Raw genomic sequence first — 455,094 nt, 5'->3', positions numbered from 1 at the left:
GCCCGGGCGCGTTCGTCGAGCGGCTGGTCTTCGACCAGGCGCAATTGCGACAGCAGGGCGTCGCCGGGTTCCGGCATCTCTTCGCTCACGTCCCTAGGCTACCCGTGCGATCAGGAATACAGCCGTTCCGGCACGTTGAACCCGTAGATCGCCCGGCCGGATGACCAGATCGCAGCGCAGGCAGCGCGGAGCAGATCGATCGCGGTGTCGCCGTCCTTGACGATGACGACGTCGTTGCCGACGATCCGAACGACAGCCTTTCCGACGGTCGCCTCGCTGCCGTCGCGTGACATCCGGGTTTCGGGGTACGACTCGTGCAACTGGCGCAGGTCGTCGAGGATGTACGTCGGGCGTGAGAACTTGTCTGCCGCGAGCACGTGCTTGGCCTTGTCGATGCCGGTCAGGACGAGCACCGAGTCGATACCGGCGCGGTTCGCTCCGACGATGTCGGTGTCGAGACGGTCACCGATGAACAGGGCCTTTTCGGCGCCGAATCGTGCGGTCGCTTCATCGAAGATCGGGGTCTCGGGCTTGCCTGCGACGGTCGCGAGACGGCCGACGGCGGTGTGGACCGCTGAGACGAGCGTGCCGTTTCCCGGTGCGATGCCGCGGGCCTGCGGGATGGTCCAGTCGGTGTTCGTCGCGATCCAGGGGATCTCGACGCCGTCCTCGCGCGGGTGCAGCGCGAACGCGGCCTCGGCGAGCTGGGTCCAGCCGACCTCGGGCGCGAAGCCCTGCAGGACGGCGGCCGGGTTGTCCTCCGCCGACCGGGTGACGGTGTAGCCGCCCTTTTCGAGTTCGACCACGAGGCCCTCGCCGCCGACGACGAGCACGGTCGAACCGGCCGGGACGTGTTCGGCGAGAAGACGTACAGCAGCCTGGGGGCTCGTCACGACTTCTTCGGGTGCGACGGTCAGGCCGAGTTCGCTCAGGTGAGCGGCGACGGATGCGTCGGTGCGCGACGCATTGTTCGTGATGTAGCCGACACGAATGCTCTCCGCTGCGCGGTTGAGGCTTTCGATGGCGTGCGGAATCGCGTGGGGGCCCGCATAAACGACGCCGTCCAGGTCGGCGAGCAGAACGTCGACGCCGTCAAGCGGCGTCGAGGTCTTACTTTTCCTGCCCAGCAGCGGCGTCATTCAGGTTCTCCTCGGTGGTGCTGTTGGTCTCGTCAGTATTTTCAGCGTCTTCAGCGTCTTCAACCGAATCTGCATCGGTGGACGCGTCATCCTGGCTGTGCAGATCGTCGTCGGCGATGTCGCTGGCGTCGTCTTCCTCGTCAGCGGGCGCCGGAGCATCCGTCGACTCGGTGACCGTCATCGACTCAGCGTCGATTTCGTCGTCAACGGCGATCTCTTCTTCATCGTCGATTTCGAGAATCTCGAAGACTTCCATGGTCTCGGACTCGTACTCGCCTGAGCGTTCGGCGAGAGCGGCGGATGCCACATCCGCGCGCTTGCGCCACACGGCGGCTTCGTCTGCACGCTGGAGTTCCTCGAGCACCTCGGCCTGTGCGGAGAAGAGCTCGGGGCTCCACTCGAATGCACGATCGGGGTTGAGCTCGGGAACCTGCAGTTCGGCGAGAGCGAGCTCGGGCTGGCCGAGGTCGAGACGCGCGCCAGACATCGCGATGGAGAGGGCAACGCGCACGGCAGGCGACAACGTCGCGCGGTCGACCGTGCGACCGAGCTCGAGTGCACGCTCGGGGCGACCAACGCCACGTTCGCTGTCGACCATGAGCGGAAGCTGGTCGTTCGACCCGGTGATCCGTCGGTGGGTGCGAAGCTCGCGGAGCGCGAGTGCGTAGTCACCGGTCTCGTATGCCGTGATCGCGAGAGTCTCACGGACGACACCGATCCGGCCGGCGCGACGGGCAGCCGAGAGAGCATGCTGGTGCGCGAGTTCCGGGTCCTCGTCGATGAGCATCGCTGCCATCGCGAGGTGACGGGCAACCCGCTCGGCGTTGTCGGTGGTCAGCGTCTTCAGCTCGTTGCGCGACACCCTGTCGAGGTCGTTCGACGTGACCGAAAGAGGGATGTCCGGGTCATCGTGCTGCGAACGGACCATGCGCAGCTCGCGCTGCATCCGCTGCTCTTCGGTGACTTCTTCTTCCTGGTGGTACGCGTCGCGGTCACCACGGGCAGGCGCGCCGCCGCGCGTCCACAGCTTGTCGCCGCCGCCATCGCGAGCAAGCCGGTCGGAATGCGGCCGGTCGCTGCGCGGACCGTCGGTACGAGGCCGATCGCTGCGCGGACCGTCGGTACGAGGCCGGTCGCTGCGCGGACCGTCGGTACGGGGCCGGTCGGTGCGGGGCTTGTCGCCATACGACGGGCGATCCCCACGAGGCTTGTCGCCGTACGACGGACGATCCCCACGAGGCTTGTCGCCGTACGACGGACGATCCCCACGAGGCTTGTCGCCGTACGACGGGCGATCCCCACGAGGCTTGTCGCCGTACGACGGACGGTCGCCGGTTCGTGGTTTGCGGTCGCCGCCGGCACCGCCGGTGCGGGGACGGTCATCGCGCGCGCCGGATGTACGGGGCTTGTCACCGTACGAAGGACGCTCGCCACGAGGCTTGTCGCCATAAGACGGACGGTCTCCACGAGGTTTGTCACCATACGAAGGACGGTCACCCGAACGCGGGCGCTCGTCACGGCCGCCGGAGGAGCGGGGCTTGTCGTCGCGCCCGGACCCGTAGCGGGGCCGGTCGCCTGACGCAGGCCGGTCGCCACGCGGATGGTCATCGCGACCGCCACTCGAGCGTGGCCGATCGCCGCGGGGCGCGGAATCTCGTGACCCGGAGGCACCATCCCGGGAGTAACCCCTGCCGGAGCCGCCGTCGGAGCGCTTCGGTGCGCCGCCCTGGCGGTCGTTCGAACTGCGCTCCGGACGCTTGTCCCGATCGTTCGCAGAATCCGACATTGGTACTCCCTATTGTGTTGAAAAGTGTTTCGCGTGTTAAACGCAAAATGGCCACCCGTGCTGGGTGGCCATTTTACTAAGTTAAGTCCGGCGGTGTCCTACTCTCCCACAGGGTCCCCCCTGCAGTACCATCGGCGCAAAGAGTCTTAGCTTCCGGGTTCGGAATGTGACCGGGCGTTTCCCTCTTGCTATGGCCGCCGAAACAATTGTTGACGTTAGTCAAAACTGAATCGAACAAACATAAGTCTGTTCGGTTCTCGACCGTACATCGAGAACCACATAGTGGACGCGGAGCATCATGCAATTTTTTCGAAACATCGAAACAAATTTCATGCTCCCACCTCAAGGGTGGGTTTGATTATCAAGTTATCGGCTTATTAGTACCGGTCAGCTCCGAGAGTCGTTAGTCCTCTCTTCCACATCCGGCCTATCAACCCAGTAGTCTAGCTGGGAGCCTCTCGCCCGAAGGCGTGGAAATCTCATCTCGAGGCCGGCTTCCCGCTTAGATGCTTTCAGCGGTTATCCATCCCGAACGTAGCTAATCAGCGGTGCTCCTGGCGGAACAACTGACACACCAGAGGTTCGTCCAACCCGGTCCTCTCGTACTAGGGTCAGATCCTCTCAAATTTCCTGCGCGCGCAGCGGATAGGGACCGAACTGTCTCACGACGTTCTAAACCCAGCTCGCGTACCGCTTTAATGGGCGAACAGCCCAACCCTTGGGACCTACTCCAGCCCCAGGATGCGACGAGCCGACATCGAGGTGCCAAACCATGCCGTCGATATGGACTCTTGGGCAAGATCAGCCTGTTATCCCCGAGGTACCTTTTATCCGTTGAGCGACAGCGCTTCCACAAGCCACTGCCGGATCACTAGTCCCGACTTTCGTCCCTGCTCGACTTGTCAGTCTCACAGTCAAGCTCCCTTGTGCACTTACACTCGACATCTGATTGCCAACCAGATTGAGGGAACCTTTGGGCGCCTCCGTTACTTTTTAGGAGGCAACCGCCCCAGTTAAACTACCCACCAGGCACTGTCCCTGAACCGGATTACGGTTCGAAGTTAGATATCCAATATGACCAGAGTGGTATTTCAACAATGACTCCACCGACACTAGCGTGCCAGCTTCACAGTCTCCCACCTATCCTACACAAGCCACACCGAACACCAATACCAAGCTGTAGTAAAGGTCACGGGGTCTTTCCGTCCTGCTGCGCGTAACGAGCATCTTTACTCGTAGTGCAATTTCGCCGAGTTCGCGGTTGAGACAGCTGGGAAGTCGTTACGCCATTCGTGCAGGTCGGAACTTACCCGACAAGGAATTTCGCTACCTTAGGATGGTTATAGTTACCACCGCCGTTTACTGGGGCTTAAATTCTCAGCTTCGCCTTGCGGCTAACCGTTCCTCTTAACCTTCCAGCACCGGGCAGGCGTCAGTCCGTATACATCGTCTTGCGACTTGGCACGGACCTGTGTTTTTAGTAAACAGTCGCTTCCCACTGGTCTCTGCGGCCCTACCACGCTTCCCGGAGTAAATCCGTTGACGTGTCAGGCCCCCCTTCTCCCGAAGTTACGGGGGCATTTTGCCGAGTTCCTTAACCACGATTCTCTCGATCTCCTTGGTATTCTCTACCTGACCACCTGAGTCGGTTTGGGGTACGGGTGACTGGAACCTCGCGTCGATGCTTTTCTTGGCAGCATAGGATCATCGGATCATGCCCTTGCGGGCTCCCCTTCAGTTCTCAGCCTGTATGAGAGACGGATTTGCCTATCTCTCGGCCTACGACCTTGGCCTGGGACAACCATCGCCCAGGACCGACTACCTTCCTGCGTCACACCTGTTAATACGCTAACCGTGCCAGCATAGGGTCGTGCGCTAGGCCTCCCGTCTCACCCCGAAGGGATCAATCAGAAGGATTCAGACACTTAGCATTACTGGGTTGGTTTGGGCGGTTCTTCGTCAGTACGGGAATATCAACCCGTTGTCCATCGACTACGCCTGTCGGCCTCGCCTTAGGTCCCGACTTACCCAGGGCGGATTAGCCTGGCCCTGGAACCCTTGGTCATTCGGAGGACGGGTTTCTCACCCGTCTTTCGCTACTCATGCCTGCATTCTCACTCGTGTGGCCTCCACGGCTGGTTTACACCGCCGCTTCGCTGGCCACACGACGCTCTCCTACCCATCAACATGGCTGGACCAACACACTAAATGTGCGGCCTACCTAATACGTCAATGCCACAACTTCGGTGGCGTGCTTGAGCCCCGTTAAATTGTCGGCGCGGAATCACTTGACCAGTGAGCTATTACGCACTCTTTCAAGGGTGGCTGCTTCTAAGCCAACCTCCTGGTTGTCTGTGCAACTCCACATCCTTTCCCACTTAGCACGCGCTTGGGGACCTTAGTTGGTGGTCTGGGTTGTTTCCCTCTCGACGATGAAGCTTATCCCCCACCGTCTCACTGCTGCGCTCTCACTTACCGGCATTCGGAGTTTGGCTGACGTCAGTAACCTTTTAGGGCCCATTAGCCATCCAGTAGCTCTACCTCCGGCAAGAAACACGCAACGCTGCACCTAAATGCATTTCGGAGAGAACCAGCTATCACGAAGTTTGATTGGCCTTTCACCCCTATCCACAGCTCATCCCCTCAGTTTTCAACCTAAGTGGGTTCGGTCCTCCACGCGCTCTTACACGCGCTTCAACCTGGCCATGGATAGATCACTTCGCTTCGGGTCTAGGACATGCGACTGAATCGCCCTATTCAGACTCGCTTTCGCTACGGCTACCCCACACGGGTTAACCTCGCCACATATCGCTAACTCGCAGGCTCATTCTTCAAAAGGCACGCTGTCACCCCTACAAGGAGGCTCCAACGGTTTGTAAGCAAACGGTTTCAGGTACTATTTCACTCCCCTCCCGGGGTACTTTTCACCTTTCCCTCACGGTACTTGTTCACTATCGGTCATCTGGGAGTATTTAGGCTTATCAGGTGGTCCTGACAGATTCACACGGGATTTCTCGGGCCCCGTGATACTTGGGATACTCTTCGCGCCATCACGTCATTTCGACTACGGGGTTCGCACCCTCTCTGACCAGGCTTTCAATCCTGTTCGTCTATAACGCTCTGTAACGCCGTACCAGCGGCAGCCAGTACTGAAAAGTCCCACAACCCCGAACATGCAACCCCTGCCGGGTATCACACATGCTCGGTTTAGCCTGTTCCGATTTCGCTCGCCACTACTGACGGAATCACTGTTGTTTTCTCTTCCTGTGGGTACTGAGATGTTTCACTTCCCCACGTTCCCTCTACCCGCCCTATATATTCAGGCGGGAGTCACCAGGTCGAATTGCTCCGCCTGGCGGGGTTTCCCCATTCGGAAATCCTCGGATCGAAGCTTGTTTATCAGCTCCCCGAGGCTTATCGCAGATTACTACGTCCTTCTTCGGCTCCAGATGCCAAGGCATTCACCGTTTGCTCTTAAAAACTTGCAATCACATGAGTTTGAATCGATTTTTCGTTTCGGAAAAATTGACCAATGAATCTGATAAATCAGATCAATTGATAACCCAACGCATCACACCAGCTCAAAGAGCCGGCCTAAATACGCTGAGTCAATATGATTTGAACACTTGCGTGTTCAAATCTAAGATGCTCGCGTCCACTGTGTAGTTCTCAAAGTACGGGCGGTACCCACCCTGCCGGCCACCAAACGGTTCTGCCAACAGGAGAAGGTCCAGAGGTACAGTCCGAAACACTTCCGTGTTCCGTTCCGGTCCCTCAGGACCCAACAGCGTGCAATATACGAACCCGGCCAACCCGGTGCTTTCCTTCCGACCCCGTAAAGGGAAGGTGTACTCATACCGGACTCTTCGAATCCGCATCAATGTCAATGTTCCACCCATGAGCGCCAGCCAGGAACGTTCGTCCTGATCTGACTTGGCCAGTTGTTCCGCTGTAGACAGACGGACTGGCACATGCTCCTTAGAAAGGAGGTGATCCAGCCGCACCTTCCGGTACGGCTACCTTGTTACGACTTAGTCCTAATTACCAATCCCACCTTAGACGGCTCCCTCCCAATAAAGGGTTAGGCCACCGGCGTCGGGTGTTACCGACTTTCATGACTTGACGGGCGGTGTGTACAAGGCCCGGGAACGTATTCACCGCAGCGTTGCTGATCTGCGATTACTAGCGACTCCGACTTCATGAGGTCGAGTTGCAGACCTCAATCCGAACTGGGACCAGCTTTTTGGGATTCGCTCCACCTTACGGTATTGCAGCCCTTTGTACTGGCCATTGTAGCATGCGTGAAGCCCAAGACATAAGGGGCATGATGATTTGACGTCGTCCCCACCTTCCTCCGAGTTGACCCCGGCAGTATCCCATGAGTTCCCACCATTACGTGCTGGCAACATAGAACGAGGGTTGCGCTCGTTGCGGGACTTAACCCAACATCTCACGACACGAGCTGACGACAACCATGCACCACCTGTATACCGACCTTGCGGGGCGACGATCTCTCGCCGTTTCCGGTATATGTCAAGCCTTGGTAAGGTTCTTCGCGTTGCATCGAATTAATCCGCATGCTCCGCCGCTTGTGCGGGCCCCCGTCAATTCCTTTGAGTTTTAGCCTTGCGGCCGTACTCCCCAGGCGGGGAACTTAATGCGTTAGCTGCGACACGGAGACCGTGGAATGGTCCCCACATCTAGTTCCCAACGTTTACGGGGTGGACTACCAGGGTATCTAAGCCTGTTTGCTCCCCACCCTTTCGCTCCTCAGCGTCAGTAACGGCCCAGAGATCTGCCTTCGCCATCGGTGTTCCTCCTGATATCTGCGCATTCCACCGCTACACCAGGAATTCCAATCTCCCCTACCGCACTCTAGTCTGCCCGTACCCACTGCAGGCCCGAGGTTGAGCCTCGGGTTTTCACAGCAGACGCGACAAACCGCCTACGAGCTCTTTACGCCCAATAATTCCGGACAACGCTTGCACCCTACGTATTACCGCGGCTGCTGGCACGTAGTTAGCCGGTGCTTTTTCTGCAGGTACCGTCACTTTCGCTTCTTCCCTGCTAAAAGAGGTTTACAACCCGAAGGCCGTCGTCCCTCACGCGGCGTTGCTGCATCAGGCTTTCGCCCATTGTGCAATATTCCCCACTGCTGCCTCCCGTAGGAGTCTGGGCCGTGTCTCAGTCCCAGTGTGGCCGGTCACCCTCTCAGGCCGGCTACCCGTCGTAGGCTTGGTGAGCCATTACCTCACCAACTACCTGATAGGCCGCGAGTCCATCCTTGACCAAAATTCTTTCCACCAACACCCGATGCCGGGGCTGGTCGTATCCGGTATTAGACGTCGTTTCCAACGCTTATCCCAGAGTCAAGGGCAGGTTACTCACGTGTTACTCACCCGTTCGCCACTAATCCCCCCAGCAAGCTGGGGATCATCGTTCGACTTGCATGTGTTAAGCACGCCGCCAGCGTTCGTCCTGAGCCAGGATCAAACTCTCCGTAAATGTTTAATTGCACAACACCCGAAGGCGCCGGCACATTAGTTGCAGCACCCCACCGGAATAGGTGAAAGCACTGCGAGTTTGAAACTGACAGAACAAATCATTACTGACTTGCTTTGTTGTTTAAATGTTTTCCAAAGGAATCCGCGACTCGATCAAAAGATCAAGCCGACGGGTATTTGGCATTTGACATTGTGCACGCTGTTGAGTTCTCAAGGATCGGATGCTCCTGCTTTTCACCCTTCCGGGCTGCTCCGCAGGGCAACTTCTCTAGCCTAGCACCGATTTTCTCTTGTCTTGCACACGCTCCCGGACCGAAGTCCGAGTCTCGAGTACGAGAGAAATCCTGTGAAAGGATTCCCCACAAGAACCGGAATCCGAATAATTCGGGGCGATTCTTTTGTGGGGTTTGGTCCCGCATGAGGCCGGCGAGCTGTTCCGCTCTGCCGCACCTTTGGGGTGACGTGTGATTACTTTACGCACATCCCGGTACCCCCGCAAATTGCTCTTGCAGGCCGGGCGTGTCGCGCCCTTCTCAGGCCGGGAAGACGCCGGCGAGGGTCTTCTTGCCGCGGCGGAGAACCGCCACTCCCCCGGCCAGGGTCTGCTCGAGTACGGCGGAATCGTCGGCGACCTTCACGTTGTTCAGGTACACCCCACCCTGGGTGATCGCGCGACGGGCTTCTCCGAGACTCGACGTCAGGCCGGTGTCGACGAGCAACTGGGTGACGAGGGCACCAGCCGGAGCCGCGGTGTTCGGAAGTTCGCGCAGTGCGGCAGCGAGAGTGTCGGCGTCGAGAGCCTCCAGTTCCCCCTGCCCGAAGAGGGCAGCGGACGCAGCGATCGCGGCATCCGTTGCTTCAGCGCCGTGGACGAGTGAGGTGACCTCCCACGCGAGCCGCTTCTGCGCTTCACGACGGAAGGGCTCACTCGCCACTGCTTCTTCAAGCTGCTCGATCTCCGCGCGCGTGAGAAAGGTGAAAATCTTGAGGCGGGCGATCACATCGGCATCGTCGGAGTTGAGCCAGAACTGGTAGAACGCGTACGGGCTCGTCAGCTTGGGGTCGAGCCAGACCGCATTGCCCTCGCTCTTGCCGAACTTGGATCCGTCGGAGTTGGTGATGAGTGACGTGCCGATGGCGTGCGCGCTCTTGCCCTCAGCCTTGTGGATGAGATCGGTCCCGCTCGTCAGGTTGCCCCACTGGTCGCTGCCACCGGTCTGGAGTACGCACTCGTAGCTGCGGAACAGTTCGAGGAAGTCCATGCCCTGCAGGATCTGGTAGCTGAACTCGGTGTAGCTGATACCGGCTTCGGAGTTGAGGCGCGCGCTGACGGCATCCTTCTTGAGCATCGTGCCGACACGGAAGTACTTGCCGACGTCGCGAAGGAAGTCGATCGCCGAGAGCGGCGCCGTCCAGTCGAGGTTGTTGACGAGCCGGGCGGCGTTGTCACCCTCAAAGTCGAGGAAACGCGACACCTGGGCCTGGAGGTAGCCCACCCACTCCGCGACGGTGTCCGGAGTGTTGAGTGTCCGCTCCGCGGTCGGCCGCGGGTCACCGATCAAACCGGTCGATCCCCCGACGAGGCCGAGCGGCTTGTGGCCGGCGAGCTGAATGCGGCGCAGGAGCAACAGCTGCACGAGGTTCCCCAGGTGCAGACTTGGTGCCGTTGGGTCGAATCCGCAGTAGTACGTGATCGGCGGGCCAGCGAGCAGGGTCTTCAGCTCGGCGGCATCCGTTGAGACGTGAACGAGGCCGCGCCAAACGATCTCATCCCAGACGTCCTCGAACGACGGGTCATTGGACTGGGTCTTCACTGGGATCTGCGGCACGAAAGCAAGGGTATCAGCGCGCCAGAGGCTTGAGCCTCGGGGCTCACTCTTGACGATGTTTAGGGAATTGCCTAATATCGGGTGAGTTAGGTTCACAGCCTCAACAAAGGAGTGGGCATGTTCGTCATCACCGCCGACCAGGTGGACAGTCGCAATCAGCCGGACCGAGCGGCATCCGTTCTCGACCGCCTCAACGGAACTCGAGGACCGAGCCTCGTCCTGCCCGCCGATCGCACCGCGGGCGATGAGATCCAGATCCTTCCCGCCACCGCCGAGGACACCCTCGCGATCGTCCTCGAATTGACGCGCGAAGACGCGTGGAGCGTCGGGGTCGGCATCGGCCCGGCCCGGCTCCCACTCCCCCGCGCCACACGCGAAGCCACCGGTGAGGCGTTCTTCGCAGCCCGGGATGCCGTCACGCGCGCGAAAAAGTCCCAGACCCGTTTCGCGCTCTCCCGCGCTGGCGAAGAATCCGGTGAGGGAATCCGCGGCGCGGACGTCGAGGCACTCATCTCTCTCCTGCTCGTGCTTCGTGAGCGGAGGACAGACGGCGGCTGGGAACTGTACGACCTGCTCAACACGGGTCTCACGCAGTCGGAATCCGCAGACAAGCTCGGGATCACCGCGGGCGCCGCCAGTCTGCGGGCGCGAGCCGCAGGCATCCGTGTCGAACGGGCGTCGTCGGAGGCCCTTGTTAGGCTTCTCGACACGGTCAACCGCTCGGCCGATCCGGCTTCGGCCGGCTCACCGGAGTAACGGCCGAACACAACCGCGAGGAGACGATGTGAGCCCGATCACCGGAGCACTTCCGATCACGCTGTACTGGATCGCCGTCCTGGTGCTCGCAGCCGGTTGCCTCGCCACCATCGGAATCGCCCACTGGCAGCGCAAGAACAAGATCATCGCCATCGCCGCGTCTCTGCTGGCGGTCGACCTCGTTCTGGTCGCGCTTCCGTCGCCGGAGTCACCGCTCGGCGTGACTATCGCCCTCGGCATCCTCTCGATCTCGATCGCTGTCCTCGGCGGCGGAATCGCGACGACATACGTGCTCAAGCTCGCGACGCGCGGACTCGTGCGGCCCGGGTTGTTCGGCGGCATCATCGTGACGGAACCCAATCGCACCGCCGGCGGCGCACTGCGCGCGAATGCCGGGGAGCAGCACGAGGTGCTCCGCGGCGGGCGGACTATCGGATACCTCGAACGCTTCGCCGTTGCCGCGACGCTCATGGCGGGGTTCGCCGAGGCCATCGCCGTGATCATCGCCATCAAGGGCGTTGGCCGGTTCACCGAACTGGAGGCGGCAGAAGCGCGCGAGCGGTTCATCATCGGAACCTTCGCGAGCCTCATCTGGGCGGCATCGAGTGCCGCGCTGTTCCATTTCGCGCTGAACTAGCGCTGCTGGAGCGGGTCGGCCGCCTCGAATCGCCGCACTTTGTCGCTTTCGCGCGTCAAGCGCGCCGAATCACCAAACTATGTCGCTCCGCTGCTGCGGGAACAGCGTTTTGCGGTGACTCGACGTCGATCGGTCCCAAAGGGTCACCGAACCCGGGCACGAACGACCCTTCGGGACCGATCGACCGATCGAGCCGACACGACACCGGCTCACGCCTTCGGGTGTTTCTTGTACGGCGACACCGACGCCTCGCCCGGCATCCAGAACCGCCACGGCAGATCCGCTCCCCCGGCAAGTCCGGTGCGAGGTCCGGTGAGGTAGTCGACGGATACCGCCGGCCGTTCGAGCGAGAACGGCGGCGCGAACAGGTCGCTCCCGTCATCGGTCAGGCTGATGCCGAGCGCGACGACGAGCCGGGCTGGCCCCTGCGCGAGGTCGCGGTCGGACTTCGACGTGGTCCGCCGCTGGCGCGCGAGGTCGATTCCCTCGACCACTTCACCCGCACGGATCAGACACCCGGATGCTTCGCCCTCGGGCGAGCAGACGATGTTGGCGCACACATGCATCCCGTAGGTGAAGTAGCAATACAGGTGACCCGGTTCTCCGAACATGCTCGCGTTGCGTTTGGTCTTACCGCGGAAGGCATGCGAGCCGGGGTCGAGACCCTGACCGACATACGCTTCGACCTCGGTGATGCGCACCGCAACGGTTCCGGCATCCGTGGTGTGCCGCAGCACCGCACCGAGCAGAAATGGAGCAACCTCGAGCGCTGGACGCTCCAGGAACGCGCGGTCGAACGTCACGGTCTAGGCGCGGAGAGCCGACGCCAGTACCCGGACCCGCTCGGTCAGCGCGATGCGCTGCTCGGCGACCCGCTCAGGAGCGGTTCCGCCGACGCCGTTGCGCGACGCGATCGACCCGGCAACGGTGAGCACCTCGCGCACCGCCGGAGTGAGGTGCGGCGAGAGTCCGGCGAGGTCTGCATCGGATGGTTCGTGAAGCTCGAGTCCGCGTTCCTCGCAGAACTGCACGAGTTCACCCGAGATCTCATGGGCGTCACGGAACGCAACACCCTGCCGCACGAGCCACTCAGCCACATCGGTGGCGAGAGAGAATCCCTGGGGCGCGAGGAGCGCCATCCGTTCGGTGTTGAAGCGCAGCGTCGCGACCATTCCGGTGAATGCGGGCAGAAGGACCTCGAGCTGTTCGACGGTGTCGAACACGGGCTCTTTGTCTTCCTGCAGGTCACGGTTGTATGCGAGCGGAAGCCCTTTGAGCGTCGCGAGCAGTCCGGTGAGGTTGCCGATGAGACGCCCGGACTTTCCTCGGGCCAGTTCGGCGATGTCGGGGTTCTTCTTTTGCGGCATGATGCTCGAGCCGGTCGAATAGCCGTCGTCGAGGGTCACGAAGTCGAACTCGCGCGTGTTCCAGACGATGATCTCTTCGGCGAACCGAGACAGGTTGATGCCGATGAGCGATGTGACGAACGCGAACTCGGCCACGACATCCCGGCTGGCGGTGGCGTCGATCGAGTTCTCGGTCGGCCGGTCGAGTCCCAGTTCGGATGCCACGAGCTGCGGGTCGAGGCCAAGCGAGCTTCCAGCAAGCGCACCGGCGCCGTATGGCGATGCCGACGCCCGCTTCGTCCAGTCCGCGAGCCGTTCCAGATCCCGCACCAGCGGCCACGCGTGCGCCATCAGGTGGTGTGCGAGGAGAACGGGTTGCGCGTGCTGGAGGTGGGTCCGCCCCGGCATGGGAGCATCGCCGTGCACTTCGGCCTGGGATGCGATCGCGTCGATGAGCTGCACGACCATGTGCCCGATCAGCCGTGAGTGGTCGATCAGATACAGCCGCACGAGCGTCGCGATCTGGTCGTTCCTGCTCCGCCCGGCGCGAAGCTTGCCGCCGAGTTCGGCGCCCGCCCGTTCGATGAGCGCTCGCTCCAGCGCGGAGTGCACGTCTTCGTCTGATTCCGCAGCGGTGACGACACCGGATGCCACGTCATCCTTCAGGCGTGCCAGTGCGTCGAGCATCGCCTCGAGTTCGACCTCGCTGAGATACCCGGCTGAGGCGAGTGCCTTGGCGTGCGCCCGCGACCCGGCGATGTCGTATGCGGCGAGCTGCCAGTCGAACTGCGTCGACTTGCTCAGCCGGGAGAGCTCGGGTGACGGTCCGCTGGCGAAGCGGCCGCCCCAGAGTGCGCCCGCCTCACCGGCGCGGTTGTCGTTGCCGTCACCCGACATGCTCTACTCCTGACCTGCGTCGCGGCGCGCCGAGATCTTGCTCGGCAGCGACCACAGCTCGATGAAGCCCTTGGCCAGGGACTGGTCGAAGGTGTCACCGGTGTCGTAGGTGGCGAGGTTGAAGTCGTACAGGCTCGAGTCGCTCTTGCGACCGGTCACGACGGCGCTGCCTGCGGCAAGCTTCAGGCGGATGTCGCCGGAGACGTGCTTCTGGGTCTCGTCGATGAAGACGTCGAGCGCCTTCTTGAGACCGGAGAACCAGAGACCGTCGTAGACGAGCTCGGCCCACTTGGACTCGACGGTGCGCTTGTACCTGGCGAGGTCGCGCTCGATGGTCATGTTCTCGAGCTCTTCGTGCGCCGTGATGAGTGCGATGCCCGCCGGGGACTCGTAAACCTCACGGCTCTTGATGCCGACGAGGCGGTCCTCGACGATGTCGATGCGGCCGACACCCTGGTCACCGGCGATGCGGTTCATCAGTTCGACGGCTTCGAGCGGCGTGATCGGCTTGCCGTCGTATGCGACGGGGATTCCCTGGTCGAAGGTGATGACGACCTCGACCGGAGGACCGGCATCCGCGGGGTTCTTCGTGTAGGTGTAGAGGTCCTCGATCGGAGCGTTCCACGGGTCCTCGAGGAATCCGGTCTCGACGGCACGGCCCCACACGTTCTGGTCGATCGAGTACGGGCTCTTCTTCGACTGGGCGATCGGCAGGTTGTGCTGCTCGGCGTAGACGATGGCCTTGTCGCGGGTGAGGGCGAGGTCACGGACGGGCGCGATGCTCGTCAGGTCTGGTGCGAGCGCGGCAACAGCGGCTTCGAACCGAACCTGGTCGTTTCCCTTGCCGGTGCAGCCGTGGGCGACGCTGTTCGCGCCGAGTTCCTTGGCTGTCGATGCGAGGTACTTGGCGATCAGCGGACGGCTCAGCGCCGAGACCAGCGGGTAGCGCTTCTGGTAGAGCGCGTTGGCCTTGAGCGCCGGCATGAGGTAGTCGCTCGCGAACTCCTCGCGGGCGTCGACGACGACGGACTCGACGGCGCCGCAGTCGAGGGCGCGCTGACGGATGACCTCCATGTCCTCGCCCTCCTGACCGACGTCAATTGCGAGGGCGACGACCTCTTTGCCCGTGGCATCCTTCAGCCAGCCGATTCCCACCGAGGTGTCCAGGCCGCCTGAGTATGCGAGTACGACGCGTTCCGCCATGAAGTTCTTCTCCTTGATTGCTTGTGAAATAAGTGTAGTGACGCCGACTGGTGCCGGCTGCGCCGGTCAGGCGCGTTCGAGCAGCCAGGTCAGCAGTGCTTTCTGGGCGTGGAGGCGGTTCTCCGCCTCGTCCCAGATGATCGACTGCTGGCCGTCGATGACATCGGCCGTGACCTCGAAGCCGCGGTCGGCGGGGAGGCAGTGCATGAACACCGCGTCCGGTCGCGCGAGTTCCATCATCGATGCGTCGACCCGGTACGGGCCGAGCACAGCGACGCGCGCTGCCTTCTCCTCTTCCTTGCCCATCGACACCCAGGTGTCGGTGACGAGGATGTCGCTTCCCGTCGCCGCCTCGCGGGCGTCGGTGAAGAGCGCGATCGAGCCGCCCGTCGTCGCGGCGATGGCCGTGGCATCCGCGACGACCTCGTCGTTCGGCGTGAAGCCCTCGGGTGAGGCAACGCGCACGTGCATGCCGGCGGTTGCGCCGGCGAGCAGGTAGGACTGCGCCATGTTGCAGGCGCCGTCCCCGACGAAGGTGAGAGTGAGACCGGCGAGGGCGCCCTTGTGTTCACGGATGGTGAGCAGGTCGGCGAGCAGCTGGCAGGGGTGGAAGTCGTCGGAGAGCGCGTTGACGACGGGAACCGTTGTGCCCTGCGCCATCTCCTCGAGCCCGGCCTGGCCGTAAGTGCGCCAGACGATGGCGGCGACCTGGCGTTCGAGCACGCGGGCGGTGTCGGCCGCGGTCTCCTTGCCTCCGAGCTGGCTCGATGCCGTGGAGATGATGAGCGGAACGCCACCGAGGTCGGCGATGCCGACGGCGAATGAGACCCGGGTCCGGGTGGACGACTTGTCGAAGATGACGGCGACGGTCTGCGGACCCTCGAGCGGGCGACGGCTGAACCGGTCCTTTTTCAGCTCAATCGCGAGGTCGAGGATCTCCGACTGCTCAGCGGGGCTGAGGTCGTCGTCGCGCAGGAAGTGTCTGGTCACAAGGTTCCTTCGTTCGGGGTACCGGCCGCGAGGCGAGCGAGGGCGGCGGTGAAGCGTTCGGTGAACACCCGCACCTCGTCGTCCCCGACAATGAGGGGCGGGGCGATGCGGATGGTGGTCGGGTTCGGCGCGTTGATGATGAGGCCGACGTCGAGGGCGGCGCGCACGAGGTCCGCGGCGACCGGTTCGGCGAGGGCGATGCCGAGCAGAAGTCCCCTGCCCCGCACACCGGTGATCAGTGGAGATCCGATCGCGAGGATGAGCTCGCGAAGCTGGTTCCCGCGCGCCCGGGCGTTCTCGACGAATCCGGACGCTTCGATCTCACCGAGGACGGCGTTCGCAGTAGCCGTCGCGAGCGGGTTGCCGCTGAACGTGCTGCCGTGCTTGCCGGGGGTGAACAGGGCGGATGCCTCGCCGAAGGTCACAAGGGCGCCGATCGGGAAACCGCCGCCCATCCCCTTTGCGAGCGTGATGGCATCCGGGACGATTCCGGCGCGCTGGAAGGCGAACCAGTCGCCGGTGCGGCCGGCACCGGTCTGGACCTCGTCGAGGATCAGCAAGGCGCCGAACTGCTCGGTCAGCTCACGGGCCCGGGCGAGGTAGCCGTCGGGGAGTTCGACGACGCCGGCCTCCCCCTGGATCGGTTCGACGATCAGCGCGGCGACCGTCTCGTCGATCGCCGCCTCGAGCGCGTCGAGAGAAACGTCGATATGGGTGACGCCGCCGGGCAGCGGGGCGAAGTCGGTCTGGATCGCCGGTTTGCCGGTCAGCGCGAGGGCGCCCATGGTGCGGCCGTGGAACGACCCGTTGAGGGCGAGGATCCGCGTGCGCGCGCCGCCGCCGGAGTTGAGACGGGCGAGCTTGAACGCTGCCTCGTTGGCTTCGGCGCCGGAGTTGGAGAAGTAGACCCGGCCCTGTTCGCCCGCCCCGGTGAGGCGTTTCAGCCGGGCGGCGAGTTCGAGCTGGGGTGGTGTGACGAAGTAGTTCGACACGTGGATCAATTCGGCGGCCTGCCTGCTGATGGCGTCGACCATCACCGGGTGGGAGTGGCCGAGCGCGTTCACGGCGATGCCGCCAAGAAAGTCGAGGTATTCGGTACCGTCGGCACCCCAGACGTAACATCCGGAGCCCCGAACGAGCATCGCCTGCGGCTCGCCGAACACCTGCATCATGTCGGTGGCCGCCGCTGTGGTCCAGTCACTCATGATTCGTCCTCGACAACCTGGGTTCCGATGCCCTGCTGGGTGAACACCTCGAGCAGGAGAGAGTGCTCCAACCGCCCGTCGATGATCGCGGCGTTGAACACGCCACCGTCCACTGCTTCGAGACACGCGGTCATCTTCGGGATCATGCCCGATTCGAGCGACGGCAACAGGTCACGCAGTTCGCTCGCGGTGATGACCGACACGAGCGAGTCGCGGTTCGGCCAGTCACTGTACAGCCCGGCGACGTCGGTGAGGATGAGGAATTTGTCGGCTTGGAGGGCGACGGCGAGAGCGGATGCCGCGGCATCCGCGTTCACGTTGAGCACCTGGCCAGCGAAGTCTCCGTCCGGCGCGATGGAGGAGATGACCGGGATACGGCCCGCGTCGATGGCCGCGTGCACGACGTCGGGGGTGACCGCGACGACGTCGCCGACGAGACCGAGGTCGACGATTTCGCCGTCGATCTCGACGCCGCGCTTCTTGCCGGTGAAGAGTGACGAGTCCTCGCCGCTCAACCCGACGGCGAAGTCGCCGTGCTCGTTGATGGCGTCAACGAGTTCGCGGTTCACCTCACCGCGAAGCACGTCGCGGACGACGGTCATCGCTTCGGGAGTGGTGACGCGGTAACCGCCGCGGAATTCGCTCTCGATGCCGAGTTCATTCAGGCGTGCGGAGATCTGCGGGCCTCCCCCGTGCACAACGACGGGCTTGAGGCCGGCATGGCGAAGGAAGACCATGTCTTCGGCGAACGCGCGGGTGAGTTCGGGGCTCACCATGGCGTTGCCGCCGAACTTCACGACGGCGATCGCTCCGTGATAGCGCTTGAGCCAGGGCAGGGCTTCGATGAGGACGGCGGCCTTGGCGATGGCTTCGGCGGTGGATGCGGGGATGACGGTGGCCATGGCGATCAGCTCGAGTACGCGCTGTTCTCATGCACGTAGTCGTGCGTGAGGTCGTTGGTCATGATGGTGGCCGATTCAGTGCCCTCGTGCAGTTCGATGAGCACGTGGACGGCGCGACCGGTGAGGTCGACGAGGTCGCGTGACTGGTCGGGCGCTCCGGCGTGGCAGACGCGGACGCCGTTCATGCTCACGTCGACGGCGTAAGGGTCGAACGGTGCTGTCGTGGTTCCGATCGCCGCGAGGACGCGTCCCCAGTTGGGGTCGTTGCCGAAGACCGCTGCCTTGAAGAGGTTGTTCCTGGCGACCGAGCGCCCTACTTCGACGGCGTCGTCTTCGGTCACGGCACCGACGACCTCGATGGTGATGTCGTGGGACGCGCCCTCGGCATCCGTCTGGAGCTGGCGGGCGAGGTCGAGGCAGATCTCGCGGAGGCCATGGGCGAATTCGTCAGCGTCCGGTTCGACGCCGGATGCACCGGAGGCGAGGATCGACACCTGGTCGTTGGTCGACATGCAGCCGTCTGAGTCGAGCCGGTCGAAGCTCATCCTGGTCGCAGCACGGAGGGCGCTGTCGAGCTGGTCTGATGCGACATCCGCGTCGGTGGTCAGGACGACGAGCATCGTTGCGAGGCCCGGAGCGAGCATCCCCGCCCCCTTCGCCATTCCTCCGATAACCCAGCCGTTTCCCTCGAAGACCGCGGTCTTCGGGTGGCTGTCGGTGGTGAGGATGGCCTCGGCCGCGCCGGCGCCGCCGTTCGCGCTGAGTTCTGCGGCGACGGTGGCGACGCCGGGCAGGAGCTTGTCACGGTCGAGCTGTTCGCCGATGAGCCCAGTGGAACAGACGAGCACATCACCGGCGGAAATATCGAGCGCGGTCGCGACGGCTTCGGCGGTGGCGTGGGTGGTCTGGAACCCCTGCGTGCCAGTGAAGCAGTTCGCGCCGCCGGAGTTCAGGACGATCGCGCTGACCGTTCCATCGGCGATGACCTGCTTCGACCAGATAATCGGGTTGGCAAGCGCGCGGTTGCTGGTGAAGACGGCGGCGGAGGCCGCCCCTGGTCCACGGTTCACGACGAGGGCGAGGTCCTTGCCGCCAGACGCCTTGAGACCGATGGCGATGCCGGCCGCTTCGAAACCCTGTGCTGCTGTGACGCTCATGGTGCGACTCCGTTCACCGGAAGACCGGTCGATTCCTCGATGCCGAGGGCGATGTTGGCGGATTGGATGGCAGCCCCTGCGGTGCCCTTGGCGAGGTTGTCGACGGCGGTGACGACGACCACGCGGCCGGCGGCTTCGTCGACGGAAAGTCCCATCAGCATGGTGTTGGCACCGAGAACGTCGGCGGTGCGCGGGAACTCCCCTTCCGGCAGCAGCTGCACGAAGGTCTCGTCTCCGTAGGCGTCCTGCCAGGCCGCGCGGACGGCATCTGCACTCGTTCCCGGCACGATGCGCGCGGTCGAGGTCGCGAGGATGCCGCGGGACATCGGCACGAGGACGGGGGTGAACGAGATGCTCACGTCTGTTGCCCCAGCGCCGCGCAGGCCCTGCGCGATCTCGGGGATGTGCCGGTGGGTTCCCCCGACGGCGTACGGGTTCGCGGAGCCGAGGATCTCGGCGGCGAGGAGGTTCGTCTTGAGCGCCTTGCCCGCACCGGAGGGGCCGACGGCGAGGACGCTGACGATATCGGCCGGCTCGATCACCCCGGCGGCGATACCGGGTGCGAGCGAGAGGGCGACGGTGCTCGCGTTGCAGCCCGGTGCGGCGATGCGTCGAACCCCGGCGAGGTGTTCGCGCTGTTTCGAGCCGCCGACGAGGAGTTCGGGGACCCCGTAGGCCCAGGCGCCGAAGTAGTCTCCGCCGTAAAACGCGGCCCAGTCGGCCTCGCTCGCGAGCCGGTGGTCGGCGCCGCAGTCGACGACGAGGGTGTTCTCGTCGAGTTGTGCCGTTACCTCACCCGATTTGCCGTGCGGCAGGGCGAGGAACACGACGTCGTGACCGGAGAGGTTCTCGGGCGTCGTCTCGGTGAGGGTGAGGTGCGCGAGGGAGCGCAGGTGTGGCTGGACGGATGCCAGCGGCTGGCCCGCGTTGGAATGCGCGGTCACGGTGCGGATGTCGAACTGGGGGTGTGCCGCGAGCAAACGCAGCAGCTCTCCCCCGGCGTAACCGGATGCACCGGCTACGGCTACAGAAAAGGACATGGCTCTACCTTATTGAGAAACGATCGTGGGAGAGTTCGGCGGCGCTTGTCGGAGTCGTGCGGTGCACTCCTCGCCCGGCGTCGCCTATCGTCGCTCTGAGGTACGGCGTCGACGCAGGCTGCACGGGGTGAAACCCTGTGCGAAAACACTGCTGTCGGAGATGGCCATGAGTCGACTGTAGCCGCACCGCAGCGGCATCCGCCAATCGGCCCTCGTTCTCAGAGCCGGTTGACGCCCGTGACGCTGACGACGGCGAAGCCCTGTTCGTCGGATTCGGCGAGGTCGATCTCGGCGCTGATTCCCCAGTCGTGGTCTCCGGCCGGGTCGTCGAGGATCTGTCGCGCGGTCCAGACCGGGCCGCTCTCGTCGAGGATCAGCAGATCCGAACTCCGGGCGTCTGGCCCGGTGAGGATCTGGTCGTACTCCTCGAAGTAGCCGTCGAGCGAGTCCGCCCAGCGGTCGGCGTCGAATCCGGATGCCGCGTCGAGCTCCCCGAGGGCGTCGTAGTCCTCGAGGGCCGCAAGCTGCACCCGGCGGAACAATTCGTTGCGCACGAGGATGCGGAACGCGCGCGTGTTGCCGGTGAGGCGTTTCGGTGCCGGCGGCACGATGGCCTCCGCCTGCTCGGCGTGCTTCGTGGCATCCGGGTGGCTGAGTTCCTCCCACTCGTCGAGGAGGCTCGAGTCGACCTGACGGACGAGTTCGCCGAGCCACTCGATGAGGTCGAGGAGGTCTTCGGTTTTGGCGTCGTCGGGAATCGTCTGCCGGGCGGCCCGGTAGGCGTCGGAGAGGTAGCGGAGCACGACACCCTCGGAGCGGGCGAGTTTGTAGAAGGCGATGAATTCGCCGAACGACATCGCGCGCTCGTACATGTCGCGCACGATCGACTTGGGGCTGAGCTCGAAGTCGCGGATCCACGGCTGGTGTGCGCTGTAGGTCTCGAAGGTGACGGTGAGGAGTTCTTCGAGCGGTTTCGGGTGGGTGATCTGCTCGAGGAGTTCCATCCGCTGGTCGTACTCGATTCCCTCCGACTTCATCGCGGCGACGGCTTCACCCCGCGCGAGGAACTGCTGCGGGCTGAGCACGGCGCGTGGGTTGTCGAGGGTCGCCTCGACGATGGAGATCATGTCGAGGGCGTAGCCGGGGTCCTCCGGGTCGAGCAGTTCGAACGCGGCGAGCGCGAACGGCGACAGCGGCTGGTTGAGCGCAAAGTTGGGCTGCAGGTCGACGGTGAGGCGGATGGTTCCGTCTGCGGACTGTTCGACGATCCCCGATTCACGGAGGGTGCGGTAGATCCCGAGGGCACGGCGAGCGAGTTCGAGCTGTCGTTTCCACGGTTCGTGGTTGTCGAAGACGAGGTCGTGGACGTGCTGGTACACGTCTCCCCCACGCCCGATCACGTTGATGAGCATCGCGGAGGTGATCTGCATGCTCGAGGTCAGCGTCTCCGGTTCAGCGGCGACGATGCGCTGGAAGGACGGCTCACCCCACGAGACGAATCCCTCCGGCGCCTTCTTGCGGATGATCTTGCGCTTCTTCTTCGGGTCGTCGCCGGCCTTCTTGATGGCGTTGAGGTTCTCGGTCTCGTGCTCGGGAGCCTGCACGACGACGGTTCCCGCTGTGTCGAACCCGGCGCGGCCGGCCCGCCCAGCGATCTGGTGGAATTCGCGTGCCTTGAGCTGTCGCATCCGTGTTCCGTCGTATTTGGTGAGCGCGGTGAACAGCACCGTGCGGATCGGAACGTTGATGCCGACGCCGAGGGTGTCCGTTCCGCAAATGACCCGCAGGTACCCGCGCTGCGCGAGTTGCTCGACGAGCCGCCGGTACTTCGGCAGCATGCCGGCGTGGTGCACCCCGATCCCCGCGCGGATCAGCCGTGAGAGTGTCTTGCCGAAGCTCGTCGTGAAGCGGAATTCGCCGATCAACTCGGCGATGACATCCCGCTGTTCCCGGGTGGCGACTTTCATGCTCGACATCGACTGCGCGCGTTCCATCGCGGCGGCCTGCGAGAAATGCACGATGTAGACGGGCGCCTGCCCCGTGGTGAGCAGTTCCTCCACCGTCTCGTGGACGGGCGTCGTCTCGTAGTAGAAGTGCAGCGGCACCGGCCGGTCAACACCGGTGACGAGCGCTGTCTCGCGCCCGGTGCGTCGCGTGAGGTCTTCGGCGAGCGCCGTCACGTCACCGAGGGTCGCCGACAGCAGGATGAACTGCACCCTCGGCAGGCTCAGGAGCGGAACCTGCCAGGCCCAGCCACGCTCCGGATCGGCGTAGAAGTGGAACTCGTCCATGACGACCTGGTCGACCTCGGTGTCCTCGCCGTTGCGGAGGGCGAGGTTCGCGAGGATCTCCGCTGTGCAGCAGATGATCGGTGCGTCGGCGTTGACCGACGAGTCCCCGGTCATCATGCCGACGTTCTCGGCGCCGAACACGTCGACGAGCGCGAAGAACTTCTCACTGACGAGCGCCTTGATCGGCGCGGTGTAGAAGCTGCGCTTGCCGGCGACGAGGGCGGCGAAGTGTGCGCCGATCGCGACGAGGGACTTTCCTGTTCCCGTCGGGGTACTGAGCACGAGGTTCTGCCCGGACACGATCTCGATGATCGCCTCATCCTGTGCCGGATACAGACGGATGCCGGTGGCGTCGACCCACGCGGAGAACGCGTCGTAGACGGCATCCGCTTCGATCGAAGTGCCGAGGCTCGAGCGGAGGGCGTGCGGGTCGAGCTTCGGTGAGGTCATGGTCCTTCGATCATGCCTTACTCAGTGGGTTTCGCTGATCGAGTGCGAAGCGTATCGAGATTCCCGGGTCTCGATACTCTCGCTGCGCGAGCTACTCGACCAACGGGTCACGGACCAGCAGGAGCGTCAGCGCTTGACGGTCGGATCAGGGAACGCCGTCTCGATCGTGAGTGAGTTCTTCTTTTGCACCCGCATCCAGATGAAGAAGCCGACGAGCGTGAACCCGCCGTAGAAGAGATACAGCAGAGCGGAGGCGTAGTACCCGGCGCTGACCAGCAGCGGCACGCCGACGATGTCGACCGCGATCCAGATCAGCCAGAACTCGACCCAGCCCTTGGCCATGCCGTAGGTGGCGAGGAGGGAGCCCATGAAGATCCATGCGTCTGCCCACACCGGTTCAAATGAGCCCAGCGCCCGGAAGACCGGGATGAGCACGAGGGTTCCGCCGAAGAGACCGAGGATCAGGAAGAACCGGGCCTTGTTCGACGCCCAGTGCGGGGTCACCGCCGTGTGCTTCTCGGAGTTGCGGCTCTGCCGCCACTGCACCCAGCCGTAGATCGAGACGATGATGAACATGACCTGGCGTCCGGCCTGGCCGAGGAGGTTCACCGGGTTGGGTGTTCCGAAGACAGCACCGAGGAACACCGTGAACAGCATCACGTTGCCGACGATCCCGACCGGCCACGCCCACACCTTGCGGCGCATCCCGCCGACGGCGCTGGCCATGCCGAACCCGTTACCGAGGATCTCTCGCCAGAGGATTGTCTGGTCGCCGATCACCAGTTGCGCGTCGAAGAGCCACTCGATCGGGTTCATGCCCCCCATCATTCCACCCCGGCGCACGGCTGGAGCCCAGATGTCCTCGGGTAGAATCGCCCAAATGACCGCCGCCACATCGACACCCGCTCCCGCCGGCGACGGGATCGACCCCTCAGACCTCGAGACCACTCTCCGCGTCCTCTCCTCGATGAACACTCTCGACGAAGAGCACCCGGACTACGTCACCGTCCGCCGCGCGACCGCCGCCATGTTCAAGGCTGTCAAGCGCACCCGCCGCCGGGAACTGCGCGACACCATCGCCAACGCCGACAAGGCGGTCATCGCGGCCACCGCCACCGGGGCATCCGATCGCATCGACGATGAGACGCGTGGCATTCCGCTCGCGACGACGGTCGAGGCGCCGACGGCCGGCGAGCTGCTCAAGCCACGCAACTGTTACATCTGCAAGCAGCCGTACACGCTCGTCGACGCGTTCTACCACCAGCTCTGCCCGGACTGTGCCCGGTTCAGTCACGGCAAGCGCGATGCCCGGACGGATCTCACCGGCAAGCGAGCGCTGCTCACCGGTGGTCGCGCGAAGATCGGCATGTACATCGCGCTGCGCCTGCTGCGCGACGGTGCGCATACGACGATCACGACGCGGTTCCCGCGGGATGCCATCCGCCGCTTCGCGTCGCTCCCCGACTCTGCCGACTGGCTGCACCGGCTCCGTGTCGTCGGCATCGACCTGCGTGACCCCGCCCAGGTGATCGGCCTCGCCGACTCCGTCGCCGCCCAGGGTCCGCTCGACATCCTCATCAACAACGCGGCACAGACCGTGCGCCGCACTGCCGGTTCGTACTCACTGCTCGCGGATGCCGAACTGCAGCCGCTCCCTGACGGTCCTCTCCCCGAGATGGAGACCTTCGGGCACACCGCCGATCAGCACCCGGAGGCTCTGGCCGCGTCGGTCGCCGCTCATCCGCTGCTCTCTGTCGCGTCGCTCGCCGGGACGGTTGCCGAGGCCGGCTCCCCCGCTCTCACCGCCGCTGACCTCGCGAACCTCGCCATGGCGCCCGGTTCGTCATCGCTCGCGAAGCACGCCGACGGCACCGCGATCGACGCCGGCGGGCTCGTCCCCGACCTGCAGACCACGAACAGCTGGGTGCAGAACATCGAGCACGTCGACCCACTCGAGATGCTCGAGGTGCAGTTGTGCAACACGACAGCGCCGTTCCTGCTGATCAGCCGCCTGCGTCCGTCGATGGCTGCATCCTCCGCCCACCGTAAGTACGTCGTCAACGTGTCGGCGATGGAGGGCCAGTTCTCCCGCCGGTACAAGGGCCCGGGGCATCCGCACACCAACATGGCCAAAGCCGCGCTCAACATGCTCACGCGCACGAGCGCCGGAGAGATGCTCGAGACCGATGGCATCCTCATGACCGCTGTTGACACCGGCTGGATCACCGACGAGCGCCCGCACCCGACGAAGGTACGGCTCGCTGAGGAAGGCTTCCACGCCCCACTCGACCTCGTCGACGGCGCCGCTCGGGTCTACGACCCGATCGTGCGCGGAGAGGCGGGCGAGGACCTCTTCGGATGCTTCCTCAAGGACTACAAGCCGGGCGCCTGGTAGAAACCAGCAGCTCCGCCGAAGAACTCCCCCACGGCTCGGCGATCGGCCTCAAATTCAGGAGATCGTCGCGACACGCCGTGCTGAGAGCGCTCTCGAACGGCGTGTCGGACCGGATCTCCTGAAATTGGAGCTCCCCCGGGAGTGCAGACCTCGGATGCCGCAGCGAGCGGCCGCTTGCGCCCGCGAGGGAGCGGTACCACGCGACGCCAGTGAGATAGCAGTTGTGACCCGAAAACCTCCCGCGCACGAGGGTTTTCGGGCCGCAACTGCAATCTCGATGAAGCGCTAGTCCCGGATTGCCGCCCCGAACCGTTCGGCCGCGAGCGCTGAGCCCGCGAGCTTGGCCTCGGTGGCCTCGGCAGCGGTGAGCGTGCGGTCGGGTGCCCGGAATCGCAGGGCAAAGGTCAGGCTCTTCGTGCCGTCCTCGAGCCCCGAACCCCGGTAGTCGTCGACGAGACGGATGCTTTCCAGCAGTTCCCCTGCACCCTCACGCACGGCGGCACCCACGGCTGCGGCGGGCGCATCCACGGAGACGACGAGTGAGAGGTCCTGGGTCGCGGCGGGAAGCGTCCCGATGACTCCGGCGGTGAACACCGCGTCGGTGGACGCGATCACCGCGTCGAGGTCGAGCTCGACGACGGCGACGACGCGCGGCAGGTCGGAGTCGAGTGCCAGCTGGGGAAGGAGCTCTCCGGCGAACCCAACGGCGCGGTCACCCACCCGCAGTTCAGCGGTGCGGCCGGGGTGGAACGCCTTGTGACTCCCCTGCACCACGTCGATCTTTGCGCCTGTCGCGAGTCCGATCTGCGTGACCGCCGCGAGAGCATCCGCGATGCCGGACGGCACCGCCTGCTGGCCGGGCTGCTTCGACACGGCGTTGCCAAGGATCAGCACACCGACGTGGCGTGGCTGCGGCGGGATACCGGCGTTGAGTTCAGCGAGCTGCTCGGGCGTCGGCAGCGTGACGCCGGATGGCAGGTCAGCCTGCCCGTACGAACGCCCTGCCTCGGGCCGGAAGACGAGTCCGACCTCGAAGAGCGACAGGTCGGTGAGGCCGCGGGAAAGGTTGCGCTTCGCGGCCTCGATCAGTCCGGGAAGGAGGGTCGTGCGCAGGTAGGGCGCTGTTGCGTCGAGCGCGTTGGCGACCTTGATGGCTGCGACTTCGTCGGAGTCCGCGGAGCCGTAGACGTTGTTCTCGGTCGCACCCAGGAACGGGAACGCGAGGATCTCGGTCGACCCGGCAGCGGCGAGTGTATCTGCGACGGTTCGACGGATGCGCTGCGACCGGCTGAGGCCACGGCCAGCGGGAGCAATGGGCAGCACGGACGGGATCCGGTCATACCCGACGATCCGCGCGACCTCTTCGGCCAGGTCGGACTTGTCGGTGAGGTCGGGGCGCCAGGTCGGCGGGGTGACGAGCAGTCCCCCGTCAGAGTCCTCGATCGTCGCACCGATCTCCAGCAGTGAGCCGCGGATCTCCTCATCGGTGTAGTCGACGCCGATCAGGGTGGAGACATAACCGTCGGGGAAGGGAACAGCCTGCGGGGCGGTCGGTTCGCCGACGACGCCTGCGACGGCATCCGCCTCTCCCCCGGCGAGCGAGACCATCAGTTCGGCGACCCGTGACGCGGCCGCAACAGCGATGCTCGGGTCGACACCGCGCTCGAAGCGCTTGGACGCTTCACTCGACAACTTGTGCCTGCGGGCGGTGCGGGCGATCGACACCGGGTCGAAGTTCGCGGCTTCGATGAGCACGTTGCGCGTGGAGTCGCCCATCTCGGTGCGTGCGCCACCCATGACGCCGGCGATACCGATCGCGCCGGAGCCGTCGGTGATGAGCAGGTCTTCGCGGTCGAGCGTGCGCTTCTGCCCGTCGAGGGTTTCGACCGTCTCGGTCGGGACGGCCCTGCGCACGACGATGCCGCCGGTGAGCGCGTCGAGGTCGTAGCCGTGGATCGGCTGCCCGAGCTCGAGCATGACGTAGTTGGTGATGTCGACGAGGAGCGAAATCGAGCGGATGCCGGCAAGCTTCAGTCGCGACATCATCCACGGTGGAGTCGGAAGCGAGGCGTCGACTCCACGCACGACGCGGGTCGCGAAGACACTCGCACCCTGGCGCCCGCGGATCGGCGCTGCGTCATCGATCGCGACGGCGTAGCCATCGCCGACGGGCGCGTCCAGCTCGGGCCGCAGCGCAGGGTCGCGGAAAGCGGCGCCGGTGGCGTGCGCGTACTCGCGGGCGACACCGCGGATCGAGAAGGCGTAGCCGCGATCCGGGGTGACGTTGATTTCGACGGCGGCGTCGTCCAGGCCGAGCAGAGCGATGGCATCCGTCCCGACCGGGGCGTCGACGCCGAGGGTCGACAGACGCAGGATGCCGTCGTGCTCGTCGCCGAGGCCGAGCTCACGGGTCGAAGCGATCATGCCGTCGGAGACGTGGCCGTAGGTCTTGCGCGGTGTGATCGGGAACGGACCGGGCAGCACGGCGCCGGGCAGGGTCACGACGACCTTGTCACCGACGAAGAAGTTGCCTGCACCACAGACGATGCCGTGCACGGCGGGGCCGCCGTCGGCCGCGAGTTCGCCGTCGGGCGCGACGCGTACCTGGCACCAGCGAATGGTCTTGCCGTTTTTCTGCGGCTCCTCGGTGAATTCGAGGACCTCGCCGACAACAACCGGTCCGGTGACGTCGAAGGTGTGCACGTCTTCCTCTTCGAGGCCGACCTTCACCAGGGCGGCGTGCACATCTTCGGTTGTCGATCCCGGTGCGAGATCAACGTATTCGGCGAGCCAACTCAGGGGCACCCGCATGCTAAACCACCATTCCAAACTGCTGTGAGAAGCGCACGTCGCCCTCAACCATCTCCCGCATGTCCTGGACGTCGTTGCGCAGCATCAGGCCACGCTCGATTCCCATGCCGAAGGCAAAACCTGAATACACGTCCGGGTCGATCCCGGCGGCGCGGAGCACGTTCGGGTTGACCATGCCGCAGCCGCCCCATTCGATCCAGCGCGGACCGTGCTTGAACGTGGGATGCCAGAAGTCGAGCTCAGCGCTCGGCTCCGTGAACGGGAAGTAGCTCGGGCGCAGGCGGATCTTCGCCTCGTCTCCGAAGATCGACTTGACGAAGTGGTCGAGCGTGCCCTTGAGGTGCGCCATGGTGAGGCCCTTGTCGACGGCGAGGCCCTCGAACTGCATGAAGACGGGGAGGTGCGTCGCGTCGAACTCGTCGGTGCGGTACACGCGGCCAGGGGCGAGCACGTAGACGGGCAGTTCTCGGTCGAGGAGCGATCGGACCTGCACCGGCGACGTGTGGGTTCGCAACACGAGGTGCGACTCGGGCGGGTCGATGAAGAAGGTGTCCTGCATGGCGCGGGCGGGGTGATCCGCGTCGAAGTTGAGGGCGTCGAAGTTGAACCACTCGCTCTCGACCTCGGGGCCCTCGGCGATCTCCCAGCCCATGCCGGTGAAGATCTCGCTCACGCGATCCTGCAGGAGGGTGAGCGGATGCCGCGCCCCGGCCCGGTAACGGCTGGCGATCGCGGTCACGTCGACGGCCTCTGCGGCAAGCTGCGCGGCGTTCTCCGCCTCGACGATCTCCTGCTCACGGGCAGCAAACGCGCCGTTGACCCGGCCGCGCGCCTGCCCGACGAGCTTGCCGAGCGGCGCTTTCTGGTCGGGGGCGACGGATCGGAGCATGCCGTTGAGTTTCGCCAGGGGCGAGGACTCACCGGTGTGCTCGGCGCGCACCTGCTTGAGGGCGGAGGAGTCGGCTGCGGCAGCGATGGCCTCGAGCGCCGCCTCCACCGCGGCGTTCACAGTGGTTTCGGAAATTTCGGGAGAGTCGGACACGGTGCCCAAGTCTACCGAGTGGCGAGCTAAGCCGAGCCCTCACCCGTCTGCCGGGCAGCAATGGATGCCTGCTGGATGGCGAGCGCGGGATCAACGGGAACGTCTTTCTTGCTCTTGCCTCCACGGCGGGCCGAGTCGGTCCGCTTGGACAGGTAACGGGCGACCCACGACAGCGACAGGTTCATGATGAGGTAGATCACGAGGGTCACGGCGAAGAACGAGAACAGGTACCGGTTGCCGTAGAAACTGGCGAGGTTGTTCATCGTCGACCGGATGAGTTCGGGGTAGCCGACGATGAAGCCCAGCGAGGTGTCCTTGAGCAGCACGACGAGTTGAGCGACGATGATCGGCAACATCTGGCGGAAAGCCTGCGGGAACTCGATGAGCATTCGCGTTTGGAGTTCGCGCAGACCGAGGCTGAGGCCAGCTTCTCGCTGGCCGCGGGGCAGTGACGCGAGGCCCGCGCGAAGTGCTTCACCGATGATCGCGCCGTTGTACAGACCCAGGGCAAGGACGACGGCCCAGTACGCGCCGCTCGAGAACCCGAGCAGGATGAAGAGCATCATGAGCAGCACGGGCATGCCGCGCACGAACTCGAGGACGACCGTTGTGGGCACGCGGATCCACGCTGTATTGGCGGTCCGAAGGAGCGCGAACACAACTCCGAGGATCAACGCAAGTACCGCTGCCGCGCCTGCGGCCTGCAGCGTCCCGATGACGCCCTTGCCGATGAACGTCCACACTTCGGGGTCTGCGAAAACATCCCACCGGCTTGCGTCGAACATACCGGGCAGTGTGATGCCGCCGGAACTGGGCCGCGGTGCCGCGAGCACGCTGTACAGCCAGAAGAGCCCGGCGGCGATCAGGATCGCGACAACGATCGAGAGAATGATCGAGAGACGGCGGGCCTTGGGTCCCGGCGCGTCGAACAGTACGGAGTTGCTCATCGCGACACCACCCACTTCTTCTCGAGCCGGCCGGCGAAGATACCGAGCGGGATGGTGATCAACAGATAGAAGGTGGCAACGCCGAGGAGCACCGCGATGACGGCGTTGCCGTTCGCATTCGCAAGCTCCTTACCGACGCTGAAGAGCTCGAAGACGAAGAAGCCACCGGCAACGGACGTGTTCTTCGTCAGAGCGATGATCACGTTGATGAGCGGCGGGATCACCATGCGGAACGCTTGCGGGAAGACCACGTTCCCGACGGTCTGGCCGAATCCGAGACCGAGGCTGCGAGCCGCTTCGGCCTGGCCGATCGGCACGCCATTGATGCCCGATCGCAGTGCTTCGGCGATGAACGGCGAGGTGTACACGCTCAAGCCGATCATGGCGAACTGCTCGTACGGCATCCGTGCCCCGAGGTAGGGCAGGATCAGCGCGCAGAAGAAGAGGACGAGGGTGAGCGGGGTGTTGCGGACGAGCTCGGTGTAAACGGCCGCGAAGCCGCGCAGAGACGGCACGGGAGAGATCCGCATGGTGGCGATGATGGTGCCCAGGATCAGCGAGGCAATCGTTGCTACGACGAGCAGTTGCAGCGTCAGGCTGAATCCTGAGAGGTACCGAGGCAGGTTGTCGATGATGACGTCCATGTGGCCTCTTCCGTTTCTGTGGTTGCGACGGGCTCATGAACGGGGCGGGGAGAATTCCCCGCCCCGTTCATGGTGCTGTCTAGTAGCGGTCTACAGCCGGCGGCTCGACGAACTCGAGCACGGTTCCAGCGGTGCTGGTCCATGCTTCTTCGTACGATCCGTCTTCGTAGGCTTCTTCGAGGACGTCGTTGATGAAGTTGCGGAAGTCATCGTCGTCCTTTGCGAGGCCGATACCGTAGGGCTCGTCGGTGAACGGCTTGCCGACGACCTTGAATTCGCCCTCGTTCTGGGCGGCGAGACCCGCGAGGATCACGTTGTCAGTCGACACGGCAACGACCTGTCCGGTGCGCAGCGGCTCCAGGCAGTTCGAGTAGGTGTCGGTGAGAACCGGTGTCGCACCGATCTCGGCAAGCTTCGCGGCCGGGGTCGATCCAGTGACGGAACAGACCGGCTGGCCCTCGAGGTCGGCTTCGGTCTTGATGTCGTCGTTGTCGGCGAGGACGAGGATCGACTGGCCGGCCATGTAGTACGGCCCTGCGAAGGAGATGACTTCTTTACGCTTGTCGTTGATCGTGTACGTCGCGATGACGATGTCGACCTCGCCGTTCTGGATGAACGGCTCACGGTTGGCGGAAACAGTCTCTTTCCACTCGATCTTGTCGTCGGCAATGCCGAGCTTGGCGGCGATGATCTTGCCGATCTCGACGTCGAATCCTTCGGGCTCGCCACTCGGTCCGACGAGGCCGAACAGCGGCTGGTCGAACTTGGTGCCAATGGTGATCGAGCCCGCTTCAGCGAGTTCGGCCATCGTCGTGCCCTCTTCGAACTCGACTGTCTCCTCGGGCTCGGGCGCTGCAGCGCCGTCGTCGCCGGCACCGCCTGCACAGGCGGAGAGAGCGAGCATCGCTACTCCTCCGAGAGCGATCAGAGATAGCTTCTTACGCTTCATCAGCTTCTTCTTCCTCTTAATGTTGTGCTGTGTCCTGACCGCCAGAGACGGCCAAGCGGAAACGAGCCCGGCTGATGCCGCGGCCCGGTGGTCAGTGGTCGAGGATCTTGGAAAGGAAGTCCTTCGCGCGCTCAGACTGAGGGTTCGTGAAGAACTGTTCGGGAGTCGCCTCTTCGACAATCTCTCCTTCGGCCATGAAGAGCACACGGTCGGCTGCCTTACGCGCGAAGCCCATCTCGTGGGTCACCACGATCATGGTCATGCCTTCCTTGGCCAGACCCACCATGACGTCCAGGACCTCGTTGATCATCTCGGGGTCGAGCGCGCTCGTCGGCTCGTCCATGAGAATCAGCTTGGGACTCATCGCGAGCGAGCGCGCAATCGCGACCCGCTGCTGCTGACCTCCGGAGAGCTGCGCCGGCATCTTGTTGGCCTGGTTGGCGACACCGACCCGCTCGAGCAGCGTCATCGCGCGCTCCGTGGCATCCTTTTTCGACATCTTCTTGACCTTGAGCGGCGCGAGAGTGATGTTCTCGAGCACCGTCTTGTGCGCAAAGAGATTGAACGACTGGAAAACCATTCCGACATCCGCGCGCAACCGTGCGAGGGCGGCCCCCTCTTCCGGCAGCGTGTCACCGTCAATGGTGATCGAACCGGTGTCGATCGTCTCGAGGCGGTTGATCGCCCGGCACAACGTCGACTTTCCTGATCCACTGGGGCCGATGACGACGACGACTTCCCCGCGCGCGACGGAGGTATTGATGTCCTTCAGGACATGCAGTTCGCCGTAGTGCTTGTTCACACCGTCAATGACGACGAGAGGCTCACCCTGCCGGGCAACAGGCACGCTCGTAGTGTGCGGGATCAGCGTTGGTTCCATGAGAACCAACGTACGGGACGCCATGTTTCGCGCGCATGACGCGCCCGTCCCCGTTACTGAGTTGTAACCAAACCCGGCGCGAGGTCAGGAGGCGACGGAACGCTGCGCAAACGCCGATTCGTACAGGCAGACGGACGCCGCCGTGGCGAGGTTCATGGATTCCGCGTGACCGTAAATCGGCACCGTGACAGCGGCATCCGCTTCGAGCAGCTGCTCGTCGGTGAGGCCGTGTGCTTCATTGCCGAACAACCAGGCGGTCGGTTTGGCGAGGGTGCCGTCCGCACGAGCATCGAGGAGACTCGTGCCCTTGACGTCGGCAGCGAGAACGGTGAGGCCTGCAGCGTGTGCCCGCTGGATCACGTTGGGCAGTTCAGCGCCGACGGCGATCGGCAGGTGAAAGAGCGAACCCGTGGTCGAGCGGACGACCTTGGGGTTGTAGAGGTCGACCGAACGGCCGGTGAGGATGACGGCGTCCGCCCCTGCGGAGTCCGCGGCACGGATGATCGTTCCGAGGTTGCCCGGGTCACGCACCTCTTCGAGGATCGCGATGAGCTTCGGGCCCGCGGCGAAGATGTCCTTCATCGAGGTCGGGAATTGGTGGGCGACAGCGATGAACCCCTGTGGGGTGACGGTGTCGCTCATCACGTTGAGAACTTCTTCGGAGACGAACTCGATCTCGACGTTCGCTGCGGCGGCCTTCTCGGCGATGTCGCTGTAGCGCTCCAGCGCCGTCGGCGTCGCGAACAGCTCGACGAACAGCTGCGGCCGGAACGTCAGCGCCTCAGAAACGGCCTGAGGTCCTTCAAGGAGGAAGAGTCCCGTCTCGGCACGACCGGGTCGTTTGGCAAGTTTGGCGACCGATCGGACGCGCGGAGATCGTGGATTATCAAGCACACGCCCAGTCTACGAGCGGCGGGAGGCAGCGCCCGACAGGCTCGCGCGTTAACGCAACAACGGGCATCCCGCCGAAGCGGAATGCCCGTTGAATGAAGCGAAAAACCTACGCTGCTGCGTCAACCTTCGGGGCCGACGTGTCGGCCGGGAGGGCCTTCTTCGCGCTCTCGACGAGGGCGGCGAACGTGGCGGGCTCGTGAACGGCGAGTTCAGCGAGGATGCGACGGTCGACCTCGATACCGGCAAGACCGAGACCCTGGATGAGGCGGTTGTAGGTCAGGCCGTTGGCGCGCGATGCCGCGTTGATCCGCTGGATCCAGAGGCGACGGAAGTCACCCTTCTTCTGGCGGCGGTCACGGTACGCGTAAACCATGGAGTGGGTGACCTGCTCCTTGGCCTTCCGGTACAGGCGCGAACGCTGACCCCGGTAACCCTCAGCCCGCTCGAGGATCTTCCGACGCTTCTTGTGAGCGTTTACCGCCCTTTTTACTCTTGCCATTATTTATATTCCTAACGGGTCTGGTCTAGCGACCGAGAAGCTTCTTGATGTTCTTGGTGTCAGCCTTGGACACAAGCTGGTCAGTGTTCAGGCGACGCTTGCGCTGGCCGGACTTCACTTCGAGGTTGTGACGCATGCCCGACTGCTGCTTCTTGATCTTGCCGGAACCAGTGAGCTTGAATCGCTTCTTGGCACCGGAGTGGGTCTTCTGCTTAGGCATTGTTTTCCTCCTGCTTAGCTGCCTTGTCGGCAGCACGATGTGCGTTGGCCTCGGCCTTGGCCTCTGACTTGTTCTTCAGAGGTCCAATGACCATGACCATGTTTCGACCGTCGATCGTCGGTGCGGACTCAACAGTGCCCAGCTCCGCCACATCTTCGGCAAATTTTTGGAGCAAGCGCACGCCCTGGTCAGGGCGGGACTGCTCACGGCCGCGGAACAGGATCATTGCTTTGACCTTGTCGCCACCCTTGAGGAATCCCTCAGCGCGCTTTACTTTCGTCTCGTAGTCGTGCTTGTCGATCTTGAGGCGGAAACGAACCTCTTTGAGGATCGTGTTCGCCTGGTTGCGCCTGGCTTCCTTCGCCTTCTGCGCAGCCTCGTACTTGAACTTGCCGTAATCCATGATCTTTGCGACCGGTGGCTTGGAGTTCGGGGCGACCTCAACCAGATCGAGCTCGGCATCCTGCGCAAGACGCAGTGCCACCTCGATTTTGACGACGCCGACCTGTTCTCCGGCGGGACCGACGAGGCGAACCTCGGGGACGCGGATACGGTCGTTTGTACGGGGATCGCTAATGCGTAGCTCCTCTAACTCAAATCTCGTGACCACCGGTTCAGACGGATGCCTGTACCGGGCGAGAGAGGAGAAATACCACACTGCAACCACGATGGTTAAACACCATCGCAGCGGCTCGTACCCTGACTACCTCGGCATGAAACCATGCGTTCGGCGGAGTACAACAACCCGGTAACCTTAGTGAAGCGGTCAAGCGCGGGTGGGAAATTTCCTCTTTCGTACCAGGACGAAAGTCCCGGAGCCGTCCAGAAGTCTAGCAGAGGTTGGCAGTGAGCACTAACGAATCCCCTTACGACAACGTGGAAGACGCGGCAGCGGATGCCACACGCGACATCGCAGAGGTCGGCGCCGTCGAGGTGATCACCACTACCGCCGTCCACCTCATGAGTGCAGCAGCCGTCAAGTGCGGCCTCGCCGATGACCCGGATTCGCAGCAGGATCTCGATGAGGCACGCAAACTCATCAACGCGCTGGCCGGCCTGATCACCGCGGGAGCCCCGGAGATCAGCGACATGCACGCACGGAGTCTCCGCGACGGACTGCGTTCGCTGCAGCTGGCGTTCCGCGAGGCATCCGTTCTTCCTGACCCCATTGGTAAGGGGCCGGGAGAAAAGTGGACGGGGCCGGTTAACTAGTCCACCAACGGCTCCGCGGCGTGCGCCGCGTCCCCGCCCGTGGACGCCCGTCCACGCCCTGGACGCGGCACACACCGCTTCGCCTTCGCTTGCCAGTTCACTTCGGCTGGGAGGCTGCGCGACTCATCGGTCCCTTATGCCGAGTTCTTGCACTCGAAAGTGGCATTCGGGACCGATGAACGTGTGCTGGTGCGTCAGTCCGCCAGCAGCAGGACCTCGAGGCGCATGGCGGGACCGGCGAGGATCAGGACCCTCCGGCCCGTGATCCCGTCGAGGGCACGAGCGAGGCTCTCCGGTTCCGGGGACGGCTCTGCTCCAGCGGGTGACGCCGGGGCCGACTGCAGTGCGGATGCCGTCGGCCAGACGGTCACGGTCGCTCCCGTTTCGTGCCGGATCACGTCGATGAGCGGCGTGGGGTCGGCGGCCGTGACGAGGATCACTTCGCCGATGGTGCGTGGCCGCTCAGGGGGCGCGGACGCTGCGGCATCCGCACGGTCGTGTCGCCAGACACCGAAGTGGTAGCCGGCCACCAGTGCCGTCGCCGTCAGAAGCCCGAGCGGTGCACGGATCTGCTCGATGAGATTCGCGCCGCCCTGGAGGAAGAACTCGAACAACCGGTAGCCGATCACGAGCAGCGTGATGAGCGCGACGATGGCACTGAGGCCGAAGACGGCGATGAGGTAGATGCGCCGTCCTGTTCCTGCCGCCGCGGCATCCGTCGGCCGGAAGGGTCGCCAGGTGAGCCACCACACGACACCTCCGACGAGCAGAGCGCTCAGGCCTCCGAGCAACAGAGTCCGGAGGTCGTCCCCCGCCAGGCGTGTCGCAAAGATGCCGAGCGCCGAATTGACGACGACGCCGAGTCCGGATGCCGCACCGACGAGCCCGACACCGCTCGTGGCCAGGATGCTCGCCTGCCTCACGTCGGGAGAGCGGCCCAGCGCGATCCCGCGTGAATAGGTCCAGATCACCGCTCCGACCAGTGCCGAAGCGATAGCTACTCCGAGCGGCGACAGCAGCACCCGAATCGGGTCGGTGTTATCGAGGAGAAGTCTGAGCAAGACGAAGAGAACGGTGCCGACCCCGCCGAGTGTGACAAGAGCGGCGAGGAGAATGCCGACGAGAATGAGGGCGACGTTCGCCAGACCGGTGACCGTGGTGCGGGCTCGCTCGCGATACCAGTGCCACGCCCAGACGAGCGCTCCCCCGGCCGCCCAGACCAGGGCCTGGAACGTTCCCACCCACCAGCGTTCACCGATCGTCGGCGCTGCCGTGAGGTCGATGACGGCAGCATCGAAGATCCCGGCCAGCATTCCGATCGCGTTCCCGGCACCGAGAAGAATTCCGAATGCTGCCCCGAGAATCGCCGGCACCTCCGCGAGCCGAAGAGGACTCTTCGCCGGGTGCCGCCACATCCACCGATGCCAGGCCCACACCGCCCCGAACACAACTCCCGTGGCGAAGGCCGCACCGTCCCACTCCCCGTCGATGAGCTCGGTGACCACTCTGACGAGCGCGATCGTTGCGGAGATCAACGCGACGATGGATGCCAGTGAGATGTAGAGCCCCCACGTCAGCGCGGCGCGCTCGGCGGGCTCAGAGAGGCGGCGCCACGATGCCCACCACAGCAGGGCGGCGAGCGGGCCACCGATGAGGGTGAACGCCAGCGCCTGCGCGAGCGCGCCCGTGCTCTCGCCGGCGAGTACCGTGTCCGGTTCGAGGACCAGGGCGAGGAGCCCCTGCAGACCTGTTGCGGCGATGATAACGAGGGCGAAGAGCAGCGAGTAGACGATGACTCGTCGGATGGTCTGCCCTGCTGACCCTGTCGCCGGAGCGTATGGCGCGATTCCGCTCATCGGATCTCACCGTCCATCAGGCAGATCGTCAGTTCCCACGGCGCAACCTCGATGCGCCAGTCCTTGCCTTCCCGCGTCAGCTTGACGTCTTCCTCATAGCTGTACTCGGATTCAAACGGTCCACCGCCGTTCCGGCTGATCTGCACCCGGACATCCGCAGAGTTCTCACGCATATCGGTGGAGATCAGTGCCACCCGCAGGTCGTCATGTGTGACGCTTTGCGTGTTGCCACACTCGTCACGGGCGTCGTCCGAGAGCCAGTTGAGCGCTTCCTCGTCGTCGCCGTCGAGCACCGCGGCGGCATACCGTTGCACGACCCCCTCAGGCGTCGACTCATCGAGCACCTCTGGTTCGCCCCGCGTGAACACGATGGCGAGCGCGACGACGACCAGGACCGCGATCGTGACGAGAAGGACGAGAAGGTTCCGCCGGACAGGAGCTGCAGCATCGTGCGTCATGTCGTCAGTATGGCGCAGTCGGGTTGCCGCAGGCACCCCGGGATCGGGAGGTTACCCTTTCGGAACCCGCGCACCTTCCGCGGCGTCGTGACCGACCTGGGCCGGATAATAGTGCCACGGCAGCATCCGCGAGCACGTGCACAAAAGTGAGAACGGATGCCGCTTCCTCGCGGCGGGATCAGGCCGAGGCTTCGAGTTTCACGCGGAGCGAGTCCACCCGGGTGGCGATGACGTCGCTGGCCGCCCACCGTTGCGCCAGCCGGTTGAGCGTCGTGTCGAGCTCGGCCCTGGTGAGCCCGTCGATGAGTTCCAGTCGCACGACCACTTCCGGTCCGCCGAGCCGGGCGTCGGGGTCTCCCGCCGCGAGCCGGACGTTGAGCACTGCGAGTTCCGACGTGACGCTCGTGAGGAACGCGTCGAGAACATCCGGGTCGAGGTAGCCGGGTGCCCAGTGCTGCGACTGCGCGATCGCCCAGAGCGCTGGACGGCGGATCGCGAATTCGGTCGGGCTCGTCGGGTCGAGCACGACGAGATCGGTGTTCTCGCTTGCGGCCGCGAGTGCGACACGGATGCCGTCGGCCGGCACCGGTCTCGCTCTCGGGTTCCACGCCGACATGGCGTCGACCGACGAGAACACGGGCAGGACATTGCGTCCGTCCGGCCCACCGACGGTGACGATGGAGAGCTCCTGCGTCTTGTCGACCTTCTGGCCGTGAGGTCCCACGCCGACGTCGCCGGCGTGCGCGACCAGCGGGATCAACAGGCGCGATGTGCGGAACGCGTCGACGACATCCGCTTCTCCCGCGATGCCGCTGCGGAACCGCTCGAGCGCATCGATCAGAGGCTGCGGCGCCGACCCGTCATCGGTCGACGGGGTGTGGTCGCCGAATGAGCGGCCCGCCCACGGCTGGCCGGCGGAGTCCGCTGGGTTAGTCGGATGCGACATCCAGCGCCTCAGCGAGCGTAAAGGCGCCCGCGTAGAGTGCCTTTCCGACGATCGCACCCTCGAGTCCGAGCGGGACGAGCGAACGCAGGGCCACGAGATCGTCGAGGCTCGACACACCGCCGGATGCGACGACCGGACGGTTGGTCCGCTCGAGGACCTGGCGGAGCAGGTCGAGGTTGGGGCCCTGAAGCGTGCCGTCCTTGGTCACGTCCGTGACGACGTACCGGGCGCAACCAGCCTGCTCGAGGCGGTCAATGACCGTCCACAGGTCTCCGCCGTCGCGGGTCCAGCCGCGAGCGGCGAGCGTGGTGCCACGGACGTCGAGACCGACAGCAACGGCGTCGCCGTACTGGCCGATGACGTTGGCCGCCCACTCGGGGTTCTCGAGCGCGGCGGTTCCAAGGTTGATGCGCTTCGCACCGGTCGCGAGGGCTGCTTCGAGGGAGGCATCGTCACGGATACCGCCGGAGAGCTCGACCTTCACGCCGCGCACCTGCTTGATCACCTTCCGGATGACACCGGCGTTGTTGCCCCGGCCGAAGGCAGCGTCGAGGTCGACGAGGTGGATCCACTCGGCGCCCTGATTGGCCCAGTCCGCCGCGGCATCGACCGGGTCACCGTAGTTGGTTTCGGTTCCGGCTTCGCCCTGCGTCAGGCGCACGGCCTTGCCGTCGGCGACGTCGACCGCCGGAAGCAGGACGAGCTTCGGGGTCGTGTTGAACTCACTCATGGTTGTCCTTGTTGGTTGCTCGGGTGTGGCATCGGTGTGCCGCAGAAGATGAACGTCAGTCGGTGGAGAGGGAGGCGACCCAGTTTTTCAGCAGCCGGATGCCGGCATCCCCCGATTTTTCGGGGTGGAACTGGGTAGCGGAAAGGGGGCCGTTCTCGACGGCGGCGATGAACCGAGTGCCGTGTTCGGCCCAGGTCACCCGTGGTGCGGGGAACGGAGGGGTCACGTCGAGCGTCCAGTCCTGAGCGGCGTAGGAGTGCACGAAGTAAAAACGCTCGTCGCGGAGGCCGCGGAAGAGCACGGAGTCTTCGGGGGCGTCGACGGTGTTCCAGCCCATGTGAGGTAACACCGGGGAATCGAGTTCGGCCACGGTGCCTGGCCATTCACCGAGGCCCTCCGTGTCGAGACCTCGCTCGACTCCGTGTTCGAACATCACCTGCATGCCGACGCAGATACCGAGGACCTTGCGCCCGCCGGCGAGCCTGCGGTCGATGACTTCGGCCGCACGCGATGCACGCAGCTGTTCCATCACGGCGCTGAACGCGCCGACACCGGGCACGAGGAGCCCGTCTGCTTCGAGCGCGCGGGCGCGGTTTCCGGTCAGCTCGACCGACGCACCCGCTGCTTCGAGGGCCTTGACGGCAGAGTGGACGTTGCCGCTGCCGTAGTCGAGGACAACGACACTCGGAGCGGAACCGCTGCTCACAGGGCACCCTTCGTGGAGGGGATGCCGGTCACCTCGGCGTCGAAAGCCTTGGCCTGCCGGAATGCACGGGCGAAGGCCTTGAACTCCGCTTCGGCGATGTGGTGCGGGTCGCGTCCGCCGAGCACGCGGACGTGAACGGTGAGCGCGGCGTTGTAGCTGATGGCCTCGAAGACGTGGCGCACCATGGAACCGGTGAAGTGGCCGCCGATGAGGTGGAACTCGAACCCTGCGGGCTCGCCGGAGTGTACGAGGTATGGGCGTCCGGAGATGTCGACGACCGCCTGAACGAGTGCTTCATCGAGCGGCACGAGGGCGTCGCCGTAGCGGGAGATGCCGGCCTTGGTACCGAGAGCCTGCCTGATTGCCGAACCGAGGGCGATGCCGATGTCCTCGACCGTGTGGTGCACGTCGATCTCGGTGTCTCCGCTCGCCCGCACGGTGAGGTCGGTGAGCGAGTGCTTCGCGAATGCCGTCAGCAGGTGATCGAAGAACGGCACCGTGGTGTGGATGTCGCTCGTCCCCGTGCCGTCGAGGTTGATCGACAGGTCGATGGTGGACTCGCTCGTCTCACGCTGGACGTGCGCGGTGCGCTCTACGGAGGTCATGGTTTCGAGCCTATCGCGGCCATGGCGTCGAGGAATGCGGTCGTCTCCGCCTCGGTTCCGGCCGTCACACGCAATGACCCGGGCAGGCCGATGTCGCGAATCAGGATGCCGCGCTCCAGCAACGCCTCGAACAGGGCGTGCGGGTTCTCCACTCCCCCGAACAGAACGAAGTTGCTGTGGCTGCGGTACGGGTGGAATCCGAGCTCGGTGAGACCCGCGCTGATTCGGTCCCTCTGCACGCGGATGTCGTCGACCATGGCGAGCATGGCTGCGCTGTGCGATAAAGCCGCGGTCGCTGCTGCCTGCGTCAGCGCGGAGAGGTGGTAGGGCAGGCGGACGAGACGGAGAGCATCCGTCACCGCCGGGTCCGCGGCGAGGTAGCCGACCCGGACGCCCGCGAACGCGAATGCCTTGCTCATGGTGCGCGAGACGAGCAGGCGGTCCCGCCCGGGCAGTAGGGTCAGGGCGCTCGGGATGTCGTGGGGCGCGAACTCCACGTACGCCTCGTCGACCACGACGATTCCGTCTGTTGCGTCGTAAACAGCGGCGATCGTCTCGAGGGAGAGAGGAGTGCCCGTCGGGTTGTTCGGGGAGCACAGGAACACGATGTCCGGTTGTGCCTCGGCGACGGCAGCGGCCGCTGTTGCCGGTGAGAGTTCGTACTCGGGGTCGCGTTCGGCACCGATCCAGGTCGTGCCGGTTCCCGATGCGAGCAGCGAGTACATGGAATACGTCGGTACGAAGCCGAGAAGGGAGCGACCAGGACCGCCGAACGCCTGGAGGACCTGCTGGAGGACTTCATTCGATCCGTTGGCCGCCCAGATGTTCTCCCGGGTGAGCCCGTGCCCGAGGTAGCCCGCGAGGCTGTCGCGGAGCGTGCTGAACTCACGGTCGGGGTACCGGTTGGCCCCGAGCACCGCAGTCGCCAGCGAGGTGACGATGTCGCGAGCCACTTCTTCGGGGATCGCGTGGGTGTTCTCGTTCACGTTGAGCGCGACCGGCACGCTCTTCTGGGGAGCCCCGTAGGGCGTCTTGCCGCGAAGGTCGTCGCGGATGGGCAGGGACTCGAGAGAACTCACCCGGCAAGTTTACCGGCGGCCGGCAGGGCTTCTGCCCGCCGCCGTGATGGCTCAGTTCGCGTACTGCTCCGGGATCGCGATGCGCTGGCCGGGAGAAACCGTGGAGGTCTCGAGCTGGTTGAGACGCATGATGTCCGCGATGACGTCGCGGGGGTCTGACTCGGGTGCAACGGTTGCTGCGAGCTGCCAAAGTGATTGGCCGGGCTCGATGGTCTCGTACTCGAACACGACGGTGCTCGAACTGGAGGTTGCGACAGCAGGCAGGGCGTTGACGCCGAGCCAGGCGGCGATCGCCACGAGGGGCGCAGCCGCGAGAGAGGTGAAGACCACTCGCCCACGACGGGTGAGACGCAGCTTGCCCGCTTGCTGCGGCTGTGTCTCGGGCTGGCGAGAGGGAGCGACGGGCGTCGGTCGCATCGCTGCCGATCGGGACGGAAGTGCCGGGCGGATCGGTGTGATGACTGCTGTGCTCATGGTGTGCCTCCTGCGTGCTGACGATGCGGTGCTGTTGCGATGCGGTGCGGTGCTTCGGAGTATTCGTATCCGGCTCCCGGTCGGGGGAGCCGGATACGAAGCTGTGTTCCGAATATATATTCGATTGTTCGAACATTCAACCCCGTATTCGGACTTTTATCGAAAATAGTCTCGACACACTCGAACAAATGTTTGTTGCGAGTCGGCACCGAAGCTAGGGTTTGACTACTGGTTGAAACTCAACCAGCGACCACTGACATTGGCCGGCCCCGCCCGCCAGACGGGAGTGACATGACGCTCAACAAGAGGGATGCCGCTGCGACGACCGGGAGTGCTGCAGCTTCTGCGAAACCCAAGCGCGTGCTCGCTGAGAAGCCAACGACGCGCCGCCGCAAGAGCCTGAGTGAGAAGCAGCTGGCGATCCTCGACGTGATCCAGCGGTCCGTGACCTCCCGGGGTTACCCGCCGAGCATGCGCGAGATCGGTGACGCCGTCGGCCTCGCCTCGCTGTCGAGCGTCACGCACCAGCTCAACCAGCTCGAACTCAGCGGGTACCTCCGCCGCGACCCGAACCGGCCGCGCGCACTCGAGATCCTCATCGACCTGCCGTCGCAGTCAGCCGAAACCGACTTCGAGAATCAGACGCCCGTTGGCGACGCCGCCATGGTCCCGCTCGTCGGCCGGATCGCCGCCGGTGTTCCGATCACGGCAGACCAGCAGGTCGAAGAAGTGTTCCCGCTCCCCCGGCAGCTCGTCGGTAAGGGCGACCTGTTCATGCTCAAGGTCTCCGGCGAGTCGATGATCGATGCCGCCATTTGCGATGGCGACTGGGTTGTCGTCCGGCAGCAGCAGACCGCCGAGAACGGTGACATCGTCGCCGCGATGCTCGATGGCGAAGCGACCGTGAAGGTGTTCCGCCAGCGCGACGGTCACACCTGGCTGCTCCCCCGCAACTCGAGCTTCGAGCCGATTCTGGGCGACGAGGCCGACGTGCTCGGCAAGATCGTGGCGGTTCTCCGCGCGGTTTAGCGGCGCTCCCGCGACCGGTGGAAGCGGCCATTCCGGTGCGTCTCCGGCGGGTCTATCGTGTTCGGCATGTCCGAGCGCGCCGTTCCGATTCTTCCCAGCCGCGACCTGAACGAGACGCTCGCGTTTTACGAGCGACTCGGTTTCGAGAACCGGGGCGCACCGCCCGATGAAGTCCGCGCTCGGTCGAAAACGGCTGCAACGGGCCCCAAGTTTCGACCAAGAGTGACCGAGCAGCTTAGCGAACAGCCGAAACCGACCGAGTGAAGCGGGACGAAAGCCCCGGAGGTGTCAGGCCTGGCGGGCGAACTCCGCGACCTGCGCGGCGAGCTCCTCGGATGCCATCGCACGCACGTGGGTGCCCTCCTCGAGGTAGTCGAGGTGATCGACCCGGCCACGGCGGTGCAGCATGGAAATGACGTCTCCGCGGTCGTACGGCACCAGGAGGTCGAGTTCGATCGACGGACTCGGCAGAAGGTTCCCGAGCGCGGTGAGGATCTCGTCGATCCCCTCACCCGTGCGGGCAGAGGCGAAAATCGCGCTCGGCTCGAGGCCGCGCAACAGCAGGCGGTCGTCATCGCTGACGAGGTCGCTCTTGTTGAAGACAACGAGCTCTGGGATGTCACGGGCACCGACATCGCCGATGACGTCGCGCACGGTCATCAGCTGGGCCGCGGGATCGGGGTGCGATCCGTCGACGACGTGCACGATGACATCCGATTCGGCGACTTCTTCGAGGGTCGACCGGAACGCTTCGACGAGCTGGTGCGGCAGGTTGCGCACGAAACCGACGGTGTCGGAGATCGTGTAGAGCCGACCATCTTCGGTCTGGGTGCGGCGAACCGTCGCGTCCAGGGTGGCGAACAGGGAGTTTTCGACGAGCACACCGGCCTTCGTGATCCGGTTGAGCAAACTCGACTTGCCGGCGTTGGTGTATCCGGCGATCGCGACGGACGGCACTTCGAAGCGGTGCCGGTTGGCGCGCTTTGCTTCACGCGCGGGGCCGTAACCCTTGATCTGCTTGCGCAGCTTCGACATCCGGGTGTGGATGCGGCGGCGGTCGAGCTCGATCTTCGTTTCACCTGGACCACGTGAACCCATACCAGCCCCGGCGCCACCGACCTGGCCACCGGCCTGGCGGGACATCGAGTCACCCCAGCCGCGGAGCCGCGGCAGCAGGTACTCGAGCTGCGCGAGTTCGACCTGCGCCTTGCCCTCACGGCTCTTCGCGTGCTGGCTGAAGATGTCGAGGATCACGGCGGTGCGGTCGATGACCTTCACCTTGACGACGTCCTCGAGCGCACGACGCTGGCTGGGTGCGAGTTCGGTGTCGGCGATGACGGTATCTGCGCCGAGCGCGGCCACAATGCCGCGGAGCTCCTCGGCCTTGCCCTTGCCGAGGTAGGTGCTCGGGTCCGGCGTCGGACGGCGCTGCAGCATACCGTCGAGGACGACGGCACCGGCGGTCTCGGCCAGGGCGGCCAGTTCGCGAATCGAGTTTTCCGCATCCTGCAGGGAACCCTGCGAGTAGATGCCGATGAGAACGACGTTCTCGATCCGCAACTGCCGGTACTCGACCTCGGTGACGTCCTCAAGCTCTGTCGAGAGACCGCGAACGCGGCGCAGTGCCTGGCGGTCTTCCCGGTCGAACTGCTCGCCATCATGGTCGCCGTCGTCGCGGGCGCCGGTTTCGGCGTCGAGCGCTTCGGCCCTGCCCGCGCCGAAGAGTGCATAGCCGGACGCACGCGTCTCAGCGTTCTTGAGCACGCGGGCCACGGCGTCGTCGCCTTCGGTGAGGTCTGGGGTGTCGTTCTGAGATGTCATCAGAGTTAACCCTAACGCGTGCGGTCGAGTAACGTTCGGGTATGGCCAGCGAACACTACTTCACCGGCGTGCCCGGAACCGAGCTCAAGCTGCGGACCGTCACGGTGCACCTCGCGGGCGAGGCTCGAGAACTGACGACCGCCAATGGCATCTTCAGCCCGGCCCGGATCGACCAGGGCACCCAGGTACTCCTCAGCGAGACGCCGCGTCCGCCCGCAACGGGCAACATTCTTGACCTCGGCTGCGGCTGGGGTCCGATCGCATTCACCATCGCTTTCGCATCACCGGATGCCACGGTGTGGGCCGTCGACGTCAACGAACGTTCGCTCGAGCTCGTCCGGATGAACGCCGAGAAACTGGGACTGACCAACGTCAAGGCGGTGCTTCCCGACCAGGTTCCCGCGGATCTCCAGTTCGACTCCATCTGGTCGAACCCGCCGATCAGGATCGGCAAGCAGGCCCTGCACGAGATGCTCGAGCACTGGCTGCCCCGACTCACCCCGGGTTCGGACGCGTGGCTCGTCGTGCAGAAGAACCTCGGCGCAGACAGCCTGCAGCGCTGGCTGCAGGAGCAGTTCGGCAGCGACCTCGACGTGACGCGCGAGGCGATCAGCAAGGGCTACCGCGTCCTGCGTGCCTCCCGGCACGCGGACTGACCTCAGCCCAGCTCGAGCGTCCCGGTGTAGACGAGTTCGGCGGCGCCGCTGAGCCCGACGTGCTCTCCATCCTGAGTAGCGAACATCCGCACCCCGAGGGTTCCTCCGGGCACGTCGACGCGCCATGCGTTCGGCGCTGCTGAACCCGCCCAGTGCCGTGTCGCCAGGGCGGCGGCCGCGACTCCCGTTCCGCAAGACAGCGTTTCACCGCTGCCACGCTCGTGCACGCGCATCGTGATGCGGCCGATTCCGTCGGTCACGAGCGGGTCGTGCGGCACAACGAACTCGACATTGGCACCATCGATGGGTTCCGGCTCGATCCGGGGAACGTAACTGAGGTCGGCCGACGCAAGTTCGCTTTCGTCGGCGAGGGCGACGACGACGTGCGGGTTGCCCACATTGATGCCGAGTCCGGGTCGGGCGACCTTGAGCTCCTTGGCGCGCACAAGCGGTTCTCCCCCGTCGAGCATCCAGCGTCCGAGATCGACCTGGAATCCGTTCGTCGACCGCTGCACGTCGCGCACGCCGGCCCGCGTGCCGATGGCGAGGGTGTCGCCCGACTCGAGTTCGACGAGGCCCTGGTCCAGCAGGTAGCGGACAAAGACACGGATGCCGTTGCCGCACATCTCCGCGATCGACCCGTCGGCATTGTGGTAATCCATGAACCACTCGGCGTTCTCATCCTCGGCGAGTGCGGCGGCACCCGCGTCGAGGTTCCGTGAACGGACAGCGCGGATGACGCCGTCAGCGCCGACTCCGAAGTGCCGGTCGCAAATCGCGGTAATCTGCTCTGCGCTCAGCGGCATCGTGCCATCCGGGTCCGCGTAGAGAACGAAGTCGTTGCCGGTGCCGTGGCCTTTGGTGAACGGGAGCGTGAATGCCATGGCTCGAGTCTAGGGTTCGCGGGAGACGGATGCCTCAGCGGCGTCCCCGAGGTCTGCCGCGTCGTAGTCGAGCCAGACGATATCGGCATAGCGCCGGAACCAGCTCATCTGCCTGCGCGCGTACCTCCGCGTCAGCTGCTGGGTTTCGTCGATGGCTTCGGCCTCGGTCGCGGCCCCGGCGAGCTGCCGCAGCGCCTGCGCATACCCGATCGCACGGGATGCGGTCACCCCGCGTTCGATGCCCTCCGGTATGAGTGCACGGACTTCGTCGAGGAGTCCGCCGCTCCACATGCGCAGCACACGCTCGTCGAGCCGGGCGACGAGCTCGTCCCTGGGCGCACGCAGCCCGAGGATGCGTGTCGGCCGCCAGTACACCGGCGCCTCTGGCAGCATCCCGGCGACCGGCGACCCCGTCAACTCTGCGACCTCGAGGGCGCGCACGAGCCTGCGCGTGTTCTGCGATCCGATCCGTGACGCGACGTCCGCATCCAGGGCGGCGAGACGGCGGTACAGCTCAGCCGCCCCGTCGGATTCCAGCTCGGCTTCGAGCCGCGCGCGAACCGCCTTGTCGGATGCCGGAAACTGGAAGTCGTAGATCACGCTTGCGACGTACAGCCCGCTGCCTCCGACGAGGATCGGGGTGGCACCCCGCGCAAGGACCTCCTCGACCGCTGCCCGGGCATCCGCCTGGTAGGCGGCGACGGTCGACTCGGTCGCGACATCGAGTACGTCGAGCATGTGGTGCGGGATCCCGCGGCGTTCCTCCTGGGCGAGTTTCGCGGTACCGATGTCCATTCCGCGATACAACTGCATCGCGTCGGCGTTGACGATCTCGGCCGGGCGCCCTGCTCGCGCCAGCCGCTCGGCGAGGGTGAGCGAGAGCTCGGATTTTCCCGTGCCGGTGGGGCCGATGATGCAGATCACCTCGGCACCGGCTGACGGGTTCAGCGCTGACCGTCCAGTTGGTCGTAGATCGGGGTGGTTGCTCCAGCGACGGATGCCGGCGGGCCGACCCGCAGGGACGGCAGCCCGAGCGACACCCGGCCGGGCGTCGAAGACGGGGCGGCGGGCACACCGCAGGACTCGGCTTGCGCCCAGTCCCACGCGTCGCCGGCGGTCGTCCGGCGCACGCGCAGTGGCGCGCCATCCGTCGTGTCTGCAATGAGATAGAACGGTGCAGCCTGGCTGACGCGCACGGTGACGACGTCGCCGGGGCGCGGGATCTCGGAACCGGCGGGAACGTCGAAGTGCACGAGCCGGGAGTCCTCGGCGCGACCGGACATCCGGTGGGTGGCCGCATCCTTCTTGCCCTCGCCGACGGCGACGAGCAGATTGACCTCACGGCCGACGACGCCCTGGTTCTCTTCGAGACTGATCCGGTCCTGCAGGGCGGTCAGCCGTTCGTACCGTTCCTGCACGACCGCCTTTGGGATCTGGTCGGGCATCGTGGCCGCGGGAGTGCCAGGGCGGATCGAGTACTGGAAGGTAAACGCGGTGGCGAAGCGGCTCGCTTCGACGACGCGCAGCGTCTCCTGGAAGTCTTCTTCGGTCTCGCCGGGGAACCCGACGATGATGTCGGTCGAGATCGCCGCGTGCGGCATCCGTTCACGGACCCGGTCGAGGATGCCGAGGAACTTCTCGCTGCGGTAGGAGCGACGCATGGCCTTGAGGATGCGGTCGGAGCCGGACTGCAGCGGCATGTGCAGCTGGGGCATGACGCTGGGCGTCTCGGCCATGGCGTCGATCACGTCGTCGGTGAACGCGGCGGGGTGTGGGCTGGTGAAGCGGATGCGTTCGAGACCCGGGATGGCCCCCGCAGCGCGAAGCAGTTTCGAGAACGCCTGCCGGTCGCCGAATTCGACGCCGTAGGAGTTGACGTTCTGGCCGAGCAGGGTGACTTCGATCGCACCGTCGTCGACGAGCGCCTGAATCTCGGCGAGGATCTCGCCCGGGCGGCGGTCCTTCTCCTTGCCGCGGAGGGCGGGAACGATGCAGAAGGTGCAGGTGTTGTTGCAGCCGACCGAGATCGAGACCCAGCCGCTGTAGGTCGATTCACGTTTGGTGGGGAGCGTGGACGGGAACGTCTCGAGCGAATCGAGGATCTCGATCTGGGCTTCGTCGTTGTGGCGGGCCCGTTCGAGCAGGCTCGGCAGTGAGCCCATGTTGTGGGTGCCGAAGACGACGTCCACCCACGGCGCCTTCTCGAGGATGACGTTCTTGTCCTTCTGGGCGAGGCAGCCCCCGACGGCGATTTGCATGCCGGCGTGGCGCTTCTTCACCGAGGCGAGATAGCCGAGGTTTCCGTAGAGCTTGTTGTCGGCGTTCTCGCGCACGGCGCACGTGTTGATGACGACGACGTCAGGCTCGACCCCGTCGGCTTTGACGTATCCGGCGGCGTCGAGGGACCCGCCGAGGCGTTCCGAGTCATGCACGTTCATCTGGCACCCGTAGGTGCGGACTTCGTAGGTTCGTGCTCGTCCTGACCCGTCGATGGCGGCGGCTGATGCCGGGATGACGGTGGGAAGTTCCTGCAGCGTGCTCATGATCATCCCAGTCTACGTTCGCCCGACGCACCGGGCGACGGCCGGGTGCCTGTGGTGCCCCTTCAATGAAACCGGCCTGTGCCGATCACGGATGATCGGCACAGGCCGGGTCGGGTATCTACCGACGCGTCAGCGGAACCGCACCGTCGAAGCGGAGGAGCTGGACCGCCCGGTCAGGAGTGGCGCAATGGCCTCCCGGACGATATTGCCTGGGTAGCCCCGGCGCGCGAGGAAGCCAACCAGCCGACGCTCGAGAGTCTGTTTGTCGAGACCGGTGAGCTGCGACGCGCGCTTTGCGGCGAGCTCGGTCGCGGCGCTCAGTTCGTCTCCCGAGTCGATGTCGTCGAGCACCTCGTCGATAACGTCGCGCGGAATCGAGCGCCCGGCCATCGCACGCCCGACGACGGACTTGCTCTGCCCTTTGCGCTCGTACAACGCGTGCTTCAACTGCTCGGCCAGCACACGATCGTCGACGTAACCGAGGTCGCGCAGGCGGTCGAGTACCGAATTGGCCTGATGGGCCTCGAGACCTTCATCCATGCCAAAGGCGAGGACCTCGGCTTCGCTGAGTGCGCGTCGCGCAAGCTTTCGCACCAGTGCGGCTTCTACCGCTTCGGGGTCCGCCTCCGGTTCGGCGCTCGGAGCCTCAGGCTCCGGCGCCGCTCCCGGAAGGTAGGTCACCGGCGCGATCCGGTCTCCGTCGTTCTCCGTCAAGTCGTCGTCGTTGGGGTCAAGAAACCGGACCATGTGCGACCGCCCTACGCGCCGCGCCGCGCGGCGAGCTGATCTGCAGCAGCCTTGGCGGTTGCGGCCTTGCCCGTGACGGGGGCCTCGGCAGCGGCCTCCGGTGCGGCGACGGCGCCGCCGATGCCGAGCTTGACCTTGATCTTGTGCTCGATCTCGTTGGCGATGTCCGGGTTGGTGAGCAGGAAGTTACGCGAGTTCTCCTTGCCCTGACCCAGCTGCTCGCCGTCGTAGGTGTACCAGGAACCCGACTTCTTGACGATGAGGTGCTCGACACCGAAGTCGATGAGGCTGCCCTCGCGAGAGATGCCGGTGCCGTAGAGGATGTCGAACTCAGCCTGCTTAAACGGCGGGGCCATCTTGTTCTTGACGACCTTGACGCGTGTGCGGTTACCGACGGCGTCCGTACCGTCTTTCAGCGTTTCGATCCGGCGGATGTCGAGCCGGACCGAGGCGTAGAACTTGAGTGCCTTACCGCCGGCCGTGGTCTCCGGGCTGCCGAAGAAGACACCGATCTTTTCGCGCAGCTGGTTGATGAAGATCATGGTGGTGTTGGTCTGGCTCAAGCCACCGGTGAGCTTGCGGAGGGCCTGCGACATCAGTCGCGCCTGGAGTCCGACGTGGGAGTCACCCATCTCGCCCTCGATCTCAGCACGGGGCACGAGAGCAGCGACGGAGTCGATCACGATGAGGTCGATGGAACCCGAACGCACGAGCATGTCGGCGATCTCGAGTGCCTGCTCACCGGTGTCTGGCTGCGACACCAGGAGGGCGTCGATGTCGACTCCGAGCTTCTTGGCGTACTCGGGGTCGAGTGCGTGCTCCGCGTCGATGAAGGCAGCAATGCCGCCTGCCTTCTGTGCGTTGGCGATGGCGTGGAGGGTGAGCGTCGTCTTACCCGACGACTCAGGGCCATAGATCTCGACGATCCGGCCGCGCGGGAGCCCGCCGACGCCGAGTGCGACGTCGAGCGCGATGGATCCGGTGGGGATGATGGCGACAGGGGCGCGTTCATCGCTGCCGAGACGCATGACGGAACCTTTGCCGAACTGGCGGTCGATCTGCGCGAGCGCGGTCTCGAGGGACTTCTCGCGGTTTTCTGCTGATGGCATGTCATGCCTCTTTCTCTGTCGATATCGGTGCGCCTGTAGGCTGTCGCGCCCGGTGGATTCCGGTGCTGTGACAAGGCTGGGAGCGTCTGTCAGGAACGTTCTCGACTGTATTGTGCACCCCCGACATTGAGATCGGGAGGAGGAAAACCGTGGAGAAAACGAACCCGAAGGGCCCTTGTGTAGGAGCCTAACCCAAACCGAACAGATGTTCGAGAAACGATGCGCGGCGTGTCGAAGTCAATTTCGTCCGCCGCGTGGCATCCGCCCCGATCAGTCGCGGGGTGGGGGCACTCCCGCTCCATGGCGGCGCTCCACCGGAACATCCGTCTCCCGGCACAGCGCGAGCCAGACGGCCCGCGGGGACTCGCCGGCGGCCAGAGCTTCTTTCGCCGTGCGGCCGCCCAGCTCTCGGAGGACCAGGTCACTCGCGAGCACGCGCCCGTACGCGCCACCGAACTCGGTGGTCATGGCCGTCCAGAATTCGCTGAGTTTCACGGGATCAAGCGTACTGGCGCCAAACAGAGAAATACCCCGGAGCGCCTGAGCACTCCGGGGTATCAATTCGTGTCGCTACTGGCGTACGAGGTTCGCATCCAGTTCGGCGACGAACTCGTCCGGGACCGTGTCGGGGATGGGGTCGATGCCCTCGAGAACAGCGAGGCGGTCGCCGACCTCACGCATGATCACCGATATGGGAGTTTCGAGTGCTTCGGCGACCGAAGCGAGAATCTCGCTCGATGCCTCTTTCTGTCCGCGCTCGACTTCACTGAGGTAGCCGAGGGCCACACTCGCTTTGCTTGCAACCTGGCGAAGAGTCCGCCCTTTTTGCAGCCGGAAGTCACGAAGCACGTCGCCGATTTCTTGACGAACAAGTATCATTTGACCCCTCCTTCTCTGCCGGTCAGTCTCACCGCCGGTAAGTCTGTGGATGGCAACATTACTACACCGATCCAGATACAAACCCTAGTGTTGCTGACTGATCTTTTCTTGTGAATCTGTTAGGCCCAACGCGGGTTACCGCCGCTCTATTCCGCAGCGGTCACACACGTTGCGATCAGGGGCTTCCGGATCCTGCACCGGTGATCGCGAGCAGGTAATCGATGGCGGATGTGACGGTGTCGCGCCGGATGGCATCCCGCGTTCCCGAGAGGGTCAGCCCGATCGATCTCGTTCCACCGGCCATCGAGAGGCCGAGGTAGACCGTGCCTGGCTTCTTTCCGCCCTGGGGATCGGGCCCGGCCACCCCTGTGGTCGATATTCCGATGTCCGCCTCACGCCCGTCGACGCTCAGGACGCGGCGTACCCCCGCCGCCATCTGCTCGGCAACGAGCGGGTGAACGGGGCCGTGTTCGGCGAGGAGATCCTGGTCGACGCCCAGCACGGCTGCCTTGACTTCGGTCGCGTACGCCACGACGCCCCCGCGGACGACGGCCGATGCCCCCGCCGGCCGGATGAGCTCGGCCGCGAGCAGTCCCCCGGTCAGCGACTCGGCGACACCGAGCGTCAATCCGCGCGCGGTGAGGTGGCGGATCAACGCGGCTGTTCGATCCGCCTCTCGCCCCCCGGCGGGAGTCATCTCCGCCTGCCCGCCTTCGCCGCGGTGATCACGTAGTCGATGCCGCTGGCGACGGTCAGCGCGACCGCTACGGTCATGAGGGCACCGTTCAGCCAGAACACCCACTCGCCGACGACAAGGTAGAGAGGTGCGAGAGCGATCGAGATCGCGATGGCCTGGGCGAGGGTTTTCAGCTTGCCCATCCACGCGGCGGCGACAACGTGGTCGGTTGCGACAACCATGCGGTGCACCGTGATGCCGATTTCACGGGCAAGGACGAGCGCGGTGACCCACCACGGCAGTTCGCCGAGGATCGACAATGCGACGAGCGCTCCGCCGGTGAGAATCTTGTCTGCGATCGGGTCGAGAAGTTTGCCGAGGTCGGTGACGAGGCCGTAGCGGCGAGCGATGGCACCATCGATCCCGTCGGTCGCGATGGCGAGAACGAACAGGGCAGCGGCGGCCCAGCGGAGCGCACCGTCCGCGCCCGCGTCGGCCAGCAGCATCCAGATGAAGACAGGAGCGAGCAGGATACGAACGACGGTGATCGTGTTCGGCAGGTTGAGATTGGCGGAGCGCGGCTGCGCGGCGCTGGAGGAAGCCATGATCTAGTCCTTGCCGGTGAGTTGCCAGGCGTCCTCGTCGGAGTCGCCCTCCTCCTCATCGTAACCGGCGAACTGCTCCTCGACCTTGTCTCCGGCGTAGCGGTCCTCCGTCGTCGACGGCGCGAACGCTGGTCCGTCCTCACCCTTGAGCTTCGCGAGCAGTCCGGGCAGCTGTTCGGCGGTGACGAGAACGTCGCGCGCCTTCGAGCCCTCGGACGGGCCGACGATCTCACGGGACTCCATGAGGTCCATCAGACGGCCGGCCTTGGCGAAGCCCACCCGCAGTTTGCGCTGGAGCATCGAGGTCGAGCCGAACTGGGTGCCGACGACGAGCTCCGTCGCGGCGAGCAGCAGATCGAGGTCGTCACCGATGTCGGCGTCGACCTCTTTCTTCTCGACAACGGCGGCGACATCCTTGCGGTACTCCGGCCGTGCCTGCTGGGTGACGTGCTTGACGACCTTTTCGATCTCGGTCTCAGAGACCCAGGCGCCCTGCACGCGAATGGCCTTGTTCGTTCCCATCGGGAGGAACAGTCCGTCGCCCTGGCCGATGAGCTTGTCGGCTCCCGGCTGGTCCAGGATGACGCGGGAGTCGGTGACGCTCGTCACGGCGAACGCGAGGCGAGACGGAACGTTGGCCTTGATCAGCCCGGTGACGACGTCGACGGACGGGCGCTGGGTCGCGAGCACGAGGTGGATGCCGGATGCTCGCGCGAGCTGCGTGATGCGGACGATCGAGTCCTCGACGTCGCGTGGCGCGACCATCATCAGGTCGGCGAGCTCGTCGACGACGACGAGCAGGTACGGGTAGGGCTTGAGCTGACGTTCGCTGCCGGCGGGGAGCACGATCTCGTCGTTGATGACGGCCTTGTTGAAGTCGTCGATGTGCCGGAATCCGAAGCTGGCGAGGTCGTCGTACCGCATGTCCATCTCCTTCACCACCCACTGCAGCGCTTCTGCCGCCTTCTTGGGGTTGGTGATGATGGGCGTGATGAGGTGCGGAACCCCGGCGTACGAGGTGAGCTCGACGCGCTTCGGGTCGATGAGCACCATACGGACGTCGCTCGGCTTCGCCCGCATGAGCAGGCTTGTGATCATCGAGTTGATGAAGCTCGACTTTCCGGAACCGGTGGATCCGGCGACGAGGAGGTGGGGCATCTTGGCGAGGTTCGCAACGACGAACCCTCCCCCGACGTCCTTGCCGACACCGATGGTCATCGGGTGAACGCTCTTCGTCGCGTTCGCGGACCGCAACACGTCGCCGAGGGTGACGATCTCACGGTCGGTATTGGGGATCTCGACGCCGATGGCGCTCTTGCCGGGGATCGGCGCGAGGATGCGGACCTCGTTCGAGGCGACGGCGTAGGCGATGTTGTTGGTGAGCGCTGTGATGCGTTCGACCTTCACGCCCGGGCCGACTTCGATCTCGTACTGCGTGACGGTCGGGCCACGGGAGAACCCGGTGACCTTCGCGTCGACCTTGAACTGCTGGAGCACGCTCGTGACGGCGGCGACGACGTCGTCGTTCGCGGCCGAGCGGGTCTTCGCCGGGTCACCGGCTCCGAGGGTGGACGCCGACGGCAGCCGGTATGGCGCCACGGGAGCCGTGGGTCGCGCCATCTTCTGGGGGCTCGTGTCGCCCATCAGGCCGAGGCCCTCCATGCCGGGGAGCACGTCGGTCTCGGCGTTGGGGCCGTCATCGTGGAGGCCGGACGTCGGCTCCGCGGCATTCTCGTACGCGCCGAGGGCTGCCTCGGCGGCGGAAAGGTCGCCGATAACCTCCGTCATCGCCTCGTCATCGATCGGGTTGCCGAACATGTCGAGGTCCTGGCCCTCGAGTGCCGAATCGAACTCGCCGTTGCCGCGGGTCGGACCGCCGAGCAGCTCGTCCATGTCGTTCGCTTCGATTGCTGAATCGAAGGCGGGGTCGACCTCGCGCTGGCCCTTGTTGCGTCGCCACCACGGCAGCGATTCGTCGTCGGTCTCGTCACCGTCGATGCCGTCGAGTTCGACCTGTTTGGTGCGCTCGAGCTTCGCGGCTTCGCGCTCCTCCTCGGTGGCCAGTTCGGTACCGAACGTCCACGCGTACAGCTGACGGAGGCGAGAGCCGATCTTGTTTGGCGGGGTCTTGGTGATGATGAACACGCTCAGCAGCAACACGAGCGACAGGACAATCGCCGCGCCGATCTGCGTTGTCAGTGCGACGAGAGGTGCACCGACGATCCAGCCGACCAGTCCCCCGGCCACCGCGAGGGCCGGCATCCCCTCACTGGGACTCGGCTGACCGCCGAACGCGTGGCAGAGACCGGATGTCGCGACGAGCGCGAGAATGAGGCCGATCCCGATCCGCCCGTTGTCGTTGACCGAGCTCGGGTGGCGGAACAGCCAGATCGCGAGCAGCAGCATCACGACGGGAAGAGCAAACGCCAGCCGGCCGAAGATGCCGCCGAAGGTGAAGTTGTTGAGGTTCTGGGCGACCTCGTTATTGACTCCGAACCACTGCACCACCATGCCGACGATCGACAGGAGAAGGATCAGGAAGGGAATGCCGTCGCGGCGCTCCTCTTTGCTGAACCGTTCCGGCCCGAAAGCTCGAGCGGTTCCGCCGGCAAGGTGGGCGAGGCCCATCCACATTTTGACGAAAACGTTCTCGGGGGTCTCGGCTGCCGGGTACGCCACGGTCTTCGTGGCCGGAAGTTTGGTGGTCTTTGCCGTCGCCGTTTTCGCCGGCGTTGTCTTGGTCGTCGCCTTGGTGGCGCTCGAGTTTCCTCCGCGCGCCGACGTGCCCCGACCGCGGCTGGACGATTTGCTAGTCGTAGCCATGGTTCCACGCTACTTTGGACCGGCGACTTTGCCCCGCATTGACGTGGGCCAGTCCGGTCCGGGTGGTCAGCGCAGGATTCGCACCATCGTGTCGGAATCGGTGCCGTGCGCCACCGGGAGGAACCCCTCGCTGAGGTAGAGGCGCTGGGCGTAGTTCGCCCGGCCGACGTTGAGGCTCAGCCGTGAATAGCCCGCGCTTCGGGCCTGATCGAGCACCGCACAGATGAGCGCCCGGCCGACGCCCTGCGCTCGCCACACCGACACGACCCCGAGGGTCAGCTCGGGAACCCCGGCCGCAACAAAACCCCGGCCCGGATTGTGCACCGGCAGGAGCCGGTACCAGCAGGCACCGATCGGTGAACCTGCGCTGTCGACAGCGACTGTTCCCGCGTCGCCCGGCCGTTGCCAGCGCTCGATGTATTTCGAGGTAGCCGGGTCAGCCAGAACGTCGACGCGTGACCTGGTGCGCCCAGGCATCCATTCGGACGCCTCGACGAGCATGTCGCCGAGGAATCGGGCATCGCTGCCCGTCGCTTCCCGGAGGGTGAACCCGGCCATGAACGGATGCTACGCCGTCAGTGTTTCGCCCGGATGAACAAACACGAATTGCCCGGTTTCGCGGGTCCGGGCTGGCCGGAACCCGCGAAACCGGGCAATTCGAAAAGGTGGTTACGCCTCGATGACGAGCGGCACGATCATCGGCCGGCGGCGGTACGAGGTGTTGACCCAGCGGCCGACGGTGCGACGCACGATCTGCGAGAGCGCGTGCGGGTCGCGCACGCCGTTCTTCGCCGCTTCGGCGAGGGCCTGAACGATCTTCGGCTTGACGGAGTCGAACACGCGGTCGTCCTCGGCGAATCCCTTGGCGTGGATCTCGGGGCCGACGATGACCTTTCCGGTCTGCGCTTCAACGACGACGATGATCGAGATGAATCCCTCTTCACCGAGGATGCGGCGGTCCTTGAGGTCAGCGTCGGTGATCTCACCGACGCTGGAACCGTCGACGTAGACGAATCCGATTTCGAGCTGGCCGACGACACGAGCTTCGCCGTCCTTGAGGTCGATGACGGTGCCGTCCTCGGCGAGGATCGTGTTCTCCTCCGGGATTCCGGTCTCGATCGCGAGCTTCGCGTTGGCGACGAGGTGACGGTATTCGCCGTGAACGGGCAGCACGTTCTTCGGCTTGATGATGTTGTAGCAGTAGAGCAGCTCGCCGGCGGCCGCGTGGCCGGAGACGTGAACCTTCGCGTTGCCCTTGTGCACGACGTTCGCGCCGAGCTTGGTGAGGCCGTCGATGACGCGGTAGATGGCGTTCTCGTTGCCGGGAATCTGGCTGGAGGCGAGGATGACGGTGTCGCCCTCCCCCACCTCGATCGCGTGATCCATGTTCGCCATGCGGCTCAGAACGGCCATCGGCTCGCCCTGCGAACCGGTGGACATGTAGACGATCTTGTCGTCGGGAATGTCCTTGGCCTTCTTGTAGTCGATGAGCACGTTCTCGGGAACCTTGAGGTAGCCGAGGTCGGCGGCGATGGTCATGTTGCGCACCATCGAGCGGCCGAGCAGTGCGACGCGGCGACCATTGGCGTGGGCGGCGTCGAGCACCTGCTGCACGCGGTGGACGTGGCTCGAGAAGCTCGCGACGATCACGCGGCGCGGCGCCTTGGAGATGACCTGCTCGAGGACCGGCCCGATGGACCGCTCGAGCGGGGTGAATCCGGGAACGTCGGCGTTGGTGGAGTCGACGAGGAACAGGTCGACACCTTCCTGGCCGAGGCGGGCGAACTCGCGGAGGTCGGTGAGGCGGCCGTCGAGCGGCAGCTGGTCCATCTTGAAGTCACCGGTGGCGAGGACGGTGCCTCCGTCGGTCTTGATCGCGACGGCGAGGGCGTCAGGGATGGAGTGGTTGACCGCGACGAATTCGAGATCGAACGGGCCGAGCTGTTCCTTCTGGCCCTCGGTGACGGTGAGGCTGTACGGCTGGATCCTGTGCTCTTTGAGCTTGGCCTCGACGAGGGCGAGGGTCAGCCCCGAGCCGATCAGCGGGATGTCCTTGCGCAGGCGCAGCAGATAGGGCACAGCACCGATGTGGTCTTCGTGACCGTGGGTGAGGACGACGCCGACGATGTCGTCGAGACGGTCCTTGATCGGGCTGAAGTCGGGCAGGATGAGGTCGACGCCCGGCTGGTGCTCTTCGGGGAACAGCACGCCGCAGTCGACGATGAGGATCTTGCCGTCGATCTCGAAACTTGTCATGTTCCGGCCGATTTCGCCGAGGCCACCGATCGGGATGACGCGGAGCGTCCCCTTCTTCAGGGCAGGCGGATTGTAAACGGATGTGGGCATATGCCCTCCTTGGATGTGTGCGTCAGCGAGTGGTGCCGTGCACCTGTGGCAGTGCACCGCCGGCTGCCGCGTTGCGGTCTGGACGGAAGTTGGAGAAGTCCACTCCCGGGATGTTTCTGACGAGATCGATCTCGTCTTCAATCTGTGCTGCTTCCCATTCCTCGGGTCCGACGAGGGGGAGGCGGACGCGCGGGCTCGAGATACGGCCGAGTCCGTGCAGGATGTACTTCGCCGCCACGGTCCCCGGCACGTGAGTCATCACGGCTCGGACGAGCGGCTCGAGCTGCTTGTGTGCGGTTGTCGCCGCTGTGAGGTCTCCGGCGTTGACCGCGTCGACCATCTGGCGGTACGGCGTTGCCGCGATGTTGGCGGTGACGCCGATCAGCCCCGCCGCACCGATGGAGAGGTGAGGCAGTGCGTTGGCGTCATCGCCCGAGAAGTACAGCAGGTCGGTCTGGTTGAGAACCCGGCTGACCTCGGAGAAGTCGCCCTTGGCGTCCTTCACCGCGAGGATGTTGGGGTGCTTCGCGGCGCGGAGGATCGTCTCGTACGTGATCGGGATGCCGGTACGCCCGGGAATGTCGTACAGGATCACGGGCAGGTCGGTGGCATCCGCAATCATCCGGAAGTGGGTGAGAACACCCGCCTGGGTGGGCTTGTTGTAATACGGCGTGACGATCATGACGCCGTCTGCGCCGGCCTTCTCGCTCTTCTTGTAGAGGTCGATGGCGTGGGCGGTCTCGTTCGATCCGCCGCCGGTGATGATCTTCGCGCGGCCGGACGAGACGGACTTGCCGATCTCGACGAGGCGCAGCTTCTCCGGGTCGGTGAGGGTGGAGGTCTCCCCCGTCGTTCCGGTGACGACGATGCCGTCGGCTCCCGCGGTGATGACGTCGTCGATGTGCTTCTCGACGCCGGGCCAGTCCACTTCACCGTCAGCGGTGAAGGGGGTGACGAGCGCTACGAGGACCTGACCGAAGGGATTCACGACGTTAGACACAGGTATCAGGGTACCGGGTGCTGGCGCGGCCGCACCCCAACCACGTCACGTACGCCGCGGATCAGCGCGATTCGTACCGGACGAAACGGTACTCGGTGCCGTTGGCGGCCGTGTGCCAGCCGTCGACGGGGTCTTCGGCGGCGACGCGCCAGCGCTCCGTGATCGCCGGTGCGACAGCATCCCCCTCGATGTCCGCGTTGATCGTCGTCACTTCGAGGCGGTCGGCGGTGTCGACGATCGCGGAGAAGACTTCGGCTCCCCCGATCACCCAGACCATCCCGTCGGTGCCGGTGTCCGTCGCGGCGAGTTCGAGGGCGGATGCCAGTGAGTTGCGTACGTCTGCCCCTGCCGCCTCGAATCCGGACTGCCGGGTGATGACGATGTTGCGCCGCCCGGGCAGCGGGCGGAAGCGTTCGGGAAGGGATTCCCAGGTCTTGCGGCCCATCACCACGGGGCTGCCGAGGGTGATCTCCTTGAAGTGGCCGAGGTCCTCTGGCAAGTGCCAGGGCAGGACCCCGCCCTTGCCGATGGTTCCGTTCCGTGCCTCAGCCCAGATCAGCCCGACCTTGGGGAGGCTCATACCGCCACCGGTGCCTTGATCGCCGGGTGGTGCTGGTACCCCTCGACGACGAGGTTCTCGAAGGAGTAGCCGAAGATATCATCCGGCTTCGCGGTGATCGTGAGTTTCGGTGCCGGGTACGGGTCGCGGGTCAGCTGTTGGGTGACCTGCTCGACGTGGTTGTCGTAGATGTGGCAGTCTCCGCCGGTCCAGACGAAGTCGCCGACCTCGAGCCCGACCTGGTCGGCGACGAGGTGGGTGAGGAGCGCGTAGCTCGCGATGTTGAACGGAACGCCGAGGAAGAGGTCGGCGCTGCGCTGGTAGAGCTGGCATGACAGTTTGCCGTCGGCGACGTAGAACTGGAACAGCGCGTGGCAGGGAGCGAGCGCCATACTCGGGATGTCGGCGGGGTTCCACGCCGAGACGATGAGCCTGCGGGAGTCAGGGGTGGTGCGGATCGCCTCGATCACCTCGGAGATCTGGTCGATGGTGTCGCCGCCGGGGGCCGGCCAGGAGCGCCACTGCACGCCGTAGACCGGGCCGAGTTCGCCGTCGGCGTCTGCCCATTCGTCCCAGATGGTGACGCCGTTATCGCGCAGCCAGCCGACGTTGCTCTCGCCGCGCAGGAACCACAGCAGTTCGTACGCGATCGATTTGAAGTGCACCCGCTTCGTCGTGATCAGCGGGAACCCCTCGGCGAGGTCGAACCGGAGCTGGCGCCCGAAGACGCTCCGTGTCCCCGTCCCGGTTCGGTCACCCTTGCGGGTGCCGTTCTCGAGAGTGTCTCGCAGGAGGTCCTCGTACGGGGTGGGGATCGTCGCAGCCATGGCCCCAAGCGTACCCGGTGACGTTTCTCCGCGACGGATGCCGAGGCATCCGTTCGAGACGTGGCATCCGCTGGGGATACACCGCAAGCGGGTGACCTCGTAGGGGCTTCCCGTTAGGCTCGGCAGTGCGGCGGGACCGTCGCACGAGCATTTCTTGGAGGACACCATGGCTGTAACCAGCGAAGCAACGACCGTATGGAATGGAACACTGTTCGAGGGCTCGGGCACCGTCTCGCTTGACTCGTCGACCGCCGCGAAGCTGCCCGTGAACTGGAAGGCCCGCGCTGAGGGATCCGACAGCGTCACCACTCCGGAAGAACTTCTCGGAGCCGCCCACGCCGCATGCTTCAGCATGCAGTTCTCGAACATGCTCACCGAAGCCGGCAGCCCGCCGGAGAGCATCCAGGCGACGGCGGCCGTGACGTTCCAGCCCGGCACTGGCATCACCGGTAGCCACCTGCTCGTCAGCGCGAACGTGCCCGGCATCAGCGAAGAGGACTTCGACCGCATCGCCAACGAGGCCAAGGCGTCATGCCCGGTGTCGCAGGCGCTTGCTGGAACCGCGATCACCATCGAGGCGAGCCTCGCCTGACGTCGGCGCTGAGAAGCGAGCGGATGCTGTGAAGCGCGTCGTTCTCGCCGGTGCGTCCGGCCTCATCGGAACGGCACTCGCCGACGCTCTGCGCTCTCGCGGCGACGAGGTCGTGCGTCTGGTGCGTGCGAACCCTGGCCCAGGCGACGTGCTGTGGGACCCGGCCGCGCGCCGGATCGATGCCGGTGTCGTCGACGGCGCGACCGCTGTCGTGAACCTGTCGGGGGCATCCATCGGACGCCTGCCGTGGACTCCGGGCTACAAGCGGGAGATCCTGTCGTCGCGGATCGACGCGACGAGCACGCTCGTCACCGCTATCACCGCAGCTCAGGTGGCGCCCGAGGTGTTCGTGAGTGCGTCTGCGTCAGGGTTCTATGGCTCTCGTCCGCGGGAGGAACTCACCGAGGAGAGTCCGCGCGGAACTGGTTTTCTGAGCGATGTCACCGCCGAGTGGGAGCGTACGGCGCTGCGGGCTTCGGATGTGACCCGGGTGGTTCTCGCGCGAAGCGGCATCGTCGTTGCGACCGACGGCGTGCTCAAGCCGCTCCTGATGCTGACGCGCGCCGGTATCGCCGGGCCGCTCGCCCGCGGCGAGCAGTTGTGGCCGTGGGTGAGCCTCGACGATGAAATCGGCGGGCTGCTGCACGTTCTCGACGGCACCTTGTCTGGCCCGGTGAACCTCGTGGGGCCGACCCCCGCGTCGGCGAACGACCTGATGCGGCACCTCGCCGCGCGCATGAAGCGGCCGTTCTTCCTGCCCGTGCCAGGGTTTGCCGTGACGGCGGTTCTCGGGGACGCGGCCCGCGACCTGCTGCTCGTGGACCAGCATCCGCAACCGAAGCGACTCCTCGACGACGGGTACGTGTTCAGGCACACGACCGTCGAGCGGGCCGTCGACGCGGCGTTGCGCCGGGGTCGTTGATTCGTCGATTCGCCACGAAGCGCTGCAGCTCACCCTCGAATCGCCACAATCTGTGCTTCGAAGGCACCTGAAGCGGCAATTCGTGGCGATTCGACGGATGCGCTGGCCGACGACCGCGCCCGACCCATCGATCGGGCCGAAAGGGCGGTCCGCGTCGACCACGAACGACCCTTTCGGACCGATCAATCGCGAGAACGACCCTTTGGGACCGATCGACCCACGCTGACCGCGCCGCCGACGCTCGAATCGCCACAAATCGCTGCACTCAGCCCTCGAATCGCCAAGATCTGCTCTTCGAAAGCTCGTACGGCGACATTACGTGGCGATTCGACGGATGCCGCCGCCACGCAAGAAGCCCGTCAGCGCGCCGAACTGTACCGAATCGCCTCGCGGATCGCGTGCCGGGCACGTTTGCGGTCACCAGCACCGTCGTACACGATGCCGAGGCGGTACCAGGCGCGCCAGTCCTCCGGCGATTCCTCCACGGCCGCCCGGTAGTCGGGGAAGATCGCGTCGACGGCATCCCGCTCCGGGCGACCGCTCGGCCGCACGGGCAGTTCGTCGGCAGGCAGAGCGTTCTCTGCCTCGAGGATGCGCCCGAGGCGCTCGGCGCGGACCCCGAACATCAGCTCACGCACGAGAGCCCAGACGCCGATGATCGGAAGCACGAGCAGGGCGACACCGATGGCGATCGCTACCGGCTGCCCCGTCGCGAAGAACTTGAACGCGCGGTCGCCGACGACCACGAGATAGAGAACGAGGAGCGCGGCCATGACGCCGACCCCGATACGGGTGGTCATGCGCGGGTGATCCCCAGATCCATGAGATTTTCGAGTCCGACGGTGAGCCCCGTCGCTGTCCGGGCCGCTTCGAGTGCGAGCAGGATGCCCTTCTCGTACGAGCTGCCGTCGAGAGTGTTGTGGGTGACAGTCAGCGTCTCGCCCGTGCCACCGAAGATGACCTCCTGGCGGGCGACGACGCCTGCGAGCCGGAGACTGTGGATCGGGATGCTCGACACCTGCTGCCCGCGGGCGCGCTGGTCGGTGTGCGGAGCTTCGACCGGTCCGAGCCCGGTGCGGGCCTGGCCGATCAGCTCGGCGGTACGCACGGCTGTGCCGCTCGGCGAGTCGACCTTCGCGGCACGGTGCGCTTCAACAATCTCAATCGAGTCGAAGAACCGGCCGGCAATCGTCGCGAGCGTGGTGCCGAGAACAGAGCCGAGCGAGAAGTTGGGGATGATGATGGCACCGTTGTCGGCATCCGCCAACCGGGTCCGGAGCGCGGAGAGCCGGTCCTGCGACCAGCCGGAAGTGCCGACGAGAACGTTCGCACCGACGTTGAGCGCGTGCTCGACAACGTGAGGGGAGACAGCAGGCGCCGTGACGTCGACGACGATGTCTGCGCCGTCCATCTCGGTGAGCGCACTCGACGAACCGAGTCGCGCGAAGACCTCGAACCCGGGTGCCTCCTCGATCAGGCGCGTGAACAATCGCCCCATCGTGCCGCTCGCACCCACCACTGCCACGCTCGTAACCATGGTTCCAATCTACAGCGCGCCCCGTTGCCGCCCGGCCGGTTTAGGCTGAACGAATGCCCGAGTTCACCACCGCTCCCGTCACCGATACCACCGCACACGACCTGCTGTCGGAGTACTTCTCCAGCCGGGAACTGACGTTCGTCGGCGGAACCTACGCGGTCACGTTCCCCTCCCCCGAACAGTTCGACCCTCCCGCCGGCGTCTTCGTGGTCGTGCGCGACGGCGGACGCGCTGTCGGTTGCGGCGGCATCCGTCGTCTCGCCCCACACCAGTACGAGGTGAAGCACCTGTTCCTGCGGCCGGAAACACGGGGCAAGGGCTGGGGCAAGGAACTTCTCGCTGACCTCGAACGGCGTGCGGCAGAGTTCGGCGCGACCGAGGTCGTGCTCGACACCAACGCCACCCTCACCGCTGCCGGTGGCCTCTACCGGTCGATGGGCTACGAGAGCATCGAGCCGTACAACGACAATCCCAACGCCAACGCCTGGTACCGCAAGGCCCTCTCCGCCTGAGCCGCATCGAACGGATGCCGCCGGCAGCGCCGCGAGGACGCATCGAACGGATTCCGCGGCGTCAGATCAACGGAGCGTCCGGCAGTCCGGTGCGCAGTTCCATGGGCAGATGAGCCAGGTCGTTGTGGGCGAGAAGCGTCCACGGCCGGCCAGGCTTGCGTTGAATGATCGTGATCCCGCAGTGCGCCTGATCGAGCGTCATCCAGCGCCAGTCCGGCGCTCCGAGAACTTCACGCACGAACCAGGCGATGACGAAGTTGTGGGTGATCACCAGATCATGCCGGTCGCCCTTGCGGGGTGCGAGGAACTCCGCGACGGCATCCGCCATCTGTGCCGTTCCCGCCTCGATCTCGGCCTCGGTCACCGAGCCGAAGAACGGCAGGTACGCCGACGGCATTTCGTCGGTGCTGCCGGTCGGCACACAGTCCATGAGAAGGGCTGACGGCTCGGAGACGATCGACGGCATCCGCTCACCGATGATCCGCGCCGTCTCCGACGCCCGCTGCAGCGGAGAGTGGTGGGCCGCAGTCAGGGGCAACCCGCCAATGCGTTCCGCGAGCAGTTGCGCTTGTCTGCGGCCCCGGGGGGACAACGGGCCGTCACCGAGTCCGTGCTCGGCATCCTGCTGCTCCCCGTGGCGGACGAGGTAAATGGTCTGGGTCACGACGTACTCCTGTGGTCCTCACCGAAGCCGGCGAACACGTCGTCATCGACGGCTCCAACGGCAGCGAGGGAAAGTGGGCGGGCAACGAGGTCGGCGGCCAGCGCCTGCACCTCGTCTGTGGTGACGAGGGCGAGCCTGCGCAGGCTCTCGTCGAGGTCGAGGAATTCACCCAGGGTGATCTCGGCGCGGCCGAGCCGAGACATGCGGGTGTCCGAGTCCTCGAGCGCGAGAGCGGATGCTCCGGAGAGCGCTCCGTTCGCACGTGCGAGTTCTTCGTCGGTGATGCCGTCGGTCGCGAGGCGTCGGAGTTCGTCGAGCATGAGGTCGGCAACCTCGCGGGCCTTGGCCGGCGAGCACGCGCCATAGAGACCGAAGACGCCGGCGTCGGAGTACGACGCGGAGAACGAGTAGACCGAATAGGCCAGTCCGCGCTTCTCGCGAATTTCCTGGAACAGGCGTGATGACATCCCGCCGCCGAGGATCGAGCTGAGCACACCCATGGTGAGGCGGCGATCATCTGCTGCCGCAAGGCCGGGGAACCCGATGAGCAGATGCACCTGCTCGATCGGACGGGTTTCGACCGAGAGCACGGAGCGTCGCGTCACCGGCGAGTCACCCTGGTGCCGACGTTCGACCGGGCGGGCCGTCGTGGACAGGTCCCATCCGGCAGTGGTCAGGGCGGTCGTCACACCGGCGACGAGAGCGTCGTGGTCGACGGCGCCCGCTGCTGTGATGACGAGGTCCTGGGGCCGGTAGTTCTCGCGGTAGTGCGCGAGGACGGCGTCCCTCGAGACCTGGCGGATGGCATCCGGGGTTCCGCCGATGGGGCGGCCGAGTGCATGGTCACCGAGGACGGCTTCGAACAGGTTCTGGCTGACCACGTCGCCCGGGTCGTCCTCGGCCATCGCGAGTTCCTCGAGGATGACTCCCCGCTCGTTCTCGAACTCGTCGGCGTCGAGCAGGCTGCTGGTGAGCATGTCGGCGATGACCTCGACCGCCATACCGAGGTCATGGTCACGGACCTTCGCGTAGTAGCAGGTGTGCTCTTTGGCGGTGAGGGCGTTGTGCTCCCCGCCGACGGAGTCGAAGGCGATGGCGATGTCGAACGCGGTGCGGGTGGGTGTGCCCTTGAAGAGGAGGTGTTCGAGGAAGTGCGTCGATCCGTAGCCGGATTCGGCGGCACCGGGCTCGTCACTGCCCCGTTCATCGCGGGACCCGACGGCGACCCAGTAGCCCAGCGTTGCGCTGCGGCTGCCCGGTACGTGTTCGCTCAGGATTCGCACCCCACTCGGCAGAACCGTCCTGCGCACGAGAGCGTCTCCGGATGCAGCAAAGGACAGCTCGGCAACATCGAGCGGGAATTCAACGGCGCCGTTCATCGTGTTCCAGCCTACGGCAGCGGGCGCGTCCTGTCTCACGCCCGTCCGGGGGCCCGACGAGGTCAGGCGCGTGCTGCGCGTTCGAGCTCGACGACCTGAGCCCGGGTCAGCCGGATCGCCGTTGCGCCGACGAGGGCGTCGACCTGCTCGGGGCGTGACGCACTCGCGACGGGGGCAACCACGCCCGCCTTGGCGAGGAGCCAGGCCAGGGCGATCGAGGCGACCGGCGCGTTGTGCTCAGCGGCAACCGCATCGAGGGCATTCAGCACGCGCAAGCCATTGCGGTTGAGGTGGCGCGCAACGCGAGCGGCCCGTGTCGAGCCGTCAAGGTCGGCGCGCGACCGGTACTTGCCCGTGAGGAATCCGTTCTCGAGCGCGAAATACGGCATGACGCCGAGCCCCTGCCCGCGGCTGACGAGCCCCAGGTCTCCCTCGAACGGCTGGCGGTGCAGCAGGCTGTAGTGGGTCTCGAGCGCTTCGATCCGCGGGTACCCGGCCGCGCTGAGGATGCGCGCTTCAACGAGTCTCTCGGCCGAGAAGTTCGACGCACCGAGGTAACGCACCTTGCCGGACTCGATGAGCCACTGGGCGGTACCCAGGGTGTCTTCGAGCGGGACCGAGCGGTCGTCGAGGTGAAAGTACAGCAAATCGATGTGGTCGCTCTGCAACCGCTCAAGACTCGCCTCGACGGCCCGGACCATGGCGACCGGGCCGAGGCCGGGGTTGTCGGGGTGGTTGCCGATCTTGGTGGCGAGCACGATGTCGTCGCGGTTCCGTCTGCGCGACATCCACTGGCCGATGATGTGCTCGCTCCGACCCGCCGAGTAGCTGTCGGCGGTGTCGATGTAGTTGCCGCCGAAGTCGTAATACCGGTTGAGGATGGCCGCGCTCGCGTCGACCTGTGCTGTCCAGCCGAAGACGCTCGAGCCGAGGGCGAGCGGGAAGACACTCAGGTCTGTCTCACCCAGTGTGCGTCGGATGGCAGCGCCGAGGCCGGCGCCGTCGCCCATCACCGGAATGGGCGAGGACGGGTGCATCTCGGGAGCACCGGCGTGCCTGCCGCGGGCCGGTTCTGACCCGGCCGGTCGCATGTCGGCGGGCCCGGCGTCAGGAGAGTCGGACGCGAATAGTCGCGGCATCATCCTGCTCACTGATTTCACCCTCTTTGCCCGTCATTTTGCGGGATGCAAGAGACTCAGCGCCCCCGCACCTGAGGCCAGAATATGCCAGTCCTCCGACACCAGCCGACCGCAGCGGTGTCGCCACGGCAAATACTTGATAACGATTTGGTCTCGGTGAATTTGAGTCAGTTGGAACCACTTCTGCGAAGGATGTTTCGCGCGTGTCGAAGCACCGGTTCGTCCACCATGACGCCGTCGAACCGGAACACTCCCTGATGCGTTTTCGCCGCGGCGAGCAGGGTTCTGGCCGCCGCAATTTGGGTGGGTTCCGGGGCGTAGCCGGCCCGGATCGTGGCGACCTGACCGGGATGAATGCACGCCGTCGCGGCGAATCCGGACGCCACGGCATCCCGAACCTCCTCCGAGAGTCCGTCCAGGTCTTCGATGTCGAGATACACGGAATCGATGGCAGTGCGGCCGTGCGCGCCCGCGGCGAGGAGCACGGTCGACCGGGCATGGAGGGCGAGCGCGCGATAGCGACCGTCCCCGTTCCGGCTGGCGGTGCCGCCGAGCGACGCGACGAGGTCCTCAGCACCCCACATCAGGGCCACGACGGCTGGATGGGCGGCGATCTCCGGAGCAGCCAGGACGCCTCGGGCGGTCTCGCACAACGCGACGACACGAAATCCGGGGCCGACCCGCTCGACGTCGGCCGCGGACTCCGTCTTGGCGAGCATGACGAGCCGGTAGCCGGTCGCGGCGACCGCCGCGAGGTCCGCGTCGAAATCGTCACTGCCGGCCGGGTTGAGCCGGATGATGGTGGTTTCGGGGTCGAGCGGATGCTCCGCGAGGGCCCGGCGCGCATCCGGTCGGCGTTCCGGGGAGACGGCGTCCTCAAGGTCGAGGATGACGGCATCCGCCCGCGCGGCCGCCTTCTCGAAGCGGTCCGGCCGATCAGCCGGGCAGAACAGCAGCGAGGGACCGAGCTCGAACCCGTTCATCGCGCGCTCTCGAGGCAGAGGACGAGGGTGTTCCGCACGGCGGTGACGACGACGTCTCCGTGCTGGTTGCGCCCGGTGTGCTCGAGGGTGACGATTCCCTGCCCCGGTCGGGACGCCGAGAGACGCCGGCCGAGCACGACCGTCTCGGAGTAGAGGGTGTCGCCGTGGTACAGCGGCGCGGGAAACCGCACCGAGTCGAAGCCGAGGTTGGCGACGATGGTGCCCTGGGTGAGCTGCGCCACCGACGCGCCGACGACGGTGGAGAGGGTGAACATCGAGTTCACCAGGCGCTGCCCGAACGGCTGTTCTTCGCTCCACGCGGCGTCAAGATGCAGCGACTGCGTATTCATCGTCATCGTGGTGAAGAACACATTGTCAGCCTCGGTCACCGTGCGGCCGGGTCGGTGCAGGTATCTGGCGTCGAGGTCGAACTCCTCGAAGTACAGTCCGCGCTGTTCGATCGTGCGCCGTTCCTCAGTCATCGCCACAGCCTAGGCCTCGAAGCCCAGTTCCCTCGCGATGATCATGAGCTGCACCTCGCTCGTACCCTCCCCGATCTCGAGGATCTTCGAGTCGCGGTAGTGACGGGCAACCGGGTTCTCGTTGAGGTAGCCGTACCCGCCCCAGATCTGCGTGGCATCCCGAGCGTTGTCCATCGCTGCTTCGCTGCCGATCAGCTTGGCGATCGACGCCTCCTTTTTGAAGGGCTTTCCCGCGAGGAGGAGGGATGCCGCGTGGTAGTACGCCATCCGCGCAGACAGGGCGCGGGCCTCCATGCGCGCGATCTTGAACGCGATGTACTGGTTGGAGCCGATATTGCGGCCGAACACGTTCCTGGTGGCCGCGTACCGCACCGCTTCGTCGACGCAGCCCTGGGCAGCTCCCGTGCAGAGCGCGGCGAACGCGATGCGGCCCTCGTCGAGGACCTCGAGGAAGTTGGCGTAGCCGCGACCGCGCCTGCCCAGGAGGTTCGCCTCGGGAACGCGGACATTCCTGAGCGTGAGCGGGTGGGTGTCCGACGTGTGCCAGCCGACCTTGTCGTAGGCGGGCTCAACGGTGAATCCCTCCGCCGGAGTCGGCACGAGGATGGTCGACAGCTCTTTCTTGATCGTCCCGTCCGGCCGCTCGGTCTCCCCGGTCACGGCGGTGATCGTGACGAGTCGGGTGATCGGTGTGCCCGAGTTGGTGATGAATTGCTTGGTGCCGTTGATCACCCACTCACCGTCCTCGAGCGTCGCCGAGGTTTTCGTCGCCGAGGCATCCGAGCCGGCTTCAGCCTCGGTGAGCCCGAACCCGGCGAGCGCCTCGCCACGCGCAAGCATCGGCAGGAACTGCTCGCGCTGGGCGTCTGTCCCGAACCGGAATACCGGCATCGCACCGAGTCCGACGCCGGCTTCGAGCGTGACCGCGATCGACTGGTCGACCCGGGCGAGCTGCTCGACGGCGAGGCACAGGGTGAAGTAGTCCTTGCCCTGCCCGCCGTACTCCACCGGGAACGGGAGCCCGAACAGACCCATGTCACCCATCTGCGCGATGATCTCCATCGGCAGGCGGCGTTCGGTGTCATACGAGTAGGCAGCGGGGGCGACGACGGTCGTGGCGAAGTCATACACCTCGTCGACGAGTTTCTGCTGGGCTTCGCTGAGTTCGGTGTTCATTCGGTGTCTCCTTCGACAGTCGAGGGCAAAACGGGCGGACTGAGGGTGGCGACGACCTGGTCGAGTTTGACGAGGTCCCCGGGCGCAACGTGAACGGTGACGGTACCCGCGACCGACGCCGTGAGTTTGTGCTCCATCTTCATCGCCTCGACGACGACGAGAGCCTCCCCCGCTTCGACGCTGTCGCCCGTGGCCGCTTCGACGCTGATCACGGTTCCCGGCATCGGCGAGCGCACGTCGGGGCTCTCCGGTTTGCCGGCCCGTTCGATCGAGGCGAGGCGGGTGGCGAGCACCTGCTCCCGCGTGAGCACACGCAGTTCCGTGCCGAAACCGGTGTCGTGGACCCAGACGGAGGATCCTGCGGAGAGAAGGCGGAGCATCCGGGATTCGACGCCCCACACCACCGAGTAGTCGTCGCCGTCCACCAGGCGGAGAGAGGCAGCGGTCACCGGTCCGGTCCCGACGGTGACGGATGCTCCGCGCGCGTCGCCGAGGACGCGAACCGTCACGGGTTCGCTGCCCTCCGCTCCCGCGACGAACTGATAGGTGGTCGGGCGTGGGTCACCGATTCGCCACCCGCTCGGGCGGCTCCACGGAGACCCGGTGGACCGCTTCTCGCGCTCCGCGTGCAGGAGAAGGGCGGCGGCGGCCAGGTGTTCGTCGCCCGGGCGGCGAAAGCTGAGCGCGGGGAGGCGCCGGTCGATGAGCGAGGTGTCGAGGTTGCCCTCCCGGACGTCTCCGTCGGCGAGGAGCAGGCGCAGGTACTCGATGTTGGTTCGCACGCCGAGGATGGACGTGTCGGCGAGCGCGCGGTCGAGCCGGAGGAGCGCTTCGGCCCGGTTGGCTCCGTGCGCGATGACCTTCGCCAGCATCGGGTCGTAGTCACTGCCGATAGTCAGGCCTTCGCGGAGGGAGCTGTCGACGCGAATGCCAGGTCCCTCCGCCTCCCGCAGGGCGAGCACCGTACCGGTCGCAGGAAGGAAGCCTCGTTCCGGGTCTTCGGCGTACACCCGTGCTTCGATCGCGTGCCCGGTCAGAGTGACATCGGACTGGGAGAGTTGCAACGGCTCCCCCGCGGCGATGCGAACCTGCTCAGCGACGAGGTCGAGTCCGGTCACCTCCTCGGTCACCGGGTGCTCCACCTGTAGCCGGGTGTTCATCTCCATGAAGAAGAACTCGTCCGGTCTCTCGTCGGAGACCAGGAACTCGACCGTTCCGGCGCCGACGTAGCCGACGCTCTCGGCCACCCGGCAGGCGGCCTCGCCGATCCTCGCGCGCGTCTCGTGGTCGAGGAGAGGAGACGGCGCCTCTTCGATCACCTTCTGGTGCCGGCGCTGCAGCGAGCACTCGCGCTCCCCCAGGTGGATGACGGCGCCGTGCGTGTCTGCGACCAGTTGCACTTCGATGTGGCGCGGGCTCGGAATGAGCCGCTCGAGAAAGAGAGTGTCGTCGCCGAATGCCGCCGCTGCCACCCGGCGAGCGGTGACGAGTGCGCCCTCGAGTTCGGACGGGTCCGTCACCGCGTGCATACCCTTGCCGCCACCGCCCGCGGACGGCTTGATGAGCAGCGGATAGCCGACCGTTTTCGCGGCCTCGGCGAGTTCGGCGTTGCTCAGCCCCGGGCGGGAATCGCCCGGGATCACGGGCACCCCGCTGGCGGCGACGTGGTTCTTGGACCGGATCTTGTCGCCCATCACCTCGAGTGCGTCGATGCCGGGTCCGATGAACACGATGCCCGCGTCTGCACACGCCCGCGCGAAGGCCGCATTCTCCGACAGAAAACCGTAGCCGGGGTGGATCGCGTTTGCACCACTCGCTGTCGCTGCGCGAATCACCGCGTCGATGTCGAGGTAGCTCTGTGCCGCAGACGCCGGGCCGATACGCACGGCGGTGTCGGCATCCGTCACGTGTTTCGCGTCGCGGTCTGCGTCGCTGTACACCGCGACTGAGCGGATGCCGAGGGTACGGAGAGTGCGGATGATGCGGCACGCGATCTCACCGCGGTTGGCGATGAGGACGGTGCCGAAGGGAGTGTCGTTGTTGCTCACGGCGTCACATCCGGAACAGGCCGAAGCCCGGCTCGGGCAGCGGGGCGTTGGCACAGACGTCGAGGGCGAGGCCGAGGATCGTGCGGGTATCGGCGGGGTCGATGATGCCGTCGTCCCACAGTCGTGCCGTCGAGTAAAACGGGCTGCCCTGGTGTTCGAACTGCTCGCGGATCGGTGCCTTGAATGTCTCTTCTTCGTTCGCGGTCCACTCGGTTCCCGCCCGCTCGTGCTGGTCGCGCTTGACCGTGGCGAGCACTCCTGCGGCCTGGGGACCGCCCATGACGGAGATCCGGCTGGCCGGCCACATCCAGAGGAAGCGTGGCGAGTAGGCGCGACCGCACATCGAGTAGTTGCCTGCTCCGAACGATCCGCCGATCACCACGGTCAGCTTCGGCACCCGTGTTGTTGCGACGGCGGTGACCATTTTCGCGCCGTGCTTGGCGATGCCGCCCGCTTCATAGTCGCGACCGACCATGAATCCGGAGATGTTCTGGAGGAAGATCAGCGGGATGCCGCGCTGGTCGCAGAGCTCGATGAAGTGGGCGCCCTTTTGCGCTGATTCGGAGAACAGCACACCGTTGTTCGCGACGATGCCAACGGAGTGGCCGTGCATCCGCGCGAAGCCGGTGACCAGGGTGGTTCCGTACTCCTTCTTGAACTCGGAGAACTCGCTCCCGTCGACGAGCCGCGCGATCACCTCTCGCACGTCATAGGATCCCTGCACATCGACGGGGACGACGCCGTAAAGCTCATCGGCGGGCACCTCGGGCTCACGGCTGTCGATCACCGACCAGTCAGGGGCGGATGCCGGTGGCAGCGTCGCGACGATGTCCCGCACGATCGCGAGGGCATGGGCGTCGTCCTCGGCGAGATGGTCGACCACTCCAGACACGCTCGCGTGCAGTTCACCGCCGCCGAGCTCCTCAGCGGTAACGATTTCACCGATCGCAGCCTTCACGAGCGGCGGTCCGCCCAGGAAGATCGTGCCCTGACTGCGCACGATGACCGTCTCATCGCTCATCGCGGGCACGTAGGCGCCTCCAGCGGTGCACGACCCGAGCACCGCGGCGATCTGGGGGATGCGCCGTGCCGACATCTGCGCCTGGTTGTAGAAGATCCGCCCGAAGTGGTCGCGATCGGGGAACACCTCGTCCTGCATCGGGAGAAAAGCACCCCCGGAGTCGACGAGCGATATGCACGGTAGCCGGTTCTCGAGGGCGATCTCCTGCGCACGCAGGTGCTTCTTCACCGTCAGTGGGTAATACGTGCCGCCCTTGACCGTCGCATCGTTGCAGATCACGAGCACGTGCCGGCCGTGGACCAGTCCGATTCCGGCGATGACGCCCGCACCGGGGCTGTCGTCATCGTAGAGCCCGGTTGCCGCAAGCGGCGCGATCTCGAGGAAGGGGCTACCCTCGTCGAGGAGTTCGTCGATCCGCTCGCGTGGCAGCAGTTTGCCGCGGTCTACGTGACGTGAACGGGCTTTCTCCGGCCCACCCTTCGCTGCAACGGCGAGTCGTTCCCTCAGGTCAGCGACGAGAGCGCGCTGCTCATCGCTGTTTCGGCGAAACGATTCGCTCGACGACGACATTGACGAGATGAGTGTCTGCATTGACAGTCCCTTGTGCGCGACGGCGCCGAACCGTTTGGTTAGGCGCCACTAACTGGTATTGAGGTTAGTGGCAGCTAACTGAAATGTCCAGACGACGATGTGGAGATCGGGGTTAGTATCGGTTAACTCAAATGTTCCGCTTCGCTTCCGGGAGTACGCCATGGCCGACGAGACCCAAGTGGTTCGCGGACCCGACGTTTCTGATTCGGGCACCATCCGCGTTGGCCGCAGCGAGGCCAAGGCCCAGCGGCGCGAGGCGCTGCTCACCGCTGCGGCCAGTCAGTTCGCCGAACGCGGCTTCAACGGGGTTTCGATCGAAGACCTCGGCTCAGCGGTCGGCATGAGTGGCCCCGCCGTCTACCGGCACTTCGAGAGCAAGCAGGCACTTCTTGCCGCGATCCTCATCGACGTCAGCCGCGAACTGCTGCATGGCGGCACGACGGTCGTCGAACGAGCACCGGACGGTGAACTCGCGCTCCGCGCCCTCGTCGAGTTCCACGTTCGGTTCGCCCTCAGCAACCCCGACGTCATCCGGGTGCAGGACCGTGATTTCGACAGCCTGTCGGAGGAAGACCGTCACACCGTGCGCTCACTTCAGCGCCGGTACGTCGAGCTGTGGGTCGACATCCTGCAGCGGATGCAGCCGGACACCAAGGTAGCCGTGCTGCGTATCCGTGCCCACGCGACCTTCGGCCTGATGAACTCGACGCCGTACAGCGGGCAGCAACTCCCCCGCGATGAGCTGCGAGAAGTGCTTGAACGGATGGCGTTCGCCGCCCTCAGCTAAGCCGGGAACAGGCGTCCGCCCTCGCTCGACCACCTCAGGGGTTCTAGCATTGCGTCATGACCCGCCCCGAGGAGGAGCCCCCTCCGACCGCTCAACCGTCGAACCTGCCGTCAACCGAGCCGGTTCAGCCCGGCTACGAGGTTCTCCTCCCCAACCTGAGCAAGGTCTCGGCCGATACGTTCCGCCGCGGGTCGATCAGCCGGCACCGGGTGAACATCGCGCTCGGAATCCTCGGTTCCGTTGCGATCGCAACCATTCTTCTCATCGTGTTCGCCGATCTGATTTTCGCGAACCTGGGCACCATCCTCGCGTGGGTTCTCATCGTCGGAGTGGCCGTGGGGATGGCGGGACTGGTCCTTCTGTTGCGCGATGAGCAGAGAAGCCGCCGCGCTCGACGCGCGGACACGGACACTGACCTTAACCGCTGACGGTCACGTCGCATCTGTTTCGGTGAGATTGCCGTCGAGGTCGAGTTCCCAGATCGCGTCGAGGTCGAGACGCTCGAGGAACGCATCGTCGTGGCTCACGATGAGAAGGGCACCCCGGTAGCTGCGGAGCGCCTCGACGAGCTGATCGATGCTGTCGAGGTCGAGGTTGTTGGTCGGTTCGTCGAGCACCAGAAGCTGCGCGGGCGGATCGGCAAGCAGGAGCCGCGCGAGTGCGACGCGGAACCGCTCCCCGCCCGACAGCGTCGCAACCGGGCGATGAACACTATCGCCCCGAAGCAGGAACCGGGCGAGCCGGTTGCGCAGTTCACCCGGAGGAACGCCCGGAGCTTGACGTTCGACGTTCTCGAGCATGCTCGCCTGTTCGTCGAGACCGTCGAGCCGTTGCGGGAGATACCCGACCCGGTCGGTGAGCAGACGCGTCCGTACCGGACCGGCCCCAGGCATCCGTTGCGAGACGAGGTCCTCGAGCAGGGTCGTTTTACCGACTCCGTTCGGGCCGACGAGCGCGATTCGTTCCGGGCCGCGCAGGATCACCGTGGTGTTGGGACCGTGCAACTCCGCGATGCGCCTACCGGCCGAAACGTGTGGGTCGGGAAGGTCGACGTGGATGCTCTTCGCGTCCCGAAGGCGAGCTTCGGCAGCGTCGAGTGTGGCCTGCGCCGTCTGAACGTCGGCATCGAGTCCGGCGCGAAGCTTCGCCGCTGATACCTGTGCTTCGGACCGGCGGGCGTTCATGATGATCTTCGGCGCACGCTTGTTCTCATATGCTTTCTGGCCCACTCGCAGCCGAGTCGCGAGCTTGGACTCGGCTTCGATCCGTTGCCGCTTCTCGACCTTCACCGCCTGCTCCGCGGTGCGGGCCGCCTGGGCGGCGGCGGACTGTTCGATGTCGAGGTGCTCACGCCATTCGCTGTATCCGCCGCCGAACACCGACAGGCGGTGCCCGTAGAGCTCGGCCGTCTCATCCATTCGATCGAGGAGCGAGACGTCGTGGCTGACGACGATCATCGCGCCCGGCCACGAGGAGATGAGGGAACCGAGTCGCGCCCTCGCCCTCCGGTCGAGGTTGTTGGTGGGTTCGTCGAGCAGCGTGATCGGTGTGCGCCGGAGGCGGAGCCCAGCCGTCGCCACGAGCATCGCCTCTCCGCCCGAGATCTTGTCGACTCTCCGCTCCAGCGCGCCAGCCGGGAGGCCAACCTGCTCGAGCGCCGCGTGCGACCTGGATTCGATGTCCCAGTCGTCACCCAGTACATCGAAGTGCCGGTCGGAGACGTCGCCGGATTCGATGGCACGCATCGCTCCGAGCTTGTCGGCGACGCCGAGGAGTTCGGCGACGGTCGATTCCACCCGGAGAGTCAACGACTGGGGAAGGTAACCAACCTCACCCGTGGTCGTGATCGAACCGGATGTCGGGGTCAGCTCCCCGGCGAGAAGGCGCAGGAGGGTCGACTTTCCTGATCCGTTGGCACCGACGAGACCGGTGCGACCGGTGCCGAAAACACCGGTGATTCCGGCCAGGGCGATCTCGCCGTCCGGCCAGGTGAAAGAAAGATCCGTCAGCGTGACGGACGTCATTGTGCGCGAAGGCATACAACTCCAGAGTGTTCAGCGGAAGCGCTGAGGACCGGAGCCGGAAAGGGGCGAGAAGAAGGGCCGTCAGCGCGCGGGGACTGGCGCGGAACCTTCGAACTTCACTGGTATGCCTTACGTCGGGGACAGGACGGTCCAGTATGGCAAACGGTCGTCGTCGTTGCAAGTGCCTCCGGCAGACACGTCACACCATCGTGAGGACCATCCCGGGGTCACGGAGAATCGTTCCGATGTCGACGAGGAACCGTGATCCCTGTTCGCCGTCGACGAGCCGGTGGTCGAACGACAGGCTCAGCGTCATCACCTCGCACAGCGCGATGTCTCCGCGGTGCTCCCACGGCATCCGCCTGACAGCGCCCATCGCGAGAATCGCCGCTTCACCGGGATTGAGGATCGGGGTGCCCGCGTCGACACCGAACACTCCCACGTTGGTGATCGTGATGGTTCCACCAGCCAGGTCCCTCGGGCTCGTCGAGCCCGATCGGGCCGAGTTCACGAGGTCGGCAATCGCGCCGGACAGATCGGCGAGGCTCAGGGCGTCTGCGCGCTTGATGTTCGGCACGATCAGACCGCGACCGGTCGCCGCCGCGATCCCGAGGTTCACCGCGCCGAACTGCACGATCTCCTGGGCCTCGTCATCCCACCGGGAGTTCACCTCGGGCGTCCGCTTCGCCGCAAGGATCAGAGCCTTCGCGACGAGGGTGAGGATGGTGATCCGCTTGCCGGCGTACTCATGGCTCGCCCCGAGCGAACGCACGAGGTCCATCCCCGCCGTCACGTCGACCGTGAGGAACTCGGTGACGTGCGGCGCGGTGAACGCCGACGATGCCACCGCGGTTGCCGTCGCCTTGCGCACTCCGCGAATCGGAATCCGGATGTCTCCCCCGGCTTCCTCGGCTCCCTCGGCGGACGGTCCGACCCCTGCGTCGGTGTCGGGAACGGATGCCCCCTGCCGGGCGTCGGCCTCACGCCGGACGTCGTCGCGCGTGATGAGTCCGTCGTCGCCGGTGCCGGTCACGGCCCCGAGATCCACGCCGAGGTCGTGCGCGAGCTTGCGGACCGGCGGCGTTGAGCGCGGGCGTTCCTGCGCGGTTGCCGACGGGATCTCGCCCATCGGCTCATGCTCCGGCTCTTCCGGCGCCGGGGGGTCCTGCACCGGCTCGGCTGCCCACGAGCGGGTCCTGCGAGTGGGGCGGGCGCCGCCCTCAACCCGTGGCCCGTACCCGACGAGCACCGATTGCCGTTCGGGGGCAGCAGGGGCGAGTTGATCATCGAGTTCGGCCGGAACCCCGTCTGCAGCGGCGTCCGCCGCCGATTCGGAAGCCGGGGTGACTTCCGGCGCGCTGGCGGGTGACGCCGGCGCGGCATCCCCACCGACGTCGAATTCCACGATCGGTTCACCGACCAGCACGGTCGACCCTTCGTCGGCGAAGAGTTTCGACACGACCCCGGCGAACGGCGATGGCAGTTCGACAAGCGCCTTGGCCGTCTCGACTTCGGCGATGACCTGGTTGAGCGTCACCGTGTCACCGACGGCGACCTTCCACTCAACGATCTCGGACTCGGTCAGACCCTCCCCAAGATCCGGGAGGGCGAACTGTTTCGTGCTCATGCGCTCGCCTTCCATCCCGTAAGGGAGTTGCGCCGGCCCATGACCCGGTCGACGGCGTCGAGCAACCGGTCGAGGTCGGGCAGGAACGCGTCCTCCAGCGCAGCAGGCGGGTACGGGGTGTCGAAGCCCGTGACACGAGCCGGGGCCGCTTCGAGCCAGAAGAAGCAGCGCTCGGTGATCGCCGCGGCGAGTTCGGCGCCGATGCCACCCGACTGCGCCGCTTCATGGGTGATGACGAGTCGCCCGGTCTTGCGCACCGAGGCTTCGATCGGCGCGAAGTCGATCGGTGAGAGTGAGCGGAGGTCGATGACCTCGATCGAGGTGCCGTCCTCTGCCGCCGCGGCCGCGGCATCCAGTGCGGTGGGCACGAGGGGTCCGTACGCGACGAGCGTCACATCCAAGCCCTCGGTGAGCACGCGCGCACTGCCCATCGGGATTCCGTCGGCGTCGTCGGAGACCTCACCCTTGAGCCAGTACCTGCGCTTCGGTTCGAAGAACAGCACGGGGTCGTCGCACGCGATGGCCTCCCGGATCATCGAGTGGGCGTCCTGCGGGTTGGAACAGGAGATGACCCGGAGGCCTGCCGTGTGCGCGAAGTACGCCTCGGGTGATTCTGAGTGGTGCTCGACCGCCCCGATACCGCCGCCAAACGGTACCCGGATCGTGATCGGCATCTTCACCGCGCCGCGTGTTCGGTAGTGCAGCTTGGCGACCTGGGCGACGATCTGGTCGAAACCGGGGTAAATGAATCCGTCGAACTGGATCTCACAGACGGGCCGGTAGCCGCGATAGGCCAGTCCGACCGCCGTGCCGATGATGCCGGCCTCGGCGAGGGGCGTGTCGATCACCCGTCGGGGTCCGAACTCCTCCTGCAGTTTGTCTGTCACGCGGAAGACACCGCCGAGCTTGCCGATGTCCTCACCGAGGAGCACCACTTTGTCGTCATCGGTGAGGGCGCGACGGAGGCCAGAGTTGAGGGCTGCGCCGAGGGTCATCTGGGTCATGACTGCCCTCCGCCGAGGGAGGCGAGGTAGGCCGCGTACTGGCTCTTCTGCCGTTCCAGCCCCGAGTGCGGACCGCTGTAGACCTGATCGAACACGGTGAGGGGGTCCGGATGCCGTTCCAGGGCGACGCACGTTGTTCTCATCTCGTGCGCGACGGCGTCCGCTTTCTGCTTCACCCGGGTGGCGGCATCCTCGGTGAGCACCCCGCGGCTCTCGAGCATGCGTCCGAGGCGGGCGATCGGGTCCTTCGCCGTCCACTCGTCAAGTTCGCCGGTCGGACGGTAGCGTTTCGGGTCGTCCGAGGTGGTGTGCGGGCCCATCCGGTAGGTGACGGCCTCAATGAAGGTCGGGCCGCCGCCCCGGCGGGCACGGTCGAGGGCGATGCGTGTCGCGGCGAGAACGGCGAGGACATCGTTGCCGTCGACCCGCATGCTCGGGATGCCGAATCCGGGCGCCCGGTCGGAGATGTGGCGCTGTGCCTGCAAACCGACCGGCTCTGAGATGGCCCACTGGTTGTTCTGGCAGAAGAAGATGACCGGCGCCTGGAAGCTGGCGGCGAAAACCATCGCTTCGTTGACGTCGCCCTGGCTGGTGGCGCCGTCGCCGAAGTACGCGACGGCGACCGAGTCGACGCCGTCGTGTTTGCAGCCGAGGGCGTAGCCGGTGGCATGCAGCGTCTGTGCGCCGATGATGACGGCCGGTGTCGCCATGCCGATGGAGTACGGATCCCAGCCGGACGCCGTGGTGCCGCGCCAGAACGAGAGCAGATCGCCGAAGCCGGCTCCGCGCGTATATGCGACCCCGTGTTCGCGGTAGCTGGAGAAGACGAAGTCGTCGGAGCGGAGCGCGCGGCCCGAGCCGATCTGGGCGGCTTCCTGCCCGAGGAGCGGCGCCCAGAGAGCGAGTTCACCCTGGCGCTGAAGCGCTGTCGCTTCGGTATCGATGCGGCGGACGACGACCATGTCCTCGTAGAGGCTGAGGAGGTCTTCGTCGCTCACATCGGCGACCCACGGGTCGAATCCCGGGTTCGCTGTGCGTACGCCGTCCGGGCAGATCAGCTGGACGACATCTTCGAGTTGCCCGGGATGGACATCCGCAGTGGACCCGCTTGCCGGGGAAGAGGTTCTGGTGTGTTCATGGGTTGTGGACACGTGACACGCAACTTTCTCTCGTGCTCTGTGGGCATCTGGATCGCAGCTGCCCACAGCATCCGGCGCCGTTGCCGAAAGTACCCTCGACGGTACGCCGGTTACCCATTGCGCACAACCATCCCGACGAGGGTTGCACATTCTGCTCTATCCAGAGCGGTTCCACCCTGCTAAGGTCGGGCACTATGCACAAGCTGGATCGCACCGACACGCGTCTGCTCCTCGCGCTCACGGAGGACCCGCGCTCGACGATCGTCGCACTCGCCGAGAAGCTCGGCCTCTCGCGGAACACGGTGCAGGCGCGCATGAGTGCGCTCGACGCATCCAACGTTCTGCACCCGTTCGACCGCAGGATCAACCCGGTCGCTCTCGGATACCCGCTGACGGCATTCATCTCGGTGCACCTGCAGCAGCAACAGCTCGGCGCGATCGTCGAGAAACTCAGCGACATCCCCGAGATCGTGCAGGCCCACGGCCTCAGCGGCACGAGCGACCTGCTGGTGCGGGTGGTCTGCACCGACGCCGACGACCTGTTCCGCATCACGGGACTCATCCTCGAGTGCGAGGGGGTTGAGCGGGCAGAAACGTCGCTCGCGATGGGCGAGCTCATCCCGTTCCGGGCGCGGCCGCTCCTGGAGCGCGAGCAGAACGCCTGACGCTTCGGCGCCGGCTCGACGCGATCGAATCGCCACACTTTGTCGGTGATCGACCACTCGAGCAGCAGAACGTGGTGACTCGACGACGATAGCCGCATTTTGTGGTGAATCGACCCTCGATCACAGCGGAGCCCGGACACGGATGCCGCCGCACCACGTTAACGACGGATGCCCCGCCTCGATTTCTCGAGGCGGGGCATCCGTTTGCGAGCTGACTCAGCCAGCAGAAGGGATTTAGCCTTCGGCCGGAGCGTCCGTGTGAACGCGCTGGGTGGTGGTGACGTCCGCGACGGGAGCGTCCTCAGCCGACTCAGCGATCACGGGCTCGAGCGACAGCTTGCCACGGTCGTCGATCTTGGTGATCTGGACGAGGATCTTCTGGCCGACGCCGAGCACGTCTTCGACGTTCTCGACACGCTTGCCACCGGCGAGCTTGCGCACCTCAGAGATGTGCAGCAGGCCATCCTTGCCCGGGAGCAGCGAGATGAAGGCACCGAAGGTGGCGATCTTCACGACGGTTCCGAGGAACTGCTCGCCGACCTCCGGGTTGGTCGGGTTGGCGATCGCGTTGACCTGGGCGCGAGCGGCCTCAGCCGACGGTCCGTCGACAGCGCCGATGTACACGGTGCCGTCTTCTTCGATCGAGATGTCTGCGCCGGTCTCGTCCTGGATGGAGTTGATCGTCTTGCCCTTGGGGCCGATCAGCTCACCGATCTTGTCGACGGGGATGTTGACGCTGATCACGCGAGGCGCGGTCGGTGCCATTTCGTCCGGGGCGTCGATCGCAGCGTTCAGGACGGAGAGGATCGTTGTACGAGCCTCCTTGGCCTGGGTCAGCGCGGCCTTCAGCACCGAGGCAGGAAGCCCTGAGAGCTTGGTGTCGAGCTGGATCGCCGTGACGAACTCGCTCGTGCCGGCGACCTTGAAGTCCATGTCGCCGAGTGCGTCTTCAGCACCGAGGATGTCGGTGAGAGCCGCGTAGCGGGTCTGGCCGTCGACCTCGTCGGAGACGAGGCCCATGGCGATGCCGGCAACCGGGGCGCGCAGCGGCACACCGGCGTTGAGCAGCGACAGGGTCGAAGCACACACAGAGCCCATCGACGTCGAACCGTTGGATCCGAGAGCCTCGGAGACCTGGCGGATGGCGTACGGGAACTCTTCGCGGCTCGGCAGAACCGGGACGAGGGCGCGCTCGGCGAGGAAGCCGTGCCCGATCTCGCGACGCTTCGGCGAACCGACCCGACCGGTCTCACCGGTGGAGTACGGCGGGAAGTTGTAGTGGTGCAGGTAGCGCTTCTTCGTGATCGGGCTCAGCGAGTCGATCTGCTGCTCCATCTTGAGCATGTTCAGCGTGGTGACACCCAGGATCTGGGTCTCTCCGCGCTGGAAGATGGCCGAACCGTGGACGCGGGGAATGACCTGCACCTCGGCGTCGAGCGGACGGATGTCAGCGAGGCCACGGCCGTCCATACGGACACCCTCGGTAAGGATGCGGTCGCGCACGATCTTCTTCGTGACGGACTTGTATGCGGCAGACACCTGGTTGTTGGTTTCGGCGGGCAGCTCGCCTGCTTCGACCTTGGCAGCGATGGCTGCCTTGACGCGGTCCTTGAGCTCGTCGTCAGCGTTCTGACGCTCGGTCTTGTCGGCGATCTGGTAGATCGAGGCGAGCTCTGTCTTGGCCAGGTCGGAGACAGCGGCGAGGGTCTCGTCCGTGTACGGGAGGAAGACCGGGTACTCGCGAACTTCCTTGGCCGACTGGGCAGCGAGCTCGGACTGAGCCTTGACCAGCTGGAGGAGGAACGGCTTCGCGGCGTCGAGGCCCTCGGCGACGATGTCCTCGTTCGGCTTGACGGCGCCGGCCTGGATGAGACCCCATGCGCCTTCGGTTGCTTCGGCTTCGACCATCATGATGGCGATGTCTTCGTTGCCGTTCTCGTCGGTGACGAGGCGACCCGCGACCGTGAGGTCGAAGACGGCGTCAGCGAGCTGCGATGCCTTCGGGAACGCGACCCACTGGCCGTTGATGAGTGCGAGACGGATGCCGGCGATCGGACCCGAGAACGGAAGTCCCGAGATCTGGGTCGACATGGATGCCGCGTTGATCGCGAGGGCGTCGTAGAACTCGTCGGGAGCGATGCTCAGGACGGTGATCACAATCTGGACCTCGTTGCGCAGGCCGGTCACGAATGACGGGCGCAGCGGGCGGTCGATCAGGCGGCAGACGAGGATGGCCTCGGTCGACGGACGGCCTTCACGACGGAAGAACGAACCGGGGATCTTGCCTGCAGCGTAGCTGCGCTCTTCGACGTCCACCGTGAGCGGGAAGAAGTCGAACTGGTCTTTGGGGTGCTTGCCGGCGCTCGTGGCCGAGAGAAGCATGGTCTCTTCGTCGAGGTACGCGGCGATGGCGCCCTGTGCCTGCTGGGCGAGACGCCCTGCTTCGAACCGGACCGTGCGCTTGCCGAACTTGCCGTTGTCGAGGACTGCCTCGGCGAACTTGATTTCTGGACCTTCCATAGGTCTCTCCTTACGTCTAGCGCCGCCCCGTGTGGGCGCACGCTCTGCATAGGAGCAGGAACAGGCAGTGATTGCTCAGACCGTTTGGCCCGGCTGATCTCCAGTAGAAAATCGCTCTCGGCGCTCCCGTGGCGCTGGTGCACCGAAGGGAGGATCGCCGGGGTCCCGACGAGAGAGAAATTCACCACCGAGGATCAGCTTCCTGCCGCCCTGCTCCGTGAATGTGTCCGATATTGCTATCGAACCCAGTAAAGACTAGCAGAGAGGCGGTTTTTCACCCCCTCGGTGCGATATCTTCGCGTGTCCATCGGGTGAACGGATGCCGTTTCGTAGGCTCCAGGGGCCCGCGTCACTAGCATGTGCACATGAGACTCTCCCCGCGGCTCGTTGCGAGCTCCGCCCTCGTCGCCGTCATCGCGTCCCTTCTCACCATGACGGCGTCCCCCGAACCCGCTTCCGCACTATCGTCGTCACGGATCTCCGGAGTGGACCGGTATGCGACATCGGCCGCCGCATCGCTCTCAGCGCACCCGTCCCGCGAAAGTGTCGATACTGTCTACCTTGCCTCGGGAGAGAACTTCCCCGACGCTCTGTCGGCTGGTCCGGCAGCGGCGCAATCGGCTGGGTCACTTCTGCTGACCAAACGAGACAGCGTGCCTGCGAGCACCCGCGCGGAGATCTCGAGACTCGCCCCGGCACGCATCGTGCTCGTCGGAGGACCCGGGGCCCTCTCCGCCGCCGTGGAAAAGGCGGCTCAAGGTCTTGCATCGGACGTCGTCCGCGTCGGAGGAAGCGACCGCTACGCGGTATCGGATGCTCTCATCCGACGCGTCTGGAGCGGAGGATCGACGCGGGCATACATCGCGACCGGCACGACATATGCCGACGCGCTTTCCGCCGGACCCGCTGCAGCCCGCGTTGATGCACCCGTCATCCTGCTTCCCGGTAATTCCTCAGGCCTTCCTGCCGCGACGCGCAAGCTCCTGGTTGATCTCGGCGTCACATCCGTCACGATCGCCGGGGCAACCGGTGCCGTGTCGAGCGGCATCGAACAGCAGATCCGGGCCATACCCGGAATGAGCAGCGTTGCCCGCCACGGTGGAACCGACCGGTACGGCACCGCGATCGTCATCAACCGCAATGCGTTCGCCGGTGCGGCCGCAGGGCCGACCTTCCTCGCGACAGGGACTGACTACCCTGACGCCCTGTCCGCGGTGGTTCCCGCCGCTGTTGCCAACCGCCCGATCTTCCTCGCGAAGACACAGTGCGTCCACAGCACGGTGCTCTCGAGCATGACCTCGGTATCGACCGCTGAGGCGCGACTCGTCGGCGGCCCCGGCGTTCTCCGCGGCGCTGTCGCAAAGCTTCAACCGTGTCTCAGCACGGAGGCTGCTTCAAGCCTGTGGGCCGTTGTGAACAAGAAGCGTGCGGTCTCACCGAAGAGTTACGTGCCACAAGACCTGACCTACCCCAATGTCACCAATGTGAACTGGCAGCCGATGCGCAAGGAGGCGTCGACGGCGCTCGAGTCCATGTTCGCAGCGGCAGCGAGCGCGGGAGCCGGCAAGATGGTGCTCCAAAGCGGATACCGGTCATTTGCGACCCAGCAGACCTTGTACAACGGTTTCGTGCGGACTGACGGACAAACCGCAGCGGACCTGCGTTCCGCCAGGCCCGGGTACAGCGAACACCAGACTGGTTTCGCTGCAGACATCGCTCCGCGTGCCTCGAACTGTTCGGCGTCGAGTTGCATCGCATCCACTCCGCAAGGCGCATGGCTCCGAGCGCACGCCTGGGAGCACGGGTTCATCCTCCGGTACGAGGCAACAACGACGCACATCACCGGATACAAGTACGAGCCGTGGCACTACCGGTATGTCGGCAAGACGCTCGCAGCGGACTACCGGGCCGGCGGATTCGTCACGCTCGAGGGCTTCTTCGGGATGCCCGCAGCGCCCCGTTACTGAGTTCAGTCGCGTGCGCGTGCCCGAGCCCACCAGGCCCAGCCGACGCCGATCAACACGAGGGCGACCAGGGCGATGAGCAGGAACTTGATCGCCGCCGCGAGGAACGACAGCGCGATGTTCACGATCCAGGTGGCCACGACGATGGCGAGGACCAAAACGATGATGCCGACGATGAGATTCTTGGTGGAAGTCTTCATGCCACCAGTTGAGCACATCTGCAGGCTTCTCGTCGGAAGGACTAGGATGCCGCCCGCCGCCACGGGGCGGCATCCGCTTGGGTTCTAGCCACCAACCATGCTGAGCGTGGCGTCGAATCCGAAGGGGTCGCGCACGCTGCTCGATCGCTCGGACGCGAACACGAGCGGAACGAGCTCGCCGGCCGCACGGTCGATCCGGTCGGGCAGGGTCTTGATCTTGTCGGCGCCACTTCCCCAGTCCTCGGATGCCGCGAACACGCTCGTCGGCACAACCACAGCGTGCAGGTACGTGAACATCGGCCGGATGGCGTAGTCGAGGGCGAGCGAGTGGCGCGCCGTTCCCGCGGTCGCACCGATCAGGACGGGCATGTCGGTCAGCGACCTGTTGTCGAGGATGTCGAAGAACGACTTGAACAGTCCGCTGTAGCTCGTCGTGAAGATCGGGGTCACGGCGATCAGTCCGTCAGCACCGGTCACCGCGTCGATGACGGCCTCGAGCTTCGGGCTCGCGAAACCGGTCAGCATGTTGTTCATGATGTCGGAAGCGACGTCGCGCAGCTCGACGGTCGTCACCTCCACTTCTGCACCCTGCTCTCGCAACCCTGCGGCGGCGGCGTCCGCGAGGCGGTCGCCGAGCATCCGTGTCGATGACGGCTGACTGAGGCCAGCAGAGACGACGGCAAGCTTTCGCACGGTCATTACTTCACCTCGGAATCGACGAGTTCGGGCGCCGGCGCCTGTGCGGCGGCGGCCAGGGACGAGTGGGTGGGGCCATCGGGGACGCCTGCGGCGCGGCCCTTCGCGAATTCACGACGAAGGACGGGGACGACCTCTTCACCGAGCAGATCGAGCTGCTCGAGCACGGTCTTGAGCGGAAGACCGGCGTGGTCCATCAGGAACAGCTGACGCTGGTAGTCGCCCACATAATCGCGGAAGCCCAGCGTTCTGTCGATGACCTCCTGCGGACTGCCGACGGTGAGTGGGGTTTGCGACGTGAAGTCCTCGAGGCTTGGGCCGTGACCGTAGACCGGAGCGTTGTCGAAGTAGGGCCGGAACTCGCGAACAGCATCCTGTGAGTTCTTGCGCATGAACACCTGGCCGCCGAGTCCGACGATGGCCTGATCGGCACGGCCGTGGCCGTAGTGCTCGAACCGCTGCCGGTAGAACGCGACCATCTTCTGGGTATGTGATGCCGGCCAGAAGATGTGGTTCGAGAAGAAACCGTCTTCGTAGTATGCGGCCTGTTCGGCGATCTCGGGGCTTCGGATCGAACCGTGCCAGACGAACGGCGGCGTACCGTCGAGCGGCCGTGGCGTCGCCGTAAAGCCCTGGAGCGGAGTGCGGAATTCACCCTCCCAGTCGACGACGTCTTCACGCCAGAGCCGGCGCAACAACGCGTACTTCTCGAGCGCGAGGGGGATGCCCTGGCGGATGTCTTCGCCGAACCACGGGTAGACCGGGCCGGTGTTGCCACGGCCGAGCGTCAGGTCCATACGGCCACCCGAGAGGTGCTGCAGGGTCGCGTAGTCCTCGGCCAGACGGACGGGGTCGTTGGTCGTGATGAGGGTCGTCGCTGTCGACAGGATGATGCGCTCTGTCCGTGCGGCAAGGAAGCTGTTGATCGCAACAGGGCTCGAGGGGAAGAACGGCGGGTTGTGGTGCTCACCCATTGCGAAGACGTCAAGGCCGACGGCCTCGGCATGCTGGGCGATGGTCAGGATGTCCTGGAGCCGCGAGGCATCGGTCGGCGTCTGACCGGTGGTGGGGTCGGTGGTGATGTCACCGACGCTGAAGATTCCGAACTGCATAATTGCCTTTCAGCGGGAGAGATGTTCATTCATATGAATGGATATCGAGTGTAACGGACTCCGATCGCCATCTATTCCTTGGGCGAACTGCTTTCGCAGAATGCCAAACTACTTTCGCAGAATAGGGTGGAGGTCGGCAGCGAGCGAGGGAGCACCATGAGCGCGGAAGCGGGGGGAAAGCAGGCAACAGCCGCGCCGAAAGAGCGGGTCCCGTTCTGGGACAACGCGCGTTTCGCCTGCATCGTCCTCGTCGTCATGGGGCACGCCATCCAGCGGATCACCTATGACTCGGATGCCGCGCTCGTCACGTACCTCTGGATATATGCGTTCCACATGCCCGCCTTCGCTATCGTCAGCGGTTACTTCACCAAGAGCGGGTCGCCGAGCGTTCGCCAGATGAAGAGGGTGATCACCGACATCCTCGTGCCGTACGCGATCATGGAGACGATCTGGACCCTCGTGCAGTTCCTTGTCGAGGGCAAGGGCGAACTGAACCCGACCCGCCCGAGCTGGACACTGTGGTTCCTGCTCGCCCTCGGCATCTTCCGGCTCGTGTTGCCGTACCTCGCGCTCCTGCGCTGGCCGCTCGCCGTGTCGCTCGTCATCTCCGTCGGTGTGGGGTACCTGGACAACGTCGACAGCACTTTCTCGCTCGCCAGGGCACTCGGCATCCTGCCGTTCTTCGTCCTCGGCTGGCAGCTGCACCGGTGGAAACTCGTCGATCGGTGGCGGGTGGTCGAACGCCAGACCTGGCTGATCCGAGGGATCGCTGCCCTCATGCTCCTCGGCTGGCTTGCCGTACTCGTGCCGTTCATCGATCTCTGGCGAACAATCGACTTGCGCTACTGGTTCTTCTACGATCAGTCCTATTCGGGTCTTGGCGGCGAGCAGTGGTGGGCCGGTGGGGTCCGGCTCGGCCTCATCGTTCTCGCCACCCTGCTCAGCGCGGCATTCTTCGTTCTGCTCCCCCGACGGGAAACCTGGATGACCACACTCGGGCAGTACACGATGTACGTGTATCTGCTCCACAGCTTCGTCCTCTACCCACTCCGCGAAAGCGGGGTACTTCGCAGCGACGAACTCCCCGAGGTCTACCTGGTCGCGATGCTGATCTTCTCGGTCGTGATCGCGATCGTGCTCTCCAGCCGCCCGGTCCGAAGGCTTTTCCGTCCGCTCGTCGAGCCAAAACCGCGCTGGCTCTTCGCCGACTCGGAGGATGCTCCCGCAGGCCCGTCCAGACGTGATCCGACGGGCGCAATGCGTGCTGTGTCGCCGGAGCGCCCGCATCACCCGGAACCCCCGTCGTTCCGCTGAAGGCTGGAATTGGCGCGAAATTGCAGTTGCGCACCCAAGAACCACCTCACGGGGGAGATTGGGTGCGCAACTGCGATTTCGTCCAGCGCTGTTCGTGTTGGTGTGACCGCGATGCTCAGCGCGCAACGGGAACGGCCCGGCGGGCCCTGGCGATGCGAAGCTCGCGTGCTTTGCGTGCCGTGAGCACGAGACCCGTCAGCACGCCGAGAATTCCGCCCGTAGTGTTCGCGAAGACATCCTGCGGGTCAGGAAAGCGAGTCGGAAGGAAGATCTGAGCCGTCTCGATGCCGACGGTCAGGAAGAAACCGAGCAACATCGCCAGCCACCACAGCCGTCGGCCGAACAGCAGCACCAAGAACAGCCCGATCGGAACGAACATGCCGATGTTGGCGAGGAACTCGAGCCGGGTATAAGTGATCCATGCCGTCACGTCGTGGCGCGCGAAAAAGGCGAGGGCGCGCGACAGTAGTCCGGTTGTATTGCTGTCGAACGGCTGGGGTGAAAGGGTCACGAAGCCGACGAACGCCAGATACGCGAGCGTGAAGAATCCGAGTACCGGGTGTCGGTGAAGCATTCCCCTAGTCTGCAGCAGAACCCTGAGCGGTCTTCGCAAGGCGGGCCTGCTCCCGCCCCAGCACAGAGTTCCTGCGCCCGTACACGAAGTAGATCAGGAGGCCGATCGCGAGCCAGATGCCGAAACGCACCCACGTCAGCGTTGTGAGGTTGAACATGAGCCAGAGGCACAGGACGGCGGAGAGGATCGGCAGGAACGGCGAGAGGGGCACCCGGAAGGCTCGCGGCAGGTCGGGGCGCTTCTTCCGCAGGACGAGAACGGCGATACTCACGAGGACGAACGCGCTGAGGGTTCCGATGTTGATCATCTCCTCGAGCACCCCGACATCGGTCAGGCCGGCGATGAGGGCGACGATGACGCCGGTAAGGACCTGGATCCGCACGGGAGTGCGCCGTTTGTCGCTGGTGACACTGAGCGACCGCGGCAGAAGGCCGTCGCGGCTCATCGCAAACAACACCCGCGCGAGGCCGAGCAGGAGGACCATGATGACGGTGGTGAGTCCCGCGAGGATGCCGACCGAAATCACCTGGGCGGCCCAGTCCGCCCCGACGGCTACGAACGCGGTGGCGAGCGACGGATCTTCCGCTTCGGCGAGGGTCGTGTACGGCACCATCCCGGTGAGGACGAGGCTCACGCCGATGTACAGCACGGTGACGATGGCGAGGCCCCCGAAGATTCCGCGCGGAAGGTTCTTCTGCGGGTCACGCACCTCTTCGGCACTCGTCGCCACCACGTCGAACCCGATGAATGCGAAGAACACGAGGGACGCCCCGGCGAGCAGTCCGAAGACTCCGTATTGCGCCGGTGCAGCCCCGGTCAGGAACGAGAACAGCGACTGCGACCAGACGTCGCCGGTGCCGCCATCCGTCGGGCGCTCCTCCGGGATGAACGGAGTGTAGTTCTCGACCTTGACGAAGAAGGCACCGACGACGATGACAAAGAGCACAATGGCGACCTTGATGATCGTGAAGACGGCCCCGACCCGTGCCGACAGCTGGGTTCCCAGAACGAGGAGGGTGGTGAACACCGCGACGATGACGAACGGTCCCCAGCTGACTTCGAGACCGAGAAGGTTGATCGTGTCCGGCACGTTCCAGTCCCACAACTCGAACACGAGGGAGAGGTAGATGCCCCAGTATTTGGCGATGACCGCGGCCGCGGTGAGCATCTCGAGGATCAGGTCCCAGCCGATGATCCACGCAAGCAGTTCACCCAGGGTCGCGTAGGTGAAGGTGTATGCGGATCCGGCGACGGGAACCGTCGACGCGAACTCGGCGTAACACATGATCGCGAGCGCACACGTGACGGCGGCAAGGACAAAGGCGAGGCTCACCGACGGACCGGCGTAGTCACCGGCCGCCCGCGCTCCGACGGAGAAGATGCCGGCGCCGACCGCGACGGCGACACCCATGACCATAAGGTCCCAGGTGCCGAGGGTCCGCTTCAGGCTGCGGTGTTCGAGGTGTGAATCGGCGAGCGAATCCTCGATACTTTTCGTGCGCCAGAGACTCATCGATCTTCTCCTCATCCGTGACCCGAACAGGGCACGTTTTGACAATGCCAGAACTCGCGTCGCGCGTCGAGAGTGAGAGGATCGATTGCATGACGGATGCCACAGAGAACGGAATGAAGGACGACACCACGACCGCAGCCCCGTGGTGGACACGGGCGGTCGTGTACCAGGTTTACCCGCGGAGTTTCGCGGATTCGGATGGAGACGGGATCGGCGATCTCGGCGGCATCCGCTCGAAACTCGGCTACCTCGCCGAGCTCGGCGTCGACGTGATCTGGCTGTCGCCGGTGTACCCGTCGCCCCAGCACGACAACGGATACGACATCCGGGACTACGAGGACATCGATCCGGTGTTCGGCTCCCTGTCCGACTTCGATGAGTTGGTCGCCGACGCGCACTCCCGTGGCATCCGGATCGTCATGGACCTCGTCGTCAATCACACGAGTGACGAGCATGAGTGGTTCCGCGGGTCGCGGTCGTCGACGGACAACCCGAAACGGGACTGGTACTGGTGGCGGGCCCCACGCGAGGACGGCAGCGCACCGAATGACTGGACGAGCGCGTTCTCCGGTCCGGCCTGGACGCTCGACGAGACGACCGGCGAGTACTACCTGCACCTGTTCGCCAAACAGCAGCCTGACCTGAACTGGGAGAACCCCGAGGTGCGGCAGGCCGTCTACGCGATGATGCGGCGCTGGCTCGATCGCGGCGTCGACGGATTCCGGATGGATGTGATCAACCTCATCGCCAAGCGCACCGAGTTCATCGACGGCGACCAGCGGGGCACAGGGCTTGGCTTCACAATGGGACCACAGATCCACGACTTCCTGCAGGAAATGAACCGCGAGGTCTTCGCCGGGCGGGAGGGCGATTACCTCACGGTCGGGGAGATGCCGGGGGTCAGCATCGATGATGCCGTTCTGTTCACCGATCCGGCCAGGGCCGAGGTCGACATGGTGTTCCAGTTCGAGCACGTGTCGCTCGACTCCGGCAGCCACAAGTTCGACGCGATTCCACTCGACTTCGTGGCCCTCAAGACCAACCTGGCCCGCTGGCAGGACGGTCTCGCCCAGCGCGGCTGGAACAGCCTCTACCTCAACAACCACGACCAGCCGCGGCTCGTCTCGCGGTTCGGCAACGACGGTGAATACCGGGTTCAGTCGGCCACGCTGTGGGCGCTCGTGCTGCACCTGCACCGCGGGACGCCGTACATCTACCAGGGCGAAGAGATCGGTATGACGAACGTGCGGTTCGAGTCGATCGAGTACTACCGCGACATCGAATCGATCAATCACTACCGTGAAGCGGTCGAAGAGTTCGACGCCTCCCCCGCGAGCGTCCTCGCGGGGGTCCACGCGCGTGGCCGCGACAACGCCCGAACACCGATGCACTGGGATGCCAGCGAGCACGCCGGTTTCACGACCGGAAAGCCGTGGATCGAGGTGAACCCGAACTATCCCGAGATCAACGTCGAGGTGGATCGGGCGTCGTCCTCGAGCGTCTTCGACTTCTACCGCACGCTCATCGCCCTCAGACATGAGAGCGAAACCGTCGCGCTCGGTGACTTCACGTTGCTCGCCCCGTCTCATCCGACGCTGTACGCGTTCACACGAACGCTCGGAGCCGAGACGCTCCTCGTTGTCGCGAACGTGTCGGACGAGGGCTTCGACGGGGAGATTCCTGTCGACGTGTCAGGTGCACAACTCGTCCTGGGCAATTACGCGAACGACGCCGACGGGCCCCTGCGCCCGTGGGAGGCACGCCTGTACCGGTTGTGACCGGCGCGCCCCGCGGCATCCGGGCACAAAAAACGGGCCGTTCACCTCGCGGTGAACGGCCCGTTTTCAAGAAGTTCGCGGTGTCAATCGACTCCGTAACTGCCTGCCTGAATTAGCGACGCAGTCCGAGACGCTCGATGAGCGAGCGGTAACGGTTGATGTCGACATCAGCCAGGTAGCCGAGGAGACGGCGACGCTGACCAACCAAGAGGAGCAGGCCACGACGTGAGTGGTGGTCGTGCTTGTGCTCTTTGAGGTGCTCGGTGAGGTCTTTGATGCGCTGGGTCATCACAGCGATCTGGACCTCGGGGGATCCGGTGTCACCTGGGTGGGTTGCGTACGCTTCGATGATCGCCTTCTTGGCTTCGCCTTCAAGTGCCATAGGTTGATCCCCTTTTCTCTCGTTGCGCGGTGCCCGTCACAGAATGTGCAGGCTCTCTTTATCCGCGGCCGTTTGACGGCAACCTCAAGAGTTTAGCAGGTTTCATCTCGCCGGACGGCGGTAGGGTGAACGCCTCGACCGCATCGACGGGGCGCGGTTCGGAACCGTTCGAAAGGGATGCCATGACCGACTCTCTCGCGGCAACGTTACGTGCATTGCGAAGTTTCCCAGACGACTTGCCGACACTGTTGGTGGACTCGGCACCGGAGGACCCGGTCGAGCTGTTCACGAACTGGCTCGGCGAAGCAACCGACGCCGGCGTTTTGGCCCCGCACGCCATGACGCTGTCGACCAGCGGACCGGACGGCGTCGTCACCGCGCGCACCCTCATCCTCAAGGACATCGACGAGCGGGGCTGGCTCTTCGCCTCCCGCGACGACAGCCCGAAAGCACGGGACCTGGGCGCCAATCCCTTCGCCGCCCTCACCTTCTTCTGGCCAGCGCTCGGACGGCAGGTGCGGGTGACCGGCCCGGTTCGCGAACGCCCGCAGGCCGAGGGTGAAGCCGACTTCCTCGCCCGACCAGTCGAGGCGCGGGCGGCCGCATTCGTCGGGCACCAGAGCGAACCGCTCGCCTCCCTCGACGAGTACGCCGCCGCGCACGCGGATGCCGTCGCGCGCGTCGCCGAGGACCCTCACCTCGTCGCCCGAACCTGGAACACCTGGGCGGTCGCTGCCGACTCCGTCGAGTTCTGGCAGGCCTCCCCCGATCGCGCCCACATCCGGCTGCGCTACTTTCGGCACGGCCGGGACTGGGAACACGGCCTGCTCTGGCCGTGAGCTCTTCACCCGGCACCCGTCGCTGTTTACACTGGGACGGCATCCGATCCAGATCGCGAGGACACCATGACTTCCGAGACACCTGAAGCGAACGCGGACGACACCCGTGCCTCCAACGAGACGAAACAGAAGTTCCGCGAGGCCCTCGAGCGCAAGAAGCAGCAGTCGCAGGGCAAAGGCACCGACCACCTCGACGGGAATTCAGCGATCCATGGCGCGCACGGGCCTGCGACGCACCAGCGGGAGTTCCGCCGGAAGAGCGGCTAGTCGCTTCGCTCGAACACGAGAAGTGACGACGTCGCCGTTGCGAGAACGCGGCCGGCGGCATCCGTCAGCGCAGCCGACGCGAAAGCTGCCCTGCGTCCGAACGAGATGAGGCTCGCTTCGGCGCGCACACGCCCGGTTTCGGCCGTCATCGGGCGGTGGTACGACGTCTTCAGTTCGAGGGTCGTGTACGCCTGCGTCGGCGAGATGCGGGTGTGCACAGCAGCTCCGCACGCGGAGTCGAGCAGTGTCGCCGCGAATCCGCCGTGCACCGTTCCGGAAAGGTTCATCACCGACGGGCCCGGGTCTCCCTCAAAAACCGCGAATCCCTTGCCGACCTCGGTGAGGTCGAAGCCGAGTGCCTCCCCGATTGGCGTCCGTGTGCCGGAGGCGAGAAGTGCCTGCAGTTGTTCGAGGCCGGAGGGGGGACTGCCGGTGGAAGCGCTGTCGGAAAGGTTCATCCGACCAGCTTAGGGATCCCGCTGCCGCCCTCAGCGCAGCGCCGGAAGCCGTGCAGCGACGTGCTCGAGGATGTTCTCCGAGCCGGCGAAGATTCCGTTCGCGCGCGGCCAGTGGGTGATGACGTCGGTGAAGCCCAGCTCGGTCGCCCGGCCGACTGCCTCGTCGAATCGACCGATGCTCTCGAGCGCGTAGAACCCGCCCGAGTCGATCATGAGGTAGCGGTCGGGCCCGAGCGGGTCCGTCCCGACCGAGAGCGCAGCGTCTTCGAATCGATGAGCGAGGTCAGCCACCGACGTCCACCATTCCTCCCCGACGGCACCGTCTCGCCCTGTGGTCACCCAGCCCTGCCCGTACTCGGCGGCGAGCCGCATTCCCTTGGGCCCGTTCGCCGCCACGACGAAGGGCACGCGCGGGTGCTGGGCAGGACCACCGACCATCCGGGCGTGAACCGCCGTGAACCAGTCCCCGTCGAAACTCACTCCCCCGCTGTCCGGCAGTTCGTGGCGCAACAGAAGGTCGAGCCCGGAGACGAACTCAGCGAATCTTTCGTGGCGCTCGCGGGGCGAATATCCGGCCACGCCGAGCACCCCGGCGTCGAAACCCGTGCCGCCAGGACCGAGCCCCAGCTGGAACCGGCCGCCGGAGATCTCGTCGAGGGTCGCGATCTCCTTGGCGAACGGAACAGGATGCCGGTAGTTCGGCGAGGCAACGATCACTCCGATCGGGATACTACTCGTCGCAAGTGCCGCAGCGGTGAGCGTCGGAATCGTTGCGTGCCACGGTTCATCGGCGAGTGAACGCCACGACAGGTGGTCGTAGGTCCACGCTCCGTCGAACCCGTATTCTTCGGCCGCAGCCCACTTTCGCCGGGCAACAGGCCAGGGATCCTGCGGCAGGATCGTTATTCCGATTCGCATGCGCCGAGTCTACGGTCCGCAGAAAATCTCCCCCGCGCCGCCGATACCCGCCCACCATGTCGGGGGCGGGTGTGAGAATTCCAGATATGAGAACGCGACCGCAATCTGCACCGACAGCACCGCCGGCGTCCGCTCGACCCGCTGCGCCCCACACTCAATACCGCTGCTCCATCGTGCCGCCGTATCTGCTCGCCCAGCTGGCCTCGCTCGAAGATCCCCGGCTGCACCGTGCCCGTGAGGCTGCGAGGCACGTTCTCGAGAGCGAACACGTGCACCATGCTGTCCGCCCAGGCGAACCACCGACCATGCGCCCGCCGGTGGTGCGCCCCCGAACCGCTCCGATCGCCAATCCCTCGCAGCCCAATCGTGCGATAGCGGATGCCGGTGGAACCGAAACACTCCCCGGTCGCCTCGTCCGCCGTGAGGGGGAGCCTCCCGTCGACGACTCGAGCGTCAATGAGGCGTACGACGGACTCGGGCACACCCACGCGCTGTTCTGGGAGGCGTTCGAGCGGGCATCCGTCGACGGCGCCGGCTCTCCGCTCGAGGCGACCGTCCACTACGGCGATGCGTACGACAACGCGTTCTGGGACGGAACCCGGATGGTGTTCGGCGACGGCGACGGGCAGGTGTTCGCCGGTTTCACGAAATCGCTGAGCGTCATCGGGCATGAACTCGCACACGGCGTGACCCAGTACACCGCGAATCTTGTCTACTCGGGGCAATCCGGTGCCCTGAACGAATCGGTATCCGATGTGTTCGGCGCGCTCGTCGAGCAGCACTCCCGCGGCCACGACGTGATCACGGCGAGCTGGCTGATCGGTGAGGGGATTTTCACCGACGAAGTGGAGGGCACGGCGCTTCGCTCCCTGAAAGCACCGGGCACCGCGTATGACGACGACGTGCTCGGCAAGGATCCACAGCCGGCGCACATGGACGATTTCGTCGAGACCGACGACGACAACGGCGGCGTTCACATCAACTCGGGGATCCCCAACCGGGCGTTCTACCTTGCGGCCGCAGCGATCGGCGGGAACGCGTGGGAACGTGCTGGGCGCATCTGGTACGAAACCCTCACCAGCGAAATCAAGGCCACCACTGACTTCGGAGGGTTCGCCGACGCGACAGTCGAGGTCGCCATAAGACTGTACGGTGCCGAGTCCCCTGAGGCAGCGGCCGTCCGCACCGCCTGGGGAGAGGTGGGCGTCATGAGCTGAGGGGAGTACGATCACGGGCATGAAAGTGACCGTCACCCGAAGCGGCGGCTTCGCCGGGATCGCCCGCAGCTGGCACGTCTTCGTCGAGCGCGAACCCGACGAAGAGTCATGGGTGGTCCTGCTCCGCAAGCTGCCCTGGGACGAAGTAACACGGGAGCCAACCCAGCCGGACCGCTATCTCTACCGGATCAATTGCGAACCGCGCTCACGCGTGGATCGTCCCGACACCCCCGACGTGCCCGAGCGGGTCCTTCCCGAGCCTCGGGAAGCCGTCATTCCCGAGCAGAGGCTCACCGGACCGTGGCGAGAACTCGTCGACCGGGTCCGCGAGCGTGATGAAGAGAAGCGGGAACTACGACCGGCCGCTGGCCCCGACGACAACAGCTGACCGGCACCGCCGGCGCGTCAGACCCTCGAGACCTCAGGCGGAACGAACTCGTCGAGCGACTTGCCCCGCTTGTCAGCGAGCCGCAGCGACGCGCCCGCCGCGACGAGGAAGAACGCGGCGAACACGCTGAACAACAGGACGTTGCCGCCGAACCCGGTCAGCAGCGGAACGGCAAGGGGAGCGAGAATCGACGCGATCCGCCCGATGCCCGCCGCCCACCCGGCCCCGGTGCCGCGGAGTTCGGTGGGGTACAGCTCGGGTGTCACCGCGTAAAGCGCGCCCCACGCCCCGAGGTTGAAGAACGACAGCAGCATGCCGGCTCCGATGACCTGCCACTCCGCCCCGGCCAGCCCGAATAGCACCGCGGAGACGGCAGAACCGGTGAGGAAGACGGCCAGCGTCTTGTTCCTCCCCCATTTCTCCACGAGCCACGCCGCCACGAGGTACCCGGGCAATTGCGCAAGCGTGATGATGAGGGTGTATCCGAACGAACGCACGAGTGAGAACCCGGATGCCACGAGGATCGTCGGCAGCCAGACGAACGCACCGTAATAGGAGAAGTTCACGCAGAACCAGACCAGCCAGAGGGCGGCCGTTTGCACCCGGTGGGGTCGAGCCCAGAGCGCGGCGACCTGGCGTCGCGCCGTCAGCCTTGGCTTCGCGGGCACATCAACGATCTCGGCCGGCTGCGCCGGTGGCGCAACCCCGGCGGAGCGCTCGAACCGCTGCACCGTCGATTCAGCTTCGGCGATCCGGCCCCTCGACTCGAGGAACCGGACGGACTCGGGCAGGCCGAACCGGACCACGGCTGCGTAGAGCGCGGGAACAGCACCGATGGCGAGCGCCCAGCGCCAGCCCTCGGAGCTCGCGGGCACGACGACGAAACCGATGATGGCCGCGAGCGTCCAGCCAACTGCCCAGAACGCTTCGAGGAGCACGATGATCCGGCCGCGGATCCGGGGAGGGGCGAATTCGGAGACGAGCGTTGACGCGACGGGCAGTTCCGCGCCGAGCCCGAGGCCGACGACGAAGCGGAGCGCGATCAGCACGCCGACGGACCAGGAGAGCGCCGAGGCGCCGGTGGCGATGCCGAAGATCAGAAGCGTTATCGCGAAGACCTGACGCCGGCCGAGCCGATCGGCGAGGAGACCCCCGAGGCTTGCCCCGATCGCCATGCCGATGAACCCCGACGAGGCGATCCAGCTCAGCTCGGGCCCCGTGAGACTCCAGGTGACGGCGAGCTGTGCGAGCACGAAGGAGATGAGCCCGACGTCCATCGCGTCGAGGGCCCATCCCATACCGGAACCGACGAGCAGCTTGCGATGCTCCCTGGTGAACGGCAGAGCATCGAGCCGGGACAACCGCGAGTTCGGGCTTTCGGGTTCGGTCATCTGTTTATTCTGCCCCGTGTTCGGCCCGCGCGCGGTCAGGCAGCCGGGACGAGCGCCAACTGCTCCGCGAGAAGACGCAGCGTGCTGGCCCTCCCTGGGGTTCGGTTGGCGGGGTCGGCGTCGTGCGCGGATGCGCCGGGAGATACCATGACCTCGTCGACGTCGAACCTCTTGGCCAGCTCCCGCACCCGTCGTGCAGCGGCCTCCGGCTCATCGATGATCCAGCTGCCGAGCGATGCGGCGATGAACTCATCCTGAAGTGGCGTCATCGTGGTCGCTTTCGCTTCCTCCACCGTGGCGAGTCGGCCGAGCGGCTCGTTGGTGCGCAGCCGAGCCATCATCTGCAGGTTCGGAAGGGCCAGCTCATACGCTTCGGCTGCCGTCGGCGCGACGACCACGTTCGCGGTCACGAACGTGCGCGGGGCGGCGAGCAGGTGTGACGGCTGGAACTGCGAGCGGTAGATTTGGAGCGCACGCTCAGCGCCGGCCCCGGCGAAGTGGTGGGCAAACACGTAGGGAAGGCCAAGGGATGCCGCGAGGGTCGCCGAATAGTCACTCGACCCGAGCAACCACATGTCCGGGGTGCTCGTCGCGGCCGGTGTCGCGCGCAACTCGTATTCGGTTCCGCTCGTGAGCCGGACCGTTGCGCCCTCGTCGCTGAGGAGAGCGGCGATGTCGCTCACGTAGTTCGGGAAACTGTTGACGTCGCTCGTCGCGCCCGACCGGTTGAGAACGGCCGTGACGACAGGGTCACTTCCGGGGGCACGTCCCAGGCCGAGGTCGATCCGACCCGGCGTGGCTGCCTCGAGGAGGGCGAATTGTTCGGCGACGACGAGGGGCGCGTGGTTCGGAAGCATCACACCGCCTGATCCCACCCGGATCCGCTTCGTATGGGCCGCAAGGATTCCGATGATCACGGCGGGGTTGGTCGACGCCACCGACGGCATGTTGTGGTGCTCGGCCACCCAGTAGCGCTCGAAGCCGAGCTCGTCGGCGACCTGCGCGAGGTCGATTGCTGCGGCGAGCGCCTCAGCGGAGGATTGACGCGAACGGACCGGGACCAGATCAAGAACAGAGAGTTTCACACACACAACCTTTCGGTAAGTCCAAGTGCCGACCGCTGCTCTTCATTCCCGAACGGACGCGTTCGCTCGCGTCGCGGTGACGGCATCCGACCTGCTAGGCGAGCAGTTGCTGCCAGCCGGTGCCTGCCGCGTGCTCGAAGACGAGGTTCGTCTCGGTGTGGGCGACGGCCGGGTGCCCGGTGAGGTACTGCACGACGAACTCACGGAGGTCGGCGGTGCTGCGTGCTGCGACGTGCATGAGGTAGTCGTCACGGCCACCCATGTGGAACATGGAGAGCACTCCGGGCCAGGTCGGAGCCTCCCGCCGGAACTTCTGGATATCCGCGCGGTTGTGCTGGGCCAGCTGGACGGCGATGAGCGCCTGGAGCGGCGCTCCGAGGACGGCGAGGTCGATGTCTGCGTGGTACCCCGTGATGTGGCCTGACTGGTGCAGCCGGCGCAGCCGGAGCGAGACCGTCGATTCGGCAAGGCCGAGGTCCGTTGCCAGCTGCGACCCCGATGCCCTGGCGTTCGTGGACAGCGCACGCAGGAGAGCTCGGTCAGTACTGTCGAGTTGTGGCTTCTTCGGTTCCATGACTGCTTCCCATCGGAGCTATGCATTTTCTGCGGTGAAAATACCGTCTTATCAGAGTAGCTTCCAGAGCCCTTGTGCGCGATCGAAGATGATGCTGAAATTCGGGTATGCTCAGCGACGACGCACGATTCGAGACCCTCGCGGTCCACGGCGGGATGGGTGGACTGCGCGATGCGGGTTCGCACGTTCCTCCCATCGATTTTTCCACCACCAATCCCCTCGCGGGAATCGAGAGCGGCGGCGACTCGTACGAGAATCTGGCGACGGGGCATCCGCTCGAGCCGGGAGCGTCCGCCGTCTACCAGCGGCTCTGGCAACCGGGAGTCGCGCGCTTCGAAGCGTCGCTTGCCGCGCTCGAAGGTGCAGAGGGCGCCGTGGCATTCAGCACGGGCATGGCCGCGCTCTCCGCTGTCCTCCTCGCGTGTGTTCGTCGCGGCACCGGCCACGTCGTCGCTTCGCGTCCGCTGTACGGAGGAACCGACCACGTACTCGAGGCAGGGCTGCTCGGCACGACGGTCACCTGGTGCGATCCTTCTGAGATCGCTGCGGCCATCCGACCCGACACGGGACTCGTCCTGATCGAGACACCGGCGAATCCGACCCTTGAGCTGCTCGATATCGCGGATGTCGTCGCCCAGGCCGGGAGCGTTCCCGTCATGGTCGACAACACCTTCGCCTCCCCCGTTCTGCAGCAACCGATCCGGCACGGAGCCACACTTGTGCTGCACAGCGCCACGAAGTTCCTCGGCGGGCACGGCGACGTCATGGGCGGCGTGGTTGCCGGCCCGGAATCGTGGCTGGAGTCCCTGCGCCAGGTCCGTGCGCTGACCGGCGGCGTGCTGCATCCGATGGCCGCCTACCTGCTCCACCGAGGCCTTCGCACCCTCGCTGTGCGTGTGCGTGCCCAGCAGGAGACGGCGGCGCTTCTCGCCATCCGGCTCGGTGAGCATCCGGCGGTCGTCCGGGTGCTCTATCCCGGCTTACCTGGTAACGACCCTGACGCCCTCATCGGACGCCAACTCGCCGGCCCCGGGTCGATCCTCGCGCTTGACCTCGGCACATTCGCCGCCGCTCGCGCATTCACCGAAGGATGCTCCCTTGTCACCCATGCCGTGTCGCTCGGCGGCGTGGACTCGCTCGTCCAGCACCCCGCGTCACTCACCCACCGGCCCGTCGCTGAAGAGGCTCGACCGGGTGCCGGCATCGTCCGGCTGTCGATCGGGCTCGAGCACGTGGAAGACCTCGCCGCCGATCTGCTGCGAGCTCTCGACGCTGCCCAAGCCAGCGGCATCCGCGCGGGAATGCTGACAAACCCTGTGTGGTCGCAATAGGCTCAGCCGCATGGCCATCCTGATCACGATCGCAGCAACCCTGTCGGCCGCAATCCACGTGCTCATCTTCTACTGGGAGTCACTGGCCTGGACGCGACCGGCGGTGTGGAAACGTTTTGGGATCGCGAGTGCTGAAGACGCGCAGGCGACACGGGTGTTCGCCTACAACCAGGGTTTTTACAACCTGTTCCTCGCCATCGGCGCCCTCGTTGGGTCGGTGCTCTACGGGCTGGGAGCGACCGACGCCGGTTTCGCCCTCGGGCTGTTCTCGGTGTCGTGCATGCTCGCCGCGGCGATCGTGCTGGTGACGAGCGGTCGCGGGCGCGTCACTGCCGCGGTGGTTCAGGGAGTGTTCCCCCTCATCACCGTGGTGCTCTACATCGTGAGCTGGTCGACCGAGCGCTGATCTCAGGCCGGTTCAGCGACGATGGCGTACACGTCATAACCGGCGAGCTTGTCGCGTGCGCCGAGGCCCTGCAGCTCGAGCACGAGACCCATACCGGCGACCGAATAGCCGGCGCGTTCGATCAGCCGAGCGGCAGCCGAGCAGCTGCCACCGGTGGCGAGGACGTCGTCAAGAACGAGGACGCGCGACCCTGCGGCGAGCTGCCCCGGCTTGATCTCAAGCGTTGCCGTTCCGTATTCGAGGGCGTAATCCTCGCTGAGGACCTCCCCGGGCAGCTTGCCACCCTTGCGTACGGCGACGAGGGGCTTGCGTGCGGCGTAAGCGAGCGCGGCGGCGAGGAGGAAGCCACGGGCTTCAACTCCTGCCACCGCGTCGAAATGACCGGAGAACCGCGTCGCGAGGTCGTCGATGACGGCTGCGAAAGCATCCGCGTCGGCGAAGACGGGCGTCAGGTCACGAAACACGATCCCGGGCTTCGGAAAGTCCGGGATCGTGGTGCTTCGTTCGAGAACGAGCTCAGAGACGTTCAAGCGCTACTTCACTCCGAGGAGGTCGATGACGAAGATGAGGGTCTGGCCCGAAAGCGGGTGGTTGCCGCCCGCTGCGCCGTAGGCGAGGCTCGGCGGAACGGTGAGCTTGCGGCGTCCGCCGACCTTCATGCCGGGGATGCCTTCCTGCCAGCCCGCGATGAGGTTGCGGAGGGGGAAGTTGATCGATTCGCCGCGGCTCCAGGAGGAGTCGAACTCGTCGCCGGTGTCGTAGGAGACACCGAGGTAATGCACGTTCACGGTGGAGGAGGCGTGAGCCTCGTCGCCCTCACCGATGATGAGGTCGACGACCTCGAGCTCGGTGGGGGCGGGGCCCTCAGGGGCGTCGATTTCGGGCTTGGTGTTCTGCGATTCGGTCATGGGACCATCCAACCCCCTCACCGCCCACGCGTCAAAGTGAGCGCGCCGATAGGCTCGTGCGGGTGATCCTCAGAGACTACTCGGCCCTCACCCGCCCCGTCGCGCCGGACGAGGTGAAAGGGTTCCGCGAGTGGGCCCGCAACTCGGGATGGATCAACACGGCACGGGCACCGATCGCCGTGGCGAATGTCATCGTGCTCGTGTTCGTCGGGGGCTTCTTTTTTGTCGTCCTGACGACCATGTTGTCGGTCGTCACCTCGGCGCTCGCCCACTCCACCGTCGCCGTCATCCTCGTCCCGCTTGTCATCCTCGGTATTCTCGCGGCGGTCGGCTTCGGCGCGTGGCGGGCGTGGGCAGGCAGCGCGGCAACCTGGGAGAAACGATTGCGCCTGCGTGAGTTCGCCGCCGACCGCGGTGCGACATACGCAGGCTATCTCCCTACTCCCCCGTATCCGGGAATGATCTTCGAGCTGGGTTCCGACCGGCAGGCCTACGATTCCGTTCGCGCGGCATCCGGGCGACCGCTCGACATCGCGAACTACCGCTACACGGTCAGACGCAACAAGAGCTCGACGGTCTACCGCTGGGGGTATCTCGCTTTGAAGCTGGACCGCCGGATGCCCCACATGGTGCTCGACGCCACGAGCAACAACCTGCTGGTGGGCTCGAACCTGCCGCGCTCGTTCGGCAAGGACGCCGCACTCTCGCTCGAGGGCGACTTCGATCGCTACTTCACCCTGTATTGCCCTCCCGAGTACGGCCAGGACGCGCTCTACGTGTTCACCCCGGACCTCATGGCCCTCCTCATCGACGAGTCATCGGCGTTCGACGTCGAGATCGTCGACGACTGGATGTTCGTCTACTCGACCCAACCGTTCGACCTGCTGGAGCCGGCGGTGTGGCAGCGACTCGACCGGATCGTCGACACGGTCGGGTCGAAAACGCTCCGTCAGACCCACCGCTACGCGGATGACCGGGTTGCGGACCCGCGCCTCAACATCGTTGCCCCGCAGGGACGCAGGCTGAAGCGTTCGGTCGGCCCTGGCGTCGTCATCAGCATCCTGATCGCCGTCGCGTGGATCGGTTTCCAGGTCTTCATGGCACGGTTCTGAACGGAAAAAATCCTTGCACTCGCAGCCAAGTCGGTGCATGCTGAGAACAGAACAACTCATCGCCCCGTCGACCTGCAGGCAGTGCCGCGGCACAGGGCGATGAGTTGGTTAACGGGGGTTTTTTCAGGCGTTACGGCGCGAGCAGCCGACGCCTCGCCTCCGTCACCGCGGCCAGCAGTTCGGCCTCTGACGCCCGGTGGACCAGCGCGTTTCGACCGGTGATCATCCGCTGGCGCGTCATGGCCAGCCGCGTGGCATCCCGGGTGAATGCGGCCATCGCCGGGCCACGGTTGCCGGGGAGTCTCCGTGCCCATGCACCGGCCTGGCGCCTGCCGGGCCATGTGGCGAGCATGTCGACTTCTGCCGGGGTGAACCAGCCGGCCGCAGCGTACTCCCCGAGCCTCGCACGGGTGAGCCGGATCTCATGGCGCCTGACGAGCACCGTCATGATGATCAGGGCGATGAAGATCGGAACCTGGACGAGGACGAAGTAGGACGCGTACGACTCGAACGAGTTGACGAGGTAGGTGGCGCCGTTCCAGAGTGCGTGCAGGAAGATCGCCCCGACCAGCCCGACGAGTGCATAGCCGATGGCACCGACGCCCAGGTGTTTCCGCGCGGCGAGGCCAAGCACGAGCCCGATGAGGACGGTGAAGGTGGCGTGGGCGAATGGCGACATGATCGCCCGCATGAAGAAGGTGAGTCCCAGTTCGGCCGGGCCGCCCTCGGCGAGGGCGAGACCGAAGTACTGGATGTTCTCGGTGAACGCGAAGCCGGCGGCGATGACGATGGCGTAGACGAGTCCGTCGACCACCCCGTCGAAGTGCCTGCGGGCGGCGAAGTAGAGGATGACGAGTCCGAGCCCCTTCGCGATCTCCTCAACGATGGGAGCCTGAAGGGTGGCGCTCAAAACCGCTGCGGTGGGTTGACCCGTCGTGAGGAGCGCGGCGATCTGGACCCCCAGGTCGACGAGCAGGGCGATCGCCACCGATGCTGCAGCACCCCAGAGGAACGCGAAGACGAGAGCCAGGCGCGGCTCCGGCTCCCAGCGATCGATCCACGCAACAGCACCAAGAACGATGGCGAGCGGGATGAGCGCCGCCACAAAGCCGATGAAGACAGCGCCGGGTCCGAGGAACACCGTGAGGTAGCCGAAGACGACGAGCAGAACGATCGCGAGAATCGCCACGCCGATAATTCCGAGGAGCGCGCCCGTTGGCCGCGGAGGTACCGGACTGCTCCAGACCGGGTGGGCAGGTTCCGGCGCTCGAACAGGTTGGGGGTGTTCCGGTGGCGAGTACGACATTGGAACAGGGTAATGGCTGGCGTGCTGCCTGCGGGAGCCGCCGACCGGCATCCGTGAGTCGGATAGCCTAGACGGGTGAGATTCTCGCATTTCGTCGATGAGGCGAACACCCACTCCCCTATCCGGCTCGCATTGGTCCACGGCGACGGCGCCCTGTTCCTCGACGAGATTCTCGACGAAGCACCCGCCTCGCTCCAGCAGTTGATTGAGCGCGGTGACGACGAACTGCAGCGCGTGCGCAGCCACGCCGAGCTGGTCATCAGCCAGGGCGTTGAACTCACGCCCATCGGTAACCTTCGGCACGCATCCGCCGTGCTCAACAACACACCGCAGGTCATCGCGATCGGCCTGAACTACTCCGCGCACTCCAGCGAGCTCAACCTCAAGGCCGACAAAGCGCCGACCGTCTTCTCGCTCTGGCCCAATTCGCTCACCGGGCACGACGGCACCACGTCGTGGCCGCGCTCGCTCAGTGAGTCCATCGACTACGAGGCCGAGCTCGGCGTCATCATCGGCAAGCCCGCGAAGGACGTGTCAGAAGCGGATGCGCTCGACTACGTTTTCGGGTACACGGTCGTCAACGACATCACGGCCCGCGACATCCAGTACTCAGAAGCCCAGTGGTCGAGGTGCAAGTCGTTCGACGGCTTCACCCCGACCGGACCCGTCGTCGTCACGCGGGATGAGGTGCCGGATCCGCAGAACCTGCACATCACGACGGTGCTCGACGGTCATCTCATGCAGGACTCGTCGACCGCGCTGATGATCCGCTCGGTCGCGACGCTGGTGTCATACCTGTCTCGCTCGGCCACGCTGCTTCCCGGCACGCTCATCTCGACCGGAAGCCCCGGCGGCGCCGGGTACTCCCGCGACCCGCAGGTGTTCCTTCGCGACCGGTCGACGGTCACGGTGTCGGTGGAGGGCGTCGGCCGCCTCACCACCCACTGCCGGATGACCTGAGTCGTGCCCTAGGGCTGGCCGCTTCCCTCGAGGCTTGTGTGGACTTCGCCCTCGGTGCTCTCCTCCACGAATCCGTCGATGACCGGGATCGCGGTCGTGATCGACTCGAGGCCGGAGAGCCGCGCCGGTGACAGCTGCCGGGTGACTTCTTCGCGCGTCATCAGTTCGGACTCGACGACGAGGTCGGCGATGTTGCGCCGGGTGAGCAGAGCGGTCTTCGCAAGAGCTGCGGCGGCCGAGTAGCCGATGAACGGGGTCAGGGCGGTGATGACACCGACCGAGGAACCGACCATCGTCTCGAGTCGCTCTTCGTTCGCGGTGATCCCGTCGATGCAGTTGATGCGGAGGGTGTGGCAGGCCTGCGCCATCCACGTGATGCTCTGCATCAGGGAGTGGGCGATGACCGGCTCGAAAGCGTTGAGCTGCAGCTGGCCTGCTTCGGCCGCCATGGTGACGGTCATATCGGCGCCGACCACCGAGAACGCGACCTGGTTGACGACCTCGGGGATGACCGGGTTCACCTTGCCGGGCATGATGCTCGACCCCGCCTGGACGGCGGGAAGGTTGATCTCGCCGAATCCGGCCTGTGGCCCGCTGGAGAGCAGGCGCAAGTCGTTGCAGATCTTCGAGAGCTTGATCGCTGAGCGCTTGAGGGTGCCGCTGAACGACATGAAGCCGCCAGCGTCGCTCGTGGACTCGATCAGGTCCGGCGCCGTTTCGAGGCTCAAGCCGGTGATCTTGTTCAGGTGAGCGACGACGACGGAGGCGTAGCGGGGGTCCGCGGTGATTCCCGTTCCGATGGCTGTGGCGCCGAGGTTGATCTCGGCGAGCAGCCAGCGGGTTTCGATGAGGCGGGCGTGGTCCTCGCCGAGTGTCGTCGCGAAGCCGTGAAATTCCTGTCCGAGAGTCATCGGAACGGCATCCTGAAGCTGGGTGCGTCCCACCTTGAGCAGGTGACGGAACTCGGCGGACTTGCGCGAGAACGAGTCCTGCAGGCGGGCGAGCTCGTCGAGGAGTGTCTGAAGTGAGAACGACAGCGCGATCTTGATCGCCGTCGGGTAGACGTCGTTCGTGGACTGACTGCGGTTGGTGTGATCGATCGGCGAGATGAAGCCGTAGTCGCCCTTCGGCCGGCCGGCGATTTCGAGCGCGACGTTGGTGATGACCTCGTTCGCGTTCATGTTTGTCGATGTTCCTGCGCCGCCCTGGATCACGCCGACGACGAACTCCTCGTGGAACTCACCGTCGATGATGCGCTGGCAGGCCTGGTCGATCAGTGCGCCCTTTTCGGCACCGAGCACGTCGAGCTCGACGTTGGTGCGGGCGGCCGCCTGCTTCACACTGGCGATCGCGACGATGAGGGCAGGGTAGACCGAGATCGGTCGTTTCGAGATCGGGAAGTTCTCCAGCGCTCGCGCCGTGTGGATGCCCCAATAAGCGTCCGCGGGAATCTCCATGCTCCCGAGCGAATCAGTCTCGGTGCGGGTTCTCTCATCCGTCGTCATCGGGAACTCCCTCTCCTGTGGTTCTATCTCCAGGCCGCGGTTGGCGGGTGTGATCAGTCTCACTGTGGCTCCATTGCCTTGTCGTCGAGTGCTTGTGGCGGGACCCTCCCGACTTTACCCGCCTTGTGGGCGGGGCGGGCTGGCCCGACTGGCAGAACTGCTCTACGCGATCGCCACACTGTCATACGGGATCGAGATTGCAGTAGGGGCCTGAAAACCTTGACTTTTCGGGCCACTACTGGAATCTCGATTGACGTGCGGCCCTGAGAGCACGAACTCGCGTGATGAACGTGACCGGGGCGACGTAGAGGTCATCGCTGGTGACGCGCACGGTTCTCCACCCGTGCTCCGCAAATCGTTCACGCCGGGCGATATCGCGGCGAAACTGCGCGGGGCTCGTTCGGTGATAATCGCCCTCGTATTCGAACGCGAGCTTCAGGGCGCGATAGGCAAGGTCCGGCCTGCCCAGTCGCTCGCCCGTCGACGAGTAGATCGGTTGGTTGATCTCAGGCTCCGGCAGGCCGTTGGCGAGGAACAACAACCTCAGATGTGACTCGGGTCGCGAATCGACGTCGGTGCGCACGCGTGGGAGAGCCCAGCGCAACTTTGCGAGCCCACGGGCGCCGACCATCGGTTCAATGGCTGAACGGAGTTCATCGATCGTGGCCAGCCGCGGTTCCCGCCCGTCAGGGATCACCCGCCCGGAGATGAGGTAATCCCCGACCGCGACCAGATCCTCGCGGTTGAGGAGCGAGGCGAGCTGAATCCATGCTTCGACCGGATCGACGATCGGCAGGCCGGCGATGCTCCGGACGCGCCGGGAGAGGGTGTAGCTGTGGCCAACGATGCCGCGCGATCGGGCCGGGTGCCGCCCGGACGGTACGGTGACGTGCAGACGTGGATCGTCCTCGAGGTGGCGAGGCAGCGGCATCCGGTACATCAACGCAGCGGTCGTTGAACAGAACACGTCGCCGTCCTGCATCCTGGGCAGAAACATCCGGCACCGGTCGACGAGCGAGCCAGTCGCCGTGTCCACCGCGCGGATGCCACGATATGGCGACTGAACGTCGCGGCCGCGCAGGCGGTTGCGTGACAAACCATGAGCGTCATCGGTGCGGAACGCGGTTCCGCGCCGCTCAGGAGGAAGAGGTACTCGCCGAGGCATGCGGTATACCCTGCCAGTGGTTCAGCCCGCCGAGAGGTTGTCCACAGCACTGCGACGCTGCACTTACCGAGGTGCCAGTAGTGGCCCAAAAAAGGCGGCTTTTTGGGCCACTACTGCAATCTCGAGCGGTCAGCGCTTGCGCGAGAACGCTTCCACGCGCTCCTCCGGGCTCAGCGCCTCCATCTCGGCGATGAACTCGGCCGTGAAGAAGTCAGATGTCGCAAAGTCGCCGATCGGCACCACCGAGTGGGTGATGCGGTCGTCATACACGTGCAGCAGGTTGAACGACTGCCCACCATCCATACCGTTGGTCGAGCGCGGCGGGTTGCCGAGGTTCATCGTGTAGCACGTGGCAGCTGCGACCGACACGGGGATGCCCGCGAACATCGCCGACATCGCGTAGTGCAGGTGCCCGGCGAGGATGGCGCGCACATCCGTTCCGCGCAGCACCGCTTCGAGGCGGGATTGATCGCGCAGCTCGAGCAGGTCGAACAGCGGTTGCGGCGCGGGCGCAGGCGGATGGTGCAGACCGACGATCGTGCCCAGCTCGGCCGGGGTCGAGAGTTCAGCAGCGAGCCACTCCAGCTGCGCGTCATCGAGCTCGCCGTGGTGAAAACCGGGCACACTCGAGTCAAGGCCGATGAACCGCAGCCCGCCGAGGTCCCAGACCCGGTCGATGGGCGCATCGGATGCCTCCTGCCGCAGCAACTCCCGTCGCATCGGCCCACGTTCGTCGTGGTTGCCCATCAGCCAGATGAGTTCTGCCCCCAGCCGCCCGGCGACCGGCTCCACCCGCTCGCGGAGCCTCGCGTAGGCATCCGTCTCTCCGAGGTCGGTGAGGTCACCAGTGAAGACGAGGGCAGACGGCCGGATACCGGTCGCCTCGACCTGGGCCAGCGCACGCTCGAGGTTCGACTCGGTCGTGATCCCGCCGTGCAGCGGAGCTCCCCCGGCGAGAAAATGGGTGTCGCTCAGGTGCACGATCACCTGTCGTGCTGGTGGGTACTGGCCAAGCTGAAGAGACATGCGCCCAGCCTAACCAGCACCCCCGACGCGAATCAGGCGAAGAGCATCTCGATCGGTCCGCGGGCGAAGTAGACGAGGAATCCGACGGCCACGACCCAGAGCAGCGGGCTGATCTCTCGTGCCTTGCCGCTCAGCGCGCGCAGGATCACCCACGCGATGAACCCTGCGCCGATGCCATTGGCGATCGAGTAGGTGAGCGGCATGATCGTCACGGTGAGGAACACGGGCAGTGTCGACGAGAAGTCGGTCCAGTGGATGTCGCGGATCTGCGCCATCATCATCGCACCGACGAGAACGAGGGCAGCGGATGCCACTTCGCTCGGCACGATGCTCGTCAGCGGCGTCAGGAACATGGCGAGGATGAACAGCACACCGGTGACGATGTTCGCGAGACCGGTACGCGCGCCCTCACCGATACCGGCGCCTGACTCGACGAAGACGGTGTTCGACGAGCTCGACGTCGCACCACCGGCGACGGCACCGATGCCCTCGACGATGAGCGCGGACTTGAGGCGGGGGAAGTTGCCCTTTTCGTCGGCGAGGCCGGCTTCCTTGCTGAGGCCGGTCAGCGTGCCCATGGCGTCGAAGAAGTTGGTGAAGACGAGGGTGAAGACGAGCATGAGCGCGGCAAGGATGCCGATGCGCTCGAAGCTGCCGAAGCTGAAGGCGCCGATGAGGCCCAGGTCAGGAGCGCTGAAGATCTGGGTGGGAAGCGCGGGAACGGTGAGTCCCCATCCGCCGGGGTTCTCGCCACCGTTCGAAGCACCGACCGGGAAGAGCGTCTCGGCGACGAGAGCGAGAACCGTGCCGACGAGGATTCCGATGAGGAGCGCGCCCTTGACCTTGCGTGCAACGAGAACACCGCTGACAAGGAGGGTGAGCACGAAGATCACCGTGGGCAGGGTCGCGATCGATCCACCCGAGCCCAGGCCAACCGGCGGTGACGCCTGGCCGGTGGAGGTGACGAGCCCGGCGTTGACGAAGCCGATGAAGGCGATGAAGAGGCCGATACCGACGGTGATCGCGATCTTCAGCTGGATCGGGACGGCTTCGAAGATGAGGCGGCGAAGCCCGGTCGCTGCGAGCAACACGATGAAGAGACCGTTGATGACGACGAGGCCCATGGCTTCGGCCCAGGTGACCTGGCCAACGACGCTGAACGCGAGGAAGGAGTTGATGCCGAGCCCTGCAGCGAACGAGAACGGCAGGCGCGCGACGAGGCCGAAGAGGATCGTCATGACACCGGCGGTCAGAGCCGTGACGGCGGACAGCTGTGCGAAGTCGAGCGTGTTTCCGTCGATGTCGACGCCGCTCGACAGGATGATCGGGTTGAGGATGACGATGTACGCCATCGCCACGAACGTGACCAGTCCGCCGCGCACCTCGCCGCTGAACCTCGAGCCTCTCTTCGTGATTTCGAAAAAGCCGTCGATGCGGTTCTTGAGTGTGGGCGCAGTTGTCGATGCCACGGAGGGGCCCTTCCAGGAAATGGGATGAGGACGACACCAGCGGAAGCTCTCGCGGTGCGCCGACGAACAGCTTATTGCCAGCCGCAAGCTCGTCTGCGCACGCGGCCGAAAAGTCGGTACGGTATCGGAGGGCTTCTGCCCTCCTCCCCTCCCCGAAAGAAGTACGCATGGCGCTGCCCTGGACACTGCACGGCGACGGAAAGAACGTCGGAGCACACGAGGTCGTCGGCCCGGCCGAACGTCTCACCTGGCCACGGATGATCGGACTCGGCGCCCAGCACGTCGTCGCGATGTTCGGGGCGACGTTCCTCGTCCCCATCCTCACCGGCTTCCCGCCGTCGACAACCCTCCTCTTCTCCGGGTTCGGGACGATCCTGTTCCTGCTCATCACGAAGAACCGGCTCCCCAGCTACCTCGGATCCTCGTTCGCCTTCATCGCTCCGATCACGGTCGCGACGACGGCGCAAGGCATGGGGAGCGCGCTGTTCGGAATCGTCATCGTCGGCATCCTCCTCGCCCTCGTCGGCCTGCTCGTGCAGGCCACGGGCATCGGCTGGATCAATTCACTGATGCCGCCCGTGGTCGCCGGCGCGATCGTGGCGCTGATCGGCTTCAACCTCGGCCCTGCGGCCTGGAACAATTTCAAGGTCGCGCCGCTCACGGCGACCATCACCCTGGGCGCTGTCGTCCTGGCATCCGTTCTGTTCAAGGGGATCCTCGGACGGATGTCGATCCTCGTCGGTGTCGTCGTCGGCTACATCGCCGCCGTCCTGCTCGGTGAAGTGAAGTTCGACGCTGTCGAGAAGGCGGCGTGGATCGGGCTGCCGGAGTTCAACAGCCCGTCGAACCCGTTCACCAACCCCGAACTCTGGGCCATCCTGCCCGCGTTCCTGCCCGTCGTGCTCGTGCTCGTGGCTGAGAACGTCGGCCACATTCGCGGTGTCGCGCAGATGGTCGACGACCAGTCGGTCAACAAGCTCACCGGTCGGGGCCTTTTCGCCGACGGCCTCGCGACCGTGATCGCCGGTTTCGGCGGCGGTTCCGCCACGACGACATACGGCGAGAACATCGGCGTCATGGCTGCAACCAGGGTGTACTCGACGGCGGCGTACTGGGTCGCCGGTATCTTCGCAATCCTTCTGGGGCTCTCGCCCAAGGTCGGCGCTGTCATCAACACGATCCCCGCCGGCGTCCTCGGTGGTGTGACGACGGCCCTGTACGGTCTGATCGGCATCATCGGCGTGAAGATCTGGCTCGACAACAAGGTCGACTTCTCGAAGCCCAAGAACCAGTTCACCGCGGCGACGGCGCTCATCATCGGCATCGCCAACTACACCTGGCAGTTCGGCGACGTCGTCTTCAACGGAATCGCCCTCGGCACGATCGCAGCGATCGTGATCTACCACGTGATGAACGTGCTCGGACGGCTCCGCGGCACGGACTGACCGCCCGGGTCGGAACGTTTTCACGGCCCGGAATCAAGAAACGGCGCGGACCCGACAGGGTCCGCGCCGTTTCGTCGTTGTGCGGGCGTATCAGCCGTGCAGAGCCGGAACGATGAGGTAGATACCGAACAGGACCGATGCGGCGCAGATGGCGAAGCATCCGTATGCCGCGAACTGCGCGATCCGCTTCTGGAGCGGCGACAGCGGATTCTTCCGAGCAGCTTTCGCGGCCTTCTTCTCCGCCGACTTGATCTCCGCGGCGGTGAGCACGGTGATGGCATCCGTGAAGGTTGCCGGGCTGACGACAGGTACACGACCGGCACGCACAAGGAGCTTGAGCCCCAGTGAGTAGGAGCCGACGACCACAACGGTGCCCGTGAGTGCCGCCGCGAGCACGATGACAAAACCCATCCAGTCGATCACTTGGCCACCTTCTTCGATTCAGCCTCAGGCTCGGGCTCAGGGGCGATGACGACGGCTTCACCGGATGCCGCAACGTCGCTGACGACGTTGTGGTGCCCGATCTTGTCTCGACGCGACCACAGGAAGATGAAGAGGATCGTGCCGACGCCGACGACGGCATCCACGATGATTCCCCCTGTGCCGAGCTGGGCAACGAGTGCGGCGATGGCACCGACGGCTCCGGCAGCGGGAAGCGTGAGCAACCAGCCGACACCGATGCGACCGGCCGTCTTCCACCGCACGGTCGAGCCGCGGCGGCCGAGCCCGGAACCGATGACGGAACCCGAAGCGACCTGCGTCGTCGAGAGCGCGAAACCGAGGTGGCTGGAGGCGAGGATCGTCGCGGCGGTGCTGGTCTCAGCAGCGAAACCCTGGGCCGGCTTGACGTCGGTGAGTCCGGTTCCGAGCGTCTTGATGATGCGCCAGCCGCCGACGTAGGTTCCGAGGGCGATGGCGAACGCGCAGACAACGACGACCCAGAACTGAACGCCGTCATTCGGCGATTGGAGATTGACCGAGATGAGGGCGAGGGTGATCACACCCATCGTCTTCTGGGCGTCGTTGGTGCCGTGCGCCAGGGCAACGAGCGACGAGGAGAAGATCTGGCCGTAGCGGAAGCCTGAGCGGCCATCGGGCTTGTTGTCGTAGCGGCGGGTCACTCCGTAGGCCAGCTTCGTCGCGATGTACGCGATGAGCGCGGCCGTGAGCGGCGCGAGGAGCGCGGGGAGGATGACCTTCGACAGAAGTACACCGAGGTCGATCGCGCCAGTGCCGAAGCCGACGAGGGCGGCTCCGATGAGACCACCGAAGAGCGCGTGCGATGAGCTGGACGGCAGGCCGAGCAGCCAGGTCAACATGTTCCAGACGATCGCGCCGATCAGCCCGGCGAAGATGAGCTCAGGGGTGATGAGCACCCCGTCGTCACCCTCGCGGATGATCCCGCCTGAGATCGTCTTCGCTACTTCCGTGGAGAGGAACGCTCCGATCAGGTTCAGGATCGCAGCGAGTCCCACGGCGACCTTGGGCTTCAATGCGCCCGTTGCGATGGGTGTTGCCATCGCGTTCGCTGTGTCGTGGAATCCGTTGGTGAAGTCGAAGAAGAGGGCGAGTGCTATGACAAGCACGATGATGAGGGTGATTTCCACCGGCATAGTTCTCTGAGTAGGGACTCCCCCGCTCACACGTGTGCCCGGAGAAAATTCACCGGGAGTTCATAGATTTGGGGTTGCCAGTTGAGGCGGGCGTATGAATGATTACACCCCTCGGTTTGTGCGTCAACTTGACACTCCCGGTGCGGCAAAACCCTCAGCGTCCGCCTCCGCCTCCTCCGCCACCGCCGCCGCCGGAGAACCCGCCGCCGGACGATCCACCGGAGCTGCTCGCGGTCGCACTCGCAGACCACGGCGTCGATGATCCCGATGAGGTGGAGAACGTACCCAACCCCGACGTGAATGACGCGGCGTGGAACCCGGCGCTTCCCGCATACCAGTCGGGGTTGCTGCCCGCCTGCTCGTAGTACCGCGCGAGCTCGGCCGTCCACTCCTTCTCTATTCCCCACAGCACCGCGAACGGCAGAAGCTTCTCGTAGAACTTCACCATCTGCATGGTGTTGCGCGGGTCGACAGTGTCCTCGACGCTCACCCGCTCGGCGCCGGACGGACTCTGCAGCATCGCGATCCGGTCGGCTTCGGCAAGCGCCAGGTAATCGCGAAGACCGAGCAGATAGTCGCGCACCTCCGCGCCCTTCGGTGTCAGCGCTTTCCTGGCGGTAAGGGCGATGTAGGTGCAGATTGCGGCGATCAGCCCGACGGCGGCCGAGATCGCGACCCAGGCATTGATCCCGTACATCGCCGCGGCGGCGATGAGGAGAGCGAAGAGTGACAGCATCACGAAGGTGGCGACCAGCGCGAACGAGCGGCCACCGGTCTTCTTCATGACCCGATATCCTCCCTCGACGGATAGTCGTGGTGCGGCTGCGACCAGCCCCTGCACCTTTCGAGCCAGCTTTTCGTCCGTGGCGCTCAGCTCCTTGATCGCGCCCGGTTTCCGCTTCTTCCCGAAGAGGGCGTCGAGGGTCTTGAGGTCGGCGGGCGAGGCACCGTCATTGGTGAGGAACTGCAGGCGGTAGTCTCTCTTCCCCTTGCCCAGGAGCCCCTTCTCCTCCCCTTCGTCGAGAATCCGCAGGTTACGCCGCACGGCGAGGCTGAGAAGAAGCGCGGGCATCGCCTTCGCCGTTTTACCGATCAGGTCGGCGGCGACGAAGATGTCGAGGTGCTTCGGGACCGAGTACTGGGGCACGATGATTCCGCGGCCGGGAGCATCCGCTGTCCTCTTCCTCCGGATGATCAGGGCCCCGACGAGTGTTCCGAGACCAAGGGCGGCGATCCCCGCCGGCACCACCGTGAACACGGGCCAGGTCGAGGGGATCGTCGGCGTGACGAAGGTTCCCTTGTCGAACGCGATAGCCAGGGAATAGTTCTGGTGCGGGTTGATTGACCCCCGCGGTGTTTCGAACACGGTCGCGCCGTTCTCGGTCCTCTCGGTGATCTCGCACCGGTAGTCGGAACCATACTCACCCTGGTAACACGCGGACGCACCGGTCAGGGCTCCGGCAAGTTCCTCCGGTACCACGACGCGCATCTGCGCGTCGAGGAACGCCTGCGACCATCCGGTACCCGGTGAATCCCAGTAGAACTCGTCGACGTTCGTGTCAGCGAACACGCGAACGACGTCTCGCTGTGTGTACTCGATCACGTAGGTTTGCGTGCCCTGCACGTAGTCGTCGGTGCCAAGGGCGAGCTGGATGAAGCCGTCCTCCCTCTCGCCGTCGTCGTATTCGACCGGGTTGCCATCGGCATCCGTCACCGACACGATCTTTGTGTGCAGGTTCACGCCGAGATAGCCCTCGGGGATCGCCCGGACGATGCCCTTGTTCTGGTCGAAGTCCGGGAACTCGGCCACGAAGGTCTCAACCGATCTCAGCGTGGAGCGACCTTCGTCGTCGATCCCGAGGGTGTATTCGCCCTCGAACCAGCTGAAGGCGAAGTTATTGACGTTCGGCTCGTCGTCGGTCGCTGCCGCTGCGCCCAAGCCCGGAGCGATCACCGCCCCCGCAATCAGAGCTCCGGCCACAGCGACGGATGCCGCGACGCGCGCAAGGAAAAAACGAACGGACGGTCGCGAAACAGTACTCGGCTCAGGCGTCATGCCCTCAGCCTATGAGCTACATCTCTTCGTGCGTGTTCGGGTCGCCGCCGAAGAGGCGGCCGTCGGCGCGCCCGAGTCCGGTGATCGCAGCGATCTCCTCCGTGCTCAGCTCGACCTCGGGAATGTCGAAGTTGAGCCGCTGCCGGTCCGGATTCCCTGACTTGGGGATGGGTACGACGCCGCGCAACTGGTGCCAGCGCAGCACAACCTGGCTGGCGCTGATGCCATGGGTTGCCGCGATCTCCTCGATGAGCGGCTCCGAGTACGGGGCCGCACGTTTGCCAAGGGGGCTCCATGCCTCGGTGACGATGTTGTGTTCGGCGTGGAAGGCGACGAGCCCCTCCTGCGGGAAGTACGGGTGGAGTTCGATCTGGTTGACCGCCGGCAGCACACCGGTCTCGGCGCCGAGCCTTTGAATGAAGTCGCGGGTGAAGTTGGAGACTCCGATCGAGCGGACCCTGTGCTCCTTCTGCAGTTGCACCATCGCCTTCCAGGACTCCGTGAACTTGCCAACACCCGGGTTAGGCCAGTGGATGAGGTACAGGTCGATGGTGTCAACGCCGAGCGCTGCGATGGATGCGTCGAAGGAGCGGAGGGTTTCGTCGAACCCGTGGTCCCTGCCGGGCAACTTGGTCGTGACGGTGATTTCGCTGCGCGGCAGGTCGGATTCACGGATCGCCTTGCCGACAGCATCCTCGTTTCCGTAGTTGACCGCGGTGTCGATCAGCCGGTAGCCGATATCGAGTGCGCTGGCGACAGCATCCGTTGCTTCCTGACCCTTCATCGGGTAGGTTCCGAACCCGATCGCAGGAATGGAGTGGCCGTCGGACAGAGGGAGAGTTCGCGTTGTGCTCATGCTCCGACCCTACGCCGGTAGCGTTGAGCCATGGCTTCTCTTGTCCCGCCCCGCGCGGCGATCCACCCCACCGAACGGCTTCACCACGGCGACCTGGTCGTCGACAACTACGAATGGCTGCGCAACAAGGAGAGCGACGACGTTCTCGCCCACCTCACCGCTGAGAACGCGTACACCGAGCAGGAGAACGCTCACCTCGATGGGTTGCGGCAGCAGATCTTCGGTGAGATCAAGGACAGGACCCTCGAGACCGATCTCAGCGTTCCCGTGCGCGAGGGCAACTGGTGGTACTACGGCCGCAGCGTCGAGGGCAAGGAATACGGCATCCATTGCCGCGCCCCGATCGCCGACGCTCTGGACTGGACTCCCCCCGTTCTCACACCCGGCGTCGACGTACCCGGCGAACAGGTGCTTCTTGACGGCAACGTCGAAGCCGAAGGCCACGAGTTCTTCTCGCTCGGCTCGTTCGACGTCTCCCGCGACGGCGAACTGCTCGCGTGGGCCGTCGACACCGACGGTGACGAACGGTTCACCCTCCGCGTCCGAAACCTCCTCACCGGTGAGGACCTCCCGGACGAGATCCACAACACGTCGCACGGTGCGACGTTCTCCCCCGACGGGCGTTTCGTGTTTTACACGACCGTCGACGAGTCGTGGCGCCCGCACACGCTCTGGCGGCACGAAATCGGAACCCCGACACGCGCAGACGTCGTCGTCCTGTCGGAGCCTGACGAGCGGTTCTGGGTCGGCGTGGGCGTGACCCGCAGCGCCCGGTACATCGTCGTCGTTGTCTCGTCGAGCGTCACAAGCGAATGGTTGCTGATCGACGGGCAGGATGCCACGACCGACCCCCGCGTCGTCTGGCCGAGGCAGGACGATGTGGAGTATTCCGTCGAGCACGCCGTGATCGGGGGCGAGGACTGGCTTCTCGTGCTCCACAATGCGGGCGCACCCAACTTTGAACTCGTCGCCGTGCGACCGGATGCTCCCGGCACCGGTCCCGGGAATGCCACCGTTGTGCGCGCCCACAGCGGCGAGGTGCGGCTCGAGGATGTCGAGGCGTTCGCCGGGCACCTCGTGTTCGGCTACCGGCGTGAGGGTCTCTCCCGCCTCGGCATCACCGTGCTGGACGGGGTCAATTCCCCCGAAGCGATCGACATTCGGGAGGTCTCGTTCGACGAGCCCCTATACACGGTCGGTGCTTCGGCGAACCCGGAGTGGGAGCAGCCGACGGTTCGCCTCAGCTACGGCTCCCTCGTCACCCCAGCGACCGTGTACGACCTCGACGTCGCGACCCAGGAGCTCACCCAGCTCAAGCAACAGCCGGTGCTCGGCGGGTACTCCCCCGACGACTACGAACAGGCTCGCGAATGGGCGACGGCAGACGACGGCACCCAGGTGCCGATCTCCCTCGTCTGGAAACGCGGCAACCCGCGGCCCGCGCCGCTCCTGCTCTACGGTTACGGTTCATACGAGGCGAGCATGGACCCCGCCATGTCGATCGCCCGGTTGAGCCTCCTCGACCGCGGAGTGACTTTCGCCATCGCCCACGTACGCGGCGGCGGCGAACTCGGCCGCGCCTGGTACGAAAACGGCAAGACTCTCACCAAGAAGAACACCTTCACCGACTTCGTCGCGTGCGCGAGGCACCTGATCGACTCCGGGTACACGACACCCAATGCCCTCGTCGCCGAGGGCGGGAGTGCCGGCGGTCTCCTGATGGGTGCGGTCGCGAACCTCGCACCGGAACTGTTCGCGGGGATCCTTGCCGAGGTTCCCTTCGTCGACCCGCTCACGAGCATCCTCGACCCGGATCTTCCGTTGACCGTGATCGAGTGGGACGAGTGGGGCAACCCGCTCGAGAATCCCGATGTGTACGCCTACATGAAGTCGTACTCGCCCTACGAGAACGTGCGCGGCGACGTCTCCTACCCACCGATTCTCGCAGTGACGAGCATCAACGACACTCGCGTGCTCTACGTTGAGCCGGCGAAGTGGGTTGCTCGACTCCGCGACGTCGGTGCTCCTGTCCAGCTCAAGATCGAGATGAGCGCCGGGCACGGCGGTGTGAGCGGTCGGTACAACGCGTGGCGCGAGCGTGCTTTCGAACTGGCGTGGGTGCTCGACACTCTTGGTCTCGCTGACTAGATATTTGACAACGCAAAGGGCTCTCAAACAAGGGTTTGAGAGCCCTTCACGTTAGTTGGACGCCGGCGTCGCGTCGAAAGCTTTACCCGAAGAGAATTGCGGCTTCGTCGTAACGCTCCTGCGGAACCGTCTTGAGCCCGCCCAGGGCATCTTCGAACGGAACATTGACGAGGTCGGTTCCGCGGAGAGCAACCATGGTTCCCCACTCTTCCTTCATGACCGAGTCGATCGCCGCCATGCCAAGGCGCGTGGCGAGCACCCGGTCGTAAGCGCTCGGAACGCCTCCGCGCTGCAGGTGGCCGAGGACGGTTGCGCGCGATTCGATGCCCGTGCGCTCTTCGATGATCGGGGCGAGGACGTCGGCGATGCCGCCGAGCCTCGGGCGGTTGAACGCGTCGAGGCCCTTTTCGGAGTGCGCGCTCTCCATGGTGTCGAGGGTGAAGCCCTCGGAAACCACGATCACAGGGGCGCGGCCGCGGTCACCGACGCTCTTCGCCCAGGCGCAGATCTGGTCGACGGACTGCGCCTGCTCGGGAATGAGGATGGCGTGGGCGCCGGCAGCCATACCGGCGTGCAGTGCGATCCAGCCGACGTGACGGCCCATGACCTCGACGACCATGCACCGGCGGTGTGACTCACCCGTTGTGCGCAGGCGGTCGATGGCCTCGGTGGCGATCTCAACGGCGGTGTCGAAGCCGAATGAGTAGTCGGTGGCGTCGAGGTCGTTGTCGATCGTCTTGGGGACGCCGACAATCTTGAGTCCGGCATCCGTCAGCCGCTTCGCTGCCGCGAGGGTTCCCTCGCCACCGATGGCGATGAGTGCATTGACGCCGAGGCGGTCGAGCGTGGCCTGGATGTTCTCGGGCCCACCGTGGGGTCCTTCGAACGGGTTGGTGCGGCTCGTGCCGAGAACGGTGCCGCCCTGCTTACCGAGACCACGGACGCTGTGCCGGTCGAGCGGCATGGTCAGACCTTCGACGACACCCTTCCAGCCATCGCGGATTCCCACGAATTCCTGATTGTGGATCTTTGTGCCCTTGAGCACAGCACCTCGGATGACAGCATTCAGGCCGGGGCAATCGCCGCCGCTGGTGAGCACACCAATTCGCATAAGTTATGTTCCTCGTGGATCCGGGGGGAATGAAAAGGGCAGCGACGTTGCTGCATTGAGGATAGCGTGAGACACGGTCACTTCGCTGGCCAGTGGTCTTCGTACCCCGAGTGGCCCCACCCGAAAAGGATTTTCTCCATGGATTTCGTCCCCGCAGACGGCACAATCACGATGTTCTCGACCACGTGGTGCGGCTACTGCAGCCGCCTGAAGTCCCAGCTCGACAAAGCGGGAATCGGGTACACCGAAGTGAACATCGAAGAGGTCCCCGGCACGGCGGACCTTGTCGCGAGCCTCAACGGCGGCAACCAGACCGTTCCGACGGTGATCTACCCGGATGGAACCTCCGCGACGAACCCGTCGCTCCTCGCGATGAAGGCCGCGCTCGGCGCCTGATTCACATCGGCGCGCGCAAGGCCCTTGGTGCACGCGTTTCGCGGGCGTAGCCTCGAGCCATGACACACACCGAAAGCAACGACCCGCTGAGCGACTTCTCCATCCCGCAGGACGCGGACATCGTCGCCGATGACCCGGGAACGGGAGACGGCGGCGAGCCGGTCGCCGAGGACACGGGCGAGGACGCCGACCAGGTCGCCGAGAATCCCGCCGTAGACGCCGGAACCCCGGAAGAGGCCGAAGACCTCACGCCCGAGCCAGGGGCGTAGCACCGCACAAGAACCAGAGTCAGCGGGCGGGCGAACCGCTCGCTGACACCGGTACCCGGATCATCAGCCCGGCCGCGACGAAGAAAATCGGCGCGATCAGTTGCGCGGACATCCAGCCGACTCCGCTCAGCCCGAGCGGAAGAACCGGGTTCCACAGCACGATGACCGGCACGAGCACGAGCAGCCACCACCACGTGCGCGCCTGAATCGCGAACCACGCGATGATGACGGCGAGCACAGAGATGACATAGTGCACGACGATGAACCACGTACTGTCGATCAGGGCTATGCCAACGAACAGGACGATCCCCGCGAGGATGCCGGGGGCGAGGGCCGGGCGGGTGAAGTCCGGTTTGGCGGGCGCTGCCTTCGCCACGGCTACGCCTCCAGTGCGTCGCGCAGCAACCCGATGAGCGCGTTGAGCTGCACGGAGTCGCTTGACTCGATCTCCTGGTCACTGCCGTCGAGCGCGCGGGCGGCGAGGCCCTGCTTGCTGTCGATCAGTTCGGCGATCTTGGCGTCGATCGTGTGCGCTGCGATGATCCGCCAGGCTGTGACCGGTTCTTCCTGACCGATGCGGTGCACGCGGTCGATCGCCTGGGTCTGCTCGGCCGCCGTCCAGCTCAGTTCAGCGAGAACGACGTTCGATGCTGCCTGCAGGTTGAGGCCGACACCGGCCGCCGTGAGGGAACACACGGCGACGGCGACGCCGGGGTCATTGTTGAACGCGTCGATCGCGAGCTGACGAGCCGGAGTTGACTGGTCTCCGCGGATCGAGACGGTGCGGAGTCCGCGACCGGCGAAGACCTGCTCGGCGGTGTCCATCACGTCGATGTGCTTGGCGAAGAAGACGACCTTGCCAACGGAGTGAGCGAGCTGTGCGGTGTAGTCGGATGCCAGCACCGCCTTCGCTTGCCCGATCTTGCGCACCATGGTGAAGACGTTCTCGGCTCCACCCGATGCTTTCGCTTCGTCAAGTTCGCCCTGTGCGACGAGCCGCATGATGTCGGTGTCCGGGCCGCCTGCGAACGACGCACGTTCGCCGCGGGCCTCGAGGATTCGACGGTACTTGGCCAGGAGCCTCGCACCGAGTTCGCGTTCCGCGTCGCGGATGGACCGGCCGAGGTCGTCGTCGAGCTCGACGGGCATGTCGGCGATCATCTTCGACGGCAGGTCCTTGGCGACGTCGACCTTGCGGCGACGGACGATGCCCATGTCGATGACTGCGCTGCGCGCCTCCGGGTAGAACTCCCGGTCGGCGGGCGTGAGGCCGGTCTCTTCGAGCTTCTCCATGAGCGCGGGCGAGGGCTTGTCGCCCTGCGTCCAGCCGAGGAACTGCCAGATCGCGTTGAAGTCTTCGACGTCGTTGATCAGCGGCGTACCTGTGAGGGCCATGAGGAGCGGGTTTCCACCTGGCGTCTGCTTGCGGATCCGGTTCGCGAGCGACAGAACATGCTGTGAGCGCTGCGAGTGCAGGTTCTTGATGAAGTGAGCTTCGTCGACGACCATGCCCTTGAACCCGAGGGTGCCGAGCCACGCGAGGTGACGGTCGAGCACCTCGTAGTTGACGATGACGACATCGGCGAACGCATCGAGGTCACGGCCGTCACCGTGCACGACAGTGGCGCGGCGGTTCGGGGTCCACCGTTCGACCTCACGCGCCCAGTTCATCTTCACAACGTTCGGCACGACGGCCAGGAGCGGGTACGCGTTCGCGACGGAGGCGGCGAGAACAGACTGCGCAGTCTTACCGAGACCCGGCTCGTCGGCGAGCAGGAACGTGCGGTGACCACCGCGAACAGCCTCGACGAATCGAGCCTGGTGGCGCATGATCTCGAGATTCTTCGGCGAGAGCCGGTCGATCTTCGGTGCTTCGGGCAGCTCCATGCTCGCGGCACGTCCACCTGAGCCTTGCTCGAACGCCTTGTACAGCGGTCCCATCAGTTCCCAGTTGCCGAGGCGTCCTCGCACGGGCTGCGGCGGCGCAGGCTGGTCGAGGTCGGGGGCGAGAAACGGGTTCGCGAGCAGTCGCGACTTCACGGACTGAGGGATGACCTGCTTCTCAGCAAGCTCTGCCGGAACGACCTGCTCGACGGCCGGCTTGGTCGTGGTGATGATGAGTTCGTCCGGGCTCAGCTCAGCGCCGGACTCCAGCAGCCAGTCGCGACGGAGCTTTTGCGCGACCGGAGTCGTCGCGGCATCCGCTTCGAGAAGCGTGATGAGGGAGGTGTCACGGGCGGCGGTCTTGGCCAGGATTGTGGCGACTCCGTCGAGGCGTTTGAGCAGCTCGACGCGTGACGCATCGCTGAGGTCTTTGTCGGCCTTGACCTTGGCGCGTTCCTCGCGCACGAGGAACGCGATCACCTGGAACTTGGTCCGGTTGGTCGGCCCCACTTTGCCCTTCTGGGCCTTCGCCTCGACCTCGCGCACCTTGCGGGCGAGGATCGGGATGATGGGTGCTTCGTCGTCGTGGCGCGACGGTGAATTGCGCGACTGAGAACTCCGCGACGATGAGCCACGAGTGCCCTGTCGGCCGGATGAACGTCGTGTACCGGTGTGCGGCATGCTCCTCCTGAGCAGTCGAATGACCAGGCGGATGCCGGTGGCCGAGACATGCGGGCGCTGGTTCAGTGGCCGATCAACGCGTGGATTTCGCGGATCGACGCACCGTGAAAAGCGGGCGCAGTCCAATTGTAGGGCATCGGTGTCTTCAATCCCGCAGAATTTTGCGCACGGCGTGGTGCGTGCGCGGTTCAGGCCCCTGACGCGAACCCGCGAAGGCGCAGGCTGTTGAGGACGACGAACAGGCTCGAGAAGGCCATGGCAGCGCCGGCGATCATCGGGTTGAGCAGTCCGAAGGCCGCGAGCGGGAGTGCCGCGACGTTATAGGCGAAGGCCCAGAACAGGTTGCCGGAAATGGTAGCCAGCGTCTTGCGCGACAGGGCGACGGCATCCGCCACCGCGCCGAGTTCAGCACGGACGAGGGTGATGTCTGCCGCCGACATCGCGGCATCCGTTCCCGTTCCCATGGCGAGCCCGAGGTTCGCGGTTGCGAGCGCTGCGGCGTCGTTGACCCCGTCGCCGACCATGGCAACCCGGTGCCCGGCCGCTTGCAGCCGCTCGATCTCATCGACTTTCTGCTCGGGCAGCACCCCGGCGATCACTCGGTCGATTCCGACCTCAGCGGCGACGCGGTTCGCAGCGCGCTCGTTGTCTCCGGTGAGCAGGACCGGGGTGAGTCCCTGCGCGCGGAGTCGGCCGACGGCCGCTCGGGCGCCGGGCTTGACCCGATCGGAGACCTCGAATGCCCCACGAACGACGCCGTCCCAGCCGACGACGACGGCCGTGGCTCCGGCGCTTTCAGCCTCAGCGACAGCGTTCGCCAGGAGGTCGGGCATGACGCAGCCGTTCTCGACCGCGAAGGCGGGCCGGCCGACGACCACGCACAGCCCATCGACGATCCCTCTCACGCCGAGACCCGACGACGCGGCGAAATCGGTGACGGGAGAGAGGTTCTCTGCCACGGCACCCTCGACGATTGCCCGGGCGATCGGATGCTCCGACGCAGCCTCCAGGGATGCCGCGATGCGCAGTGCGGAATCGTCGGTCGCCGTGACGCGACCGAGTGCCATCACTCCGGTGGTGACGGTCCCTGTCTTGTCGAGGACGACGGTGTCGATACCGCGAGCGTTCTCCAGTGCCTCCGGGCCGGTGATGAGGATGCCCGACTGCGAGCCCCTGCTCGTGCCGACGAGCAGGGCGACAGGCGTTGCGAGCCCGAGGGCGCACGGGCACGCGATGATGAGAACGGCGACGGCGGCGGTGAAGCCGGAGGAGACCGGGTTCCCCGTCAGCACCCACGCGACCAGCACGAGAGCCGCGAGCACGATCACGATGGGAACGAAGACCGACGAGATCCGGTCGGCGAGTCGTTGCGCGCGCCCCTTGCCCAGCTGGGCGGCCTCCACGAGTCGAGCCATCTGCGCCAGGCGGGTGTCGCTTCCGACTCGGGTGGCACGGACGATCAGCCGCCCGCCGCTCGCGATCGTCGCGCCGGTCACCGTGTCTCCCGCCGCGACGTCGAGCGGAAGAGATTCACCGGTGAGCATGCTCACGTCGACGCTCGCGGTTCCGGATTCGATGACTCCGTCGGTCGCGATCCGCTCGCCCGGGCGGACGACGAACCGGTCCCCGACCGTAAGGTCGTCGATCGGAACCGTGTGCTCGACGTCGGTGCCGGCCTCGGAACGCAACACCGTGACATCCCTCGCCCCGAGCTCGAGCAGAGCGCGGAGAGCCGCCCCTGCCGTGCGCTTCGCGCGCTGTTCGAGGTACCGGCCGAGGAGCAGAAAGACCGTGACCCCGGCAGCGACCTCGAGGTAGATTGCCGACGTCGCATCGGCATCCGGCGTGAACAACCGGAACTCGTGCGTCATGGCGGGCATGCCGGCAGTGCCGAAGAACAGCGCCCAGAGCGACCAGAGGAACGCGGCTCCCGTGCCGAGGCTGATGAGGGTGTCCATGGTGAGGGCACCGTGGCGCAGGTTGACCCCGGTCGCACGATGGAAGGGGTAACCGCCCCACGCGACGACCGGAATCGCGAGGACGAGCGAGACCCACTGCCAGTACGGGAACTGCCACGCGGGGATCATCGCGAGGAGAACCACGGGAACGCTGAGAGCTGCGCTCACAACCAGTCGAGTGCGGAGCGACACGGTTCCGTCTGCGCTGTCGGGGCGCTCGGATGCTCGCTGCCGCTTCTCCGGGACGAGGGCGGCCGTGTAGCCCGCGGCGGCGACAGCAGCAAGGAGTTCTTCGGTCGTGACGGCATCCGAATAGCGGACGCTTGCCTTTTCTGTTGCGAGGTTCACCTCCGCCTCGACGCCGTCAAGCCGGCCCAACCGCTTTTCTACCCGGGCGACGCAGCTCGCGCAGGTCATTCCGGTGATCTCGAGTGTTGCTGTGTTCTCGGCCATGTCGCCCTTCCGGGAACGGATCCGCGCCCGGGCTCAACGATACCCCCAGGGGGTATCTGTGGCAAATCAGGCGTCTCGCGCAACGGCCGCCTGCGCGGCCGGTTCGGGGGATGCCGCGCGAAGCATCCGGGATGCCGCCTCGGCGACAAATTTTGCGAACCCCGGATTCCCATCGATCCGGTAGTCGACGCCCGCTTCGACCCAGACGAGAGCAGCGACCATCATCTCGAATGATCCTGCCCCGATCGGCCACCGGGTCCGGGTCGGACCGTCGGCCGTCGCCCCCTCGGCCCACGGGCCGAACCGCGCGACCATATCGCTCAAGGGAAGCTCCATCACGACGTCAGCGGACTGGTGCGCTTCGCCGAGAGCAGCCACTGCCGCCTGCACGAATTCGGCGGCGTCGTCGGCCGGCAGGCTCCGCTTCGGCGTGCGCACGCGGGTGTTGAAGAGCGCGGTCATCCGGTCAGCCCGGAAGGTGCGCCAGTTCGCTCGGTCGAGATCCCACGCGACGAGGAACCAGTGCCGCGATGACGACACGATCGAATGCGGTTCAACCACGCGACTCGACTCGGTGCCGTCCCGTGCCGTGTAATGAAAACGGATGCGATCACCGTCGCGACAGGCAAGCGCAAGTTCCCCGAGTAGCTCGGCGGGCACCCGGGGAACATCGCGGGGAATCGGCTGGACCTCGGCGAGCGCAGCGACCCGCCTCCTCAACTCAGGCGGAAGGATTTGTTCGATCTTGGCCAGGGCTGTCAGTGCGGTCAGTTCACCGTCTGCGATACCGCCGGAGGCATAGCTGCGCAGGCCGATGGCGAGAGCGACCGCTTCATCGTCGGTGAGAAGCAGCGGCGGCATGTCTGCTCCTCCTTCCAGCTGGTAACCGCCGATCGACCCGCGCGTGGCTGACACCGTGTACCCCAGCTCCCGCAACCGTTCGATGTCGCGGCGCAGAGTGCGTGCAGTGACGCCGAGGCGTTCAGCGAGCTCCGGTCCCCGCCAGTGTCGGTGCGTCTGGAGCAGGGAGAGAAGCTCCAGCGTCCGAGTGGTCGTGTGCGACATATCTTCAGTTTGCGTGGCATACAGGACAAAAAGCGACCTCTTTCGTTTTTACCGTTGCTGTCATGACGAATGACACCATAATTTCCACCGAGGGTCTCAGCCGGACCTTCCGTGTCAAGAAGACAACAACCGAGGCCGTAACCGACCTCACGATCGACGTCCGGCGCGGGGAGCTCGTCGCGTTTCTCGGGCCCAACGGCGCAGGCAAATCCACCAGCCTGCGCATGCTCACCACTCTCCTGCCCCCGACGCGTGGCTCAGCCACGGTGGCGGGATTCGACATCCGCACCTCTCCCGCCGACGTTCGGGCCCGGATCGGCTATATCGGGCAGGGCAACAGCGGAGGCCACAACCACCGCGTCCGCGATGAGCTGCTCAGTCAGGGGGCGTTCTATGGGATGTCGCGCGCGGCATCCGTCGCCCGAGCCGACGAACTCATCGAATCTCTCGGACTGGCCGGTCTCGAGAAGCGAGCTGTCCTCGCGCTCAGCGGCGGCCAGAAGCGTCGGCTCGACATCGCGCTCGGGTTCATGCACTCCCCCGAACTGTTGTTCCTCGACGAGCCGTCGACGGGCCTCGACCCGCAGAGCAGGGCCAACCTGTGGCAGCACATCCTCACCCTGCGGCGCGAACACGGCACAACTGTGTTCGTGACCACCCATTACCTCGAAGAGGCAGACCAGTTCGCAGAGCGGGTGATGGTCATGGACTTCGGGCGGATGATCGCAGACGACACCGCACCGGCTCTCAAGGCGAGGCTCGCCGGCGACGTGATCACCCTCGGGTTTGAATCCCCCGTTGAGACAACACGCGCGGCCCCTGTGGTCGCCGCCTCGCTCCCGAGCGCCCGCCTCGGCCGGACTGCGTACGACGAGCGGATACTCGACATCACGCTTGAGCGGGGCGATGGTGTCTTGCCCCGGCTGCTCCGCGAGCTCGACGCCGCCGGACTGCCCGCGACCACTGCCGCGCTTCGCCAGCCGACCCTCGACGACGTCTTCCTCGCCCTCACCGGGCGGAGCCTTCGCGACGACAGCGCCGCGGATCCGGCATCCGTCGACCCCGCCACAGCACCCCAGAATGCAGAGGTTTCATCATGACCGCCACCATTTCGGCACCGTCCGCCGCGCGACCCAACCTCGCCCGCGACACCTGGCTCGTCTTTCGCCGGGAGCTCCAGCCGATGATGTACGACCCGTTCTCGCTGATCTTCAGTCTGCTTCAGCCCGTGGTGTTCCTCGGGCTGTTCGGCCCTCTCCTGATCGGATCATCGGGAGAACAACCGACCGCCGTCCTCGCCTGGTTCGTTCCAGGCATCCTCGTGATGGTCGCACTGTTCGGAACGAGCGCGACCGGCTCCAACCTCCTCTACGAAATGCAGACCGGGTCACACGAACGCACCCTCGTCGCCCCGATCGCCCGGTCGTCGCTGCTCATCGGCCGGGCGCTCAAGGAGATGGTGCCGATCATCGTGCAGGCCGCGGTCATCGCGCTCGTCACGGTGCCGTTCGGGTTTCGGCTCAACGTCGTCGGCATGCTCGTGTCACTTGTGCTCCTCGCGATCTTCGGCATGGGCTTCGGGGCGCTGAGCTACGCGCTCGCACTCGCGAGCCGCACCAAGGACTGGATGTTCTGGGCGGTGCAGCAGGCCGCGATCTTTCCCCTGATGATCCTCTCCGGGATGCTCCTCCCGGTCGAGCAGGGACCGGAATGGATGCGCGTGGCCGCGTCGATCAACCCCATCAGTCACGTGGTCGGGGCGACTCGCGCGTTGTTCGCCGGGGACTTCGGAGCGCCGGCCGTTCTCGGCGGATTCGTTGCAGCGATTGTGCTTGCCGCGGTTGGGCTGTGGGTGGGGGTTCGGGCGATGCGCAAGAGTTTCTGAGGCCGCTTCGCCGGGGTTCGGGTCTCGGGGATTGCTTCGCGATGGTGTCTGCTCCTCAGCTCAGACATTGAGTCGGTGGCGGGCCACTCCGGTCGCTGAGCGACCTCCGGACCCGCCACCGACTCAAAACTCGACACCCCGCAGACACCATCGCTTCGCTCGGTTACCCCGGAGCTTTGGCTGCGCGGACCCTTAAGCCCGTGCAACCTGAACACGAGCGAATCGATCGGGTGAGTCAGCGCTCGAGCCAGGTGAGCCAGGCTCCGTGCGGATCAGCGAAGGCAACCGGCTCGGCGTTTCTCGTGATCACGAACGCACCGTCGGGAGCATCCGCTGCTGCGTTTCTGGAGCCCGCGACGATTCCCAGTCCCTCGTTGGCGATCCAGGTGACACCGGACTCGGCCATCTGCTCGGCGAAGGTCTTGCGGTCGTCCTCGGTCAGGTACGCGAGAACCGCCGAGTGGAACACGATCACCTCCGTTGCGTTCTGCGATGCTTCTGCGATGAGGTCTTTCGTGTCGGTGAGGAGGTCGCCCTTTACGACGCGGGGAGGGTCCGATCGTGCGATGTCCGCGGCCGCATGGAGGCGGTCGAGTCGCTCTCGGTCTTCATCGCCGTCATCGCCAACGGGCCAAATCAGGGTTTCGAGCCAGCGCAGCTCATCGTCCTTCGACACGTCGAGCGGATTGAGGTCGATACCGGCACGCCAACCCACGCGTGGGAGCCCGGCCGGGATCGGCGTCGCCGCGTTCGCCCGCGTGCTGAGCACCGGTGCACCGCTGTCGCCGATTCCGCGCCCGTCACCGAAGTCGTAGCACCAGCGATCGGGGTGCAGGCACAGTCCCGCGGACGCTCCCACCTCGATCAGGGCGACGTCTGACGCGCCCGAACCGAACGCGGGCAGCAGGGTCGCGAGCCGCCTGGCCTCGTTCGTCTGGGTGCTTCGGTCGAGTGCGCAGGCGGCGACGGCATCCCACGATTGGAGCAGAAAGTCGCGGATGTCTGCCCATGGCTCGAGCGGAATCCCGGCAAACCTCGCGCTCGCGAACACGAGGTTCGCCTGCTGCTTGAGTGTCGGAAGCGTCGAGATCCGGGCGATCACATCGTCATCGGATGCCACGCCGCGCGCCCACTCGGCATACAGCGGTGATCGCGGGTCGGCTTCGACCTCTGCGAAGCGGATGTACCTCTCGCTGACATCGGTGGCGCGGGTCTCATCTTCCATGCGCAAACCCTGCCACACACCGCCGCCGCACCCCTACCCCGTTGCGTGCAGCGCGAGGTGCCTTCGGAGCGTCGTAGACCTCGCCGATTCACCACAGCGATCGGTCCCAAAGGGTCACTCGCACATTCGATCGGTCCCAAAGGGTCACTCGCGGTTTCTGCGAACGACCTTTAGGGACCATTCGCCCCGACGAACAGCTCGCGGGGCTGAGGAGTGTCTGCGGGGTGTCGAGTTTTGAGCCGGTGGCAGGCCCGGGGGTCGCTCTGCGACCGGAGTGACCTGGCACCGGCTCAATGTTTGAGCTGAGGAGCAGACACTCCTCAGCCCCGCACACCCCACTCATTGTTTGAGCTGAGGAGCAAATACCTCCCAGCCCCGCATACCCGAACCTAAATAAGGCTCTTCGTGTGCCACACCGTCTTGGTCTCGGTCAGCGCTGTGATCCGGTCGAGGCTCGGCGCCGCGAGGTCGGTCCCACCCTCGGGACGAAGCACTCGCTTGAGTGTGTCAGCCGCGGCGATCTCCAGGTCGACCCAGTCGAGTGCAGCGGCACCGGTGAGGTCGAGCGCGTTGACGTCGGCGTGTGACGCGAGCCAGGGCGTGATCTCAGCGGCAGACCCGGTGAGGATGTTGACGACTCCCCCGGGCACATCACTCGTCGCGAGCACCTCGGACAGGCTGATCGCCGACAGCGGCAGACGCTCAGACGCGATCACAACGACGGTGTTCCCCGCGACGAGCGCTGGAGCAACGACACTCACGAGCCCGAGCAGCGACGAGTCCTGCGGGGCGACGATCGCGACGACACCGGTCGGTTCGGGCACGGAGAGGTTGAAGTACGGCCCCGAAACCGGGTTCGCGTTTCCGGTGACCTGAACGTACTTGTCTGCCCAACCCGCGTACCAGACCCAGCGGTCGATCGCTTCGTCGACCTGACGGGTCGCAGCCGATGCCGACACTCCCTCGGACGAGACGATCTCGTCGACGAACTGCACGCGACGGCCCTCGAGCAACTCGGCTATGCGGTACAGCACCTGGCCCCGGTTGTACGGGGTGGCGTTGGCCCAGCCCGACAGCGCTGACCGTGCAGCGACGACAGCGTCACGGGCGTCCTTGCGGGATGCCTTCGCGGCGTTCGCGAGGAACGCTCCCTTCTTCGTCGCGACCTCGTAGGTGCGGCCGGACTCCGAACGGGGGAACTTTCCTCCGATGTAGAGCTTGTACGTCTTGGGTACGGCGAGGCGGCTCATTTGGCGCTTTCCTTTGTCGTCGTGATGGCGGAATCCGTGGCATCCGATGCGGGCGATGCGGTGACGGTACGGACGGTTCCTGCCGGCTTGAGGTACGCGGCGAGGCCGTGACGGCCGCCCTCGCGGCCGTAGCCGGACTCCTTGTAGCCGCCGAACGGGCTGGCCGGGTCGAACCGGTTGAACGTGTTCGCCCAGATCACACCGGCGCGGAGCTTGTCGGCCACCGCGAGGATGCGGCTGCCTTTGTCACTCCAGATACCGGCAGACAAACCGTACGGGGTGTTGTTCGCCTTGGCGATTGCTTCGGCAGGGGTACGGAAGGTGAGTACAGAAAGAACCGGGCCGAAGACCTCGTCGCGGGCGATCCTGTGGCTCGTCGATACGTTCGTGAAGATCGTCGGAGGGAACCAGAATCCGTCGGTGGGGATCACGCAGTCGGGGCTCCACCGCTCGGCACCCTCGGCCTCGCCGATGTCGCTGAGCGTGCGGATGCGGTCGAGCTGGGCTGCCGAGTTGACGGCACCGATATCGGTGTTCTTGTCGAGCGGGTCGCCGAGACGCAGGGTCGACAAGCGCTCTTTGAGCCGGTCGACAACCTCATCGTGGATGCTCTCCTGCACGAGCAACCGGGATCCGGCGCAGCAGACGTGGCCCTGGTTGAAGAAGATGCCGTTGACGATGCCCTCGATGGCCTGGTCGATCGGCGCGTCATCGAAGACGATGTTCGCGGCCTTTCCGCCGAGCTCGAGAGTGACGCGCTTGTCGGTGCCCGCGATGGCCCGCGCAATGCCGCGGCCAACGTTGGTCGAACCGGTGAACGCGACCTTGTTGACATCCGGATGGTTGACGATCGCCGAACCGGTCGCGCCGGCGCCGGTGACGATGTTGACGACTCCGGGCGGCAGGTCGGCCTGCTGCAGAATCTCGGCGAATAGCAGCGCGGTGAGCGGCGTGGTCTCTGCGGGCTTCAGCACGACGGTGTTTCCGGCGGCGAGCGCAGGCGCGATCTTCCACGCGAGCATGAGCAGCGGGAAGTTCCACGGAATGATCTGCCCGGCGACACCAAGCGACGCGGGGTTCGCGCCCGCACCGGCGTAGTCGAGCTTGTCTGCCCAGCCGGCGTAGTAGAAGAACCACGCTGCGACGAGCGGAACATCGACGTCGCGGCTCTCCTTGATCGGCTTGCCGTTGTCGAGGCTCTCGGCGACCGCGAGTTCGCGGGCGCGCTCCTGAACGAGGCGGGCAATGCGGAACAGGTACTTGCCGCGATCAGCACCGGACATCCGGGACCAGGTCTTGTCATAGGCGCGACGCGCTGCAGCAACAGCACGGTCGACGTCTTCATCATTGGCCGAGGCGATCGTGGCGATCGTCTTCTCGGTGGCCGGCGAGATGGTGGAGAACGGTGTGCCGTGGCCGTCAACGAATTCGCCGTTGATGAACAGACCATAGTCGCTCTTCAGGTTGAGGATCGCGGTCGACTCAGGGGCCGGTGCGTAGTCCAGAAAGCTCATTGTCATCCTTAATCGATCGTGACGTAGTCGGCGCCGGAGTAGTGCCCGGTGGTCATCTTCTGCCGCTGGAGCAGCACGTCGTTCAGCAGGCTCGATGCTCCGAACCGGAACAGGTGCGGCTGGAGCCACTCCTCGCCAACGGTCTCGGCAACGGTCACCAGGTATTTGATGGCGTCCTTCGAGGTACGGATGCCTCCGGCCGGCTTCACGCCGATTTTCTCGCCCGTGAGGCGGTGCCAGTCGCGCACCACTTCGAGCATCGAGAGCGTGACCGGGAGGGTGGCGGCCGGGGCGACCTTGCCCGTTGAGGTCTTGATGAAGTCGCCACCGGCGAGGATCGCGAGCCAGGACGCCCTGCGGACGTTGTCGTAGGTGTTGAGCTCGCCGGTCTCGAGAATGACCTTGAGGTGAGCGTAGCTGCCGTCTGAGCGGCGGCACGCTTCTTTCACGGCGACGATCTCGTCGTAGACCTGGCCATATCGGCCGGAGAGGAACGCGCCACGGTCGATGACCATGTCGATCTCGTCGGCTCCGGCGTCGACAGCGTCAGCCGTGTCGCTCAGCTTGATCGCGAGGGATGCGCGCCCGGACGGGAACGCCGTTGCAACAGCGGCGACGTTGATGCCGGAATCGGTGCCCTTGGCGTGGTGCACGCCGAGCGCCTCGACGGCGTACGGCACCATGTCGCCGTACACGCAGACGGCCGCGACCCGGGGGGTCGACGAGTCGGAGGCGTCCGGGGTAATCGCCTTCGCGACGAGGGAGCGGACCTTGCCGGGGGTGTCTGCACCCTCGAGCGTTGTCAGGTCGATGAGCTCGATGATCTTGTCGAGCGCCCACTTCTTTGAGCTGGTCTTGATCGAGCGGGAGCCGAGATTGGCTGCTCGCTGCTCGAGCCCGACGGCGTCGACGCCGGGGATGCCCTCGAGGTAACGGCGCAGGCTCGCGTCGGTCACCGGTCCGTCGAACAGCTCGAGAGCTGTCGGCCTCGGAACGAGGGCCTTTTGGGTTTCTGTCATGGATTCCTCCTGTATACCGGCCGGATCAGGCCGGGAAGTGTGTGTCGAGCAGGTCGAGGGCGGTGCCCTCGTCGGTGACGAGCACCGTGCAAAGTCCGCTCGTGACGACCGCACGGGCAACGGCGTGCTTGCCCTCACCGGCGATCACGGCGATGCTCGTTTCGGCGCTGCGGAGCGCGTCGAGGCTCATGCCGACCGTGCGCTCGTCGAGCGACGGGTCAACGATCATGCCTGCCGCGTCGATGTACCGGCCGACCACGTCGCCAACGGCGCCACGGCGGACCAGTTCGTCGACGTCCCCGCCCGTGAGATACCCGCTCTCCACGAGAGCGGAGTCAGCGCCGGCGACCCCGGCGCTGTAGAGGTACGCTGACGCGTTCGCCGCCAGGGTCAACACGCCGGCAACCGTGCGGTCGGATTCGATGCTCTGCTTGGTTTCAAGTCGTTCGAGGATGGCGGGGCTCGGAAGCAGCGTCGCCTGACCGGACGCTTTCCGCGCGATCTCGAAAGCGGTCGCAGCCGCGGTTCCCGCGCGCTGGTTCACGCTGACGCCACCATTGATCTGGACGACGTTAACTCCGGTGGCCCAGCCTTCGGTGAGGTGCTCTGCAACGTCGTGGAGGGTGCGGCCCCAGCTGATGCCGAGGGTGCGGGGAACGGGGCGAAGGCTGGCCAGGTAGTCGGCAGCACCCTGTGCCGCTCGCGCCCGGAGGTCGTCTGGCCCCCGAGTTCCGGCCGTGGGAACGACAATCGCGTCAGCGAGCGAGAATCGCTCTCGGAGGGCGCGTTCGAGTGCGAGCCGTCGAGCCCGCGGATGAACGATCTCGATCCGGATGAAGCCCTTGTCTTTCGCCGAGGCGAGGAGGCGACCGACCTTCCAGCGGGTGAGCTTGAGAATGGCGCCGACTTCGTCCTGCGTCTTGTTCTCGTCGTAATAGAGCTCCGCGGCGCGAATCGACAGCAGTTCGTCGTTGTCGGTGATGTCCACAGCTCTCCTCTCGCTTCGACCAGCGTAGGTGGAGCCTCTGCTCATTTCAACACTCGTAGGCCTTCTGCTCATATGAGCAGCTGCCCCGATATTCGGCAGCGGATGTTGAGGTTACGCGCCGTCTTCGAGCATCCTGCCCCGTGCAACGATCGCACCCGCAGCGATTCCGCCGAGCGCGAGCACGATGAGGAGAATCAGCGGGAGGCTCCAGCTGCCCGTGACGTCGTGGAGAATTCCGAAAGCGAGCGGGCCCATCGCACCGAGGACGTAGCCCATGCTCTGCACGAAGCCGCTGAGGGCGATCGCCGACTGGTGCGTGCGGGTGCGGAGGTTGATGAGCACGAGGGCGAGGGGGAACAGGATCGGCCCGAGGCCCGCCAGAGCGACCCACAGCCCCGGGGCTGCTGCAGGTGCGAGGAGCAACCCCGTGTAGCCGACAACGAAACATCCGACGGCGGCGTACACCAGGACGGCGACATTCTTCATCCGGGCGGCGATCAGCGGGATGAGTAGCCCGGCCGGGAATCCCATGAAAGCGAAGACCGACAGGAGAGCTCCGGCCGTGGCCTCGTCGACCCCGGCGATGTCCTGGACCATCACCGGGAGCCAGGCGAACATGGCATACGCGTTGAGGGAAGACAGGCCGAAGACAGCAGCGAGCGCCCAGGCGAGGGGCGATTTCCAGAGGTTCCGCACGACGTCGGCGCTGGCTTCCTCAACAGGGATGCCGCGATCCCGGTGGATGCCATGGGCGAGCGCGCCGACCCACGGAATCATGGCGAGTACCGCGATGACCGCCCACATGCCGAGCGAGATCCGCCAGCCCGTCGCATCCGCAACCGGAACGGCGATGAGAGGAGGGATGAAGGTGCTGACGGAGATGGTCGTGACGTAGAGCGCGGTAAGCAGCCCGATCCGGTCGGGGAAATATTTCTTGACGAGCGGGGGCAGCAGTACGTTTCCGACTCCGAGCCCGGCAAACGCGAGAACGCTGCCGAGAACGAGCAGGCCAACGTTCGCCGCCGAGCCGCGGAGGATGTGGCCGAGCAGGATGGCGACGAGGCTGCCGATGAGGACGAGTTCGAGGCGGGACCGGCGGACGAGCATCGGCGTGACAATGCCGAAAATGGCGAAACAGACGGGCGGCAGGGCGCCGAGTAGACCGATCGCGAGCGGGTTCAGTGGGATTTCGTCCGACACCCGGGCGAGGATCGGCGAGAGCGAACTGACCGCCGTGCGGAGGTTGGCGGCGACGAGAAGAATGCCGGCGAAGGCGAGGAGGCGACCCGCCAGCAGGGGTCGATGAGCGGCGGGATTCACCTACTCAGCTTAGGCTCGCCGGGCCTCGACCGCGGCGACGTCCGGGCCTAGGGTGAAGTCATGCCCGAGTTCGGTTCTGCCTCCCAACCTTCAGACGTGACCCGCGGTGCCCGGCTGTCTGACGCGCTCGAGATCGTGGCCGGCGGGCTCGACTCACTCACGGCGTCACAGTGGGCAGCACCCAGCCTGTGCGATGGCTGGAGTGTGAAGGACACGATCGCGCACCTCGTCTGGCGCGTGGGAACCGGATCGGTGAGGCTCGTGGGCGACGTGGTGCGGGCATCCGTCGCCGGACATCACGTCAACCCGATGGATTCCTTCGATGACATCGCACGCGGCATCGCCGACAGTGGCGGGACCGATGAACTCCGGCGGGAACTGCGGGCGATTGCGAAGGACCGTGCGGCCGGTCGGGGCAGGCTCAACGTCGGAGAGCTCGCGGAAGTGGTCATTCACGGCTATGACGCGCTTCACCCGCTCCAGGTGACGCTGCCGTTCGCCTCTGAGACGACGCATCGGGTCGCGACGATGAGTGCGCTCAAGGCGAAACGGTCGACGCGGGCGCTGCTCAAGCACCGCACTCTCGTCGCGCTCGACGCCGGCTGGCGCATCGGCTCGGGGTCTGAAATCGTCGCGGACGCCGCGAGCATCGTTCTGTTCCTCAACGGGCGCAAGGCGATGCAACCGCCCGAGCCCACGAGTGTGCTCGCTCCCGCACCGGCTCCCGGGCTGGCCTGAGCCCGCTCAGGAGAGGATCTGGCGGACCCGTTCGACATCGTCGCCCATCTGGACGATGAGCGGCTCGATGCCGGTGAACGCGACCATGCCGCGAATTCGTTCGACGAACTGCACATCGACGATCTGGTCGTACAGGTCGATGTCCTCGTCGAGGACGTACGCTTCGACCTGCTTCTGCGCGACACCGTCGAACGTAGGGTTGTTGCCCACCGAAATCGCTGCCGGGTACCGCACATCTCCGACCTGCAGCCAGCCGGCGTAAACGCCGTCTGCCGGGATGAGGCCCTGGCTCTGGGGTGAGAGGTTCGCCGTCGGATAGCCGAGTTCCCGACCCCGCTTCGCCCCGTGAACAACCATGCCGCGAACGCACGGTGCGTGCTGGAGCAGCGACGCAGCATCCGCCACACGCCCCTCGGCGAGCAGCTCGCGAATCCAGGTGGAGGAGACTCGCCTGCCGTCCTTGGGCGAGACATCGTCGATGACCTCGACGGTGAAGCCGTGGGTGCGGCCGAGTTCCTTCAGGAGAGCGACGTCGCCGGCACCCCGGTGACCGAACCGGAAGTCGCTGCCGACGAGGACCCGGCGGGCGGCGAGGGTGTCGACGAGGATGCCCGTGACGAAGTCCTCCGCGGATTGCAGCGCCAGTTCGCGGTCGAACGCGAGGATCAGGGTCGCGTCGACACCGGTGCTCGCGAGCAAGTCGAGTTTCTGGTCCCGGCCGACGAGGGCGGGTGGCGCCTTCTCCGGTGCGAGAAATGCGAGCGGATGCCGGTCGAACGTGACGACGACCGATTGAAGCTGTTCGGCGATTGCCGCTTCGCGCAGTCGGGTGATGACCGCCCGGTGCCCGGCGTGGACACCGTCGAACTTGCCGATCGTGACGGCCGAGGGGCCGAAGCCGCCGGGAACCTCGGGAAGGGAGGAGAACGTGATCATGCGGCTCGAGCCGGACGGTGTCGGGCCAGCCACCACAGGCCGAGGATCGGCAGGACGAGCGGGATGAACAGGTAACCGCGGCCGAAGTACGACCACACGGTGTCGTGCGGGAAGAGCTGCGGGTCGATCACGCTGAGCAGGCCGACAACGAGCACGCCGAGCATTTCGAAACCGATGGCGATCCATGCCACGCGGTACCAGCCGGAACCGCTTTTGATGAGCGCGATGGTCGCGACGATGTAGACGACGGCAGCGAGGGCCGAAAGCGTGTACGCAAGCGGGGCTTCGGAGAATTTGCCGACGATCTGGACGAATGACCTGCCCGTCGCCGCGAGGGCGAGGACGCCGTAGACGGCGACGAGGACCCGCCCGATGCCCGAGATCCGAGTCGGCTGTGCCTCCGGGGTCGCGGGTGCGGCCGGTGCCGTCTCAGTGTTCTTCATCATGACGTTTCCAGTGTATTCGCCATCTGGGCGCCCTTCGGTGCCGCTCAGCCGAGCGGCGTAACCCAGATCTGCTGCATCCGGTAGACCATGACGGCGATCGCGAGAGCGGCGGTTCCGAGAACCACCGTGCTCCACTTGGTTCGGTCGATGAGTGCCCAGAATGCGGCGGCGAGCGGGAGGATCAACGCAGAAACGAGGTAGGTGTAGAACTCGAGCATGTTGCCGACGGGCTCGTTGCCCACGGCCGGTGCGACGATCGCGATGACGAGCTGCACCACGAGCAGGAGTTCCACGAGTGCGAGGGCCCCGAGGGTCAGGTCGCTGGGTTTGCGGCCCGCGAACCCGAGTGCGAGGCAGAGCAGACCAGCGAGCACGGCGACCGCGACCTGCGCGGTCGTGAACCAGACGATCACTTTGCTCCCCCGTCCGGAGCATCCGATTGTGATTCAGCGGGAAAGTTGACGGCGCTCTTCGCGACACCGTCGATGATCCGGACGAGGCCGACGAGCTGGCGGTCGGGTGCGACGGCGGCGTAGAGCCCGTCCGTACCGGGTTCGCCGGGCAGGGCGAGGTTATCGGCGTCGATCCGCTTGCCGTGACCGAGGTCGACCGCCTGGCTCTCGGTGAGAGGGATGGCCGGGAAGAGAACGGATGCCGCGTCGGCGGGCGCCACGAGACTGGCGGCCACGTCGAGATCATCGAGTTTCGGCGCGTTGGCGACGTCGAACGGTCCGATCCGGGTGCGGCGGAGGGCGGTGAGGTGACCGCCGACGCCGAGGGCTGTTCCGAGGTCGCGGGCGAGGGCGCGGATGTACGTGCCGGTCGAGCATTCGACCCGCACGTCGAGATCGATGGTGCCGTCGCCGTCGCGGCGCTCCAGCAACTCGAAGGCAGAGACGGTGACCGGGCGGGATTTCAGTTCGACGGTCTCGCCCGCGCGCACGAGGGCATACGCGCGCTTGCCGTCGACCTTGATGGCGCTGACGCTCGACGGGACCTGGCTGATGTCGCCGGTGAGGTCGCTGACCCCTGCGGCGATGGCAGCATCCGAAATCGCCGCCACGGCATCCGTGTCCGCGGTCGCGACGATGTCGCCCTCAGCATCGTCGGTGGTCGTCGACTGGCCGAGGCGGATGGTCGCGACGTATTCCTTGTCGCGACCGACGACGAAGGTGAGCAGCCGTGTCGACGCGTTCACTCCGAGGATGAGCAGGCCCGTCGCCATCGGGTCGAGCGTTCCGGCGTGCCCGACGCGGCGAGTGCCGGCGAGTTTGCGGGTCCGTGCAACCACATCGTGGCTCGTGATCCCCTGGGGTTTGTCCACGAGGAGAATTCCGGAACTCACTGCACTCCTTTTGCTTGCTGACGACAGACCATCTTCCCACAGGCGCTCAGCGCGAAGAGGCGGCCGGGGATCGTAGGCTGGCGGAATGCGAATCGCCGTGATCGGAGCCGGGGCACTCGGCTGCACCTTTGCCGCCCTCCTCGATCGGGCCGGGCACGAGGTGATCCTCGTCGCCCGGGGCGCCCAGCTCGACGCGATCCGAACGTCCGGGCTGCAGCTCACCGGCGGCTTCGGCGACTGGCGAACCCGGCGTCTTCTTGCGGTTCCCGCGCTCGAGACGCCGGTAGATCTCGCTGTGCTTGCCGTGAAGGCGCAGGATACCGCCGCGGCCCTCGCGGAACACGGCCGCGCGCTCGACGGAATCCCGGTGCTGGTCGTTCAGAACGGGCTCGACGGGGTGTCCGCCGCGCGCGCCGCGCTTCCGACATCTTCATGCTTCGGTGCACTCTCGATCATCGCGGCGTCCTATCTCGAACCCGGATCGGTGACCGTGACCACCCCTGCCCCAACCTACGTCGGTCGCGGCACGGGCGAACCGGATGCCGAGGTGCTGCGGTTCACGACTGAACTGGCTCAGGCGTTCCCAGCCGAGCCGATCGGGAACTTCGTCGGCGCGCAGTGGACAAAGCTGATCGTGAACCAGCTCAACGCCCTCCCCGCGATCACCGGCCGGAGCGTGCAGGAGGTGATCGCCGACCGCGGCTTGCGGATGGTGATGACGAGAAGCATGCGGGAGGCCGTCCGCACCGGCGTTGCCCGTGGCATCCGTTTCGGGTCGCTCCAGGGGCTCAGCGACCGCAACCTTCGGCTGTTCGCCCGAATGCCTGTGCTGCTCGGCCAGCTGCTGCCGCTGCGGTTCGCTGCGCGCATGGGGTCGGTGCCGAACCCGGGGTCGACGCTACAGTCGCTCAAACGCGGGCAGCGCACCGAGATCGACTTTCTCAACGGGGCGGTCGTGCGCGAGGCGCGGCTGACCGGGCGGGATGCTCCGGTGAACGCGACGCTCACGGAACTCGTGCACGAGGTGGGGCGGACGGGCACGTTCCTGAGCCCGGCCGAGGTCCGCGAGCGGCTCGCCCGCTGAGCCCACGGCATCCGTCACCTCACCCGCGCGCTCACCCGCAGCATCCGTCGACGCCGGCGATCCACGGCACGGAACTCCAAATTCAGGAGATCTTGTGCGACACGCCGTACGAGAGCGCTCCCACACCGCGTGTCGCCTCAGATCTCCTGAATTTGAAGCACTCTCCTCAATTTGAGGCCCAGCGACCGGCGGATGCCGCTCAGCAGCTGTCGAGGAACTGGCGCGCCGGGTGCGCCTCATCTGTGTTGTCGATCACGACCGAAGCATGAGCGCGAGGTGTCGCGTCTGCCGCGTAGAGCTTCTGCCCGCCGACGTAACGGGCATTGGACGCGGCATCCGGTCGGGGGTCCGCCCCGATCGACTTCTGCAGCCGACGGTAAGCCTCAGCGACAGGCACGTCGAGCAGAATCGAGTAGTGCCAGATGCCCCGGAGTTCTGGCCGCAGCAGGAACGCCCCGTCGACGATCAGGATCGCATCCTTGGGGCCGGTGACCCAGCGCATCTCCTCCCCCACGTTGCGTTCCTCGTCGAACCCGACGAGCTGGAACCCGGCACTCCCCGCGAGACGGAACGGTTCGACGAGCACCCGCCGGAACAGTGAGTAGTCGAACGAGTCGAGGTAATACCCCTCGGCGGAGGCCCGGCCGCGAGCGTAGCGTTCCTCACGCGGGCGGTGGAAGTCATCGATCGACGCACGAAACGCGGCGCGGTCGTCCTCGCGGAACACCTCGGCCAGGTCATCGGCGAACGCAGCCGTTCCCGAGCCGCTGATCCCGTCGACGCCGACGATTACCCGGCCGACCCGATAGTTGTGGAGGATTTCAGCCCGCAGTTCGCGCAACAGTTCCACCCGCGGAGTCGTGACCAGTCTCATGACTTCGACACTACCGGCTGCCGTTTGACACGGTAAGAGAACGGGCGCCCAGCGTTTACTCTGGAATCGATGCGCACTCCCCCGGACATTCCCCGCCGAATCATCGACTGGTTCGCCGACAACGGGCGGGAGCTGCCGTGGCGCGAACCGGGCTTCCCTGCCTGGGGCACACTCGTCTCCGAGTTCATGCTCCAGCAGACGCCGGTCGCCCGCGTGATTCCCCGACTGGCCGAGTGGCTCGAGCGGTGGCCCACCCCGGCAGACCTCGCGAGAGAGCCGGCCGGCGAGGCAGTGAGGGCGTGGGCGAACCTCGGTTACCCTCGCCGTGCGCTCTGGCTGCACCAGGCCGCTGTCGAGATCACCGAACGGCACGGCGGGATCGTGCCCAATGACGTCGACGCCTTGCTCGCTCTGACCGGCGTCGGCGACTACACCGCCCGAGCCGTCGCAGTTTTCGCGTACGGATCGCGGCATCCGGTCGTCGACACCAACACGAGACGGGTGCTGGCACGGGCGGTCGACGGTGACGGCGAACCCGGCCCACCCTCGGCTCGACGTGACCTTGCCGCTCTCGAGAGCCTGCTCCCGGAAGACCTGGTCGACGCTCACGCCTTCAACGCCGGCATCATGGAACTCGGCGCGACCGTCTGCACGGCACGGAATCCGCGCTGCGACGACTGCCCGATCGCGGATGCCTGCGCGTGGCGCCAGGCGGGCTACCCGCCGTTCGAGGGCAAGCGCAAAACGGTGCAGAAGAAGTACGAGGGCAGTGACCGCCACGTCCGCGGTCTGATCATGGCCGAACTCAGGGCCGCCCACGTGCCGGTGACCGTTACCGAGATCAACTCGCTGTGGGCGGATGCCGCGCAGCGCGACCGCGCACTCGCCGGCCTCGTCACGGACGGACTCGCCGTGCAACAGGAACAGGGCTACGTCCTGCCCTGAGGCAACACGCAGCCCTGTCCGGGTAGCAACGTTCTAGATCTGGTCGTCGTCTTCCGCGATCACGCGCGGCTTGACGTACGGGTCCTCGTCGCCGGCGTAGGTCGCCGTCGACTTGAGAGCTTCGATCGACTCGTCACGTTCACGAGCCTGTGCGAGCAACTCGTCGAGGTGCTTCGCGTTCTCGGGCAGCGCGTCGTGGATGAACTCGAGGCTCGGTGTGAGCCGCGCCGTGATGTTCTTGCCCACCTCGCTGCGGAACATGCCCTTGGCCGCTTCGAGAGCAGCCGCGGAGTCCGCACGTTCCTGGTCGGAGCCGTACACGGTGTAGAAAACACTCGCGTGCTGGAGGTCGCCGGTCACCCTGACATCCGTGATCGTGACGAAACCGAGCCGGGGATCCCGCATCCCGCGCTCGATGCGCTTCGCGATGATCTCCTGGATGCGGTCAGCCAGTTTGCGTGCTCGGGGGTTCTCACCCATGATCTTCTCCTTCAGCCGTTCTTGTCGAATCGGTAAAACCGGCTGCGACAGCCCCCAACACCTCAGTGTCCGGGGGCTGCCGCAGCCGTCGATGGTGAGCTAGCCGCGCGGCTTCTCTTTCATCTCTGTGGTTTCGATCTCGTCACCGATCTGGATGTCGTTGAACTTGCCGAGGCCGATACCAGCCTCGAAGTCCGTACGGACCTCGGTGACGTCGTCCTTGAACCGGCGCAGCGACTCGATGGCGAGGTTGTCGCCGAGCACGACACCATCGCGGATGACGCGAGCTTTCGCGTTCCTCGTGATGGTTCCCGAGCGAACGATGACACCGGCGATGTTGCCGAACTTGGAGGAGCGGAACACCTCGCGGATTTCGGCGACACCGGACTGGACTTCTTCGTACTCGGGCTTGAGCATGCCGGTGAGGCTTGCTTCGACATCGTCGATGGCGTTGTAGATGACCGAGTAGAACCGGATGTCCACACCCTCGCGAGCGGCACGTTCCCGTGCCTTCGGGTCGGGGCGCACGTTGAAGCCGATGATGATCGCGTTGTCGATGGTCGCCAGGTTGACGTCCGACTCCGTAACAGCACCGACACCGCGGTGGATGATGCGAAGCTGCACCGAGTCGTCGACCTCGATCTTGAGCAGCGACTCCTCGAGTGCCTCAACGGCACCGGAGACGTCACCCTTGATGATGAGGTTGAGCGATTCAACCTTGCCCTCTTCGAGTGCACGGGTGAAGTCCTCAAGGCTGATGCGCTTGCGGGACTTGGCCAGCTGGGCGTTGCGCTCCGCTGCTTCACGCTTCTCGGCGATCTGGCGAGCGGTACGGTCATCGTCGGTGACGAGGAAGGTGTCACCGGCGCGAGGCACCGAGGACAGACCCTGCACCTGGACCGGACGTGACGGCGTCGCGAATTCAACCGCGTCACCGTTCTCGTCGGCCATGGCACGGACGCGTCCGTAAGCGGTTCCGGCAACGATCGGGTCTCCGACCTTCAGCGTTCCCGACTGGATGAGGACTGTCGCAACAGCACCGCGACCCTTGTCGAGCTTGGCCTCGATCGCGACACCACGGGCATCCTTGTTCGGGTTGGCTCGCATGTCGAGCGCGGCGTCCGCGGTGAGCAGCACAGCGTCGACGAGCTTGTCGATGTTGATGTTGTTCCGCGCAGAGACATCGACGAACATGACGTCTCCGCCGTACTCTTCGGCAACCAGCCCGTATTCGGTGAGCTGCTGGCGCACCTTCTGCGGGTTGGCGTCTTCCTTGTCGATCTTGTTCACCGCGACAACGATCGGAACGTTCGCAGCCTGGGCGTGATTGAGCGCCTCAATCGTCTGCGGCATGATTCCGTCGTCGGCAGCGACCACGAGGATCGCGATGTCGGTGACCTGAGCACCTCGGGCACGCATGGCGGTGAACGCCTCGTGGCCGGGGGTGTCAATGAAGGTGACAGCGCGGTCGACGCCCTCGTGCTCGGCGTGAACCTGGTACGCACCGATGTGCTGGGTGATGCCACCGGCTTCACCGGCGACAACGTTCGCGTTCCGAATCGCGTCGAGCAGGCGGGTCTTACCGTGGTCGACGTGACCCATGACGGTGACAACGGGAGGACGAGCCTGAAGGTCTTCGTCCGTTTCGTCTTCGAGCTCCTGGTCGAGGTCGATGGAGAAGCCTTCGAGAAGCTCGCGATCCTCTTCCTCGGGGGAAACGATGAGGATCCGGTAACCCAGTTCTTCACCGAGCACGCCGAAGGTCGCCTCATCGAGGGACTCCGTCGCCGTTGCCATCTCACCGAGGTGGAAGAGAACGGTGACGAGGTTTCCTGGGCTCGCGTCAATCTTGTCGGCGAAGTCCGAGATGGAAGCACCGCGGCGCAGACGGACAATGGTTGTTCCGTCGCCGCGGGGAACGCTCACGCCGCCAAGCGACGGAGCTTCCCTGAGCTCGAATTCCTGCCTCTTGGCCCGCTTCGACTTGCGTGACTTGCTCTTGCCGCCTCCGCGACCGAACGCACCAGCGGTTCCACCGCCGGGGCCACGGCCACGACCGCCACCACCAGCTGGGCGGTTGGGGCCGAAGTTCGAACCGGGGGTTCCGGGAGCACCACCTGGGCGCTGGAAGCCACCCGCTGCGGGGGCACCGGGGCGCTGGAAGCCGCCGCCGGCCGGGCGACCTGCGCCGCCGGGACGCTGGAAGCCACCAGGGCGCTGTCCGGGTGCGCCGGGACGTGGTGCGCCTGGCCGCGGTGAACCGGGGCGAGGTGCCTGGGGGCGGGGAATGTTGCTGGGGCTCGGAGCTGCCGGGCGCTGGCCCATGCCCTGCGCGCTCGCGAACGGGTTGTTACCCGGACGCGGCGTCGCGGGCCGCTGACCCATACCCTGCGCACTGGCGAACGGGTTGTTACCCGGACGCGGTGCACCTGGGCGAGGTCCGCCGGGGCTTGCCGGCTTCTCATCCGCTGCGGCAGGCGCCGCGGGAGCTTCTGCGGCCGGAGCGGCAGGCGCCTCAGCGGCGGGAGCAACCGGAGCAGCGGGTGCTGCCGGGGCCGGAGCTTCCTTGACCTCGGGTGCCGGTGCCGGAGTGGGTGCCGGTGCGGGCGCAGGAGTCGGGCGCGAGCCCGGCTTTGCTGCTGACTTCGTTGCAGTCTTGGAGGCTGCGGGAGCCGCCCCGCCCGGCTTCGCGCCGTCTGCCTCGAGGGCAGCACGAAGCTTGCGGGCCACGGGGGGCTCGACGGTTGATGAGGGGGACTTGACGAATTCGCCCAGTTCCTTCAGTTTCGCAAGGGCTACCTTGCTGTCGACACCGAGTTCAGATGCGATCTCGTGTACGCGTGGTTTTCCAGCCACAATTCTCCTGTCTGGGTCCACCCAGACAGGGCAGACCGTTAGTTACGGACGGGTCTCATTTCGAGCCGCTCATTAGTTGTCCATTAGCCGTTCAGCCTGTTCTCTCGTACTGAATTTTCTAGTGCTGCCGTGTCGAGCTTCCCGCTCTCGCGAAAGGCACGCCCGAAGGCCCGCCGCTTCACTGCGAGTTGGTAACACTGGATTTGCGGATGCAACCACGCTCCTCGACCAGGCAACGTCGCGGTGGGGTCCACCACGAGTTTTGAATCCTGGGCGACGATCCTCAACAAGGAGGACCTGTCGGCGCGCGTGCGGCATCCGACGCACGTTCTAACGGGTTCCATCCTAGCACCCCCTGTTTGCTGCTGGGCCGGGTTGCCCGGCGCGGTAGAGAGGTCAGTCGTCTTCGAGGATGCTGTCCGGCTGGATGTCGATCTTCGCGCCCGTGAGTTTCGCAGCGAGGCGGGCATTCTGCCCTTCCTTGCCGATCGCGAGCGAGAGCTGGTAGTCGGGAACGAGGGCACGGACGGCCTTGGTCGACTCATCGAGAATGAAGGAACTCGTGACCTTGGCCGGAGACAGGGCGTTGGCAACGAAGGTGGCGAGGTTGGGCGAATAGTCGACGATGTCGATCTTCTCGGCGCCGAGCTCCTCGGTCACGGCGCGCACGCGGCGCCCGAGTTCACCGATGCAGGCGCCCTTGGCGTTCACACTCGGGTCGTTCGCGCGAACGGCGATTTTCGTGCGGTGGCCGGCTTCGCGGGCCAGGGAGACGATTTCGACGACACCCGATGCGATCTCGGGCACCTCGAGAGCGAAGAGCTTGCGGACGAGCGACGGGTGGGTGCGCGACAGTGTGATCTGCGGGCCCTTCATTCCCTTCGAGACACTCGTGACGTACACACGGATGCGGGCACCGTGACGGTACTCCTCCCCCGGGACCTGTTCCTCCGGGGGCATGATGCCCTCGATGGTTCCAAGGTCGATGTGCACCATGCGCGGGTTCGGACCCTGCTGCACGACCCCGGCGACGATGTCGCCTTCACGGCCCTTGAACTCACCGAGGATCGCGTCGTCCGCGAGGTCGCGAAGTCGCTGGTTGATGACCTGCTTGGCGGCGAAGGCGGCAATGCGGCCGAAGTCCTCTGGCGTCGACTCGGCCTCACCGATCACGACACCCTCATCGTCGAGCTCGGGCACGAGGACGGCAACGTGGCCGGTCTTGCGGTTGAGCTCGACGCGGACCTCGGGTTCTGCTTCACCGGGTTCGGTCTGGCTCTTCACGTATGCGGTGCGAATGGCCTGTTCGATGATCTCGACGAGCTCATCGAATGGGATCTCTTTTTCCCGCTCCATCATCTTCAGTACGTTGAGATCGATGTCCACCGGGGTACCCCTCTATTCAGCTGCCACCGCCACTTCTGCACTGGCGGATCGATCTTCTAACTTACCCGACCCTGCAGGCATCCGTCACCACTTTGTCGTGTCGCGAATCGTCAGCAGTTGTCGTTCAAAACGGAGGGTGCCGGCAGCCGTTTCGATTTGCACCGCCTCGTTCGTGGTCGGTCCGTTCGAAGTAATCGAGTACGTCGGTGAAATTCATCGTCTCCGACAGAAATCACTGCCGTGTCCCAGGTGTACGTGGACCTCTCCACATGCGGACCCGCTGATCGGACGCCGCTGATCCTGAAGATGGTGGCCGTATCGACCGCACGGGGAAATCCCTGATAACGGTTGAGTTCCGGTTTCGAAATCGGTTCGGAGCCTCCGCGTCGGGACGAATCCATGTGCCCCAAACGGGGACGATCCTGCGTCGGCGCGCTAGTGTTCCCTCATGGATGCGATCAACGATCTGGTGCTCACCCTCGGCGACGGACTCTGGACCTGGGTACTGCTCCCGGTGGTCGCACTACTCGGTCTGTACTTCACGGTCAGAACCAGAGCCGTTCAATTGCGGCTCATTCCGGATATGTTCCGGACCCTGACGAACAAAACCCCGCTCGACGAAGAAGGCAAGGCACAGTCCGTGTCGGCGTTCCAGGCTTTCACCATCTCGGCAGCCTCACGCGTCGGTGTCGGCAACATCGCCGGGGTCGGGACCGCGATCGCGATCGGCGGCCCGGGAGCTGTGTTCTGGATGTGGACCATGGCCTTCATCGGCGGCGCATCAAGCTTCGTCGAATCCACTCTCGGCCAGTTGTACAAGACCAGGGACAAGGACGGGTTCCGCGGTGGCCCCGCGTACTACATGGAACGCGGACTGGGCGCACGCTGGATGGGGATCGTCTTTGCCGTCGTTCTGATCTGCTGCTTCCCGTTCGCTTTCAGTTCTCTTCAGGCCAACACGATCAGCGCGACCGTTATGAGCACCGTTGGAGTCGACATCCCGTGGCTGCCCTGGGTCATCGGTCTCGCTCTCGCCTTCCTGACCGGGCTCGTCGTCTTCGGCGGCGTGCGCAGGATCGCCTCCGTCACCCAGGCGATCGTGCCCCTCATGGCGCTGCTGTACCTCCTCATCGGTCTGCTTATCGTCGGCATGAACGTCACCGAGGTACCCCGGGTGTTCGGCGAAATCTACGCCGGCGCGTTCGGCTTCCAGCAGGTCGCCGGCGGGGCGATCGGAACGATCATCCTCCAGGGCGTCAAGCGCGGCATGTTCTCGAACGAAGCCGGTCTCGGTTCTGCTCCGAACGCCGGAGCATCCGCCGCCGTCACCCACCCGGTCAAGCAGGGTCTCGTGCAGACCCTCGGCGTCTACTTCGACACCTTCCTCATCTGCTCGATCACCGCGTTCATCATCCTTGTCTCCACCCCTGACCTGGCCAACGCCGAACGGGGTATCGGCCTCACCTTCGACGCTGTCACCGACTCGCTCGGGACGTGGTCCGGCGTTCTCCTGAGTGCCATCGTGTTCCTGCTGGCGTTCAGTTCGATCCTCGGCAACTACTACTACGGCGAGTCCAACATCGAGTTCATCACCTCGAAGCCGATCGTGCTCACCGTCTACCGTGCGTTCGCTGTGCTCGCTGTGCTCGCTGGTTCGGTGCTCGCCACTGACCTGATCTGGAACACCGCCGACGGCCTGATGGGCATCATGGCCCTCGTGAACCTCACCGCCATCGGCCTGCTCGGCACCGTGGCGTTCAAGCTCCTCAAGGACTACTCGGAGCAGCGATCGCGTGGCATCGACCCCGTCTTCACTCGGGATCGTCTGCCGGAGTTGCGCAACGTCGAATGCTGGACCGACGAACGAAGCGTCACCGGCCCGCTGCGTGTGGTGCCGCCGAAGGTTGAGCGAGCCCGCCGGTAGTCACCTGCCGAGCAGATCGGTCGGTCGGTCCGTCGATCGGTCCCAAAGGGTCGTTCACGGATTCGAGCGGTCCCAAAGGGTCGCCCACGTCGACCACGAACCGCCCTTTCGGACCGATCGATAGGTCGCGCGCGGCCGTGGGATCGCGGCATCCGTCGAATCACCACGGCCTGTCGCTCCTGTGGCTTCCGAACAGCACAGTGTGGTGATTCGACACCAGGGGGCCTGCCGAAACCACCACTCCTACGCAAGAACGCTGCCCGCCCGACGGCGAACAGCGTTCTCGAGAGTGCAGCGGTTCAGTCGCGCAGGCGAGCAGCAGCCTCGGCGATCGGGACCGGGGTGCGCTCCCCGGTTCGGCGGTCCCACAGCTCGACCAGTCCGTCTGCAACGCCACGGCCAGCGATCACGATCTTCGGGATACCGAGCAGTTCTGCGTCACCGAACTTCACGCCGGGAGAAACCTTCGGGCGGTCATCGAAGAGGACGTCGAATCCGGATGCTTCCAGCTGGCTGACAACGGTCTCCGCCGCCTCGAAGACGGCAGCGTCGCGACCCGTTGCGACCACATAGGCGTCGAACGGAGCGACGGACTCGGGCCAGATCAGACCCTTGTCATCGTTGTTGAGCTCGGCAATGATCGCGAGGATCCGCGTGATGCCGATGCCGTAGGAACCCATCGTCACGGTGACGAGCTTGCCGTTCTCATCGAGAACCTTGAGCCCGAGCGCTTCCGCGTACTTGCGGCCGAGCTGGAACACGTGCCCGATCTCCATACCGCGCGCCAGTTCCACCGGGCCGGAGCCGTCGGGAGCGGGGTCGCCCGCCCGGACGTCTGCCACCTCGACAACGCCGTCGCCGACGAAGTCGCGACCGGCGACGAGGCCGAACACATGCTTGCCGTCGGTGTTGGCACCGGTGATCCAGCTGGTGCCCTCCACCACGCGAGGGTCGAGCAGATAACGGATGCCGGTGGCCGACTTCTCGCCGAGGACGGCGCCGTTCTCGCCCCACGGCCCGATGTAGCCCTTTACGAGCCCGGGGTGCTTGGCGAAGTCCGCCTCGGTGGCCGCTTCGATCTCGGCGGGCGCGAAGGCGACTTCGGCGCGCTTGAGGTCGACGTCACGGTCACCCGGGAGTCCGACGATGACGAGTTCGCGCGTTCCGTCGAGGGCGCGCAGCGACAGGACGACGTTCTTAAGGGTGTCAGCAGCAGTCCAGGCTGCGCCGTCCTCGCGCGAGTGTTCTGCGTTGGCGAGGTCGACGAGCGTCTGGATGGTGGGTGTGTTCGGAGTGTCGTGCACGACTGCCGCCGGCTGTCCCTCGACAGGAATAGACGGGGGAACCTCGGTCTCCCACGCTTCGACGTTGGCAGCGTATCCGCCGGCGGACCGGACGAAGGTGTCCTCACCGACGGGTGTCGGGTGCAGGAACTCTTCGCTCTTCGATCCGCCCATCGCGCCGGCATCCGCCTTGACGATCTCGTACTCGAGGCCGAGCCGGGTGAAGATGCGCTCGTAGGCGTCGCGCTGGATCTGGTAGCTCGCGTCGAGTCCGGCGTCGGTGTAGTCGAAGGAGTAGGCATCCTTCATCGTGAACTCACGACCGCGAAGCAGGCCTGCCCGCGGCCGTGCTTCGTCGCGGTACTTGTCCTGAATCTGGTAGATCGACAGGGGCAGTTCCTTGTACGAGGAGTACAGGTCCTTGACGAGGAGCGCAAAGGCTTCTTCGTGCGTCGGGGCGAGGAGCATGTCGCTGCCCTTGCGGTCCTTGAGCCGGAACAGGCCGTCTCCGTACTCGTCCCAGCGGCCGGTGATCTCGTACGGCTCCCGCGGCAGCAGCGCCGGAAAGTGAACTTCGTGGGCGCCGGCGTTGGTCATCTCCTCGCGGACGATGCGCTCGATCTTCTCCTTCACACGCAAACCGAGCGGCAGCCAGGCGAAGATGCCGGGCGCCTGCCGTCGGATATAGCCTGCCCGAACGAGGAGCCGGTGACTCGTCACCTCGGCATCTGCAGGGTCTTCACGGAGGGTCTTCAGGAAAAAGTTCGTTAGACGGGTAACCACCCGTCCATGCTATCGCCCGCGTCACCACGGCTTTTCGACATAGTCGCGGCTTCCGTCCTGCCCACGCTTGGTGGAGTCCTGGTTCTGTTTTTCCTTCTCGGCCTCCTCGCTCCTCTCCTGGAGCTCGTCGACCTTGCCGTTGCTCGAGTTTCCGTCGTCTGCGTCCGGCTCGCCGGAGTCGCCATCGGGCTGCTGTTCCCCCTCCTGCTGCTCGCTCTGCCGCAGTTTCTCAGTGACGCGCCCGTCAGCCTGCTCGAGTTTCTCGGCGGTGTCCGGCTGCTCCTGCTGCTCCGGCTCCTCGTCTTCCTCCGGCGGCTCCTGTTCGAAGCAGCCCTCCTCTGCTCCGGCATCGATCACAGCCTTCGCCGTTTCGTAGAGTTTTCTCGCCCCGGCGAAGTATCCGGCGTCGAAGTAGGCATCGCCCTGCATCTCCCACGCGAGGGCGAGGTTGACCCGAACGTCACAGCGCCGCTCCTCCGGCGCCCGTTCGAGTGCCTTGGCAAGATCATCGGTCGCCTCTGAGAAGGACTGGGCGCTGGCGTTCGCTGTTCCGCGGTTGAACCAGGGAATCCAGTCCTCGGCGACGTTGAGGAACATCAGTGAGTCGGATGCTTCGACGCTGCGTTCGTAATTACCCCGCTCCCACGTTTCGATGGCACGGTCAGCGAGGATCGGCATGCTGAGAAGCTTCCAGGCCACGAAGAGGGCGAGGAGCACGACCGGCAGCGAGAACAGGAACATCCTGCGTCTCGTGCGCTTGAGCGACGACGGTGCCTTAACCAGCACGGCTCTCCCCCTCCAGACGGCGCAGGTCACGCAACGCCACCGCGAGGGCGCCGATTTCGGTGAGCGCCAGCATCCCGAACCCGAGAGCGAAGACCCAGTAGAACTCAGGGGTTCCGACCGGTGCGCCGGTGTCTGCCTGCACGTTTCCGACTCGGATCGAGCCGATGGCCGCGTCGACGGATTCAGTCCCATCCCGATGGAGGTAGCCGACACCGAGCTGGGTGGCGATCCCTCTCAACGCAATCTCGTCGATTTTCGAGACGGCATCCTGCGCTCCCGAGTCACTGAACCAGGTGATGTACGGCGCTTCGGCGTCGGTGTCATACCCGTTGAACTGGCGCATACGACCGCCCGCCTCCGTGCCGTAGCCGAGGACGGCCCCTTCGTCGATGAACGGATCCAGCTGCTCGAACGAGCCGGGGGGCTCGGCGACCGTCTGCTCACCGTCGCCGAGGTAGTACATCACCCGTGTGCGGTCGGGATTCGATTCGGCCTCGACGGCGAGCCGCTCGGCCAGGTACTGAACCGGTGCTGAAATGCTGCTGCCGCCGGAGTACACCGTGACCTCCTGGTTGAGGGCATTCGCCCCCGAGACGAGGGCAGAGGCGTCGGTGGTGAGTGGCAGTCGCTGCACCGTTTCGGCGTCGAACGTGATGAGCGAGAAGCGCGCACCGACGAGGCGCTCGGCGATGTCGGCGATATCGGCCCGGGCGCCGACCAGGCGTGGTTCGCTGTCGGCACCGAAATCTTCCGCCGCCATGCTGCTCGTGGTGTCGACGACGAAATAAACGTCGACATCACCCGATGCCGCTGATGGCTGATCGTTCGATGCCAGTGACGGGCGCAGCGCGATTCCAAAGAGAAGAAGGACCATGCCGAGGCGCACAAGCCAGTGCCAGGAGCCTGAACGCCGGGGCGCACGCGCGAACTGCACGATCGCGAACAGGGCGAGAGCGCCGAGCAGTACCACGAGCATCCCGAGAGGGAGGAGAGGCGAGAACGTCATCGCTTCAACCTCCAGCCGAAGTACATGAGCAGCCCGGTGCCGAACAGGCTGAGCAGGAACGGCACGACGGGCTCGTCCGTCCGCACGAGAACGGGTTCCCCAGTGAGGAGTGTTGTCTGTTGCTCCTCGATGCCGTCCACGATCGATGGGATCGCTGAGGGGTCCTCGAGGGCGAAGTAGCCCCCGTCGGTTCCCCGCACGACCCGCTCCATTTCGCGCGCGTAGCCGGCGATGTAGTCCTTGCTCGAGACGTCGCCCGGGTTGATCCCGTAGACCCGGACGTTGCGCTCCCGAGCGAACTGCCCGGCCTCAGGAAGGGTGAGGATCGGCTCACCCGCGACGTAGTTGTCGGTGGCGAGGATGACCGAGCGGGACCGTTCACTCTCGGGGTCGTCGAACCGCATGACGCAGGAGCCCAGACCGTCGCCGATCAACGACGAGCCTTCACCGAGCAGGGTGCCGTTGATGAATTCGTAGTCCGACAGCGGCGACGACAGGTCGTTTTCGAGGTAGTCGAGTTGTTCGCGGACGAACCGGTAGTCGCTCGTCAGCGGAAAATAGGTGACGGCGGACGCGTTGAAGAGTACGAGTCCGATCCGCTCGCCGTCGAACTCATCGACAAGCTCGCGGAAGGTGCGGACGATCGCCGCGTCGTAGTCGATCATGGAGCCGGACACATCGAGGCACAGCACGATGTCTCGATTGCGCATCTCCGGCTGGTAACTCGTGATGCTGACCAGGCGGGAGCTCATCACGACGGCAGCGAACAGCACAAGCGAGAGGACGATCGCAGTCCCGACGAGGGCGGCGCGATAGCGGCGGAGCGCAGAACGGTACGCCGGCAGCTCGGTGAGTCGTTCCGAGTGCGCCACCGGAACGGCAAGGGTGCGGGCCTTCTCCCGCCGTCTGGCGCCCAGCCACAGAGAGAACCCGATCACGCCAGCGATGACCACGAGCCACAGCAGAGGAAGCCACCAGTAGATCAGTTCCATGTGCCGACCACCTCGCGCGCGATTCCGGCAGACTCGGGAACGTCGCCCTGTTCGACCGCGGCGAACTCAGCCGGGTAATACTGCTCGATCGCATCGGCGACCGACCTCAGGTTGGCCTCGTTGAGGTCTTCGAGGGTCATCACGTGCGCTTTACGGCCGGTCGACTCAAACACGAAGAACCGCACGAGCGTCCCGAGCTTCTGGTGCGCTGCCCTCGTGGTCAGTTCGTCTGCACGCCACGCCTCCTCGACCTCGTCGATGAGACCGTGGTACTTGCCCTTGAGCCGGCCCGCCTGCTCAATCGCGTTTGCTGCGTGCGCCTCACGCGGCATCCGGTGTTTGCGTCCTGACCACCACCAGAGGAAGACGTACCAGGCGGCGATCAGGGCGAGGAGGATGACACCGAGGATGCCCCAGATCGGCGCATAACCGGTCGGTGGGAAGTAGCCGTCAACGTCTGGCATGGTTGTGCACCTCCAGGAGCCGGAACAGACCGGGAACGACCGTGTCTTCGCTCGTCAGGCGGATGCTGGTGATCCCGATCTTCTCGAGCAGGTCAGCGGATGCCCGGGTGCGGGTGGCGACGGCTGCGGCGAAGTCTTCGCGGAGTGCGGCGTCCCTGCGGAGGAAGGGCGGGAGTTCCCTTCCGTCGGCGACGTCGATCAGGGTGCTGTCGGCGTACTCCTCGAGGGTCGGATCGGCGTCACCGATGGTGATCCACAGAATTTCGTGCTGGGCGTGGAGGCGGCGGAGGAGGCGCAGGTCTTCGTCGCGGTCGGCAGACATGGCGCCGTCGTCTGCGAGCACGACGAGGAGCATCCGGCGGCGGAAAGTGCGACGCACGTAGTCGAGTTGTGCCGCCAGTCGGCTGGCACCCGCGGAGAGGCTCGTCCGGTTCTGGACAGTGGCAAGGAGGCGTTCGAGATGTGACTCGGTCCCCCTCAGCGGCATGTATTCCGTGCCGGTCTCGTCTCCTGCAACGAGACCCACGTGATCGCCGTGACGCACGGCGAGGTACCCGATCACTCCGGCGGCGAGGATCGCGATGTCGCGCTTGGGGTTTCCACCCGTCGAGAGGGCGGCGAAGTCACGCCCGGTGTCGGCGATGAGCAGAACGGCGTGCTTGCGGGTGGCGATGTAGCGCTTGGTGAGCGGCGATCCGACGCGGGCGGTGGCCTTCCAGTCGATGTCCTTGACATCGTCTCCCGGTGCGTAGGCACGAAGGTCATCAAAGTCGAGGCTCTTGCCGTGGAACAGCGACACGTATTCCCCGTCGAGCATGCCGCGGACCTTTCGGTGGGCGCGGATCGCCAGCCGTGTCTTCACCCGGTGGAGCAGCTCGTCCACGCTGGGTCCTAGGGCACGGAGATCGTCGCGAAGATCGCGTCGATGATCGTCTCGGGTTCGACGTTGTCTGCGGCCGCTTCGAAGCCGAGAATGAGGCGGTGCCTGAGCACCTGATGCCGGAAGAACTTGACGTCCTCCGGGATGACGTGGTCGCGGCCGTTGAGCAGGGCGAGAGCACGAGCAACGGAACTGAATGCGATCGACGCCCGCGGGCTCGCGCCGTACTGGATGTACCCGGCCAGGTCCGGCTCGAGGTACTGGGAGGCATTCCGCGAGACGAAGACGGCCTGCACGATGTAGTTCAGGATCGACGGATCGAGGTACACCCGACGGACGAGACCCTGCAGGAAGAGAACGTCGTCGATGCTCGCGTGCGACTGGGCAGGCGACTCTGCGTCGTACAGTCCGGAGTTGACCCGGCGCACGATCTCGGCTTCTTCGGTGAGGCTCGGGTAGCCGAGGATCTCCTTGATCAGGAACCGGTCGAGCTGGGCTTCGGGCAGGTGGTAGGTGCCCTCCTGCTCGATCGGGTTTTGAGTTGCAAGCACGAGGAAGGGGTGCGGGAGCGGATAGTTCACGCCGCCGATCGACGTCTGGCGTTCCTGCATCGCCTCGAGCATCGCGGACTGGGTCTTCGCGCTCGACCGGTTGATTTCGTCGAGGAGAACGAAGTTGGCGTGCACCGGGCCGAGCTGCGTGTCGAACCGCCCGGTGCCCGGGTCGTAGATCTGGGTGCCGAGGATGTCGGACGGCAGCAGGTCCGGGGTGCACTGGATGCGCTTGAACCGTGCCTGCACCGATTCGGCGATCGCCTCGGCCGCCGTGGTCTTGGCGAGGCCAGGCACGCTCTCGAGGAGCACGTGCCCTCCCGTCATCAGCGCGACGAGGAGGCTGGTTCGGAGGCTCGACTGGCCGACGACCTTCGTGCCGTAAGCCCGGACGATTGTCGTCAGAATGTCGTGCGCACGGGAGAGTTCGGCCGGCTGGACCGGTGTGTTCGGTTCGGCTGTCAGCGTCACAGCGGTGTCTCCCGGGTGTCGCGTGGAAACCGGGCACCTGTGCCCGCCACGATTCGGTCAGTCTAATCGACCGAATCCGCCACTCCGCTGGGAATCCGCGAGCGGGAGTGACGGCATCCGTGGCGCTAGGATCGGCGCACGCCGGCGTATGCCGGCGTATGCCGGAGTGTCGTGAATTACAGCCGGAGACACCACCTCGAAAGGGACACCCCGTGAAAACCTTCACCCTGCCGAACACCGAGATCGTCGCGCCGAACGTCGTCCTTGGCCTGATGCGCATCGCCGACAAGTCCGATGATGAAGTTCAGGAGCTCGTGCGCACGGCGCGGGATTCGGGAATCGACTTTCTCGACCACGCAGACGTGTACGGGAATGAGCTGCACGGATGCGAACGCCGTTTCGCTGAAGCGATGAAGCTCAGCCCGGCGGAGCGCGATGCCGTCACCATCCAGACGAAGGCCGGGATCGTCGGCGACGGGCCCTACTTCGACTTCTCGTACGACCACATCATCGAGTCCGTGAACGGATCGCTCGACGCCCTGCAGACCGACCGCATCGACATCCTGCTGCTGCACCGGCCGGACGCCCTCGTCGAACCCGAAGAAGTCGCGCGGGCGTTCGACGAGCTCGAGACTGCAGGAAAGGTGCGCGCCTTCGGCGTCTCCAACCACACGCCCCGGCAGATCGATTTGCTGAAGCGTTACCTGCGTCAGCCCATCGTCGCGAACCAGCTGCAGCTCTCCATCACGCACGCGCCGATCGTCACCCAGGGTGTTGCGGCGAACATGCTCGCCGAGCAGCAGTCGGTGACGCTCGATGGCGGTGGCATCGTCGACTACTGCCGGCTGAACGACATCACCATTCAGGCGTGGTCGCCGTTCCAGGCCGGGTTCTTCACCGGCGTCTTCCTCGGTTCGGACGAATACCCGGAGCTCAACGCCGCAATCGACCGGCTGGCTGCCCAGTACGACGTGCCGCCGATCGCGGTCGCGACCGCCTGGATCACCCGGCACCCTGCCCAGATGCAGGTCGTGCTTGGCACCACCAGTCCGGAACGGGTGGCCGGCGCGGCACTCGGTTCGGACCTGCCGCTGACACGCGCTGAGTGGTACGAGCTGTTCCGTGCGGCTGGGCACATCGTCCCGTAGGCTGCCATTCTCTTGCTGGCTCAGAGCCGCGCCCGCCCGACGCTTGCTGCGCGTCTGGAAGTGTCGGCTGTGCCCTGCTGAGTGAGCGGAGCCGCTATCCCTCCGGCTCCGCCCGAGGAAAATAGGCACGCACGATAACGATGAGAACGAGAATCACCAGGACCGCTGCGCTGATCGAGATCAGACCGCAGATTACCTGCAGACGCGAACCCTGCGTCCTTCGAAGCTGACGACGTCGCCGAGCTGGAGTTGCCTTCCACGACGACGATCGACCTCACCGTTCACTGTGACAAAGCCATCGATGATGGCCTCCTTCACGTCTCCACCGGAGTCGAGGAGTCCTGCGAACTTGAGGAACTGCCCGAGGCGGATGACCTCACCACCGATCGCGATGTCGTCGATTGGAGCTGGATTCGTCATACTCGCATGTTAGACCGGCCGCGTCAGATTCCTCGTCGCGGCCGCATCGGGAGGCCTCAATGCTGGTCCTCATCCACGCTTATGCTCATCCACGCGTCCTCGAAAGCGCCCCGAGTGACGTCCCAGAAGCTTCAAGTGATTGAGGCTACGCTGCGAACGCCCCGAAAGAACGGAAAACGCATGGCCTTACCCACGTCAGACACCATCGTCACCTACCCGGGCGGAGCGACCAGCTCCACAGGAACCGTGCTCCACGTTGAACCGTTCTCTGACGGTCGATCTGCGGTCCTCGTCGACACAACAGCCTTCCACCCGGTCGACAACGCGTGGCCTGATCAGCCCTCCGACCGAGGCTTCCTCACCGCAATGCAGGGCCAACAGCCCATCGCCGACGCAGTTGTCGGCGGTATCCTCGACGGCGAACTTCACCTCGGCGCAGATCTCACTGTCCGCACAGGAACTGACGGATGGGTTTTCGTCGTCGCTCACATCATTGAGGGCGCGCCACCAACCATCGGCGAACAGGTGCAGATCGACGTCGATCAGGGGTACCGTACGGCGCTCTCGGCTGCTCACACCGCATGCCATCTCGCCGCACTCGCGCTCGATGCAGCGCTTTCATCGGCGTGGAGCAAGACGGCGCCCACCGACGCGCTGGGTAATCCGGCTTTCGATTCGCTAGCCATTCAGCGCTCACGGATACACCCGCATCGGTCTACCGACACCTACCGGATCGGCAAATCGCTACGCCGCAAGGGCTTCACACCCACCGCCCTCGACGCCCCGCCGGCAGTCGCGGAACGTGTCAACATTCAGCTCGCGCAATGGATCGCAGCCGGCGGAGACGTACGAATCGACCGAGATGATCAGACACTCTCCGCCCGGCGCACCTGGGTCTGCGACCTCCCGACCGGACTCACCAACATCCCCTGCGGCGGGACCCACATCGGAAACATCAACGAGCTCTCCGCCATCAAGGCGTCGCTCACCACTCGCGAGATCGAAGGCGGCCTTGAACTGACCATGGAAACCGCGGCGACCCCCGCGACAACCGGCTAAGACCGCAATCGAGCGACGAACAAAACACAGCAACACCAAGCTGAGGGAGGCCACAGGCCACCACACCGGTCGAACCAGCACCAGTTTGTTGGAAACTTCTGCGGGTATGTCGAATTCGCTCGAACTGGAACGTCGTATCTCTGTACCTTCAAACAAAAGGAGAACTGATGCGATACGTGATGTTTGTGGCAACCGACCCCGAGGGTGAGCCGTATTCCGCTGAGGACGACCGGATTGAAGACTGGGGTAAGGAAGTCGGTGCCCGCGGCGTGTGGATTGACGGCAACCGTTTACGGCCTGTCGAAGATGCCACAACGGTTCGCGTGCGCAACGGGGAGTTGTTGGTGACCGACGGTCCGTTCACCGAATCGAAGGAGTGGATCGCCGGATACGATGTGCTCGAATGCGCCGACCTCGACGAGGCAATCGAGGTCGCGTCGAAGCACCCGATGGCTCGATTCGGCCGACTTGAACTTCGACCGATTTGGCCATTCGATTGACGAAGCCCTCGCTGAGTGCGAAGCTCGACGACCTGCACCGCGCTGAATGGGGCGGGCTCGTCGGCGGTCTTGTCGGGATGACCGGCGACTGGACTCTCGCTGAAGACTGCGTGCAGGATGCCTTCGCGTCCGCGTTGGTGGCCTGGCGGTCCGGCATCCCGGACCGTCCGGCCGCCTGGCTGTACACGGTTGCCCGCAACAAAGCGCGTGACCGCCTTCGGCACGCCGCCGTTGAGCGCGAAAAGTTCCGCGACGTAGCCGACCTCACGGTGCAGACAGATGAGCTTGCTGAGATCGATGAAGCGACCCTGTCTGACGAACAACTGCGGCTGTTGTTCACCTGCTGCCACCCCGCACTCGCACTGCCGAGTCGGGTCGCTTTGACCTTGCGGGCCGTCGCCGGACTAACGACCGGTGAGATCGCATCCGCCTTCTTCGTGCAGGAATCCACCATGGCCCAGCGCCTCGTGCGAGCTCGCCAGAAGATCACGAACGCAGGGATTCCCTATCGGGTCCCTACCGCGGATCTGCTCCCCGAACGTCTCGAGGGAGTCCTCGCTGTGCTCTACCTGCTCTTCAACCAGGGGTACAGTGATGCGAGCCGAACTGACCTGGCGGATGCCGCAATCCGGATGACACGCAATGTGGTGCGGTTCACGCCCGCCAGCGACGAGGCACGCTGCCTTCTCTCGCTCATGCTGCTCCAGTCATCGCGCCGCGCCGCGCGCCGTGACCCCTACGGGCAGCAGCTCACCCTGGAGAATCAGGATCGATCGCTCTGGGACCGGTCAGCGATCAACGAGGCCCTGACACTCCTCACTCCGCCGGCGCCAGACAAGAAGCGAAGGTCCTACCGGATCCAAGCCGAGATAGCCGCCTGTCACGCACTAGCGGAGACCCCCGGCGCGACTGATTGGCGGCGAATTGTGCACCTCTACGACGCGCTCGTCACGTTATCGCCGTCGCCGGTCGTCGCCGTCAGTCGCGCCATTGCGGTCGGGATGGCGACCGGCCCTGAAACCGCCCTTGAGGAGCTCGACGCCCTTGACGCGGATCCGCGACTTTCCCCCTCACATCTCCTGCCTGCGGCCCGGGCGGACATGCTCCTTCGGGCGGGGCGCGTCGCCGAGGCCGCCACTGCGTTCGAGGTCGCCGCACGCCGTGCGACGACGGACCTCGATCGGGAACAGTTGCTCCGCGAGGCGGCCGCAGCGATGCGGCAAAGCGTCTCCGGGGGGAGCACTGCTGATCATGAGTGACGCACAACTGCTTGCACCGACGCCGAAGATTCGCCCGATCCGCCCATCGTTGTTGGTCCGGGTTGTCGGCGCTACGTTGTGCGGAATCACCGTGGCATCACTGTTGAGCGGCTGCGATGGGAGGACAGAGGTCTCCGCCGAGTTGAAGGAGGCCATCCCGGAGATCGCTGAGTTCGACGAGGTCGCCACGATGGCTGACCTGCGCGCGTTCAACGAACCCAGCGCCGGCTTGCGTGCCCGCTTCACCTCTTCGGGTGAGGTCTATCGTGTCATCGACTCGTCGATGAATCGTGCCCGGATCGCTATTTGGCGCACGGACGTACCTGGTCCTGGGCCGGGGCCGTTCAGCTCTGACGCCGATCGGGATTTCAGTACTGAGGAGTTGGTAATCGGTACCGGCTGCGCATCGATAGAGCGAACGGGTGACACAGTCACGTCCACACCATTCGACTGCCCCCACCCCCTGTCGGAGTGGGCACCCCCCTCGGAGCCGGCCACATGGAATCGAGACGCGGCCGCCGCCTGGGCGATGCAGCGCGGTGTTCTCACACTCAATCAAGACGTCAGATGGCTGCTCTATCACAACAGCGACGGCAGCCAACCGCGGACGGAATCTCTTGATACGGATGCCGTGGTCGACGCGATCAAGAAAGCACGGTTGTCCTCGACGGACACATCCGTAACAGTCGCCACCGAGGAATTCACGCAGGAGACCGATCGCATCACCGGCATCGTCCGAGTTACGGCGTCGGCTCCCGAGGAAGTGAACACCAGAGAGATGAGTACCGCCTCTGCGTGCTTCCTCCTCGACATCGACATTCATCTGGTGCACCAGTACGGATCATGGGAGCCGCTGACCAGCAGCGTTTGTTGATCGCCATGAGGGTTGAACGCAGTCTGCTGAGGCGTCCCGTCGGGATCCGATACGCGGACTGGAGGAACAGAATGAGATACCTGCGCGGCGGCGGCGGGCGCGTCGTGCCCTCAGCGGGGAGGCTGGACGGGCGACAGCGGTGTACCTGCGAGGATGAGCATGTGACTTCGTGGAAACCGGATTGGGCCAACTTCCCATCGCTCCTCTTGGACTTTTGGACTGAGCGGCACTTGTGCACACTCACGTCGGTTCGCGCCGATGGCCGACCGCACCTCGTGCCGGTAGGTGTCGCTCTGGACCTGGAGGAGCAGTGCGCGTGGGTTATTACCAACGAGCACTCACACAAGGTGAAACACCTGAGCGTCAATGACAAGGTCGCCGCTTGCCAAGTGAGCGGGCGTCACTGGTCAACGATCGAAGGCACGGCTACGGTCATGACCGATGAAGTCTCTGTTGCGCGCGCCGTGAGCTGCTACTCCGCGCGTTACCGCGAGCCCCGACCCAATGCATCCCGGGTCGCTCTCCGGATCGAAGTAGACCGCTTCTTGATGTCCTCCGACTTCGTCGCGGTCCGCTGAGGGTCGCCATGCTCGTGCACGGCCGTCCGATTCTCATGCAGAGGGAACAGCGGTGTCAGCCAGCACTCGAGGACTATGTGGGTGTGGGCTCTGGTACTGCCTCGTCAGTTTTTCGAGACTAAAGCCCGATGTGCAGATGCAGTCCAGTTCGTAGCGTCGTAGGTGAACGAAAGGTACGGAATGATTCGAGTTCACTCTCTGACGACGCGCTATGCCCACCCGGGGCCGCGCGGAAGAAAATCCCGCATGCGCCCCAGATCAGGCCGCTTTCGGTACGCTCAGCCACGTGCAGGCTCGCGTCAGACGATGTCGGTCGCTGCCGGGCTGGCACTGATGCTCGGTTCCGTACTCCTGGTCGGATGCTCGCCAGCACAAGCAACCCCGGAGCAGCGGTCAACCACCGGCCTCAGCCCGGCATCCGACGAGCTCAGTTCTATCGTCGCTGGGTTCGCACCCAACGGCTGCACCGATGCCTCGCTGCCCGTCACGGTCGAAGAGGAGCGCCTCACTGCCTTTTTGCCGGACGAGGCCGACCCGACGCAGCCCGCCGACCGCTCGTTCGCACGCACGATGGTCGAGGGTGCCGGATTCGGTGAGTTCACCGCTGCCCTCGCCGAAGAGGTCTGCGGACAGGGCTCGCTTGCCGATGCGGAGGTTGTCGTCGAGCGACGGGGTACCCAGCTGTGGCAAGACGCTGTCGCCCGAGTCCAATCGACAGAAGGCGTCACCGGTGACCTGCCGGCGAGCGACGACCGCCCGCTGTACTGGACGCGGCTGGAGGCCATGTCCGTGCTGCATCAATGGAGCCCGGACTTCACGCTCTCCGCCAAGCAGCGGGTGTTGTTGGTCGATAGCTTCGACCGGGCGGCCCGCGGGATGCGCGACGTCGATCTGCCCGCGGGCGATCAGGTGACGAGGGTGCTGGTCAGCGGATTCGATCCCTTCACTCTCGACGGTGGCGCCTTGGGCAGCGCTGCGGGAGCAGCCGGCAATCAGATTCGCCACGGCAATCCGTCCGGCGCGATCGCCCTGGCGATTGACGGTACGACGACGACGGCTCCCGATGGCGCCATGGTGCGCTATGAGGCGTACACGCTGCCAGTAAACTACCCGGAGTTCGAGCGTGGATATCTGGACGACACCGTGGGGCCGTTGATGAAGCCCGGCGATGACCGGTTGGATGCGTCAATCACCGTCAGTCAAGCGGGCGGCTCGCAGTTCGCGCTGGAGCAGTGGAACGGCCGCTATCACGGCGACGTTGCAGGCAACGACAACTTTGCGCCCTGCCCGCCTGCCGGTTTGACGGGCGCCCCGCAGCTGGCGAAGGACAATCCTGGCTGTAACACCCAGGTGCTGGAGCGTTGGGGTGGCGGCGACACAGTGACGGATCCGCCACAGTGGACCGCCACGACACTGCCGATCGAGCAGATGATCGCGGCGCGCACGGGTTCGGCTGTTCCCCGTCCACCGGGTGATACGTGGGAAGACGAGTCGGTTGCGTTCGGCGTGCTGTGGAACACGAACTACACATATTTCCCCGATTGCAATTCTCGTGAGGTGAAGGACACGTGGCAGCGCGAGGACACGTACCCGCCCGCCCTCGAGCCGACGCCCCCACCCCAGGACTCCTGCGCACGCAGCGGCGGAGGTGGCACCTATCTCTCGAATGAGTCGGCATACCGCAACACGCTGCTACGCGATCGGGCGGAGCTCGACATTCCGGCAGGGCACATCCACACCCCCGACATGCAGCACTTTCACACCGAGTTCGCCGTGACGGATGCGACGTTCGAGGCGTGGCGGGACGCCATCGTCGCTCAGGCGCGCGAGCTCATCGCGGTGGTGGGCGCGCACAGCTGACACCTAGAGCCACGTACTCAGAAGTCGGCCAGCGAGGACAGGCTCAGGTGATCGCGGCATTCCCAGCCGGCAGGATTGGCCGGCGCAGGAGAACGACGGTGAGGACAACGGCGACGACTGGTGCAATGAACGCGGCAGCAGTGATGACCATGAGTCCAAACGAGACGGCCGCGGCCAGGCCGATCGCTGCTGTGAGGAGAAGACGTAGCCAGGGAGCACCAGGAAGGACCGGGGCGAACGTCAGTCCTACCGCAAGCCCTGTAAGAACGCCCGCGGCGAGGTGGAGGGGCCAGCTAAGCGGGCTGGCCTCATTCAGAACGTAACTACTTGCAAGGGCAAGGAGTGCTGCGACGAGTGCTATGGCAGGACCGAGGACGACTCGTCCCATGCGCGGGAACAACGCCGCTGCACCTGCAACAACGGTAACAACCGCCACCAGAGCGCCCGCAAGAATGCCCATACGCATCGCTGCTGTGGAGTCGCCGACAGCTGGCACCCATGAGCTTCCCACCAAAGCGAACACTGCACATCCAATACCGAGCACGGCGGCTGCCGCCGCGCTGGCGGCGATTGCTCGTCGCTTCGTCGGCGTCAGAACGGCAGATTTCTCGCGCTTTCGAGCTGGACGCGCCGGTGCCAGCCCTCGTAGCTGAAGGCTCGCGACGACCAGGACCGCCGCTGCGCCGACCACTAACCCGACAGGTGCCGCCGCGGTGATACCCAGCCCAACGGCGCAGGTTCCTGAGAGGATGACGGATGATGTGATGCGAGCGATCCGGGAGCGGACGGCACTGAGCATCGCGAACGCGACGGGCATGAGAGCTGCCGCGCCTACCGCCCAAGCACAGATGAGTAAGGCGCCAGTGGCACTGCCGAACCAAGACCGTGCTGCTCCGGCGTCCGCTTCTTCGAACCCAACGCTCCATGACGCCACCGTCAGCGCACCGAGGAACCAAGCAGGTACCGCGGCTGCGAAAGCAAAAAACGCAGGCTCGGCGCGGATGACCCCGGCCCGCACAAGCAATGCCCCTGCCGCGGCGCTCACCAGCAGCGCGCCGAGAAACTGTACCGTGACGCGAGCAGCATCCGCCCAGGGACCACCGATGACCACTCCGGACAACAACACAATGGTCGGGACAAGACACATCAGGAGGGCAGCACAGGCCGCCCAAACGATCGCCCTAGGCGTGGCGCGTTCGGCGAGACCATGTGCCCGAAGCGACCACGCCTCGCCGGGAGTTGGTCGCGTATGCCCCTGAGCGTCGGCCTGCTGCTCCAGCGTGTCGAGCATGACCGCGCCATTGACGCGACGCCACCTCACCGGATACCACCGCAGAAGCCGTTGATATGTTGCACGGCGCGTGCTCATGCGCCCGCTGCCACGACTGCAATTGCACGCGGATGACGCGCCGCGGCCGCCATGCTAGCCCGGGCAGCCGCCGCCCGGGCAGCCAGACGGTCCGCTTCCGCGGCGAGTTCGTCCCGGCCACGCTCAGATATCTCGTAGTACCGGCGGGCGCGCCCCTCAACTACTTCTTCTCCGGACGAAACGATGCGGCCATCGCGTTCTAAGCGCTCCAACGAGGCATACAGTGTGGTCACTCGAAGCGCCACGGCGCCAGCACTCAATCTCTCCACATCGCTGAGCAGCGCATACCCGTGCCGCCGCCCCGCCGCGAGAGCAGTCAAAATCCAGAAGGCAGTTTCGGTCACATCGGTAATATACCCATTGTGGGAATGTGTTCACAAGTCAGTGGAGGGCACGCGTTACTCGGAAATTGACGGAGCTCTTCGCCTGTAGTCCGACAGATGAACGAGTGCGCTGCCGGCGCAGTATGCGCCCACAACCAGGAACGGGGCGATCAAAGGAACAGCCACGCTGATCGCACCGAGACCACGCCATCCGTCGTTCGCGGTCAGAGCTATGGCGAAGTAGATGGCAACAGGCGCGCACATGACGGCTGCGACGACAAAGGCAACGAATGCTCTCGCGGCGAATCCGCGCTTTCGGACCATCCGGTTGCCCACGATTACCAGGCCTGCCCAGACCGCGAGGGGCGCCGCCAGCCACAGCAAAGTGAGTGCCAACCGCCATATATAGTCGCTGCCAGATGTGTATGGTTGCGAGAGCGCCACGCCACTGGCCACCGTTCTGACGGTGTAGACGATATGCCATGCCGCGAAAGAAAGCAGCACGAGCAGTGCGGTAACAAGCGGCTCGGAGAATGATCGACGTGTCATCAATTGCGTCCTTTACAACTCACCTGAAGCCCCGGCTCGTTGAGCGTTTGGCATTGTGCCGACTCTAGAGGCCGTTGCTCGCTTTGGCGCTCGCAAACGCAACGGAACCGCAACTGCAACTGCAACTGCAACTGCAACTGCAACGCTGAACGAGACACCTGACCAATGCGTGGACAATGAAGGCGCGACAGACCCTGCCCGCACATCGCACCTAGCGACTCCAGAAGTCCTGTGGGTGAGGCCCCGGCCGGAAACCGAAGAATTCGACCATCGCCATAGCCTCCGGAAAGTTGGCCGCGAGGGTTGCGGCATCGTGAGCATCGCTGCCGAACGATACTTCGCGCCCTCCCTTCTGGGCCCACCACTGCGGAATCCACGGCCGAAGACGACGTGTGTTCATTTCCAGCGCTCTGCCTGATTCTGCCATCGCACGCATAGCGCTGGGGAATTCCTCTTCGAACCGGTGCGGATCAAACGGGCCTGCCGAGAGAGCCGGCCACGATCGTGGCAAGCGACGCTCTGTCGGAACCCTCCGCGGACGTCTTCCGAGACGACACCGGCCCGCCCAGCATGTCCGCAAGAGGAACATCTGGTGAACACGTGCGATTGAGACAGGTCCGGGCTCTCGCAGCAATCTCTTCTTCGCTCGCGCCCTAGCCACGGTTTGGGATGAGGCCTACCCCGGTTCTATGCGGAATTCGGCCGGCAACTTCCGTACCGGCGATGACATTCAGGTCATCACCGGCTTGTAGCAGGGGTCCACGCCGTCCGAGATGGTTCCGGGAGCGGCGCAGGCCATCGCGGTAGTCGGTCACACTTACCACGTGCGTACGTTTGGTGTTGAAGAAGAGTTCCTGATCGTGGATCCTGATGACGGCAGTCCCTTACCGCTGGCCGCAGCCTTGCTGCGTCGCCAAGGCCCATTCGGCCAAGCGGTCCTTCCCGACCAGCCGATACTGGCCGTCGAGTTGCACCAGGAACAGCTCGAAGTCATCACGCGCCCGCACAGCAGCTTGCGCGAGCTCGCAGCCGAAATACGGGCGGGGCGCTCCTTTGCCGGCTCACTCGCCCGAGAAGTAGGTGCGAGGATCGCTGCCCTCGCGACCTCCCCGGTGGCGGTCACACCTCATCCCACCCGCAACGACCGGTATGACGCGCTACTGGATAAGTTTGGTTTGACGGCCCGCGAGCAGCTGACCAGCGGATGCCACGTCCACGTTTCCGTGGATTCGGACGAAGAAGGCGTCGCGGTTCTTGACCGCATCAGGTCCTGGCTACCCGCGCTCATAGCGTTGAGCTCAAACTCACCATTCTGGAACGGCACAGACAGCGGCTACGCCAGCTTCCGCACGCAGGCCTGGAACCGGTGGTCCAGCGCGGGACCGATGGAAGTCTTCGGTTCGGCACAGGCATACCACGCTCTGGTGGCACAGTTGGCGGACACCGGGGTGGTGCAAAATCCTGATTTTGACGCGCGCCTCTCCGCCCGCCACCCCACCGTGGAGATCCGGGTATCCGATGTGTGCCTTGATCCTCGCGACACTGCCCTGATCGCCGCCTTGGTGCGGGCTCTGGTCGAGACCGCCGCGAGAGAGTGGAAAGCCGGGCAGGCCCCGGACATGGTTTCAGCGACAATCCTGCGCCAGGCGACCTGGTACGCGAGCCGGTGGGGCATCCAAAGCGAGCTGCTCGATCCAAAAACACACCAGCCGGACACCGCCACAAACGTTATCTCCGCGCTACATGCCCACGTCTTGGACGCCTTGAAGGAGGCCGGAGATGCAGCCTACGTTGAGGAGTCATTGCAAAGAATTCGCAACGATGGAACGGGGGCGAGCGCGCAGCGAGCAGCATACGAGCGCACTGGCCAACTGGCTGACGTTGTCACCCATGCAATCAGCCTCACCCACCAGGAAGCCGCCGCCCGCAGCCACGATCTCGCGTCCGTCTCCTTCGGCTAAACCAGACGATGCCCCACACCACGGCGACGAAGATCGCGGCGAACAACGCCACGATTGCCCAAGACAACGGAAGAACAGCGGCCAGGTGAGTTTTGCCGTTCCGCTAGGCGACATGGACAGCCCGTGCCGGAGCAGCGTTGATTCGCGACCCTAGGGCTGACAGTCTTGTCGCGGATTTCTCTTTGGCATTCCAAGGCAACGCGCACGACTCTGTCGCCGAACCCTCAGCGGGACGACTTGTCACTAGGCCGGTGCTCCTCGGTGAGCCCCTTCGTGATGGTGGCGATCTGCGACAGCACCAGCTTCACGCTGACCCGTTCAAGCGTTTCTGGGCGAGCGAGGCAGTCGATATATCGACCGATCTCGGGGTGAGAGAGCGGGCGGAGCACCAATTCCGGGTGGTCACGAAGGTCGGTGGTGAACCTCGGCATCAGCGCGATGCAGTCGCTTGCGGCGACCACGGCTGCGGCAACGGAGAATTCGTTGATTCGATGCGTGACGCGCGCTTCGCTGCCTCCAATTCCGGCGATCATGGTGATGGCTTGCTCGAGCGGGAAGCCCTCGTGCACTGTTACCCAGGTCTCGGATCGAAGGTCCGCAGGATGGATTGAGGCTTTCGATGCCAGCCGGTGGCCGCGGTGCATGGCGATGTCGAGAGGCTCGAACAGGAGCGGCTCTGCCCGCACTGTTGCCGGCCATGGTGGGCTCCCTACGAGCCTGTGCGCGAGTACGAGATCATGGTCTGCGGTGAGAGCGGGGAAGCCACGCTGAGCCACATCGAAATCGGTCAACCTGACGTCCGGCTCACGTGGGTCGTGCAACGCAGCAAGCAGAGGCCCGAAGACGGCAAGGCCAGCACTGTGAAACGCCGCCACAGAGACGATGCCCGATCGGTCACCCTGAAAGCCGGACACTGCCTGTTCGGCTCGTTCGAGCGCGATTTCCACCTCGACCGCCGCCGCTGCCAATGCTCGGCCGGCATCTGTGAGGGCAGTTCGGCGTCCCGCTCTGAACGTCAACGGCGCAGACGAGTGACGTTGCAGCGCACTGATCTGTTGCGACACAGACGACGGTGTGACATGCAAAGCCGCAGCGACGGCGGCGATACTGCCCCGGTCCCCCAACTCACGAAGGGCGCGCAACTGACCAAGTTCCATAAGTTGAAACTAAACCATCCCGTGCAAAACTGCCGTCTTGTCTAAGTGAAGAGCTGCCCGGAGGATGAGCAGGTGCCTTCCTCTCTTGCCGTTTCCCGTGTGGACCTCCTCCTGCTTCTCGTCGCCGCATCATGGGGCTCGACATACCTCGTGGCCAAGGAGTTGGTGTCTCCTAATTCTGTGACTGCGCTCCTGGCTCTGCGTATGTTGTTCGCGGCGGCGATCATGGCCGCGATAGTGGCCGTCCGACGTAGCCGAGTGACGAAGGCAGAAATCCGAGTCGGCGTTGCCACCGGCATCATCCTGGGCGGTGTGTTTGCTTTCGAGACCTTCGGGATCGCGCACACTTCGGCTACCAACGCCGGCCTGATCATCAGCCTGACGATCGTGTTCACACCGATTCTCGATTCCGTTGTGTCCAAACGGCACCTACCACGCGGATTCTTCCTCGCCGCCGGGATTGCCGTTGCCGGCGTCGCACTTCTCGCCGGCAACGGTGCATTCCATCCGCCGACGCTTGGAGATGTACTCGTTCTGATCGCCGCAGTCCTTCGCGCTGTCCACGTCACGACGATGCACAAGCTCTCCAACGGTGGACCGATGGACTCGCTTCACCTCACGTCGGTTCAACTGGCTACGTGCGCGGCGCTATTCTGGGCCGCCTCCCTGTTTTATGGCGACTCAGTCCCGCACTTCGCTGCGGAGCTCGACCTCGTACGTGGAGCACTCTTCCTCTACCTCGTCCTTGCCTGCACGGTTTTCGCCTTCTTCGTGCAAACGTGGGCCGTCCGGCGAACCTCGCCATCCAGAGTCAGCCTTCTCCTTGGGACCGAGCCGATCTGGGCCGCAATCTTTGGAATCGCCATCGCCCAGGACGCCATTGCACCTGTCGGGTACTTCGGAATCGCTCTCATCTTCGCAGGAACGACTTGGGGCCGATCCGTCGAACAGCGCCACCGCCTCGCGATTTCCCTACCCCCGCCTCATCCGTCGGCAGCCGGGACAGCCCGTGATCACGCTTCTCAGTAGCGTTCCCGACGTCCCCGCATCTCGCCCGCAAGCCGGACCTTGGGCAACGGCGTATTGCCGTTACAGGCCCAGATGCCGCGTACGCTCCTGCGGCCCGAGGCGGAGAGATCATGAGCCATCACTTCTTGTGACATCACCCTTCCGCTGCCGAGTGCTCGCGAAATGACATCAAATTAGAGTGGCGCTGTCTCGCCTGCCGGTGGTTCCCAGCGTCGAACGTAGCGTGCCATCGGTTGGAGCGACCGCAGGAGTTCCATTCCCCTCTCCGAGAGGTGGTATCGAACGCTCACGGGGGTGGTTGGTTCGACGGTGCGTTCAACGAGTCCGGCGTCTTCGAGTTCGCGGAGCCGGACGGTGAGCATCCTCCCGGAGAGACCTTGGACGCGGCGCTCGATCTCGGTGTAGCGCTCTGCACCCATCCCGAGAGCAAGGAGGATTCCGCTGGACCAGCGTTTGCCGACGATCTCCATCACGGCCGCGAGACGTCGGCATTCCTCGTCGTCGATGCGCAACGGCTGGCGTTGCCTCGTTTTCTCGACTCGTGTCACGTATCAAAAGTAAGTAGGTTACCTGTAGTTTGTCAAGCGCGTTGCATGCGCGGATGCTGAATGTATGACTGATTACCTCCACCCGCTGCGCTTTGGCAGCTTCGTGACTCCGACCGCTGCGTCACCGCGGCATCCCAGTCGCTCTCAGTACAGATCTTCGGACACGGGAAGTGTCCAAGCACAGCGATCGCTGACGCCGTGTCCACGAAGTAGCCACCAACGGACGCGGGCGACAAGACCCGCCGATCGTCAGTCCGGGTTTTGGTCGACGCTGTCAGTCACGATTTTCTCCCGCAGCCGCCCGCTCCGCCGTTTGCTAAAGGCTGCGGGCGCAGCGGAATCCGATGTGAGTCGTCGCAGAGTCCTCACTCTGGGGCGAACGTGCCGATGGGCGGTACCGCTGGCAATACTCGGGCGCACAGAGGTGCGACCCGCCCTTCGTCACTCGCCGAACAGCGGGATCGGGCGTCGACGAGGGAGCGCCCTCGCGTGAGCTCGACGGACCGCACATGCATCCATCACCACACTCGCCGGTGTCCGCCTTCACCGCGGACCCGAGCAGGTTGCTGGCGGCCGCCCGCCGGGCGCTGTGGTCGGGTGTGAACTCCGACGACGTCCACTCCCAGACGTTCCCGATCATGTCGACCAGACCGAAGTCATTCGCCCGAAATGAACCGACGGGCGACGTCCCGACCCAGCCAGCAGCTCCGGTGTTCCGGTAGGGGAACGAGCCCTGCCAGCTGTTCGCCAACACAGCACCGTCCGGGTGCAGCTCGTCTCCCCAGGCATAGTCGCGCCCGTCAATTCCGCCGCGAGCGGCCCGTTCCCACTCGACCTCTGTAGGGAGCCGTTTCCCGGCCCACGCGGCATACGCGGAAGCATCCGTGAAGCACACCTGCACGACCGGGTGATCGTTCCGCCCATCGAGGCCTGAATCCGGCCCGAACGGATGCCGCCAGCTGGCTCCGGGCTGCCACACCCACCACGCCCTCCAGTCACGTAGGTCAACTGGTCCTGAGGTCGGGCGGAAGGCGAGACTGCCGGGCGCCCTCTCGGCGACGCTGAGCTTCGGATACTCGGCCTCGTCGAGGCTCCGCTCGGCAACCGTGACGTATCCGGTCGCCGCAACGAACGCCGCGAATTGAGCGTTCGTCACCGGATGCCGATCAAGTTCGAAATCAGCGATCTCGGCCCGGTGAGCCGGTGCCTCCTCCGGGTAGAACGAGTTCGACCCCATAATGAACCGCCCGCCGGGGATCCGGATCATGTCGACGTCCGTCAGCACAGCCACTGTCATTTCTCCTCAGTTCACCATCGCCGCGCCGGACGGGACCGGCTGCGAGGAGTGCGGCGCGTCCCCGAGGCTCGCCTGGAGCTCCCACAAACGGACCTTCAGGTCGTCCCGGATCTGAGTGTAGCGATCCGAGTGGTAGACGTTGTTGAGTTCCTCCGGGTCCTCCTGCAGGTCGTACATCTCCCACTCGGGCGGGTACACGTGATCCGATGACCCGGGCAGGCCCATTCCGTCGTTGTAGAAGTAGATGAGCTTGTACCGGGCGGTGCGGATGCCGTAGTGCGCGAGAGCGTGATGGTGTTGGTCGTCGTTCTCGTAGTAGCGGTAGTAGATCGAGTCCTGGGTGGGTGCGTCTGACCCGGTGAGTTGCGGCCAGAAGCTGACCCCTTGCATCCGCTCATGGGGATCGACGCCCGCAGCGTGGAGGATCGTCTGGGCGAAGTCGACGTTGGTCACGAGCTGCTCGATCGGCTCGGACGATTCGATCGCGTTCGGATAGCTCACGACCAGCGGCATCCGGATCGACTCTTCATACATGAATCGTTTGTCGAACCAGCCGTGGTCGCCGAGGAAGAAGCCCTGGTCGGACGTGTACATGAGCAGCGTGTCGTCGAAGTCGCCGCGGTCGCGCAGCCAGTCGATGACCCGTCCGACGTTGTCGTCGACGGATGCCACGCAGGCCAGGTAGTCCTCCATGTACCGCTGGTACTTCCACAGGGCGAGCTCTTCTGGGGTCAGGTCCTCCGGCGGGGAGACCTTCAGGTCGGCAAGGTCGAGGTAGTCGGCGACCCGCATCGTGGCGTGCCTGGCCGCCATCGACCGGGTCGAATAGTCGTCGTCGAAGGTGGCAGGAACGGGGATCTTTTCGTCGGCGTACATTCCCTTGTGCTTGTCGTCCGGTTCCCACGCGCGGTGCGGCGCCTTGTGGTGGATGAGCAGGCACCAGGGTTCGTCCCCCTCGAGCGAATCGACCCAGTCGATGGACAGGTCGGTGATGACGTCGGTCGCGTAGCCGGGCTGGATGCGCACCCCGTTTTCGGTAAGGATCTGCGGGTCGAAGTACTCGCCCTGTTCCCGTAGAACGGCCCAGTAGTCGAAGCTCTGCGGGTTGTGCCCCTCCCCTTCTCCCATGTGCCACTTGCCGACGATCCCGGTGCGGTACCCGGCCTGCTTGAGCAGCGAGATGAAGGTGGGTTGGCTCGCATCGATCGGTGTGTCGAGCGTGGTCACCTCGTTGATGTGGCTGTGCGTCCCGGTGAGGATCGCGGCCCGGCTGGGCGTGCAGAGCGCGTTGGTGCAGAAGCAGTTGTCGATCCGCACCCCGGCGTCGGCGATCTCGTCGATCCGCGGAGTCGTGTTCACCACGGAGCCGTAGGCGCTGATCGCGTGGGACGCGTGGTCATCGGTGAGGATCAGGACGATGTTCGGTCGTTTGTGCGGGGTGTTCATGATTCTCGCTTCGTTGGTCGACTCGGATGCCGCAGGGGGCATCCGCGATTACTTCGAATAGGACGCGTCGTCGAAACCGCTGAGCGACGGGTCGTAACCGACCCCTCCGACGTCGTACATCGTGGTCATCCAGTGGTAGAACTTGTCGCCGCGCTCGCGGAGCAGGTCGTACAGACGCTGCATCATCGACTCGCGGATATCTGCCATGTCCGGCAGCGTGAAGACGTTGTTCAGTTCATCGGGATCGCGGTGCAGGTCGTAGAGCTCGTTCACGGATTCGGGATTGACGACCAGCTTGTATCGGTCGTTCCGAAGCATCCGCTGTGCGATCGGGAAGTGGTGCCCGTGGTATTCGCAGACGATGTCCTCTGCCCAGTCCGGATGCTCGCCCGAGATTAGCGGCACGAGGCTGCGAGAGTCGACGGCTGGAGCCGGGTCCAGGCCCGCGAGTTCGAGGAATGTGGCGGTGCAGTCGAGCAGGCTCACGAATTCGTCACGGACCTGGCCGGCCGGGCCACCGGGGATACGGACGATGCCGGGGGTCCGGTAGATGTCTTCATACATCGCCGGGCCCTTGTCGTGCAGCCGGTGCGATCCGGTGAATTCGCCGTGGTCGCAGCTGAAGAACACGGCGGTGTCGTCGGTGAGGCCGAGCCGGTCCATGGCATCCATGACCCGGCCGATCTGCTCGTCGATCAGTGTGACGTAGCCCCAGTAGATCGCGATGAGCTTGCGGCTCGTCTCGATCGGCATGGTGTCGAACGCCCAGTGGTCGCTGTAGTTCTGCTGCACCGGCGGTTTGCCGACGAAGGTCTCGGCGATCGATTTGGGCAGTTCGATGTCGGCGGGGTCGAACTTGTCGAAGTACTCGTTCGGCACGACGTATGGCAGGTGCGGGCCGAAGAAGTGCAGACCCAGGTAGAACGGTGTGCCGTCGTTGTGGCGGTCGACGGCGTAGCGCTCGAGCATTTCGATGGCACGGGTGGCCAGGTAGTACTCGAACGTCGCCTCAACCGGTTGGTGCAGCCGAGCGGCGAGCAGGTTGCCCGGCCCGCCGTTCGGCAGCGTTCCACGGATCTGATCGCTGATCTCGTACGGCGGGAGGCCGTTCGCGCTCAGGTAGGCCAGGTAATCCTCGTTCTCCACCGGGTTGTGCCAGCCGGGTAGATCCGGCCCGTCGAACCCATAGTGGGCGGCGTTCTTCTCGTTGCCCGCGTGCCACTTGCCGATCAGGCCACAGTTGTACCCCTTGTCGCGCAGTGCTTCAGGGAACGTGTACTGACCGTCGGGAAGGTCCTCCAGGTAACCGACGTTGCGCTCGTGGTTGGCGAGCAGCTTGTGCCGGAACGGTGCCTGCCCGGTGAGCAGGCTCGCACGGGCCGGTGTGCAGATCGCGGTGGGTGTGTACCACCGGTCAAAGCGCGTTCCGGTGCGAGCCAACTCGTCCAGGACGGGGGTCTCCGCGAGGGAGTTCCCGTAGGCACCGAGCGTGTCGACACGGTGTTGGTCGGTCATCAGGAAGAGGATGTTGCTGGCCTTGGTCACCTACTTGCCTGCCTCTGTGAAGAGGTCGCCGGTGTAGTACGTGGACGGGTCGACCGGTTCAGGCAGCTTCCCTGCCGAGACGAAGTAGTCGTTCATGCCCTCGAGCCAGCCGGTGACCGATCCGTCCTCGGTGAGCTCGTCGAGCTCGGCCGTGGTCATGATCTTCACGTTCTTGGAGTCAGCGGCCACGTCCTTCTCATCGATCTGCAGCATGGCAGCCGTGAGCTTGATGGTCTCGTCCATGTTCTCTGCCCGGTAGTCGATGGCTTCCCGCAGCGCACCGAGCACCTTGGAGACGGTCTCCTCGTTCTCCTCAACGAAGGTCGGTCCGGAAACGAAGGCGGTCGGGAAGGACACCGTCTCTGCGAAGTCGTCGTTCTCTGCGAGGATGTTGAGGTCGGGAACTTGTTCTTCAATTGTGCCGATGAGCGGGTACCAGATGCCTGCGGCATCCACCTGCTTCGAGGCGAAGGCGGCGACGACGGTGGACGGGTCCATGGCGACCTTCTCGACGTCGTCGATGCTCAGGCCGACGGATTCGAGGGCCAGGTTCAGGATCATGTCACCAGATGTCCCCTCTGGGACAGCAACCTTCTTGCCTTTGAGGTCTTCGAGCGATTCGATTCCTGCCTGGGCGATCACGCGGTCAGCGCTGCCCAGGGTGTTGATGGAGACGATTTTCGCCTGTCCGGATGCCGGCAGCCACATGGCTCCTGGGCCGATGTATCCGAAGTCGAGGTCACCGGTGCCGAGGGCCTGGATCTGCAGCGGCCCGTTGGTGAAGACGCTTTCGGTGATCTCGATGCCGTGCTTGGCCCACAGGTCCTGGTCCTTCGCAATGGCGAGAAGGCTCGCACCGTTGAAGTCGGCAATGTAGCCGAAGTTGACGGGAGTGAGCTCTTCGGGAGCGGCGGCGTCACCGCCGCCTTCCACGTTCCCGCCTGCGGAGTTCGAGGCACAGCCAGTGAGGGTGAGTGCGAGTGCTGCAACGGCGGCGACGATGCCCCGTTTGATGCGTGCGTGTGTCATGGCTTTTCCTTGGGTCAGGCCGTCAGGGTAGACGGCGTTGAAACGGCTGCGGTGCCGGTGTTCTGGTGGTAAACGGAGTGCCATACCCGGTTGCGAAGAGCGGTGAACTCGGGGCTCAATCGCATTTCCTCGGTGCGCGGGTATGGGAGGTTGACGTCGACGATGTCGAAGATCCGGCCGGGGCGAGCGGCCATCACGACGACTCGGTTGGCCAGGAAGACGGCCTCATCGACGTCGTGGGTGATGAAGAGGACGGTGCGCTTCTCCTGGCTCCAGGTCTCGAGGAGCTGCTCTTGCAGTTTCACGCGAGTAAGAGCATCCAGCGCGCCGAACGGTTCGTCCATGAGGAGGATCGTCGGGTCGACCGCGTAGGCCCGGGCGATGGCGCAGCGTTGCTTCATGCCGCCGGAGAGCATCTTCGGCAGGGCGTCGGCGAACTGGCTCAGGCCGACCATCTCGATGAAGTGCTCCGCCTTCTCGCGACGCTCCTTCGCTCCGAGCCCTGCGGTCTTGAGACCGAACTCGACGTTCTTGCGAACGCTCAGCCAGGGGAAGAGCGCGTACTGCTGGAAGATGACGCCGCGGTCGGGGCCTGGACCCGTCACAACCTTCCCGTCGACAACGGCCTGGCCGCTTGTCGGCTGGTCGAGGCCGGCGAGCAGGTTCATGAGCGTGCTTTTTCCGCAGCCGGACGGACCGACGACGGTGACGAACTCGTTGTCGGCGATGTCGAGGGACACGTTGTCGAGGGCGATGAACTGTTCACCGCTGAGGTCGAAGGTCTTGGTGATGCCCTGCACCGAGATGCGAGCGGCGTCGGTACCCTGCTGAGTTCCCGTGGTTGATGTGGTCATCGGCGTTCCTGCCATCCGGTCAGTTTGCGTTCGGCGAAGAGGAGAATGCGATCCATCAGCAGACCGAGGATGCCGATCGTGATGAGACCGACGAAGATCGTGGGCAGGTCGTAGTAAATCTGGGCCTGCTGCATCCGGAATCCAAGTCCCTGTTGCGCCGCGATGAGCTCGGCGGCGACGAGGGTCGACCAGGACGCTCCAAGCCCGACCCGCATGCCCACGAGGATGAACGGCGTCGACGCGGGCACGACGACGCGGATGAAGATGCCGCCGTCCTTGCTGCCCAGCACCCTGGCGGCGTTGATCAGGGTGCGGTCGACGTTCACCACGCCCTGGAAGGTCGAGATCACGCAGGCGAAGAACGCAGCGAGGAAGATCACGAAGATTTTCGGTTCTTCGCCGATGCCCATCAGAACGATGGCGAGGGGGATGATCGCCAGCGGCGGGATCGTGCGGAAGAACTGGACCCATGGCTCGATGAGCCCGCGAGCAATGGTGTACCAGCCCATCAGGAATCCAACCGGGATGGCCACGATCGTGCCAAGGGCGAAGCCGATCAGCACGCGCGTGAGGCTGGCGGAGATGTCGGTGAGGAGAGTGCCGCTCGCGATCAGTTCGCCAGCGCGTTGAACAACGGCGATCGGCGTAGGAAGCCGGAACCCGGCCAGGGAGAGAACCCACCAGATCAGGATTCCGACGATGACGCTCACAACGTTCAGGGTGAGGAGCAGTTTGCGGTTCTTGGCCCCTGTCTTCGGCGTCCTCTTGGCAGGAGCGTCAGGTAGAGCGCCAGTGGCGATCGCTTCGGTCGCGGTCATGCGCGTTCCTCCCGGTGCGAGGCGCGCCCGTGGGTGCGGATGTTCATGAAATGCTCCTTTGCATGGGGCTCTGCTGAGAATCGTCGTGCGTGGTTTCCGGGTAGCTGGCGAGCAGCGGTGACTGGTGGAACAGCGCGGCGATCGCGCCGAGGGCACCGTCGTCGTCGCCCAGTTGGGCGAGGCGGACGTGTGGGGCGGCTTCGGGAACGGGCAGGAGTTCGTAGGCAATCGTCGCGATGGCCTGTTCAAAGATCACGTCGGCGATCTGGACCACTTCGCCACCGATGACGATCTCTTCGGGGTTGAGGGCGACGGCGACCGAGCCGAGAACGCGGCCGAGTGCATCCCCGACATCACGCAGAACGCTGGTGACGATCGGGTCGCCTTTTGCGACGGCGGCGCGGAGGTCGTCGAAGGAGTTGATCGACACGCCTTTGGCCGTGCAGCTGCCGAAGATGGCCGGCACGGAGGCGATCGTCTCGAGGCAGCCGCGCTTGCCGCAGCGGCACTGGATGCCGTTCGGGCTGACCGAGATGTGGCCGAGTTCACCAGCGAACCCGGATGCTCCGGTGACGAGGTGACCGCCGACGACGAGCCCGCCACCGATTCCGTCGGAGAGGCGGACGTAGAGAAGGTTCCGGGCGCCGGCGCCGCTCCCCCAGATTGCCTCGGCGAGGCCGGCGAACCGCGTGTTGTTGTCGATGGTGACCGGGACGCCGAACTTCTCGACGAACGAGCTGTAGACGAAGTCGCCAGCTGGGCGCACGACGGTGCTTCCACCCGCGGGCGCCGATTTGGGCATTCGTGGGGAGAACGGACCAGGAAAGCCGATACCGATGCCCTGGAGTGCACCGTAGTGAATGCCGGATTCTGCTCCGATCCGTTCGATCAGACGGAAGCAGCTGTCGATTCGTTCCTGCCAGGCCGAGTCGGCTTCGTAGAACTCGGCTCCGGAGGCGATGATCTCGTGTGCCGCGTCTGACACTGCGACGCGGACACGGCGGTGGCCGAAGTCGATGCCCATGAACTGTCCAGCGCCGGGGTCGAGGACCAGGCGTTCGGCGGGCCGTCCGCGACCCGCTCGGGCGTCAGCATCTGTGTTCGCGATGGTGATCGCGCCGCGCACGAGCAGGACATTCGTGATTTCGGAAAGGGTCGTGCGTGAAAGTCCGACCCGGTTGGCGATCTCGCCACGGGTCAGCGCGCCGTGCTCACGGAGCACCCGCAAAACGCGGTCTTCGTGAGTCTGGCGGATGAGTGTATGCACTCCAGCGGGCTTGAACACACGGTAACGATAAGCAGGGCGAATTATTCCGTCAACCGCTCGACATAATTCGACTCGAAAAATGTTAAGGACGTTGCATAAATAACAGAGCCGCGGAATGACGCGGAACCTGGGTTCTGTTCAAGGCGCTTGACCGTGGCCCATGCCCGCCAGCGGTTGTCGCTTGGCTGTTTTGCGCCGCGTGGCCGCGACGGATTCAGAGCTGATTCAGGCATAGTCTGGGCGCGAAGGCGACGGACCGCGAGAGGACTTCATGACGACGAAACGATTCCCTTGGACTGTCTTCGGCCACGGGCAGGAGCCGGACGCGCGCTTCAGTATGGCGAACGAGCGCACCTTTCTCGCCTGGATCCGTACCTCGCTGGCGCTCATCGCGGCCGGGGTCGCGCTCGAGGCGCTCCACCTGCCGATCGAACCGGTTCTTCGACTGGTCACGGCGTTCCTCTTTCTCGCACTTGGGGTTTTCGCTCCTGCTCATGCGTGGTTCAGCTGGATGCGCGTCGAACGCGCCCTCCGGGAGAGCGAGCCACTGCCAGGACCGGGCTTCTCCGGAGTCCTCGCTGTCGGCGTCGTCCTCGGCGGCCTCCTCATCGGCATCGGCATGCTGGTGTGAGTTCGACCCCACTCTTCGACGAGGGCCTGCAGCCCGAGCGAACTCACCTGGCCTGGCAACGAACTCTGCTCACCCTCGGCCTCGGTTGCGCGGTGGCAGCGCGACTGAGCGCGTCTCATCTCAGCCTCATTGGGGTTACCGCTTCGCTCGCCGCACTCGCTGCAGTCGTGGTCGCGTCTGTGCTGATTCGGCTCCGCTATCTGCGTATCAACCAATCGCTGCGGTCGACCCAGACGCTGAGCCTCGTCAGCGCATGGCCGCTCGCGTTGGCCGCCTTCGCCACGGTCGCACTCGCCACGGTCGCACTCGCCATACTCGCAGCCCTCTTCGTGGTGTTCGGCGCGGATGCGATCATCTGAGTAATCGGTTGGTCGCCTCGGCTGGGCTCGATGCACCTTCCGCCCACTGTAGAGATTCCCACGGAGCCACGTGGGGAGTCGCACTCCGCTCGCTGCAGGGATCAAAACGACCAAAGCGTGCGGGCTGCACCTGAATCCTCTCCGCTCGCTGGAGGAGATCTCGATAAGGGGACGCTCGGATTCACCGGGAACCAGGCGAGGTCTTCAACCTCATCGTGTTCCTGGCCAGTGGCGGATAGTCCTACTCGACTGGATCCGAACTCCTCGTCGAGGCGGATGGGCCTCCGAGAATGCGGATACAGCCGGGACGATGCTACCTCCCGTGAGCCGATCCGATCGTAACGCCCCTGATCGAAATGCTCGCACGCCAGGAGTAGATCAAGTCGACCATTCAACGGGACCCTCTACGGGACAGCTCAGCGGCTCCCCCGTCCGCTATGTTCAAGGCATGAAGGACGAGGAGGCAACGGCTGACGAACGCACGACGGATGTGCAACGTCTTCGTATGCTCCTTGTTGTCGTGGGCGTCCTTGGAATGTTGTGGACTTTAGGGGTCGGTGGTGCCGCCGCTAACCACGGAGGCATCGAGCATGGATGCATTGTCGGAGGACCTTTCCCTTCTTCGACACCGCAAACCTTGTCCATGGACGGCGGTCCGGAACGGGCTTACCTCTCCTTGTGGCCATTCGGGCGCGCCTGCGACTGGAAACGCTCGGACGGACAAGGTGTTGTAACGGCGATGCCCGACTGGACCCAGACCGGCATCTTCCTTACTTGCGCTGCGATGGCGATATCCGGAGGCTTCTTCGTTGGCCGAAACAAAGAAGGCGCGGGCTCCGTCGAGGCGAACGCCAGTTAACTGCGTCGGCGAACAAGAACAAGCCTTGAGGTTCGATCCGCATCATACGACTAGCAGCTAGAACCGGGTGGATACGATGCACGCATGACCCAACGTGGTAAGACGCTCACCAAAATGATCGGTGCTGTCATTGCACTTGCCGGTGCGATCGTGAGCATCGTCTATTTCTTCCAGCCGTGTCGCACCTGTCCGTATGACGATTCGTCCGCGGCTTGCTCGATGCTTCCGGCAGACGCAGCCGTGATGGCCACAGCGATGCTCGGAGTCGTGGCCGGCCTAGTCCTCTTGGGCGTCGGACTCTTCACTAAAGGAGACGACGTCGCTCGGTAGCGAACGCGTTCTCCGCACTTTGATGACGAACCCTCAGCGGGACATGGCAACGGCAGGAGAGCGGAGGGCTAGCCAGAACGCGGCACCCGAGCCGCAGCGGCCGTCGTTCTCACGCTGCGGGCTCAAGCGCGACAGCTAGATCTTCTCCATTTCCACGGTCGCGGACTTGCCCTGGATGCTCACCGTGAAGCTAATGATGCCATCCTCGTAGCTAAACTCTTTGGTGTCGTCTGTCGACGCCATGACCGCGGTGTCGGTTGCCACAGCGTTTCGTTGCGAAGTCCAGGTGTGAGGCTCGGTCGCGTCGGCGGGGGCCTCGAACGTGCCCACCCAGTAGACGGCGGTGATGTCTTCGCTGCCCAGCTCCCAATCAATGCTGATGACGCCATCGGTGATGGCAGCCGTCATGAAGTCGGTCTCGCTCTGCGAGTTGCTCTGCTTCCAGTCTCCTGCCAGGTCGGGAGCCTTGGGCGCTTCCTCAACGGGCTTGGCTTCGTCAGCGGCAGCCGGCGAAGTGCTGGCAGGCGCGGCGTTCGTCGCACCGCAACCGGTCAGTGCGAGAGCAGCGACGAGGACGATAGGCCCGATGATCTTCTTCATGGGCTCTATCGTGGCAGATCTCTGAAGAACTCCCGGACGCGTCAGTCGGACTGAAGTATTGAGGGTGTTGCCTTCTACGAACTCGACGCCTTTCAGTGGGCGGGCGTGCGATACGCCTCCAGATCACCTCCAGACTCGCTCACGACGCAGGGACCTCTGGCTGCTGATTGAGTTTCAACGACGATCGTCGAGTAGTCGATTTTGAGATCGAAAAGGAGCGTCGCTTCGGCGGTCTATCGTGCTCGACTGGCTGGACACCGTGCCTATTCTGCGGGCTTGGTGCGTGACCTAGCGAGCACCTAATCGCCCCGAACACGTCACACGTTTTGGAAATTGTAGTGAGCGCCCTGCGGCAGGATGATAGCTGTGAATAAGCTCCTCGCCCCGGTCGCTCCACTCGTCCTCCTAATTGCTTTAGGACTCTCTGGATGCAGCAGCTCCGTTACGCCGGACGCGGCTCCCACAACCGGCACTGAGGTGGAGGTTGACGCCCCGAAGGAGGAGGCACCCGCTGATTCCTTCGTTGACGGCGTCCTCACCACCGACGAGGTCAAAATCGCCATTACCGACTACCGGGTGATCCCTGTTGGCGAGGTCGGAAATGAGTACGGTGACGTGCCCGTGCTCGCCATCTGGTACGACACCACAAATCTCGGAACCTCTGACCGGGACATCTCGCCGATGGAGTTCATTTACACGTTCGAAGCATTCCAGGACAACGACCCCGACCGAGAGAACACGCTGGACGTGGGATCGCTTCCAGATGACGCATTCCTCGACACGCAGACGGAGAACATCAAGGCGGGCGGCACCCTGTCGAATGCAATCGCTTATGAACTCGACGACACCACCACGCAGGTCGAGCTCGTCGCTGGAGGAATGATTGGTGACGAGATCGGTCGAATGTCCTTCAATTTGAACTAAGACCTTTTCGAGGGGGAACGGCGTTCAGGTCGCGTATCAACGTGACGATCTGTTAGGCGCCTTCCGGGAGATGTCTTCATCGGCGGTCCTTCCGACCACGGGTGAAGCGAAAGACCGGCCTCGCTCACTAGCTGAGGGTCCGTCGCCTCATATCCGATCGATCAGAGCCTTCTCTGGCACGAATCGGATACCCCAGTGCGCGGAGAGATTCCCTCCTACGTCTGGCTTGCAAGGACCTCTACGACTATATGAAGGTCTGACCAACGTGGTCGCTTACAGGAAGAACCCAATGAAACGATCACTCGCAACAGCACTCGTCATCCCCGCACTCCTCATCGGTGTGCTCTCGGGTTGTGGTGCAAACACGACAGCAGTCGAGCCGAAAGAGACTACAAAGCCCGCGGCCGCGCCCAAAGAGACGAAAGCTCCGGTCAAGAAAGAGCCGGAACCGCGTCCTGTCCTCGAGGTGACGAACGCCATCCCTGCTGGCTGGCCCACGTTCGAGGACGGTCGTCTCACGTATGGCGCCCCGCCGCACTTCGCACATGATCTCGACATCGAGGGAAGCACGGGCGACTACCACGGTGTCGACAAGGCATTCTGGGAGCACATGGTCGACGGCAATGGGCACATGGTGCACGAGGCGATTTGGGTCGACTACTACGACGCGAACGTCGACAAGTTCATCAAGCCTGATGCGTTCATCGAGGAAGGCCAGTTCGAGTTCTCCGTCCCCGGTGCGGTCATCGCATCCGTCCATTACGACACCGTGCCCGCGGACCCCAACGGCATCAACATCGAACACTTCGCCGGACGCGCTGCCGTGAAGATCAGCGACACCGAGGTGGCCACGGTGCAGTTCTTGTTCCAGGACCCCGCAACGGGACCCGACCGCGTCAAAGAACTCCTCGGCACCCTCGCGGTGAAGTAGGACCCTTCCGGTAGCAAAGAGCGCCCGACTCACATGGTGGGGCGTTTCTGCGTCCCGTTCCCACTCATCGCAGATGCCGTGCGACGAGACCGCCGAGCCCATGAGCGCTGAGGTCAGCCGATCCATGCCCATAGAACGCTCGGGGCGATCGGGGACTCGTTCCAAGAGGTTCACGACGAGACAGTAACGGTCTCACCAAACTTTCGGCGGAGTCTCGGAAAGAGCCAGCGCGGGTGATAAGGCCCAGCAACAATGGAGGGGCTCTCTCGAAGGTGTCCTCGGGCGACGCGGACCGTCGCACCGGCTCGGAAGACGGACGCTTGCGGACGAAGAAATGCGGCCACTCGCATGAACGTCGCTACGGTGAAGGAGACGCGTCACCCGGGAACCCTTACTGCACTTGACGTCGGCGTTCCGCAACGTCAGAGGTGCATTGAGCACATTGCGGTTGCGTGGCCGCCTATACCCGCGTATCCACCGTGCGTATCATGGGGTCCATGAGGGCGATGCGCAGGATGCGGACGTGGCTCGGCATGATGGCTGCCGCGGAACACTGGCTCCGCGAGCAAAGCGCTGTGAAGGTTCAGCTCATGGTCCGCTCAACCAACGAGGCTGTGCTGGACTTCTATGAGCACCTTGGCTACGAAGATGCCGAAGTCCAAGTTCGATCCAAATGGTTGGCGTAGCGCTACATCCGAAAGAGGGACGGTCTATCAGAAACCTCCTGTCCTACACTGGATCCATGACATTTGTCGGCGCGATGAAGCGTCGCAGGAGGCGCGACCGAATCGGTGCAATGTGAACAGCGCACCGACCGCTGTCGACGTGGGATCGAAACTCGCCTCTCCCTTTCTCGATCTGCTGCCCATCACGGGTGTGGCCATCTGTGTGCTCGACCGGGCGGATAGAGCCCTGGTTATTCATGCCAGCGATGACACCGCCGCCCAGTTGGAGGAGGCACATTTCAATCTGGGTGAGGGACCGCTCTTCGACTGCTTCGCCACGGCGCAACCTATTCTGGTGCCCGACGTTACGTTAGTGGACCGGTGGCCTCTCTTTCTCTCTGACGCGCAGGACACGAGCGCCGCCGCCATTTTTACGTTTCCGCTCACTCTCGGGGCTGCGTGTGTCGGGGCAGCCCTCTGCCATCGGAACACAGCCGGTCAGCTCGACAGCGAAACGCTTGGGGTCGGGCGTGCTCTGGGTCGCGCGATTGCGGCTCGTGCCCTCCGGCACGCCATCGAGTTGGCCGAAGGCGCCCAGACTGACGAGACAGCTCCGATAGAGATGCGTCGTGAAGTACATCAGGCTACAGGCATGGTGCTCAGCCAACTCGACACGACAGCCTCCGATGCAATGGCCCGCATGCGGGCATACGCATTCGCCGAAGGAGTCAACCTCCGCGAGGTTGCCCATGAGATAGTGACTCGCCGACTCGACTTTTCGACCCTGGAGGACTGATAACAGATGAGCACTGAGGACAGCGTCAGGGGCGAAACTCGCGAAGCGAAGGTCAGTGCGGCGTTCGTCACAATGACCGAGGCTCTGATGAACGAATACGACGTCGTCGATCTTCTGTCGACGGTAATGGACACATCGTGCGAGATCCTAGGCATGGACGCCGGCGGCATTCTGTTGGCTGACGCCGCCGGCGACCTCGAGCTTGTCGCGTCGACCAGCGAAGAAGCGCGGGTCGTAGAGACGATCATCATCGCCGCCGGAGAGGGGCCGTGCATCGATTGCTACAGCAGTGCCGCACCCGTCAGCGTCGCGGACATCAAGAACGTGGACGGAAAATGGCCGAATTTTCGTCAGACGGCTTTGGAGCAAGGGTTCCGCTCAACATCGGCCGTTCCGATGCGCCTTCGTGACGACGTCGTCGGGGTGATGAATCTTCTACACTCGCAGCCCGGTCAGATCACAGAGGAAGATGAAAAGGTTGCACAGTCCCTGGCGAACCTCGCAGTCCTCGGTGTTCTCCACGAACGAAACTTCCGCAGCCCCTTCGCCGTCACCGAACAGATGCACCTTGCCCTTGATACCCGCATCCTCATTGAACAGGCAAAGGGAGTGCTTGCGCACTCAGAAAACCTGTCGATGACAGACGCGTTCACCGCCCTCCGCGAGCACTCGCGCATCACCGGAACCACTCTCCGCCGTGTTGCCGAAGGCATCACCCAGCGCACGATAGCCACATCCGAGATCGCTTCTGTTCCTCCACGCTGACGGCCATCACAGCCCTGAGCCGTTCCACCTAGGCTGTGTCCGCCAGAGCGGTCTAGCGGGTGCGGGCCTTGTCGCTCGGCTCAGCTGCGGGTTCCTCCGAAAGGACAAGCCCCCCAGGCCCGTACGAGCCGTCGGCCATCGCTTTCAGCCAGGTCTGGTTCAACTCCGGCCGCTTCGGGTCGTGAAAGCGGAACTGAAGCCGGGTACCGGGCGAGACCCAGACCGACATGCCTTCAGACCCCGCAGCGGGGGCCTGATTCCAGCTGAGGAAGAACGACTCCCCACGGCTGAGTTTCATACCGGCGACGATCTTCAAATGCGACAGTACGCGATCGTCGAAGGTGAAGTTCGCACCCGACCCGTAAATCAACGTCCCCATATGGCCACCTTATGCTGTCATCGCCGAGTGCTGTGTTCACAGGGCGGGTGTCGCGCTCACCCTGCTCTGAAGGGTGTCCACCGGAGGCTCTCGCGCTAATAGTGACATACACGGGCGCAGTCAAGTACCCAGGGAACATTCACATATGAGCCTAGGCTTACCGAGGCCCCGGCGACCGCCCGGGCCACATGTCGGAATGTCTTCCGTCCCCAAAAAGGAGATCAGAATGTCGAACAACTCCGGCACCGCTCGCACCGAGCACACCAAGACCGTCGTCCGTCGCGTCGAGACCAAGCCCGCCTACAAGACCACCGAATTTTACGCCTGGATCATCGTATCCCTCGCGATCCTCGTCGCCTCAGCCATGGTCGACAACGGCGAAGACGGCCAGGGCTTCGGCGCCGACCACGCGTGGCAGTACGTCGCCTTCGTCACCGTTGCCTACATCCTCAGCCGTGGCATCGCCAAAGCCGGAAGCCACGGTCACGCCGACTCCGACCGCAACTAGCGACACTTCACGGCTAGCCAAGCCGTAATCAGGACAAGCCGTCTCGCCTCCCCCGGCGAGACGGCTTTCCTATTGGACCTGTTCGCTGGCCGCGGCGCCCTCTGCGAGCCGCGGCAGCGCCCGCTGCCCTTACCGACCATGTGTTTTGGGGAGAGCGTCGCCTTCTCCGCCGTCGACGGCGCCCACTTCATATGACGCCGGTGCTGTCGTCCGCCGGTCGCTAGCCGCCCGCAAGCCGGACCTTCAGCGGACACTCCCCCACGATTCCGGTGCCCAGCGCACCTGGCCGAGCTCGCAGTTCCGTTTGACCGGCCCGCTCGAGATTCGCATTGATCGCACCTTTTGCGGACGCCGCACGGAGCATCGGCGCCGAAGAAAACTGCCTTCAGCCGAGCTCGTCCTCGCAAGTGCACCGCACTGAAGACCCGCTGGTCATATGAAAGTCAGACGTCTACCGAGTAGTTCAATTCCAGCTCATCGGCAGGCACTCCCCTGATCGCCCAGTTCTCACGAGGCGTCTCCGTGATCGTGATCTCAATGTCGTTCGGTGAGATGCCAAGAGCACCCACATTGGCGATCAGCTGGCGAAGGAGGTTCTTCTTCGCCTCTCTCGAGCGACCCTCGAACATACTGATCTCAATGATCGTGTAATCGATCGAACGATCGGCGGGCGCGATGAACTGCTCGGGGTCAAGTGGGATGAAGCGGTGAAACCGTTTCTCAGCCGGAAGCAGAAGTACCGACACCGCGGCGGAGTGGATCGCGTCAGACACCGCAGGGATTCGGGGCGTGATGGCGGCCCGATGACCGTAGACAACAAATTGAGCCATGCCTCAGTGTTGCAGTTATGGAATGTCGAATCTCTGAGGTTTCTGTTCACTACGTCGAGCACGGCGACGGCGTGCCCCTCGTTGCCCTTCACGGGGCAGGGGTCGATCACCGCGAGATCGAGGCAGCGTTGGAGACGATCATGCCGACCACTGGTTACCGGAGGATCTACCCTGATCTGCCTGGCATGGGGCGTTCGAGCGCCGACGGTCTCGAATCCAACGGTGACGTCGTCACACTCCTGTCCGATTTCATCGACTTTTTACAGGCTGGGCCGGTGCTGCTCGTCGGGCATTCCTACGGCGCCTACCTGGCGCGCGGCCTCGCGGCGACATTTCCCGACAAGGTGCTCGGTCTCGCACTGATCTGCCCCGCCGGAGAACACACCGGTGATGTGCCGGCTCACGACGTCGTGCGTTCAGACACGAACGCCTACGACGAGCTCGAACCTGCTCTGCGTTCGGGCTTCGACGAGTATTTCGTCGTGCGCTCCCGGGTCACGGCCCGCCGCTACCGCGACTCGGTGGTTCCCGGTACGGCTTTGGAACGAGAGCAAGACCTTGAACGGATCTTTACTCGGTGGCCGATCGACGTTGGCGCTGACCCCGTCTCGATCCCAAGCCTTATCGTGGCTGGCAGACGTGACTCCACAGTCGGATACTCCGACGCCCTCGCGCTCCTTGAGCACTACCCGCACGCCACCTTCGCGATTCTTGAGGATGCTGGCCACGCACTGATGCATGAGCAACCCGAGCTTCTGGCCGCTCTCCTCGACGACTGGCTGGAACGAAGCCGCAAGGCTACCAGCCCGCCGCGGGTCAGCTGACGCTGACCACCGGAGAACCGAGAGACGTTTCGCTCGCCGGCATTTCGGCGGCGATACGGTTCGCCTCTTCGATGAGCGTTGCGACGATCTCGGACTCGGGAACGGTCTTGATGACCTCGCCCTTGACGAAGATCTGACCCTTTCCGTTACCGGATGCCACGCCGAGGTCAGCTTCGCGCGCCTCGCCCGGGCCGTTGACGACACAGCCCATGACAGCCACACGGAGCGGAACGGTCATACCCTCGAGCCCGTCGGTGACGTCATTCGCGAGCTTGTAGACGTCGACCTGGGCGCGGCCGCAGCTCGGGCAGGACACGATCTCGAGCTTGCGCTCACGCAGGTTGAGCGACTGCAGAATCTGCAGGCCCACCTTGATCTCCTCCGCGGGCGGCGCACTGAGCGACACCCGGATGGTGTCTCCGATGCCCTCGGAGAGCAGGATGCCGAACGCGGTTGCGCTCTTAATGGTGCCCTGGAACGACGGTCCTGCCTCGGTCACACCGAGGTGAAGCGGCCAGTCCCCACGCTCGGCGAGCAGGCGGTACGCCTTGACCATGACGATCGGGTCGTTGTGCTTGACCGAAATCTTGAAGTCGTGGAAGTCGTGCTCCTCGAACAGGCTCGCCTCCCAGACAGCGCTCTCCACGAGTGCCTCCGGGGTGGCCTTGCCGTACTTCTGCAGCAGGCGCGGGTCGAGGGATCCAGCGTTGACACCGATCCGGATCGAGACGTCCGCGGCCTTCGCGCGGCGCGCGATCTCGGCGATCTGGTCGTCGAATTTGCGGATGTTGCCCGGGTTCACGCGCACAGCAGCACAGCCGGCGTCGATTGCCGCGTAGACGTAGTTCGGCTGGAAGTGGATGTCGGCGATGACCGGGATCTGGCTCTTCTTCGCGATGATCGGGAGTGCTTCTGCATCGTCGCGGCTCGGAACGGCAACGCGGACGATGTCACAACCGGATGCCGTCAACTCGGCGATCTGCTGAAGCGTCGCGTTGATATTCGGCGTCGGCGTCGTCGTCATCGACTGGACGCTGATCTGCGCGTCTCCGCCGACAAGAACCTTGCCGACTTTGATCTGGCGGGTCTTTCGACGCGGCGCGAGGATTTCGGGGACCTTGGGCATTCCCAAATTAACTGCTGGCACGATGCCATCCTATGCCGGGCGTCCTGAGCGGTTGCCTTACGCCGCTCTCGACATGCTCTGATCAATGACGGATGCCGCGGGGAAGGCGGTCACGCTTGAAGCGCCACTTTCAGGGGCGGCTCGGTCGCGGCGGAGACGTCATCGACGCTCACGCCTGGCGCCAGTTCGACGAGTTCGAGACCGTCGGGTGTGACATCGATCACGGCGAGATCCGTGATGATCCGCGAAACGACGCCGCGCCCTGTGAGCGGAAGCGAACAGGCGTTCACGATCTTCGCCGACCCATCCCTCGCGACGTGTTCCATCAACACGATCACCCGTCCCGCGCCGTGCACGAGGTCCATCGCACCGCCCGGCCCCTTCACCATCTTGCCGGGGATCATCCAATTGGCGAGGTCTCCATTCACTGACACCTGCATCGCGCCGAGGATCGCTGCGTCGATCTTTCCGCCACGGATCATCGCGAAACTCAGCGCTGAATCGAAGAACGCGGTGCCAGGAAGCGTCGTCACAGTCTCCTTGCCCGCGTTGATCAGGTCGGGATCGACGGCATCCTCGATCGGATACGGCCCGACCCCGAGGATCCCATTCTCCGACTGCAGGGTCACGGTCATCCCCTCGGGAACGTAGTTCGGCACGAGCGTTGGCAGACCGATACCGAGGTTTACGTACGAGCCGTCCGCCAGTTCAAGTGCGGCTCGGGCGGCCATTTCGTTGCGGGTGAGAGCCATGGTGTCAGTTCCCTTCCGTCGATCGAACCGTGCGGCGTTCGATGCGTTTCTCGATGTCGCTGCCGACCGGAACGACGCGGTGCACGAAGACTCCGGGCAGGTGGACGGCGTCGGGGTCGATCTCACCTGGTTCGACGAGCTCTTCGACCTGGGCGATGCAAACCCGGCCGGCCATCGCCGCGAGCGGCGAGAAGTTACGCGCCGACTTGTTGAAGACGAGGTTGCCATGGCGGTCACCTCTGACGGCATGGACGAGGGCGAAGTCGGTGGTGATCGCCTCCTCAAGGACGAACTGCTTCTCCTCACCACGCACCCCGAACGCACGCACATCCTTCGGCGGTGACGCGATCGCCACTCCCCCGGAGCCGTCGTATCGGCGCGGCAATCCACCCTCAGCGACCTGCGTGCCGACACCAGTCTGCGTGTAAAACGCGGCGATCCCCGAGCCGCCAGCCCGAAGCTTCTCGGCGAGCGTGCCCTGCGGCGTCAGTTCGACTTCGAGTTCACCGGTGAGGAACTGGCGCTCGAATTCCTTGTTCTCCCCCACGTACGACGACGTCATCTTGCGGATGCGGCGATTGGCGAGCAGAACGCCGAGCCCCCAGTCGTCGACGCCGCAGTTATTGCTGACGATCGACAGGTCGTCGCTGCCGAGGTCGAGCAACGCCGAAATCAGGATCATCGGGTTGCCGCACAGGCCGAAGCCTCCAACGGCGATCGATGATCCGCTCGAAATGTCTGCGACGGCCTCGCTCGCGCTCGCCACAGTTTTGTCCATTGCCACCGGGTGCACCTCCATCGCTGCGTGTGCGGGCGATCGACGAGGAGCATCCGTGCCGTCTGGACGTCGATGTCCGCGACTACCAACCTAGCGTCTGCGCGGCGCAGTATCGCGCCTGCTCCGGGGAAGAATTCGGCCCATTCCGTGGCAAGCTGGAAGGAGCGGAATCGCGGCATGACGCGCCGCACCCAGACAAAGGAGTCGACGGAAAATGAGTTCAGACGATGTGGTCATCCTGGCCGGAGCGCGCACCCCACAAGGGCGGTTGCTCGGCCAGCTCGCGAGCTTCAGCGCGGTCGATCTCGGCACCATCGCGCTGAAATCGGCGATCGAGCGTTCGGGCGTCGACGTGTCAGACATCAACGCCGTGATCTTCGGCCAGGTACTCCAGGCCGGGGCGGGGCAGAACCCCGCCAGGCAGACCTCCCGTGCTGCCGGCATCGGCTGGGAGGTGCCCGCCGTTACCGTCAACAAGGTCTGCCTCTCGGGAATCCACGCTGTCGTCGACGCGGCCCGTCTCATTCGCGCCGGTGAAGCATCCGTCGTGGTCGCCGGTGGCCAGGAGTCGATGACCAACGCACCCCACGTTCTGCCCGCCGTGCGCAAGGGCTACAAGTACGGCGAGGTCACGATGATCGACACTGCGGCATTCGACGGGCTGACGGATGCCTTCGACGGCGACTCGATGGGAATCTCGACGGAGCGCCACAACGGCGCGCTCGGTATCGACCGCGGCGAACAGGATGCCGTCGCGGCCGGCTCGCACCAGCGCGCGGCCCAGGCGCAGGCCGCCGGCGTGTTCGACGACGAGATCACCCCGGTCACCGTTCCGTCTCGCCGTGGCGAACCAACTGTGTTGACGAGTGATGAGGGAGTGCGCGGCGACTCGACGGTCGAATCGCTCTCGGCGCTGCGCCCGGCGTTCGATCAAAACGGCACCATCACGGCGGGCAACTCGTCGCCGCTCAGCGATGGAGCGTGTGCGCTGATTCTCGCCCGCCGGTCGTGGGCCGAGGAACGCGGACTGTCGTGGCTCGCGGTCGTGGGCGCGTCCGGCTCGGTTGCCGGCCCGGACAACTCGCTGCACTCGCAGCCGTCGCGCGCGATCGCGGATGCTCTCTCGAAAGTGGGCTGGACGGCATCCGACCTCGATCTGATCGAGATCAATGAGGCGTTCGCGGCAGTGAGCGTGCAGTCGATGCGCGACCTCGACCTCGACGGGGAGAAGGTCAACATTCATGGCGGGGCGATCTCGCTCGGCCACCCGATCGGCGCATCAGGGGCGCGGGTCGTGCTCCATGCCGCTCTTGAGCTTTCTCGACGGGGGTCAGGCAAAGCCGCGGCGGCACTGTGCGGCGGCGGCGGGCAGGGGGATGCGCTGCTGCTGTCGCGGTGATCAGAACCGACGACCACGAAGCGGGGCCTGCCGGATTTTCCGGCAGGCCCCGCTTGTCGTGTGCTGCTTAGTTGTAGAGCATTCCGCCGTCGACGAGGAGAACCTGACCCGTGACGTAGTCGGAGTCAGGGCCGGCGAAGAAGGAGACGACCTTCGCCACGTCTTCGGGGGTTTCGATCCGGCCGAGGGCGATGCCGTCGACGTTCTCCTTGAGGTTCTGTCCGAGAGGCTTGCCATTGATCTTGCTGAGCTCGGTGTCGATCTTCTCCCACATGCCCGTTCCGACGATGCCGGGAGCGTACGCGTTCACGGTGATGCCTTTTGGCGCCAGCTCCTGGGCGGCGGCCTGGGTGAATCCACGCACTGCAAACTTCGATGCGGAGTACGCGCTGAGAATCGGGAAGCCCTGGATCGCAGCGATCGACGCGGCGGAGATGATCTTGCCGCCGTGTCCGAGTTCATCGAATTTCGCGGCAGCGGCCTGGATGCCCCAGACGACACTGTTGACGTTGATCTGGAAGATCGAGTTGAGCTCATCTTCGGTGATGTCGAGAACCGGCTTGATCTGCGCGATACCCGCGTTGTTCACGATCACGTCGAATCCGCCGAGCTTTTCTGCGGCGGCGTCGACAGCACCGACGATGTCGTCACGCTTCGAGACGTCTGCTGCGACGAAGATCGCCTTGCGGCCGAGGGCCTCGATCTCAGAGACGACGCCCTGGCCCTTTTCTTCCTGCGCGGCGAGGTCGGCGATCGCGACGTCGAAACCGTCCTGTGCGAGCCGCAAAGCGATGCCGCGGCCGATTCCCTGTCCTGCTCCTGTGACGAGCGCGACCTTGTTTTCTACAGTCATGGGCTTCTCCTTCTGTTTCGGGCGGGATGCGCGCAACGCGGACCCGCCGGACGTTTCGGAAGACGCATAACGCGTCTCCCACTGGGTACAACGAGACAGGGAGGACGACTATTCCATACGTACGTATATGAAGGTCGCTTCCGTCAGTCGGACGGGGTTTCGGCGCCGAGGCGTTCGGTGAGGAAGCGATAGGCGAGAGCCGACATCCGTGCGGCCTGCGCGTTGTTGGCCGCCCCGCCGTGCCCTCCCTCGATGTTCTCGTAGTAGGTCACGTCGTTGCCGAACTCGAGCAGGCGGGCTGCCATCTTGCGCGCGTGACCCGGGTGCACCCGGTCGTCACGGGTCGACGTCGTGAACAGCACGGGCGGATACCGGCGCTCCGGATCGACCAGGTGGTACGGCGAGAAGGTCTTGAGGAACTCCCACTGCTCGGGGTCGTCCGGATCACCGTACTCCGCCATCCACGAGGCGCCGGCCAGCAGGTGCGAATACCGTTTCATGTCGAGCAGTGGGACCTGGCAGACGACGGCGCCGAAAAGTTCCGGGTAGCGGGTGAGCATGTTGCCGGTGAGGAGTCCGCCGTTCGAGCCTCCCTGGATGCCAAGGTGCTCCCGTGAGGTGATTCCGCGAGACACGAGGTCGCGCGCGACGGCGGCGAAGTCCTCGTACGCCCGATGGCGGTTCTCGCGGAGCGCCGCCTGGTGCCAGGTCGGACCGTATTCTCCCCCACCGCGAATGTTCGCGACGGCGTACGCGCCGCCCTGTTCGAGCCATGCCCTGCCGAGCGTTCCGGAGTAACCCGGGGTCAGGGAAATCTCGAAGCCGCCGTATCCATAGAGCAAAGTGGGCGTCGAACCGTCGAGGGCCGTATTCTCCCGACGGACGAGGAAGTAGGGCACGCGCGTGCCGTCATCCGACTCGGCGAAGTGCTGCTCGATGGTGAGGCCCTCAGCGTCGAAGAACGCCGGCTGGGATTTGAGCGCCACCGGGAGCGCACCGCCCTGTCCCACTGTCGCGATCGACAGCGTGGTCGGCGTGAGGTAGTCGGTCGCGACAACCCAGACCAGGTCGTTCTCGTCGGGGTCGACGGCTGACACCTGCACGGTACCGATCTCGGGAGCGCCCGCGAACTCGCTGCGGTGCCACGCGGCATCCGTCGGGGTGAGAACGCGGATGCGACTCTTCACGTCATCGAGAACGGTGAGGACGAGGTGGTCTCGCGTCCACGTCGCGCCGGCCAGCGATGTCGTCGGTGTGGGTTCGAACACGACCTCGAAGCGGCCGTCGCCGGCGAGGAACCCGTCGAAGTCTGCGGCGAGAAGTGAGCCGGCCCGATAGGTGGTGTCGGCAACGGTCCAGTCGTCGCGCAGTTCGATGAGGAGCCACTGCCTCGAGTACCCGATCTCTGCGGAGTCCGGAACGTCGATGCGGACCGGGGCGCCGTCGACGAGCACGAACACCTCGTTGGTGTAGAACGTCGGTGCCCGCCAGAAAAAGTCGCGGATGTAGCCGGGGGTGTGGCTGCGGAACGCCCGGACAGATACGTCGGTTTCCATGCCCTCGAAGACCACCTCGGATGCCTCGATCGGGGTGCCGCGACGCCAGCGGCGTGCGATGCGCGGATAGCCGGAGGTGGTCAGCGAGTTCTCGCCCAGTTCGGTGGAGAGGTAGACGGTGTCGTCGTCGATCCAGCCGAGCCCGCCCTTCGCCTCCGGGCGGAAGAAGCCGCCGTCCGCTGGAGATACGAACCGGAAGGTATCGAGGTCGAATTCGCGCGTGACGTCGGCGTCTGAGCCGCCGTGCGAGAGGTCGATGAGCGCTTTCGTGTAACCCGGCCGGAGCACGCTCGCTCCATGCCAGACCCAGTCTTCGCCTTCATCCCGGTTGAGGGCGTCGATGTCGAGCACGACCTCCCACGCCGGTTCGGGCGTGCGATATTCCTCGAGCGTGGTCCGGCGCCAGATTCCGCGTTCGTGCTGCGCGTCAGTCCAGAAGTTGTAGTAGAAGTCGCCGATCTTGTGCACCAGCGGAAGCTTCGCCGCGGAGTCGAGAACCTCACGGATGCTGCGCTCGGTGTTCGCGAATTCAGCGGTCGCCCCCAGGCTGCCGAGGGTTTCGGCGTTGCGCTTCCGCACCCAGTCGAGAGCGGAGTCAGAATCGATGTTCTCCAGCCACAGGTACGGGTCGTTTCGCTCGTCGACAGTCATGGCACCCAGCCTAGGAGTTCGCACGGTGCCGCCGCGTAGCATCCGTTCGATGGGGTCTTCCGCGCTGCGGGGTCGAGGATTACGCTGCGTCGTGTGACCGCTTCATTCGAGGATTATCGCGCCGCGCTCGACCGCGCGCACGCACACACGAGCGAGTGGCTCGAGTCGCTCGAGACACGACCGGTGGCACCGACGCAGACGGCCGATCAGGTCGCTGAACACTTCGGCATCGCCCTTCGAACCGATGGCATGGACCCGGCCGAAGTCATCGACGAGCTGGCGACATTCGCCGAACCGGGTCTGATGGGGATCCCGTCCGGCCGCTTCTACGGCTGGGTCATGGGAGGGACCCTCCCCGCAGCGCTCGCGTCTGACTGGCTGGTCAGCGCATGGGACCAGAACACGGGCATCCGTTTCGGCACTCCCGCCTCGGCGGCGATCGAGGAGGCGGCCGAGGCCTGGCTGCTCGACCTGCTCGGGCTGCCCGCGGAGTCCGGTGTCGGCTTCACCACCGGAGCGACCATGGCGAACTTCGTCGGTCTCGCCGCGGGGAGAAAGAAGGTGCTGGATGCCGTCGGCTGGAACGTCGACGAGGACGGACTTTCCGGCGCACCCCGGATCACCGTGCTCGCGGGGGCCGAAAGCCACGCATCGATCGACATGGCGTTGCGCTACCTCGGGCTCGGGCTCCGCGAACCCGTCGCCGCCGACAACCAGGGCCGGATTCGGGTCGACGCGCTCGAGCAGGCATTGGATGCGGCTCCCGGACCGACGATCCTGTGCCTGCAGGCAGGTAACCTCCACTCCGGATCGTTCGACCCGTTCCGGGAGGCCGTTGAGCTGGCCCACGCCCACGGCGCATGGGTGCATGTCGACGGCGCTTTCGGACTCTGGGCTGCCGCCAGCCCCGCGTGGGCATCTGCCGTCGATGGACTCGCCCTCGCCGACTCGTGGGCGACGGACGCACACAAAACCCTCAATGTGCCGTACGACTGCGGCGTCGCGATCGTCGCCGACCGGGCCCTGATGCGGAGCTCATTCGGGGTGCACACGGACTATCTGATTCATGATGCTCAGGGTGACCCGTTCGAACGCGTGCCGGAATTCTCGCGCCGTGCCCGTGGCATCCCGGTCTGGGCTGCTCTGCGGTCTCTCGGCAGGAGCGGAACCATCGCCCTCGTCGAGGGGCTCGCTGCCAACGCGCGCTCTCTCGCCGACGGTCTCGGCGCCCTGCCCGGTGTCGAGGTTCTCAACGACGTCGTGTTCACCCAGGTCTGCCTGAGCTTCGGCAACGACGAGCGCACGAAGGCGGTGACGGATGCGCTCATCCGAGACGGTGTGGTGTGGATGTCCGGGTCACGCTGGCGCGACCGCGCGATTTTGAGGATCTCGGTCAGCAACTGGTCGACGGATGCCGAGGACGTTGCGGAGTCGATTCAGGCGGTGCGCAGGGCGATGGCCGCCGTCGGGTGAGTGGGTTCATCGCGCTCCGGGCGAGACGCCACAAATTGCTGCTCCGGGCATCCGGGAGCGACAAAGTGTGGTGATTCGGCGAGCGCCACGACGTTCTGTGGAGATTCGGCGAGGCGCCGGGGGCTTCTGCGAAACGGTGTCTCGGAACATAATTCTCGGCAGGACATCGACAGAAAAGGAATTGGACCATGGCCACTCAGCTGAACCCCTACCTCAACTTCGCCGGCAACGCCCGGGAGGCGATGACCTTCTACTCCGAGGTCTTTGGTGGTGAGCTCGACCTCAACACCTTCGCTGAGTTCGGAATGAACGACGACCCTGCCGACGCGGAGAAGATCATGCACGGGCAGGTGACGAGTCCGTCCGGTCTGGTCCTCATGGGGGCAGACGTCACGAGAGAAATGGAACTTGTGGAGGGGAACAACTTCTCGGTCTCGCTCAGCGGCGAAGACGAGACCGAGCTCCGCGGCTACTGGGACAAGCTCGCCGACGGTGCGACGATCATCGAGCCGCTCGTGAAAGCACCGTGGGGCGACACGTTCGGGATGCTCGTGGACCGGTTCGGGATCAACTGGATGATGAACATTGCCGGGAGCACCGACGAGAGCTGACCCTTCCGCATGCGCGGCGACGGGCTTAACCTGTTGCCATGTGCCGGAACATTCACACCCTTCACAATTTCGAGCCCGCCGCGACTGATGACGAGGTCCACGCTGCAGCTCTCCAGTTCGTCCGCAAGATCAGCGGGTCGACCAAACCTTCCAAGGCCAACAGCGAAGCCTTCGACCGTGCCGTCATCGAGATCGCCCACGTGACTCGACACCTGCTCGAGGACCTGGTGACGACGGCTCCGCCGAAGAGCCGCGAGGTCGAGGCGGAGAAAGCCCGCGCCCGGTCGGCGGAGCGATACGCCCGCGTGTAGCGCCAGGCTCCACGCGGGCGTCACGCTCACCGCTGGTCCGGGTTATTCGCGCGAATGACTTCGAGGCGCGCCCGGTATTCGGTCTCGTCGATATCGCCCTGCGCAAATCGTTCCGCGAGCGTGGACTCAGCGCTCCTGCCAGGGCCGTGTGCGGTCGCCCACGGTGGTGCCGATCGACGCCAGCGTCGGCTGAAGAGCGCGATGAGCGACGCGATCAACAGGACCCAGAGGAACGGGACGAGGATGAACACCCAACCGGGTCCTCCTCCCCCTCCCCAACCGGGGCCCCAGCCTGGGTGCGTGGCGACCGACGCCAATGCGGGTGAGACGAGTGTGCTGATCATGGACATGTCCCTTCGTTCCTGAGATCCCAGCCGGGACCGTCGGATTCAGCATCGTCGGGCGACGCCCCGGGCGAATCTGCCGCGGGAACGAATCCGGACTACTCCGCGCGGACGACGATCAGTCGGCGAAGCCGGGAGCCACGAGTCCGCTCTCGTAGGCGAGGACGACAAGCTGCACCCGGTCACGGGCGCCCAGCTTGCCGAGGATGCGGGACACGTGTGTCTTCACGGTCAGCGGACTCAGAAAGAGCCGCGCGCCGATCTCCTCGTTCGAGAGGCCTGCAGCCACGAGAACCATCACCTCACGTTCGCGCTCGGTGAGGACCTCGACGAGGTTCGGCATCGCGGCGCTGTGCAGTCGACCCGAGATACGTTCGAGCAGTCGCCGCGTCACACTCGGCGAAAGCAGAGCGTCGCCCGCCGCAGCAATTCGGACGGATCGGATCAGCTCGACGGGCTCGGTGTCCTTGACGAGGAACCCGCTCGCCCCCGCAGCAATGGCCTGGGCGACATACTCGTCGAGCTCGAACGTCGTCACGACGACGATCCGCGTCGCCGACAGCTCCGGGTCCGCCGTGATCTGCTCGGTTGCCCACAGCCCGTCACCGTCCGGCATCCGGATGTCCATGAGCACGACATCCGGGCGCTGTTCGCGGACGCGGGCGACGACATCCGTTCCGGTCGCCGCCTCGCCAACCACGTCGATGTCGGGTTCCGCTTCGAGCAGCGCACGGAAGCCGGCCCGGATGAGTTGCTGGTCATCGGCGATCACCACACGGATCATGGCGCCTCCGGGAGAAGCGCTGTGACCTGAAAGCCGCCGTCCGGCCGGTTGCCGACGGTCAACGTGCCCCCGAGAAGTTCTGCTCTTTCGGTCATCCCGAGGATGCCGTTCCCTGCGTCGGTGCGCGCGGCTCCGGCACCAGCGCCGTTGTCGGAAATGGTCAGGCGGATGCCAGCCTCTCCCTGGACCAGATCCACATGGGCGCGGGTCGCCTGCGCGTGCCGGAGCACGTTGGTGAGGCTCTCCTGCACGATCCGGTAGAGCGCCAGCTGCACCGCGGCGGACGGCTGCCGGGCGATCGACACCGAGTAATCCACATCGAGTCCCTGCGCACGAAACGACTCGAGAACACCGGGAATCCGGGCGAGGTCCGGCTGCGGCGCCAGTGCCGCAGCATCGACGCTGTCAGCGCGCAGGAACGCGAGCACACCTCTGACCTCGTCGAGCGCGGTCTTGCTCGACGACTTGATGTTGCTGAGCGCCTCACGTGCCCGCTCCGGTTGCGCATCCATCAGGTGCAGCCCGACCCCAGCCTGCACGTGAATCTGCGACAGCGAGTGAGCGAGCACATCGTGCAGTTCGCGCGCGATTCGCATCCGCTCAGCCTGCTCGACACTCTGGCGGTGCTCGAGGGCTTTCCGCCGTACCGCGGCGAACCGTTCCCGTCGCTCCCGGAACCGTTCGGCGAACGCGAGCAGCAGGGCGATTCCCGCCGTTGCGACCGCGATGCGCACCGGATGCCACCCCACGCCGAGCAGAGAACCGAGCGTCAGCGCCGCCACCCATCCGACGGCGACGGATGCGTACACCCAGATCCGGGCGCCGCGCAGAATCCCGATGACCACCGCGAACGCGAACGCGAGAGAGGGCGGGCCCCCGTTCGGCGGGAGCAACAGGTCAGAAACCGCTACTGCGGTGACGACGGATGCTACGGGGCCGGGAAAGCGGCGTGCCGCGAGCAGGACGACGGGGCCAAGAGCGGCCAGTGCCAGGGCGATGGGCGGAACGGGAAAGTCAGGCGGGAAACGCCACAACAGGAAGATCGTGGCGGGCACGGAGACCAGGAACGACACCACGACGGGAAGCCACAGCCTCGCGGCCGGAGGGAGCCCCCGGAACGGCGGACGAGGACCCCACCTCTCGAACGGGTCCCCGTGTTCGGAGTCGACCGCGGTGGGGAGCATGCGCCCAGCGTAGCGACGGGAGGAGTGCGCGGCATCCTCCACGGGGTACCTGCTCCTACTCCCAGCGGAGTACGGCTCAGCCGAAGAGGTTCACCGGCTTGACGATGTCGGCGAAGATGAGCAGGGCGCTCATCCCGCCGAGCACGATGACGACGAGGAACGTGAGCGGCATGAGCTTCGCCGCATCGACCGGCCCTGGGTCTCGTCGCTGGAAGAGCTTGGCGAAGCCGCGCCGGATCGACTCCCACAGCGCGGCGGCAACGTGCCCACCGTCGAGCGGAAGCAGAGGCACGAGGTTGAACACGAACAGGGCGACGTTGAGGGAACCGAGGATCCCCACCATCGTCTGAACCTTGCTGGCGACCGGGAACTCGTCCTGGCTGACAACTTCTCCGGCGATCCTGCCCACTCCGACGACGCTGATCGGCCCGTTGGGGTCGCGCTCCCCCGGCCCGAATGCGGCGTTCGCGATATCGACGAGGCGTTCGGGCAGGTTGAGGATCATGTTCGCCACATGACCGATGTTGTCTCCGACGGCGGGAAGCACAGCCGTCGCGGGCTCGGGCACGAGTTCGGTCTGGGAGATGATTCCGACGAATCCGACCTCCTCCGTGACCGGCGCGCCAGAGGCATCCGTCACGATCTGACCGTCTTCGTCTGCCTTCTGCCGTTCGGTGAGCAGCGGAGTGAGCGTGACCTGCTGCTCAGCCCCGTCCCGCAGAACGACGACGTCGAGGGCTTCGCCGGGAGAGGTGCGGACGACGCTCGTGACGTCGGACCAGGCGTCGACCGGTGAGCCCTCGATGGTGAGGATGGTGTCGCCCGGCATGAGCCCGGCGGCGGCACCCGGTGCGAGTGGGTCGTCGGGGTCGCAACTGGTCTTCGTGCTGCCGGCCGGGAGCACGCACTCGTTGACCGAAGCGATCGTCGGGCTGGCCTGGGGGCTGCCGAATCCCATCAACACGATGGCGACGAGCACGACGGCGAGCAGCAGGTTCATCGCGGGCCCGCCGAGCATGATGATGATGCGCTTGTAGACGGGAAGGCTGTAGAACGTCCGCTTCTCTTCACCCTCGCCGACGGTTTCAGAACTCGCTTCGCGGGCGTCCTGAATGAGGGTCTGGAAGAAGCCGGTGCTCGAGTTGCGGGTGGCGCCGTCCTTGCCGGGCGGGTACATGCCGATCATCGAAATGTAGCCGCCGAGCGGGATCGCCTTGACCCCGTATTCGGTGTCGCCCTTTTTCCTGGACCAGATCGTTTTGCCGAAGCCGATCATGTACTGGGTGACTTTGACCCCGAACAACTTGGCCGGCACCAGGTGGCCGATCTCGTGCAAGCCGATCGACACGGCAACGCCGACCGCAATGATCAGCACACCGAGGATGTAAAGCAAGACGGATTCCACTCCCAGAGAGTAGCGCCACGCGCTGGGCGGATGCTGGTGGCGCGCTGGGAGAGGCGACCCGATTGGGCTGTGAGAACATGGGCTGTGCGTCCGAACCAGCCCCAACCCACCACTCTTGACGACTTCGCTGCCAAGTTCCGTCTGGCGCTGCACGACGAGATCCGGCCCGTCACCCTCACCGGGATCACGATGGACTCACGGTCCGTTCAAGCGGGCGATCTCTACGTCGCCGTTCCCGGAGCGCGGTTCCACGGTGCGTCATTCTCGGCGGATGCCGTGGCTCGCGGCGCGGTTGCGATCCTGACGGATGCCTCCGGCCTCGTCGATGCGACGGCATCCGGTGTTCCCGTGGTCGTCACTGTCGAGTCCCCCCGTGAGCTGATCGGTGAGATGGCGGCGTGGCTGTACCGGACCGACAGCGCAGCACCTCAATTGTTCGGGATGACGGGAACCAACGGCAAGACATCGACGGCCCACTTCCTCGATTCGATCCTGCGTCAGCTCGGTATTCCGACCGGTCTCAGCTCGAGTGCCGAACGGCGGATCGGTGCCGAGGTCGTGCCGAGCTCGATGACCACACCGGAAGCACCTGAGCTGCACGCTCTCGTCGCCCGCATGCGGGAGGTCGGGGTGAAGGCTGCTGTCGTCGAAGTCAGCGCCCACGCCCTCACCCGGCACCGGGTCGACGGTCTCGTCTTCGACGTCGCCGGCTTCACCAACTTCGCCCAGGATCACCTCGACGACTACGCGGATATGGAAGAGTACTTCGCCGCCAAGCTCGAGCTCTTCACACCCGCTCATGCCCGGAAGGCGGTGGTCTCGCTCGACACTCCGGCCGGAGCCAACGTGGTCGCGCTCGCGGGGATCCCCACGACGACGATCACGTCGCTGCCGGACACGTCTGCCGACTGGACCGTCGACATCGACGAGGAGCAGCCCTCCTTCACCTCGTTCACACTCACCCACGCCGAATATGGGTCACTCTCCACCCGCGTGCCCGTCATCGGCAGGCACATGGCCGCGAACGGCGGGCTCGCCATTGCGATGCTCGTCGCGGCCGGGTACTCCCTCACCGCCATCGATGCCGCCCTGCAACGTGACGGCGGAATCACGGCATCGCTGCCGGGTCGCGCCGTGCACGTGCCCGTACCGGACGGGCCCTCCGTCTACGTCGACTCGGGGCACACCGCTGAGGCGTTCGCCAAGACGCTCGAGGCGGTTCGCCGTCTCACGACCGGCCGGGTCATCATGGTCGCTGGGGCGAACGGCGATCGTGACCAGTCCAAGCGCCCCGAGATGGGGCGGCAAGCCGCTCTGGGCAGCGACGTGCTCATCGTCACCGACCACCAGCCCCGCTCGGAAGATCCGGCGGTCATTCGTGAGGCCGTTCTTGCCGGCGCGCGCGCTGCCAAGCCGACAGGCGACATCCGTGAGGTGGCGTCACCGGCAGAAGCGATCCGCGTTGCCGTGCGCGAGGCAACCGCCGAGGATGCGATCCTGTGGGCCGGACTCGCCGAGAAGAACTATCGCGAGGTCGCCGGGCAGAAGATCCCGTTTTCGGTGATCGACGAAACGCAGGGTGCGCTGGCTGAGGCCGGTTGGCTCTGAGCTGACCGATCTCGATACGCGCGGCTCGTTCCTCGCTGCGCTACTCGATCACCGGCGGCGAATTCACGCGTTACGGACGCATTCACCCGGCGCGCCGCGTGAAGCGGTCCGGAGTGAGTGAAAACGCGTACTTCGCTGATCGAGTAGGCCGCCCGCGGCCGTATCGAGATCGCGTCAGCGCAGCGCCGCTATTGCCCGGTCGGCCTCAGCGCGAGCCCACAGCTCTGCCTCCGCGAGTGAGGCGAGCGTGAGCTCACCGTCGGGCTTGTGGGCGTCGACCACCCTCGCGATCGTGTCGACGATGTCGAGGAACGCGATGGCCCCCGCGTGGAATGCAGCTACAAGCTGCTCGTTGGAGGCGTTGAACACGGCCGGGTAGGTGCCCCCGGCCCGACCGACGGTCTTGGCGAGTTCGACAGCGGGGAATGCGACGTCGTCGAGCGGCTCGAACGTCCAGTTCTGCGCGCGCGTCCAGTCCAGGGGCGCTCCGACACCGGCGACGCGAGCAGGCCAGTCGAGGCCGAGGGAGATCGGCAGGCGCATATCCGGAGGCGATGCCTGCGCAATCGTCGACCCGTCGACGTATTCGACCATCGAGTGCACGATCGACTGCGGGTGAACGACAACGTCGATCCGCTCGTACGGCACGTCGAAGAGCAGGTGCGCCTCGATCACCTCGAGGCCCTTGTTGACGAGTGTCGCCGAGTTCGTCGTGACGACGAGGCCCATGTCCCACGTGGGGTGAGCGAGGGCCTCAGCGGGCGTCACACGCGTCTGTGCTTGCCTGCTGCTGCCACGGAACGGACCACCGGATGCCGTCAGCACGAGGCGGCGGACCTCCTGCTTCGTTCCCGACCGGAGCGCCTGGGCGATGGCGGAGTGTTCGGAATCGACCGGAACGATCTGGCCGGGCTTCGCGAGCCTCGACACCAGATCTCCGCCGACGATGAGGGATTCCTTGTTCGCGAGCGCGAGGGTGCGTCCGGTCTCGAGCGCTGCGAGTGTCGGACCGAGCCCGACCGACCCGGTGATGCCGTTGAGCACGACGTCTGCGTCAACGGAGCGGACGAGACGTTCGGCGTCTTCGGCCCCGAGTGCGGTGTCGTCGACGTGGAATTCGTCAGCCTGCGCCTCGAGTTGCTCCCGATTGCTGTTCGCCGAAAGCCCGACCACCTCGAATCGGGTGGGGTTCGCCCGGATGACATCCAGGGCCTGGGTTCCGATCGAGCCGGTTGATCCGAGTATCAGTACGCGTCGCACCGTGCCAGCTTAGCCAGCGAGTCGCCGGCGAGGCGCTACCGGCCGGTGGAGAGCACGTCGACGACGAAGACGAGAGTGTCTGTGCCCTCGATGCCCGCGCTCGGCTGGCCCGCTTCGCCGTAGCCCGAGGCCGGAGGCAGAACGGCGAGAACCTGTGACCCGACGGCCGCTCCAACGAGTGCGGCGGAGAACCCGGGCACAACGCCGGTGGTCGGGAAGCTCGTCGCTCCCCTGCCCCAGCTCTGGTCGAAGACCTCGCCGGTGCGCCAGTTCACGCCCTGGTACTGAACGGTGACCGTGTCGCCCTCCTGCACCACTTCGCCGTCGCCCTGCTTGAGCGTCGCGAGCTGGAGTTCGGCAGGCGGGTCCGTCTCGGGAATGGTGACGGTGGGAACGCCCTCATCGTCGAGTTCGACCACGGGCATGCCCTCGACCGGGGCGACCGGGGTACCGGTGGCGACGGACGGAACGATGCCGACGGCATCCGCGACGATGACGAGTGAGTCACCCGCAGCGACGGCACCATCCGGAGAACCCTCAGTACCGAAGCCGTCCTCGGGCGCGACAACGCTCACGACGCGGGAGCCTTCGTTCACGCACTCGAGGGTACGAACGAGACCGGGGATGAACTTGGTGTCGTTGACCTCGATCGACGTGTAACCGCCGCCCGAGTATGCCGTCTGCGACACGACGGCTCCGCTGGTGCCGTTGAGAATGGTGACATCGAAGTTGACGACGTCGCCCGGCTGGATCTCCTGGCCCGTGCCCTCGATCGCCACCGTTCGCTCGGTCGCCTCGACGCTGACAGGGGCCGGGACGTCGATCGTCGGCGCGACACCGAAGTCGCCCGCGACCTTCACCGACTCGACGGCCGAGCCGCCCGGAGTGTCTTCGCACACGAGAGCTGCCGGTTCCTCGCTCGCTTGCGGGGCCGCGGGCTCCGCTGATGCGCACCCCGTAAGGACGAGGGCGGATGCCGCGGCGGCCGCGACGAGGACGGGAAGGGATGTGCGCACAGGAATTCGCTTTCAAAGAGGGGGAAACTGTAGGCCAGTCTGCCGCACCCACCCGGTGGTTGGCTGCGAATGACCTTCACGCCGACCGCAGGGCGCCGAGACTCCTGGCCGTAATGCGCAAGGAGGAATACGACAGAGACTACGCTCATCCGTTGTGCCGAACACGGAAAAAGACGTCCCCCTGACGAGCGAAGCCTCCTCCCCCGGGTTCGTCTACCATCTCGGTCGGGCCGTGCTCATGCCCATCGTCCGGGGCATCTATCGTCCCCGGATCATCGGCCGGTCGAACGTTCCGCGCACGGGACGAGTGATCCTCGCCAGCAACCACCTGTCGTTCATCGACAGTGTCGCGATCCCGGTCGTCGCCCCACGGCGGGTTCAGTTCCTCGCGAAGTCCAGTTACTTCGACGGCACAGGGTTCCGCGGGTGGGTCTCCCGCATCTTCTTCACTTCGATCGGCGCCGTCGGCGTCGAGCGCGGTGCAGGTGCAGCCGCCCAGGAAGCTCTCGACGCCGGTCAACGCATCCTCGAGACCGAGAGCGCGTTCGCGATCTACCCGGAGGGCACCCGGTCCCTCGACGGACGCCTGTACAAGGGCCGCACCGGAGTGGCGTGGCTCGCGCTCAGCACCGGCTCCCCCGTCGTGCCTGTTGGACTGATCGGCACCGACGAACTCATGCCCGTCGGCAGTACCGTTCCCCGGCTCAAGCGCGCCACCGTCATCTTCGGTGAGCCGATCGACGTGAGCCACCACGGACCGGCGACGAGCGGAAAGGCGAGACGACAGGCTACCGACGAGATCATGGCCGCCATCCACGCCCTCACGGGCCAGGAACTCGCCGGTTCCTACAACGAAACACCGCCGGCCGACACCATCGAAAAGATCAAGCGCGCCGTGTTCCAGCGGGAGCGGTTCTGACGCTCAGGCGACGACGATCACCGGTTCGTGACGCACCGGAAAGTTCACCGACCGGGCGATGAAGCACAATTCGTTGGCGCGTTTGTGGGCCGCGAGCGCGGCATCCGTCATTGACCCGTCCGCGACGGTGACCCGGGGGCGAAGAATCACCTCGGTGAATGCTCCGCCACTGTTGCCGTCTTCGACCATGGTGCCGTGCGCATCATCCTCGTACGCGGTGACGACGACTCCGACGGTCACGGCGACGTGCAGGTACGACAGCAGGTGGCACTGGGCGAGCGCGGCGAGGAGCAGTTCCTCCGGGTTCCAGCGCGACAGGTCTCCGCGGAACGGTTTGTCGGCGGATCCCTCAATCGGATGCTTCCCCGCGGCTGACACAACGAGCTCACGACTGTAGTCCCGATACCCGCTCGTGCCCGTTCCGCGGTTTCCGCGCCATTCGACGCCGACCGTGTACCCGTGTTCGCCCAACATGGCCCCAGTCTGTCACGACCAGAGCCCGCGATCAGGGCTACCCTTGACCGGTGACTACTGCACCCGACCCCGTCGAAACCTTCTCATCGGCGAGCGCCGTCGAACTCGCCATCGTCACCAGGAGCGGCTTCGTCGAATCCCGGCACTCCGGCTCTGCGATCGTGCTCGACCAGCACGCCGATGTTCTCCGCTCGCTCGGGGACCCGTCCGCTCCGGTGTTCGCACGATCGACGCTCAAGCCGTTCCAGGCGATCGCCGTGATGAACGCCGGCGTCGGACTCCGCGGCGCCGCTGCCGTTCTCGCGACGGCTAGCCACTCGGGTACCCAGCGCCATGTCTCTGTCGTCCGGAGCATTCTCGCGCAGGCCGGTCTGACCGAGATCGCCCTGCAGTGCCCGGCGGACTGGCCCGCCGACTCCGCCGCGCGCGACGAACTCCTCCGCGACAACGGCACGGCATCCCCGATCTACATGAACTGCTCGGGCAAGCATGCCGCGATGCTCCTCGCGTGCGTGACCAACGGCTGGCCGATCGAGGCCTACCTCGAGAACGACCACCCGATGCAGGTCCTCATTCGGGATGTCGTCGAGCGATTCACCGGGGAACGCCCGGTTCACACCGGAATCGACGGGTGTGGTGCTCCCGTCCACGCGCTGTCGCTCTCCGGGCTCGCCCGCGGTATCGGCCGCATCCGCACCTCGTCGCCGACGTCACCATTCGCGATCTACCGCAACGCCGGCATCCTCTGCCACGCTGTCCTCGAGAACGGCTGGGCGCTCGACGGCACAGGGCGAGCGAACACCGTCGTCATCGACCGGCTCGGTGTGTTCGCGAAGCTCGGTGCTGAAGGCGTCATGGTGATGGCGGCGCCAGACGGGACAACCGTCGCCCTCAAGATGCTCGATGGAAGCCTGCGTGCCGCGTCCCTCGTCGGCCTGACCCTGCTGGCAGATGCCGGAGCACTTGATCGCGACGCTGTCGACGCTGTGCTGCCTGACCTCAACCTCTCGGTGAAGGGCGGGGACGCCGTCGTTGGCGACATCCGCGTCTCTCCCCTGCTCGAACGCGCCTGATCTCGATAGGCTGGCTCTGGGCAACCGCGCCCGCCTGACAGTGTCGTCGGACTCCCACAAGGGTGGATGACCTGCCGATTTGTGCCGCTCCCAACCGGGGCGGCCACGGATGAAGGAGCACCATGAGAGTCGCCATTCCCCGCGAGGTCAAGAACAACGAGTACCGCGTCGCCATCACTCCAGCCGGGGTTCATGAACTGACCGTCCATGGTCACGAGGTCCTGATCGAGACTGGCGCGGGCGAAGGATCCTCCATTCCCGACGATGCGTACCTCTCCGCCGGGGCGACGATTCTCCCGACGGCTGCCGAGACGTGGGCTCGCGCCGAGTTGCTGCTGAAGGTGAAGGAGCCAATCGAGTCGGAGTACCAGTACTTCCGCCAGGGACTCGTGCTGTTCACTTACCTCCACCTCGCCGCCGAAGCGGAGCTGACCCGCGAGCTCGTTCGCACCGGTATCACCGCCATCGCCTACGAGACCGTCCAGCTGCCGAACCGGTCTCTTCCGCTTCTCGCGCCAATGAGCGAGGTCGCCGGGCGGCTCGCCACAATCGTGGGCGCGAACACCATGCTCAAGCCGAACGGCGGCCCCGGCCTCCTCGTCCCCGGCGTCCCGGGAACCTCTCCGGCCCGGGTAACGGTGCTCGGCGGTGGCGTCGCGGGCACCAACGCTGCGGCGATCGCCGTCGGCCTCGGAGCGGATGTCACCGTTCTCGACACGAACATCGCCAGGCTGCGTGAACTCGACGCCCTCTACGCCGGGCGGATCAAGACGATCGCCAGCAACGCGTTCGAGATCGAACACTCGGTGGTTTCGGCGGACCTCGTCATCGGCTCAGTGCTCATTGCGGGGGCACAGACCCCGAAGCTCGTCAGCAACGCGCTCGTCGCGACGATGCAGCCCGGCAGCGTGCTCGTCGACATCTCCGTCGACCAGGGTGGATGCTTCGAGGACTCGCACCCGACGACGCACGCTGACCCCACCTTCACCGTGCACGGCTCGGTGTTCTATTGCGTCGGCAACATGCCCGGCGCCGTTCCGCACACGTCCACCTACGCGCTGACGAATGCGACGCTCCCCTACGTGCGGGCGATCGCGAAGGCCGGCTGGCGGGATGCTCTCGCGGCGGACCCTGCACTCGCTCTCGGCCTCAACACCCACCACGGCGCCGTCTACAGCGAACCCGTCGCACGCGCGCATGGGCTCGACCACGAGGAACTGGCGACGGCTGTTACGGCGGCAACTGTCTAGGAACGCGGCGGTGGAGCCAGGCTCACTCGCGTCACCTCCCCGCCGGGTTCCACGAACCACGCTCTGCCGGGCAATCGCGACAGCAGGGGTGGCCGCGTGCGGATCCTGGTGATCGCACGGAACTCAGCCACGGTGCATCCGTCGATGATGATGGCGGCGTCCTGGCGCAGCGCCGTCAGAAGTGACCACTGACCCTGCCACTCCTCCGGATCCCCGACGAGAGCGACCGGTCCGCCCGATCGACCGCGAACATGGTCGATCGACAATCGCCCTGACGCGGTGTCGCCAAGCACGGCGACACCGACCGGCTGGTGCGTGGCGTTCCACATGAGGATCTCGTCGGCGCGACGCTTTGGGGCGTTCGAGACGACGAGCGTCAGAGGGTGTTCATCCCACCGCACCGGCCGCACGGTGCGGCTCGCAGCATGCTTCGCCGGGAGTCGCGCCGGTTCCGGAGCGGCCAGCTGCACCGACGTGCCACGCCAGAGCGCACTGCCCGGCCGTCTGCTCTCGACCCAGCCGGCGGCGCTGCCGCCAGCGAGGATGTGTTCCTGGCGATTCGCCGTGCCAAGCAGAACGGTCGAGCCGACGAACCCGCCGAGCATCGCGGTCGGCCCGGCGAGCCTCTGGAGCGTGATCGCCAGATGGACGCCACGGCGCGGTCCGTCCCGAAGCAGCGCGACAACGCCATCCCGCAGGTCGGATGCCGCCTCCGGGTCGATGCCCGCGAGGAGCGAATCGAGGTCGTCGAGCAGAATCAGCACCGGCGGGCCATCGATGTGCGAAGACGACAGTGCAGCAGACCGCGCCATCACGACATCCCACGCCAGCTCGGCATCAGAGCCGATCCGCTCGACGACCCACCGGTCGAGCCGGGTGGCCTCGCGTTCGATCGTGTTGAGCAGCGTCGTTTTACCGGTCTGGGCCATACCGATGACGAGCATGCTGCCGTCGGCGACCGGGTCCCAGCACACGGTCTCCTGCCGCTGCTCCGTGGGCAGGTCCGCCAGACCGAGACGGATGTCGTCGGCCGGCTCCCCCAGACTCGACCGCTCCACCCACGGCGGCAGCGGTTCGAGCCACGGCCGTCGCACCTCAGCAACCGAACGCCATGCTCCCGCTGCACGGGCGATGTCGGTTTCCGTCGCCGTCGCCACCTGCAGGGTGACGGGCGTTGCACCTGTGGCGAGGACGAGACGACCGGGGATGGATGCCGGGAGCATCACCGCGGCATCCGTTGCGAGGATCGCGATGCTGTCGGCCCGGTTGTTCACCCGAAGCGACATCCGCAATCCGCAGTTCGCGAGGAGCGAGTCCTTCACCACACCGGCCGGCCGTTGGGTGCACAGGATCAGATGAAGACCGAGCGATCGGCCTCTCGCAGCAATGTCGACGAAGAGCGCATGCAGTTCAGGAAAGCCGTCGAGCATCGCGGCAAACTCGTCGACGACAATGACGAGCCGGGCGAGCGCCTGCGCCTGCGCCTGTGCGATATCACGCACTCCGAGGTCGCGGAGCATCCGTTCCCGGTATCGGACTTCGGCACGGAGGCTGTCAAGCGCGCGGATCGCAGATCCGCCGTCGAGGTCGGTGAGCACGCCGACGACATGCGGTAGCCCGAGGAGCGGAGCGAACGCCGCACCTCCCTTGAAGTCGACGAGGAGCAGGGTAACCACCTCGGGTGGGTATCGCTCCGCCAGGCTCGTGGCCCAGGTGACCAGGAGTTCGCTCTTGCCACTCCCCGTGGTTCCACCGACGATGGCGTGAGGACCGTCCGTGACGATATCGACGCAGACCGGGCCTCCGCTGCTCGAGCCGATCACGGCCGAGAGCGAGCCGGACGGCCGGGGTGGTGGTGCTGCGACCGCCATCTCGGCGAACCCGACGACGGCGGGTAACGCACCCGTGTCGCCATCACCGAGGCGCGAAGCGTGCCCTTCGAGCATGCGGGCGAAAGCCCCGGCCTCCGCTACCGAGATGAGTTCAACGTGCAGGTCGAGGGGCTCGGCGAGCCCGGTGGTACCGGTTCGGTGAAGAACCGCCGTCGTCACCCCGGTGAGTTCGATCACGCTCGAACATCGTGTCGGGATCCGGTCCAGTCGTTCCGCGAGCACGAGGAGCGCGTCGGCGGGAGGCAACGGCCCCGCGGCCGGCGCGGACTCGACCACCGCGACGGATGCCGCCGCCGCGCGAGAGCGGCGGTGCGGGAGGGCATCCGCCCAGTCCCAGCCGGAGGGAAGCTCAAGCACGGCGAGCGCGTCGGGACTCGACGCGGAGCACAGCTGCACCAGCAGACCGCGGGCGATCGCGCTGGCGAGTAATGGAGGTCCGACGAGCCCGATTCCTCCGCCGGCGTCGACCTCGACAGGGACGTCCGGGACAAGCCGGGCGCGTGCCTTCAGCCGGGCAGTCTCGGGCCCTTGTGGTCCGTCGACCCGCAGCGCGCTGGGCTGAGCGCCCCGACCCACGACGACGCTCTTCTGGCGGGCGGCGGGGACGCGCCACCTGCCGAATCCGATCGTCGGAGCATCCGGTGTGTCGAGGATCCGTCTTGCGCTCGTCGACGTCGAACACCGGGACTTCTGTTCGGCGGCGTGGCGCGTGTCGACGTCGGTGTTCAGACGATCGATTTCTGCCAGCCATCCTGCGGTGTCCGTGCGGAGTCGCCGCCTGCCGGACCACCGGTTGTCGACGACGCTCGCTACCGCGATGATCGGGCCGAGAGCGGCGAAGATCAGGACGAACGGTGACCGGGTCAGCGCCCAGATGACGACGGCCGCGACCACCGGGGCGATGCTCGCGACGACCGGGAACGGTGACGGGCGAATCGGTTCCGGCCGCGGCGGAACGGTGATCGGTTCATCCGGAGGTACCTGCATCCGTCAAGGAGAGCAGGTACGAGTCCGCCGCTCGAGCGTGCCGGATGCGTGGTGGGATCCGCAATGGGCCCGCTCCGCTGTGGAGGAGACCTCGTCAGCCGGTAACGGCGGCGCTGCCCGTTTCGTCGAGCAGGAGTTCGTCGAGCACGATGACACTGACATTGTCGCGCCCGCCGTTCTCGAGCGCTGCTCCGACGAGTCCCCGGACGGCTTCCTCCGGGGTGCTGCTCTGCATGAGGAAGTGCCGCAGACCGAAGTCGGTCAGTTCCTTGGTCAGGCCGTCAGAGCAGACCAGCCAGCGCGCCCGATCCGTCGAGGGAACGTCGGTGTAATCCGGCAGCGGATCGTCGGTGAAACCGACCGCACGGGTGATGACGTTGCCGTGGGGGTGTGATTCTGCTTCATCCGGGGTGATCGCCCCGATCGAGATGAGTTCCTGGACGACGGAGTGATCGAGCGTGACCTGGATCAGTTCGTCTCCGAGCAGGCGGTACACCCGCGAGTCGCCGATGTTGAAGACGGTCCACGCGGGAACGCTGCCGTCTTCACCGGAGAATCCGAAAACGATGCCGGTCACCGTCGTTCCGGTGCCGAGGTCCGATTTGCCGACCTGTTCGAACATGTCGTCCACCGCTGAACGCAGAGCGGTTTCGACAGCGCCGCGATCGACGATCTCGCCCGACGCGACCCGCTCAGACAACCGCGCGATAACGGCAGCGCTGGCGACTTCTCCGGCGTCATGGCCACCCATCCCGTCAGCAACGGCGAAGATCGGGTAATCGACGATCAGGGCGTCCTGGTTGACCTGGCGTTTGCGGCCGGTGTCGGTTGCTGCAGCCCAGGTCAGGGCCAATGGGTGTGTGCCGGGCACGTCGACGATCCGGGAACCGGTGCTCACGTCGATGGCAGTCACGCACTCATCCTCTCGAGGCCTCACGGAGATGAAGCCTGCGTCGATAATACCGGGCGCCGCGGCGCCCAGTGACCGCGGCCTACCGCTCGCCGTCGATCGCAGCACCCTCGGTGACGCCAGGGGGCACATCCCATGCCCAGTCAGGCAGCCTCCCGGACTGCAACATCGAGTCCAGAAGCTCCGCCAGAGAATACGCAGGATCGAGTTCGCGGGCTTGATCAACCCACCGTGCGGCTATTGTTCCTGCCCCGAGCGCCCAGTGAGCCCACGCGAGCATCGTGAGCAGCGGAGGCTGCGCCTCTCGTGGCAGTCTCGGTGCTGTGTAACGCAACACCCCGATCGCCGCCCTCAACCGCGCGACATCAGGGCGGGGCATGTCGAACCCGCCGAGCGCCAGCGCGCCGGGGAGCGAACTGATGTCCTCACCCGCCTGATGACGGGCGTTCATCTCACCCACTCGCTCACCGAACTCGGCACCCCACGCCCACGTGAGCAGGATTTCATCGCGCACCGTCGGCGCCTGGGCGAGGAATGCCAGCAACGCGGCATCCCGGGGAATGACGGGCGCATCGCCGAGGTCAAGCAATGCATCGGCGAACCCCACGATGTCACCGGAGAAGTCGTGGTCGAAGAAGACCGCCGGGCCGAGTTCCGGTGAGTGCCGGAGCGCCGCGAGCGCAAGGTACTTCTTCGCCGTCCGTTCGCTGCTCCCGGAATCCGGAACAGGCAGTTGTGATTCGGCGGCGACGTCGACAAGGGCACGAGCGGGTCGTGCCTCGTGAAGCGCGCCGAGGGTGGGAGACGCCGCGATCCGTCCCAGCGGTCGGCCTCGAGCAGGGCAGGCGTCGTCGAGATAACTGCCCCAGGCATCCGTCGCGACACACAGCGCATCACGGACGAGGAAGCCGGAGTACCGCGCGCGGCTCAGAATGGCGCGGATGTCCGCCCGATGCGGCATCGAGGGACCGGAGGAGAACGCCTCGTCCGTGTACACGACGGGCACGATCGCATCGGCGTCCTGGATACGGCACGCCATTCCGATCATCGTCGTCGCAATTCGACGGCGAACGACGGGTGTCGTGGAGGGTTTGGGGAGATCGAGTCTCAGGGCTCCGCAGGTCCGGTTGCCGCGGAAGACGACGAGCACAATGCTGTCGCGTGGCGGGAAACCGACGAGATGCGGCACGAGGGCGAGAAAATCACTGGCGTCGGTGGCCTTGATGATGGTGGTCATGCCGGAAGTCTTGCCCCGGTGCACCGGGCGTGCCGGAAAGCCGTCGTGATGTGGATAACCGGCTCACCGACATCCGCCTGTGGAATCTCAGTCCGCGTCGCTCACCGGCGCCGCGAATTGTGAGTTGTAGAGGTTGTAGTACGCCCCACCTTGCGCGAGCAGAGCTTCGTGGCTGCCCTGCTCCACGATCTGCCCGGATTCCATCACGAGGATCAGGTCGGCGTCGCGGATGGTCGACAACCGGTGCGCAATGACGAAACTGGTGCGGTCCTGACGGAGCGTCGACATGGCCTTCTGCACCAGGAGTTCGGTGCGGGTATCGACGGAACTCGTCGCCTCGTCGAGGATGAGCACGCTCGGCCGGGCGAGGAACGCTCGCGCGATCGTCAGGAGCTGCTTCTCCCCCGCTGAGACGTTGGACGCCTCGTCGTCGAGGACCGTGTCGTATCCGTCCGGGAGGGAGTGCACGAAGCGGTCGACGTACGTCGCGCGAGCTGCCTCGAGGATTTCCTCTTCCGTGGCATCCGGCCGGCCGTACGCGATGTTGTCGCGGATGGTCCCGCCGAACAGCCAGGTGTCCTGGAGAACCATGCCGACCCGACTGCGGAGGTCGAGTCTGGTCATTCGCGAGATGTCGACGCCGTCGAGGGTGATGCGCCCGGCGTCGAGCTCGTAGAACCGGAGGATGAGGTTCACGAGAGTTGTTTTCCCGGCGCCCGTCGGTCCCACGATCGCGACCGTGTTGCCGGGCTCGGCCACCAGATCGAGATTCGAGATCAGCGGTTTGTCTGGCGAATAGCTGAACGAGACGCCGTCGAAGACGAGCCTGCCCGCACCGGCATCCGAGGTGGCCGGATCTTTCGGGTCCGGCGATTGCTCGTCGGCGTCGAAGAGTTCGAACACGCGCTCAGCGGATGCCACGCCCGACTGGAGCAGATTAGCCATCGAGCCAAGCTGGGTGAGTGGCTGGGTGAACTGGCGGGAGTACTGGATGAAGGCTTGAACACTGCCGAGGCTCAGTGCCCCCGTTGCGACCTGCAGTCCGCCGACCACGGCGATGGCGACATAGACAAGGTTCCCGACGAACATCATCGACGGCATGATGATGCCCGAGATGAACTGTGCGCCGAAGCTCGCCTGGAACAACTCGTCGTTCTTGGCGCGGAACCGTGAGCTGACCTCCCGCGAGCGCCCGAACACCTTGACGATCGCGTGCCCGGTGTACATCTCTTCGATTTGCGCGTTGAGCTCGCCCGTGTGTGCCCACTGGTCCACGAACTTCTTTTGCGAGCGCTTCGCGATCACCGTCGTGATGAGGACGGTCAGCGGGATGGTGACGAGCGCGATGCCGGCGAGAAGAGGTGAGATCGAGAACATCATCGCGAGCACGCCGATCACGCTCAGCAGGGAAACGAGAATCTGGCTCAGGGTCTGCTGGAGGGTTTGAGAGATGTTGTCGATGTCGTTCGTGACCCGGCTGAGAAGCTCGCCCCGTGGCATCCGGTCGAAGAAGGAGAGCGGGAGCCGGTTGACCTTCGTCTCGACGTCTTCGCGGAGCCGGTACATCGTGCGCTGCACGACACCGTTGAGAACGAGTGCCTGGATCCAGCCGAAGAGGAACGCGAACCCGTAGATCGCGAGAACAAGCAGCAGCACACCGGACAGCGCCGCGAAGTCGATGCCCTCGCCCGGCCTGAGGTTCATCGACTCGAGCATGTTCGAGCGGTCGGTCTCCCCCTGCGCACGGAGACCGTCGACGATCTGTTCTTGCGTCAAGCCGGTCGGGAGGTTCTGGGAGATTGCCCCCTCGAAGATGATGTTGGTCGCCTCGCCGAGGATCTTCGGCCCGATCACCGTGAGGCCGACGCTGAGAATGGCGAGCAGCGTGACGATCGACAGCGGGAACCACTCCGGCTTCAGTCGCGTGAGCAAGCGTTTGGCGCTCGGGACGAAGTTCATCGATTTCTCGACGGGCATGCCCGCGCCCGCCCAGGGTCCGCCGCCGCGCGGGGGGCGAGCGGGAACCGTCGGCCGGTCCTCTACTTCCGTGTCGGTGTCGCTCATGTCGCCTCCTCCACGGTGAGCTGGGATTCGACGATCTCGCGGTAGGTGTCCGAGCTCTCAAGGAGCTCGTCGTGGGTCCCGATGCCGACGATCGCCCCGTCTTCGAGGACGAGGATCTGGTCGGCGGAGAGTATCGACGACACACGCTGGGCGACGATGATCAGGGTCGCCCCGGAAACGTCGCGGGCGAGAGCGGCCCGGAGGCGGGCATCCGTCGCCAGGTCGAGCGCCGAGAACGAGTCGTCGAATACATAGATCTCCGGCTGCTTCACGAGCGCCCGTGCGATCGCGAGTCGTTGCCGCTGACCGCCGGACAGGTTCGTGCCGCCCTGGCTGACCGCGGACTCGAGTCCGTCAGGCAGCTCTTCGACGAAGTCCTTCGCCTGGGCGATGTCGAGCGCGCGCCACAGCTCCTCGTCGGTCGCAGACGGTTTGCCGTAACGCAGGTTCGACGCCACCGTTCCGGTGAACAGGTATGGCTTCTGTGGAACGATTCCGATCTTCGACCAGAGCAGGTCCTGGTCGGTTTCACTCACCCAGACACCGTCGACGAGCACCCGGCCGGCCGTCGCGTCGAACAGCCGGGGCAGCAGGTTGACGAGCGTCGTCTTGCCAGACCCGGTCGATCCGATGATGGCGGTCGTCGACCCCGGCGCGATGCGGAACGAGAGGTCGCGGAGCACGGGCTGGTCGGCGCCGGGGTACGAGAACGAGACGCCCTCGAAGGCGACGCTTCCAGTGGTGTCGAGTGTCGTCACGGGATTCTCCGGCTGGCGCACGGACGACTCGGTCGAGAGCACCTCGCCAATGCGATCGGCGCTGACCGCAGCGCGCGGGATCATCACCGCCATGAACGTCGCCATCATGACGGCCATGAGGATCTGCATCAGGTACTGCAGGAACGCCATCACCGTGCCGACCTGCATCGAGCCCTCCTCCACCCGGAAGGCGCCGAACCAGAGCACGGCAATGCTCGAGACGTTGAGAACGAGCATGACGATCGGGAACATGATCGCCATCAGACGACCGGTGCGCAGCCCGACATCCGTCAGCTCAGCGTTGGCCTTCGCGAACCGCGCGGTCTCGATGTCCTCCCGGACGAAAGCGCGCACGACACGGATGCCGGTGAGCTGCTCCCGCAGGACGCGGTTGACGCGGTCGATCCGCCGCTGCATGGACTGGAACAGCGGCACCATCCGGACGATGATGAGCCCGACCGCAATCAGCAGCACCGGGATCGCGACCGCCATCAGCCAGGACAGCTGCAGGTCGAGTCCGAGCGCGAGCACAACGCCGCCGATCGCAAGGATCGGCGCAGAGACCATGAGGGTGCACGTGGTGAGCACGAGCATCTGCACCTGCTGCACATCGTTCGTGCTGCGGGTGATGAGCGACGGTGCCCCGAACGACGACACCTCGCGTTCAGAGAACACCGAGACCCGGTCGAAGACGGCCTGACGGAGATCCCGGCCAAGCGCCATGGCGGCTTTCGCGCCGAAGTAGACCGCGGTGATCGCGCACAGCACCTGCACGAGCGTGATGCCGAGCATGACCATGCCGACCCGCAGAATGTACTCGGTATCGCCGACGGCGACACCCTTGTCGATGATGTCGGCGTTGAGGGTGGGCAGGTACAGCGACGCGATCGACTGAGCGAGCTGGAAGACGATGACGCCGACGAGAAGCCGCCAGTGCGGCTTCAGATAGCGTCCGGTGAGTTGAGCGAGCATAGTTCCCTGTCCGCGAGCATAGTCGAGCCAGCGCCGCTGCCGACCCCTCGGGCCGAGTCGTGCTCCACGAAATCACCCGTTGCGGTCGAGAACATCCGGGGTACCGGGTGCTTTCGTCCGCAACGGGTGAAAACGTGCGGCTCGGGGGCTACTCGTCGTCGGCCGGCGCGAAGAGTGCCGTGATGGCCTCGACGTCTTCAGCCGACGGATGCCACGCGGTGGCGGCATCCGCGTTCTGTTCGATCTGCTCGGGGCTGGTCGCGCCCGCGATGACACTTGTGAGGTTCGGCTGGGCGAGCAGCCAGGCGAACGTGGCCTGGAGCATGGTCACCCCGCGCTCGTCGGCGAAGGACTGGAACGCTTCGATCCGGTCCCACGGCGCGTTCTCGAGCAGGTGGCTCCGCTGGCGCATGATGCGCGACTCGGCCGGCCCGCCGTCGCGGCTGAACTTTCCGGTGAACAATCCGTTGTAGAGCGGAAAGTACGGCAGGAAACCGAGGCCGAAGTGGCGCACGGCCGGGAGCACCTCCTGCTCGGCGTCGCGCACGAGCAAGCTGAACTCGTTCTGCGCCGAAATGAACTTGGAGTGCCCGCGAAGCTCAGCGGTGAGTTCGGCTTCGGCGATCTGCCAGCCGGCGAGGTTGGAGTGCCCGATGTACCGCACCTTGCCCTCACGGATCAGATCGTCGAGAACGGAAAGTGTCTCTTCGATCGGCGTGATCGGGTCTGGTGTGTGCAACTGGTACAGGTCGATCCAGTCGGTCTGCAGGCGTCGCAGCGACGCTTCAACAGCGAGCCGGACGTAGCGCCGTGACCCCTTGGCGCCCCAGCCCTCCAGCCCGACGTCCGCGCCGGAGTGTCCGAACTTCGTCGCAAGGACCACCTCGTCGCGGCGGCCGCGCAGGGCGTTGCCCATGAGCGTCTCGCTGAGCCCCGGCTCCTTGCCGTACATGTCTGCCGTGTCGAGCAGGGTCACGCCGGCGTCGAGAGCAGCCGAGATGACGGCATCCGTCCCTTTCTGCGTCTCGCTGGCCGTGCCGAGCCGGCCGAAATTGTTGCAGCCGAGTCCGATCGTCGAGACGCGGAGGCCGCTGGAGCCGAGGGTGCGGTATTCGATGGTTGCCATGGTCCAAGGCTAGCGCGGCGACTCCCCCACAGCACGGATGACGCGAGGCACGCTCCACAGACGGCCGTCCGCTCGGGAGCGGGGAACTTCTCCGCCCTACCGTCGACGGCATGACCCCGCGAACCCTCACTCCAGAACCCCAGCCCACCCTGTTCGACCGTCCGGTCGGCCTCATCCGTCTTCCCAGCCCGATCGGCCGGATCGAGGTGCGCAGCGATGGCCTCTCGATCACCGGACTGAGCATCGAGAACGAGGGCGCGCTCCCCCGTGATGGCTACCGCGAGAGCTCGACCGACCTGCTCGTGAGGGCGGCGGAACAGCTGTCCGAGTACTTCGCCGGTACCCGGCGTCGGTTCGACCTTCCGGTGCACGTCGAAGGCACACCGTTCCAGCGCAAGGTCTGGTCCGCACTCAGCGAGGTTGAGTACGGAACGTCGACCACGTACGGTCTCCTCGGTCATCAGGCGGGCCTCGGGATCGCCGGGCGGGCGACGGGCGGTGCCGTTCGGGCCAACCCGGTTCCCCTGTTCATCCCCTGCCATCGCGTTCTCAACAGCGCCGGCCGGATCGTCGGCTACAGCCAGGGCAACGGGGTCTCGACGAAACAGTGGCTTCTCGACCACGAATCGGTGTCGTACCGCTGACGCAGCATCCGCTATTCTGACGACGACCGCCCTCACACCGAAGGATCCGCCGTGGCCGTTATCTCCTCCATCGTCGAAGGAGCGGATGCCACGCCTCGCTGCGGGTGGGTCGGCTCAGATCCCGAATACCAGCGCTATCACGACGAAGAGTGGGGAATCCCGCTCCTCGGCGACCGCGCCGTGTTCGAGAAGATCAGTCTCGAAGGGTTTCAGGCCGGTTTGTCGTGGATCACCATCCTCAAACGGCGGCCGGCATTCAGGCAGGCGTTCGCGAACTTCGATATCGACACGGTCGCCGCGATGACCGAGGACGACGTCGAACGGCTGGCGTCGGATCCCTCGATCATCCGTCATCGGGGCAAGATCCGCGCCGTGATCTCGAACGCGCGCGTGACGCGGGACCTGGACGAGAGCCTCTCCGACCTGCTCTGGCGTTTTGCTCCGACGGCTGAGCGGCCGCGACCGCGAAGCCTCGGAGAAATCCCTGCGATTACACCGGAGTCCACGGCGCTGAGCGTGGAGCTCCGCCGTCGCGGCTATCGTTTCGTCGGCCCGACGACGATGTACGCGCTGATGCAATCGGCGGGTCTGGTCGACGACCACGTCGTCGGCTGCTGGCGTGCGAACGCGTGAGCTTCAAACCAGAAGCGCCAGGTCTGTCGAGTCCGGCTGCCGCTCGATCCGGATCCCGACGCCGCTCGCCCAGTCCAGCAGCTGGCCGGCCGTGGTGAAGTCGCTTTCGGACTCGATCAGAGCGCGAGCGAATTCACCCTTGGCCTTCTTGTTGAAGTGGTTGAGCGCGCGCCTCGCGCCGCCGGCTCCCTCGGTGAGTACGCGGAGAAAGTGCGCTCCCTCGGGCGCCGGCCCGAGGGCGATATAGGCTTCGGAGCGCAGGTCGAGGACGAGTCCGATGTGCTCGGCGAGGCACTGCTCGACGGCGCTCCGCCAGTGCCGTTTGAGCGGGCGCCCAGGCACCCGCGAATCGTGCGAGAGCCGGTACGCCGGGATCGGATCGAGGGCGCCGACCGGACCGAACAACGCAGCATGGATCACAAGGTGCTCGCCCGCGAAAGCACGGGCACTGGGGCTGAGGGAGGCGGCGTCGAGAGCATCGAACAGCACCCCGGTGTACCTGTCGAGCGCGGGAAGCGTGGGAGAGTCCCACAGCAGCCGATTGATTTCGACCTCGCCATGCTGCTTCGGGCCGAGTTTGAGGGCCGCGATCGAGGCATCCGCATCGTTCGACAGCGTAACGACGTCATCGGCAAGAACGCGGCGGGCCTCGGTGAGCGCTGGATATCGCAGACTGTCGAGAGACAGCGAACGCCCCGTGCCGCCTGCCCTCTTCGTCTCAGACGGAGGGAGCAGTATCAGCACGGGGCGTTGCGGAGCCTTGCGGCGGAATTACTTGACGAGGCTGGCGTTGCCAGCGACGATCGTGACGGTGTCGTTCTCGACCGAGAGGAAACCGTCGGCGGCCGTGGCCGTCAGCTTGGTTCCGTCTTCGGCGGTGACGCGGACTTCACCGTCACCGAGGATGGCAAGCATGGGCTCGTGGCCGGGAAGAATACCGATCTCCCCTTCGATGGTCCGGGCGACGACCATGGAGGCGGTACCAGACCACACTTCCTGATCTGCCCCGACGACACTGACCTTGAGCGAAGCCATGACTAGCCGTTCTCCTTCTGGATACGTGCCCATGCCTCTTCGACGTCGTTGATGCCACCGACGTTGAAGAACGCCTGCTCAGCGACGTGGTCGAAGTCACCGTTGGCGATCGCCGAGAAGGACTCGATGGTCTCCTTGAGCGGAACCGTGGAACCTTCGACACCGGTGAACTTCTTCGCCATGTAGGTGTTCTGCGAGAGGAACTGCTGGATGCGACGTGCACGGGCGACCGTGATCTTGTCTTCTTCGCTCAGCTCGTCGACGCCGAGGATCGCGATGATCTCCTGGAGTTCCTTGTTCTTCTGCAGAATCGCCTTGACGCGAACAGCGGTGTTGTAGTGGTCATCACCGATGTAGCGCGGGTCGAGGATCCGGCTGGTGGAGGTCAGCGGGTCGATAGCCGGGTACAGGCCCTTCGACGCGATCTCACGAGACAGTTCTGTTGTGGCGTCGAGGTGCGCGAACGTCGTCGCCGGAGCCGGGTCGGTGTAGTCGTCAGCAGGAACGTAAATTGCCTGCAGCGACGTGATCGAGTGGCCACGGGTCGAGGTGATGCGCTCCTGGAGGATACCCATCTCGTCGGCGAGGTTCGGCTGGTATCCCACAGCGGACGGCATACGTCCGAGGAGGGTGGAGACCTCTGAACCGGCCTGCGTGAAGCGGAAGATGTTGTCGATGAACAACAGCACGTCCTGCTTCTGCACGTCGCGGAAGTACTCAGCCATGGTCAGTGCCGAGAGGGCGACGCGCAGTCGCGTTCCCGGCGGCTCGTCCATCTGGCCGAAGACAAGAGCGGTCTTGTCGAAGACGCCTGCTTCTTCCATTTCGAAGATGAGGTCGTTACCTTCACGGGTACGCTCACCGACACCGGCGAACACCGACACACCACCGTGGTCCTGCGCAACGCGCTGGATCATTTCCTGGATGAGGACCGTCTTACCGACACCTGCACCACCGAACAGACCGATCTTTCCACCCTGCACGTACGGGGTGAGGAGGTCGATCGACTTGATGCCGGTCTCGAAGAGCTCGGTCTTCGACTCAAGCTGGTCGAATGCCGGTGGTTTGCGGTGGATCGGCCAGCGCTCGGTGATCTCGATCTGCTCGCCGGGGGCGGAGTTGAGAACCTCACCAATGACGTTGAACACCTTGCCCTTGGTGACATCGCCGACGGGAACCGTGATCGGCTCGCCGGTGTCAGTCACTTCCTGGCCGCGGACGAGTCCGTCGGTCGGGTTCAGTGCGATGGCACGAACGACGTCATCGCCGAGGTGCTGGGCAACCTCAAGGGTCAGCGTGGATGTCTGGCCCCCCATGGTGACCGTGGTCTTCAGCGCGTTGTAGATACCGGGAATCGCGTCGTGCGGGAACTCGATGTCAACAACCGGACCGGTGACGCGGGAGACGCGGCCGATTGTGGCGGCCTTCACCTCGCTTGCCGGGTCCTGAGCGGTGGCAATGTCTGTCATGCTCTTCTTCTCTCTTCGTAGTCTGCGTTACTTGGCGGACGACAGTGCGTCTGCGCCGCCGACAATCTCTGAAATCTGCTGGGTGATCTCGGCCTGCCGAGCGTTGTTCCGCAGCCGGGTGTAGTCGGTGATGAGCTTGTCCGCGTTGTCGCTCGCTGAGCTCATCGCCTTCTGCGTCGCCGCGTGCTTTGCAGCGGCGGACTGGAGCAGGGCGTTGAAGATCCGGCTTTCGATGTAGACGGGCAGGAGCGCGTCGAGCACACTCGCCGCGTCCGGTTCGAATTCGTACAACGGGAGGATCGCGTTGTCGCCCGGCTCTTCCATTCCCTCGACGATTTCGAGGGGCAGAAGGCGGGTGACCTCTGGTACCTGGCTCATCATGCTGACGAGACGGTTGTACACGATGTGGATCTCGTCGACGCCGCCCTCGGAAGCATCCAGGGCGAACTTCTCGAGCAGAGCGGTACTGATCTCGTGAGCGGTCGCGAAGGTCGGGTTTTCGCTCTCGCCGATCCACTGACCCTCAGAGGCACGCTTGCGGAACTGGAAGTACCCCACTGCCTTACGGCCGACGAGGTAGTAGACGACGTCCTTGCCCTGGCTGCGCAGCAATTCGGCAAGCTCGTTCGCCTCGCGCAGAACCTGCGAGTTGAACGCGCCAGCGAGGCCACGGTCAGAAGCGAAGATCAGTACGGCGGCTCGCTCGATGGTCTCCGGCTCAGTGGTCAGCGGGTGGTCGACGTTTGAATACGTCGCGACCGCTGACACCGCGCGGGTGATCGCTCGGGAGTACGGGGCGGACGCCGCCACCCGCGCTTGCGCTTTGGCAATGCGGGAGGCGGCGATGAGCTCCATCGCCTTCGTGATCTTCTTGGTCGTCTGCGCAGACTTGATCTTCTGCGTGTAGACCCGAAGTTGAGCGCCCATTACCTATCGACGTCCCTTGACGATCTTTTCCTGCTGAACCTCTTCAGCCGGCAGCTCGGTGAACTGCTCCGAGCCCGGTCCGTTGAGGGGCTTGCCCTCGCCGGTCTGGAACTCCAGCTTGAACTTGTCAACGGCTGCGTCGAGCTCGTCGACGATGTCATCGCTGAGCACGTTGCTGTCACGGAGCTTCGTCAGAACCTGGGTGTTACGGCCGAGGTAGTCGTGCAGTTCGGATTCGAACCGCAGGATGTCTTCGACCGGGACCTCGTCGAGCTTGCCCTTCGTGCCGGCCCAGATCGAAACGACCTGGTTCTCGACGGGGAACGGTGAGTACTGCGGCTGGCGCAGGAGCTCGGTCAGGCGGGCACCACGGGCGAGCTGGCGACGGCTCGTTGCGTCGAGGTCGGATGCGAACATCGCGAAAGCCTCGAGCGAGCGGTACTGAGCAAGTTCGAGCTTCAGGGTTCCTGAAACCTTCTTGATGCTCTTGACCTGAGCGTCACCACCAACACGGGAAACCGAGATTCCGACGTCGACGGCTGGACGCTGGTTAGCGTTGAACAGGTCCGACTGGAGGAAGATCTGGCCGTCGGTGATCGAGATGACGTTGGTCGGGATGTAGGCCGAAACGTCGTTCGCCTTGGTCTCGATCAGCGGAAGACCGGTCATCGACCCTGCGCCGAGCTCGTCAGAGAGCTTCGCGCAACGCTCGAGCAGACGGGAGTGCAGGTAGAACACGTCACCGGGGTACGCTTCGCGTCCCGGCGGGCGACGGAGGAGAAGGGATACCGCACGGTATGCCTCTGCCTGCTTCGAGAGGTCATCGAAGACGATGAGGACGTGCTTGCCGCCGTACATCCAGTGCTGGCCGATGGCCGAGCCGGTGTACGGAGCGAGGTACTTGAAGCCTGCCGGGTCTGACGCAGGAGCAGCGACGATTGTCGTGTACTCCATGGCGCCGGACTCTTCGAGCGCTGCCTTGATGGCGGCGATCGTCGAACCCTTCTGACCGATGGCGACGTAGATGCAGCGAACCTGCTTGTTGACGTCTCCGGAGTCCCAGTTGGCCTTCTGGTTGATGATCGTGTCGATCGCGATCGCAGACTTACCCGTCTGGCGGTCACCGATGATGAGCTGGCGCTGGCCGCGGCCGATCGGGATCATGGCGTCAATGGCCTTGATTCCGGTCTGCATGGGCTCGTGCACACTCTTACGCTGCATGACGCCGGGCGCCTGCAGTTCGAGAGCACGACGGGTCTCCGCCTTGATCTCGCCGAGTCCGTCGATGGGAGCACCGAGCGGGTCAACCACACGGCCGAGGAATGCGTCGCCGACCGGGGTCGACAGCACCTCTCCTGTGCGGGTAACTTCCATGCCCTCAACGATTCCGTTGAACTCACCGAGGACGACGACACCGATCTCGTTCTCGTCGAGGTTCTGGGCGAGGCCAAGCGTGCCATCCGCGAAACGGATGAGCTCGTTGGCCATGACGCCGGGCAAACCCTCGACGTGGGCGATGCCATCGCCGGCATCGACGACCCGTCCGGTCTCCGTGCTCGAAAGCTGGCCGGGTTCGTAGGACTTAACGAAGTCCTTGAGCGCGTCGCGGATCTCGTCCGGGCTGATCGATAGTTCTGCCATTCTCTTCCCTTTACGGTTAACGGGCAGTTGAATGCCCGAATAGTTTCGCTAGCTCGCTAGCTGAAGTCTCAGATCGTTGATCCTGCTTGCAACACTGCCATCGATCACGTCGTTGTCGACCTGAATTCGGAACCCTCCGATGACATCCGGGTCGATCACCTGGTTGACGCGCACTGCCCGGTCATACTTGCCCGACAGCGCCCGTTCCAGTCGCTCAACCTGTGCAGCGGTGAGCTCGTGGGCAGACTGCACGGTCGCCACGGCGAACCCTGACTGATCCGCTGCCACGGAGCGTGCGTAGTCGATCGACTCGCCGATGTTCCTGGTGCCAGGCGTCCGGACGAAGTGTTCGACGATCAGGATCGTCTGGTCGGACACCTTGCCGCGGAGGAGTCGCTCCACGAGCGCAACCTTCGCGTCTTTCGCTCCCGCGCGTGAACCGAGCGCGAATTCGAGTTCGGAATCCGACTGGATCGCTGAGCCGAAGGCGAAGAGTTCACCGGCGACATCGACATCGGCAGGTGCCGAGGCGGCTGCCGCACGAAGCGCGAGCTGTTCGATCCCGGCGACGAGGTCATCCTGAGATGACCAGCGAGCCGAGACCGCTGCGACGGCGAGGTGAAGTGCTGACTCGCTGAGCCGCGAGCCGAAAAGGCTCGTGACCATGCGTGACTTCTCTTCGACGCTGCGGCCGGAGTCCGTGAGGAGGGAGCGCAACTGCATGGATCCGGCAATCGTCGCGGCGGCGCCGAACAGTCCCTGCGCCGTAGCGAGATCGACTGACGGCAATCCGGCGAGTACATTCCTCGCCGAAGTCACGGCTCCACGCGTAGCGCTACCCATCAGCGAACGCCTCTACCGGCAGCTTCGCTTGACTCGAGGTCCGCGAGGAAGCGGTCCACGAGGTCGGTTGCGCGCTTGTCGTCAGACAGGCTTTCCTTCACGACACCGGACGCGAGGTCGATGGCGAGTGAGCCGACTTCGGAGCGAAGCGAAACGAGCGCAGCCTGACGCTCCGCCTCGATCTGCTGGTGAGCGGTCGCGGTGATGCGCGCTGCATCGGCTGCAGCCTGCTCCTTCAGCTCGTTGAGGATCTGAGTGCCTTCTGCCCGCGCCTGCTCACGGATGCGCGCAGCTTCTGCACGACCTTCTGCGAGCTGGGCTTCGTACTGCTCGAGAGCCGCGTCGGCCTGGGCCTGAACGCTCTCCGCCTTCGCGATGCCGCCTTCGATTGCTGCGGTTCGCTCGTCGATGATCTTTCGGAACATCGGGATGATGACCTTCCAGAAGAGGATCATGATCAGCGCGAACGGAATCAGCGACCAGACGATGTCATAGATAGCTGGAATGAACAGGCCGATGCCTTCGGGGGTGTCACCCCCAGCGGCCAAAGTGATTTCGGGCATTGACACGCCTTAGTTGAGGAAGAAGAGCGCGACGCCGATGAAGGCGAGCAGCTCGGTGAATGCGATACCCAGGAACATGGTCACCTGAAGGCGGCCGGCGAGCTCGGGCTGGCGAGCCATGGCCTCAACGGTCTTGCCTGCGACGATACCGATACCGATACCGGGGCCGATCGCGGCCAGGCCGTAGCCGACAGTGTTCAGGTTGCCGGTTACCTCGGCGAGAATGATTGGATCCACAGTGGTTTTCCTTTCCATTGGGCAGCGCGGCGAAAAAACCGCACCGTTTGTCTAGTGTTCGTCGGCGACCGACTGCTGAATGTAGACGGCCGTGAGCAGGGTGAAGATGTACGCCTGAAGGATCGCTACGACGAGTTCGATACCCGTCATGGCGATTCCACCGACCAGCGTTGCAGCCCCAAAGAGGCTGAACAGACCGAGGTCCTGACCTGTGACGAAGAAGAAGTGCGTTGCCGAGAAGCAGAGCACGAGGAGGATGTGTCCGACCATCATGTTCAGCAGGAGTCGCAACGAGAGCGAGATCGGGCGAACGATGAAGATGTTGAGCAGCTCGACCGGGGTGAGGATGATGTAGATCGGCCACGGAACGCCCGGCAGGAAGAGCTGGTTCTTGAAGTACTTCCATCCACCGTGCTGCTTGATACCGGCGTAGACGAATGCGATGTACGCGGCAAGAGCGAACGTGGCTGGGACGATGAAGATCGAGGACCCGGCGATGTTGAGGCCGGGGATGACTCCCGTGATGTTCATCGCAAGAATTCCGAAGAACATTCCGGCGAGAAGCGGGAGGAAACGCTTGCTGTCCTTCAGACCGAGGACCTGGTCGCCGATCTGGGTCTTCACGAAGTCGATCGCGATTTCGGCGACGGACTGACCGCGGCCGGGTACCCGTGTTCCGCGGCGCAGAGCCAGCCAGAACAGGAACAACATGACGATGACCGCAAGCATGCGGACGAGCACGATCCGGTTCATTTCGAACCAGGTGCCCTCGAAGAAGATGGCGGGTGGGAAGAATTCGGCTAGCGTCGGGGCATGGAAGCCTCCGTCGTCGTCGGCCGCCGTCAATACGGAAACATTCGTGACGAGATTCACGGCGTTAACTAGCAGCGCTATCTCCTATTTCGGGGCGGGAGCCAGGGCTCTCACTTCGACGAGTAATGGCATATTTCGTTTCGCGCACACGAAAAAAAGTGTGTCTGCGGGGTTCTCTACAAACTGTAGCAAACCATGGTTGTTCCCACGAATCCTGAGGCCCTCAGGACGCATTTTCTGCGGACTCCGTCGGCTCCACAGGAGCGACGTAGGCGACGCGCCCTTTCATAACGATGATGGCATCAACGATGAGGGTAGCCACGGCCGCTGCGATCACGCTGACGAACAGGATCACCGGGTTGATCCAGGGCTGGTCGCGCAGCGAGATGGCGAGGACGAGGAAGAGAACGAACTTCAGCAACCAGCCGCCCAGGACGACACCGAAGAAGATCGTGACGAACATTTCGGACTCTGAGTACCGGTTGGCGAACAGGATGCTTCCCGCCGTGATGCTGAGGAACGCGGCGCCGACGACAGCCCCGATGAGCGCGCTGGTCAGTCCGATCGATCCATCAACGGCGTAGCCGATGAAACCGCCGACAACTCCGATGAGGACGGCGAGGATACCTCCCCAGATGAGAGCGGCCCGGAAGATCTTGTTCGCGGTCATTTTTCGTCTTTCTGAGTGAGGCCGGGAAAAGCTGCGGGGCTCTCCTGGAGGGTGTGGTGCGGTTCGACGGATGCTTCGTCCAACGGGTCGTGAACGGCGAGCTCTTCGGCGCCACCGCTTCCCTCAGGTGCGGCCTGAGCGGTGATCTCCGCGGATTTGCGTCGTCCGAGCGGGGCGAGGGTGAAGACCGTGCAGACAATGACTCCGAGGATGAGGAAGCCGAGTGCGAACCAGTACGGCTGGAACACGAAGAACATGAGGCAGGACAGCGCGATGACAGCGGTCCAGCCGTAGAAGATCAGCACGGCATGGAGGTGCGTGTGCCCCATGTCGAGCAGGCGGTGGTGGAGGTGAAGGCGGTCTGCGCTGAAGGGCGATTTACCCGCGCGCAGTCGGCGGATGACAGCGAGAGCGAAGTCGAGCAGAGGCACGATCAGGATCGCGAACGGAAGGATGATCGGGATGAAGGCACCGATCAGCTGACTGCGGCCGACTCCTCCGCCGCCCGTCGGGTCCGCGTTGAGCGCAGATGGATCGATCTGACCGGTGATGGCGACAGCCGAGGTCGCCATCAACAGGCCGACGAGAAGCGCTCCGGCGTCTCCCATGAACATCTTCGCCGGATGCCAGTTGAGCGGCAGGAATCCCGCGCAGGCACCGACCAGGACTGCGGAGATCAACAGCGACAGGTTGAAGAAGGTCGACTGCCCGAGGTCGCGAACCAGGAGGTAGCCGTAGACGAGGAACACCCCGTTGGCGATGAGCCCGACGCCGGCTACGAGGCCGTCGAGGCCATCGATGAAGTTGACGGCATTCATCACCAAAACGATGGCGAAGACGGCGAGCGCCGCGGACATCCAGGAGGATCCGACGGTGAGCCCGCCGATCGGCAGGGAGTAAATCTGCACCCCGAGCCACGCGATGAGGCCGGCGGCCATGAACTGGCCGGCGAGCTTGATCATCCAGTCGAGGTCCCAGATGTCGTCGGCGATACCGATGAGCACGATGAGAAGTGCGGCGCCGAGAATGGCAAGGATGGAACCGGGCGGGTTGAAGGTCTGTTCAAAGAACGGGGTGACGCGCGAGATCACATATGCCAGGCCGAATGCGGCCACGACGCCGATGAACATGGCGACGCCACCGAGCCGCGGGGTGGGCCTTGTGTGGACGTCCCGCTCCCGTATGCCCGGGTACAGCTTGTAACGCAGGGCGACTTTGTACACCACGAGGGACAGGACGAAGGTGATGACCGCCGTGGCCAGTGCGATGAGCGCGTAAAGGATCATGGCGAAGAAGCACCATCTGCATCTTCTGTCACGCTGCCCTGGGCAGGCTCGTCGAGGAGGTCGCCGAGGATGTCGCGCAACCGGTCCCTGGAGATCGCTCCCTCACGGAGGACGGTGACCTTGCCCTCTGGCGCGCTGAGAGCGGTCGCGTCGATGATCGTCGATGCGACCGCCGTGCTTTCACCGCCGTCGAGATAGGTGTCGACCGATTCACCGAGCATGTCGAATGCGGCCTGCGCGGTGTTCGCCGCTGGCTGCCCGGTCAGGTTGGCGCTTGAGACGGCCAGCGGACCGGTCTCCTCGAGCAACTCGAGCGCGATCCGGTTGTCGGGCATCCGGACGGCGACGGTGCCGTCGGTGTCGCCGAGGTCCCACGCTAGCGACGGCTGGGCGGTCAGGACGATGGTGAGTCCACCCGGCCAGAATGCGTCGACGAGCCGCCGGACGGCATCCGGAATCTCGGAGGCGAGCGCTTCGAGCGTTGCGACTCCGGGAACGAGCACCGGGGGCGGCGACTGGCGGGTGCGGCCTTTGGCATCGAGGAGTTTCTGCACGGCCTTCGGCGAGAACGCGTCGGCCGCGACGCCGTAAACGGTGTCGGTGGGGATCACGACGAGGTCACCTTTTCGCACCGCCGCGCGAGCGAGGCGCATGCCGGTGAGGAGTTCTGAATCCTGGGAGCAGTCGAAGAGGCGAGACATCCTGCCGATTCTATCCCGGAGCCGGTGTGAGTGAGCCGCACGGCGGCGACCGTTCCCTGATCGATGCCGAAACAGGTCAGCCGCGGATGGCCGTCGTCGTCCGGTCGCGCTGGGTCAGGTCGCGGAACGTCGCCGCCGCCCGCCAGCCGTCGCCGGTGAGGATGCCGCGAATCGCCTTCCCCTGCAGTTCCCCGTGTTCGAGCACGAGCGTTCCGCCTGGCCGCAGAAGCCTCGCGGCCGTGTGTGAGAGCTGGCGAACGACGTCGAGGCCGTCCTCTCCCCCATAGAGCGCTGCCGCCGGGTCGAAAAGCCGCACCTCGGGGTCGCGTGGGATCGCGGCATCCGGAACATAGGGAGGGTTCGAGATGACGACGGATGCCTGTCCGTCGAGTTCTGCGAACGCCCCGGCCAGGTCGTCGAAGATGAGTGTCGCGTTCGGCGCAGCGGTCTGGGTGAAGTTCTGCCGCGCCCAGATAAAAGCGTCCACCGAGTTTTCGGCAGCGAAGATGCGGGCGTTCGGTACTTCGGTCGCCATCGCGAGGGCGATCGCCCCGCTGCCGGTTCCGAGGTCGATTCCGATCGGCTCAGGGTCCGGCATCGAGCGGAGGGCGTCGATGGCGAATTGCACCACCTGCTCCGTTTCGGGTCGCGGAACGAAGACGCCAGGACCGACGGCGAGCGAGAGGGAGCGGAACGCGGCCCTCCCGAGGATGTGCTGCAGCGGTTCACGGTGCGCCCGTCGATCGGCGAGAATAGCGATCGCGGCGGAATCGGCATCCGTCACCGGACGGTCAGTCACAGCGGCCGCCTGAACTTCTCCGCGGCCGAGTCCCAGCACGTGGCCGACAAGAAGCTCGGCGTCAACGTCGGGGCTCTCGATGCCCGACACCCCGAGGATCTCGGCCGTGGACCGGAGGAGCGAACCGACGGTCGCGGGAATCGGAGTCATTGGGGGCCTGCCTGCTGGGAATCGGCGGAGAAAAGCGCCACGGATGAGCCTACCGGCAGCGGTTCGCCAACACAGTGGAATGCAACACTGCCCGCCCCGGTTACACCGGGCAATAGGCTGTAATCCCGACGACTGCGGTTTCCGCAGACCATAACCCAAGGAGCATATACGTGGCCGGAAAAATCTACGCCAATATCACCGAGGCGTTCGGCAACACCCCGCTGGTCCAGCTCAACCGCGTGACCGATGGCGCTGAGGCCACCGTTCTCGCGAAGCTCGAGTTCTACAACCCCGGCTCCAGCGTGAAGGACCGCCTCGGCGTTGCCATCGTCGACGCTGCTGAGGCGGCAGGCGCGCTCAAGCCCGGCGGAACCATCGTCGAAGGAACGAGCGGCAACACCGGGATCGCTCTCGCTCTCGTTGGCGCTGCCCGCGGATACAAGGTCATCCTGTCGATGCCCGCATCGATGAGTACCGAGCGTCGCGTCCTTCTCCGTGCCTTCGGCGCCGAGCTCGTCCTCACCGAACCCGCACTCGGCATGAAGGGCGCTGTCGCCCGCGCCGAGGAGATCGTCGCCGAGACTCCCGGTGCGATCCTCGCGCAGCAGTTCGCGAACGTGGCCAACGCTGAGATTCACCGCAAGACCACGGCCGAGGAGATCTGGCGCGACACCGACGGCGACATCGACATCTTCATCGCGGGCGTCGGTACCGGTGGAACGATCACCGGGGTCGGCCAGGTGCTCAAGGAGCGCAAGCCGGACATCAAGATCGTCGCGGTCGAACCGATCGACTCCCCCATTCTCAACGGCGGTGCCCCCGGGCCCCACAAGATCCAGGGCATCGGCGCGAACTTCGTACCGGAGATCCTCGACACCACCGTGTACGACGAGGTCATCGACGTGAGCTTCGACGACTCGATCGCGGTCGCGAAGCGCCTCGCAGCAGAAGAGGGCATCCTCGCAGGAATCTCGTCCGGTGCCATCATCTGGGCGGCAACGCAGCTCGCGAAGCGCCCCGAGAACGCAGGCAAGCGCATCGTCGCAATCGTCTGCGACACGGGAGAGCGGTACATCTCGACGCCGCTCTGGTCGGACCTCGCCGACTAGTTCATGCCAGCACTCTCCCGCATCCGGGAAGACATCACCGCCGCGCGCGTCCACGATCCGGCCGCGCGCGGTTCGGTGGAGATCTTCCTCACCTACTCAGGCCTGCACGCTGTCTGGTCGTACCGGCTCACGTCACGGCTGTGGCGGAGAGGGGCACGCATGCCCGCCCGTCTCCTCTCCCAGTTCACCCGGTTCCTCACCGGTGTTGAGATCCACCCCGGTGCCGTCATCGGCCGCCGGTTCTTCATCGACCACGGCATGGGCGTCGTCATCGGTGAAACTGCGGAGATCGGCGACGACGTCATGATGTACCACAGCGTCACTCTCGGCGGGAAGTCCCGCGGACGCGAGAAGCGGCATCCAACCCTCGGTAACGGGGTGCAGGTGGGTGCTGGCGCCAAGATCATCGGCCCGATCACCGTCGGCGCCGGCAGTATCGTCGGTGCGAACGCGGTCGTCACGAAGGATGCCCCGGCGATGTCGCTCCTCGTCGGTGTGCCCGCCGTCCCCCGCCCCCGTGAGCCAGGCAAGACCTACGGGCTCACCGATCCGGAGTATCACATCTGATTTCTGCGACGCTGGGCCCTGACAACGACAAAGCCGGTTCTTCCGAGGGAAGAACCGGCTTTCTCTGTCAAAGCGTCAGCTCTGGTCGCCGATGTCGGCGAGCCGCGCTTCTTCGTCGGCGCGGATAGCCGATTCGATCAGAGGGTCGAGTGAACCGTTCATGACCGCATCGAGGTTGTACGCCTTGTACCCGGTGCGATGGTCCGCAATACGGTTCTCGGGGAAGTTGTACGTGCGGATGCGCTCAGACCGGTCCATCGTGCGGATCTGGGTCTTGCGCTTGGCACTGTCGAGCTCGGCCTGCTCCTCCTGCTGACGAGCGAGGATGCGTGCGCGCAGCACGCGCATACCGGCCTCACGGTTCTGCAGCTGGCTCTTCTCGTTCTGCATCGCAACGACGATCCCCGTCGGAAGGTGGGTGATCCGCACGGCGGAGTCGGTCGTGTTGACGGACTGGCCACCGGGGCCGCTCGACCGGTAGACGTCGATCTTGAGGTCGTTCTGGCTGATCTCAACCTCTTCGGGGGCGTCGACCTCGGGGAAGACGAGCACACCGGTTGTCGAGGTGTGGATTCGCCCCTGGGACTCGGTCGCGGGCACCCGCTGGACGCGGTGCACGCCACCCTCGTACTTGAGGTGTGCCCACACGCCCTGTGACGGGTCGGTGGCGTTGGACTTGATGGCGACCTGAACGTCCTTGTACCCACCGAGGTCACTCTCGGTGCGTTCGAGCATCTCGGTTTTCCAGCCTTTGGACTCGGCGTAGTGGAGGTACATGCGGAGGAGGTCAGCGGCGAACAGTGCGCTCTCGGCACCGCCCTCGCCTCCCTTGATCTCCATGATGACGTCGCGGCCGTCGTCGGGATCGCGCGGGATGAGCAGGCGACGGAGTCGCTCCTGCGCCGTCGCGAGACCTTCTTCGAGCCCCGGGATCTCTGCGGCGAACGCGTCGTCTTCCTTCGCGAGTTCGCGCGCGGCGGCGAGGTCTTCCTGCACTTCGAGCCACGCGTTGTGCGCAGCAATGATCTTCGACAGCTCGGCGTATCGCCGGTTGATCTTCTTGGACCGTGCCGGGTCGGCGTGCACTGCGGGGTCAGCGAGCTGCTCCTGCAAATTCTTGTGCTCGTCGATCAGGGTCTGTACCGATTCAAACATTTCTCATCCGTCCTTTGCGTTTTCATCCTGCCACTGGAAGAACAAAACCCGTCTGCCCGGCTGGTGACCCCGGAGGGTCACGCAGCCTGAGCAAACGGGTTCGTTCGATCAGCTAGCGGTGGTCGCGCTCGTCATGCGTGCGGCCGGATCCGGCGACGGGCGCCGGCATCGACTTCTGCATCTGCACGAGGAATTCCACGTTGGACTGGGTTTCCTTGAGCTTGCCAAGGACGACCTCGAGGGCCTGCTGCTGGTCGAGGCCGGCGAGGGCACGACGCAGCTTCCAGGTGACCCGGACCTCATCGGCTCCGAGAAGCATCTCTTCGCGACGCGTCGATGACGCGTTCACGTCGACGGCGGGGAAGATCCGCTTGTCGGCCAGCTGGCGCGACAGGCGAAGCTCCGAGTTGCCGGTGCCCTTGAACTCTTCGAAGATGACCTCGTCCATCTTGGACCCGGTCTCAACGAGCGCCGTGGCGAGAATGGTGAGCGAGCCACCGTTCTCGATGTTGCGCGCTGCACCGAAGAACCGCTTGGGCGGGTACAGGGCGGATGCGTCGACTCCACCGGAGAGGATCCGGCCGGAGGTCGGAGCAGCCAGGTTGTAGGCACGACCGAGGCGGGTGATCGAGTCGAGGAGCAGGACCACGTCATGTCCGAGTTCGACCAGTCGCTTCGCACGCTCGATGGCGAGTTCGGCGACCGTGGTGTGATCTTCAGCCGGACGGTCGAAAGTGGAGGCGATGACCTCACCCTTCACCGTGCGCTGCATGTCAGTGACTTCCTCAGGACGCTCGTCGACCAGGACCACCATGAGGTGAACCTCAGGGTTGTTGATCGAGATCGCGTTGGCGATCTGCTGCAGCACGATCGTCTTGCCTGCCTTGGGCGGCGCGACGATGAGTCCACGCTGTCCCTTGCCGATCGGCGCGATGAGGTCGATGATCCGCTGGGTCAGCTTGCCGGGCTCGGTCTCGAGACGGAGGCGATCCTGCGGGTACAGCGGGGTGAGCTTGCCGAACTCGACACGTGCGGCGGCCTCGTCGACGGTCTGACCGTTGACCGAGTCGACCTTGACGATCGCGTTGTACTTCTGGCGAGCGTTGGTGTCGTTTTCGCGCGGCTGGCGGATCGCGCCGACGACGGCGTCGCCCTTGCGCAGGTTGTACTTCTTCACCTGGCCGAGCGAGACGTAGACGTCGTTCGAGCCAGGAAGGTACCCGGAGGTGCGAACGAACGCGTAGTTGTCGAGAACGTCGAGAATACCGGCGACGGGCAGGAGCACATCATCGTCGGAGATCTCGGGCTCGAAGTCGGCGTTGTCTGTGCCGCCGCGGCGCTTGCGGTCGCGGTAACGGTTGCGGCCATTGCGGCTGCCCTCGTCCTGCTGATCGCGCTGTGCGTCGCGGTTGCGGTCGTTGCGATCGTTCGACTGGCGGTCGTCGCGGTCGGCCTGGCGGTCGCCGCGCTCATTACCCTGACGGTCGTTGCCCTGTCGGTCGTTGCGCTCGTTGCCCTGACGGTCGTTGCGCTCGTTCGACTGACGGTCGTTTCCGTTGCGGTCGCCGCGGTTGCGGTCCTGCTTCTCGCCGCCGTTGTCATCGGAACCCTGCGCCTGGTCGGCGTTGTTCCGGTTACGGTTACGGCCTCGTCCGCGGCCCTGGCGAGGCTCCTGCGAGGAGTCGTCGGAGTCTGAGGACTCTGAAGAGTCGGCGTCGGCTGCTTCCGCGGCCGGGGCCTCGGTGCTGCCGGACGGCTCTGCTTCTGCACGATCGGCTTTCGAGCCGCGTCCGCGCCTGTTGTTCTTCTTCGGGCGCTGCGGGGCTGATTCCTCGCCGGACTCGGTGGCCTGCTGGTCTGCCTGAGCAGGAGCCTCAGCCGCAGGGGTTTCCGCTGCAGGGGCCTCGGTCGCTGGAGCCTCGGCGACGACGGGAGCGTCGGGGATCTGCGCGGCACCGTCTGCGTTGACGTGGCCCGCTGCGGAGACGGGAGCCGCCTCTTTCGCTGACTGCGTCGTGGCGCGACGGGGTGCGCGCTTCCGGACAACGGGAGCAGCAGGCTCGGCCGGAGCCTCGGCCTGTGCCTGCTCGGCAACGACGGCGGGAGCCTCGACGACAGGCGCCGGGGTCTCGGCCGGAGCGTCCGCCGCGGGGTCGGTCAGGGAGCCGGAAGCGACGGGCAGCTCTGCCCCGTCAGTTGCCGCCGCAGCCTGAGCCTCGGAAATCTTCTCCACGAGTTCCCCCTTGCGAAGTTTGGATGCGCCCTGAATACCCCACTGGCTGGCAAGCAGCTGCAGGTCTGAGACCTTGAGGGAGGTCAGGTTTGCGCCTGATTCCGTATCGAAACGGATGTTGACATTGGTCACTGAGAGTGGGTTCCTTCCCCCTGATCCACGAAGAACGCGTCAGGAGAGCTCATCGCGTTGGCAGGAGGGTCCGTCAGAATGACTCGCACCCTGCACGCCGTGCACATCCCAGAACAGGGATACACAATGCTGTCGGCGATGGCGTTGGGTTTGCAGAAATCACCCGAAGGCCAGATTTGCCTGTTCGGCAAGCCTGTCGGGATCGCCCCAACTCTATCACTTCCGCAACTTCGCCTCGCACCCCCACGAACGGGGTTGCACAGAAATCGTTACCCAGATACGGCCGGCGAACGTTCGGAGCTAACCGGAAACGAGCGTTGCGCCGCGCACATCGACGGTGAGCAGCATGCTCTCCCACGGGGTTTCGGACTGTGAAGCGAACAACTCGGCGGCTTCCAGGCGCTGGCCAGGGCCATCCGCGAGAACGAGGATGGACGGACCGGCACCGGAGACCACGGCGGCGAAACCATGCGAACGCAACAGGGTGACCATTCGCCCGGTCTCGGGCATTGCCGAGGCGCGGTAGTTCTGGTGCAGGCGGTCTTCGGTTCCGGCGAACAGCAGTTCAGGACTCTGAGTGAGTGCGGCGATGAGGAGCGCCGACCGCGAAACGTTGAAGACGGCATCCTCGTGAGGAACGCTGAGCGGCTGCAGGCTTCTGGCGACCTTCGTCGACAGGGTGTGCTGCGGCACGAATACGAGCGGCGAAACTCCACGGTGAACGAGGAGCTTCTTGTGCTGAGGGCCCGTTTCTTCCATCCACGCGATCGTCAGTCCACCGAACAGCGCCGGCGCGACGTTGTCCGGGTGGCCCTCGAGCTCAGTTGCGATGCGCAGGAGGGTGTCTGAATCGATGTCGACGATGCCGTCGAGCAGCCCCTGTGCCGCCACGATTCCCGCGACGACGGCGGCACCCGAGGAGCCGAGCCCCCGCCCGTGAGGGATGACGTTGTTCGCGATGAGGTCCACCCCGGGGACCGGTTGTCCGAGCGCTTCGAACGTGTAGGCGAGCGAGCGCACGACGAGGTTGGATTCGTCGGTCGGAACGATCCCTTCACCGACACCGCGGACGTCGACCGACGCCCCCGGCTCGTCCCTGACAGTGACGGTGACTTCGTCGTAGACACTCAGTGCGAGACCGAGCGTGTCGAACCCCGGGCCGAGGTTCGCCGAGGTGGCCGGGACGCGAACCGTGACGGAGCGGCCCGTCAGGCTCACGCGGAGCCCTTGGCCAGCCCGAGGACGCTTGCGACCTCGCTGACGTCGACGGGGACGATCGTCGGGGCGATCTCGCCGCCGTCTGCGTTCTTGAGTGCCCACTGCGGGTCCTTGAGGCCGTGGCCGGTGACGGTCAGAACGACGGTGGATCCGGCAGGGACCTGTCCCGCTTCCGCACGCTCGAGCAGTCCGGCGACGCTGATCGCGGACGCGGGCTCGACGAAGATGCCGACTTCGGCGGAGAGGATGCGCTGGGCGGCGAGGATCATGTCATCCTCGATCGCTCCGAAGTATCCGTCGGTGGCTTCGCGGGCGGCAAGTGCCAGATCCCACGATGCCGGGTTGCCGATCCGGATGGCGCTGGCAACCGTTTCGGGGTTCTTGACGATGCTGCCGTTGACGAGTGGCGCGCTTCCGGCCGCCTGGAATCCGAACATGCGCGGCAGGCGGGTGCTGATTCCGCGCTCGAGCTCCTCGGTGTAGCCACGGGTGTACGCGGTGTAGTTGCCGGCGTTTCCGACCGGGATGAAGTGGAAGTCCGGCGCGTCTTCGAGCACTTCGACGACCTCGAACGCTGCGGTCTTCTGCCCTTCGATCCGGTCGTTGTTGACCGAGTTGACGAGGTGAACCGGGTAGTTCGCCGAGAGCTCGCGGGCGATGTCGAGGCAGTCGTCGAAGTTGCCCTGCACCTGGATGAGCTGAGCGTTGTGCGCGATGGCCTGGGCGAGTTTGCCCATGGCGATCTTGCCCTCCGGCACGAGAACGGCCGCGGTGATCCCGGCGTGGGTCGCGTATGCGGCCGCCGACGCGGAAGTGTTTCCGGTCGAGGCGCAAATGACGGCCTTGGCGCCGGCTTCGACGGCCTTCGACACGGCCATGGTCATTCCGCGGTCCTTGAAGGAGCCGGTCGGGTTCATGCCTTCGTACTTGACCCAGACCTTCGCGCCGGTGCGCGCCGAGAGGGCAACCGCGTAGATGAGCGGCGTTCCACCCTCACCGAGGCTGATGATGGGGGTCTTATCGGTCACATCGAGACGGTCTGCGTATTCGTGCAGAACTCCGCGCCATTGCTTGGCCATATCTAGACTCCTTCTACTCGTAGAACACTGACAACTGTGGTGACGACGTCGCTGGCGTCGAGCGCAGCGACGGTCGCCTGGAGCGCGTGTTCGCGGGCGGCGTGGGTGCCGATCACGAGGAACGCTGTTCCGGACTGCTCGGGGTCGATTCTCTGTTCGACGGTCTCGACCGAGACGCCGCCGTCCGCGAAGATCGATGCGACAGCGGCGAGGACGCCCTGAAGGTCGCTCACCCGGAGGGTGATCTGGTACTTGGTGATCACGTCGCCGATCGGCAGAAGCGGCAGGTCGGCGTGCGTCGATTCACCGAGTCCTGGTCCACCTGCGATGTGGCGGCGTGCCGCCGAAACGAGGTCGCCGAGGACGGCTGATGCGGTCTGAACTCCCCCGGCACCTGCACCGTAGAACATCAGGGGTCCTGCTGCTTCGGCTTCGACGAAGACGGCGTTGTTCCCACCGTGCACGGCGGCAAGCGGATGCTCACGGTCGACGAGCGCGGGGTACACGCGCGCCGAGATTCCCTCTGTCCCGTCGACCGCGGTGATGCGTTCGGCAATGGCGAGAAGCTTGATGACGTACCCGGCGGCGCGGGCTGCTTCGATCTGCGCCGCTGTGATGTTCTCGATGCCCTCGCGGTAGACGCCGTCGGCGGGGACGGTGCTGTGGAACGCGAGGCTCGCGAGGATGGTGGCCTTCTGAGCTGCGTCGTAGCCGCCGACGTCGAGGGTCGGGTCCGCTTCGAGGAAGCCGAGTTCGAACGCCGTCTTTTGCGCGTCCTCCATGCTGTCGCCGAACCGGTCCATCCGGTCGAGGATGAAGTTCGTCGAACCGTTCACGATCGCGAGGATCCGTTTGACGTTGTCACCGGCGAGGCTGTCGCGCAGCGGCCGGATGATCGGGATGGCTGCCGCGACGGCTGCTTCGTAGTAGATTTCGGCGCCGACCTGCTCGGTGGCGTCGAAGAGTTCAGGGCCGTGCGCGGCAAGGAGCGCCTTGTTTCCCGTGACGACGTCGGCGCCGGCGGTGATGGCCTGGAGGATGAGGGATCGGGCTGGTTCGATGCCGCCCATCAACTCGATGACGATGTCAGCCCCGACGACGAGCGACTCGGCATCCGTCGTCAGCAGTTCGCGAGGAAGGTCGACGTCACGCTTCGCATCGAGGTCCCGAACGGCGATGCCGACGAGTTCGAGCTTCGCGCCGACGCGGGCGGCGAGTTCATCTCCGTTGGCGAGGAGAAGTCTCGCGACCTGCGATCCAACGGAGCCGGCGCCAAGCAGCGCCACACGGACAGTGCGGTATTCGGTCATCGGGCATCCAATCCGGCGTCTCGCGCCAGCAGGTCGGCTTCGGTCTCACCGCGAACGATCACGCGGGCGACTCCGTCTCGAACGGCGACGACCGGCGGGCGCCCCAGATAGTTGTAGTTGCTCGCGAGTGACCAGCAGTACGCGCCCGTCGCAGGAACGGCGACGAGGTCACCCGGGGCGACGTCGCCGGGCAGGTAGTCGTCTGAGACGACGATGTCGCCGGATTCGCAATGCTTACCGGCGAGGCGAATAAGCGCAGGGGATGCGTCTGACGAACGGCTGGCGAGACGGACAGAGTAGTCGGCACCGTAGAGCGCTGGCCTGGCGTTGTCGCTCATTCCACCGTCGACACTGACGTAGCGACGGATGGCGGAGACACCGGTGTCCGCCTGCAATTCGACATCCTTCGTCGTTCCAACCTCGTAGAGCGTGAAGGTACTCGGGCCGACGACGGCGCGGCCCGGCTCGAAGGCGACGTGTGGCACCGGTACACCGAGGCGCTCACACTCCGTCGCCACGATGCTGGCGATTTCACGAGCAAGGTCCTCGATCGGGGTCGGGTCATCCGCCGCGGTGTAGGCGATACCGAAACCGCCGCCAAGGTTGAGTTCGGGAACGGGGCCTGCGGCAAGCAATTCCCGGTGAACGGTGAGGAGGCGCGCTGCTGATTCGGCGAAACCGTCCGATCCGAAAATCTGGGAACCGATGTGGCAGTGCAAGCCGTAGAAGTCGAGAGCATCCTCTGCGCGGATCAGGGCGACGGCATCCGCGGCACTTTCGAGGGGCAGGCCGAACTTCTGGTCCTCATGGGCAGTCGCAAGGAAGTCGTGGGTGTGCGCGTGCACGCCACTGTTGACGCGCAACCGGACTCCCTGCCTTCTGCCGTGGCGGAGAGCGGCAGCGGCGACCCGCGGTATCTCCTGCAGGCTGTCGATGACGATGGCACCGATCCCAGCTTCGACGGCCCGGTCGATCTCAGTGAGGGACTTGTTGTTGCCGTGCAACCCGAGGCGCGATGCGTCGACTCCCGCCGCGAGCGCGACGGCGAGTTCCCCGCCGGAGCAGACGTCGATGTTGAGGCCGGCGTCACGAACCCACCGGGCGACCTCGGCGCACAGGAACGCCTTGCCGGCGTAATAAACGGTGGCGGAACTGCCGATGGCGGTGAACTCGCGCTGGAACGCGGCGAGGATGGTGGCCGCGCGATTACGGACATCCGCCTCGTCGACAACGTAGAGCGGTGTGCCGAACTGCGCGGCAAGCGCCGGAGCACTCACTCCCGCGACGGTGATCTCACCGTGAGCGGACCGGGAGACGTTGTGAGCCCAGACGCCGTCGGCCAGGGCATTGGCGTCTTCAGGGACGCGCAGCCACGACGGGGCAAGTGGGTGAGAAGCCACAGCGGGAACCAATCGTGCGGAGTGGACGTACCGCGCGGGTGAGCGGTGGAGACAGGTCGATTCTATCGAGAGATCGGGCGTGCCCTCTCAATTGTGGCATTGAGCGTATGCGGCGCGGAGAATCCGGCCGGGCCCCGGCGTCAGGCCGGGCACTCCCCCGTTGTCCGGAGCGCCTGGCCAGAGAGGATGAAGTCCGACGCCGAAAGGTCGAGCGTCGCAAGACCGTTCTGCACATCGATGCTTGAGATCGTGACCCCTTCCGGCAACTTCTCGGCGACGCAGATCCGGATCGGTTCAGAGCCGACGATCTGCTCGACGAGGCCCGAAAGGTCGAGGTCGCCGATCACCGTCGTCACCTCGGCGCTTTGCGTCGTGAGGAGAACGTCTGTTCCGTCAGGAACGAGGGATGCTGTCACCCGGTAGCCGACCGGGATTCCGAAGAAGGTGGTCGAGTCCTCGTAGCCGACAGCATCGTCAGTGAGAATCAGTTCGGGGTCGTTCCCCGGCAGCGTGAGCAGTTCGTTGAGGGCAGGCTGGTCGAGGGTCGCCGTTGCGGCGATGTCGTCGATCGCACTCTTGAGGTCGAGGGGAACCCCGGACGCCGTCACGGCCACGTTCTCGACCGGGATGCCGTCGAACCGTGCGTCAGGTGAGGTGAGTGTGACGGTGTCCATTCGCCCGCTGAGCAGCTGCAGAAGAACCCAGTCCCCCGCGATGTCGACGTCGACGGTTCCCTCGACGTTCGACGGAAGGCTCGCCTCCGCCACCGCCGCGACCGAATCCTCGGCTATGCCACGCGTCACGGTTTCGGCGAGGAATGCTCCGCCAACGACAACGATCGCCGCGACGACGAAGATGACGAGCGCAGTGAGCACTCGCCTGCCCGCCGGCTTTCTGGCGGGGCTGTTCGCAGCAGCTCCACGCTGTAATTCGTCCCAGCCGTCGGCCACGTCACATCCGTTCTGGAGCTGACACGCCGAGAAGGTCGAGCCCGTTCCGGAGAACCTGGCCGGTGGCGTCGTTGAGCCACAGCCGTGAGCGGTGCACGTCGCCGATCGGCTCCTCGCCGAGAGGAATCACCCGGCAGTTGTCGTACCAGCGGTGGTACAGGCCTGCGACCTCTTCGAGGTAGCGCGCGACCCGGTGCGGCTCGCGCAACTGGGCGGCCTGGGCGACGATCCGCGGGAACTCCTGCAGCGCGCCAAGGAGCGCCGCTTCGGTCTCGTGGTCGAGCAGTTCAGGAGTGAAAGCACTGCGATCGACGCCCGCGACGGCGGCGTTGCGGCCGACCGAGTGGGTCCGAGCGTGGGCGTACTGCACGTAGAACACCGGGTTGTCGTTGCTGCGCTTGCGCAACTGCTCCGGGTCGAGTGTGAGCGGGGAGTCGGCCGGGTAGCGCCCGAGTGAGTAACGCAGCGCGTCGGTCCCGATCCAGGCCTGCAGGTCGTCGAGTTCGATGATGTTTCCGGCCCGCTTCGACAGCTTGGCGCCGTTGATGCTGACGAGCTGGCCGATGAGGACCTCGATGTCAGCGTTGGGGTCGTCGCCTGCAGCACCGGCAAGGGCCTTCAGCCGGTGAACGTACCCGTGGTGGTCGGCGCCGAGCAGGTAGATCTTGTGCGCGAAACCGCGGTCCGATTTCGAGAGGTAATAGGCGGCATCCGCGGCGAAGTAGGTGTAGATGTTGTTGCCGCGGCGGATGACACGGTCCTTGTCGTCTCCGAAGTCGGTGGTGCGAACCCACACGGCGTCGTCGGCGTCGAAGACGTGACCCTGCTCACGCAGGCGTTCGACGGCTTCATCGATGGCGCTCTTGCCGGTCTCCGCGTTCTTTGCGTGCAGCTCACGCTCGGAGAACCACACGTCGAAGTGCACGTTGAAGCTCGAGAGAGACTTCTCGATCTCGGCGAGCTGCAGGCGGTAGGCGATCTCACGCGCGATCGGCAGTGCCTCGTCGTCTGGCAGGCCGGCGACCCCGGGCTCGGTCTCGAGTACCTGTCGGCCGAGCTCTCCGATGTAAGCGCCCGGGTAGCCGCCTTCGGGTGTCGGTTCGCCCTTGATCGCGGCGAGGATCGACGCTCCGAAGGTGTCCATCTGGCTGCCGGCGTCGTTGATGTAGTACTCGCTGGCGATTCTCGCACCGGATGCCCTGAGCACGCGGGCGATCGAGTCCCCGAGCGCGGCCCACCGGGTGTGCCCGATGTGCAGAGGTCCGGTCGGGTTGGCCGAAACGAATTCGATGTTGATGGACTGGCCGGCGAGCGAGTCGTTGTGGCCGTACGCGGCTCCGGCGTCGACGATGGTCCTGGCGAGCGCACCGCTTGCCGCCGCGTCGAGCCGCACGTTGAGGAATCCGGGCCCGGCGACCTCCACCGTGGCGACACCGGGAACGGCGGCAAGGCCGGCAGCAAGTTCTGCCGCGATGTCACGCGGGCTGGCACCGATCTTCTTCGCGATGCGCATGGCGATGTTCGACGCCCAGTCACCGTGGTCGCGGTTCCGGGGGCGTTCGAGAACGACATCCTCACGGCGGATCTCGGCCCCGGCTCCCGGTCGTCGGTCCTCGGCGAGTGGTACGACGAGTTCGAACAGGGCGGAGGCAAGATCGTCAGGGGTCACTCAGCGATTCTATCCGCTGCGGGATATCGGCCTGACGCGACAACATGCGCGGCGGGTGCTGCTGCACTTGTTAGTGTCGAGGCATCCCACAGAGAGAGTTGCATATGGCTTCCACGTTCGCGCCGTCGCGCCCCCTCGCCGTTCTGGCCGCTGCTGCGCTCGGCGTTCTCCTGTTTTCAGGCTGCACTCCAGCCGACGAGCCCGGGCCATCGAACGAACCCAGTACGTCGGCGAGCGCAACACCCGAGCCGAGCGCGACCCCGAGCGCCGATCCGAGTGAAGCCGCCGTGATGAGCCAGCCCCTCGACATCACGTGTGACGAGCTGATCACCCTCGACGACATGTATGCGTTCAACCCCAACGTCAGCACCGTGGCGGATGCCGCTCCGAAAAAGGACAGCAAGGCCGGGGTCATCGCCGGGATGAACGGGCTCACCTGCCAGTGGATCAACAACTCGAGCAGCGAGACGATCGACATCGCCGTCGCGAAGCTCACCGACGACCAGCTCACCGCGCTCAAGAACCTCGCGGTCACTGAGAGCGAACAGGTGCCGACCTACGGGGCCCCTCCCGTCGAGGGCTATTTCCAGGTCATCGAGCAGGAGGGTGAGGCCCAGGTCTTCACCGGCTCGTACTGGATCACCCTGCGCGCGATCTCGTTCTTCGAACCCGGTGACGCGGAGCAGCTGGCCGAAGCGGCGATCGAACGCCTCTCCTAGGTCGTAGCCTGTCGCCGACGGGCCGCTCGAGTCGCCACAAACTGTCGTTCGGCGAATCGAATTCCCACGATCGGCTGCTCCGTGCGTCTTTGGGCAGCATGATGTGGTGATTCGAGCGGGGAGCCGTTTCCGCTACAGCCTTACGGCAGCAGGACCGGGACCCGCTGGTCGTCGCTCGGCAGCATCTGAGCGACCGCACCCACCTCGACCCTGTCGAGGGTGAGGTTCGTGTGGTGGCTGGTGAGGAAGGCGATGTCGGACGCGTCGCGCCCTGTCGCGATGCGAACGAGCGATTGCCTCGGTGCCAGCCTCGTGGCATCCACGATGCGCCAATGCCCGTCGATCCAGGCTTCGGCGAGCACGTGGAAGTCCATCGGCTTGAGTCCGGGGGCGTACGCCGAGACCATGCGCGCAGGCACGTCGCACGCGCGCAGCAGCGCGATGACGAGGTGGGCGTAGTCGCGGCAGACCCCGGTTTTCGACTCGAGTGTCGTCGCGGCGCTGTCGCCGGCGTTGCTCGCACCGGGAACGTAGCTGAGCGTCTCGAAGACGAACGCAGAAACCGCGTCGAGGAGCGCCTGCCCGCGGAGAGCGCCGAACCTGCCGCGGGCAACGCCGTACAGCTTGTCTGATTCAGCGAACCGGCTGGGCCGGAGGTAGTGGAGGTGATCGAGAGCGCTCCCGGGCTCGACCGGACGCTGGCCGGCGACAACGGCGTGGTAATGCACCGACACAGGGCCGGTGTAGCCGCTGAGCCGGTGCAAGCGCGAGCCGTGGCGGTCGATCAGTTCGACGGCGACGGCGTCAGTCCCGCCCACCCGGACCGACAGCGTTTCGGAAAGGATGGGGGTGCCGGCCGCGACGGCGATCGAGAGGACAACATCGCCCGGCCCGCCGAGACGGAACTCGAGGTGGGCAGAAACGGTGCGATGCATTCGTCAATCCTCACACGGAGTCGACGGGCTCGCTGGCCGCGTTTTGGTGCAGTTGAGGCGGCAAATGTGCTCGCTGAATTCTGATAGTTTTGTTTCGCACGCCTTCGTAGCTCAGGGGATAGAGCGTCGGTTTCCGGTACCGCAGGTCGCAGGTTCGAATCCTGCCGAGGGCACACTTTTTCACTCGAACGTCGTCCGTGAGTCGTAGAGTTCCGGCATGAAGTACGGACTTCACCTCCCCAACTTCGGTGCATTCGGCGACGCCGGCGTTCTCGCCGGGCTCGCCCGCGACGCCGAGCGCTCCGGTTGGGACGGGTTCTTTCTCTGGGATCACCTCCTGTTCTGCGACCTCGATCGGAACGACCACGTCGACCCCTGGGTGGCGTTGACCGCCGTCGCCGCCGCAACCGACAGCATCCTTCTTGGCCCTCTCGTCACTCCGCTCCCCCGCCGCCGCCCGTGGGAACTCGCCCGCCAAAGCGTCTCGCTGCAGAACTATTCAGGCGGACGACTCGTGCTCGGGGTCGGAATCGGAGCTCCGGCCGAGTGGGACTTCCGCTTCTTCGGCGACCCGACCGATGAGGCGACGCGGGGGCGGATGCTCGACGAGGGACTCGAGATCCTCACCGGCTTGTGGAGCGGAACCGAGTTCGGCTTCACCGGGGAGCACTATGCAATCGAGCCGATGACGTTCCTCCCGGCGCCTGTGCGGCCGATCCCGGTGTGGGTGGGAGGATCATGGCCGAATCGGCCCCCGTTTCGCCGGGCGGCGCGCTTCGACGGCATGGTGCCGATGGCGGGCGGCACGTTCACGCCGGAGGCACTGCGTGAGGTTCTCGCTTTCGTCGCGGCCCACCGCGAGGATGCGGGTGCTCCGTTCGACGTCGTGGTCGGCGGGACATCGGATGCCGCGGTGAGCGAGCATCCGTCGATCGCGTTCGACGGCCTCGCCACCTGGTGGCTCGAGGACCTCAGCCCTCTGAGATTCGGCTGGGACTGGCCCGACCTCTACCGCGACTGGGACGTCGATGCGCTGCGAGACCGAATCCTCACAGGCCCGATTGGGCGAAACGGCGCCGGATAGATCCGCCGAGGTAGCGGTGCGCCGGCGATCTTGGCACGATGACCACCATGAGCCTCTCCGGCGCCGAACTGTCTCGCAGCTACTTCACCGATGTTGTGCGCCCTGTGATCGCGGCCGGCTGGCCCGGGTTACCGCTCACAGCCGGCCGTTTCGGCTCCGGGTCAGAGGTACTCGGCCTTGACGACGCGATGTCCCGCGACCACGACTGGGGGCTCCGGCTGACCCTCCTCGTCGACGCGGATGTCGTCGAGCCGATCCGGGTCCGGCTCGCGCAGCGGCTGCCGCCGGAGTATCGCGGGTATCCGACACGGTTCGCCACCACGTGGCATCCGGTCCCCACGGTGCAGGTCGAGGTATCGACGGCGGACGAGTTCGTTCTCTCGAGGACCGGGGTCGGCCCTGAGCCTGTGAACATTGACGACTGGCTGTCGGTGACCGGACAGTCGGTTCTCGAGGTCACCGCCGGCGCCGTCTTCGCCGACGATGCGGGGACGTTCGCCGCGATCCGGAACCGGTTCAGCTGGTACCCGGACGACGTGTGGCGCTACGTTCTTGCCGCGGACTGGGCGCGGATGGGGCAGGAGTTCCCGTTCGTCGGACGGGCGGCTTCGCGGGGTGACGAGCTGGGGTCCCGGCTGATCACGGCGCGCATCGCTGCCTCCGCGATGCGGCTCGGTTTTTCGCTCGAGCGGCGCTGGCCTCCGTATTCGAAGTGGCTCGGCACGATGTTCGCCGACCTTCCCGTCGCTGCCGACGTGGCACCCGCGCTGACCGCGGCGCTCGGCGCCGACCGGTGGGAAGACCGTGAAGCGGCGCTCGCGACGGCCATCACAGCGCTCCACGAGCGCCAGGGACACCTGGGTCTTCCGACCGTTGCCGCCGCTGTCGAGCCGTTCTGGGATCGTCCGTTCCTCGGAGTCGGGGCCGTGCCCGAGGCACTGCTGGAGTCGATCACGGACGAGCGCGTTCGCGCATTACCGGCCGGCGTGGGCTCGATCGAACAGGTGTCTGACAACGTGAGCGTGCTCGTCTCTCCCGAGCGTCGCCGCACGGTGATGGCGGCCCTTCTCGAGACGAGCGGTGCTACGGGGCGGTGACGAAATCGATGAGTTCCTCGACACGGCCGAGGAACGCCGGTTCGAGGTCGGAGTAGTTTCGCACCCGCCGGAGGATCGCCTGCCACGCCCGTGCGACATCCGCCTGGCTCTCGTTGGGAAGACCGAGGGCGGCGCAAATACCCTTCTTCCACTCGATCGACCGCGGGATCTCTGGCCATTCCTTGAGCCCGACCCGCACCGGCTTCACCGATTGCCACACGTCGACATAGGGGTGACCGACGACGAGAACGTTCCCCGCGTGCGGGCCACGCATGACGGCATCCGCAATTCGTGTCTCTTTCGAGCCGGGTACGAGGTGATCGACGAGCACACCGACCTTGCGCTTGGGCGTCGGCGCGAAGTCGGCGATGATCGCGGAGAGGTCGTCGATGCCGCCGAGGTACTCGACGACGACGCCCTCGACCCGGAGGTCGTCGCCCCAGACCTTTTCGACGAGTTCGGCGTCGTGGCGACCTTCGACGTAGATGCGAGAGGGCAGGGCGACGCGGGCACGCGAGTCGGCGACGGCGAACGATCCGGATGCCGTACGCGTCGGGCCGGTCGCCTTCTTCTTCGGCGGAACGAGGATGACGGGCTTTCCCTCGAGAAGGAACCCGGGGCCGAGCGGGAACACGCGCCGTTTACCGTGGCGGTCCTCGAGCTGGACGGTCTTACCCTCGATACCCGTGACCGCTCCGCACCAGCCGCTCATCACCTCTTCGACGACGAGGTCCATCACCGCTTCGTGCTCGGCGGGAGGAGGGGTCTTGCTCTTTCGCCAGTCCGTGGCGAGGACGTCGCTGGGGTACGGGTCGTAACTCACTCGGAACACGCTAGCCGTGACACTCCCCGGCGAACGGATGCCACGCTGCCGCCAGGTCAACGGGTGCGTGCTGGGATGCCCACCGGCTGCTCGATAGCACAGCGGGCAGTGATCGAGCGAGCCCCGGGAGCGAAACCCCGGTGTCTGGACTCCCCCAGTCCGGCAACCCTAGACTCACAAGTGCTATTCCACCGACAAACGAAGGCGGGCAAAATTGCGGGCACGCTCACTCTGGGTTCTTGCGGCGCTGACAGCCGGCGTCGTTCTGGGAACACCAGCGGCAGCGATCGCGGCCGAGCCGGTTGATCTCCCGGCCGGGCGGGTGCTCGACGAGTCAGGTGTTCTGAGCGGCGCAGACGAAGAAGCCATCGAGTCGGCGGTCGACACCCTCAACAGTGAGACCGGCGCCGACCTCTGGGTCGTCTACGTCGACACCTTCGAGAGCCCGACGGATGCCGCGGAGTGGGCGAACACCACAGCGGAGGCGAACGGTCTCGGGCCGGCGCAGTATCTGCTCGCCGTGGCCACGGAGCAGCGCACCTACTTCCTCTCCGGTGCCACCGATGGTCCGGTCAGTGACGATCAGATCGGTGAGATCGAGCAGCGGCTCGTGCAGCCGCGGCTGAGTGACGGTGACTGGGGTGGAGCAGGGGTCGCAGCGGCAAACGGGATCCAAAGCGCCATTTCGGGCGACGACGTATCGGCAGCTCCAGGCGGCGGCGGCTTCCCCGGCGGCGGCCTGATCATCGCCGGCATCGCCGTGCTCGCGATCATCGTGCTCGTGATGATGATGCGGCGCCGGTCCACGAAAAAGGCAGCGGTCAATCCCCGCGCCGGTGAACCGGCTGAACTCGCGGCCGTGTCGACCGAGGACCTGCAGCGCCAGGCCGGAAGCGCGCTCGTCGACACCGACGATGCGGTGAAGACCAGCCAGGAAGAACTCGGCTTCGCCGTCGCCCAGTATGGAGAAGAGACCGTCGCATCGTTCCGTGCCGCTATCGCGGCTGCCTCGGAGAACCTGTCGCGAGCATTCACGATCCGGCAGAAACTGTCGGATGCGGAACCGGACACCGAACAACAGATCCGGGCGTGGAACGCCGACATCATCCGCCTGTGCATCGACGCGAACGCCGCTCTCGATCGCGAAGCGGCAGCCTTCGACGAACTTCGCCAGCTCGAGAAGAACGCGCCGGCTGCCGTCGCGTCGCTTCGGGCCGAGCACGCCCAGGTCAGCACGCGCCTGTCTGCAGCGGCGGGCACGCTCGAGACGCTGGGCACCCGATTCGACGCGGCCGCTCTCAGCACTGTGGCTGACAACGTCGAACAGGCAAGTGAACGGCTGACCTTCGCTGCGACCACTCTCGACGCCGCCGACGAAGACATCGCGGCGAATGTACTCAGCGAAGCGGCCGTCGACATCCGGGCTGCCGAGGAGTCGATCGACCAGGCGGGCATCCTTCTCGATGCCATCGACAAACTGGGCACAGACCTCGATGCCGCCGACCGATCGATCGCCAACGTGCTCGCTGACCTGCGCAACGACCTCCAGCTTGCCCGGTCCCAACCGGACCCGGACGGATCGCTGGTCAATGTCATCAGGGCGACGGAGGGTGCCATCGCCGAGGTCGAACAGCACCGGTCCGGCGTCCACAACCCGCTCGACATGTTGCGCCGCCTCGAGGCAGCCAACACAGCGATCGATGGCATCCTCCAGCAGGTCCGCGACGCGCAGGCTCAGTTCCAGCGGGCCCAGTCGCAGCTCGGTCACGCCATCTCCGCCGCGAGCGCGCAGGTATCTGCAGCCGAGGACTACATCGTTGCCCGCCGGGGCGCAGTCGGCGCCGATGCCCGCACCCGGCTCGCCGAAGCGGGACGCAACCTCGTGCAGGCGCAGCAGACGGCGGCATCCGACCCGGTGTCTGCCCTCACCTACGCCCAGACCTCGCACCAGCTTGCCCGGGCCGCGATCGATTCCGCCCAGTCGGATGTCTCCGGCTTCGGGATGTCGGGTGGCTACGGCGGGATGCTCGGCGGCGGCCAGCAGCAATCGGGGAACGGCATGATGGGCGCCATTCTCGGCGGCATCATCATCAACTCGGTCCTGGGCGGAGGCGGACGCTCAAGCGGTGGCTTCGGCGGCGGTTTCGGAGGCGGAGGCTTCGGAGGTGGCTTCGGAGGCGGCGGCCGGTCGCGCGGCCGGAGTGCAGGAAGTTTCGGCGGGGGCGGCACACGCTCACGCCGGGGTGGTGGACGTTTCTGACGCCCACCGAACACACAAATACCGATCGGAAGGAAGAATCATGACCAAACAGTCGATCTTCGGGCGCATCGCGCAACTGGCGAAGGCTAACATCAACGCTCTCATCGACCAGGCGGAAGACCCGCAGCTCATGCTCGACCAGATGGTGCGTGACTACACCAACAGCATCGCCGAGGCAGAGAGCGCCATCGCCGAGACCATCGGCAACCTGCGCCTGCTCGAAGAGGACCACGCCGAAGACGTGCGTGCAGCGAGCGACTGGGGCAACAAGGCGCTCGCCGCGAGCCGCAAGGCCGACGAGTACCGCACCGCAGGCAATGCAGCCGACGCCGACAAGTTCGACAACCTCGCCAAGGTCGCCCTGCAGCGCCAGATCACCTCGGAGAACGAGGCGAAGATGGCCGAGCCGCAGATCACGTCGCAGACCCAGGTCGTCGACCAGCTGAAGAATGGCCTCAACGGCATGAAGCAGAAGCTCGAGCAGCTCAAGTCGAAGCGCAGCGAACTCGTCGCCCGGTCGAAGACCGCCGAGGCACAGAGGAAGGTTCACGACGCGGTCAAGAGCATCGACATCATGGACCCGACCAGTGAGGTCAGCCGCTTCGAAGACAAGATCCGCCGCGAAGAAGCGAAAGTCCGCGGCCAGCAGGAACTCGCGGCATCAAGCCTTGACGCGCAGTTCGAGTCGCTCGAGGACATCGGTGAACTGACCGAGGTCGAAGCGCGGCTCGCCGCGATGAAGTCGGGTGGATCTGCCGCCGTCTCCGGGTCGCAGTCCCAGCCCGCTGTCGAGGCGACCCAGAACGCCCCGTACACGCCGAACCAGTAGTTTCCACCAGCGAACTGCCCGGACCCCGGGACGGATGCTTCGGCATCCGTCCCGGGGTCCGTCGCGTTTGTGGGGTCAGGCGATTTCGAGCAGAGCGTCGGTCTGCACGGCGAGGCCGTCGAGAAGCACGCGAAGCTGGCCCGCAGGCGCGAGCAGAGCCTCAGGGTGCCACTGCACACCGGTGATCGGCAGATCGCGGTGTTCGATCGCTTCGATATGGCCGTCGTGTGCCCAGCCGACCGCCCGGAGCCCGAGACCGAGCCGGTCGACGACCTGATGATGCGCGCTCTGCACGACGATGTGGTCGCTCCCGAAACGTTCGCGGATCGAGCTCTGTGCAGCCAGCCGCACCGGGTGCTCGACGAGGGCGTACTCCACCGGCAGGTCGACGTTGCGGTGACCGGCGTCGTCGACGTGCTGGAGGAGCGTTCCCCCGAGGGCGACGTTGATGACCTGATGGCCGCGGCAGATGCCGAGGAGCGGGAGGCCGCGCGTCACGGCGAAACGGACGAGTTCGATCTGCGCGGCGTCCGCCACCTCGAAGTGCTCGCCTTCACCCTCGTATCCGCGCTGGCCATCGTAGAACTGCGGGTCGATGTCCTCGCCGCCCATGATCACGACGGCATCGACGTTGTGAGCAGCCTGAAGCAGACCGTCGACTCCGATGTCGGCCGCGGAGACCTGTCTAACGTCCCAGCCGGAGTTGCGCGCTTCGGCAGCAGCCCGGTCGATCATCGTGCGAACGTATGCTCCGTATGCCGGAGAGTTCTCCCGTTGTTCGGTCACCTCGACCATGACGAGCCGGCGCCCGGTGCTGTTCTCGATCATCCGGGCTCCTCCCCGCTCGCGTGCAACCCATTCATTCTGCCTTGCCAGGCGCGTCTTTGCCACGACAGTCGAAACGAGACGCAATACAGAGGTTTCTCGCGGAGGTCGCATCGCGACATCGAAACCTTGGATACTAAGGGGATGGCGACTTTCGTGGTTGTGCCCGCGTGGCAGGGTTCCGGTTCATCCCGCGCGATGCGGCTCATCGACGGAGCCGAGGCGATCCGTGGTGACCTTCCCTCCTCCGCCACCACGGTCGTCGACGTTCCGCCAGAAGCCGGGGATTCGCTCGACAGCGGCGTCAACCGCCTGTCGTCGTTGCGCATCATCCGTGACCGTCAGGATGCCGCGCTTCGTGCGGCAACCTCGCCTGTGATCACCGTCGGGGGCGGATGCTCGGTGGAACTCGCCGCCATCGACGCCGTGCTCTCGACGGACGACGACACGTGCGTGCTCTGGTTCGACGCCCACCCCGACCTCAACACCCCCGAAACCTCGCCGTCGGGATCCTTCGACGGCATGGTCCTGCGCGCCCTCCTCGGCGACGGCGTTCCGGAACTCGCCCCGAAAACAGCGCTGTCGCCTGAGCGCGTCATTGTGATCGGCGCCCGCGATGTGGACCCCGGCGAACAAGACTGCCTGGACGACACCGGAATCCGGATGCTGTCGGTCGAGGACGCGACGGCAGACACCCTGATCGAAGCGGTCGCGGCATCCGGTGCATCGAAGGTGTACGTGCACGTCGACCTCGATGTGCTTGACCCGGCCGACATCGCCGGCACGGACTGGGCTGAACCCTTCGGGCTCCCCGCCGCCACCCTCGTCGACCTGATCGCTGCGGTGAAGGGGAAGTTCGGGTTCTCCGGCGGCGGGATCGCCGGGTTCGCCCCTGCGAGTTCCACACACGCCGTCGACGATCTCGGCACCATCCTGAGAATTCTCGGCGCTCTCGCCCGCTGACTGTGCGCGCCGCACCCCTGATCGATAGCCTCAGAGCATGAACACTCCCGCAGAGAAACCCCGCCAGAAACGATGAAGCGGGTTCTCTTCGACTCCCCCGTCAGCCGTCTCGGTTACCTGTACGCCAACCTCGTCGGCCTCGTCTGGGGTTCGATCTGGTCGACCGGCCCGATCGAGCGCCGCAACGGTCTCTGGGTCTTCACCGGCATGCCGAGGTGGACCTTCGGGCGGGGTGGCTCCTGTGTCGGCGGCTGCTACCTCACTCGCACGAATGTGTCGGATGATGTGCTCGAGCATGAGGCTGTTCATAAACGTCAGTGGCAGCGCTATGGGATGGTCTTTCCTCTGCTCTACCTCGCGGCGGGTACCAATCCGCTCAAGAACCGGTTCGAGATCGAGGCCGACCTCGAGAAGGGCGGCTACCTTCCCCGCCAACGCAAGCGCGTCACCCGCTCGGCATGACTATGGAACTCGGCGTCTACACGTTCGGGGACATCCCCAGCGATCCGTCCACCGGGATGCCGGGCACGGCTGGTGCGCAACTGGCGAACACCATGGAGTGGATCCGCCTGGCGGATGACGCCGGGCTGGACTGGTTCGGCATCGGAGAGCACCACCGGCCGGAGTACTCGATCACCTCACCGGCGATCGTCCTCGCCGCTGCGGCGACCGCCACGAAGCGAATCCGCCTCTCGAGTGCTGTCACCGTGCTGTCGACCGAGGACCCGGTGCGCGTGTTCCAGCAGTTCGCGACGATCGACCTTCTCTCGAACGGCAGAGTCGAGCTCGCTGCCGGCCGCGGCTCCTTCATTGAGTCGTTTCCGCTGTTCGGCGCGAACCTCGCCGACTACGACGAACTGTACGAGGAGAAGCTCGCTCTTCTGCTCGAGCTCAACGCCAATGAGCGCGTGACGTGGCGGGGCAAGTTCCGCCCTCCCCTCGACGATGCCTTGATCCTGCCGCGCCCGCCCGCCGGAAAGCTCGACATCTGGATCGCGACGGGAGGGAACCCCGAGTCATCGATGCGCGCCGGGTACCTCGGACTCCCCATCAACTACGCGATCATCGGCGGCTACCCGGAGCAGTTCGCGCCGCTCGCCGCGCTTTACCGCGAGGCCGGGCAGAAAGCGGGCCACGCGGCATCCGACCTGCGGGTCGCCGTGTCGGGGCCAGGCTTCATCGCCCCCACGAGCCAGGAAGCGAAGGACACGTTCTTTCCGTACTGGAAGCGGTCCATGGCGAAGATCTCCGCTGAACGCGGGTTCACCGCACCCAGCCGGCTGGGTTACGACAGCCAGACCGCGAAGCGCGGCGCGATCTTCGCCGGCAGCCCGAACGAAGTGGCCGACAGGATCATTTCGCTCCACGGTCACCTCGGCCACGACCGCCAAGCGCTGCAGATGGACTGGTCGGGCATGCCACATGACCTGGTGATGCGATCGATCGAACTCCTTGCTACCGAAGTGCTTCCGCAGGTGCGTGCCGAGCTCGGGCGTTAGCTCAGTCGAGGTCGTCCGGATCCCTGCCGGTCCGCTCGCCGGACTCGAGGGTGGCGATGCCGGTGAGGTCGTCGTCATCGAGCTCGAAGCCGAACACGTCGATGTTCTCGGCGATGCGCGAGGGCGTGACGGACTTCGGGATCACGACGTTGCCGAGCTGCAGGTGCCAGCGAAGGATGACCTGGGCTGCACTGACGTCGTGCTTCTCCGCGATCAGGTCGAGGGTGGGGTTGCCGAGGATGCCGCCCCGCGCCAGCGGTGACCAGGCTTCGGTGATGATCCCGCGAGATTCGTGGAAGGCCCGGGCCTCGGCCTGCGGAAGCCACGGGTGCAGCTCGATCTGGTTCACGGCCGGCACGATGCTCGTCTCGTCGAACAGCCGCTGGAGGTGGTGCGGATGGAAATTGCTCACACCGATGGATCGGGTCCGGCCCTCCGCTTTCAGCCGCTCGAGCGCTCGCCAGGTGTCGACGTAGCGGTCCTGCGTCGGAGCGGGCCAGTGGATCAGGTACAGGTCGAGCACATCGACCCCGAGCAACTTTATGCTGGTGTCGAATGCGCGCAGCGTGCTGTCGAAACCGTGGTCCGAGTTCCAGACCTTTGTCGTCAGGTAGAGCTCATCGCGGTCGATCCCGCTCCGCCGGATGCCCTCCCCAACGCCTCTCTCATTGGCGTAGAGGGTTGCCGTGTCGATGTGACGATATCCGGCGTCGATGGCGGTCGTGATGACATCCGCCACCGACTTCTCCGGCACTTTGTACACCCCGAGACCCAGCTGCGGAATCGACGTGCCGTCGTTGAGCGACAGGGAAGGGACGTGGGATGCCATGGCTCCATTATGGCTGGCAGGCGGCGGGTTCCGGGGAGATGAGTTGTCCACAGATTTATCGAACATACTTTCCCATGTCGGCGGGTTTCGGTAAACTGAGGGCATGGCGAAGATGTCAGAACAGGTCCGCGAAGTCGCACTCAGTGTGTGCGACCAGCTGGCTGAGTTCGAGGGCAGGGCGCCTGCGACATCTCTCGCTTCAGCTCCTCCGCTCCCCCTCACGCACGTCATCGACGCGGCAAGCAACGACGAGCTGCAAGAACTTCTGAAAGAAGTGGCCCGGGTACGCTCCGAGTTCGACGCGATCCTCGCGGCTGGTGCAGGAGTGGTCGCGAAGCGGTCAGAGCGAGCGCTCGGGTACTCCGGGCTGGCGCAGTCGACCGGTGACCGCACTGCGGTTCACCTGGTCCAGAGGCTGACCGGGTCTACCCGTACCGAGGCGTTCCGTCAGGTGAAGCTCGGAGGGGCGATGGGTGAGGCTGATGCCGCGACTTCCGCTGCACTCCCGCCAGCGCCGTCGAGGTCGATGGAGTAATCGGGCCGGAGTCGAATGCGATCACTCCAGGGTCGGAGCTGGGTGTTGTTGCCATCCGACCCGCGCCCGAGGTTCCCTGGCATGAACCTCTGACCAGGGCTGCTCGCGAAGGCGTGCTCCGCACCGAGGCAGTGACGATCGTCATGCGTGGACTCGGTGAACCGAGCGACCGCGTGAGCACTGAGACGTTGCGATCGGCGGCAGAAGAGATCGTGGCCGATGCCGCCGACGTTCACGCTGACGAGCTCGGGCGCCGGGCGCGGCACCTCCGTGACGAAATCGACCCGCTCGGAGTACAAGAACGCTGGGACCAGCGCTACGCGAACCGCAGTTGGCGGTTCAGCCGCACGCCCGAGGGCGCCCGAACGGCATGGGTCCAGTTCGATGAAGAGTCAGCCGCGTGGCTTGACGCGATGCTCGGCGCCGCGATGCGTCCCCGCCGCGGAGGCCCACGCTTCGTCGACCCGGTCGAAGCCGAACGGGCGAAGAAACTTCGGACCGACGCTCGAAGTAACGAGCAGATCGTTTTCGACCTCATGATGGAGTTGCTCAAAGCCGGGTCGGAGGCCGACAGGAACCTCGCGTTCGGGTCCCGCCAACCCGGCGTTCGGGTGGTCATCACGCGAGAGAACCTTCCCATGGCGGGAGCAGGGACCGCGGATGCACCCACCACCGCGAACACGGCAACCGTCGGGGCAACCGGCACGACGACTGGAAACGGCTACTTCGAAGAAGCGGGAGACGGAGTCCCCGGCAGTTTCATCGACCGGCAGATGTGCATCAGCGGAATGGTCCCGGTCACCATAGATCCGGCGGGAAGCCCGCTCGATGTCGGCCGCGAAGAGCGCCTCTTCACGACGAAACAGCGCATCGCTCTCGCGATACGTGATGGCGGGTGCCGGATGCCGGATTGCGACCGGCCACCGTCATACACCGAGGCGCATCACATCCAGAAGTGGGCGGCGGACGGCGGTAGAACGGATATCGCCGACGGCATCCTTCTGTGTCGGCACTGCCACATGTTCATCCACAACACTGGGTGGAGAATCATCCGCGAGGGTACCGAGTACTTCGCCGTTCCGCCTCCCGCGATCGATCGCGAACGAAAACCCATCCCGCTCCCGAGCACGTCACCGCTCGCCCGCGCACGGCGACGCAGCACAGGCTTCTCGCCCGACAACGAAGCGCCGTCAGCGAACGATGCGCCGTCAGCAGAAGAGGTTCAGCGCGAGGGGCTGAGTCGGTAGGCGGGAGGAGTCTCGATGACGGCATCCGCGACACCGAGATCGGCGGTCAGGTACTCGTGAGAGTCCGAGACACCGCGGTAGTTTCCACCCAACCAGACGTGAACTTCTTCGGGGTGATCGCACAGCATTTCGCCCGCCCAGGCACGCACGGCACGGGAGACCGCTTCGCCCTTCGAGCAGGAGCGACCGGAGCCAGGGGCACCTGACCGGCGTGACCGTGAAAGCCAGGTCACCGTCATCCGCGGCGGAACCTGAAGTGTGCCGATGTCATCCTCAGACGCGACTTCGACGAAAACCCGACCTGTCGCACACAGCGGAAGAGTCGAGAGCATTGCCTCGAGTTCCGGGAGCGCGGATTCATCGGCCGCAACGAGGAACTGTACGCGCTGCTTGTGGTTCGCTTCGTTGGCTCGATGACCGGTGTGGTCGGTGCGGGTCTGAACGCTCATGTCCCTTTCAGTATAGGCAAGCCTTACCTGACTTCGCCAGACGAGAGTCGTTCTGTGCAGCCGTCTCCCAGAGTCACTCGGGGTCGACGAGATACCGGCTCGTCACCGCGACCCGGTTGAAGGTGTTGATCGAGATGATCATCCAGGACAGCGTGGCGAATTCCTCTTCATCGAACACCTCACGGGATGCTTCGTACACCTCGTCCGAGACATTGCCCTGCGACACCAGCGTGATGGCCTCGGTGAGGGCGAGAGCGGCGCGCTCCCGCTCACTGTAGAGCCCCGCATCGCGCCACGCCGACAGCATCGTCATCCGCTCGGGGGTCTCGCCGAGCTCGAGGGACTTCTTCGTGTGCACACGCAGGCAATACGCGCAGCCGTTGATCTGCGATGCCCGCATCTGCACCAACTCACAGAGGAGCGGTTCCATGCCTGCGGCACGGGCGAGTTCACCGACCTCTTTGGAGAACGCAGCGAGCTTCTCGTACGCGGACGGACGGGTCTTCGAGAGATGAACGCGAGCTGCAGTGGTCATGGTCCCATTGTGGCCCATGACCTCGGGCGGGCTCTCAGCGGTGCGCGACCGCTGGCGTTCGCAACTGCCACCGGATGCGTCGTTCCAGCTGGCTGCCGATCGCCAACAGCGTCGACTCTCCACCCGGACGACCGATGAGCTGCACACCCATCGGGAGTCCGTCGACCGTCTCAGCGACGGGCAGGGTGATCGCGGGAAGACCCGCGACATTCACGAACGACGTGAACGGCGAATACTGGCACTGCTGCACGAAGTTCCTGTCGGCGTCCTCGGTGTCCCACCAGCCGACCGGCCGTGGCGTCTGGGCGAGCGTCGGCGTCAGCACCGCGTCGAAGCGGGAGAACTGGGCGAGCACACTGCGCTCGAAAGCGGTGAGCGCGGCGAGGGCTTCGACAACGTCGCGGGCACCGAGCGCACGTCCGGAGCGCACGAGGTGCTGAGTGACCGGTTCGAGCAGCCCGAGCCGGTCATCATCGACCGGGATCGAGGATGCGGAGATCCGCCACAGCGTGCGGAAGGCGTCCAGATATCCTCCGTCATGCTCAAGACGGACGTCCTCGATACCGTGGCCCATCGTGCCGAGGTGAGCGAGAGCGACACTGACGGCTGAGGATGCCTCGGGCGAGACGGTGATCTCCATCCCGTCCTCGAACGGTGAGTTTCCGAGAACACCGATCGAGTACCGGCCCTCCCCGCGAACAGCGGCACCGAGCAGGTCACCGTCGTTGTCGTCCGGCGCCCGGAGCGTGAAGTGGTGATCGATCCGACCGTTCCTGCGCCCGATCATCGCATCGAGCAGGAGGGCGGCATCCGTCACCGAGCGGGCGATCGGCCCCTTGACCGCGAGACCGCCGGTCGATTGGATGCCGGAGCCGGCGGGAACGAGCCCGCGCGACGGTTTGATCCCGACGAGTCCGCACGCCGCAGCCGGAATCCGGATCGACCCGCCGCCGTCGCTACCGGGAGCAAACGGCAGAAGCCTCGCCGACACGGCGGCGGCCGCTCCCCCGCTCGAGCCACCCGCTCCGAGAGCGAGGTCCCAGGGGTTTCGCGCCGGCGGCGCAACGAGCGACTCGGTGTAGCCGTGCATCCCGAACTCAGGGGTGTTGGTCTTGCCGAGGCTGATCGCCCCCGCGCCATCGAGCACCTCGACGATCTCATCGGACCGCGGCGAAATCGTGCCGGCAAACGCTCGTGAGCCGAAGCCCGTGGCAACACCACGACGCATGTCGAGGTCCTTGTCCGCGGTGGGGAGCCCCCACAACGCTCCGGTGCGGGGCACGATGCGTTCGAGGTCCTGCGCGCGCCGGGTAGCGGCATCCGCTGTCACCGTGACGAACGCACCAAGTCCCGGGTCGATCCTCTCGACCCGGTCGAGGTAGTGCGTCGTCAGCTCGAGGGGCGTGACCTCGCCCCGCTGCAGGGCGAGCCATTGGTCGAGGGCGCTGAGTTCATGGAGTTCGGTCACGCATCGAGCCTATTCGGGAAATTAATCGTCGCGGCTCTTGACAATCGAACCCAAAGAGAGTTGGTTAGTTACTGAAGTAGTGAACCACATAACCGGAGGTGCCGTGATCGACGAAGGCAAGCCGATCTTCCTGCAGATCGCGGAACAGATCGAGAACGACATCATCGCCGGCTCGATCGCGGAGGAGAGCCAGGTGCCGTCGACGAACGAGTTCGCGGCCTTCTACCGCATCAACCCGGCAACCGCAGGCAAGGGAGTGAATCGCCTTGTCGACGACGGAATCCTGTACAAGAAGAGAGGAATCGGCATGTTTGTGGCCGAGGGCGCCCGCGCCCGACTCGTTGACGCTCGCAGAACCCGGTTCCGCGACGAATTCATCCGCCCGCTCATCGCTGAGGCGGCAAAACTCGGGATCGATCCCGACCAGCTCACAGAAATGATCTCCACGGAAGGTGTTTCAGCATGACCTCCTCCTCAGCGACCGCATCGAACGCGGTCATCAGCGTCCACGGACTCACCAAACGATTCGGCAAAGTGACCGCGGTTGACAATGCCAGCTTCGAGATTCAGCCGAACACCATCACCGGGCTGCTCGGCAGGAACGGCGCAGGCAAGACGACGATCATGCAGGTGCTGACCGGCCAGGACTTCGCCACCTCCGGGGACGTCCGCGTCTTCGGTGAACACCCCACCGAGAACGCCCGCGTGCTCAGCCGCATCTCCTTCATCAAGGAGAGCCAGCGTTACCCCGACGACTTCCAGCCCAAGCACGTCTTCCAGAGTGCGCCCTGGTTCTTCGAGAACTGGGACGCGGACTTCGCCGCCCAGCTCGTCGATGAGTTCCGGCTCCCGGTGAACCGGCGAATCAAGAAGCTCTCCCGTGGCCAGCTCTCGGCCGTCGGCGTCATCGTCGGGCTCGCCTCACGCGCTCCGCTGACCTTCTTCGACGAACCGTACCTCGGACTCGACGCCGTTGCTCGCCAGCTGTTCTACGATCGCCTGCTCGCTGACTTCGCCGAGCACCCCAGGACCGTCGTGCTGTCGACCCACCTGATCGACGAGGTCTCACAGCTGCTCGAGCACGTTCTCGTGATCGACCAGGGCTCCATGATCATCGACGAGCCGGCCGAGACCCTGCGCGGGTCAGCGACGACAGTGGTTGGAACCCGCACAGCCGTCGACGCGTTCGTCGCCGGGCGCGATGTGCTCCACCGTGACGGCATCGGAGGGCTCGCCTCCGTCACCGTCGGAAGGCTCGACGCCGACGAGCGTCGCGAGGCCGCTCAGGCCGGCCTCGAGCTCTCCCCCGTTTCGCTGCAGCAACTCATCGTGAGAAAGACCAACCTCACCGAGAAGGAATTCGAGACCCAGTCATGACCATCCCCTCGACGACCACAACCCAGACCACCACGACGGCCACCGGTCCAGCTCCGGCCCAGGCGGGAAACCCCCATCCCATGAATCGCATCTGGAACGCCGCTCGGCTCAACTTCATCAACAAGTGGACCGTGTACTGGATCCCGCTGATGATCCTGGCCTTCATCTGGCTCATCAACATGACCATCTGGTGGATCATCGACGCAAACGTTTCCGGCTCGGATCGCCAGGACGCATTCGACGGCACCCAGTGGAGCGGCGCCTCGTTCTACGTCTTCGTCTACCTGCTCGTCATCGGCGTGCAGTCGATGAACATGACGTTCGCATACGCGCTCGGGCTCAGCCTGACTCGCCGGGAGTTCTACCTCGGCTCCTCCCTCGCGTTCGCTGTGCTGTCTGTCGCTTATGGAGCGGCCCTCACGCTCCTCTCCTACGTGGAGGAGTGGACGAACGGCTGGGGCCTCGGCGGTCACATGTTCACCTCGGTCTACTTCGGCGCAGGCCCCGTGTGGCAGCGACTGTTTGTCTTCACCGCGGCGATGTTGTTCTTCGCGTTCATCGGTGCCGTGAGCGGAACGATCTTCATGCGCTGGCGCACCAATGGGCTGCTGATCGCCGGTGCGATCACGATGCTGTTGCTTCTCGGCGCGATCGCCCTGATCACCTTCTCGCAGAGCTGGCCGCTCGTCGGTGAATGGTTCGTCGCGTCAGGTCCACACGGCGTCGTAGCGTGGACTCTTATTCCGACGGCTCTCGCCGCGTTCGCCGGCTTCTTCATCCTCAGTCGGGCAACACCGAAGGGCTGACAACCGCACGGATGCGAAGGGCCGGGGGTACACACCTCCCGGCCCTTCGTCATGCCTCGAGTTCAGCGGCCAGTTCGGTCAGCAGCCGCCCGAAGACGTGGGCTGATTGTCTCGTCGACGTGCGGGCAGCGAGCGTACCGAGAAAGTGCAGCGGTCCGGCCACATTGAGAAGTTCGTGCTCGATCCGCGAACCGCCCTCGGTGGCAAGCACGCGGTACTCCCCGCGGTACCACCAGCCGCCCTGGATCACGAGGAGGCGCTCGACGTCATCGGCGGTGAAGCGGGTGACGTCCGGGTCCGGCGGAGTCAGCCTGTGCTTGATGGCGGCATAGACAGCGCCCGGTTCTGCATGGATTTCGCCGGCATACGACCGGAGGACGGTGTGCCGGGAGGGACGATCGGACGGAACGGATTTCGGCATGCCGACACGCTATCGCAGCCAGCCGGCATCCGTTATTTGAGCGACTTCTGCAGCAGCACGGTTCCGAGCCAGCGTTCGAATTTGAATCCGACCCGGCCCATCCGACCGATCTCGGTGAAACCGAACGACTCATGAAGGGCGATCGATGCCTCGGCGCCCTTGTCGCTGATCACCGCGAGGATCTCTTTGAGTCCCGCCGCTTTCGATCGCTCGATGAGTTCAGCGAGCATCACCCGGCCGAGTCCCTTACCGGTCGAGGCCGGACCGAGATAGATCGAGTTCTCGACGGTGAACCGGTACGCGCGCTTCTCTTTCCACGGCGAGACCATGGCATAGCCGAGGATGACCTTGTTGGGTGACTCGGCGACGATGAACGGCATCCCGAGCTTCTGCAGGTGGGCGAATTTCGATTTCCACTTCGCGAGCGACATCTTGTCCTCGTCGAAGGTCACGACGCTGTTCGCCACGTAGTAGTTGTAGATCTCACGAATATGCGGCAGATCGGCCAGTTCGGCCTCACGGATCGTATAGCTGAAGGCCGTTTCGGGTTCAGGCTTTTTACGCAGGTGCGGCGGCAGTTTGCGGCGCGGCTGGTATTCCTCTTCAAGCACCGTTCAAGAGTAGATGACTCGCGTTTCGGGTGTGTTTCACCACAGCTTGTCGGTTTCGAGGCTCCAGTCGACCGGTTCGGCTCCCTGCTGCTTGAGCAATTCATTCGCTCGCGAAAACGGCCGGGATCCGAAGAAGCCGCGAGATGCCGACAGCGGGCTCGGATGCGCGCTTGCGACGATCGGTGTGGTTCCGAAAAGCGGAGTGAGTGCTTGCGCATCGCGACCCCACAGAATCGCCACCAGCGGAGCATCCCTCTCCACGAGCGTGCGAATCGCGAGATCCGTCACTTTCTCCCACCCGATTCCCCGGTGAGAGCCCGACTCTCCCGCCCGAACGGTCAGCACCCGGTTGAGGAGAAGAACACCCTTGCGCGTCCACGGGCTCAGGTCGCCGGATGACGGCGGCGGCGTTCCCAGGTCATCGGTGAGTTCCCGATAGATGTTCGCGAGGCTCCGTGGCAACGGCCGCACGTGCGGTTCGACGGCGAACGCCATGCCGATCGAGTGTCCGGGGGTCGGGTACGGGTCCTGGCCGACGATCAGCACACGGACGTCATCGAGCGGCGCCGTGAAGGCACGGAGAATGTTCTCTCGGCGCGGCAACACCTCGATGCCCGCTCGTTCGTCCTCCTCGAGAAGGCGCGCGATGGCATCCAGCTCGGGTTGAACCGGTGCGAGTGCGCCTGCCCATCCGGCATCGAAGCGACCGGATGCCGCGAGTGCGGCGAGGTCGAACACGGCCGTCATCCGGCAGCCAGCGAGGAGACGCGCACACCTGCTTCGGTGGGGAGGACCTGCCACACAGTGCCCGTGCCGACCGCACGAAGGGCACCCTCGCCGACGATGAATGCGGTGTTCTCGTCGATCGCGATCCCGCCTTCAACGAGACCTGCTTCTGTCGCGGCGATGAGGCGGGAGAGATTACCCCACTGCACGGCGTGCACATCGACGGAAATGTCGAGCAGGCCGATGCCGTTCTCCACGGTGACCTCGTCGAGATCCTCGGAACCCGCCTCGGGGCTCACCTCGACACCGCCGATGCGCCAGCCGCCGACCAGCGCGTGCTCGGCGGCGATGGATGCCCCGGCAGAGAAGCCGAGGTACGGCACGCCAGCGGCCACCTGCCGGCGAATCTCACCGAAGACCGGCTGGAGCGCCGCGAGGTACGCCGGGGTCAGTCCCCCACCGACGAGAATGCCGTGGACATCGGCGAGCGCCGCCGTCGTCGCCTCCTCACCATGCGCGAGTGCCGTGACCACCGGCTCGAACCCCCCGGTCATGCCCGCCGCTTCGATCAACGTCGCGGCGTGTTCGGCACCGTCACCATCGCGGACAACCAGGACGGCCACTCGCGGCGCACCTTCCCCGCCTGAGGCGCTCGCACGCTCAGCGACCTCGGAAAGGAACGGGGCGTACACCGCCGTGTCGAAAGATTCGGACCAACCGCCGCCAACCAGGTGCACACTCATGCTCCGAGCCTACGGTGCCCGGCGGGACATCCGGAGTTGGCATGGCGTGCGTCCACCCGACAGGATGAGATTCCACCACGCCGACCGTACCGCCAGAGCGCGAAGGATCCGTCATTCTCCAACCCATCTCGGCCGGGATCGTCGCGGCCATCACGGGGTTCGCCACCTCGTTCGCTCTCGTCATCGCGGGCCTCACCGCCGTCGGCGCAAGCGACGCTCAGGCATCATCGGGACTGCTCGCGCTCTGCCTCGTCGTCGGCATCACCAGCATCGTGCTGACCTGGTTCCTGCGCATTCCGCTGTCGTTCGCGTGGTCGACACCGGGGGCCGCCCTGCTGCTCGCCGCAGGCACGGGGTCCGCGAGCTTCGCGTCTGCCGTCGGTGCCTTCCTCGTCTGTGCCGTGCTCATCGTTCTGTGCGGGCTCTGGTCGCCACTGGCACGCGCAATCACCCGCATTCCCAAGCCGCTGGCATCCGCAATGCTCGCCGGCATCCTGTTTCCGATCTGCCTCGCGCCGATCCAGGCGTCGGTCGAACTGCCCCTGCTCGGCCTGCCGATCGTCGCCACGTGGCTCGTGCTGTACCGGTTCGCGCAACGATGGGCTGTTCCCGGTGCCATGGCCGTCGCGGCGGTGGCGATCGGCCTCACGGCGGGAACAGACTGGCTCGGCGCTGCCACGATCGCTCCTTCACTGACCTTCGTTGCGCCGGCGTTCGACCCGGCCGTCGTTCTCAGCCTCGGAATTCCGCTCTTCATCGTCACCATGGCCGGGCAGAACGTGCCAGGGGTCATCGTGATGTCCACCTTCGGATATACGGTTCCGGCCCGCGCGGCGCTCATGGGGTCTGGCGCGGCGTCCGGCATCGGCGCCCTCTTCGGCGGCCACGTCATCAACCTCGCGGCGATCACCGCGGCACTCATGGCGAGTCCGGAGGCACACCCCGACCGCAACAAGCGCTGGATCGCGTCGTTTACCGCGGGCATCGTCTACCTGATTCTCGGCCTCGGCGCAGGAGTAGCAACGGCGCTCGTCGGCGCTTCACCGCCGATCATCATCACCGCGGTCGCCGGTCTCGCCGTGCTCGGTGCCCTCGTGGCCTCGCTGACCGGAGCCCTGGAGGACCCCGATTCCCGGCTCGCCGCGATCGCGACTTTCCTCGTCGTCGCGTCCGGCATCGTCGTGCTCGGGGTGGGGAGCGCGTTCTGGGGTCTCCTCGTCGGCGCTGTCGTTCTCCTCACCCTTCGCCGTAGGGTTTCGGTGTGAGCACAATCAACGACAGCTATGAGATCCGCCGTTTCGCCCCGTCGGGCACCGAGGTCAACGCCGATACCCGTGGCTGGCTGCAGGCCGAAACCCAGGGTTTCCACTCCAAGAGATACACCGAAGCCTCACTCGTCCGTGTGTCGGAAGCACTGCTCACCGATGAGCAGACCCTGACCGGCGCGTACCCTCGTACCCGCCCGGAGCCGTCGCTTCCCGCCGAGTACCCCGTCGCCACGTTCTCGTCGTTCCCCAAGTCGTTGAACGTGGGCGGCGGTCGTCTCGTGCCCGCCCACCTCATCTCAGCGGTCACCGTTCGGCCAACCCACCGCAGGCGGGGTCTGCTCCGGCGGATGATGACCGAGAACCTGGCCATCGCCGCGGCCGACGGTTTCGCGATCGCCGCACTGACGGCATCCGAGGCGACGATCTACCGCCGGTTCGGGTTCGGCCCTGCCGCGTGGACACGCACCGTCTCGCTCGCGAGCGATGCGCGCTTTCGCCTGCTCACCGTTCCCACCGGTTCGTGCGAGCAGATCGATGCCCTCGAACTCACCGACATTGGGCCGCGCGTCTTCGCACGGTTCCACGAGACACAGACCGGCTCCGTCGACCGCCACGTCGGCATCTGGCACGCCATCACCGGTCTCGTCGACTCCGACGGCAACGAGGACCGCAGCGTTCGTGCTGCCCTCCACTACGACCCGGACGGCGCCATCGACGGGTTCGTCTCGTACCGGGTGGCCGGTGATCCCCGCTCCGTCGAGGTGATCGACCTCGTCGCCGCCGATGACAACGCGGCTCTGGGGCTCTGGCAGTACCTTGCCTCGATCGACCTGACCGAGAAGGTCACCTGGAATCAGGCGCGGCTCGACGAACCCCTCGCCTGGGCACTCGAAAATCCGCGGCTCCTCACCGTCACCGCTGAACAGGACTGGCTGTGGCTGCGCGTCCTTGATCCAATCGCCGCCCTCGAAGCGAGGCCGTATTCGACTCCCGGTGAAATCGTGCTGCAGATCACCGATCCGCTTGGGTACGCGTCAGGCACCTTCCGCCTGACGGTGACGGATGCCGGTGCACGCGTCACCTTGGACGATGCGGCCACCGCGGATGTCGCGCTGGATGCCTGGGCGCTCGGCTCCATCTACCTCGGCGGGGCAGACCCGCTCACCCTCGGCGCTGCCGGTCAGATTATCGAGCACTCCCCCGGCGCGCTGCGCACCCTGCGCCGCCTGCTCGCCGCCGACCAGCCCGTGTACGGGATCACACCGTTCTGAAACTGGGACGCGAGCTACAGCCACCCGGCGAGGTACTTCGCGTCCCGCTCATACGCGACGGCTTCTGCGCGCAATTGCGGCTTGAAGAGTTCGTCGGCTTTGGCGATCGAGAACTCGGCGAGGTCATCGAGCCGCGTGATCGCGACGCGGACGACGTCGTGCCACGTGGCATCCGACCCGTACTCGCTCAGGATCAGCTCGATCCTGCGCTTCGCGTCGTCTGGCCCCGGCGCTCCTTCGGGTGGTGAAGCGGTCAGCGGGCACGCCCGGGTAGCGAAGTACGCCAGGTCCCAGATCCGCGGTCCCGGCGAGCACATGTCGAAGTCGATGGCGCCGAGAAAACGTCCCTCGTCGTTGAAGGCGAGGTTGTGTGGCGCGAAATCGTTGTGGCAGATCACCTCGGCGGGGACCTTGACGCTCGATTGCCAGGTCGCGTCGTCGACAGCGAAGCCGACCGATGCGTCGGGAGGCGGCGAAGCATCCGTGCGCCGTCGATCAGAACCGAGTCCTCCCAGACCCAGTCCGGCAACGGGTAGACCGGCACCGTGCCGTGAAGGTAGCTGAGTACCTCGCGGTCGCCGTCGATATCGAGTGGCTCGGGCGCCCAGTCGATCCCGTTGCGGGCGATGTAGCGCAAGTAGCGGTGTACCGTCGGCGTCCACGGGCCCGCGATCCGGCGTACCGTGTCGCCCCTCCGCTCGACGGAATTCATGTTGCCACCGGCGAGCGTCCCGTCCATCAGCGGGCCTTCATCTCGAGGTTCCCGCGGATCACCTTGTGCGGCGCGGCCTGCGCGACGGGCTTCACGGTGATCGAGTCGATGTTGATGTGCGCGGGGAGTTCGACGGTCGACACGATCGTGGACGCGATGTCGTCCGCACTGAGCGGGTTCTGGACGTCGCGGTAGACGGCATCCGCTTTCTCGCGATCGCCGCCGAACCTCACGAGCGAGAATTCCTCGGTCTGCACCATGCCCGGCGCGACCTCGATCACACGGATCGGTTCGCCTGCCAGCTCGAGCCGCAGCACCTGCAACAGTGCCCGCTGTGCGAACTTCGCCGCGTTGTAGCCCCCGCCGCCCTCGTAGGCGATGGACCCGGCGATCGAGGTGATGCCCACGATCGTCGCGGAATCCTGCTGTCGAAGGAGCGGAAGCAGGGCAGAGATCACCCGCTTGGTGCCGAGAACGTTGACGTCGAACATGCGCGCCCAGTCGTCCGGGTCCCCCGACTCGACCGAGTCCATCCCGAACGCACCGCCGGCATTGCAGATGAGAGCAGTGGCACCGCCGGATGCCGCGACGAAGTCGCGCAAGGCGTCGACATCTGCCTGCACGGTCACGTCAGCGATGAAGGTGTCTGCTCCGGTCTCGGTGGCGAGCTCTTCCAGCCGGTCGGCCCGGCGGGCAACGCCGATGGCGTCCCAGCCGTTCGCCCGGAACAACCGCACGGTCGCTGCTCCGATCCCTGAACTCGCCCCGGTCACGACCACGCGTTGTGCACTCATGGCTCCAGCCTAGAACGCGCGCGTTACGTCATATTTCACAACCGTTGTCGCACGCGGGCAACCTCCCTAGGCTCGACTCAGGGCAACAACCCGTCTCACTCATCCACGTCTTCTTCACCCGAACCCGAAACGAGGGAACTCTCATGGCCGATTCCAACGCCAACTGGCAGTTCGAAACCAAGCAGATCCACTCCGGCGCCGCTCCAGACCCCACGACGAAGGCGCGCGCAACGCCGATCTACCAGACCACGAGCTATGTGTTCGACAGCGCCGACCACGCGAAGAACCTGTTCGCGCTCGCCGAGTTCGGAAACATCTACACCCGGATCCAGAACCCGACCCAGGCCGTCGTCGAGGAGCGCGTCGCCGCGCTCGAAGGGGGCACCGGCGCCCTCCTCCTCGCATCGGGCCAGGCGGCATCGACGTTCTCGATCCTCAACATCGCCCAGGCCGGTGACCACATCGTGTCGTCATCGTCGATCTACGGCGGAACGTACAACCTGTTCAAGTACACCCTCGCGAAGCTCGGCATCGAGACGACCTTCGTCGAGGACCAGGACGACGCAGATGAGTGGCACCGTGCCATCCGCCCGAACACCAAGGCGTTCTTCGCCGAGACGATCGGCAACCCGCGCATCAACATCCTCGACATCGCTCTGGTGTCGAGCATCGCCCACGAAGCGGGAATCCCGCTCATCGTCGACAACACCATCGCGACGCCGTACCTCATCCGCCCGTTCGAGCACGGCGCAGACATCATCGTGCACTCGGCAACGAAGTTCCTCGGCGGCCACGGCACGGTCATCGGCGGCGTCATCGTCGACGGTGGAACCTTCGAGTGGTCCAAGAACGTCGAGAAGTTCCCCGGCCTCACCGAGCCCGACCCGTCGTACCACGGGGCGAGCTACACTACCGCCGTCGGCGACGCGCTCGCCTACATCATCAAGGCTCGCGTGCAGTTGCTCCGCGACCTCGGATCAGCGATCGCCCCGGCGAGCGCGTGGCAGCTCATCCAGGGCATCGAAACCCTGTCGCTCCGGATCGAGCGGCACGTGCAGAACGCGCAGGAGATCGCCGAGTGGCTCGACGGCCACCTGGATATCGCGAGCGTCAACTATTCCGGACTCCCGTCGAGCCCGTGGTACGCCGCAGCCAACAAGTACGCGCCACAGGGCGTCGGCGCCGTGCTCTCATTCGAGCTCAAGGGCGGCGTCGACGCCGGCCGCGAACTCGTCAACACGCTGAGCCTGTTCTCGCACCTCGCGAACATCGGTGACGTGCGTTCCCTCGTCATCCACCCGGCATCGACCACCCACTCCCAGCTGACTCCCGAGCAGCAGCTCACGACGGGTGTCACGCCGGGACTGGTGCGGCTCTCCGTCGGACTCGAGAACGTTGCTGATCTCAAGGCCGACCTCGAGCAGGGGCTCGCGGCCGCCCGTGCCGTCGTCGTCGCCGCCCGCAGCTAGCTGACCCTTTACTGTGGCGGTCCCGCAAGGGGCCGCCACAGTCGTTCTCGCGGGCTACGCTCGGAAAATGAGCCGGTTCACCGACACGTGGCGCTCCCACCTCCTGACCACCCTGTCCGGGTCGAGCGATGGCAATCCACCATGGGTGGACAAGATCGAAGAAGGATCGGATGCCGGATACTTCGGCCCTGATTCTGCCTCGTGGGTCGTCCACGGCTCTCTCGCGACAATGGTCGCCGGGATCAGGGCACTGCTGCTCCAGACGCTGCACCCGGGTGCCATGGCGGGCGTCCACGACTGGTCGAGGTACCGGGAGGACCCTCTCGGACGATTGTCCGGAACCATCCAGTGGCTGATCACCGTCACGTTCGCAGACACCGAAACAGCACAGCGGGAATCGGTACGGGTCGGCCGGTTTCACGACCGGGTCAGGGGAACTTATACCGACACCTCCGGTCGCGTGCACGGCTACTCGGCCGGAGACCCGGAACTTCTCCGCTGGGTGCACGTCGTGTTCACCGATTCCTTCCTCGCCTGCCACACGCTGTGGGGCGGCGCCATCCCCGGCGGGGCAGATGCCTACGTCCGGGAGTGGGCGACAGCCGGTGAACTCGTCGGCGTCTCGGACCCGCCACGATCCTCCGCCGAACTCGCCGACTCGCTGGCTGCCTTCCGTGACGCCGGAGTCCTGCAGACCGACGAACGCGTGGCCGAAGCCGTGCGATTCATCCGTCACCCGCCTCTCCGCCGGTCGATGATGCCCGCGTACCGCGTCATGTTCGCTGGCGCCGTGGCATCCCTCCCCCGGGAGTACCGGCAGATGCTCGGACTTCGCCGGTCCCCGTTGCCCGTTCTCACCGGCACACGGATCGTGCTCGGTGCGGTGCGTCGTGTTCTCGGCGGCTCATCCACGTCAGAGGATGCCGCGCGGCGACGCCTCGCCCGGTTGGCCACGAACGCGTCCACCGGCTCGGCGTAACACTGCCCACGGCTCCCGGGGGAAACGGAGAGAATGGACGCATGGACTGGCAGACACCCGAAGACACGGTTCCGTCCAGCTTCATCACCGAGGAGCTGGCACGACACCTCCTGGGCAAGCCCCCGGCAACCGGCGCGTGGCGTGACGGTGACCCGGCTGGCTCGCGACTGTTCGCCGATCTGGGTCCATTCGACTTCGAAGCGGGCGGGCACCTTCCGCACGTGCGACTCGCGTACGAAACCCACGGCACGCTCAACGCCGAGCGCGACAACGCGATCCTCATCACCCACGCCCTGACGGGCGACAGCCATGTCCTCGGTGACGCCGGCAACGGCCACGCCACGGCGGGCTGGTGGAACGGAATCGTCGGCCCCGGCCTCGCCATCGACACCGATGAGTGGTTCGTCGTCACACCCAACATGCTCGGTGGCTGCCAGGGTTCGACCGGTCCGGCGTCATTCGCGCCTGACGGCTACGAGTGGTCGTCCCGGTTCCCGTACACCACCATCCGTGACCAGGTCCGGGCGCAAGCGCTTCTGGCCGACTCGCTCGGCATCGACCGCTGGGCGGCTGTCGTCGGCGGCTCCGCCGGCGGTATGCATGCCCTCGAATGGGGCGTCGGCTACCCCGACCGCGTCGCCCGGCTGGCCGTGCTCGCCGCTCCCCCGCACACAACGGCCGATCAGATCGCCCTCAACTCCGTGCAGATCGAAGCGATCAAAACCGACCCGCTCTTCGCCGGAGGCCACTACTACGATGCGCAGGACGGTGATGGGCCGCACCGTGGGCTCGCACTTGCCCGACGGATGGCGCTGCTGAACTATCGGAGCCCCTCGGAGCTCAACTCACGCTTCAGCCGCACCTGGCAGTCGGCGATCAGTCCGCTGGGCGACGGCGGCAAGTACGCGGTCGAGTCGTACATCGACTTCCACGGAAACAAGTTCACCCGGCGGTTCGATGCCAACAGCTACATCGTCCTCGTCGAGGCGATGAACTCGCACGACATCGGTCGCGGCAGGGGCGGGACAGACGCGGCGCTCGCGGAGGTGACCGCAACCACACTCATTCTCGGCATCGACTCCGACCGGCTGTTCCCGCTGGAAGGACAGCGTGCGATCGCCCGTGGCATCCGCACCAACATCGACGGGGACCAGCCTGCCGTCATCGCGTCCGACTTCGGGCACGACGGCTTTTTGATCGAAGCGGATGCCGTCAGCGCGCACCTGCGCCGACTCCTCGACACTGCCGACCGGCGCGCCGCGTGGGCATCCTGACCCGTCCCTCCCTCTAGACTGCTCGACATGATTGGCTCTCACGACCCGCGCTCCGCCGCGCGAGCTGAGACATGAGCCCGTCCCGCCTGAGCGCCGAGGAACGCGACCGGTTCTCCTGGCAACTCGCCCGCCTGCTTTACCGCACCACGCGCCTGTTCGGGCTGACGGGAACCCTCGTGGCCGCGGTGTGCATTTCTCTCCCCGGCGCATTGCCCCCAGCAAACACAGTGGGGTGCCTCGCTCTGGTCGCCGCCCTCGGCGCAACGCAGGTAGCCATGACCCACCGGCCCAATCCGCTGTGGATGGTCCTCACGTTCTCGATCGGCCTGACCCTCATCGCGGCGATCTACATCCCCGTCAACGGTGAACTCAACATGGCGACAGGAAGCGCCGTCGGCGCCATCGCCGCCTGGGGAATCGGTTCGATGGCGACGATTCTCGTCTCCTCCTGGGGGCAGATCCTGTGCCTGATCGCCGGCTATCTCAGCACCATCGCGCTTTTCCTTGCCCTGAGCCAGAATGCCAGCGGCCGGTTGCCGTCGCTCGTCATCCTCGTGACGAGTGGCTGGGCGATCTCGACACTGTTCGGGTTCTGGCTCCGCTCCAGTTTTCCGCGGGTCATGCGGCGAGTGTCGAGTATCGGCCGGGCACACAACGTCGAACGCCGGGCCAGCGAGACCGAAGCACAACGCCACCGGGATGCCCGCCTACTGCACGACACCGTGCTCGCCACGCTCACTCTCCTCGCCCATTCCGGGGTCGGAGTTCCCGCCGAATCCATGCGGGCGCAGGCCGAATCGGATCGCGCCCTGCTCAAACGGTTGCGCCTCGGTGAAACCCCGCAACCGCGCTCGTCAGGCGAGTACACCCTCACGAACACCGCAGAACTCGCGCTGGGAGGAACGCTCGAAGCGCTCAAAGGCCGTTTCGGATCGATGGGTCTCGACATCGACTGGCACGGCTCAGGCCAGATCGGTTTGCCTGGCTCAAAGCTTGAAGCCTTCATTCTTGCCCTGTCGGAGTGTCTCGAGAACGTTCGCAGGCATTCGGGGGTCAGTGAGGCACACGTCACGCTGAGCGATGACGGCGAGGTCGTCCGTGGCGTTGTAACGGATGCCGGCAGCGGATTCGACCCGACGACCGTTGCAAACGGCAAACTCGGCTTCGCCGACTCCGTTGTCGCCCGGGTCCGGGATGCCGGAGGAAGCGTCCGCGTGTTCAGCGCGCCAGATGCCGGCACGACAGTGGTGCTGGAGATCCCGAAATGAACCGCACAGGCCCCAACCAACGTCGCCCTGGCCGCACCGAGTCGGCGCGTGCAACACTCGGCGCAAGCCAACTCGGCACCTCCCTCGCCATCGCCGGAGCGGTCCTGATTCTCGGGGCGTTCGGTCGGTTCTGCCTCGCTTTCGACGAACTCACCTATCCACTGCTCAGCTCGAGTGCCTGGCTCCTGCTGTTCATCACCTCCGTCATCACGGTCCTCCGGGTTCGCGCGAGCGGGTACCTGCTGCGGAACCCGGCTTTCGCGCTGCTGCTCGCGAGTCTCGCTGCCGTTGTCGCGCTCGATCTCGTGACAGCGTGGAACGCCGCTGCCGACGGGATCCACCCCACGGCGGCCATCGCCGCCGGCGGTGTCCTGCTCGGGATCGTCACGCTCCGGTCGGTTCCGGACGTCGCCATCAGCTCGGGGATCCTCGGGATCGCTCTGCTCTGTTCATTCCTCTTCCGACCCGACCAGACGCCGTTCGCGTCAGCAACGAACACTCTCCTGACCGCTTTCGCAATCGCTCCACCCCTGATCGCCTGCGTCATCGTCGCGTCGTATCGCCGCATGGTCCTCATGGCACTCGACCGGGTTCTGATCCAGAGCACGGTCATGGCACCGGCGTTCGGGGTCAGCATGCTTGAATCCGACGAACTCGCGAGCGTCGACCTCGAGGTGGAGCAACTGTTCGATGACATTTCGTCCGGCCGTGAGCCGCTCCCGCTCGAGCCGGAACGAGCCAAACGTGCCGGGGAACTGTCGACCGTGCTCCGGCGCCACCTCGTCGCCGGACGCAACCACACCTGGCTCCACCACGCGATCGCCGAATCGGACTTCCTCTCGGGTTCGGTCGAGCTCCGCGACGATGATGCCCTCGCGGCGCTTCTCAACCAGGCCCAGCGTGACGGCCTGCTCTCGGCACTCTGGCTCCTCATGTACGGCGAACAACGCACAGCCCGAACCGCCGTTCTCACCCTCGGCCCGGCCGTTCCCTTCACTCCGGGAGGGCGGAAACACCTGCGGTTCCCGATCAAGATCGAAGCCAGCGGCATGCGGCGCGTCGACGTCGAACCCGCCACGTGGCAGCACCTCGGCCGCGCAGGGCGCTATGTTGATACCACGACTTCGGGCGCGCTTATGGTCGTGATCGAGTGCACGGTCGACAGTCCGATCGATCAGTAAACCGTGGACACCAGAGGAGAAACCAGATGAGCAGCGCGGAAGCCCCCATACGTCTTGCGATCGTCGATGATCACAAAATGCTCCTCGGGGCGCTGACGGAATGGATCCGCGGGGCAGCGAGCGACATCCGGATGGTTGCCGCCGTCCCCACCTGGCCGGAACTGCTCACGCATCCGGAGTTCCCCGTCGACGTCGTTCTGCTCGACCTCGACCTCAAAGACAACATTCCCGTGTCGCTCAAGCTGTCGATCCTCAAGACCACCGGCGTGAAGACGGTCCTGATGAGCACATACTCCGACCCCGCCGTTGTTCGCGAAGCGCTCGCGTCCGGCGCCCTCGGCTACCTCGTCAAGACCGAAGACCCGACGATGATCGTTGAAGCGATCCGGGCGGCGAATATCGGCGAATCGTTCATCTCCCATGAACTCGACATCGCCCTCAACGCCACGACGACCGGGGCACCCAAGCTCAGCGCCCAGGAGCGCCGCGTCATGGCGCTGTACGCCGCCGGCGAGCCGGTCAAGTCGGTCGCTTACGAACTCGGCATCTCCGAGGAGACAGCGAAGAGCTATCTCAAGCGCATTCGCGAGAAGTACCGCGCCTCCGGATTCGACGTCGGAACCAAGGTCGCCCTCCGCAAGCGCGCCATCCTCGACGGCATCATCCTCGACTAAGCAACAGCTACCCGCTCCTGTCCCGACAGTGGGAGGATGAGACCATGCTCGTCTCCTTCTCTGTCGCACCATCCGGCACCGGCCGCGCCGATGCATCCGTTCACGACGCGGTGGCTGCAGCCGTCCGGGTCGTTCGTGATTCGGGGCTCCCGAACTCCACCGACGCCATGTTCACCACGATCGAGGGTGAGTGGGACGAGGTGTTCGACGTCATCAAACGGGCGACCGATGCAGTCGGCCAGTTCGGCTCACGGGTATCGCTCGTCCTCAAGGCCGACATCCGCCCAGGCTATTCCGGTGAACTGACCGCCAAGGTCGACCGGCTCGAACGCGCTCTCAACGCGGACTGACCAGCCCTCGCGATATCGAACAGCGCCCAGCCGAGCAGCGCGAACAGAATCACATTCCGCACGCTGAGCACGGCGACCATCGCCGGTTCTGCTGACAGCAACCCGGTGTACAGATACGGGTACACCACCTGGGTGAGGGCGGCGAGCAGAAGGGCGACGAGCGCCGGGGTGGCGAACGCCCGCCCGCGGTAGACGAGCCCGACGATGACCGGCGCGATCAACCAGGTCTGGAACTGCGGAGACCCCACTTTGTTGAACGCGATCAGCACGAGAACGAGCGCCAGCGCGAACGATGGAAGCAGCCGGACGACGGATGCCCCGTTGCGGGACGCGAGGACCCCGGCGAACACGGTGCCCGCGACGGCGATCACGAGGAGCGGGGTCATCACGAGCGCGGCGGCTGCAACCCCGGGTCCGGTGACCTGGAAGGTCAGGATCTGGTCGTCGTAGTACACGAAGCTGCCCGGGAGATCCGCTGCGGCCAGCCACAGGTATGGCGTCGCGACGGGAGCCTCGATCTGCAGTCCCCGCCCCGTCTGCTCGCTCACGAAGCCGAACAGATTCCCGGCCCCACCGAGGACAAGAACGACGAGGGCTATTCCTGCGCTTGTCACGGCACCCGCGATGAGGATCATCGTCCGTGAGCGGGATGCCACCAGCAATGCGCCGATCACGGCCGCCGGCCACACCTTCATCCAGGTGGCGATGGCGAGCAGAACGCCAGCGACGAACGGATGCTTCGCCACGGCCAGGAGCGCGACAACGGCGATCGGGACGGTGATGGAATCGATCCGCGCGAGGGCGATCGGTCCGAGGAGCGCGAGAAATCCGAGCCACCACCAGGCCGCTGCCTCCCGACGTCTCGATGTTCCCCGGCCGAGCAGCACGGCGAAAGCGGCCGCATTCGCCACCGTCACGAGCGCGAGCCAGGCCTGGCCGTAGGCATCCGAACCGAATACCATCGCGGCGAGCATCGGCGCGAGCGCCGCGATCGGGTACACCCACGAGGAGTCGATTCCGACGACGGGTCCCCCGCTGAGCGCCTGCTCGACCCACGGTCGGTAGACGAGAGTCACGTCTCCGAGCGGGAGGCCGATGGCATACTCGCCGATCCCGGTGCCTGGCAAGCCGAGGCAGATCCAGGCGAGGACCGCGTGAACCACCGCGAACGCAACCCAGACGGCGACTCGCCCGTCCCCCGCACTCCGCTTCTTCACCGGACTCATCCTAGGGGCGCTGCCACGCCCCGGCGTCGACGAAGCCGCGTGCTCAGGCCGGTTCTGCGCTCAGCAGCCGGCGTACGGCATCCGGAACCCGTTCGGCGATGTCGAGCGCGGTGATCGGACCACCCCGTGACGCGATCGACGCGGCGAGACCGTGGATCACGGCAGCGGATGCCGCGAGCCTCGCCGGCATCCCTGGCTCGCTGGCTGTCGCCGCGTTGGTGGCGAGTAAGGCACCAAGGATGCCACCCAGCACGTCACCGGCGCCCGCCGTCGCCGTCCAGGGCGGTGCGATCGACACGCTGAGCTGGGGACCGTCCGGCTCAGCGATCCACATCGTGGAGCCCTTAAGCAGAACCGTGACGCCGAGCCGGTTCGCCGCCCGAACGGCCCAGCGCCCGGGATCAGCGGCGATCTCGGCCACATCCACCGTCGTGCCCCCTGCGGCGAGCATGCGCGCAAGCTCTCGGAAGTGCGGCGTGACAATGACTCCGCGGCGCGGCGCGAGCGCGACGCTCTCGAGCGCGCCGGCGTCTGCGACGACGGGTTCTGCCGAGGCGAGCGCGTCGGAGAACAGGGCGGCGAGCAGGCCGAGGTCCTGCGAATCGGTCCCCGACCCGATCAGCCAGGCCTGCACCCGCCCCGGTGCAGACACCACCTCCGGCCGCCTCGCGAGAACGGGTTCCGTCGCATCGCCGAGATACCGGATCATGCCGATACCCGTTCGCGCCGCAGCCTCCACTCCGAGGACAGCGGCACCCGGGTAGGCACTCGAGCCGGTGACGACGCCGAGCACGCCCCGGGTGTACTTGTCAGACGCTGCGGTGGGGACGGCGACGTGGGCGGCGGCGTCTCGCTCAGCCCACGGCATCCAGTGCGGTCCTGCAGAATTTTCCATGCCTTCACGATAGGTTGAAAGCCGCCGAACGAGGAGAAGAATGCCAGGACTGTTCGACCCCATTGCCCTCCGCGCCCTGACCGTGCGAAACAGGCTCTGGATCGCACCGATGTGCCAGTACTCCGTGTTCACCGAGGACGGAGTACCGAGCGACTGGCACCTCGTCCACCTCGGCGGATTCGCCAAGGGCGGCGCGGGCGTCGTCTTCGCCGAAGCCACGGCGGTGAGCCCCGAGGGGCGAATCTCGCCGTTCGACACCGGAATCTGGACCGACGAACAGGCCGCTGCGTGGTCCCGGATCACCGCGTTCCTCCGCTCGCAGGGCGCCGTGTCCGGGATCCAGCTCGGCCACGCCGGACGCAAAGGCTCGACCTACCCGGCGTGGGGAATCGACGAACGCGGCTCCGTGCCCGTGTCGGATGGTGGCTGGCGAACGGTGGCCCCGACGTCCGACCCGTTCGGCGAGTTCGCCATGCCCAGCGCTCTTGACGCCGCAGGTATCGATGACGTGGTCGACGCCTTCGCCTCCGCCGCCCGCCGGTCAGTGGGTGCCGGCTTCGAGATCATCGAAATTCACGCCGCCCACGGCTACCTGCTGCACCAGTTCCTCTCCCCTCTCGTCAATACCCGCACGGATGCTTACGGCGGAAGTCTCGACAATCGCGCCCGCCTCCTGCTGCGCGTGGTCGAGGCGGTACGGGCCGAGATCCGTGACTCCGTTCTCGCCGTCCGTTTCTCGGCAACGGACTGGGCCGATGGCGGCTGGAACGAATCGGAGACGGCGACGGTCGCGCGGTGGGCAGCGGATGCCGGTGCCGACTTCTTCGACATCTCCACCGGTGGGGCGATCCCGGGCGTCGACATCCCCCTGTCGCCCGGCTACCAGGTCCGGTTCGCGACGCACGTCAGGGACACCGCCGCCGTGACTGTTTCTGCGGTCGGGCTCATCACCGACCCGGTCGAAGCCGACCGGATCGTGTCGTCCGGGCAGGCCGACGTGGTGATGGTCGGCAGGGAAGCGCTCCGCGACCCGCACTTCGCGCTGCGGGCTGCCGCGATGCTCGGCACAGCGGGCGCGACGCCCGGTCAGTATCTCCGGGCGCCGTTCCCGGCGGTCGTTCCCGCCTGATCAGCGTCGCTGCGTGGCATCCTGAACTTCGCCGACAAGCTCCTCGATGATGTCCTCGAGAAACAGGACCCCGGTCGTCTCCCCGTCCGTATTGAACGCGCGGGCCAGGTGGGCACCTGAACGTCGCATGATGGCGAGGGCGTCTTCGAGGTCGGTGTCTTCGAAGATCGACACGAGCTGGCGGATCCGCTTCGCCGGTACCGGCCGGTCTTCGTCGCCGGGTTCAGCCGACGACTCGAGCCGGAGCACGTCCTTGAGGTGCAGATATCCGCTCGGCAGTCCGTCGGCGTCGACGACGACGTAGCGGGAGAAGCCATGCTTGGCGACGGCACGCTCGACCTGTGCCGGGGTGGTGTCTGCCGCGAGGGTGACGAGGCCGTCGAGCGGAATGGCGACGTCGATCACCTTCTTGTTCGTGAATTCGAAAGCGGCGAGAAGCGCTCCGGTCGAGTCGAGCAGCAGACCTTCCTTCGTCGACTGGTTCACGATGTTCGCGACTTCATCGAGGGTGAAGGTCGACGTCGCTTCGTCCTTGGGCTCCACACCGAACAGGCGCAGCACGCCGTTCGCTACCGCGTTGAGCGACCAGATCACCGGCTTGAACACCCGCGCCACGAAGACCAGCGGCGGCGCGAGGAACAGCACGGCCTTGTCCGGGACCGAGAACGACAGGTTCTTCGGAACCATCTCGCCGAAGACGACGTGGAGGTACGAGACGAGGAGCAGCGTGATGATGAAACCGATCGTGCCGACAGCCTCATCGGGAAGCCCGGTGAGGTGCAGCGGCACCTCGAGGAGGTGGTGGATCGCCGGTTCGGAGACGTTGAGGATGAGCAGCGAACACACGGTGATGCCCAGCTGGCTCGTCGCGAGCATGAGCGTTGCGTGTTCCATCGCCCAGAGTGCGGTGATGGCGCTGCGTTTGCCCTGCTCGGCGAGCGGTTCGATCTGCGACCGTTTCGCCGAAATGACGGCGAATTCGGCACCGACGAAGAACGCGTTCCCGGCCAGCAGCACGAAGAGCCAGGCGATTCCTGCCCAGTCACTCATTGTCTTCGCCTTCCTCGACGAGGTTCGGGGTGTAGCGGATGCGGTCGATGCGGCGCCCGTCGAGACGTTCGACCCGCAGGGAACCCGAATCGATGGATACCTCGTCACCGATCACAGGGAGTCGCCCGAGCTCCGACATGACGTAACCGGCGACGGTGTCGTACGGCCCGTCCTCAGGAACGGAAATTGCGGTGCGTTCGAGCAGCTCGTCCGGCCGCAGGCTCCCCGGGAAGGCGATCGAGTCGAGCGTCCTGACGACCCCGGCCCGCGTGCGGTCGTGTTCGTCGGCAACCTCGCCGACGAGTTCTTCGACGAGATCCTCGAGGGTGGCGATGCCGGCAGTTCCGCCGTACTCGTCGACGACGACCGCCATCTGGTAGCCCCGGCCGCGGAGTTCTTCGAGCAGGGCGTCGAGCCGCATCGTCTCGGGCACGCGAACGATGTCGTACTGCAGGGCTGACACCGGAACATCCGCCCGCTTTCCGCGCGGAACGGCGATGGCCTGCTTGACGTGCACGAGTCCGACGACGTCGTCTGCGTCCTCGTCGATGACGGGGAATCGCGAGTACCCCGTCGTGCGGGCGAGTTCCACCACGACCTGCGCGGACTCGTTTCGGCGTACTGATTCGACGCGGGGGCGCGGGGTCATCACGTCACCGGCTGTGTGGTTCGCGAACAGGAGCGTGCGGTTGAGCAGGGTGGCCGTGTCGCTCTCGAGCGTGCCTGCCCCTGCGCTGCGGCGCACGAGGCTTGACAGCTCCTCGGCGGTGCGGGCACCGGACAGTTCCTCCTTGGGCTCGATCCCCATGGATCGGAGGATGGCGTTGGCACTTCCGTTGAGAAGGCTCACGGCGGGTTTGAACACCGTGGTGAACACGGTCTGGAACGGCACGACCAGCTTGGCAGTGGCCCTCGGCAGCGCGAGGGCGAAGTTCTTGGGCACCAGCTCGCCGATGATCATCGACAGCAGCGTCGCGATGATCACGGCGATGGTCACCGCGATCGGCGTTACCGCCGCCCCGGGGAGGCCGATCGCCTCGAGCGGAGGCGTGAGGAGCGTGCTGATCGCCGGCTCCATCGTGTAACCCGTGAGCAGCGTCGTGAGGGTGATTCCCAGCTGGGCGCTCGACAAGTGCGTCGAGGTGATCTTCAGCGCCGCGATCGTCATGCCGAGCCGGGGTTCACCGCGCGACTGGCGCGCCTCGAGGTCGGAGCGATCGAGGTTGACGAGGGCGAATTCGCTTGCGACGAAGAGGCCGGTCCCGACGGTCAGGGCCAGGCCGACAGCGAGGAGGATCCACTCAAACATGGATCAACTCCCGCCGGGGCGAGACGGGTTGATGGGCTTCGGGCGAATCGGCAGGAGGGGGGTCGTCCATTGTGGGTCTGATTATACGCGGGCGCGGGTGGATCGGAACCGCGCGAGCGGCACGATCACCACGAGACGGGGAGCGCCTTACCCTCATCATAACCCGACGCCGACTGCAACCCGACGAGCGCACTCTCCCGGAATTCGTCGAGCGTCGATGCGCCGGCGTAGGTGAACGATGAGCGGATGCCTGAGGTGATCATGTCCAGGAGGTCCTCGAGCGACGGCCGATCGGGGTCGAGGTAGATCTTCGACGAGGAGATTCCCTCAGCGAAGAGCGTCTTGCGCGCCAGCTCGTACGGGTCCAGCCTGCCGAAGCGTTCCTGCACCGCCTTCGTCGACGCCATCCCCCAGCTTTCCTTGTAGAGGCGACCGGAGGCATCCGTCGCGAGGGCACCAGGGGCCTCGACCGTCCCCGCGAACCAGGAACCGACCATCACGGATGCCGCGCCGGCGGCGAGCGCGAGGGCGACGTCCCTGGGGTAGCGCACTCCCCCGTCCGCCCAGACGTGGGCGCCGAGGTCACGCGCCGTCTCGGCCGTCTCGAGCACCGCCGAGAACTGTGGTCGTCCGACCGCCGTCATCATGCGCGTGGTGCACATTGCGCCCGGACCGACACCCACCTTGACGATGTCAGCGCCGGCGGCGACGAGATCGGTGACTCCCGTTGCCGTCACAACGTTGCCAGCGACGAGGGGAATCCCCAGGCCGAGGCTCTTCACCGCTGCGAGCGCTCGCAGCATGCCCTCCTGGTGGCCGTGCGCCGTGTCGAGCACCAGGGTGTCGACACCGGCCGCTGCGAGTGCCTTCGCCTTGGCAGCGACGTCTCCGTTGATACCAATGGCAGCGGCGACGAGAAGCCGGCCAGATCGGTCGACAGCTGGCCGGTATAGCGTCGAGCGCAACGCTGAGGTTCGGCTGAGCGTGCCGACGAGTCGCCCGTGCCGGAGAACCGGTGCGAAAGAGAGGTCGGCAGCGACGAGCAGGTCGAATGCGGCACGGGGATCGCTGACATCCTCGGCGTCGATGGAGGGCAGAGCGCCGGAGGCGAGGTCACCGAGTCGCGCGTTCCTGTCCTTGCCGTCCAGTTCCGCCGCGGGGATGCATCCGGCGTAGGAACCGTCAGGGGCGGTCAGGACGATGCCGTGACCGTCGAGCGGCGGGATCAGCGCGAGCGCGTCAGCGACGGTCGCATCCGGACCGAGCTCAACCGGGACGTCGAATTCGACCGGGCGATCCTTCACCCAGCGGATCGCGGCATCCAGTCGCTGAAGCGGCATGTCCTGTGGAAGAACACCGAGCCCACCCCTGCGTGCGAGAGTCGCCGCGAGCCTGGGCCCCGTCACCGAGTTCATATTGGCCGAGACGATCGGCAGTTGAGCACCCGTCCCATCGCCTGGAGCAAGTGATACGTCGAGCCTCGATGTCACCGCGGAACGGGACGGGACGAGGAACACGTCCGAATAGGTGAGATCGAATGTGGGGGCCTCGCCGTAGAACTCCATGCACCCCACGCTACCCATCCGGCAAGCGGGGCGCAGCCTTCCCTTAATGGGATTAGGCTGGAACACGGATCTGGCAGCGCTTCCCACGGATGTCGCTGTCGTACTCAATCGACGTAAGAGAGTGGTGGTCTGGCGGTGTCAAGCCAGTTGACCGGAGTGGGAACTGACGACGGTTCGTCGGGAGAATTCGGCGCGAATGAGTGGCTGGTTGACGAGCTCTACGAGCAATACATCGTCGACAAGAATTCAGTCGACAAGTCCTGGTGGCCCATCCTCGAGAGCTATAAGCCAGTCAAGGGCGACAAGGCTACCGGCGAGGTTCCCGCGCACCCGATTACCGCACCGATCCCTGTGATCGGGGCCCAGCCGGTTGCGAAGACGACGTCGCTCCAGCCCAAGTCTGCTCCCATCCCTGCGGATGCTCCGCGAAAGACCACCGCGAAACCGGCGCCTTCCGATGAGGCCGCCCCGAAGGATGAGCCCGTCGACCAGGTCTCGCCACTGCGGGGAATGGCCAAGTCGCTCGCGACGAACATGGACGCCAGCCTCACCGTGCCGACCGCGACGAGCGTGCGCACCATCCCGGCGAAGCTCATGATCGACAACCGCATCGTGATCAACAACCACCTCAAGCGTGCCCGCGGCGGCAAGGTGAGCTTCACCCACCTCATCGGCTGGGCGCTCATCCAGGCGCTCAAGGATTTCCGCAGCCAGAACGTCTACTACGACGTCGTCGACGGCAAGCCCAGCGTCGTCGCGCCTGCACACGTCGGCCTCGGCATCGCGATCGACATCCCCAAGCCAGACGGAACGCGCGCCCTCCTCGTACCGGCGATCAAGAAGGCAGACACGCTGACGTTCAGCGAGTACCTGTCCGCATACGAGGACCTCGTCACCCGCGCACGCAAGAACAAGCTGACCGCCGACGACTTCAAGGGTGCTTCGGTATCATTGACCAACCCGGGCGGCATCGGCACGGAGCACTCGGTCCCGCGACTGATGAAGGGCCAGGGCTGCATCATCGGCGCCGGCGCCCTTGACTACCCGGCCGAGTTCCAGGGCGCGAGCGAGCACACCCTCGTCGAACTGGCCATCGGCAAGACCGTCACCCTCACGTCGACCTACGACCACCGCGTCATCCAGGGTGCCGGGTCGGGCGAGTTCCTCAAGAAGGTGCACGAACTTCTCACCGGGCAGAAGTCGTTCTACCAGGACATCTTCGCCGCACTGCGGATCCCGTACGACCCGATCCACTGGGCACCGGACATTTCGGTCGACCTCAGCGACACGGTCAACAAAACGGCTCGCGTTCAGGAACTGATCAACTCGTTCCGCGTCCGCGGTCACCTCATGGCCGACGTGGACCCGCTCGAGTACGTGCAGCGGTCGCACCCGGACCTCGACATCCTCAACCACGGCCTGACCTTCTGGGACCTTGACCGTGAATTCGTCACCGGTGGTTTCGGCGACACCCGGCAGGCGAAGCTGCGTGACATCCTCGGTGTCCTTCGCGACTCCTACTGCCGCACCATCGGCCTCGAGTACATGCACATCCAGGACCCGGCGCAGCGCAAGTGGATCCAGGAGAAGGTGGAGCGTCCGTACGCGAAGCCTCGCCATGACGAGCAGATGCGCATCCTCGGCAAGCTCAACGAGGCAGAAGCGTTTGAGACGTTCCTCCAGACGAAGTACGTCGGCCAGAAGCGATTCAGCCTCGAGGGCGGGGAATCGACCATTGCCCTGCTCGACGCCATCCTCCAGGGTGCAGCCGAGGCAGAGCTTGACGGCGCCGCGATCGGCATGGCCCACCGTGGCCGTCTCAACGTGCTGACGAACATCGCCGGCAAGACCTACGGCCAGATCTTCCAGGAGTTCGAAGGAACGAACTCCTCGAAGAACACCGGCTCAGGAGACGTCAAGTACCACCTCGGTACCGAGGGCACCTTCCGTGCCTCCGACGGATCCGAACTGCCGGTCTACCTCGCAGCGAACCCGTCCCACCTCGAAGCCGTCGACGGCGTGCTCGAGGGAATCGTGCGTGCCCGTCAGGACCGCCAGCCGATCGGCACCTTCTCCACCCTGCCGATCCTCGTTCACGGCGACGCCGCGATGGCTGGCCAGGGGGTCGTTCTCGAAACGATGCAGCTGTCTCAGCTGCGCGGCTACCGCACCGGCGGAACCATCCACATCGTGGTCAACAACCAGGTCGGGTTCACCACCCCTCCCGGCGAGGGCCGTACCTCCGTGTACTCCACGGATGTCGCCAAGACGATCCAGGCGCCCATCTGGCACGTGAACGGAGACGACCCCGAATCAGTCGTCCGCGTCGCACAGCTCGCTCTCGAGTTCCGTCAGGAATTCAAGAAGGACGTCGTCATCGACCTCATCTGTTACCGCCGCCGCGGTCACAACGAGGGCGACGACCCGTCGATGACCCAGCCGCTCATGTACAACCTCATCGAGCAGAAGCGCAGCGTGCGCAAGCTCTACACCGAAGCCCTCGTCGGCCGTGGTGACATCACCGAGGAAGACTACCAAGCGGCCCACCGCGACTTCCAGGACCGCCTCGAGCGGGCCTTCATGGAGACGCACGCCGCGCAAACCGCATCGTCACCCGTCATCATCGACGACGAGGGCGATGACGGATACTCCGGCGAGCCGGAGACCACGGGGGTCTCCGACGCCGTCGTTCAACTCATCGGTGACGCGTTCAACAATAAGCCGGCCGGATTTACCGTTCACCCGAAGCTCCAGCAGCTGCTGCAGAAGCGCCTCGATATGAGCCGTAACGGCAACATTGACTGGGCGTTCGGTGAGCTCCTCGCCTTCGGCTCCCTGCTGATCGAAGGTACTCCGGTTCGCTTCAGCGGCCAGGACTCACGACGCGGAACGTTCGTGCAGCGCCACGCGGTACTTCACGACCGGGTCAACGGCCAGGAATGGCTGCCGCTCGCGAACCTCGCCGACAACCAGGCCAGGTTCTGGATCTACGATTCGCTGCTCTCGGAGTACGCGGTCCTCGGATTCGAGTACGGCTATTCGGTCGAACGGCCGGATGCCCTTGTTCTCTGGGAGGCCCAGTTCGGCGATTTCGCCAACGGTGGCCAGACGATCATCGACGAGTTCATCTCGAGCGCCGAGCAGAAGTGGGGACAGCGCTCCAGCGTCGTCATGCTTCTGCCTCACGGCTATGAAGGCCAGGGCCCGGACCACTCCTCCGCCAGGATCGAGCGGTACCTGCAGCTCTGCGCCGAGAACAACATGACCGTTGCGCGTCCGTCGACGCCCGCGTCGTATTTCCACCTCCTGCGCCGGCAGGCGTACGCACGCCCCCGCCGCCCCCTCGTCGTGTTCACGCCGAAGGCGATGCTCCGTCTTCGCGGTGCGTCGAGTGCTGTCGAGGACTTCACGAGCGGAAAGTTCGAACCGGTCATCGATGATGCCCGCGTCTCGGATCCGTCGTCGGTCAAGCGCGTCCTGTTCCACGCGGGCAAGATTCACTGGGACCTGCGCGCCGAACTCGAGAAGAAGCCGAACGACGGCATTGCCCTCGTTCGACTGGAGCAGTACTACCCGCTCCCGACCACGGAACTCAACGAGATCGTCGCTCGCTACCCGAATGCCGAGCTGGTCTGGGTTCAGGACGAACCCGAGAACCAGGGCGCGTGGCCGTTCATCGCCCTCGAAGCGATGAAGAACCTCGACGACCGCACCATGCGCGTCGTTTCACGCCCCGCCGCGGCTTCGCCGGCCACCGGCTCGGCCAAGCGGCACGCGGCAGAACAGTCACAGCTTCTCGCAGAGGCGCTGGACGTCTGATTCGACCCCAGGACGGCAGAACACGACGGGCACCGGCACACGCCGGTGCCCGTCGGGTCGTTAAGGCGTGCAGCGCCCGGGTCTGGCACACTTGTGCCCACCGCGGGAGGACGCATGACCCGGCTGAACCGTCGATCGAGAGCTCGCGTCCCGGCTCGCACCGCGATCGCACTGGCGGGGCGACCACCGATGTTTTCGCCCTGGGAACGGCCGCGGTACTGACCCCTCGACCATCGGCGCTTCTCATTCGCCGGGTTTTCGAGATCGGCGCTCGTGGATCGTCGACGAGATGCAACCGCATGTGCCAGACACTCCGCTGCGGGAACGACTGGGTGTCGCCGCCGGCGGGTCAACCGTCGACGTGTTCACGCCCGGTGCGGCAACAAAGCCGCTGCCAACGATGCGGGCCGCTCTCGACGCGACCCTCGCGTTCCTGGCTCGCGTCACCCGCTGACGCAAGACCCTGCAACGAAAAATGGGGAGCGGATGCCGTGGCATCCGCTCCCCTTTTCCTGTCGGCGGGTCAGCTCTCGCGTGATGCGGTGACGGGTTCCTCGACCTGGGCGTGTTCGGCCCTGTCGGCGGCGTGGACGCCCTTGGAGAGCTTGCTCGGCCACCAGATGGCGCGGCCGATGTCGTAGCTCAGCGCGGGAACGAGCAGGGTGCGCACGAGGAACGTGTCGAGCAGCACACCGAACGCCACGATGAAGGCGATCTGCAACAGGAACAGGATCGGAATCACACTGAGGGCCGCGAATGTCGCCGCGAGAACGAGGCCAGCAGACGTGATCACCCCACCGGTGACGGAGAGCCCGCGCAGAATGCCCTGCTTCGTGCCGTGCTTGCCCGATTCCTCCCGCACCCTCGTCATGAGGAAGATGTTGTAGTCCACCCCGAGGGCGACGAGGAAGACAAACCCGAACAGCGGCACGGACGGATCGGCTCCGGGGAAGTCGAAGATCCCATTGAAGACCCACGCCGAGACACCGAGCGCGGCGCCGAACGACAGGACGACGCTCGCGATGAGGATGAGCGGCGCGACGATCGACCGCAGCAACAGCATCAGGATCAGGGTGATGGCAACGAGGATCAGCGGGATCAGGAGGTTGCGGTCCTCGATCGCGGTCGTGTTGGAGTCGAGGGCGATCGCGGTGGTGCCACCGACGAGCACCGGCTCGGACTCCGTCGAGAGGTCAGCGAGCTCGGCCCGCAGGTCGACGACGACATCCTCGGCGGCGATCGAGTCGCTGGCGTCGACAAGGGTCGCCGAGAGCAGGATGTTGCCGTCGATGACAGTGACGTCCGGCACCGGGGTCCCGGGAGGTCCCAGCGGCTGGACACCATCTTCGGTGACCGGGAGCGATCCCGACGGGGAATCCTCGGAGAGGACGGTCAGCGAGTCAACACCCTCGGTGCCGAGCACGATGTCCGATACCGCGTCGAGTTCGCCCTCGGGAGCGATGATCACCGTCGGCGAGCCGGAGCCGGCCGGGAAGTGGTCCGCGAGCACTTCCTGCCCGTCGCGGGCCTGTGATTCGCCGAGCACGAACTCGCTCGCAGCGACGCCATCGGCCTTGAGCTGGAACACTCCGAGCGACATGACGGCGAGGAGCAGGACGCTCGAGATCCAGATGACCCGGGGGCGTTTCTGGACGAATCGGGCGAGCCACGGCCACAGCCCCCTCTTGTCGGCACCGATCGGGTTGTCGTTGAGCGCCGTCGCCTTCGGCTTCACCGGCCAGAACGCAACCTTGCCCGCCCAGTAGAGAAGAGCGGGGAGCAGCGTCAGGGACGCGAGCAGCGCGAACACGATACCGATGGATGCCACGGGGCCGAGTGACTTGTTCGAGTTGAGGTCTGAGAAGAGCAGCAGCAGGAGCGCAACGATGACGGTCCCGCCCGAGGCGAGGATCGGCTCCCACGAGCCCTTGAGCGCCGCCCACGTGGCTTTCCACTTGGTCGGTTCGACGGCGAGGGCCTCCTTGAACCTCGCGATGTAGAGCAGCGAGTAGTCGGTGGCCGCACCGATGACGAGGATGAACAGAATCCCCTGGGTCTGACCGCTGAGAAGCAGAATGTCGGCCCGAGCGAGTTGGACGACGACGAGGATCGACGCGCACAGCGCCGAGAGGCTCGAGAACAGCACGAGCACGGGGAGCAGGGGTGAGCGGTACACGACGACGAGAATCACGAACACGGCGCTGAGGGCGACGAGGAGCAGGAGCCCGTCGATGCCGGCGAATGCGTTCGTCAGGTCGGCGGTGAGCCCGCCGGGACCGGTGATGGCGGCGTTGACACCGTCGATCGGGTTGTCGTCGAGAACACCGCGGAGTGCTTCGACGACCTCAGCCGTTTTCACGTCGGTGTCGAGCACCAGAACAACCTGAACCGCTTCGCCGTCCTCGGACGGGATAGCGGGCGAACTCTCGTCTGGGAGTACCCCTTCGATGTCGGAGAACTCTGCCACGCGGTCGTCGATCGCTGTCAGGTCGCTTTCGGTGAGCCCACCGTCTCGTTCGAAAACGACGATCGCGGGGATGACGTCGTCGTCGCGGAACTCGGCCTGCAGGTCCTGAACCTTCGTCGCCTCGGCACTGGCCGGCAACTGCTGCGACTGGTCATTGGTGCTGACAGCGCTGATCTGTCCGAAGCTAGCGCCACCGGCGCCGAACAGCCCGAACCAGACGAGAATGAGGGCGACGGGGAGAAGAACACGCAGCCAGACTGGCACGCGGGAGTTCCGGACGGGGGCAGGGGTTTTCATCACACCGCGAGCGTACGTGCCCCGGAGACGGTCGTGCGTCGTCCGAAAGTTTGAGGTATAGCGCTAGTGCGTGGCCTGGGCCGCGCGCAGCCGGGCCATCACCTGGAGCTTGAGATCCTCCGGGGCCGTCTCCTTGCACGCCCGCTGCACTGCTTCGGTGAGGGTGCGCGCGAGCAGCGCTTCTTCCTGGCACGAGGCACAGTGTTCGAGGTGCTCACGGATATCGGCGGCGTTTGTCGAGCACACCTCGTGGCGGAGGTACTCCTCCAGGTCACGCTTTGCTTTGTCGCATCCGCAATCGGTCATTTCTTCGCTCCAGCCCGGCCGGTGTCGATCCCGCGCTCCTGGGCATAGTCGGCCAACAGGTCCCGCAGCATGCGCCTGCCGCGGTGCAGGCGGCTCATGACGGTCCCGATGGGTGTTTTCATGATGTCGGCGATCTCCTGATACGCGAACCCCTCAACGTCTGCCAGGTAGACAGCCAGCCGGAAGTCCTCAGGAATCGCCTGGAGGGCATCCTTCACAGCGCTGTCCGGCATGTGGTCGATCGCTTCGGCCTCGGCCGACCGGGAAGATGTCGCCGTCCGCGATTCAGCGCCGCCCAGTTGCCAGTCCTCGAGGTCGTCGAGGGTGCCCTGGAACGGCTCGCGCTGCTTCTTGCGGTAGATGTTGATGTAGGTGTTGGTGAGAATCCGGTACAGCCACGCCTTGAGGTTGGTGCCCTGAGTGAACTGACCGAACGCCGAATACGCCTTCACGAAGGTCTCCTGAACGAGATCCTGTGCGTCGGACGGATTCTTCGTCATCCGCATCGCTGCGCCATAAAGCTGGTCGATGAACGGCAGCGCCTGCTCTTCGAACAGCGCGCGCGGATCGTTCTCCGGCTCGGGAGGGAGTGTTTCATCGACGGTGGTCATCACCGGCCAGTCTACGTCCAGCCCGGCAGCCACGCCGCGTTCAAGCACTCCAGTTGCCACCATCCACACCCTTCCAAACGAATTCTCGTTAGATTAGGAGAACAATGCTTGAGTCAAAATATTCCGCCCCGGAGTTCGACCTGTACGGCGACCGGCACCAGAGCGACGACGACGGGTCCTGGCCGGCGCCCGTCGCCGAATCCCCGATCGCTGCGACCGTCTCGCTCCCCGGCTCGAAATCGCTGACCAATCGCGAACTCGTGCTCGCCGCCCTCGCCGATTCTCCGTCGCGCCTGCGCGCACCCCTACACTCCCGCGACAGCCAGAACATGGTCGACGCGCTCCGTGCCCTCGGCGCGACAATCACCGAAACGGATGCCACGGGCAGCTTCGGCCCGGACTGGACGGTGACGCCGGGGGAACTCTTCGGGTCGACGACCGTTGACTGTGGCCTCGCCGGCACGGTGATGCGTTTCGTTCCCCCCGTTGCGGCTCTCGCGCTCGGCCCCACCACGTTCGACGCGGACAGTGCCGCCCGCGGGCGGCCGATGTCAACGCTCATCTCCTCCCTGCGCGGGCTCGGCGTCGACATCAACGACGACGGCAGGGGCTCCCTCCCGTTCACCGTCCACGGCAGCGGCCGGGTCGAGGGCGGAGAGCTGACCATCGACGCCTCTCGTTCCAGCCAGTTCGTCTCGGCGTTGCTTCTTGCCGCGGCACGCTTCGAGACCGGCCTCACCCTGACCCACTCCGGGGAGCGGCTCCCGAGCCTTCCCCATATCGAGATGACCATCGCCGCCCTCGCCGCCCGCGGCATCCGGGTCGATTCCCCCACGGTAGGCACCTGGCGGGTGGAGCCAGGCACCATCGCCGGCCGTGACGTGCACATCGAGCCGGACCTCTCGAATGCCGCGCCGTTCCTCGCCGCCGCCGTCGTCACGGGCGGAACCGTGACGATTCCCGGCTGGCCCGCCGAGACCACGCAGGTCGGATCCGAGCTTCTCGATCTCCTCCCCCGCTTCGGTGCCACCGTGTCACTCGACGGCGACCGGCTCACTGTCACCGGTGGGAGCAGCATCCCCGGTGTCGACCTCGACCTGACGACGGCCGGTGAACTCGCTCCGGCCCTCACCGCGATCGCTGCGCTCGCGGACTCTCCGTCGACGATCACCGGTATCGGTCACATCCGCCACCACGAGACCGACCGGCTCGCTGCCCTCGCCGCTGAGATCAACAAGCTCGGCGGCAACGTGACCGAACTGGACGACGGGCTGCGGATCGAGCCCCGCCCGCTCACCGGAGGAACCTGGCTGAGCTACCACGACCACCGGATGGCAACCACCGGCGCGATTCTCGGCCTCGTCGTTCCCGGTGTCGTGATCGAGAACATCGCCACGACCGCGAAGACGCTCCCGCAGTTCCCCGAACTGTGGAGCACCATGGTCAGCGGAGCCGTCCTCGGATGAGCTGGTGGGACACCGGCGACGACGACGAACCGGAGTTCGACGAGTCCAGCATCCGGGAACGCCCGAATCGCAAGGGCAACCGGCCGCGCACAAAAACCAGGCCTGAACACAATGACGCCGAGACGGCGCGCGTCCTGGCCGTCGACCGGGGCCGATACACGGTTCTCCTCGACGAAGGCGAAGACACCGAGCGGCGCATCACGGCATCCAGGGCATCCGAACTCCGCAAACAGGCGGTTGTGAACGGCGATCGGGTCCGAGTGGTCGGGGACCTCACCGGTATCGAGGGCAGCCTGGCCCGGATCGTCAAAATCGTTCCCCGCACAACGCTCCTCCGCAGAAGCGCCGACGACAGCGACGAGGTCGAACGGGTCATCGTCGCCAACGCCGACCAGATGCTCGTCGTCGTCGCCGCCGCGGATCCTGAACCCCGGGAGCGACTCGTCGACCGCTACCTCATCGCCGCGCTCGACGCGGGCATCCGCCCGATCCTCTGCATCACGAAGACCGACCTCGCCGACCCGAGCGAGTTCTTGCGCAACTTCGCCGGGCTGGATGTGCAGGTCTTCACGAGCTCTACGGACCGGATGCCGCTGGCCGAGATCACCGAGGCGCTCATCGGTCACGACACGGTTTTCGTCGGTCACTCGGGTGTCGGCAAGTCAACGCTCGTGAACGCTCTCGTGCCGAGCGCACAACGCGCCACAGGGCACGTCAACGCCGTCACGGGGCGTGGCAGGCACACGTCGTCGTCGACCGTCTCGTACCGCATCGAGAACGGGAGCGGAACGGGCTGGGTGATCGATACTCCCGGAGTCCGGTCCTTCGGGCTCGGTCACATCGATCCGGCGAACATCCTGCGTGCCTTCACCGACCTCGCCGAGGCGGCCGAACGGTGCCCCCGCGGTTGCACCCACCTCCCGGACGCGCCCGATTGCGCCATCGTCGAAGCGGTCGAAGCGGGAGAACTCGGCGACACCGGTGCTGCTCGGCTCGATTCGCTGCAGCGCCTGCTCGCGACGTTCATGAAACCCGCGCAGCACTGACGTCAGTAGGCTGGAATCATGACTGCGAACCGACTCGTCCCGGGCGAGACAGCCCCCTCATTCACCCTCACCGACGCCGACGGAACCCGGGTGTCCCTCGCGGACTTCTCCGGTTCCAAAGTGATCCTGTACTTCTACCCGGCAGCGATGACACCGGGCTGCACGACACAGGCGTGTGACTTCCGCGACAACCTCGGGTCGCTCCAGACTGCCGGATACACGGTGCTCGGTGTCTCCAAGGATTCGCCCGAGAAGCTCAAGACGTTCGCCGAACGCGACTCGCTCGCCTTCCCGCTGCTCAGCGACGAGGATCTCGCCGTGCACAATGCGTACGGTGCTTACGGCGAGAAGAACTCCTACGGCAAGATCGTCACCGGTGTGCTTCGCTCAACGTTCGTCATCGACGAGAACGGTGTGCTCGTCGAGGCGCTCTACAACGTGAAGGCCACCGGCCACGTGGCATCCCTGCGGAAGAAGCTCAAGGTCGCCTGAACCCGCGCTGCCGCCGCCGATCGTTCACCAGGTCGAGTCGCCGCGGATCACGGCGTCGGAACCCCCGTCGATGAAGATGACCTGGCCGCAGAGGTGCCCGTTCTCCTCGCTCGACAGCCAGGCGAGCAGCTGGGCGACGGACTCCGGACCGAAGACCCCGTTAAGAGGCATGGGCACCACCCCGGCGAGCTGGCTCCTGGCCTCTTCTGTCGCGGTCAGCGCCGCGGTCATCGGCGTCAGGACGACCCCGGGCGCTACAGCGTTGAGCGGGATGTTTGCCCCGCCCACTCCGGCGTCGGCGCCTGACGGCGGATCCACCGGGAGAGTGCCTGCTTGCTCGAACCGTAGATGAGGTTGCCCTCCTCCGGTGACCCTGCGGCGAGTTCGGCCGCGCGCGCGAGCGCAGCGTCTTCGTCCCCGTTCAGGAATGCGTTGAGCAGTGCGTCGTCGTGCGGCATGAGCGACGCCATCGAGGTCACGGCGACAGCGCGCGGAGAATCGGATCGCGCCAGGAACGGGCGCAGGCCTTCGAGCGTCGCGACGGCACCGAAGTAGTTCACCGCAGCGGTAGCGACCGTCGGGGAGGAAAGTCCTGCGACGGCGAGTACCGCGTCGATCGTGCCACCGCTCAGCTTCTCCACTTCGGTCACGAGCGTGTCGCGACCCTCCCGCGCGGTGAGGTCGACGTTGATGTCGCTCCCGGCGAGGTCGGCGCCGATGACGCGGTTTCCCCGGGACTCGAGCAATTCCTTCGTCGCCTTCCCGATTCCGCTCGCTGCTCCGGTGATGACATAGGTGCGTTCCACGGGGACCTCCATTGGTCGGTAGAGCCGGGAAGAACTCCGTTCGGATGCTGGAGTACGCCCGGCCCTGCCTGGCCATCATGGCAGGGCCAGGTACGTGAAGCCAGCGATCGCGGGCGAACGCCCCTCAGGATCGGGGGATCTAGACGCCGTCTCTCCGGATTGCCGTCATCACCGACGGGGTGAACAGCAGCACGAGTACGACGATGCTCGGCACAAGCAGCGCCCAGCCGATTGCTGGTTGAGCGAACGTGCCCTGGAACGCGCCGATGGCGATCGCCAGCTGCACGAGCTGCCAGATGACCGCTCCTCCGCGCACCCAGCCCTGGCGGCGCATGGCGCCGATCGCAACGGCAGAAACGAAGACGGCGGCGATGGCGACGACAACCGTCAGGGCGATCGCACTGGTGATGGATGCCGCCAGCAACGTCAGGATGTCGACGACGAGAACCAGCACCACGACGAGAACCGCCACGGCTTCGGCGAACAGAAGCACGGTCAGCACCCACAACGCCGGCGACCGCCCGGATGACGGGGCGGGAATTGTAGCGCCCGAAGATGTCGAGGATGTGTCATCAGTGTTATTCACAGGTATATCCCATACGAAGCTATTGATTTGACTGAGGCGGTATGTCACGATTGTTGAGGTCCGAGTACGACGCTCACAGAGAGGTGAGCAGATCCGCTTTACGTGATCGCCCTCTCATTCGCTCGGGCATTCCCTCATTTCCGACCATATCGGTCGTTTACCCCCATTCAAAGGAGCACCCGCATGGACTGGCGCGATAAAGCCGCTTGCCTCACAGCAGACCCGGAACTTTTCTTCCCGGTAGGCAACACAGGGCCGGCAGTCGACCAGATCGACAAGGCGAAGGCTGTGTGCGGTCGTTGCACCGTCACCGAGATCTGCCTCCAGTACGCATTGGAGACCGGTCAGGACTCCGGCGTCTGGGGTGGACTCTCCGAAGACGAGCGTCGCGCCCTCAAGCGCCGCGCTGCACGCGCGCGCCGCGCTTCCTGACCGAACGACGAAGAACTCCCGGCCCAGTGGACCGGGAGTTCTTTGCGTATGCGCTCAGCTTCGTGAGATCCAGCGCAGAGGCACCTCGATGGTGACCTCGGTGCCTGAGCCCATGACCGTGTGCCAATCGATGGTGCCGCTCAGCTCACCCTGAATCAGCGTCCGGACGATCTGCGTGCCGAGACCGGTGCCGACCTTGCCTTCCTGCAGGCCAACACCGTTGTCACGGACAAGGACGGTCAGCTCGTCCCCCGACCGGTCGGCGACGATCTCGACCTCGCCGTCACGCCCGGCGAGTCCGTGCTCGACCGCGTTGGTGACCAGCTCGGTGAGCGCGAGGGCAAGTGGCGTGGCGTACGCGCTCGGAAGCACACCGAACTCGCCCGACTTCCGCGGGTGGACCGTCGTGTTGTGCGAGGACGCCACCTCGGCGATGAGCATGAGAACGCGTTCGAATACCTCGTCGAAGTTCACGTCCTGGGTGAGTCCCTCGGAGAGGGTGTCGTGGACGACGGCGATGGCTGCCACCCGGCGCATTGCCTGCGTCAGCGCTTCCCTCGCCTCGTCGGTGTGTGCACGCCTGCCCTGGATCCGCAGGAGCGACGCAACGGTCTGAAGGTTGTTCTTGACCCGGTGGTGGATCTCGCGAATCGTCGCATCCTTCGTGATGAGCTCACGTTCCTGGTGCCGCAGTTCGGTGACGTCGCGGCACAGCACGATCGCGCCGGCGCGTTCTCCGTGGTGACGGAGCGGAATGGCACGCAGGGACACCGTCACACCGCGCGCCTCGATGTCGGTGCGCCAGGGCGCCCGCCCCGTGACGACAAGCGGCAGCGACTCATCGATGACCTGCTTGCCCGGCAGGATGAGCGTGGTCACCTCCGCGAGCGACTCCCCCTCGAGTTCGTCATTGAATCCCATCCGGTTGAACGCCGACAGCGCGTTCGGGCTGGCAAACGTCGTCGTTCCGTCGACGTCGAGGCGGATGAGACCGTCGGATGCCCGGGGCGCACCACGGCGCGGACCTGTCGGTGCCGACAAATCGGGAAAATCGCCCGTTGCCACCATCTCGAACAAATCGTTGGCGCACTCGTTGAAGGTGAGTTCCTGCCTGCTCGGCGTTCGGGCTTCGCCGAGGTTGGTGTGCCGTGTGAGCACGGCGATCGGAGCTGGCGCGTTTTCGGGCGAGGTCGAGCCGAGACGCCGCATGACCGGAACGGCGCGGACCCGGGTCGGGGTCTCCTCATACCAGTCCGGCGCGGTCGAATCGACGATCCTGGCGCTCTCGAACGCCTCGGTGACTTGCGCACGCCACTGCGGCTTGATCGTCTGGCCGACGAAGTCCCGGTAGAACAGCGTCGCAGCGCTCGATGGCCGGTAGTGCGACACCGACACGAAGCTGCCGTCCTCGGTCGGCACCCACAGGACGATGTCGGCGAACGCCAGATCGGCGAGAAGCTGGGCGTCACCCACGAGCATGTGGAGCCAGTCGACATCCTCGTCTGTGGAGCGGCCGGTGGCAAGGACGAGGTCACTGAGCGTCGACATTGATCCAGTCTACGGCCGGGACACCCGGGCCAGCGGCGCCGCCGTGATCAGCCGGCGCGTGCAGGCTGAGCCAGCCGGGCACGCCGAACCGCCCTGCGCCCGGATGGCTGAACAGCCGGCGGCAGGATCCGGGCGGAGACGAGGCGTGAGATCGCGGCAAGGGCCTGTGACCGGGGACTCACATCGCGCAGCGCGCGACCCGCGAGCAACGCGGCATCCGTCCCCTTCTCGTCCGCAGGCACGAGAACGGGGTCGGGAACTCCCCCGAACCGCTGCAGTGTCGCGCGGACCTGCCCATTCGGGTTCAACCCGACGACGCTCGCTCGGACCTTGTTGATGACGGTCGTCACCGACACATCGCCGCACAGCTCGACAAGATCCGGGTACGCCCGCAGGAACCGTGCGAGACCGACGGGGTCCGCCGCACCAACCGCAATGACCCGGTCTGCGGCGCGCAGTGCGGCGAGGGTAGAAGCATTGCGTCTGGGTGCGAAGAGGTCGCTGGAGATCTCCTCATCGTCTTCGAAGCTGAATCCCGTGTCGATGACGACGTATTCCGCCCAGTCCCGGCAGACGGCGATCGTCCGCGATACCCGTTCCGTGCTGATCTCGGGCCACCGGGACGCGCGCGGGATGCCGGTGAGAACGTTCACGATTCCCCCGTGCACAGAGTACGGCTGCCGGATTCGTTCCAGCTCGGCCAGGGTGAGTCCGTCCTGGCCTGCGAGTCGGCATGCCGCGGCGAATCCGGGCGCTTCGTCGAGCATCCCGAGCACCGGGGCAATCGACGCGGCGTGCGTGTCCGCGTCGATGAGGGCGACGCTGCGTCCGGCCGCCGCGATCTCGGTGGCCAGGTTGATCGCGACCGTCGTGCGCCCGGGTGCGCCCGCCGGACCCCAGACCGCGAGCACCGTCCCCCCTGCAGAGGAGGGAAGATCCGGGCCGGTTTCGCGCGATCCGCGCAAAACTGCGTCGAGGACATCAACCGGGCCGTCGAGGTCGACGACGTCGTAGAGACCGAGCGACGCAGCGGTGCGCTTGCCGGCGTCGTCTGCTGTGAGCGCGATCACGCGGATGCCTCGGGCGTCACACGTCGCGAGGAGTTCCTGGGTGAGGCGGCCAGGAACCGCTGCGACGAGGAGGGCGACCGGCGCGGCGGAATCGAGGGCGATGACCGGGTCGGTGAGAGGGCCGATCCGCAATTCGACCGAGAAGCCCCGCTCGACCAGCGCGGCGACGAGCCGATCCTCGTCGTCGCGCTCCAGAAAGAAGGCCAGTTTCGTCATGGTCTCACCCGGCAGGCACGATCGAAATCGATGCTTCACCCGCGAGCGCGGCGAGCACCGAAGCCACCGAACCTGACGGGACGAGCACCTCGACGGTCGAACCATGCGACCCGGCGACGAGCCCCTGTTGTTCGATGACACGGACGACGCTCACTCCTCCGACGACGACGACCGGCGGAGCGAACGATCCGTCGTCCTGCTGCTCAGAAGCCCAGACGTCAACGAGAGAACCGGGTTCGACAGAGCCGGGCAGGCGGGTCGCAGACTCGATGACCACAGCACTCACCTGCACCCTGGCACCGGATTTGACGGATGCCACAGGAATGAATTCACCCTTGAAGACCGTCCGTGTTACGACGAGTCCACCATCCGGCACGCTTGTGAGGTAGCGCTCTCCCGCTGCCTCAAGCCGGACGTGCGCCACCTCCAGGTCGTCCTCCGAGACGGAGTCGCCGACGGTCAGGGTCTCGGGTGCCACGAAGACGGGGCTGGACCGGTCGGCTGCCTCCACCACGGTCCAGACGCCGGCCACCGAAGCGAGGATGAGACCTGTCCCGATGACAAGCCGCGGGTCGACACCGGGGAGTCGCGAACGCCCTGCCATGAGACCTCCGAACCGAAAGGGATGCCGGGTACGGCGATCTCCATCGTGTCAAGTTCTCCGAATCCCCGAGAAAGTTATCCACAGTCTTTTCGAGCCGGGATCCGGCGCGGAATAATCGATCCATGGACACGGTCTCTTCCGACTCCGTCGGGCGCTTCCTCACGGTGGCCGACACGGCCGACCTGCTCAACATCTCAGCCGCCGAGGTGATCGAGCTCGTCCGTTCTGCCGAGCTCCCCGCCATCAAGGTGGGCTCCCCGGGGCGCTGGCGGATCGAGCGCTCGGTGCTCGAGGTATATATCGAGAACAAGTATGAGGAGACCAGGCGGATGGGTCTGTGGCGGGAGGCGGACCTCGCGAGCCTGCCGGAGATCTCGAACGGAACGATCCGGCGGCCCGATTCGCCGTAGATCGAGACGCCGCTGATCGAGGCGCGGCTGATCGGCTAGAGCTCGATCAGCGAGATCGTCCGGATCGGGACGATCCTCACGTGACGGACGTTCCGCTCCCGACGCGGCGCACCGGCCTCGTGCACCGCCAGATCGACGTGGTCAGCCGCGACCCGATCCAGCGTTCCTCCGTGGATTTTCGCTCCGGTGGCCCCGCAATGCAGTTGGACCCAGACCCGGCGACGGCACAGGTCCCGGAGGACGAACCCGAGTCCGAGCCTGTCGGTCAACCGGGACGCCTGTTCATCCCGGTCGGGAACGTCGAGACTCCTGGTCAGATCCTCCTTGAGCAGGATCACGCCGGCGATGGCGTCGAGCGGCACGATGCAGGCACCGGATGCCCCCTCTCGCGAGTCGAGGTCGCCCGACATCCAGTCCCTGCCGAACGCCTGCGGCACGAGGGTGATGCGCGACCCCGTCACGAGGTCGAGTTCGATCCTGCCCCGCTGTCCACCCGATGCCGAGAACGTTTGCAGCCGGTCACGAAGGGTCAGCCGCCCCAACCGCAGCCGGTGGTCCTCGGCGCGCCTGTCCAGTTCTTCGGCGTGCAGCTCGTGTTCGAGCTGGCTCTCGAGGTCGTCAAACAGGCTGTCCCAGCGCATGGATGGAGAGTAGCGATTCGACCCGCTCCCCCGTCCACGTTATCCACAGATCGAAATGTGGGGTTTACAACCGCGTCCGGACGATGGAAAAGTAGCTCGACATAACGAGCCCCGGATGTTCCGGGGCGCTGCTGACGCAGGTCATGCATGGACCCGAAACAGGCATCCTGTCACCGAGCGGCGCCAGTCGGCGCCTGTCTCCAGGCCCCTGCCCCTGGCCGCCGTGCCCACCCCGTCCTGGCTGTTTTCCGTTGCATGTCCTTCACGGAGCCACGAATGACTTCCCCGACCGCCGGGAAACCGGCATCCGCTGTACCGAGCGCCGGGCAGGCGCACATTCCGTTCGACCCCGAGCAGTTCTTCGGCAGACAGAAGACTCCGACCGATCAGCTCCCGCCACCTGAACCCCTCCTCGAGAACCTCACCCGGTGCGTGATGGAAGTTCTCGCGGGTGCGCGCGAACTCGATCAGCTCGCACGCTGGATCTCCGAGGATGTGTACAAACACCTGCTCAAACGGCAGGTGGTGTCTGCGCGCGCCCGCCAGGTGAAGGGATTGCAGGCCGTGCGGCCCGTGCTCAGAATCGGACGGATCTCGATGTTCGCACCGTGTGACGGCGTGGTCGAAGCGGTCGTGATGGTCCACCAGCGCACTCGATCGCGTGCGGTGGCGATCCGGCTCGAGGGCATGGACCATCGCTGGCGCGCCACCGCCATCGCTGTTTTGTGAAACGACAAAGCCCCGTTCCACACGTGGAACGGGGCTTTGCTTTCAGACGGTTTCGAGGGCTACTTCTTCTTTCCCTGCGCCCGACGGTCGGCGCGGTTGCCCGCTGCCGCTGAGCCATCGCTCTTCTGACCGAAGGCGCCGCGAGCGGCGGGTTGAGCAGGCGTCGCTCCCGAGGCCGGGGCGGCAGCGGTCTCGGTCGAGCGCTGAGCGCGAGCAGTCGCGGCCTTTTCGATCTGGCCCTTCTGGTTGCGCACCTCGACCTCGCCGCCCTCGTTCGCGGCGGAGTAGCTCAGCTTCTCGTCTTCGCCGTCCGGGCGGTCGAGTCCCTTGGCTTCGACGGAGGTGACCTCCTCGGTCGCGTCCTTCTTCACCTCGACCTCGAGGTTGAACAGGTACCCGACCGACTCCTCGCGGATCTGTCCCATCATCTGCTGGAACATGCTGAAGCCTTCACGCTGGTACTCGATCAGCGGATCACGCTGAGCCATCGCGCGCAGGCCGATGCCGTCCTTGAGGTAGTCCATCTCGTAGAGGTGATCACGCCAGCGGCGGTCAATCACCTGGAGGACCACGCGGCGCTCGAGTTCACGCATGGCAGGAGAACCGAGCTGCTCTTCGCGACGCGCGTAAGCGAGCCGTGCATCCGAGAGGATCTCGCGGCGCATGAAGTCGCGGTTGATCCTGCCCTTCTGCCCGGCCTCTGCGAGAACCTCATCAATGGTGAGTGTGATCGGATACAGCGTCTTGAGGTCGACCCAGAGCGCGTCGAAGTCCCAGTCGTCTCCGTTGCCTTCGTTGATGTGCACGTCGAGGACCTCGTCGATCACGTCTTCGAGGAACTTCTGGGTGCGCTCGTGAAGGTCATCACCCTCGAGGATGTGACGGCGATCGGTGTAGATCGCCTCACGCTGGCGGTTGAGGACGTCGTCGTACTTGAGCACGTTCTTACGGATTTCGGCATTCCGCGACTCGACCTGCGACTGCGCGCTCTGGATGGCACGGCTGACCCACTTGGACTCGATGGCCATGTCGTCAGGCACACGGCCCTTGCCCATGAGCGCTTCAGCGGCACCCGAGTTGAACAGGCGCATGAGGTCGTCGGTGAGCGACAGGTAGAAGCGGCTTTCTCCCGGGTCACCCTGTCTGCCTGAACGGCCGCGCAGCTGGTTGTCGATCCGGCGCGATTCGTGGCGCTCGGTACCGAGCACGTACAGGCCACCGGCGTCGATGACCTTCTCCGCCTCTTCGCTGACCTTCGCCTTGACGGTGTCGAACACGTCATCCCACGCCGTCTCGTACTCGTCGGGAGTGTCGACGGGGCTCAGGCCCTTCGCGTTCATCTCCTGCACGGCGAGGAACTCGGCGTTCCCGCCGAGCATGATGTCGGTTCCACGACCGGCCATGTTGGTGGCGACGGTGACCGATCCGAGCCGGCCGGCCTGGGCGACGATCGCTGCCTCACGGGCGTGGTTCTTCGCGTTGAGGACCTCGTGGCGAATGCCTTTCTTGGCGAGAAGCCGGGAGAGGTATTCGCTCTTCTCGACGCTCGTCGTTCCGACGAGCACTGGCTGACCCTTGTCGTGGCGTTCGGCAATGTCCTCGACGACCTGCGCGAACTTGACTTCCTCGTTCTTGTAAACGAGGTCGGCGCCGTCGATACGCCGCATCGGCTTGTTGGTGCGGATCGGGACGACACCGAGCTTGTATGTCGACATGAACTCGGCAGCCTCGGTCTCCGCCGTACCGGTCATGCCGGAAAGCTTCTCGTAGAGCCGGAAGTAGTTCTGCAGGGTGACGGTGGCGAGCGTCTGGTTCTCCGCCTTGACCTGAACGCCCTCCTTGGCCTCGATCGCCTGGTGGATGCCTTCGTTGTAGCGCCGGCCCATGAGGATACGGCCGGTGTGCTCGTCGACAATCATCACCTCGCCGTTCATGACGACGTAGTCCTTGTCCTTCTTGAACAGGGCGCGTGCCTTGATCGAGTTGTTGAGGAAGGAGATCAGCGGAGTGTTCGCGGACTCGTAGAGGTTGTCGATACCGAGGTAATCTTCGACCTTCTCGATACCGGGTTCGAGAACACCGACGGTGCGCTTCTTCTCGTCGACCTCGTAGTCTTCGCCCTCGACGAGGACCGTCGCGAGCCGCGCGAACTCCGCGAACCACCGGTTGGCTTCGCCTGACGACGGACCGGAGATGATGAGCGGGGTCCGCGCCTCGTCGATGAGGATCGAGTCGACCTCGTCGACGATCGCAAAGAAGTGACCGCGCTGGACGAGATCACTCGACTGCCACGCCATGTTGTCGCGCAGGTAGTCGAAACCGAATTCGTTGTTGGTGCCGTAGGTGATGTCAGCGTTGTACTGCTCGCGGCGTTCGGTGGGGGTCTGGCCGGAGAGGATCACGCCTGTCGTCATACCGAGGGCGCGGAAGACGCGGCCCATCAGTTCGGACTGGTAGGTGGCGAGGAAGTCGTTCACGGTGATGACGTGGACGCCCTTGCCGGCGATCGCGTTGAGGTAAGCGGGGAGGGTCGCCACCAGGGTCTTTCCTTCACCGGTCTTCATCTCGGCGATGTTGCCGAGGTGAAGTGCCGCGCCACCCATGATCTGAACGTCGAAGTGACGCAAGCCCAGGGTCCGCTTCGATGCCTCACGCACCGCCGCAAACGCTTCGGGGAGCAGATCATCGAGGGTCTCGCCGTTCGCGAAGCGTTCACGCAACTCGACGGTCTCGTTCCGCAATTCCTCATCTGTGAGGTCGGAGAAGTCCGGCTCGAGCGAGTTGACTGCCGTCGCGATGTTCTCGAGTTTCCGGATCAAACGGCCTTCGCCCAGGCGAAGAACCTTCTCTAGTACTGAGGCCACGTATTGAACTCCACTTTGCTCTCGGGCACGTTGTCCGACGTGCGGCCGCGCCGTGTGCGCGGGCGGTTACCGGACTCTCGTACGGATAACCGTTTCTATGTTAGTCGCGCTCGGGGTGGGAGCATCCTGAATCGGCAGGTATCCCCCCGAACAGAGTTCACGCGGGTGCCCGATCGGGCACCCGCGTGAACGGAGGAACTTTCTCAGGCTCGCTTCTTCTCGTCCTTCGCCTCGTCGTCAAGTCCGATGACGCCGTAGTCCCAGCCCTTGCGGCGGTACACGACGCTTGGCCGGTCGGTTTTCGCATCGACGAAGAGGAAGAAGGGGTGACCAACGAGCTCCATCCGGTCGACGGCTTCGTCGACCGTCATGAACTCGGCGGGGAACACCTTCTCGCGGATGACGACGGGGCTGTACTCCTCGTCATCGTCACTCTCCGCTTCGAGCGTCGCGACCGAGCCGGTGGCGACGCGGTCGATGGTGTCGAGATCAGCCGGTTCGACGTCGATTCCGCTGAACCCGGCGGAACTCGCCGAGTGGAGCGACGTCCGGCGTTTGCCCCGCAGGACTTTCTTCCTGTCCTTGGCCCGCCGCACCTGCTCCAGCAGCTTGGCGATTGCCAGGTCGAAGGCTACGTATTTGTCTGACCCTGCTGCCTCGGCACGCACGAGTGGCCCGGGACCGATGAGCATGAGCTCGACCCGGTCGTCCCCCGGTTTGCCGCTTTTGTCGTGGTGACGGCTGACCTTGACCTCGAATGCGAGGGCCCGGTCCGACAGGTGGGCTATCTTCTCCGACTTTTCTTCCACGTAATCGCGAAAGCGATCCGTGAGTCCCAGGCCTTGTCCGACAATGTTTATTTCCACGTCAACCTCCCAGATCAGGCGTGCCGCCGCAATATCCAGGGCGGTCCTTTCACGCCTTTAGCCCCCACCGTAGTCCGGCCCGCCCGATAAGTCACTGAGCAATGCGTGAGGCTCGCTCACCCTTCGCTTCCCCGCCGCGGAGTTCCGGCGATCACGGCGGCCCCGACAATTTCTGCACCAGCGACGGTCAGTGCTCTCCGTGCTTCGAGCAGCGTCGCCCCCGTCGTGACGACGTCATCCACGAGCAGAAACGTCCTGCCGTCGAGGCGACGACGCGCGCGGAGCGAACCACTCAGATTGGCCCGACGTTGCGCGATTGTGAGACCGATCTGGTCGACGGGTTGCCGCTGCCACACGAGCGGATGCTCCACGCGAAGACCGGTTTTCGCCACAACCACGTCGACAGGACGATAGCCGCGCCTGCGGTACGACGATCGGGACGATGGCAGCGTGGCCAGGGAAATGCGCCCCGCGAGGCCTTCGGACGTTGCGGTTACCGCGGCGTCGATCGCCGGAAGGAGGATCCGGGCGAGCACGCGGGCAACGTCGGTCCGCTGTTCGTTCTTGAGGGCAAGCAGCACCCGGCGCGCTGCTCCCGAATATTCGGTTCCCGCCCACACCGGCAATCCCGGGGCGGCCTCCGACGACACCGGGATCGAGGCCATGCCGGCGACGCACGCGGAGCACACCGCGGCGTCCGGTGCCCCGCACCCGGCACAGGAGACCGGGAGGAACACGGCGAGGGCACCGGCAGCGGCGTCGGTGAGCAGACGCACAGGGTCCATGCCGCCAGCTTCTGCCCCGACCGCGTCGTTGCACACCGTTTCGTGCGGTGTGGGGACGGGGAGCTGCCGTCGGGATCCGGTGGAGGGGTCAGCCGGGGGTACCCAGTTGCGTCGCGATGAGCACGACACCGGATCCGATGACCTGCCAGGCCGACGTCCGCAAGACAGTGAGATTGCCACCATCCACAATCGCGCGAAGCTGCCGCACGCCGGTCCCGCCGACGAGGGACACCGCGCCGTCAGGGCCCTGCAGGATCTCGGATTGACCGCCGATCACCTGTTGCACCACGTCGGTCGCGCCATCAGCGGCTGTCGTGAGGGTAGCGATGGTGATGTCATCGATCCAGGTTGCGGTCACGGCGGTTCCGGTGCCAACGGCGAGCGCCTGCGGATCTCCGAGACTGACGGGTACACCGTCCTGGTCGCGCTGGATTCCGGCGACGAGCAGGCGGGACTCATCGCCGACCTTGACGAGTGCCAGCACTCGCGTTCCGTCACGGGACACCGCAAGGGACAGGATCGAGGATGCTTCGGGCCAGCTGGTGACGACCTCGGACTGCGAGCCGTCAGCGCGGGAGACCACGAGCGATGCCGGCGCCGTCGCCGTCACGGTCCAGATGTGCCCGAAGCCGTCAAGTGATGGTGCGATCAGTCCTGGGCGGGAGTCGACCCGCAGCGGCTCGTCGCTTGCGCTACGGACGGCGAAGACCCCCGCCGATGTCCGGGCCGCGGCGAGAGTGTGGGAAGCGTTGACGATGACAGCGGACGGCTGCAGGGCCTCGATCTGATCGGAGATACCCGGCAATCTTTCGATGTTCTCGCTGCCGGACAGGAAACCGAAGCCGTCGGCGGTCAGCACCAGCGCGCGGGGATCCACCCGCGGCGACGGGAGAGTCAGATCGGGGATCGACTCGGTGCTGTTGTTGACGGTGATGCTCACGGAATTGATGGCGGACACTCCGGTGAGGCTCCCGTCGAGTTGGGCCTTCATGCGCTGGAGGGTGTCTTCGTCCGCCTGGAACGCTTCACCGCTGAGATCCACTTGAGCGACGTCACCGACAACGGGAACCGAGTTCTTCGTCAGCGTGGTGCCCTCGGGGAATGCGGTCCGCACCGCCCCATCGAGAAGCGGGCCCGGCCCATCGAGAAGCGCCTTCACGATGCGCGTCCCCGTCGACGTGCGCGAGGGGAACCAGCGCAGATCCGGAACGAGATAGGTCCAGGACGGATCGAAGAACGTGACGGGATAGGAGCTGAACACGTCGTCGAATCGCTGGGAATCGAGAATCACCCGGTCGGGTGCCACACTGATCCGCCACTCATCCTTGACCCTCGTGAAAACGTAGCCCTGCGTGAGCGCGGTTTGCGAGGCGAACTCGGTGTACTCACCCTGCACGTTCACCTCCGCGACCGGAGTGACGGTCAGTTCCATCGATGTGTCGTCCATGGCGCGATAGCTGCGCAGGCCCGAGTCGACGATGACATTGAAGTCCGGGTCCCACGACGAACGGATGTCGGGGGCGAGGTATTCTCTTGCCGTCGCGTAATCCTCGCGGGGACTCGATGCCGCGTCGATGAACCCACGCAGGATCTCTTCCTGACTGGCACCCGCCTCGGGGCTGTTCGCAATGAACTGCACTTCAGGATCACCGGCTCCTTCGACCGGCTGGCCGATGCGCGGCGCACCCGACTGCGGGATCCCCGAGCAACCCGAAAGAACCAGCGCGGCAAGGACGGCGATGGTGACGGGCACTGTGCGGTGTTTGCGGGTCATACCCCGACTCCCTTCTCGCGCTCGGTGGTATCCCTGGCGTTCTCGGCGTGCGCCATGGCATCCGTTTCGAGCGCGAGGTCGGTGGTCGCGTCTTCCGGAGGCAACGGAAGCGGCGACATCGTCACTTCACCGCCAAGCACTCGCGGCAGGGTGAGCCGGAAGCATGTGCCCTCGCCGACGACGGACCACAGTTCGAGCGACCCACCGTGCAACTGTGCGTCCTCGAGCGCAATGGCAAGGCCGAGGCCTGTGCCGCCGATCGTCCGCTTGCGGGAGGGGTCGGCGCGCCAGAACCGGTCGAACACACGCTGGGCGTCCGCCTCGGTCATTCCGTGGCCGTAGTCACGCACCGACAGGGCGACGGCTTGTTCGTTGCTGTCGACGGTGACGACGATCGGGCGGCCCTCACCGTGCTCGATCGCGTTGCCGAGCAGGTTACGGACCACCCGGCGGATGCGACGGGGATCCATTTCAACGTTGGAGTAGCCGCCTGGGGCGACGAGGCGGACGTCGGAGCCCTTCTGCTCGGCGAGCGATGCCATGCCTTCGATCGAGTCCTCGGCGAGGTGGACGAGGCTGTGCGGTTCGATTTCGAGTTCGACCGAACCGGCGTCGTAACGGCTGATCTCGAGCAGGTCCGCCAGGAGGAGTTCGAAGCGTTGCGTCTGCGTGTGCAGAAGTTCCGCTGTGCGCGCCGTCGCCGGCGGGAAATCGACGCGCTGGTCATACAGGACGTCACCGGCCAGGCGGATTGTCGTGAGCGGGGTGCGCAGCTCGTGAGAGACGTCGGACACGAAGCGCTGCTGCACCTGGGAGAGCTCCGCCAGCTCGCGGATCTGGGATTGCAGGCTGTCGGCCATGCCGTTGAACGACCGTGCGAGGGTGGCGAGCTCGTCCTCGCCCCTCACCGGGATCCTCACCTCGAGATCGCCCTGGGCGAGTCGCTCACTCGTCTCAGCGGCGACGCGCACCGGGTTGGCGACGAGCCGGACGATCACCCACGACACGGCGCCGACGAGCAGGAGCAGCGTGAGCCCGCCGATGAACAGCGTTCGCTGGACAAACAACAGGGTCTGCTCGGTGTCGCTGAGGTCGAAACCGATATAGATCTCCCACCGGCTACCTTCGGGCAGTGTGATCTGTGAGCCGACGATTATTCCCGGCACGGAGCTGCCGTCTGCTGCCGGCAGCGACACCGACTGCCACCACTGTTCCTCGGGGTTGTTCTGGACGAATTTCCGGAGTTCGTCCGAGACGACACCGTTGAGGCGCACGTTCTCGAAGTCCTGCGGCCCCGTTGCGCTCGGTTCCTGACCCGGCGCCCGGTAGCCCGCGATCATCGAACTCGACGACGTCCGCGCGATCTCCTCGCGCGCTGCGCCCATCAGTTCCTGCGTGCCTGCCCGCCCCACACCGCTCGACGAATCCAGGATGTTCTGGGCAGATTCAATCGCCCGGGCAGAACCCTGCTGCACTTGCGTCACCCGCGACTGGAACAGGTCGTTTCCGATGGTGATCGCCATGTAGAAGCTCGAGATCAGCAGCGCAAAGAGCGAGAGGGCAAGCGTGATGACGATCGTGCGGAACTGCAGCGAACGTCGCCAGGAGCGGGCGGCCCGCGCCGGCCACGTCCTCCAGTTTTCGAGCCGGATGCCCGAGACGCCCTGGCCGAGTCCCATCGCGTTCCTCAGACGGTTGCGCCGGCGCCGGCACGGTAGCCGACACCACGCACCGTCATGACGATGCGGGGGTTGTCCGGGTCGTCTTCGACCTTGGCGCGCAAACGCTGAACGTGCACGTTCACCAGACGGGTATCGGCTTTGTAGTGGTAGCCCCACACTTGTTCCAGCAGCATCTCGCGCGTGAACACCTGCTGCGGCTTCGACGCCAGCGTGAGGAGGAGGTCGAACTCCAGGGGCGTGAGGTTGATCCGCTGCTCACCGCGCTTGACCTCGTGTCCTGCAACATCGAGCACCAGATCGCCGATCTGGAGCGAATCCTGGGAATCGGGAGTCGCCGGGCGCAGCCGGGTCCGGATCCTCGCCACAAGCTCCTTCGGGTTGAAGGGCTTGACCATGTAGTCGTCCGCACCTGACTCGAGGCCTTTGACAACGTCGGAGGTGTCGGTCTTCGCCGTCAGCATGATGATCGGAACGCCGGACTCACTGCGGATACGCGTGCACACCTCGATGCCGTCGATACCCGGCAGCATGAGGTCGAGCAGCACCAGGTCAGGACGGGACTCGTGGAAGGCATCGAGGGCTCCTGACCCGTCGGCGCAGAATGAGGGCTCGAAGCCCTCGGTGCGCAACACAATGCCAATCATCTCGGCCAGGGCGGTGTCATCGTCGACCACCAGGATCCGTGCGTTCATACGCCTCGTTCTCGATTCATGCGCCGGGCAGCGCCTCGCTGACCTGCAATACCTGGCTCAAGGTTAGTCGCAACCCGGTGGCAGTTGGCCGAGAACCGCGGCTCACGGCGGATGCCGCTGCCTTCGTGGTCTCGGCAAGGCAGGTATGGCACGATGAGGGAGCGCGAAAAAGTCGAACGCTACGAAGGGGCCGTGAGTGACGAACGACGACAACTGGCAGGCGCCTGGCGGCTCGGGACCGAGCGCGTCCCCGGCGGGACAGAACAGCCCTCCCGCCGATGCCCAGGCCCAGTTCCCGGCCCCGCAATGGGATTCTGACCAGCCGTTTCCCCCACCAGCACCGCAACAGCCCCTTCCGCAGCAGCCGTACGGACAGCAGCCATATGGCCAGCCGCAGTACGGACAGCCGTATTCCCCTCAGCAGCCGTATACGCCCGCTGCGCCTCAGGGCCAGATGCCATATGGCCAGAACCCCTATCCGGTTTACGGCCAGCAGCCCGGTGGTCCATTCCCGCCAGGCGCGCCTGGCGCGTGGGCTCCTCCCCCCAAACCGGGGCTCATTCCGCTTCGCCCCCTGGGTTTCGGCACTCTCCTCGGCGCCCCGTTCCTCACCCTGAAACGAAACCCCAGGGCGACGTTCGGGAGTGCGCTTCTCGTCCAGGCGATCACCGTCGTGGTGAGCCTCGTCGTTCTCGGCGTCATCACCTTCTTCGTCATCGGCCGCGTCACGAGCGCAGCGCCGGAGGACCAGGATGCTGTCGCCGCCGGCGGACTGGTCGCCATCCTGCTCGGCTCGATCGTGCCGTTCCTCGTCGGGATCGCCGCGACCGTGTTCCTCCAGGGCGTCATCGTCACCGAGGCCGCCAGGTCCACCCTCGGCGAGAAGCTCACCCTCCGCGAGACCTGGAAAGCGACCTGGCCGAGGCTCGGCCGCCTGCTGCTCTGGACTCTCCTCGCCGGCGGCGCCGTCACCGTCGTCGTCGCACTGGTCGTCGGCATTGTCTGGCTGCTCGTGGCACAGGGCGGCGGCTTCATCGCCGCCGGGGTGATTCTCGCCATTCTCGCCGGCCTTGCGGTCCTCGCCCTGGGGATCTGGCTCGGCATCAAGTTCTCGCTCGTCCCGAGCATTCTGGTGCTCGAGCGCACCGGGGTGATCGAAGCGGCCCGGAGGTCGTGGCGGCTCACTCAGGGCTATTTCTGGCGCACGTTGGGAGTGCAGTACCTGATCGCGTTCATCGTGGGAACGGTGTCCCAGGTCGTCGTCACTCCGATCTCGCTGCTCTACACGGTCGCCCTCAGCCTCATCGACCCGACGGCGTCGACGGCCGAGGACTGGATCGCGCCCGTCCTGCTCTACGTCGCTCTCATCATCGTGACCCTGCTCGTGGCATCGATCGCGAGCGTCGTCCAGTCGGCGACGATCGCGTTCATCTACATCGACCTGCGCATGCGCAAGGAGGGGCTCGACCTCGAGCTCATCCGGTTCGTCGAGGCGAGGCAGGCCGGCGACAGTTCCGCTGCCGACCCCTACCTCGTTCAGGCATCGGGCAGGCCCGCACCGGGTATGGCCGCTCCGGCGGGATCTCCGTGGGCCTAGCGGGCATCGCTCGGTTCGATGTCCCGGTCGTGCCCGATGCACCCGAGGCACGGGACTGGCTTCTCGAGGAACTGTCGAAGCCCGAATATGCCGCCGCGCGACCCAGCTTGTTCGACATCCTGAGCCAGCGGTTCTTCGAGTGGCTACTGCGGCTCTTCCAGCCGGGAGAATCGGTTCCGCTCGACTGGCTGCCCGTCGCGATCGTCGGTCTCGTCGTCGCAGGGCTCATCACCGCATTGTTGATCTGGGGCGTTCCGCGCGTGAATCGTCGGAGTGCCGCTGCGACCGGACTGTTCGGTGACGAAGATCGTCGGAACGCGGAAGAGCTCCGGCGGGATGCGGCCGCGGCCGCATCGGCTGGCGACTGGACGCTCGCCATTCTCGAACAGTTCCGTGCGCTCGCCCGGGGACTGTCCGAACGCACCATCGTGCTCGTGAGCCCCGGTACCACCGCGCATGACTTCGCCCTCCGTTCCTCGGTGGCGTTCCCGGCTGCATCCGACGACCTTGCGGACGCGGCTGCGATCTTCGATGGGGTTCGTTACCTCGGCCAGCAGGGAACCGCCGACGACTATGAGCGCGTGCGTCGTCTCGACGCACGGTTGCAGGGAGAATCCCCTGACCGGCACGAAGCGGTGGACACCGAGGTGCCCGCATGACAACAACGGATGTTGCTCCCGCCGATTCCGCCGTCCTGACCCCGCGGGCACGGACCGTCGCGCGGCGCGGGCTGTTCTGGGCCGGGGTCGGCGTCGTATGCATCCTCGTGGTGACCGCGACGCTCCTTCTCACCCGGGGTGGCGCGGCGAGCGAACTGCTCCTCGATCCAACGAGCGCGGCGCCCACCGGTGCGAAAGCCGTCGCCGAAGTACTCCGCGACGAAGGCGTCAATGTTCTCCTTCCGGACGGATACGACGACGCCATCGCTGAGTCCGGCGAACCGGGCACGACCCTCGCGATCTACGACCCCTCCGGCTACCTGTCCGCCGAGCGACTCACCACCCTCACCGAGGAAGCTGCTGATGTCGTGATCCTGGGCCCGGGGTTCCGCCAGCTGCAGGCCCTCGCTCCCGGTGTCAACGCCGCAGGAAAAACGGACCCGGACGAGACCCTCGAGGCCGCCTGCGATCTCGCCGTGGCCGAGCGCGCCGGTTCGATCAGCGCCGGGCCCCTTCTCGATACGCCCGGCAACCCGGATGCCACGGGCTGCTTCCCCGCCGAGACCGGAGGGTTCGGTCTGGTCACCATTCCCGACGGCGGGAACACGCTCGCGCTGCTGGGACCCGCAGAGCTCCTCTCGAACGACGCCGTCATCCTCCACGGCAACGCCGCGCTCGCGCTGGGATTGCTCGGCGGAAACGAACGGCTCGTCTGGTTCCTTCCGTCCGTTGCCGACGTGGAAGCAACCGGCCCGCCCAGCCTGCAGGAACTGACTCCTCCATGGCTCGTCCCCGTCACATCGCTCCTCGCGATCACTGTCTTCGTCGCCATGTTCTGGCGGGGCCGCCGCTTCGGGCCCCTCGTCGCCGAGGACCTCCCGGTCATCGTTCCCTCCGGAGAGACGATGGAGGGCCGTTCGAGGCTGTACCAGCGGACCGCCGCGAGAACGCGTGCCATCGACGCGCTGAGGATCGGCACCGTGGGCCGCCTCGGGAATACGCTCGGGCTTTCCCGCCACGCGAGCGTCCCCGAGGTGTCGGATGCCGTCGCCTCCGTGCTCGGACGGAACCCCGGCGAGGTGCGGAGCATCCTTCTCGACGCTCTCCCGGCCTCTGAGCGAGAGGTCGTCGCGCTCTCCGACGCGCTCCGGGACCTGGAGACAGCGGTCACCGCCGCCGTCGATCCCCGGCCTCCGACGACAGCACGCTAAAACTTTGTCCAGACCCGTACGACCGAACCGGAAGAACGCGACATGACCATACCGACACCACACGGCCAGCCGTATCCGCAGGGCTCCGGCCAGCCGAACCCGCAGGGCTACCCGAGCAACACCGGTGCGCCCCAGGGCTACCCTCAACAGCAACAGCACTCCACGCGCGCGGCGAGTGAAGCCAACGCTCCCCATCGCCGGCCAGCCGAGGCGGAGTCCGAGTCGCCGCGGAACGCCGAACTTCGGGCAAAACTCGCGCAGGTGCGCCGGGAGGTCGGCAAGGCGGTCGTCGGGCAGGAGGCAGCCGTGAGCGGCCTCCTTGTCGCCCTCCTCGCGAAAGGTCACGTGCTCCTCGAGGGCGTGCCCGGCGTCGCGAAGACGCTCCTCGTCCGCACGCTCAGCCAGGCGCTCGACCTCGACACCAAGCGGGTGCAATTCACCCCGGACCTCATGCCGGGCGACGTCACGGGCTCGCTCGTGTACGACGCGAAGACCGGGGAGTTCGAGTTCCGCCGTGGGCCGGTGTTCACCAACATCCTTCTCGCCGACGAAATCAACCGGACTCCCCCGAAGACGCAATCGTCACTTCTCGAGGCAATGGAGGAACGCCAGGTCTCCACGGACGGCGTCACGCAGCCGCTGGCTGAGCCCTTCGTCGTCGCTGCGACCATGAACCCGATCGAATACGAAGGCACGTACACGCTGCCGGAAGCCCAGCTCGACCGGTTCCTGCTCAAACTCGTCCTCGACGTTCCCGAGCGCGACATCGAGGTCGAGGTTTTGCGGAGACACTCCGCCGGATTCAACCCTCGCGACCTCGCGGGTGCCGGTGTCACCGCCGTCCTCGGCGCCGCGGACCTTGCCGAAGCACAGGTCGCTGCGGCCGCGACGGGAGTGAGCCCTGACGTCCTCAGCTACATCGTCGACCTCGCCAGGGCCACCCGACGGAGCCCCTCCGTTCGCATGGGTGTCAGCCCGCGTGGGACGACAGCGTTGCTCTCCGCAGCGAAAGCGTGGGCATGGCTCAGCGGCTACTCGTGGGTCACCCCCGACCACGTGCAGGCAATGGTTCTTCCCGTCTGGAGGCACCGGCTGCAGTTGCGCCCGGAAGCGGAACTCGAGGGTGTTGCATCCGACGCCATCCTTCGCTCGATCATGCAGCAGGTGCAGGTGCCGATCTAGATGACCGTCTCGGGGAGGTTTGTCGCGCTCGTCGCCCTCGGCGTCGTTCCGGTCATCGCGCTGGGCATGCTCACGGGCGAGCCTGGCGTCGTTCTCGGGGTGTGGCTGCTGTTCGTTCTTGCGCTCGGCATCCTCGACCTTTCGCTCGCGGCATCCCCCCGCCTCATCACAACCTCGAGGTCTCTTCCGCCACGCACGAGGCTCGGCGAAACAGTGACGAGCGAGCTCTACCTCACCAACCGCGGCGGGCGTACCCTGCGGGGAATCGTCCGTGATGCCTGGCAGCCGTCAGCGGGAGCGGCCATCGCCAGGACCCGGGTGACAATTCCGGCAGGAGAACGCCGGCTCGTGTCCGTTCCGCTCACGCCCTTCCGCCGCGGTGAGCGCAACGTCGAACTCGTCACCGTGCGCTCCTTCGGGCCGCTGGGACTATGGGCGCGGCAGGCGACGCTCAAGTGCCCCGGCCGGATCCGGGTGCTTCCGCCGTTCCACGCCCGAAAGCATCTGCCACCCCGGCTCGCCAGGCTCCGTGAACTCGACGGAGCGACAAGCGTGATGGTCCGCGGCCAGGGCACCGAATTCGACTCGCTGCGAGAGTACGTCCGCGGCGACGACGTTCGGTCGATCGACTGGAGGGCGACCGCCAGGAGGCGCGACGTCGTCGTCCGAACCTGGCGTCCCGAGCGCGATCGGAGAGTGGTACTCGTCCTCGACACCGGTCGCACGTCCGCCGCCCGGATCGCGGACGAACCGCGCATCGACACCGCGTTCGAGGCATCCCTGCTTCTTGCCGCGCTCGCCACGCGCGCGGGCGACCGCGTCGACCTGCTTGCCTACGACCGGCGGATGCGCGCACGCGTCCAGGGCGCGACCGGCGCGGACCTGATGGCGAAGATGGTGGATGCCCTCGCCCCCATCGAACCGGAACTGCTCGAGATGGACTGGGCGGCCGTTCCCGCCCTCGTGCGCGGAGTGACGAGCCAGCGTTCCCTCATCGTTCTGCTCACCTCGGTCGACGCGCCCGGCGCATCCACCGCCCTGCTGTCTGTGCTCCCCCAGCTGACGAAACGGCACATCGTGGTCGTGGCATCCGTCACCGACCCCGCTGCCCTCGATGCCAGCCGTCAGCGCGGGAACCGGGACGAGGTGTACCTCGCCGCCGCCGCGGAGCGCGCGCTGCTCGACATCTCCCGGGTCTCTGACGCCATCCGTCAGATGGGAGCTGAGGTCGTGACGGCGTCACCGTCTGAGCTCCCGCCTGCCCTCGCCGACCGCTACCTCGCCCTCAAGGCGGCCGGGCGCCTCTGACCCCGCGCGTTTTCACTCGTCCTGGACGAGAACACCCGGCGCACCGGGTGTTTGGGTCTTCGCCGGGTGTATTCGTGAAACGACGAAGGGCCCGGCACCCGCGCGATGCGGATGCCGGGCCCTGTTTGTCAGTCGTGCCTAGACGGCGACGTGGGCGGCTGCGAGTGCAGCGCCGAGCTTCGAACCAAGCTCGATGTCGACGTTCGACCAGTACGCGATGGCACGCGCACGGATCTCAGCGTTCTGGACAGCACCGACGTGGCCGGTGATCTGCGCGAGCAGGCGGGCCTTCGCCGCGTCGTCCATGACGTCGCGGTAGAGCGTTCCGGCCTGGCCGAAATCGTCGTCCTCGGGGTGCAGTGTGGCCGAGGTACGCAGCAGCTCGCCGTCGTTCTGCCACCCGGTGGACTCAGCCGCGCGAGCCGCGTCTGCGTGCGGTCCACCGAACGAGTTCGGGGCATACACCGGGCGGTCTGCCGGCGGGAAGTCGATCCGGGCCGCGCCGTCCTTCGAGTACGTGTTGACCTGGGTCTTCGCCGCGTTCACCGGGAGCTGGGCGTGGTTCACACCGACGCGGTAGCGCTGGGCATCCGCGTAGGAGAAGATCCGGGCCTGGAGCATCCGGTCGGGGCTCGCGGCGATTCCTGGGACGAAGTTCGCCGGCGAGAAGGTCGCCTGCTCGATCTGGGCGAAGTAGTTCTCGGCGTTCCTGTTGAGCGTCATGGTGCCGACCTTGATCAGCGGGTAGTCGGCGTGCGGCCAGACCTTGGTGACGTCGAACGGGTTGAACCGGTAGGTCTTCGCGTCTTCGTACGGCATGACCTGGACGGACAGCGTCCAGCTCGGGAAGTTGCCGTCGGCGATGTTCGTGTACAGGTCGTGCTGGTGGTAGTCAGCGTCCTGGCCGGCGATCTCGGTGGCCTGGTCCGCGCTCAGCACGGCGATGCCCTGGTTGGTCTTGAAGTGGTACTTCACCCAGAAGCGCTCGCCTTCGGCGTTGATCCACTGGTAGGTGTGCGAGCCGAAGCCGTCCATCTGGCGCCAGGATGCCGGGAGGCCACGGTCGCCCATGAGCCAGGTGACCTGGTGTGCGCTCTCGGGAGACTGGCTCCAGAAGTCCCACTGCATGTCGTTGTTGCGCAGGTTCGAACCCGGCAGGCGCTTCTGCGAGTGAATGAAGTCGGGGAACTTGATGCCGTCGCGGATGAAGAACACCGGGGTGTTGTTGCCGACGAGGTCGTAGTTGCCCTCAGAGGTGTAGAACTTGAGCGCGAATCCGCGCGGGTCGCGCCAGGTGTCAGGCGACCCCTGCTCACCGGCGACGGTGGAGAAGCGCGCGAGCATGTCGGTCGACGCGCCCTGCTGGAAGAGTGCTGCGCGGGTGAACCGCGACACGTCCTCCGTTGTCTCGAAGACACCGAACGCTCCGCCACCCTTGGCGTGTACAACACGCTCCGGCACACGCTCGCGGTTGAAGTGCGCGAGCTTCTCGGTCAGGTAGCTGTCGATCAGCGGGATCGCGCCGTCTGCTCCGACGGTCAGCGACTGTGAGTCGGCGGCGACCGGGGTTCCGGTGTTTGTGGTGGTGTACGAGGTGTCGGACATGTATCTCCTTGGTGATGCTGGTCGGGGCAGGGGGCAGCGTCAGGCAGCGCGATGCAGCCTGTTGCGTAAGACAGGGGTCAGGTGAGGGGCGCAGCAGCGCAATCGGGGCACAGGCCCCAGTAGGTCACCTCGGCCGTGGTGAGAGTGAACCCGGATGTGTCCACCGGCGTCAGGCACGGAGCGGAACCAACGGCGCAATCCACGTCCCCGATCGCTCCGCATTTCGAGCAGACGATGTGGTGGTGGTTGTCACCGACACGCAATTCGTAGCGCGCCGGGGACCCGGCCGGTTCGATCCGTCGCACCAGCCCGGCATCCGTCAGCGCGCCGAGCACACCATAGACGGCCTGCAGTGAGGTGTCGGGCAGGTCGGGCAGCACGGACTGGAAGACGGTGTGGGCGTCAGCGTGCGGGGAGGTTTCAAGAGCGCGAAGCACGGCGAGACGCTGGTCGGTTGCCCGGAGCCCGGCCGAGCGCAGCAGTTCGCGCTGGGGGGTCGTGCTCGCCGTGGTCATGACTCGAGCCTAGCCTCTATCTTGAACCATTCAAAACTGGCATGCCGTCAGTCGGCATACAGGCGGGATGCTCCCGCTTCGAATGCGGTCAGGTCCCCGGTCTCCCCCGCGCGGTATGCGCGGCGGCCGACGACGAGCATGTAGAACAGGAACGCCCCGAGGGCGAAAGCGCCGAGCCCGATCTTCACGGGCCACGGCCACGGCTGCGGGGTGACGAATCCCTCGAGGATTCCGGCGACGAGCAGGACGAGCACGAGGCCGATGGCGACGGTGAAGAGTGAACGCGCGTCTTGGGCGAGAGCCTGCCCCCTCGTGCGGTTGCCCGGCGCGACCCACGCCCAGAAGATGCGCAGACCACCGGCCGCTGCGACGAAGATCGCGGTGAGCTCGAGCATCCCGTGCGGGGCGATGTAGAGGAAGAACGTGTCGCCGTGGCCGAAGCTGAACAGGACGGCGGCGGTGACACCGAGGTTCTGCGCGTTCATCAGGATCACGTACGGAACCCAGACACCGGTAACGCCGAAGGCGATGCACTGGGCAGCGATCCACGCGTTGTTGGTCCAGACCTGTCCGGCGAAGGATGCCGCCGGGTTGTCGGAGTAATAGTTGGCGAAGTCCTCTTCAGCGAGCTGCTGCAGTTCGGCCGTACTGCCGAGGTTCGCGAGGACCTGGGGGTCCCCGAGGATCCACGCCGCCCAGAGTCCTGCGACGAGGATCGTGCTGAGCGCGACGGCGAGGGTGAGCCAGCGCAACCGGTACAGCGCTGCAGGAAGCTGCAGCACGAAGAAGCGCGGCACCTGGCTCGAGACGTTCGAGCCGGCGGAGGTGAAGCGCAATCGTGCGCGGGAGAGACTGACGCTCAGCCGATCGCCGTGCACGGTCGAACCCGCCGTCGTTTTGATCGCCGACAGCTGGGTGGCGCCGGCCTGATAGCGGTCGATCAGCTCGTCGGCTTCGGCGCCCGACAAACTCCGCTTCGACGCGAGAGCGTCAAGGCGGCTCCACTCTTCGCGGTGGGCGGCGCTGTAGGCATCGAGATCCATCTGCTTAGATACTATTCATGGCAGAGCCCGTCGGCACACTTTCGAACACGCCGGACTCGTCCGAGCTTCTCACCGGGGAGGCCGTCGCCCTCGACGTCCAGTCGACGAGCTTCATCCTCCGCGCCGCCGGTGCGATCATCGACTTCCTCGCGACCGTGATCCTCGCGGCCCTGCTGTTCTGGCTGCTCTTCATGCTCGCGGTGCAGGGCGTGATCGACCAGTCGGCGACCGCAGCGTTCAGCACATCGATCATCGTCTTCTGCTGTGTCGTGGTGCCGACGGCGGTCGAAACCCTCAGCAGGGGCCGCTCCCTCGGAAAACTCGCCGTCGGCGCTCGGATCGTCCGAGACGACGGCGGAGCTGCAGGATTCAGGCACGCGTTCATCCGCGCGGTGACCGGGTTCCTCGAGATCTACATGACCCTCGGAGGCGTTGCCGCCCTGACGGGACTGCTGACCGGCCGGTCGAAGCGACTCGGCGACCTCCTCGCGGGCACGTACGCCCAGCAGGAGCGCGTTCCCCGTGTCACCGAGCCCGTGTTCGGTATGCCGCCTGCCCTCGCCGCGTGGGCTGAACTGGCGGATGTGGGACGGATGCCTGACCGGCTGTCGCGCCGCATCGCCCAGTTCCTCAAGCAGGCTCCCAAGCTGACGCCGGCGACGCGCGCGCGACTTGCGCGCGATCTTGCCGTCGAGGCATCCGCCTGGGTCTCACCGGTCCCGAACGTCGACCCGGAGCAATTCCTCTACGCGGTCGCCGCCGCGCGCCGCGATCGCGAGTACGCGGCCCACATGCTCGAGCGCGAACGCCTCGCCCGGGTCGCGCCGGTGCTGACCGGCCGCCCGCACGGCTTTCCCGACCGCTGACAACCGCGAGTTGCCCGAAAAAACGGGTGCACGCGCTCGTGCACCCGCGTTTTCCGGCAACTCGCGGCGATGAACCCTAGTAGCGGTAGTGGTCGACCTTGTACGGGCCGTCGACCGTGACGCCGATGTACGCGGCCTGCTCCTCGGAGAGCGTCGTCAGTTCGACGCCGAGGGCACCGAGGTGAAGCCGCGCGACCTTCTCATCGAGGTGCTTCGGCAGCACGTACACGCCGACGGGGTAGTTCTCGCGGTGGGCGAAGAGCTCGATCTGGGCGAGCACCTGGTTCGTGAACGAGTTGCTCATGACGAAAGACGGATGCCCCGTGGCGTTCCCGAGGTTCATCAGGCGCCCTTCGCTCAAAACGAGGATCGACCGGCCGGTGGGCAGTCGCCATTCGTGCACCTGAGGCTTGATCTCCACCCGCTCGGCACCCTCGAGGGATTCGAGCCCCGCCATGTCCACTTCGTTGTCGAAGTGGCCGACGTTCGCGACGATCGCCTGGTGCTTCATCCGGAGCATGTGCTCCGTGGTGATGACGTTGACGTTGCCTGTACCGGTGACGAAGATGTCGACCTGGTCGATCACGCTCTCGATGCGCGCGACCTGGTACCCGTCCATCGCCGCCTGCAGAGCGCAGATCGGGTCGACCTCTGAGACGATGACGCGAGCACCCTGGCCGCGGAGGGCCTCAGCCGCTCCCTTACCGACGTCGCCGTAGCCGACGACGAACGCGACCTTACCGCCGATGAGAACGTCGGTGGCGCGGTTGAGCCCGTCGGGGAGCGAGTGGCGGATGCCGTACTTGTTGTCGAACTTGCTCTTCGTGACCGAGTCGTTGACGTTGATCGCCGGGAACAGGAGCTCATCGTTTTTGAAGAGTTCGTAGAGGCGGTGAACGCCGGTCGTGGTCTCCTCGGTGACCCCGAGAAGCTCCGCTCCGACCTTCGTCCAGCGGTCGGGCGACTGAGCGAGCGAGCGGCGCAGCAGGTCGAGGACGACGCGACCCTCGGTGCTGTCGGCGTCTGTCGTCTCCGGAACGGCACCGGCAAGCTCGTACGAGCGGCCGTTGTGCACGAGGAGGGTGGCGTCTCCGCCGTCGTCGAGGATCATGTTGGGGCCGGTCCAGTCCGCGCCCTCTTCGGCTGCTTCAGCGGACCAGTCGAAGATCTGCTCGGCGCAGGCCCAGTACTCTTCGAGGGTTTCGCCCTTCCAGGCGAACACCGGCACTCCGGCCGGCTCGTCGACGGTCCCGGTCGGGCCGACGGCGATCGCGGCGGCGGCTTCATCCTGGGTGGAGAAGATGTTGCAGCTCGCCCAGCGCACACGCGCGCCGAGGGCTGTGAGGGTTTCGATGAGCACGGCGGTCTGCACGGTCATGTGCAGCGAACCGGCGATGCGGGCACCGGCGAGGGGCTGTGAAGTACCGAACTCCTCACGGAGGGCCATGAGGCCGGGCATCTCGTTCTCGGCCAGCCGGATCTGGTGGCGACCCGCTTCAGCGAGCGAGAGGTCGCGGACCTGGAACGGGAGAGAAGTGGCGGATGCACGAGGAGGGGTAATCGTCATGACCCCATTCTCGCAGACGCACCGGCGCGTTCCCCGAGAGCTTGCTAGGCGGACGAACCGACGTCGCGCAGCATTTGGTGCCGCACGACCTGCCAGCCCTGTGGTGCGCTCATCCGCTCGGCGTGGATCGAGCACAGGTCGTACGTGTGCGGCTCCCGGGCGAGCGACAGGGGGCCGAGCACCGCCATCGAGTCACCATAGTCATAGGTGAGTGTCGATACCGCGTCGCGGGAGCATCCGACTTTCGAACAGGGCCTGTCAAACATTCTCATCACCATACAAGCCCGGGGCGCCCGAACCCGGGAACCTCGCCGCTCCAGACGAATAGGATGGCGTCATGGCCAGACGCACTTCCCGGAGCACGGGCTATACCCGGCGCGCGGTCAGGCACGACCGGCACGGTCGATCGGAACGCAGCGCCGCGACGGGCCCTCACCTCGACCCGCTCAAGAACCGGATCGACACTTTCGATATGACGGTCGCTGCCGCCGCCGATTTTCTGCGCAGCGCCTGGCCGGACGACCTGACGAACGTTCGGTACGAGGTCGGGGCGATGCCGCTCGGCACCTCACCGGATGGAACGGTGCCCCGCTGGTGGACGAGCGCTTCAGAGCGCAGGATTGTGCTGTACCGCCTGCCGATCCAGCGAATGAGCAAGCTGCACCGAGACGACGAACTGCACCAGAGGATGATGATCGAAAGTTGTGTGTTCCGGGCGACGGCCGAACTGATCGGCAAGGACCCGTGGGACCTCGGTCCCGACCGCTTCCACTTCTAGCTCTATCCGGGCGGGATGCCTACCTCGGGTAGACCGTCACCGGTGTCGCCAGCGGGTTGGCAGGTTGGATCCCGTACGCCGAGAGTGCACCGGGACCCTCGAAGCTGATCTGCGCGTGCACTCCCTCTGCACCAGTGACGGTGTACGCCGCACCGCCGCCCACCGGTGTCACGACGCCCTGTTCAGCGGGTACGACAATGCGGGTTTCGGCCCCGTTCGGTCCGTTGAGCACCACGTCGACAGCGGCATCCGTCGGGTTGAACAGGTGGAGTCTCGGCCCGTCTCCCTGTGCGACAGCGAGGGTGAAGTCGGCGTCGATCGGGGCGGATGCAACGAACCAGGCGAAATCGCCCGACTCGCCGGCGATGGCGGTCGTTCGCGCGGCGGCGACGACAGGCAGGTCAGATCTCATGGAAATCGAGTAGCTTCCTGCGGCGAGGTTGGACAGCGGGATCTCGTTGACCACGCCGGCCTCGATCGCGTAGTCGAGGGGCTGTGGTGCTGTTCCCCCGGATTCACTCGCGAAGGTGATGAGAACCCGGGCGGCCTCGCTGCCGGGAACGAAGAGACGTAAAGCGCTGATGCTGTCGTCGTAGGTCTCTCCGACCGTGGTCGGAGCGGTCGCCGGAATCACGACGCCCGGCAGTATCTGAGTCGTCGCCGGCGGAGCAGTCGGTGCAGACAGCTCGACACCGCCGGGGGTGATCCCTCGGACGACACTGTGCTGGAGACTGGCGTACACCTGTCCACCGGTGGTCTGGACCCGGATCACGGGGTTCCGAACGCTCGGGGCGAAGCTCGCAACAGAGAAGACCCTGCTTTCCCCCGCCTGCACGATGATTCCTCCCGACCCCGGTGCTTCGATCTCACCGGTCTCTCCGAAGAACGACAGATCGATCACGGCGTCGGCACGAGTCGGGTTGCTGAGCGACAGCAGGCTCGTCCGTCCCACGTCGGTTGAGCCGGCGACAAGCCAGCTGTCCGCGCTGACTTCGCCGCACGCGGTTGCGGCAAAGCCGGTGAGGTCGTCGAGGTCCGCACGCTGTGACTGGGCTGCAGCGACGAGCGGCACATCCTCTCCGTCGACGCTCGATGACGTGATAACCGTCGGCAGCCCGAACTGGTCCCCGCTCATGTTGTCGGGGGCAGTGAGTGTGACCTGTTCGCGGCCTTCCGGCGCTGCGAGCGTGAGGGCCGGAGCCGCGAAGCTCCCGGCTGACGCGTCGATCTCCTGGCGCAGGAGCGGCCCTGGGCACAGTCGGGTCTGGTCGGATGCCGTCGGAGTCACGCTCGTCCGTGGCACGTCGGCTGCGAGGATGGGAACCTCGACCTGTCCGACGGCCAACCCGGCCCCGGCGAAGAGTGCGACACCAAGTACGCCTGTCACCACCCGCCCGCTTGTCGTGGCGGCTTTGCGCTTATCGGCCATCGTTGTTCTCGCTCTCGACAGCGGTGCTCGGCACAAGAGCCGGCCGGTCGTTGTCACTGGTCGGTTCGTTCTCCGGTGCCGCAGCGTCCGATGCCGCCGCAACAGCTTCGGCCTCCTCGATGGATTCGGATTCCGCGGCAAGTTCGAGTTCAACAGCCTTCTCTGCCTCGGCATCTGCTTTCAGCTCGGCGCGTTCGGCCCGCGTCAGGCGGGGCGCAGGGTCCGTCCCGCGCCTGCCGATCACGCGAGGACGGCTTTCCGCTGCCCGCCGCGATGCTGCGGTCGGCACGGCGAGGAGCAACGCAAAGCCGAAGACGAGAGCCAGGCTGACGAGAACAAGACTGGAAACGAGCGGATCCTTCGGGCCAGAACCTGCCTTCGCGATGTCACCCTCGAAACGCCAGAGAGTTCCGCGGTCGGTGGGCCCGACGTGAGCGAGGATGGCATTCGAATCGAGCGAGGTGGCCGCGCGAGCGGTCATGCCGGCGGCGGGAGGCGCAACGTCCTCCCCCACCTGCTGGGTGGGCGGAGTGAGAAGCACGAATCGCACCCGGTACTCGGTCAGCAGTGCGGTCGGGTCGAGTCCGCCCTGGGAGACGAGGTTAGCGGCGAGAACAGCAATCTTCTCATCGTTATCGGTCACTCTCGGGTTGGTGGCCAGAAGTGTCGACTGGGTATCAAGAGTCCGACCGACACCGCCGACGAGCCGCGCGGAGATCCCGCCGTCGGGCTGGGGAGTGAGCACCAGGGTTCGGAGCGTCGGGTCGACAGACGCCGCCGCTGCCACATACGCGGGAAGGGTCCTGCCGTTGCTCGCTGTGATTGCGCCGCCGGTCGCGAGACTCGTCGCCATCGGCGCGGCGACGACGAGCGCGAGGATACCGATCACGAGTGCCGGGAGAGCGGCGGAACGGCGCAGGCTGTCGAATCCGACGACCGCCGCGCCAACCAGGCCGACCCAGTACAGGCTCAGCGCCGACCCTGGCCAGGCGGATGCCGCCTGCGAACCGGTGAGGCTGATCAGAAGGTGCGACGCGCCGACGGCGGTCGCGAGACCCAGCAGTGCCGTGAAAACGAGAACGGCCGCCCGCGCGCTGCCCGGCAGGAACAGCGCAAGCAGGGCCATGACGGCGAGGGGGGCAAGCAGAACCGCGACGAGAAGACTCGCGGGGAGAGCGGAGAGCCCGAGGGTTTCGGCGATCGACGCCCACGCCGGGTTCCCGCCAGGAAGCCCCTGCAACAATTCCCACCCGGTCGGACGGGTTGCGACGAGGGGAACGCCCGGATCCGCGAGCAGTCCGAGCCAGTTGCCCCTGACAACGCCCTGCTGCCAGAGCAGTGGCGCGAACAAAACAGCGCTCGGGATGATCAGCCAGACCACCCGCGCGAGGTGTCTGCCGGAGAGCAACAGAGCGATGAGCCAGAGGATCAGGAGGGCAGGGGTCAGTATGGGGGCGACAGCGATTGTCGCTGCGAGGATCAGGGAGGCGACCGCAGCGGATCCCCATGAGCGTGCCGCCGCGCATCCGCTGTAAAAGAGCCACGGAAGGAGAAGGTGAACGAGGATGCCGGAGAGGTGTCCGGCGCTGAGCGCGGCGAGAAAGGTCGGCGCGACGGTCCAGAGCACCGCAGCGACAAGCCGGTAGCCACTCGCTTCGGTGAGCCGGGTGGCTGCAAACCAGGCGCCGAGCGTGGCGAGGGGAAGCGCGAGAAGCGTGATGAGCACGAGCGAGTACGACGGGTTCCAGAACGTGAGCGTGCCGAGCACGGCGATGACGGCGGCGAACGGATCGGCGGCACCGGTGAAACCGAGCCCGATATCACGCCAGCCATAGCCGATGTTCTGCCAGAGGTCACCGACCGCCGACGAGAGCGGCAGGATGGTGCCACCCTCGATGGCGGATGCTGCCAGCAGCCGGAAGAAGAGCGCCGACCCGACGATCGCGGACGCGAGGACGAGCCACGCGCCTCCCCCGGTGAAGAATCGAAGCTCGCTGCGTTCGACGGTGTAGACGACGGCGCCGGATTCCCGGCGCAGTCTCCTGCGCCTGCGGACTTCGGCGAACGGGATGCGGAGGGCGGCGAGCGACGACCAGCCGACGGCCTTGGAGTCCCGAAGATTCTTGCGTGCCCGCGCGATCCTCACCGGGCTGAAGGCAACCCGGAACGCCGCCGCGATCTCGGGGCCGACGAGGTCTGGCTGTTTTCCGATGATGCGCGCGAGCCCACGGAGGATGCCGAGGGGGACAAGGCTGAGCCAGTGCAGCCAGACGATGGCGGTCGGCGCGTACACGAGCCGTCGGTACAGCTGGGCTCCGCGGGTCTGCCGTGCGCGCCTGCGCCGTGCCGTGGGGCGGCCCGCCCGGTCCGGACCGGCGATCCCGCTTCCGCCGCTGAACACGGTGGCCGACGGAACGACGGTGACCCGGTGTCCGGAAAGCCTGGCCCTGGTACAGAAATCGAGTGCGTCGTCGGCCGATCCGAGGGCGGGGTCGAATCCGCCGAGGTGCTCCCAGACGGCGTGCCTGACGAGCATTCCGGCGGGGGCGACGCCGAGGACATCACTGACGTTGTCGTGCTGGCCCTGGTCGAGTTCGTTTTCGACGAGCGCCACGGTCGTGCCGAACGGCGTCACGGACTCTCCGAGCGACACGATGGTCGCGCCGTCGGCGGCGTCCTTGATCTTGGGCCCGGCGATCGCAACCGAGGGGGCGATCTCGAGCGCGCCGAGCAACTTCTCGAGCGCATCGGGTTCGGGAGGTGTGTCCTGGGCGAGCAACCAGAGGAATTCGTCCGGGCCGTCCGGCTGCTCGATGACACGCACGCCCGCCGCGACGGCCGAACCGAATTTCAGCCGCTCCCCGGAGGTGACGATGCGGTCGACCCCGGCATGTTCAAGGGCCAGGGTGACCGACGACGGTGCGTCGCACGCGACAGCGATGACGGCATCCGGCTTTCGCGACTGCCCCGCGAGCGCGTCGAGGGTGCCCTGAAGGCCAGCGGTGCCGGTGGGGCCGGTGCCGTCGTGCACGACAAGGATTGCGGTAACTCGGGGAGACATCGCGTCCAGACTATGTCGGCGGGGGCACTGGGCGGCCGACTGGTCCGGCGTGGCACGATATCGCCACCTGAGGGAGGATCAGACGGCGCGTTTTTTCAGCTTGCGACGTTCACGCTCGGACAGGCCGCCCCAGATGCCGAAGCGCTCATCATTTTCGAGAGCGTATTCGAGGCATTGCGTACGGACTTCGCAGCTGGTGCAGATGCGCTTGGCGTCGCGAGTGGAACCGCCCTTTTCGGGGAAGAATGCCTCGGGGTCGGTCTGAGCGCACAGCGAATCCGACTGCCAGGCGAGTGGGTTGTCGTCTTCGGTATTCTTGCGAACACCGGGCACGCCCAATTGAACCGGATCGACGAACCAGTCCTCGGGAACCCCAGAGCGATATTCAGGTGACATATCTCTCTCCCCACTTTTTGCCCATGCGCCACGCGGCGCTAGACATAATTACACCGGTGTAGTTCGCCCACGTCAAGTCGCGGATAGTAAACCCTCAACCCCCCATGGAGGGTTCATGCGGCCTTTACCGGCGTGTCGTGGCGGCGTCGGCGCGTGCCCGGTAGGCGGAGTCGACCATCTCGGCGAGCGTGTGCCGCATGCGCCAATCGAGGTCCCGAGCCGCAAGATCACCGGATGCCACGATCCTCGCCGGGTCACCGGCGCGCCTGCCTGCGAGCTCGGGGGTGAAGTCGATCCCGGTCACGTCGCGGACAGCGGTCATGATCTCACCCACCGATACCCCGTCGCCGGAGCCGAGGTTGTAGACGGGCTCGATCGGTTCGCCCGCGTCGAGCCTCCGCGCGGCAGCGACGTGGGAATGAGCGAGGTCGGCGACGTGGATGTAATCGCGGACGCACGTTCCGTCTGGGGTGGCGTAGTCGGTGCCGTAGATGCGGGGCGTCCGCCCGGACAGGAGCGCCTCGAAGATCAGCGGGAACAGGTTGTGAGGGCTCGTGTCGTAGATGTCCGGATAGCCGGACCCGACAACGTTGAAATAGCGCAGCGAGGTGTGCGCGAGGCCGGCCGCAACACCCTGGTCGGCGAGCAGCCATTCACCGATGAGTTTGGATTCGCCGTACGGCGACTGCGGGCTCTTCGGAGTCACCTCGGTGACGAGGTCGGTGTCGGGAGTCCCGTACACGGCGGCACTCGACGAGAACACGATCCGCGAAACGTCATGCTCGGCCATGGCTTCGAGAAGAACGAGGGTCCCCGTCACGTTTTGCGCGTAGGTGTGCAGCGGGCGCTCGACAGAGACCCCGGCGTACTTGAAACCCGCGATGTGCACGACGCCAGTAACCGCGTGATCCCGGAGCGTCGACGCAACCAACGCGCTGTCGAGAATACTGCCGCGAACGAATGGCACGTTCTCGGGCAGGAAGGACGCGTGGCCACTCGAAAGGTCATCGAGGACGACGACACTCATCCCCTGTTCGGTGAACGCACGGACGACGTGTGCGCCGATGTAGCCGGCGCCACCGGTGACCAACCAGGTCATGCTTCCTCCTCGGTACCGGGCCGCAGAAGCAGCCCGGTATCGAGCATATTGCACGGGCGTTGCGTGGGAGTGGGCTCAGCGCAGCCCAGCGGTGAACGGTCGACCGAGCTGGTCGACGCCGTCATTCCGGGACGGACCGAACCGCCGCTTCGGAAGGCGGTGGAGTCCGTCGGAGTGCAGGTCGACGACGGTGGCGATCGTCGCGAAGACGACTGCGGCAGCGATAAGGATCAGCAACATCAACATGTCGGTAAATCTATGCATTGCGACATCCTGCCACCAGTGGCAGAATTGCCACCGTTCGATACATTCCTGCCAGATTCCGGGAGCATCCGTCATGTTGAAGAAAATCGCCGTCCTCGCACTCCCCGAGATGGCTCCATTCGAGTTCGGAGTCCTCTGCGAAGTGTTCGGTATCGACAGGTCTGACATGGGCGGCCCGTCGTTCGACTTTCACATCGTCGCGGCCGACCGCGGGCCAGTTCGCACCAAGCTCGGGTTCGACATCATCGTGGATGAGGGCCTCGAACAGGCGAAGGATGCCGACCTGGTCGCCGTTCCCGCGTATTACTTCGGGGAGCTCGACCCACGGGTCATCGACCTGTTGCGGAACGCTGAGGCACGGGGCGCCTGGATCCTCAGCGTCTGCAGCGGAGCGTTCGCCCTGGCCGAAGCGGGCATCCTCGACGGACGCCGCAGCACCACCCACTGGATGTACACCGACCGGCTCACCAGGGACTACCCATCGACGACCGTTGACCCTGACGTGCTCTTCGTCGAGGACCGCAGGGTCATCACCGGGGCGGGAACGGCAGCGGGGATCGACGCCTGCCTGCACCTCGTCCGCACCGAACTCGGTGCAGCCGCCGCGAATGTGATCGCCCGGCGCATGGTGGTCCCGCCTCAGCGCGACGGCGGGCAAGCCCAGTACATCCAGACGCCCGTAGCCGAGCGACACAGCGACTCGTTCGCTGGCGTCACCGAGTGGATGCTCGAGAACCTCGCCGACGATCTCCCCGTCGACGTCCTCGCGGCGCGCGCGCTGATGTCCGAACGGACCTTCGCACGCCGGTTCCGGGCCGAAATGGGAGCGACACCGGCGGCCTGGCTCAACCGGCAAAGACTGATCCGGGCCCAGCAGCTGCTCGAACGCACCGACGACGGCCTCGAGCAGATCGCCGGGGACTCCGGCTTCGGATCCTCAGCCGTGATGCGACACCACTTCCTCAAGATGCTGCACACGACGCCCAATGCCTACCGCCGGGCGTTCAGCTGCACCGGCGACACCACGAGAGCCGCTGGCTGAGCGGAGCGGTCAGAGCCGCGTCGTCGCGACGAACAGTTCGCCATCGCCGCGAACGCTGACTGCCCCCTCGTCTGGTGTGATGTACGCCGCCTCACCGCGCTCGAGCGTGATCGAACCGGATGCGCCGGTGAGGGTGAGCGAGCCAGCGACCGCGACAGCGATCGACGCGCCGGGCAGTTCGAGAGTGGGCGACGACCCCTCTTGCGTCACCACGTGGACGAGTTCGAAATCGGGCACGTCCGGCTGGTAGACGTCGACGCCGTTTCCCTGCCGCTCCGGCTCGAGATACGGCACAGGTACCGGCGTGAAATCGAGCACCGTCAGGAGCTCGGGCACATCGATTTGCTTCGGTGTGAGTCCCCCGCGCAACACGTTGTCGCTCGCCGCCATGAGTTCGACACCGAAACCGCGCAGGTACGCGTGGATGTTGCCCGCTGGCAGGTACAGCACCTCACCGCGGGTCAGCGTCACCCGGTTGAGGAGAAGTGAGACGACGATCCCCGGGTCCCCCGGTGCGAAACCGGCCAGGAGTCGGACCGTGTCCACGGCTGGCGTATGCCGGGCGGACGTCGCAGCATCCGTCACCGCACGGACAAGCACCGAGCTGTCGCTGCCGAGAAGAGAACTGACGACACGGCGGAGCACGTCGGCGTCGTCCCCGTCGAGTGAGCGGCGGAACGCGGCGAGCGCGTCGAGCGACTCGTCCGGAAGCCCGGGAACGCGGAGCAGTGCGTCGACATCGGCGGCGGCATCGGCGACCGACCGGAACCCGCACAGCGCATCGAAGGTCTCGCTCAGCGCGAAGATCAACTCAGGCTTGTGGAACGCGTCTTTGTAGTTGCGCACGGGGTCGTCGAGGGCGATCCCTGCTGCGTTCTCCCTGGCGAAACCTTCCCTCGCCTGGGCGGGCGACGGGTGAGCCTGCAACGAGAGCGGAGCATCCGCGGCGAGGAGTTTGAGGAGGAATGGCAGCCGCGGCCCGGAAAGACCGGCGGATGCCGCGTCCGCCGCGATCCAGTCGGCGAGCGTTCCGAATCCGCCGACGGCCTCAGGGGTAATAATCTTCGCCGGCGATCCCGGGTGGGCACCGAGCCACAATTCCGCCTCGGGCCTGCCCGAGGGTGAGCGTCCGAGAAGCCCGGCGATATCGGTTCGGGACCCCCAGGCGTAGTCGCGGGGAGTGTTGGAGATGGGAACAAACACAGACTCGTCCTTCGGGTGTAGCCGGGGGCGTGCGGGGTTATCGCCACCCTACAAGAGGCGTGCGAATGCCATCGCCGGCCGTTGTCCGTTCGGCGCAGGCGAATTGTCGCGCCCGTGGGTGTTGCCTAGGCTGCGGGAAGTATTCCCCTTCTCTCAACGCAATGGAGCACGCATGTCGTTCGAACCCCTCGCCAGCGATTTCTACGGATTCGAGACACTCCTCACCCCGGAGGAGCAGGACGCCCTGATGCGCCTGCGCGCGTACATGGAGGGCACTGTTCGCCCGGTGATCAACGACTACTGGGAGCGCGCCGAGTTCCCGCACGACCTCGTCGAGTCGTTCCTCGCCACCGATGTCGCGCGGTTCGCCTTCCCCGAGACCCGTCCGTTCGAGAACTCGGCTGTCTTCCGCGGGCTCGCCGCAATGGAGATGTCGCGGGTCGACGCCTCGATGGCGACGTTCATCGGCGTACAGGAGGGGCTCGCCATGGGGTCCATTTCGGTCTGCGGCTCCCAGGAGCAGCGCGACGAGTGGCTGCCCCGGATGGCGAGCGGTGAGGTCATCGGCGCGTTCGGGCTGACCGAGCCTCTCTCCGGCAGCGACAGCGCGCGCGGCTTGCGCACAACGGCGACCCGCGACGGCGACAGCTGGGTGCTCAACGGGTCCAAGCGCTGGATCGGGAACGCGACGTTCAGCGACATCACCGTCATCTGGGCCAAGGACACCTCGGACGGCCAGGTCAAGGGCTTCATCGTCGACACGTCGTCCCCCGGTTACTCAGCGACCAAGATCGAACGCAAGATCGCGCTTCGCCCGGTACAGAACGCCGACATCATTCTCGAGAACGTGATCGTTCCCGAGGCGATGCGCCTGCAGAACGCCCGGTCCTTCCGCGACACCGCGAAGGTCCTCCGGCTCACCCGCGCGGCTGTCGCGTGGTCGAGCGTCGGCGTCGCGATCGGAGCATACGAAGCGGCCGTCTCCTACGCGAAGGAGCGGGAGCAGTTCGGCAAGAAGATCGCCGAACACCAGCTCGTGCAGGACCTGCTCGCCCGCTGCCTCGGTAACATCACCGCGTCGATGGCTTTGTGTGTCCGCGTCTCGCAGATGCACGACGAGGGCACCCAGGCTGACGAGCACTCCGCCCTCGCCAAGGGATTCTGCACGTCGAAGATGCGGGAAACCGTCGCATGGGCCCGAGAGTCGATGGGTGGAAACGGCATCGTCCTCGACTACGAAGCCGCGCGGTTCTTCGCCGACGCCGAAGCGCTCTACTCCTATGAGGGCACTCGAGAGATGAACGCGCTCATCGTCGGCCGCGCGATCACGGGAAAAGCCGCTTTCGTCTGAGTTCCCTGCGGCCCGGTACACCCCGGAACGCTGATCGGCAAGGCCGTGGCAAGACCCCGCCACGGGATGCGAGGATCTATTTCGCGTCCGGCATTCCGGCCGGTCCGATTCTGCCCGGAGGCTTCTTCCATGCCGCATGTCCGACTGCGAGCTGGCTGCCACCTCGCCGTGACCTGGGGAATCTCCGATTCCTTCGGTGGGATGACCGGCGCACTGCTGCACCGGTCCCGCGCCTTCGTCCGGCTCGGCGGGGTCGAGGTCGACGTCGTCACTTTCGATCTCCGGCCCGACTATCCCGCTCTTGAGCAGCGTTTGCGCGCCTCGGGTGAGCTGATCGACGGTATGACGCTGACGAACCTCTGGGATTGGCTGGCTGCCACGCAGCCCGGCTCAGACGCTGACGACAGGGCCGCCGCCCACCGCGTGCTGTTCACTCCTCTCGCCGACGACTCGGCTTTCGAGTCTGTCCTCCGCGACGGGCGCGAGGTCATGCGTATCCGCTCGGATGACGAGGGCAACCCGCTCCAGGTCGACCACTACCGCGACGACGGCTCCCTCGCGGTCTCGGACCGCCGAGACATCCGTCAGACGGGAACCACCGGTGGTCGCGTGATCGTGTGGTGCGACTCCGACGGCACCCCCGCGCGCCACTGGCGGAGCGCCCGGTCGTTGTACCGGTGGTGGCTCGACCAGCTTCGTCACGGGCGTCCGACCACGCTCATCGTCGACAGTAAGACCAGCGCGAGATTCGTCCTCGGATACCGCCGCCCCGACCTGATCACTCTCCACGTGGTGCACGCGTCTCACCGCCAGGGGTCGACGGATCCCCTGCAGGTACGGGCGTCTCGCGCTGACGTGTTCCGGACCCCCGATGGGTTCGATCGCATCGTCTTCCTCACGGAACGCCAGCGCGATGACGCTCGACTGATCCTCGGCAGGGACGCCCCGCTCGCCGTCATCCCGAACGGACGGGATGTCTCGCCCGGCGAACGTGGACCGATCGATCGGGACCAGACGCGGGGAATCGTTCTCGCATCCCTCGACCGGCGGAAACGCGTCGAGCATGCCGTAAAGGCTGTCGCGGCGATCGGCGGGCGGGTGTCGCTCGATGTGTTCGGTGACGGGCCCGAGCGGGCAAAGGTCGAACGCGCTGTCGCCGCGACAGGCGCCAGGGTCACCCTGCACGGCTACCGTGCCGGAGCGAGCCGCGAACTCTCAGGGGCGTCGTTCCTCCTCCTCACCTCGCGGAGTGAGGGCCTGCCCCTCGTCCTCGTCGAGGCGATGGCCAACGGATGCCTGCCCATCGCGTACGACGTCCCTTACGGCCCGGCCGACATCATCCGTTCCGGACACAACGGGTTCCTCGTGCCCGCCGGAGATGTGGCCGGTCTCACCGCGGCGATCGAGCAGCTCCTGGCGCTTTCTCCCGCGCGCGTCGCCGCAATGCGACGAAACGCGATCCGCACAGCTGAGCGGTTCTCGGACGAAGCCGTTACCCGGCTGTGGGCACGGGAGATCGATCAGGCTGCGATGAGACGCGGGCTCCCACCCGCCGCGCCAGCGCGTGCGCTGGCTTTTCGACTGCAGCGTGGAATGCGACGGAGATTACGAAAGTTGCCGGGAGCGCAACGGCTGAAACGAGCCACCATCGGTCGTCGCCGATGAGATACGCCGCCGTCGCAAGCACAGGGATGTGAACGAGGTAGAGGCTGAACGAGATCTGCCCGAGCCAGCGCGGCAGCGGTGAGTCCAGGATGCGTTCGGCCAGGGGCGACAGGATCGCAACGACGATGAGGCCTGCCGCGCCGAAACCGGCGAGGCCCCAGAGAACGGCGCTGGTCTGCGAACCCGCCGGGGCGAACGGCCGGGCGAGCCAGCTGGAGATCAGAACGGCGGACGACAACACGGTGAGCGCTGCCCACACCCAGCCGCCGCGACGTTCCTGCACCGAGACGCCCCAGGCACCAAGCCGGTCGAGGTTGGCGGCGATCAGGGTGCCGAGAAAGAACGTCGGCAGGTAGACGAGAGCGTCGAGGTCGAGAATGCGACCGAGAACCATCACGCCGCCGCTGACGGTCACCGCCAGTCCGACGTGCCTGGCAACCGCCCGGGCTGCGACGATGAAGACCGGAAGAAGCAGCGAGAAGAGAACCTCCCAGCGCAGCGACCACAACACGTTGTTGAGTGTGTACGTCTCGGGGAGCAACGTCGCCTCCCCGAGCAGGAGAGCGAGCGGCGCTTCATCCGCATTGCGTTTCTCGAGCCAGCTGTCGGCCGTCACCTGACCATTGGCGTGCGGGAACAGGAGGAGGAACGCCGCTGCCAGAAGCAGGGATGCCACAACGGGCAGATAGAGACGGATCAATCGACTGGGGTAATACGAAATCCAGTCGAAGCTGCTGCGCAGTGCCGGCAGGGCGACGACGAGGCCGCTGAGAACAAAGAAGACCAGGACCGCCTCGGTCCCCGCGGTGAGGAGTTTGAGCGGGGATTGGGTGAGCCACTCCCACGCACCGGGGACCTGCTCGAGAGCGGGGCGCGCGACAAGCATGTGGTGGTACAGCAGGACGATGACCGCCGCGATCCCCCGCACACCGTCGAGAGAGGCGATCCGCCCTGGCCGGCTGGCGCCCGTAATCCGTGAAGAATGCACCATTCCACTGTAAGCAGACCAACATGAACAGACGCTGGGTTGACGACGCCCTCGCCTATACTTGCGACGACCCGAGGCGCGCCCCGCCCATTCGTCGAGCCAGGCCGCTCCGGCCAGAATTGCGTGGATGTTGTGAGAGAACCGTGGTGAGCCGTCGCCGCCTGCTCGGGTTCACCGGCGGCTACGGAGCATCCGTCATCATCAGCGGCATCATCAGCATCGGTGTCCTCCCGATCATCATTGTCTTCGCCGGTGAAGCGGTGTGGGCTGAGATCGCGGTGGCCCAGGGCGTCGCCGGCTTCGCGTACGTTCTCGTCATTTTCGGCTGGGGCGTCACCGGTCCGACCGACGTCGCCAGTCTCGAACCCAGGGACCGCGGACGGTATTACCTCGATTCCCTCGTCAGCCGGATCTGGCTGCTCGCCCTCGTGCTTCCTCCGGCAATCGGGATCGCGCTCCTCTTCGGCAGTGCGTATCCGCTCGTAACGGCGTTCACCGTGGTGACCGGGCTCGTATCGGGATTATCAGGCGCATGGTTCTTCGTCGGCGAGGCGAGCCCTGGTCGCTACTTCTTCCTCGACCTCGTGCCGAAAAGCATCGGAACTCTCGCTGGCGCCGGACTGCTCATGATCACGGGCAACGCCCTGTGGTTCATTCTCGTGCAGGGCCTCGGCGCCGTCGCCGCGCTGATCTTCACCACCGTGAGCATTCGCAGCCGGTACCCCGGCTGGACGCCGGATCTGTCAGCACGAGGAGCCTTCGCCCGGCTGTCCGGCCAGTCCGCCGCCGTTGCCATGTCACTCACGAGCGCGATTTACGTCAACCTGCCGATCCTCATCGTCGGGGCGTTCGCCGGGACCCAGGTCACCGCCGCGTACGCGCTCGCAGAGAGGATCATGCGTTTCGGCCTCATGGCGACGCGACCGATCGTGCAGGTGTCGCAGAGTTTCGTTCCGGCCAAACCGGTGGAAGAGCAGGCACGCCGTGCCCGGGTCGTGACGAAGATCGCCGCGCTCACCGGTATCGCCGGCGGAATCGCATACGCCCTTGCCACGCCCTGGATCGTCGAACTGTTCTCGGCAAGTGGCCTCTCCATCTCCTTTGCTCTCTCGATTCCGCTCGGAATCGCTCTCGCAGCCATGCTTGTCTCCCAGATCACCGGTTTCGCGTGCCTCACCGCCTTCGGCCAGACCCGCGCTCTCGCCACGAGCACCATCGCCGGCGCGATCACCGGCGCCGTCCTCCTCGTGCCTCTCATGCTCGCATTCGGCACCCCGGGAATCGCAGCAGGGCTGGCTGTCTCCGAGGTCGTTGTGCTCGTCGTGCAGCTCGCCCGCCTTCGGCCTTTCCTCCGGCAGCGCGATACCCTGACTGCATGACCTCGCCGATCGTCGCGCCACCCGAAGCGCTCTCGACTCCGCGACTGTGGGCATCCGGGATCGCCACCCTCGCTGTGTTCATCGCCCTCGCTGGCGACGCTGTGCGCCATGTGCTTGGGCTCTGGGGTTTCGTCGGTGTGAGCATCCTGGTCGCCGCGGCGGCGCTCGTCGTTGTTCTCCGGCTGCGTCCGGTGTGGGATCGCCGCCGCATCCCGAAGGCTCTCCTCGCCTTCGTCGGGCTCGCTGTGCTCTCCATCGCCTGGTCGGCGTACCCCGGCGCGAGCGTCTTCACGCTCGCGGGCATGCTCGTCTGCACTTTCATCGGGATCTTCCTGGCACTGACGTTCGACTGGCCGGACGTCGTCCGGGTGTTCGCAAATGCGATCAAGTGGATCCTCGCGCTGTCGATCCTGTTCGAGCTCTGGGTCTCGCTGGTGGTCCGTGAGCGCGTGCTCCCGTTTTGGATCGACTACGGCGACGCAGAACCACCCCTCCTCGCGTATTGGTCTCGGAACCTTCTCTTCGACGGTGGAAAGATCCAGGGCATCCTCGGCAACTCGAACCTGCTCGGCATCATCGCCCTGTTCGGTCTGATCGTGTTCTCTGTGCAGTGGGCAGCGGGCACCGTCCGCCGCCGGTCCGCCATCCTCTGGCTCGGTCTCGCGGCACTCGAATTCGCCCTGACGCGCTCGAGTACCCTGATCATCGCGCTCATCGCCGTGGCCATCGTGCTGGCTGCAGCGCTGCTCATCCGCAGCGCAGGAACACCCGCCGGCAGAACCCCGGTCTATCTCGGCCTTCTCGGCGCTCTCGGACTCGCGATCGCGGGCGGCATCCTGTTCCGCGGTCAGCTGCTCGGGCTGCTCGGCAAGAGTGACGACCTCACCGGACGACTGACGATCTGGGAAACCGTCGTCGCTACCGCGGCCGAGAGGCCCTGGTTCGGCTGGGGCTACTCCAGCCCCTGGGTGCCGTGGGTCGAACCCTTCGATGATCTCGTCGTTCGCCGGGGAGTGTTGCAATTACACGCCCACAACGCCTGGCTGGACGTCTGGCTGCAGCTCGGCGTCATCGGCCTCGTCCTCTTCACCGCGTTGATCCTTTCCGTCACCTGGCGGGCGTGGTTCGCGGCCGTCGACCGCCCCCGCGTGGACATCGACGACACGCATCCGTACTCCCCGCTGTCGCTCCTCCCGATCCTCCTTCTCGTTGTCCTGCTCGTGCAGAGCCTCGCCGAGAGCCGCATCCTCATCGAATCGGGCTGGGTGATTCTCGTTCTTCTCGCCGTGGCCACCAAACAGCAGACCGTCACCCGGCCATCGGCACTCCGGCGATGAGCACCTCGCGCGGGGTGCCTCCGTCCCGCCTGCAGGCGATGGAGGAGACTCTCGGATCGGCTCCTGTCGCGCAGGCGCTTGCCTGGTGCATCGTCGGAGTGGCATTCGGCGCTCCAGCGCTCGGCCGGGTCATCGGCGTACCCGGGCTGACCGCGATGCTCGCGACACTCGCCATCGGATCCATCGCGGTACTGATAGCCCGCCGCCGATTCCTCGACTGGCACGGGCTCCTCCCCCTCTCGATCCTCGCCTTCATCATCTGGTGTGCCATCTCGGCTGCGTGGTCGGGGTACCCGGCGGACACGCTCGAAGGACTCTTCACGCTGACCGTCTACGCGTTCCTCGGGCTCACCATCGCTCTCACGCGGGACCTGATTCAGATCGTGCGCACGACGGGCGGTGTCCTGCGCGTGTTGCTGACAGCATCCCTGCTCCTCGAGGTCGCCAGCGGGATCATCTTCGACCGCCCGATCGGCTTTCTCGCGATCGAAGGTTTGCTGGCGTACGGCGGACCGATCCAGGGCCTGTTCGAAACCCGCAACCTGCTTGGTATGGTCACGTCGATCGCGCTCGTGACCTTCGTCATCGAGTGGCGCACACGCTCCGTTCCCAAACCCGTTGCGCAGTACTCGGTCGCGATCGCGCTGCTCTGCCTCATCTTCAGCGGTTCTCCGGTGACGCTCATCGTCGTTGTGATCCTTGGCGTCGCGTCCCTCGCGCTCTACGGTCTCCGCCGGGCCCGGCCGGAAACCCGACGAGTGTTCCAGGGCGCTCTCCTCGCCGCCGGTTCGCTGTCACTCGTGATCGCCTATGCGACCCGCACACGGATCATCGACCTGCTGAACGCTGGGAGCGAGTTCGAGGTTCGTTACCGGCTCTGGCTGAGCGTCTGGAACTACATCCAGATCCACCCGCTCGAGGGCTGGGGCTGGCTCGGCAGCTGGCCTCGCACCGAAGCGCCGTACAACTACATCACCTGGACGGTCGGCCGCGACCACGTCTCCGCCCTCAATGCCTTCCTCGACGTCTATCTCCAGGTCGGGCTCGTCGGCGTTTTCTCCTTCATCCTGCTGTGCGGGTTCGCCTTCCTCCGGAGCTGGCTCCTCGCCTCGAACAAGCGCAGCACCGTCTACGCGTGGCCCGCCCTCGTCCTCGTCGCCCTGCTCGCGACGGGCGCGTCAGAAAGCTTCCTCCTCGACGAAGCCGGGTGGCTGCTGCTCGTCATCTGCGCCGTGAAGGGTTCGCAAAGCATGAGCTGGCGTTCCCGGCTGCCCGAGAAGCCGCCGCCCGCACGGGGACCAGGCGCGTCGCACCCCGAATCGCTCGCCTGATCTCCCCAGCATCGGGCGACTAGGCTCTGGAGGGCGGATGACGCCCCGGCTGCCATCACCACAACCGAGAATCCATGGAATACGGAGTCCACAAGAATCGTGACGAACTGGTCAACACTCCACAATGTCGTCTTTTCCACCGACGGCGACCCCGATGTCCTGCCGCTGTACGCAGACCCGGAGACCTGGACGCAGATCGGCGAGGAAACCGTTAAGATCAGCGAGAACGCGCACATCGAGGACGTTCTGTCGCGCTCGAGCATGAGAATCCGTGCCGGCAGGCGAGTGTCTTTCGCGAGCTACTTCAATGCGTTCCCCGCGTCGTACTGGCAGCACTTCTCGAACGTCCGTGCGGTTCGGCTGACCCTCGCGACCACCGGGGCCGGAACGATCCTCGTCTACCGCTCCAACTCCCAGGGCATCCAGCAGAGCGTCACGTCCCGCCCGATCAGCGGGTCCGCTGAGACGGTCGTCGACCTGCCGATCCAGTCCTTCGGTGACGGCGGCTGGTACTGGTTCGACATCGTCGCCGAGAATGAGGACGTCATTCTCGAGCGTGGCGTGTGGTCGGCCGAGGCCGAACCTGTCGTGACCGGAAAGGTGTCGCTCGGTATCACCACGTTCAACAAGCCGGACTACTGCGTTGCCACGCTGGCGGCACTCGAGGAGAGCGACGAGCTGCTCGCCGAGATCGACCGCATCTTCATCGTCGACCAGGGTAACCAGAGGGTCGCGGACGAAGCGTCGTATCCCGAGCTCGCCGCACGTCTCGGCGACCAGCTCCAGGTGCTCACCCAGTCGAACCTCGGCGGCTCAGGCGGCTTCGCCCGCTCGATGGCCGAGACACTCGCTCGTCCCGAGAGCGACTTCGTGCTCCTCCTCGACGATGACGTGAAGGTGGAGCCCGAGAGCATCCTGCGTGCCCTCCGCTTCGCGAGGCACAGCCGCCGCCCGACCATCGTCGGTGGGCACATGTTCGACCTGCTCGACCGCCCGGTGATGCACGCCTTCGCCGAAGTGATCGACCCGGCGCCGTTCGTCTGGCAGACCCAGTTCAAGGACAGCTTCCCGCACGACTTCCGGCGTTCGAACCTGCGCCAGACCCGCATGCTCCATGCCCGCATGGACTCGGACTACAACGGCTGGTGGTTCTGCCTGATCCCGACAGCGGTGATCCGAGAGGCCGGCCTCGCCCTGCCCGCGTTCATCAAGTGGGACGACGCCGAATACAGCCTGCGGGCGCGTGAGCACGGCTTCCCCACCGTCAGCTTCCCCGGGGCGGCGCTCTGGCACGTGTCGTGGATCGACAAGGACGACGCCATCGACTGGCAGGCGTACTTTCACCAGCGCAACCGCTTCGTCGCTGCCCTGTTGCACTCGCGCCACAAGAACGGCGGCAAGTTGCTCAAGGATTCGCGGCGGGCTGACCTCAAGCACCTTCTCTCGATGCAGTATTACGCCGTCGCCCTGCGCCACCAGGGGCTCCGCGACGTGCTGACCGGCCCGGAGCACATGCATCGGACGATGCCGACACAGCTCGGCAAACTGCGCGAGCAGGCGAAGAACTTCCGTGAGAAGAAAGTTCTCCGCTCCGACGACGAGACGCCAATCACGAATCAGGGCAAACAGGTCTACAAGGCGCCGTCGGGCACCCAGCAGACCAAGGGCCCTCGCGGCGTCCCACTGGTGATCTACACGATCAAGATGATCGCCCGGCACTGGCTCAGCGATCCGTCGACGCGTGACCGCGAGCGCCCCCAGGTCGAACTGGCCAAGCGGGATGCCACGTGGTTCCGTGCTCCGACGTTCGACAGCGCGCTGGTGTCGACCGCCGAGGGTTCCGGCAAGGTCTGGTACCTGCGCGACCGTCGCACGTTCCGGCGGATGCTGCGTGAAAGCATCCGCCTCCACCGCGAGATCGAGAAGAACTGGGACCGCCTCGCGAAGGAGTACCAGGCAGCTCTCCCCCGCATCACCTCGGTCGACGAGTGGCAGAAGACCTTCGAGAAGTAGCGACGAAACGACGAAACCGCGCCTGCAGTCGAACGCTCAGGCGCGGTTTCGGCTTAAGCGGTTATTCTCCGCCGAGCTGGGCAGACAGCTTGTTGTTCCACATCGACAGCGCCGACCCGATGGCCATGTGCATGTCGAGGTACTGGTACGTCCCGAGGCGGCCGCCGAAGAAGACGTCCTTCTCACCGGTCTGCAATTCACGGTAGGCGAGGAGCCTGGCGCGGTCATCAGCGGTGTTGACCGGGTAGTACGGCTCGTCGTCTCGCGTGGCGAAGCGCGAGAACTCGCGCATGATGACCGTCTTGTCTGCCGGGTAGTTGTCGCGCTCGGGGTGAAAGTGGCGGAATTCGTGGATTCGCGTGTACGGAATGGTGGCGTCGGCGTAGTTCATCACGGTGGTGCCCTGGTAATCGCCGACCGGCAGGACTTCGCGTTCGAAGTCGAGGGTGCGCCACGCGAGCTCGCCCTCCGAATAATCGAAGTAGCGGTCGACGGCACCGGTGTAGACGACCGGGACCTGGCCGACAACGGAGCTCTTGTTCACCGGCTGGGACTCGTCGAAGAAGTCGGTGTCGAGCCGCACCTCGATGTTGGGTGAGTCCGCCATGCGCTCGATCCACGCGGTGTAGCCGTCGACCGGGAGCCCCTCCCAGGTGTCACTGAAGTACCGGTTGTCGTAGTTGTACCGCACCGGGAGGCGCGAAATGATCTCAGCAGCCAGCTCGGTCGGGTCGGTCTGCCACTGCTTGGCGGTGTAGTCACGAATGAACGCTTCGTAGAGCGGACGACCGATGAGCGAGATCCCCTTCTCCTCGAGGTTCGCGGCTGTCTTGGAGTCGAATTCGGATGCCTGTTCGGCGATGAGCGCGCGAGCCTCTCCCGGTGAGTACGCGGCCTGGAAAAACTGGTTGATCGTTCCGAGGTTCACCGGCAGCGGGTACACGACGCCGTTGTGGTTCGTGTACACCTTGTGCTGGTAGTTGGTGAAGTCGGTGAACCGGTTGACGTACTCCCACACCGCCGGGTTCGACGTGTGGAAGAGGTGCGCGCCGTAGTTGTGGACCTCGATGCCCGTCTCAGGGTCGGCGGAGCTGTACGCGTTGCCGCCGATGTGGTTCCTGCGGTCGATGACGACGACCTTGCGGCCGAGCGCTGCGGCGCGTTCGGCGATGGTCATGCCGAAGAAACCGGATCCGACAATGACGAGATCTGCATTCACGGGTATGGGCTCCTCAGCTGGTCAGGAAGGCGCGAGCGCGCGGGGATGTGACCGGTATGCACCTGGAGGCACACGCTCACGTCAGGCACCCAGCCTAACAATCCCGCAGCGTGCGGGTCGCCGACCCGCCCGCGAGATCCCCGCCGCCGCGTTTACTCGGCGACGGCCGCTTCGTCGACCGTCGGTGAGCCGGGTGGGCCGGTCACGACACAGGTGTATTCGGCGGGGATGGTGGTTCCGTCCGCGGTCGTGATCGTTCCCTGGAGGAAGACGTACCAGGCGTCGCCGTCCTGCTGCGTTGTTGCGGGCGTCGTCCAGTCGAATTCGCCGGCATCCCCCGAGTCCTTCGTCTGGAAGTCGATGCACGCCGTCGTCAGCTCGCCAACGGTCCACTCCTCCGGCGAGGCCGTCGTCGGAGCGCTCGACGGCTCGCCATCGGGCGTCGCGGTCGGTGATGGCGTCCGTGTCGCACTCGGGGTGGTGGTGCTCGCCGGTTCCGGCGCCGAGCAGCCGGCCATGAGGAGACCGGCGACAAGCGCGAGGCCGAGCGTCGAAGCTGATTTCCGAATCGGCATGGTGCCCCCTCTGTTCCAGACGATTAGTGTGTGCCGCCGGCGCCGATGACGAGGCGGGGCGTTCCGACCCACGCGTCGGCGCTGGTGGTGTTACGGCCATCGACGAGCAGGCGGATGCCGGGCAGGTCGGCAGCGGTCAACGTTTTGTAGTCGGCGTGGTCGGCCTGAACGATCGCGAGGTCCACCGGCTGGCCGATGTCGTACGGGGTGAAACCGAACCGGCCCAGTTCCTCATCCGAGTACAGCGGGTCGTGGACCAGCACCTCAGCGCCACGCGCGGTGAGCGCCTCCACCGTCGGGAACACTCCGGAGAACGCGGTCTCCTTCACCCCACCCCTGTATGCCGCCCCGAGCACAACAGCACGCATCCCGGTCAGGTTCCCGAGAACATTCGCGGCCTGCTCGACCACACGTTCCGGCATCGACGCGTTCAACGTCCGCGCCGTGCGGACGATCTCAGCATCCTGATCGGTCGAGAGGTACAACCGCGGATACACCGGGATGCAGTGCCCACCAACAGCGATACCCGGCTTGTGAATGTGCGAATACGGCTGCGAGTTACACGCCTCGATCACCGAATACACGTCGATGCCGACGGTGTCAGCGAACAACGCGAACTGGTTCGCCAACCCGATGTTCACATCCCTGTACGTCGTCTCGGCCAGCTTCGCCATCTCCGCCGCCTCAGCAGACCCGAGGTCCCAGACCCCGTTCGGCCGCGCCAGGTCCGGACGCTCATCAAACGTCAACACCGCTTCATAGAACTCCGTTGCCCGGCGCGCACCCTCAACGCTGAGACCACCGACGAGTTTCGGGTACTTCTTCAGATCAGCGAACACCCGACCGGTGAGCACCCGTTCCGGGGAGAACACCAGATGGAAATCGGTGCCCTCGACCAACCCGGAACCCTCCTCGAGCATCGGCTTCCACCGGGTCCTGGTCGTCCCCACCGGCAACGTGGTCTCATACGACACCAGAGTCCCCGGCGTCAGGTGCTCCGCAAGCGACCGCGTCGCAGCATCCATCCAGGCGAAGTCCGGCGCCCACGTCTCATCATTCACAAACAGAGGCACAACAAGCACGACAGCGTCAGCACCCGGGATCGCATCCGCGTACTCCGTCGTCGCCCGCAACCTCCCGGCAGGCACCAGAGCAGAAAGCTTCTCCTGCAGCTGCGCCTCACCCGGGAACGGTTCAACCCCCGCGTTCACCAGGTCAACCGCGGCCGGGTTCACATCAACCCCGACCACCTCGTGGCCCGCATCCGCGAACTGAACAGCAAGAGGAAGACCAATTTTTCCGAGAGCAACAACCGCAATACGCATGAACCCAATCCTACGGGGCCAGCGAGGGCCAGGCCGGTGACTCCACGTCGATGCGGTCCCTCCCGGTTTGGGGGTGACCAAACAGTCGTCACGTGAGAGGCCGATCTCATAGATTCAAGGAGTTGCCTTCTCCCCGCGTCGGCACGTTACCCCCAAAGGATTGACGGCCATGCGCTTCTTCGCCGCACTCGCCCTTGTGCCTGCTCTTGCTTTCTCTGTGCTCGGCCCCGTCCAGGTCGCTGGCGCGACTACCGGAACCGAGAACACCGCATCCGCTCTGCTCGAGCAGCTGAGTGTCACGGAGCCGTTTGGATCCGGATACAACCGCGACCTGTTCCGGCACTGGATCGACGCCGATGGCGACGGATGTGACACCCGGCGCGAAGTACTCATCGTGGAATCCACCACACCGGTGACAGCGGGAGCCGGCTGCTCGATCAGTGGCGGCCAATGGACATCCTGGTTCGATGGAGCGACCTGGACCGATGCTGCCGACGTCGACATCGACCATGTCGTGCCGCTGAAGGAAGCCTGGGACTCGGGTTCGCACGCGTGGACGAGCGCCCAACGCGAAGCATTCGCAAATGACCTTGACCACCCCGGATCGCTTGATGCCATCACGAGCGCTGTGAACTCGTCCAAGGGTGCCTCCGATCCCGCACGCTGGCTCCCGCCCCTGGCAACAGCGCACTGCGCGTACGCCACCGAATGGGTCCGGGTGAAGTACCGCTGGCGCCTGTCGGTTGACCACTCCGAACGGGATGCGCTCGGACGCCTTCTCGCCGGGGACTGCGGCTCCAAATCGATCGAGGTTCCCGCCCGTGGTATCGGGGAAGCCGCTGTCGACGTCGCCCCTCCTGCCGGCGTCGTCGGCACACAACGACTCTCCGGCGCCGACCGTTACGGAACGGCTGCCCGCATCGCCGGCGAGTTCTCGCCGGGCGTGAGGGTCGCATACGTGGCATCCGGTCTGGGATATGCGGATGCCCTCAGTGCCGCGCCCGCGGCGGCGAAACGGGGTGGCCCGCTCCTCCTCGTGCCTCAGAACGCGATTCCTCAGGTCGTTTCCACTGAACTCAAACGGCTCAAACCCCACCTCATCGTGGTGGTCGGCGGGCCGAGTGTCGTCTCGGCTCGAAGCTATGCGGAGCTGGCATCCTTCGCGCCGGAGATCCGTCGAGACAGCGGAGGAGACCGGTACGAGACGAGCAGGATCATCGCACAACGAGCCTTCGACAGCTCCGAATCCGTGTTTGTCGCTACCGGAGCCAACTTTCCCGATGCACTCAGCGCTGCAGCAGCTGCTGGAGCGGCCGCTGCCCCCGTCATCCTCGTCAAAGGCACCGCGTCAGCGATTGATCGCGACACCGCCGCTGTCATCGGCTCGCTCGGCGCAGGTTCGGTGACCATCGCCGGCGATACCGGTGTTGTCTCGTCCGGCGTCCAGAACTCGCTCTGGCAGGTGCCGGGGATATCGAGCGTCGTCAGGGCGGCGGGCGTCGACCGCTACCAGACCTCCGCGAGCGTCGTGCAGCACAATTTCACTTCGGCTCAGCGCGTCTTCTTCGCTGTGGGCACCAATTACGCCGATGCCCTCGCGGGCGCAGCCCTCGCCGGTGCGGTTGGAGCGCCGCTCTACGTCGTTCCCAGGACGTGCGTCTCCGCGACGGTGCGTGACCAGATTGCAGCTTTCGGAACCACGGGTTTCACTCTGCTCGGTGGCGCGAACGTCCTCTCGGACGCAGTCGCGAAGTCCACCGTCTGCCCGGTTCCCGCCCCGCCCAAGCCGAAGCCAACACCGCCGAAGCCGACGCCCCCTGCCCCGCCGAAGAACCCCGGCGACACAAAGAACTGCACCGATTTCGCGAACTACGCAGACGCGTACGCCTGGTACAAGAAGTACTTCTCTCTGTACGGAGACGTCGCCCGGCTCGATCACGACAAGGACGGAATCCCCTGCGAGAGCTTGCGCGGTGCCCCGTAGTCAGTAGCGGTTGCCGAGATACAGGCTCGAGGCATATCCGCCGCGCCCATTGACCTCGACCTGGTACCACTGACGAGAACTCGTGATCACTTCGACGAGCGTTCCCCTGGGAATACTGGCGATCGCCGCGCCACCCGGGCTGCTTCGCAAAGTGGTCGCCGCTGTGGCGTACATCTCCGGAACCGGGAACGTTGCCGTTCGGCTGATCGCGCCGTTGAAGTGTTCATAGACGACGCGCGAGATCCGGGCCAGGCTCGCTTTGGTGGAACCGCTTCGCCCCATGATGGAGATCACATAGGTGCCAGCGGGCGCGTAGACGATCGCGGCGTCCGTTTGAACGAGTCCGGACGAGACCCACAACTCTCCGGGTTTCGATGCCTGCACCACTCCTGGCGGCAGGCCCGATGGGATCCGGTCCCGCCAGATCTGCTCCTTCATCAGCGCGAGGAGGTAGTTCGAGTTGGAGGGGTTGAGCAGGGTTCCGTTGTGCAGTCTCTGCAAGATTGCGGTGAGGTCGTTCGTCGTACTTGTCTTGTACGAGTAGTAGCTCCCTTTCCATATTCCCGCATAGTGCGTTCCGGTGTATCCGTTCGCTGCGAAGAGGGCGTTCATGTTGTTGGCGCCCAGGACCCGGATGAGGTCGGAGTGACACAGGTTGTCGGAGACGTGGATCATCACCCGCATACACTCCGCCACTGTGAGCCCCGAGGACAGTCGCGACGAGTAGTACAACTGCCCGGCCTCGATGCGCTTGAGCGTCGCATAGGCGGCGAAGATCTTGATCGCGCTGGCCGGCTCGACCCGATCACCACCGCGCACGTCAACCGTTCGTTTCAGTCCGCCGAGTTCGCGCACCGTGACCGTGTGTTTGCCAGGCACGGAAGGAAGCACCCCGTTGATTTTGGCGACGAGTGCACGCTCGGATGCCGCCTTCTGCTGCGCGTTGAGGGTCGAGCACGGGGTCAGCGCTGCGACGTTGCCGTCCAGCGACCCCGTCCCACCCAGCAAGGTGACCTGGCTGGCGCCCAGCCGGCTTGAGATATCGGAAACGACCGCGTCCGGAACACAATTCTGGCGCACGGTGTAGAGCGGCGCCCTTTGTGCAGCGGCCAGCGATGCTCCGGCGAGAGCGTCTGCGAAACCCATTCCGTTTGCGAGCAGGGCTCTCGTCGACGAGCCGAACAGCGCCTTGTTCAGCTGGACGGCCGTGTCGAAGCGGTCCGCTCCCCCCGCCCTGCTCACGGTGGCTACCCTCGACCGGACGGCTGTTTCGATTCCGCTCGACAGCACCGCGCTCCCGCCCACGAGAATCGCTTTGCTCGCACCGAGGGCCTGCAGGGCTGCCGCCGTGGGCTGGTCAAGGGCGGTTTTCGTTCCTGGAACGAGAAGAACAGCGGCGCCAGTCGCACCGGCGGCTGCGGATGCGGCGAGCGCATCCGCGGAGTTTCCGCCGTTCACGATCAACACCGTGGGAGACGTCGCGAAAGCCGACGCCACGACGGCACGCGCCGTCGCGTACCGGTCCTGCCCCGCGAGTCGGGTGACGTCTGGAACGAGGGTCCGAAGCCGCGACAGCACGGCGTCGCTGACCACTGCCGCTCCTCCGGTCACGACAATCTTGCTCAGTCCCAGACGCTTGATCTCGGCCTCGACAGCCGCTGGCAGGGAATTTCTCGCGGTCAGGAGCAGCGGCCCACCGAGCTTCGCGGCTGCCGGTCCGGCTGCGAGCGCATCAGCGTAATCAGCACCGGAGCTGAGATAGGCGGTCGAGGCTCCTGACGGGTACGCCGCCTTCGAAATAGCGGCCGCTGTGGCGTAACGATCAACACCGCTCACCCGTGCTACCGAGGTCACCGCCGCGTCAGCGCTGGATCCCGTACCCAGCGGCCCGACGGCCAGAAGCGAAGCCACCAGAGCCAGACAGACGAAGAGCTTGAGCGCCGGACTCCAGTGTGCAGCGAATCTCGACATACATTTCCCCTTGTGCGGCCTTTGCTGGCCGCCGCGCTACCGGAGCGCCGCTCGGCGAGCCGTAACCCCCCGAATGGGAGTCCCTCGAACGGGAAGAATAACACGCGACCTCAATTGGAGCACCGTCGCGAATCCCATCCGGATCGGTGCTTCACGATGCGCGATGGAGAGCAGGTCGCGTGTCAGGACGGAGCGCGGATGGATGCGGCGCCGGCGCGCGAGCGACAAAGCCACCAGGAGGGAATCAGGGGTCGACGGGTCCATTGCTGCGTCGATGAGGGCTCGGTCAGCGATCGCGAGCGGAAGGAGCGCCTCTGGGCTGAACTCCTGCAGGCGTCGGCCGACATGCGCGAGTTCCGCTCGGTCGGATGGTGCCCACGCGACATCGCGTCTCTTGTATATTGCGCCGAACACGTGGATGCGCCAGAGTTTCGTCGCAAGAGCGGCGATGGCTGGCCGGGTGAGGGAGGCCGGTGGCGCGTCGAGGATCTGCACAAGGAATGCGAGGTCGTCAGCAATGGGCCGCACGCCGAGCGAGGCCCGCTCCCGAGCGTCTTCGTGGATGAGGTAGCTCGGGCCGTGCATATCGTACGAAATCCGCGCCCCGGAGAACCATAACTCTGACACGTACGAGACGTCCTCCCCCGTGACCGGGCCATTCGGAAATCGAAGATTCCCGAATCGTTCCCGCGACACCAGGCCGAGCGGGGCGCTGCGGTAGGAGAGCCTGTCACGCACGCCGTCGAGCCTCCTCGTGCGGCCTCCGCGGGTGGGAGGAGTTGGCACGAATGCGCCTCTGGCGAATCGAAGTCGTGAGATAACAACGTCGGCTCTGTCGGCGCGGGCCCGGTCGAGCCAGGAGTCGACAGCTCCCGGCTCGAGTTCGTCATCGGAGCCCATGACGGAGGTGAACCTGGCGCTCGCAGCCTCGAGGCCCGCGTTGAAAGGGCCGGCCGGACTCTTCATTCCGTCGGTGACGGAGAGAAAACGGAGACGGTCGTCGGAGGCGTACTCGGTCAGTAACGTCGAGATCGACTCCACCGGAAGGTTGTGACAGGCGACGCTCACCCGCACGCGGGATTCGGTGTGGTCGAGCACGGACGCGACCGCGCGGCGGATGGGCCGGGCTGTGTCATGCACGGCGATGATCACGTCGACGTCGGGGGAACTGTCCGCTGCTTCGGCCCCTGCCTGCCGGTATGCCGCAGAGTAGAGCACTTCCCGGTTCGTCTCCGAGAACAGCTCACGCACGGTACCGGCGATCTCCTCCGGGCCACGGTGGCGATCAGCGGAGACGACCCGTTCGATCGCGTCAGCGAATCCGGCACCGGTTCGGTCCGAAACCCGTTCACCGTTGTTCGGCGCGACAAATTCGCTCTGCCCGCCCGTCGCACCAACGACGACCGATCGGCCACTCGCCAGCGCCTCGGCGATGGACACGCCAAAGGTTTCGTTGCTCGTCGGAAGGATGAAGAGGTCGGAGTCTGCGAGCGCCAACGCGACGGCGTCGGGTGGCTGGACTCCCGCGAAGGTGACGGAGTTCTCAAGCTCGTCCCTCCGCACCGTCTCTTCCAGTTCGGAGCGCATCGGACCATCGCCGATCCAGGTCAGGTGAGCGCGGACACCTCTGCTGCGAAGTTCACGGACGGCGGATATCGCCACGTCCGGCCCTTTCCTCGCGATCAGTCCGCCGACCGCGACGAGCCGGAGTGTCCCTGAGTCCAGGGGGCGCTCGGCGATGGAAGCAGGCGCCATCACGAAATTCGGGATGACGTGTATCGGTCCCGACCGCCGCTCGCGAATGTGGTCGGCGAGGTAGGCACTCACGGCGATGACGACATCCGGCCTGTCAAGCAGCCTCGTCGTTGCGGGAAGGGTCAACCGCATGGCGGTCGGCGCCGTCTCGGGAGCGACGATGCCCGACCAGTGCTCGGTGTGCAACCAGGGCACCCGAACCCTGATCAGCGCAAGGGGAAGCAGCGACGACAGCGCCATGGTGTGCAGAGCGTCGAAGCCTTCGAGCTGCTGTGCGATAAGTCTGGATGCCCGAAGGATCTGGGCAGGGTTCGACGTGGACATCGGGAACCGGCGAATTGTGACGCCGTCAGCGGTTTCCGTCGAGGAAGACCTCTGCACTCTCGGGGCTACGAGGTGGAGCACGACCACTTCGTGTTCCCGCGCAAGGAGCTGCACATCGCGCTGCACAAAAAGGCCCGATTCTGGCGCCGCATCGCTGGGGTACCAGGTTGTCACCACAAGGATTCGCACATGCCGACGCTATCAGCCTCGCGCGAGCGGAACGCTTCTCAGCCGCCGGCGGCTGCGAGCGGAACGCTTCTCAGCCGCCGGCGGCCAGTGAAGCTAGGATTGGTCCCCGTGAAGATTCTCAGCGTTGTCGGTGCCAGGCCCCAATTCGTCAAACTCGCCCCCATTGCGAAGGCAGCGACGGCGGCGGGCGTCGAGCACATCATCGTCCACACCGGTCAGCACTATGACCCGATGCTCTCCGATGTGTTCTTCGAGGATCTCGGGATTCCCGCTCCCGACGTTCATCTCGGCGTCGGCTCCGGGAGCCACGGCGTCCAGACGGGCGCCATGCTCAGCGCGCTCGACGCTGTTTTCGACGCGCACCGTCCCGACTGGGTACTCGTCTATGGGGATACGAACTCGACGGTCGCTGCAGCACTGAGCGCCGTGAAGATGCACCTCAAGGTCGCACACCTCGAAGCGGGTTTGCGGTCGTTCAACCGCCGGATGCCGGAGGAACACAACCGCGTCCTCACCGATCACGCCGCCGATCTCCTCCTCGCGCCCACGGATGTCGCGCTCACCCACCTCACCCGGGAAGGGCTTGCTGAGCGCAGCACCGTTGTCGGTGACGTCATGACGGACGTGCTCCTGCAGGTCCGCGACGCTGTCGCAGGCGCACCCGCTGCGCTCGTTGAGGAGCTCGGCCTCACCGCCGGCGGCTACTACGTGGCAACCATTCACCGCGCTGAAAACACCGATGACCCGGACCGTCTCGCCGCCGTTGTCGATGCGCTGTCCCGCGTTGACCGTCCGATCGTGTTGCTCGCTCACCCCAGGGTCGTTGCGAAAGCCGCAACTCACGGCATCAGCCTGACCAGCGGCTCGCTCGTCGCACACCCGCCTCTTGCCTATCCGGACCTCATTGCTGCTGTGCAGGCCAGCGCGGGCGTCGTGACCGATTCAGGCGGGCTGCAGAAGGAAGCGTTCCTGCTTGGTGTGCCGTGCACGACGGTGCGTCCAGAGACGGAATGGGTCGAAACCGTGGAACTGGGCTGGAACGTTCTCGCCCAGACGGCTGACGACATTGCAGCCGCCGTCACACGGCCGCGCCCGGCCGACACTGATGCCGCTCCATACGGTGACGGTCACGCCGCGGAGAGGGTCATCCAGGTTCTCCTGAGCCACGGATAGCCCGTCCGGTGAGGATTGCGGCGACGGTCCCGGAGTTGAGACGCGAGTCGCAGTACTGCTCCCAGACTCGCCGCGGCGAAAACAGTTCGTCTGGTGCCGAGAGAATCCGGTCGATGGCGGCAGCAAGCTCGACATCGGTGAAATCGCGATCGATCAGCTCGCCCGAGCCCAACTGAGTGGCGACGAGCTCAGGCGTGCCGCCGACTCGCGTGGCGAGAACCGGAATGCCGAACGACAGTGCCTCCATGATGCTCACCGGCACGCCCTCAGATGCGCTGACGTTCACGAAGAGGTCGACCCGCTCGCCGGCATAGAACCGCAAGACGTCCTCGTTGCCAACTGCTCCGCGCAGGTCGACCTCGGTGTTGGGGAGGTGCGCCGCCTCGACGGCAGAGCGCAACCGATCCAACAGGGGCCCGTCGCCGAAGTGCACCCACCGCACCGGGGCCGTGCCGGATCGCTCGATCAGCGCATCGAGGATTCGTTCCACCCGCTTGACCGGGGTCACCCCTGAACAGCTCACGATCGTTTTCGACGCGCTCGGCCCTGGCCGCCGGACAGGGCCGGGGTCCTCCGTTCCGAGTCGACTGACGATCACCTTGGAGTCGAGTGCGGCGTCAGGGTAGCTGGTAAGCAGGTACCGTCTGGATTCTTCCGAAATGGCCAGGATGCCGCTCGCGCGTTCGAAAAGCGCTCGCCGGAACGGGAGGTATCCGCTTTCCTCCTCATAGAGGTCGTATCGATGCAGGCGAACGAAGGCCTCAACTCGGCGTGGCAACCAGGGCAGAGAAAGTCCGGCGCCCATCCCCCAGTATGCATACACGGTTGCCGTCACCGCAGGGTCTCTGAGGCTGCTGGCGAGGCCGGGATGCTTGGCCACTCGCATACCCACGAGCGCTGCTTCTGTGAATCGCCGCCTGTTTCCCCTGAGGCGGCCTGCGCTGGATTCGCGACGGGCGGCACGATACATGATTGCGATTGCCCACGGTGAGAGGAGCGCCCGGATCGTTCGGGCCCGGTTCCCGGGGTAGAGATTTCCCGCGTAGCGCACGTTGGCCGGAAGAGTGATGTGATCGCCGCTATGGCGCGAGTAGTTGAAGACGTCGACCTCGTCGAAAGAAGCGGCAAGTGCCTCGATCTCATGCCGGACGAAGTTCGTGTCGCCGCGGTCCAGCGGGAAGTCGTTGGTCAGGAGGACGAGGCGCCTGGTCGTCATCGTGCCCGCGCCGCCATCAACCGGTCGATCGCGGCCTTCCATACGGCGACCTGCGCGTCGCTCGAGAGAGACGATGCCGCGGCATCCGCTGCCTGTTTCCACCGCTGAGTGGTTTCCACGGTCAGCGCGTCGAGCGCGCGCGCGAGTGACGAGGAGGTGAAGTCCGCTGTGATTGCTCCGAAGCCGCCGGTCTTCAGCACCCGCGCCATCTCAGGGGATGGGCCGATGATCACGCCGAGTCGCGCCTGGAGGTAATCGAAGAACTTGTTTGGAAGCGCCCAGGTGTTGTTGAAATTCACCGGGGGAAGGATGTGCACACCCACGTCGTACGCATTCAGGGTCGCCGACAGGTCCCGGTACGGGACGGGGTCGTGCACCGTGATTCTCCCCGACGCCGCCGCACGCTCTTTGAGTTCGACGAGGAATTCAGGGTCGTTAGGGGTGAGGTAGAGCGCGAGCGTGAGCGCTGCGGTCGACTCCTCGACGGCGTCGACGATCGCCCCGATATTACGATCCCGCAGGCATGCTCCGCTGTGGACAAGGCGAATCGGCATCTGTACCGGAGTCGGCGACAGGTCGGCGTACGGCGCTGCGTTCGTGACCACGTTCGCCCTTATCCCGAATTGCTTCGCATACTCGTCGGCTATCCCCTGCCCGACCGTCGTCACCGACGCTGCCTTCGTCACGAAGGTCGAGCACATCCACCGCATGAAGGGGGCGACGAAACGGCGCCAGCGCGCCACATCCTCCTTTTGCCGCGGAGCGTACTCGTGCAGGTCCGCGTGAACCCCGTGACGGGGTTCGAGGCTGAGAGCGAGGCCGACGCTGTCCACGTCGTTGGCAAGGACCACGTCGAAAGCCGCGCCGGAGAGCTCCCCCTTCGCGAAGGCGATAGCGGGGTTCGACCAGTAAGCACGACGATATGCCCGCATAACGACAGCAATCCGGTCGTACCGCCACACGGCGAGCGCGTCGGGGATCGACACGTGGGAGACGACTCCCTCCGGCGCGTCACCGTGGCCACAGGTGTGAACGTCGTAGAACTTGCTCAGCATTTCCACCTGCTTGAGCACACGGGCATCCGAGGTGATCGTCGAGAAAGAGAGGATGAGGACGGACTGCCGGGTCATGCTTTTTCCTCCACCATGTCATCGAGAATCCGCTCCCAGATGTCCACCTGGGTCTCAGCAGCCAATTCACGAGCGGCGGAGTCGGATTCGTTTTTGAAGGCGCGCGCGGTCTCCGGCGTGATCCTGTCGATGGCTGAGGTCAGACCCGCGGCGGTGAAATCCTCCGACACGAGTCCGAGGCCGTACTCGGTGACGTACGCCGCCATCTCGGCGGTTGGGCTGACGAGCACTCCGAGTCGCGCCTGGACGTAATCGAACAGTTTGTTCGGCAGCGCCCAGATGTTGTTGAAGTTCACCGGTGGAAGCAGATGGACTCCGACGTCGAATCGGTTCAGGGTGGTGATGAGCTCGGAATACGGCACGGCATCGTGAACGGTGATGTTCGGGTGGCCGGATGCTCTCTCGCGCAGCTCCTGGAGGTAGCCGGGGTCGTTCGGAGTGAGGTAGAGATCGAGTGTGACATCCGAGGTTGCGTCGATGACCGCGTCGACGATCAGCATGATGTGGCGGTTACGGAGACATGCGCCGCTGTGAACGAGTTTGATCGGTGCCGCGACCGCGGAGGGAACCAGGTCAGCGTATGGCGCGGCGTTGGTTACCAGCTCGGCGCGGAAGCCGAACATCCGCTCGTACTCGGTCGCGAGCCCCTTGCTCACGGTGGTCCAGCGTGAGGCGCGAGCCACGTACCGCCGGCAAAGCCACTCATAGAAGGGTCCGAGCCGTTTGCGCCAGAGTTCGTTCTCGTCATGGAGCCGCGGCGTGTACTCGTGGAGGTCGGCAAGGACACCATGGGTGGGCCTGAGGCCGAGCGCGACCGGAACCGCCTCGACATCGTTGGCGAGGACGAGATCGTAATCGCCGCGGTTGAGGGCACGCTTGCTCCACGCGACGGCGCTGAGCGACCAGTACGCCCGGCTGTACCAGCGGAGGGTGATCAACCGGCCGTTGAGGTCGTTCTCCGGCTGATCGTCGGGAATCCGGATGTGCCGGGTCACGCCATCGGGCGCAGGCCCGAACCCACAGGTGGTCACCTCGTGCGTCGCGGTGAACCGGGTCACCTGCTTGAGCACTCTCGCGTCACGGGCGATCGGCGAAAACGAGAGGATGAGCAGGCGTTTGCGCCGGGGCGAAGTTGTCACGGGACCCATTGTCCCATCCGCGCCCGGTCGTCCTTGCTGCGTCACCGCTGAAGGAACGGCCGGAGCGCGTCGGCGGCCGCGGTGCCGTCGTGGACGGCGCTCACGAACGCAGGCCCGCGAGCGGCGATCTCCCGGTAATGCTCCGGGCGCGCGAGGATGTCGTCGAGGACATCCCGAAGGGTGGAGGGCGTCGCCTGGACGACCGGCACGTCATACCCGGTGCTGTTCCTGACGTGTTCCCGGACCTGGTCGTGCACATGGGCGATGACCAGGCGTCCGCCGGCCATGGCTTCGACGGCAGCCCTGGAGTAGGTTCCGATTCGGAATTGCTCGAGAACGATGTCGGCGCTTCGGTAGAGCGCGGGCATCTCGGCAGAGGGGATGCCTTCGACCCGCCGGTATTCGATGCCGCCTTCTGCGTTGAGGCTGTCTACGACCGGTTCGATGAGGGCGGACCCCTTGATCAGCGAATTACTCGGTGCATGGACGACGACAGGCACCCTGCCCGTGAGAATCGGGGCTCCGCCACGCCACGGCTCCGGATCGATTACGAGGGGCAGCCACGTGGCATCCGGCCAGTCGAGCAACAGGTCAGGAGTCGACACGAAGACGGGCGCGTCGATCGAGCGGAGGAGGTTCCTGTGGCGAGCCGACTGTTCCTCGAGGACGGGCACGAGATCCCAGTCCTCGTCGTGGAACGGCGACCACTCATCGAGCTTCCGATGGCGGCTCGGCAACCGGAGTCGCTTCCGTGGGACACCATCGCGACCCGCACCCCGCGGCGACGAAGTGCCGCTACCTCTGCCTCCGGCGAAAAGTCGAACAGCGAGCCAAAAATGGGCCGCTCCGCCTCGATCAGCACATGGCTGAATCGCGACACGGCCCTGAACTGGGCTCGCTGCCACCGTTTCGAGTTCCTGAAGACGGCGACGGGCACGAGGTTGTCGACCGGGAATCCATAATCGGGCTCGAGGGTGTACTGCATGTCGATTGACGTGACGCCGCTCAACCGCTCAGCCGCCCGCGCCCATTCGTAGCCCTGGCCGGCGAAATTGACCGGCGCAACGTAGAGACGCACCGGTGAGTCCGGGACGGCGGGAGGAGAGGGCACGTCTCCCGGCCGGAACCCATACTTCGCAGGGTTGAGCCGGACCTCCACGGATTCGGGGAGCATCCTCAACCCAGCGTCAACGATGCGGTTCACCGGCGCAGGCCAGTTGGCGCGGCGTGCCGCCAGAGAAGAGACGAAGGAGTTCAGCATGGAGTTGCGTCCGTTCCAGGAGCCTCAGCGGGTGAGGGCATACAGGGCGTATCGGGTCAGAGTGCTTTCCCGGTCGAAGATCCGGAGCGGGTTCTTCGTCATCAGCTGCTCGAAGCGACCGGCGGCTGCGCGTCGGGCGATCGCAGCAACGATTGCGTCGACGGTGACATCCGGGTCCGCTGCGGCATCGATCAAGGCGTGATCGGCGCGGGATAGTGGGGCGAGGTAGCCCGGTGCGAGAGAGGACAGCGCGCTGAGGACGGTGCCGACATGTTGGACCTCGTCGTCACCGCGCCACGACGAAGCGGCGGGTCGGAGCACCAGAGCGTTCAGAACGTGGATCCTGGCGAGCTTGATCGCCAACGATCGCCGCACGGGGGCGGGCAACGCCGCCGCCCATTCCGACCGGGCGAGTTCGTCGACGGCTCGGAGGAAGTCTTCCACCGGCATTGACTGTGTCGTTGTCCGCGTCGTCGCATCGCTGCCGATGACGTAACACGGCAGGTCACGCAAGTAGTCGATCCGGGTTCCGCTCGTCCACAACCGCGCACTGAATTCGATGTCGTCCCCGGTGACGAATCCCTCGGAGAAGGTCAACCCGAGCGAGTCCACCAGTGTTGTACGGAGCAGGCCGAGCGGCGCGGTCCGGTAGAAGACCCGGTCGCGGACGGGGTCGAGTCGTTCGTTGCGGCCGATCCGCGTGAGCGGACTGTGGAGACGTTCACCGTTCTGGTATCGCAGCCGGACGAGCGCGATGTCCGATTTGTGGTCGGCGACGACCGTGAGCCACCGCTGCATGGCTGCGGGCTCAAGGAAGTCGTCCGAGCCCATCACGGCGACGTATTCGGCTGTCGCGGAAGCGACGCCGAAGTTGAATGGTCCCGCTGCGCTCCGGATGCCGTCGGCGAATTCCAGCAGGCGAACATCAGCCGTCGCGGCCGCGCCAAGGTCTTTGGCGACATCTGCGGCGGCGAGGCCGTGACACACCACCGTCACTCGCACCGTGCCCGGTTCGACTCCGTCCAGGACGGACGTAACGGCCCTGGCGATCGGCCTGGACCGGTCATGGACGGGGATGACGACGTCGACGACGTACCCCTGTTTCACTACGCCAGTCCTGCCAGCGCGGCCTGGACAGCGAAATCGGGGACGTCGGTGACGAGTTCGTCGAAGGTTCCCTGAGCGATGATTGTGCCGTCGCGCATGAAACAGACCTGGTCGCTGTCTTTAATGGTTGACAGACGATGGGCAACGGAGACGATGGTCACATCTCCCTTCAGCTCCCGGATGGCGAGGGACACATCGGATTCGGTCTTCGTGTCGAGGGCACTCGTCGCTTCGTCCATGACCAGAATGAGCGGGTCGCTATACAGCGCCCTCGCGATACCGAGTCGCTGCCGCTGCCCGCCAGAGAGTGAGATTCCGCGGTCACCGACTCTGGCATCGAGGCCCCCGGGACGAGCCATGACGACGTCGTAGAGTTGTGCCCTCTTGAGCGCTGTAACCACCTTGTCGCGGTCCATTCCACTCGTCCATGACAGGGCGACGTTCTGGGCGATGGTGCCGTCGAAGAGCGCGACGTCCTGTGGCACATATCCGACACGGGAGCGCCAGCTCGCCAGCACGTCCTCCATGTTCTGGCCGTCGATGTCGATGGTTCCGTGAGACGGAACGAGCAGCCCGAGCAGGAGATCAACGAGAGTCGATTTGCCGGCTCCGGACGAACCGACAAGTCCGAGGCTCGATCCGATCGGGATGGTCAGGTTGATCTTTTCAAGGGCAGGGCGTTCGGCCCCGGGATAGGTGAACTCGACGTCGGTGAGGGTGAGGAGCTTCGGCTCGTGCTTCAACGGATCATGACCGATCCGTTCTGCCCGGTCGAGGTAGTCCTCAGCCGCGTGGATGTCATTGATGACGGCCTGAACGTGTGGCACGTTCGACGTCGCCTGTGTGATGACCGCCTGGAACCCGGTAAGCGACGGCACCAGGCGGAAACCGGCAACGCCGAACATGGCGATGGCAGCGAGGGCACCCGCGAGCCCCCCGGTCAGGTAGGACACAGCGCCGACAAGGAGGAAGCCGCCGACGAGCGCCGAGTCCAGGATGAATTTCGGCAGCGAGCCGAGGAAGCTGAGGTTCGCGCGGGCGCGCGTTGTGTGCACGCGGTTCAGCTGGACGACCTTCGCGACATCGCCAGCCATGTTTCTGAGGGTGATCTCCTTGAGAGCAGACACCATGTCGGTCATCAGGGTCGCGACCTTGAACGAGTAGTCCCTGTTGACCCGGCCGGCCTCCACGGATTTGCGGGCGACCTTGAAATAGAGGAGGGCGGCGATGGAGCCGAGGTAAACGACGGTGACGAATGCGGTGAGCGGCTGAGCGATGACGAGGACGACCAGCACGGCCACCGATGTCGTCAGGAGTTGCGGGAGACCGATGACGGGCAGGAGGAACCCGGCCGTCGCGTTCGCGATTCCGACGTCGGCGAGCCGCACCAGCTGGGAGGTGTTGCGCTTGAGGCGTTCAACCCAGGGTGCACCGATGTAGGCGGCGAACAGCCGGTCACCGATTTCGAGTTCGAAGGTCGCGAACCGTCGAGTGGCCACCCATTGCAGCCCCATGGCCAATGCGGATTTGGTGATGATGAGGAGCGAAACGGCGAGGAGTATCCAGACGTATCCGTCAGATCCCACCTCTCCGATGACAGGCAGTACGACCGGGTTGTTCTGGATCATCGACGAGAGGGAGACACCAAGCAGCATGAGTGCGACGACGTCGAGGAGGGCGAGCGCGCTCGTCCCGAGCATGTAGGACCACAGAAAGCGCTGCGCACGATCCGGGAGGAGCGGCGAAAGATCCTTGAGCGTCCGCCAGATCAATTTCACGAAAACTTGTCCTTCACTTGGGGCTGGCCGAACTACATGCTCTCACGAACTTACTTGGCACCAACCGAGAGCACGGCCGCGGCCGCGCGCTGCGCGGTCACTGCGGCAGATACATTCTGCTCCGCCCACATGGCAACCCTCTCTCGAGTAGCCGGAGGAACGACGGCAGAGAGCATGCTCGACAGCTCCCCGGCAACAGATTCGACGTCATATCCCGGGGCGGATCCGATGCCCGCCTGGGTGATCAGTTCTGCCGCTGCACCCTGCCCCGCGAAAAGTACCGGCGTGCCGCACGCTGCTGCCGCGAAAATCTTCGTCGGTACGGCGAAGTCGTATCCCTGACCCGGTTGAAGGCTGACGAGCGCGGCCCTGGCGGAGCGGAGCAGCGTCGCAGCTTCCGCTGGAGGGACGACGCTACGAAACTCCACCCGGTCGAGTCCGAGCTCTCGAGCCACGCTGTGAAGCGACTGCCACGCACTGCCCTGGCCGACGAACACCAGGCGCGCGTCGGGGATCTCCTGCACGACGGCAGAAAAAGCGCGCAAGAAGACGTCGGCTCCCTGCCACTCCGAAGTTGTCCCTGCATAAACCGCGAGAGGGCCGTCCGGTTCTCGGTCTCCGGCCGGGGAGAACGTGCGTGTGTCAACACCGTTCGTCACGACGGTGACGGATGCCGCCGGGGCGAGTTCTGTGACGCGCGCGGCGACGCCATCAGAAACGGCGATGACGCGTGCCGCACGACGAAGCGACACCGACTCGAGGAAGCGGACAACGGACACGACGAAGGCCGGCGCACCCGTCGACTCGGCGGCATCCGACCAGATGTCGGCGGCGTAGTACACATAGGGCACGCGGCGAATCGCAGAGACGACACGCACGACGAAGCCTGTCGTTGGCGGTGGTTCGACGACGATGACATCCTGCCGCTTCGCGAACAACAGCCGGAAGAACAACGGCAGATCGAAGCTCATGTACTGCACATAGCCCCGAACGTAACCGCTGGCATCCCGGAGAACGGGAGCTCTCTTGACCCTGACGGCGGATCGTTCTGCCTGTTTCCCGCCGGGAACTCGCGTGGTGAGCACGGTGACGGCGTTTCCCGCCTCGTGGAGCGCGTCAGCAAGCGCGTTCAGGCGGAAAGCCGCAGCCGCCGGTTCCGGCGCATAGATCCGCGACGCGATCGTCACCCGCATCGCTTAGAACTCGACCGACTTGCCTGTTCTGGCGGAGTCGATGATGCCTTCGACGACGGCGAGGGTGCGGAGTCCTTCTTCCATCGTGACAACATCGGTACGCAAACCCAGAACCGCGTCGCGGAAGGCTTCGTGTTCAACCCGGAGCGGTTCACGTTTCGCGATCGCGAACCGGGTCACATCCCCCTCGGACACACCGCGGAACGCGGACATGTACTCCCACTCGGTCGGGATGGTGCCGTTGGCGTAGAAGGTCAGGTCGCTGGAGTTCGTGTCGGCAACATACGCACCACGTTCACCGGTGACGATCGTGATCCGTTCCTTCATCGGCGAGAGCCAGTTCACGACATGGTTCACGATCACACCGTTCTCCAACCGGCCGGTGGCGAGGATCATGTCCTCGTACTCCCGCCCGCTCTTCAACATTGTTTGCGCGAAGATCGTCTTGTGCGGCGACTGCGCCACCCACGCCGTCAAATCAACGTCGTGCGAACCGAGGTCCTTCGCGACCCCGACATCAGCGATCCGGGACGGGAACGGCCCCTGACGACGCGTCGCGATCTGATACACCTCGCCCAGGTCCCCGGCCTCGATCCGGCGACGCAACTCCTGCAACGCCGGGTTGAACCGTTCAATATGACCAACAGCACCAATCAGGCCCTTGTTGGCGAACGCGTCGACCATCCGCTGTCCGGCCTCGACCGAGTGCGCGATCGGTTTCTCGACCAGGGTGTGAACGCCCGCGTCGGCAAGTTTCAACGCCGCCGCCTCGTGGAACGCCGTCGGCACCGCGACAACAGCCATGTCGATCCCGACACCGATCAACGCATCAATATCCGGCAGAACATCAAGCTTCCCGGCAACATTATGTGGGTCCCCGCCCGGGTCAGCGATCCCGACCAGATCCACCCCGGGCAATTCCCTCAGCACCCGGGCGTGGTGCCGACCCATCTGGCCAACACCGAGCAACCCCACCCGCAACTCAGCCATCAGGCGCCCGCCTTCACCACAGCGTTCACCGCGGCGACAACCCGTTCCAGGTCGTCCTGCGACAGTGACGGGTGCACCGGCAACGACACCACCTCGGCGGCGGCGCGCTCTGTTTCGGGCAGGTCGAGCCCGGGCGCGAAATGCGTCAACGACGGCAACCGGTGATTCGGTACCGGGTAATACACACCGCTACCCACCTGGTGCTCGTCCTTCAACGCCTGAACGAAACCGTCACGGTCCTCCGGAACCCGAATCGTGTACTGGTGATACACATGCACAGCACCCTCAGCAACCGGAGGCACGATCACACCTTCAAGGTTCGCATCCAGGAACGCAGCATTGTCCTGACGGGTTTTCGTCCACCCACCAACCTTCGTCAACTGCACCCGGCCGATCGCCGCATGAATATCCGTCATCCGGTTGTTCAACCCAACAACCTCGTTCTGGTACTGGGTCTCCATACCCTGGTTACGGAACAGCTTCACCCGACGGACGAACTCGTCACTGTCACAGGTCACCATCCCACCCTCACCACTGGTCATGTTCTTCGTCGGATACAGGCTGAACATCCCGAACCGACCAAACGACCCCACCCGCTTACCATCCAACTCAGCACCATGCGCCTGAGCCGCATCCTCATACACATCCAGGTCGTACTTCTCCGCCAACGCCACCAACTCACGCAAATGCGCCGGGTGCCCATACAAATGCACCGGCATAATCGCCTTCGTCTTCGCCGTGATCGCCGCCTCAACCGCGACCGGGTCCAGAGTGAACTGGTCCGGTTCGATATCCACAAACACCGGAGTCGCCCCCGTCAACGCCACCGAGTTCGCCGTCGCCGCAAAAGTGAACGACGGCACAATCACCTCATCGCCCGCACCGATACCGGCGGCAAGAAGACCGAGGTGCAGACCAGACGTGCCAGAGTTCACCGCGACACTCGCCCGACCCTGCACCATCACCTCAGCGAACTCAGCCTCAAACGCCGCCACCTCAGGACCCTGAGCAACCATCCCCGAACGAAGAACACGATCAACCGCCTCGCGCTCCTCATCACCAATAATCGGCCTCGCCGGAGGAATGAAGGAGTTAGTCATGTGCGGGGACCTCTCTGAGTGTTCCGTCGATTTCTTCGTAGAGCGCGGACGTCTCTGGGCACTGCCAGCCGGCATCCGTCTGGGTCAGCCTGAGTCCCGCCTTGCCCACCCAGCCGATTCGTTTCGCAGGAACTCCGACCATGAGCGCGAACTCGGGCACGTCGCGCGTGACGACAGCGCCTGCGGCAACGGTCGCCCACGCGCCGATCGTGACAGGCGCGACGCAGACCGCGCGGGCGCCGATCGCCGCGCCTTCGTGAATGGTCACGCCGACAGGTTCCCAATCGTGGGCGCTCTTCTGCGATCCGTCGGCATTGATGGCTCGCGGGTAGGTGTCATTGGTGAGAACGACCGCTGGTCCGATGAAAACCCCGTTGCCGAGCTTCGCCGGCTCGTAGACGAGGGCATAATTCTGCACTTTGCAGTTGTCGCCCATCTCGACGCCGGTGCCGATGTAGGCGCCGCGGCCGACAATACAATTGCGGCCGAGCGTGGCGTCCTCCCGGACTTGTGCCAGGTGCCACACCGAGCTTCCCTCACCGATGGTCGCCTGCTCTGACACGTCCGCTGACGGCACGATTCGGGCGTTGGGATGAATACTCAAGTGGGCTCCTCGCACACGTTCGGCCAGTGCTGATGCGCACCAAGACTATCGCCTTCTGCAACAATGGGCGTATGACCCCCGTCGCTCCCGAGGAGCCTGCCGTTGCCGCGGGACGCGACCCAGAAACCTGGATCGTCATTCCGCTCTACAACGAAGCGACAGTCATCGGGCGGGTCATTTCCGAGCTTCTGGAACGGTTCGAGCACGTCGTGTGTATCGATGATGGCAGCACCGACGGTTCAGCCGAGGTCGCCAGGCAGGCCGGGGCCCGCGTGCTTCAGCACCCCGTCAACCTTGGCCAGGGTGCCGCATTGCAAACCGGAATCACGTATGTCACGTCCAAGCCGGATGCCAGATACATCGTCACCTTCGACGCTGACGGCCAGCACCGGATCGAGGATGCGATCGGGATGCTCGAACGCGCCAGGGCGCATGACCTCGCGATCGTGTTCGGCTCGCGGTTCCTCGACAATCGAACAAAGCCGGGCTGGCTCAAGAAGGTCGTCCTCAAGACTGCGGTCTGGGTCACCAACCGGACGACCGGGCTGCGGCTGACAGACGCCCACAACGGGCTCCGCGTCATCCGTACAGATGCTGCGGCTCAGATCGACCTTCAGCAGGACCGGATGGCGCACGCCACCGAAATCGTTCTCAAGCTCGGCCGCACCGGCCTGCCGTGGGAAGAGCATCCCGTTGAACTGTTGTACACCGACTACTCGAAAGCGAAAGGACAGTCAGTCCTCAACTCGGTGAATATCCTCGTCGACCTGCTCGTCCGTTAGAAAGCCGGGTACCAACATGTGGATCCAGATCATTCTTGTCGTGGCGATCATCGCCATCGGGCTCTATTTCACTCGCCCGTCCGGCAGCGACAGCCACCTGGCGCTTCGCCGGTTGTCGCTCGCCGGCTTCGTCCTCGTCGCCGTTGGGTCCGTCATCTTCCCGCAGTGGCTGACCTGGATCGCCCGCCTCGTCGGTGTGGGTCGCGGTACAGACCTTCTGCTGTACGCCCTGGTTCTCGCCTTCCTCGTTTACGTGTCGACGTCCTACCGCAGGAACGTGCAGCTCAATCGCAAGCTCACTGATCTCTCGCGTGAACTGACGCTCGCCGAGGCCCGCCGCGAAGACGAGTCAGCGCAGCACAGAGATTCCTGACCGGTGACCAGGGAAGGCTCGGCCGGCACCCGGCGCGCCCGAAGGTCGAGCTTCGACGTCGCGAGGGTAGCGGCCATCTGTGGCGTCGTCGCGATTCACATCTTCGGTTTGATGGTCACGAACGAGGCCAATCGGGGCAGCGGTGCATGGTGGGTCGCGGTCGCGATCGATCTCGGTTTCATCTGGGCGGTGCCGCTTTTCGTGATGCTGTCCGGCGCTCTCGTTCTTGCGCCGTCCGCCCACAAGAACGGCATCCTCCCGTTCTACCGCAAACGCGCCATCCGTATCCTTCCGGCGATCATCGCCTGGAATCTGATTTACCTTCTCCTGGTTCGTGTCGCCATTCGCGGGGAGGCACCATCCCTTCGGTACCTCATCGAAATGGTTTACGACGGCAAGATCTACACCCAGCTCTACTTTCTCTGGATCGTGCTCGGCCTGTATCTCCTGGCTCCGGTCCTCGCGGCGTTCCTCCGGGACGGCGGGCCTGCCAGGGCACGAATTTTTGCTCTCGTTGCCATCGTCAGCACAGTACTGATCTTCACTCTCCCCAATGTGACGGCGCTCGCGGGAATTGACCGCCCCATCTCCCTGTCGATGTTCACGATGTGGATCCCGTATGTGGGATATTTCGTCGCCGGTTACGCTCTCGCTTCGGTGGAACTGACTCTCCGGGCTCGCGTGCTGGCCGCGCTGGCGACCGTCGTTCTGCTCTCGCTGATCATCTGGCAGTATGGCGTCAGCCCCGACTACCCACTGCTGCAGGCAGCGCTCCCAGTGGGTTACTACGGCCCGATCGTTGCGATCGTCACCGTGCTGGTCTTCGTACTCATGCTGTCGGTTTTCGATCGAGTACAATTTTCCGCCCGCGCCACGAGCGTCCTGAAAGCGCTGTCCGACGCGTCATTCGGCGTGTTTCTCGTGCATTTGGCGTTACTCGCGATCATCCAGCGAATTGCTCCCGACGCCGTTTCCGGCGTGTCGCTCATCCCGACGTCGCTGCTGTACGTCGTCGTACTTGCCGGCTCGTACGCCATCGCAATTCTCGCGGCGCGTGTCCCTGGACTCCGCCGGATCTTCTGATCAGTCGCAGGAGGAAATCCGATAGAGAACTTTGTCGGCTTCTCTATCGATCTCGGTGACGACGCCGGAGTCCTCAAGGGCGACGAGACCCTTGTAGTCGGTGGTGCTGTCGAAGCTCAGTACGCCGCCGGCATCGCGAACGTAGACACCGAAGTCGAGAACGTACTCGGCGCCAACGGACTCGAGCGCATCGCAGACTTCCGGACGATCAAGCGCCTCGTTGAGGTGCATGTTGATGAGGATGTGCGCGGGGTCCGGTGACACGTTGAAGTGGGGGTTCAACACACGTCGGTTGCCGATGACGTATGCGAGAGAGGCACCCGTCCAGGGATTACCGACGACGACGGCGTCCTCCGGCACCGATTCGTCGATCCGCTCGAGAAGGGCACGTTCATCCAGGGAGAGGATCGGCGACCATTTGGTCATGGCGTACTTCGTGCTGGCTGTGAGCACTGCGGAGCGCATCGCATCGGCTTGCGTGACAGCGAGGAGCAACAGGCAGGCCAGGACACCAACGGTGACACGACCGGCGTGGGAACGCACTCGCCGCTTGAGCCCGGGGGTCACTGTGCGTGTGACGAGACCGGCTACCGCGACAAACCCGATCACGGCGATGGGCACCGCCACCGTCGCGAGCAGGGCTGTCAGCCGCGGCGGATCCTTGTAGAAGAGACCGATCGACACGTTGCGAAGGTCACCGAACGGCAGGGCTGCCGCGAGCAGGAAGAGAACTGCTGCGACCGCCCATATTCCCGCCACCCACCAGCGCCCGGAGCGCACCAGCGCAACGAGCCCGATGATGACGAGGATGCTGAAAAGGATCGCTGGCGGATCCCCCTGCCGGGAATTGCTGAAAAGTTCGTAGAACGCTTGAGGGATGCCCGCGTAGGCATCCCACGGCGAGGTATTGCCCAGGCGCCCGATGACGTACCACGCAACGGCCAGCGCGAGCGCGGCACCAGCCGCAGCCGTGGTCGCCAGCACGCGCACTCCGCGGGAGCGGTCCGACTTCCACACGCGCAGCACAACGGCGAGCAACACCGGCGTCAGGAGTGCGGCCCAGGCGAATACGACGGCAGACTGCGCCAGTCCCATGCTCGTCAGCGCAGCGATCAGCGCGAGAAGTCGAAGCGGCCACGGAGCCAGCCCCTCGTGCACGGTGAGTCCGGACAGGCTGAGGGCGAGGGCCAGAGCGAGCGGCAGGAACGCCAATGCCAGGAAATACGGGAACAGTACGCCGTAGTCGAGTGGCAGGATCGGGAACCCGGGAACACTCGCGCTGAGAAGGCCCGCTCCGAGGAGAGCGACGCGGTTGCCCGGCACGAGGACCCGGGTGAGTGCAACGACTCCGGTCGGCCAGACGATCGCGGCGACGGCCAGGTTGAGCATGTTCGCCGCTACGAGGATGTCTCCACCGGATGAAGCAGCGACGAGTGAAACAACCCCGTGCCAGGCGGCCGGGTAAAAACTTGACTGGCCCTCGGGAATGATGAGTCCCGATAGATGAAAGGACGATGCGTTCGCCGTGTCAAGAATGTACTTCGTTCCGTTGAGGTGGAACGCGGCATCGAAGGTCTGAGAGACGTTGGCGGGTTCGCCGAGCATGATCCCGAGCTGGACGGTGATGATGACGGCGCCGATGGCGATCGCTGACACCGTCCACCCCGACCGGCCGGGCCCGTGATCCTCCCGCTTGCCAGCCCAGCGCCCTGCACCGAGCCTGTGCAGGATCGCCACGAGGGCGGCGAGCAGCACCGTGCCCGCGAGGACCGCGGGCACGCCCCAATCCATCCCGATGAACGGAAAGGCAATGGCGAAAACCGCGATAACGGCAACCGACGCTGCGGGGGCGGCGGCGAACAGCAGAAAGCCCCGTGCTCCTGCAGCCCCGGCCACGGCGAGGCCAGGGAGGAAAAGCACAGCGATTGCAACGGCGAGAACGGGGAGTGCCGCGAGCCAGGTCACTGGACTCCTCTCGGGTGCTGGCTGGCCCTATGCAACAGTTTTCCCTGCCTGATGGAGTGAGGACTCCCAGGCGGAGGAGACCATGTGATCGAGACCGCGGGTCGAACGCCAGCCGAGCTCCCGCTCGATCAGGGAGACATCGGCGACGACCGACGCCGGGTCGCCCGCGCGGCGACCGACGACAGCGGGCTCGATCTTCCGGCCGCTGACGGTCGCAAGGGTGTTGAGCACTGTGAGCACGCTTGCACCGCTTCCGGTGCCGACGTTGAAGACCGGGCTGACTGTGGCGCTGTTGCCGGTCAGGTTGTCGAGAGCGGCGAGGTGTGCTTCTGCAAGGTCAAGGACGTGGACGTAGTCGCGAACTCCGGTTCGATCGGGGGTCTCGTAGTCGTCACCGAAGATTTTCGGTTGCTCGCCACGGTGCACCGCGTCGATCGCAAGGGTGAGCAGATTCATCGGAACCGTGTCGCCAAGCTCCGGCCAACCGGCACCAGCGACGTTGAAGTAGCGGAGGCTCACCGTGCGGATGCCCGTTGCCTTGCCTGCCGCTTCGACGAGCCACTCCCCCGCGAGCTTCGTCTCACCGTAGGGATTGATCGGGCGGGTGGGAGTTTCTTCTGTCACCAGCCCGTTGCCGGGGTTCCCATATACCGCTGCCGACGAAGAGAAGACGAATGTCCTCGCGTCGGATCCCTCGAGTCCGCGCAGCAGGTTGGCGAGTCCGCCTATGTTCTCGGAATAGTACCGAGCAGGCTGTTCGACCGACTGTCCCGCCTGCTTGAGGGCGGCGAGGTGGATGACGCTGGTCACGGAATGTTCACGAGCGAGCCGCGAAATCTCCGCAGGCGCAGAGTCTGCGGCAAGGTCGATTCTCTCCAGTGCGGCGTTCCCGATCCGCCCCGTGTCTCCCGTCGCAAGACTGTCGAGGACGACGACGTCGTCGCCCCGCTCCGACAAAAGCCTGACGACATGGCTGCCGATGTATCCGGCGCCGCCGGTAACGAGAACTGTCACCAGTTCATTGTAGGGGGCGCTCTCTGCAAGTCGCCGGAGCGTCAGTGCGGTTCGCTGCGTTGGAAACCCCTGGCTATGAGCCGCCGGTACATGACCGTCCGAATTCTGACGGGCACAAACCTGTAGAGGCCGCGTACCGCGAGGTTGCGAACGAACTGGATCCGAGTGGTGAATCCTGTGGTGAGGAGTGCACGTTGGAGGCTCAGCTCCGCCTCGAACTGCTTTCGTCCACCGCGGCGTGAGTACGCACCGGCACCGACCCGGTACATCACGAGGGCATCGGGGATGTTGTCCACGCGGGCACCGGACTGGATCATTCTCGCGAACAACCAGTAATCCTCCATGAGACCGATGTCGTCGTACCCGCCGGCCCGATTGACGGCCGTCCTCCGGTACATCACCGTTGGGTGGTTGAACGGGTCGTGGAACCGCGCGTATCTGGCAATTGTCTCCGGACCGATCGGCGGAGTGCGTCGGCCGATGACGGCGCTGGTGTCATCGGCGAACTCGAACATCCCTGTTCCGACGAGGTCGAGTCCTTCGTCGAGCTTCGTGACCTGGCGTTCGAAGCGGGTCGACAACGAGACGTCGTCGGCATCCATCCTCGCCACGATGTCGTGGGAGCAGGCAGCGAGGCCGACGGTGAGCGCGTTCGCAAGCCCGCCGCGTTCCTCGATCCTCACCAGTTTCACCGGGACAGGGGAGGACGCGACAGCCTTGTCGATCGACGCGTGCAAGGCCTCCGGAACGGGACCGTCCTGTACGAGAACCACTTCTGCGGGGGGGACGGTCTGAGCCTGAACCGAGCTGGAGAACGCCCTCTCGAACTGGGCCGGGTCATCGTTGCCGTACACGGGGAGCAGGAGAGAGAAGGGCGTGGACGCGCGCCCCGGTTCGGCGGTCACCTTTGCTTCCCATCGACAGCGGAGAGAAGGTCATCGGGCACACCGGCGCCCGCCAGGGCGGCGGAGTTCCGTCGTGGCGCCGTGCCCCAGCCCTCACGGAAGCCGTCACGCAGACCACGGCGCAGCATCGCCCGATCAGTCGATCTGAGGAACGTACGCGCCCACCGAACGGCGGAGGCGCCGATGTAGACAATCTTCTCGCTCCTGCGGAGAGCCGTCGAGTGCCGGAACAGCCAGAGCTTGTTCCGGACCTCGAGCCGGAATCGGGGTCCGGGGTCGACGTCGGTCGAGGCGAGGGCTTTGGTTTTGTGGACGACGACGCTGCCGTCGACGGAGAGTCCGGCACCGTGGCGCAGGAGCCGTGCGCTGAATTCAAAGTCATCGTTCCACAGGAAGTAGTCGACGATCGGGTAACCGTGCCGGACGACCGCGTCGGCCCGGTACATCGATGAGACGAACGAGAGAGAGCGCACCGGTCTGGCCTGGACGCGCTCAGCCGCAGCCTTTTCGGCACGCCGTGCGAAGGGATTGGCGCGAGGGGTGTTCATCGGATGTTCGCTGCCGTCCGTCCAGAGAACGCGTGATCCGACAGCGAGCAGGTTCTTCCCGCGGTAGCTGCTGACAGCCTGGAGAAGTCCGGCCAACGCATCGGCCTGTGGCACGGTGTCGTCGTCCATCACCCAGATCCAGTCCGGCCGGTGGCGAATGGCAGCGGCAGCCATACCGACCGCGAAACCACCAGCGCCGCCGGTATTCTCGGTCAACTCAATGAGCGTCGCCTCGGGAGCATCTGACTTGACGACTGCTGCTGATCCGTCGGTAGAGGCGTTGTCGACGACAACGATCGCGTCAACAGGACGGGACTGGCTGTGAAGGCCCGCGAGGACTTCTCCCAGAAGTTCGCGTCGATTGTACGCGACCACGACAGCGACGACACGGGGATCTTTCGACACACCAATTCCCTCTCCCGCCGCAATCCGGCAACAGGCCACTTTACCGTGGCATTCCGCCGGCGAGCACCGACGCTACGCGCCGAGAGTCGGAATCAGTTGATGATGGCGCCGCTCGCCGGCGTCCACGTCAGTGTTCCGTTCTGGAACTTCTGGCTGAATCCACCACCCGGAAGGGTTTTCGTGCTGTCGATCGGGTGACCCAGCTTCCCGCCAACACCACCCTGCTTCGCGTACTCCGACACAATCGTCGACAGCATGAAGTGAATGCCCTTCGTCGGAGCGTAGAACAACGACCCCTTCGAGAACGCCTGGCTCACCCCGCCACCAACCTCAGACTTCTGAGCGGCAACCGGATACCCCAGAGTCCCATCAGGACCCTTCAACCAGTCATACGAATTCCCGATCTGACCCGACGTCTGAACATAACCCGCAGACTTCGACCAGTAGATCCAGCCCTTCTCAAACTTCTGGCTCATCGAACCATCCGCATACGACTTCGTGCTGTCGATCGGGTGACCCAGCTTCCCGCCAACACCACCCTGCTTCGCGTACTCCGACACAATCGTCGACAGCATGAAGTGAATGCCCTTCGTCGGAGCGTAGAACAACGACCCCTTCGAGAACGCCTGGCTCACCCCGCCACCAACCTCAGACTTCTGAGCGGCAACCGGATACCCCAGAGTCCCATCAGGACCCTTCAACCAGTCATACGAATTCCCGATCTGACCCGACGTCTGAACATAACCCGCAGACTTCGACCAGTAGATCCAGCCCTTCTCAAACTTCTGGCTCATCGAACCATCCGCATACGACTTCGTGCTGTCGATCGGGTGACCCAGCTTCCCGCCAACACCACCCTGCTTCGCGTACTCCGACACAATCGTCGACAGCATGAAGTGAATGCCCTTCGTCGGAGCGTAGAACAACGACCCCTTCGAGAACGCCTGGCTCACCCCGCCACCAACCTCAGACTTCTGAGCGGCAACCGGATACCCCAGAGTCCCATCAGGACCCTTCAACCAGTCATACGAATTCCCGATCTGACCCGACGTCTGAACATAACCCGCAGACTTCGACCAGTAGATCCAGCCCTTCTCAAACTTCTGGCTCATCGAACCATCCGCATACGACTTCGTGCTGTCGATCGGGTGACCCAGCTTCCCGCCAACACCACCCTGCTTCGCGTACTCCGACACAATCGTCGACAGCATGAAGTGAATGCCCTTCGTCGGAGCGTAGAACAACGACCCCTTCGAGAACGCCTGGCTCACCCCGCCACCAACCTCAGACTTCTGAGCGGCAACCGGATACCCCAGAGTCCCATCAGGACCCTTCAACCAGTCATACGAATTCCCGATCTGACCCGACGTCTGAACATAACCCGCAGACTTCGACCAGTAGATCCAGCCCTTCTCAAACTTCTGGCTCATCGAACCATCCGCATACGACTTCGTGCTGTCGATCGGGTGACCCAGCTTCCCGCCAACACCACCCTGCTTCGCGTACTCCGACACAATCGTCGACAGCATGAAGTGAATGCCCTTCGTCGGAGCGTAGAACAACGACCCCTTCGAGAACGCCTGGCTCACCCCGCCACCAACCTCAGACTTCTGAGCGGCAACCGGATACCCCAGAATCCCATCAGGACCCTTCAACCAGTCATACGAATTCCCGATCTGACCCGACGTCTCGACGGCGCCTTGGGCGCTGGACCAGTACAGCCAGCCGTTCTGGAACTTCTGGCCGAGGACTCCGTTGGCATACGTCTCGGTCTTGCCTGCCGGGAAACCGAGCGGGCCTGTGACCCCGCCCTTCTTCTCGTACTCGCCGGCGAGAGTCGTCAGAACATACTGTGCTTTGGTTGTCGCCGACCAGTACAGCGTGCCGTTCTTGAAGGCCTGGCTGTATCCGCCGGATGTCCACTTCATCGGACCCGTCGGCATACCGAGAACGCCGCTCGAACCGCCGAGGGCCGAGTACGCGGTCCCGATGGCCCCCGAGACGGTGACGGGGGATCCACCCTTTGCCTGGTAGATCCAGCCCTTGGCGAAGGCCTGTTCCATGCTTCCGTCACTATTCGTGATGGTGCTTCCGGTGGGGTGGCCGATGGTGCCGGAGACTCCGCCGCTGCTGCGGTACACGCTGTCGAAAGCTGTCAGCACGTAATGGATGCCGTGCGTCGGCGAGTAATACAGAGACCCGTTCTGGAACTTCATGCTCGAACCCGAACCGGTTTCGGAGCGCAGGGCCGCAGTCGGATACTTCAGCAATCCGTTCGGGCCCGAAAGTGCGATGTACGAGCGCCCGATTGGCCCGGAGGTCGCGAACGCCCCCGTTGTCGTGTGCCAGTACGCCCAGCCCTTTTCGAATTCCTGGCCGACTCCGCCGTCGGCGTAGGTGATGGCCTGTGCTGTCGCTCCGCCGAGCGAGGCGGTCAGCGAGGAGAGTTGCGCCGCGGCAGGTTGTCCTCGTGTGGATCCGAACCAGGACGTGAAGAAGTTGTAGAAGTTGCGGTTGCCGTATGCGGAGCATCCGTCACCGGTTCCCCAGCCGGCGCTCAGCGCTCTCGCGTTGGGCTGGTAAGGCGTGTAGTAGTAGAGGCTCGCCGTTGCCTTGTTAGCGACATAGACCTGCCCGGTTCCGCAGGAAACGTTCGGGTGCCACTGGATCGGCACTGTCTTTCCGGGGCCGAACCAGGTGAAGTAGTTCGACGTCCCGGGCGGGTTGGTGTAGCGAATGAGCTGGGATCCCGCTTTGTAGACCTGGTTGAACAGGCCGAAGTACTGGCTGTCGCACAGCTTGAAGTCCGGGCAGCCGTAGCCCATCGCGATGTTGTACCTGCCCTGGGTCGGCGAGGCCATCGTGACAAGGCTCTGTTCCTTTTCGAGCATGACCAGGAGGACCTGTGGGTTGATTCCACACGCCTGGGCGACCTTGTAGAGGATGCGTGCCGCTGTTTCATTGCTCGCCCCGGAGTACGCCTTGCACATGGCGTCTGCTGCCCGGTTGCTCGTCGTCACCTTGTAATTCTTGAGGCACAACGCGCCGGCCTTACAGTTGGCACCCTTCGAGTTCAGAAACGACTGAATGCCCGATTCGGTCATGGCGTTGCTGTTATAGAACACCGCGTCGTCGATGATGTTCCCGGCGTTGAAGCCGGCGGCTGAGGCCGGCTCGGTCTGCGAGGCAGGAAGCGGCGCGGCCACGAAGATCGACGCGACGAGCAAACCGATGATGAACAGCGCGATCGAGCGCGCGCGAGTAATACTTTGGACCCCAGGCATGGGACCTATCGTATGGGTATGTATATACCCCGGATACTCCCCGTACAGGGCAGGACACGCGTCCTCTAGGTTGGAAGCGGCAAAAACAACTGATTAAAGGCGGCTCACGTATGGCGACAACACTCCGAATGGTCGTCGACCAGATGATCACCCCGGCTCCGAACGGTATCTCGCGCTACACCGAGGAACTCACCCGGGCACTCGTGTCGACAGCACCGCGGGGTTGCTCTGTCGAGGGAATCGTCTCGGCGCTGCCGCAGGAGAAGATCACCCGTATCGAAGAAGCCCTGCCTGGTCTGTCGCAATTGCACCGCACGACCCTTCCCCGCCGCGAACTTGCGGCAGCGTGGCAACTGGGCATCGTCCCGACGCTCGGTACCGGCATGATCCACTCCCCCAGCCTTCTGGCCCCGCTTCGCCGTCACGACCGCGAGTTCGACCAGACCCAGATGGTCGTGACGATCCACGACACGCTTGCGTGGAGCGACCCGAAATCGTTGACCCCTGCGAGCGTCGCGTGGCACAAGGCGATGGCGAAACGTGCGCGGAAACACGCGGACGCTATTGTGGTCCCCACGCACGCCGTTGCCGAGCAGTTGTCGGAGATTCTTGACTTCGGCGACCGGGTGCGCGTGATCTCCGGTGCCGTCGCCTCGAACCTCACGCTGCCGGACGATGCCGACGAGCGAGCGGCGCGGATGGACCTGCCCGAGAAATTCATGCTCACGGTCGGCACCCTTGACCCGCGCCGCGGGCTCACGCCGCTGATTACAGGCCTCGGCCAGCCCGATGCTCCTGACCTCCCCCTGCTCGTGCTTGGACCCGAAACCTGGGGTGAGCTCGCGCTCGCATCCGTCGCGGACGAGGCAGGGCTTGCTGAAGGCCGGGTCCGGGCACTGGGCTACCTGTCCGACGCCGACCTCGCCGTGGTGCTTTCCCGCACGAGCGTGTTCATTTATCCGAGCCTGCGCGAAGGGTTTGGCCTCCCCCTCATTGAGGCGTTCACTTTCGGCGCCCCCGTCGTCCACTCGGATGACCCCGCCCTCGTTGAAGTGGCCGGCGGAGCGGGCCTCGCCGTCGAGCGTGATGCAAAGGGCTACCCGGAGCGCCTCGCCGCCGCCGTGGCATCCGTCCTCGATGATTCCGACCTCGCCGACCGCATGCGGATCGCCGGGCAGGACCGCGCTCGCGCCTTCAGCTGGCGCGACTCAGCGGAGCGTGTCTGGGCGCTCCACGCCGACCTTTAGGACCTACTCGGCTTCGGGAGTCGCCGTCGGCGGATACAGATCCGCGCGAACGAGCTCACGGATCCGGTCGAAGTCGTCGAAGTCCCGCTCGTCAGGGATGATGCCGTTTGCCGGCGTCAGCTCGACCGAGCTGGTCGGCAGTTCCTTCGTCTTCATGGCGAGGTTGACGAAGTAGCCCAGCATGTCCTGCGGGATGTCGGTCTTCACAACCTGGGTTCCTGCCTGTGCGATGCTCTGGAACTTCGAGAGCACGTTCGCGGGGGTGAACTGGTCGAGGATCGCCGCCTGCAGCTCGCGCTGGCGTTCCATCCTGTCGTAGTCGGAGGTGCTGTGACGGGACCGCGCGTACCACTGCGCGTAGTACCCGTTGAGCTTGCGGGTCCCGGGTTCGATCCACTCGTCCACGTTTCTCAGCTGTTCGTCGCCGCCGATCGGGAGCCGTTCCTTCACAGTGATCTCAACGCCACCGAGCGCGTCGACGAGTTTCTCGAATCCCTGCATGTCAATCAGGGCGAAGTAGGGGATCTCCAGCCCGAGGACTCCCTCGGCTGCTTCCTTCGTCGCTTCGATGCCGGAACTCGATGACGTCGACGCAGCATCCGGGTACAGATCGCCGTGACGCAACTGGGCTTCGGTGTAGATCGAGTTCAGTTTGCAGCTGCTGACGTCGCAACGGCGGTAGCCGTCCGGGTAGAGCTCACCCATCGGCGACCCCGCCGAGAACGGGACATTCCGCATGTCACGCGGCAGGCCGATCATCGTCATCCGGCCGGTCTCCGCGTCGAGTGACACCACCGAAATGCTGTCAGGGCGCAGACCTTCCCGGTCAGGGCCGGCATCCGCGCCGAGCAGGAGGATGTTGTATCGGCCATCCACGGGAGGAACGGATGCTGCGCCTCCTCCGAAGATGGACTGCAGCGTTCCCCGGGTGATTCCGGCGTAGTAGGCGCCCGCCGTCGCAGTACCGACGGAAAGCACGAGCAGCACGACGGTGCTCGCCGCGATCCAGAATCGGGTTCCAGGCATGGCACGGATGAGGCGGACAAGGCGGAGCGTGTCGAGAGTGAGGACGAGCCACAGCACCGCGTAGCCGGCGAGGAGCACCTGTGCGCCGGTGAGCACCCATGAGTTCGTGGCGATGCTGAGCGCCGCGGTGCGCCAGAGAAAGTAGGCGAGGATCGCGAAGATTCCGATCAGCCACATCGTGAGGGTGGCCGCGAGGCCGAAGCGCCCCAGCTTGCGGTTGCCTGCGAGCACCTGGGTCGACCCGGGGATGAGAAAGTTGAGCGCGACGAGCCACCAGGCCCTGCGCGTCATGAGAGCGGGAGCCGTGAGGTCCGGGTAGCGGATCGGACTGGTCGCTGACACGCTCATAGGCTCGACTTGAGGGCGCGATTCTTCTCGTCAACCTGTGCGGCGAGCGCCGCGGCGTATTCGGAGAGCTTCGTCGCCAGGGAATCATCGGTCGTGGCGAGAATGCGCGCAGCGAGGATCCCGGCGTTTTTCGCCCCACCGATCGAGACGGTGGCCACGGGGACACCGGCGGGCATCTGCACGATGGAGAGCAGCGAGTCCAGGCCATCGAGCTTCGCGAGGGGCACCGGCACACCGATGACAGGGAGCGTCGTGACGGATGCCAGCATGCCAGGCAGATGGGCTGCCCCGCCCGCTCCGGCGATGATGACCGCGAGTCCGCGTGACCGGGCGTCCCTGCCGTAGTCGATCATCTTGTCGGGCGTGCGGTGGGCGCTCACGACCTCGACCTCGTGGTCGATCTCGAACTCGGAGAGGATCTCAGAAGCAGCAGCCATCACCGACCAGTCGGAGTCGCTCCCCATGACGAGACCGACACGGGGGCGCGCTGAGGCGTGGAATGGCATGAGAACCATGCTAAATGTCAGTCCTGAAAAAACGCCGCTGCGGCGCGCGCTTCGTAGGCGACAACGTCGAGTTTCGATCCGCTCGCGTTGACGTGCCCGACCTTGCGGCCCGGCCGTGGCTCTTTGCCGTAGATGTGGATCTTCGCGGTGGGGTGAGCGCCGAGCGCCGCCGGGTACCGGTTCGCGAGCGTGCCTTCGGCGGGGCCGCCGAGGATGTTCACCATCACGGTGTGCGGCTCGGTGCATCCCGTCGCTCCGAGCGGGAGGTCGAGTACAGCGCGCAGGTGCTGCTCGAACTGGCTCGTCGTCGACCCGTCCTGGGTCCAGTGGCCCGAGTTGTGCGGGCGCATCGCGAGTTCGTTGATGAGGAGCCTGTCGTCCTGCGTCTCGAACAGTTCGACGGCGAACACTCCGGTGACACCGAGACCCGTCGCGACGTCCGATGCTATCTGGGCGGCGACGTCTGCGATCCGCCCGGCCGACCCGGGCGCTGGAGCGAGGACCTCGGCGCAGACGCCGTCGCGCTGGATGGATTCGACGACCGGCCAGAGCACCAGTTCACCCGAGGGGCGACGGGCAGACAACTGCGCGAGTTCCCTGCGGAAGTCGACGAATTCCTCGACGAGGAGCGCGTCTCGTGCACCGTGTTCGGCGAGTGTGGTGAACCAATCGCTCGCCTCATGCGCCGCGGAGACGACCCGCACGCCTTTGCCGTCATAGCCACCGCGCGGAGTCTTCACCACGGCCTGGCCGCCATTGGCGTCGAGGAACTGCTGAAGCTCGTCCTCGGTCTCGACCCGTGCCCACACCGGGACCGGCAAACCGAGGTCGCTGAGTTTCTGGCGCATCAGCAGTTTGTCCTGGGCGTACAGCAGGGCGTCGGGGCCGGGGTGCACGGGAATCCCCGCGTCGGTCAGGGCGTGAAGCACGTCCTGCGGCACGTGTTCGTGGTCGAATGTGATGACGTCGACGTCCCGAGCGAACGCGAGAACGGCCTCGACGTCGTGGTAATCGCCCACAGCGGATGCCGCGAGGCTCGCGGCCATTCCCTCGGTCTCCGCGAGCACGCGAAGATCGATGCCCAGATTCACGGCCGGTGGGATCATCATCCGGGCGAGCTGCCCTCCGCCAATTACACCAACACGGACCACGGGAAAGCCTCCAGATATCGTTCCGGCGCAGGGAACTCCCAGCGGTGCGCGCCGGGAGGTCGCATAAACTGCGTACGCCCCTATCCTCGCGCATGGCGCATCAGGCATCCAACCCAGCCCCCTTCCCGAAACCGGAGCAGGACATGACGAGAATCGCGCCGACCGGCCGGGCGCGCCGCCTGCTCGTTCAGCTGGCTCAGTTCGGGCTCGTCGGTGCTGCTGGACTTCTCGTCGACCTGACCGTGTTCAACGCCCTCCGGCTCACCATTCTCTCGCCGGAGAATGTGCACACCGGACCGCTGATCGCGAAGATCATTTCCACGCTGCTCGCGATCGTCACGAACTGGCTCGGTAACCGGTACTGGACGTTCGCTCGCGAACGCCGGTCCAACACGCTTCGTGAGGGACTCGAGTTCTTCGCGGTCTCCCTCGCCGGAATGGGGATCGGGCTCGGTTGCCTGTGGGTGTCCCACTACGCGCTCGGGTTCACCTCGGTGCTCGCGGACAACATCTCGGCTAACGTCGTGGGGCTCGGACTCGGCGCCATCTTCCGCTTCACGCTGTATCGCTACTGGGTCTTCTCACCCAGCAGACAGGCATCCGCTGCCCGTGTCGTTCCCGCGGGTCAGAAAGCGGTCGTCGCGCTTCCGGTCGAACCCATCTGAGAGGTCAGAACGACCTGATTGCGTTCGATGAGTTCCTGGAGGGTTTCGAGCACCTGGTCGGCCCCGGGGAGATCACGAAGGATGAGCGGCTTTTCCACGCCCGAACTGATGTGGATGTCGCCCGAGCGAAAAGCGCTCTGGAGCCAGCTCTGCTTGAGCGTGACGTGGTATCCCCTGCTGTGGAAGATCTCCCTGCGTTCGCGCACGAAGAACCCGCGGCGGGCGATCACCCGTCGCGTCGTGATCGTACACCGGTGGTTCAGCCAGGCGATGTAGGGGAACAGAACGAAGAGAACGAACAACAGAACGGCAAGCACAACGATCATGGCGTGCAGCCACGTTTCGGCGAATAGGCTCACGGCGAAGACCGTGAGTCCCGGCAGCGCGACGAGCACGAGGGCTGGCCAGAAGAGAGCGCGGGCGTTCGGCCGCAGCCGGGCGACCACGCGCTCGGTCGGCACAATGGGTCGTTCACCGTCGGGAGGCAGGCTCGCTGCAGCACTCGGGTAATCGGCCATGCTTCATTTCTAGCACTGGCAGCCGAAGGGCCCGGGCCGCACCGCCGCCGCCCTCCGTTCAAATTCAGGAGATGTGACGCAACACGCCGTCCAGCACGCGCCGCGCACGGCGTGTCGCACCGGATCTCCTGAATTTGGAGGTGTCTCCTGAATTTGGGGCCGCGAGTCAGCGGGCGCGCAGGTGCGTGATGTCACCGGCGGAGACCGGGGTGAGTTGATCCGACCCGTCAGCCTGGACGATGATCCGGCCAGAGACGTCGATGCCGCGGGCGATCCCAGACAGCAGGTTGCCGCCGGGGAGTTCGACCCGGACTCGCGCGCCGACGGTGCCACAGGCATCCGTCACCGCTGCCTGCAGGCCACTGGCTGCTGCATCGCCGCCTGCCGTGCGGAAGGCATCGACAAGGCTCCGGAACTCCCGCAGGTACGTCTCGAGGATGCCGTCGGCATCGGGATGCTCCGCCCCGGCGAGCACGAGGGAGGTCGCCGTGGGAACCGGCAACTGCGCCTCGGTCATGGTGAGGTTCACGCCGGCACCGACGACGACGCTCGGGGCAGCACCGACGACGAGTTCGGACAGGACACCGCTGATCTTCGAGCTGCCGACGAGGACGTCGTTCGGCCACTTCAGCAGGACATCGTCCCGGCCGGGAAGGGCCTCCCGGACGGCACGGGTCATGGCGAGACCGGCGGCAAGGGGCAACCAGCCGAGCGCGTCGATCCGGAGCGAGGCATCCGCCCGGACGAGGACAGAGACCGCGAGCGCCGTGCCCGCAGGGCTGACCCATGCCCTGCCGAGGCGACCGCGCCCCGCCGTCTGCGTGTCGGTGACGACAGCTGAGAAGTCGGGCCAGTCGCTTTCGTTCGCAGCCCGGGAAACGAGCTCGTCGTTCGTCGACGGGGTTTCGTCGAGGACCTCGAGACGGGCGGCGACAGCGGCGGATCGGGGAAAGGCGGGGCTCATGGCTCCACGATACGCGCCGCAAACCGACAAGGCTCGGAAGGGCTCGTTGTAGGCATCCACCAACGGTATGGCCCTATCTGTGCACAGTAGAGTGAATAAGTGACCGATGACGCAGCTGTGACCGACGAATCCGCCCCCGACATGTACACGACGGCCGGCAAGCTCGCCGACCTGAAGCACCGGTACCACGAAGCTGTGACGGCTTCGGGTGACGCTGCGATCGCGAAGCAGCATGCCAAGGGCAAGATGACCGCACGTGAGCGGATCGCCCAACTGCTCGACCCGGGCAGTTTCGTCGAACTCGACGAATTCGTCCGCCACCGCACCCACGCCTTCGGCATGGAGAAGTCGCGGCCATACGGCGACGCTGTCGTCACCGGCACCGGCACCATCCACGGCCGTCAGGTCGCCGTGTACTCGCAGGACTTCACCATCTTCGGTGGATCGCTCGGCGAGGTCGCCGGCGAGAAGATCATCAAGATCATGGACCACGCACTCAAGACCGGCGTTCCGATTCTCGGCATGCTCGACTCCGGCGGAGCGCGCATCCAGGAGGGGGTCGTTGCGCTCGGCAAATACGGCGAGATCTTCCGCAGGAACACCGCGGCTTCCGGCGTCATTCCCCAGATCTCCCTCATCATGGGTCCGGCCGCCGGTGGCGCCGTGTACTCCCCCGCGCTCACCGACTTCGTGATCATGGTCGACAAGACGAGCCAGATGTTCGTCACCGGCCCGGATGTCATCAAGACGGTAACCGGCGAAGACGTCGGCATGGAGGAGCTCGGTGGGGCCCTCACCCACAACACCCGTTCCGGTGTCGCGCACTACCTCGCGAGCGATGAAGCAGACGCCCTCGACTACGCGCGCACGCTCATCAGCTTCCTCCCGGACAACAACCTCGCCGAGCTCCCGGTCTACGAGAGCGACATCGAGCTGGAGACGACGGATGCCGACCGCAAGCTGAACACGATCATCCCGGACTCCCCGAACCAGCCATACGACGTGAAGACCGTGATCGAGCACGTCGTCGATCACGGCGACTTCCTCGAGGTCCAGCCGCTGTTCGCCCCGAACATCGTCATCGGCTTCGCACGCGTCGAAGGCCGCACGGTGGGTATCATCGCCAACCAGCCGAACGCGATGGCCGGCACCCTCAACATCGAAGCCGGGGAGAAAGCATCCCGGTTCGTGCGTTTCTGCGACGCGTTCAGCATCCCGATCCTGACCCTCGTCGACGTGCCCGGCTACCTGCCAGGCACCGATCAGGAGTGGACCGGCGTGATCCGCCGTGGCGCGAAGCTGCTCTACGCCTATGCTGAGGCGACCGTGCCGCTCGTCACCGTAATCCTCCGCAAGGCGTACGGTGGCGCCTACATCGTCATGGGCTCGAAACAGCTCGGTGCTGACATCAACCTGGCCTGGCCGACGGCGGAAATCGCCGTCATGGGTGGGCAGGGCGCCGTCAATATTCTGTACCGCGGTGAGATCAAGCGCGCAGAGGCCGCCGGTGAAGACGTCGCCGCCGTGCGGACCCGTCTCGCCAACGAGTACACCTACAACGTCGCGAGCCCGTTCCTTGCGGCCGAGCGTGGCGAGCTCGATGGTGTCATCGAACCCGCTGCCACCCGTGTGGCTGTCATCAAGGCGTTGCGCTCCCTCAAGGGCAAGCGGTCGAGCCTCCCGCCCAAGAAACACGGGAACATCCCGCTGTGACCGGCCTGGTACCGGCCGAGCGCCGATCCGGTCGGCACGCTGTGCCATCGAACACGCGTGAACTGTTCACCGCGGAGGGACAGGAGCAGGGTGTGAACGTCCGTATTCTCCGTGGCTCCCCCACCCCCGAGGAGGTTGCCGCCGTCACAGCTGTGCTCACGGCGGCCGTCGTCGAGGAAGCAGCGCGAGCCGATGCTGTCCCGTCTGACGGGCCGTCGGCGTGGCAGAGAAGCCAGCGCATCATGCGCGGCTCACTTCAGGCCGGCGCCGGACGGTGGCGGAACTTCTCCGCCTGACGGTCCCCCAAAGAGCCGACTAGCGGCATGTTCGCTTCCCGAGCAGAATGAGAGCGCAAGGTGTCTCTCTTAGAGGGTTACACCACCAGACGATTCGCTCGATTAGGGTAGTAGCGGCGTTTGGGGGCGGGTCAGGGCGTTATTCGGGTTAGCGCTCTGACCCGGGGTTTAGTGGGCCGGTTCCAAAGAACCGGCCCTTTCCCGTTGTACCGGCGTGCCCAGCGAGCCGGATGTCACACCGCGCGTTTGTCGCCGACGGGCGATGTGACGGCCGGCCGGGGAATCTCTTTCCAGAGCCGTACCGAATCGCCCGGATCGTCGGGGTCTGTCGATGCGCTGAGCCCAACGAGCGTGACGGCGACAGCCGAGTCCGCGGGTGCCGTCCGGACGATCAGGCGGTCGACCTCGGTCTCGTCAATCACGCCGGCGACGGCGTCGAGCACTGTCTGCAGAACACTGTCTGGGAGATGATCAAGGGTCCCCTCGTCGAGCATGCTCACCGCGGTGCCTCGCCTGCGTGCCGCGAGCACACTTGCCCGAACGGCGTCGTTGAGCAACCGTCTTCCCCGGATCTCGTCGCGGAGCCCGGCCTCGAGCACCCGCGATTCGGTTCGCTGGGTCTCGTTCAGTTCCCCACTGGCGAGGATGATGTCGCGAAGGATCGGGAGCGCCCGCTGACCGGTCTGTTCGAGCCGCGCGCGCCGTTCCTGCTCGTGCGCGTCCTGAGCCGCCTGCCACCTGGCAGCCTCCTGCTCGGCGACGGTGAGAGTCTGGGCGTCATGCCCGACCTTGGCGAGGGAGCGAGTGAGGACACCGGCGACCACCACCCACATGATGCTTCCGGTGACGCCGATCTCCATCGAGGTACCGATGCCGCACCAGAGGATGGACTGCACCGTCAGGAACACGACCCCGATCCAGCCGACAATCTCTTGCCTCCGCACCACCGTGATCGTCATGAGGGTGCCGATCGCCGAGACATGCCAGGTCGCGTAACCGTTGTTGACCGTCGGGTCGAGCTGGCTGGTCACGAGAAGAGGGACCGTGATCGCCGTTGCCAGGCAGAACGCTGCGAGCCATGCTGGCATGGCCGTCGGACTTGAGGGCCACAGAGCCACCACCGTCGCGGCGAGGTACAGCGCCATCGCCATCACGCTCGGCCACGGAGAGTCAGCCTGCGGCAGGGTGAGCAGGCCACGGACGACGTGATAGAACGAGAAGGCCGCCGCGAGCGCGAGCATCGTGTAGCGGTTGAGCGCGATCATGCAGATGCCCCTCTCACGCTCTCGTGCGCCGCCTTCCGGGCTGCATCCTCGTCCGACCAGCGGATGTTGACGACCGTGCCGGCACCAGGGCGTGACCGGAGGTCGACGTTGCCGCCGGCGGCGACCACACGTTCGATGATCGACACTCTCAAGCCCAACCGGTCGGCGTCGACAGCCGCGGTATCGAACCCGACTCCCTCGTCACGAACGCAGACATGCACGACGGCGTCGTTCTCAACCTCAACGGCAACGCTGCGACCGCCCGCGTCGCCGGCGTGCTGAATGCTGTTCGTCATGGCCTGTGCGGCAGCGAGGTACAAGCTTTCTGCGACAGGAAAGGGGATCCTGTGCGCGGCAGACCCACGAAGCGTGATGTCGAACGGCGTTTCGAGGTGAACGGCGTGCTGCCGCAGAAGGTCGACCAGCCAGCCGATCGTGATTTTCTGCCCAGGGTCGGCGACGGGCCCCTCGAGAGCGGCAAGCTTGCCGATCGCGTCGCTCGCCATCGCCACGGCTGCCCTCGCCTGTTCGGGAGTCGACGCTCGTTCCGCCGCCTGAAGTGACGCGAGCACGGTGTCGTGCACGAGGGCATCCACTTCGATCCGCTCCGCTTCGAGCGCGTGCCGCCGGACCGCTTCGTCGTACCGGTGAAACGCGGCTGAGCGAGCCTCGTCGACGGACCGGGCAGCGTTCCGGAACATCGTGATCAAAACGAGGATGACGAGCCCGATCATCGTTCCGTACAGGGCATTCTGTACGGCGATGTCCGCGTGGGTGATGTTACCGTTCTCGTCGATGACCCGGACCAGCCCGTAGACGGCGGGGGTCACGGCGATGTAGACGGTCGCGATCCACGGCTGGACGGCTTGGGAGATGCTGCCGCAGGCGATGGCGCAGAGGTACCACGTCCACGGCTCGGCGATGGACTCGGCACCCGCTCCCCCGCTCGCGACCCCCCAGTGCGCGACTGCGATGAGGTAGATGGCTGCGAAGAGCAGATTCGCGACCCGCTGCAGTCGCGGGTTCATACCGCAGACGATGACGACGACGAGCAGGCCGAGGAGGGTGAACAGATAGACCGAGCCCATTGGGTCAGGAGCGACGAGGCCGCTGCCGAGGGCGATGCTCAGTGTCTGGGCACCGAAAACCAGGGCCATGAGGCTGATCGAATGAGCGATGAGCTGCTCGATTCGAGCAACGCTGAAACGCGGCTGGGTGTGGGCGGCATCCCTCGCCGCGCGATCGAGGTTGTCGAGAAGAGGTCCTCGCGGAACCGGCGAGAAGATCGCCCCTGACCGCTGCTGGTCAGTTGTCATCACCGGTGCCGGGGTTGAGCTCAGGCAGGATGCCATCTTCGACGGCGCGACGGAGAAGGTCGACCTTCGTCGGTGCGGGGCGGCCGATATCGACGTACTTTCCGCGGATCCGGTCGAGGTACTCCTTCACCGTCGACGGGGCAATGCCGAGCTGAACCGCAACGTCTTTCATCGGGAGTCCCGATGCGTACAGATGCAGGACGTCGCGCTCGCGGCGACCCAGTTGGGCACGGCTGAAGTCGCCGTCGGCGTCGATCGCGCTCGCCCATTCCAGGTTGTTGAGTGCCTCACCGCTCGCGACCGTCTCGATCGCGGCCACGACGGCATCCGTCGGCGCGGATTTCGGGATGACACCGGCAGCACCGGCGGCGAGCGCCTCGCGGACCGAGGCAACCCGGTCAGCGATGGAGTGAATGAGCACCGCTGACCCTGAGCCGTGCACGGCGCGGACATTGTCGGTGATGTTGCTTCCGTCGCCGAGGTTCAAATCGAGGACGACGACGTCAGACGGGACATCGCCTGCCGCCGACACGAACTCTCCCACGGACGAGACACTGAGCACGACGGAATGCCCCGCCGCCTCGCAGACAGCCGTCAGGCCCATCCGTACGGACTCATGATCATCGATTACCGCTATGCGCACCACAAAGCCCATCGTAGGGTGCCGCGACGCTCCAGCGGGAAAGCCCGCGCACTCATCGGGTGAGAAGCGCGACGGATTCGATGTGGTGCGTGTGCGGGAACAGGTCGAACGCGCGCAACGCCTTGAGCTCATAGCCCTCGGCCGCGAACAGCCCGATGTCCCTCGCGAGCGCGACGGGGTCACAGGCGACATAGACCAGCTGCGCCGGGCGCAGCTCCGCGAGGCTTGCGACGACCTCTTTGCCCGCGCCGGAGCGGGGCGGGTCGAGCACGACGGTGCCTGCGGCGAGCCGTGAGCGCTCGGCTGCGCTGGACTGGCCGACGAGGCCGCGCAGGTAGGCGTCGACGCGGGCGGTGATGCTCTGTGCTCCCACCCAGTCGGAGAGGTTCTCGGCGGCGTGATCGGTCGCCCTGGCGGAGGACTCGACGCTCGTGATGCGCGTCGTGCTGCCGAACTTGTCGCCGACAGCGGCAGCGAGCAGGCCGACACCGCCGTAAAGGTCGAGGTTGGCCGCGCGGGGGTCGAACAGCGCTTCGTCGATCGTGGACTGGACCAGATCGGTGAGCAGTTCGGCCGCCGAGCGGTGCACCTGCCAGAAGCCACCCTCGTCGAGGAAGAAGTCGCGGTCGCCAACGCGTTCGACGATGGTCTGCTCGCGGCGGTTCGCCGGGCTCACGCCCTTCTTCACCGGTTCCCGCACCACGATGCGCGCACTCTGCGTGCTGCTCGGGGCGATGATGTCGACGGACTCGGCGCCGCGGAACTGCTGGTCGAGCGGGGCAGCGGATGCGACCTCGTCTGTCGCGAGCGGAAGGTCACCGACGCGGATCACGCGGTGGCTGCGGGCGGCGTATGGGCCGACGTTGCCGTCAGCGTCGACGTGGAGGCTGACGCGAGTACGCCAGGCGAGTCCGTCGCGTTCGTCGTCACCGGGGACGGCCTCGATCTGCACATCGCTCTCCACACCGGCGAAACGCTGGAGAGAGTCCGCGAGCACCTGCCGCTTGAGTTCGCGCTGGTGTGCAAGCTCGATGTGGCCGAATTCGGCTCCACCCGCACGCTCGGACGGTGAGACGTCGAGAGCCGCTGAGGCCCAGACGTGGGCCTGTCGGTGAGGGGAGGCATCCAGAACCTCAACCGTCTCCGCGCGCCAGAAACTCTTCTTGGACGACTCAGTGATGCGTGCCCGCACGCGTTCGCCGGGGATGGCGTCTGCGACGAAGACCACGCGGCCATCGAGCCGCGAAACGAAGACACCGCCGTGGGCTACGTTTGTAATCTCGAGTTCGACATCTGCTGGGTTGTTTTGCGCATTCACCCTTGAATCGTCCCACGGATGCCTGAGCATCGCTCGCGCCGCTGACGGAAGGGACACGATGCAGCTCCACCTCGCCTCCACTTCTCCCGCCCGACTGCAGCTGTTGCGGCAGTCGGGGATCGAGCCCGTCGTCGTTCCGTCACACGTCGACGAGGATGCCGCTGTGGCCGCCGCCGAGACGGCTTCCGGTTCTCCACTCAGTCCGGAGGACACGGTCGCTCTCCTCGCCCAGGCGAAAGCGGAATCGGTGTGGAGGGATCTTCCTGCGCAGGACTGCCTCATCCTCGGCGGTGACTCGGTCTTCGTCGTCGACGGCGTCATCTACGGCAAGCCGCACACCCCCGAAGCGGCCCGCGAACGCTGGCTGCTGCAGCGTGGCAAAACCGGCACTCTGTATTCGGGTCACTGGCTCATCGAGCACAGGGCGGACGGCAGCGCCGGCCGAGCGGCCGGGGCGGTGGCATCCGCCGACGTGACCTTCGCGGCCGACATCACCGATACCGAGGTCGACGCGTACATCGCCACCGGAGAACCGCTCTACGTCGCAGGCGCGTTCACCATCGACAGCCTCGGCGCGCCGTTCATCCAGCGCATCTCCGGGGACCCGTCGACGGTGGTTGGCCTGTCACTCCCGACGCTCCGTTCGCTGGTACGGCAACTGGGATACGACTGGCCGGCTCTGTGGAATCGCGGCGGCGCCTTGTAGGCATCCGCAGGGTTCCTGGCCCTTTTCTGTGGGCACCGGCCAAAAGGGAGGGGCGTCCGGGCAATAGGCTAAGGAACTGTGTCGCGTATATCCAAGGTCCTCATTGCCAATCGGGGCGAAATTGCCGTCCGAGTGATCCGCGCAGCGCGCGACAGCGGGATCGGCTCGGTCGCGGTGTACGCCGACCAGGACCGCGACTCGCTGCACGCGAAGCTTGCCGACGAGGCGTACGCGCTCGACGGCGCGACGAGTGCTGAGACGTACCTCGTCATCGACAAGATCCTCTCGATCGCCCGCCGCTCCGGCGCAGACGCGATCCACCCCGGCTATGGCTTCCTCGCCGAGAACGCCGACTTCGCCCGCGCCGTGATCGGCGCCGGGCTGATCTGGATCGGGCCGTCACCCGAAGCGATCGAGAAGCTCGGAGACAAGGTTTCCGCTCGCCACGTGGCGCAGAAGGTCGGTGCGCCCCTCGCCCCCGGCACGCTCAACCCCGTCTCCGGCGCTGACGAGGTCCTCGCGTTCGTCGACGAACACGGGCTGCCCGTCGCCATCAAGGCCGCGTTCGGCGGAGGAGGTCGTGGCCTCAAGATCGCGCGGGAACGCGACGAGGTCGCCGAAGCATTCGATTCCGCCACCCGTGAGGCCATCGCCGCGTTTGGTCGCGGCGAGTGCTTCGTCGAGAAATACCTCGATCAGCCCCGCCACGTCGAAACCCAGTGCCTCGCGGATGCCGCCGGCAACGTCGTCGTCGTCTCCACGCGTGACTGCTCCCTCCAGCGCCGCCACCAGAAACTCGTCGAAGAGGCCCCGGCGCCGTTCCTCAGCGACGAGCAGAACGAGCTGCTGTACAGCGCGTCGAAGGCGATCCTCAAGGAGGTCGGCTACGTCGGTGCCGGCACCTGTGAGTTCCTCATCGGCAAAGACGGAACTGTCTCCTTCCTCGAGGTGAACACCCGACTGCAGGTGGAACACCCCGTCTCCGAGGAGATCACCGGGATCGATCTTGTCCGTGAGCAGTTCCGCCTCGCCGAGGGCGGCGTCCTCGATTACGAAGACCCGATCCCGCAGGGCCACTCGATCGAATTCCGGATCAACGGTGAAGACCCCGGCCGCGGGTTCCTGCCCCAGCCCGGCCCGATCCACGTGTTCAAGACCTTCGGCGGCCCCGGCATCCGCCTCGACTCCGGCGTCACCGCTGGCGACGAAATCTCCGGCGCGTTCGACTCCCTCCTCGGCAAGATCATCGTCACCGGTGCGACGCGCGAGCAGGCCCTCGAACGGTCGCGCCGCGCGCTCGACGAGTTCGAGGTCTCAGGACTCCCGACGGTGCTGCCGTTCCACCGCAAAATCGTCCGTGACCCGGCGTTCACCGCCGAGAACGGCAGTTTCGGCGTCTACACGCGCTGGATCGAGACCGAGTTCGTCAACGACATCGAACCGTGGGACGGCGAACTCGACGGCTTCGTCGCCCCGATCGGCCGCCACAGTGTCGTCGTCGAGGTCGAGGGCAAGCGCATCGAGGTCAGCCTCCCGACGACTCTTCTTCCCACGTCGGCCGGCCCTGGCCGCGCCCTCGCACCTGCGCCGAAGCGACACGGTGGAACCGGAACCGTCAGTTCCGCGACAGGCAACTCCGTGGCATCCCCGATGCAGGCGACAATCGTGAAGCTCGCCGTCGTGGACGGACAGCAGGTCGTCAAGGGAGACCTCGTCGTCGTGCTCGAGGCGATGAAAATGGAGCAGCCGATCACCGCCCACAAGGATGGAACCGTCGGGAACCTCAACGCCGACGTCGGAACGACGGTGTCGAGCGGGCACCAGCTGCTCACGATCACGAGCGCCTGACCAGCACCCCTCCACGTTCAGGAGATGGCTCCCACGCCCAGCAGGCGTTTGGACCGGGCCGAGCGCGACGCTCAGTTGACGATGTGCATCGCCTTCGCGGCATCCGTGATGCTGCCGGTCAGTGACGGGTAGACGGCGAACGCCCGGGCGATCTCGTCGACGTTGAGCCTGTGCTCGACGGCGATCGCGAGCGGGAAGATCAGCTCACTCGCGCGCGGGGCGACGATGACGCCACCGATGACGGTCCCGGAGCCGGTGCGGGCGAAGAGCTTCACGAAGCCGTCCTTGATGCCCATCATCTTCGCGCGCGGGTTCGACTTGAGCGGGAGCTTGTAGATCTCGCCCTGGGCGAGGCCCTCCTCGATCTGCTTCTGGGTCCAGCCCACTGTCGCGATCTCGGGCTGCGTGAAGATGTTCGCGGCGACGTTGCGCAGCTCGGTGGGGTTCACGGCGTCACCCATGGCGTGGAAGATCGCCGAGCGACCCTGCATCGATGCGACGGATGCCAGCGGCATGAACGTCGTGCAGTCACCGGCCGCGTAGATGTTCGGGATCGAGGTGCGCGCCACTCGGTTCACCCGGATGTGACCGGATTCGGTCATCTGCACCCCGGCCTCTTCGAGCCCGATGCCTGCCGTGTTGGGAATGGCGCCGACCGCCATGAGGCAGTGGCTGCCTTCGACCGTGCGGCCGTCCGCGAGGGTCGCGATGACGCCATTCTCGGTGCGCTCAACGCTCGACGCTCGAGACTTCGACAGCACGGTCATCCCGCTGCGCTTGAACACCTTCTCGATCACGGCTGCGGCATCGGCGTCTTCGCCGGGGAGCACCTGGTCACGGCTGGAGATCAGGGTCACTTCTGAGCCGAGGGCCCGGTATGCCGAAGCGAACTCAGCACCCGTAACACCGGAGCCGACGACGATGAGGTGCTCGGGCACGGAGGGAAGGCTGTAGAGCTGCGTCCAGTCGAGGATCCGCTCGCCATCGGGCATCGCTGAGGGCAGCTTGCGGGGGCTGCCACCAACCGAGACGACGATCGTGTCGGCTTCGACGCGGTCGAAATCGGTACCGCGCCCACCGGACTCGGTGGAGACGATGACGGCGTCACGGCCGTCAAGGCGGCCATCGCCGTGCACGATCCGCACGCCTGCTTCTTCGAGCCGCGCGCGCATGTCCTCCGACTGGTGCCGGGCGAGGCTCAGCAGCCTCTTGTTGACGGCGGCGAGGTTGACGGTGACCTCGGGCTTGACGGGCTTGCCGGTGTCGGTGCGGGCGAAGAACTGCACGCCCAATTCGCTCGCGCCGCGGACCGCGTTGGTTGCTTCGGCCGTTGAAATGAGGCTCTTCGAGGGAACCACGTCAGTGATGACGGCGGCTCCACCGACTCCGGTACGTTCGACGAGGGTGACGTCGGCGCCCAGTTGCGCGCCGGCGAGGGCGGCTTCGTACCCGCCTGGGCCGCCTCCGAGTACAGCGATTCGTTGTTTGCGCTCGAACTCGTAGGTCATTACTCCATTGTCGCAGCACGGAACACCCTTGCCAAAACGCAGGGCTCCTCCGTCACCCGCGGATTCACGCGCCCGTCAGCCGGACGGCACGAGACGGATGCCGCGACGCGGCTCCAGGAATACCCCTCCGCCGGGTGCGCCGCTGAATAAGATGGGGGAATGTCTGACGCTTCCAGCAATCCCCTCGACGATCCCACCGCCGATCCGTTCGACGTCGCCCTCCGCGCGGCCGCCCAGATCGCCGAACGAACCGGTGTCGAACGACACGACATCGCGCTGACCCTCGGGTCCGGCTGGGGCAAGGCCGCCGAGCTCATTGGTGAGACCACGGCGACGATTCCCGCCCACGAGATCGACGGGTTCTCCCGGCCGGCGCTCGAGGGCCACGTCGGCACCCTGCGCTCCGTCCTGCTGCCGAGCGGCAAGCGCGCACTCGTCATCGGCGCCCGCACGCACTACTACGAAGGCCACGGCGTTCGCCGGGTCGTCCACAGCGTCCGCACCGCGGCCGCCGCGGGGGCGACGACCATGATCCTCACCAACGGTGCCGGCGGCATCCGCGAGACCTGGACGCCCGGCACCCCCGTGGTGATCCGCGACCACATCAACCTCACCGCGGATTCGCCGCTCGAGGGCGCGACGTTCATCGACCTCACCGACCTGTATTCGAAGCGGTTGCGCGAACTCGCGCACGGTATCGAACCGGACCTCGACGTGGGTGTCTACTGCCAGTTCCGCGGACCGCACTACGAAACCCCCGCCGAAGTTCAGATGGCGAAGGCCATCGGTGGTGACATCGTCGGCATGTCGACAGCGCTCGAGGCGATCGCGGCACGACAGGCGGGTATGGAAATCCTCGGCCTGTCGCTCATCACGAACCTCGCCGCAGGCATCCAGGCGACGCCGCTCAGCCACCTAGAAGTTCTCGAAGCCGGGCGCGACGCCGAGCCGCGGATCAGCGCCCTGCTCGCCCGGATCGTGGCGGCGCTGTGATGACTCCGGCAGGAACCGCCCACATCCTCAACGCTGCGCGAGCCTGGCTGGCGCAGGACCCGGACCCGGAGACCCGCGAGGAGCTCGACGTCCTCATCCGCGACGCCGAGGGTGGGAGCGAGCCTGCCCTCGACGAATTGCACAGCCGGTTCGACACGCGCCTCGAGTTCGGCACCGCTGGCCTCCGCGGGCGCATCGAAGCGGGCTCGGCGCGGATGAACCGCGTCCTCGTCGGCCAGGCCGCAGCTGGGCTCGCCGCGTACCTCGCCGCGCGTGAACCGGACACCCGGCCGAGCGTCGTCATCGGCTATGACGGCCGCCGCAACTCGCGGGTGTTCGCGACCGACACCGCCGAGATCATGGCCGGAGCCGGCATCCGTGCGATTGTGCTGCCCCGGCAGTTGCCGACGCCAGTCCTCGCCTTCGCCGTCCGCCACTTCGACGTGTCAGCCGGCGTCATGGTCACCGCGAGCCACAATCCTCCCGCCGATAACGGCTACAAGGTATACCTGGGTGGCGCCGACGAGGGCTCGCAAATCGTGTCACCGTCTGACGCCGAGATCGAGGCGCAGATCCTGCGCATCGCCGCATCGGCGAGCGTTCTCGACCTGCCACGCAGCACCGACTACGAGACGGCCGACGAAACCGTCGTCGACGCGTACATCACCGAGACGGCAGCGGTGATGACAGGCGAGCCTGTTCCGATGGAGGTCGTCTACACGGCCATGCACGGGGTCGGCTGGGAGACGTTCTCCCGCGTCGTCGCTGCGGCAGGGCTCAAACTTCCCCACTCCGTCGCCGCTCAGCAGGAGCCGGACCCGGAGTTCCCGACCGTCGCATTCCCCAACCCGGAGGAGCCGGGCGCCCTGGACCTGTCCTACGCGCTCGCCCGTGAGACGGGCGCCGAGCTCATCGTCGCGAACGATCCTGACGCCGACCGCCTCTCCATCGCGATCCCCGACGCGTCGTCCTCAGAGGGATACCGGCAGCTCAGCGGCAACGAGGTCGGGGCGCTCCTCGGCTGGCGTGCCGCCGTGCTGAACGCCGAACAAGGGAACGTGGGCGGCGTGCTCGCCTGCTCGATCGTGTCCTCCCCCGCGCTCTCCGCCGTCGCCCGCGAATACGACCTCGAGTTCGTCGAGACGCTCACCGGCTTCAAGTGGGTCTCGCGTGTCCCCGGGCTCATTTTCGGCTACGAGGAAGCACTCGGCTATCTCGTGAACCCGCGCACGGTGCGCGACAAGGACGGCATCTCCGCCGCGATCGACTTCCTCTCGATGGCGTGCTTCCTCGCCGGCCACAACCTCACCATCCAGTCAGCGCTCGACGCGTTCGCCGAGAAGTTCGGCTACTTCGCGAGCGACCAGCTGTCGTTGCGGGTCACCGACCTGTCCGACATTGCGGCGATCATGGCCCACCTGAGGGCGAACCCACCGGCGGAGCTCGGCGGCGTCGCCGTCGAAACGATCGAAGACCTCCGAAACGGAGTCGGTGAACTTCCGCCGACGGATGCCCTCCGGTTCCGTCTCACGGACGGCTCCCGCGTCATGGCGCGGCCGAGCGGCACCGAACCGAAGATCAAGTTCTACCTCGACGTGCAGCGCCCGGTCGAACGCAAGGACGAGGCATCCGGCGTCCTTGCCGCTGTGAAGGCCGACCTGGCAGCGATCGCGGAGGTCGCAACGGCCTGACAGTCAGCCGAGCGCTTTTTCGAGCTTCCGTTCGAGCTCTTCGAGGTCGAAGTAGTTCTCGATGATGACGACATCGGCGAAGGTTTTGCCGATCTTGTCGACGAGTTCGGGCGAGGTGAGGATCACCTGGGCGTCAGCCGCGGCGACAGCAACCCCGGCGACGTCTGACGCTGTCACGTCGGCGTCGATGTCGAGGCGCTTGAGCACCCGCTCAGCGTTGACCTTGAGGATGCCGGATGTTCCGACACCGGCACCGCAGATTGCGACGATCTTCATGGCAGCCTCCTGGCTTGATCAGTTGTCGGCTTCGAACACCCGACGGACCTCGTCCGGCGTGGTGGCGGTCGCGATGGCCGGGATCGCCGACGCATCATTGAATACGTTCGCGAGCTGAGCGACCGTCGTCACGTGGGTCTCCGGTGTCGGGACAGCGAGACCGAGGACGACACTCACGGGGTCGTTGTGCGGATGCCCGAACGCGACGGGTTCGGCGAGCGTCACGACGGCGAGCCCCTCTCGAAGCACGTCGGTACCGGGCCGGGCGTGCGCGAGCGCGAGGCCGGGGGCGATGACGATGTACGCACCGAACTCATCGATGACCTCGATCATCCGGTCGGTATACGACGCCTTGGTCGCTCCGCTGCGCTCGAGTGCCGTGCCGGCGAGCCGGACAGCATCCCGCCACGTTCCGGCGTCGGCACCGAGATCGATCGCGGAATTCGGGAGCGGGGGCAGGGACATCGTTGGTCTCACTTCAGCTGGTGGGCGGCCGATCTCAGGCTATCGGTCCGGCCGGACGCGACGGGGAGGGAACTCTCAGTCGCGGTATCTCTCGGCATCTTCGAAGCCCGCTGAAATGATTTCGGCGAGTTCCTCACGGTCTTCGAGGGGAAGGAACGCTCCGCGTGCCGCGTTCTGCTGGAACACCTCGAGGTCCTCGATGTCGTAGGCGAAGGCGTCGGCGAGGAGACCGAGTTCGCGGGTCAGCGTCGTGCCACTCATCGTGCGGTTGTCGACGTTCACGGTCGTCTTGAAGCCGAGCTGGTAGAGCACATCGAACGGGTGGTCGACGAGGTCGCTCCCCCACGCGGCGATCGCGCCGGTCTGCAGGTTCGACGACGGGCTGAGTTCGAGCGGGATCTCACGGTCCTTGACCCACTGCGCGGTTTCGCCGAGGGACACGTAGGTGCCCTCGTCATCGCTGCGTTCGACCGTGATGTCTTCGGCGATGCGGACGCCGTGGCCCAGCCGAAGAGCCCGGCCGTCGAACAGGGCGCTCTTGATCGAGTCGAGCCCGTCGGCCTCGCCGGCGTGGACGGTGACAGGGAAGTGCTCCTGCGCGAGGAAGTCGAAGGCAACGCGGTGACGCGAAGCCGGGAAGCCCGCTTCTGCGCCGGCGATGTCGAAACCGACGACACCGTTGGTGCGGTGCCGCACGGCCAGCTCGGCGATCTCGAGCCCGCGGTCGGCGTGCCGCATGGCAGTGATGAGCTGACCGACCTGGATCCCGTCGCCCGAACGCTCGGCGTCATCTATGCCTTGTTCGATTCCGGCCTGCACCGCTTCGACCGCCTGGTCGAGCGTCAGTCCGCGAGTGAGGTGCTGCTCGGGAGCCCAGCGAACTTCGCCGTAGATGACTCCGTCGGCGACGAGGTCCTGCACGAACTCCCGCGCGACGCGGGTCAGTCCCTCTTCCGTCTGCATGACAGCGGTCGTGAGGTCGAATGTCTTGAGGTAGTCGACGAGATTGCCCGCGTCACACTGCGAGAGGAACCAGTCGCCGAGCTTGGCAGGGTCGGTCTCGGGAACGTCGATGCCGAGAGCATCCGCCAGTTCGAGGATCGTCTGCGGACGCAGGGCGCCGTCGAGGTGATCGTGCAACGAAATCTTCGGCAGATCGGCGATGTCGACGCCGTTGGGGAGGAGGAACTGGTTCTCTGAAGTCACCCGCTCAGACTACCGCCCTGCCTCTCCCAGCGCACTGCTCGGCGGCTCTTCCCGGAAGCACTTCAGCGTGTCGGACGGACCCAATCCGGGGGCAGCCGAGCCCGTAGAATCGATAGATGCCCCAGAGAATCCTGCTTGACTGCGACCCCGGCCACGACGACGCGATCGCCATGCTCCTCGCCCATGGCAACCCGGAGATCGACCTGGTGGCGGTGACAACGGTCATGGGCAACCAGACGCTCGAAAAGGTGACCCGGAACGCGCTGTCTGTTGCCCGCGTCGCCGGCATCACGGGCATCCCGTTCGCGGCGGGAAGCGCTCGCCCCCTCGTGCGCGAGATCGAGACGGCGCCGTCGATCCACGGTGAATCCGGGCTCGACGGGCCCGAGCTGCCCGAGCCGCTGCTCGAGCTGGATTCGCGGAACGCTGTCGAGCTCATCATCGAGACGATCATGGCCAATGAGCCAGGCACGATCACCCTCGTTCCCACCGGTGCTCTCACCAACATCGCCCTCGCGGCGCGGATGGAGCCGCGGATCGTCGAGCGGGTCAAGGAAGTGGTGCTCATGGGTGGGGGCACCAACTTCGGCAACTGGTCCGCCACCGCGGAGTTCAACATCGTCATCGACCCCGAAGCCGCGCACATCGTCTTCAACGAGTCCTGGCCGCTCACGCAGATCCCGATCGACGTGACTCATGAAGCGCTGGCCACCCCGGATGTCGTCGAGCGGATCGCCGCGATCGACACGGCGCCGGCGCGGTTCGTCGTCGAGCTGCTCGACTTCTTCGGATCCACTTACCGTGAGGCGCAGGGCTTCGACGCGCCCCCGGTGCACGACCCCTGTGCTGTCGCCTACGTCATCGACCCGAGCATCTTCACGGTGCGGCGTGCTCCGATCACCGTCGAACTCGTCGGGACCCTCACGGCCGGCATGACGGTGGCGGACTTCCGGGCGCCGGCACCCGCGGACTGCACGACCCAGGTTGCCATCGGCATCGATACGCCGCGGTTCTGGAACCTGGTCGTCGACGCGGTCGAGCGCATCGGCGACCCGGAGTAGCGCGCGGCGCCCGCTCGCTCATCGACCGGGCCCAATGGGTCGTTCCCGAAATCAATCGGGCCGTAAGGGCGACTCACGCGCGACTTGAGTGACCTTTTCGGACCGATCGATCGCTTTCCTCACACCGCTGCCGCTCCGAAACGTTGTCCACGCCACGGCGTCGGCGCCCACACGCGCACCCGCGGAACGGCATCCTCTCGATATGGATTTTCGACGCCCGCTGCCCTCACCGATCCCGCGTGCGTTCTCGGTGCACGATGCCTACCTGAACGGCATGTCACGCAGCCAGCTCCGAAACGGAGCTCTTCTCCGCCCTTATCACGGTGCTCGCTTCGCGCCAGGAGTCGACCCGGATGTACTCGACCGTTGCCGAGCCTTCGCCGCCCGGATGCCACGGGGCGCGATCTTCAGTCACGTCACCGCGGCAATACTCCACGGGATGCCTCTTGCTCGTACCTTCCACGCCGGTCCACTCCATGTGACATCCCTGGCCGGCGTGCGCGCGACGAAAGCACATGGAGCCATCGGTCATACCGCGACACTGAGCGCCGACGATGTCGTGACGAGAGACGGCATCCGGATGACGACGCCTGAGCGCACCTGGTGCGACCTCGCCGCCATTTTCGGTCTGAATGATCTCGTCGCCGCGGGTGATTACCTTCTCTGCTGGGAACAGCCCGTGACAACGCCGGAACGACTGGCCGCAGCCGTGCAGCGCTACCCGCCGCAACGCGGACGGGTAGCCCTTCGTCACGCTCTGGGCCTGCTGAGCACGCGTTCGCGTTCCCGACCTGAATCGATCGTTCGACTCGAACTTATCGCGAGCTCATTGCCGAATCCCGTTCCGAACTTCGAGGTACACCTCGCCCTCAGCCGAAGGGACCTTGAGATCGACCTCGCCTACCCCGAATACAAGGTTGGCCTCGAGTACCAGGGCGATCATCACCGGACGGACCGCCGGCAATGGCGTCGCGACGTCCGTCGAGGTAACGATGCGGTCGATGAGGGGTGGAGCATGATCTACTTCACGGGAGACGACCTTGCCCGCATGCCCGACATCATCGGTCGAACTGAACGACGTTTGCGTGGACGAGGCTGGCCCAGCCGCTGATTCGCCATTCGAGCGGGCCCAAAAGGTCGTTTGTCGCGTCGATCGGGCCCAAAGGGCGACCCCCGTCGCTCACGAACGTCCCTTTGGAACCGATCGACGGATGCCGCGCGTCGCGACACGCACGCAGCGGCGGCACAGCGCGGCGGCGCTACTGAATACGGTCGCGCACCAGCGGCTCGGGCGTGAAGGCGGTGCCAGGCGCCGCCAGCTCCCACGCGCCCTCGATCGCCTCGAGCGCCCGCGGGAATCGAGCCGCGTCATCCGCGGACAGGGTGAACAGCGGCTGCCCGGCGCGAACGACGTCTCCCGGCTTCGCGTGAAGGTCGACCCCGGATGCGTGCAACACCGGATCCTGCGCCCGCGCACGACCGGCGCCGAGACGCCACGCGGCGATCCCGAACGGCAGGGCATCCTGGCGCACGAGTACGCCATCAGCGGGAGCCGTGACGGTGTGGGTTTCACGCGCAACCGGCAACGCGGCATCCGGGTCACCACCCTGAGCGATGATCGAGCGGCGCCACGTCTCCATGGCGCGACCGTCAGCGAGTGCGGATTCGACGTCGGCATCGGGCTGGCCGGCCAGCGTCAGCATTTCGCGAGCGAGAGCGACGGTGAGCTCGACGATGTCTGCCGGTCCGCCACCGGCGAGCACCTCCACCGATTCCCGCACTTCGTTGGCGTTACCGATGGCCAGGCCGAGCGGCACGCTCATGTTGGTGAGCAGCGCCGAGGTCTTGACCCCGGCATCCTGCCCGAGCGACACCATGGTGCGCGCGAGTTCTTCTGCCTTGGCGTAGTCCTGCATGAACGCGCCGGAGCCGAACTTCACATCGAGCACGAGAGCACTGGTGCCCTCGGCTATCTTCTTCGACATGATGCTCGACGCGATCAGCGGGATCGCCTCGACTGTTCCTGTGATGTCGCGCAGGGCATACAGGCGCTTGTCCGCTGGAGCGAGCCCGGCACCGGCAGCACAGATGACGCCGCCCACATCGCGCAGGATCGAGAACATCTCATCGTTCGACAGGTCGGCGCGCCAGCCGGGAATCGACTCGAGCTTGTCCAGAGTTCCACCGGTGTGACCGAGGCCACGACCGGAGAGCTGCGGCACAGCCACCCCGAAGGATGCCACGAGCGGCATGAGCGGAAGGGTGATCTTGTCGCCCACTCCCCCGGTCGAATGCTTGTCGACCGTCGTCTTGCCGAGTGTGGAGAAGTCCATCGTCTCGCCGGACGCGATCATCGCGAGGGTGAGGTCGCGGATCTCGCGCCGGCTCATCCCGTTGAGGAGGATGGCCATCGCCATCGCGGCCATCTGTTCGTTGCCGACGTACTCACGCGTGTAGGCGTCGACGAGCCAGTTGATCTCGTCGGTCGTCAGCTCACCGCGATCGCGCTTGGTTCGGATGAGGTCGACGGCGTCGAACGACTCGAGGGCGGCGTCAGTCGCGGTCATTCGTGGGTACTCCTGAGTATTCGTTAAGCGTGCGAGGTCCGAACGCATCCGGCAGGACTTCGTCGATCGTCCGGATGCCGGACACCGTTTCGAGGAGCATCCCCGGCACCGCGTGTTCGAACAAGAGCTGGCGGCAGCGACCGCACGGCATGAGGGTGTTTCCGTCACCGTCGACGCACGTGAAGGCAACGAGCTGCCCACCGCCGGTGAGGTGCAGCGTCGACACGAGCGCGCACTCGGCGCACAGGGTCAGCCCGTAGCTGGCGTTCTCGACGTTGCAGCCGGTGATGATCCGGCCGTCCGTCACGATGGCTGCCACCCCGACCGGGAACTTCGAGTACGGCACGTATGCCTTCGTCATGGCATCCGTCGCCGCTTCACGAAGCGAACCCCAGTCGATTGAATCAGTCATGTTCTTACGCCTTTATGTATGGTTTTCCGGATGCCGCTGGCCCGCGTGATCGTCCGACAAGACCGGCAACGGCGAAGATGGTCACGATGTAGGGCAGCATCAGCATGAACTCACTCGGCACCGGAGAACCGATGATGCCGAGCACGTTCTGCAGGTTGGTTGCGAAACCGAACAGCAGGGCGGCGAGGGTCGCGCGGATGGGATCCCAGCGACCGAAGATCACCGCGGCGAGAGCGATGAAGCCAGCGCCGGCCGTCATTTCCTTACCGAATGCGCCGACGGCGCCGAGGGTGAAGAAGGCGCCACCGAGTCCGGCGATCGCTCCGGCGAGCGAGACGTTCCAGAAGCGGGTGCCCGTCACATTGATGCCGACGGTATCGGCGGCGGTCGGATGCTCACCGACGGCCCGCATACGCAGACCCCACTTGGTGTGGAAGAGGCCGAAGTACACCAGGGCGACGACGACGTACATGATGTAGACGATGATCGTCTGCTCGAAGAGGACCGGTCCGAGAATCGGGATTTCACCCAGGATCGGGATCTCGATCCTGGTGAACCGCGGTGGCGTGTTCAGGAGCCCGGGGTCCTTCGTCAGGACCTGCGAGTAGAAGAAGCTCGTGAGGCCGATGACGAGAACGTTGAGGACGACACCGACGATGACCTGATCGACGAAGTACTTGATCGAGAACGCGGCGAGGACGAACGAGACGAGCACGCCGGCGACCATCGCTCCCAGGAGGCCCAGGTAGAGGTTCCCCGTCGCCGAAGCGATCACGGCGGAGCTGAACGCACCCGCGAGCAGTTGCCCTTCGATCGCCACGTTGACGACGCCGACGCGTTCAGAGATCACGCCGCCCATCGCGCCGAAGATCAGCGGAACGCTGAGCGTCACGGTTCCGATCAGGAGACCGGGAACGGGGACGCTCGCGCCAGCGGCGGCCCAGGTCAGGAATCCCGTCATGAACAGGACGGCGAAGACGGCGATGAACCAGATGGGGACCTTGCGGTACTTCTGGACCCGATAGAACGCGAACGCCGTCATGAGTGCAAGAACGATGGTGATGACGATTCCGGTGGAGAACGTCGGCAGCTCGGGGGCGGGCAGCTGGATCAGGTCAGAGCCCCGCGACAGCTGGAACCGCGTGGTTCCCTCGCGATGCCCGAGAATGAACAGCGCAGCCGCGATGACCGTGAAGAGAGCGAGCGCGATCGGCGCCTTCCAGCTGCGGAGAACCACTGCCCGGTTTTCGGGCTCGGCCTGGGACCGTTCAGGTTCGGTGAGAACGCTCACTTTGCCTTCACCTCCTTGGTGATGATCGGACGCTGCCTGCGCGGCGCTGTTCCCGGCGTCGGGAGGCGGAAGATGGCCCGCACGAGCGGCGGGGCGGCGATGAACAACACGATGACGGATTGCACGACGAGAACGATGTCGATCGGGATGCCTTCAGCGGCCTGCATGGAGAATCCACCGGCCTTGAACGCGCCGAACAGCACGCCGGCGACGAAGATTCCGACCGGCTTCGAACGGCCGAGGAGCGCGACGGTGATCGCATCGAAGCCGATGCCCGCATCGATTCCTGAGCTGAATCCTGTCGTCACCGTTCCGAGGACCTGGTTGACCCCGGCGAGGCCGACGAGGCCTCCGGCGATGAGCATCGTGTACACGTAAATGTTCTTGACGTTGATGCCGGCGACGAGCGCGGCGTTGGGGTTCTCGCCGACGGCGCGGAACTGAAAGCCGAGACTCGACCGGTTGAGCAGCCACCAGACGAAGATCGTCGCGGCGATGGCGGTGAGGAATCCGGCGTGGAGGTTGTACTGCGGGCCGAGGAGGTCAGGGAAGACCGCCGTCTCTTTCATCGCCGGGGTCTTGGGGTTGTTGCTCCCCGGCGCCTGCAATGCTCCGGGGGTCCTGAGCAGGAAGGAGATGAGGTAGAGCGCAACGTAGTTGAGCATGATCGTCACGATCACCTCGTGTGCTCCGGTCCGTGCCTTCAGCAGCCCGACGATGCCGCCCCAGATCGCTCCACCGATGATTCCGACGAGGACGGCGACGATGAGGTGCAGGACCGGCGGGAGATCCAGCGCGAAGCCGACCCAGCCGGCTCCAGCGGCCGCGATGAGCATCTGGCCGCGCCCACCGATGTTGAACATGCCGACCCGGAAGGCCAGACCGACTCCGAGACCCGCGACGATCAGCGGAGTCGCGTAGACCAACGTGTCGGTCAGCGGTTTGATACCCACGAGGAATCCGTCGCGACGGAAGTTGTAGACGGAGCCCTGGAAGAGGGCGCTGTACGCACCGGACACGGCTTGCCAGATGGCACCGAGCATGTCGCCCGGCCGGGAGAAGAAGTACCCAGCGGTCTCCTGTACCCGCTCGTCGGTGAAGGCGATGAGGATGGCGCCGACGACGAGCGCCAGAAATACGGCGAGGACGGAGATCATTGCGTTCCCGCCGACGATGTCACGCATCGCCTGCGACCAGCGCTGGTCATCCTTCTGCTCGGATGGCGTCGCCGGCACCGGGGCCTTTTCTGCCTCTGCTGTGGTTTCGCTCATGCTGCTTCACCTGTTCCTGGCGCGGGTTCGCCGGCCATCATGAGTCCGAGAACGTCTCGAGGGGTGTCGGCCGGAACGATCCCGACGATGCCGCCCCGGTACATGACCGCGATGCGGTCAGCGAGGGCGACGACCTCGTCGAGTTCCGTCGACACCACGATCACCGGAAGGCCGGAGTCCCTCGTGGCGATGATCCGTTTGTGGACGAATTCGATGGAGCCGACGTCGAGTCCGCGCGTCGGCTGCGCGGCAACGAACAACCGCAGGTCGCGGCTGAGTTCGCGGGCAAGGACAACCTTCTGCTGATTTCCCCCGGACAGTCGTCCGGCCTTGGACTCGATTCCCTGCGTGCGGATGTCGAACTCGGCGACTTTCTCCCGCGCGAAGTCGGCGAGGAAGCTCAGCTGGAGATTTCCGGCCTTGACGAACGGTTGTGAGGTACTTCGGTCGAGCATCAGGTTCTCGGCGATGGAGAACTCAGCGACGACGCCGTCCTGGGTACGGTCTTCCGGCACGAACCCGACGCCTGCATCCAGGATCTTTCGCACGCTGCGGTTCCGCAGCGATTTTCCGTCGAGTTCGATACTCCCGGTGACGTGCGGTTGAAGACCCAGCAGCGCTTCGGTCAGCTCGGTCTGTCCGTTGCCCTGCACGCCAGCGATGACGAGGACTTCTCCCGACTTCACCTCGAAGCTGACGTTGTTGACGACCACCTGACCCTGCGGGTCGATGACCGAAAGGCCGCGGACGACGAGGGCAGGTTCGCCGAGGACCGGCGGGTTCTTTGCGACGGTCAATTCGACGGCGCGGCCCACCATGAGTGACGCGAGTTCGGTGTTGGTCGCGGTGGGGGATGCTTCACCGACCACCTTCCCGAGACGAATGACGGTGATGCGGTCCGCTACTTCGCGGACCTCGCGCAGTTTGTGCGTGATGAAGACGATGGAGGTTCCCGACTCGCGGAGTTGCTTCATGATCACCATGAGCTCGTCGGTTTCCTGAGGGGTCAGCACGGCTGTCGGTTCGTCGAAGACGAGCACTTTCGCGTCCCGGGAGAGGGCCTTGATGATCTCAACACGCTGCTGCACACCGACGGGGAGGGTTTCGACGAGGGCGTCGGGGTCGACGTGGAATCCGAAGCGTGCGGATATCTCGCGCACCTTCGCTCGTGCGGCCTCGAGGTCGAGTCGCCCACCGAATGTCGTCTCTTCGTGGCCGAGCATCACGTTCTCGGCGACGGTGAAAACCGGAATGAGCATGAAGTGCTGGTGGACCATTCCGATGCCGGCGTTCATGGCGTCGCCGGGCCCGGCGAACTTCTGGACGACGTCGTCCAGGAGAATCTCGCCCTCTTCGGCCTGGTACAGGCCGTAGAGCACGTTCATCAGGGTCGATTTTCCGGCGCCGTTTTCGCCGAGAAGGGCGTGGATCTCGCCCGACTGAACGGTGAGATCAATGTGGTCGTTAGCGACCAGGGCACCGAATCGCTTCGTTATGCCGCGAAGTTCTAGCTTCATGGTTCCTGATTCTAGGGAAGGGCAGAACCATGTGGGGGTTCGCCCGGGTGTTCACGGATGGCGTCGACCGGAGTGTGGGCTGACGCCAGCGAAGCGGGGAGGCCGGTGTGCCGGCCTCCCCGCTTCATACTGTGATGCTGCGCGTCGACTACGGGGACGACGGTGAGGTGACTTCGATCGATCCGTCGATGATGCCGGCCCGGATGTCATCCAGTTCTGCCTGCAGTTCGGCGTCGACCTTGTCCTCGAAGTCGTGGAACGGGGCAATTCCGACGCCTTCGTTCTCGAGGGTTCCGACGAACGGGGTTCCGTCGAACTCATCCTCGGCTGCGGCCAGGACGACTTCGTTCACGCCGACCTTCATGCCCTTGAGGATGGAGGTGAGGAACAGGTCCGCACCGTCCGGGAACGTCTCGTACAGGTCGGCGTCGACACCGATCATGGCGATCTCCTTGCCGGAGTCGCGGATCGCGGAGATCGCGCTCTGGAAGATCGGGCCACCAACGGGGAGGAGAACGTCGGCGTTCTGGTCGATGAGACCCTGTGCCAGGTTCTGAGCGTCTACTCCGACTTCGAAGCCACCGGTGAAGCTACCGTTCTGGGCTTCGACGTCCCAGCCGAGGGCTTTGACGTCGGCGTCCTTCACTTCGTTGTAGTGGTTGACGCCATCAACGAATCCGTCCATGAAGATTGTGACGGGCGGGATCGGGATTCCGCCGAACGTTCCGACGACTCCGGTCTTGCTGTAGCTCGCTGCTGCGTAGCCGGCGAGGAAAGCTGCCTCGGCGGTGTTGAAGACGATGGGCTTGATGTTCTCGGAGTCCGTGGTGCCGTCGCCATCCAGGTCGACGTAGTCGTCGATGATGGTGAAGTTGACGTCGGGGTTCGCTGCAGCGGCAGCTCCCGTGGCTTCTGCGAGGAGGAACCCGACGGTGACGATCAGGTTGCAGCCCTGGTCGACGAGGTTCTCGACGTTGGGGCCGTAGTCGGTTTCAGCAGCCGACTCAACGGTGATCGGCTCGACGCCGAGCTCGTCAGCCGCTTCGGTGAGGCCTTCGAAGCCGAGCTGGTTGAACGACTTGTCGTCGAACCCGCCTGCGTCGGAAACCATGCAGGGGGTGAAATCGAGCGCTTCGTCATCGGCGCCGTTGCCGTTGTCGGCTGCTGGGGCCTGCCCACAGCCGGCGAGCAGGGCGATAACGCCTACCGTGGCGAGGCCGGCAAAGGCGGCCTTACGGGTGTTGATTGTCAATGTGACCTCCAGGGTGCTGCCCCGCGGGACTCGCAAGGGCGGGTATTGGGTACGTTACCGAATGTTGCGGAGGCCACTGCGCTGTGGATGGCTCTCGAAACAGAAGCGTTACATAGCTGTTCCATGCGAGGCTAGGCCCAACCCTCGAACGGGTGACAGGGACGCTCTCATGAGCAGCAGCTCATTCCCTGCCTGCTCAGATGCGCACGATTTCCCGCAGGAGAGCATCGGCCCGAAGGATGACCGCCGTGCCACAATCGAAGCATGACTGGGCGACTGATGCTCCTCGACACAGCTTCGCTGTACTTCCGCGCCTTCCACGGCCTCCCGGACACACTGAGATCTCCAGACGGCGCCCCGGTCAACGCCGTGCGCGGACTCTGTGATTTCATCGCCAGGCTCGTGACCGACTACGAGCCGAGCGAACTCGTCGCCTGCTGGGACGACGACTGGCGCCCCGGGTGGCGGGTCGATCTCATCCCGAGCTACAAAGAGCACCGGGTCGACCAGGCAAGAGGCGGCGGACCGGATGTCGAGGTGGTCCCCGAACTCCTCGTCGCCCAGATCCCGCTCATCCGACAGGTCCTCGACGCTTTCGGCATTGCAATCGTTGGCGCAGCGGATCATGAAGCAGACGACGTCATCGGCAGTCTGGCCACGCAATCCTCGTCACCGGTCGATGTCGTCACCGGTGACCGCGATCTGTTCCAGCTCATCGACGACGCGACCGACGTCCGCGTGATCTACACCGCTCGCGGGATGAGCAAGCTCGAGGTGCTCACCGAAGCGACCGTCCGCACCAAGTACGGCATCTCGTCGCACCAGTACGCCGACTTCGCCGCGCTCCGCGGCGACACTTCCGACGGCCTGCCCGGGGTCGCCGGTGTCGGCGACAAAACCGCGGCAGGGCTGCTCAGCACGTTCGGCTCCCTCGACGCCATCGTCGCTGCCGCCGAAGAACCGGGGAAAGGGATGTCGGAATCCGTCCGCGCGAAGATTCTCGCGGCATCCGATTACCTGCGGGTCGCCCCAACGGTCGTCGAAGTGGTTCGAACGCTCGATCTCGGAAAACCCGACGCGAGAATCCGACCGCTCGAGGCCGAAGCCCTCAGCTCGGCCAGGCAGCTCGCCGTCGACCTCGGTCTCGGAGGTGCGGCAGACCGCGCACTCCGCGCCCTCGGCAACCAGCTCTAGCGAACTCAGAGAACGTCGTCGCGCCCTGACAACTTGAGCGCATCGACGACGCTCTTGACCCGCTGGGCATTCGCGCTCGTGGTCACGAGGAGCGCGTCCGGGGTGTCGACGACGACGATGTCCTTCACGCCGATGAGGCTGATGACGCGATTGCTCTGGCTGACGACGATCCCGCTCGATGCGTCTGACAGCACACGGGCGTTTTCACCGAGGATCGCGAGATCCGTCTTGCGCCCTCCCGAGTTCAGCTTGGCGAGCGACGCGAAGTCGCCGACGTCGTCCCAGTCGAAGTGGCCGGGCACGACAGCGAGCCGGCCGGCAGCGGCAGCGGGCTCAGCGACGGAGTAGTCGATGGCGATCTTCGTCAGCGTCGGCCAGATCCGGTCGACCGCGGGCCCGCGGGTCGCTGGGTCGTCCCAGACGGATGACAGTTCCACCAGTCCCGCATGAAGGTCTGGCTGGTTGCGCTTCAGCTCTTCGAGGAGAACATCGGCGCGGCTGATGAACATGCCCGCGTTCCAGAGGTGCGCCCCACCCGACACGTACTTCTTCGCCGTCGCGAGGTTGGGCTTCTCGACGAACGAGTCAACGAGAAGGGCGGACTCCGCGCCGGGGATGTCGAGCGCGGAACCGCTATGGATGTAACCGAAGCCGATTGCCGGTTCCGTCGGCTGGATGCCGATGGCGGTGATGTACCCGGCATCCGCGGTGGCGACGGCCTGGGTCACTGCGGCGCGGAACAACCGGTCGCCGCGGATGACGTGGTCGGCCGCAAAGGAGCCGATGATCACGTCGGGCTCACGGTTCACGAGGATCGCCGCAGCCAGACCGATTGCGGCTGACGAGTCACGTGGGTCACTCTCGAGCACGACATTGTGATCGGCGAGGTCGGGGAGCTGGGTTTCGACGGCGGCACGGTGCGCCCGGCCGGTCACCACCATGATCCGCTGCTCGCCCGACAGCGGCGCGAGCCGATCCCAGGTCGCCCGCAGAAGAGTGCTGCCCGAACCGGTCAGGTCGTGGAGGAACTTCGGGGCGTCGGCGCGCGACAGCGGCCACAACCTCGACCCGATGCCGCCGGCGGGGATGACACTGTAGAAGCGTTCAAGGGGACTCGTCATGATCCCCAGAGTAGCGGGAGGGCCTGCCGGCGCCAGCGAAGGACCAACTGTCTCGACGTCAAGATGCTTAGGTTCCCCTTACCGGCGGAGTGAAGCCCCAGGACCGTAGACTATTGAGACGCGCCGTTGTGACGCACGACCGTTGTCGCCAGCGGCCGAGAAGGCTTCAAACAGGGAGGGCCGTTCGTTGTCAGTGAAGACTGCTAGAACACCACCATTGGATTCGACCACCTCTCCACTCCCCGCAGGTACCTTGTACCGCGGCCGTGAGGGCATGTGGTCCTGGGTGCTGCACCGCATCACCGGTGTCGCGATTTTCTTCTTCCTCCTCGTGCACATCCTCGACACCGCACTCGTGCGGGTGTCGCCAGAGGCATATAACGCGGTCATCGGCACCTACCAGACGCCGATCATGGGGTTGGGCGAAGTCGCCCTCGTCGGCGCCATCGTCTTCCACGCCTTCAACGGCCTGCGGATCATCCTCATCGACTTCTGGTCGAAGGGTACGAAGTACCAGAAAGTCATGTTCTACGTTGTGATCGCCCTCTGGGTCATCACGATGCTTGGCTTCACCCCCCGCCACCTCATCAACGTCTTCAGCCACTAGGAAGGGGAGAACGTCATGTCGCAAACCCTCGATGCTCCCCGCAGCCCCGTTCGTCCCGCCCGCAAAAAGGGCGTGAACTGGGAGAAGTGGGGCTGGATCTACATGCGCGTCTCGGGCGTCGTGCTCGTCGTGCTGATCTTCGGCCACCTCTTCATGAACCTCATCGTCGGCGATGGCGTCAGCGCCATCGACTTCGCCTTCGTCGGCGGCAAGTGGGCGTCACCGTTCTGGCAGTGGTGGGACGTCGCGATGCTCTGGCTCGCGCTCATCCACGGCGGAAACGGCATGCGCACCCTCGTGAACGACTACGCACGCGGCCCGAAGCTGCGCGCAGCGTTCAAGGTTGCCATTCTGGCTGCCGTCGCGATCCTGATCCTGCTCGGCACGCTCGTCGTCTTCACCTTCGACCCCTGCCCCGTCGGACAGCCGGCCGACCTCCTCCCCTCGTTCTGCGCCGCGTAACGACTAACTGAACATTTTGGATGCATCTGTGACTCAGGACCCAAGCGACTCCACCATCATCGATGGAGTGCACTACCACCAGTTCGACATCGTGATCGTGGGGGCCGGCGGAGCCGGCATGCGCGCGGCCATCGAGGCGGGGCCAGGTGCACGGACCGCTGTGATCTCGAAGCTCTACCCGACGCGTTCCCACACCGGAGCGGCGCAGGGCGGCATGGCTGCCGCTCTCGCGAACGTCGAGGAAGACAGCTGGGAGTGGCACACGTTCGACACCGTCAAGGGCGGCGACTACCTCGTCGACCAGGATGCTGCGGAAATCCTCGCGAAGGAAGCCATCGACGCGGTCATCGACCTCGAGAACATGGGCCTGCCGTTCAACCGCACCCCGGAGGGCAAGATCGACCAGCGCCGCTTCGGCGGGCATACATCCGACCACGGCAAGGCGCCCGTTCGTCGTGCCTGCTACGCAGCGGACCGCACGGGCCACATGATCCTGCAGACGCTGTTCCAGAACTGCGTCCGTCTCGGCATCAACTTCTTCAATGAGTTCTACGTGCTCGACGTCATCATGAGCGACGTCGACGGTGTCGAGCAGCCCGCCGGCGTCGTCGCCTACGAGCTCTCCACCGGCGAACTGCACGTCTTCCACTCCAAGGCGATCATCTTCGCCACCGGTGGCTTCGGCAAGATCTTCAAGACGACATCCAACGCGCACACCCTCACCGGTGACGGCGTCGGCATCATCTGGCGCAAGAAGCTTCCGCTCGAGGACATGGAGTTCTTCCAGTTCCACCCGACCGGACTCGCCGGTCTCGGCATCCTCCTCACCGAGGGCGCCCGCGGAGAAGGCGCGATCCTGCGAAACGCGAGCGGCGAGCGGTTCATGGAGCGCTACGCGCCGACGATCAAGGACCTCGCACCGCGTGACATCGTCGCCCGCTGCATGGTCAAGGAAGTCGCCGAAGGTCGCGGCGCCGGGCCGAACAAGGACTACGTCTACCTCGACTGCACCCACCTCGGCGCGGAGGTCCTCGAGACGAAGCTGCCAGACATCACCGAGTTCGCCCGCACCTACCTCGGTGTCGACCCGGTAACCGAACCCGTGCCGGTCATGCCGACAGCGCACTACGCGATGGGCGGCATCCCGACCAACGTGAAGGCAGAAGTCCTCCGCGACAACACCACTGTCGTGCCCGGGCTCTACGCCGCAGGCGAGTGCGCCTGCGTCTCCGTCCACGGCTCCAACCGCCTCGGCACCAACTCGCTGCTCGACATCAACGTCTTCGGCAAGCGCGCAGGCAACAACGCCGTCGAGTACGTCCAGACGGCAGAGTTCCTCCCCCTCCCTGAAGACCCCGCGAGAGAAGTGCGCGAGACCATTGAGGGCATCCGTGCCAACGCCGGCGGAGAGCGCATCGCCGTTCTGCGCCGCGAGCTCCAGGAACAGATGGACATGAAGGCGCAGGTGTTCCGCACCGACGAGTCACTCGCCGAGGTCACCGAAACCATTCACCACTTGCGCGACCGGTACCGCAACATCTCCGTGCAGGACAAGGGTCGCCGATACAACACCGACCTGCTCGAGGCCGTCGAACTCGGCTTCCTGCTCGACCTGGCCGAGGTCGTCGTCTTCTCCGCCCGCAACCGCAAGGAAAGCCGTGGCGGTCACATGCGCGACGACTACCCGGATCGCGACGACGAGAACTACATGAAGCACACAATGGCGTACCTGACCGGCGACCCGCTCTCCTCGGATGCCGCCGATCACATCCGCCTGGACTGGAAGCCCGTCGTGATGACGCGTTACCAGCCGATGGAGAGGAAGTACTGACATGTCGACAGCCGTTATTGACGAAGCAGCTCCGGTTCCGACGCCCGAGGTCATCGAGTCGTTCACCGTCACCGTCATCATCCGCCGGTTCGACCCCGAGGTCGACGAGCAGCCCAAGTGGGTCGACTACGACGTCGAGATGTTCGCCACCGACCGCATCCTCGACGCGCTGCACAAGATCAAGTGGGAGCAGGACGGGTCGCTGACGTTCCGCCGCTCGTGCGCCCACGGCATCTGCGGCTCGGATGCGATGCGGATCAACGGCCGCAACCGCCTCGCCTGCAAGACGCTGATCAAGGACCTCGACATCTCGAAGCCGATCTACGTCGAAGCCATCAAGGGCCTGCCGCTCGAGAAGGACCTCATCGTCGACATGGACCCGTTCTTCGAGTCCTTCCGCGAGGTTCAGCCGTTCCTCATCCCGTCGTCGAAGCCCGGTGCCGGCAAGGAGCGGATCCAGTCCGTCGCCGACCGCGCACGGTTCGACGACACCACCAAGTGCATTCTCTGCGCGGCATGCACGTCGTCCTGCCCCATCTTCTGGACCGATGGCCAGTACTTCGGCCCCGCCGCGATCGTCAACGCGCACCGCTTCATCTTCGACTCGCGCGATGATGCAGCCAAGGTACGCCTCGACATCCTCAACGACCAGGAGGGCGTGTGGCGTTGCCGCACCACCTTCAACTGCACGGATGCCTGCCCACGCGGCATCCAGGTCACCCAGGCGATCGCAGAGGTCAAGCAGGCCATCATGCGCGGCAAGCCGTAACGTCTCGTTCTCACCGAGCCCTCGCCCCTCCAGGGGTGGGGGCTTTGTGGTGTGCCCGGGACCTCAGCCGCGCGCTGCTGAACGAGCTTCGGCCGGAGTCGACGCGTCGAGTACCTTCACCGCGAGAGCCTTCGCATGCTCGAGGGTGTGCTGGCGCAGTTCGGTGCGCACATCGGCGAGGGCGGACGGTGCCATCGACAGGCTCGTCGCCCCGAGTCCGACGAGCACGACGGCGAGGAGCGGGTCCGCCGCGGCTTCGCCGCACACTCCCACGGACCGCCCGGACTGGGTTCCCGCTTTGCCGATCAGCTGGATCAGTCGGAGAACGGCCGGATGCCATGGGTCCTGATACGAGGAAACGGTCCCGAGCTGACGGTCAGCCGCAAGCGCATACTGGGTGAGGTCGTTGGTTCCGATCGACACGAAGTCTGCGATTCCGAGCACCTGCCCAGCCATCAGGGCACACGAGGGAATCTCGGCCATGACACCGGCGACCGGAAGACCGTGCGAACGGGCGAGGGTCACGAAGTATTCGGTTTCGGCCGCGTCAGCCACCATCGGCGCCATCACGCCGACCTCGGCATCGGTCTCGCCAGCAGCGGCGGCGATCGCCGTCAACTGGTCCTTGAGGATGTGTTCGTGTGCGCGGGTCGCGCGGAGCCCGCGCAGTCCGAGTGCCGGGTTGTCCTCATGGCCGGTGGAGAGAAACGAGAGTGGCTTGTCCGAACCGGCATCGAGCGTTCGAACGAGGACCTTCTTACCACCGAACGCCGCGAAGACCGTCCGGTACTGCTCCTGTTGTTCGGCGACCGTCGGTGCTGATTCTGCGCCGAGGAAGAGGAACTCGGTGCGGAACAGACCGACACCCTCGGCTCCGCACAGCAGCGCATCAGCGATGTCCGATGGGCGCCCGATGTTCGCGAGAAGAGGAATGGCTGTTCCATCCGCCAGTTTGCCCGGACCGGTCGGTGCCGCAACCCGGCGCGCGGCGAGTCGGCTCTCGGCGTCGGCGATGTCGTCCGCCGATGGATCGACAGTGACCGTGCCGTCCGAGGCGTCGAGCAGGACCTCCGTCCCGTCTGCGAGCGTCGCGGCATCCGTCACCCCGACGACCGCCACGATGGCTTTGGAGCGCGCCAGGATCGCCGTGTGCGACGTCGGTCCTCCACCGATCGTGATGAGCCCAAGGACCTTTTTGATGTCGAGTGAGGCGGTGTCAGCCGGCGCGAGGTCATGAGCGATGAGGACGAACGGATGGTCCACCTCGGGCACCCCTGGTGCCGGAACACCGCGGAGCCGGGCGATCGCGCGCTGGGCGACGTCACCGAGGTCCGCGGCCCGCTCGGCCATGTACCCGCCCATGGAGATGAGCATCTGCTGGAACCCGTGAAAGGCTTCGAAGACGGCGCGCTCCGCGGTTCGACCGGCCGAAATCCGCGAGCGGATGTCATCGAGCAGTGCAGGATCCTGGGCCATCATCGATTGAGCGTCGAGAACGCCCTTCGCTTCGCCCCCGGCCCGATCTGCCCGTTCGGACAGGTCGGCTGCAACCGCCTGGAGCGCGACGACAGCGCGGGAGAACTCGGTCTCAGCGTCAGCGTCGCGGTGCTCGGTCCCTGGTTCAGGAATGGGGTCCGGCATCCGAACCACCGGGCCGTGCGCGATTCCACGCCCGACTCCGACTCCCTGCAATCCCATGGGGACTCCTTCCGGATTTCCTCGACCTTATCGCGAGCGCCGGCTTCAGGAGTTCAGCGCCGCCGGATCCGCAAGGAACGCAAAGAGCTCGCGGCACGGAATCGTTCGCGTCGGGTGCGGCCCGCGCCGAGCGACCGCCTGAGATCCCCAACGGCTGCCCATACCCGGTCGGCGTCCTCGTGGCTGGGACGTTCGGTTGAGAAGGTGGCGCGGTCGGCGACGGATGCCAGGGCGATCGCCCGTTTGCCTCCCACGGCAGCGGCGACTTCCCGTCGCGTGGATGACGGGGGCGCCTCCAGTCCGTAGTCAAGGGCGGAGTCCTCGAACTCCTGCCATCCGCCGCGAATTCGGTCGGCGGGGTGCACACGCGTTCGCCTCAGCGTCCTGCGCCGAAGCTTGGCGGCAATGACGGCGAGGAAGGGGCCGGCGATGAGGGCGCAGAGGAGCAGAATCCCGCCGGCGATCTGAGCAATTCGAAGGAGCGCCGCCAGGAAGGGATTCACTGCCTCGTCGTCATTTTGCTCGCTTTCGGTCGGCGGGGACTGCGTGATCTCGTCGTCGTCAGCCTCGACCGGGGGCTGGACGATTGCGGGAGGTCGTGCGACTAGCTGCGGGTCCTCTGGTTTTTCCTCAGGGATGTCACGGACAGCCGGGACGGGGTCGGCTGTCCACCACCGCCCGGAAGAATCCTGTACTTCGATCCACGCGCTGATATCTCCGCCGGTGAGCGTCACCGTGCTCGCCGGTCCCTGGTCCGCACGGAAGCCGACGACGACCCGGGTGGGAAAGCCGAGTTCGCGTGCCATGAGTGCAGCCGCGACGGCGTATTGCTCCGCGTCTCCGACCATCGGTTGCGCGGTGAAGAGTTCCTCGATCCGATCGATGCCGTGGCCCGATCGGCTGGCGGGTTCGTCGTCGCCGATGCCATGACTGATGTATCCATCGTTTTTCAGTCCGTCGAGCATCGCAACGAGCCGGGCACCATCACCCGACACTCCCTCGGTCCACGTCTCGAGGCGATCCGTCAGCGCCTGAGGAACATTGTCGAACCGCGGCAACTCGGCGGTGCCGGGCCGGAGCTCCTCCAGCGCGGCATCCGACGGAGTAGGAGTGTCGACCGAATCCAGCCGGTAGCCGTCTCCGGAGGCCAGCCCGCCGACGACCGAGCCCGTCCCTGACACGACCGCGCCCGTCCCGGTGACGTCGTTGTAGAAGAACGAGGCTGCGAGCGCGTCGCGATTCGCACCGCTGAACCGAATTTCCGCGAGCTGCCCTGCACTGGGGAGCCAGATCCCCGAATAACCCGAGATGGCGACGGTCATCGACACACGTTCACCCAGCGCTGCCTGCTCCAGCCGGTACGGGACGCGAACGAAGGTTCCCGACGCGCTTGCAGCATCCGATGTTCCCACGCTGTAGACGACACCGTCATAGCTGTCGAGGGTAGCCAGCCGCACCCGGCCGTCCTGAGGCAGGCCGGTGACGGTCAGAAGCGGCTCATTGACGAGGTCATCCTGCAGGTAGCGCCGGAACGCCGACAGCGGGCTGGGGTAGTCCCTCGGGTTGAATGCCTGTTCGATCCGCGTTCGGAGAACGTCCCTCTCGGCCGAGGGGGGAAGAGCGGATGCCAGTACGGCACCACCGCTGGCGGCGAGGGCGAGGATGATCACGGAGCTCACCGTCCCAACGACGGCAGCCCGACGGCGTTCCCGCCGTGACGGGCTGACACTGGCGACAGCCACGGCGTGTTGACGGAGGAGCGCCCGGTGGCGGAAGCCTCGCAGCCAGATCAGCCACCCGAGCAGCAGAACGAGAAGGCTCAACCCGATCGCCAGCGGGAACCAGGACTCCTCCCGGCCGAACGCGATGCCGATCACGAGAAGCAGGATCGGTCCGAGCACGGCGAACTCTCCCCTGCTCGACCGCAGAGCGACCGAGATCGTCACCGTCGTCGTACCGAGAATCGAGAGGAACGCCGGGATCAGCAGGCCCTGGTAGGTGCCCACCGGCGCGAGGATGGTCACCAGCTCTTTCCAGTCCGCCGCCGTGCCCTCGACGAGGTCGAGGAACGCCCCCGGTTGCGGGAGGATACCCGGGCCCATGCGGTCCGGCATCGTCAGCGGGACTCCAGCGGCGAGGTACACGACGATTGCGAGCAGGATGACCAGCACTCCGTGGAGCCGGAACAGCCATCCGGAGAGCGCGACGAGGGCGCCGAGCGCTATTCCGCCGACCAGCACGAGCACGAATTGGGGCGTCTGGTACACGGGCCACCAGACGCTCGCAGCGACGGCAACCGACCCAACAGCGAAGAGGACGGATACGAGCACCGGGAGGGGCCGCCGGTTCATGCCGTCGCCCTCGCCATCGACTGCTGGAGATCCTCGAGATACCCGATCGTGAGCACGGTCAGCTCCCCTGCGTGGCGCGTGCGCGGCACGACGTCGGGGTCGCAGATGATGGCGATGACGTGCACGCCGACGGGAAAGTGCCTTGCTGCCTGACGCAGGGTGGAGATCGACACGGCCGCACCGCAGACGAGGAAGGCGAGCGAGACGCCAGAGATGGATGCCGCCGCGACGCGTGCCAGATCGGCGAGCGGGAGCGCGGTCTCTGACCGGTCGACGCCGCTCAGATCATCGAGGAGCCGAGACCCGGTCACAGCAGCGAAGTTCTTCACCGCGAGAAGTCGCTTCTTCGCGAAGTCCGGGGTGGACTCGCTGGCGACAACGGAAATCGTCCGACCGTCGCGGATGGCGCGCACGCCCAGGGAACCGACGACGCTGACAGCCATCTCGAAATCCTCGTCGCCGGCATAGTCCTCGTCGGCAAGGCTCAGCCCGATCATCAGGTGGCTTCGCCGGGTCTCCTCGAACTGCCGGACCATGTATTGCCCGGTCTTGGCGGTGCTCTTCCAGTGGATGCTGCGGAGTTCGTCGCCGGGGCTGTACTCACGCAGCGCGTGGAACGACACGTCGCTCGACGTGAGGTCACGGGTCGGCGTTCCCTCGAGGTCACGGACGAAACCCATACTGAGGCTTGGAACCGAAATAGTGCGGGGGTGAACGAACAGGTCAACCTGCTCCTCCCATTGCCGTTCCCTCCGGACGAGACCGATCGGGTCGGCGCGGACCGCCCGAACCGGGCCGACGGGGATGACGCCGCGGTGCAGCGCCGGCACCGAGAACAGGTCCTCGTAACGGCCAGACGGCGTGAGCACCGGAACCTGGAAATCGGCGAGGCCCTCCCCCACCGGCACTTCGATCCTGGTGCCGGCGAGGAGCCGCCGCGTCGGGTTCGTGACGGTGAGCTGCCCCACCGCGCTCTCTCCCGCAACCACACGGTTCACCGGCACCGAGAGCGAGGCATCGTGCGAGGTTCGCCCGATGAGAAAAGCAGCAGCGGTGACAATGACCAGCAGCCCTGCCCAGGCGATGGCGACGAGCTCCTCCCAAGCCAGCCCATAGCCGAGCAGGAAGGCGAAAACGACAGCGCTCGCGAGAGCCCAGCCCAGCGGGGTGACCACAGCGGTGACCGCGGCCCACGCGCGACGCGCGCTGCGTCGCATCCGTCGCCACGACCGCACGAGGGCGACAATGATGTCGGCGAGTATTCCCTGCCGTGAGCCGACCAGCCGGGTCCTGGCGTTCACGATCTGCGTTTCGCCCAGAACGATCGGAGCTTCGGCGCGGGAGAGGCGAAGGGCGTTTCTCCGTGTGGCCCCTCCTCGGTCGCTCTTCTTGACCATCGCGGCCTAGGCGACCTGGCTGTCGCTTGGTGGCGGGGTGTCGATGAGCACCTGGGCGATGACGTTCGATGGGTTCACGCCATCGAACTCAGCTTCCGGGTCAAGGATGAGCCGGTGTGAGAGCACGGTGTCGGCGAGCGCCTTCACGTCGTCGGGGATCACGAAGGAGCGCCCCGAAACGGCGGCGAGCGTCTTGGCGCTGCGGATGAGGGCAAGGGCACCACGGACGCTCGCACCCAGGCGGATCTCCGACGCCGTTCGCGTTCCCTCGATGATGCGCGCCACGTAGTCATTGATCGACGCGTCGACGTGCACCGTCGTGGCCAGGCGGGTCATCTCGGTGATCGTCGCAGCGGATGCCACGGGGCTGAGCACTCCGTCGCCGGCGGCATCCGACCCCTCGAGGATACGGATCGTCGACTGGTGATCCGGGTACCCGATCGACGTCTTCATGAGGAAGCGGTCGAGCTGTGCCTCCGGAAGCCGATACGTGCCGGCCTGCTCGATCGGGTTCTGGGTGGCGATGACCATGAAGGGTGAGCTGACCGGGTGGGTGACACCGTCGACGGTGACGTGCTGCTCTTCCATGACCTCGAGGAGCGCGGACTGCGTCTTCGGGCTGGCGCGGTTGATCTCGTCGGCGAGGACGATGTTCGAGAAGATCGGCCCGCGGTGGAAAGCGAATTCGCCGCTGCGCTGGTCGTAGATGCTGACACCGGTGATGTCTCCGGGCAGGAGGTCGGGGGTGAACTGCACCCGGTTCGAGGTCCCCGCGATGCTCTCAGCCATCGCGCGGGCCAAAGAGGTTTTGCCTGTTCCAGGGACGTCTTCGAGCAGCAGGTGCCCGCGACTGAGCAAAGCGGTGAACGACAGCCGGATGACATGGTTCTTGCCGAGGAGGACCTGCTCGACGTTCTCGACGAGCTGGTCGCAGACCCCGGCGAACCAGGTTGCCTGTTCGGGCGTCATCGTCATCTGGCGGGCCTCTCCCGGTTCGATTCGTTGGGTTGCGGGTGCAAAGACCATCATGGCGTGAAATACCTCGTGGTGAATGGCTGCCCGTTCACTATCACCGTGACATCCAGCCAGGCCTGTCCGTCGGCGGGCGGAGCGCTCAGGGTGCAGGAGTTCGTTCCGGCAGTTCCTCCGATCGTCGCGTCGTTCACGGCGCCACAGGAGTACTCGGCGGCGTACGAGCCGTTCGGTGGGTTCCCCGTCCAGGTCCAGGTGACGGTGCCAGACGAGTAGTTCCGGCCCTCAGGAACAAGCGTGATCGACGGCGCTGGGGCCGTGAAGGCGCGCTCCGCACCAAAGAGTCGGAGGTCTCCGTACTGGCTGATCGTCCTCACCTCGAACGACACAGGTTCGCCGAAGGAGGCACCGAGGATCTGTCTGGGGTAGCCGGTCCCACTGAAAGGCTGCCATTCGCCTCCGGGTGCGCGCATTTCGTAGCTGTATCCGCCGGGGTTCACTGCGGAGATGAAGTAGTCGCGCACGGTTTGTGTGGAATCGGTCCATTGCATCACGGCATCGATACCGGTCACCGCCGGCGGGGTGGGCCGTAGGGTGGCGCTGACCGTCTCAGTCGCGACGCATCCGGCTTTGTTGAATCCCCACACAACGAAGCGGTACGAACCGTTGGCCGCGGTGAGCTCCGTGAAGGTCGTGCTCGTCGTAGCTGCCCCAAGCTCACGAGGGTTTCCGATCCCACCGCCCGGCGGTGTCGGCGAACCGGGAGCGGGAGACGACACCGTGCACGCGGTCGGGGTGGCATCCGGTGCCAGCATTTGAACGTAATAGCCGCCGATGGCATCCCCGTTTCCGCTGAACGGCTCCCAACTGACCGTCGCTGTTCCTCCCGTCGAATCAGCGTTCACGGAGATTCCACCGGCGCGGGGCTGCCCGTATGGGGTCCCTGAACCAGGCGAAGAGTTCCACGTTGACAGCGCCGGGTACGCATCGTTGCGCGCGGACACCGTAAACGGCACCGGGTTGCCATTCGCCAGGCCGGTTACCTCCGTGGAGCAGCGCAACGCGGAGCAGCTGCCAGCGGGCACGGTGAAGGGTGCTCCCCCACCCACGGTCACGACGTACGACTTCACGGAGCTTCCCCGCTGCGGAATCACCGGGTCCCAGCGGATGCGGAGCCCACCGTCGAGCGGAGCAGCGGCCAGCCCACCCGGCGATGCCGGCACCACGTCAGACCAGACCGGGTCCACCAGACGCTGGGGGTCGGAAGCTCCGATCGCGTTGACGGCCGACACCTGTGCCCGCACCGAGTTGTCTCGCCCATTGCCCGGAGTGCTGATCTCGCACGTGGTTGCCGAGCACGTTGTCGTGCCGAGCGATTCCCCGGATCCCGACCGGACGAGCTCCACACTGAAGCCGGTGATCGCTGAGTTGTTCGACGCGCCCGGTTCCCACGCCAACGTCACGGTGCGGTGGCCGAATCCGGTCATCCGCACGTTCGTCACAGGCTCAGGGCGATCCTGGACCGAAATCCGGACCGTGCCCCAGGCGTACCGCGACGGGTCGTCCGTGGCATCCGCGACCTGGTACCGCAGCGTCGCGTCTGTCGGCGCGGCGTCGGAGGCAACGGTCACGCTGAGCCGGCTGTTGTCCGCGCTCGGCGAGACGGCGACTCCGTCGGGCAGCGCTCCCCCGAGTCCCTGGACGGCGACGACACGGAGGGGCGTCGACGGGAACGGGTTCGTCGCCGCGTCATTCGCGAGGACGTCGATCACCTCGGTCGTACCGCGCTGCACGACCACAGAATCCGCAGCCGGCACGGCAATCGGCCGGGTCGACGGGGTCACATCGAGCACGAGCCGTCCGGCTTCGCCCTCATTCACGGCATCCCGAACGCCGATGAGGATTGCTGACTGTGCCCCGACGGCGATGGTCGGGTCGGCTGTCAGCTCCAGCTGCTGCCCGGAGATCGACGCGCTGAAGCCTTCAGGTCGCGGATCGAGGACGGAGTAAGTGAGCTCGTCCAGGTCATCGGCATACGGGTAAGTGGTGAGCTTCGCCAGCTCGATCGTCTTCGTCTCGCCCGGCTGGAACTCGAGAACGCCACCGGCGAAAACGGGGGGCTGGTTCTCTCGCGGTGAGACGTCGAGCGGCAGAACGATGGTCGCGATACGTCCATCAGGATCGGTCGCGCTCGACCCGTCGGTCACCTCGAACGAGAGTGACGCCGGGCCGAAGTAGCGTTCAGCGCTCGTGTAACGGATGGTGTCGTCGTCGACGACGAGGTCGGCACCGTTTGCGTGCGAAGCACGGACCTTGGCGGCGTCGGTCAATCGGACGTCCCTGCGCCCCGCAGCAAGCACATAATCGTTGATGTCGACAGTGACCGCCTCGCCGCTCACCACCGGAATTGGCTTGATCCCGGGCCGCAACTGTGGCAGCGCGTCGTCGAGGCCAGGGACCCAGATGAACGCGATCGCGTTGATGCTCGTGTCATCCGTCCTGCTCACCTGGAACGGGATGATTTGTGATTGAGCCGCGATGGACACACGCACCCGTTTGCTGTCGAGCACTTCGGCTCCGCTGTTCTCCCGGGGCAGCGAGACGTCGAGCCGTGAGACGGAGCCCTCGGCGAAGAACACCCGCGACAGAACGTTCACCTCCACGCTCGACCGCTCGAGGATGTCGTCGAGCGTGAGGACGATGTCACCGGGCACCGGGCGGGCGAGAGGCGCGTCATCGCGCGTCACGACTGTGAGGAAGCTCGTCGACGTGTTGCCCCACTTGTTCTCGATCTCGTAGACGAACCCGAACCGACCTTCGCCTTCCGGCACACTGACCCGGACGAGATCCCCATCCACCTCCGCCGTCGCACCCTCCGATGTCGGGTCGACGGATGTCACGGACAGCTCCCCTCCGTCCGGGTCAGAGTCGTTGAGGAGAACCTGCACGGCGATGGTCCGGTCGGGTCGCGAAATCACCTCATCCGGCATGGCGATCGGCACCCGCGACCCGTCGAGCTTCGCGCTGATGCCCACCCTCACCGTGCCGGTCGCCTGGCTGCCGAGCGCGTCGATCACCGTGTAGCCGAACGTGTCTGTACCGGTCGAGTATGCTCCCGCCTGGTAGTCGAACCAGTCCTCACCCGAGTCGACCACCGCTCCCTTGCCCGGATTCGACGCCTGCCCGACGAGCTGCACCGAGTCACCGTCAGGATCGATACCGGTGAGCGGAATGGAGATGCGCACACGTTCTCCGCTGAGCACCCTGGCGGTCACGTTCACGGGCGCAGGGGCTGCATTTGATTCGGCATCGACCTCACGCACGTTGAGCGTCACCTGGGCATCTGCCCACTGGCCGTCAGGGGCGACCGCGCGATAACTCGCCGTGAAGTTACCCGGCTTGTCCGGCGCGAGGTACCGGAGCACGCGGCCGGACGCGAAGAGGAGCCCGGAGTCAACGGGCAGCTTCACGCTGAGCGTCGGGCTCAGCGTCAGTGTGTCACCGTCCGGGTGCGTGTCATTCCGGAGCACGGGGATGTCGATTGCGTCACCCACGCGCACGGAGATCGTGTCCGGGTACGCCACAGGTGGTTGACGTACCTCCGGCGTCGGAATCTCCACCACGGTCACTGTTCCCTGAGCTTCCGACGTGCCGTTGGAGACCAGGTAGTTGAACGACACGGGGGCATCAAGCGGGACGGTCAGCGTGACTCGCAGGATTCGCTGCTCGAGGATCTCCACCTGCAGACCGGAGCTGGCAGGAACATTGAGAACGCCGGTGACGACGAGCACCCCACCGGCGGGATCGAAGTCACTGGCGAGCACGTCGACTCGCTCCGTGCTCTGCTCCCGGATATAAGCGGTGTGCGGCACCGTCACCGGTGGCGCTCCTGGCTCAGGTTGGGCGTTCACTTCGATCCGGACCGTTCCGGTCGCCGTGCGGTTCCCGTCGGTCACCGAGTACTCGATGTTGTGCGTGCCGGTATCTGAGCTTTGGAAGCGGAATGTTCCCGCGTCGTAATCGGGGGTGATCGTCGCTCCGGCCTTGGCCGGGACGTTGGCCAGCCGGAGCGGGCCCGACCCACCGCGAACGTGCGGCAGAGGAGAAACGAGAACCTCCTGCCCTGCGTAGGTGACCACGGGGAACGGCTCGGCGATGATGGGTACTTCACCCGGCGCGTACACCGTCACCGCGAAACTGCCGACACCCTCAGCAGAGCCGTCGGACACGACGAGCGCGATTTCTTTCAGCGACCCTCCGAGGCCCGCGTCGGTGTAAACGAGCGCGCCGTCAGGCGTGTACTGGACCTGGTCAGGAGCCGGGACGCTTGCGGACGTCAGGTAGAACGGGTCGCCGTCGGGGTCCACCCAGTCACTGAGGGTTTCAGTGGTGAGCCTGCCGCCGGCGGCAACGGACGCCTTCGATTTGCGCACCTGTTCCGGTGGCCCGTTTTCGTTCTCCGAACGAACCGTGAGGGTCACCGTCGCCGTGGAGGTGCCCTTGCGCCCATCCGTGATCGTGTAGTCGAATCGCACCTCGCCCGCGGCATCCGGGACCAGCGTCACCTGCAGTTGCTGGGCGTTGTTGACAAGGTCGAGTCTTCCGACGGATTGGTCGAGGGCGGTGAACGAGTCGATCATCAACACGTCGCCGTTCGGATCGACGTCGTTGAGGAGCACCGGCAGCGGTGACGTCTTTCCCGGGCGGACACCGAAAGTGTCGTCGACGGCGGTGGGGGGCAGCTGCGTCTCCTCGTATTCAGGAGGCGTGTCCTCCTGGTTGTCGTCGACCTGCTGCTCGTCCTCATCGACATTGAGAAGATCGTCCCAGTTGTCAATCTCCTCGTTGGCTGCCTGGACCGCCCACGACATCCCGGTGGCTGAATCGTTGAGGACGACGTGAGAGCCGTTCACACGAAAGTCGAGCGCGCTTCCGTCGCGACCGACCGACGTCTGCTGAAGCTCCGCACCACAACGAGTAAACACGGCACCGTCGGACCAGGCCGCGTAATCGCAATCGCCGACGGTGACCGGCCGAACCGGTTGTCCCTGGGCTTCGACGGCAAAGTCAGTGGGTTCCCCTCCGGAGAGCGGGACGGAGAGTAGACGGCCGTTCGCGCCGACGAGCACAGCGGCACCGGAGACGGCTGGTTGCGGCAGTAGCGCGTTTTCCGCGTCTCCCAGGTTGACGGCGACACCGTTCACGATCAGCCGGTTGGTCATGCCTTCGAGCAGCACAGGCTCAGAACCGACCGAAGTGAGCTGGAACCCCGCCCCCTCGGGGTCGACGGCGACGCCCGTGGTCGAACTCACGGTCTCGTCTCCAGCGGCAACCCGATAGATCTCGCCGACGTCGGGCGAGAAGACGAACACGTCGCCGGAAGGTGCCGCTGACATAATCGAACCCGGGCCGAACGACAACGCCGGGTCGGATTCTGCCTCGAACGTTTCGAGATCGTCGACAGGGATGAACCAGATGTCACCGTTGGCGTTGACCGTGACCCTGTCGTTCGCCAGCTGGACATCGCTCAGCTGTGAGGGTAGCGGCACACTCTCGACGATGTCGGCCCTCGCCGGGTCAATGATCGAGAGTGTCGACTGCGCACGGTCCACGACGAGGACGGTATCGCCCTCCTGCACCACGTCGAGTTGGTCGCTGCCGGCAGGGATACCGGCATTGAGTTCGAAGACCTGGGTATTGGCCCGACCGACCGCTTCTCGCGCGTTGTTGACCACCCATACCGCGCCATCGCCGAGATCGACCTGCTGTGCCCGGTATCCGGTCGATACGACGGCGACGGTGGCGATGAGCGCGCAGATGGCGGTGCCGCTCGTGACGGTGGCGATCAGGGAACGGCGCGACCGGACCCACTGCCGGAACATCAGCCGCTGCCCTCGGGCACGTCGACGCATTTCTCGGCGCTGGGGGGCCCGACCTTGCCATCGCGATTCACGAGCACGGTAACGCAGACCTGCTGGCCCGCGTCTCCCCTGACCGTGAATTCAGACGTTCGCTGGATACTCGATGCTCCGCCGTCCTGGCGGATCTCATAGGCATCCGTCGGGCCGATACCGGGGTCCTGCCAACTGAATCTCACGCTGGAGTCTTCGACCTCGCCCGCGATGTTGACGACCGTGGGGATGTCACTCGCGGGCGCGAGCCGGAGAACCACAAAGATCGTCGTCGCTGCGAGGACGATGACGAGCGCGGAGCACGCCACGATGGCCCAGACGAACGACCGGCCGAGCGGGGCCGTCTGCCGCTGCGGGCTTCGGTCCTCGCTCGGTGTCGCTTCAGCGACGACAGCTCGCGTCGCTCCCGGCTGGCGATGTTCGTCCTCCGGTGTCCGCCTGCGCCTGCGCCCGGGTTCGACGGTGCGGATCGGGGTGACCCGGGTGCGATCCTCGACGTCATGAACGGGGCCGAAAGCCCACTCATCGACAGCGACGTCCGGCTGCGTCGCCGGAAGCGAGAGTTCCGCTTCGACAGCCTGCAGTTCACGGATGAGTTCCATGGCGGATTGGGGCCTCGCCTCCGGCCGACGCGACAGAGCCCGAACGAGTATTCGTTCGAGCCGCTCGGGCACGTCGTCGCGTCCGATCGGCTGCGGCTTTCCTCGAGTTGCACGGGAGATGAGCTCAGCCGACGTGTTGCTCTGCCACGGGATCTCGAACGGAGCTCGGCCGGCAAGGAGCGAGTAGATCGTGGCGGCAAGTGACCAGACCTCGCTCGCCACGGTTCCGTTCGTCTCACTGTGCAGAACCTCAGGCGCCGACCAGGGAATCGACATTCCGACGGTTTCGTCCGGATTCGACTCCCCCACCGAGCCGGCGATCCCGAAGTCGCTGAGCACCGGATTGCCGTACGCGGTCATGAGGATGTTCGATGGTTTGATGTCGCGGTGCAGTACGCCGGCGCGGTGGGCGGTTTCGGTCGCACTGGCGATCTTGATCCCGATGCGCAGCGCCTCGGACACCGAGAGAGGTTCATCACGGTAGCGCTGCCCGATCGACGACGAGCACAGCTCCATGACGAGGTACGGCCGCCCGTCAGCGGCGACACCGGACTGGTAGACGGTGAGGATCGCCGGGTGGGCGCTCATCTGAGCCATCACGTCTGCTTCAGCCTGAAACATTCGCCGGACATCGGCGGTCGCGTACTCGCTGAGCATCACTTTGACGGCGACCTGGCGCCTGGGACTGTCCTGTTCGTACAGGAAGACATCGGCGAAGCCGCCCGAGCCGAGAATTCGGATGAAGGAGAAACCCGGCAACTGCGGGGGCAGCGAGGGAAGACGCCTGGCCATAGGGCTCTCCCTTCACTGAGAACAAGGCGGAGGGGAGGCTCGATGTAGAGAACTCTCGCCCCTAACCTTCCCAGTGTAAACGGCCCTTTCGGAGACCTATACCCCCGGCCAGGGGGGCAAAATCTCGATGACGTTCCCGTCGCCGATGTCGATGAAAGTGCCGGGAGTGACGACGACGGACTCCCCCTGGCGCAGCCTGCGCCAGTGGCCCTGCGGCGGGATGACGGATGTTCCGTTCGTCGACTTCAGATCGGTCGCGACGATCGAATCACCGATCTGCTTGATCTCGAGGTGAGTGGCAGAAACAGATTTGGAGCCGGACACGACGGGAACGAGGCGCGACGGATCCGGGAGCGGGATGCGGGGTTGGCGAGGATTGCGACCGAAGTAGTGCACGGCATCCAGCGGATAAGCCTGCCCACCGTTGATCCGGAACCCGTACAGCAACGTCTTCGGGTCGTCAGGGATGAGGGGCGTTTCACGGAGGACCGTCTCGTCGTGGATCGGGGGCGCGATGTCGCGCCTCAACACGGTTTCGCCGTCGTGTCGCATGGCGGGGTCGTCCTCCGGCTGCACGCGCTGGGCGGGGTTGCGGATCACCGTGTGGGTCTCTGCCGGCGACGGGTGGAAGTGCGAAGGCGACTGCGGGGGAACGACCGCTTGTTGCGGAGCAGCAGCCGGCATCTGAGGAGCGGCAGTGGATGCAGCGGCGCCAGCGTGCCCCGAACCGTTCGAGCCAGTACTTCCAGCGGCGATCCAGTCGATACGGTTCGCGACGATCACTCCGGAGGCGAGGGGGAACGACACCCCGGCGACTGGCGCTCCCGGCTCGCCGGTCAGTCCACCGGCGGCGACGGCTTCGACGCCGCTGAGTTCGTCGCGGCGCCAGTCCTTGTCTCCGCTCGTGATGCGCTTCCACGACCCGTCGGCGTGCGCGTCGACGACGGCCTCCCCGTGAACGAGAACCTTCACCGTCGCGCTGTCTCCGCCTGCGCGTTCCATCGCGACGAACGAAGCCGGCTGGCCACCCGACGTGTTGGGAATGACCCGCAGTGCGTCGTCGAACGTCGAGGCAGCGGATGTCACGAGGGTCCAGAGCTGCTCAACGATCGCGGGCTCAGACGGAGTGCGCAAAGCGACGAGCAGACGCTCCCCCACGATGTAAATCCACGGTGTGCCCGTGTTCGTCATCGCGTAGCGGTAGCTGGACGGCTTCTCGCGTTCTGCTGTGTTCACTGTGCCCCTCACAAAGTCAGCGCACGCTCTACCCCCATTGCGGGACCGCGCACATGTTGTCCTATTGTGCCGGTTGCCCCTCCCCCGGTCGACCCGATTGTCCAAATCGGCAACACAGATCGCGCGTGCACGCTGATCTAAGCTGGATTCATGTCATCTCCCGCTCCTGTTCGTATTGTCTCTGTCAACACGAACGGAGTCCGCGCCGCCTTCCGCAAGGGCATGGGCGAGTGGCTCGAGGCGACGAACGTCGACATCCTCGCGCTTCAGGAAGTTCGCGCGGCAACAAGCGACCTCGAGGGCCTGTTCGGTCCCGAGTGGGACATCCTGCATGACCCGGCCACCGCAAAGGGCCGGGCAGGGGTTGCACTTCTCAGCCGCTCCAAGGCCTCGATCCACCGGGTCGAACTCGGAGCGGCAGAGTTCGACAGCGCCGGTCGCTGGCTGGAGGCGGACTACGAGGTCGGTGGGTCGATCATCACCGTCGTCTCCACGTACGTGCATTCCGGTTCCGTCGACACCCCGAAACAGGTTGAGAAGTACACCTTCCTCGATGCGATGACCGAACGGATGCCGCAGATCGCGAAACACTCGGAACACGCGGTCATCCTCGGTGACCTCAACGTCGGGCACCGCGAACTCGACATCAAGAACTGGAAGGGCAACGTCAAGAACGCCGGCTTCCTCCCGCAGGAGCGCGCGTACTTCGATCGTTTCTTCGGCCAGGAAGGCGAACAGGTCACCGGCGTCGACGGATCCGTCGGACCCGGCCTCGGCTGGGTCGACGTCGGCCGGAAGTGGGCGGGCGAGGTCGACGGACCGTACACCTGGTGGTCCCAGCGTGGCCGGGCGTTCGACACCGACACGGGCTGGCGGCTGGACTACCACGTGGCGACCCCGTCGCTCGCGGCCGCGGTCGTCGACTACCGCGTCGACCGGGCGGCCAGCCACGCTGAGCGCTGGTCCGACCACGCTCCCGTCATCGTCGACTACGCCATCTGACCCGGCGGACGTACGCCGTCCGACCTGCCTCCCCCAGCATCCGCGGATCACCCGCGAACCCTTCTCTCCACACAAAGGATCACCCCATGACCAAACCCGTCCTGTTCTCCGGAATGCAGCCGTCGAACGATTCGCTTCACCTCGGCAACGTCGTCGGCGCGCTGCAACAATGGGTCGCCCTGCAGGAGGAATACGACGCCTACTACTGCGTCGTCGACCTGCACGCCCTGACCAGCTCTCCCAACCCGGACGAGCTGCGCGCCCGCACGCGCTCCACCGCTGCGCAGTACATCGCCGCAGGCATCGACCCGGCGAAGAGCACGCTGTACGTGCAGTCGCACGTACCCGCTCACGCCCAGCTGTCGTGGGTCCTCAACAACATCACCGGCTTCGGTGAGGCCGGCCGCATGACGCAGTTCAAGGACAAGTCGGCGCGGTTCGGGGCGGACTCGACCACCGTCGGACTGTTCACCTACCCCGTGCTGATGGCCGCAGACATCCTGCTCTACGACACCAACGTCGTTCCGGTCGGAGAAGACCAGCGGCAGCACCTTGAACTCACCCGCGACCTCGCCGGGCGCTTCAACAGCCGGTTCGGTGAGACCTTCGTGGTTCCCGAGCCGATCATCCTCAAGCAGACCGCCAAGATCTACGACCTGCAGAGCCCGACGGCGAAGATGTCGAAATCGGCCGAGAGCGAAGCCGGACTGATCAAGGTTCTCGACGATCCCAAGGTGAACCAGAAGAAGATCATGCGGGCCGTGACCGACGATGATGCGAGCATCCGGTTCGATCGCGAAGCGAAGCCCGGTATCTCGAACCTGCTCACGATCTTCTCGGCAATGTCGGGATGGGCGATCGACGCGATCGTCGACGAGTATGCCGGCCGTGGTTACGGCGACCTGAAGAAGGGCGTCGTCGAGGCGGTTCACGCCGTTTTCGAGCCGATCCGTCTCCGCACACTCGAACTGCTCGACGACCCGGCTGAGCTGGACCGCCTGCTCGCCGTGAACGCCGAGAAGGCGAACGCGACCGCAGAGAAGACCCTCGCGATCGCCTACGAGCGCGTCGGACTACTCCGCCGCTGAGTGCTCCAGTGTCGCCGGTAGGCTGGCGGCATGGATGTCGTGCGCCTCGAAACGGAACGTTTGATTCTCGATCGGCCGGTCGAGCGTGACATCCCGTTCATTTACGCGTATTGCCAGGACCCCCTGATCCAGCAGTTCACGACCGTGCCTCAGCCATACTCCCTCGACGACGCCGAAGGGTTTCTCCGCAAGGTGGTGGACCCGGGCTGGACGACGGGAACGGAACTCACCTGGGCGATCCGCCGCAAGTCCGAGCCGACGCTGGTCGGTGTCGTCTCCCTGCGGGACTGGAATGCCGAGCAGGTCATGCTCGGGTTCTGGCTCGGTGCTCCGTGGAGGGGGCACGGGTATATGCCCGAGGCTGCTCGCGCTGTCACCGACTGGGCGTTCACCGGAGCGTGGGACCGAGGCAGCCGGGCATCCGAGGTCACCATTCTCTGGGAGGCCCTCGTTGGGAACGCGAGTTCGGCCCTGGTTGCCCAGCGGCTCGGTTTCCAGTACCGGGGCACCGCCCCCTCGTCGATCCCGAGGGCCGGCGTGTCCGAGCGGAGCCATCATGCTGAACTCACCGCTTCGAACCGTCCGGGTCCCGCAGACGACTGGCCGGCAGAGGTGTTCGCGCGATGAAGGCGCTCGCCCTCTTCGACCTCGACGACACCCTGATGGATCACCGCGGTGCCGTGTCGCGGGGCATTCTGAACCACGTCGACGCGACCGGCTTGTTTGCGGTCGATGACCGGGAGCGATCGGTCGCGCTGTGGCACGAACTCGAGGATCGGCACTACCACCGCTACCTCTCGAAGGAACTGACGTTCGCCGGGCAGCGGCGCGCCCGTGCGGCTGATTTCGCCGCCGCGCACGGCGTCACTCTGTCGGAGGTCGAGGCCGATGCCTTCTTCGACACCTACTTCGAAAGCTACCGGGGCGCCTGGGAACACTTCGATGATGCCCTCCCCTGCCTCGACCGCTTCGCTGCGGCGGGCGTCCGGCTCGGCGTCATTACGAATGGCGAGCACGACTACCAGCGGGTCAAGCTCGACCGTACCGGGCTCGGAGACCGGTTCGAGCACGTCATCGCTTCCGGTGCCGTCGGAGTCGCCAAACCCGACCCCGCGATCTTCGAGCGGGCGTGCGCCCTCTTCGACACGGATCCGGCAGACGCCCTGTACGTCGGGGATCGGTTATTGACGGATGCCGTCGGCGCGGCATCTGCTGGACTCGAAGGTGTGTGGCTCAATCGATTCGGTGACGACGTCATGATCGGTGCGATCGGGCACGGCGCCACGGCTCGTGACCCGTTCGAACTCGCCCGGGAGTCGGGCGTGCGGACGATCGCGAGCCTCGACGACCTCTGACGCGGCTCCCGGTAGCCCGAACGTGGCTGGCGCCGCTGGGTCGCCACAAACCGTCGCTCGCGCCGTCGAGTCGCCACATAGTGTCGCTCCCGCGGCTCGGGAGTAACGAAGTGGGGCGACTCGACATATGCACCGACGTCGACCGGGCAGAAGGGGTCATCCCCGCAATCGATCGGTCCCGAAGGGTCGCAGAAGGTCGACCCGAATGCCCCTTACGGACCGATCGATCGCCGCACACACGAAAACCGGGCCCGTACTCCGAAGAGAACGGGCCCGGCTGTCGGGATGGGGTTACTGTACGTCTTCGTCGACCCAGTCGAAGGACTTGGTGACGGCCTTCTTCCAGAGGCGGATCTGACGGTCGCGGTCCTCGTCGGCCATCGACGGCTCCCAGCGCTTGTCTTCCTGCCAGTTGCCGCGCAGGTCGTCGAGGTTCTCCCAGAAGCCGACGGCGAGTCCGGCAGCGTAGGCCGCACCGAGCGCCGTGGTCTCCGCAACGACGGGCCGGACGACCGGCACGTTCAGGATGTCGGCCTGGAACTGCATCAGGGCGTCGTTGGCGACCATGCCACCGTCGACCTTGAGCTCGGTGAGGTCGACGCCTGAGTCGGCGTTGACCGCGTCGAGAACCTCGCGGGTCTGGAACGCTGTCGCCTCGAGCGCCGCCCGGGCGATGTGTCCCTTGTTGACGAACCGGGTGAGCCCGACCATGACGCCGCGAGCTTCGGGGCGCCAGTACGGAGCGAACAGACCGGAGAACGCCGGGACGATGTAGACCCCGCCGTTGTCATCGACCGTGGTCGCGAGCGTCTCGACCTCGGGCGCACTCTTGATGATGCCGAGGTTGTCGCGCAGCCACTGGATGAGCGAACCGGTCACAGCGATCGAGCCCTCGAGTGCGTAGTGCGGCTTCGCGTCGCCCAGCTTGTAGCCGAGCGTCGTGAGCAGACCATTCTTCGAGTGCACGATCTCTTCACCCGTGTTGAAGATGAGGAAGTTACCGGTGCCGTAGGTGTTCTTCGACTCACCGGTGTCGAACGCCGCCTGGCCGAACGTTGCTGCCTGCTGGTCACCGAGGATGCCGGCGATCGGCGTCTCGCGAAGCAGGCTCGAGCTGTGCGCGTGTCCGTAGACCTCGGAGGAGGACTTGATCTCGGGCAGCATCGACTTCGGCACGTTGAACACCGAGAGGATCTCGTCGTCCCACTGCAGGGTTTCGAGGTCCATGAACAGCGTGCGGCTGGCGTTGGTCACGTCGGTGACGTGCACACCGCCGTCGGTGCCGCCGGTGAGGTTCCAGAGCACCCAGCTGTCGGTCGTTCCGAAGAGGAGGTCACCGGCATCCGCCTTTTCGCGTGCGCCGTCGACGTTCTCGAGGATCCAGACGATCTTGGTTCCTGAGAAGTAGGTGGCGAGCGGAAGGCCGACCTTGGGCTTGAACCGCTCGACGCCGCCGTCTGCCGCGAACCGGTCGACGATGGACTGCGTGCGGGTGTCCTGCCAGACGATGGCGTTGTAGACGGGCTTGCCCGTGGTCTTGTCCCACACCACAGCGGTTTCACGCTGGTTGGTGATGCCGACGGCAGCGATGTCGTGACGGGTCAGGTTGGCCTTGGAGAGCGCCTGCCCGATGACCTCACGGGTGTTGTTCCAAATCTCCATCGGATCGTGTTCGACCCAGCCTGCCTTGGGGAAGATCTGCTCATGCTCGAGCTGACCGGTCGAGATGATCGATCCGGACTTGTCGAAGATGATCGCGCGGGAACTGGTTGTTCCCTGGTCGATTGCGATGACGTAATCCGCCATGGGTAACTCCTTTGTTGGCAATGCGTTGTTTTACAGGGGGGATGCCGGCGACGAGTGCCGCCGCCGGCATACGGGGTCAGGCGCCGACGGTCGGGAGAAGGACGAGAGAAGCCCAACCGGCGATGGCGCCACCGAGGAGGGGGCCGACGACGGGAACCCAGGCGTAGCTCCAGTCGCTCGAGCCCTTGCCCTTGATCGGGAGGATGGCGTGAGCGATGCGGGGAGCGAGGTCACGTGCTGGGTTGATCGCATAACCGGTGGGTCCACCGAGCGAGATACCGATCGCCACAACGACGAGGGCAACCGGCAGAGCGCCGAGCGCCGCAAGGCCGGGAGTGTCGCCCTGTCGCCCGAAGGAGATCACGGCGAAGACGAGCACGAATGTGCCGACGATCTCCGTGATGACGTTCCAGGCGTAGCCGCGGATGGCAGGGCCGGTGGAGAAGACGGCGAGCTTGGCGCCCGCGTCCTCCGACGCGTCGAAGTGCTGCTTGTAGGTCAGGTAGACGAGGACTGCACCGATGAATGCACCGACCATCTCACCACCGAAGTAGGTGAAGGTCGACGCGAAGTCCACCGCGATGCCCGGGACGAACTCATCGATCCCGGAGGTGATGAGTCCGACGGTGACCGCGGGGTTCAAATGCGCCCCGGAGAGGTACGCGGCGAGAACACCGATGTAGACAGCAAAACCCCAACCGAAGTTGATCAGGAGCCAGCCGCCGTTGAAGCCTTTCGTCTTCGCCAGCACGACGTTGGCGACGACGCCACCACCGAGCAGGATCAGGAGCGCCGTACCGACGACCTCCGAGAGAAAGATAGAACCTAAAGTTACGTCCACGTTGACCTTCCTTGCTTATGTCGTCTGGGGCGAGACGCCCTGACCTGTGATGGTTTTCACTCCCCTGTGCAACGTATCGACCTTTGTCTACGCGAAACAAGAGGGTCGCGTGAGAATGCGTGCAGATTTGCTCAGCTCACCGGAGGTTTTACGCGTCAGTGACCACCGAACGGGTGTCGAATTGCACACCGTGCACAGTGCGAAGCGTCGCCGTGGCGACCGCGATCTCGGCATCCGTCTGCTCGTCCGTCCAGCCGAGCGCGGTGGCGAGGAGAGGAGCAAGCTCTTCGAGGAGCGCGCTCGTGACCCCACCGGTGAAGGCGATGCTCGTGCGCCGCTGCAGCAGGTCGAGCAGGTGCACGACGTGCTCGGTGCGAATCAGGCGGGTGATCTCCTGGACGCTGTAGTCGGGGGCGGAGACGAGTCGGTCATCTCCCGCCTCGCCGAGCTCCTCGATGATGCCGGTGGCACGTGTTCCGTACCGTTCCATCAGCTGGGACGCACGGGCGCGGCCGACCTCGCGGGAGTTGTCTGCAAGCCAGACCTGCATCGCGGCATCCGTCGACGGGAACCCGGCTCCGCCACCGATCGGCATGCCGACCGTCGACACGGTCCGCTCGGCACCCAGAAGTTCGAGCGTCTCGGTCGAGAGGTGTTCGGCGAGGGCACGGAACGTCGTCCACTTGCCGCCGACGAGGCTGAGCATCGTTCCCGATCCGAGCGGAGTCGGAACAATGCGGTAATCGCGAGACACGAATCCGGGTTCCAGGTCACCGTGACCGGGCAGGGGGCGGATGCCGCTGAAGCGGTAGACGATCTCGTCGCGGCTCACCGAAATGGCCGGGAACACGTGCTTCACCAGGTCGAAGAAGTAGTCGACCTCTTCTTCGGTGCACACGGCGGGCTTCGCTGGGTCGGCGTCGATGTCGGTCGTGCCGACCATGACCTTGCCCTTGAGCGGGTAGATCAGGACGATGCGGCCGTCTTCGTGCTCGAAGAAGATCTCGCGTCCGCCGGTCGCGGCGAGCAGTTCCGGGTTGTCGAGCACGATGTGCGAACCCTTGGTTCCGCCCATGAGCGAGCTGTCCTGCCCGAGTGCCGCGTTGGTGAGGTCCGTCCACGGTCCTGACGCGTTGATGACGACCTCCGCGTCGAACGCGAACTCGTCACCGCTGACTCCGTCGCGCAGCAGGACGGATCCGCCGTCGAATCCAACCGCTTCGACATAGTTGGCTGCACGTGCGTGCGGGCCCGCGTCGAGCCCGTCACGCAGAACGTCGAGGGCAAGACGCTCCGGGTCGTGCACGGAGGCGTCGAAGTACGTGGCCGTGTACTTGAGGTCGTCGTTGAGCTGGGGCAGGGCGGCGAGCGCCTTCTTCTTGCCGAAGAACTTGTGACGAGGAACGCTGCCGCCGTCACGGGAGAAGGAGTCGTAGAGAACCAGTCCGACCTTGATCAGGAGGGCACCGCGTTCCTGCGGCTTTCCCGACTTGTGGGTGAGGAAGCGAAGAGGGGCAGACACGATGCCGGAGAAGGTCGAAAAGATCGGCACCGTTGTTTCGAGCGGCTTGACGTAGTGCGGCGCGATCTTGAGCAGGCCGTTGCGCTCGGTCACTGATTCCTTCACGAGGCGGAACTCGCCGTTTTCGAGGTATCGGATGCCGCCGTGGATCATGTGGCTCGACGCCGCCGAGGCACCGGAGCAGTAGTCCCCGCGCTCGACGAGGGCGACATCCACTCCCTGGAGCGCGAGATCGCGGAACACCGCGAGCCCGTTGATGCCTCCGCCGATGACGAGGACCCGTGCCTGGCGCCGGTTCCGGAGAGTATCGACGGATGCCCGCCGGTTGCCTGGCTGCGTTGCTGGCTGCTTCATGGCGGTTCTGCTCCTTCTCGTCGACGCTCGGTGCCGGTTCGCCCTGAGGAGGGAGCATCCGTGTCGCGTCGGTTCTCGTCTCCAGTCGATTGTTCGGGTATATTCACCAACGTGCAAACCCGATGCACAAACGTGCAAGGAGTTTCGAACATGAGCCCGTCCAAAGCCGCCCAGTTGAACCCAAAGACCCGAGACGCTCTCACCGCGGCTCAGCTGTACTACCTGCAGGACCTGACGATGGATGCCATCGCCCACGAACTGCACACCTCGCGATCATCGGTCTCGCGCCTTCTCGGGCATGCCAGAGAGACCGGGCTGGTCGAGATCCAGGTGCGCTCCCCCCTCGACATGCCCCGCCAGCTCGAGGGAGACATCCGGGCCCAGTTCGGTATCACCGCGCACGTCGTTCCCGTGCCTGACCAGACGAGCGACGTCGAACGGCTCGACCGCGTTGCCCTCTCGGCTGCACGGATTCTCGGCGGCTTCATCGACTCCAACATGTCCCTCGGCGTGGCGTGGGGTTCGACGATGAGTGCGCTGTCGCGACATCTGCTCTCGAAGGCCACGCACAACTCCACCGTCGTGCAGCTCAACGGTGCCGCGAACCCCCGCACCACCGGCATCCTCTACGCGAGCGAGATTTTGCAGCGCTTCGGATCCGCGTACGGCGCGACGGTGCAGCAGTTTCCGGTTCCTGCGGTGTTCGACGACCCCGCGACGAAGGCGGCGCTCTGGCGTGAGCGCAGCATCAGCCGGGTGGTCGAAATGCAGAAGACCCTCGACACGATTGTCTTCGGCCTCGGCTCGCCCTTCGCGGGCGTGCCCAGCCATGTGTACATCGGTGGCTACCTCGACGACGACGATTTCGCGCAGCTCCGCGCAACCGGCGCCGTCGGCGACATCGCGACAGTGTTCTACCGCGAGGACGGCTCGAGCGACGGCATCCCGCTCAACGACCGATCGAGCGGACCGAGCCTCGATGTCCTGCGCGGCATCGCCAGACGGGTGTGCGTCGTGTCAGGAGAGAGCAAGCTGCAGACCCTGCGCGGCGCGCTGGCAGCCGGGCTCATCACCGACCTCATCGTCGACTCCGGAACGGCGAGAAAACTCCTCGCCGGCTGACGATCTGGCGCAGCTCAGACGCAGAACGTCACGCACGGTAAGGAATATCCCCGGCGACAGCGCGTTGAGCCTACGATAGACACAACGAATAACGTGCTCCGGGGTCGGTGAGAGTCCGAACCGGCGGTGATAGTCCGCGAGTCGCGCGCAGCAGTGTGCGTGATTGAACTGGTGAAATTCCGGTACCGACGGTTATGGGTTGGAATGTGAAAACATCCCGGCTCGAGTCCGGATGGGAGGCAGCACGCGTGGAACGGTGCATCTGCGGATGCCTGTTGCGCGACCGTTGACGGCGCCCGCGCGCCGCTCACCGCACCCCGGAGCTCGTTCCACGACGAGAGAGAATCCAATGGGCGTGAGCGACACGACCGAAACGCACGAGCACCCCGAAGCCAGGGTGAGTCCGGCGATGTTCGCCGACGCGATGCGCCAGGCGATCGAGCTCGCCCACCGCGGGCCTGCGCGGGGCGTGAACCCCCAGGTCGGCTGTGTGATCCTCGACGCAAACGGTGGCATTCTCGCCGAGGGCTGGCACCGTGGCGCCGGGACCGCCCACGCCGAGACCGACGCGCTCTCCCACCTGGCGCCGGGGGCAGCGACCGGCGCGACCGCCGTTGTCACGCTCGAACCGTGCAACCACACCGGACGCACGGGGCCGTGCGCCCAGGCCCTCATCGGCGCGGGAATCTCCCGGGTCGTCTACGCCGTCGATGACCCCGGCATCCACTCCAGCGGCGGCGCCGAACGGCTCCGTTCTGCCGGTGTCGACGTCGTACCCGGGGTGCTGCGGTCAGCCGGCGAAATCCTGCTCGGCAGCTGGCTCGTCGCAGCACGCCTCGGCCGTCCCTATGTCATCGCCAAGTGGGCGCAGAGCTTCGACGGGCGCGCCGCGGCGGCGGACGGATCCAGCCAGTGGGTGACCGGTCCTGATGCGCGCGCCGACGTTCACGCCAGGCGTGCGGCGGCAGATGCGATCGGTGTGGGAACCGGAACCGTGCTCGCCGACGATCCTGCGCTGACAGCACGCCGAGCATCCGGTGGCCTGTATGCGGCGCAGCCGATTCCCGTGGTGTTCGGCCACCGCGATCTGCCGGAGTCCGCGGCGCTGAGGACCCACCCGCGCCCGCTGGTTCGCGTCACCGGAGACGACCTCGCGGCCGATCTCGCCGGGCTGCGCGACCGTGGCATCCGTTCGCTGTTCCTCGAGGGCGGACCGACGCTCATCAGCCAGTTCATCGCCCGCGGTCTCGTCGACGAGTACCTCATCTACCTCGCGCCTGTACTCCTCGGCGGCGAACGCACCGCTCTCACCGACATCGGCGTCGGCTCCATCTCCGACGCCCGGCGGCTCGCCGTCGACAGCGTTCACACACTCGGCGACGACCTCCTGGTCATCGCCCACCCGAAAGGACACGCCTAGAAATGTTCACCGGAATCATTGAGGAGATCGGCGAGGTTCTCGCTGTCGATCGCACCACGGATGCCGCCCGGCTCACCGTGCGCGGTCCACTCGCGGTCACCGGCGCGAAGCACGGCGACTCGATCTCGGTCTCCGGCGTCTGCCTCACCGTCGTCGACCAGACCCCCAACACCTTCACCGTCGACGTCATGGCCCAGACCCTTGCGATGTCGACGCTCGACGGCGTCGCACCCGGCCGCCGGGTCAATCTCGAACGGGCAGCCGAGGTGGGCGACCGGCTCGGTGGACACATCGTTCAGGGCCACATCGACGGCACGGCCACCGTGCTCGTGATCACCGAGGGCAGCGCGTGGCGCGTTCTGCGGTTCAGCCTCGCCGACGACCTCGCCCGGCTCGTCACCGACAAGGGGTCGATCGCGATCGACGGAACCTCGCTGACGGTCAGCGCGGTCTCGCCCGCCACCGAGGCCGAGCAGTGGTTCGAGGTCTCCCTCATTCCCGAAACCCTCACCGCGACCACCCTCGGCGCCCGTGCCGTCGGTGATCAGGTCAACATCGAGACAGACATTCTGGCTCGTCACGTCGAGCGCATGCTCGCACTCCGGCTCGCCGGAGAACGGATGCCGGTGGCTACGACCGCCGACGGAAGGAGCGACGCATGAGCATCGCCACAATCCCCGAAGCGCTCGACGCCCTGCGACAGGGCAAGCCGGTGCTCGTCGCCGACGACGAGGGACGCGAGAACGAGGGTGACGTCATCCTTTCGGCCGAACTCGCGACCCGTGACTGGGTTGCCTGGACGGTCCGCAACACGAGCGGCTATATCTGCGCGCCGATGACGAACGAGATCGCTGACAGGCTCGAACTGCCCATCATGGTCAGCGAGAGCCAGGACCTGCGCCACACCGCGTACACGATCACTGTCGACGCGGCCGACCGGATCACGACGGGCATCAGCGCCGCCGACCGGGCGCATACCCTCCGAGTGCTCGGCAGCCCGGATGCCGAACCATCGCACCTCATCCGGCCCGGCCACATCGTCCCCTTGCGCGCGGTCGACGGCGGGGTCCGCCAGCGTGCGGGTCACACCGAAGCCGCTGTCGATCTGATGAGGCTCGCCGGCCTCACCCCGGTCGGCGCAATATGTGAAGTCGTCGACGACAACGGCGACATGATGCGCCTGCCAGGCCTCATCGCGCTCGGTGAGCGCGACGGGCTTCCGGTGATCACCATCGCCGGACTCATCGAGTACCTGAACGAGCAGGAGGACGCCCCCGCAGCATCCGTTCCTCCCCGATTGGTGCCCGACGAACCGGACGATGTCGACATCCCCGCCTCCTCCCCCGTTCTCTTCGAAGTGGAGACGACGGTGCCGACGACACACGGAACGTTCCGGATGCGCGCCTACCGCGACCGCAACACCGGCGCCGACCACGTCGCCATCCTCGCCGGCGACTACACCGCGCCGGGAGCGCTCGTGCGCGTGCACTCGGAGTGCCTCACCGGGGAAGCGTTCGGCTCGCTCAAGTGCGAATGCGGGCCGCAACTCGACACCGCCCTCGCCTCCATCCAGCGCCACGGCGGAGTCGTGGTCTACCTCCGCGGCCATGAGGGCCGCGGCATCGGACTGATCAACAAGCTCCGCGCGTACAAGCTGCAGGAGGACGGCCTTGATACCCTCGACGCCAACCTCGCGCTCGGTCTCCCCGCCGACGCCAGGAGCTACCTCGCGGCGACCGCGGTCCTCACGGATCTCGGCCTGACGAGCATCCGTCTGCTCACCAACAACCCCGAGAAGGTGCGCCAGATCGAGGAGTACGGTGTCACCGTCACCGAACGGGTTCCCCTCGTCGTCGGCGTCGGCGCTTTCAATGCCTCCTACCTCGAAACCAAGCGTGACCGGATGGGCCACGAATACACCCCGACAGCACTGACGGCCTCAGGCCAGGAAAGCAGGACGACATCATGAGCGGTGAAGGCTCCCCCGACCTCGACATCGACGGCACCGGACTCAACATTGTGATCATCGCCGGGCACTGGCACGAGGAGATCAGCAACGGTCTCATCGCCGGGGCGACCCGAGCGCTCGACGAGAGCGGAGCATCCTCCCGCCTGATCCGTGTGCCGGGCAGCTTCGAGCTTCCCGTTGCGGCGAAGGCCGCCCTGGACGCGGGCGCCGACGCGGTCGTCGCGCTCGGCGTGATCATCCGCGGCGGCACCCCGCACTTCGAATTCGTGTCGGATGCCGCTACCTCGGGCCTCACACAGGTCGCGATCCTGACCGGCAAGCCGGTCGGATTCGGAGTACTGACGCTCGACGACGAACAGCAGGGCCTCGACCGGGCCGGGCTGCCCGGGTCGAAGGAGGACAAGGGGCGCGAAGCCGCCGAGGCCGCCGTCGCGACCGCCGTGCTCCTCCGCGAGCTGCGGGCGTAACCCCTCCCGGGTGGGTCGTTCCCGTCAAGGCGGCCCACCCCATTTTTGCGCCCGAGAAAACTGCGCGTACAGTGTCACAGTCGCGCCACAAGTGCGGCACCTCACCACTGTTCAACTCTTGGGGTGGCAGACGCGACCGGCCCGCGCCTCCAAGTGTTTCCGCTTCACGACGAGAAAGCACCATGTCAGTCTCAGCCACCACTACTCCCAAGGCTCCGGCCAACCCAAAGTCACGCGTCATTCTCGCGTCGCTCGTCGGTACGACCATCGAGTTCTACGACTTCTACGTTTACGCGACAGCCGCCGTTCTCGTCTTCCCGTACCTCTTCTTCCCCGCGGGCAACGAGACCACGGCTCTGCTGTCGTCCTTCGCCATCTTCGGTGCCGCCATGGTCGCGCGCCCGCTCGGCGCCATCTTCTTCGGTCACCTCGGTGACAAGGTCGGACGCAAGACAACGCTCGTCGCTGCCCTGCTCACCATGGGAATCGCGACGTTCCTCATCGGCCTCCTGCCGACCTACCTCGTCATCGGCTGGTTCGCCCCGCTTCTGCTCGTCATCCTCCGTCTCGCCCAGGGCTTCGCGCTCGGTGGCGAATGGAGCGGCGCAGCGCTCGTCGCGACCGAAAACGCACCGGTCGGCAAGCGTGCCTGGTACGGCACCTTCCCGCAGCTGGGCGCCCCGATCGGCTTCATCATCGCCAACGGACTCTTCCTCCTCATCGCGTTCGCGCTGCCGTCGAACGACCCGTCGCGCCCCTCGGACGCGTTCCTCGACTGGGGCTGGCGCATCCCGTTCCTGTTCTCCGCCGTCATGGTCATCGTCGGCCTGTGGGTACGGCTCAAGCTCGTCGAAAGCGACGCGTTCACCAACACGGTCAAGGCCGGCAAGGTCGTCAAGCTTCCTCTCAAGCTGGTGTTCAAGAGCAACTGGCGCGAGCTCATCCTCGGCACGTTCTTCATGCTCGCCACCTACGTGCTCTTCTACCTGATGACCACGTTCTCGCTGAGCTACGGCCGTGCACCGATCGTCCCGGCAGAAGGCCAGCAGCCCGGCCTCGGCTACAACTACAACACTTTCGTGCTCATGCTCATCGCCGGTGTCGTGTTCTTCGGAATCTTCACGCTCCTCTCCGGTCCGTGGGCAGACAAGTTCGGGCGCCGCAAGACGCTCATCATCGTCACGTCAGGCATCATCGTGTTTGGCCTGCTCTGGGTGCCGCTCCTCGGGGCCGGCTTCATCGGTGTCATGGCGTTCCTCATCATCGGCTTCAGCCTCATGGGTATGACCTTCGGCCCGATGGGCGCGCTGCTGCCCGAGCTGTTCCCGACCAACGTGCGCTACACCGGTTCCGGTATCTCGTACAACGTGTCGAGCATCCTCGGCGCCGCTGTCGCCCCGTTCATCGCCGTCTGGCTGTGGGCGGTGGCTGATGGAAGCCCGTTCCTCGTCGGTGTCTACCTCGCCGTGATGGGCGTCATCACGCTGATCGCACTGATTATCGGCAAGGAGACCAAGGACATCGACATCGACCGCTAGTCGCTGGTTCCCTCTACGGATGCCGTTCCTCGCCACGCGAGGGACGGCATCCGTCGTTCTGTGCCCGCCCCGCCCGCGTGTGAGGCGTCGACCTCAAATTCAGGAGGTGGCCCCGAATTGGAGTTGCCCGGCCGTGCGAAAAGTGGCCGCCGTCTACTCCTCCACAACGGAGTTCGACTCGCGCGCTATCCGCAGTTCCGGTCCGACCCGCGCCACAGCATCCGCCGCCTGCCATCGTTCCGGACATGTTCGATCCCGTTCGCGCCGTGGCTTCCCTCGGCGGCATCGCCCAGAAGCAGCGCGTCGTCGCACTCGGCGTTCCGAACTCGGCTCTTCGTTCGGCGGTTAGCCGCGGGGCACTGTTCCGGCCGATGCAAGGCTGGTACGCCCTGCCGACCGCCGACGAAGACATCATCCGTGCGGTTCGACTGGGCGGATGCCTCGGCTGCGTCAGCGCGGCAGGTCACCATGGCCTCGCCACGCCTCCCGGCAACCCACTGCACGTCTGGGTCCCGCCGACGGCCTCGCGGCTCCGAACACCGTCTGACAAACACGTGCGGTTCGCGCCGGCGACGGACAGCAGTGCCACTTTGCACTGGAACCACATTGACAATGTGTCCCGCCACACCCTTGTGCTGCCACTGCATCTCGCGCTGCGACAGATAGCGGAATGCATGCCGCTCGATTACGCCGTGGCCATCTTCGACTCCGCTGTGCATCGGAAGAAGATCACGCCCCGCACGCTCGCCGGCCTGATACGCGGCTGGCCGAAGCGGTTCAACATGTTCGAGACGCTGATCGATGGTCGTGCCGAGAGCTTTCCGGAGAGCATCTTTCGCGCGCGGCTGCGTCTCGCTGGCCTGACCTGCCGGATTCAGGTCTGGACGCTGAACTCCTTCCGCTTGGACGTCGTCATCGGCGACCGGCTCCTCATCGAGATCAACGGGCTCGAATTTCACGGCACAGACAAGTTCGAATCCGACCATGCGCGAGGAGCTCTCCTCAGCGGAGTCGGCTTCATCATCCTGCGGTTCACCTATTACCAGGTGCTCTTCGATTGGCCGACCGTACTCGCGACGATCATGGCATCCGTCGAACGCGGCGACCACGTCACCACGGCGCACTAACGATGGACAGACGGATGCCGCCGCCACCGGCATCCACTCTCCGCGCCATCACCCACCCCAAATTTCACGCGCCATCACCCACCCCAAATTCAGGAGATCAGCGCGACACGCCGGAGTGAGAGCGCTCTCGTACGGAGTGTCGCATCGGACCTCCTGAATTTGGCGTCGTCTCCTGAATTCGAGGTTGCCACATCGACGAAGCTCGCACGCACAGGACGAAGCTCGCACGCACAGAAAGGAGGGGCCGCGGAGAACCCGCGGGTCAGTCGAGGAAGAGCGCCCGCAGCCGACGGGTCGTGAAGACCAGGCCGATCGCGATCATCACGAGGTAGTAGAGCACGTGCCACAGCAGACCGACGTCGACCGCACCCGTCGTGAGACCACGCACAAGCTCCACGCCGTGCCACAGTGGCAGGCACTGGATCACCGTCTGAAGCGCGGGCGGGTAGACGCTCAGCGGGTAGAACGTCGCCGAGAACAGGAACATCGGCAGCAGGAGAAAGTTGATCCAGTCCATCTGCTGGAACGTCTTCATGTAACTCGTCACGGCCATCCCGAAACTCGCGAACGCGAACGCGATGAGCACGACGGCCGGAAATGCGAGCAGCGCCCACCACGACAGGTGGAGTCCGAGCACCTGCATCACGAGCATGAACCCGGTCGCATACAACGCACCCCGCAGCAGCGCGAGTGAGATCTCACCGAGCGCAACGTCGAGCGGGCCGAGCGACGTCGCGAGCATGCCGTCGTACAGTTTCGAGAACCGCATCTTGAAGAACACGTTCCAGGTCGAGTCGTAGATGGCTCCGTTCATCGCCGCAACAGCAAGAAGCGCGGGCGCGATGAACGCGGCATACGAAATCTCCGAGCCACCGGGCCCCTCCACCGTGCCGACGAGCGCGCCGAGCCCGAGCCCCATCGACAGCAGGTAGAACACCGGCTCGAACAGCCCCGACACGACGACGAGCCAGTTGGTCGATCGCGTTGCGCGCCAGCCCCGCAGCATCACCGACCGGGCATTGCCGGCATAGAGCGAGCCGAGCGGGCGGTCACGGCGAGCGGATGTCGTCACGAGCGTTTCGGTCACTTCGCCAGCCTCCTCACGGCGATGCGGCGCGCCCAGATCCAGCCGTACGCGAACAACGCGGCCAGGTAGAGCACATGCAGAACGGTCAGCCAGATCGGCTCGGAGTACCCGTAACTGAAGACCCGCGCGAGCTCGGTTCCGTGCCAGAGCGGTGAGATCCACCCGATCCACTGCAGGAACACGGGCAGCTGCGTGAGCGGGAAGAAGGTTCCCGAGAACAGCGTCATCGGCAGCACGACGAACCGCATGACCATCGCGAGCTGGCCGGTGTCTTCGGTCAGGGTCGAGGTGTATCCCATGATCACGGCGCCGAACGCGAGGCCGGTCAGAACGGCGACGAGCACGGCCACCCAGCCGGAGGCATCCGGAATCGCGCCGAACAGCAGGATGAACACGTAGTAGAGCACGCAGGTGAGGAGCATGCGGACGATGACACTGATCACGATGCCGTCGATGATCTGACCGGGGCGGAGCGGGCTGGCGTTCATGCCGAAGAACACCGGATTCCACTTGTATCCCAGCATGATCGGGTACGTGAACTCCTCGGTGGCGACGGTGATCGCCGCGGCGCACAGGAGCGCAGGCGCGACGAAGGTGAGGTAGCCGACCCCACCGATCGCGTCGTCGCCGAGGTTTGCGTCGACGAGACTGGCGAGCCCTACCCCCATCGCGAAAAGGTAGACGAGCGGGTTGCCGATCCCGGTGAGCAGCACGGTCTGCAGGTATGAGCGCATCACCCGGAACCGGTGCTCTGCCACATACCAGGCTCCCCACCTGCGGGCACGGGCGGCAAGTGCCACCCCACGCTCCAGGTCGGACGAGGTCGCGAGATCGCTCATTCGATCAGGCTCCTGCCTGTGAGGCGGAGAAACACATCCTCGAGGCTCGAGCGCCGGACGAGGCTCGTGATCGGGTGCAGGCCACGTTCCGTGATGCGGCCGAGAGCCTCCTCACCGTTCGCGGAATACAGCAGGATGCGGTCGGGCAGCACCTCGATGCGGTCACCGATTCCGTCCAGTCGAGCGGATGCCTCGGCGTTGCGATCCGAACCGAATCTCACCTCGAGCACCTCCCTCGATGAGTACGTCCGGATGAGGGAGGCAGGCGACCCTTCCGCCATGATCGAGCCCTTGTCGATGACGACGATGCGGTCGCACAGCTGTTCTGCTTCGTCCATGTAGTGCGTGGTGAGCAGGAGGGTCGTGCCCTGCTCCTTGAGCCGGAACAACCGGTCCCAGAGAATGTGGCGGGCTTGCGGATCGAGTCCGGTGGTCGGTTCGTCGAGCAGCAGCAGTCGTGGATCGTTGATGAGCGCGCGGGCAATGGTGAGCCGTCGCTTCATGCCGCCGGAGAGATCGTCGACCTTGGCTTTCACCTTGTCATCGAGCTGGGCGAACGCCATCAGTTCATCGGCACGGGCAGCCACCTGCTTCGCCGGCAGCCCGAAGTAGCGGCCGTAGACGATGAGATTCTCGCGCGCCCGCAGCTCCATGTCGAGGTTGTCTGACTGGGGGACGACGCCCAGCTGGGCACGAATCTCGGGACCGTAACGATCCGGATCGAGGCCGAGAACGCTGAGATCACCGCTCGTGCGGGTGGACACTGCGCCGATCATGCGCATCGCCGTCGACTTGCCCGCTCCGTTGGGACCGAGCAGGCCAAAAGCCTCCCCGGGCTCAACCTCGAAGGAGATGTCGTTGACCGCCGCGAAGTCTTTGTACTTCTTGACGAGATTTGCTGCGCGAATGACTGGTGGCGGCACAGTCCATCACACTAGACCAGGCCTCCGACACGGCGGAAGAGTGACGTCAGAAAGCGCTGATTCCGGCGCCGACGAGGCTCACACCGAGCACAAGATAGAGCACGGCGAGAACCGTGGCGCTGTTGCGGCCCATCCAGTCGCGCAGCTCGATCAGCGGACGGCGCCACGCTTCGACAGCGGCCATCCCGCCGACAACGACGACGAGCATGCTCGAGGCGGCGATGAGCACGAAGACCAGAAGCACGAGCATGACTTCGCGGAACTGGAAGGTCGCTCCGCCGATGGTCAGACCGGCACCGATGGCCAGGGAGAGATTTTTCGGGGCGAGGGCGGCGAGGCCGAATCCGAGTGCGAGACCCTGAGGCACCGTCATCGAATCGAGGGCGGCCACCCAACGGGGAAGGACCGGGGCCTTGCCCGGCTGCGGCCGGAGCCGCCATTCGCCGGCGGCGAGGTACATCAGGAGTCCCCCGAGAATGAGCAGGAGCGTCCCGCCGACCGGGCGGGAGGCATCCCCCGAGCTTTCGGGCAGGAGTCCGGCGAGCGTGGTGATGACGAGCACGGGGAGGATGACACCGAGCAGCCAGCCACCGAGGAAACCGAGGGCCGCAGCGTTGCCGCGCGGCGCGAGCACGAGGGTGATCACCGCGAGAAGAGGAATGGGGCTGAGAGCGATACCGAGCGCACTCGTCAGAATGTCGCCGATGATCGAACCCATACTGCTCTCCTCTGAAACGGATAGGGCCAGCATAATCGTGCACCACCGACGCGCGCGCAGCCCGCCCGCATGTCAACCTTTATTGACAGCTGCAAATGCGTCAACTAACGTTGACACCATGAGCACTGGAACTTTTGGAACCCTCGCCGCCGAGGCCGGGTCGAACGATCCGTACACCGCCCTCCGCGCGATCGCTAAACTTCGTACAGAGCTCGATCGCGCCGAAGCCGTCGCCGTTCGCCGGGCACGCAACGCGGATGCCAGCTGGCAACTCATCGCTCTCGCCCTCGGCGTGAGCCGTCAGGCCGTCCACAAGAAATACGGTCGCAAGTAATTCCACCCCTTTTTCCGATAACCCTGAGGAATCCGGATGTCATCTCCTTCTGCCACGCGACCGGCACGCCGCTCGCCGTTCGCGAAGCCCCGCGCCGAGGACGGCCCGCGCGCCCGCTTCACCGAGCTCATCCCCTACCTCTTCGAACACAAGAGGGTGCTGTGGTTTGTCATTGCACTCAGCGTCGTCGGTTCAGCGGCCTCGCTTGCGCAGCCACTCCTGGTCAGCCAGGTCATCGGTGTCGTCGAGCGGGGCGCCTCCCTCGGCGGCCTCGTCTGGGCGCTGATCGCGCTCGTCGTGATTTCGGGCATCATCTCGGGTTACCAGCACTACCTCCTCCAGCGCACAGGTGAGGGCGTCGTGCTCTCCAGCCGTCGCCGCCTGGTCGGGCGGATGCTGAGCCTCCCCATCTCGGAGTTCGACACGCGCCGCACCGGCGACCTGGTCTCCCGCGTCGGCAGCGACACCACGCTGTTGCGCGCCGTTCTCACCCAGGGCCTCGTCGAAGCCGTCGGTGGAACCATCACGTTCATCGGCGCCCTCATTGCGATGCTCATCATCGACCCGGTCCTGCTCGGTCTCACCTCGCTCGTCATCGCCGTATCGATCGTCACCGTCGTGCTGCTCTCGACGCACATCCGGGTCGCCAGCCAGCGGGCACAGGCCAAGGTCGGCGATCTCGCCGCGAGCGTCGAACGCGCGATCAGTGCCGTCCGCACCGTTCGCGCGTCCAACGCGACGGAGCGCGAAGTTGCGACGATCGACGCCGACGCCACGGGCGCATGGAGCATGGGAATCCAGGTCGCCCGGATCTCCGCCCTCGTCGTGCCGGTCGCCGGCATCGCCATGCAGGTGTCGTTCCTCGTCGTCCTCGGCGTCGGCGGCTTCCGTGTCGCCAGCGGTGCGATCACGATCGCGAGCCTCGTCGCGTTCATCCTGTTCCTGTTCATGATGATCATGCCGCTCGGCCAGGCCTTCGGCGCCATCTCCGCGACGAACCAGGCACTCGGTGCCCTCGGCCGAATCCAGGAAATCATCAACCTGCCCCTCGAGGATTCAGCGGATGCCGAGATCGCGGCATCCGTTCGCGCCCCGGGCATTGCAAGTAAGGACGCCCCCGCCATTGAGTTCGACGGGGTCGTGTTCGCATACCCGACCGGTGCCGTAAAAGAAGACGACGGTACGACCGATCTCGATACGGCCGCAGGCGGCCTACTCGATCAGCGGGAGGGTGCCGCAGGCGACCTCCTCGACCAGCGGGAGAGTGCCGCAAGCGACCTCCTCGACCAGCGGGAGGGTGCCGCAAACGACCTCCTCGACCAACGGGAGGGTACCGCAGGTGACCTGCCCGATCAACGGACGAGCGAGCCCGCCCAGCCCGTGCTTCGCGGCGTGAGCTTCACAGCAGCACGCGGCCAGCGCACCGCGCTCGTCGGCCCGTCGGGCGCGGGCAAGTCGACGATCCTCGGGCTCATCGAGCGGTTCTACGACCCCGAGGCTGGGGCGATCCGCTTCGGAGGGGTCGACATCCGCACGATGCCACGCACCACCCTCCGCTCCCAGATCGGCTACGTGGAGCAGGATGCGCCGGTTCTCGCGGGTTCCCTCCGCGACAACCTGCTCCTCGCTTCCCCCGACGCGACCGACGAGGACTGCATTCGCGTGCTGCACGCGGTGAACCTCACCGAGGTGCTCGACCGCAACCCGCAGGGCCTCGATGCAGCCGTCGGCGAAGACGGCATCATGCTCTCCGGCGGTGAACGCCAACGGCTCGCCATTGCCCGGGCGCTGCTCGCGGCGCCGCCGGTCCTGCTGCTCGACGAGTCCACCTCTTCGCTCGACGGGGTCAACGAACAAAAGATGCGCCTCGCGATCGACGCTGTCGCTGAGGACCGCACCCTGATCGTCATCGCGCACCGGCTATCAACGGTGGTCGACAGCGACTCGATCGTGGTCCTCGACCATGGACGCGTCGTCGGGACAGGTACGCACTCGGAGCTCGTGGCTTCCGTCCCTCTCTACCGGGACCTCGCCAAGCACCAGTTGCTCGTCTAGGCTCAACTCACCTGACGAGACCGAGCCGCCCACTCGATGCCATTTGTGGCCTGCTCACGCGTGAGCGACGTTGTCCCTCCGCAGTTGGAACAGACGACGGCGTAGCGCCGGGAGAACGTGAAGAGCGGCACGAAGAACAGCGAGAATTTGTTGGCGCGCTCGTACACGTCCTGCGCCGCTGACATCCGGCAGTATTCGCAGATGAAGGTCACGGTGACGAGCACCTTGTCACGCAGGGTCGTGCCGAAGAGAAGAAACATGTCCCGAGTGTATGGACGCCGCTTCAGATCAGTCAGGGGCTTGCGCTTGTCGCCGGAACGACCGCGACGTACACTCGGTTGAGCGATATGAGAACCAGACGTTCGATTATAGAACACAGATACCGTCTCGCCTGAATTTCCACAACGAAGTGAGGAAGCCCGTGCAGTTCCACCACCACGGATATGTGTCCACCGACCCGCGCATTCTGCCCGCCGCAGGGGTGGGTATCGATCGGCCCGAGGAGCTCCCCGACGAGGTCGACGTTCTCATCGTCGGCAGCGGGCCGGCCGGAATGATCACAGCCGCCCAGTTGTCGCAGTTCCCCGGAATCACGACCCGGATCGTCGAACGCCGGGGCGAACGGCTCGCGATCGGGCAGGCCGACGGTATCCAGGCGCGCAGTGTCGAGACGTTCCAGGCGTTCGGGTTTGCCGAGAGGATCATCCAGGAGGCGTACCAGATCACCGAGATGGCGTTCTGGAAGCCGGACCCGGCCAACCCGTCGCGCATCATCCGCACCGCACGCGCTGTGGACGACCCGACCGGGATCAGCGAGTTCCCGCACATGATCGTGAACCAGGCGCGTGTGCTCGATTACTTCGCCGAGGTCATGGCTCACTCCCCCACCAGGATGACGCCGGATTACGGCTACGAATTCCGCGGCCTGACCGTGAACGACGCGGACCAATATCCGGTGACCGTGACGCTCGGGCATACCACCGGTGAGGAGCGGATTGTCCGGGCGAAATACGTCGTCGGTGCGGACGGTGCCCGCAGCGGTGTGCGTCAGTCGATCGGATGCACCCTCGCCGGCGACCAGGCTTTTCACGCCTGGGGAGTCATGGACATCCTCGCCGTCACCGACTTCCCCGACATCCGGACCAAATGCGCCATCCAGTCGGAATTCGGGAGCATCCTGCACATCCCCCGCGAAGGCGGCTACCTGTTCCGCATGTATGTTGACCTCGGCGAGGTCGACCCGGACAACAAGGGTGCGATCCGCAGCACAACGATCGACGAGATCATCGCCAAGGCGAACGACATCCTCAGCCCGTACACGCTCGACGTGAAGAACGTCGCCTGGCACAGCGTCTACGAGGTGGCCCATCGGCTCACCGACCGGTTCGACGACGTCCTGCCCGAGGAGATCGGAACGCGGACACCCCGGGTCTTCATCACCGGCGACGCCTGCCACACGCACAGCGCGAAGGCGGGCCAGGGCATGAACGTGTCGATGCAGGATGGTTTCAACCTCGGCTGGAAACTCGCCCACGTTCTCGACGGGCGCAGCCCGGAGAGCCTCCTCAGCACCTACTCGGCCGAGCGCCAGGTCGTCGCGAAAAACCTCATCGAGTTCGACAAGGAGTGGTCGAGCCTCATGGCCCGCAAGCCGGAAGAACTCAAGGACCCGGCCGAACTGGAGACGTTCTACACGAGCACCGCTGAGTTCCCCGCCGGTTTCATGACCCAGTACGAGCCATCGATGCTGATCGGCGAGGCGACCCACCAGTACCTCGCAACCGGGTTCCCGATCGGCAAACGATTCAAGTCGGCACCCGTCGTCAGGGTCGCCGACACCAACCCGGTTCAGCTCGGGCATCACCACCGCGCTGACGGACGCTGGCGCCTGTACGCGTTCGCCGACGCGCCTCTGCCGGGCGAAGCATCCGGGGTCTCGACATGGGCGGACTGGCTCCGGAATTCTCCCGAGTCTCCGTTGCTGGTCCACACCCCGGAGGACACCGAGGTGGACAGCGTCTTCGACGTCAAGGTGGTCTACCAGCAGCCGCACACCGAGACGGATATCGGTCGGGTTCCCGACGTCTTTTTGCCCCGCGTCGGACCGTTCGACCTGATCGACTACGAGAAGGTCTATGCAACGAACCCGGAGAGCGACATCTTCGAGCTTCGTGGGATCGATCGCAAGGGTGCCGTCATCGTCGTGCGGCCGGATCAGTACGTGGCTCACGTGCTGCCACTTGACGCGACAGCGGATCTGGCCGCGTTCTTCCGCCAGAACCTGCTGCAGCGATAACCGTCACGCTGCTGTGTGACGGAGTCACTCGTCGCTCACAACTCGGGCCAGATTGGCCTGCGAACGACGGAGTTCCCGGACATAGCGCCCCGGTGGCACCCCGGCGACCGACCGAAACTCGGTCGTGAGGTGAGCCTGGTCGGTGTAGCCCAGGTCCGCGGCGACAGTCACGATGTCGGCATCCGTCGTGGAGAGCCGCCGGACGACCTCCTGAAGCCGTATGCGTCGCGCGACTTCGTTGGGCCCACGGCCAATTGTCTCGCCCAGCGCGCGTTGCAGCGTCCGTTCGCTCGTTCCCAGTTCCGCGGCGACCGCGCGACCGGTCCTCACCCGAGGGCTTGCGACGAGAGCGTCGACGGCCCGGTTGGCGAGCCGCTGCATCCCGGTAAGCGGCCGCTCGGCGAGGTACTCACGAATACGTGCATCGGCTTCGCGCGAACGCTCTCCTGCGCCGTTGACCTTTCGGAGGAGTTCGTGTGCTCTCTCATCGAGGCCGGCCGTCAGCTCCTGCTCGGGAGCGAGCTCCCTCGCATCAAGTCCGGAGAGAACGGCGAGTCCCGCCGGGCGGAGCCGAATCGCGAAGACCGACCCGGAGCCCGCGATCACCCGGCGCCACGCCTGTGGCCGAACCGCTGTTACGACAAACGGCGCGGGCACGTCCCCTTCCTCGACGCTGAGCGTGATTGCCGGGTAGTCGACAACCCGCTGCTCGATGGCGTCACCGGCCGGGAGTCGCCACTGAACGGTCCAGTACGTGTCGACGACGTCTGACAGATCGGCGGCGGGGCTGATCCACCGAGCCGAGAATCGTGTGAGATTGTGCGGCTCGAGCACTCCGGAACGCTCGGAGACTCCGATGTGTCGTGCGAACGGACTGGTCATCTGGCGCAAATCTACAAGACGCGGAACCGGGCGGTTCCTGATGCTGGAACAATGACGACAAACTACCGCAACACCTTCATTTCCGTCGCTCCGGATTGCCCCACAACCGACGCCGAAATCCCCACTGCGGGTGCGAAACCCACCGTCGCTGCTCTCCAGTTCGCGCTTCTCTCGGAGCACCCGTATGAGTACACCTCCGACGAGATCCTCTTCGAAGTCCACGCAACGCGCGCGGGGATTCCCGAGGCTGATCGCGAGGAGGCGTGGGCTCTCTTCTTCGCGAAAGACCAGGCGTGTTTGCGTGCGTCACCCCTCGCGAAACGCTACGGGTGGGGGTTTCACCACGACGCGCAGGAACGGGTGGCGCTCGTCGCGCTCGGTACCGACGAGTACGAGGCACTGTCGGCCCGAGACGACCTCGCGCAGAAGGCTGCGATGCGTTCATCGCGAGCCTGAGGCACCCTCCCCTTCCGGAACCGCGGCCGCCGAGTACCGGGACGCCAGCTGCCGGAACGCATCCCGGAGCTCTGGCGGGTCGACCACCTCGAGATCGGCATCGAAGCGACCGAGTGAGGCGGCGAGCGCGACCCACGACCAGGAGCCTGACCGGTACCGGCACCGCTCAGGCCCCACCTCCTCAACGGTTCCGTCGCCCGCGAACGGGCGCACCGATCGCGCCGGCAGCGACAGGAGCACGGTCCCGACGCATGGCCATTCGTCCGCCCGTTCCGAACCCTTGAACCGAGCGGAAACGAATGCCCGAACGTCACCGCCAGGAATAGGTCGCGGCTCGAACCGGGGACCGGTGGGTGTCCGGGTGGCGATGCGGTCTGCGCGGAAGATGCGCCAATCGTCGCGCTCGAGGTCCCACGCCACGAGGTACCAGCGCCCTCCGGAGATGATCAGGGAATGCGGCTCCGCCCGACGACGAGGAGGCTCCCTGGCATCCCGGGAATCGTTCGCGTAGTCGAACCGGATGACCTCGCGCGCGGCGATGGCGCCGGACAGGGCGACCAGTTCATCGGTCGAGACCGGACTGGCTTTCGCGTCCCGCTCGGGGAGCGCGGTGAATCGCACGGCGCCGAGACGGTGCCGCAATCGTTGTGGCGTCACCTGCCTCACGGTGGTCAGCGCCCGCAGAGCGGCTTCCTCCACGCCCGCACCCGCCGTTGTCGCCGCTTGCAGCGCAATGCTGAGCGCGATTATCTGGTCGTCATCGAACAGGAGCGGAGGAAGCTCGGTTCCGGCCGAAAGCCGGTATCCGCCATCCGGGCCTTTGCCGCCCTGGATCCGGTACCCCATCTCTCGCAACCGGTCGATATCGCGCCGCAGGGTCCGCGGATGCACCTCGAGGCGCTCGGCGAGCAGCCGGCCAGGCCACTGACGGTGTGTCTGCAGCAGTGACAGCAACAGCAGGAGTCGCGCGGTTGGAGTCACGCTCCCACCCTAGTTTGAGTAGAGGGCGAAAGCTGTCCCCTACTCCGATCAGAGTGTTGTTCAGCCGGTGAGGTCCATCGGCTGAGAATCACAAGGAGCACCATGTCCGTTCACACCACCCCCCACCTCAACTTTCGCGGTGACGCCCGCGAGGCACTGGAGTTCTACTCCTCAATCTTCGGCGGCCAGCTGATGGTCATCACGAACGAGGACGCACACAGCGTCGAGACACCTGACGAAGCGCACCAGGTCAAGTTCGGCCAGGTTCTTGGCGAAAACGGCTTTCGCATCATGGCGTACGACGTTCCCGCGAGCGTTCCATACGACCGTGGCGACACTTCGTTCTTCGTGTCGATCCGGGGTGATTCGGCGGAGGAGATCTCCGGCCTCTGGACGCGACTGATGGAGGGCTCGACAATCCTCGGCGATCTCGCGCCGTCCTTCTTCTCACCGGCATACGGGATGCTCACGGACCGGTTCGGGGTCACGTGGGTCCTCGACGTCGAGGTCGCCTACAGCCCGGCCTGAGCCGGGTCCCCCAGCGGTAGCTGCGGCGGCTACCGCCCGTACGCGCGCCGCACACTTTCTGCGCCGGCCCGCAGCCTCTCCGCGATCGCCGCCTCCGGGCGGGGCAGCGCGACGTGGATAACCGCGATGGATGCCGCGGGCTGGCCGGGGAGTGTGAGTGGCACAGCGACGGATTTCAACGACGGCACGACTTCGTCGGAACTCGATGCGTATCCGCGCGCCCTGCTCTCGACGAGTTCGGCGCGCAGGTCGTCGCTGACGTCGACCGGCCACGCACTTTCGGGGATCCCGAGCAGGATTGCCTTGCCTGGGCCACCGCGACTGGTCGGGTGCCGGTGGCCGGGCCGGTACGACACGACCGCAACGCTCTGCCTCGGCATCGCGCTCACCAGGGTGACCGCTTCGCCGCTGTCGAGCCGCACAGCGAGCAGGCACGTCATGCCGAGCTCGTCGGCGATGTCGTTGAGCACCGGCAGCGCCGCCTGCTGAAGGTTCTGGGCGACACCGGAGGTGAGCGCGGCGAGTCCAGCACCGAGGGCGACCAGTCCCCCGTCGTCGCGCGTCACGAGGTCGTGCGCCTCGAGCGTCCGCAGCAGGCGATAGGCCACAGACCGGTGCACCCCGAGTTCGCTCGCGAGCTCGCCGATCGAGAGGTTGCGGTCGGCCGCTGCGAGGATCTCGAGCAGTCGGATGCCGCGGCTCAGGGTCTGGGATCCTGCCTGAGATCCGGCTTCCATCGCCATGTCGAACCCTCCGTCGCCGCGAGCGCGCCCCGCTTGTTCGATATTAGGACAGCCCGCTCACATGATGTGGCCCGCACACGGACACCGCGAGGTGCCGGGAAGTGTTCCGAGACATCCCGCCAAGGTATCTCAGAGCACTTCCGGGCACCTCGCGGTGCTGCGCTGTTTGTCTAGGACGTCCGAAGCCGGTACCGGAGCGACGCGAGCTCAGCGTGGAGAGCCGGCGGTACTTTTCTGCCGAATTGCTCGAAGAACTCCTGCGTCAGGTCGGCTTCGGCAAGCCACGAATTCGCGTCGATCGCGAAGAGCTTCTCGAGTGTGAGATCCGTGACATCCGTGCCATCGACGTTGAGGTCGCCGGCGGCGGGGATGCGGCCGATCGGAGTGTCCTGGGCCGGGACCCGACCCTCGATGCGGCGGACGATCCACTCGAGCACTCGGGAGTTGTCGCCGAAGCCAGGCCAGAGGAAGCTGCCGTCGTCGCCCTTGCGGAACCAGTTCACCTGGAAGATCCGTGGCGCACGGTCGAACCGCAGCTTCTGGCCGACCTTGAGCCAGTGACCCCAGTAGTCAGCCATGTTGTAGCCGCAGAAGGGAAGCATCGCGAACGGGTCGCGGCGAAGCTCGCCGACGGTTCCTTCGGCGGCGGCGGTTTTCTCGCTCGAGATCGTGGCGCCCATGAAGACGCCGTGGCTCCAGTCGGTTGCCTCGACGACGAGGGGAACGTTGGTGGCCCGGCGGCCGCCGAACAGGATGGCGTCGAGCGGCACAGCGTCTTCCCAGTCGTCTGCGATCTGCGGGCACTGGGCTGCGGCCACGGTGAAGCGGGAGTTCGGGTGGGCGGCGGGTCGGCCGGAGTCCGGCGTCCAGTCGTTGCCTTCCCAGTCGAGAAGGTGCGCGGGAGCCTTCTCGGTGAGGCCCTCCCACCAGACGTCTCCGTCATCACGGAGGGCGACGTTGGTGAAGATGGTGTTGCCCCAGAGCGTCTCGACAGCGGTGACATTCGTGGTCTCACCGGTACCGGGAGCGACACCGAAGAATCCGGCCTCGGGGTTGATCGCCCACATCCGGCCGTCATCACCCGGGCGAAGCCACACGATGTCATCGCCGAGGGTTTCGACACGCCAGCCGGGGATGGTCGGCCGGAGCATGGCAAGGTTCGTCTTTCCGCAGGCCGAGGGGAATGCGGCAGCAACGTGGTACTTCTTGCCCTCGGGCGAGATGACCCGGACGAGCAGCATGTGCTCGGCGAGCCAGCCCTCGTCGCGACCGATGACGCTCGCGATCCGGAGCGCGAAGCACTTTTTCGCGAGGAGAGCATTACCGCCGTAACCCGACCCGAAGGACCACACCTCACGAGCCTCGGGGAACTGGACGATGTACTTGGTGTCGTTGCACGGCCAGGCGACATCTTTCTCGCCGGCGGCGAGCGGGGCGCCGACCGAGTGCACGGCCCTGACCCATGGCGCTCCCCCGGCGATGAGGTCGGTCACCGCATCGGAGGTGCGCGTCATGATTCCCATCGACAGGACGGCGTAGGCCGAGTCGGTGATCTGAACACCGAGCTGCGACAGCGGGCCCCCGACCGGCCCCATCGAGAACGGGACGACGTACATGGTGCGGCCACGCATGCTTCCGGTGAAGACCCCGTCGAGC

418 protein-coding genes, 1 tRNA gene, 3 rRNA genes, 1 pseudogene and 1 riboswitch (2 of these 424 only partly in view) are annotated in these 455,094 nt (G+C 65.4%); of the genes and pseudogenes, 147 read left to right on the top strand and 276 right to left on the bottom strand.

The features are described 5' to 3' along the window. The 3 genes in view from ACWA1Q_RS05365 to ACWA1Q_RS05355 are tightly spaced (at most 21 nt apart) and all read right to left on the bottom strand, a layout consistent with a single transcriptional unit that may run on beyond the window. Positions 1–89, bottom strand: the 5' portion of a protein-coding gene (locus ACWA1Q_RS05365; RefSeq protein ID WP_183085011.1) for a hypothetical protein. Its footprint begins 70 nt before the window's first position; only the first 89 of its 159 coding nucleotides appear in the window; the start codon lies at positions 87–89; the stop codon falls past the left edge of the window. A gap of 21 nt (positions 90–110) precedes the next feature. Next, positions 111–1,139 (bottom strand): HAD-IIA family hydrolase, encoded by a 1,029-nt coding sequence (locus ACWA1Q_RS05360; protein ID WP_463760120.1) that lies wholly within the window; start codon positions 1,137–1,139, stop codon positions 111–113. Continuing rightward, positions 1,111–2,085, bottom strand: coding sequence for a hypothetical protein (locus tag ACWA1Q_RS05355; RefSeq protein ID WP_463760118.1), 975 nt, complete (start codon positions 2,083–2,085; stop codon positions 1,111–1,113). Before ACWA1Q_RS05355 ends, ACWA1Q_RS05360 begins: the two co-directional genes overlap by 29 nt. Between ACWA1Q_RS05355 and ACWA1Q_RS05350 the strand changes: the two genes are divergently transcribed. Then, positions 2,050–2,718, top strand: coding sequence for a hypothetical protein (locus tag ACWA1Q_RS05350; protein WP_463760117.1), 669 nt, complete (start codon positions 2,050–2,052; stop codon positions 2,716–2,718). The two genes, ACWA1Q_RS05355 and ACWA1Q_RS05350, sit on opposite strands and share 36 nt — an antisense overlap. A 292-nt stretch (positions 2,719–3,010) precedes the next feature. On the opposite strand, the gene rrf is transcribed toward ACWA1Q_RS05350, so the two are convergent. From rrf to tyrS, 4 genes are all read right to left on the bottom strand, one after another. Continuing rightward, positions 3,011–3,127: ribosomal RNA gene (gene rrf / locus ACWA1Q_RS05345) — 5S ribosomal RNA — on the bottom strand. A gap of 155 nt (positions 3,128–3,282) precedes the next feature. Continuing rightward, positions 3,283–6,413, bottom strand: a 23S ribosomal RNA gene (locus ACWA1Q_RS05340). Between the two features lie 494 nt (positions 6,414–6,907). Continuing rightward, positions 6,908–8,430, bottom strand: a 16S ribosomal RNA gene (locus tag ACWA1Q_RS05335). The 16S, 23S and 5S rRNA genes sit together here, the layout of an rRNA operon. Before the next feature lie 532 nt (positions 8,431–8,962). Further along, positions 8,963–10,258: a tyrosine--tRNA ligase gene (gene tyrS, locus ACWA1Q_RS05330; RefSeq protein ID WP_463760115.1), complete on the bottom strand. Its 1,296-nt coding sequence runs from the start codon at positions 10,256–10,258 to the stop codon at positions 8,963–8,965. A 117-nt stretch (positions 10,259–10,375) separates the two neighbouring features. On the opposite strand from tyrS, the gene ACWA1Q_RS05325 reads away from it, so the two are divergent. After that, positions 10,376–11,014, top strand: coding sequence for a DNA-binding protein (locus tag ACWA1Q_RS05325; RefSeq protein ID WP_463760114.1), 639 nt, complete (start codon positions 10,376–10,378; stop codon positions 11,012–11,014). Positions 11,015–11,042: 28 nt separating this feature from the next. Further along, entirely contained in the window at positions 11,043–11,651 is a 609-nt protein-coding gene (locus ACWA1Q_RS05320; protein WP_463760113.1) for a hypothetical protein, read from the top strand. A 209-nt stretch (positions 11,652–11,860) separates the two neighbouring features. Here the strand turns inward: ACWA1Q_RS05320 and ACWA1Q_RS05315 are convergent, their stop codons facing one another. From ACWA1Q_RS05315 to pnuC, 10 genes are all read right to left on the bottom strand, one after another. Continuing rightward, a complete protein-coding gene (locus tag ACWA1Q_RS05315; RefSeq protein WP_463760111.1) occupies positions 11,861–12,454 on the bottom strand; it encodes a DNA-3-methyladenine glycosylase in 594 nt (197 codons plus the stop codon). A gap of 3 nt (positions 12,455–12,457) precedes the next feature. Continuing rightward, positions 12,458–13,894, bottom strand: a complete 1,437-nt coding sequence (argH, locus tag ACWA1Q_RS05310) for an argininosuccinate lyase (RefSeq protein WP_463760110.1) — start codon at positions 13,892–13,894, stop codon at positions 12,458–12,460. 3 nt (positions 13,895–13,897) lie between these two features. Then, a complete protein-coding gene (locus tag ACWA1Q_RS05305) occupies positions 13,898–15,097 on the bottom strand; it encodes an argininosuccinate synthase (protein WP_463760108.1) in 1,200 nt (399 codons plus the stop codon). A gap of 66 nt (positions 15,098–15,163) precedes the next feature. Then, complete coding sequence (argF, locus tag ACWA1Q_RS05300) at positions 15,164–16,087, bottom strand: ornithine carbamoyltransferase (RefSeq protein ID WP_463760107.1); 924 nt, start codon at positions 16,085–16,087, stop codon at positions 15,164–15,166. Beyond that, a complete protein-coding gene (locus tag ACWA1Q_RS05295; protein WP_463760106.1) occupies positions 16,084–17,292 on the bottom strand; it encodes an acetylornithine transaminase in 1,209 nt (402 codons plus the stop codon). Before ACWA1Q_RS05295 ends, argF begins: the two co-directional genes overlap by 4 nt. After that, positions 17,289–18,194, bottom strand: coding sequence for an acetylglutamate kinase (gene argB / locus ACWA1Q_RS05290; protein WP_463760104.1), 906 nt, complete (start codon positions 18,192–18,194; stop codon positions 17,289–17,291). Before argB ends, ACWA1Q_RS05295 begins: the two co-directional genes overlap by 4 nt. Positions 18,195–18,199: 5 nt before the next feature. Further along, complete coding sequence (argJ, locus tag ACWA1Q_RS05285; RefSeq protein ID WP_463760103.1) at positions 18,200–19,351, bottom strand: bifunctional glutamate N-acetyltransferase/amino-acid acetyltransferase ArgJ; 1,152 nt, start codon at positions 19,349–19,351, stop codon at positions 18,200–18,202. Next, positions 19,348–20,391 (bottom strand): N-acetyl-gamma-glutamyl-phosphate reductase, encoded by a 1,044-nt coding sequence (gene argC / locus ACWA1Q_RS05280; protein WP_463760101.1) that lies wholly within the window; start codon positions 20,389–20,391, stop codon positions 19,348–19,350. The genes argJ and argC overlap by 4 nt, the downstream gene beginning before the upstream one ends. Before the next feature lie 218 nt (positions 20,392–20,609). Next, complete coding sequence (locus ACWA1Q_RS05275; protein ID WP_463760099.1) at positions 20,610–23,132, bottom strand: DEAD/DEAH box helicase; 2,523 nt, start codon at positions 23,130–23,132, stop codon at positions 20,610–20,612. Positions 23,133–23,258: 126 nt separating this feature from the next. Beyond that, positions 23,259–23,948, bottom strand: coding sequence for a nicotinamide riboside transporter PnuC (pnuC, locus tag ACWA1Q_RS05270; protein WP_463760098.1), 690 nt, complete (start codon positions 23,946–23,948; stop codon positions 23,259–23,261). Between the two features lie 64 nt (positions 23,949–24,012). Between pnuC and ACWA1Q_RS05265 the strand changes: the two genes are divergently transcribed. After that, complete coding sequence (locus tag ACWA1Q_RS05265; protein ID WP_463760097.1) at positions 24,013–25,527, top strand: SDR family NAD(P)-dependent oxidoreductase; 1,515 nt, start codon at positions 24,013–24,015, stop codon at positions 25,525–25,527. Between the two features lie 285 nt (positions 25,528–25,812). On the opposite strand, the gene pheT is transcribed toward ACWA1Q_RS05265, so the two are convergent. The 10 genes from pheT to infC all read right to left on the bottom strand — a co-directional run bounded on the left by pheT (position 25,813) and on the right by infC (position 35,023). Next, positions 25,813–28,338: a phenylalanine--tRNA ligase subunit beta gene (gene pheT, locus ACWA1Q_RS05260; protein WP_463760095.1), complete on the bottom strand. Its 2,526-nt coding sequence runs from the start codon at positions 28,336–28,338 to the stop codon at positions 25,813–25,815. Between the two features lies 1 nt (position 28,339). Next, entirely contained in the window at positions 28,340–29,380 is a 1,041-nt protein-coding gene (pheS, locus tag ACWA1Q_RS05255; protein ID WP_463760093.1) for a phenylalanine--tRNA ligase subunit alpha, read from the bottom strand. Between the two features lie 26 nt (positions 29,381–29,406). Then, a complete protein-coding gene (locus ACWA1Q_RS05250) occupies positions 29,407–30,327 on the bottom strand; it encodes an amino acid ABC transporter permease (protein WP_463760091.1) in 921 nt (306 codons plus the stop codon). Beyond that, positions 30,324–30,971 carry an amino acid ABC transporter permease gene (locus ACWA1Q_RS05245; protein ID WP_463760089.1) on the bottom strand — a complete coding sequence of 216 codons (648 nt, stop codon included), beginning with the start codon at positions 30,969–30,971 and terminating at the stop codon, positions 30,324–30,326. The genes ACWA1Q_RS05250 and ACWA1Q_RS05245 overlap by 4 nt, the downstream gene beginning before the upstream one ends. Before the next feature lie 79 nt (positions 30,972–31,050). Beyond that, positions 31,051–31,920: a glutamate ABC transporter substrate-binding protein gene (locus tag ACWA1Q_RS05240; RefSeq protein WP_463760088.1), complete on the bottom strand. Its 870-nt coding sequence runs from the start codon at positions 31,918–31,920 to the stop codon at positions 31,051–31,053. Between the two features lie 91 nt (positions 31,921–32,011). Continuing rightward, entirely contained in the window at positions 32,012–32,800 is a 789-nt protein-coding gene (locus ACWA1Q_RS05235) for an amino acid ABC transporter ATP-binding protein (protein WP_463760086.1), read from the bottom strand. Between the two features lie 84 nt (positions 32,801–32,884). Further along, positions 32,885–33,694, bottom strand: a complete 810-nt coding sequence (locus ACWA1Q_RS05230; RefSeq protein ID WP_463760084.1) for a TrmH family RNA methyltransferase — start codon at positions 33,692–33,694, stop codon at positions 32,885–32,887. Positions 33,695–33,800: 106 nt separating this feature from the next. Next, positions 33,801–34,193, bottom strand: a complete 393-nt coding sequence (gene rplT, locus ACWA1Q_RS05225) for a 50S ribosomal protein L20 (RefSeq protein WP_297359194.1) — start codon at positions 34,191–34,193, stop codon at positions 33,801–33,803. A 25-nt stretch (positions 34,194–34,218) separates the two neighbouring features. Next, a complete protein-coding gene (gene rpmI, locus ACWA1Q_RS05220; protein ID WP_196834244.1) occupies positions 34,219–34,413 on the bottom strand; it encodes a 50S ribosomal protein L35 in 195 nt (64 codons plus the stop codon). After that, positions 34,406–35,023: a translation initiation factor IF-3 gene (gene infC / locus ACWA1Q_RS05215; protein ID WP_463760083.1), complete on the bottom strand. Its 618-nt coding sequence runs from the start codon at positions 35,021–35,023 to the stop codon at positions 34,406–34,408. Before infC ends, rpmI begins: the two co-directional genes overlap by 8 nt. A gap of 236 nt (positions 35,024–35,259) precedes the next feature. Between infC and ACWA1Q_RS05210 the strand changes: the two genes are divergently transcribed. Continuing rightward, positions 35,260–35,625: a DUF1844 domain-containing protein gene (locus ACWA1Q_RS05210; RefSeq protein ID WP_463760081.1), complete on the top strand. Its 366-nt coding sequence runs from the start codon at positions 35,260–35,262 to the stop codon at positions 35,623–35,625. Positions 35,626–35,819: 194 nt separating this feature from the next. Here ACWA1Q_RS05210 and ACWA1Q_RS05205 read toward each other — a convergent pair whose 3' ends face one another. The 8 genes from ACWA1Q_RS05205 to ACWA1Q_RS05170 all read right to left on the bottom strand — a co-directional run bounded on the left by ACWA1Q_RS05205 (position 35,820) and on the right by ACWA1Q_RS05170 (position 42,479). Then, on the bottom strand, positions 35,820–37,481 hold the full coding sequence (locus ACWA1Q_RS05205) for a DUF5671 domain-containing protein (protein ID WP_463760079.1): 1,662 nt from the start codon (positions 37,479–37,481) through the stop codon (positions 35,820–35,822). Further along, positions 37,478–37,939, bottom strand: coding sequence for a hypothetical protein (locus tag ACWA1Q_RS05200; RefSeq protein WP_463760078.1), 462 nt, complete (start codon positions 37,937–37,939; stop codon positions 37,478–37,480). The genes ACWA1Q_RS05205 and ACWA1Q_RS05200 overlap by 4 nt, the downstream gene beginning before the upstream one ends. A gap of 178 nt (positions 37,940–38,117) precedes the next feature. Beyond that, complete coding sequence (locus ACWA1Q_RS05195; protein WP_463760076.1) at positions 38,118–38,885, bottom strand: SseB family protein; 768 nt, start codon at positions 38,883–38,885, stop codon at positions 38,118–38,120. After that, positions 38,869–39,615, bottom strand: coding sequence for a bifunctional 1-(5-phosphoribosyl)-5-((5-phosphoribosylamino)methylideneamino)imidazole-4-carboxamide isomerase/phosphoribosylanthranilate isomerase PriA (gene priA, locus ACWA1Q_RS05190; RefSeq protein ID WP_463760074.1), 747 nt, complete (start codon positions 39,613–39,615; stop codon positions 38,869–38,871). Before priA ends, ACWA1Q_RS05195 begins: the two co-directional genes overlap by 17 nt. Before the next feature lie 55 nt (positions 39,616–39,670). Beyond that, positions 39,671–40,321 carry an imidazole glycerol phosphate synthase subunit HisH gene (gene hisH, locus ACWA1Q_RS05185; protein ID WP_463760073.1) on the bottom strand — a complete coding sequence of 217 codons (651 nt, stop codon included), beginning with the start codon at positions 40,319–40,321 and terminating at the stop codon, positions 39,671–39,673. Further along, complete coding sequence (gene hisB, locus ACWA1Q_RS05180) at positions 40,318–40,926, bottom strand: imidazoleglycerol-phosphate dehydratase HisB (RefSeq protein WP_463760071.1); 609 nt, start codon at positions 40,924–40,926, stop codon at positions 40,318–40,320. Before hisB ends, hisH begins: the two co-directional genes overlap by 4 nt. Next, a complete protein-coding gene (locus tag ACWA1Q_RS05175; protein ID WP_463760070.1) occupies positions 40,923–42,005 on the bottom strand; it encodes a histidinol-phosphate transaminase in 1,083 nt (360 codons plus the stop codon). The genes hisB and ACWA1Q_RS05175 overlap by 4 nt, the downstream gene beginning before the upstream one ends. A gap of 51 nt (positions 42,006–42,056) precedes the next feature. Beyond that, entirely contained in the window at positions 42,057–42,479 is a 423-nt protein-coding gene (locus ACWA1Q_RS05170; protein ID WP_463760068.1) for a LysM peptidoglycan-binding domain-containing protein, read from the bottom strand. A 291-nt stretch (positions 42,480–42,770) separates the two neighbouring features. Here ACWA1Q_RS05170 and lexA point away from each other — a divergent pair, with 291 nt between their 5' ends. Further along, positions 42,771–43,508, top strand: coding sequence for a transcriptional repressor LexA (lexA, locus tag ACWA1Q_RS05165; RefSeq protein ID WP_463760066.1), 738 nt, complete (start codon positions 42,771–42,773; stop codon positions 43,506–43,508). Positions 43,509–43,796: 288 nt separating this feature from the next. On the opposite strand, the gene hflX is transcribed toward lexA, so the two are convergent. Beyond that, complete coding sequence (gene hflX / locus ACWA1Q_RS05160) at positions 43,797–45,329, bottom strand: GTPase HflX (RefSeq protein ID WP_463760064.1); 1,533 nt, start codon at positions 45,327–45,329, stop codon at positions 43,797–43,799. 41 nt (positions 45,330–45,370) lie between these two features. On the opposite strand from hflX, the gene ACWA1Q_RS05155 reads away from it, so the two are divergent. Then, complete coding sequence (locus ACWA1Q_RS05155) at positions 45,371–45,985, top strand: class I SAM-dependent methyltransferase (protein ID WP_463760063.1); 615 nt, start codon at positions 45,371–45,373, stop codon at positions 45,983–45,985. Positions 45,986–45,987: 2 nt separating this feature from the next. On the opposite strand, the gene dapF is transcribed toward ACWA1Q_RS05155, so the two are convergent. The 15 genes from dapF to ACWA1Q_RS05080 all read right to left on the bottom strand — a co-directional run bounded on the left by dapF (position 45,988) and on the right by ACWA1Q_RS05080 (position 60,983). Continuing rightward, a complete protein-coding gene (dapF, locus tag ACWA1Q_RS05150; protein WP_463760062.1) occupies positions 45,988–46,869 on the bottom strand; it encodes a diaminopimelate epimerase in 882 nt (293 codons plus the stop codon). Positions 46,870–46,878: 9 nt separating this feature from the next. Then, positions 46,879–47,793: a tRNA (adenosine(37)-N6)-dimethylallyltransferase MiaA gene (gene miaA, locus ACWA1Q_RS05145; RefSeq protein WP_463760060.1), complete on the bottom strand. Its 915-nt coding sequence runs from the start codon at positions 47,791–47,793 to the stop codon at positions 46,879–46,881. Between the two features lie 20 nt (positions 47,794–47,813). Then, entirely contained in the window at positions 47,814–49,412 is a 1,599-nt protein-coding gene (gene miaB / locus ACWA1Q_RS05140) for a tRNA (N6-isopentenyl adenosine(37)-C2)-methylthiotransferase MiaB (RefSeq protein ID WP_463760059.1), read from the bottom strand. 129 nt (positions 49,413–49,541) lie between these two features. Then, positions 49,542–50,159 (bottom strand): regulatory protein RecX, encoded by a 618-nt coding sequence (locus ACWA1Q_RS05135; RefSeq protein WP_463760058.1) that lies wholly within the window; start codon positions 50,157–50,159, stop codon positions 49,542–49,544. 11 nt (positions 50,160–50,170) lie between these two features. Next, positions 50,171–51,268, bottom strand: coding sequence for a recombinase RecA (gene recA, locus ACWA1Q_RS05130; RefSeq protein WP_463760056.1), 1,098 nt, complete (start codon positions 51,266–51,268; stop codon positions 50,171–50,173). 270 nt (positions 51,269–51,538) lie between these two features. Next, positions 51,539–51,763, bottom strand: a complete 225-nt coding sequence (locus tag ACWA1Q_RS05125; protein ID WP_463760054.1) for a DUF3046 domain-containing protein — start codon at positions 51,761–51,763, stop codon at positions 51,539–51,541. Between the two features lie 75 nt (positions 51,764–51,838). After that, positions 51,839–52,147 carry a helix-turn-helix domain-containing protein gene (locus tag ACWA1Q_RS05120; protein WP_121673397.1) on the bottom strand — a complete coding sequence of 103 codons (309 nt, stop codon included), beginning with the start codon at positions 52,145–52,147 and terminating at the stop codon, positions 51,839–51,841. Positions 52,148–52,322: 175 nt separating this feature from the next. Then, positions 52,323–52,844: a CinA family protein gene (locus tag ACWA1Q_RS05115; protein ID WP_463760053.1), complete on the bottom strand. Its 522-nt coding sequence runs from the start codon at positions 52,842–52,844 to the stop codon at positions 52,323–52,325. Further along, entirely contained in the window at positions 52,841–53,428 is a 588-nt protein-coding gene (gene pgsA / locus ACWA1Q_RS05110) for a CDP-diacylglycerol--glycerol-3-phosphate 3-phosphatidyltransferase (RefSeq protein WP_463760052.1), read from the bottom strand. Before pgsA ends, ACWA1Q_RS05115 begins: the two co-directional genes overlap by 4 nt. A 3-nt stretch (positions 53,429–53,431) precedes the next feature. Beyond that, on the bottom strand, positions 53,432–56,251 hold the full coding sequence (locus ACWA1Q_RS05105; protein ID WP_463760050.1) for an FtsK/SpoIIIE family DNA translocase: 2,820 nt from the start codon (positions 56,249–56,251) through the stop codon (positions 53,432–53,434). A gap of 66 nt (positions 56,252–56,317) precedes the next feature. Further along, the gene (locus ACWA1Q_RS05100) at positions 56,318–56,809 is read right to left on the bottom strand and encodes an N-acetyltransferase family protein (RefSeq protein WP_463760049.1); all 492 of its coding nucleotides are present in this window, start codon (positions 56,807–56,809) and stop codon (positions 56,318–56,320) included. A 111-nt stretch (positions 56,810–56,920) separates the two neighbouring features. Beyond that, positions 56,921–58,597 (bottom strand): ribonuclease J, encoded by a 1,677-nt coding sequence (locus tag ACWA1Q_RS05095; RefSeq protein WP_463760047.1) that lies wholly within the window; start codon positions 58,595–58,597, stop codon positions 56,921–56,923. Positions 58,598–58,619: 22 nt separating this feature from the next. Beyond that, positions 58,620–59,597 carry a 4-hydroxy-tetrahydrodipicolinate synthase gene (dapA, locus tag ACWA1Q_RS05090; RefSeq protein ID WP_121673403.1) on the bottom strand — a complete coding sequence of 326 codons (978 nt, stop codon included), beginning with the start codon at positions 59,595–59,597 and terminating at the stop codon, positions 58,620–58,622. A 61-nt stretch (positions 59,598–59,658) separates the two neighbouring features. After that, positions 59,659–60,177, bottom strand: coding sequence for a dihydrofolate reductase (locus ACWA1Q_RS05085; protein ID WP_463760046.1), 519 nt, complete (start codon positions 60,175–60,177; stop codon positions 59,659–59,661). After that, entirely contained in the window at positions 60,174–60,983 is an 810-nt protein-coding gene (locus tag ACWA1Q_RS05080; protein WP_463760045.1) for a thymidylate synthase, read from the bottom strand. The genes ACWA1Q_RS05085 and ACWA1Q_RS05080 overlap by 4 nt, the downstream gene beginning before the upstream one ends. 166 nt (positions 60,984–61,149) lie before the next feature. On the opposite strand from ACWA1Q_RS05080, the gene ACWA1Q_RS05075 reads away from it, so the two are divergent. After that, positions 61,150–61,575, top strand: a complete 426-nt coding sequence (locus ACWA1Q_RS05075) for an OsmC family peroxiredoxin (RefSeq protein ID WP_463760043.1) — start codon at positions 61,150–61,152, stop codon at positions 61,573–61,575. A 28-nt stretch (positions 61,576–61,603) separates the two neighbouring features. After that, the gene (locus tag ACWA1Q_RS05070) at positions 61,604–62,497 is read left to right on the top strand and encodes a TIGR01777 family oxidoreductase (protein WP_463760042.1); all 894 of its coding nucleotides are present in this window, start codon (positions 61,604–61,606) and stop codon (positions 62,495–62,497) included. A 359-nt stretch (positions 62,498–62,856) separates the two neighbouring features. Here ACWA1Q_RS05070 and ACWA1Q_RS05065 read toward each other — a convergent pair whose 3' ends face one another. Both ACWA1Q_RS05065 and dapB read right to left on the bottom strand, forming a co-directional pair. Further along, complete coding sequence (locus tag ACWA1Q_RS05065; RefSeq protein WP_463760040.1) at positions 62,857–63,297, bottom strand: tetratricopeptide repeat protein; 441 nt, start codon at positions 63,295–63,297, stop codon at positions 62,857–62,859. Continuing rightward, positions 63,294–64,034 carry a 4-hydroxy-tetrahydrodipicolinate reductase gene (gene dapB / locus ACWA1Q_RS05060; RefSeq protein ID WP_463760039.1) on the bottom strand — a complete coding sequence of 247 codons (741 nt, stop codon included), beginning with the start codon at positions 64,032–64,034 and terminating at the stop codon, positions 63,294–63,296. The genes ACWA1Q_RS05065 and dapB overlap by 4 nt, the downstream gene beginning before the upstream one ends. Positions 64,035–64,087: 53 nt before the next feature. On the opposite strand from dapB, the gene ACWA1Q_RS05055 reads away from it, so the two are divergent. Further along, positions 64,088–64,546 carry a GNAT family N-acetyltransferase gene (locus tag ACWA1Q_RS05055; protein WP_463760037.1) on the top strand — a complete coding sequence of 153 codons (459 nt, stop codon included), beginning with the start codon at positions 64,088–64,090 and terminating at the stop codon, positions 64,544–64,546. Positions 64,547–64,607: 61 nt separating this feature from the next. Here ACWA1Q_RS05055 and ACWA1Q_RS05050 read toward each other — a convergent pair whose 3' ends face one another. The 8 genes from ACWA1Q_RS05050 to ACWA1Q_RS05015 form a co-directional block, all read right to left on the bottom strand. Next, positions 64,608–65,210 (bottom strand): histidine phosphatase family protein, encoded by a 603-nt coding sequence (locus ACWA1Q_RS05050; protein WP_463760035.1) that lies wholly within the window; start codon positions 65,208–65,210, stop codon positions 64,608–64,610. Further along, on the bottom strand, positions 65,207–66,589 hold the full coding sequence (locus ACWA1Q_RS05045; protein WP_463760034.1) for a M16 family metallopeptidase: 1,383 nt from the start codon (positions 66,587–66,589) through the stop codon (positions 65,207–65,209). Before ACWA1Q_RS05045 ends, ACWA1Q_RS05050 begins: the two co-directional genes overlap by 4 nt. 62 nt (positions 66,590–66,651) lie before the next feature. After that, positions 66,652–67,731, bottom strand: coding sequence for an aldo/keto reductase (locus ACWA1Q_RS05040; RefSeq protein WP_463760775.1), 1,080 nt, complete (start codon positions 67,729–67,731; stop codon positions 66,652–66,654). A 164-nt stretch (positions 67,732–67,895) separates the two neighbouring features. After that, entirely contained in the window at positions 67,896–68,711 is an 816-nt protein-coding gene (locus ACWA1Q_RS05035) for an HpcH/HpaI aldolase/citrate lyase family protein (protein ID WP_463760032.1), read from the bottom strand. After that, on the bottom strand, positions 68,708–69,193 hold the full coding sequence (locus ACWA1Q_RS05030) for a MaoC family dehydratase (RefSeq protein ID WP_463760031.1): 486 nt from the start codon (positions 69,191–69,193) through the stop codon (positions 68,708–68,710). The genes ACWA1Q_RS05035 and ACWA1Q_RS05030 overlap by 4 nt, the downstream gene beginning before the upstream one ends. A gap of 9 nt (positions 69,194–69,202) precedes the next feature. Continuing rightward, on the bottom strand, positions 69,203–70,369 hold the full coding sequence (locus ACWA1Q_RS05025; protein ID WP_463760029.1) for an acyl-CoA dehydrogenase family protein: 1,167 nt from the start codon (positions 70,367–70,369) through the stop codon (positions 69,203–69,205). After that, on the bottom strand, positions 70,366–72,417 hold the full coding sequence (locus ACWA1Q_RS05020; protein WP_463760027.1) for an acetyl/propionyl/methylcrotonyl-CoA carboxylase subunit alpha: 2,052 nt from the start codon (positions 72,415–72,417) through the stop codon (positions 70,366–70,368). Before ACWA1Q_RS05020 ends, ACWA1Q_RS05025 begins: the two co-directional genes overlap by 4 nt. A gap of 4 nt (positions 72,418–72,421) precedes the next feature. Next, the gene (locus ACWA1Q_RS05015) at positions 72,422–74,029 is read right to left on the bottom strand and encodes a carboxyl transferase domain-containing protein (protein ID WP_463760025.1); all 1,608 of its coding nucleotides are present in this window, start codon (positions 74,027–74,029) and stop codon (positions 72,422–72,424) included. Positions 74,030–74,189: 160 nt separating this feature from the next. Between ACWA1Q_RS05015 and ACWA1Q_RS05010 the strand changes: the two genes are divergently transcribed. Together ACWA1Q_RS05010 and ACWA1Q_RS05005 are read left to right on the top strand one after the other, a co-directional pair. After that, positions 74,190–74,816, top strand: a complete 627-nt coding sequence (locus ACWA1Q_RS05010) for an SACE_7040 family transcriptional regulator (RefSeq protein ID WP_463760023.1) — start codon at positions 74,190–74,192, stop codon at positions 74,814–74,816. 56 nt (positions 74,817–74,872) lie between these two features. Then, positions 74,873–75,244: a hypothetical protein gene (locus tag ACWA1Q_RS05005; RefSeq protein ID WP_463760022.1), complete on the top strand. Its 372-nt coding sequence runs from the start codon at positions 74,873–74,875 to the stop codon at positions 75,242–75,244. Between the two features lie 3 nt (positions 75,245–75,247). On the opposite strand, the gene ACWA1Q_RS05000 is transcribed toward ACWA1Q_RS05005, so the two are convergent. The 4 genes from ACWA1Q_RS05000 to pdhA all read right to left on the bottom strand — a co-directional run bounded on the left by ACWA1Q_RS05000 (position 75,248) and on the right by pdhA (position 80,529). Beyond that, positions 75,248–76,855, bottom strand: coding sequence for an ABC-F family ATP-binding cassette domain-containing protein (locus ACWA1Q_RS05000; protein WP_463760021.1), 1,608 nt, complete (start codon positions 76,853–76,855; stop codon positions 75,248–75,250). A 184-nt stretch (positions 76,856–77,039) separates the two neighbouring features. Then, a complete protein-coding gene (locus ACWA1Q_RS04995; RefSeq protein WP_463760019.1) occupies positions 77,040–78,467 on the bottom strand; it encodes a dihydrolipoamide acetyltransferase family protein in 1,428 nt (475 codons plus the stop codon). Further along, positions 78,464–79,471: an alpha-ketoacid dehydrogenase subunit beta gene (locus tag ACWA1Q_RS04990; protein ID WP_463760018.1), complete on the bottom strand. Its 1,008-nt coding sequence runs from the start codon at positions 79,469–79,471 to the stop codon at positions 78,464–78,466. Before ACWA1Q_RS04990 ends, ACWA1Q_RS04995 begins: the two co-directional genes overlap by 4 nt. Continuing rightward, positions 79,468–80,529, bottom strand: a complete 1,062-nt coding sequence (gene pdhA, locus ACWA1Q_RS04985) for a pyruvate dehydrogenase (acetyl-transferring) E1 component subunit alpha (RefSeq protein WP_463760774.1) — start codon at positions 80,527–80,529, stop codon at positions 79,468–79,470. Before pdhA ends, ACWA1Q_RS04990 begins: the two co-directional genes overlap by 4 nt. A gap of 275 nt (positions 80,530–80,804) precedes the next feature. Between pdhA and ACWA1Q_RS04980 the strand changes: the two genes are divergently transcribed. Next, positions 80,805–81,275 (top strand): Lrp/AsnC family transcriptional regulator, encoded by a 471-nt coding sequence (locus tag ACWA1Q_RS04980; RefSeq protein WP_463760017.1) that lies wholly within the window; start codon positions 80,805–80,807, stop codon positions 81,273–81,275. A gap of 234 nt (positions 81,276–81,509) precedes the next feature. Here the strand turns inward: ACWA1Q_RS04980 and ACWA1Q_RS04975 are convergent, their stop codons facing one another. After that, entirely contained in the window at positions 81,510–83,795 is a 2,286-nt protein-coding gene (locus ACWA1Q_RS04975) for a polyribonucleotide nucleotidyltransferase (protein ID WP_463760015.1), read from the bottom strand. A gap of 365 nt (positions 83,796–84,160) precedes the next feature. On the opposite strand from ACWA1Q_RS04975, the gene ACWA1Q_RS04970 reads away from it, so the two are divergent. Next, on the top strand, positions 84,161–85,762 hold the full coding sequence (locus ACWA1Q_RS04970) for a cell wall-binding repeat-containing protein (RefSeq protein ID WP_463760014.1): 1,602 nt from the start codon (positions 84,161–84,163) through the stop codon (positions 85,760–85,762). 2 nt (positions 85,763–85,764) lie between these two features. Here ACWA1Q_RS04970 and ACWA1Q_RS04965 read toward each other — a convergent pair whose 3' ends face one another. From ACWA1Q_RS04965 to ACWA1Q_RS04955, 3 genes are all read right to left on the bottom strand, one after another. Continuing rightward, positions 85,765–85,959, bottom strand: a complete 195-nt coding sequence (locus tag ACWA1Q_RS04965; protein WP_463760013.1) for a hypothetical protein — start codon at positions 85,957–85,959, stop codon at positions 85,765–85,767. 84 nt (positions 85,960–86,043) lie between these two features. After that, entirely contained in the window at positions 86,044–86,658 is a 615-nt protein-coding gene (locus ACWA1Q_RS04960) for an FMN reductase (RefSeq protein WP_463760011.1), read from the bottom strand. Further along, positions 86,658–87,767, bottom strand: a complete 1,110-nt coding sequence (locus tag ACWA1Q_RS04955; protein WP_463760010.1) for an LLM class flavin-dependent oxidoreductase — start codon at positions 87,765–87,767, stop codon at positions 86,658–86,660. Before ACWA1Q_RS04955 ends, ACWA1Q_RS04960 begins: the two co-directional genes overlap by 1 nt. 156 nt (positions 87,768–87,923) lie before the next feature. On the opposite strand from ACWA1Q_RS04955, the gene ACWA1Q_RS04950 reads away from it, so the two are divergent. Next, positions 87,924–89,081 (top strand): acyltransferase family protein, encoded by a 1,158-nt coding sequence (locus ACWA1Q_RS04950; protein WP_463760008.1) that lies wholly within the window; start codon positions 87,924–87,926, stop codon positions 89,079–89,081. Between the two features lie 115 nt (positions 89,082–89,196). On the opposite strand, the gene ACWA1Q_RS04945 is transcribed toward ACWA1Q_RS04950, so the two are convergent. Continuing rightward, on the bottom strand, positions 89,197–89,655 hold the full coding sequence (locus ACWA1Q_RS04945; RefSeq protein WP_463760006.1) for a VanZ family protein: 459 nt from the start codon (positions 89,653–89,655) through the stop codon (positions 89,197–89,199). A gap of 4 nt (positions 89,656–89,659) precedes the next feature. Then, positions 89,660–91,168, bottom strand: a complete 1,509-nt coding sequence (locus ACWA1Q_RS04940; protein WP_463760005.1) for an APC family permease — start codon at positions 91,166–91,168, stop codon at positions 89,660–89,662. 89 nt (positions 91,169–91,257) lie between these two features. Between ACWA1Q_RS04940 and ACWA1Q_RS04935 the strand changes: the two genes are divergently transcribed. After that, a complete protein-coding gene (locus ACWA1Q_RS04935) occupies positions 91,258–92,946 on the top strand; it encodes a glycoside hydrolase family 13 protein (protein WP_463760003.1) in 1,689 nt (562 codons plus the stop codon). A 112-nt stretch (positions 92,947–93,058) separates the two neighbouring features. On the opposite strand, the gene rpsO is transcribed toward ACWA1Q_RS04935, so the two are convergent. Beyond that, positions 93,059–93,328 (bottom strand): 30S ribosomal protein S15, encoded by a 270-nt coding sequence (gene rpsO, locus ACWA1Q_RS04930; protein WP_090710911.1) that lies wholly within the window; start codon positions 93,326–93,328, stop codon positions 93,059–93,061. Positions 93,329–93,510: 182 nt separating this feature from the next. Here rpsO and ACWA1Q_RS04925 point away from each other — a divergent pair, with 182 nt between their 5' ends. Continuing rightward, positions 93,511–94,167: a pyridoxine/pyridoxamine 5'-phosphate oxidase gene (locus tag ACWA1Q_RS04925; protein ID WP_463760001.1), complete on the top strand. Its 657-nt coding sequence runs from the start codon at positions 93,511–93,513 to the stop codon at positions 94,165–94,167. A gap of 66 nt (positions 94,168–94,233) precedes the next feature. Beyond that, entirely contained in the window at positions 94,234–94,434 is a 201-nt protein-coding gene (locus tag ACWA1Q_RS04920; RefSeq protein WP_463759999.1) for a DUF5302 domain-containing protein, read from the top strand. On the opposite strand, the gene ACWA1Q_RS04915 is transcribed toward ACWA1Q_RS04920, so the two are convergent. Then, positions 94,431–94,892, bottom strand: a complete 462-nt coding sequence (locus ACWA1Q_RS04915; protein WP_463759998.1) for a PaaI family thioesterase — start codon at positions 94,890–94,892, stop codon at positions 94,431–94,433. The genes ACWA1Q_RS04920 and ACWA1Q_RS04915 overlap by 4 nt on opposite strands. A gap of 30 nt (positions 94,893–94,922) precedes the next feature. Further along, a complete protein-coding gene (locus ACWA1Q_RS04910) occupies positions 94,923–95,810 on the bottom strand; it encodes an LLM class flavin-dependent oxidoreductase (protein ID WP_463759996.1) in 888 nt (295 codons plus the stop codon). An 86-nt stretch (positions 95,811–95,896) separates the two neighbouring features. Between ACWA1Q_RS04910 and ACWA1Q_RS04905 the strand changes: the two genes are divergently transcribed. Continuing rightward, positions 95,897–97,027 carry a M4 family metallopeptidase gene (locus ACWA1Q_RS04905; protein ID WP_463759995.1) on the top strand — a complete coding sequence of 377 codons (1,131 nt, stop codon included), beginning with the start codon at positions 95,897–95,899 and terminating at the stop codon, positions 97,025–97,027. Positions 97,028–97,046: 19 nt separating this feature from the next. Continuing rightward, a complete protein-coding gene (locus ACWA1Q_RS04900) occupies positions 97,047–97,415 on the top strand; it encodes a protealysin inhibitor emfourin (protein ID WP_463759993.1) in 369 nt (122 codons plus the stop codon). Positions 97,416–97,432: 17 nt separating this feature from the next. Here ACWA1Q_RS04900 and ACWA1Q_RS04895 read toward each other — a convergent pair whose 3' ends face one another. The 3 genes from ACWA1Q_RS04895 to ACWA1Q_RS04885 all read right to left on the bottom strand — a co-directional run bounded on the left by ACWA1Q_RS04895 (position 97,433) and on the right by ACWA1Q_RS04885 (position 100,465). Then, positions 97,433–98,806 (bottom strand): MFS transporter, encoded by a 1,374-nt coding sequence (locus ACWA1Q_RS04895; protein ID WP_463759992.1) that lies wholly within the window; start codon positions 98,804–98,806, stop codon positions 97,433–97,435. 35 nt (positions 98,807–98,841) lie between these two features. Continuing rightward, positions 98,842–99,891, bottom strand: coding sequence for an LLM class flavin-dependent oxidoreductase (locus ACWA1Q_RS04890; protein WP_463759991.1), 1,050 nt, complete (start codon positions 99,889–99,891; stop codon positions 98,842–98,844). 94 nt (positions 99,892–99,985) lie between these two features. Continuing rightward, positions 99,986–100,465, bottom strand: a complete 480-nt coding sequence (locus tag ACWA1Q_RS04885) for an Lrp/AsnC family transcriptional regulator (protein WP_463759989.1) — start codon at positions 100,463–100,465, stop codon at positions 99,986–99,988. A 107-nt stretch (positions 100,466–100,572) separates the two neighbouring features. Between ACWA1Q_RS04885 and ACWA1Q_RS04880 the strand changes: the two genes are divergently transcribed. Together ACWA1Q_RS04880 and ACWA1Q_RS04875 are read left to right on the top strand one after the other, a co-directional pair. Continuing rightward, complete coding sequence (locus tag ACWA1Q_RS04880; protein WP_463759988.1) at positions 100,573–101,796, top strand: trans-sulfuration enzyme family protein; 1,224 nt, start codon at positions 100,573–100,575, stop codon at positions 101,794–101,796. Positions 101,797–101,806: 10 nt separating this feature from the next. Then, complete coding sequence (locus ACWA1Q_RS04875; protein ID WP_463759986.1) at positions 101,807–102,202, top strand: DUF1304 domain-containing protein; 396 nt, start codon at positions 101,807–101,809, stop codon at positions 102,200–102,202. A 2-nt stretch (positions 102,203–102,204) separates the two neighbouring features. Here ACWA1Q_RS04875 and ACWA1Q_RS04870 read toward each other — a convergent pair whose 3' ends face one another. Together ACWA1Q_RS04870 and ACWA1Q_RS04865 are read right to left on the bottom strand one after the other, a co-directional pair. After that, positions 102,205–102,732 carry an adenine phosphoribosyltransferase gene (locus tag ACWA1Q_RS04870; RefSeq protein ID WP_463759984.1) on the bottom strand — a complete coding sequence of 176 codons (528 nt, stop codon included), beginning with the start codon at positions 102,730–102,732 and terminating at the stop codon, positions 102,205–102,207. Positions 102,733–102,735: 3 nt separating this feature from the next. After that, complete coding sequence (locus ACWA1Q_RS04865) at positions 102,736–103,110, bottom strand: FKBP-type peptidyl-prolyl cis-trans isomerase (protein WP_463759982.1); 375 nt, start codon at positions 103,108–103,110, stop codon at positions 102,736–102,738. Between the two features lie 62 nt (positions 103,111–103,172). Between ACWA1Q_RS04865 and ACWA1Q_RS04860 the strand changes: the two genes are divergently transcribed. After that, positions 103,173–104,222 (top strand): hypothetical protein, encoded by a 1,050-nt coding sequence (locus tag ACWA1Q_RS04860; RefSeq protein ID WP_463759981.1) that lies wholly within the window; start codon positions 103,173–103,175, stop codon positions 104,220–104,222. A 130-nt stretch (positions 104,223–104,352) separates the two neighbouring features. On the opposite strand, the gene ACWA1Q_RS04855 is transcribed toward ACWA1Q_RS04860, so the two are convergent. After that, positions 104,353–105,411 (bottom strand): PrsW family intramembrane metalloprotease, encoded by a 1,059-nt coding sequence (locus ACWA1Q_RS04855; protein WP_463759980.1) that lies wholly within the window; start codon positions 105,409–105,411, stop codon positions 104,353–104,355. Between the two features lie 192 nt (positions 105,412–105,603). Between ACWA1Q_RS04855 and ACWA1Q_RS04850 the strand changes: the two genes are divergently transcribed. After that, on the top strand, positions 105,604–106,488 hold the full coding sequence (locus tag ACWA1Q_RS04850; RefSeq protein ID WP_463759978.1) for a fumarylacetoacetate hydrolase family protein: 885 nt from the start codon (positions 105,604–105,606) through the stop codon (positions 106,486–106,488). Between the two features lie 8 nt (positions 106,489–106,496). On the opposite strand, the gene ACWA1Q_RS04845 is transcribed toward ACWA1Q_RS04850, so the two are convergent. The 4 genes from ACWA1Q_RS04845 to ACWA1Q_RS04830 all read right to left on the bottom strand — a co-directional run bounded on the left by ACWA1Q_RS04845 (position 106,497) and on the right by ACWA1Q_RS04830 (position 111,653). Further along, on the bottom strand, positions 106,497–107,993 hold the full coding sequence (locus tag ACWA1Q_RS04845; protein WP_463760773.1) for an aspartate ammonia-lyase: 1,497 nt from the start codon (positions 107,991–107,993) through the stop codon (positions 106,497–106,499). Positions 107,994–108,228: 235 nt separating this feature from the next. Then, positions 108,229–109,089: a hypothetical protein gene (locus tag ACWA1Q_RS04840; RefSeq protein ID WP_463759977.1), complete on the bottom strand. Its 861-nt coding sequence runs from the start codon at positions 109,087–109,089 to the stop codon at positions 108,229–108,231. A 198-nt stretch (positions 109,090–109,287) separates the two neighbouring features. Next, a complete protein-coding gene (locus tag ACWA1Q_RS04835; protein ID WP_463759975.1) occupies positions 109,288–110,184 on the bottom strand; it encodes a phosphodiesterase in 897 nt (298 codons plus the stop codon). Between the two features lie 32 nt (positions 110,185–110,216). Further along, positions 110,217–111,653 (bottom strand): NCS2 family permease, encoded by a 1,437-nt coding sequence (locus ACWA1Q_RS04830; protein ID WP_463759974.1) that lies wholly within the window; start codon positions 111,651–111,653, stop codon positions 110,217–110,219. 167 nt (positions 111,654–111,820) lie between these two features. On the opposite strand from ACWA1Q_RS04830, the gene ACWA1Q_RS04825 reads away from it, so the two are divergent. Next, on the top strand, positions 111,821–113,098 hold the full coding sequence (locus tag ACWA1Q_RS04825; RefSeq protein ID WP_463759973.1) for a uracil-xanthine permease family protein: 1,278 nt from the start codon (positions 111,821–111,823) through the stop codon (positions 113,096–113,098). A 90-nt stretch (positions 113,099–113,188) separates the two neighbouring features. Here ACWA1Q_RS04825 and ACWA1Q_RS04820 read toward each other — a convergent pair whose 3' ends face one another. From ACWA1Q_RS04820 to ACWA1Q_RS04805, 4 genes are all read right to left on the bottom strand, one after another. After that, a complete protein-coding gene (locus ACWA1Q_RS04820; RefSeq protein WP_463759971.1) occupies positions 113,189–113,521 on the bottom strand; it encodes a peptidase in 333 nt (110 codons plus the stop codon). After that, positions 113,518–114,705, bottom strand: a complete 1,188-nt coding sequence (locus ACWA1Q_RS04815; RefSeq protein WP_463760771.1) for an anion permease — start codon at positions 114,703–114,705, stop codon at positions 113,518–113,520. The genes ACWA1Q_RS04820 and ACWA1Q_RS04815 overlap by 4 nt, the downstream gene beginning before the upstream one ends. 160 nt (positions 114,706–114,865) lie before the next feature. Further along, entirely contained in the window at positions 114,866–116,767 is a 1,902-nt protein-coding gene (locus ACWA1Q_RS04810) for a DUF2207 family protein (RefSeq protein WP_463759969.1), read from the bottom strand. A gap of 16 nt (positions 116,768–116,783) precedes the next feature. Further along, positions 116,784–117,623 (bottom strand): aldo/keto reductase, encoded by an 840-nt coding sequence (locus ACWA1Q_RS04805; RefSeq protein ID WP_463759968.1) that lies wholly within the window; start codon positions 117,621–117,623, stop codon positions 116,784–116,786. A 30-nt stretch (positions 117,624–117,653) separates the two neighbouring features. On the opposite strand from ACWA1Q_RS04805, the gene ACWA1Q_RS04800 reads away from it, so the two are divergent. Then, positions 117,654–119,771 carry a S9 family peptidase gene (locus ACWA1Q_RS04800; protein ID WP_463759966.1) on the top strand — a complete coding sequence of 706 codons (2,118 nt, stop codon included), beginning with the start codon at positions 117,654–117,656 and terminating at the stop codon, positions 119,769–119,771. 82 nt (positions 119,772–119,853) lie between these two features. On the opposite strand, the gene ACWA1Q_RS04795 is transcribed toward ACWA1Q_RS04800, so the two are convergent. Beyond that, positions 119,854–120,882 carry a 6-phosphofructokinase gene (locus tag ACWA1Q_RS04795; RefSeq protein WP_463759964.1) on the bottom strand — a complete coding sequence of 343 codons (1,029 nt, stop codon included), beginning with the start codon at positions 120,880–120,882 and terminating at the stop codon, positions 119,854–119,856. Positions 120,883–121,020: 138 nt separating this feature from the next. Here ACWA1Q_RS04795 and ACWA1Q_RS04790 point away from each other — a divergent pair, with 138 nt between their 5' ends. Both ACWA1Q_RS04790 and ACWA1Q_RS04785 read left to right on the top strand, forming a co-directional pair. Then, positions 121,021–121,278 (top strand): mycoredoxin, encoded by a 258-nt coding sequence (locus ACWA1Q_RS04790; RefSeq protein WP_463759963.1) that lies wholly within the window; start codon positions 121,021–121,023, stop codon positions 121,276–121,278. A 59-nt stretch (positions 121,279–121,337) separates the two neighbouring features. Continuing rightward, a complete protein-coding gene (locus ACWA1Q_RS04785; protein WP_463759961.1) occupies positions 121,338–121,547 on the top strand; it encodes a hypothetical protein in 210 nt (69 codons plus the stop codon). Positions 121,548–121,566: 19 nt separating this feature from the next. Here the strand turns inward: ACWA1Q_RS04785 and ACWA1Q_RS04780 are convergent, their stop codons facing one another. The 4 genes from ACWA1Q_RS04780 to ACWA1Q_RS04765 all read right to left on the bottom strand — a co-directional run bounded on the left by ACWA1Q_RS04780 (position 121,567) and on the right by ACWA1Q_RS04765 (position 127,588). Then, the gene (locus ACWA1Q_RS04780) at positions 121,567–121,923 is read right to left on the bottom strand and encodes a DUF6804 family protein (RefSeq protein ID WP_463759960.1); all 357 of its coding nucleotides are present in this window, start codon (positions 121,921–121,923) and stop codon (positions 121,567–121,569) included. Between the two features lie 2 nt (positions 121,924–121,925). After that, positions 121,926–124,112: a DEAD/DEAH box helicase gene (locus tag ACWA1Q_RS04775; protein ID WP_463759959.1), complete on the bottom strand. Its 2,187-nt coding sequence runs from the start codon at positions 124,110–124,112 to the stop codon at positions 121,926–121,928. A gap of 188 nt (positions 124,113–124,300) precedes the next feature. Further along, positions 124,301–126,523 carry a heavy metal translocating P-type ATPase gene (locus ACWA1Q_RS04770; RefSeq protein ID WP_463759957.1) on the bottom strand — a complete coding sequence of 741 codons (2,223 nt, stop codon included), beginning with the start codon at positions 126,521–126,523 and terminating at the stop codon, positions 124,301–124,303. 66 nt (positions 126,524–126,589) lie between these two features. After that, on the bottom strand, positions 126,590–127,588 hold the full coding sequence (locus tag ACWA1Q_RS04765) for a helix-turn-helix transcriptional regulator (protein ID WP_463759956.1): 999 nt from the start codon (positions 127,586–127,588) through the stop codon (positions 126,590–126,592). Between the two features lie 62 nt (positions 127,589–127,650). On the opposite strand from ACWA1Q_RS04765, the gene ACWA1Q_RS04760 reads away from it, so the two are divergent. Together ACWA1Q_RS04760 and ACWA1Q_RS04755 are read left to right on the top strand one after the other, a co-directional pair. After that, on the top strand, positions 127,651–128,688 hold the full coding sequence (locus ACWA1Q_RS04760; protein ID WP_463759954.1) for an ATP-binding cassette domain-containing protein: 1,038 nt from the start codon (positions 127,651–127,653) through the stop codon (positions 128,686–128,688). Then, positions 128,685–129,473 (top strand): ABC transporter permease, encoded by a 789-nt coding sequence (locus tag ACWA1Q_RS04755; protein WP_463759952.1) that lies wholly within the window; start codon positions 128,685–128,687, stop codon positions 129,471–129,473. Before ACWA1Q_RS04760 ends, ACWA1Q_RS04755 begins: the two co-directional genes overlap by 4 nt. Before the next feature lie 235 nt (positions 129,474–129,708). Here ACWA1Q_RS04755 and ACWA1Q_RS04750 read toward each other — a convergent pair whose 3' ends face one another. The 6 genes from ACWA1Q_RS04750 to ACWA1Q_RS04725 form a co-directional block, all read right to left on the bottom strand. Further along, complete coding sequence (locus tag ACWA1Q_RS04750) at positions 129,709–130,698, bottom strand: DUF2332 domain-containing protein (protein ID WP_463759950.1); 990 nt, start codon at positions 130,696–130,698, stop codon at positions 129,709–129,711. Positions 130,699–131,087: 389 nt separating this feature from the next. Beyond that, complete coding sequence (locus tag ACWA1Q_RS04745) at positions 131,088–131,948, bottom strand: aldehyde dehydrogenase family protein (protein ID WP_463759948.1); 861 nt, start codon at positions 131,946–131,948, stop codon at positions 131,088–131,090. Continuing rightward, positions 131,945–133,462, bottom strand: a complete 1,518-nt coding sequence (locus tag ACWA1Q_RS04740) for an aldehyde dehydrogenase family protein (protein WP_463759947.1) — start codon at positions 133,460–133,462, stop codon at positions 131,945–131,947. Before ACWA1Q_RS04740 ends, ACWA1Q_RS04745 begins: the two co-directional genes overlap by 4 nt. A gap of 8 nt (positions 133,463–133,470) precedes the next feature. Beyond that, the gene (deoC, locus tag ACWA1Q_RS04735) at positions 133,471–134,481 is read right to left on the bottom strand and encodes a deoxyribose-phosphate aldolase (RefSeq protein ID WP_463759945.1); all 1,011 of its coding nucleotides are present in this window, start codon (positions 134,479–134,481) and stop codon (positions 133,471–133,473) included. A gap of 25 nt (positions 134,482–134,506) precedes the next feature. Next, on the bottom strand, positions 134,507–135,469 hold the full coding sequence (locus ACWA1Q_RS04730) for a sugar-binding transcriptional regulator (protein WP_463759943.1): 963 nt from the start codon (positions 135,467–135,469) through the stop codon (positions 134,507–134,509). A gap of 111 nt (positions 135,470–135,580) precedes the next feature. Continuing rightward, complete coding sequence (locus tag ACWA1Q_RS04725; protein WP_463759941.1) at positions 135,581–136,789, bottom strand: MFS transporter; 1,209 nt, start codon at positions 136,787–136,789, stop codon at positions 135,581–135,583. Between the two features lie 60 nt (positions 136,790–136,849). On the opposite strand from ACWA1Q_RS04725, the gene ACWA1Q_RS04720 reads away from it, so the two are divergent. Next, on the top strand, positions 136,850–137,527 hold the full coding sequence (locus tag ACWA1Q_RS04720) for a maleylpyruvate isomerase family mycothiol-dependent enzyme (RefSeq protein WP_463759940.1): 678 nt from the start codon (positions 136,850–136,852) through the stop codon (positions 137,525–137,527). Between the two features lie 6 nt (positions 137,528–137,533). Here ACWA1Q_RS04720 and ACWA1Q_RS04715 read toward each other — a convergent pair whose 3' ends face one another. From ACWA1Q_RS04715 to truB, 4 genes are read right to left on the bottom strand one after another with little or no spacing between them, the layout of a single operon-like run. Beyond that, positions 137,534–138,463, bottom strand: coding sequence for a bifunctional riboflavin kinase/FAD synthetase (locus tag ACWA1Q_RS04715; RefSeq protein WP_463759939.1), 930 nt, complete (start codon positions 138,461–138,463; stop codon positions 137,534–137,536). Further along, the gene (locus ACWA1Q_RS04710; RefSeq protein WP_463760770.1) at positions 138,460–138,906 is read right to left on the bottom strand and encodes a hypothetical protein; all 447 of its coding nucleotides are present in this window, start codon (positions 138,904–138,906) and stop codon (positions 138,460–138,462) included. The genes ACWA1Q_RS04715 and ACWA1Q_RS04710 overlap by 4 nt, the downstream gene beginning before the upstream one ends. Positions 138,907–138,953: 47 nt before the next feature. Then, the gene (locus ACWA1Q_RS04705; protein WP_463759937.1) at positions 138,954–139,322 is read right to left on the bottom strand and encodes a hypothetical protein; all 369 of its coding nucleotides are present in this window, start codon (positions 139,320–139,322) and stop codon (positions 138,954–138,956) included. Continuing rightward, positions 139,319–140,254 (bottom strand): tRNA pseudouridine(55) synthase TruB, encoded by a 936-nt coding sequence (gene truB, locus ACWA1Q_RS04700; RefSeq protein WP_463759936.1) that lies wholly within the window; start codon positions 140,252–140,254, stop codon positions 139,319–139,321. The genes ACWA1Q_RS04705 and truB overlap by 4 nt, the downstream gene beginning before the upstream one ends. Positions 140,255–140,339: 85 nt before the next feature. Here truB and ACWA1Q_RS04695 point away from each other — a divergent pair, with 85 nt between their 5' ends. Then, positions 140,340–141,338 carry a ketopantoate reductase family protein gene (locus ACWA1Q_RS04695; protein ID WP_463759935.1) on the top strand — a complete coding sequence of 333 codons (999 nt, stop codon included), beginning with the start codon at positions 140,340–140,342 and terminating at the stop codon, positions 141,336–141,338. Positions 141,339–141,537: 199 nt separating this feature from the next. On the opposite strand, the gene ACWA1Q_RS04690 is transcribed toward ACWA1Q_RS04695, so the two are convergent. Continuing rightward, positions 141,538–142,212 carry a nucleoside/nucleotide kinase family protein gene (locus ACWA1Q_RS04690; RefSeq protein ID WP_463759934.1) on the bottom strand — a complete coding sequence of 225 codons (675 nt, stop codon included), beginning with the start codon at positions 142,210–142,212 and terminating at the stop codon, positions 141,538–141,540. 69 nt (positions 142,213–142,281) lie between these two features. On the opposite strand from ACWA1Q_RS04690, the gene ACWA1Q_RS04685 reads away from it, so the two are divergent. Continuing rightward, entirely contained in the window at positions 142,282–143,157 is an 876-nt protein-coding gene (locus tag ACWA1Q_RS04685; RefSeq protein WP_463759933.1) for an HhH-GPD family protein, read from the top strand. Between the two features lie 33 nt (positions 143,158–143,190). Here ACWA1Q_RS04685 and rbfA read toward each other — a convergent pair whose 3' ends face one another. The 4 genes from rbfA to nusA form a co-directional block, all read right to left on the bottom strand. Further along, on the bottom strand, positions 143,191–143,637 hold the full coding sequence (gene rbfA, locus ACWA1Q_RS04680; protein WP_121673469.1) for a 30S ribosome-binding factor RbfA: 447 nt from the start codon (positions 143,635–143,637) through the stop codon (positions 143,191–143,193). A gap of 99 nt (positions 143,638–143,736) precedes the next feature. Continuing rightward, the gene (gene infB, locus ACWA1Q_RS04675; RefSeq protein ID WP_463759932.1) at positions 143,737–146,493 is read right to left on the bottom strand and encodes a translation initiation factor IF-2; all 2,757 of its coding nucleotides are present in this window, start codon (positions 146,491–146,493) and stop codon (positions 143,737–143,739) included. Positions 146,494–146,576: 83 nt separating this feature from the next. Then, a complete protein-coding gene (locus tag ACWA1Q_RS04670) occupies positions 146,577–146,837 on the bottom strand; it encodes a YlxR family protein (protein WP_463759930.1) in 261 nt (86 codons plus the stop codon). A 52-nt stretch (positions 146,838–146,889) separates the two neighbouring features. Beyond that, complete coding sequence (gene nusA / locus ACWA1Q_RS04665; RefSeq protein WP_463759929.1) at positions 146,890–147,879, bottom strand: transcription termination factor NusA; 990 nt, start codon at positions 147,877–147,879, stop codon at positions 146,890–146,892. 448 nt (positions 147,880–148,327) lie between these two features. On the opposite strand from nusA, the gene ACWA1Q_RS04660 reads away from it, so the two are divergent. Beyond that, positions 148,328–149,803 carry an alanine/glycine:cation symporter family protein gene (locus ACWA1Q_RS04660; RefSeq protein ID WP_463759927.1) on the top strand — a complete coding sequence of 492 codons (1,476 nt, stop codon included), beginning with the start codon at positions 148,328–148,330 and terminating at the stop codon, positions 149,801–149,803. Positions 149,804–150,102: 299 nt separating this feature from the next. On the opposite strand, the gene ACWA1Q_RS04655 is transcribed toward ACWA1Q_RS04660, so the two are convergent. The 7 genes from ACWA1Q_RS04655 to ACWA1Q_RS04625 are packed head-to-tail and all read right to left on the bottom strand — an operon-like array spanning position 150,103 to position 157,019. Then, the gene (locus ACWA1Q_RS04655) at positions 150,103–151,869 is read right to left on the bottom strand and encodes a proline--tRNA ligase (RefSeq protein ID WP_463759925.1); all 1,767 of its coding nucleotides are present in this window, start codon (positions 151,867–151,869) and stop codon (positions 150,103–150,105) included. A 21-nt stretch (positions 151,870–151,890) separates the two neighbouring features. Next, a complete protein-coding gene (locus tag ACWA1Q_RS04650; RefSeq protein ID WP_463759923.1) occupies positions 151,891–152,655 on the bottom strand; it encodes a hypothetical protein in 765 nt (254 codons plus the stop codon). Beyond that, positions 152,645–153,661 carry a vWA domain-containing protein gene (locus ACWA1Q_RS04645; RefSeq protein ID WP_463759922.1) on the bottom strand — a complete coding sequence of 339 codons (1,017 nt, stop codon included), beginning with the start codon at positions 153,659–153,661 and terminating at the stop codon, positions 152,645–152,647. The genes ACWA1Q_RS04650 and ACWA1Q_RS04645 overlap by 11 nt, the downstream gene beginning before the upstream one ends. Then, positions 153,658–154,653: a VWA domain-containing protein gene (locus tag ACWA1Q_RS04640; protein WP_463759920.1), complete on the bottom strand. Its 996-nt coding sequence runs from the start codon at positions 154,651–154,653 to the stop codon at positions 153,658–153,660. The genes ACWA1Q_RS04645 and ACWA1Q_RS04640 overlap by 4 nt, the downstream gene beginning before the upstream one ends. Continuing rightward, positions 154,644–155,117, bottom strand: coding sequence for a hypothetical protein (locus ACWA1Q_RS04635; RefSeq protein ID WP_463759919.1), 474 nt, complete (start codon positions 155,115–155,117; stop codon positions 154,644–154,646). The genes ACWA1Q_RS04640 and ACWA1Q_RS04635 overlap by 10 nt, the downstream gene beginning before the upstream one ends. Continuing rightward, complete coding sequence (locus ACWA1Q_RS04630; protein WP_463759917.1) at positions 155,104–156,000, bottom strand: DUF58 domain-containing protein; 897 nt, start codon at positions 155,998–156,000, stop codon at positions 155,104–155,106. Before ACWA1Q_RS04630 ends, ACWA1Q_RS04635 begins: the two co-directional genes overlap by 14 nt. A gap of 8 nt (positions 156,001–156,008) precedes the next feature. Next, on the bottom strand, positions 156,009–157,019 hold the full coding sequence (locus ACWA1Q_RS04625) for an AAA family ATPase (RefSeq protein ID WP_463759916.1): 1,011 nt from the start codon (positions 157,017–157,019) through the stop codon (positions 156,009–156,011). 212 nt (positions 157,020–157,231) lie between these two features. Between ACWA1Q_RS04625 and ACWA1Q_RS04620 the strand changes: the two genes are divergently transcribed. Next, the gene (locus ACWA1Q_RS04620) at positions 157,232–158,167 is read left to right on the top strand and encodes an aldo/keto reductase (RefSeq protein WP_463759913.1); all 936 of its coding nucleotides are present in this window, start codon (positions 157,232–157,234) and stop codon (positions 158,165–158,167) included. 192 nt (positions 158,168–158,359) lie between these two features. Here ACWA1Q_RS04620 and ACWA1Q_RS04615 read toward each other — a convergent pair whose 3' ends face one another. Next, entirely contained in the window at positions 158,360–158,587 is a 228-nt protein-coding gene (locus tag ACWA1Q_RS04615; RefSeq protein ID WP_463759912.1) for an RNA-binding S4 domain-containing protein, read from the bottom strand. A 180-nt stretch (positions 158,588–158,767) separates the two neighbouring features. Between ACWA1Q_RS04615 and ACWA1Q_RS04610 the strand changes: the two genes are divergently transcribed. From ACWA1Q_RS04610 to ACWA1Q_RS04585, 6 genes are all read left to right on the top strand, one after another. Then, the gene (locus ACWA1Q_RS04610) at positions 158,768–159,646 is read left to right on the top strand and encodes an alanyl-tRNA editing protein (RefSeq protein WP_463759910.1); all 879 of its coding nucleotides are present in this window, start codon (positions 158,768–158,770) and stop codon (positions 159,644–159,646) included. A 167-nt stretch (positions 159,647–159,813) separates the two neighbouring features. Further along, positions 159,814–160,146: a YciI family protein gene (locus tag ACWA1Q_RS04605; RefSeq protein WP_463759909.1), complete on the top strand. Its 333-nt coding sequence runs from the start codon at positions 159,814–159,816 to the stop codon at positions 160,144–160,146. Continuing rightward, positions 160,143–161,405, top strand: coding sequence for an RNA polymerase sigma factor (locus tag ACWA1Q_RS04600; protein ID WP_463759908.1), 1,263 nt, complete (start codon positions 160,143–160,145; stop codon positions 161,403–161,405). The genes ACWA1Q_RS04605 and ACWA1Q_RS04600 overlap by 4 nt, the downstream gene beginning before the upstream one ends. Next, a complete protein-coding gene (locus ACWA1Q_RS04595) occupies positions 161,398–162,279 on the top strand; it encodes a hypothetical protein (protein WP_463759906.1) in 882 nt (293 codons plus the stop codon). The genes ACWA1Q_RS04600 and ACWA1Q_RS04595 overlap by 8 nt, the downstream gene beginning before the upstream one ends. Beyond that, on the top strand, positions 162,249–162,857 hold the full coding sequence (locus ACWA1Q_RS04590; protein WP_463759904.1) for a pyridoxamine 5'-phosphate oxidase family protein: 609 nt from the start codon (positions 162,249–162,251) through the stop codon (positions 162,855–162,857). Before ACWA1Q_RS04595 ends, ACWA1Q_RS04590 begins: the two co-directional genes overlap by 31 nt. 306 nt (positions 162,858–163,163) lie before the next feature. Further along, positions 163,164–164,717 (top strand): hypothetical protein, encoded by a 1,554-nt coding sequence (locus ACWA1Q_RS04585; RefSeq protein WP_463759902.1) that lies wholly within the window; start codon positions 163,164–163,166, stop codon positions 164,715–164,717. A 43-nt stretch (positions 164,718–164,760) separates the two neighbouring features. On the opposite strand, the gene ACWA1Q_RS04580 is transcribed toward ACWA1Q_RS04585, so the two are convergent. The 3 genes from ACWA1Q_RS04580 to ACWA1Q_RS04570 all read right to left on the bottom strand — a co-directional run bounded on the left by ACWA1Q_RS04580 (position 164,761) and on the right by ACWA1Q_RS04570 (position 166,958). Next, the gene (locus ACWA1Q_RS04580; protein WP_463759901.1) at positions 164,761–166,008 is read right to left on the bottom strand and encodes a hypothetical protein; all 1,248 of its coding nucleotides are present in this window, start codon (positions 166,006–166,008) and stop codon (positions 164,761–164,763) included. Positions 166,009–166,082: 74 nt separating this feature from the next. Beyond that, the gene (locus ACWA1Q_RS04575) at positions 166,083–166,430 is read right to left on the bottom strand and encodes a PadR family transcriptional regulator (protein ID WP_463759899.1); all 348 of its coding nucleotides are present in this window, start codon (positions 166,428–166,430) and stop codon (positions 166,083–166,085) included. Between the two features lie 54 nt (positions 166,431–166,484). After that, the gene (locus ACWA1Q_RS04570; protein ID WP_463759897.1) at positions 166,485–166,958 is read right to left on the bottom strand and encodes a hypothetical protein; all 474 of its coding nucleotides are present in this window, start codon (positions 166,956–166,958) and stop codon (positions 166,485–166,487) included. 824 nt (positions 166,959–167,782) lie between these two features. Here ACWA1Q_RS04570 and ACWA1Q_RS04565 point away from each other — a divergent pair. After that, complete coding sequence (locus ACWA1Q_RS04565) at positions 167,783–168,919, top strand: carboxylate-amine ligase (protein WP_463759895.1); 1,137 nt, start codon at positions 167,783–167,785, stop codon at positions 168,917–168,919. Between the two features lie 224 nt (positions 168,920–169,143). On the opposite strand, the gene ACWA1Q_RS04560 is transcribed toward ACWA1Q_RS04565, so the two are convergent. Next, positions 169,144–170,076: a LysR family transcriptional regulator gene (locus ACWA1Q_RS04560; RefSeq protein ID WP_463759894.1), complete on the bottom strand. Its 933-nt coding sequence runs from the start codon at positions 170,074–170,076 to the stop codon at positions 169,144–169,146. A gap of 72 nt (positions 170,077–170,148) precedes the next feature. Here ACWA1Q_RS04560 and ACWA1Q_RS04555 point away from each other — a divergent pair, with 72 nt between their 5' ends. Then, a complete protein-coding gene (locus ACWA1Q_RS04555; protein ID WP_463759892.1) occupies positions 170,149–171,105 on the top strand; it encodes a DMT family transporter in 957 nt (318 codons plus the stop codon). A 173-nt stretch (positions 171,106–171,278) separates the two neighbouring features. Here the strand turns inward: ACWA1Q_RS04555 and ACWA1Q_RS04550 are convergent, their stop codons facing one another. From ACWA1Q_RS04550 to ACWA1Q_RS04515, 8 genes are all read right to left on the bottom strand, one after another. After that, on the bottom strand, positions 171,279–171,653 hold the full coding sequence (locus ACWA1Q_RS04550) for a winged helix-turn-helix transcriptional regulator (protein ID WP_463759891.1): 375 nt from the start codon (positions 171,651–171,653) through the stop codon (positions 171,279–171,281). Between the two features lie 316 nt (positions 171,654–171,969). Beyond that, the gene (locus tag ACWA1Q_RS04545; protein WP_463760768.1) at positions 171,970–172,920 is read right to left on the bottom strand and encodes a formylglycine-generating enzyme family protein; all 951 of its coding nucleotides are present in this window, start codon (positions 172,918–172,920) and stop codon (positions 171,970–171,972) included. Between the two features lie 36 nt (positions 172,921–172,956). Further along, entirely contained in the window at positions 172,957–174,396 is a 1,440-nt protein-coding gene (locus tag ACWA1Q_RS04540; protein WP_463759889.1) for a sulfatase family protein, read from the bottom strand. A gap of 48 nt (positions 174,397–174,444) precedes the next feature. Further along, entirely contained in the window at positions 174,445–175,911 is a 1,467-nt protein-coding gene (locus tag ACWA1Q_RS04535) for a sulfatase-like hydrolase/transferase (RefSeq protein WP_463759887.1), read from the bottom strand. Positions 175,912–175,941: 30 nt separating this feature from the next. Further along, on the bottom strand, positions 175,942–176,970 hold the full coding sequence (locus tag ACWA1Q_RS04530) for an aliphatic sulfonate ABC transporter substrate-binding protein (RefSeq protein WP_463759885.1): 1,029 nt from the start codon (positions 176,968–176,970) through the stop codon (positions 175,942–175,944). Between the two features lie 14 nt (positions 176,971–176,984). Beyond that, positions 176,985–177,824: an ABC transporter ATP-binding protein gene (locus ACWA1Q_RS04525; protein WP_463759884.1), complete on the bottom strand. Its 840-nt coding sequence runs from the start codon at positions 177,822–177,824 to the stop codon at positions 176,985–176,987. Further along, positions 177,821–178,642, bottom strand: a complete 822-nt coding sequence (locus ACWA1Q_RS04520) for an ABC transporter permease (protein WP_463759882.1) — start codon at positions 178,640–178,642, stop codon at positions 177,821–177,823. The genes ACWA1Q_RS04525 and ACWA1Q_RS04520 overlap by 4 nt, the downstream gene beginning before the upstream one ends. 43 nt (positions 178,643–178,685) lie before the next feature. Then, on the bottom strand, positions 178,686–179,909 hold the full coding sequence (locus tag ACWA1Q_RS04515; protein ID WP_463759880.1) for an ROK family transcriptional regulator: 1,224 nt from the start codon (positions 179,907–179,909) through the stop codon (positions 178,686–178,688). A gap of 271 nt (positions 179,910–180,180) precedes the next feature. On the opposite strand from ACWA1Q_RS04515, the gene ACWA1Q_RS04510 reads away from it, so the two are divergent. The 4 genes from ACWA1Q_RS04510 (at position 180,181) to ACWA1Q_RS04495 (ending at position 182,088) form a co-directional block, all read left to right on the top strand. Next, entirely contained in the window at positions 180,181–180,540 is a 360-nt protein-coding gene (locus tag ACWA1Q_RS04510) for a YidH family protein (RefSeq protein WP_463759878.1), read from the top strand. After that, positions 180,537–180,899, top strand: a complete 363-nt coding sequence (locus ACWA1Q_RS04505) for a DUF202 domain-containing protein (RefSeq protein WP_463759876.1) — start codon at positions 180,537–180,539, stop codon at positions 180,897–180,899. Before ACWA1Q_RS04510 ends, ACWA1Q_RS04505 begins: the two co-directional genes overlap by 4 nt. Positions 180,900–181,347: 448 nt before the next feature. After that, positions 181,348–181,758 (top strand): hypothetical protein, encoded by a 411-nt coding sequence (locus ACWA1Q_RS04500; RefSeq protein WP_463759875.1) that lies wholly within the window; start codon positions 181,348–181,350, stop codon positions 181,756–181,758. Positions 181,759–181,842: 84 nt separating this feature from the next. After that, positions 181,843–182,088, top strand: coding sequence for a hypothetical protein (locus ACWA1Q_RS04495; RefSeq protein ID WP_463759873.1), 246 nt, complete (start codon positions 181,843–181,845; stop codon positions 182,086–182,088). 135 nt (positions 182,089–182,223) lie between these two features. Here ACWA1Q_RS04495 and ACWA1Q_RS04490 read toward each other — a convergent pair whose 3' ends face one another. Further along, positions 182,224–182,688, bottom strand: a complete 465-nt coding sequence (locus tag ACWA1Q_RS04490; protein WP_463759871.1) for a hypothetical protein — start codon at positions 182,686–182,688, stop codon at positions 182,224–182,226. A 366-nt stretch (positions 182,689–183,054) separates the two neighbouring features. Here ACWA1Q_RS04490 and ACWA1Q_RS04485 point away from each other — a divergent pair, with 366 nt between their 5' ends. From ACWA1Q_RS04485 to ACWA1Q_RS04470, 4 genes are all read left to right on the top strand, one after another. Next, complete coding sequence (locus tag ACWA1Q_RS04485) at positions 183,055–183,612, top strand: DUF5067 domain-containing protein (RefSeq protein WP_463759870.1); 558 nt, start codon at positions 183,055–183,057, stop codon at positions 183,610–183,612. 289 nt (positions 183,613–183,901) lie between these two features. Next, positions 183,902–184,543: a hypothetical protein gene (locus ACWA1Q_RS04480; protein WP_463759868.1), complete on the top strand. Its 642-nt coding sequence runs from the start codon at positions 183,902–183,904 to the stop codon at positions 184,541–184,543. Between the two features lie 825 nt (positions 184,544–185,368). Then, positions 185,369–186,004 carry a GAF and ANTAR domain-containing protein gene (locus ACWA1Q_RS04475; protein ID WP_463759866.1) on the top strand — a complete coding sequence of 212 codons (636 nt, stop codon included), beginning with the start codon at positions 185,369–185,371 and terminating at the stop codon, positions 186,002–186,004. 6 nt (positions 186,005–186,010) lie between these two features. Further along, entirely contained in the window at positions 186,011–186,769 is a 759-nt protein-coding gene (locus tag ACWA1Q_RS04470; protein ID WP_463759864.1) for a GAF domain-containing protein, read from the top strand. Between the two features lie 52 nt (positions 186,770–186,821). Here the strand turns inward: ACWA1Q_RS04470 and ACWA1Q_RS04465 are convergent, their stop codons facing one another. Then, a complete protein-coding gene (locus ACWA1Q_RS04465; RefSeq protein ID WP_463759863.1) occupies positions 186,822–187,148 on the bottom strand; it encodes a DUF7882 family protein in 327 nt (108 codons plus the stop codon). A 226-nt stretch (positions 187,149–187,374) separates the two neighbouring features. Here ACWA1Q_RS04465 and ACWA1Q_RS04460 point away from each other — a divergent pair, with 226 nt between their 5' ends. Then, positions 187,375–187,656, top strand: coding sequence for a hypothetical protein (locus ACWA1Q_RS04460; RefSeq protein WP_463759861.1), 282 nt, complete (start codon positions 187,375–187,377; stop codon positions 187,654–187,656). 443 nt (positions 187,657–188,099) lie between these two features. Here ACWA1Q_RS04460 and ACWA1Q_RS04455 read toward each other — a convergent pair whose 3' ends face one another. Beyond that, positions 188,100–188,486 (bottom strand): tautomerase family protein, encoded by a 387-nt coding sequence (locus tag ACWA1Q_RS04455; protein WP_463759859.1) that lies wholly within the window; start codon positions 188,484–188,486, stop codon positions 188,100–188,102. Between the two features lie 17 nt (positions 188,487–188,503). Between ACWA1Q_RS04455 and ACWA1Q_RS04450 the strand changes: the two genes are divergently transcribed. Further along, positions 188,504–189,310 (top strand): alpha/beta fold hydrolase, encoded by an 807-nt coding sequence (locus ACWA1Q_RS04450; protein ID WP_463759856.1) that lies wholly within the window; start codon positions 188,504–188,506, stop codon positions 189,308–189,310. Here the strand turns inward: ACWA1Q_RS04450 and ispG are convergent. The 3 genes from ispG to ACWA1Q_RS04435 all read right to left on the bottom strand — a co-directional run bounded on the left by ispG (position 189,303) and on the right by ACWA1Q_RS04435 (position 191,966). Beyond that, positions 189,303–190,457, bottom strand: a complete 1,155-nt coding sequence (gene ispG / locus ACWA1Q_RS04445) for a flavodoxin-dependent (E)-4-hydroxy-3-methylbut-2-enyl-diphosphate synthase (protein WP_463759855.1) — start codon at positions 190,455–190,457, stop codon at positions 189,303–189,305. The two genes, ACWA1Q_RS04450 and ispG, sit on opposite strands and share 8 nt — an antisense overlap. A gap of 89 nt (positions 190,458–190,546) precedes the next feature. Beyond that, positions 190,547–191,188, bottom strand: a complete 642-nt coding sequence (locus ACWA1Q_RS04440) for a CoA transferase subunit B (protein WP_463759853.1) — start codon at positions 191,186–191,188, stop codon at positions 190,547–190,549. A 4-nt stretch (positions 191,189–191,192) separates the two neighbouring features. Continuing rightward, a complete protein-coding gene (locus ACWA1Q_RS04435; RefSeq protein ID WP_463759852.1) occupies positions 191,193–191,966 on the bottom strand; it encodes a CoA transferase subunit A in 774 nt (257 codons plus the stop codon). 214 nt (positions 191,967–192,180) lie between these two features. On the opposite strand from ACWA1Q_RS04435, the gene ACWA1Q_RS04430 reads away from it, so the two are divergent. Then, positions 192,181–193,365, top strand: a complete 1,185-nt coding sequence (locus ACWA1Q_RS04430) for an acetyl-CoA C-acetyltransferase (protein WP_463759851.1) — start codon at positions 192,181–192,183, stop codon at positions 193,363–193,365. Positions 193,366–193,432: 67 nt separating this feature from the next. On the opposite strand, the gene ACWA1Q_RS04425 is transcribed toward ACWA1Q_RS04430, so the two are convergent. Next, positions 193,433–194,218 carry an acetoin reductase gene (locus ACWA1Q_RS04425; RefSeq protein ID WP_463759849.1) on the bottom strand — a complete coding sequence of 262 codons (786 nt, stop codon included), beginning with the start codon at positions 194,216–194,218 and terminating at the stop codon, positions 193,433–193,435. Between the two features lie 143 nt (positions 194,219–194,361). Then, entirely contained in the window at positions 194,362–196,425 is a 2,064-nt protein-coding gene (locus tag ACWA1Q_RS04420; protein ID WP_463759848.1) for a prolyl oligopeptidase family serine peptidase, read from the bottom strand. Positions 196,426–196,518: 93 nt separating this feature from the next. Between ACWA1Q_RS04420 and ACWA1Q_RS04415 the strand changes: the two genes are divergently transcribed. The 3 genes from ACWA1Q_RS04415 to ACWA1Q_RS04405 all read left to right on the top strand — a co-directional run bounded on the left by ACWA1Q_RS04415 (position 196,519) and on the right by ACWA1Q_RS04405 (position 198,820). Continuing rightward, on the top strand, positions 196,519–197,898 hold the full coding sequence (locus tag ACWA1Q_RS04415) for a pyridoxal phosphate-dependent decarboxylase family protein (RefSeq protein ID WP_463759846.1): 1,380 nt from the start codon (positions 196,519–196,521) through the stop codon (positions 197,896–197,898). A 188-nt stretch (positions 197,899–198,086) separates the two neighbouring features. Beyond that, positions 198,087–198,509, top strand: coding sequence for a VOC family protein (locus tag ACWA1Q_RS04410; protein ID WP_463759845.1), 423 nt, complete (start codon positions 198,087–198,089; stop codon positions 198,507–198,509). 38 nt (positions 198,510–198,547) lie between these two features. After that, positions 198,548–198,820: a DUF2277 domain-containing protein gene (locus tag ACWA1Q_RS04405; protein WP_463759843.1), complete on the top strand. Its 273-nt coding sequence runs from the start codon at positions 198,548–198,550 to the stop codon at positions 198,818–198,820. A 26-nt stretch (positions 198,821–198,846) separates the two neighbouring features. Here ACWA1Q_RS04405 and ACWA1Q_RS04400 read toward each other — a convergent pair whose 3' ends face one another. The 4 genes from ACWA1Q_RS04400 to ACWA1Q_RS04385 form a co-directional block, all read right to left on the bottom strand. Then, positions 198,847–199,164 carry an SHOCT domain-containing protein gene (locus ACWA1Q_RS04400; protein ID WP_463759842.1) on the bottom strand — a complete coding sequence of 106 codons (318 nt, stop codon included), beginning with the start codon at positions 199,162–199,164 and terminating at the stop codon, positions 198,847–198,849. Between the two features lie 118 nt (positions 199,165–199,282). Continuing rightward, positions 199,283–199,948 carry a response regulator gene (locus ACWA1Q_RS04395; RefSeq protein WP_463759840.1) on the bottom strand — a complete coding sequence of 222 codons (666 nt, stop codon included), beginning with the start codon at positions 199,946–199,948 and terminating at the stop codon, positions 199,283–199,285. Further along, on the bottom strand, positions 199,945–201,132 hold the full coding sequence (locus tag ACWA1Q_RS04390) for a sensor histidine kinase (RefSeq protein ID WP_463759839.1): 1,188 nt from the start codon (positions 201,130–201,132) through the stop codon (positions 199,945–199,947). Before ACWA1Q_RS04390 ends, ACWA1Q_RS04395 begins: the two co-directional genes overlap by 4 nt. 76 nt (positions 201,133–201,208) lie before the next feature. Continuing rightward, on the bottom strand, positions 201,209–202,537 hold the full coding sequence (locus tag ACWA1Q_RS04385) for a M50 family metallopeptidase (protein ID WP_463759837.1): 1,329 nt from the start codon (positions 202,535–202,537) through the stop codon (positions 201,209–201,211). Between the two features lie 69 nt (positions 202,538–202,606). Here ACWA1Q_RS04385 and ACWA1Q_RS04380 point away from each other — a divergent pair, with 69 nt between their 5' ends. After that, complete coding sequence (locus ACWA1Q_RS04380) at positions 202,607–204,145, top strand: Mur ligase family protein (RefSeq protein ID WP_463759836.1); 1,539 nt, start codon at positions 202,607–202,609, stop codon at positions 204,143–204,145. A 174-nt stretch (positions 204,146–204,319) separates the two neighbouring features. On the opposite strand, the gene dxr is transcribed toward ACWA1Q_RS04380, so the two are convergent. Together dxr and ACWA1Q_RS04370 are read right to left on the bottom strand one after the other, a co-directional pair. Continuing rightward, positions 204,320–205,405 (bottom strand): 1-deoxy-D-xylulose-5-phosphate reductoisomerase, encoded by a 1,086-nt coding sequence (gene dxr, locus ACWA1Q_RS04375; protein WP_463759832.1) that lies wholly within the window; start codon positions 205,403–205,405, stop codon positions 204,320–204,322. A gap of 35 nt (positions 205,406–205,440) precedes the next feature. Next, the gene (locus tag ACWA1Q_RS04370) at positions 205,441–206,421 is read right to left on the bottom strand and encodes an FKBP-type peptidyl-prolyl cis-trans isomerase (RefSeq protein WP_463759830.1); all 981 of its coding nucleotides are present in this window, start codon (positions 206,419–206,421) and stop codon (positions 205,441–205,443) included. Between the two features lie 238 nt (positions 206,422–206,659). Between ACWA1Q_RS04370 and ACWA1Q_RS04365 the strand changes: the two genes are divergently transcribed. Further along, on the top strand, positions 206,660–207,340 hold the full coding sequence (locus ACWA1Q_RS04365) for a lysophospholipid acyltransferase family protein (RefSeq protein WP_463760766.1): 681 nt from the start codon (positions 206,660–206,662) through the stop codon (positions 207,338–207,340). 3 nt (positions 207,341–207,343) lie between these two features. On the opposite strand, the gene ACWA1Q_RS04360 is transcribed toward ACWA1Q_RS04365, so the two are convergent. Continuing rightward, entirely contained in the window at positions 207,344–207,814 is a 471-nt protein-coding gene (locus ACWA1Q_RS04360; RefSeq protein WP_463759828.1) for an OsmC family protein, read from the bottom strand. A 50-nt stretch (positions 207,815–207,864) separates the two neighbouring features. Between ACWA1Q_RS04360 and ACWA1Q_RS04355 the strand changes: the two genes are divergently transcribed. Continuing rightward, positions 207,865–208,887, top strand: a complete 1,023-nt coding sequence (locus ACWA1Q_RS04355; protein WP_463759827.1) for an asparaginase — start codon at positions 207,865–207,867, stop codon at positions 208,885–208,887. 122 nt (positions 208,888–209,009) lie between these two features. Continuing rightward, on the top strand, positions 209,010–210,137 hold the full coding sequence (ald, locus tag ACWA1Q_RS04350) for an alanine dehydrogenase (protein ID WP_463759826.1): 1,128 nt from the start codon (positions 209,010–209,012) through the stop codon (positions 210,135–210,137). Here the strand turns inward: ald and ACWA1Q_RS04345 are convergent. The 6 genes from ACWA1Q_RS04345 to ACWA1Q_RS04320 all read right to left on the bottom strand — a co-directional run bounded on the left by ACWA1Q_RS04345 (position 210,134) and on the right by ACWA1Q_RS04320 (position 220,083). Then, positions 210,134–213,016, bottom strand: a complete 2,883-nt coding sequence (locus ACWA1Q_RS04345) for an FtsK/SpoIIIE domain-containing protein (protein WP_463759824.1) — start codon at positions 213,014–213,016, stop codon at positions 210,134–210,136. The two genes, ald and ACWA1Q_RS04345, sit on opposite strands and share 4 nt — an antisense overlap. Positions 213,017–213,110: 94 nt before the next feature. Next, on the bottom strand, positions 213,111–213,929 hold the full coding sequence (locus ACWA1Q_RS04340) for a PP2C family protein-serine/threonine phosphatase (protein WP_463759822.1): 819 nt from the start codon (positions 213,927–213,929) through the stop codon (positions 213,111–213,113). Between the two features lie 79 nt (positions 213,930–214,008). After that, on the bottom strand, positions 214,009–215,163 hold the full coding sequence (locus ACWA1Q_RS04335; protein WP_463759820.1) for a DUF4192 family protein: 1,155 nt from the start codon (positions 215,161–215,163) through the stop codon (positions 214,009–214,011). An 87-nt stretch (positions 215,164–215,250) separates the two neighbouring features. Next, positions 215,251–217,227 carry an ABC transporter ATP-binding protein gene (locus tag ACWA1Q_RS04330; RefSeq protein WP_463759819.1) on the bottom strand — a complete coding sequence of 659 codons (1,977 nt, stop codon included), beginning with the start codon at positions 217,225–217,227 and terminating at the stop codon, positions 215,251–215,253. Then, positions 217,224–218,957, bottom strand: a complete 1,734-nt coding sequence (locus ACWA1Q_RS04325; protein WP_463759816.1) for an ABC transporter ATP-binding protein — start codon at positions 218,955–218,957, stop codon at positions 217,224–217,226. Before ACWA1Q_RS04325 ends, ACWA1Q_RS04330 begins: the two co-directional genes overlap by 4 nt. 148 nt (positions 218,958–219,105) lie before the next feature. Continuing rightward, complete coding sequence (locus ACWA1Q_RS04320) at positions 219,106–220,083, bottom strand: aldo/keto reductase (protein WP_463759815.1); 978 nt, start codon at positions 220,081–220,083, stop codon at positions 219,106–219,108. 110 nt (positions 220,084–220,193) lie between these two features. On the opposite strand from ACWA1Q_RS04320, the gene ACWA1Q_RS04315 reads away from it, so the two are divergent. Further along, positions 220,194–220,727, top strand: a complete 534-nt coding sequence (locus ACWA1Q_RS04315) for a methylated-DNA--[protein]-cysteine S-methyltransferase (protein WP_463759813.1) — start codon at positions 220,194–220,196, stop codon at positions 220,725–220,727. A 60-nt stretch (positions 220,728–220,787) separates the two neighbouring features. Further along, the gene (locus ACWA1Q_RS04310; RefSeq protein WP_463760764.1) at positions 220,788–221,360 is read left to right on the top strand and encodes a DNA-3-methyladenine glycosylase I; all 573 of its coding nucleotides are present in this window, start codon (positions 220,788–220,790) and stop codon (positions 221,358–221,360) included. A gap of 3 nt (positions 221,361–221,363) precedes the next feature. Here the strand turns inward: ACWA1Q_RS04310 and ACWA1Q_RS04305 are convergent, their stop codons facing one another. The 13 genes from ACWA1Q_RS04305 to prmC all read right to left on the bottom strand — a co-directional run bounded on the left by ACWA1Q_RS04305 (position 221,364) and on the right by prmC (position 232,494). Beyond that, positions 221,364–222,104 carry a YaaA family protein gene (locus ACWA1Q_RS04305; RefSeq protein ID WP_463759812.1) on the bottom strand — a complete coding sequence of 247 codons (741 nt, stop codon included), beginning with the start codon at positions 222,102–222,104 and terminating at the stop codon, positions 221,364–221,366. A 27-nt stretch (positions 222,105–222,131) separates the two neighbouring features. After that, complete coding sequence (locus ACWA1Q_RS04300) at positions 222,132–222,395, bottom strand: F0F1 ATP synthase subunit epsilon (RefSeq protein WP_463759811.1); 264 nt, start codon at positions 222,393–222,395, stop codon at positions 222,132–222,134. A gap of 2 nt (positions 222,396–222,397) precedes the next feature. Continuing rightward, entirely contained in the window at positions 222,398–223,864 is a 1,467-nt protein-coding gene (gene atpD / locus ACWA1Q_RS04295; protein WP_463759809.1) for a F0F1 ATP synthase subunit beta, read from the bottom strand. Between the two features lie 27 nt (positions 223,865–223,891). Then, a complete protein-coding gene (locus tag ACWA1Q_RS04290) occupies positions 223,892–224,791 on the bottom strand; it encodes a F0F1 ATP synthase subunit gamma (protein ID WP_463759808.1) in 900 nt (299 codons plus the stop codon). A 3-nt stretch (positions 224,792–224,794) separates the two neighbouring features. Beyond that, a complete protein-coding gene (gene atpA, locus ACWA1Q_RS04285) occupies positions 224,795–226,432 on the bottom strand; it encodes a F0F1 ATP synthase subunit alpha (protein ID WP_463759807.1) in 1,638 nt (545 codons plus the stop codon). 48 nt (positions 226,433–226,480) lie between these two features. Then, complete coding sequence (locus ACWA1Q_RS04280) at positions 226,481–227,251, bottom strand: F0F1 ATP synthase subunit delta (protein WP_463759805.1); 771 nt, start codon at positions 227,249–227,251, stop codon at positions 226,481–226,483. Between the two features lie 23 nt (positions 227,252–227,274). After that, on the bottom strand, positions 227,275–227,838 hold the full coding sequence (locus ACWA1Q_RS04275) for a F0F1 ATP synthase subunit B (protein WP_463759804.1): 564 nt from the start codon (positions 227,836–227,838) through the stop codon (positions 227,275–227,277). A 9-nt stretch (positions 227,839–227,847) separates the two neighbouring features. Next, the gene (atpE, locus tag ACWA1Q_RS04270; RefSeq protein WP_183084857.1) at positions 227,848–228,075 is read right to left on the bottom strand and encodes an ATP synthase F0 subunit C; all 228 of its coding nucleotides are present in this window, start codon (positions 228,073–228,075) and stop codon (positions 227,848–227,850) included. A gap of 51 nt (positions 228,076–228,126) precedes the next feature. Beyond that, positions 228,127–228,948: a F0F1 ATP synthase subunit A gene (gene atpB / locus ACWA1Q_RS04265; RefSeq protein ID WP_463759802.1), complete on the bottom strand. Its 822-nt coding sequence runs from the start codon at positions 228,946–228,948 to the stop codon at positions 228,127–228,129. A 163-nt stretch (positions 228,949–229,111) separates the two neighbouring features. Then, entirely contained in the window at positions 229,112–229,558 is a 447-nt protein-coding gene (locus ACWA1Q_RS04260) for a hypothetical protein (RefSeq protein WP_463759801.1), read from the bottom strand. After that, positions 229,555–230,844, bottom strand: coding sequence for an MraY family glycosyltransferase (locus tag ACWA1Q_RS04255; RefSeq protein WP_463759800.1), 1,290 nt, complete (start codon positions 230,842–230,844; stop codon positions 229,555–229,557). Before ACWA1Q_RS04255 ends, ACWA1Q_RS04260 begins: the two co-directional genes overlap by 4 nt. Further along, positions 230,841–231,545: an L-threonylcarbamoyladenylate synthase gene (locus ACWA1Q_RS04250; protein ID WP_463759798.1), complete on the bottom strand. Its 705-nt coding sequence runs from the start codon at positions 231,543–231,545 to the stop codon at positions 230,841–230,843. The genes ACWA1Q_RS04255 and ACWA1Q_RS04250 overlap by 4 nt, the downstream gene beginning before the upstream one ends. A gap of 76 nt (positions 231,546–231,621) precedes the next feature. Beyond that, entirely contained in the window at positions 231,622–232,494 is an 873-nt protein-coding gene (prmC, locus tag ACWA1Q_RS04245) for a peptide chain release factor N(5)-glutamine methyltransferase (RefSeq protein WP_463759797.1), read from the bottom strand. 170 nt (positions 232,495–232,664) lie between these two features. Between prmC and cysK the strand changes: the two genes are divergently transcribed. Together cysK and epsC are read left to right on the top strand one after the other, a co-directional pair. After that, a complete protein-coding gene (gene cysK / locus ACWA1Q_RS04240; protein WP_463759795.1) occupies positions 232,665–233,603 on the top strand; it encodes a cysteine synthase A in 939 nt (312 codons plus the stop codon). A 3-nt stretch (positions 233,604–233,606) separates the two neighbouring features. Next, complete coding sequence (gene epsC, locus ACWA1Q_RS04235; RefSeq protein ID WP_463759794.1) at positions 233,607–234,170, top strand: serine O-acetyltransferase EpsC; 564 nt, start codon at positions 233,607–233,609, stop codon at positions 234,168–234,170. Between the two features lie 75 nt (positions 234,171–234,245). On the opposite strand, the gene prfA is transcribed toward epsC, so the two are convergent. From prfA to ACWA1Q_RS04195, 8 genes are all read right to left on the bottom strand, one after another. Continuing rightward, complete coding sequence (gene prfA, locus ACWA1Q_RS04230) at positions 234,246–235,325, bottom strand: peptide chain release factor 1 (protein WP_463759792.1); 1,080 nt, start codon at positions 235,323–235,325, stop codon at positions 234,246–234,248. A 112-nt stretch (positions 235,326–235,437) separates the two neighbouring features. Beyond that, positions 235,438–237,690: a transcription termination factor Rho gene (gene rho, locus ACWA1Q_RS04225; protein ID WP_463759791.1), complete on the bottom strand. Its 2,253-nt coding sequence runs from the start codon at positions 237,688–237,690 to the stop codon at positions 235,438–235,440. Positions 237,691–237,990: 300 nt separating this feature from the next. Next, positions 237,991–238,908 carry a homoserine kinase gene (gene thrB / locus ACWA1Q_RS04220; RefSeq protein ID WP_463759789.1) on the bottom strand — a complete coding sequence of 306 codons (918 nt, stop codon included), beginning with the start codon at positions 238,906–238,908 and terminating at the stop codon, positions 237,991–237,993. Then, positions 238,905–239,987, bottom strand: coding sequence for a threonine synthase (thrC, locus tag ACWA1Q_RS04215; protein ID WP_463759787.1), 1,083 nt, complete (start codon positions 239,985–239,987; stop codon positions 238,905–238,907). Before thrC ends, thrB begins: the two co-directional genes overlap by 4 nt. A 2-nt stretch (positions 239,988–239,989) precedes the next feature. Beyond that, complete coding sequence (locus ACWA1Q_RS04210; RefSeq protein ID WP_463759786.1) at positions 239,990–241,297, bottom strand: homoserine dehydrogenase; 1,308 nt, start codon at positions 241,295–241,297, stop codon at positions 239,990–239,992. After that, complete coding sequence (gene lysA, locus ACWA1Q_RS04205) at positions 241,294–242,697, bottom strand: diaminopimelate decarboxylase (RefSeq protein WP_463759784.1); 1,404 nt, start codon at positions 242,695–242,697, stop codon at positions 241,294–241,296. The genes ACWA1Q_RS04210 and lysA overlap by 4 nt, the downstream gene beginning before the upstream one ends. Before the next feature lie 140 nt (positions 242,698–242,837). Further along, positions 242,838–243,647 (bottom strand): LmeA family phospholipid-binding protein, encoded by an 810-nt coding sequence (locus ACWA1Q_RS04200; RefSeq protein WP_463759782.1) that lies wholly within the window; start codon positions 243,645–243,647, stop codon positions 242,838–242,840. 1 nt (position 243,648) lies between these two features. Then, entirely contained in the window at positions 243,649–245,316 is a 1,668-nt protein-coding gene (locus ACWA1Q_RS04195) for an arginine--tRNA ligase (RefSeq protein ID WP_463759780.1), read from the bottom strand. A gap of 104 nt (positions 245,317–245,420) precedes the next feature. Here ACWA1Q_RS04195 and ACWA1Q_RS04190 point away from each other — a divergent pair, with 104 nt between their 5' ends. Then, positions 245,421–246,035, top strand: coding sequence for a DUF3558 domain-containing protein (locus tag ACWA1Q_RS04190; protein WP_463759778.1), 615 nt, complete (start codon positions 245,421–245,423; stop codon positions 246,033–246,035). 140 nt (positions 246,036–246,175) lie between these two features. On the opposite strand, the gene ACWA1Q_RS04185 is transcribed toward ACWA1Q_RS04190, so the two are convergent. Next, the gene (locus ACWA1Q_RS04185; RefSeq protein ID WP_463759776.1) at positions 246,176–246,970 is read right to left on the bottom strand and encodes a transglutaminase-like domain-containing protein; all 795 of its coding nucleotides are present in this window, start codon (positions 246,968–246,970) and stop codon (positions 246,176–246,178) included. A gap of 100 nt (positions 246,971–247,070) precedes the next feature. Between ACWA1Q_RS04185 and ACWA1Q_RS04180 the strand changes: the two genes are divergently transcribed. The 3 genes from ACWA1Q_RS04180 (at position 247,071) to ACWA1Q_RS04170 (ending at position 249,151) form a co-directional block, all read left to right on the top strand. Further along, a tRNA-Arg gene (locus ACWA1Q_RS04180) sits at positions 247,071–247,143 on the top strand. Between the two features lie 44 nt (positions 247,144–247,187). After that, a complete protein-coding gene (locus ACWA1Q_RS04175; RefSeq protein WP_463759774.1) occupies positions 247,188–248,054 on the top strand; it encodes an LLM class flavin-dependent oxidoreductase in 867 nt (288 codons plus the stop codon). Positions 248,055–248,092: 38 nt separating this feature from the next. Further along, a complete protein-coding gene (locus ACWA1Q_RS04170; RefSeq protein WP_463759772.1) occupies positions 248,093–249,151 on the top strand; it encodes a DUF4037 domain-containing protein in 1,059 nt (352 codons plus the stop codon). Here ACWA1Q_RS04170 and ACWA1Q_RS04165 read toward each other — a convergent pair. After that, on the bottom strand, positions 249,138–249,974 hold the full coding sequence (locus tag ACWA1Q_RS04165) for a DUF3097 domain-containing protein (protein ID WP_463759770.1): 837 nt from the start codon (positions 249,972–249,974) through the stop codon (positions 249,138–249,140). The two genes, ACWA1Q_RS04170 and ACWA1Q_RS04165, sit on opposite strands and share 14 nt — an antisense overlap. A 214-nt stretch (positions 249,975–250,188) precedes the next feature. Between ACWA1Q_RS04165 and ACWA1Q_RS04160 the strand changes: the two genes are divergently transcribed. Both ACWA1Q_RS04160 and ACWA1Q_RS04155 read left to right on the top strand, forming a co-directional pair. Then, entirely contained in the window at positions 250,189–252,234 is a 2,046-nt protein-coding gene (locus ACWA1Q_RS04160) for a TPM domain-containing protein (protein WP_463759768.1), read from the top strand. A 40-nt stretch (positions 252,235–252,274) separates the two neighbouring features. Next, entirely contained in the window at positions 252,275–253,063 is a 789-nt protein-coding gene (locus tag ACWA1Q_RS04155) for a PspA/IM30 family protein (protein WP_463759766.1), read from the top strand. A 75-nt stretch (positions 253,064–253,138) separates the two neighbouring features. Here ACWA1Q_RS04155 and ACWA1Q_RS04150 read toward each other — a convergent pair whose 3' ends face one another. Then, positions 253,139–253,891 (bottom strand): gamma-glutamyl-gamma-aminobutyrate hydrolase family protein, encoded by a 753-nt coding sequence (locus ACWA1Q_RS04150; RefSeq protein ID WP_463759765.1) that lies wholly within the window; start codon positions 253,889–253,891, stop codon positions 253,139–253,141. A 141-nt stretch (positions 253,892–254,032) separates the two neighbouring features. On the opposite strand from ACWA1Q_RS04150, the gene ACWA1Q_RS04145 reads away from it, so the two are divergent. From ACWA1Q_RS04145 to ACWA1Q_RS04135, 3 genes are all read left to right on the top strand, one after another. Beyond that, a complete protein-coding gene (locus ACWA1Q_RS04145; RefSeq protein ID WP_463759764.1) occupies positions 254,033–254,851 on the top strand; it encodes an arginase family protein in 819 nt (272 codons plus the stop codon). Positions 254,852–254,923: 72 nt separating this feature from the next. Beyond that, positions 254,924–255,313 (top strand): Fe-S oxidoreductase, encoded by a 390-nt coding sequence (locus ACWA1Q_RS04140; protein ID WP_463759762.1) that lies wholly within the window; start codon positions 254,924–254,926, stop codon positions 255,311–255,313. Then, positions 255,310–256,350, top strand: coding sequence for an LLM class flavin-dependent oxidoreductase (locus ACWA1Q_RS04135; protein ID WP_463759760.1), 1,041 nt, complete (start codon positions 255,310–255,312; stop codon positions 256,348–256,350). Before ACWA1Q_RS04140 ends, ACWA1Q_RS04135 begins: the two co-directional genes overlap by 4 nt. A 1-nt stretch (position 256,351) precedes the next feature. Here ACWA1Q_RS04135 and ACWA1Q_RS04130 read toward each other — a convergent pair whose 3' ends face one another. Next, positions 256,352–257,179: an aldo/keto reductase gene (locus ACWA1Q_RS04130; protein WP_463759758.1), complete on the bottom strand. Its 828-nt coding sequence runs from the start codon at positions 257,177–257,179 to the stop codon at positions 256,352–256,354. A gap of 103 nt (positions 257,180–257,282) precedes the next feature. Between ACWA1Q_RS04130 and ACWA1Q_RS04125 the strand changes: the two genes are divergently transcribed. Together ACWA1Q_RS04125 and ACWA1Q_RS04120 are read left to right on the top strand one after the other, a co-directional pair. Beyond that, entirely contained in the window at positions 257,283–257,714 is a 432-nt protein-coding gene (locus tag ACWA1Q_RS04125) for a hypothetical protein (protein ID WP_463759757.1), read from the top strand. A gap of 113 nt (positions 257,715–257,827) precedes the next feature. Further along, positions 257,828–258,961 (top strand): HNH endonuclease signature motif containing protein, encoded by a 1,134-nt coding sequence (locus ACWA1Q_RS04120; RefSeq protein WP_463759755.1) that lies wholly within the window; start codon positions 257,828–257,830, stop codon positions 258,959–258,961. Here ACWA1Q_RS04120 and ACWA1Q_RS04115 read toward each other — a convergent pair. The 3 genes from ACWA1Q_RS04115 to ACWA1Q_RS04105 all read right to left on the bottom strand — a co-directional run bounded on the left by ACWA1Q_RS04115 (position 258,937) and on the right by ACWA1Q_RS04105 (position 261,413). Next, positions 258,937–259,410 carry an SIP domain-containing protein gene (locus ACWA1Q_RS04115; protein WP_463759753.1) on the bottom strand — a complete coding sequence of 158 codons (474 nt, stop codon included), beginning with the start codon at positions 259,408–259,410 and terminating at the stop codon, positions 258,937–258,939. The two genes, ACWA1Q_RS04120 and ACWA1Q_RS04115, sit on opposite strands and share 25 nt — an antisense overlap. Positions 259,411–259,483: 73 nt before the next feature. Then, the gene (locus tag ACWA1Q_RS04110) at positions 259,484–259,945 is read right to left on the bottom strand and encodes a carboxymuconolactone decarboxylase family protein (RefSeq protein ID WP_463759751.1); all 462 of its coding nucleotides are present in this window, start codon (positions 259,943–259,945) and stop codon (positions 259,484–259,486) included. Between the two features lie 34 nt (positions 259,946–259,979). Then, the gene (locus ACWA1Q_RS04105; RefSeq protein WP_463759749.1) at positions 259,980–261,413 is read right to left on the bottom strand and encodes an amidase; all 1,434 of its coding nucleotides are present in this window, start codon (positions 261,411–261,413) and stop codon (positions 259,980–259,982) included. A gap of 103 nt (positions 261,414–261,516) precedes the next feature. Here ACWA1Q_RS04105 and ACWA1Q_RS04100 point away from each other — a divergent pair, with 103 nt between their 5' ends. From ACWA1Q_RS04100 to ACWA1Q_RS04090, 3 genes are read left to right on the top strand one after another with little or no spacing between them, the layout of a single operon-like run. Beyond that, the gene (locus ACWA1Q_RS04100; RefSeq protein WP_121671513.1) at positions 261,517–261,879 is read left to right on the top strand and encodes a GntR family transcriptional regulator; all 363 of its coding nucleotides are present in this window, start codon (positions 261,517–261,519) and stop codon (positions 261,877–261,879) included. Further along, positions 261,876–262,790, top strand: coding sequence for an ABC transporter ATP-binding protein (locus ACWA1Q_RS04095; RefSeq protein WP_463759747.1), 915 nt, complete (start codon positions 261,876–261,878; stop codon positions 262,788–262,790). Before ACWA1Q_RS04100 ends, ACWA1Q_RS04095 begins: the two co-directional genes overlap by 4 nt. Further along, positions 262,787–263,596 carry a hypothetical protein gene (locus ACWA1Q_RS04090; RefSeq protein ID WP_463759746.1) on the top strand — a complete coding sequence of 270 codons (810 nt, stop codon included), beginning with the start codon at positions 262,787–262,789 and terminating at the stop codon, positions 263,594–263,596. Before ACWA1Q_RS04095 ends, ACWA1Q_RS04090 begins: the two co-directional genes overlap by 4 nt. Before the next feature lie 49 nt (positions 263,597–263,645). Here the strand turns inward: ACWA1Q_RS04090 and ACWA1Q_RS04085 are convergent, their stop codons facing one another. From ACWA1Q_RS04085 to ACWA1Q_RS04070, 4 genes are read right to left on the bottom strand one after another with little or no spacing between them, the layout of a single operon-like run. After that, positions 263,646–264,017, bottom strand: coding sequence for a hypothetical protein (locus ACWA1Q_RS04085; RefSeq protein WP_463759744.1), 372 nt, complete (start codon positions 264,015–264,017; stop codon positions 263,646–263,648). 32 nt (positions 264,018–264,049) lie between these two features. After that, complete coding sequence (locus ACWA1Q_RS04080; protein WP_463759743.1) at positions 264,050–264,628, bottom strand: N-acetyltransferase family protein; 579 nt, start codon at positions 264,626–264,628, stop codon at positions 264,050–264,052. Positions 264,629–264,664: 36 nt separating this feature from the next. Continuing rightward, entirely contained in the window at positions 264,665–265,375 is a 711-nt protein-coding gene (locus ACWA1Q_RS04075) for a uracil-DNA glycosylase (RefSeq protein WP_463759742.1), read from the bottom strand. Continuing rightward, a complete protein-coding gene (locus ACWA1Q_RS04070) occupies positions 265,372–266,097 on the bottom strand; it encodes a Type 1 glutamine amidotransferase-like domain-containing protein (protein ID WP_463759739.1) in 726 nt (241 codons plus the stop codon). The genes ACWA1Q_RS04075 and ACWA1Q_RS04070 overlap by 4 nt, the downstream gene beginning before the upstream one ends. Positions 266,098–266,210: 113 nt before the next feature. Between ACWA1Q_RS04070 and ACWA1Q_RS04065 the strand changes: the two genes are divergently transcribed. Together ACWA1Q_RS04065 and ACWA1Q_RS04060 are read left to right on the top strand one after the other, a co-directional pair. Continuing rightward, positions 266,211–267,362: a benzoate/H(+) symporter BenE family transporter gene (locus tag ACWA1Q_RS04065; protein ID WP_463760762.1), complete on the top strand. Its 1,152-nt coding sequence runs from the start codon at positions 266,211–266,213 to the stop codon at positions 267,360–267,362. Then, the gene (locus tag ACWA1Q_RS04060; protein WP_463759738.1) at positions 267,359–268,636 is read left to right on the top strand and encodes a GNAT family N-acetyltransferase; all 1,278 of its coding nucleotides are present in this window, start codon (positions 267,359–267,361) and stop codon (positions 268,634–268,636) included. Before ACWA1Q_RS04065 ends, ACWA1Q_RS04060 begins: the two co-directional genes overlap by 4 nt. 14 nt (positions 268,637–268,650) lie before the next feature. On the opposite strand, the gene ACWA1Q_RS04055 is transcribed toward ACWA1Q_RS04060, so the two are convergent. From ACWA1Q_RS04055 to ACWA1Q_RS04045, 3 genes are read right to left on the bottom strand one after another with little or no spacing between them, the layout of a single operon-like run. Beyond that, positions 268,651–269,034 (bottom strand): aminoglycoside phosphotransferase family protein, encoded by a 384-nt coding sequence (locus ACWA1Q_RS04055; protein WP_463759737.1) that lies wholly within the window; start codon positions 269,032–269,034, stop codon positions 268,651–268,653. Then, the gene (locus tag ACWA1Q_RS04050) at positions 269,031–269,375 is read right to left on the bottom strand and encodes a hypothetical protein (RefSeq protein ID WP_463759735.1); all 345 of its coding nucleotides are present in this window, start codon (positions 269,373–269,375) and stop codon (positions 269,031–269,033) included. The genes ACWA1Q_RS04055 and ACWA1Q_RS04050 overlap by 4 nt, the downstream gene beginning before the upstream one ends. Continuing rightward, positions 269,375–270,142: an SDR family NAD(P)-dependent oxidoreductase gene (locus ACWA1Q_RS04045; RefSeq protein ID WP_463759733.1), complete on the bottom strand. Its 768-nt coding sequence runs from the start codon at positions 270,140–270,142 to the stop codon at positions 269,375–269,377. The genes ACWA1Q_RS04050 and ACWA1Q_RS04045 overlap by 1 nt, the downstream gene beginning before the upstream one ends. Positions 270,143–270,285: 143 nt before the next feature. Between ACWA1Q_RS04045 and ACWA1Q_RS04040 the strand changes: the two genes are divergently transcribed. From ACWA1Q_RS04040 to ACWA1Q_RS04010, 7 genes are all read left to right on the top strand, one after another. Next, complete coding sequence (locus ACWA1Q_RS04040) at positions 270,286–271,611, top strand: bifunctional o-acetylhomoserine/o-acetylserine sulfhydrylase (protein WP_463759732.1); 1,326 nt, start codon at positions 270,286–270,288, stop codon at positions 271,609–271,611. Between the two features lie 67 nt (positions 271,612–271,678). Beyond that, positions 271,679–272,590, top strand: coding sequence for an oxygenase MpaB family protein (locus tag ACWA1Q_RS04035; protein ID WP_463759730.1), 912 nt, complete (start codon positions 271,679–271,681; stop codon positions 272,588–272,590). Between the two features lie 41 nt (positions 272,591–272,631). Continuing rightward, positions 272,632–273,864: a homoserine O-acetyltransferase MetX gene (metX, locus tag ACWA1Q_RS04030; protein WP_463759728.1), complete on the top strand. Its 1,233-nt coding sequence runs from the start codon at positions 272,632–272,634 to the stop codon at positions 273,862–273,864. Positions 273,865–273,935: 71 nt separating this feature from the next. Continuing rightward, positions 273,936–275,132: a sensor histidine kinase gene (locus ACWA1Q_RS04025; RefSeq protein ID WP_463759727.1), complete on the top strand. Its 1,197-nt coding sequence runs from the start codon at positions 273,936–273,938 to the stop codon at positions 275,130–275,132. Continuing rightward, entirely contained in the window at positions 275,129–276,313 is a 1,185-nt protein-coding gene (locus tag ACWA1Q_RS04020; protein WP_463759725.1) for a hypothetical protein, read from the top strand. Before ACWA1Q_RS04025 ends, ACWA1Q_RS04020 begins: the two co-directional genes overlap by 4 nt. Positions 276,314–276,339: 26 nt before the next feature. Next, the gene (locus ACWA1Q_RS04015) at positions 276,340–276,987 is read left to right on the top strand and encodes a LuxR C-terminal-related transcriptional regulator (RefSeq protein ID WP_463759723.1); all 648 of its coding nucleotides are present in this window, start codon (positions 276,340–276,342) and stop codon (positions 276,985–276,987) included. Between the two features lie 44 nt (positions 276,988–277,031). Further along, the gene (locus ACWA1Q_RS04010; protein ID WP_463759721.1) at positions 277,032–277,337 is read left to right on the top strand and encodes a thiamine-binding protein; all 306 of its coding nucleotides are present in this window, start codon (positions 277,032–277,034) and stop codon (positions 277,335–277,337) included. Here ACWA1Q_RS04010 and ACWA1Q_RS04005 read toward each other — a convergent pair. Beyond that, positions 277,277–278,554 carry a glycosyltransferase 87 family protein gene (locus tag ACWA1Q_RS04005; RefSeq protein WP_463759719.1) on the bottom strand — a complete coding sequence of 426 codons (1,278 nt, stop codon included), beginning with the start codon at positions 278,552–278,554 and terminating at the stop codon, positions 277,277–277,279. The genes ACWA1Q_RS04010 and ACWA1Q_RS04005 overlap by 61 nt on opposite strands. Positions 278,555–278,606: 52 nt before the next feature. Further along, on the bottom strand, positions 278,607–279,458 hold the full coding sequence (locus ACWA1Q_RS04000) for an ADP-dependent NAD(P)H-hydrate dehydratase (RefSeq protein WP_463759717.1): 852 nt from the start codon (positions 279,456–279,458) through the stop codon (positions 278,607–278,609). A gap of 40 nt (positions 279,459–279,498) precedes the next feature. Between ACWA1Q_RS04000 and ACWA1Q_RS03995 the strand changes: the two genes are divergently transcribed. Continuing rightward, positions 279,499–280,587, top strand: coding sequence for an NADH:flavin oxidoreductase/NADH oxidase (locus ACWA1Q_RS03995; RefSeq protein WP_463759715.1), 1,089 nt, complete (start codon positions 279,499–279,501; stop codon positions 280,585–280,587). On the opposite strand, the gene ACWA1Q_RS03990 is transcribed toward ACWA1Q_RS03995, so the two are convergent. From ACWA1Q_RS03990 to guaB1, 3 genes are all read right to left on the bottom strand, one after another. Then, complete coding sequence (locus ACWA1Q_RS03990) at positions 280,588–281,637, bottom strand: hemolysin family protein (RefSeq protein WP_463759714.1); 1,050 nt, start codon at positions 281,635–281,637, stop codon at positions 280,588–280,590. Then, the gene (locus tag ACWA1Q_RS03985) at positions 281,630–282,946 is read right to left on the bottom strand and encodes a hemolysin family protein (protein WP_463759712.1); all 1,317 of its coding nucleotides are present in this window, start codon (positions 282,944–282,946) and stop codon (positions 281,630–281,632) included. Before ACWA1Q_RS03985 ends, ACWA1Q_RS03990 begins: the two co-directional genes overlap by 8 nt. A 125-nt stretch (positions 282,947–283,071) precedes the next feature. Beyond that, a complete protein-coding gene (gene guaB1 / locus ACWA1Q_RS03980; RefSeq protein WP_463759710.1) occupies positions 283,072–284,511 on the bottom strand; it encodes a GMP reductase in 1,440 nt (479 codons plus the stop codon). Between the two features lie 135 nt (positions 284,512–284,646). On the opposite strand from guaB1, the gene ACWA1Q_RS03975 reads away from it, so the two are divergent. After that, entirely contained in the window at positions 284,647–288,330 is a 3,684-nt protein-coding gene (locus tag ACWA1Q_RS03975; protein ID WP_463759709.1) for a multifunctional oxoglutarate decarboxylase/oxoglutarate dehydrogenase thiamine pyrophosphate-binding subunit/dihydrolipoyllysine-residue succinyltransferase subunit, read from the top strand. A gap of 301 nt (positions 288,331–288,631) precedes the next feature. Further along, positions 288,632–288,784, top strand: coding sequence for a hypothetical protein (locus ACWA1Q_RS03970; RefSeq protein WP_463759708.1), 153 nt, complete (start codon positions 288,632–288,634; stop codon positions 288,782–288,784). Between the two features lie 69 nt (positions 288,785–288,853). Here the strand turns inward: ACWA1Q_RS03970 and ACWA1Q_RS03965 are convergent, their stop codons facing one another. The 3 genes from ACWA1Q_RS03965 to ACWA1Q_RS03955 all read right to left on the bottom strand — a co-directional run bounded on the left by ACWA1Q_RS03965 (position 288,854) and on the right by ACWA1Q_RS03955 (position 292,011). After that, a complete protein-coding gene (locus ACWA1Q_RS03965) occupies positions 288,854–291,094 on the bottom strand; it encodes an MMPL family transporter (RefSeq protein WP_463760761.1) in 2,241 nt (746 codons plus the stop codon). A 63-nt stretch (positions 291,095–291,157) separates the two neighbouring features. After that, positions 291,158–291,400, bottom strand: coding sequence for a zf-HC2 domain-containing protein (locus ACWA1Q_RS03960; protein WP_121671374.1), 243 nt, complete (start codon positions 291,398–291,400; stop codon positions 291,158–291,160). Beyond that, on the bottom strand, positions 291,397–292,011 hold the full coding sequence (locus ACWA1Q_RS03955; RefSeq protein ID WP_463759706.1) for a sigma-70 family RNA polymerase sigma factor: 615 nt from the start codon (positions 292,009–292,011) through the stop codon (positions 291,397–291,399). The genes ACWA1Q_RS03960 and ACWA1Q_RS03955 overlap by 4 nt, the downstream gene beginning before the upstream one ends. Positions 292,012–292,115: 104 nt before the next feature. On the opposite strand from ACWA1Q_RS03955, the gene aroA reads away from it, so the two are divergent. The 3 genes from aroA to bcp are packed head-to-tail and all read left to right on the top strand — an operon-like array spanning position 292,116 to position 295,015. Then, positions 292,116–293,477, top strand: coding sequence for a 3-phosphoshikimate 1-carboxyvinyltransferase (aroA, locus tag ACWA1Q_RS03950; RefSeq protein WP_463759704.1), 1,362 nt, complete (start codon positions 292,116–292,118; stop codon positions 293,475–293,477). Next, positions 293,474–294,523, top strand: a complete 1,050-nt coding sequence (rsgA, locus tag ACWA1Q_RS03945) for a ribosome small subunit-dependent GTPase A (protein WP_463759703.1) — start codon at positions 293,474–293,476, stop codon at positions 294,521–294,523. The genes aroA and rsgA overlap by 4 nt, the downstream gene beginning before the upstream one ends. A gap of 18 nt (positions 294,524–294,541) precedes the next feature. Beyond that, positions 294,542–295,015: a thioredoxin-dependent thiol peroxidase gene (gene bcp, locus ACWA1Q_RS03940; RefSeq protein ID WP_463759701.1), complete on the top strand. Its 474-nt coding sequence runs from the start codon at positions 294,542–294,544 to the stop codon at positions 295,013–295,015. A 24-nt stretch (positions 295,016–295,039) separates the two neighbouring features. On the opposite strand, the gene ACWA1Q_RS03935 is transcribed toward bcp, so the two are convergent. The 3 genes from ACWA1Q_RS03935 to ACWA1Q_RS03925 form a co-directional block, all read right to left on the bottom strand. Further along, positions 295,040–295,246 carry a hypothetical protein gene (locus ACWA1Q_RS03935; protein ID WP_463759699.1) on the bottom strand — a complete coding sequence of 69 codons (207 nt, stop codon included), beginning with the start codon at positions 295,244–295,246 and terminating at the stop codon, positions 295,040–295,042. Positions 295,247–295,269: 23 nt separating this feature from the next. Continuing rightward, on the bottom strand, positions 295,270–295,821 hold the full coding sequence (locus tag ACWA1Q_RS03930; protein ID WP_463759698.1) for an SDR family NAD(P)-dependent oxidoreductase: 552 nt from the start codon (positions 295,819–295,821) through the stop codon (positions 295,270–295,272). Between the two features lie 139 nt (positions 295,822–295,960). After that, positions 295,961–296,407, bottom strand: a complete 447-nt coding sequence (locus ACWA1Q_RS03925) for a hypothetical protein (RefSeq protein ID WP_463759696.1) — start codon at positions 296,405–296,407, stop codon at positions 295,961–295,963. Positions 296,408–296,590: 183 nt separating this feature from the next. Here ACWA1Q_RS03925 and ACWA1Q_RS03920 point away from each other — a divergent pair, with 183 nt between their 5' ends. Further along, entirely contained in the window at positions 296,591–296,839 is a 249-nt protein-coding gene (locus tag ACWA1Q_RS03920; RefSeq protein WP_090711166.1) for a WhiB family transcriptional regulator, read from the top strand. Positions 296,840–296,893: 54 nt separating this feature from the next. Here the strand turns inward: ACWA1Q_RS03920 and ACWA1Q_RS03915 are convergent, their stop codons facing one another. From ACWA1Q_RS03915 to ACWA1Q_RS03905, 3 genes are read right to left on the bottom strand one after another with little or no spacing between them, the layout of a single operon-like run. Next, entirely contained in the window at positions 296,894–298,387 is a 1,494-nt protein-coding gene (locus ACWA1Q_RS03915) for a sensor histidine kinase (protein WP_463759693.1), read from the bottom strand. Positions 298,388–298,434: 47 nt separating this feature from the next. Further along, positions 298,435–299,673, bottom strand: coding sequence for an AAA family ATPase (locus ACWA1Q_RS03910; protein WP_463759692.1), 1,239 nt, complete (start codon positions 299,671–299,673; stop codon positions 298,435–298,437). Between the two features lie 4 nt (positions 299,674–299,677). Then, on the bottom strand, positions 299,678–300,277 hold the full coding sequence (locus ACWA1Q_RS03905; RefSeq protein WP_463759690.1) for a CpaB family protein: 600 nt from the start codon (positions 300,275–300,277) through the stop codon (positions 299,678–299,680). A 122-nt stretch (positions 300,278–300,399) separates the two neighbouring features. Here ACWA1Q_RS03905 and ACWA1Q_RS03900 point away from each other — a divergent pair, with 122 nt between their 5' ends. Continuing rightward, positions 300,400–300,687: a helix-turn-helix domain-containing protein gene (locus ACWA1Q_RS03900; protein ID WP_463759688.1), complete on the top strand. Its 288-nt coding sequence runs from the start codon at positions 300,400–300,402 to the stop codon at positions 300,685–300,687. Positions 300,688–300,722: 35 nt separating this feature from the next. Here the strand turns inward: ACWA1Q_RS03900 and ACWA1Q_RS03895 are convergent, their stop codons facing one another. Then, positions 300,723–301,328, bottom strand: coding sequence for a hypothetical protein (locus ACWA1Q_RS03895; RefSeq protein ID WP_463759687.1), 606 nt, complete (start codon positions 301,326–301,328; stop codon positions 300,723–300,725). Positions 301,329–301,604: 276 nt separating this feature from the next. Between ACWA1Q_RS03895 and ACWA1Q_RS03890 the strand changes: the two genes are divergently transcribed. After that, a complete protein-coding gene (locus ACWA1Q_RS03890) occupies positions 301,605–302,057 on the top strand; it encodes an Rv3235 family protein (protein ID WP_463759686.1) in 453 nt (150 codons plus the stop codon). Between the two features lie 59 nt (positions 302,058–302,116). On the opposite strand, the gene secA is transcribed toward ACWA1Q_RS03890, so the two are convergent. The 6 genes from secA to mtrA all read right to left on the bottom strand — a co-directional run bounded on the left by secA (position 302,117) and on the right by mtrA (position 310,720). Next, positions 302,117–304,921 carry a preprotein translocase subunit SecA gene (gene secA / locus ACWA1Q_RS03885; protein WP_463759684.1) on the bottom strand — a complete coding sequence of 935 codons (2,805 nt, stop codon included), beginning with the start codon at positions 304,919–304,921 and terminating at the stop codon, positions 302,117–302,119. A 203-nt stretch (positions 304,922–305,124) separates the two neighbouring features. Beyond that, entirely contained in the window at positions 305,125–305,787 is a 663-nt protein-coding gene (gene hpf / locus ACWA1Q_RS03880) for a ribosome hibernation-promoting factor, HPF/YfiA family (RefSeq protein ID WP_463759682.1), read from the bottom strand. A gap of 116 nt (positions 305,788–305,903) precedes the next feature. Continuing rightward, positions 305,904–306,572, bottom strand: coding sequence for a ComF family protein (locus ACWA1Q_RS03875; RefSeq protein ID WP_463759681.1), 669 nt, complete (start codon positions 306,570–306,572; stop codon positions 305,904–305,906). Positions 306,573–306,660: 88 nt separating this feature from the next. Beyond that, entirely contained in the window at positions 306,661–308,346 is a 1,686-nt protein-coding gene (locus ACWA1Q_RS03870) for an LpqB family beta-propeller domain-containing protein (RefSeq protein WP_463759679.1), read from the bottom strand. Next, entirely contained in the window at positions 308,343–310,025 is a 1,683-nt protein-coding gene (mtrB, locus tag ACWA1Q_RS03865) for an MtrAB system histidine kinase MtrB (RefSeq protein ID WP_463759678.1), read from the bottom strand. The genes ACWA1Q_RS03870 and mtrB overlap by 4 nt, the downstream gene beginning before the upstream one ends. A gap of 8 nt (positions 310,026–310,033) precedes the next feature. After that, a complete protein-coding gene (gene mtrA / locus ACWA1Q_RS03860; RefSeq protein ID WP_463759677.1) occupies positions 310,034–310,720 on the bottom strand; it encodes an MtrAB system response regulator MtrA in 687 nt (228 codons plus the stop codon). A gap of 196 nt (positions 310,721–310,916) precedes the next feature. Between mtrA and ACWA1Q_RS03855 the strand changes: the two genes are divergently transcribed. The 5 genes from ACWA1Q_RS03855 to ACWA1Q_RS03835 are packed head-to-tail and all read left to right on the top strand — an operon-like array spanning position 310,917 to position 316,677. Next, positions 310,917–312,317 carry a hypothetical protein gene (locus ACWA1Q_RS03855; protein ID WP_463759675.1) on the top strand — a complete coding sequence of 467 codons (1,401 nt, stop codon included), beginning with the start codon at positions 310,917–310,919 and terminating at the stop codon, positions 312,315–312,317. Between the two features lie 29 nt (positions 312,318–312,346). Beyond that, positions 312,347–312,976 carry a DUF4129 domain-containing protein gene (locus ACWA1Q_RS03850; protein WP_463759674.1) on the top strand — a complete coding sequence of 210 codons (630 nt, stop codon included), beginning with the start codon at positions 312,347–312,349 and terminating at the stop codon, positions 312,974–312,976. Then, positions 312,973–314,187, top strand: coding sequence for a DUF4350 domain-containing protein (locus tag ACWA1Q_RS03845; protein ID WP_463759672.1), 1,215 nt, complete (start codon positions 312,973–312,975; stop codon positions 314,185–314,187). The genes ACWA1Q_RS03850 and ACWA1Q_RS03845 overlap by 4 nt, the downstream gene beginning before the upstream one ends. Positions 314,188–314,229: 42 nt before the next feature. Continuing rightward, entirely contained in the window at positions 314,230–315,369 is a 1,140-nt protein-coding gene (locus tag ACWA1Q_RS03840) for an AAA family ATPase (protein ID WP_463759671.1), read from the top strand. Next, positions 315,370–316,677, top strand: coding sequence for a DUF58 domain-containing protein (locus ACWA1Q_RS03835; RefSeq protein WP_463759670.1), 1,308 nt, complete (start codon positions 315,370–315,372; stop codon positions 316,675–316,677). It abuts the gene before it with no gap. 138 nt (positions 316,678–316,815) lie between these two features. Here ACWA1Q_RS03835 and ACWA1Q_RS03830 read toward each other — a convergent pair whose 3' ends face one another. The 3 genes from ACWA1Q_RS03830 to ACWA1Q_RS03820 form a co-directional block, all read right to left on the bottom strand. Beyond that, positions 316,816–318,282, bottom strand: a complete 1,467-nt coding sequence (locus ACWA1Q_RS03830) for a catalase (protein WP_463759668.1) — start codon at positions 318,280–318,282, stop codon at positions 316,816–316,818. Between the two features lie 77 nt (positions 318,283–318,359). Continuing rightward, positions 318,360–318,797: a Fur family transcriptional regulator gene (locus tag ACWA1Q_RS03825; RefSeq protein ID WP_463759667.1), complete on the bottom strand. Its 438-nt coding sequence runs from the start codon at positions 318,795–318,797 to the stop codon at positions 318,360–318,362. 47 nt (positions 318,798–318,844) lie between these two features. Beyond that, complete coding sequence (locus ACWA1Q_RS03820; RefSeq protein ID WP_463759665.1) at positions 318,845–319,840, bottom strand: stage II sporulation protein M; 996 nt, start codon at positions 319,838–319,840, stop codon at positions 318,845–318,847. 17 nt (positions 319,841–319,857) lie between these two features. Between ACWA1Q_RS03820 and ACWA1Q_RS03815 the strand changes: the two genes are divergently transcribed. Beyond that, complete coding sequence (locus ACWA1Q_RS03815; protein WP_463759664.1) at positions 319,858–320,706, top strand: RDD family protein; 849 nt, start codon at positions 319,858–319,860, stop codon at positions 320,704–320,706. A gap of 76 nt (positions 320,707–320,782) precedes the next feature. On the opposite strand, the gene ahcY is transcribed toward ACWA1Q_RS03815, so the two are convergent. Beyond that, entirely contained in the window at positions 320,783–322,273 is a 1,491-nt protein-coding gene (gene ahcY, locus ACWA1Q_RS03810; protein WP_463759662.1) for an adenosylhomocysteinase, read from the bottom strand. Between the two features lie 44 nt (positions 322,274–322,317). Continuing rightward, entirely contained in the window at positions 322,318–322,539 is a 222-nt protein-coding gene (locus ACWA1Q_RS03805; RefSeq protein ID WP_463759660.1) for a DUF3499 family protein, read from the bottom strand. Between the two features lie 71 nt (positions 322,540–322,610). On the opposite strand from ACWA1Q_RS03805, the gene ACWA1Q_RS03800 reads away from it, so the two are divergent. Further along, a complete protein-coding gene (locus ACWA1Q_RS03800; RefSeq protein WP_463759659.1) occupies positions 322,611–323,051 on the top strand; it encodes a metallopeptidase family protein in 441 nt (146 codons plus the stop codon). A gap of 19 nt (positions 323,052–323,070) precedes the next feature. Here ACWA1Q_RS03800 and ACWA1Q_RS03795 read toward each other — a convergent pair whose 3' ends face one another. The 5 genes from ACWA1Q_RS03795 to ACWA1Q_RS03775 form a co-directional block, all read right to left on the bottom strand. Further along, positions 323,071–324,480 carry a DUF5719 family protein gene (locus ACWA1Q_RS03795; RefSeq protein WP_463759658.1) on the bottom strand — a complete coding sequence of 470 codons (1,410 nt, stop codon included), beginning with the start codon at positions 324,478–324,480 and terminating at the stop codon, positions 323,071–323,073. Further along, complete coding sequence (locus tag ACWA1Q_RS03790; protein WP_463759656.1) at positions 324,470–327,541, bottom strand: glycosyltransferase family 2 protein; 3,072 nt, start codon at positions 327,539–327,541, stop codon at positions 324,470–324,472. Before ACWA1Q_RS03790 ends, ACWA1Q_RS03795 begins: the two co-directional genes overlap by 11 nt. Before the next feature lie 78 nt (positions 327,542–327,619). After that, the gene (locus ACWA1Q_RS03785) at positions 327,620–327,937 is read right to left on the bottom strand and encodes a WhiB family transcriptional regulator (RefSeq protein WP_121671405.1); all 318 of its coding nucleotides are present in this window, start codon (positions 327,935–327,937) and stop codon (positions 327,620–327,622) included. 124 nt (positions 327,938–328,061) lie between these two features. Beyond that, positions 328,062–329,036 carry a UDP-glucose 4-epimerase GalE gene (galE, locus tag ACWA1Q_RS03780; protein WP_463759655.1) on the bottom strand — a complete coding sequence of 325 codons (975 nt, stop codon included), beginning with the start codon at positions 329,034–329,036 and terminating at the stop codon, positions 328,062–328,064. A gap of 75 nt (positions 329,037–329,111) precedes the next feature. Beyond that, positions 329,112–329,282, bottom strand: a complete 171-nt coding sequence (locus ACWA1Q_RS03775) for a hypothetical protein (RefSeq protein WP_463759653.1) — start codon at positions 329,280–329,282, stop codon at positions 329,112–329,114. Between the two features lie 91 nt (positions 329,283–329,373). On the opposite strand from ACWA1Q_RS03775, the gene ACWA1Q_RS03770 reads away from it, so the two are divergent. Next, entirely contained in the window at positions 329,374–330,342 is a 969-nt protein-coding gene (locus ACWA1Q_RS03770; protein ID WP_463759652.1) for a GlxA family transcriptional regulator, read from the top strand. Between the two features lie 9 nt (positions 330,343–330,351). Here the strand turns inward: ACWA1Q_RS03770 and manA are convergent, their stop codons facing one another. After that, positions 330,352–331,545, bottom strand: coding sequence for a mannose-6-phosphate isomerase, class I (manA, locus tag ACWA1Q_RS03765; protein ID WP_463759650.1), 1,194 nt, complete (start codon positions 331,543–331,545; stop codon positions 330,352–330,354). 172 nt (positions 331,546–331,717) lie between these two features. Between manA and ACWA1Q_RS03760 the strand changes: the two genes are divergently transcribed. Together ACWA1Q_RS03760 and ACWA1Q_RS03755 are read left to right on the top strand one after the other, a co-directional pair. Further along, complete coding sequence (locus ACWA1Q_RS03760; RefSeq protein ID WP_463759649.1) at positions 331,718–332,896, top strand: acyl-CoA dehydrogenase family protein; 1,179 nt, start codon at positions 331,718–331,720, stop codon at positions 332,894–332,896. A 66-nt stretch (positions 332,897–332,962) separates the two neighbouring features. Then, positions 332,963–334,294: pseudogene (locus ACWA1Q_RS03755) on the top strand (glycosyltransferase); the annotation flags it as partial. Positions 334,295–334,388: 94 nt separating this feature from the next. Here ACWA1Q_RS03755 and ACWA1Q_RS03750 read toward each other — a convergent pair. Further along, positions 334,389–335,549, bottom strand: coding sequence for an acyltransferase family protein (locus ACWA1Q_RS03750; protein ID WP_463759648.1), 1,161 nt, complete (start codon positions 335,547–335,549; stop codon positions 334,389–334,391). Between the two features lie 146 nt (positions 335,550–335,695). On the opposite strand from ACWA1Q_RS03750, the gene ACWA1Q_RS03745 reads away from it, so the two are divergent. The 4 genes from ACWA1Q_RS03745 (at position 335,696) to ACWA1Q_RS03730 (ending at position 341,609) form a co-directional block, all read left to right on the top strand. Further along, positions 335,696–336,928 (top strand): lipopolysaccharide biosynthesis protein, encoded by a 1,233-nt coding sequence (locus ACWA1Q_RS03745; protein ID WP_463759646.1) that lies wholly within the window; start codon positions 335,696–335,698, stop codon positions 336,926–336,928. Continuing rightward, positions 336,925–338,265, top strand: coding sequence for an O-antigen ligase family protein (locus ACWA1Q_RS03740; protein WP_463759645.1), 1,341 nt, complete (start codon positions 336,925–336,927; stop codon positions 338,263–338,265). Before ACWA1Q_RS03745 ends, ACWA1Q_RS03740 begins: the two co-directional genes overlap by 4 nt. Further along, on the top strand, positions 338,262–339,596 hold the full coding sequence (locus ACWA1Q_RS03735; RefSeq protein WP_463759643.1) for an O-antigen ligase family protein: 1,335 nt from the start codon (positions 338,262–338,264) through the stop codon (positions 339,594–339,596). Before ACWA1Q_RS03740 ends, ACWA1Q_RS03735 begins: the two co-directional genes overlap by 4 nt. A 99-nt stretch (positions 339,597–339,695) precedes the next feature. Beyond that, a complete protein-coding gene (locus tag ACWA1Q_RS03730) occupies positions 339,696–341,609 on the top strand; it encodes a glycosyltransferase (RefSeq protein WP_463759641.1) in 1,914 nt (637 codons plus the stop codon). Positions 341,610–341,670: 61 nt separating this feature from the next. On the opposite strand, the gene glf is transcribed toward ACWA1Q_RS03730, so the two are convergent. The 3 genes from glf to ACWA1Q_RS03715 form a co-directional block, all read right to left on the bottom strand. Further along, complete coding sequence (gene glf / locus ACWA1Q_RS03725; protein ID WP_463759640.1) at positions 341,671–342,828, bottom strand: UDP-galactopyranose mutase; 1,158 nt, start codon at positions 342,826–342,828, stop codon at positions 341,671–341,673. Positions 342,829–342,980: 152 nt separating this feature from the next. Further along, on the bottom strand, positions 342,981–343,403 hold the full coding sequence (locus ACWA1Q_RS03720; RefSeq protein ID WP_463759639.1) for a hypothetical protein: 423 nt from the start codon (positions 343,401–343,403) through the stop codon (positions 342,981–342,983). Positions 343,404–343,426: 23 nt separating this feature from the next. Next, a complete protein-coding gene (locus ACWA1Q_RS03715; protein WP_463759636.1) occupies positions 343,427–344,728 on the bottom strand; it encodes a nucleotide sugar dehydrogenase in 1,302 nt (433 codons plus the stop codon). Positions 344,729–344,897: 169 nt separating this feature from the next. Between ACWA1Q_RS03715 and ACWA1Q_RS03710 the strand changes: the two genes are divergently transcribed. Beyond that, positions 344,898–346,712 carry a cell wall-binding repeat-containing protein gene (locus ACWA1Q_RS03710; protein WP_463759634.1) on the top strand — a complete coding sequence of 605 codons (1,815 nt, stop codon included), beginning with the start codon at positions 344,898–344,900 and terminating at the stop codon, positions 346,710–346,712. On the opposite strand, the gene ACWA1Q_RS03705 is transcribed toward ACWA1Q_RS03710, so the two are convergent. After that, a complete protein-coding gene (locus ACWA1Q_RS03705; protein ID WP_463759632.1) occupies positions 346,713–348,683 on the bottom strand; it encodes a cell wall-binding repeat-containing protein in 1,971 nt (656 codons plus the stop codon). A gap of 36 nt (positions 348,684–348,719) precedes the next feature. Then, complete coding sequence (locus tag ACWA1Q_RS03700; RefSeq protein ID WP_463759631.1) at positions 348,720–350,951, bottom strand: glycosyltransferase; 2,232 nt, start codon at positions 350,949–350,951, stop codon at positions 348,720–348,722. 108 nt (positions 350,952–351,059) lie between these two features. Between ACWA1Q_RS03700 and wecB the strand changes: the two genes are divergently transcribed. After that, a complete protein-coding gene (wecB, locus tag ACWA1Q_RS03695) occupies positions 351,060–352,124 on the top strand; it encodes a non-hydrolyzing UDP-N-acetylglucosamine 2-epimerase (RefSeq protein ID WP_463759629.1) in 1,065 nt (354 codons plus the stop codon). Here the strand turns inward: wecB and ACWA1Q_RS03690 are convergent. The 10 genes from ACWA1Q_RS03690 to ACWA1Q_RS03645 form a co-directional block, all read right to left on the bottom strand. Further along, on the bottom strand, positions 352,096–353,340 hold the full coding sequence (locus ACWA1Q_RS03690) for a glycosyltransferase (protein ID WP_463759626.1): 1,245 nt from the start codon (positions 353,338–353,340) through the stop codon (positions 352,096–352,098). The genes wecB and ACWA1Q_RS03690 overlap by 29 nt on opposite strands. Continuing rightward, complete coding sequence (locus tag ACWA1Q_RS03685; protein ID WP_463759620.1) at positions 353,337–354,470, bottom strand: glycosyltransferase family protein; 1,134 nt, start codon at positions 354,468–354,470, stop codon at positions 353,337–353,339. Before ACWA1Q_RS03685 ends, ACWA1Q_RS03690 begins: the two co-directional genes overlap by 4 nt. Continuing rightward, entirely contained in the window at positions 354,467–355,609 is a 1,143-nt protein-coding gene (locus ACWA1Q_RS03680) for a glycosyltransferase (protein WP_463759619.1), read from the bottom strand. The genes ACWA1Q_RS03685 and ACWA1Q_RS03680 overlap by 4 nt, the downstream gene beginning before the upstream one ends. A gap of 41 nt (positions 355,610–355,650) precedes the next feature. Further along, entirely contained in the window at positions 355,651–356,346 is a 696-nt protein-coding gene (locus ACWA1Q_RS03675) for a glycosyltransferase (RefSeq protein WP_463759617.1), read from the bottom strand. 548 nt (positions 356,347–356,894) lie between these two features. Next, a complete protein-coding gene (locus ACWA1Q_RS03670) occupies positions 356,895–357,977 on the bottom strand; it encodes a glycosyltransferase family 2 protein (RefSeq protein WP_463759614.1) in 1,083 nt (360 codons plus the stop codon). Further along, entirely contained in the window at positions 357,977–359,755 is a 1,779-nt protein-coding gene (locus ACWA1Q_RS03665; protein WP_463759612.1) for an ABC transporter ATP-binding protein, read from the bottom strand. Before ACWA1Q_RS03665 ends, ACWA1Q_RS03670 begins: the two co-directional genes overlap by 1 nt. Before the next feature lie 50 nt (positions 359,756–359,805). Then, positions 359,806–360,948 carry a glycosyltransferase family 4 protein gene (locus ACWA1Q_RS03660; RefSeq protein ID WP_463759611.1) on the bottom strand — a complete coding sequence of 381 codons (1,143 nt, stop codon included), beginning with the start codon at positions 360,946–360,948 and terminating at the stop codon, positions 359,806–359,808. Between the two features lie 3 nt (positions 360,949–360,951). Next, positions 360,952–361,938 (bottom strand): Gfo/Idh/MocA family oxidoreductase, encoded by a 987-nt coding sequence (locus tag ACWA1Q_RS03655; protein WP_463759609.1) that lies wholly within the window; start codon positions 361,936–361,938, stop codon positions 360,952–360,954. Further along, positions 361,938–363,038: a DegT/DnrJ/EryC1/StrS family aminotransferase gene (locus ACWA1Q_RS03650; protein ID WP_463759608.1), complete on the bottom strand. Its 1,101-nt coding sequence runs from the start codon at positions 363,036–363,038 to the stop codon at positions 361,938–361,940. The genes ACWA1Q_RS03655 and ACWA1Q_RS03650 overlap by 1 nt, the downstream gene beginning before the upstream one ends. Then, positions 363,031–363,642, bottom strand: coding sequence for an acyltransferase (locus ACWA1Q_RS03645; protein ID WP_463759606.1), 612 nt, complete (start codon positions 363,640–363,642; stop codon positions 363,031–363,033). The genes ACWA1Q_RS03650 and ACWA1Q_RS03645 overlap by 8 nt, the downstream gene beginning before the upstream one ends. A gap of 71 nt (positions 363,643–363,713) precedes the next feature. Between ACWA1Q_RS03645 and ACWA1Q_RS03640 the strand changes: the two genes are divergently transcribed. From ACWA1Q_RS03640 to ACWA1Q_RS03630, 3 genes are read left to right on the top strand one after another with little or no spacing between them, the layout of a single operon-like run. Further along, the gene (locus ACWA1Q_RS03640; RefSeq protein WP_463759605.1) at positions 363,714–364,424 is read left to right on the top strand and encodes a glycosyltransferase family 2 protein; all 711 of its coding nucleotides are present in this window, start codon (positions 363,714–363,716) and stop codon (positions 364,422–364,424) included. Between the two features lie 16 nt (positions 364,425–364,440). After that, positions 364,441–364,797: a DUF2304 family protein gene (locus ACWA1Q_RS03635; RefSeq protein WP_463759603.1), complete on the top strand. Its 357-nt coding sequence runs from the start codon at positions 364,441–364,443 to the stop codon at positions 364,795–364,797. A gap of 3 nt (positions 364,798–364,800) precedes the next feature. After that, the gene (locus ACWA1Q_RS03630; protein WP_463759601.1) at positions 364,801–365,880 is read left to right on the top strand and encodes an acyltransferase; all 1,080 of its coding nucleotides are present in this window, start codon (positions 364,801–364,803) and stop codon (positions 365,878–365,880) included. Here ACWA1Q_RS03630 and ACWA1Q_RS03625 read toward each other — a convergent pair whose 3' ends face one another. The 5 genes from ACWA1Q_RS03625 to ACWA1Q_RS03605 form a co-directional block, all read right to left on the bottom strand. Then, positions 365,881–367,845, bottom strand: a complete 1,965-nt coding sequence (locus ACWA1Q_RS03625) for a DUF6541 family protein (protein ID WP_463759599.1) — start codon at positions 367,843–367,845, stop codon at positions 365,881–365,883. It lies immediately after the preceding gene. A 27-nt stretch (positions 367,846–367,872) separates the two neighbouring features. After that, positions 367,873–368,859, bottom strand: coding sequence for a UDP-glucose 4-epimerase GalE (galE, locus tag ACWA1Q_RS03620; protein ID WP_463759598.1), 987 nt, complete (start codon positions 368,857–368,859; stop codon positions 367,873–367,875). 41 nt (positions 368,860–368,900) lie between these two features. Continuing rightward, positions 368,901–369,764, bottom strand: a complete 864-nt coding sequence (locus tag ACWA1Q_RS03615; RefSeq protein WP_463759595.1) for a glycosyltransferase — start codon at positions 369,762–369,764, stop codon at positions 368,901–368,903. After that, positions 369,761–370,717, bottom strand: a complete 957-nt coding sequence (locus ACWA1Q_RS03610; protein ID WP_463759593.1) for a glycosyltransferase — start codon at positions 370,715–370,717, stop codon at positions 369,761–369,763. The genes ACWA1Q_RS03615 and ACWA1Q_RS03610 overlap by 4 nt, the downstream gene beginning before the upstream one ends. A 92-nt stretch (positions 370,718–370,809) precedes the next feature. Next, a complete protein-coding gene (locus ACWA1Q_RS03605; RefSeq protein ID WP_463759592.1) occupies positions 370,810–374,001 on the bottom strand; it encodes an LGFP repeat-containing protein in 3,192 nt (1,063 codons plus the stop codon). 110 nt (positions 374,002–374,111) lie between these two features. On the opposite strand from ACWA1Q_RS03605, the gene ACWA1Q_RS03600 reads away from it, so the two are divergent. Then, positions 374,112–375,248, top strand: coding sequence for a glycosyltransferase family 4 protein (locus tag ACWA1Q_RS03600; RefSeq protein WP_463759590.1), 1,137 nt, complete (start codon positions 374,112–374,114; stop codon positions 375,246–375,248). A 3-nt stretch (positions 375,249–375,251) separates the two neighbouring features. Here ACWA1Q_RS03600 and ACWA1Q_RS03595 read toward each other — a convergent pair whose 3' ends face one another. From ACWA1Q_RS03595 to ACWA1Q_RS03585, 3 genes are read right to left on the bottom strand one after another with little or no spacing between them, the layout of a single operon-like run. Beyond that, positions 375,252–376,622, bottom strand: coding sequence for an LCP family protein (locus tag ACWA1Q_RS03595; RefSeq protein WP_463759588.1), 1,371 nt, complete (start codon positions 376,620–376,622; stop codon positions 375,252–375,254). Beyond that, positions 376,619–377,137 (bottom strand): 5-(carboxyamino)imidazole ribonucleotide mutase, encoded by a 519-nt coding sequence (gene purE / locus ACWA1Q_RS03590; RefSeq protein ID WP_463759586.1) that lies wholly within the window; start codon positions 377,135–377,137, stop codon positions 376,619–376,621. Before purE ends, ACWA1Q_RS03595 begins: the two co-directional genes overlap by 4 nt. 8 nt (positions 377,138–377,145) lie before the next feature. Next, positions 377,146–378,237, bottom strand: coding sequence for a 5-(carboxyamino)imidazole ribonucleotide synthase (locus ACWA1Q_RS03585; protein ID WP_463760759.1), 1,092 nt, complete (start codon positions 378,235–378,237; stop codon positions 377,146–377,148). A gap of 185 nt (positions 378,238–378,422) precedes the next feature. On the opposite strand from ACWA1Q_RS03585, the gene ACWA1Q_RS03580 reads away from it, so the two are divergent. After that, complete coding sequence (locus tag ACWA1Q_RS03580) at positions 378,423–378,944, top strand: GtrA family protein (RefSeq protein ID WP_463759584.1); 522 nt, start codon at positions 378,423–378,425, stop codon at positions 378,942–378,944. Here the strand turns inward: ACWA1Q_RS03580 and ACWA1Q_RS03575 are convergent. Both ACWA1Q_RS03575 and ACWA1Q_RS03570 read right to left on the bottom strand, forming a co-directional pair. Further along, on the bottom strand, positions 378,905–379,462 hold the full coding sequence (locus ACWA1Q_RS03575; protein ID WP_463759583.1) for a PH domain-containing protein: 558 nt from the start codon (positions 379,460–379,462) through the stop codon (positions 378,905–378,907). The genes ACWA1Q_RS03580 and ACWA1Q_RS03575 overlap by 40 nt on opposite strands. 166 nt (positions 379,463–379,628) lie before the next feature. Continuing rightward, the gene (locus ACWA1Q_RS03570; RefSeq protein WP_463759581.1) at positions 379,629–380,426 is read right to left on the bottom strand and encodes a biotin--[acetyl-CoA-carboxylase] ligase; all 798 of its coding nucleotides are present in this window, start codon (positions 380,424–380,426) and stop codon (positions 379,629–379,631) included. 141 nt (positions 380,427–380,567) lie between these two features. On the opposite strand from ACWA1Q_RS03570, the gene ACWA1Q_RS03565 reads away from it, so the two are divergent. Together ACWA1Q_RS03565 and ACWA1Q_RS03560 are read left to right on the top strand one after the other, a co-directional pair. Further along, complete coding sequence (locus ACWA1Q_RS03565; RefSeq protein WP_463760757.1) at positions 380,568–382,139, top strand: acyl-CoA carboxylase subunit beta; 1,572 nt, start codon at positions 380,568–380,570, stop codon at positions 382,137–382,139. Then, positions 382,136–382,435 carry an acyl-CoA carboxylase epsilon subunit gene (locus tag ACWA1Q_RS03560; protein WP_463759579.1) on the top strand — a complete coding sequence of 100 codons (300 nt, stop codon included), beginning with the start codon at positions 382,136–382,138 and terminating at the stop codon, positions 382,433–382,435. Before ACWA1Q_RS03565 ends, ACWA1Q_RS03560 begins: the two co-directional genes overlap by 4 nt. Before the next feature lie 233 nt (positions 382,436–382,668). Here the strand turns inward: ACWA1Q_RS03560 and ACWA1Q_RS03555 are convergent, their stop codons facing one another. The 4 genes from ACWA1Q_RS03555 to ACWA1Q_RS03540 are packed head-to-tail and all read right to left on the bottom strand — an operon-like array spanning position 382,669 to position 386,977. After that, entirely contained in the window at positions 382,669–383,700 is a 1,032-nt protein-coding gene (locus ACWA1Q_RS03555; RefSeq protein WP_463759577.1) for a hypothetical protein, read from the bottom strand. After that, positions 383,697–385,016 carry a sensor histidine kinase gene (locus ACWA1Q_RS03550; RefSeq protein ID WP_463759575.1) on the bottom strand — a complete coding sequence of 440 codons (1,320 nt, stop codon included), beginning with the start codon at positions 385,014–385,016 and terminating at the stop codon, positions 383,697–383,699. The genes ACWA1Q_RS03555 and ACWA1Q_RS03550 overlap by 4 nt, the downstream gene beginning before the upstream one ends. Next, positions 385,006–385,662: a response regulator gene (locus tag ACWA1Q_RS03545; protein WP_463759574.1), complete on the bottom strand. Its 657-nt coding sequence runs from the start codon at positions 385,660–385,662 to the stop codon at positions 385,006–385,008. The genes ACWA1Q_RS03550 and ACWA1Q_RS03545 overlap by 11 nt, the downstream gene beginning before the upstream one ends. 49 nt (positions 385,663–385,711) lie before the next feature. After that, complete coding sequence (locus ACWA1Q_RS03540; RefSeq protein ID WP_463759572.1) at positions 385,712–386,977, bottom strand: class I SAM-dependent RNA methyltransferase; 1,266 nt, start codon at positions 386,975–386,977, stop codon at positions 385,712–385,714. A gap of 58 nt (positions 386,978–387,035) precedes the next feature. Between ACWA1Q_RS03540 and ACWA1Q_RS03535 the strand changes: the two genes are divergently transcribed. Together ACWA1Q_RS03535 and ACWA1Q_RS03530 are read left to right on the top strand one after the other, a co-directional pair. Further along, complete coding sequence (locus tag ACWA1Q_RS03535; RefSeq protein WP_463759571.1) at positions 387,036–387,683, top strand: Maf family protein; 648 nt, start codon at positions 387,036–387,038, stop codon at positions 387,681–387,683. Positions 387,684–387,761: 78 nt separating this feature from the next. Further along, positions 387,762–389,531 (top strand): acetyl/propionyl/methylcrotonyl-CoA carboxylase subunit alpha, encoded by a 1,770-nt coding sequence (locus ACWA1Q_RS03530; RefSeq protein ID WP_463759569.1) that lies wholly within the window; start codon positions 387,762–387,764, stop codon positions 389,529–389,531. 71 nt (positions 389,532–389,602) lie between these two features. On the opposite strand, the gene ACWA1Q_RS03525 is transcribed toward ACWA1Q_RS03530, so the two are convergent. Then, positions 389,603–391,039, bottom strand: coding sequence for an NAD(P)H-quinone dehydrogenase (locus ACWA1Q_RS03525; protein ID WP_463759567.1), 1,437 nt, complete (start codon positions 391,037–391,039; stop codon positions 389,603–389,605). A 159-nt stretch (positions 391,040–391,198) separates the two neighbouring features. Between ACWA1Q_RS03525 and ACWA1Q_RS03520 the strand changes: the two genes are divergently transcribed. Both ACWA1Q_RS03520 and ACWA1Q_RS03515 read left to right on the top strand, forming a co-directional pair. Further along, a complete protein-coding gene (locus ACWA1Q_RS03520) occupies positions 391,199–392,032 on the top strand; it encodes a purine-nucleoside phosphorylase (RefSeq protein WP_463759566.1) in 834 nt (277 codons plus the stop codon). Beyond that, positions 392,032–393,723, top strand: a complete 1,692-nt coding sequence (locus ACWA1Q_RS03515; protein ID WP_463759564.1) for a phospho-sugar mutase — start codon at positions 392,032–392,034, stop codon at positions 393,721–393,723. The genes ACWA1Q_RS03520 and ACWA1Q_RS03515 overlap by 1 nt, the downstream gene beginning before the upstream one ends. A gap of 3 nt (positions 393,724–393,726) precedes the next feature. Here ACWA1Q_RS03515 and ACWA1Q_RS03510 read toward each other — a convergent pair whose 3' ends face one another. From ACWA1Q_RS03510 to ACWA1Q_RS03500, 3 genes are all read right to left on the bottom strand, one after another. Further along, entirely contained in the window at positions 393,727–393,999 is a 273-nt protein-coding gene (locus tag ACWA1Q_RS03510) for a PTS sugar transporter subunit IIB (protein ID WP_463759563.1), read from the bottom strand. A gap of 18 nt (positions 394,000–394,017) precedes the next feature. Next, complete coding sequence (locus ACWA1Q_RS03505; protein WP_463759561.1) at positions 394,018–394,464, bottom strand: PTS sugar transporter subunit IIA; 447 nt, start codon at positions 394,462–394,464, stop codon at positions 394,018–394,020. A 75-nt stretch (positions 394,465–394,539) separates the two neighbouring features. Beyond that, positions 394,540–395,670: an adenosine deaminase gene (locus ACWA1Q_RS03500; RefSeq protein WP_463759560.1), complete on the bottom strand. Its 1,131-nt coding sequence runs from the start codon at positions 395,668–395,670 to the stop codon at positions 394,540–394,542. Between the two features lie 116 nt (positions 395,671–395,786). Between ACWA1Q_RS03500 and uriH the strand changes: the two genes are divergently transcribed. Continuing rightward, positions 395,787–396,731 carry a uridine-preferring nucleoside hydrolase UriH gene (uriH, locus tag ACWA1Q_RS03495; protein ID WP_463759558.1) on the top strand — a complete coding sequence of 315 codons (945 nt, stop codon included), beginning with the start codon at positions 395,787–395,789 and terminating at the stop codon, positions 396,729–396,731. A gap of 202 nt (positions 396,732–396,933) precedes the next feature. Then, positions 396,934–397,842 (top strand): hypothetical protein, encoded by a 909-nt coding sequence (locus ACWA1Q_RS03490; protein ID WP_463759557.1) that lies wholly within the window; start codon positions 396,934–396,936, stop codon positions 397,840–397,842. Between the two features lie 148 nt (positions 397,843–397,990). Here the strand turns inward: ACWA1Q_RS03490 and ACWA1Q_RS03485 are convergent, their stop codons facing one another. The 6 genes from ACWA1Q_RS03485 to ACWA1Q_RS03460 form a co-directional block, all read right to left on the bottom strand. Continuing rightward, complete coding sequence (locus tag ACWA1Q_RS03485) at positions 397,991–399,298, bottom strand: thymidine phosphorylase (protein ID WP_463759555.1); 1,308 nt, start codon at positions 399,296–399,298, stop codon at positions 397,991–397,993. Further along, positions 399,285–399,710 carry a cytidine deaminase gene (locus tag ACWA1Q_RS03480; protein ID WP_463759553.1) on the bottom strand — a complete coding sequence of 142 codons (426 nt, stop codon included), beginning with the start codon at positions 399,708–399,710 and terminating at the stop codon, positions 399,285–399,287. Before ACWA1Q_RS03480 ends, ACWA1Q_RS03485 begins: the two co-directional genes overlap by 14 nt. A 4-nt stretch (positions 399,711–399,714) precedes the next feature. Further along, positions 399,715–401,001, bottom strand: a complete 1,287-nt coding sequence (locus ACWA1Q_RS03475) for an ABC transporter permease (protein ID WP_463759552.1) — start codon at positions 400,999–401,001, stop codon at positions 399,715–399,717. Continuing rightward, positions 400,998–402,272, bottom strand: coding sequence for an ABC transporter permease (locus ACWA1Q_RS03470; protein WP_463759551.1), 1,275 nt, complete (start codon positions 402,270–402,272; stop codon positions 400,998–401,000). Before ACWA1Q_RS03470 ends, ACWA1Q_RS03475 begins: the two co-directional genes overlap by 4 nt. Further along, complete coding sequence (locus ACWA1Q_RS03465) at positions 402,269–403,789, bottom strand: ABC transporter ATP-binding protein (RefSeq protein ID WP_463759549.1); 1,521 nt, start codon at positions 403,787–403,789, stop codon at positions 402,269–402,271. The genes ACWA1Q_RS03470 and ACWA1Q_RS03465 overlap by 4 nt, the downstream gene beginning before the upstream one ends. Positions 403,790–403,937: 148 nt before the next feature. Next, positions 403,938–405,041, bottom strand: a complete 1,104-nt coding sequence (locus ACWA1Q_RS03460) for a BMP family lipoprotein (protein WP_463759548.1) — start codon at positions 405,039–405,041, stop codon at positions 403,938–403,940. Between the two features lie 264 nt (positions 405,042–405,305). Here ACWA1Q_RS03460 and ACWA1Q_RS03455 point away from each other — a divergent pair, with 264 nt between their 5' ends. Further along, entirely contained in the window at positions 405,306–406,235 is a 930-nt protein-coding gene (locus ACWA1Q_RS03455) for a 5'-3' exonuclease (RefSeq protein WP_463759545.1), read from the top strand. Between the two features lie 5 nt (positions 406,236–406,240). Here ACWA1Q_RS03455 and ACWA1Q_RS03450 read toward each other — a convergent pair whose 3' ends face one another. After that, on the bottom strand, positions 406,241–407,356 hold the full coding sequence (locus tag ACWA1Q_RS03450) for a mannose-1-phosphate guanylyltransferase (protein ID WP_463759543.1): 1,116 nt from the start codon (positions 407,354–407,356) through the stop codon (positions 406,241–406,243). A 274-nt stretch (positions 407,357–407,630) separates the two neighbouring features. Between ACWA1Q_RS03450 and sdhC the strand changes: the two genes are divergently transcribed. From sdhC to ACWA1Q_RS03430, 4 genes are read left to right on the top strand one after another with little or no spacing between them, the layout of a single operon-like run. Continuing rightward, complete coding sequence (gene sdhC / locus ACWA1Q_RS03445) at positions 407,631–407,963, top strand: succinate dehydrogenase, cytochrome b556 subunit (protein ID WP_121671524.1); 333 nt, start codon at positions 407,631–407,633, stop codon at positions 407,961–407,963. A 15-nt stretch (positions 407,964–407,978) separates the two neighbouring features. Beyond that, complete coding sequence (locus tag ACWA1Q_RS03440; protein WP_463759541.1) at positions 407,979–408,425, top strand: succinate dehydrogenase hydrophobic membrane anchor subunit; 447 nt, start codon at positions 407,979–407,981, stop codon at positions 408,423–408,425. A 28-nt stretch (positions 408,426–408,453) separates the two neighbouring features. After that, positions 408,454–410,256 (top strand): succinate dehydrogenase flavoprotein subunit, encoded by a 1,803-nt coding sequence (gene sdhA / locus ACWA1Q_RS03435; RefSeq protein ID WP_463759540.1) that lies wholly within the window; start codon positions 408,454–408,456, stop codon positions 410,254–410,256. Position 410,257: 1 nt separating this feature from the next. Next, the gene (locus tag ACWA1Q_RS03430) at positions 410,258–411,025 is read left to right on the top strand and encodes a succinate dehydrogenase iron-sulfur subunit (RefSeq protein ID WP_463759539.1); all 768 of its coding nucleotides are present in this window, start codon (positions 410,258–410,260) and stop codon (positions 411,023–411,025) included. Between the two features lie 63 nt (positions 411,026–411,088). Here the strand turns inward: ACWA1Q_RS03430 and ptsP are convergent, their stop codons facing one another. The 7 genes from ptsP to ACWA1Q_RS03395 form a co-directional block, all read right to left on the bottom strand. Beyond that, positions 411,089–412,723 carry a phosphoenolpyruvate--protein phosphotransferase gene (gene ptsP / locus ACWA1Q_RS03425; protein WP_463759537.1) on the bottom strand — a complete coding sequence of 545 codons (1,635 nt, stop codon included), beginning with the start codon at positions 412,721–412,723 and terminating at the stop codon, positions 411,089–411,091. A 53-nt stretch (positions 412,724–412,776) separates the two neighbouring features. Continuing rightward, positions 412,777–415,074, bottom strand: a complete 2,298-nt coding sequence (locus ACWA1Q_RS03420) for a transglutaminase domain-containing protein (RefSeq protein WP_463759536.1) — start codon at positions 415,072–415,074, stop codon at positions 412,777–412,779. Then, the gene (locus ACWA1Q_RS03415; protein ID WP_463759534.1) at positions 415,071–416,471 is read right to left on the bottom strand and encodes a DUF58 domain-containing protein; all 1,401 of its coding nucleotides are present in this window, start codon (positions 416,469–416,471) and stop codon (positions 415,071–415,073) included. Before ACWA1Q_RS03415 ends, ACWA1Q_RS03420 begins: the two co-directional genes overlap by 4 nt. 6 nt (positions 416,472–416,477) lie before the next feature. Then, the gene (locus ACWA1Q_RS03410) at positions 416,478–417,446 is read right to left on the bottom strand and encodes an AAA family ATPase (protein WP_463759532.1); all 969 of its coding nucleotides are present in this window, start codon (positions 417,444–417,446) and stop codon (positions 416,478–416,480) included. A gap of 50 nt (positions 417,447–417,496) precedes the next feature. Continuing rightward, complete coding sequence (locus ACWA1Q_RS03405) at positions 417,497–423,325, bottom strand: Ig-like domain-containing protein (RefSeq protein WP_463759531.1); 5,829 nt, start codon at positions 423,323–423,325, stop codon at positions 417,497–417,499. Further along, entirely contained in the window at positions 423,325–424,749 is a 1,425-nt protein-coding gene (locus ACWA1Q_RS03400; RefSeq protein WP_463759529.1) for a serine/threonine-protein kinase, read from the bottom strand. Before ACWA1Q_RS03400 ends, ACWA1Q_RS03405 begins: the two co-directional genes overlap by 1 nt. 96 nt (positions 424,750–424,845) lie before the next feature. Continuing rightward, the gene (locus ACWA1Q_RS03395) at positions 424,846–425,985 is read right to left on the bottom strand and encodes an FHA domain-containing protein (protein WP_463759528.1); all 1,140 of its coding nucleotides are present in this window, start codon (positions 425,983–425,985) and stop codon (positions 424,846–424,848) included. 150 nt (positions 425,986–426,135) lie between these two features. Here ACWA1Q_RS03395 and ACWA1Q_RS03390 point away from each other — a divergent pair, with 150 nt between their 5' ends. The 4 genes from ACWA1Q_RS03390 to ACWA1Q_RS03375 all read left to right on the top strand — a co-directional run bounded on the left by ACWA1Q_RS03390 (position 426,136) and on the right by ACWA1Q_RS03375 (position 429,430). Next, on the top strand, positions 426,136–426,987 hold the full coding sequence (locus ACWA1Q_RS03390; RefSeq protein ID WP_463759527.1) for an exodeoxyribonuclease III: 852 nt from the start codon (positions 426,136–426,138) through the stop codon (positions 426,985–426,987). Between the two features lie 86 nt (positions 426,988–427,073). Further along, a complete protein-coding gene (trpS, locus tag ACWA1Q_RS03385; protein ID WP_463759525.1) occupies positions 427,074–428,075 on the top strand; it encodes a tryptophan--tRNA ligase in 1,002 nt (333 codons plus the stop codon). 30 nt (positions 428,076–428,105) lie between these two features. Continuing rightward, complete coding sequence (locus ACWA1Q_RS03380) at positions 428,106–428,702, top strand: GNAT family N-acetyltransferase (protein ID WP_463759524.1); 597 nt, start codon at positions 428,106–428,108, stop codon at positions 428,700–428,702. Then, the gene (locus tag ACWA1Q_RS03375; RefSeq protein ID WP_463759522.1) at positions 428,699–429,430 is read left to right on the top strand and encodes an HAD family hydrolase; all 732 of its coding nucleotides are present in this window, start codon (positions 428,699–428,701) and stop codon (positions 429,428–429,430) included. Before ACWA1Q_RS03380 ends, ACWA1Q_RS03375 begins: the two co-directional genes overlap by 4 nt. Before the next feature lie 291 nt (positions 429,431–429,721). Here the strand turns inward: ACWA1Q_RS03375 and glpK are convergent, their stop codons facing one another. The 3 genes from glpK to ACWA1Q_RS03360 all read right to left on the bottom strand — a co-directional run bounded on the left by glpK (position 429,722) and on the right by ACWA1Q_RS03360 (position 433,953). Further along, entirely contained in the window at positions 429,722–431,236 is a 1,515-nt protein-coding gene (gene glpK, locus ACWA1Q_RS03370; RefSeq protein WP_463759521.1) for a glycerol kinase GlpK, read from the bottom strand. A gap of 76 nt (positions 431,237–431,312) precedes the next feature. Continuing rightward, positions 431,313–432,077 carry an MIP/aquaporin family protein gene (locus tag ACWA1Q_RS03365; protein WP_463759520.1) on the bottom strand — a complete coding sequence of 255 codons (765 nt, stop codon included), beginning with the start codon at positions 432,075–432,077 and terminating at the stop codon, positions 431,313–431,315. A 148-nt stretch (positions 432,078–432,225) separates the two neighbouring features. Beyond that, positions 432,226–433,953 (bottom strand): glycerol-3-phosphate dehydrogenase/oxidase, encoded by a 1,728-nt coding sequence (locus tag ACWA1Q_RS03360; protein WP_463759518.1) that lies wholly within the window; start codon positions 433,951–433,953, stop codon positions 432,226–432,228. 150 nt (positions 433,954–434,103) lie between these two features. Here ACWA1Q_RS03360 and ACWA1Q_RS03355 point away from each other — a divergent pair, with 150 nt between their 5' ends. From ACWA1Q_RS03355 to ACWA1Q_RS03325, 7 genes are all read left to right on the top strand, one after another. Then, on the top strand, positions 434,104–435,075 hold the full coding sequence (locus ACWA1Q_RS03355; RefSeq protein ID WP_463759516.1) for a sugar-binding transcriptional regulator: 972 nt from the start codon (positions 434,104–434,106) through the stop codon (positions 435,073–435,075). A 90-nt stretch (positions 435,076–435,165) separates the two neighbouring features. Beyond that, positions 435,166–435,324: riboswitch (FMN riboswitch) on the top strand. Between the two features lie 160 nt (positions 435,325–435,484). Then, the gene (gene ribD, locus ACWA1Q_RS03350) at positions 435,485–436,495 is read left to right on the top strand and encodes a bifunctional diaminohydroxyphosphoribosylaminopyrimidine deaminase/5-amino-6-(5-phosphoribosylamino)uracil reductase RibD (RefSeq protein ID WP_463760755.1); all 1,011 of its coding nucleotides are present in this window, start codon (positions 435,485–435,487) and stop codon (positions 436,493–436,495) included. A 2-nt stretch (positions 436,496–436,497) separates the two neighbouring features. After that, positions 436,498–437,157: a riboflavin synthase gene (locus ACWA1Q_RS03345; protein ID WP_463759515.1), complete on the top strand. Its 660-nt coding sequence runs from the start codon at positions 436,498–436,500 to the stop codon at positions 437,155–437,157. Next, the gene (gene ribA / locus ACWA1Q_RS03340) at positions 437,154–438,464 is read left to right on the top strand and encodes a GTP cyclohydrolase II (protein ID WP_463759513.1); all 1,311 of its coding nucleotides are present in this window, start codon (positions 437,154–437,156) and stop codon (positions 438,462–438,464) included. Before ACWA1Q_RS03345 ends, ribA begins: the two co-directional genes overlap by 4 nt. Continuing rightward, complete coding sequence (ribH, locus tag ACWA1Q_RS03335; protein WP_463759512.1) at positions 438,461–438,931, top strand: 6,7-dimethyl-8-ribityllumazine synthase; 471 nt, start codon at positions 438,461–438,463, stop codon at positions 438,929–438,931. The genes ribA and ribH overlap by 4 nt, the downstream gene beginning before the upstream one ends. Positions 438,932–439,113: 182 nt before the next feature. Continuing rightward, positions 439,114–440,469, top strand: a complete 1,356-nt coding sequence (locus tag ACWA1Q_RS03330) for an MFS transporter (protein WP_463759510.1) — start codon at positions 439,114–439,116, stop codon at positions 440,467–440,469. Positions 440,470–440,714: 245 nt separating this feature from the next. Further along, positions 440,715–441,596: a DUF559 domain-containing protein gene (locus ACWA1Q_RS03325; RefSeq protein ID WP_463759508.1), complete on the top strand. Its 882-nt coding sequence runs from the start codon at positions 440,715–440,717 to the stop codon at positions 441,594–441,596. A 262-nt stretch (positions 441,597–441,858) separates the two neighbouring features. Here ACWA1Q_RS03325 and ACWA1Q_RS03320 read toward each other — a convergent pair whose 3' ends face one another. The 4 genes from ACWA1Q_RS03320 to ACWA1Q_RS03305 are packed head-to-tail and all read right to left on the bottom strand — an operon-like array spanning position 441,859 to position 445,163. Further along, positions 441,859–442,683 (bottom strand): ABC transporter permease, encoded by an 825-nt coding sequence (locus ACWA1Q_RS03320; protein ID WP_463759506.1) that lies wholly within the window; start codon positions 442,681–442,683, stop codon positions 441,859–441,861. Beyond that, positions 442,680–443,522, bottom strand: a complete 843-nt coding sequence (locus ACWA1Q_RS03315) for an ABC transporter permease (RefSeq protein ID WP_463759504.1) — start codon at positions 443,520–443,522, stop codon at positions 442,680–442,682. Before ACWA1Q_RS03315 ends, ACWA1Q_RS03320 begins: the two co-directional genes overlap by 4 nt. Continuing rightward, positions 443,519–444,445: an ABC transporter ATP-binding protein gene (locus ACWA1Q_RS03310; RefSeq protein ID WP_463759502.1), complete on the bottom strand. Its 927-nt coding sequence runs from the start codon at positions 444,443–444,445 to the stop codon at positions 443,519–443,521. The genes ACWA1Q_RS03315 and ACWA1Q_RS03310 overlap by 4 nt, the downstream gene beginning before the upstream one ends. Before the next feature lie 46 nt (positions 444,446–444,491). Then, positions 444,492–445,163: a GAP family protein gene (locus ACWA1Q_RS03305; protein ID WP_463759501.1), complete on the bottom strand. Its 672-nt coding sequence runs from the start codon at positions 445,161–445,163 to the stop codon at positions 444,492–444,494. A gap of 118 nt (positions 445,164–445,281) precedes the next feature. Between ACWA1Q_RS03305 and ACWA1Q_RS03300 the strand changes: the two genes are divergently transcribed. Beyond that, the gene (locus ACWA1Q_RS03300; protein WP_463759499.1) at positions 445,282–445,497 is read left to right on the top strand and encodes a hypothetical protein; all 216 of its coding nucleotides are present in this window, start codon (positions 445,282–445,284) and stop codon (positions 445,495–445,497) included. Between the two features lie 36 nt (positions 445,498–445,533). After that, positions 445,534–447,552, top strand: a complete 2,019-nt coding sequence (locus ACWA1Q_RS03295) for an ABC transporter ATP-binding protein (protein ID WP_463759497.1) — start codon at positions 445,534–445,536, stop codon at positions 447,550–447,552. Between the two features lie 2 nt (positions 447,553–447,554). On the opposite strand, the gene ACWA1Q_RS03290 is transcribed toward ACWA1Q_RS03295, so the two are convergent. Then, on the bottom strand, positions 447,555–447,812 hold the full coding sequence (locus ACWA1Q_RS03290) for a zinc-ribbon domain-containing protein (protein ID WP_463759496.1): 258 nt from the start codon (positions 447,810–447,812) through the stop codon (positions 447,555–447,557). 161 nt (positions 447,813–447,973) lie between these two features. On the opposite strand from ACWA1Q_RS03290, the gene ACWA1Q_RS03285 reads away from it, so the two are divergent. Continuing rightward, positions 447,974–449,848, top strand: a complete 1,875-nt coding sequence (locus tag ACWA1Q_RS03285; protein WP_463759494.1) for an FAD-binding monooxygenase — start codon at positions 447,974–447,976, stop codon at positions 449,846–449,848. Positions 449,849–449,872: 24 nt separating this feature from the next. On the opposite strand, the gene ACWA1Q_RS03280 is transcribed toward ACWA1Q_RS03285, so the two are convergent. Then, positions 449,873–450,730 (bottom strand): helix-turn-helix domain-containing protein, encoded by an 858-nt coding sequence (locus tag ACWA1Q_RS03280; RefSeq protein ID WP_463759493.1) that lies wholly within the window; start codon positions 450,728–450,730, stop codon positions 449,873–449,875. A 51-nt stretch (positions 450,731–450,781) separates the two neighbouring features. On the opposite strand from ACWA1Q_RS03280, the gene ACWA1Q_RS03275 reads away from it, so the two are divergent. Further along, entirely contained in the window at positions 450,782–451,186 is a 405-nt protein-coding gene (locus ACWA1Q_RS03275; RefSeq protein ID WP_463759492.1) for a DUF6157 family protein, read from the top strand. Here the strand turns inward: ACWA1Q_RS03275 and ACWA1Q_RS03270 are convergent. Continuing rightward, positions 451,172–452,167, bottom strand: a complete 996-nt coding sequence (locus tag ACWA1Q_RS03270) for a helix-turn-helix transcriptional regulator (RefSeq protein ID WP_463759490.1) — start codon at positions 452,165–452,167, stop codon at positions 451,172–451,174. The genes ACWA1Q_RS03275 and ACWA1Q_RS03270 overlap by 15 nt on opposite strands. A 102-nt stretch (positions 452,168–452,269) precedes the next feature. Between ACWA1Q_RS03270 and ACWA1Q_RS03265 the strand changes: the two genes are divergently transcribed. Further along, the gene (locus tag ACWA1Q_RS03265) at positions 452,270–452,695 is read left to right on the top strand and encodes a VOC family protein (protein WP_463759489.1); all 426 of its coding nucleotides are present in this window, start codon (positions 452,270–452,272) and stop codon (positions 452,693–452,695) included. A 29-nt stretch (positions 452,696–452,724) separates the two neighbouring features. On the opposite strand, the gene ACWA1Q_RS03260 is transcribed toward ACWA1Q_RS03265, so the two are convergent. Then, positions 452,725–453,438 carry an IclR family transcriptional regulator gene (locus ACWA1Q_RS03260; RefSeq protein ID WP_463759487.1) on the bottom strand — a complete coding sequence of 238 codons (714 nt, stop codon included), beginning with the start codon at positions 453,436–453,438 and terminating at the stop codon, positions 452,725–452,727. A gap of 170 nt (positions 453,439–453,608) precedes the next feature. Next, positions 453,609–455,094 carry the 3' portion of a phosphoenolpyruvate carboxykinase (GTP) gene (locus tag ACWA1Q_RS03255; RefSeq protein ID WP_463759486.1) on the bottom strand. The gene runs 386 nt beyond the window's last position, so 1,486 of the gene's 1,872 nt are visible here — the last part of the coding sequence; its start codon lies off the right edge, out of view; the stop codon is at positions 453,609–453,611.

The sequence above is a fragment of the Mycetocola sp. TRD_SC_2 genome (assembly GCF_055361225.1).
This window is presented reverse-complemented; position numbering and strand designations above follow the sequence as displayed.

Bases quoted from the DNA above. Each gene is read 5' to 3' on its own strand.
- ACWA1Q_RS04610 (WP_463759910.1), top strand. From the start codon at position 158,768: ATGGCCTTACCCACGTCAGACACCATCGTCACCTACCCGGGCGGAGCG.
- ACWA1Q_RS04020 (WP_463759725.1), top strand. From the start codon at position 275,129: ATGAACCGCACAGGCCCCAACCAACGTCGCCCTGGCCGCACCGAGTCG.
- ACWA1Q_RS03400 (WP_463759529.1), bottom strand. From the start codon at position 424,749: ATGGCCAGGCGTCTTCCCTCGCTGCCCCCGCAGTTGCCGGGTTTCTCC.
- ACWA1Q_RS03650 (WP_463759608.1), bottom strand. From the start codon at position 363,038: ATGACTAACTCCTTCATTCCTCCGGCGAGGCCGATTATTGGTGATGAG.
- ACWA1Q_RS03775 (WP_463759653.1), bottom strand. From the start codon at position 329,282: ATGTTGATGTTGCTGATCCTTATCGCTGCCGCAGTCGTCTTCGCGACG.
- ACWA1Q_RS04800 (WP_463759966.1), top strand. From the start codon at position 117,654: ATGGCTTCTCTTGTCCCGCCCCGCGCGGCGATCCACCCCACCGAACGG.
- ACWA1Q_RS03985 (WP_463759712.1), bottom strand. From the start codon at position 282,946: ATGTTTGAGTGGATCCTCCTCGCTGTCGGCCTGGCCCTGACCGTCGGG.
- ACWA1Q_RS03265 (WP_463759489.1), top strand. From the start codon at position 452,270: ATGTCCGTTCACACCACCCCCCACCTCAACTTTCGCGGTGACGCCCGC.
- ACWA1Q_RS04535 (WP_463759887.1), bottom strand. From the start codon at position 175,911: ATGACCGACCAACACCGTGTCGACACGCTCGGTGCCTACGGGAACTCC.
- ACWA1Q_RS05355 (WP_463760118.1), bottom strand. From the start codon at position 2,085: ATGCAGCGCGAGCTGCGCATGGTCCGTTCGCAGCACGATGACCCGGAC.
- sdhC (WP_121671524.1), top strand. From the start codon at position 407,631: ATGTGGTCCTGGGTGCTGCACCGCATCACCGGTGTCGCGATTTTCTTC.
- ACWA1Q_RS04920 (WP_463759999.1), top strand. From the start codon at position 94,234: ATGACTTCCGAGACACCTGAAGCGAACGCGGACGACACCCGTGCCTCC.
- ACWA1Q_RS03965 (WP_463760761.1), bottom strand. From the start codon at position 291,094: ATGAAAACCCCTGCCCCCGTCCGGAACTCCCGCGTGCCAGTCTGGCTG.
- ACWA1Q_RS03405 (WP_463759531.1), bottom strand. From the start codon at position 423,325: ATGTTCCGGCAGTGGGTCCGGTCGCGCCGTTCCCTGATCGCCACCGTC.
- ACWA1Q_RS03360 (WP_463759518.1), bottom strand. From the start codon at position 433,953: ATGAAGCAGCCAGCAACGCAGCCAGGCAACCGGCGGGCATCCGTCGAT.
- ACWA1Q_RS04050 (WP_463759735.1), bottom strand. From the start codon at position 269,375: ATGGACGGGACGCTCGCCGGTGGCAACATGAATTCCGTCGAGCGGAGG.
- ACWA1Q_RS04185 (WP_463759776.1), bottom strand. From the start codon at position 246,970: ATGCATCGCACCGTTTCTGCCCACCTCGAGTTCCGTCTCGGCGGGCCG.
- ACWA1Q_RS05035 (WP_463760032.1), bottom strand. From the start codon at position 68,711: ATGAACGGGTTCGAGCTCGGTCCCTCGCTGCTGTTCTGCCCGGCTGAT.
- ACWA1Q_RS05205 (WP_463760079.1), bottom strand. From the start codon at position 37,481: ATGAGCGGAATCGCGCCATACGCTCCGGCGACAGGGTCAGCAGGGCAG.
- ACWA1Q_RS04140 (WP_463759762.1), top strand. From the start codon at position 254,924: ATGAAGCGGGTTCTCTTCGACTCCCCCGTCAGCCGTCTCGGTTACCTG.
- ACWA1Q_RS04580 (WP_463759901.1), bottom strand. From the start codon at position 166,008: ATGCTCGACACGCTGGAGCAGCAGGCCGACGCTCAGGGGCATACGCGA.
- ACWA1Q_RS04745 (WP_463759948.1), bottom strand. From the start codon at position 131,948: ATGAGCCGCCTCGCCGTACCCAAGACGTACAAGCTCTACATCGGAGGA.
- ACWA1Q_RS03325 (WP_463759508.1), top strand. From the start codon at position 440,715: ATGTTCGATCCCGTTCGCGCCGTGGCTTCCCTCGGCGGCATCGCCCAG.
- ACWA1Q_RS04175 (WP_463759774.1), top strand. From the start codon at position 247,188: ATGAAGTACGGACTTCACCTCCCCAACTTCGGTGCATTCGGCGACGCC.
- ACWA1Q_RS04640 (WP_463759920.1), bottom strand. From the start codon at position 154,653: ATGGAACTGATCTACTGGTGGCTTCCTCTGCTGTGGCTCGTGGTCATC.
- pheT (WP_463760095.1), bottom strand. From the start codon at position 28,338: ATGCGGGTGCCCCTGAGTTGGCTCGCCGAATACGTTGATCTCGCACCG.
- ACWA1Q_RS04660 (WP_463759927.1), top strand. From the start codon at position 148,328: ATGGATGCGATCAACGATCTGGTGCTCACCCTCGGCGACGGACTCTGG.
- prmC (WP_463759797.1), bottom strand. From the start codon at position 232,494: ATGACTCCGATTCCCGCGACCGTCGGTTCGCTCCTCCGGTCCACGGCC.
- ACWA1Q_RS04520 (WP_463759882.1), bottom strand. From the start codon at position 178,642: ATGACCGCGACCGAAGCGATCGCCACTGGCGCTCTACCTGACGCTCCT.
- ACWA1Q_RS04315 (WP_463759813.1), top strand. From the start codon at position 220,194: ATGACCCCGCGAACCCTCACTCCAGAACCCCAGCCCACCCTGTTCGAC.
- argJ (WP_463760103.1), bottom strand. From the start codon at position 19,351: ATGAGCGTCACAGCAGCACAGGGTTTCGAAGCGGCCGGCATCGCCATC.
- ACWA1Q_RS05025 (WP_463760029.1), bottom strand. From the start codon at position 70,369: ATGAACACCGAACTCAGCGAAGCCCAGCAGAAACTCGTCGACGAGGTG.
- prfA (WP_463759792.1), bottom strand. From the start codon at position 235,325: ATGTTTGAATCGGTACAGACCCTGATCGACGAGCACAAGAATTTGCAG.
- ACWA1Q_RS03875 (WP_463759681.1), bottom strand. From the start codon at position 306,572: ATGGACCCTGTGCGTCTGCTCACCGACGCCGCTGCCGGTGCCCTCGCC.
- ACWA1Q_RS03785 (WP_121671405.1), bottom strand. From the start codon at position 327,937: ATGTCACCTGAATATCGCTCTGGGGTTCCCGAGGACTGGTTCGTCGAT.
- ACWA1Q_RS04395 (WP_463759840.1), bottom strand. From the start codon at position 199,948: ATGATCCGTGTGGTGATCGCCGATGACCAGCAACTCATCCGGGCCGGC.
- ACWA1Q_RS04430 (WP_463759851.1), top strand. From the start codon at position 192,181: ATGAGTTCAGACGATGTGGTCATCCTGGCCGGAGCGCGCACCCCACAA.
- ACWA1Q_RS04110 (WP_463759751.1), bottom strand. From the start codon at position 259,945: ATGACCACTGCAGCTCGCGTTCATCTCTCGAAGACCCGTCCGTCCGCG.
- epsC (WP_463759794.1), top strand. From the start codon at position 233,607: ATGCCAGCACTCTCCCGCATCCGGGAAGACATCACCGCCGCGCGCGTC.
- dapF (WP_463760062.1), bottom strand. From the start codon at position 46,869: ATGGCATTCACGCTCCCGTTCACCAAAGGCCACGGCACCGGCAACGAC.
- ACWA1Q_RS03820 (WP_463759665.1), bottom strand. From the start codon at position 319,840: ATGGATCTCGATGCCTACAGCGCCGCCCACCGCGAAGAGTGGAGCCGC.
- ACWA1Q_RS03840 (WP_463759671.1), top strand. From the start codon at position 314,230: ATGACCATACCGACACCACACGGCCAGCCGTATCCGCAGGGCTCCGGC.
- ACWA1Q_RS04300 (WP_463759811.1), bottom strand. From the start codon at position 222,395: ATGGCTTCGCTCAAGGTCAGTGTCGTCGGGGCAGATCAGGAAGTGTGG.
- ACWA1Q_RS04965 (WP_463760013.1), bottom strand. From the start codon at position 85,959: ATGAAGACTTCCACCAAGAATCTCATCGTCGGCATCATCGTTTTGGTC.
- ACWA1Q_RS04070 (WP_463759739.1), bottom strand. From the start codon at position 266,097: ATGAGTGTGCACCTGGTTGGCGGCGGTTGGTCCGAATCTTTCGACACG.
- ACWA1Q_RS04940 (WP_463760005.1), bottom strand. From the start codon at position 91,168: ATGAGTCTCTGGCGCACGAAAAGTATCGAGGATTCGCTCGCCGATTCA.
- ACWA1Q_RS03655 (WP_463759609.1), bottom strand. From the start codon at position 361,938: ATGGCTGAGTTGCGGGTGGGGTTGCTCGGTGTTGGCCAGATGGGTCGG.
- ACWA1Q_RS04970 (WP_463760014.1), top strand. From the start codon at position 84,161: ATGAGACTCTCCCCGCGGCTCGTTGCGAGCTCCGCCCTCGTCGCCGTC.
- ACWA1Q_RS04570 (WP_463759897.1), bottom strand. From the start codon at position 166,958: ATGACACGTCGATCATTCTCCGAGCCGCTTGTTACCGCACTGCTCGTG.
- ACWA1Q_RS03770 (WP_463759652.1), top strand. From the start codon at position 329,374: ATGTTGAAGAAAATCGCCGTCCTCGCACTCCCCGAGATGGCTCCATTC.
- galE (WP_463759655.1), bottom strand. From the start codon at position 329,036: ATGACCTGGTTGGTCACCGGTGGCGCCGGCTACATCGGCGCACACGTC.
- ACWA1Q_RS04695 (WP_463759935.1), top strand. From the start codon at position 140,340: ATGCGAATCGCCGTGATCGGAGCCGGGGCACTCGGCTGCACCTTTGCC.
- ACWA1Q_RS04975 (WP_463760015.1), bottom strand. From the start codon at position 83,795: ATGGAAGGTCCAGAAATCAAGTTCGCCGAGGCAGTCCTCGACAACGGC.
- ACWA1Q_RS03555 (WP_463759577.1), bottom strand. From the start codon at position 383,700: ATGATCGCGCTCAACCGCTACACGATGCTCGCGCTCGCGGCGGCCTTC.
- ACWA1Q_RS04365 (WP_463760766.1), top strand. From the start codon at position 206,660: ATGCCCATCGTCCGGGGCATCTATCGTCCCCGGATCATCGGCCGGTCG.
- ACWA1Q_RS04115 (WP_463759753.1), bottom strand. From the start codon at position 259,410: ATGAGCGTTCAGACCCGCACCGACCACACCGGTCATCGAGCCAACGAA.
- argC (WP_463760101.1), bottom strand. From the start codon at position 20,391: ATGTCCTTTTCTGTAGCCGTAGCCGGTGCATCCGGTTACGCCGGGGGA.
- ACWA1Q_RS04645 (WP_463759922.1), bottom strand. From the start codon at position 153,661: ATGACGTTCTCGCCTCTCCTCCCTCTCGGGATGCTCGTGGTACTGCTC.
- ACWA1Q_RS04090 (WP_463759746.1), top strand. From the start codon at position 262,787: ATGACCATCCCCTCGACGACCACAACCCAGACCACCACGACGGCCACC.
- ACWA1Q_RS03990 (WP_463759714.1), bottom strand. From the start codon at position 281,637: ATGAGTGACTGGGCAGGAATCGCCTGGCTCTTCGTGCTGCTGGCCGGG.
- ACWA1Q_RS04290 (WP_463759808.1), bottom strand. From the start codon at position 224,791: ATGGGCGCTCAACTTCGGGTCTACACGCAGAAGATCAAGTCTGCGCAG.
- ACWA1Q_RS03715 (WP_463759636.1), bottom strand. From the start codon at position 344,728: ATGCGTATTGCGGTTGTTGCTCTCGGAAAAATTGGTCTTCCTCTTGCT.
- ACWA1Q_RS05250 (WP_463760091.1), bottom strand. From the start codon at position 30,327: ATGAGCAACTCCGTACTGTTCGACGCGCCGGGACCCAAGGCCCGCCGT.
- ACWA1Q_RS03480 (WP_463759553.1), bottom strand. From the start codon at position 399,710: ATGACTGATTCAATCGACTGGGGTTCGCTTCGTGAAGCGGCGACGGAT.
- ACWA1Q_RS04955 (WP_463760010.1), bottom strand. From the start codon at position 87,767: ATGCAGTTCGGAATCTTCAGCGTCGGTGACATCACCACCGACCCCACC.
- ACWA1Q_RS05265 (WP_463760097.1), top strand. From the start codon at position 24,013: ATGACCGCCGCCACATCGACACCCGCTCCCGCCGGCGACGGGATCGAC.
- ACWA1Q_RS04510 (WP_463759878.1), top strand. From the start codon at position 180,181: ATGACGACGAAACGATTCCCTTGGACTGTCTTCGGCCACGGGCAGGAG.
- ACWA1Q_RS03510 (WP_463759563.1), bottom strand. From the start codon at position 393,999: ATGAAGATCGTCGCAATCTGCGGTGCCGGTGTCGGAACATCCGGCATC.
- ACWA1Q_RS04795 (WP_463759964.1), bottom strand. From the start codon at position 120,882: ATGCGAATTGGTGTGCTCACCAGCGGCGGCGATTGCCCCGGCCTGAAT.
- ACWA1Q_RS04715 (WP_463759939.1), bottom strand. From the start codon at position 138,463: ATGATCACGTTCTCCTCCCTTCCCGAGGTTCCCGGCGGCTTCGGCCCC.
- ACWA1Q_RS04530 (WP_463759885.1), bottom strand. From the start codon at position 176,970: ATGACACACGCACGCATCAAACGGGGCATCGTCGCCGCCGTTGCAGCA.
- ACWA1Q_RS03380 (WP_463759524.1), top strand. From the start codon at position 428,106: ATGGATGTCGTGCGCCTCGAAACGGAACGTTTGATTCTCGATCGGCCG.
- ACWA1Q_RS04635 (WP_463759919.1), bottom strand. From the start codon at position 155,117: ATGCCAGACGTTGACGGCTACTTCCCACCGACCGGTTATGCGCCGATC.
- ACWA1Q_RS05000 (WP_463760021.1), bottom strand. From the start codon at position 76,855: ATGCCTTCGCGCACAATGACGTCCGTCACGCTGACGGATCTTTCTTTC.
- ACWA1Q_RS04330 (WP_463759819.1), bottom strand. From the start codon at position 217,227: ATGAGCGACACCGACACGGAAGTAGAGGACCGGCCGACGGTTCCCGCT.
- ribH (WP_463759512.1), top strand. From the start codon at position 438,461: ATGAGCGGTGAAGGCTCCCCCGACCTCGACATCGACGGCACCGGACTC.
- ACWA1Q_RS04995 (WP_463760019.1), bottom strand. From the start codon at position 78,467: ATGAGCACGAAACAGTTCGCCCTCCCGGATCTTGGGGAGGGTCTGACC.
- ACWA1Q_RS04910 (WP_463759996.1), bottom strand. From the start codon at position 95,810: ATGCGAATCGGAATAACGATCCTGCCGCAGGATCCCTGGCCTGTTGCC.
- ACWA1Q_RS04765 (WP_463759956.1), bottom strand. From the start codon at position 127,588: ATGTCGCACACGACCACTCGGACGCTGGAGCTTCTCTCCCTGCTCCAG.
- ACWA1Q_RS03740 (WP_463759645.1), top strand. From the start codon at position 336,925: ATGACCTCGCCGATCGTCGCGCCACCCGAAGCGCTCTCGACTCCGCGA.
- ACWA1Q_RS05170 (WP_463760068.1), bottom strand. From the start codon at position 42,479: ATGAGCACAGCAGTCATCACACCGATCCGCCCGGCACTTCCGTCCCGA.
- ACWA1Q_RS03520 (WP_463759566.1), top strand. From the start codon at position 391,199: ATGTCTGACGCTTCCAGCAATCCCCTCGACGATCCCACCGCCGATCCG.
- ACWA1Q_RS03955 (WP_463759706.1), bottom strand. From the start codon at position 292,011: ATGACCACCGTCGATGAAACACTCCCTCCCGAGCCGGAGAACGATCCG.
- ACWA1Q_RS03565 (WP_463760757.1), top strand. From the start codon at position 380,568: ATGTACACGACGGCCGGCAAGCTCGCCGACCTGAAGCACCGGTACCAC.
- lexA (WP_463760066.1), top strand. From the start codon at position 42,771: ATGACGCTCAACAAGAGGGATGCCGCTGCGACGACCGGGAGTGCTGCA.
- ACWA1Q_RS04025 (WP_463759727.1), top strand. From the start codon at position 273,936: ATGAGCCCGTCCCGCCTGAGCGCCGAGGAACGCGACCGGTTCTCCTGG.
- ACWA1Q_RS05005 (WP_463760022.1), top strand. From the start codon at position 74,873: ATGACCCGCCCCGAGGAGGAGCCCCCTCCGACCGCTCAACCGTCGAAC.
- argH (WP_463760110.1), bottom strand. From the start codon at position 13,894: ATGTCGGGTGACGGCAACGACAACCGCGCCGGTGAGGCGGGCGCACTC.
- ACWA1Q_RS04470 (WP_463759864.1), top strand. From the start codon at position 186,011: ATGAGCACTGAGGACAGCGTCAGGGGCGAAACTCGCGAAGCGAAGGTC.
- ACWA1Q_RS04000 (WP_463759717.1), bottom strand. From the start codon at position 279,458: ATGGAAAATTCTGCAGGACCGCACTGGATGCCGTGGGCTGAGCGAGAC.
- ACWA1Q_RS03290 (WP_463759496.1), bottom strand. From the start codon at position 447,812: ATGTTTCTTCTCTTCGGCACGACCCTGCGTGACAAGGTGCTCGTCACC.
- miaB (WP_463760059.1), bottom strand. From the start codon at position 49,412: ATGAGCACGCTGCAGGAACTTCCCACCGTCATCCCGGCATCAGCCGCC.
- ACWA1Q_RS05360 (WP_463760120.1), bottom strand. From the start codon at position 1,139: ATGACGCCGCTGCTGGGCAGGAAAAGTAAGACCTCGACGCCGCTTGAC.
- metX (WP_463759728.1), top strand. From the start codon at position 272,632: ATGGACTGGCAGACACCCGAAGACACGGTTCCGTCCAGCTTCATCACC.
- ACWA1Q_RS03315 (WP_463759504.1), bottom strand. From the start codon at position 443,522: ATGAGCGATCTCGCGACCTCGTCCGACCTGGAGCGTGGGGTGGCACTT.
- ACWA1Q_RS03345 (WP_463759515.1), top strand. From the start codon at position 436,498: ATGTTCACCGGAATCATTGAGGAGATCGGCGAGGTTCTCGCTGTCGAT.
- ACWA1Q_RS03660 (WP_463759611.1), bottom strand. From the start codon at position 360,948: ATGCGGGTGACGATCGCGTCGCGGATCTATGCGCCGGAACCGGCGGCT.
- ACWA1Q_RS04150 (WP_463759765.1), bottom strand. From the start codon at position 253,891: ATGATCGAGAACAGCACCGGGCGCCGGCTCGTCATGGTCGAGGTGACC.
- ACWA1Q_RS03450 (WP_463759543.1), bottom strand. From the start codon at position 407,356: ATGACGAGTCCCCTTGAACGCTTCTACAGTGTCATCCCCGCCGGCGGC.
- ACWA1Q_RS05200 (WP_463760078.1), bottom strand. From the start codon at position 37,939: ATGACGCACGATGCTGCAGCTCCTGTCCGGCGGAACCTTCTCGTCCTT.
- argB (WP_463760104.1), bottom strand. From the start codon at position 18,194: ATGGCCACCGTCATCCCCGCATCCACCGCCGAAGCCATCGCCAAGGCC.
- ACWA1Q_RS03915 (WP_463759693.1), bottom strand. From the start codon at position 298,387: ATGTCGACGCTCAGTGACCTCGTCCTTGCCACCGGCCGCTCCACAGAC.
- ACWA1Q_RS04875 (WP_463759986.1), top strand. From the start codon at position 101,807: ATGGCCATCCTGATCACGATCGCAGCAACCCTGTCGGCCGCAATCCAC.
- rsgA (WP_463759703.1), top strand. From the start codon at position 293,474: ATGAGCTGGTGGGACACCGGCGACGACGACGAACCGGAGTTCGACGAG.
- ACWA1Q_RS04390 (WP_463759839.1), bottom strand. From the start codon at position 201,132: ATGCTCCCCACCGCGGTCGACTCCGAACACGGGGACCCGTTCGAGAGG.
- ACWA1Q_RS05305 (WP_463760108.1), bottom strand. From the start codon at position 15,097: ATGGCGGAACGCGTCGTACTCGCATACTCAGGCGGCCTGGACACCTCG.
- dapB (WP_463760039.1), bottom strand. From the start codon at position 64,034: ATGGTTACGAGCGTGGCAGTGGTGGGTGCGAGCGGCACGATGGGGCGA.
- ACWA1Q_RS04790 (WP_463759963.1), top strand. From the start codon at position 121,021: ATGGATTTCGTCCCCGCAGACGGCACAATCACGATGTTCTCGACCACG.
- ACWA1Q_RS04275 (WP_463759804.1), bottom strand. From the start codon at position 227,838: ATGCCCGAAATCACTTTGGCCGCTGGGGGTGACACCCCCGAAGGCATC.
- ACWA1Q_RS04440 (WP_463759853.1), bottom strand. From the start codon at position 191,188: ATGGCTCTCACCCGCAACGAAATGGCCGCCCGAGCCGCACTTGAACTG.
- ACWA1Q_RS03825 (WP_463759667.1), bottom strand. From the start codon at position 318,797: ATGACCACGGCGAGCACGACCCCCCAGCGCGAACTGCTGCGCTCGGCC.
- ACWA1Q_RS03805 (WP_463759660.1), bottom strand. From the start codon at position 322,539: ATGTTTGACAGGCCCTGTTCGAAAGTCGGATGCTCCCGCGACGCGGTA.
- hflX (WP_463760064.1), bottom strand. From the start codon at position 45,329: ATGACATCTCAGAACGACACCCCAGACCTCACCGAAGGCGACGACGCC.
- aroA (WP_463759704.1), top strand. From the start codon at position 292,116: ATGCTTGAGTCAAAATATTCCGCCCCGGAGTTCGACCTGTACGGCGAC.
- ACWA1Q_RS04540 (WP_463759889.1), bottom strand. From the start codon at position 174,396: ATGAACACCCCGCACAAACGACCGAACATCGTCCTGATCCTCACCGAT.
- ACWA1Q_RS03585 (WP_463760759.1), bottom strand. From the start codon at position 378,237: ATGATGATCCCACCGGCCGTGAATCTGGGCATCGATCTTCGCGTGCTC.
- ACWA1Q_RS03410 (WP_463759532.1), bottom strand. From the start codon at position 417,446: ATGACGATGACGCCCGAACAGGCAACCTGGTTCGCCGGGGTCTGCGAC.
- ACWA1Q_RS04490 (WP_463759871.1), bottom strand. From the start codon at position 182,688: ATGAAGAAGATCATCGGGCCTATCGTCCTCGTCGCTGCTCTCGCACTG.
- ACWA1Q_RS04125 (WP_463759757.1), top strand. From the start codon at position 257,283: ATGGCGAAGATGTCAGAACAGGTCCGCGAAGTCGCACTCAGTGTGTGC.
- ACWA1Q_RS03465 (WP_463759549.1), bottom strand. From the start codon at position 403,789: ATGAAGCTAGAACTTCGCGGCATAACGAAGCGATTCGGTGCCCTGGTC.
- ACWA1Q_RS05325 (WP_463760114.1), top strand. From the start codon at position 10,376: ATGTTCGTCATCACCGCCGACCAGGTGGACAGTCGCAATCAGCCGGAC.
- ACWA1Q_RS04405 (WP_463759843.1), top strand. From the start codon at position 198,548: ATGTGCCGGAACATTCACACCCTTCACAATTTCGAGCCCGCCGCGACT.
- ACWA1Q_RS04585 (WP_463759902.1), top strand. From the start codon at position 163,164: ATGTCGGTCGCTGCCGGGCTGGCACTGATGCTCGGTTCCGTACTCCTG.
- ACWA1Q_RS04345 (WP_463759824.1), bottom strand. From the start codon at position 213,016: ATGCAGGTACCTCCGGATGAACCGATCACCGTTCCGCCGCGGCCGGAA.
- uriH (WP_463759558.1), top strand. From the start codon at position 395,787: ATGCCCCAGAGAATCCTGCTTGACTGCGACCCCGGCCACGACGACGCG.
- ACWA1Q_RS04905 (WP_463759995.1), top strand. From the start codon at position 95,897: ATGAGAACGCGACCGCAATCTGCACCGACAGCACCGCCGGCGTCCGCT.
- ACWA1Q_RS04865 (WP_463759982.1), bottom strand. From the start codon at position 103,110: ATGACCGAATCGCAGAACACCAAGCCCGAAATCGACGCCCCTGAGGGC.
- ACWA1Q_RS03830 (WP_463759668.1), bottom strand. From the start codon at position 318,282: ATGTCCGACACCTCGTACACCACCACAAACACCGGAACCCCGGTCGCC.
- bcp (WP_463759701.1), top strand. From the start codon at position 294,542: ATGACTGCGAACCGACTCGTCCCGGGCGAGACAGCCCCCTCATTCACC.
- ACWA1Q_RS04690 (WP_463759934.1), bottom strand. From the start codon at position 142,212: ATGAGACTGGTCACGACTCCGCGGGTGGAACTGTTGCGCGAACTGCGG.
- ACWA1Q_RS05120 (WP_121673397.1), bottom strand. From the start codon at position 52,147: ATGATACTTGTTCGTCAAGAAATCGGCGACGTGCTTCGTGACTTCCGG.
- ACWA1Q_RS03455 (WP_463759545.1), top strand. From the start codon at position 405,306: ATGACTGGGCGACTGATGCTCCTCGACACAGCTTCGCTGTACTTCCGC.
- ACWA1Q_RS05080 (WP_463760045.1), bottom strand. From the start codon at position 60,983: ATGGCTGCGACGATCCCCACCCCGTACGAGGACCTCCTGCGAGACACT.
- mtrA (WP_463759677.1), bottom strand. From the start codon at position 310,720: ATGAACGCACGGATCCTGGTGGTCGACGATGACACCGCCCTGGCCGAG.
- deoC (WP_463759945.1), bottom strand. From the start codon at position 134,481: ATGACAGAAACCCAAAAGGCCCTCGTTCCGAGGCCGACAGCTCTCGAG.
- ACWA1Q_RS04925 (WP_463760001.1), top strand. From the start codon at position 93,511: ATGACCGACTCTCTCGCGGCAACGTTACGTGCATTGCGAAGTTTCCCA.
- ACWA1Q_RS03690 (WP_463759626.1), bottom strand. From the start codon at position 353,340: ATGACGACCAGGCGCCTCGTCCTCCTGACCAACGACTTCCCGCTGGAC.
- ACWA1Q_RS04810 (WP_463759969.1), bottom strand. From the start codon at position 116,767: ATGACGCCTGAGCCGAGTACTGTTTCGCGACCGTCCGTTCGTTTTTTC.
- ACWA1Q_RS04845 (WP_463760773.1), bottom strand. From the start codon at position 107,993: ATGACGACGGATGAGAGAACCCGCACCGAGACTGATTCGCTCGGGAGC.
- ACWA1Q_RS04155 (WP_463759766.1), top strand. From the start codon at position 252,275: ATGACCAAACAGTCGATCTTCGGGCGCATCGCGCAACTGGCGAAGGCT.
- ACWA1Q_RS04075 (WP_463759742.1), bottom strand. From the start codon at position 265,375: ATGACGGCCGTGTTCGACCTCGCCGCACTCGCGGCATCCGGTCGCTTC.
- ACWA1Q_RS03355 (WP_463759516.1), top strand. From the start codon at position 434,104: ATGAGCCCGTCCAAAGCCGCCCAGTTGAACCCAAAGACCCGAGACGCT.
- ACWA1Q_RS03705 (WP_463759632.1), bottom strand. From the start codon at position 348,683: ATGTCGAGATTCGCTGCACACTGGAGTCCGGCGCTCAAGCTCTTCGTC.
- ACWA1Q_RS05295 (WP_463760106.1), bottom strand. From the start codon at position 17,292: ATGAGTGACTGGACCACAGCGGCGGCCACCGACATGATGCAGGTGTTC.
- ahcY (WP_463759662.1), bottom strand. From the start codon at position 322,273: ATGACGATTACCCCTCCTCGTGCATCCGCCACTTCTCTCCCGTTCCAG.
- ACWA1Q_RS03375 (WP_463759522.1), top strand. From the start codon at position 428,699: ATGAAGGCGCTCGCCCTCTTCGACCTCGACGACACCCTGATGGATCAC.
- ACWA1Q_RS04425 (WP_463759849.1), bottom strand. From the start codon at position 194,218: ATGACTGTAGAAAACAAGGTCGCGCTCGTCACAGGAGCAGGACAGGGA.
- guaB1 (WP_463759710.1), bottom strand. From the start codon at position 284,511: ATGGAGTTCTACGGCGAGGCCCCCACATTCGATCTCACCTATTCGGAC.
- ACWA1Q_RS03330 (WP_463759510.1), top strand. From the start codon at position 439,114: ATGTCAGTCTCAGCCACCACTACTCCCAAGGCTCCGGCCAACCCAAAG.
- ACWA1Q_RS03575 (WP_463759583.1), bottom strand. From the start codon at position 379,462: ATGGCCGATTACCCGAGTGCTGCAGCGAGCCTGCCTCCCGACGGTGAA.
- hisB (WP_463760071.1), bottom strand. From the start codon at position 40,926: ATGACCTCCGTAGAGCGCACCGCGCACGTCCAGCGTGAGACGAGCGAG.
- ACWA1Q_RS03420 (WP_463759536.1), bottom strand. From the start codon at position 415,074: ATGAACCGGCGGCCCCTCCCGGTGCTCGTATCCGTCCTCTTCGCTGTT.
- ACWA1Q_RS03685 (WP_463759620.1), bottom strand. From the start codon at position 354,470: ATGACCCGGCAGTCCGTCCTCATCCTCTCTTTCTCGACGATCACCTCG.
- ACWA1Q_RS03295 (WP_463759497.1), top strand. From the start codon at position 445,534: ATGTCATCTCCTTCTGCCACGCGACCGGCACGCCGCTCGCCGTTCGCG.
- ACWA1Q_RS03305 (WP_463759501.1), bottom strand. From the start codon at position 445,163: ATGGGTTCGATCATCGGCGACATTCTGACGAGTGCGCTCGGTATCGCT.
- rbfA (WP_121673469.1), bottom strand. From the start codon at position 143,637: ATGGGTGAGAACCCCCGAGCACGCAAACTGGCTGACCGCATCCAGGAG.
- ACWA1Q_RS03890 (WP_463759686.1), top strand. From the start codon at position 301,605: ATGACTTCCCCGACCGCCGGGAAACCGGCATCCGCTGTACCGAGCGCC.
- recA (WP_463760056.1), bottom strand. From the start codon at position 51,268: ATGCCATCAGCAGAAAACCGCGAGAAGTCCCTCGAGACCGCGCTCGCG.
- ACWA1Q_RS04335 (WP_463759820.1), bottom strand. From the start codon at position 215,163: ATGACCACCATCATCAAGGCCACCGACGCCAGTGATTTTCTCGCCCTC.
- purE (WP_463759586.1), bottom strand. From the start codon at position 377,137: ATGGTTCTCATGCCATTCCACGCCTCAGCGCGCCCCCGTGTCGGTCTC.
- ACWA1Q_RS04325 (WP_463759816.1), bottom strand. From the start codon at position 218,957: ATGCTCGCTCAACTCACCGGACGCTATCTGAAGCCGCACTGGCGGCTT.
- ACWA1Q_RS04095 (WP_463759747.1), top strand. From the start codon at position 261,876: ATGACCTCCTCCTCAGCGACCGCATCGAACGCGGTCATCAGCGTCCAC.
- ACWA1Q_RS04320 (WP_463759815.1), bottom strand. From the start codon at position 220,083: ATGGCAACCATCGAATACCGCACCCTCGGCTCCAGCGGCCTCCGCGTC.
- ACWA1Q_RS04495 (WP_463759873.1), top strand. From the start codon at position 181,843: ATGACCCAACGTGGTAAGACGCTCACCAAAATGATCGGTGCTGTCATT.
- ACWA1Q_RS04760 (WP_463759954.1), top strand. From the start codon at position 127,651: ATGACGAATGACACCATAATTTCCACCGAGGGTCTCAGCCGGACCTTC.
- pgsA (WP_463760052.1), bottom strand. From the start codon at position 53,428: ATGGCTTCCTCCAGCGCCGCGCAGCCGCGCTCCGCCAATCTCAACCTG.
- ACWA1Q_RS04010 (WP_463759721.1), top strand. From the start codon at position 277,032: ATGCTCGTCTCCTTCTCTGTCGCACCATCCGGCACCGGCCGCGCCGAT.
- ACWA1Q_RS03710 (WP_463759634.1), top strand. From the start codon at position 344,898: ATGCGCTTCTTCGCCGCACTCGCCCTTGTGCCTGCTCTTGCTTTCTCT.
- ACWA1Q_RS05095 (WP_463760047.1), bottom strand. From the start codon at position 58,597: ATGCCCACATCCGTTTACAATCCGCCTGCCCTGAAGAAGGGGACGCTC.
- ald (WP_463759826.1), top strand. From the start codon at position 209,010: ATGAGAGTCGCCATTCCCCGCGAGGTCAAGAACAACGAGTACCGCGTC.
- ACWA1Q_RS04805 (WP_463759968.1), bottom strand. From the start codon at position 117,623: ATGAGCACAACGCGAACTCTCCCTCTGTCCGACGGCCACTCCATTCCT.
- ribD (WP_463760755.1), top strand. From the start codon at position 435,485: ATGTTCGCCGACGCGATGCGCCAGGCGATCGAGCTCGCCCACCGCGGG.
- ACWA1Q_RS04740 (WP_463759947.1), bottom strand. From the start codon at position 133,462: ATGAGCTTTCTGGACTACGCACCGGCCCCTGAGTCGACCGCGATCCTC.
- ACWA1Q_RS04895 (WP_463759992.1), bottom strand. From the start codon at position 98,806: ATGACCGAACCCGAAAGCCCGAACTCGCGGTTGTCCCGGCTCGATGCT.
- ptsP (WP_463759537.1), bottom strand. From the start codon at position 412,723: ATGGGATTGCAGGGAGTCGGAGTCGGGCGTGGAATCGCGCACGGCCCG.
- ACWA1Q_RS04755 (WP_463759952.1), top strand. From the start codon at position 128,685: ATGACCGCCACCATTTCGGCACCGTCCGCCGCGCGACCCAACCTCGCC.
- ACWA1Q_RS04980 (WP_463760017.1), top strand. From the start codon at position 80,805: ATGCACAAGCTGGATCGCACCGACACGCGTCTGCTCCTCGCGCTCACG.
- ACWA1Q_RS04410 (WP_463759845.1), top strand. From the start codon at position 198,087: ATGGCCACTCAGCTGAACCCCTACCTCAACTTCGCCGGCAACGCCCGG.
- ACWA1Q_RS03485 (WP_463759555.1), bottom strand. From the start codon at position 399,298: ATGACCGCGACTGACGCCGCCCTCGAGTCGTTCGACGCCGTCGACCTC.
- ACWA1Q_RS04015 (WP_463759723.1), top strand. From the start codon at position 276,340: ATGAGCAGCGCGGAAGCCCCCATACGTCTTGCGATCGTCGATGATCAC.
- ACWA1Q_RS04775 (WP_463759959.1), bottom strand. From the start codon at position 124,112: ATGCCGCACACCGGTACACGACGTTCATCCGGCCGACAGGGCACTCGT.
- ACWA1Q_RS04500 (WP_463759875.1), top strand. From the start codon at position 181,348: ATGAAGGACGAGGAGGCAACGGCTGACGAACGCACGACGGATGTGCAA.
- ACWA1Q_RS03275 (WP_463759492.1), top strand. From the start codon at position 450,782: ATGACGACAAACTACCGCAACACCTTCATTTCCGTCGCTCCGGATTGC.
- ACWA1Q_RS05075 (WP_463760043.1), top strand. From the start codon at position 61,150: ATGGCTGTAACCAGCGAAGCAACGACCGTATGGAATGGAACACTGTTC.
- ACWA1Q_RS03905 (WP_463759690.1), bottom strand. From the start codon at position 300,277: ATGGCAGGGCGTTCGCGACTCCCCGGTGTCGACCCGCGGCTTGTCATC.
- ACWA1Q_RS03535 (WP_463759571.1), top strand. From the start codon at position 387,036: ATGCAGCTCCACCTCGCCTCCACTTCTCCCGCCCGACTGCAGCTGTTG.
- ACWA1Q_RS03515 (WP_463759564.1), top strand. From the start codon at position 392,032: ATGACTCCGGCAGGAACCGCCCACATCCTCAACGCTGCGCGAGCCTGG.
- ACWA1Q_RS04130 (WP_463759758.1), bottom strand. From the start codon at position 257,179: ATGGCATCCCACGTCCCTTCCCTGTCGCTCAACGACGGCACGTCGATT.
- trpS (WP_463759525.1), top strand. From the start codon at position 427,074: ATGACCAAACCCGTCCTGTTCTCCGGAATGCAGCCGTCGAACGATTCG.
- ACWA1Q_RS04190 (WP_463759778.1), top strand. From the start codon at position 245,421: ATGGCTTCCACGTTCGCGCCGTCGCGCCCCCTCGCCGTTCTGGCCGCT.
- ACWA1Q_RS04785 (WP_463759961.1), top strand. From the start codon at position 121,338: ATGACACACACCGAAAGCAACGACCCGCTGAGCGACTTCTCCATCCCG.
- ACWA1Q_RS04250 (WP_463759798.1), bottom strand. From the start codon at position 231,545: ATGTCTCGCCTCTTCGACTGCTCCCAGGATTCAGAACTCCTCACCGGC.
- ACWA1Q_RS04685 (WP_463759933.1), top strand. From the start codon at position 142,282: ATGCGCACTCCCCCGGACATTCCCCGCCGAATCATCGACTGGTTCGCC.
- glpK (WP_463759521.1), bottom strand. From the start codon at position 431,236: ATGGCGGATTACGTCATCGCAATCGACCAGGGAACAACCAGTTCCCGC.
- ACWA1Q_RS05235 (WP_463760086.1), bottom strand. From the start codon at position 32,800: ATGGAACCAACGCTGATCCCGCACACTACGAGCGTGCCTGTTGCCCGG.
- ACWA1Q_RS04885 (WP_463759989.1), bottom strand. From the start codon at position 100,465: ATGGAACCGAAGAAGCCACAACTCGACAGTACTGACCGAGCTCTCCTG.
- rpmI (WP_196834244.1), bottom strand. From the start codon at position 34,413: ATGCCTAAGCAGAAGACCCACTCCGGTGCCAAGAAGCGATTCAAGCTC.
- thrC (WP_463759787.1), bottom strand. From the start codon at position 239,987: ATGGCCAAGCAATGGCGCGGAGTTCTGCACGAATACGCAGACCGTCTC.
- ACWA1Q_RS05100 (WP_463760049.1), bottom strand. From the start codon at position 56,809: ATGGCCGGGTTCACCCTCCGGGAAGCGACGGGCAGCGATGCCCGATTC.
- ACWA1Q_RS04525 (WP_463759884.1), bottom strand. From the start codon at position 177,824: ATGACCACATCAACCACGGGAACTCAGCAGGGTACCGACGCCGCTCGC.
- ACWA1Q_RS03430 (WP_463759539.1), top strand. From the start codon at position 410,258: ATGTCGACAGCCGTTATTGACGAAGCAGCTCCGGTTCCGACGCCCGAG.
- ACWA1Q_RS03815 (WP_463759664.1), top strand. From the start codon at position 319,858: ATGGCAGAGCCCGTCGGCACACTTTCGAACACGCCGGACTCGTCCGAG.
- ACWA1Q_RS05275 (WP_463760099.1), bottom strand. From the start codon at position 23,132: ATGACCTCACCGAAGCTCGACCCGCACGCCCTCCGCTCGAGCCTCGGC.
- ACWA1Q_RS03525 (WP_463759567.1), bottom strand. From the start codon at position 391,039: ATGACCTACGAGTTCGAGCGCAAACAACGAATCGCTGTACTCGGAGGC.
- ACWA1Q_RS03935 (WP_463759699.1), bottom strand. From the start codon at position 295,246: ATGACCGCGGCGCTGACCGCGACAGAAGAGGCCAGGAGCCAGCTCGCC.
- ACWA1Q_RS03960 (WP_121671374.1), bottom strand. From the start codon at position 291,400: ATGACCGATTGCGGATGCGACAAAGCAAAGCGTGACCTGGAGGAGTAC.
- ACWA1Q_RS05240 (WP_463760088.1), bottom strand. From the start codon at position 31,920: ATGAAGCGTAAGAAGCTATCTCTGATCGCTCTCGGAGGAGTAGCGATG.
- ACWA1Q_RS04835 (WP_463759975.1), bottom strand. From the start codon at position 110,184: ATGTCTCTTCAGCTTGGCCAGTACCCACCAGCACGACAGGTGATCGTG.
- ACWA1Q_RS04135 (WP_463759760.1), top strand. From the start codon at position 255,310: ATGACTATGGAACTCGGCGTCTACACGTTCGGGGACATCCCCAGCGAT.
- ACWA1Q_RS04040 (WP_463759732.1), top strand. From the start codon at position 270,286: ATGGCCGATTCCAACGCCAACTGGCAGTTCGAAACCAAGCAGATCCAC.
- ACWA1Q_RS04035 (WP_463759730.1), top strand. From the start codon at position 271,679: ATGAGCCGGTTCACCGACACGTGGCGCTCCCACCTCCTGACCACCCTG.
- ACWA1Q_RS03795 (WP_463759658.1), bottom strand. From the start codon at position 324,480: ATGGCCGATAAGCGCAAAGCCGCCACGACAAGCGGGCGGGTGGTGACA.
- ACWA1Q_RS04085 (WP_463759744.1), bottom strand. From the start codon at position 264,017: ATGCCGAAATCCGTTCCGTCCGATCGTCCCTCCCGGCACACCGTCCTC.
- ACWA1Q_RS03995 (WP_463759715.1), top strand. From the start codon at position 279,499: ATGCCAGGACTGTTCGACCCCATTGCCCTCCGCGCCCTGACCGTGCGA.
- ACWA1Q_RS04595 (WP_463759906.1), top strand. From the start codon at position 161,398: ATGAGTGACGCACAACTGCTTGCACCGACGCCGAAGATTCGCCCGATC.
- ACWA1Q_RS04960 (WP_463760011.1), bottom strand. From the start codon at position 86,658: ATGACCGTGCGAAAGCTTGCCGTCGTCTCTGCTGGCCTCAGTCAGCCG.
- ACWA1Q_RS04670 (WP_463759930.1), bottom strand. From the start codon at position 146,837: ATGGAACCCGTTAGAACGTGCGTCGGATGCCGCACGCGCGCCGACAGG.
- ACWA1Q_RS03490 (WP_463759557.1), top strand. From the start codon at position 396,934: ATGGATTTTCGACGCCCGCTGCCCTCACCGATCCCGCGTGCGTTCTCG.
- ACWA1Q_RS05155 (WP_463760063.1), top strand. From the start codon at position 45,371: ATGGCCAGCGAACACTACTTCACCGGCGTGCCCGGAACCGAGCTCAAG.
- ACWA1Q_RS04605 (WP_463759909.1), top strand. From the start codon at position 159,814: ATGCGATACGTGATGTTTGTGGCAACCGACCCCGAGGGTGAGCCGTAT.
- ACWA1Q_RS03760 (WP_463759649.1), top strand. From the start codon at position 331,718: ATGTCGTTCGAACCCCTCGCCAGCGATTTCTACGGATTCGAGACACTC.
- ACWA1Q_RS04455 (WP_463759859.1), bottom strand. From the start codon at position 188,486: ATGGCTCAATTTGTTGTCTACGGTCATCGGGCCGCCATCACGCCCCGA.
- ACWA1Q_RS04360 (WP_463759828.1), bottom strand. From the start codon at position 207,814: ATGTTGGGCGAACACGGGTACACGGTCGGCGTCGAATGGCGCGGAAAC.
- ACWA1Q_RS04400 (WP_463759842.1), bottom strand. From the start codon at position 199,164: ATGATCAGCACACTCGTCTCACCCGCATTGGCGTCGGTCGCCACGCAC.
- ACWA1Q_RS03470 (WP_463759551.1), bottom strand. From the start codon at position 402,272: ATGAGCGAAACCACAGCAGAGGCAGAAAAGGCCCCGGTGCCGGCGACG.
- rpsO (WP_090710911.1), bottom strand. From the start codon at position 93,328: ATGGCACTTGAAGGCGAAGCCAAGAAGGCGATCATCGAAGCGTACGCA.
- ACWA1Q_RS04545 (WP_463760768.1), bottom strand. From the start codon at position 172,920: ATGATCCGGATCCCCGGCGGGCGGTTCATTATGGGGTCGAACTCGTTC.
- priA (WP_463760074.1), bottom strand. From the start codon at position 39,615: ATGAGTGAGTTCAACACGACCCCGAAGCTCGTCCTGCTTCCGGCGGTC.
- ACWA1Q_RS03870 (WP_463759679.1), bottom strand. From the start codon at position 308,346: ATGACCCGCAAACACCGCACAGTGCCCGTCACCATCGCCGTCCTTGCC.
- ACWA1Q_RS03580 (WP_463759584.1), top strand. From the start codon at position 378,423: ATGACGAGAATCGCGCCGACCGGCCGGGCGCGCCGCCTGCTCGTTCAG.
- ACWA1Q_RS04420 (WP_463759848.1), bottom strand. From the start codon at position 196,425: ATGACTGTCGACGAGCGAAACGACCCGTACCTGTGGCTGGAGAACATC.
- ACWA1Q_RS03390 (WP_463759527.1), top strand. From the start codon at position 426,136: ATGTCATCTCCCGCTCCTGTTCGTATTGTCTCTGTCAACACGAACGGA.
- ACWA1Q_RS05030 (WP_463760031.1), bottom strand. From the start codon at position 69,193: ATGACTGAGGAACGGCGCACGATCGAACAGCGCGGACTGTACTTCGAG.
- ACWA1Q_RS04615 (WP_463759912.1), bottom strand. From the start codon at position 158,587: ATGACGAATCCAGCTCCAATCGACGACATCGCGATCGGTGGTGAGGTC.
- ACWA1Q_RS05105 (WP_463760050.1), bottom strand. From the start codon at position 56,251: ATGGCTACGACTAGCAAATCGTCCAGCCGCGGTCGGGGCACGTCGGCG.
- atpA (WP_463759807.1), bottom strand. From the start codon at position 226,432: ATGGCAGAACTATCGATCAGCCCGGACGAGATCCGCGACGCGCTCAAG.
- ACWA1Q_RS04170 (WP_463759772.1), top strand. From the start codon at position 248,093: ATGACCACCATGAGCCTCTCCGGCGCCGAACTGTCTCGCAGCTACTTC.
- ACWA1Q_RS04460 (WP_463759861.1), top strand. From the start codon at position 187,375: ATGTCGAACAACTCCGGCACCGCTCGCACCGAGCACACCAAGACCGTC.
- ACWA1Q_RS04825 (WP_463759973.1), top strand. From the start codon at position 111,821: ATGGCGCTGCCCTGGACACTGCACGGCGACGGAAAGAACGTCGGAGCA.
- ACWA1Q_RS03415 (WP_463759534.1), bottom strand. From the start codon at position 416,471: ATGGTCAAGAAGAGCGACCGAGGAGGGGCCACACGGAGAAACGCCCTT.
- ACWA1Q_RS05045 (WP_463760034.1), bottom strand. From the start codon at position 66,589: ATGAACGGCGCCGTTGAATTCCCGCTCGATGTTGCCGAGCTGTCCTTT.
- ACWA1Q_RS03895 (WP_463759687.1), bottom strand. From the start codon at position 301,328: ATGCGCTGGGACAGCCTGTTTGACGACCTCGAGAGCCAGCTCGAACAC.
- ACWA1Q_RS04770 (WP_463759957.1), bottom strand. From the start codon at position 126,523: ATGGCCGAGAACACAGCAACACTCGAGATCACCGGAATGACCTGCGCG.
- ACWA1Q_RS05055 (WP_463760037.1), top strand. From the start codon at position 64,088: ATGCCCGAGTTCACCACCGCTCCCGTCACCGATACCACCGCACACGAC.
- ACWA1Q_RS03900 (WP_463759688.1), top strand. From the start codon at position 300,400: ATGGACACGGTCTCTTCCGACTCCGTCGGGCGCTTCCTCACGGTGGCC.
- ACWA1Q_RS03260 (WP_463759487.1), bottom strand. From the start codon at position 453,438: ATGGCGATGGAAGCCGGATCTCAGGCAGGATCCCAGACCCTGAGCCGC.
- ACWA1Q_RS04590 (WP_463759904.1), top strand. From the start codon at position 162,249: ATGGGAGCCGCTGACCAGCAGCGTTTGTTGATCGCCATGAGGGTTGAA.
- ACWA1Q_RS03845 (WP_463759672.1), top strand. From the start codon at position 312,973: ATGACAACAACGGATGTTGCTCCCGCCGATTCCGCCGTCCTGACCCCG.
- ACWA1Q_RS03550 (WP_463759575.1), bottom strand. From the start codon at position 385,016: ATGACAACTGACCAGCAGCGGTCAGGGGCGATCTTCTCGCCGGTTCCG.
- ACWA1Q_RS04720 (WP_463759940.1), top strand. From the start codon at position 136,850: ATGCCCGAGTTCGGTTCTGCCTCCCAACCTTCAGACGTGACCCGCGGT.
- ACWA1Q_RS03640 (WP_463759605.1), top strand. From the start codon at position 363,714: ATGACCCCCGTCGCTCCCGAGGAGCCTGCCGTTGCCGCGGGACGCGAC.
- ACWA1Q_RS04145 (WP_463759764.1), top strand. From the start codon at position 254,033: ATGGCGACTTTCGTGGTTGTGCCCGCGTGGCAGGGTTCCGGTTCATCC.
- ACWA1Q_RS05065 (WP_463760040.1), bottom strand. From the start codon at position 63,297: ATGACCACCCGTATCGGGGTCGGCGTCATGGCCGCGCTCCTCGTTCTC.
- ACWA1Q_RS04435 (WP_463759852.1), bottom strand. From the start codon at position 191,966: ATGGACAAAACTGTGGCGAGCGCGAGCGAGGCCGTCGCAGACATTTCG.
- ACWA1Q_RS03735 (WP_463759643.1), top strand. From the start codon at position 338,262: ATGAGCACCTCGCGCGGGGTGCCTCCGTCCCGCCTGCAGGCGATGGAG.
- ACWA1Q_RS05195 (WP_463760076.1), bottom strand. From the start codon at position 38,885: ATGTCGCATCCGACTAACCCAGCGGACTCCGCCGGCCAGCCGTGGGCG.
- ACWA1Q_RS03595 (WP_463759588.1), bottom strand. From the start codon at position 376,622: ATGAGCGTGTCAGCGACCAGTCCGATCCGCTACCCGGACCTCACGGCT.
- pnuC (WP_463760098.1), bottom strand. From the start codon at position 23,948: ATGAACCCGATCGAGTGGCTCTTCGACGCGCAACTGGTGATCGGCGAC.
- ACWA1Q_RS03790 (WP_463759656.1), bottom strand. From the start codon at position 327,541: ATGTCTCCCCGAGTTACCGCAATCCTTGTCGTGCACGACGGCACCGGC.
- ACWA1Q_RS03835 (WP_463759670.1), top strand. From the start codon at position 315,370: ATGACCGTCTCGGGGAGGTTTGTCGCGCTCGTCGCCCTCGGCGTCGTT.
- ACWA1Q_RS03800 (WP_463759659.1), top strand. From the start codon at position 322,611: ATGGCCAGACGCACTTCCCGGAGCACGGGCTATACCCGGCGCGCGGTC.
- ACWA1Q_RS03920 (WP_090711166.1), top strand. From the start codon at position 296,591: ATGGACTGGCGCGATAAAGCCGCTTGCCTCACAGCAGACCCGGAACTT.
- ACWA1Q_RS04945 (WP_463760006.1), bottom strand. From the start codon at position 89,655: ATGCTTCACCGACACCCGGTACTCGGATTCTTCACGCTCGCGTATCTG.
- ACWA1Q_RS03280 (WP_463759493.1), bottom strand. From the start codon at position 450,730: ATGACCAGTCCGTTCGCACGACACATCGGAGTCTCCGAGCGTTCCGGA.
- ACWA1Q_RS05115 (WP_463760053.1), bottom strand. From the start codon at position 52,844: ATGACTCCCGCCGGGGGGCGAGAGGCGGATCGAACAGCCGCGTTGATC.
- ACWA1Q_RS03910 (WP_463759692.1), bottom strand. From the start codon at position 299,673: ATGACGAAACTGGCCTTCTTTCTGGAGCGCGACGACGAGGATCGGCTC.
- mtrB (WP_463759678.1), bottom strand. From the start codon at position 310,025: ATGGGACTCGGCCAGGGCGTCTCGGGCATCCGGCTCGAAAACTGGAGG.
- ACWA1Q_RS05040 (WP_463760775.1), bottom strand. From the start codon at position 67,731: ATGATGCCGCGACTATTCGCGTCCGACTCTCCTGACGCCGGGCCCGCC.
- ACWA1Q_RS04915 (WP_463759998.1), bottom strand. From the start codon at position 94,892: ATGAACCTTTCCGACAGCGCTTCCACCGGCAGTCCCCCCTCCGGCCTC.
- ACWA1Q_RS05015 (WP_463760025.1), bottom strand. From the start codon at position 74,029: ATGCAGACACTCATCTCGTCAATGTCGTCGTCGAGCGAATCGTTTCGC.
- ACWA1Q_RS04950 (WP_463760008.1), top strand. From the start codon at position 87,924: ATGAGCGCGGAAGCGGGGGGAAAGCAGGCAACAGCCGCGCCGAAAGAG.
- ACWA1Q_RS04710 (WP_463760770.1), bottom strand. From the start codon at position 138,906: ATGAAGAACACTGAGACGGCACCGGCCGCACCCGCGACCCCGGAGGCA.
- ACWA1Q_RS04880 (WP_463759988.1), top strand. From the start codon at position 100,573: ATGCTCAGCGACGACGCACGATTCGAGACCCTCGCGGTCCACGGCGGG.
- ACWA1Q_RS03720 (WP_463759639.1), bottom strand. From the start codon at position 343,403: ATGCCGATTCGGAAATCAGCTTCGACGCTCGGCCTCGCGCTTGTCGCC.
- ACWA1Q_RS04210 (WP_463759786.1), bottom strand. From the start codon at position 241,297: ATGACCGAATACCGCACTGTCCGTGTGGCGCTGCTTGGCGCCGGCTCC.
- ACWA1Q_RS03300 (WP_463759499.1), top strand. From the start codon at position 445,282: ATGAGCACTGGAACTTTTGGAACCCTCGCCGCCGAGGCCGGGTCGAAC.
- ACWA1Q_RS05135 (WP_463760058.1), bottom strand. From the start codon at position 50,159: ATGGTCCGGTTTCTTGACCCCAACGACGACGACTTGACGGAGAACGAC.
- ACWA1Q_RS04560 (WP_463759894.1), bottom strand. From the start codon at position 170,076: ATGGAACTTGGTCAGTTGCGCGCCCTTCGTGAGTTGGGGGACCGGGGC.
- ACWA1Q_RS04465 (WP_463759863.1), bottom strand. From the start codon at position 187,148: ATGGGGACGTTGATTTACGGGTCGGGTGCGAACTTCACCTTCGACGAT.
- ACWA1Q_RS03440 (WP_463759541.1), top strand. From the start codon at position 407,979: ATGTCGCAAACCCTCGATGCTCCCCGCAGCCCCGTTCGTCCCGCCCGC.
- ACWA1Q_RS05085 (WP_463760046.1), bottom strand. From the start codon at position 60,177: ATGAGCCTCCCCAAGGTCGGGCTGATCTGGGCTGAGGCACGGAACGGA.
- ACWA1Q_RS04045 (WP_463759733.1), bottom strand. From the start codon at position 270,142: ATGAGTGCACAACGCGTGGTCGTGACCGGGGCGAGTTCAGGGATCGGA.
- ACWA1Q_RS03570 (WP_463759581.1), bottom strand. From the start codon at position 380,426: ATGAGCCCCGCCTTTCCCCGATCCGCCGCTGTCGCCGCCCGTCTCGAG.
- rplT (WP_297359194.1), bottom strand. From the start codon at position 34,193: ATGGCAAGAGTAAAAAGGGCGGTAAACGCTCACAAGAAGCGTCGGAAG.
- atpD (WP_463759809.1), bottom strand. From the start codon at position 223,864: ATGACAGACATTGCCACCGCTCAGGACCCGGCAAGCGAGGTGAAGGCC.
- ACWA1Q_RS04255 (WP_463759800.1), bottom strand. From the start codon at position 230,844: ATGATCCTTTACGCGCTCATCGCACTGGCCACGGCGGTCATCACCTTC.
- ACWA1Q_RS03505 (WP_463759561.1), bottom strand. From the start codon at position 394,464: ATGTCCCTGCCCCCGCTCCCGAATTCCGCGATCGATCTCGGTGCCGAC.
- ACWA1Q_RS05010 (WP_463760023.1), top strand. From the start codon at position 74,190: ATGGCCGACGAGACCCAAGTGGTTCGCGGACCCGACGTTTCTGATTCG.
- ACWA1Q_RS04935 (WP_463760003.1), top strand. From the start codon at position 91,258: ATGACGGATGCCACAGAGAACGGAATGAAGGACGACACCACGACCGCA.
- ACWA1Q_RS05245 (WP_463760089.1), bottom strand. From the start codon at position 30,971: ATGGACGTCATCATCGACAACCTGCCTCGGTACCTCTCAGGATTCAGC.
- ACWA1Q_RS04990 (WP_463760018.1), bottom strand. From the start codon at position 79,471: ATGACCCAGATGACCCTCGGCGCAGCCCTCAACTCTGGCCTCCGTCGC.
- ribA (WP_463759513.1), top strand. From the start codon at position 437,154: ATGAGCATCGCCACAATCCCCGAAGCGCTCGACGCCCTGCGACAGGGC.
- ACWA1Q_RS04260 (WP_463759801.1), bottom strand. From the start codon at position 229,558: ATGACCGCGAACAAGATCTTCCGGGCCGCTCTCATCTGGGGAGGTATC.
- ACWA1Q_RS04480 (WP_463759868.1), top strand. From the start codon at position 183,902: ATGAAACGATCACTCGCAACAGCACTCGTCATCCCCGCACTCCTCATC.
- ACWA1Q_RS04450 (WP_463759856.1), top strand. From the start codon at position 188,504: ATGGAATGTCGAATCTCTGAGGTTTCTGTTCACTACGTCGAGCACGGC.
- ACWA1Q_RS04900 (WP_463759993.1), top strand. From the start codon at position 97,047: ATGAAAGTGACCGTCACCCGAAGCGGCGGCTTCGCCGGGATCGCCCGC.
- ACWA1Q_RS03605 (WP_463759592.1), bottom strand. From the start codon at position 374,001: ATGCCTGGGGTCCAAAGTATTACTCGCGCGCGCTCGATCGCGCTGTTC.
- ACWA1Q_RS03635 (WP_463759603.1), top strand. From the start codon at position 364,441: ATGTGGATCCAGATCATTCTTGTCGTGGCGATCATCGCCATCGGGCTC.
- ACWA1Q_RS03600 (WP_463759590.1), top strand. From the start codon at position 374,112: ATGGCGACAACACTCCGAATGGTCGTCGACCAGATGATCACCCCGGCT.
- ACWA1Q_RS04750 (WP_463759950.1), bottom strand. From the start codon at position 130,698: ATGGAAGATGAGACCCGCGCCACCGATGTCAGCGAGAGGTACATCCGC.